Annotated in this window: 427 protein-coding genes, 4 tRNA genes, 9 pseudogenes and 1 riboswitch (2 of these 441 cut by a window edge); of the genes and pseudogenes, 264 read left to right on the top strand and 176 right to left on the bottom strand. The window is 60.5% G+C overall.

Going from position 1 to position 459,717, the window contains the following annotated elements:
• The 23 genes and pseudogenes from rpsB to ispD form a co-directional block, all read left to right on the top strand.
• Positions 1-208, top strand: partial view of a 30S ribosomal protein S2 gene (rpsB, locus tag I5961_RS05590; RefSeq protein ID WP_008052780.1) — the 3' portion only. 530 nt of this gene lie to the left of the window's left edge; the window shows 208 of its 738 coding nt (coding positions 531-738); its start codon lies off the left edge, out of view; the stop codon is at positions 206-208.
• Between the two features lie 190 nt (positions 209-398).
• Complete coding sequence (gene tsf, locus I5961_RS05595) at positions 399-1,262, top strand: translation elongation factor Ts (protein WP_085688730.1); 864 nt, start codon at positions 399-401, stop codon at positions 1,260-1,262.
• Positions 1,263-1,472: 210 nt separating this feature from the next.
• Positions 1,473-2,216: a UMP kinase gene (pyrH, locus tag I5961_RS05600; RefSeq protein ID WP_011332683.1), complete on the top strand. Its 744-nt coding sequence runs from the start codon at positions 1,473-1,475 to the stop codon at positions 2,214-2,216.
• A complete protein-coding gene (frr, locus tag I5961_RS05605) occupies positions 2,213-2,770 on the top strand; it encodes a ribosome recycling factor (protein ID WP_065259188.1) in 558 nt (185 codons plus the stop codon). The genes pyrH and frr overlap by 4 nt, the downstream gene beginning before the upstream one ends.
• A 14-nt stretch (positions 2,771-2,784) precedes the next feature.
• Positions 2,785-3,540, top strand: coding sequence for a polyprenyl diphosphate synthase (uppS, locus tag I5961_RS05610; protein WP_085697328.1), 756 nt, complete (start codon positions 2,785-2,787; stop codon positions 3,538-3,540).
• Entirely contained in the window at positions 3,540-4,346 is an 807-nt protein-coding gene (locus I5961_RS05615) for a phosphatidate cytidylyltransferase (RefSeq protein WP_007954781.1), read from the top strand. The genes uppS and I5961_RS05615 overlap by 1 nt, the downstream gene beginning before the upstream one ends.
• Positions 4,343-5,533, top strand: coding sequence for a 1-deoxy-D-xylulose-5-phosphate reductoisomerase (ispC, locus tag I5961_RS05620; RefSeq protein ID WP_085702584.1), 1,191 nt, complete (start codon positions 4,343-4,345; stop codon positions 5,531-5,533). The genes I5961_RS05615 and ispC overlap by 4 nt, the downstream gene beginning before the upstream one ends.
• A 53-nt stretch (positions 5,534-5,586) precedes the next feature.
• A pseudogene (gene rseP, locus I5961_RS05625) lies at positions 5,587-6,938 on the top strand (sigma E protease regulator RseP).
• A gap of 74 nt (positions 6,939-7,012) precedes the next feature.
• Positions 7,013-9,388, top strand: a complete 2,376-nt coding sequence (gene bamA / locus I5961_RS05630) for an outer membrane protein assembly factor BamA (protein WP_227234587.1) — start codon at positions 7,013-7,015, stop codon at positions 9,386-9,388.
• A 45-nt stretch (positions 9,389-9,433) separates the two neighbouring features.
• Positions 9,434-9,937 (top strand): OmpH family outer membrane protein, encoded by a 504-nt coding sequence (locus I5961_RS05635; protein WP_003222140.1) that lies wholly within the window; start codon positions 9,434-9,436, stop codon positions 9,935-9,937.
• A gap of 3 nt (positions 9,938-9,940) precedes the next feature.
• A pseudogene (lpxD, locus tag I5961_RS05640) lies at positions 9,941-10,995 on the top strand (UDP-3-O-(3-hydroxymyristoyl)glucosamine N-acyltransferase).
• Between the two features lie 105 nt (positions 10,996-11,100).
• Positions 11,101-11,541 carry a 3-hydroxyacyl-ACP dehydratase FabZ gene (fabZ, locus tag I5961_RS05645; RefSeq protein ID WP_003222142.1) on the top strand — a complete coding sequence of 147 codons (441 nt, stop codon included), beginning with the start codon at positions 11,101-11,103 and terminating at the stop codon, positions 11,539-11,541.
• On the top strand, positions 11,538-12,314 hold the full coding sequence (lpxA, locus tag I5961_RS05650) for an acyl-ACP--UDP-N-acetylglucosamine O-acyltransferase (protein WP_085697333.1): 777 nt from the start codon (positions 11,538-11,540) through the stop codon (positions 12,312-12,314). Before fabZ ends, lpxA begins: the two co-directional genes overlap by 4 nt.
• Positions 12,315-12,316: 2 nt before the next feature.
• Positions 12,317-13,447, top strand: coding sequence for a lipid-A-disaccharide synthase (lpxB, locus tag I5961_RS05655; RefSeq protein ID WP_085697334.1), 1,131 nt, complete (start codon positions 12,317-12,319; stop codon positions 13,445-13,447).
• Positions 13,448-13,458: 11 nt separating this feature from the next.
• The gene (gene rnhB / locus I5961_RS05660; protein WP_139832574.1) at positions 13,459-14,085 is read left to right on the top strand and encodes a ribonuclease HII; all 627 of its coding nucleotides are present in this window, start codon (positions 13,459-13,461) and stop codon (positions 14,083-14,085) included.
• A 76-nt stretch (positions 14,086-14,161) separates the two neighbouring features.
• Entirely contained in the window at positions 14,162-17,683 is a 3,522-nt protein-coding gene (gene dnaE / locus I5961_RS05665) for a DNA polymerase III subunit alpha (RefSeq protein WP_085702588.1), read from the top strand.
• Between the two features lie 139 nt (positions 17,684-17,822).
• Positions 17,823-18,770: an acetyl-CoA carboxylase carboxyltransferase subunit alpha gene (locus I5961_RS05670; RefSeq protein ID WP_064379018.1), complete on the top strand. Its 948-nt coding sequence runs from the start codon at positions 17,823-17,825 to the stop codon at positions 18,768-18,770.
• Positions 18,771-18,917: 147 nt separating this feature from the next.
• Entirely contained in the window at positions 18,918-20,246 is a 1,329-nt protein-coding gene (gene tilS, locus I5961_RS05675; RefSeq protein WP_227234589.1) for a tRNA lysidine(34) synthetase TilS, read from the top strand.
• Positions 20,247-20,520: 274 nt separating this feature from the next.
• Positions 20,521-22,152: a CTP synthase gene (locus tag I5961_RS05680; RefSeq protein WP_085697338.1), complete on the top strand. Its 1,632-nt coding sequence runs from the start codon at positions 20,521-20,523 to the stop codon at positions 22,150-22,152.
• A 5-nt stretch (positions 22,153-22,157) separates the two neighbouring features.
• Positions 22,158-23,003 (top strand): 3-deoxy-8-phosphooctulonate synthase, encoded by an 846-nt coding sequence (gene kdsA, locus I5961_RS05685; protein WP_085697339.1) that lies wholly within the window; start codon positions 22,158-22,160, stop codon positions 23,001-23,003.
• Between the two features lie 156 nt (positions 23,004-23,159).
• Positions 23,160-24,449, top strand: coding sequence for a phosphopyruvate hydratase (gene eno, locus I5961_RS05690; RefSeq protein WP_085697340.1), 1,290 nt, complete (start codon positions 23,160-23,162; stop codon positions 24,447-24,449).
• 171 nt (positions 24,450-24,620) lie between these two features.
• Positions 24,621-24,899 (top strand): cell division protein FtsB, encoded by a 279-nt coding sequence (gene ftsB, locus I5961_RS05695; RefSeq protein ID WP_085697341.1) that lies wholly within the window; start codon positions 24,621-24,623, stop codon positions 24,897-24,899.
• Positions 24,896-25,603 (top strand): 2-C-methyl-D-erythritol 4-phosphate cytidylyltransferase, encoded by a 708-nt coding sequence (gene ispD / locus I5961_RS05700; RefSeq protein ID WP_227234591.1) that lies wholly within the window; start codon positions 24,896-24,898, stop codon positions 25,601-25,603. Before ftsB ends, ispD begins: the two co-directional genes overlap by 4 nt.
• On the opposite strand, the gene I5961_RS05705 is transcribed toward ispD, so the two are convergent.
• Positions 25,600-26,496 (bottom strand): LysR substrate-binding domain-containing protein, encoded by an 897-nt coding sequence (locus tag I5961_RS05705; protein WP_007954817.1) that lies wholly within the window; start codon positions 26,494-26,496, stop codon positions 25,600-25,602. The genes ispD and I5961_RS05705 overlap by 4 nt on opposite strands.
• 115 nt (positions 26,497-26,611) lie before the next feature.
• On the opposite strand from I5961_RS05705, the gene I5961_RS05710 reads away from it, so the two are divergent.
• The 8 genes from I5961_RS05710 (at position 26,612) to rpoS (ending at position 33,818) form a co-directional block, all read left to right on the top strand.
• Positions 26,612-27,724 carry an S-(hydroxymethyl)glutathione dehydrogenase/class III alcohol dehydrogenase gene (locus tag I5961_RS05710; RefSeq protein WP_085697343.1) on the top strand — a complete coding sequence of 371 codons (1,113 nt, stop codon included), beginning with the start codon at positions 26,612-26,614 and terminating at the stop codon, positions 27,722-27,724.
• Between the two features lie 55 nt (positions 27,725-27,779).
• Positions 27,780-28,625 carry an S-formylglutathione hydrolase gene (gene fghA / locus I5961_RS05715; protein WP_085697344.1) on the top strand — a complete coding sequence of 282 codons (846 nt, stop codon included), beginning with the start codon at positions 27,780-27,782 and terminating at the stop codon, positions 28,623-28,625.
• A gap of 43 nt (positions 28,626-28,668) precedes the next feature.
• Positions 28,669-29,142, top strand: coding sequence for a 2-C-methyl-D-erythritol 2,4-cyclodiphosphate synthase (gene ispF / locus I5961_RS05720; RefSeq protein WP_007954821.1), 474 nt, complete (start codon positions 28,669-28,671; stop codon positions 29,140-29,142).
• On the top strand, positions 29,139-30,197 hold the full coding sequence (gene truD, locus I5961_RS05725) for a tRNA pseudouridine(13) synthase TruD (protein ID WP_011332702.1): 1,059 nt from the start codon (positions 29,139-29,141) through the stop codon (positions 30,195-30,197). Before ispF ends, truD begins: the two co-directional genes overlap by 4 nt.
• Positions 30,185-30,934, top strand: a complete 750-nt coding sequence (surE, locus tag I5961_RS05730) for a 5'/3'-nucleotidase SurE (RefSeq protein ID WP_085702594.1) — start codon at positions 30,185-30,187, stop codon at positions 30,932-30,934. Before truD ends, surE begins: the two co-directional genes overlap by 13 nt.
• A 41-nt stretch (positions 30,935-30,975) precedes the next feature.
• A complete protein-coding gene (locus I5961_RS05735) occupies positions 30,976-31,611 on the top strand; it encodes a protein-L-isoaspartate(D-aspartate) O-methyltransferase (RefSeq protein WP_170844894.1) in 636 nt (211 codons plus the stop codon).
• Between the two features lie 211 nt (positions 31,612-31,822).
• A complete protein-coding gene (locus I5961_RS05740; RefSeq protein ID WP_085702595.1) occupies positions 31,823-32,704 on the top strand; it encodes a peptidoglycan DD-metalloendopeptidase family protein in 882 nt (293 codons plus the stop codon).
• 106 nt (positions 32,705-32,810) lie between these two features.
• A complete protein-coding gene (gene rpoS / locus I5961_RS05745; protein ID WP_007954831.1) occupies positions 32,811-33,818 on the top strand; it encodes an RNA polymerase sigma factor RpoS in 1,008 nt (335 codons plus the stop codon).
• Positions 33,819-34,304: 486 nt separating this feature from the next.
• Here the strand turns inward: rpoS and fdxA are convergent, their stop codons facing one another.
• Together fdxA and mutS are read right to left on the bottom strand one after the other, a co-directional pair.
• Positions 34,305-34,628 (bottom strand): ferredoxin FdxA, encoded by a 324-nt coding sequence (gene fdxA / locus I5961_RS05750; protein WP_007908827.1) that lies wholly within the window; start codon positions 34,626-34,628, stop codon positions 34,305-34,307.
• A 163-nt stretch (positions 34,629-34,791) separates the two neighbouring features.
• A complete protein-coding gene (gene mutS, locus I5961_RS05755; RefSeq protein ID WP_085697347.1) occupies positions 34,792-37,374 on the bottom strand; it encodes a DNA mismatch repair protein MutS in 2,583 nt (860 codons plus the stop codon).
• A 210-nt stretch (positions 37,375-37,584) separates the two neighbouring features.
• Here mutS and I5961_RS05760 point away from each other — a divergent pair, with 210 nt between their 5' ends.
• The 42 genes from I5961_RS05760 to recX all read left to right on the top strand — a co-directional run bounded on the left by I5961_RS05760 (position 37,585) and on the right by recX (position 72,121).
• Positions 37,585-38,319, top strand: a complete 735-nt coding sequence (locus I5961_RS05760) for an XRE family transcriptional regulator (protein WP_085702597.1) — start codon at positions 37,585-37,587, stop codon at positions 38,317-38,319.
• A gap of 521 nt (positions 38,320-38,840) precedes the next feature.
• Positions 38,841-39,179, top strand: a complete 339-nt coding sequence (locus I5961_RS05765; protein WP_085697349.1) for a phage holin family protein — start codon at positions 38,841-38,843, stop codon at positions 39,177-39,179.
• A gap of 72 nt (positions 39,180-39,251) precedes the next feature.
• On the top strand, positions 39,252-39,773 hold the full coding sequence (locus I5961_RS05770; protein ID WP_085697350.1) for a hypothetical protein: 522 nt from the start codon (positions 39,252-39,254) through the stop codon (positions 39,771-39,773).
• A 3-nt stretch (positions 39,774-39,776) separates the two neighbouring features.
• Positions 39,777-40,385 (top strand): phage baseplate assembly protein V, encoded by a 609-nt coding sequence (locus I5961_RS05775; RefSeq protein WP_085702599.1) that lies wholly within the window; start codon positions 39,777-39,779, stop codon positions 40,383-40,385.
• A 14-nt stretch (positions 40,386-40,399) separates the two neighbouring features.
• The gene (locus I5961_RS05780; protein WP_227234592.1) at positions 40,400-40,732 is read left to right on the top strand and encodes a phage baseplate protein; all 333 of its coding nucleotides are present in this window, start codon (positions 40,400-40,402) and stop codon (positions 40,730-40,732) included.
• Positions 40,729-41,724, top strand: a complete 996-nt coding sequence (locus tag I5961_RS05785; RefSeq protein ID WP_227234594.1) for a baseplate J/gp47 family protein — start codon at positions 40,729-40,731, stop codon at positions 41,722-41,724. The genes I5961_RS05780 and I5961_RS05785 overlap by 4 nt, the downstream gene beginning before the upstream one ends.
• Positions 41,721-42,356: a phage tail protein I gene (locus I5961_RS05790; protein ID WP_085697354.1), complete on the top strand. Its 636-nt coding sequence runs from the start codon at positions 41,721-41,723 to the stop codon at positions 42,354-42,356. The genes I5961_RS05785 and I5961_RS05790 overlap by 4 nt, the downstream gene beginning before the upstream one ends.
• Complete coding sequence (locus I5961_RS05795) at positions 42,357-45,254, top strand: tail fiber protein (RefSeq protein ID WP_227234596.1); 2,898 nt, start codon at positions 42,357-42,359, stop codon at positions 45,252-45,254.
• A 9-nt stretch (positions 45,255-45,263) separates the two neighbouring features.
• The gene (locus I5961_RS05800; protein WP_227234598.1) at positions 45,264-45,809 is read left to right on the top strand and encodes a DUF4376 domain-containing protein; all 546 of its coding nucleotides are present in this window, start codon (positions 45,264-45,266) and stop codon (positions 45,807-45,809) included.
• 101 nt (positions 45,810-45,910) lie between these two features.
• Entirely contained in the window at positions 45,911-46,096 is a 186-nt protein-coding gene (locus tag I5961_RS05805) for a hypothetical protein (protein ID WP_039771239.1), read from the top strand.
• Positions 46,097-46,098: 2 nt separating this feature from the next.
• The gene (locus tag I5961_RS05810) at positions 46,099-47,265 is read left to right on the top strand and encodes a phage tail protein (protein ID WP_085697356.1); all 1,167 of its coding nucleotides are present in this window, start codon (positions 46,099-46,101) and stop codon (positions 47,263-47,265) included.
• Positions 47,265-47,771: a phage major tail tube protein gene (locus I5961_RS05815; RefSeq protein WP_127652505.1), complete on the top strand. Its 507-nt coding sequence runs from the start codon at positions 47,265-47,267 to the stop codon at positions 47,769-47,771. The genes I5961_RS05810 and I5961_RS05815 overlap by 1 nt, the downstream gene beginning before the upstream one ends.
• Positions 47,772-47,851: 80 nt before the next feature.
• A complete protein-coding gene (locus tag I5961_RS05820) occupies positions 47,852-48,433 on the top strand; it encodes a phage tail assembly protein (RefSeq protein WP_085702605.1) in 582 nt (193 codons plus the stop codon).
• 128 nt (positions 48,434-48,561) lie between these two features.
• Positions 48,562-50,838 (top strand): phage tail tape measure protein, encoded by a 2,277-nt coding sequence (locus tag I5961_RS05825; protein WP_227234600.1) that lies wholly within the window; start codon positions 48,562-48,564, stop codon positions 50,836-50,838.
• A complete protein-coding gene (locus I5961_RS05830; protein WP_085697360.1) occupies positions 50,835-51,218 on the top strand; it encodes a phage tail protein in 384 nt (127 codons plus the stop codon). The genes I5961_RS05825 and I5961_RS05830 overlap by 4 nt, the downstream gene beginning before the upstream one ends.
• Complete coding sequence (locus I5961_RS05835) at positions 51,211-51,423, top strand: tail protein X (protein WP_085697361.1); 213 nt, start codon at positions 51,211-51,213, stop codon at positions 51,421-51,423. The genes I5961_RS05830 and I5961_RS05835 overlap by 8 nt, the downstream gene beginning before the upstream one ends.
• Before the next feature lie 9 nt (positions 51,424-51,432).
• Positions 51,433-52,449, top strand: coding sequence for a phage late control D family protein (locus tag I5961_RS05840; RefSeq protein ID WP_227234602.1), 1,017 nt, complete (start codon positions 51,433-51,435; stop codon positions 52,447-52,449).
• A gap of 44 nt (positions 52,450-52,493) precedes the next feature.
• Positions 52,494-53,078 (top strand): hypothetical protein, encoded by a 585-nt coding sequence (locus I5961_RS05845; protein WP_227234603.1) that lies wholly within the window; start codon positions 52,494-52,496, stop codon positions 53,076-53,078.
• Complete coding sequence (locus I5961_RS05850; protein WP_007954893.1) at positions 53,075-53,254, top strand: DUF2635 domain-containing protein; 180 nt, start codon at positions 53,075-53,077, stop codon at positions 53,252-53,254. The genes I5961_RS05845 and I5961_RS05850 overlap by 4 nt, the downstream gene beginning before the upstream one ends.
• Complete coding sequence (locus I5961_RS05855; protein ID WP_085697364.1) at positions 53,254-54,750, top strand: phage tail sheath subtilisin-like domain-containing protein; 1,497 nt, start codon at positions 53,254-53,256, stop codon at positions 54,748-54,750. The genes I5961_RS05850 and I5961_RS05855 overlap by 1 nt, the downstream gene beginning before the upstream one ends.
• 67 nt (positions 54,751-54,817) lie before the next feature.
• Complete coding sequence (locus tag I5961_RS05860) at positions 54,818-55,165, top strand: phage tail tube protein (RefSeq protein ID WP_085697365.1); 348 nt, start codon at positions 54,818-54,820, stop codon at positions 55,163-55,165.
• Positions 55,162-55,458 carry a phage tail assembly protein gene (locus I5961_RS05865; RefSeq protein ID WP_003222226.1) on the top strand — a complete coding sequence of 99 codons (297 nt, stop codon included), beginning with the start codon at positions 55,162-55,164 and terminating at the stop codon, positions 55,456-55,458. Before I5961_RS05860 ends, I5961_RS05865 begins: the two co-directional genes overlap by 4 nt.
• Before the next feature lie 130 nt (positions 55,459-55,588).
• A complete protein-coding gene (locus I5961_RS05870; protein WP_139834827.1) occupies positions 55,589-57,484 on the top strand; it encodes a phage tail protein in 1,896 nt (631 codons plus the stop codon).
• Positions 57,471-58,706 carry a DNA circularization protein gene (locus I5961_RS05875; RefSeq protein WP_085697366.1) on the top strand — a complete coding sequence of 412 codons (1,236 nt, stop codon included), beginning with the start codon at positions 57,471-57,473 and terminating at the stop codon, positions 58,704-58,706. The genes I5961_RS05870 and I5961_RS05875 overlap by 14 nt, the downstream gene beginning before the upstream one ends.
• A gap of 3 nt (positions 58,707-58,709) precedes the next feature.
• On the top strand, positions 58,710-59,753 hold the full coding sequence (locus I5961_RS05880; protein WP_227234605.1) for a phage baseplate assembly protein: 1,044 nt from the start codon (positions 58,710-58,712) through the stop codon (positions 59,751-59,753).
• Between the two features lie 179 nt (positions 59,754-59,932).
• Positions 59,933-60,442, top strand: a complete 510-nt coding sequence (locus I5961_RS05885; RefSeq protein WP_085697368.1) for a phage baseplate assembly protein V — start codon at positions 59,933-59,935, stop codon at positions 60,440-60,442.
• Positions 60,442-60,840 (top strand): phage GP46 family protein, encoded by a 399-nt coding sequence (locus tag I5961_RS05890; RefSeq protein ID WP_007954906.1) that lies wholly within the window; start codon positions 60,442-60,444, stop codon positions 60,838-60,840. The genes I5961_RS05885 and I5961_RS05890 overlap by 1 nt, the downstream gene beginning before the upstream one ends.
• Positions 60,830-61,873, top strand: coding sequence for a baseplate J/gp47 family protein (locus I5961_RS05895; protein ID WP_227234606.1), 1,044 nt, complete (start codon positions 60,830-60,832; stop codon positions 61,871-61,873). The genes I5961_RS05890 and I5961_RS05895 overlap by 11 nt, the downstream gene beginning before the upstream one ends.
• A complete protein-coding gene (locus tag I5961_RS05900; RefSeq protein ID WP_085697370.1) occupies positions 61,861-62,460 on the top strand; it encodes a YmfQ family protein in 600 nt (199 codons plus the stop codon). The genes I5961_RS05895 and I5961_RS05900 overlap by 13 nt, the downstream gene beginning before the upstream one ends.
• Positions 62,461-62,471: 11 nt before the next feature.
• A complete protein-coding gene (locus I5961_RS05905; protein ID WP_227234608.1) occupies positions 62,472-63,623 on the top strand; it encodes a phage tail protein in 1,152 nt (383 codons plus the stop codon).
• Positions 63,620-64,135 (top strand): phage tail protein, encoded by a 516-nt coding sequence (locus I5961_RS05910; RefSeq protein WP_085702613.1) that lies wholly within the window; start codon positions 63,620-63,622, stop codon positions 64,133-64,135. Before I5961_RS05905 ends, I5961_RS05910 begins: the two co-directional genes overlap by 4 nt.
• A gap of 128 nt (positions 64,136-64,263) precedes the next feature.
• Positions 64,264-65,361: a phage tail protein gene (locus I5961_RS05915; protein ID WP_227234610.1), complete on the top strand. Its 1,098-nt coding sequence runs from the start codon at positions 64,264-64,266 to the stop codon at positions 65,359-65,361.
• 7 nt (positions 65,362-65,368) lie between these two features.
• A complete protein-coding gene (locus I5961_RS05920; RefSeq protein WP_227234612.1) occupies positions 65,369-65,935 on the top strand; it encodes a tail fiber assembly protein in 567 nt (188 codons plus the stop codon).
• A gap of 14 nt (positions 65,936-65,949) precedes the next feature.
• The gene (locus tag I5961_RS05925) at positions 65,950-66,870 is read left to right on the top strand and encodes a phage tail protein (protein ID WP_227234613.1); all 921 of its coding nucleotides are present in this window, start codon (positions 65,950-65,952) and stop codon (positions 66,868-66,870) included.
• A gap of 2 nt (positions 66,871-66,872) precedes the next feature.
• Complete coding sequence (locus tag I5961_RS05930; RefSeq protein ID WP_227234614.1) at positions 66,873-67,313, top strand: phage tail assembly chaperone; 441 nt, start codon at positions 66,873-66,875, stop codon at positions 67,311-67,313.
• A gap of 29 nt (positions 67,314-67,342) precedes the next feature.
• Entirely contained in the window at positions 67,343-68,545 is a 1,203-nt protein-coding gene (locus tag I5961_RS05935) for a carbohydrate binding domain-containing protein (protein ID WP_227234616.1), read from the top strand.
• An 11-nt stretch (positions 68,546-68,556) separates the two neighbouring features.
• Entirely contained in the window at positions 68,557-68,799 is a 243-nt protein-coding gene (locus tag I5961_RS05940; protein ID WP_227234618.1) for a hypothetical protein, read from the top strand.
• Between the two features lie 56 nt (positions 68,800-68,855).
• Entirely contained in the window at positions 68,856-69,419 is a 564-nt protein-coding gene (locus I5961_RS05945) for a glycoside hydrolase family 19 protein (protein WP_085697380.1), read from the top strand.
• Positions 69,401-69,931 carry a lysis system i-spanin subunit Rz gene (locus I5961_RS05950; protein WP_085697381.1) on the top strand — a complete coding sequence of 177 codons (531 nt, stop codon included), beginning with the start codon at positions 69,401-69,403 and terminating at the stop codon, positions 69,929-69,931. Before I5961_RS05945 ends, I5961_RS05950 begins: the two co-directional genes overlap by 19 nt.
• 68 nt (positions 69,932-69,999) lie before the next feature.
• Positions 70,000-70,500: a CinA family protein gene (locus I5961_RS05955; RefSeq protein ID WP_085702619.1), complete on the top strand. Its 501-nt coding sequence runs from the start codon at positions 70,000-70,002 to the stop codon at positions 70,498-70,500.
• An 83-nt stretch (positions 70,501-70,583) separates the two neighbouring features.
• The gene (recA, locus tag I5961_RS05960; RefSeq protein WP_085702620.1) at positions 70,584-71,642 is read left to right on the top strand and encodes a recombinase RecA; all 1,059 of its coding nucleotides are present in this window, start codon (positions 70,584-70,586) and stop codon (positions 71,640-71,642) included.
• Positions 71,643-71,650: 8 nt separating this feature from the next.
• Positions 71,651-72,121, top strand: a complete 471-nt coding sequence (gene recX / locus I5961_RS05965; RefSeq protein WP_085702621.1) for a recombination regulator RecX — start codon at positions 71,651-71,653, stop codon at positions 72,119-72,121.
• Positions 72,122-72,182: 61 nt separating this feature from the next.
• Here the strand turns inward: recX and I5961_RS05970 are convergent, their stop codons facing one another.
• Complete coding sequence (locus I5961_RS05970) at positions 72,183-73,301, bottom strand: TIGR00730 family Rossman fold protein (RefSeq protein WP_085702622.1); 1,119 nt, start codon at positions 73,299-73,301, stop codon at positions 72,183-72,185.
• 353 nt (positions 73,302-73,654) lie between these two features.
• Here I5961_RS05970 and I5961_RS05975 point away from each other — a divergent pair, with 353 nt between their 5' ends.
• Positions 73,655-73,849 (top strand): hypothetical protein, encoded by a 195-nt coding sequence (locus I5961_RS05975; RefSeq protein WP_085697385.1) that lies wholly within the window; start codon positions 73,655-73,657, stop codon positions 73,847-73,849.
• Here the strand turns inward: I5961_RS05975 and I5961_RS05980 are convergent, their stop codons facing one another.
• On the bottom strand, positions 73,850-74,275 hold the full coding sequence (locus tag I5961_RS05980) for a PA3611 family quorum-sensing-regulated virulence factor (protein WP_085697386.1): 426 nt from the start codon (positions 74,273-74,275) through the stop codon (positions 73,850-73,852).
• Positions 74,276-74,464: 189 nt separating this feature from the next.
• On the opposite strand from I5961_RS05980, the gene I5961_RS05985 reads away from it, so the two are divergent.
• Positions 74,465-75,208, top strand: coding sequence for a tRNA-uridine aminocarboxypropyltransferase (locus tag I5961_RS05985; RefSeq protein ID WP_227234619.1), 744 nt, complete (start codon positions 74,465-74,467; stop codon positions 75,206-75,208).
• Between the two features lie 58 nt (positions 75,209-75,266).
• Here the strand turns inward: I5961_RS05985 and I5961_RS05990 are convergent, their stop codons facing one another.
• Entirely contained in the window at positions 75,267-75,440 is a 174-nt protein-coding gene (locus I5961_RS05990) for a hypothetical protein (RefSeq protein ID WP_170929707.1), read from the bottom strand.
• Between I5961_RS05990 and erdR the strand changes: the two genes are divergently transcribed.
• Together erdR and I5961_RS06000 are read left to right on the top strand one after the other, a co-directional pair.
• A complete protein-coding gene (erdR, locus tag I5961_RS05995; protein WP_085647827.1) occupies positions 75,433-76,083 on the top strand; it encodes a response regulator transcription factor ErdR in 651 nt (216 codons plus the stop codon). The two genes, I5961_RS05990 and erdR, sit on opposite strands and share 8 nt — an antisense overlap.
• Positions 76,084-76,158: 75 nt before the next feature.
• A complete protein-coding gene (locus I5961_RS06000; protein WP_003222276.1) occupies positions 76,159-76,521 on the top strand; it encodes a diacylglycerol kinase in 363 nt (120 codons plus the stop codon).
• Here I5961_RS06000 and I5961_RS06005 read toward each other — a convergent pair.
• Entirely contained in the window at positions 76,518-77,444 is a 927-nt protein-coding gene (locus tag I5961_RS06005; protein ID WP_085697388.1) for a LysR family transcriptional regulator, read from the bottom strand. The two genes, I5961_RS06000 and I5961_RS06005, sit on opposite strands and share 4 nt — an antisense overlap.
• A 144-nt stretch (positions 77,445-77,588) precedes the next feature.
• On the opposite strand from I5961_RS06005, the gene fpr reads away from it, so the two are divergent.
• Positions 77,589-78,368 carry a ferredoxin-NADP reductase gene (gene fpr, locus I5961_RS06010; RefSeq protein ID WP_085702623.1) on the top strand — a complete coding sequence of 260 codons (780 nt, stop codon included), beginning with the start codon at positions 77,589-77,591 and terminating at the stop codon, positions 78,366-78,368.
• A 110-nt stretch (positions 78,369-78,478) separates the two neighbouring features.
• On the opposite strand, the gene tsaA is transcribed toward fpr, so the two are convergent.
• The 6 genes from tsaA to rimO all read right to left on the bottom strand — a co-directional run bounded on the left by tsaA (position 78,479) and on the right by rimO (position 83,496).
• On the bottom strand, positions 78,479-79,177 hold the full coding sequence (gene tsaA / locus I5961_RS06015) for a tRNA (N6-threonylcarbamoyladenosine(37)-N6)-methyltransferase TrmO (protein WP_227234620.1): 699 nt from the start codon (positions 79,175-79,177) through the stop codon (positions 78,479-78,481).
• A gap of 157 nt (positions 79,178-79,334) precedes the next feature.
• On the bottom strand, positions 79,335-80,105 hold the full coding sequence (locus tag I5961_RS06020; RefSeq protein WP_227234621.1) for an SDR family oxidoreductase: 771 nt from the start codon (positions 80,103-80,105) through the stop codon (positions 79,335-79,337).
• 133 nt (positions 80,106-80,238) lie between these two features.
• Positions 80,239-80,706, bottom strand: a complete 468-nt coding sequence (locus I5961_RS06025) for a DUF1456 family protein (RefSeq protein WP_085697391.1) — start codon at positions 80,704-80,706, stop codon at positions 80,239-80,241.
• Positions 80,707-80,779: 73 nt separating this feature from the next.
• Positions 80,780-81,490, bottom strand: coding sequence for an rRNA pseudouridine synthase (locus tag I5961_RS06030; RefSeq protein ID WP_227234623.1), 711 nt, complete (start codon positions 81,488-81,490; stop codon positions 80,780-80,782).
• 83 nt (positions 81,491-81,573) lie between these two features.
• A complete protein-coding gene (locus I5961_RS06035; RefSeq protein ID WP_227235565.1) occupies positions 81,574-82,047 on the bottom strand; it encodes a GNAT family N-acetyltransferase in 474 nt (157 codons plus the stop codon).
• Between the two features lie 111 nt (positions 82,048-82,158).
• A complete protein-coding gene (gene rimO / locus I5961_RS06040; RefSeq protein ID WP_227234625.1) occupies positions 82,159-83,496 on the bottom strand; it encodes a 30S ribosomal protein S12 methylthiotransferase RimO in 1,338 nt (445 codons plus the stop codon).
• A gap of 351 nt (positions 83,497-83,847) precedes the next feature.
• Between rimO and I5961_RS06045 the strand changes: the two genes are divergently transcribed.
• From I5961_RS06045 to I5961_RS06055, 3 genes are all read left to right on the top strand, one after another.
• Entirely contained in the window at positions 83,848-85,689 is a 1,842-nt protein-coding gene (locus I5961_RS06045) for a potassium transporter Kup (protein ID WP_413541595.1), read from the top strand.
• 172 nt (positions 85,690-85,861) lie between these two features.
• On the top strand, positions 85,862-86,152 hold the full coding sequence (locus I5961_RS06050; RefSeq protein WP_085697396.1) for a Phd-YefM: 291 nt from the start codon (positions 85,862-85,864) through the stop codon (positions 86,150-86,152).
• Between the two features lie 11 nt (positions 86,153-86,163).
• The gene (locus tag I5961_RS06055) at positions 86,164-86,451 is read left to right on the top strand and encodes a type II toxin-antitoxin system RelE family toxin (protein WP_007954964.1); all 288 of its coding nucleotides are present in this window, start codon (positions 86,164-86,166) and stop codon (positions 86,449-86,451) included.
• Between the two features lie 54 nt (positions 86,452-86,505).
• Here the strand turns inward: I5961_RS06055 and I5961_RS06060 are convergent, their stop codons facing one another.
• The 5 genes and pseudogenes from I5961_RS06060 to I5961_RS06080 all read right to left on the bottom strand — a co-directional run bounded on the left by I5961_RS06060 (position 86,506) and on the right by I5961_RS06080 (position 91,965).
• Positions 86,506-86,832 carry a DUF3077 domain-containing protein gene (locus I5961_RS06060; RefSeq protein WP_227234629.1) on the bottom strand — a complete coding sequence of 109 codons (327 nt, stop codon included), beginning with the start codon at positions 86,830-86,832 and terminating at the stop codon, positions 86,506-86,508.
• 560 nt (positions 86,833-87,392) lie between these two features.
• Positions 87,393-88,688 (bottom strand): virulence factor family protein, encoded by a 1,296-nt coding sequence (locus I5961_RS06065; RefSeq protein ID WP_085697398.1) that lies wholly within the window; start codon positions 88,686-88,688, stop codon positions 87,393-87,395.
• Positions 88,688-91,326 (bottom strand): annotated as a pseudogene (gene mprF, locus I5961_RS06070) (bifunctional lysylphosphatidylglycerol flippase/synthetase MprF). The gene I5961_RS06065 and the pseudogene mprF overlap by 1 nt, the downstream one beginning before the upstream one ends.
• A 280-nt stretch (positions 91,327-91,606) precedes the next feature.
• Positions 91,607-91,683, bottom strand: a tRNA-Met gene (locus I5961_RS06075).
• 205 nt (positions 91,684-91,888) lie between these two features.
• Positions 91,889-91,965 (bottom strand) — tRNA-Met (locus I5961_RS06080).
• 280 nt (positions 91,966-92,245) lie between these two features.
• Between I5961_RS06080 and dinB the strand changes: the two genes are divergently transcribed.
• Positions 92,246-93,307, top strand: a complete 1,062-nt coding sequence (gene dinB, locus I5961_RS06085) for a DNA polymerase IV (protein ID WP_085683305.1) — start codon at positions 92,246-92,248, stop codon at positions 93,305-93,307.
• A gap of 48 nt (positions 93,308-93,355) precedes the next feature.
• On the opposite strand, the gene I5961_RS06090 is transcribed toward dinB, so the two are convergent.
• The 4 genes from I5961_RS06090 to I5961_RS06105 form a co-directional block, all read right to left on the bottom strand.
• The gene (locus tag I5961_RS06090; protein WP_227234630.1) at positions 93,356-94,309 is read right to left on the bottom strand and encodes a hypothetical protein; all 954 of its coding nucleotides are present in this window, start codon (positions 94,307-94,309) and stop codon (positions 93,356-93,358) included.
• 17 nt (positions 94,310-94,326) lie between these two features.
• Positions 94,327-96,042 carry a proline--tRNA ligase gene (locus tag I5961_RS06095; protein WP_085697401.1) on the bottom strand — a complete coding sequence of 572 codons (1,716 nt, stop codon included), beginning with the start codon at positions 96,040-96,042 and terminating at the stop codon, positions 94,327-94,329.
• 115 nt (positions 96,043-96,157) lie between these two features.
• Positions 96,158-97,717 carry an AmpG family muropeptide MFS transporter gene (locus tag I5961_RS06100; RefSeq protein WP_085697402.1) on the bottom strand — a complete coding sequence of 520 codons (1,560 nt, stop codon included), beginning with the start codon at positions 97,715-97,717 and terminating at the stop codon, positions 96,158-96,160.
• 43 nt (positions 97,718-97,760) lie between these two features.
• Complete coding sequence (locus tag I5961_RS06105; RefSeq protein ID WP_170929714.1) at positions 97,761-98,102, bottom strand: MGMT family protein; 342 nt, start codon at positions 98,100-98,102, stop codon at positions 97,761-97,763.
• A gap of 177 nt (positions 98,103-98,279) precedes the next feature.
• Between I5961_RS06105 and I5961_RS06110 the strand changes: the two genes are divergently transcribed.
• The gene (locus tag I5961_RS06110) at positions 98,280-99,287 is read left to right on the top strand and encodes a DUF481 domain-containing protein (RefSeq protein ID WP_007954986.1); all 1,008 of its coding nucleotides are present in this window, start codon (positions 98,280-98,282) and stop codon (positions 99,285-99,287) included.
• Positions 99,288-99,405: 118 nt separating this feature from the next.
• Here I5961_RS06110 and I5961_RS06115 read toward each other — a convergent pair whose 3' ends face one another.
• Positions 99,406-99,615 (bottom strand): cold-shock protein, encoded by a 210-nt coding sequence (locus I5961_RS06115; protein WP_002554837.1) that lies wholly within the window; start codon positions 99,613-99,615, stop codon positions 99,406-99,408.
• Positions 99,616-99,968: 353 nt separating this feature from the next.
• On the opposite strand from I5961_RS06115, the gene dcd reads away from it, so the two are divergent.
• The gene (gene dcd / locus I5961_RS06120) at positions 99,969-100,535 is read left to right on the top strand and encodes a dCTP deaminase (RefSeq protein WP_007954988.1); all 567 of its coding nucleotides are present in this window, start codon (positions 99,969-99,971) and stop codon (positions 100,533-100,535) included.
• A 106-nt stretch (positions 100,536-100,641) separates the two neighbouring features.
• Positions 100,642-100,850: pseudogene (locus I5961_RS06125) on the top strand (hypothetical protein).
• A 39-nt stretch (positions 100,851-100,889) separates the two neighbouring features.
• Here the strand turns inward: I5961_RS06125 and pdeM are convergent.
• The 11 genes and pseudogenes from pdeM to I5961_RS06180 form a co-directional block, all read right to left on the bottom strand.
• Positions 100,890-101,546, bottom strand: a complete 657-nt coding sequence (gene pdeM, locus I5961_RS06130; protein ID WP_227234632.1) for a ligase-associated DNA damage response endonuclease PdeM — start codon at positions 101,544-101,546, stop codon at positions 100,890-100,892.
• The gene (locus tag I5961_RS06135; RefSeq protein WP_227234634.1) at positions 101,546-104,032 is read right to left on the bottom strand and encodes a ligase-associated DNA damage response DEXH box helicase; all 2,487 of its coding nucleotides are present in this window, start codon (positions 104,030-104,032) and stop codon (positions 101,546-101,548) included. The genes pdeM and I5961_RS06135 overlap by 1 nt, the downstream gene beginning before the upstream one ends.
• Before the next feature lie 59 nt (positions 104,033-104,091).
• On the bottom strand, positions 104,092-104,856 hold the full coding sequence (locus tag I5961_RS06140) for an ABC transporter ATP-binding protein (protein ID WP_085697407.1): 765 nt from the start codon (positions 104,854-104,856) through the stop codon (positions 104,092-104,094).
• Positions 104,857-104,869: 13 nt separating this feature from the next.
• The gene (locus I5961_RS06145; protein ID WP_227234636.1) at positions 104,870-105,988 is read right to left on the bottom strand and encodes a succinylglutamate desuccinylase/aspartoacylase family protein; all 1,119 of its coding nucleotides are present in this window, start codon (positions 105,986-105,988) and stop codon (positions 104,870-104,872) included.
• Positions 105,989-106,000: 12 nt separating this feature from the next.
• Positions 106,001-106,711, bottom strand: a complete 711-nt coding sequence (locus tag I5961_RS06150) for an ABC transporter permease (RefSeq protein ID WP_011332767.1) — start codon at positions 106,709-106,711, stop codon at positions 106,001-106,003.
• Positions 106,708-107,436 (bottom strand): ABC transporter permease, encoded by a 729-nt coding sequence (locus tag I5961_RS06155; RefSeq protein ID WP_085697409.1) that lies wholly within the window; start codon positions 107,434-107,436, stop codon positions 106,708-106,710. The genes I5961_RS06150 and I5961_RS06155 overlap by 4 nt, the downstream gene beginning before the upstream one ends.
• A 56-nt stretch (positions 107,437-107,492) precedes the next feature.
• Positions 107,493-108,275 (bottom strand): transporter substrate-binding domain-containing protein, encoded by a 783-nt coding sequence (locus I5961_RS06160; RefSeq protein ID WP_085683295.1) that lies wholly within the window; start codon positions 108,273-108,275, stop codon positions 107,493-107,495.
• Positions 108,276-108,608: 333 nt separating this feature from the next.
• Positions 108,609-110,297, bottom strand: coding sequence for an ATP-dependent DNA ligase (locus I5961_RS06165; protein WP_227234637.1), 1,689 nt, complete (start codon positions 110,295-110,297; stop codon positions 108,609-108,611).
• A pseudogene (locus tag I5961_RS06170) lies at positions 110,294-111,327 on the bottom strand (ligase-associated DNA damage response exonuclease). Before I5961_RS06170 ends, I5961_RS06165 begins: the two are co-directional and overlap by 4 nt.
• A 178-nt stretch (positions 111,328-111,505) precedes the next feature.
• Positions 111,506-113,956, bottom strand: coding sequence for a penicillin acylase family protein (locus I5961_RS06175; protein WP_227234639.1), 2,451 nt, complete (start codon positions 113,954-113,956; stop codon positions 111,506-111,508).
• A gap of 228 nt (positions 113,957-114,184) precedes the next feature.
• Positions 114,185-114,829 carry a glutathione binding-like protein gene (locus tag I5961_RS06180; protein WP_227234641.1) on the bottom strand — a complete coding sequence of 215 codons (645 nt, stop codon included), beginning with the start codon at positions 114,827-114,829 and terminating at the stop codon, positions 114,185-114,187.
• A gap of 198 nt (positions 114,830-115,027) precedes the next feature.
• Here I5961_RS06180 and I5961_RS06185 point away from each other — a divergent pair, with 198 nt between their 5' ends.
• Positions 115,028-115,534, top strand: coding sequence for a cysteine hydrolase family protein (locus I5961_RS06185; protein ID WP_227235566.1), 507 nt, complete (start codon positions 115,028-115,030; stop codon positions 115,532-115,534).
• 159 nt (positions 115,535-115,693) lie between these two features.
• Here I5961_RS06185 and I5961_RS06190 read toward each other — a convergent pair whose 3' ends face one another.
• From I5961_RS06190 to I5961_RS06205, 4 genes are read right to left on the bottom strand one after another with little or no spacing between them, the layout of a single operon-like run.
• Positions 115,694-115,897, bottom strand: a complete 204-nt coding sequence (locus I5961_RS06190; RefSeq protein WP_003198420.1) for an SEC-C metal-binding domain-containing protein — start codon at positions 115,895-115,897, stop codon at positions 115,694-115,696.
• 5 nt (positions 115,898-115,902) lie between these two features.
• Positions 115,903-116,388 carry an LEA type 2 family protein gene (locus tag I5961_RS06195; RefSeq protein ID WP_085697415.1) on the bottom strand — a complete coding sequence of 162 codons (486 nt, stop codon included), beginning with the start codon at positions 116,386-116,388 and terminating at the stop codon, positions 115,903-115,905.
• A 31-nt stretch (positions 116,389-116,419) separates the two neighbouring features.
• On the bottom strand, positions 116,420-116,896 hold the full coding sequence (locus I5961_RS06200) for a YchJ family protein (RefSeq protein WP_085697416.1): 477 nt from the start codon (positions 116,894-116,896) through the stop codon (positions 116,420-116,422).
• 4 nt (positions 116,897-116,900) lie between these two features.
• The gene (locus I5961_RS06205; protein ID WP_085702636.1) at positions 116,901-117,398 is read right to left on the bottom strand and encodes a DUF6231 family protein; all 498 of its coding nucleotides are present in this window, start codon (positions 117,396-117,398) and stop codon (positions 116,901-116,903) included.
• A 199-nt stretch (positions 117,399-117,597) separates the two neighbouring features.
• Between I5961_RS06205 and I5961_RS06210 the strand changes: the two genes are divergently transcribed.
• The 4 genes from I5961_RS06210 to I5961_RS06225 all read left to right on the top strand — a co-directional run bounded on the left by I5961_RS06210 (position 117,598) and on the right by I5961_RS06225 (position 120,298).
• Positions 117,598-118,293 (top strand): OmpA family protein, encoded by a 696-nt coding sequence (locus tag I5961_RS06210; protein WP_011332779.1) that lies wholly within the window; start codon positions 117,598-117,600, stop codon positions 118,291-118,293.
• Between the two features lie 90 nt (positions 118,294-118,383).
• The gene (locus tag I5961_RS06215; RefSeq protein ID WP_085697418.1) at positions 118,384-119,106 is read left to right on the top strand and encodes an OmpA family protein; all 723 of its coding nucleotides are present in this window, start codon (positions 118,384-118,386) and stop codon (positions 119,104-119,106) included.
• A 162-nt stretch (positions 119,107-119,268) separates the two neighbouring features.
• On the top strand, positions 119,269-119,547 hold the full coding sequence (locus I5961_RS06220; protein ID WP_085697419.1) for a DUF1145 domain-containing protein: 279 nt from the start codon (positions 119,269-119,271) through the stop codon (positions 119,545-119,547).
• Positions 119,540-120,298, top strand: coding sequence for a collagen-like protein (locus I5961_RS06225; protein WP_227234643.1), 759 nt, complete (start codon positions 119,540-119,542; stop codon positions 120,296-120,298). The genes I5961_RS06220 and I5961_RS06225 overlap by 8 nt, the downstream gene beginning before the upstream one ends.
• Positions 120,299-120,430: 132 nt before the next feature.
• On the opposite strand, the gene I5961_RS06230 is transcribed toward I5961_RS06225, so the two are convergent.
• A complete protein-coding gene (locus I5961_RS06230; protein ID WP_085702638.1) occupies positions 120,431-120,895 on the bottom strand; it encodes a CopD family protein in 465 nt (154 codons plus the stop codon).
• A 99-nt stretch (positions 120,896-120,994) separates the two neighbouring features.
• Between I5961_RS06230 and dinG the strand changes: the two genes are divergently transcribed.
• The 5 genes from dinG to pdxH all read left to right on the top strand — a co-directional run bounded on the left by dinG (position 120,995) and on the right by pdxH (position 128,856).
• The gene (gene dinG, locus I5961_RS06235; protein ID WP_085702639.1) at positions 120,995-123,139 is read left to right on the top strand and encodes an ATP-dependent DNA helicase DinG; all 2,145 of its coding nucleotides are present in this window, start codon (positions 120,995-120,997) and stop codon (positions 123,137-123,139) included.
• Positions 123,140-123,234: 95 nt separating this feature from the next.
• A complete protein-coding gene (locus I5961_RS06240; protein ID WP_227234645.1) occupies positions 123,235-125,715 on the top strand; it encodes a beta-galactosidase in 2,481 nt (826 codons plus the stop codon).
• Between the two features lie 106 nt (positions 125,716-125,821).
• A complete protein-coding gene (locus I5961_RS06245; RefSeq protein ID WP_085702641.1) occupies positions 125,822-126,967 on the top strand; it encodes a serine hydrolase domain-containing protein in 1,146 nt (381 codons plus the stop codon).
• Between the two features lie 113 nt (positions 126,968-127,080).
• Positions 127,081-128,184, top strand: a complete 1,104-nt coding sequence (locus I5961_RS06250) for an OmpA family protein (protein WP_227234647.1) — start codon at positions 127,081-127,083, stop codon at positions 128,182-128,184.
• Between the two features lie 24 nt (positions 128,185-128,208).
• A complete protein-coding gene (pdxH, locus tag I5961_RS06255) occupies positions 128,209-128,856 on the top strand; it encodes a pyridoxamine 5'-phosphate oxidase (protein ID WP_085702643.1) in 648 nt (215 codons plus the stop codon).
• 5 nt (positions 128,857-128,861) lie between these two features.
• Here pdxH and I5961_RS06260 read toward each other — a convergent pair whose 3' ends face one another.
• Positions 128,862-129,098, bottom strand: coding sequence for a hypothetical protein (locus I5961_RS06260; protein ID WP_039771369.1), 237 nt, complete (start codon positions 129,096-129,098; stop codon positions 128,862-128,864).
• 166 nt (positions 129,099-129,264) lie between these two features.
• On the opposite strand from I5961_RS06260, the gene I5961_RS06265 reads away from it, so the two are divergent.
• Complete coding sequence (locus tag I5961_RS06265; protein ID WP_007969461.1) at positions 129,265-129,729, top strand: glycine zipper 2TM domain-containing protein; 465 nt, start codon at positions 129,265-129,267, stop codon at positions 129,727-129,729.
• Positions 129,730-129,903: 174 nt separating this feature from the next.
• Here I5961_RS06265 and I5961_RS06270 read toward each other — a convergent pair whose 3' ends face one another.
• The 3 genes from I5961_RS06270 to nhaA form a co-directional block, all read right to left on the bottom strand.
• Entirely contained in the window at positions 129,904-130,644 is a 741-nt protein-coding gene (locus I5961_RS06270) for a zeta toxin family protein (protein WP_085697426.1), read from the bottom strand.
• Positions 130,641-130,910 (bottom strand): hypothetical protein, encoded by a 270-nt coding sequence (locus I5961_RS06275; protein ID WP_085697427.1) that lies wholly within the window; start codon positions 130,908-130,910, stop codon positions 130,641-130,643. The genes I5961_RS06270 and I5961_RS06275 overlap by 4 nt, the downstream gene beginning before the upstream one ends.
• A 198-nt stretch (positions 130,911-131,108) precedes the next feature.
• Positions 131,109-132,296, bottom strand: coding sequence for a Na+/H+ antiporter NhaA (gene nhaA, locus I5961_RS06280; RefSeq protein ID WP_085697428.1), 1,188 nt, complete (start codon positions 132,294-132,296; stop codon positions 131,109-131,111).
• Positions 132,297-132,542: 246 nt separating this feature from the next.
• On the opposite strand from nhaA, the gene I5961_RS06285 reads away from it, so the two are divergent.
• Positions 132,543-133,637 (top strand): PLP-dependent cysteine synthase family protein, encoded by a 1,095-nt coding sequence (locus I5961_RS06285; RefSeq protein ID WP_085697429.1) that lies wholly within the window; start codon positions 132,543-132,545, stop codon positions 133,635-133,637.
• 65 nt (positions 133,638-133,702) lie between these two features.
• On the opposite strand, the gene I5961_RS06290 is transcribed toward I5961_RS06285, so the two are convergent.
• The 3 genes from I5961_RS06290 to I5961_RS06300 form a co-directional block, all read right to left on the bottom strand.
• Positions 133,703-135,316 (bottom strand): NAD(P)/FAD-dependent oxidoreductase, encoded by a 1,614-nt coding sequence (locus tag I5961_RS06290; protein ID WP_227234648.1) that lies wholly within the window; start codon positions 135,314-135,316, stop codon positions 133,703-133,705.
• 95 nt (positions 135,317-135,411) lie between these two features.
• Entirely contained in the window at positions 135,412-136,065 is a 654-nt protein-coding gene (locus tag I5961_RS06295) for a COG3650 family protein (protein WP_227234650.1), read from the bottom strand.
• Between the two features lie 59 nt (positions 136,066-136,124).
• Entirely contained in the window at positions 136,125-136,724 is a 600-nt protein-coding gene (locus I5961_RS06300; RefSeq protein WP_085702647.1) for a short chain dehydrogenase, read from the bottom strand.
• Positions 136,725-136,827: 103 nt separating this feature from the next.
• Between I5961_RS06300 and I5961_RS06305 the strand changes: the two genes are divergently transcribed.
• Positions 136,828-137,736, top strand: coding sequence for a LysR family transcriptional regulator (locus I5961_RS06305; protein WP_085683276.1), 909 nt, complete (start codon positions 136,828-136,830; stop codon positions 137,734-137,736).
• On the opposite strand, the gene I5961_RS06310 is transcribed toward I5961_RS06305, so the two are convergent.
• The 9 genes from I5961_RS06310 to I5961_RS06350 all read right to left on the bottom strand — a co-directional run bounded on the left by I5961_RS06310 (position 137,685) and on the right by I5961_RS06350 (position 145,333).
• Positions 137,685-138,200 (bottom strand): DoxX family protein, encoded by a 516-nt coding sequence (locus tag I5961_RS06310; RefSeq protein WP_085697433.1) that lies wholly within the window; start codon positions 138,198-138,200, stop codon positions 137,685-137,687. The genes I5961_RS06305 and I5961_RS06310 overlap by 52 nt on opposite strands.
• The gene (locus I5961_RS06315; RefSeq protein WP_227234652.1) at positions 138,197-138,955 is read right to left on the bottom strand and encodes a DUF2063 domain-containing protein; all 759 of its coding nucleotides are present in this window, start codon (positions 138,953-138,955) and stop codon (positions 138,197-138,199) included. The genes I5961_RS06310 and I5961_RS06315 overlap by 4 nt, the downstream gene beginning before the upstream one ends.
• Positions 138,952-139,839: a DUF692 domain-containing protein gene (locus I5961_RS06320; RefSeq protein WP_227234654.1), complete on the bottom strand. Its 888-nt coding sequence runs from the start codon at positions 139,837-139,839 to the stop codon at positions 138,952-138,954. The genes I5961_RS06315 and I5961_RS06320 overlap by 4 nt, the downstream gene beginning before the upstream one ends.
• 25 nt (positions 139,840-139,864) lie before the next feature.
• On the bottom strand, positions 139,865-140,173 hold the full coding sequence (locus I5961_RS06325) for a DUF2282 domain-containing protein (RefSeq protein WP_085697436.1): 309 nt from the start codon (positions 140,171-140,173) through the stop codon (positions 139,865-139,867).
• Positions 140,174-140,331: 158 nt separating this feature from the next.
• Positions 140,332-141,033, bottom strand: coding sequence for an ABC transporter ATP-binding protein (locus tag I5961_RS06330; protein ID WP_227234655.1), 702 nt, complete (start codon positions 141,031-141,033; stop codon positions 140,332-140,334).
• On the bottom strand, positions 141,034-141,801 hold the full coding sequence (livG, locus tag I5961_RS06335; protein WP_085697437.1) for a high-affinity branched-chain amino acid ABC transporter ATP-binding protein LivG: 768 nt from the start codon (positions 141,799-141,801) through the stop codon (positions 141,034-141,036). It lies immediately after the preceding gene.
• On the bottom strand, positions 141,798-143,054 hold the full coding sequence (locus tag I5961_RS06340) for a high-affinity branched-chain amino acid ABC transporter permease LivM (RefSeq protein ID WP_085697438.1): 1,257 nt from the start codon (positions 143,052-143,054) through the stop codon (positions 141,798-141,800). The genes livG and I5961_RS06340 overlap by 4 nt, the downstream gene beginning before the upstream one ends.
• On the bottom strand, positions 143,051-143,974 hold the full coding sequence (livH, locus tag I5961_RS06345; RefSeq protein ID WP_007959165.1) for a high-affinity branched-chain amino acid ABC transporter permease LivH: 924 nt from the start codon (positions 143,972-143,974) through the stop codon (positions 143,051-143,053). The genes I5961_RS06340 and livH overlap by 4 nt, the downstream gene beginning before the upstream one ends.
• 231 nt (positions 143,975-144,205) lie before the next feature.
• On the bottom strand, positions 144,206-145,333 hold the full coding sequence (locus I5961_RS06350) for a branched-chain amino acid ABC transporter substrate-binding protein (RefSeq protein WP_064382946.1): 1,128 nt from the start codon (positions 145,331-145,333) through the stop codon (positions 144,206-144,208).
• A gap of 350 nt (positions 145,334-145,683) precedes the next feature.
• On the opposite strand from I5961_RS06350, the gene I5961_RS06355 reads away from it, so the two are divergent.
• Positions 145,684-145,989, top strand: a complete 306-nt coding sequence (locus I5961_RS06355; RefSeq protein ID WP_085697439.1) for a DUF2288 domain-containing protein — start codon at positions 145,684-145,686, stop codon at positions 145,987-145,989.
• A 230-nt stretch (positions 145,990-146,219) separates the two neighbouring features.
• On the opposite strand, the gene I5961_RS06360 is transcribed toward I5961_RS06355, so the two are convergent.
• The gene (locus tag I5961_RS06360; protein ID WP_085697440.1) at positions 146,220-148,421 is read right to left on the bottom strand and encodes a hypothetical protein; all 2,202 of its coding nucleotides are present in this window, start codon (positions 148,419-148,421) and stop codon (positions 146,220-146,222) included.
• Between the two features lie 197 nt (positions 148,422-148,618).
• Here I5961_RS06360 and I5961_RS06365 point away from each other — a divergent pair, with 197 nt between their 5' ends.
• Positions 148,619-149,515, top strand: a complete 897-nt coding sequence (locus I5961_RS06365; protein WP_227234657.1) for an NAD(P)-dependent oxidoreductase — start codon at positions 148,619-148,621, stop codon at positions 149,513-149,515.
• Here I5961_RS06365 and I5961_RS06370 read toward each other — a convergent pair.
• Together I5961_RS06370 and I5961_RS06375 are read right to left on the bottom strand one after the other, a co-directional pair.
• Positions 149,406-151,688: a putative bifunctional diguanylate cyclase/phosphodiesterase gene (locus tag I5961_RS06370; RefSeq protein WP_085702651.1), complete on the bottom strand. Its 2,283-nt coding sequence runs from the start codon at positions 151,686-151,688 to the stop codon at positions 149,406-149,408. The two genes, I5961_RS06365 and I5961_RS06370, sit on opposite strands and share 110 nt — an antisense overlap.
• A 163-nt stretch (positions 151,689-151,851) precedes the next feature.
• A complete protein-coding gene (locus I5961_RS06375) occupies positions 151,852-152,205 on the bottom strand; it encodes a YkgJ family cysteine cluster protein (RefSeq protein ID WP_085697442.1) in 354 nt (117 codons plus the stop codon).
• A 303-nt stretch (positions 152,206-152,508) separates the two neighbouring features.
• On the opposite strand from I5961_RS06375, the gene I5961_RS06380 reads away from it, so the two are divergent.
• Positions 152,509-153,858 (top strand): spinster family MFS transporter, encoded by a 1,350-nt coding sequence (locus tag I5961_RS06380; RefSeq protein ID WP_227234659.1) that lies wholly within the window; start codon positions 152,509-152,511, stop codon positions 153,856-153,858.
• 194 nt (positions 153,859-154,052) lie between these two features.
• Here the strand turns inward: I5961_RS06380 and rapA are convergent, their stop codons facing one another.
• On the bottom strand, positions 154,053-156,899 hold the full coding sequence (rapA, locus tag I5961_RS06385) for an RNA polymerase-associated protein RapA (RefSeq protein WP_227234661.1): 2,847 nt from the start codon (positions 156,897-156,899) through the stop codon (positions 154,053-154,055).
• 243 nt (positions 156,900-157,142) lie between these two features.
• Here rapA and I5961_RS06390 point away from each other — a divergent pair, with 243 nt between their 5' ends.
• Positions 157,143-157,484: a hypothetical protein gene (locus tag I5961_RS06390; protein WP_007959194.1), complete on the top strand. Its 342-nt coding sequence runs from the start codon at positions 157,143-157,145 to the stop codon at positions 157,482-157,484.
• On the opposite strand, the gene I5961_RS06395 is transcribed toward I5961_RS06390, so the two are convergent.
• From I5961_RS06395 to I5961_RS06405, 3 genes are all read right to left on the bottom strand, one after another.
• Positions 157,454-158,665 (bottom strand): aminotransferase class V-fold PLP-dependent enzyme, encoded by a 1,212-nt coding sequence (locus I5961_RS06395; RefSeq protein WP_227234663.1) that lies wholly within the window; start codon positions 158,663-158,665, stop codon positions 157,454-157,456. The genes I5961_RS06390 and I5961_RS06395 overlap by 31 nt on opposite strands.
• A complete protein-coding gene (locus tag I5961_RS06400) occupies positions 158,662-159,132 on the bottom strand; it encodes a RidA family protein (RefSeq protein ID WP_227234665.1) in 471 nt (156 codons plus the stop codon). The genes I5961_RS06395 and I5961_RS06400 overlap by 4 nt, the downstream gene beginning before the upstream one ends.
• Before the next feature lie 88 nt (positions 159,133-159,220).
• The gene (locus I5961_RS06405; RefSeq protein ID WP_085702654.1) at positions 159,221-160,087 is read right to left on the bottom strand and encodes a LysR substrate-binding domain-containing protein; all 867 of its coding nucleotides are present in this window, start codon (positions 160,085-160,087) and stop codon (positions 159,221-159,223) included.
• A gap of 185 nt (positions 160,088-160,272) precedes the next feature.
• Between I5961_RS06405 and I5961_RS06410 the strand changes: the two genes are divergently transcribed.
• Both I5961_RS06410 and ccoM read left to right on the top strand, forming a co-directional pair.
• Positions 160,273-160,434, top strand: coding sequence for a hypothetical protein (locus I5961_RS06410; RefSeq protein WP_170929710.1), 162 nt, complete (start codon positions 160,273-160,275; stop codon positions 160,432-160,434).
• Positions 160,435-160,579: 145 nt separating this feature from the next.
• Complete coding sequence (gene ccoM, locus I5961_RS28675; protein ID WP_305880187.1) at positions 160,580-160,696, top strand: cytochrome c oxidase subunit CcoM; 117 nt, start codon at positions 160,580-160,582, stop codon at positions 160,694-160,696.
• A 271-nt stretch (positions 160,697-160,967) separates the two neighbouring features.
• On the opposite strand, the gene I5961_RS06420 is transcribed toward ccoM, so the two are convergent.
• Together I5961_RS06420 and I5961_RS06425 are read right to left on the bottom strand one after the other, a co-directional pair.
• A complete protein-coding gene (locus I5961_RS06420; RefSeq protein WP_085697448.1) occupies positions 160,968-162,443 on the bottom strand; it encodes an inorganic phosphate transporter in 1,476 nt (491 codons plus the stop codon).
• A gap of 376 nt (positions 162,444-162,819) precedes the next feature.
• Positions 162,820-163,020: a hypothetical protein gene (locus I5961_RS06425; protein ID WP_007957826.1), complete on the bottom strand. Its 201-nt coding sequence runs from the start codon at positions 163,018-163,020 to the stop codon at positions 162,820-162,822.
• A gap of 46 nt (positions 163,021-163,066) precedes the next feature.
• Between I5961_RS06425 and I5961_RS06430 the strand changes: the two genes are divergently transcribed.
• The 12 genes from I5961_RS06430 to pcaC all read left to right on the top strand — a co-directional run bounded on the left by I5961_RS06430 (position 163,067) and on the right by pcaC (position 174,700).
• Complete coding sequence (locus tag I5961_RS06430; RefSeq protein ID WP_170929711.1) at positions 163,067-163,234, top strand: hypothetical protein; 168 nt, start codon at positions 163,067-163,069, stop codon at positions 163,232-163,234.
• Positions 163,235-163,668: 434 nt separating this feature from the next.
• A complete protein-coding gene (pcaR, locus tag I5961_RS06435; protein ID WP_007917109.1) occupies positions 163,669-164,511 on the top strand; it encodes a pca regulon transcriptional regulator PcaR in 843 nt (280 codons plus the stop codon).
• Between the two features lie 294 nt (positions 164,512-164,805).
• Positions 164,806-166,152 carry an MFS transporter gene (locus I5961_RS06440; RefSeq protein ID WP_085697449.1) on the top strand — a complete coding sequence of 449 codons (1,347 nt, stop codon included), beginning with the start codon at positions 164,806-164,808 and terminating at the stop codon, positions 166,150-166,152.
• 282 nt (positions 166,153-166,434) lie between these two features.
• A complete protein-coding gene (locus tag I5961_RS06445) occupies positions 166,435-167,292 on the top strand; it encodes a CoA transferase subunit A (RefSeq protein WP_003222404.1) in 858 nt (285 codons plus the stop codon).
• Complete coding sequence (locus I5961_RS06450; protein WP_227234666.1) at positions 167,292-168,071, top strand: CoA-transferase subunit beta; 780 nt, start codon at positions 167,292-167,294, stop codon at positions 168,069-168,071. Before I5961_RS06445 ends, I5961_RS06450 begins: the two co-directional genes overlap by 1 nt.
• Positions 168,068-169,273 (top strand): 3-oxoadipyl-CoA thiolase, encoded by a 1,206-nt coding sequence (pcaF, locus tag I5961_RS06455; RefSeq protein WP_227234668.1) that lies wholly within the window; start codon positions 168,068-168,070, stop codon positions 169,271-169,273. The genes I5961_RS06450 and pcaF overlap by 4 nt, the downstream gene beginning before the upstream one ends.
• Positions 169,274-169,309: 36 nt before the next feature.
• Positions 169,310-170,014, top strand: a complete 705-nt coding sequence (gene pcaH / locus I5961_RS06460) for a protocatechuate 3,4-dioxygenase subunit beta (protein ID WP_227234670.1) — start codon at positions 169,310-169,312, stop codon at positions 170,012-170,014.
• A gap of 1 nt (position 170,015) precedes the next feature.
• Positions 170,016-170,582 (top strand): protocatechuate 3,4-dioxygenase subunit alpha, encoded by a 567-nt coding sequence (gene pcaG / locus I5961_RS06465; protein WP_227234672.1) that lies wholly within the window; start codon positions 170,016-170,018, stop codon positions 170,580-170,582.
• Between the two features lie 203 nt (positions 170,583-170,785).
• Positions 170,786-172,081, top strand: coding sequence for an MFS family transporter (locus tag I5961_RS06470; protein ID WP_227234674.1), 1,296 nt, complete (start codon positions 170,786-170,788; stop codon positions 172,079-172,081).
• A gap of 47 nt (positions 172,082-172,128) precedes the next feature.
• Positions 172,129-173,493 (top strand): 3-carboxy-cis,cis-muconate cycloisomerase, encoded by a 1,365-nt coding sequence (locus I5961_RS06475; protein ID WP_227234676.1) that lies wholly within the window; start codon positions 172,129-172,131, stop codon positions 173,491-173,493.
• A gap of 12 nt (positions 173,494-173,505) precedes the next feature.
• A complete protein-coding gene (gene pcaD, locus I5961_RS06480; RefSeq protein WP_085697455.1) occupies positions 173,506-174,297 on the top strand; it encodes a 3-oxoadipate enol-lactonase in 792 nt (263 codons plus the stop codon).
• Between the two features lie 10 nt (positions 174,298-174,307).
• Positions 174,308-174,700 carry a 4-carboxymuconolactone decarboxylase gene (pcaC, locus tag I5961_RS06485; protein WP_011332825.1) on the top strand — a complete coding sequence of 131 codons (393 nt, stop codon included), beginning with the start codon at positions 174,308-174,310 and terminating at the stop codon, positions 174,698-174,700.
• A 51-nt stretch (positions 174,701-174,751) separates the two neighbouring features.
• On the opposite strand, the gene I5961_RS06490 is transcribed toward pcaC, so the two are convergent.
• On the bottom strand, positions 174,752-175,567 hold the full coding sequence (locus tag I5961_RS06490; RefSeq protein WP_085697456.1) for a methyltransferase domain-containing protein: 816 nt from the start codon (positions 175,565-175,567) through the stop codon (positions 174,752-174,754).
• A gap of 168 nt (positions 175,568-175,735) precedes the next feature.
• A complete protein-coding gene (locus I5961_RS06495) occupies positions 175,736-176,995 on the bottom strand; it encodes an OprD family porin (protein WP_227234678.1) in 1,260 nt (419 codons plus the stop codon).
• Between the two features lie 392 nt (positions 176,996-177,387).
• On the opposite strand from I5961_RS06495, the gene I5961_RS06500 reads away from it, so the two are divergent.
• The gene (locus tag I5961_RS06500) at positions 177,388-177,816 is read left to right on the top strand and encodes a hypothetical protein (protein ID WP_139832571.1); all 429 of its coding nucleotides are present in this window, start codon (positions 177,388-177,390) and stop codon (positions 177,814-177,816) included.
• Positions 177,817-177,873: 57 nt separating this feature from the next.
• On the opposite strand, the gene emhC is transcribed toward I5961_RS06500, so the two are convergent.
• The 3 genes from emhC to emhA are packed head-to-tail and all read right to left on the bottom strand — an operon-like array spanning position 177,874 to position 183,638.
• Complete coding sequence (gene emhC / locus I5961_RS06505) at positions 177,874-179,334, bottom strand: efflux RND transporter outer membrane subunit EmhC (protein WP_227234679.1); 1,461 nt, start codon at positions 179,332-179,334, stop codon at positions 177,874-177,876.
• Positions 179,331-182,480, bottom strand: coding sequence for an efflux RND transporter permease subunit EmhB (emhB, locus tag I5961_RS06510; RefSeq protein WP_227234681.1), 3,150 nt, complete (start codon positions 182,478-182,480; stop codon positions 179,331-179,333). Before emhB ends, emhC begins: the two co-directional genes overlap by 4 nt.
• A 3-nt stretch (positions 182,481-182,483) precedes the next feature.
• Positions 182,484-183,638: an efflux RND transporter periplasmic adaptor subunit EmhA gene (emhA, locus tag I5961_RS06515; protein ID WP_227234683.1), complete on the bottom strand. Its 1,155-nt coding sequence runs from the start codon at positions 183,636-183,638 to the stop codon at positions 182,484-182,486.
• A 266-nt stretch (positions 183,639-183,904) separates the two neighbouring features.
• Here emhA and emhR point away from each other — a divergent pair, with 266 nt between their 5' ends.
• Positions 183,905-184,537, top strand: a complete 633-nt coding sequence (gene emhR / locus I5961_RS06520) for an efflux system transcriptional repressor EmhR (protein WP_085697460.1) — start codon at positions 183,905-183,907, stop codon at positions 184,535-184,537.
• A 248-nt stretch (positions 184,538-184,785) separates the two neighbouring features.
• Here emhR and I5961_RS06525 read toward each other — a convergent pair whose 3' ends face one another.
• From I5961_RS06525 to I5961_RS06535, 3 genes are read right to left on the bottom strand one after another with little or no spacing between them, the layout of a single operon-like run.
• A complete protein-coding gene (locus I5961_RS06525; protein WP_227234684.1) occupies positions 184,786-185,835 on the bottom strand; it encodes an alkene reductase in 1,050 nt (349 codons plus the stop codon).
• 32 nt (positions 185,836-185,867) lie between these two features.
• Entirely contained in the window at positions 185,868-187,031 is a 1,164-nt protein-coding gene (locus tag I5961_RS06530) for an MFS transporter (protein ID WP_085697462.1), read from the bottom strand.
• A 33-nt stretch (positions 187,032-187,064) separates the two neighbouring features.
• Positions 187,065-187,367, bottom strand: a complete 303-nt coding sequence (locus I5961_RS06535) for an ArsR/SmtB family transcription factor (RefSeq protein WP_065257584.1) — start codon at positions 187,365-187,367, stop codon at positions 187,065-187,067.
• Positions 187,368-187,538: 171 nt separating this feature from the next.
• On the opposite strand from I5961_RS06535, the gene I5961_RS06540 reads away from it, so the two are divergent.
• Positions 187,539-188,111 carry an ACP phosphodiesterase gene (locus I5961_RS06540; protein WP_085702663.1) on the top strand — a complete coding sequence of 191 codons (573 nt, stop codon included), beginning with the start codon at positions 187,539-187,541 and terminating at the stop codon, positions 188,109-188,111.
• Between the two features lie 14 nt (positions 188,112-188,125).
• Here I5961_RS06540 and I5961_RS06545 read toward each other — a convergent pair whose 3' ends face one another.
• Positions 188,126-188,920 (bottom strand): lysophospholipid acyltransferase family protein, encoded by a 795-nt coding sequence (locus tag I5961_RS06545; protein WP_227234685.1) that lies wholly within the window; start codon positions 188,918-188,920, stop codon positions 188,126-188,128.
• Complete coding sequence (olsB, locus tag I5961_RS06550; RefSeq protein WP_227234687.1) at positions 188,920-189,675, bottom strand: L-ornithine N(alpha)-acyltransferase; 756 nt, start codon at positions 189,673-189,675, stop codon at positions 188,920-188,922. The genes I5961_RS06545 and olsB overlap by 1 nt, the downstream gene beginning before the upstream one ends.
• Before the next feature lie 153 nt (positions 189,676-189,828).
• Between olsB and I5961_RS06555 the strand changes: the two genes are divergently transcribed.
• From I5961_RS06555 to I5961_RS06575, 5 genes are all read left to right on the top strand, one after another.
• The gene (locus tag I5961_RS06555) at positions 189,829-190,707 is read left to right on the top strand and encodes an acyl-CoA dehydrogenase family protein (RefSeq protein WP_227234688.1); all 879 of its coding nucleotides are present in this window, start codon (positions 189,829-189,831) and stop codon (positions 190,705-190,707) included.
• 180 nt (positions 190,708-190,887) lie between these two features.
• On the top strand, positions 190,888-191,967 hold the full coding sequence (locus I5961_RS06560) for a serine hydrolase domain-containing protein (RefSeq protein WP_227234690.1): 1,080 nt from the start codon (positions 190,888-190,890) through the stop codon (positions 191,965-191,967).
• Positions 191,964-192,266 (top strand): amidase, encoded by a 303-nt coding sequence (locus I5961_RS06565; protein WP_085697468.1) that lies wholly within the window; start codon positions 191,964-191,966, stop codon positions 192,264-192,266. The genes I5961_RS06560 and I5961_RS06565 overlap by 4 nt, the downstream gene beginning before the upstream one ends.
• An 81-nt stretch (positions 192,267-192,347) precedes the next feature.
• Positions 192,348-192,938, top strand: a complete 591-nt coding sequence (locus I5961_RS06570; protein ID WP_227234692.1) for a YceI family protein — start codon at positions 192,348-192,350, stop codon at positions 192,936-192,938.
• Between the two features lies 1 nt (position 192,939).
• The gene (locus I5961_RS06575) at positions 192,940-194,097 is read left to right on the top strand and encodes a phospholipase D-like domain-containing protein (protein ID WP_227234694.1); all 1,158 of its coding nucleotides are present in this window, start codon (positions 192,940-192,942) and stop codon (positions 194,095-194,097) included.
• A gap of 134 nt (positions 194,098-194,231) precedes the next feature.
• Here the strand turns inward: I5961_RS06575 and bglX are convergent, their stop codons facing one another.
• A complete protein-coding gene (gene bglX / locus I5961_RS06580; protein ID WP_085697471.1) occupies positions 194,232-196,523 on the bottom strand; it encodes a beta-glucosidase BglX in 2,292 nt (763 codons plus the stop codon).
• 260 nt (positions 196,524-196,783) lie between these two features.
• On the opposite strand from bglX, the gene I5961_RS06585 reads away from it, so the two are divergent.
• The 4 genes from I5961_RS06585 (at position 196,784) to I5961_RS06600 (ending at position 200,127) form a co-directional block, all read left to right on the top strand.
• Positions 196,784-197,392: a LemA family protein gene (locus I5961_RS06585; protein WP_085702668.1), complete on the top strand. Its 609-nt coding sequence runs from the start codon at positions 196,784-196,786 to the stop codon at positions 197,390-197,392.
• A 13-nt stretch (positions 197,393-197,405) separates the two neighbouring features.
• Positions 197,406-198,158: a TPM domain-containing protein gene (locus tag I5961_RS06590; protein ID WP_227234696.1), complete on the top strand. Its 753-nt coding sequence runs from the start codon at positions 197,406-197,408 to the stop codon at positions 198,156-198,158.
• Between the two features lie 28 nt (positions 198,159-198,186).
• Positions 198,187-198,804: a TPM domain-containing protein gene (locus tag I5961_RS06595; protein ID WP_085700545.1), complete on the top strand. Its 618-nt coding sequence runs from the start codon at positions 198,187-198,189 to the stop codon at positions 198,802-198,804.
• 90 nt (positions 198,805-198,894) lie between these two features.
• Complete coding sequence (locus tag I5961_RS06600; protein WP_227234697.1) at positions 198,895-200,127, top strand: class I SAM-dependent methyltransferase; 1,233 nt, start codon at positions 198,895-198,897, stop codon at positions 200,125-200,127.
• Here the strand turns inward: I5961_RS06600 and I5961_RS06605 are convergent.
• On the bottom strand, positions 200,117-201,031 hold the full coding sequence (locus I5961_RS06605) for a DMT family transporter (RefSeq protein WP_064383007.1): 915 nt from the start codon (positions 201,029-201,031) through the stop codon (positions 200,117-200,119). The two genes, I5961_RS06600 and I5961_RS06605, sit on opposite strands and share 11 nt — an antisense overlap.
• Positions 201,032-201,200: 169 nt before the next feature.
• Between I5961_RS06605 and I5961_RS06610 the strand changes: the two genes are divergently transcribed.
• Entirely contained in the window at positions 201,201-201,782 is a 582-nt protein-coding gene (locus tag I5961_RS06610) for a DJ-1/PfpI family protein (protein WP_007957909.1), read from the top strand.
• 22 nt (positions 201,783-201,804) lie between these two features.
• Positions 201,805-202,149, top strand: coding sequence for a YegP family protein (locus tag I5961_RS06615; RefSeq protein WP_227234699.1), 345 nt, complete (start codon positions 201,805-201,807; stop codon positions 202,147-202,149).
• Positions 202,150-202,206: 57 nt separating this feature from the next.
• Here the strand turns inward: I5961_RS06615 and I5961_RS06620 are convergent, their stop codons facing one another.
• Together I5961_RS06620 and I5961_RS06625 are read right to left on the bottom strand one after the other, a co-directional pair.
• The gene (locus I5961_RS06620) at positions 202,207-203,088 is read right to left on the bottom strand and encodes a dihydrodipicolinate synthase family protein (RefSeq protein ID WP_227234701.1); all 882 of its coding nucleotides are present in this window, start codon (positions 203,086-203,088) and stop codon (positions 202,207-202,209) included.
• 26 nt (positions 203,089-203,114) lie between these two features.
• Positions 203,115-203,897 (bottom strand): aldolase, encoded by a 783-nt coding sequence (locus I5961_RS06625; RefSeq protein ID WP_227234703.1) that lies wholly within the window; start codon positions 203,895-203,897, stop codon positions 203,115-203,117.
• A 108-nt stretch (positions 203,898-204,005) separates the two neighbouring features.
• Here I5961_RS06625 and I5961_RS06630 point away from each other — a divergent pair, with 108 nt between their 5' ends.
• The gene (locus tag I5961_RS06630) at positions 204,006-204,548 is read left to right on the top strand and encodes a helix-turn-helix domain-containing protein (protein WP_085700550.1); all 543 of its coding nucleotides are present in this window, start codon (positions 204,006-204,008) and stop codon (positions 204,546-204,548) included.
• Here I5961_RS06630 and I5961_RS06635 read toward each other — a convergent pair whose 3' ends face one another.
• Positions 204,549-205,568, bottom strand: coding sequence for a DUF4917 family protein (locus I5961_RS06635; RefSeq protein ID WP_085700551.1), 1,020 nt, complete (start codon positions 205,566-205,568; stop codon positions 204,549-204,551). It abuts the gene before it with no gap.
• A 155-nt stretch (positions 205,569-205,723) separates the two neighbouring features.
• Here I5961_RS06635 and yiaY point away from each other — a divergent pair, with 155 nt between their 5' ends.
• Complete coding sequence (gene yiaY, locus I5961_RS06640; protein ID WP_227234704.1) at positions 205,724-206,872, top strand: L-threonine dehydrogenase; 1,149 nt, start codon at positions 205,724-205,726, stop codon at positions 206,870-206,872.
• Here the strand turns inward: yiaY and I5961_RS06645 are convergent.
• Positions 206,869-208,035, bottom strand: a complete 1,167-nt coding sequence (locus I5961_RS06645; protein WP_227234705.1) for an MFS transporter — start codon at positions 208,033-208,035, stop codon at positions 206,869-206,871. The genes yiaY and I5961_RS06645 overlap by 4 nt on opposite strands.
• A 17-nt stretch (positions 208,036-208,052) precedes the next feature.
• A complete protein-coding gene (locus tag I5961_RS06650; RefSeq protein ID WP_227234706.1) occupies positions 208,053-209,288 on the bottom strand; it encodes an aminotransferase class I/II-fold pyridoxal phosphate-dependent enzyme in 1,236 nt (411 codons plus the stop codon).
• Positions 209,289-209,519: 231 nt separating this feature from the next.
• On the opposite strand from I5961_RS06650, the gene I5961_RS06655 reads away from it, so the two are divergent.
• The 4 genes from I5961_RS06655 (at position 209,520) to I5961_RS06670 (ending at position 214,061) form a co-directional block, all read left to right on the top strand.
• On the top strand, positions 209,520-210,428 hold the full coding sequence (locus I5961_RS06655; RefSeq protein WP_085700555.1) for a LysR family transcriptional regulator: 909 nt from the start codon (positions 209,520-209,522) through the stop codon (positions 210,426-210,428).
• A 103-nt stretch (positions 210,429-210,531) separates the two neighbouring features.
• Positions 210,532-211,725 (top strand): CaiB/BaiF CoA transferase family protein, encoded by a 1,194-nt coding sequence (locus tag I5961_RS06660; RefSeq protein ID WP_085703840.1) that lies wholly within the window; start codon positions 210,532-210,534, stop codon positions 211,723-211,725.
• A complete protein-coding gene (locus tag I5961_RS06665; RefSeq protein WP_227234708.1) occupies positions 211,722-212,648 on the top strand; it encodes a hydroxymethylglutaryl-CoA lyase in 927 nt (308 codons plus the stop codon). The genes I5961_RS06660 and I5961_RS06665 overlap by 4 nt, the downstream gene beginning before the upstream one ends.
• An 81-nt stretch (positions 212,649-212,729) precedes the next feature.
• Entirely contained in the window at positions 212,730-214,061 is a 1,332-nt protein-coding gene (locus tag I5961_RS06670; RefSeq protein WP_085700558.1) for an MFS transporter, read from the top strand.
• A 34-nt stretch (positions 214,062-214,095) separates the two neighbouring features.
• On the opposite strand, the gene I5961_RS06675 is transcribed toward I5961_RS06670, so the two are convergent.
• Positions 214,096-214,584, bottom strand: coding sequence for a DMT family transporter (locus tag I5961_RS06675; protein WP_085700559.1), 489 nt, complete (start codon positions 214,582-214,584; stop codon positions 214,096-214,098).
• Positions 214,585-214,662: 78 nt separating this feature from the next.
• Here I5961_RS06675 and I5961_RS06680 point away from each other — a divergent pair, with 78 nt between their 5' ends.
• From I5961_RS06680 to I5961_RS06710, 7 genes are all read left to right on the top strand, one after another.
• The gene (locus tag I5961_RS06680) at positions 214,663-215,574 is read left to right on the top strand and encodes a LysR family transcriptional regulator (RefSeq protein ID WP_227234709.1); all 912 of its coding nucleotides are present in this window, start codon (positions 214,663-214,665) and stop codon (positions 215,572-215,574) included.
• Between the two features lie 147 nt (positions 215,575-215,721).
• Positions 215,722-216,441, top strand: a complete 720-nt coding sequence (locus I5961_RS06685) for a hypothetical protein (RefSeq protein ID WP_227234711.1) — start codon at positions 215,722-215,724, stop codon at positions 216,439-216,441.
• A gap of 3 nt (positions 216,442-216,444) precedes the next feature.
• Positions 216,445-216,861 carry a fosfomycin resistance glutathione transferase gene (gene fos, locus I5961_RS06690; RefSeq protein WP_085700563.1) on the top strand — a complete coding sequence of 139 codons (417 nt, stop codon included), beginning with the start codon at positions 216,445-216,447 and terminating at the stop codon, positions 216,859-216,861.
• 60 nt (positions 216,862-216,921) lie between these two features.
• Entirely contained in the window at positions 216,922-217,560 is a 639-nt protein-coding gene (locus I5961_RS06695) for a LysE family translocator (RefSeq protein ID WP_007957940.1), read from the top strand.
• A gap of 77 nt (positions 217,561-217,637) precedes the next feature.
• Positions 217,638-218,987: a bifunctional diguanylate cyclase/phosphodiesterase gene (locus I5961_RS06700; protein ID WP_085700565.1), complete on the top strand. Its 1,350-nt coding sequence runs from the start codon at positions 217,638-217,640 to the stop codon at positions 218,985-218,987.
• Positions 218,988-219,105: 118 nt separating this feature from the next.
• Entirely contained in the window at positions 219,106-219,261 is a 156-nt protein-coding gene (locus I5961_RS06705) for a KGG domain-containing protein (protein ID WP_077045875.1), read from the top strand.
• 75 nt (positions 219,262-219,336) lie between these two features.
• Complete coding sequence (locus I5961_RS06710; RefSeq protein WP_227234712.1) at positions 219,337-219,837, top strand: DUF4142 domain-containing protein; 501 nt, start codon at positions 219,337-219,339, stop codon at positions 219,835-219,837.
• A gap of 46 nt (positions 219,838-219,883) precedes the next feature.
• Here the strand turns inward: I5961_RS06710 and I5961_RS06715 are convergent, their stop codons facing one another.
• The gene (locus I5961_RS06715; RefSeq protein WP_227234714.1) at positions 219,884-220,294 is read right to left on the bottom strand and encodes a low affinity iron permease family protein; all 411 of its coding nucleotides are present in this window, start codon (positions 220,292-220,294) and stop codon (positions 219,884-219,886) included.
• Between the two features lie 213 nt (positions 220,295-220,507).
• On the opposite strand from I5961_RS06715, the gene tam reads away from it, so the two are divergent.
• Positions 220,508-221,278, top strand: a complete 771-nt coding sequence (gene tam / locus I5961_RS06720; RefSeq protein WP_085700568.1) for a trans-aconitate 2-methyltransferase — start codon at positions 220,508-220,510, stop codon at positions 221,276-221,278.
• Positions 221,279-221,319: 41 nt separating this feature from the next.
• On the opposite strand, the gene I5961_RS06725 is transcribed toward tam, so the two are convergent.
• Positions 221,320-222,048, bottom strand: coding sequence for a class I SAM-dependent methyltransferase (locus I5961_RS06725; protein ID WP_227234715.1), 729 nt, complete (start codon positions 222,046-222,048; stop codon positions 221,320-221,322).
• Positions 222,049-222,576: 528 nt separating this feature from the next.
• Between I5961_RS06725 and I5961_RS06730 the strand changes: the two are divergent.
• Positions 222,577-222,944, top strand: a pseudogene (locus I5961_RS06730) (DUF6124 family protein).
• A gap of 80 nt (positions 222,945-223,024) precedes the next feature.
• On the opposite strand, the gene I5961_RS06735 reads toward I5961_RS06730, so the two are convergent.
• The 14 genes and pseudogenes from I5961_RS06735 to I5961_RS06800 all read right to left on the bottom strand — a co-directional run bounded on the left by I5961_RS06735 (position 223,025) and on the right by I5961_RS06800 (position 238,794).
• Entirely contained in the window at positions 223,025-224,284 is a 1,260-nt protein-coding gene (locus I5961_RS06735; protein ID WP_227234717.1) for a type II toxin-antitoxin system HipA family toxin, read from the bottom strand.
• On the bottom strand, positions 224,277-224,594 hold the full coding sequence (locus I5961_RS06740) for a helix-turn-helix transcriptional regulator (protein WP_064384151.1): 318 nt from the start codon (positions 224,592-224,594) through the stop codon (positions 224,277-224,279). The genes I5961_RS06735 and I5961_RS06740 overlap by 8 nt, the downstream gene beginning before the upstream one ends.
• A gap of 465 nt (positions 224,595-225,059) precedes the next feature.
• Positions 225,060-225,133 (bottom strand) — tRNA-Gly (locus I5961_RS06745).
• 170 nt (positions 225,134-225,303) lie between these two features.
• On the bottom strand, positions 225,304-226,188 hold the full coding sequence (locus I5961_RS06750) for an alpha/beta fold hydrolase (RefSeq protein ID WP_085700572.1): 885 nt from the start codon (positions 226,186-226,188) through the stop codon (positions 225,304-225,306).
• Between the two features lie 322 nt (positions 226,189-226,510).
• Positions 226,511-227,197: pseudogene (locus I5961_RS06755) on the bottom strand (pseudouridine synthase); the annotation flags it as partial.
• A 33-nt stretch (positions 227,198-227,230) separates the two neighbouring features.
• Complete coding sequence (locus I5961_RS06760) at positions 227,231-227,449, bottom strand: cysteine-rich CWC family protein (protein WP_227234719.1); 219 nt, start codon at positions 227,447-227,449, stop codon at positions 227,231-227,233.
• A 5-nt stretch (positions 227,450-227,454) separates the two neighbouring features.
• Entirely contained in the window at positions 227,455-228,942 is a 1,488-nt protein-coding gene (locus tag I5961_RS06765; RefSeq protein ID WP_227234720.1) for a sensor domain-containing diguanylate cyclase, read from the bottom strand.
• A 168-nt stretch (positions 228,943-229,110) separates the two neighbouring features.
• Positions 229,111-230,883: an allophanate hydrolase gene (gene atzF, locus I5961_RS06770; protein ID WP_085703832.1), complete on the bottom strand. Its 1,773-nt coding sequence runs from the start codon at positions 230,881-230,883 to the stop codon at positions 229,111-229,113.
• Between the two features lie 25 nt (positions 230,884-230,908).
• The gene (gene uca / locus I5961_RS06775) at positions 230,909-234,541 is read right to left on the bottom strand and encodes an urea carboxylase (protein ID WP_227234722.1); all 3,633 of its coding nucleotides are present in this window, start codon (positions 234,539-234,541) and stop codon (positions 230,909-230,911) included.
• A gap of 175 nt (positions 234,542-234,716) precedes the next feature.
• Positions 234,717-235,358 (bottom strand): urea amidolyase associated protein UAAP2, encoded by a 642-nt coding sequence (locus I5961_RS06780; protein WP_085729988.1) that lies wholly within the window; start codon positions 235,356-235,358, stop codon positions 234,717-234,719.
• An 11-nt stretch (positions 235,359-235,369) separates the two neighbouring features.
• Positions 235,370-236,095, bottom strand: a complete 726-nt coding sequence (locus I5961_RS06785) for an urea amidolyase associated protein UAAP1 (protein WP_085700578.1) — start codon at positions 236,093-236,095, stop codon at positions 235,370-235,372.
• A 12-nt stretch (positions 236,096-236,107) separates the two neighbouring features.
• Entirely contained in the window at positions 236,108-236,896 is a 789-nt protein-coding gene (locus I5961_RS06790; protein WP_227234723.1) for an ABC transporter ATP-binding protein, read from the bottom strand.
• Entirely contained in the window at positions 236,893-237,708 is an 816-nt protein-coding gene (locus I5961_RS06795; protein WP_085703829.1) for an ABC transporter permease, read from the bottom strand. Before I5961_RS06795 ends, I5961_RS06790 begins: the two co-directional genes overlap by 4 nt.
• Before the next feature lie 18 nt (positions 237,709-237,726).
• The gene (locus I5961_RS06800; RefSeq protein WP_085703828.1) at positions 237,727-238,794 is read right to left on the bottom strand and encodes a putative urea ABC transporter substrate-binding protein; all 1,068 of its coding nucleotides are present in this window, start codon (positions 238,792-238,794) and stop codon (positions 237,727-237,729) included.
• Between the two features lie 63 nt (positions 238,795-238,857).
• Positions 238,858-238,958: riboswitch (guanidine-I (ykkC/yxkD leader) on the bottom strand.
• Between the two features lie 284 nt (positions 238,959-239,242).
• Here I5961_RS06800 and I5961_RS06805 point away from each other — a divergent pair.
• The 5 genes from I5961_RS06805 to I5961_RS28590 all read left to right on the top strand — a co-directional run bounded on the left by I5961_RS06805 (position 239,243) and on the right by I5961_RS28590 (position 247,955).
• Positions 239,243-239,506, top strand: coding sequence for a hypothetical protein (locus I5961_RS06805; RefSeq protein ID WP_227234725.1), 264 nt, complete (start codon positions 239,243-239,245; stop codon positions 239,504-239,506).
• A gap of 178 nt (positions 239,507-239,684) precedes the next feature.
• Positions 239,685-240,086: a hypothetical protein gene (locus tag I5961_RS06810; protein WP_085700582.1), complete on the top strand. Its 402-nt coding sequence runs from the start codon at positions 239,685-239,687 to the stop codon at positions 240,084-240,086.
• 201 nt (positions 240,087-240,287) lie between these two features.
• Positions 240,288-241,502 (top strand): glycosyltransferase family 4 protein, encoded by a 1,215-nt coding sequence (locus tag I5961_RS06815; protein WP_085700583.1) that lies wholly within the window; start codon positions 240,288-240,290, stop codon positions 241,500-241,502.
• Positions 241,503-241,533: 31 nt separating this feature from the next.
• Entirely contained in the window at positions 241,534-242,394 is an 861-nt protein-coding gene (locus I5961_RS06820) for a hypothetical protein (RefSeq protein WP_085700584.1), read from the top strand.
• Between the two features lie 2 nt (positions 242,395-242,396).
• On the top strand, positions 242,397-247,955 hold the full coding sequence (locus I5961_RS28590; protein WP_264373525.1) for a calcium-binding protein: 5,559 nt from the start codon (positions 242,397-242,399) through the stop codon (positions 247,953-247,955).
• A 77-nt stretch (positions 247,956-248,032) separates the two neighbouring features.
• On the opposite strand, the gene I5961_RS06835 is transcribed toward I5961_RS28590, so the two are convergent.
• Positions 248,033-249,145: an enoyl-CoA hydratase/isomerase family protein gene (locus I5961_RS06835; RefSeq protein WP_227234726.1), complete on the bottom strand. Its 1,113-nt coding sequence runs from the start codon at positions 249,143-249,145 to the stop codon at positions 248,033-248,035.
• A 132-nt stretch (positions 249,146-249,277) separates the two neighbouring features.
• On the opposite strand from I5961_RS06835, the gene ung reads away from it, so the two are divergent.
• Positions 249,278-249,973: a uracil-DNA glycosylase gene (gene ung, locus I5961_RS06840; RefSeq protein WP_085683353.1), complete on the top strand. Its 696-nt coding sequence runs from the start codon at positions 249,278-249,280 to the stop codon at positions 249,971-249,973.
• 67 nt (positions 249,974-250,040) lie between these two features.
• Here the strand turns inward: ung and I5961_RS06845 are convergent, their stop codons facing one another.
• The 4 genes from I5961_RS06845 to I5961_RS06860 are packed head-to-tail and all read right to left on the bottom strand — an operon-like array spanning position 250,041 to position 254,079.
• On the bottom strand, positions 250,041-251,078 hold the full coding sequence (locus I5961_RS06845; RefSeq protein ID WP_085700586.1) for an AbrB family transcriptional regulator: 1,038 nt from the start codon (positions 251,076-251,078) through the stop codon (positions 250,041-250,043).
• A complete protein-coding gene (locus I5961_RS06850; RefSeq protein WP_085703824.1) occupies positions 251,071-252,585 on the bottom strand; it encodes a tripartite tricarboxylate transporter permease in 1,515 nt (504 codons plus the stop codon). The genes I5961_RS06845 and I5961_RS06850 overlap by 8 nt, the downstream gene beginning before the upstream one ends.
• A gap of 1 nt (position 252,586) precedes the next feature.
• Positions 252,587-253,045, bottom strand: a complete 459-nt coding sequence (locus tag I5961_RS06855) for a tripartite tricarboxylate transporter TctB family protein (RefSeq protein ID WP_227234728.1) — start codon at positions 253,043-253,045, stop codon at positions 252,587-252,589.
• Between the two features lie 56 nt (positions 253,046-253,101).
• Positions 253,102-254,079, bottom strand: a complete 978-nt coding sequence (locus tag I5961_RS06860; protein WP_085700589.1) for a Bug family tripartite tricarboxylate transporter substrate binding protein — start codon at positions 254,077-254,079, stop codon at positions 253,102-253,104.
• 450 nt (positions 254,080-254,529) lie between these two features.
• Here I5961_RS06860 and I5961_RS06865 point away from each other — a divergent pair, with 450 nt between their 5' ends.
• Together I5961_RS06865 and I5961_RS06870 are read left to right on the top strand one after the other, a co-directional pair.
• Positions 254,530-255,201 (top strand): response regulator, encoded by a 672-nt coding sequence (locus I5961_RS06865; protein ID WP_085683189.1) that lies wholly within the window; start codon positions 254,530-254,532, stop codon positions 255,199-255,201.
• Positions 255,194-256,579, top strand: coding sequence for a sensor histidine kinase (locus tag I5961_RS06870; RefSeq protein WP_085683188.1), 1,386 nt, complete (start codon positions 255,194-255,196; stop codon positions 256,577-256,579). Before I5961_RS06865 ends, I5961_RS06870 begins: the two co-directional genes overlap by 8 nt.
• Here I5961_RS06870 and I5961_RS06875 read toward each other — a convergent pair whose 3' ends face one another.
• Positions 256,580-257,401: an HDOD domain-containing protein gene (locus I5961_RS06875; protein ID WP_085700590.1), complete on the bottom strand. Its 822-nt coding sequence runs from the start codon at positions 257,399-257,401 to the stop codon at positions 256,580-256,582. It lies immediately after the preceding gene.
• 35 nt (positions 257,402-257,436) lie between these two features.
• A complete protein-coding gene (locus I5961_RS06880; RefSeq protein ID WP_227234730.1) occupies positions 257,437-258,378 on the bottom strand; it encodes a YgfZ/GcvT domain-containing protein in 942 nt (313 codons plus the stop codon).
• 149 nt (positions 258,379-258,527) lie between these two features.
• Here I5961_RS06880 and I5961_RS06885 point away from each other — a divergent pair, with 149 nt between their 5' ends.
• Both I5961_RS06885 and I5961_RS06890 read left to right on the top strand, forming a co-directional pair.
• Positions 258,528-258,782, top strand: coding sequence for a succinate dehydrogenase assembly factor 2 (locus I5961_RS06885; RefSeq protein WP_007957989.1), 255 nt, complete (start codon positions 258,528-258,530; stop codon positions 258,780-258,782).
• The gene (locus I5961_RS06890; RefSeq protein WP_227234732.1) at positions 258,766-259,218 is read left to right on the top strand and encodes a protein YgfX; all 453 of its coding nucleotides are present in this window, start codon (positions 258,766-258,768) and stop codon (positions 259,216-259,218) included. The genes I5961_RS06885 and I5961_RS06890 overlap by 17 nt, the downstream gene beginning before the upstream one ends.
• Here I5961_RS06890 and nadB read toward each other — a convergent pair.
• Complete coding sequence (gene nadB, locus I5961_RS06895; RefSeq protein ID WP_227234733.1) at positions 259,187-260,803, bottom strand: L-aspartate oxidase; 1,617 nt, start codon at positions 260,801-260,803, stop codon at positions 259,187-259,189. The two genes, I5961_RS06890 and nadB, sit on opposite strands and share 32 nt — an antisense overlap.
• Positions 260,804-261,359: 556 nt before the next feature.
• Here nadB and rpoE point away from each other — a divergent pair.
• The 4 genes from rpoE (at position 261,360) to I5961_RS06915 (ending at position 265,186) form a co-directional block, all read left to right on the top strand.
• A complete protein-coding gene (gene rpoE / locus I5961_RS06900; RefSeq protein WP_003172477.1) occupies positions 261,360-261,941 on the top strand; it encodes an RNA polymerase sigma factor RpoE in 582 nt (193 codons plus the stop codon).
• Between the two features lie 31 nt (positions 261,942-261,972).
• The gene (locus I5961_RS06905) at positions 261,973-262,560 is read left to right on the top strand and encodes a sigma-E factor negative regulatory protein (RefSeq protein ID WP_011332903.1); all 588 of its coding nucleotides are present in this window, start codon (positions 261,973-261,975) and stop codon (positions 262,558-262,560) included.
• An 8-nt stretch (positions 262,561-262,568) separates the two neighbouring features.
• Positions 262,569-263,531 carry a MucB/RseB C-terminal domain-containing protein gene (locus tag I5961_RS06910; protein ID WP_085700594.1) on the top strand — a complete coding sequence of 321 codons (963 nt, stop codon included), beginning with the start codon at positions 262,569-262,571 and terminating at the stop codon, positions 263,529-263,531.
• Between the two features lie 206 nt (positions 263,532-263,737).
• Complete coding sequence (locus tag I5961_RS06915; protein ID WP_085700596.1) at positions 263,738-265,186, top strand: DegQ family serine endoprotease; 1,449 nt, start codon at positions 263,738-263,740, stop codon at positions 265,184-265,186.
• A 77-nt stretch (positions 265,187-265,263) separates the two neighbouring features.
• Here I5961_RS06915 and I5961_RS06920 read toward each other — a convergent pair whose 3' ends face one another.
• Entirely contained in the window at positions 265,264-266,697 is a 1,434-nt protein-coding gene (locus I5961_RS06920) for a M48 family metalloprotease (RefSeq protein ID WP_085700597.1), read from the bottom strand.
• Between the two features lie 97 nt (positions 266,698-266,794).
• On the opposite strand from I5961_RS06920, the gene I5961_RS06925 reads away from it, so the two are divergent.
• Together I5961_RS06925 and I5961_RS06930 are read left to right on the top strand one after the other, a co-directional pair.
• Complete coding sequence (locus tag I5961_RS06925) at positions 266,795-267,034, top strand: sulfurtransferase TusA family protein (RefSeq protein WP_227234734.1); 240 nt, start codon at positions 266,795-266,797, stop codon at positions 267,032-267,034.
• A gap of 32 nt (positions 267,035-267,066) precedes the next feature.
• Positions 267,067-268,137 (top strand): AI-2E family transporter, encoded by a 1,071-nt coding sequence (locus I5961_RS06930; protein ID WP_085700599.1) that lies wholly within the window; start codon positions 267,067-267,069, stop codon positions 268,135-268,137.
• Positions 268,138-268,171: 34 nt separating this feature from the next.
• Here I5961_RS06930 and I5961_RS06935 read toward each other — a convergent pair whose 3' ends face one another.
• Together I5961_RS06935 and I5961_RS06940 are read right to left on the bottom strand one after the other, a co-directional pair.
• Positions 268,172-268,645: a peroxiredoxin gene (locus I5961_RS06935; RefSeq protein WP_064594118.1), complete on the bottom strand. Its 474-nt coding sequence runs from the start codon at positions 268,643-268,645 to the stop codon at positions 268,172-268,174.
• 10 nt (positions 268,646-268,655) lie between these two features.
• Positions 268,656-269,216 carry a glycine cleavage system protein R gene (locus I5961_RS06940; RefSeq protein ID WP_007958014.1) on the bottom strand — a complete coding sequence of 187 codons (561 nt, stop codon included), beginning with the start codon at positions 269,214-269,216 and terminating at the stop codon, positions 268,656-268,658.
• Positions 269,217-269,529: 313 nt separating this feature from the next.
• Here I5961_RS06940 and dapA point away from each other — a divergent pair, with 313 nt between their 5' ends.
• The 6 genes from dapA (at position 269,530) to I5961_RS06970 (ending at position 274,525) form a co-directional block, all read left to right on the top strand.
• Positions 269,530-270,408 carry a 4-hydroxy-tetrahydrodipicolinate synthase gene (gene dapA, locus I5961_RS06945; protein WP_085683177.1) on the top strand — a complete coding sequence of 293 codons (879 nt, stop codon included), beginning with the start codon at positions 269,530-269,532 and terminating at the stop codon, positions 270,406-270,408.
• Between the two features lie 17 nt (positions 270,409-270,425).
• Complete coding sequence (gene bamC, locus I5961_RS06950) at positions 270,426-271,541, top strand: outer membrane protein assembly factor BamC (RefSeq protein WP_227234735.1); 1,116 nt, start codon at positions 270,426-270,428, stop codon at positions 271,539-271,541.
• A 4-nt stretch (positions 271,542-271,545) separates the two neighbouring features.
• Entirely contained in the window at positions 271,546-272,304 is a 759-nt protein-coding gene (locus I5961_RS06955) for an MBL fold metallo-hydrolase (protein ID WP_085700603.1), read from the top strand.
• A gap of 28 nt (positions 272,305-272,332) precedes the next feature.
• Positions 272,333-273,046 (top strand): phosphoribosylaminoimidazolesuccinocarboxamide synthase, encoded by a 714-nt coding sequence (gene purC / locus I5961_RS06960; RefSeq protein ID WP_007963288.1) that lies wholly within the window; start codon positions 272,333-272,335, stop codon positions 273,044-273,046.
• A gap of 83 nt (positions 273,047-273,129) precedes the next feature.
• Positions 273,130-273,219: transfer RNA gene (locus I5961_RS06965), tRNA-Ser, on the top strand.
• Between the two features lie 634 nt (positions 273,220-273,853).
• Entirely contained in the window at positions 273,854-274,525 is a 672-nt protein-coding gene (locus tag I5961_RS06970; RefSeq protein ID WP_085703819.1) for a lipopolysaccharide kinase InaA family protein, read from the top strand.
• Positions 274,526-274,789: 264 nt separating this feature from the next.
• Here the strand turns inward: I5961_RS06970 and I5961_RS06975 are convergent, their stop codons facing one another.
• The gene (locus I5961_RS06975; protein WP_085700605.1) at positions 274,790-274,981 is read right to left on the bottom strand and encodes a YegP family protein; all 192 of its coding nucleotides are present in this window, start codon (positions 274,979-274,981) and stop codon (positions 274,790-274,792) included.
• A gap of 276 nt (positions 274,982-275,257) precedes the next feature.
• On the opposite strand from I5961_RS06975, the gene I5961_RS06980 reads away from it, so the two are divergent.
• From I5961_RS06980 to I5961_RS07005, 6 genes are all read left to right on the top strand, one after another.
• Positions 275,258-276,226 (top strand): glycosyltransferase family 2 protein, encoded by a 969-nt coding sequence (locus I5961_RS06980; RefSeq protein ID WP_413541589.1) that lies wholly within the window; start codon positions 275,258-275,260, stop codon positions 276,224-276,226.
• Positions 276,227-276,229: 3 nt separating this feature from the next.
• Positions 276,230-276,937, top strand: coding sequence for a class I SAM-dependent methyltransferase (locus I5961_RS06985; protein WP_085700607.1), 708 nt, complete (start codon positions 276,230-276,232; stop codon positions 276,935-276,937).
• The gene (locus tag I5961_RS06990) at positions 276,937-277,320 is read left to right on the top strand and encodes a GtrA family protein (RefSeq protein ID WP_227234739.1); all 384 of its coding nucleotides are present in this window, start codon (positions 276,937-276,939) and stop codon (positions 277,318-277,320) included. The genes I5961_RS06985 and I5961_RS06990 overlap by 1 nt, the downstream gene beginning before the upstream one ends.
• Positions 277,317-279,413 carry a DUF6311 domain-containing protein gene (locus tag I5961_RS06995; protein WP_227234741.1) on the top strand — a complete coding sequence of 699 codons (2,097 nt, stop codon included), beginning with the start codon at positions 277,317-277,319 and terminating at the stop codon, positions 279,411-279,413. The genes I5961_RS06990 and I5961_RS06995 overlap by 4 nt, the downstream gene beginning before the upstream one ends.
• Positions 279,414-279,485: 72 nt before the next feature.
• Positions 279,486-280,412: a LysR family transcriptional regulator gene (locus I5961_RS07000; protein ID WP_085700610.1), complete on the top strand. Its 927-nt coding sequence runs from the start codon at positions 279,486-279,488 to the stop codon at positions 280,410-280,412.
• A 57-nt stretch (positions 280,413-280,469) separates the two neighbouring features.
• Positions 280,470-280,835, top strand: coding sequence for a 5-carboxymethyl-2-hydroxymuconate Delta-isomerase (locus I5961_RS07005; protein ID WP_085700611.1), 366 nt, complete (start codon positions 280,470-280,472; stop codon positions 280,833-280,835).
• A 3-nt stretch (positions 280,836-280,838) separates the two neighbouring features.
• Here I5961_RS07005 and I5961_RS07010 read toward each other — a convergent pair whose 3' ends face one another.
• Together I5961_RS07010 and I5961_RS07015 are read right to left on the bottom strand one after the other, a co-directional pair.
• The gene (locus I5961_RS07010) at positions 280,839-281,774 is read right to left on the bottom strand and encodes a LysR family transcriptional regulator (RefSeq protein WP_085700612.1); all 936 of its coding nucleotides are present in this window, start codon (positions 281,772-281,774) and stop codon (positions 280,839-280,841) included.
• A 209-nt stretch (positions 281,775-281,983) separates the two neighbouring features.
• Positions 281,984-283,168, bottom strand: a complete 1,185-nt coding sequence (locus I5961_RS07015) for a cyanate transporter (RefSeq protein ID WP_227234742.1) — start codon at positions 283,166-283,168, stop codon at positions 281,984-281,986.
• Between the two features lie 297 nt (positions 283,169-283,465).
• Here I5961_RS07015 and I5961_RS07020 point away from each other — a divergent pair, with 297 nt between their 5' ends.
• From I5961_RS07020 to I5961_RS07035, 4 genes are all read left to right on the top strand, one after another.
• Positions 283,466-285,115 (top strand): phosphoethanolamine transferase, encoded by a 1,650-nt coding sequence (locus tag I5961_RS07020; RefSeq protein ID WP_227234744.1) that lies wholly within the window; start codon positions 283,466-283,468, stop codon positions 285,113-285,115.
• A gap of 129 nt (positions 285,116-285,244) precedes the next feature.
• On the top strand, positions 285,245-286,378 hold the full coding sequence (rnd, locus tag I5961_RS07025; protein WP_085700615.1) for a ribonuclease D: 1,134 nt from the start codon (positions 285,245-285,247) through the stop codon (positions 286,376-286,378).
• The gene (locus I5961_RS07030; protein WP_085700616.1) at positions 286,375-286,668 is read left to right on the top strand and encodes a YcgL domain-containing protein; all 294 of its coding nucleotides are present in this window, start codon (positions 286,375-286,377) and stop codon (positions 286,666-286,668) included. Before rnd ends, I5961_RS07030 begins: the two co-directional genes overlap by 4 nt.
• A gap of 106 nt (positions 286,669-286,774) precedes the next feature.
• Entirely contained in the window at positions 286,775-287,707 is a 933-nt protein-coding gene (locus I5961_RS07035; protein ID WP_007958054.1) for a D-2-hydroxyacid dehydrogenase, read from the top strand.
• A 116-nt stretch (positions 287,708-287,823) separates the two neighbouring features.
• Here the strand turns inward: I5961_RS07035 and I5961_RS07040 are convergent, their stop codons facing one another.
• Positions 287,824-288,417 (bottom strand): nitroreductase family protein, encoded by a 594-nt coding sequence (locus I5961_RS07040; RefSeq protein WP_085700617.1) that lies wholly within the window; start codon positions 288,415-288,417, stop codon positions 287,824-287,826.
• Positions 288,418-288,696: 279 nt separating this feature from the next.
• Between I5961_RS07040 and I5961_RS07045 the strand changes: the two genes are divergently transcribed.
• Both I5961_RS07045 and I5961_RS07050 read left to right on the top strand, forming a co-directional pair.
• A complete protein-coding gene (locus tag I5961_RS07045) occupies positions 288,697-289,146 on the top strand; it encodes a YcgN family cysteine cluster protein (protein WP_085683109.1) in 450 nt (149 codons plus the stop codon).
• Between the two features lie 20 nt (positions 289,147-289,166).
• A complete protein-coding gene (locus tag I5961_RS07050) occupies positions 289,167-290,396 on the top strand; it encodes a hypothetical protein (RefSeq protein ID WP_227234746.1) in 1,230 nt (409 codons plus the stop codon).
• A gap of 127 nt (positions 290,397-290,523) precedes the next feature.
• Here the strand turns inward: I5961_RS07050 and I5961_RS07055 are convergent, their stop codons facing one another.
• From I5961_RS07055 to I5961_RS07070, 4 genes and pseudogenes are all read right to left on the bottom strand, one after another.
• On the bottom strand, positions 290,524-290,901 hold the full coding sequence (locus I5961_RS07055; RefSeq protein ID WP_085683107.1) for a DUF2892 domain-containing protein: 378 nt from the start codon (positions 290,899-290,901) through the stop codon (positions 290,524-290,526).
• Positions 290,902-290,982: 81 nt separating this feature from the next.
• Positions 290,983-291,453, bottom strand: a complete 471-nt coding sequence (locus I5961_RS07060; RefSeq protein ID WP_007958066.1) for an RNA methyltransferase — start codon at positions 291,451-291,453, stop codon at positions 290,983-290,985.
• Positions 291,454-291,654: 201 nt separating this feature from the next.
• Positions 291,655-292,020 (bottom strand): annotated as a pseudogene (locus I5961_RS07065) (YajD family HNH nuclease); the annotation flags it as partial.
• Between the two features lie 48 nt (positions 292,021-292,068).
• The gene (locus I5961_RS07070; RefSeq protein WP_085700620.1) at positions 292,069-292,755 is read right to left on the bottom strand and encodes a hypothetical protein; all 687 of its coding nucleotides are present in this window, start codon (positions 292,753-292,755) and stop codon (positions 292,069-292,071) included.
• A 78-nt stretch (positions 292,756-292,833) separates the two neighbouring features.
• Between I5961_RS07070 and I5961_RS07075 the strand changes: the two genes are divergently transcribed.
• The gene (locus tag I5961_RS07075) at positions 292,834-293,118 is read left to right on the top strand and encodes a hypothetical protein (protein ID WP_085700621.1); all 285 of its coding nucleotides are present in this window, start codon (positions 292,834-292,836) and stop codon (positions 293,116-293,118) included.
• On the opposite strand, the gene I5961_RS07080 is transcribed toward I5961_RS07075, so the two are convergent.
• Together I5961_RS07080 and I5961_RS07085 are read right to left on the bottom strand one after the other, a co-directional pair.
• Entirely contained in the window at positions 293,115-293,588 is a 474-nt protein-coding gene (locus tag I5961_RS07080; RefSeq protein ID WP_007956482.1) for a cyclic nucleotide-binding domain-containing protein, read from the bottom strand. The two genes, I5961_RS07075 and I5961_RS07080, sit on opposite strands and share 4 nt — an antisense overlap.
• Before the next feature lie 139 nt (positions 293,589-293,727).
• A complete protein-coding gene (locus I5961_RS07085) occupies positions 293,728-295,782 on the bottom strand; it encodes a S9 family peptidase (protein ID WP_227234747.1) in 2,055 nt (684 codons plus the stop codon).
• Positions 295,783-295,881: 99 nt separating this feature from the next.
• Here I5961_RS07085 and I5961_RS07090 point away from each other — a divergent pair, with 99 nt between their 5' ends.
• The 3 genes from I5961_RS07090 to I5961_RS07100 are packed head-to-tail and all read left to right on the top strand — an operon-like array spanning position 295,882 to position 297,730.
• Positions 295,882-296,382 carry an MFS transporter gene (locus tag I5961_RS07090; RefSeq protein WP_085700623.1) on the top strand — a complete coding sequence of 167 codons (501 nt, stop codon included), beginning with the start codon at positions 295,882-295,884 and terminating at the stop codon, positions 296,380-296,382.
• A 16-nt stretch (positions 296,383-296,398) separates the two neighbouring features.
• Positions 296,399-297,175, top strand: coding sequence for a class II glutamine amidotransferase (locus tag I5961_RS07095; RefSeq protein ID WP_085700624.1), 777 nt, complete (start codon positions 296,399-296,401; stop codon positions 297,173-297,175).
• A 12-nt stretch (positions 297,176-297,187) separates the two neighbouring features.
• The gene (locus I5961_RS07100; protein ID WP_007956487.1) at positions 297,188-297,730 is read left to right on the top strand and encodes a DUF2937 family protein; all 543 of its coding nucleotides are present in this window, start codon (positions 297,188-297,190) and stop codon (positions 297,728-297,730) included.
• Between the two features lie 54 nt (positions 297,731-297,784).
• Here I5961_RS07100 and I5961_RS07105 read toward each other — a convergent pair.
• Positions 297,785-298,695, bottom strand: a pseudogene (locus I5961_RS07105) (LysR family transcriptional regulator).
• Between the two features lie 146 nt (positions 298,696-298,841).
• Here I5961_RS07105 and I5961_RS07110 point away from each other — a divergent pair.
• The 4 genes from I5961_RS07110 (at position 298,842) to I5961_RS07125 (ending at position 302,568) form a co-directional block, all read left to right on the top strand.
• Entirely contained in the window at positions 298,842-300,128 is a 1,287-nt protein-coding gene (locus I5961_RS07110) for an MFS transporter (protein WP_085700626.1), read from the top strand.
• A 66-nt stretch (positions 300,129-300,194) separates the two neighbouring features.
• Positions 300,195-300,947: a 5-oxoprolinase subunit PxpA gene (locus I5961_RS07115; RefSeq protein ID WP_085605606.1), complete on the top strand. Its 753-nt coding sequence runs from the start codon at positions 300,195-300,197 to the stop codon at positions 300,945-300,947.
• Positions 300,944-301,648 carry a 5-oxoprolinase subunit PxpB gene (gene pxpB / locus I5961_RS07120; RefSeq protein ID WP_227234749.1) on the top strand — a complete coding sequence of 235 codons (705 nt, stop codon included), beginning with the start codon at positions 300,944-300,946 and terminating at the stop codon, positions 301,646-301,648. Before I5961_RS07115 ends, pxpB begins: the two co-directional genes overlap by 4 nt.
• Positions 301,645-302,568, top strand: coding sequence for a biotin-dependent carboxyltransferase family protein (locus tag I5961_RS07125; protein ID WP_227234751.1), 924 nt, complete (start codon positions 301,645-301,647; stop codon positions 302,566-302,568). Before pxpB ends, I5961_RS07125 begins: the two co-directional genes overlap by 4 nt.
• A gap of 128 nt (positions 302,569-302,696) precedes the next feature.
• Here the strand turns inward: I5961_RS07125 and I5961_RS07130 are convergent, their stop codons facing one another.
• The 3 genes from I5961_RS07130 to I5961_RS07140 all read right to left on the bottom strand — a co-directional run bounded on the left by I5961_RS07130 (position 302,697) and on the right by I5961_RS07140 (position 305,986).
• Complete coding sequence (locus I5961_RS07130) at positions 302,697-303,875, bottom strand: vWA domain-containing protein (RefSeq protein WP_007956512.1); 1,179 nt, start codon at positions 303,873-303,875, stop codon at positions 302,697-302,699.
• Positions 303,876-303,887: 12 nt separating this feature from the next.
• The gene (locus I5961_RS07135; protein ID WP_007911294.1) at positions 303,888-304,733 is read right to left on the bottom strand and encodes an AAA family ATPase; all 846 of its coding nucleotides are present in this window, start codon (positions 304,731-304,733) and stop codon (positions 303,888-303,890) included.
• A 176-nt stretch (positions 304,734-304,909) separates the two neighbouring features.
• Positions 304,910-305,986 carry a DUF748 domain-containing protein gene (locus I5961_RS07140; RefSeq protein WP_085703806.1) on the bottom strand — a complete coding sequence of 359 codons (1,077 nt, stop codon included), beginning with the start codon at positions 305,984-305,986 and terminating at the stop codon, positions 304,910-304,912.
• A gap of 128 nt (positions 305,987-306,114) precedes the next feature.
• Here I5961_RS07140 and cysK point away from each other — a divergent pair, with 128 nt between their 5' ends.
• Positions 306,115-307,089, top strand: a complete 975-nt coding sequence (cysK, locus tag I5961_RS07145) for a cysteine synthase A (RefSeq protein ID WP_227234753.1) — start codon at positions 306,115-306,117, stop codon at positions 307,087-307,089.
• Between the two features lie 187 nt (positions 307,090-307,276).
• Entirely contained in the window at positions 307,277-308,215 is a 939-nt protein-coding gene (locus I5961_RS07150) for an aspartyl/asparaginyl beta-hydroxylase domain-containing protein (RefSeq protein ID WP_085700631.1), read from the top strand.
• A gap of 57 nt (positions 308,216-308,272) precedes the next feature.
• Here I5961_RS07150 and I5961_RS07155 read toward each other — a convergent pair whose 3' ends face one another.
• Positions 308,273-308,473, bottom strand: coding sequence for a hypothetical protein (locus tag I5961_RS07155; protein ID WP_227234755.1), 201 nt, complete (start codon positions 308,471-308,473; stop codon positions 308,273-308,275).
• The gene (locus tag I5961_RS07160) at positions 308,470-309,015 is read right to left on the bottom strand and encodes a hypothetical protein (RefSeq protein ID WP_227234756.1); all 546 of its coding nucleotides are present in this window, start codon (positions 309,013-309,015) and stop codon (positions 308,470-308,472) included. Before I5961_RS07160 ends, I5961_RS07155 begins: the two co-directional genes overlap by 4 nt.
• A gap of 451 nt (positions 309,016-309,466) precedes the next feature.
• On the opposite strand from I5961_RS07160, the gene I5961_RS07165 reads away from it, so the two are divergent.
• Positions 309,467-310,330: a DMT family transporter gene (locus tag I5961_RS07165; RefSeq protein WP_227234758.1), complete on the top strand. Its 864-nt coding sequence runs from the start codon at positions 309,467-309,469 to the stop codon at positions 310,328-310,330.
• 57 nt (positions 310,331-310,387) lie between these two features.
• Here the strand turns inward: I5961_RS07165 and I5961_RS07170 are convergent, their stop codons facing one another.
• Together I5961_RS07170 and I5961_RS07175 are read right to left on the bottom strand one after the other, a co-directional pair.
• Positions 310,388-311,296, bottom strand: a complete 909-nt coding sequence (locus tag I5961_RS07170) for a DMT family transporter (protein WP_085703801.1) — start codon at positions 311,294-311,296, stop codon at positions 310,388-310,390.
• A gap of 84 nt (positions 311,297-311,380) precedes the next feature.
• Positions 311,381-313,006 carry a methyl-accepting chemotaxis protein gene (locus I5961_RS07175; protein WP_085700636.1) on the bottom strand — a complete coding sequence of 542 codons (1,626 nt, stop codon included), beginning with the start codon at positions 313,004-313,006 and terminating at the stop codon, positions 311,381-311,383.
• Between the two features lie 415 nt (positions 313,007-313,421).
• Between I5961_RS07175 and aceK the strand changes: the two genes are divergently transcribed.
• The 5 genes from aceK (at position 313,422) to I5961_RS07200 (ending at position 321,592) form a co-directional block, all read left to right on the top strand.
• Positions 313,422-315,143: a bifunctional isocitrate dehydrogenase kinase/phosphatase gene (gene aceK, locus I5961_RS07180; RefSeq protein ID WP_227234760.1), complete on the top strand. Its 1,722-nt coding sequence runs from the start codon at positions 313,422-313,424 to the stop codon at positions 315,141-315,143.
• Between the two features lie 105 nt (positions 315,144-315,248).
• Positions 315,249-319,160, top strand: a complete 3,912-nt coding sequence (hrpA, locus tag I5961_RS07185; RefSeq protein WP_227234762.1) for an ATP-dependent RNA helicase HrpA — start codon at positions 315,249-315,251, stop codon at positions 319,158-319,160.
• 319 nt (positions 319,161-319,479) lie between these two features.
• Entirely contained in the window at positions 319,480-320,601 is a 1,122-nt protein-coding gene (locus I5961_RS07190) for a beta-ketoacyl-ACP synthase III (RefSeq protein WP_085700640.1), read from the top strand.
• A 149-nt stretch (positions 320,602-320,750) separates the two neighbouring features.
• Positions 320,751-321,362, top strand: a complete 612-nt coding sequence (locus tag I5961_RS07195; protein WP_085700641.1) for an RNA polymerase sigma factor — start codon at positions 320,751-320,753, stop codon at positions 321,360-321,362.
• Positions 321,356-321,592, top strand: a complete 237-nt coding sequence (locus I5961_RS07200; protein ID WP_085700642.1) for an anti-sigma factor family protein — start codon at positions 321,356-321,358, stop codon at positions 321,590-321,592. Before I5961_RS07195 ends, I5961_RS07200 begins: the two co-directional genes overlap by 7 nt.
• 129 nt (positions 321,593-321,721) lie before the next feature.
• On the opposite strand, the gene I5961_RS07205 is transcribed toward I5961_RS07200, so the two are convergent.
• On the bottom strand, positions 321,722-323,044 hold the full coding sequence (locus I5961_RS07205; RefSeq protein ID WP_011332954.1) for a putative porin: 1,323 nt from the start codon (positions 323,042-323,044) through the stop codon (positions 321,722-321,724).
• A 281-nt stretch (positions 323,045-323,325) separates the two neighbouring features.
• Here I5961_RS07205 and I5961_RS07210 point away from each other — a divergent pair, with 281 nt between their 5' ends.
• Entirely contained in the window at positions 323,326-324,450 is a 1,125-nt protein-coding gene (locus tag I5961_RS07210) for a GNAT family N-acetyltransferase (RefSeq protein ID WP_085700644.1), read from the top strand.
• 15 nt (positions 324,451-324,465) lie between these two features.
• On the opposite strand, the gene aqpZ is transcribed toward I5961_RS07210, so the two are convergent.
• The 5 genes from aqpZ to I5961_RS07235 form a co-directional block, all read right to left on the bottom strand.
• Positions 324,466-325,161, bottom strand: coding sequence for an aquaporin Z (aqpZ, locus tag I5961_RS07215; RefSeq protein WP_085700645.1), 696 nt, complete (start codon positions 325,159-325,161; stop codon positions 324,466-324,468).
• A gap of 238 nt (positions 325,162-325,399) precedes the next feature.
• The gene (locus I5961_RS07220) at positions 325,400-327,232 is read right to left on the bottom strand and encodes an ABC transporter ATP-binding protein (protein WP_085703797.1); all 1,833 of its coding nucleotides are present in this window, start codon (positions 327,230-327,232) and stop codon (positions 325,400-325,402) included.
• A gap of 88 nt (positions 327,233-327,320) precedes the next feature.
• A complete protein-coding gene (locus I5961_RS07225; protein ID WP_085700647.1) occupies positions 327,321-327,884 on the bottom strand; it encodes a peptidylprolyl isomerase in 564 nt (187 codons plus the stop codon).
• A gap of 3 nt (positions 327,885-327,887) precedes the next feature.
• A complete protein-coding gene (locus tag I5961_RS07230) occupies positions 327,888-328,691 on the bottom strand; it encodes an alpha/beta fold hydrolase (RefSeq protein ID WP_085700648.1) in 804 nt (267 codons plus the stop codon).
• 14 nt (positions 328,692-328,705) lie between these two features.
• Positions 328,706-329,629, bottom strand: a complete 924-nt coding sequence (locus tag I5961_RS07235) for a LysR family transcriptional regulator (protein ID WP_085700649.1) — start codon at positions 329,627-329,629, stop codon at positions 328,706-328,708.
• 49 nt (positions 329,630-329,678) lie between these two features.
• Here I5961_RS07235 and I5961_RS07240 point away from each other — a divergent pair, with 49 nt between their 5' ends.
• The 6 genes from I5961_RS07240 to I5961_RS07265 all read left to right on the top strand — a co-directional run bounded on the left by I5961_RS07240 (position 329,679) and on the right by I5961_RS07265 (position 336,550).
• Positions 329,679-329,993: a 3-phosphoglycerate kinase gene (locus I5961_RS07240; protein WP_085700650.1), complete on the top strand. Its 315-nt coding sequence runs from the start codon at positions 329,679-329,681 to the stop codon at positions 329,991-329,993.
• A gap of 160 nt (positions 329,994-330,153) precedes the next feature.
• On the top strand, positions 330,154-330,753 hold the full coding sequence (locus I5961_RS07245) for an FMN-dependent NADH-azoreductase (RefSeq protein WP_007956545.1): 600 nt from the start codon (positions 330,154-330,156) through the stop codon (positions 330,751-330,753).
• 280 nt (positions 330,754-331,033) lie between these two features.
• Positions 331,034-331,900 (top strand): carboxylate/amino acid/amine transporter, encoded by an 867-nt coding sequence (locus I5961_RS07250; RefSeq protein ID WP_085700651.1) that lies wholly within the window; start codon positions 331,034-331,036, stop codon positions 331,898-331,900.
• 98 nt (positions 331,901-331,998) lie between these two features.
• A complete protein-coding gene (locus tag I5961_RS07255; protein ID WP_227234764.1) occupies positions 331,999-334,665 on the top strand; it encodes an S-type pyocin domain-containing protein in 2,667 nt (888 codons plus the stop codon).
• Positions 334,655-334,930, top strand: coding sequence for a bacteriocin immunity protein (locus I5961_RS07260; protein ID WP_085703794.1), 276 nt, complete (start codon positions 334,655-334,657; stop codon positions 334,928-334,930). Before I5961_RS07255 ends, I5961_RS07260 begins: the two co-directional genes overlap by 11 nt.
• Positions 334,931-334,951: 21 nt before the next feature.
• Positions 334,952-336,550 (top strand): bacteriocin immunity protein, encoded by a 1,599-nt coding sequence (locus I5961_RS07265; RefSeq protein WP_227234766.1) that lies wholly within the window; start codon positions 334,952-334,954, stop codon positions 336,548-336,550.
• Here the strand turns inward: I5961_RS07265 and I5961_RS07270 are convergent.
• On the bottom strand, positions 336,513-337,400 hold the full coding sequence (locus I5961_RS07270; protein ID WP_085703793.1) for a LysR family transcriptional regulator: 888 nt from the start codon (positions 337,398-337,400) through the stop codon (positions 336,513-336,515). The genes I5961_RS07265 and I5961_RS07270 overlap by 38 nt on opposite strands.
• Before the next feature lie 170 nt (positions 337,401-337,570).
• On the opposite strand from I5961_RS07270, the gene I5961_RS07275 reads away from it, so the two are divergent.
• Positions 337,571-338,212: a hydrolase gene (locus tag I5961_RS07275; RefSeq protein WP_007956548.1), complete on the top strand. Its 642-nt coding sequence runs from the start codon at positions 337,571-337,573 to the stop codon at positions 338,210-338,212.
• 147 nt (positions 338,213-338,359) lie between these two features.
• On the opposite strand, the gene I5961_RS07280 is transcribed toward I5961_RS07275, so the two are convergent.
• Entirely contained in the window at positions 338,360-339,658 is a 1,299-nt protein-coding gene (locus I5961_RS07280) for a mechanosensitive ion channel family protein (RefSeq protein WP_085700655.1), read from the bottom strand.
• A gap of 191 nt (positions 339,659-339,849) precedes the next feature.
• Here I5961_RS07280 and I5961_RS07285 point away from each other — a divergent pair, with 191 nt between their 5' ends.
• The gene (locus I5961_RS07285) at positions 339,850-341,190 is read left to right on the top strand and encodes a DEAD/DEAH box helicase (protein ID WP_227234768.1); all 1,341 of its coding nucleotides are present in this window, start codon (positions 339,850-339,852) and stop codon (positions 341,188-341,190) included.
• Between the two features lie 63 nt (positions 341,191-341,253).
• Here I5961_RS07285 and I5961_RS07290 read toward each other — a convergent pair whose 3' ends face one another.
• The 4 genes from I5961_RS07290 to I5961_RS07305 form a co-directional block, all read right to left on the bottom strand.
• Positions 341,254-341,853, bottom strand: coding sequence for a hypothetical protein (locus tag I5961_RS07290; protein ID WP_227234770.1), 600 nt, complete (start codon positions 341,851-341,853; stop codon positions 341,254-341,256).
• Between the two features lie 12 nt (positions 341,854-341,865).
• Positions 341,866-342,450 (bottom strand): papain-like cysteine protease family protein, encoded by a 585-nt coding sequence (locus I5961_RS07295; protein ID WP_085700658.1) that lies wholly within the window; start codon positions 342,448-342,450, stop codon positions 341,866-341,868.
• Positions 342,451-342,700: 250 nt separating this feature from the next.
• A complete protein-coding gene (locus I5961_RS07300) occupies positions 342,701-342,976 on the bottom strand; it encodes a hypothetical protein (protein ID WP_007956561.1) in 276 nt (91 codons plus the stop codon).
• A gap of 80 nt (positions 342,977-343,056) precedes the next feature.
• Entirely contained in the window at positions 343,057-343,791 is a 735-nt protein-coding gene (locus tag I5961_RS07305) for a DUF899 domain-containing protein (protein WP_227234771.1), read from the bottom strand.
• A gap of 176 nt (positions 343,792-343,967) precedes the next feature.
• Here I5961_RS07305 and I5961_RS07310 point away from each other — a divergent pair, with 176 nt between their 5' ends.
• Positions 343,968-344,360, top strand: coding sequence for a transcriptional regulator (locus tag I5961_RS07310; protein ID WP_085700661.1), 393 nt, complete (start codon positions 343,968-343,970; stop codon positions 344,358-344,360).
• Positions 344,361-344,413: 53 nt separating this feature from the next.
• Here I5961_RS07310 and I5961_RS07315 read toward each other — a convergent pair whose 3' ends face one another.
• The 3 genes from I5961_RS07315 to I5961_RS07325 form a co-directional block, all read right to left on the bottom strand.
• A complete protein-coding gene (locus I5961_RS07315; RefSeq protein WP_085700662.1) occupies positions 344,414-345,283 on the bottom strand; it encodes a DUF6279 family lipoprotein in 870 nt (289 codons plus the stop codon).
• Between the two features lie 77 nt (positions 345,284-345,360).
• Complete coding sequence (locus tag I5961_RS07320) at positions 345,361-346,077, bottom strand: TorF family putative porin (protein ID WP_227234772.1); 717 nt, start codon at positions 346,075-346,077, stop codon at positions 345,361-345,363.
• A 216-nt stretch (positions 346,078-346,293) separates the two neighbouring features.
• Positions 346,294-346,482 (bottom strand): hypothetical protein, encoded by a 189-nt coding sequence (locus tag I5961_RS07325; RefSeq protein WP_016985943.1) that lies wholly within the window; start codon positions 346,480-346,482, stop codon positions 346,294-346,296.
• A gap of 351 nt (positions 346,483-346,833) precedes the next feature.
• Here I5961_RS07325 and I5961_RS07330 point away from each other — a divergent pair, with 351 nt between their 5' ends.
• From I5961_RS07330 to I5961_RS07340, 3 genes are all read left to right on the top strand, one after another.
• Positions 346,834-347,670 (top strand): S1 RNA-binding domain-containing protein, encoded by an 837-nt coding sequence (locus I5961_RS07330; RefSeq protein WP_085700664.1) that lies wholly within the window; start codon positions 346,834-346,836, stop codon positions 347,668-347,670.
• 45 nt (positions 347,671-347,715) lie between these two features.
• On the top strand, positions 347,716-348,120 hold the full coding sequence (locus I5961_RS07335; RefSeq protein WP_227234774.1) for a DUF2177 family protein: 405 nt from the start codon (positions 347,716-347,718) through the stop codon (positions 348,118-348,120).
• 217 nt (positions 348,121-348,337) lie between these two features.
• Positions 348,338-349,270, top strand: coding sequence for a DMT family transporter (locus I5961_RS07340; RefSeq protein WP_227234776.1), 933 nt, complete (start codon positions 348,338-348,340; stop codon positions 349,268-349,270).
• Here I5961_RS07340 and I5961_RS07345 read toward each other — a convergent pair.
• Positions 349,215-350,396, bottom strand: coding sequence for an MFS transporter (locus I5961_RS07345; RefSeq protein ID WP_227234777.1), 1,182 nt, complete (start codon positions 350,394-350,396; stop codon positions 349,215-349,217). The two genes, I5961_RS07340 and I5961_RS07345, sit on opposite strands and share 56 nt — an antisense overlap.
• A gap of 104 nt (positions 350,397-350,500) precedes the next feature.
• Between I5961_RS07345 and ptrR the strand changes: the two genes are divergently transcribed.
• Positions 350,501-351,394: a putrescine utilization regulator PtrR gene (ptrR, locus tag I5961_RS07350; RefSeq protein ID WP_085700667.1), complete on the top strand. Its 894-nt coding sequence runs from the start codon at positions 350,501-350,503 to the stop codon at positions 351,392-351,394.
• Between the two features lie 142 nt (positions 351,395-351,536).
• The gene (locus I5961_RS28595) at positions 351,537-351,665 is read left to right on the top strand and encodes a PA1414 family protein (RefSeq protein WP_003184145.1); all 129 of its coding nucleotides are present in this window, start codon (positions 351,537-351,539) and stop codon (positions 351,663-351,665) included.
• A 95-nt stretch (positions 351,666-351,760) separates the two neighbouring features.
• Here the strand turns inward: I5961_RS28595 and I5961_RS07355 are convergent, their stop codons facing one another.
• From I5961_RS07355 to speB, 6 genes are all read right to left on the bottom strand, one after another.
• Positions 351,761-352,009, bottom strand: a complete 249-nt coding sequence (locus tag I5961_RS07355) for a hypothetical protein (protein WP_007956577.1) — start codon at positions 352,007-352,009, stop codon at positions 351,761-351,763.
• Between the two features lie 44 nt (positions 352,010-352,053).
• The gene (locus I5961_RS07360) at positions 352,054-352,779 is read right to left on the bottom strand and encodes an MBL fold metallo-hydrolase (protein ID WP_227234779.1); all 726 of its coding nucleotides are present in this window, start codon (positions 352,777-352,779) and stop codon (positions 352,054-352,056) included.
• Between the two features lie 84 nt (positions 352,780-352,863).
• A complete protein-coding gene (locus I5961_RS07365) occupies positions 352,864-354,243 on the bottom strand; it encodes a sodium:solute symporter (RefSeq protein WP_227234780.1) in 1,380 nt (459 codons plus the stop codon).
• A gap of 79 nt (positions 354,244-354,322) precedes the next feature.
• Positions 354,323-355,834, bottom strand: a complete 1,512-nt coding sequence (locus tag I5961_RS07370) for a purine-cytosine permease family protein (protein ID WP_011332981.1) — start codon at positions 355,832-355,834, stop codon at positions 354,323-354,325.
• 54 nt (positions 355,835-355,888) lie between these two features.
• The gene (locus I5961_RS07375; RefSeq protein ID WP_227234782.1) at positions 355,889-356,311 is read right to left on the bottom strand and encodes a YybH family protein; all 423 of its coding nucleotides are present in this window, start codon (positions 356,309-356,311) and stop codon (positions 355,889-355,891) included.
• 10 nt (positions 356,312-356,321) lie between these two features.
• Positions 356,322-357,272 carry an agmatinase gene (gene speB, locus I5961_RS07380; RefSeq protein WP_007956591.1) on the bottom strand — a complete coding sequence of 317 codons (951 nt, stop codon included), beginning with the start codon at positions 357,270-357,272 and terminating at the stop codon, positions 356,322-356,324.
• 312 nt (positions 357,273-357,584) lie between these two features.
• Here speB and I5961_RS07385 point away from each other — a divergent pair, with 312 nt between their 5' ends.
• Both I5961_RS07385 and I5961_RS07390 read left to right on the top strand, forming a co-directional pair.
• On the top strand, positions 357,585-358,478 hold the full coding sequence (locus I5961_RS07385) for a LysR family transcriptional regulator (protein WP_007956593.1): 894 nt from the start codon (positions 357,585-357,587) through the stop codon (positions 358,476-358,478).
• 4 nt (positions 358,479-358,482) lie between these two features.
• Entirely contained in the window at positions 358,483-359,076 is a 594-nt protein-coding gene (locus tag I5961_RS07390) for a tRNA-uridine aminocarboxypropyltransferase (RefSeq protein ID WP_227234783.1), read from the top strand.
• A gap of 152 nt (positions 359,077-359,228) precedes the next feature.
• Here the strand turns inward: I5961_RS07390 and I5961_RS07395 are convergent, their stop codons facing one another.
• From I5961_RS07395 to I5961_RS07405, 3 genes are all read right to left on the bottom strand, one after another.
• Positions 359,229-360,590 carry an HlyD family type I secretion periplasmic adaptor subunit gene (locus I5961_RS07395; protein ID WP_227234785.1) on the bottom strand — a complete coding sequence of 454 codons (1,362 nt, stop codon included), beginning with the start codon at positions 360,588-360,590 and terminating at the stop codon, positions 359,229-359,231.
• Positions 360,591-360,600: 10 nt separating this feature from the next.
• Positions 360,601-362,760 carry a type I secretion system permease/ATPase gene (locus I5961_RS07400; protein ID WP_227234787.1) on the bottom strand — a complete coding sequence of 720 codons (2,160 nt, stop codon included), beginning with the start codon at positions 362,758-362,760 and terminating at the stop codon, positions 360,601-360,603.
• 224 nt (positions 362,761-362,984) lie between these two features.
• Complete coding sequence (locus I5961_RS07405; RefSeq protein ID WP_085700673.1) at positions 362,985-364,343, bottom strand: TolC family outer membrane protein; 1,359 nt, start codon at positions 364,341-364,343, stop codon at positions 362,985-362,987.
• Positions 364,344-364,873: 530 nt separating this feature from the next.
• Between I5961_RS07405 and I5961_RS07410 the strand changes: the two genes are divergently transcribed.
• Positions 364,874-372,781 (top strand): retention module-containing protein, encoded by a 7,908-nt coding sequence (locus I5961_RS07410; RefSeq protein WP_227234789.1) that lies wholly within the window; start codon positions 364,874-364,876, stop codon positions 372,779-372,781.
• 208 nt (positions 372,782-372,989) lie between these two features.
• Here I5961_RS07410 and I5961_RS07415 read toward each other — a convergent pair whose 3' ends face one another.
• The 3 genes from I5961_RS07415 to I5961_RS07425 form a co-directional block, all read right to left on the bottom strand.
• Positions 372,990-373,367 (bottom strand): DUF6124 family protein, encoded by a 378-nt coding sequence (locus I5961_RS07415; RefSeq protein WP_227234791.1) that lies wholly within the window; start codon positions 373,365-373,367, stop codon positions 372,990-372,992.
• A gap of 464 nt (positions 373,368-373,831) precedes the next feature.
• On the bottom strand, positions 373,832-374,707 hold the full coding sequence (locus I5961_RS07420) for an Ig-like domain-containing protein (protein WP_227234793.1): 876 nt from the start codon (positions 374,705-374,707) through the stop codon (positions 373,832-373,834).
• Between the two features lie 14 nt (positions 374,708-374,721).
• Positions 374,722-377,268, bottom strand: a complete 2,547-nt coding sequence (locus I5961_RS07425) for a hypothetical protein (RefSeq protein WP_227234795.1) — start codon at positions 377,266-377,268, stop codon at positions 374,722-374,724.
• Positions 377,269-377,811: 543 nt separating this feature from the next.
• Between I5961_RS07425 and I5961_RS07430 the strand changes: the two genes are divergently transcribed.
• The 3 genes from I5961_RS07430 (at position 377,812) to I5961_RS07440 (ending at position 384,314) form a co-directional block, all read left to right on the top strand.
• Positions 377,812-379,740 carry a hypothetical protein gene (locus I5961_RS07430; protein WP_227234797.1) on the top strand — a complete coding sequence of 643 codons (1,929 nt, stop codon included), beginning with the start codon at positions 377,812-377,814 and terminating at the stop codon, positions 379,738-379,740.
• A 166-nt stretch (positions 379,741-379,906) separates the two neighbouring features.
• Entirely contained in the window at positions 379,907-381,835 is a 1,929-nt protein-coding gene (locus I5961_RS07435; RefSeq protein WP_227234799.1) for a hypothetical protein, read from the top strand.
• Positions 381,836-382,016: 181 nt separating this feature from the next.
• Complete coding sequence (locus tag I5961_RS07440) at positions 382,017-384,314, top strand: autotransporter outer membrane beta-barrel domain-containing protein (RefSeq protein WP_227234801.1); 2,298 nt, start codon at positions 382,017-382,019, stop codon at positions 384,312-384,314.
• A 152-nt stretch (positions 384,315-384,466) separates the two neighbouring features.
• On the opposite strand, the gene I5961_RS07445 is transcribed toward I5961_RS07440, so the two are convergent.
• The 3 genes from I5961_RS07445 to I5961_RS07455 all read right to left on the bottom strand — a co-directional run bounded on the left by I5961_RS07445 (position 384,467) and on the right by I5961_RS07455 (position 390,409).
• The gene (locus tag I5961_RS07445) at positions 384,467-389,287 is read right to left on the bottom strand and encodes an Ig-like domain repeat protein (RefSeq protein WP_227234802.1); all 4,821 of its coding nucleotides are present in this window, start codon (positions 389,285-389,287) and stop codon (positions 384,467-384,469) included.
• Positions 389,288-389,415: 128 nt separating this feature from the next.
• Complete coding sequence (locus I5961_RS07450; RefSeq protein WP_227234804.1) at positions 389,416-389,811, bottom strand: YbaN family protein; 396 nt, start codon at positions 389,809-389,811, stop codon at positions 389,416-389,418.
• A 10-nt stretch (positions 389,812-389,821) separates the two neighbouring features.
• The gene (locus I5961_RS07455; protein WP_085605689.1) at positions 389,822-390,409 is read right to left on the bottom strand and encodes a YecA family protein; all 588 of its coding nucleotides are present in this window, start codon (positions 390,407-390,409) and stop codon (positions 389,822-389,824) included.
• Positions 390,410-390,686: 277 nt separating this feature from the next.
• Here I5961_RS07455 and recQ point away from each other — a divergent pair, with 277 nt between their 5' ends.
• The 3 genes from recQ (at position 390,687) to I5961_RS07470 (ending at position 395,294) form a co-directional block, all read left to right on the top strand.
• A complete protein-coding gene (gene recQ / locus I5961_RS07460; protein ID WP_085703315.1) occupies positions 390,687-392,816 on the top strand; it encodes a DNA helicase RecQ in 2,130 nt (709 codons plus the stop codon).
• A 134-nt stretch (positions 392,817-392,950) separates the two neighbouring features.
• The gene (locus tag I5961_RS07465; protein ID WP_085683049.1) at positions 392,951-393,385 is read left to right on the top strand and encodes a MarR family transcriptional regulator; all 435 of its coding nucleotides are present in this window, start codon (positions 392,951-392,953) and stop codon (positions 393,383-393,385) included.
• 127 nt (positions 393,386-393,512) lie between these two features.
• Positions 393,513-395,294, top strand: a complete 1,782-nt coding sequence (locus I5961_RS07470) for a FimV/HubP family polar landmark protein (RefSeq protein WP_085703394.1) — start codon at positions 393,513-393,515, stop codon at positions 395,292-395,294.
• Positions 395,295-395,300: 6 nt separating this feature from the next.
• On the opposite strand, the gene I5961_RS07475 is transcribed toward I5961_RS07470, so the two are convergent.
• Complete coding sequence (locus tag I5961_RS07475; protein WP_085703316.1) at positions 395,301-397,490, bottom strand: patatin-like phospholipase family protein; 2,190 nt, start codon at positions 397,488-397,490, stop codon at positions 395,301-395,303.
• Between the two features lie 70 nt (positions 397,491-397,560).
• Here I5961_RS07475 and I5961_RS07480 point away from each other — a divergent pair, with 70 nt between their 5' ends.
• Complete coding sequence (locus tag I5961_RS07480; RefSeq protein WP_085703317.1) at positions 397,561-397,848, top strand: SelT/SelW/SelH family protein; 288 nt, start codon at positions 397,561-397,563, stop codon at positions 397,846-397,848.
• Here I5961_RS07480 and I5961_RS07485 read toward each other — a convergent pair.
• A complete protein-coding gene (locus I5961_RS07485) occupies positions 397,842-398,735 on the bottom strand; it encodes a DMT family transporter (RefSeq protein ID WP_085703318.1) in 894 nt (297 codons plus the stop codon). The two genes, I5961_RS07480 and I5961_RS07485, sit on opposite strands and share 7 nt — an antisense overlap.
• Before the next feature lie 71 nt (positions 398,736-398,806).
• Positions 398,807-399,571: a helix-turn-helix transcriptional regulator gene (locus tag I5961_RS07490; RefSeq protein ID WP_085703319.1), complete on the bottom strand. Its 765-nt coding sequence runs from the start codon at positions 399,569-399,571 to the stop codon at positions 398,807-398,809.
• A 132-nt stretch (positions 399,572-399,703) separates the two neighbouring features.
• Here I5961_RS07490 and I5961_RS07495 point away from each other — a divergent pair, with 132 nt between their 5' ends.
• Positions 399,704-400,519: a UDP-2,3-diacylglucosamine diphosphatase gene (locus I5961_RS07495; RefSeq protein ID WP_085703320.1), complete on the top strand. Its 816-nt coding sequence runs from the start codon at positions 399,704-399,706 to the stop codon at positions 400,517-400,519.
• A 30-nt stretch (positions 400,520-400,549) separates the two neighbouring features.
• Here the strand turns inward: I5961_RS07495 and I5961_RS07500 are convergent, their stop codons facing one another.
• Both I5961_RS07500 and I5961_RS07505 read right to left on the bottom strand, forming a co-directional pair.
• Positions 400,550-401,140 carry an HD domain-containing protein gene (locus I5961_RS07500; RefSeq protein ID WP_085703321.1) on the bottom strand — a complete coding sequence of 197 codons (591 nt, stop codon included), beginning with the start codon at positions 401,138-401,140 and terminating at the stop codon, positions 400,550-400,552.
• A 24-nt stretch (positions 401,141-401,164) separates the two neighbouring features.
• A complete protein-coding gene (locus I5961_RS07505) occupies positions 401,165-401,476 on the bottom strand; it encodes a DUF962 domain-containing protein (protein WP_085699559.1) in 312 nt (103 codons plus the stop codon).
• 167 nt (positions 401,477-401,643) lie between these two features.
• On the opposite strand from I5961_RS07505, the gene I5961_RS07510 reads away from it, so the two are divergent.
• Positions 401,644-402,705 carry an AraC family transcriptional regulator gene (locus I5961_RS07510; protein ID WP_218191829.1) on the top strand — a complete coding sequence of 354 codons (1,062 nt, stop codon included), beginning with the start codon at positions 401,644-401,646 and terminating at the stop codon, positions 402,703-402,705.
• Here I5961_RS07510 and I5961_RS07515 read toward each other — a convergent pair.
• A complete protein-coding gene (locus I5961_RS07515; protein WP_085699555.1) occupies positions 402,662-404,116 on the bottom strand; it encodes a TrkH family potassium uptake protein in 1,455 nt (484 codons plus the stop codon). The genes I5961_RS07510 and I5961_RS07515 overlap by 44 nt on opposite strands.
• A gap of 121 nt (positions 404,117-404,237) precedes the next feature.
• Between I5961_RS07515 and I5961_RS07520 the strand changes: the two genes are divergently transcribed.
• Positions 404,238-404,804, top strand: a complete 567-nt coding sequence (locus I5961_RS07520; protein WP_085699553.1) for a nitroreductase family protein — start codon at positions 404,238-404,240, stop codon at positions 404,802-404,804.
• Between the two features lie 5 nt (positions 404,805-404,809).
• Here I5961_RS07520 and I5961_RS07525 read toward each other — a convergent pair whose 3' ends face one another.
• From I5961_RS07525 to I5961_RS07550, 6 genes are all read right to left on the bottom strand, one after another.
• Entirely contained in the window at positions 404,810-406,150 is a 1,341-nt protein-coding gene (locus tag I5961_RS07525; RefSeq protein WP_085699551.1) for a sensor histidine kinase, read from the bottom strand.
• A gap of 168 nt (positions 406,151-406,318) precedes the next feature.
• Complete coding sequence (locus I5961_RS07530) at positions 406,319-406,768, bottom strand: Spy/CpxP family protein refolding chaperone (RefSeq protein WP_085699549.1); 450 nt, start codon at positions 406,766-406,768, stop codon at positions 406,319-406,321.
• A 136-nt stretch (positions 406,769-406,904) separates the two neighbouring features.
• Positions 406,905-407,582: a response regulator transcription factor gene (locus tag I5961_RS07535; protein ID WP_007958370.1), complete on the bottom strand. Its 678-nt coding sequence runs from the start codon at positions 407,580-407,582 to the stop codon at positions 406,905-406,907.
• A gap of 7 nt (positions 407,583-407,589) precedes the next feature.
• Entirely contained in the window at positions 407,590-408,000 is a 411-nt protein-coding gene (locus I5961_RS07540) for a translation initiation factor 2 (protein ID WP_227234805.1), read from the bottom strand.
• A 120-nt stretch (positions 408,001-408,120) separates the two neighbouring features.
• The gene (locus I5961_RS07545) at positions 408,121-408,420 is read right to left on the bottom strand and encodes a YciI family protein (RefSeq protein WP_085699545.1); all 300 of its coding nucleotides are present in this window, start codon (positions 408,418-408,420) and stop codon (positions 408,121-408,123) included.
• 1 nt (position 408,421) lies between these two features.
• Positions 408,422-409,018: a septation protein A gene (locus I5961_RS07550; protein ID WP_085699543.1), complete on the bottom strand. Its 597-nt coding sequence runs from the start codon at positions 409,016-409,018 to the stop codon at positions 408,422-408,424.
• Positions 409,019-409,105: 87 nt separating this feature from the next.
• Between I5961_RS07550 and I5961_RS07555 the strand changes: the two genes are divergently transcribed.
• From I5961_RS07555 to arfB, 8 genes are all read left to right on the top strand, one after another.
• Positions 409,106-409,969, top strand: a complete 864-nt coding sequence (locus tag I5961_RS07555) for a PHP domain-containing protein (protein ID WP_227234807.1) — start codon at positions 409,106-409,108, stop codon at positions 409,967-409,969.
• Between the two features lie 13 nt (positions 409,970-409,982).
• Positions 409,983-410,612, top strand: coding sequence for an L-threonylcarbamoyladenylate synthase (locus I5961_RS07560; RefSeq protein WP_139832613.1), 630 nt, complete (start codon positions 409,983-409,985; stop codon positions 410,610-410,612).
• Positions 410,613-410,732: 120 nt separating this feature from the next.
• Positions 410,733-411,431 carry a segregation and condensation protein A gene (locus I5961_RS07565; protein ID WP_170929752.1) on the top strand — a complete coding sequence of 233 codons (699 nt, stop codon included), beginning with the start codon at positions 410,733-410,735 and terminating at the stop codon, positions 411,429-411,431.
• Positions 411,432-411,442: 11 nt separating this feature from the next.
• Positions 411,443-412,474, top strand: coding sequence for an SMC-Scp complex subunit ScpB (gene scpB, locus I5961_RS07570; protein ID WP_227234809.1), 1,032 nt, complete (start codon positions 411,443-411,445; stop codon positions 412,472-412,474).
• Between the two features lie 2 nt (positions 412,475-412,476).
• Positions 412,477-412,668: a DUF1289 domain-containing protein gene (locus I5961_RS07575; protein WP_085699535.1), complete on the top strand. Its 192-nt coding sequence runs from the start codon at positions 412,477-412,479 to the stop codon at positions 412,666-412,668.
• Positions 412,669-412,824: 156 nt separating this feature from the next.
• The gene (gene rluB, locus I5961_RS07580; protein ID WP_227234811.1) at positions 412,825-414,042 is read left to right on the top strand and encodes a 23S rRNA pseudouridine(2605) synthase RluB; all 1,218 of its coding nucleotides are present in this window, start codon (positions 412,825-412,827) and stop codon (positions 414,040-414,042) included.
• Between the two features lie 848 nt (positions 414,043-414,890).
• Positions 414,891-416,309, top strand: a complete 1,419-nt coding sequence (locus I5961_RS07585; protein WP_085699531.1) for an amino acid permease — start codon at positions 414,891-414,893, stop codon at positions 416,307-416,309.
• A 90-nt stretch (positions 416,310-416,399) separates the two neighbouring features.
• Complete coding sequence (arfB, locus tag I5961_RS07590) at positions 416,400-416,813, top strand: alternative ribosome rescue aminoacyl-tRNA hydrolase ArfB (protein ID WP_227234812.1); 414 nt, start codon at positions 416,400-416,402, stop codon at positions 416,811-416,813.
• Here arfB and I5961_RS07595 read toward each other — a convergent pair.
• The 6 genes from I5961_RS07595 to phhA all read right to left on the bottom strand — a co-directional run bounded on the left by I5961_RS07595 (position 416,810) and on the right by phhA (position 421,268).
• Entirely contained in the window at positions 416,810-417,997 is a 1,188-nt protein-coding gene (locus I5961_RS07595; protein WP_227235567.1) for an MFS transporter, read from the bottom strand. The two genes, arfB and I5961_RS07595, sit on opposite strands and share 4 nt — an antisense overlap.
• 95 nt (positions 417,998-418,092) lie before the next feature.
• Positions 418,093-418,275 (bottom strand): hypothetical protein, encoded by a 183-nt coding sequence (locus I5961_RS07600; protein WP_085699525.1) that lies wholly within the window; start codon positions 418,273-418,275, stop codon positions 418,093-418,095.
• A 74-nt stretch (positions 418,276-418,349) separates the two neighbouring features.
• Positions 418,350-418,481 carry a hypothetical protein gene (locus I5961_RS28600; RefSeq protein ID WP_264373526.1) on the bottom strand — a complete coding sequence of 44 codons (132 nt, stop codon included), beginning with the start codon at positions 418,479-418,481 and terminating at the stop codon, positions 418,350-418,352.
• Positions 418,482-418,816: 335 nt separating this feature from the next.
• A complete protein-coding gene (locus tag I5961_RS07605; RefSeq protein WP_227234814.1) occupies positions 418,817-420,010 on the bottom strand; it encodes an amino acid aminotransferase in 1,194 nt (397 codons plus the stop codon).
• The gene (locus I5961_RS07610; protein WP_227234816.1) at positions 420,010-420,366 is read right to left on the bottom strand and encodes a 4a-hydroxytetrahydrobiopterin dehydratase; all 357 of its coding nucleotides are present in this window, start codon (positions 420,364-420,366) and stop codon (positions 420,010-420,012) included. Before I5961_RS07610 ends, I5961_RS07605 begins: the two co-directional genes overlap by 1 nt.
• 110 nt (positions 420,367-420,476) lie before the next feature.
• Positions 420,477-421,268 carry a phenylalanine 4-monooxygenase gene (gene phhA / locus I5961_RS07615; protein ID WP_039765515.1) on the bottom strand — a complete coding sequence of 264 codons (792 nt, stop codon included), beginning with the start codon at positions 421,266-421,268 and terminating at the stop codon, positions 420,477-420,479.
• Between the two features lie 325 nt (positions 421,269-421,593).
• On the opposite strand from phhA, the gene I5961_RS07620 reads away from it, so the two are divergent.
• The 33 genes from I5961_RS07620 to I5961_RS07780 form a co-directional block, all read left to right on the top strand.
• On the top strand, positions 421,594-423,153 hold the full coding sequence (locus I5961_RS07620; RefSeq protein ID WP_227234817.1) for a sigma-54-dependent transcriptional regulator: 1,560 nt from the start codon (positions 421,594-421,596) through the stop codon (positions 423,151-423,153).
• Positions 423,154-423,472: 319 nt separating this feature from the next.
• Positions 423,473-424,213, top strand: a complete 741-nt coding sequence (locus tag I5961_RS07625) for a flagellar basal body rod protein FlgF (RefSeq protein ID WP_007958343.1) — start codon at positions 423,473-423,475, stop codon at positions 424,211-424,213.
• A gap of 45 nt (positions 424,214-424,258) precedes the next feature.
• Positions 424,259-425,044, top strand: coding sequence for a flagellar basal-body rod protein FlgG (flgG, locus tag I5961_RS07630; RefSeq protein ID WP_007958342.1), 786 nt, complete (start codon positions 424,259-424,261; stop codon positions 425,042-425,044).
• A 53-nt stretch (positions 425,045-425,097) separates the two neighbouring features.
• Positions 425,098-425,793 (top strand): flagellar basal body L-ring protein FlgH, encoded by a 696-nt coding sequence (flgH, locus tag I5961_RS07635; RefSeq protein WP_085699519.1) that lies wholly within the window; start codon positions 425,098-425,100, stop codon positions 425,791-425,793.
• A gap of 27 nt (positions 425,794-425,820) precedes the next feature.
• Positions 425,821-426,909, top strand: coding sequence for a flagellar basal body P-ring protein FlgI (locus I5961_RS07640; RefSeq protein WP_011333019.1), 1,089 nt, complete (start codon positions 425,821-425,823; stop codon positions 426,907-426,909).
• A gap of 11 nt (positions 426,910-426,920) precedes the next feature.
• The gene (flgJ, locus tag I5961_RS07645) at positions 426,921-428,213 is read left to right on the top strand and encodes a flagellar assembly peptidoglycan hydrolase FlgJ (protein ID WP_227234818.1); all 1,293 of its coding nucleotides are present in this window, start codon (positions 426,921-426,923) and stop codon (positions 428,211-428,213) included.
• 21 nt (positions 428,214-428,234) lie between these two features.
• Positions 428,235-430,280 carry a flagellar hook-associated protein FlgK gene (flgK, locus tag I5961_RS07650; RefSeq protein ID WP_085699512.1) on the top strand — a complete coding sequence of 682 codons (2,046 nt, stop codon included), beginning with the start codon at positions 428,235-428,237 and terminating at the stop codon, positions 430,278-430,280.
• 13 nt (positions 430,281-430,293) lie between these two features.
• A complete protein-coding gene (locus I5961_RS07655) occupies positions 430,294-431,865 on the top strand; it encodes a flagellar hook-associated protein 3 (RefSeq protein WP_085699510.1) in 1,572 nt (523 codons plus the stop codon).
• Between the two features lie 117 nt (positions 431,866-431,982).
• Positions 431,983-435,576 carry a glycosyltransferase gene (locus I5961_RS07660; protein WP_085699508.1) on the top strand — a complete coding sequence of 1,198 codons (3,594 nt, stop codon included), beginning with the start codon at positions 431,983-431,985 and terminating at the stop codon, positions 435,574-435,576.
• A 221-nt stretch (positions 435,577-435,797) separates the two neighbouring features.
• The gene (locus I5961_RS07665) at positions 435,798-435,971 is read left to right on the top strand and encodes a hypothetical protein (protein WP_227234820.1); all 174 of its coding nucleotides are present in this window, start codon (positions 435,798-435,800) and stop codon (positions 435,969-435,971) included.
• Positions 435,968-437,608 carry a calcium-binding protein gene (locus I5961_RS07670; RefSeq protein WP_227234822.1) on the top strand — a complete coding sequence of 547 codons (1,641 nt, stop codon included), beginning with the start codon at positions 435,968-435,970 and terminating at the stop codon, positions 437,606-437,608. Before I5961_RS07665 ends, I5961_RS07670 begins: the two co-directional genes overlap by 4 nt.
• A 244-nt stretch (positions 437,609-437,852) precedes the next feature.
• Positions 437,853-438,626, top strand: coding sequence for a glucose-1-phosphate cytidylyltransferase (rfbF, locus tag I5961_RS07675; protein ID WP_227234824.1), 774 nt, complete (start codon positions 437,853-437,855; stop codon positions 438,624-438,626).
• Entirely contained in the window at positions 438,608-439,690 is a 1,083-nt protein-coding gene (gene rfbG / locus I5961_RS07680; RefSeq protein ID WP_085703333.1) for a CDP-glucose 4,6-dehydratase, read from the top strand. The genes rfbF and rfbG overlap by 19 nt, the downstream gene beginning before the upstream one ends.
• A complete protein-coding gene (rfbC, locus tag I5961_RS07685) occupies positions 439,687-440,247 on the top strand; it encodes a dTDP-4-dehydrorhamnose 3,5-epimerase (RefSeq protein WP_085699501.1) in 561 nt (186 codons plus the stop codon). Before rfbG ends, rfbC begins: the two co-directional genes overlap by 4 nt.
• Positions 440,244-441,470, top strand: a complete 1,227-nt coding sequence (locus tag I5961_RS07690) for a class I SAM-dependent methyltransferase (protein ID WP_227234825.1) — start codon at positions 440,244-440,246, stop codon at positions 441,468-441,470. Before rfbC ends, I5961_RS07690 begins: the two co-directional genes overlap by 4 nt.
• Positions 441,467-442,318: an NAD-dependent epimerase/dehydratase family protein gene (locus I5961_RS07695; protein ID WP_085699497.1), complete on the top strand. Its 852-nt coding sequence runs from the start codon at positions 441,467-441,469 to the stop codon at positions 442,316-442,318. The genes I5961_RS07690 and I5961_RS07695 overlap by 4 nt, the downstream gene beginning before the upstream one ends.
• Positions 442,315-443,388, top strand: coding sequence for a class I SAM-dependent methyltransferase (locus I5961_RS07700; protein ID WP_085699495.1), 1,074 nt, complete (start codon positions 442,315-442,317; stop codon positions 443,386-443,388). The genes I5961_RS07695 and I5961_RS07700 overlap by 4 nt, the downstream gene beginning before the upstream one ends.
• A 17-nt stretch (positions 443,389-443,405) precedes the next feature.
• Positions 443,406-444,143 (top strand): cephalosporin hydroxylase family protein, encoded by a 738-nt coding sequence (locus I5961_RS07705; protein ID WP_007958324.1) that lies wholly within the window; start codon positions 443,406-443,408, stop codon positions 444,141-444,143.
• Positions 444,144-444,198: 55 nt separating this feature from the next.
• Complete coding sequence (locus I5961_RS07710) at positions 444,199-447,114, top strand: glycosyltransferase family 2 protein (RefSeq protein ID WP_227234827.1); 2,916 nt, start codon at positions 444,199-444,201, stop codon at positions 447,112-447,114.
• 25 nt (positions 447,115-447,139) lie between these two features.
• A complete protein-coding gene (gene pseB, locus I5961_RS07715; RefSeq protein ID WP_227234829.1) occupies positions 447,140-448,141 on the top strand; it encodes a UDP-N-acetylglucosamine 4,6-dehydratase (inverting) in 1,002 nt (333 codons plus the stop codon).
• Entirely contained in the window at positions 448,138-449,295 is a 1,158-nt protein-coding gene (pseC, locus tag I5961_RS07720; protein ID WP_227234831.1) for a UDP-4-amino-4,6-dideoxy-N-acetyl-beta-L-altrosamine transaminase, read from the top strand. Before pseB ends, pseC begins: the two co-directional genes overlap by 4 nt.
• A gap of 31 nt (positions 449,296-449,326) precedes the next feature.
• Entirely contained in the window at positions 449,327-449,947 is a 621-nt protein-coding gene (locus I5961_RS07725) for a pseudaminic acid biosynthesis-associated methylase (protein ID WP_085699487.1), read from the top strand.
• Positions 449,944-450,639 carry a pseudaminic acid cytidylyltransferase gene (gene pseF / locus I5961_RS07730; RefSeq protein ID WP_085699485.1) on the top strand — a complete coding sequence of 232 codons (696 nt, stop codon included), beginning with the start codon at positions 449,944-449,946 and terminating at the stop codon, positions 450,637-450,639. Before I5961_RS07725 ends, pseF begins: the two co-directional genes overlap by 4 nt.
• A complete protein-coding gene (pseG, locus tag I5961_RS07735) occupies positions 450,636-452,138 on the top strand; it encodes a UDP-2,4-diacetamido-2,4,6-trideoxy-beta-L-altropyranose hydrolase (protein ID WP_227234832.1) in 1,503 nt (500 codons plus the stop codon). The genes pseF and pseG overlap by 4 nt, the downstream gene beginning before the upstream one ends.
• The gene (gene pseI, locus I5961_RS07740; RefSeq protein WP_227234834.1) at positions 452,135-453,187 is read left to right on the top strand and encodes a pseudaminic acid synthase; all 1,053 of its coding nucleotides are present in this window, start codon (positions 452,135-452,137) and stop codon (positions 453,185-453,187) included. The genes pseG and pseI overlap by 4 nt, the downstream gene beginning before the upstream one ends.
• Positions 453,188-453,412: 225 nt before the next feature.
• Positions 453,413-454,339 carry a ketoacyl-ACP synthase III gene (locus I5961_RS07745; RefSeq protein ID WP_227234836.1) on the top strand — a complete coding sequence of 309 codons (927 nt, stop codon included), beginning with the start codon at positions 453,413-453,415 and terminating at the stop codon, positions 454,337-454,339.
• A gap of 86 nt (positions 454,340-454,425) precedes the next feature.
• Positions 454,426-455,718, top strand: coding sequence for a motility associated factor glycosyltransferase family protein (locus tag I5961_RS07750; RefSeq protein WP_085703341.1), 1,293 nt, complete (start codon positions 454,426-454,428; stop codon positions 455,716-455,718).
• Positions 455,715-455,981: a hypothetical protein gene (locus I5961_RS07755; RefSeq protein WP_085699477.1), complete on the top strand. Its 267-nt coding sequence runs from the start codon at positions 455,715-455,717 to the stop codon at positions 455,979-455,981. Before I5961_RS07750 ends, I5961_RS07755 begins: the two co-directional genes overlap by 4 nt.
• A 243-nt stretch (positions 455,982-456,224) precedes the next feature.
• Positions 456,225-457,085 (top strand): flagellin domain-containing protein, encoded by an 861-nt coding sequence (locus tag I5961_RS07760; protein WP_085699475.1) that lies wholly within the window; start codon positions 456,225-456,227, stop codon positions 457,083-457,085.
• A gap of 71 nt (positions 457,086-457,156) precedes the next feature.
• Positions 457,157-457,513, top strand: coding sequence for a flagellar protein FlaG (locus tag I5961_RS07765; protein ID WP_085683005.1), 357 nt, complete (start codon positions 457,157-457,159; stop codon positions 457,511-457,513).
• Positions 457,514-457,594: 81 nt separating this feature from the next.
• The gene (gene fliD, locus I5961_RS07770) at positions 457,595-459,058 is read left to right on the top strand and encodes a flagellar filament capping protein FliD (RefSeq protein ID WP_085699472.1); all 1,464 of its coding nucleotides are present in this window, start codon (positions 457,595-457,597) and stop codon (positions 459,056-459,058) included.
• Positions 459,059-459,187: 129 nt separating this feature from the next.
• Positions 459,188-459,586 carry a flagellar export chaperone FliS gene (gene fliS, locus I5961_RS07775; protein ID WP_085699470.1) on the top strand — a complete coding sequence of 133 codons (399 nt, stop codon included), beginning with the start codon at positions 459,188-459,190 and terminating at the stop codon, positions 459,584-459,586.
• Between the two features lie 10 nt (positions 459,587-459,596).
• On the top strand, positions 459,597-459,717 hold the beginning of the coding sequence (locus I5961_RS07780) for a flagellar protein FliT (RefSeq protein WP_085683003.1). It continues 176 nt past the right edge of the window; only the first 121 of its 297 coding nucleotides appear in the window; its start codon is at positions 459,597-459,599; the stop codon falls past the right edge of the window.

Consider the following 459,717-nt stretch of genomic DNA (forward strand, 5'->3'; position numbering starts at 1 on the left):
CAAGCTGGGCATCCCGGTCATCGGCGTTGTCGATACAAACAGCAGCCCTGAAGGCGTTGACTACATCATCCCAGGCAACGATGACGCAATCCGCGCTATCCAGCTGTACATGGGTTCGATGGCTGACGCAGTAATCCGCGGTCGCAACAACGTTGCTGGCGGTACTGTAGAATTCGCAGCTGAAGAAACTCAGGCTGCAGCTGAGTAATTGACGCCCTGGCGTTGACTCAGTAAGCAAAAAGGGGGCTTGGCCCCCTTTTTGCCACCTCGAAAACCATTTGTCGGCAGCGCAGCTACAGCATCTGTAACGTGCAGCGGCTACAAGGTGGTTCGGGAAGAATTGAACGCCCGTTCGATCGGGTGGAATGGTTGAAAACCTATCCAAGAGGAATTTGAAAATGGCAGCAATTACTGCAGCGTTGGTCAAAGAACTGCGCGAGCGTACCGGCGAAGGCATGATGGATTGCAAGAAAGCCCTGGAAAAGGCTGGCGGCGACATCGAAAAAGCCATTGATGACATGCGTGCTTCGGGCGCGATCAAGGCTGCCAAGAAAGCCGGCAACGTTGCCGCTGAAGGCGCTATCGCCGTCAAGGCTGACGGCAAGTCCGCCGTTCTGCTGGAAGTGAACTCGCAGACCGACTTCCTGGCCCTGCAGGACGACTTCAAGAACTTCGTCAGCGAAAGCCTTGAAGAAGCGTTCGCTCAGAAGCTGACTGACGCGGCTCCGCTGATCGCTTCGCGTGAAGCTGCTCGTGAAGCCCTGGTTGCCAAGTGTGGCGAAAACGTCAACATCCGTCGTCTGGCGCGTGTTGAGGGTGACGTTGTAGGTGCTTACCTGCACGGCAACAAGATTGGTGCAGTGGTTGTTCTGAACGGCGGCGACGTCGACCTGGCCAAGAATATCGCCATGCACGTTGCAGCTTCGAACCCAGAGTTCCTGGACGCGTCGGAAATCTCCGCCGAGGCCATCGAGCGCGAGAAGAACGTATTCCTGCAACTGAATGCCGACAAGATCGCTGGCAAGCCGGAAAACATCGTTGAGAACATGATCAACGGTCGTATTACCAAGTTCAAAGCCGAAGCCTCGCTGAAAGAGCAAGCTTTCGTCATGAACCCGGAAGTCAAGGTTGGTGAGCTGGCCAAGAAAGCCGGTGCTGAAATCGTTTCCTTCACTTACTTCAAAGTAGGCGAAGGCATCGAGAAGCCGGTTGATGACTTCGCTGCCGAAGTTGCCGCTCAAGTGGCTGCCGCCAAGCAGTAAGACGGTTTTTCAACTGTCGCCCGAAAGAGGCTGCCCGCTCACGCGCGCAGCCTCTTTTCAGATAGGGTTACCAATTTTTATTGGTTTCCCCTTGGAACTGACTTACAAAGCCATGTTCCGATGGCGCTGAAGCAGCGCCAAGCTAGAGTGAACGCCAGCTGTAAACAGCTCGCAAAGAATTTTTAAAATACGCCGCAGGAGAGATTCGCAATGGCTCAGCAGGGCAGTGGTTATCAGGCTCGCTATAAACGCATTCTACTCAAGCTTAGCGGCGAGGCCCTGATGGGCTCGGAAGAGTTCGGGATCGATCCGAAAGTGCTGGATCGCATGGCACTGGAGGTCGGCCAACTGGTCGGCATCGGCGTTCAGGTCGGTCTGGTGATCGGCGGTGGCAACCTGTTCCGCGGTGAAGCGCTGAGCAAGGCCGGCATGGACCGGGTCACGGGCGACCACATGGGCATGCTGGCCACTGTGATGAACGCTCTGGCCATGCGCGACGCGCTGGAACGTGCCAATATCTCGGCCATCGTGATGTCGGCCATCTCCATGGTCGGTGTGACCGATCACTATGACCGTCGCAAGGCCATGCGCCACCTGAACTCAAAAGACGTGGTGATTTTCGCGGCCGGTACCGGCAATCCGTTCTTTACCACGGATTCGGCAGCCTGCCTGCGTGCCATTGAAATCGACGCAGACGTCGTGCTCAAGGCGACCAAGGTCGATGGCGTGTACACCGCTGATCCGTTCAAAGACCCGCATGCCGAGAAGTTCGATCATCTGACATACGATGAAGTACTGGATCGCAAGCTGGGTGTAATGGATCTGACGGCTATCTGCCTGTGCCGCGATCACAAGATGCCGCTGCGGGTATTCAACATGAACAAGCCGGGCGCCCTGCTGAACATCGTGCATGGTGGCGCTGAAGGCACTCTGATCGAGGAAGTCCAACAATGATCAACGAAATCAAGAAAGACGCCCAGGCGCGCATGCACAAGTCGCTGGAGTCGCTGAACCATGCATTCGGTCAGATCCGTACCGGCAAGGCCCACCCAAGCATCCTGGGAAGCGTGATGGTGCCTTATTACGGTTCGGATACCCCGTTGAGCGGTGTTGCGAGTGTCACCGTGAAAGACAACCAGACCCTGCAGGTCGTGCCGTTCGAGCGCAACATGCTCGGCGCAATCGACAAGGCCATTGGCAGCGCCGGTCTGAACCTGAATCCGACCAACCTGGGTGAGCTGCTGCTGATCAAGATGGCGCCACTGACCGAGGAAACCCGCAAGGGCTTCACCAAGCAGGCGCGTGCCGCTGCCGAAGATGCTCGCGTTGCGGTACGCAACATTCGTCGCGACGCCATGGGAGAGCTGAAAAAACTGTCCAAGGACAAGGAGATCAGCGAGGACGAAGAGCGTCGTGCAAGTGCCGAGATCGACAAGCTGATCAAGGACTTCGAAGCTCAGATCACCAAGGCGACTGACGAAAAAGAAAAAGACCTGATGGCCGTTTAAGGGTCGAGTTTTTAATGGACAAGACCAAGCAGACTGCGCCGTCCGCGGTGCCGCGCCATGTCGCGATCATCATGGATGGCAATAATCGCTGGGCAAAAAAACGCTTTATGCCGGGTGTTGCCGGGCATAAAGCGGGCGTGGATGCTGTGCGGGCGGTGATCGAGGTGTGTGCCGAGGCCAAGGTCGAGGTGCTCACCCTGTTCGCCTTCTCCAGTGAAAACTGGCAGCGCCCGGCCGATGAGGTCAGCGCCTTGATGGATCTGTTCTTCAAGGCGCTGCGTCGTGAGGCCAAGCGCCTGAACGACAACAACATCAGCCTGCGCATTATCGGTGACCGAACGCGATTCCATCCGGAGCTTCAGGCCGCCATGCGTGAAGCGGAAGCGATGACTGCCGGTGCCAACCGATTCATTCTGCAGATAGCCGCCAACTACGGCGGTCAGTGGGATATCGCGCAAGCGGCGCAGCGTCTGGCACGTGAGGTTCAGGCCGGTCATCTGCGGCCGGAAGACATCACGCCGGATCTGCTGCAGACCTGTCTGGTCACCGGTGATCTGCCGTTGCCAGACTTGTGCATTCGTACTGGCGGCGAGCACCGCATCAGCAACTTCCTCTTGTGGCAGTTGGCATACGCCGAGTTGTATTTCTCCGACCTGTTCTGGCCGGACTTCAAACACGAAGCCATGCGCAATGCGCTGGCCGATTTCGCTTCGCGCCAGCGTCGTTTCGGTAAAACGAGCGAGCAGGTCGAAGCTGGAGCCCGGGTTTAATGCTTAAACAACGCATCATCACTGCACTGATTCTGCTGCCGATCGCTCTGGGCGGATTTTTTCTGCTCGAAGGCTCCGGTTTTGCCCTGTTCATCGGTCTGGTCGTGAGCCTGGGCGCCTGGGAATGGGCGCGTCTGGCCGGCTTCACTGCGCAGGCATTTCGTGTCGGCTACGCCGCGGTGGTCGCGCTGATGCTGTTCGTCATGTACATCCTGCCGGGGCTGGCGCCCTGGGTGCTGGGCGCTTCGGTGATCTGGTGGGCACTGGCAACATGGCTGGTGCTGACGTACCCGCGTTCCAGCGAGCGCTGGTCCAGTGCCGCCAGCAAACTGGTGATCGGATTGCTGATTCTGTTGCCCGCCTGGCAAGGGCTGGTGCAGATCAAGCAATACCCGCTCGGCAACTGGCTGATCATGGCCGTGATGGTACTGGTCTGGGGCGCTGACATCGGGGCGTATTTCTCCGGTCGCGCGTTCGGCAAGCGCAAGCTGGCGCCACAAGTCAGTCCCGGCAAAAGCTGGGAGGGCGTGTATGGCGGTCTGGCGCTGAGTCTGGTCATCACCACCCTGGTCGCGCTGTTCCGTGACTGGACGGTAGCGCAACTGTTCAAGGGCTTGATCGGTGCTGCGGTGATTGTCTTCATCTCGGTGGTGGGCGACCTCACCGAAAGCATGTTCAAGCGTCAGTCCGGCATCAAGGACAGCAGCAATCTGCTGCCTGGCCATGGTGGCGTGCTGGACCGCATCGACAGTCTGACGGCGGCGATACCGGTGTTCGCGGTGCTGTTGTGGATGGCGGCGTCGTGAGTCGCCCGCAGCAGATTACAGTCCTGGGTGCGACCGGTTCGATCGGTCTGAGCACCCTGGATGTCATCGCCCGGCATCCGGAGCGTTATCAGGCTTTCGCCCTGAGCGGTTTTACCCGCCTGAGCGAACTGTTTGCCCTGTGTGTTCGCCATCTCCCGAAATATGCAGTAGTGCCGGAAGCCGGCGCTGCTCGTAATCTTCAGGACGATTTGCATGCGGCGGGCCTGTCGACGCAAGTACTGGTCGGTGAGGAAGGCCTGTGTCAGGTCGCTGCCGCGCCGGAAGTGGATGCCGTCATGGCCGCCATCGTCGGTGCTGCCGGTCTGCGCCCGACTCTGGCGGCTGTCGAGGCAGGCAAGAAAATTCTTCTGGCCAACAAGGAAGCGCTGGTCATGTCCGGCGCCTTGTTCATGCAGGCGGTGCGCAAAAGCGGTTCGGTTCTGTTGCCGATCGACAGCGAGCACAACGCGATTTTTCAGTGCATGCCGCAGGACTTTGCTCGCGGGCTGAGTAACGTTGGAGTCCGTCGGATTTTGCTGACGGCCTCTGGTGGCCCTTTCCGGCAGACGCCGATGGCCGAGCTGGCGCATGTTTCACCCGATCAGGCGTGTGCGCACCCGAACTGGTCGATGGGGCGCAAGATCTCGGTGGATTCGGCCAGCATGATGAACAAAGGGCTCGAGTTGATCGAGGCCTGCTGGTTGTTCGATGCCAAGCCTTCGCAAGTCGAGGTGGTGATTCATCCGCAGAGCGTGATTCATTCGCTGGTCGATTATGTGGACGGTTCGGTGTTGGCGCAGTTGGGTAACCCCGATATGCGCACTCCGATTGCCAACGCCCTGGCCTGGCCTGAGCGCATTGATTCGGGCGTGGCGCCGCTGGATCTGTTCGCTGTTGCCCGCCTGGATTTCGAAGCTCCCGACGAAGAGCGCTTTCCGTGCCTGCGTCTGGCGCGCCAGGCTGCCGAGGCTGGAAACAGCGCCCCGGCCATGCTCAATGCGGCGAATGAAGTGGCGGTTGCCGCGTTTCTCGACGGACGGGTTCGCTATCTGGAAATCGCGAGTATCATCGAGGAAGTCTTGAATCTCGAGCCGGTAGTGGCGTTGAACGATCTCGATGCGGTGTTTACCGCGGACGCGACTGCCAGGGCATTGGCCGGGCAGTGGTTGAAGCGTCACGACCGATAGGTCTTGCAACACATGGCTTCACGCGGCACTGGACAGGATTGCGGAGAAAGTAGATGAGCGCGCTCTATATGATTGCCGGCACCCTGATCGCTCTGGGTGTGCTGGTCACCTTTCACGAATTCGGCCATTTCTGGGTCGCGCGTCGCTGTGGCGTCAAGGTTCTGCGTTTTTCCGTGGGCTTCGGCATGCCGCTGTTGCGCTGGCATGACAAGCAGGGCACCGAATTTGTGGTTGCGGCCATTCCGCTGGGTGGCTACGTCAAGATGCTCGATGAGCGCGAAGGCGAAGTGCCGGCCGATCAGCTTCATCAGTCATTCAATCGCAAGTCTGTTCGTCAGCGCATCGCCATTGTTGCGGCCGGCCCTGTGGCCAACTTTCTACTCGCGCTGGTGTTCTTCTGGGTGCTGGCCATGCTCGGCAGCGAACAGATTCGCCCGGTCATCGGTTCGGTGGAGCCGGGCAGCATCGCCGCAACGGCCGGGCTGAGCGCGGGACAGGAAATCGTCGCGATCGACGGTGAACCAACCTCGGGCTGGGCTGCAGTCAACCTGCAATTGGTGCGCCGACTGGGGGAGAGCGGTTCTCTGCAATTGCTGGTGCGCGATCAGGGTTCCACGGCGGATTCGCCTCGGGTGCTGGCACTTGATAAATGGCTCAAGGGGGCTGATGAGCCGGATCCTATTCGCTCCCTCGGTATTCGCCCTTGGCGCCCGGCCTTGCCGCCGGTGCTGGCCGAACTCGATCCGAAAGGCCCGGCCCAGGCGGCCGGACTGAAAACCGGTGATCGTCTGCTGACGCTCGATGGCAAGGCGCTGGATGACTGGCAACAGGTGGTCGACACCGTTCGTACGCGTCCTGATACCAAAATCGTGCTGCGCGTAGAGCGTGACGGTGTTCAAATCGACGTCCCTGTGACACTGGCCGCGCGTGGCGATAAAAAGTCGCCAAGCGGTTACCTGGGGGCAGGTGTGAAGGCTGTCGACTGGCCGCCGGAGATGATCCGCGAGGTCAGTTACGGGCCTTTGGCAGCGATTGGCGAGGGTGCCCGTCGTACCTGGACCATGAGCGTCCTGACGCTGGATTCACTGAAGAAAATGCTCTTCGGCGAGCTCTCGGTAAAAACTTGAGTGGACCGATAACCATTGCTAAAGTGGCGGGCGCTTCTGCCCAGTCGGGCGTCGCTGATTTCCTGAATTTCCTTGCTTATCTGAGTATTAGCCTGGGGGTTCTGAATTTGCTGCCCATTCCTGTACTGGATGGGGGGCATTTGTTGTTTTATCTGATCGAGTGGGCGCGTGGTCGTCCCTTGTCGGATCGGGTGCAAGGTTGGGGGATACAGATCGGTATCAGCTTGGTGGTCGGAGTGATGTTGCTTGCTCTGGTCAACGATCTGGGTCGACTGTAACGCTTCGCTGAATTGCGAATCTGCCGCATTTTGCGGCAGTTTGTTTATTGCCAGTTGGAATAAGAAAGGACTTCATGAAACGTCTGCTGCTAACTGCGGTTCTCACCGTATTGATGATCGCCGAAGTTCACGCCGAGTCCTTCACTATCTCTGATATTCGCGTCAATGGCCTCCAGCGGGTCTCCGCGGGTAGCGTCTTTGGTGCCTTGCCGTTGAACGTCGGCGAGCAGGCGGATGATCGTCGCCTGGTGGAATCCACTCGTGCGTTGTTCAAAACCGGTTTCTTTCAAGATATCCAGCTGGGCCGCGAAGGCAACGTTCTGGTGATCACTGTCGTCGAGCGTCCCTCGGTCGCCAGTATCGAGATCGAAGGCAACAAGGCGATCTCCACCGAAGACCTGATGAAGGGCCTCAAACAATCCGGTCTGGCCGAAGGCGAAATCTTCCAGCGCGCGACCCTCGAAGGTGTTCGTAACGAGCTGCAACGTCAATATGTTGCGCAAGGTCGTTACTCGGCTACCGTCGATACAGAAGTGGTCTCGCAGCCGCGCAACCGTGTCGGTCTGAAAGTGAAGATCAACGAAGGCACCGTCGCAGCCATTCAGCACATCAACGTGGTAGGCAACACGGTTTTCCCCGAGGAAGACCTGACCGACCTGTTCGAACTGAAAACCACCAACTGGCTGTCGTTCTTCAAGAACGACGACAAGTACGCCCGTGAAAAGCTGTCCGGTGACCTGGAGCGTCTGCGCTCCTACTACCTGGACCGCGGCTATATCAACATGGATATCGCTTCGACCCAGGTGTCGATCACCCCGGACAAGAAGCACGTCTACATCACCGTCAACGTTAACGAAGGCGAAAAGTACACCGTTCGTGACGTCAAACTCAGCGGTGACCTGAAAGTCCCTGAAGACCAAGTCAAGTCGCTCTTGCTGGTGCAGAAAGGTCAGGTGTTCTCGCGCAAGCTGATGACCACCACGTCCGAACTGATCACCCGTCGTCTGGGTAACGAGGGTTACACCTTCGCCAACGTCAACGGCGTGCCACAACCGCACGACGAAGATCACACCGTCGATATCCTGTTTGCTGTCGATCCGGGCAAGCGTGCCTACGTCAACCGCATCAATTTCCGTGGCAATACCAAGTCCGAGGACGAGGTGCTGCGTCGTGAAATGCGTCAGATGGAAGGTGGCTGGGCTTCGACCTACCTGATCGACCAGTCCAAGACTCGTCTGGAGCGTCTGGGCTTCTTTAAAGAAGTCAACGTTGAGACCCCGGCCGTGCCAAGTGTCGACGACCAGGTTGACGTGAACTACAGCGTTGAAGAACAGGCTTCCGGTTCGATCACCGCCAGCGTCGGTTTCGCCCAGAGCGCCGGTCTGATCCTCGGTGGTTCGATCACCCAGAACAACTTCCTCGGTACTGGTAACCGTGTGAGCGTGGGCCTGACCCGCAGCGAATACCAGAGCCGCTACAACTTCGGCTACGTTGACCCCTACTGGACCGCCGATGGCGTGAGCCTGGGTTACAACGCGTTCTACCGCACCACCGACTACAAAGACCTCGACGTCGACGTAGCGAGCTATGCGGTAGACAGCCTGGGTGCCGGCGTGAACGTGGGCTACCCGATCAGCGAGACTTCGCGTCTGACCTTCGGTCTGTCCGCTCAGCAGGACGAGATCAAGACCGGTACCTACACCGTTGACGAGATTTTCGACTTCGTTAACAAGGAAGGCGACAAGTACCTGAACTTCAAGGCTTCGGCCGGCTGGTCCGAATCCACATTGAACAAGGGTGTGCTGCCGACTCGCGGTCGTTCCCAGAGCCTGACGCTGGAAACCACCATTCCAGGCAGCGATCTGTCGTTCTACAAACTTGATTACCGTGGCCAGCTGTTCCAGCCGATCAGCGAAAACTACACCCTGCGTCTACACACCGAACTGGGTTATGGCGACGGTTACGGTTCGACCGACGGCTTGCCGTTCTATGAAAACTACTATGCTGGTGGTTTCAACTCGGTCCGTGGTTTCAAAGACAGCACCCTTGGCCCGCGAAGCACGCCAAGTACGGGTAGTAACCCAGGCACCCTGAGAGACCCGGACCAGGATCCGCTGCCGTTCGGTGGTAACGTCCTGATCCAGGGCGGTGTTGAAGTTCTGTTCCCGCTGCCGTTCGTCAAGGATCAGCGTTCCCTGCGTACTTCGGTATTCTGGGATGTCGGTAACGTATTCGACTCCAAGTGTTCCGATACTACGAACGCCAACGGTACGAAATCGAACACCCAATGCAACGACATCAGTCTGAGCAACATGGCCAGTTCCGTCGGTGTCGGCGTAACCTGGGTCACCGCACTGGGCCCGCTGAGTTTTGCACTGGCGATGCCGATCAAGAAACCGGATGACGCTGAAACTCAAGTGTTCCAATTCTCCCTCGGCCAGACGTTCTAAGCGTCTGACCCAAGACAACGACAATGGATTTTGTAGGAGTGCATCGTGCGTAAGTTGACTCAATTGGTTCTCCTGGCCTCCGTACTGGTGGCAGGCCCGGCATTTGCCGACATGAAAATCGCCGTTCTGAACTATCAGATGGCTCTGCTGGAATCCGACGCGGCCAAGAAATACGCCGTGGATGCCGAGAAGAAATTCGGTCCGCAACTGACCAAGCTCAAGACCCTGGAGAGCAGCGCCAAGGGCATTCAGGACCGTCTGATGGCCGGTGGCGACAAGATGCAGCAAGGCGAGCGCGAGCGTCTGGAGCTCGAGTTCAAGCAAAAGGCCCGTGACTTCCAGTTCCAGTCCAAGGAACTGAACGAAGCCAAGGCTGTTGCCGACCGCGAAATGCTCAAGCAACTGAAGCCGAAACTGGATAGCGCAGTGGAAGAAGTCATCAAGAAAGGTGGTTTTGACCTGGTGTTCGAGCGTGGCGCAGTCATCGATGTCAAACCTCAGTACGACATCACGCGCCAGGTTATCGAGCGCATGAATCAGCTGAAGTAACCCATGACCGTGACCATCAAGCTCGGCCAGTTGGCCGAGCTCCTCGGCGCTACCCTGACTGGCGACCCCGAGAAGCAAATTACTGGGCTAGCCACCTTGCAGGAGGCTGGCCCAGCTCAGTTGAGCTTTCTGGCAAACCCCCAATACCGTAAATACCTGGCTAACTCGCAAGCTGCGGCCCTGTTGCTCAAGGCTGCCGACGCCGAAAGTTATGCCGGTGATGCGCTGGTGGTGCCGGATCCTTATCTGGCTTACGCACGCATTTCCCATTTGTTCGATCCGAAGCCCAAGGCAACTGCCGGCGTTCATCCGACGGCGGTGATTGCCGAGGATGCCGTGGTCGATCCGAGCGCCAGTATCGGTCCCTTCGTGGTGATCGAGTCCGGTGCGCGAATCGGCGCAGACGTAACGCTCGGTGCGCATTGCGTCGTCGGTGCCCGCAGTGAAATCGGTGAGGGCGGCTGGCTGGCACCGCGGGTCACGCTGTATCACGATGTGCGGATCGGCAAGCGGGTGGTGATCCAGTCCGGTGCCGTGCTCGGCGGTGAAGGCTTCGGCTTTGCCAACGAGAAGGGCATCTGGCAGAAAATCGCCCAGATCGGTGGCGTGACCATCGGTGACGATGTGGAGATCGGCGTGAATACCGCCATCGACCGCGGCGCACTGGCCGATACCGTGATCGGCAATGGTGTGAAGCTCGACAACCAGATTCAGATCGCCCACAACGTGCAGGTCGGTGACCACACCGCCATGGCCGCGTGCGTGGGGATTTCCGGCAGCACCAAGATCGGCAAGCACTGCATGCTCGCCGGGGGGTTGGCCTGGTAGGGCACATCGATATTTGCGACAACGTATTCCTGACCGGAATGACCATGGTGACCCACTCGATTACCGAGCCGGGTGCCTACTCTTCCGGCACAGCTATGCAACCTGCGGCCGAATGGCGCAAAAGCGCGGCCCGTATTCGTCAGCTCGATGACATCGCGCGACGTTTGAAACAGCTGGAAAAGCGGTCCGGGGAAGTGACCCCTGACGGTAATGCTTCATCTGAAGGCTGATACCATTTCCATATCAAGTGTGCACAGCCTCTGGACTGCCTCCTTGATTTGCTAGAGGAGTGCGCGTCAGTCGCGCTCCCAATCTTTACATAGGCTTCCCCCGAAATGATGGACATCAACGAGATTCGCGAATACCTGCCTCACCGTTACCCGTTCCTGCTGGTGGACCGGGTAGTGGAGCTGGATACGGAAGGCAAGCGCATTCGCGCCTACAAGAATGTCAGCATCAACGAACCGTTCTTCAATGGTCACTTCCCTGCGCACCCGATCATGCCGGGCGTGCTGATCATCGAAGCCATGGCTCAGGCTGCCGGGATCCTTGGTTTCAAGATGCTTGACGTGAAACCCGCCGACGGCACCCTCTACTACTTCGTCGGTTCCGACAAACTGCGCTTCCGCCAGCCAGTGCTGCCGGGCGATCAGTTGATCCTCGAAGCCAAGTTCATCAGTTGCAAGCGTCAGATCTGGAAGTTCGAATGCCAGGCTTCGGTCGATGGCAAGCCGGTCTGCTCGGCTGAAATCATCTGTGCGGAACGCAAGCTATGAGTTTGATTGACCCTCGCGCAATCATCGATCCGTCGGCCGTCCTGGCTGATGGCGTCGAGGTCGGCCCGTGGTCGATCATCGGTGCAGGTGTGGAAATCGGCGAGGGAACGGTCATCGGGCCACACGTGATCCTCAAAGGTCCGACCCGTATCGGCAAGCACAACCGCATCTACCAGTTTTCCTCGGTAGGCGAAGACACGCCGGACCTGAAATACAAGGGCGAAGAAACCCGCCTGGTGATTGGTGACCACAACGTCATCCGCGAAGGCGTGACGATTCACCGTGGCACCGTTCAGGATCGGTCCGAAACGACCCTGGGCGATCACAACCTGATCATGGCCTATGCCCACATCGGCCATGACAGCGTCATCGGCAATCATTGCATCCTGGTCAACAACACCGCGCTGGCCGGCCATGTGCACGTCGCTGACTGGGCGATTCTGTCCGGTTTCACCCTGGTGCATCAGTATTGCCATATCGGCGCCCACAGCTTTTCCGGCATGGGCACTGCGATCGGCAAGGATGTACCAGCGTTCGTCACCGTATTCGGCAACCCGGCCGAAGCGCGCAGCATGAACTTCGAGGGCATGCGCCGTCGCGGTTTCAGCGAAGACGCCATTCACGCTCTGCGCCGCGCATACAAAACGGTGTATCGCCAGGGTCTGACAGTCGAACAGGCGCTGGCCGAACTGGCCGAACCCTCTGCCCAGTTCCCGGAAGTCGCGATGTTCCGTGACTCCATCCAGTCGTCGACTCGCGGCATCACCCGCTGACCATGGCCAATCTGCGTATTGCGCTGGTGGCGGGGGAGGCTTCCGGTGACATTCTGGGCGCCGGGCTGATGCGCGCCCTCAAGGCACAGCATCCTGCGGTGGAGTTCATCGGTGTCGGCGGTCCGTTGATGCAGGCCGAGGGCCTGACCTCCTATTTTCCGATGGAGCGTTTGTCGGTCATGGGGCTGGTGGAAGTCCTGGGGCGGCTGCGTGAACTGCTCAAGCGCCGCAAGGACCTGATCGCGACGCTTATCGCTGAAAAACCGGATGTATTCATCGGCATCGATGCGCCGGACTTCAACCTCAATATCGAACTCAAGCTGCGTCAGGCCGGGATCAAGACCGTGCACTACGTCAGCCCTTCGGTGTGGGCATGGCGGCAGAAGCGGGTCCTGAAGATCCGCGAAGGCTGCGACCTGATGCTCACGCTGCTGCCATTCGAAGCCAGATTCTACGAAGAGAAGGGCGTACCGGTGCGGTTCGTCGGCCATACGCTGGCCGACACCATTCCACTGGAGGCCGATCGCAGTGCGGCGCGTGCCGAACTCGGTCTGCCGGACGGTCCGCTGGTGGCTTTGATGCCCGGCAGCCGGGGCGGCGAAGTCAGTCGTCTGGGTGCGCTGTTCCTCGATACCGCCCAACGTCTGCGTGCCATGCGTCCCGGCGTGCGTTTCGTCATACCGTGCGCCAACCCCGAGCGTCGTGCCCAGCTCGAAGAGCTGCTGGCCGGTCGCGATCTGCCGGTGACCCTGCTCGATGGCAAATCCCATCTGGCCCTGGCAGCTTGCAATGCGGTACTGATCGCGTCGGGTACGGCAACCCTGGAAGCGCTGCTGTACAAGCGTCCGATGGTCGTGGCCTACCGGCTTGCACCCCTGACGTTCTGGATTCTCAAACGCATGGTCAAGAGTCCGTACGTGTCCCTGCCGAACCTGCTGGCTCAGCGATTGCTGGTCCCGGAATTGTTGCAGGATGATGCGACGGTCGAAGCGCTTGCCCAGACCCTGTCGCCGTTGATCGACGGTGGCGAAGAGCAGACTCGTGGCTTCGACGAGATCCATCGCACTCTGCGCCTGGACGCTTCCAATCAGGCGGCTGACGCCGTTCTGAACCTGATCGGGCAAACACGATGAGCAAGACAAGCATGCAGATGGGCCTGGATTTCACCTTGGTCGCCGAAGTCGAAGAACTGGTGGCCGGTGTCGATGAAGTCGGTCGCGGCCCGTTGTGCGGTGCGGTCGTCACGGCGGCGGTGATCCTCGACCCGAACCGCCCGATTCTCGGTCTCAACGACTCGAAAAAACTCACCGAAGCCAAGCGCGAAAAGCTCTACGACGAAATCTGCGAGAAGGCTTTGAGCTGGTGCATCGCCCGCGCCGAAGTCGAAGAGATCGACGAACTGAACATCCTTCATGCCACCATGCTGGCCATGCAGCGCGCGGTCGCCGGCCTGCACATCCAGCCGAAACTGGCGATGATCGATGGCAATCGCTGCCCGAAACTGCCGATGCGTTCCGAAGCGGTGGTCAAGGGCGACAGCAAGGTCCCGGCCATCGCCGCGGCCTCGATTCTGGCCAAGGTCAGCCGCGATCGCGAGATGACGGCGTTCGAATTGATCTATCCGGGTTACGGCATCGGTGGCCACAAAGGTTACCCGACGCCCGTTCATCTGGAAGCGCTGGTGCGTTTGGGGCCGACGCCGATTCATCGGCGTTCTTTTGCCCCGGTTCGGCAGGCTTATGAAGCGCTGGAAGGCCTGACGCCGGTTTAGCGGCGAGGCTGATGTTTTATTCGAGGCCCGGTACAATCCGGGCCTTGTTGTCTCTATGTAACTGGACAGGATCACTATGCCGGCTTCATTCGTTCATCTACGCCTGCACACTGAATACTCCCTGGTCGACGGGCTGGTGCGGATCAAACCGCTGGTCAAGGCCTTGACCAGCATGGGCATGCCGGCCGTTGCGGTGACCGATCAGAACAACATGTGTTCGCTGGTCAAGTTCTATAAAAACACCATGGGCGCCGGGATCAAGCCGATCTGCGGCGCCGACCTGTGGCTGTCGAACAAGGACCCCGATGGTCCGCTGAGCCGCATCAGCCTGCTGGTCATGAATGCCCAGGGCTATCGCAACCTGACCGAGCTGATTTCCCGTGGCTTCATCGAAGGTCAGCGCAACGGCATGATCATCATCGAGCGCGAATGGGTCGCCGAGGCCAACGAAGGCCTGATCATGCTGTCCGCCGCCAAAGAGGGCGAGATCGGCATGGCCATGATCGGCGGCAATCCCGCCGAGGCCGAAACCCTGACGCGCGAATGGATGGCGGTGTTCCCGGATCGTTTTTATCTGGAAGTCCAGCGCACCAACCGTCCGAACGATGAAGAACAGCTGCACGGCGCCGTCGCCCTGGCCGACAAGCTCGGTGCTCCGCTGGTCGCCACCAACGATGTGCGGTTCATCAAGCAGGAGGATTTCGAGGCTCACGAAACCCGCGTCTGCATCGGCGAAGGCCGGGCCCTCGACGATCCGCGCCGTTCAAAGAACTACAGCGACCAGCAGTATCTGAAAAGCGCCGAGGAAATGGCCGAGCTGTTCAGCGACCTGCCGGATGCGGTGGAAAACACCGTCGAGATCGCCAAGCGCTGCAACATCGACGTGAAGCTGGGCAAGCACTTCCTGCCTGACTACCCGATCCCCGATGGCATGACCATCGACGAGTATTTCCGCAAGGTGTCGTTCGATGGTCTGGAAGAGCGCCTCAGCGTGCTGCTGCCCAAGGACACCACCGAAGATTACGAGGCCAAGCGTCAGGTCTACGTCGACCGGCTGAATTTCGAGCTGGATATCATCATTCAGATGGGGTTCCCCGGTTATTTCCTGATCGTGATGGACTTTATCCAGTGGGCCAAGAACAACGGCGTGCCGGTGGGGCCGGGCCGGGGGTCGGGTGCCGGATCGCTGGTGGCCTATGTACAAAAGATCACCGACCTCGACCCGTTGGAATATGACCTGCTGTTCGAACGCTTCCTCAACCCGGAACGGGTATCGATGCCCGACTTCGACGTCGACTTCTGCATGGATGGTCGCGACCGGGTGATCGATTACGTGGCCGAAAAATACGGTCGCAATGCTGTAAGCCAGATCATCACTTTCGGTTCCATGGCGGCGAAGGCTGTGGTCCGCGACGTTGCGCGGGCCCAGGGCAAGTCGTTCGGCCTGGCGGATCGCCTGTCGAAGATGATTCCGTTCGAAGTCGGCATGACCCTGGAAAAGGCCTACGAACAGGAAGAAATCCTGCGCGACTTCATCAAGGTCGATGAAGAAGCGGCGGAAATCTGGGAAATGGCACGCAAGCTCGAAGGTGTGGTGCGTAACGTCGGTAAGCACGCCGGTGGTGTGGTGATCGCGCCGACCAAACTGACCGACTTCTCGCCGATCTATTGCGACGAGGCCGGCGACGGTCTGGTAACCCAGTTCGACAAGGACGACGTCGAGGCAGCGGGTCTGGTGAAGTTCGACTTCCTCGGCTTGCGGACCCTGACGATCATCGACTGGGCGCTCAAGACCATCAACCGCGACCGCGCCAAGGTCAACGAGCCACCGCTGGACATCGCGTTTATCCCGCTCGATGACAAGCCGACTTATCAGCTGCTGCAAAAAGCTGAAACCACCGCGGTGTTCCAGCTTGAATCCCGTGGCATGAAAGAGCTGATCAAAAAGCTCAAGCCCGACTGCCTCGAAGACCTGATCGCACTGGTGGCCCTGTTCCGTCCGGGCCCGCTGCAATCGGGCATGGTGGATGACTTCATCAACCGTAAGCACGGTCGCGCGGAACTGGCGTACCCACACCCGGATTACCAGTACGAAGGCCTGCAACCGGTGCTGGCGCCGACGTACGGCATCATCCTGTATCAGGAACAGGTGATGCAGATCGCCCAGGTCATGGCCGGTTACACCCTCGGTGGTGCGGACATGCTGCGTCGGGCGATGGGTAAAAAGAAACCTGAGGAAATGGCCAAGCAACGCGGCGGTTTCATCGAGGGTTGCGCGAAGAACAACATCGACGCGGATCTGGCCGGTAACATTTTCGACCTGGTAGAGAAATTCGCCGGTTACGGCTTCAACAAATCCCACTCCGCCGCCTACGGTCTTGTGTCGTACCAGACTGCCTGGCTGAAGGCTCACTACCCGGCGCCGTTCATGGCTGCGGTACTGTCGGCGGATATGCACAACACCGACAAGGTCGTGACCTTGATCGAGGAAGTGCGCACGATGAAGCTGCGGCTCGACGCGCCGGACGTGAACACTTCGGAGTTCAAGTTCACGGTGAACGACGAAGGCCGCATCGTGTATGGTCTGGGCGCAATCAAAGGCGTCGGCGAAGGCCCGGTGGAGGCGATCACCGAGGCCCGTCAGGCCGGTCCGTTCAAGGATCTGTTCGACTTCTGCGCCCGGGTCGACCTCAAACGCATCAACAAGCGCACGCTGGACGGTCTGATCCGCAGCGGCGCGCTGGATCGCCTCGGTCCGTTCTTCCATGACGAGCAAAAGGCTTATCAGGCCAATATCGACCGCAATCGCGCGGTCTTGCTGGCGGCGATGGAAGAAGCCATCAAGTCGGCCGAACAGACTGCGCGCACCCGAGACAGTGGTCATGCCGACCTGTTTGGCGGGTTGTTCGTCGAGGAAGACGCAGACGTTTACGCGCTGCATCGCAAGGCCAAGGAGTTGACCCTCAAGGAACGCCTCAAGGGTGAAAAGGACACTCTTGGCCTGTACCTGACCGGCCATCCGATCGACGAATACGAAGGTGAAATCCGCCGGTTTGCCCGTCAGCGCATCATCGACCTGAAACCGGCCCGCGACACCCAGACCGTGGCGGGGATGATCATTGCCCTGCGGGTGATGAAGAACAAAAAGGGCGACAAGATGGGCTTCATCACCCTCGACGACCGCTCCGGGCGGATCGAGGCGTCGCTGTTCGCCGATGCGTTTCACTCCGCGCAATCGCTGCTTCAGACCGATGCGATGGTGGTGGTCGAAGGTGAGGTCAGCAACGATGACTTCTCCGGTGGCCTGCGGCTGCGGGTCAAGCGGGTGATGAGCATGGAAGATGCGCGCACCAACCTCGCCGAGAGTCTGCGCCTGAAGTTGCAGACCCAGGATCTTAAAGGCGATCAGCTACGCTGGTTGGGTGATTTGCTCAAGCGTCATCGCGGGGCGTGCCCGATCACCATGGAATACACCAGTCCCGATGCGAAGACCTTGCTGCAGTTTGGCGAGACCTGGCGGATCGACCCGGCGGATGCCTTGATTCAAGCCCTGCGTGACCAGTTCGGGCGAGACAACGTCTTCCTCCAATACCGTTGACCGGCAGGTGCAATCAAAGCGCCTGCCCACAACCTGAATTTTTAATCTCGACCTCAGCGCGCCTCTCCCTTAAGGTAGGGCGCGAATAGACAACCGGCCGGCCCAAGCTCATTTGGGACACGACCCAAGACGGACGCCTATGAACCCGAATTTTCTAGATTTCGAACAGCCGATCGCCGACCTGCAAGCCAAGATCGAAGAGTTGCGCTTGGTCGGTAATGACAATTCGCTGAATATCGGCGATGAGATCTCCCGCCTGCAGGACAAGAGCAAGACGCTGACCGAAGACATCTTCGGCAAGCTGACCAGCTGGCAGATCGCACGTCTGGCGCGTCACCCGAAACGTCCTTACACCCTGGACTACATCGACCACATCTTCACCGAGTTCGACGAACTGCACGGTGACCGTCACTTCTCCGACGACGCAGCCATTGTGGGCGGCGTGGCACGTCTGGAAGACCAGCCAGTGATGGTGATCGGTCACCAGAAGGGCCGTGAAGTGCGTGAAAAGGTACGCCGCAACTTCGGCATGCCGCGTCCGGAAGGCTACCGCAAGGCTTGCCGCCTGATGGAAATGGCCGAGCGTTTCAAGATGCCGATCCTGACCTTCATCGACACCCCGGGCGCCTACCCAGGGATCGACGCCGAAGAGCGCAACCAGAGCGAAGCGATCGCCTGGAACCTGCGCGTCATGGCTCGTCTGAAAACCCCGATCATCGCCACCGTGATTGGTGAAGGTGGTTCGGGCGGCGCACTGGCGATCGGCGTGTGCGACCAGTTGAACATGCTGCAGTACTCGACCTACGCGGTGATCTCGCCGGAAGGTTGCGCTTCGATTCTGTGGAAAACCGCAGAGAAGGCGCCGGATGCTGCTGAAGCGATGGGTATCACCGCCGAGCGTCTGAAAGGCCTGGGCATTGTCGACAAAGTGATCAGCGAGCCTCTGGGCGGCGCTCACCGCGACCCGGCTGCGGCCGCCGCATCGATCCGCGCCGAGCTGAGCTCGCAACTGGCCATGCTGAAGAAGTTCGACAACGAAGCGCTGCTCAAGCGTCGTTACGATCGTCTGATGAGCTACGGCCTCTGATCGAACGCCATTTTGGCTGACAATACAAAACACTGTGGGAGCGGGCTTGCCCGCGAATGCGATGTAACATTCAACAACTGTGTTGGCTGTTTCACCGCATTCGCGAGCAAGCCCGCTCCCACTTTTGGTTTGTGAAAAGGTAGAAAAATGGGTCAGCCCTCGATTGATTTGCCTTCCAGGCTTCTGCGCAGTCTCGCGTCCTGGCTCGATGCGGCTCATTGGCGTATCGCTTTCTCGGGCGGCCTCGACTCCACCGTCCTGCTGCACCTTCTGGCAACTCTCGCCAAATCCGAATCCCTTCCGCCGCTAAGCGCAATCCATGTTCATCACGGTCTTCAGGCCGCGGCCGATGCGTGGCCGGCGCATTGCCAGGCTGTCTGTGATGCCTTGGGCATTCCATTGCAGATTGTTCACGTGACTGTGCAAAAGGGCGCCAGCCTTGAGCGTGCGGCGCGGGATGCTCGTTATGCGGCATTCACTTCGGCGACTCGGATCAATGATGTCTTGATGACGGGCCAGCACCGCGACGATCAGGCCGAAACGCTGTTGTTCCGCCTGCTGCGTGGCGCCGGTGTGCGCGGGCTGTCCGGAATGCCGGCCACGCGAGCGCTGGGGCAGGGCAGTCTGGTTCGGCCGTTGCTCGACGTCGCGCGTTCAGAGCTGCAAGCCTATGCACAGGACCATGGCCTGCTCTGGGTCCAGGACCCGTCTAATCAGGATCGACAGTTTTCGCGCAACTACCTGCGCCATCAGGTCATGCCGCTGCTGGCTGGTCGCTGGCCTCAGGCTCACGCCAGCATGGCCCGCAGTGCGGCGCATCTGCGTGAGGCGCAAGGCTTGCTCGATGAGCTGGCGCAAATCGATCTGGCTCAAGCGAGCATGCCCGGTGGTTTCGAGTGGTCAGGATTGCCATCACTGGAGTTTGCGGCGATCGCGGGCTTGTCCGATGCCCGCCAACGAAACGCTCTCAGTCACTGGCTTGAGCCGCTGACCCGACTGCCGGATACCGACCATTGGTCGGGTTGGATCGACCTGCGCGATGCCGGTAACGATGCCGCTCCGGTGTGGCGTCTGGCGGATGGCGAGCTACACCGAAGCGTCGGTCGTCTGTGGTGGCTCAGCGGGCAATGGTTGCGTACGCCGGTGGTCAGCGGCAGCTGGCACGACCTGTCGTCAGCGCTACGCTTGCCCCATAACGGGCATGTCATGTTTATCGGCCAGACTCCCGTGGGGCCGCTGCAAATCCGCTACCGTCAGGGCGGCGAGGTGATGGATCTGGCAGGGCGCGGTCATCGCGATCTCAAGCGCCTGCTCAATGAGCGCGCGGTGCCGGGTTTCGTGCGTGGCAGATTGCCGCTGCTGTTTCGCGATGAAGAATTGCTCGCCGTGGCGAACCTGCCGGGGCTCGACGGCAATGCGCTGCAAGGCTGGCGATTGCATTGGCAGCCTTCGGACGAAGATCAAGGTTTGAGATGAAGGGGGCATTCCGGTAGACTACGCTCCCTTCTTGATACAACTTCTGTGGATTCGCCTGAATTGCAGGAGTTGCCGATTACCAAGCAGTCTTTGCTGGGCGATTCCAAAAAATGTGTAGCGAGCAACGTACCGGTGTTTTCACTTCCGGTCTGTCCCAACGCGGCGGTTTTTTTGAAAGGTGCACTGTGATTAATGCAGGTGATCGGGGGCTTCGGCCTTCCTTCGCTTTCCCCGGCGGCTCGGACCGCTTTAACGCAGACTTCTAGGGTTTTTCATGACGCGCTACATATTCGTCACGGGCGGTGTTGTTTCTTCTTTGGGGAAAGGCATTGCATCGGCTTCATTGGCGGCCATCCTGGAGGCGCGGGGGCTTAAGGTCACCATGCTGAAGCTGGATCCGTACATCAACGTCGACCCGGGCACCATGAGCCCGTTCCAGCACGGTGAAGTGTTCGTCACCCACGACGGCGCCGAGACCGACCTGGACCTGGGCCACTACGAGCGGTTCATCCGCACGACCATGACCCAGAACAACAACTTCACCACCGGCCGTGTCTACGAGCACGTGCTGCGCAAAGAGCGCCGTGGTGACTACCTGGGTGCAACCATCCAGGTGATTCCGCACATCACCGACGAAATCAAGCGTCGCATCATCAAGGGTGCCGGCGATGCCGACGTGGCCCTGGTGGAAATCGGCGGTACCGTTGGCGACATCGAATCGCAACCGTTCCTCGAAGCCATTCGCCAGTTGCGTGTGGAAGTCGGTTCCAAGCGCGCGATGCTGATGCACCTGACCCTGGTTCCGTACATCGCCACCGCTGGCGAAACCAAGACCAAGCCAACCCAGCACTCGGTAAAAGAGCTGCGTTCGATCGGTCTGCAGCCAGACGTGCTGATCTGCCGTTCCGACCATCCGGTGGATGTGTCGTCGCGTCGCAAGATCGCGTTGTTCACCAACGTTGAAGAACGTGCGGTGATCTCCCTGGAAGACGTCGATACCATCTACAAGATCCCGGCCGTGCTGCACGCTCAGGGTCTGGACGATTTCGTCGTCGAGCGTTTCGGCCTGCAATGCAACGGCGCCGACCTGTCCGAGTGGGAAAAGGTCGTCGATGCCAAGCTCAATCCAGAGCATGAAGTCACCATCGCGATGGTCGGCAAGTACATGGAGCTGCTGGACGCCTACAAGTCGCTGATCGAAGCGATGAGTCACGCCGGCATCACCAACCGTACCAAGGTCAACCTGCGCTACATCGATTCCGAAGACATCGAGAACCAGGGCACCGCGCTGCTGGAAGGCGTCGACGCGATTCTCGTTCCGGGCGGCTTCGGTCTGCGTGGCGTGGAAGGCAAGATCACTGCCGTTCAGTACGCTCGCGAAAACAAGGTTCCGTACCTGGGTATCTGCCTTGGCATGCAAGTGGCGGTCATCGAGTTCGCCCGTAACGTGCTGGGCTGGAAAGATGCCAACTCCACCGAGTTCGATCGCGCCAGCGGCCATCCGGTTGTCGGTCTGATCACCGAGTGGGAAGACGCCACCGGCGCCGTTGAAGTGCGTACCGAAGCGTCCGACCTAGGCGGCACCATGCGCCTCGGCGCTCAGGAATGCCTGCTCGAACCCGGCTCCAAGGTGCACGACTGCTACGGCAAGGATGTGATTGTCGAGCGTCACCGTCACCGTTACGAAGTGAACAACAACCTGCTGCCGCAGATCATCGAGGCCGGCCTGAAGATTTCCGGTCGTTCTTCCGATGCCGCGCTGGTTGAAGTGGTCGAAGCACCGGATCATCCATGGTTCGTCGCTTGCCAGTTCCACCCAGAGTTCACCTCGACGCCACGCGATGGCCATCCGCTGTTCAGCGGCTTCGTCAAAGCAGCATTGGCTCAACATCAGAAGAAGGCGTAACCCCGATGGCACAGAAGATCATCCGCGTCGGCGACATCGAGATTGCCAACGACAAGCCCATGGTGCTGTTCGGTGGCATGAACGTGCTGGAAAGCCGTGACATGGCCATGCAGGTTTGCGAAGAGTATGTGAGGGTCACCGAAAAACTCGGTATCCCTTACGTGTTCAAGGCCAGTTTCGACAAGGCCAACCGTTCTTCTGTGACCTCCTATCGCGGTCCTGGCCTGGAAGAGGGTATGCGCATCTTCCAGGACATCAAACAAGCCTTCGGCGTGCCGATCATCACCGACGTCCACGAGCCTGACCAGGCCGCAGTCGTCGCCGAGGTCTGCGACATCATCCAGCTGCCGGCCTTTCTGTCGCGCCAGACCGATCTGGTTGTCGCGATGGCCAAGACCAATGCCGTCATCAACATCAAGAAAGCCCAGTTCCTCGCGCCTCAGGAAATGAAACACATCCTGAACAAGTGCGTGGAAGCGGGTAACGATCAGTTGATCCTCTGCGAGCGCGGTTCGAGCTTCGGCTACAACAACCTCGTGGTCGACATGCTCGGCTTCGGCATCATGAAGCAGTTCGAGTACCCGGTATTCTTCGACGTGACCCATTCGCTGCAGATGCCGGGCGGTCGTTCCGACTCCGCCGGCGGTCGCCGCGCCCAGGTCACCGACCTGGCCAAGGCTGGCATGAGCCAGTCGCTGGCGGGCCTGTTCCTCGAGGCGCACCCGGATCCGGACAACGCCAAATGCGACGGCCCTTGCGCCTTGCGTCTGGACAAACTGGAGCCATTCCTGGCCCAGCTCAAAGCCCTGGACGAACTGGTGAAGAGTTTTCCGACGGTAGAAACCGCGTAAACCTCAATTCTCCGGTAAAGTACCGCACGATTTGTCGCTCATGCCCTCGGGTATGAGCGTTGTCGTCTGCAAGCTGCCCGTTGCACAACACTTGCCGACGGTAAAAAGATTTCCTCTAGCTGCGTCGTTTTCGTCAACTTTGGAGTGTTTACAACAATGGCAAAAATCGTCGACATCAAAGGTCGTGAAGTTCTCGACTCCCGTGGCAATCCCACCGTGGAAGCGGACGTGCTTCTCGACAACGGCATCATCGGCAGCGCCTGCGCGCCGTCCGGTGCATCCACTGGCTCGCGTGAAGCACTCGAGCTGCGTGATGGCGACAAGAGCCGTTATCTGGGCAAGGGCGTGCTCAAGGCGGTAGCCAACATCAACGGTCCGATCCGCGATCTGCTGCTGGGCACCGACCCAAGCGACCAGAAAGCCCTGGATCACGCGATGATCAAGCTGGACGGTACTGAAAACAAAGCGACCCTGGGCGCCAACGCCATCCTCGCCGTCTCCCTGGCTGCGGCCAAGGCAGCTGCACAGGATCAGGACCTGCCGCTGTACGCTCACATCGCCAACCTGAACGGCACCCCGGGCGTTTACTCGATGCCGGTTCCGATGATGAACATCATCAACGGTGGCGAACATGCCGACAACAACGTCGACATCCAGGAATTCATGGTTCAGCCGGTCGGCGCCAAGTCTTTCTCGGAAGGCCTGCGCATGGGCACCGAGATTTTCCATCACCTGAAAGCCGTTCTGAAGGCCCGTGGCCTGAGCACTGCCGTGGGTGACGAAGGCGGTTTCGCGCCGAACCTGGCTTCCAACGAAGACGCGCTGAAAGTGATTTCCGAAGCCGTTGCCAACGCTGGTTACAAGCTGGGCACCGACGTGACTCTGGCGCTGGACTGCGCGGCCAGCGAGTTCTTCGAAGACGGCAAGTACAACCTGTCCGGCGAAGGCCAGGTGTTCACCGCTGAAGGTTTCGCCGACTACCTCAAAGGTCTGACTGAACGTTACCCGATCATCTCGATCGAAGACGGTCTGGACGAGTCCGATTGGGCTGGCTGGAAGATCCTCACCGACAAGATCGGCGCCAAGACCCAACTGGTTGGCGACGACCTGTTCGTGACCAACACCAAGATCCTGAAAGAAGGCATCGACAAGAAGATCGCCAACTCGATCCTGATCAAGTTCAACCAGATCGGCACCCTGACCGAAACCCTGGAAGCCATCCAGATGGCCAAGGCTGCCGGTTACACCGCCGTGATCTCGCACCGTTCGGGCGAAACCGAAGATTCGACCATCGCCGACCTGGCCGTGGGTACTTCGGCTGGCCAGATCAAGACCGGCTCTCTGTGCCGTTCCGACCGCGTTTCCAAGTACAACCAACTGCTGCGTATCGAAGAGCAGTTGAATGGCAAGGCCAAGTACAACGGTCGCAGCGAGTTTCGCGGCTGAGCAGTAAATGATAGAAAGACACCGGATTGTGTCGGAAAAGTCGTGACAGCGATGGATTTGCCACTAATCTGATGCCTTATATGCACAAGCCTGGATATTCCAGGCTTCGTGCTATCAGATGCTTCAAAGTTTTGGCGTGGCTGTCTTTTTTCACTGGATACCTGATATTCGATGCGCAGTCCTTACTGGTTGTTTCTCGTCTTGCTCTTGCTGCTGGCCGGTCTGCAGTACCGCCTGTGGGTGGGCAATGGCAGTCTGGCGCAAGTCGCCGAACTGAATCAGCAGATTGCTGAACAGCACGCCGAGAACGAAGCCTTGCTGGAGCGCAACCGGGTGATGGACGCTGAAGTCAGCGAGTTGAAGAAAGGCATGGAGACCGTTGAAGAGCGGGCTCGTCACGAACTGGGCATGGTCAAGGACGGCGAAACCCTTTACCAGTTGGCCCAATGATCGATTCCCTGCCGGCCTTCTGGGCCGTGATTCCTGCCGCGGGCATCGGTGCCCGTATGGCCGCGGACCGTCCCAAGCAATATCTGCAACTGGGCGGGCGCACAATTCTCGAACACAGCCTCGGCTGTTTCCTCGATCACCCGAGCCTCAAGGGGCTGGTGGTCAGTCTTGCCGTCGATGACCCTTACTGGCCGAACCTGGCCAGCGTCAGCGATCCGCGAATTCAGCGGGTCGACGGTGGAGCCGAACGTTCCGGCTCGGTACTCAATGCTTTGCTTCATCTGCATGCCCAAGGTGCCGACGATGAGGATTGGGTGCTGGTGCACGATGCGGCACGGCCCAATCTGAGCCGTGACGATCTCGACAAACTGCTCGCTGAACTGGCAAACGATCCGGTCGGCGGCTTGCTGGCCGTGCCGGCGAAGGACACCCTGAAACGGGTCGACAAACACGGTCGAGTGTTGGAAACCGTGGATCGCAGCGTGATCTGGCAAGCCTATACGCCGCAGATGTTCCGACTCGGTGCCTTACACCGGGCTTTGGCTGACAGTCTGGTGGCGGATGCAGTCATCACCGATGAAGCTTCGGCGATGGAGTGGGCCGGGTTGGCGCCGCGCCTGATCGAAGGCCGCGCGGATAATCTGAAAGTCACCCGCCCCGAAGATCTCGAATGGTTGCGCCAGCGCTGGGCCAATCGTCGTTAAATCCGGTACTCCGGCCGTTCGGCCAAACCTTCCTTGAGAAAATCCACCAGCTTGCGCACCTTGGGCGACAAGTGCCGCTGCTGTGGATACAACGCCCACACTGCCGTATTCGGCGGTTGATGCGCCTCCAACAAAGAAATCAACGCACCGCTGTGCAGATGTTCCAGCACGTAATAGTCCGGCAGCTGACACAATCCGACGCCTTGTAAGGCTGCATCCAGCACTGCTTGCCCACTGTTGCAGCGCCAGTTTCCCTGCACCCGTTGGGAAAATTCCCTCCCGTTTTGTTCAAGCTGCCAGATGTCCGAGCTGCCGATCAGGCAATTGTGTCGCCCCAACTCCGACAAACTGTGTGGGCGCCCGTACCGTTCCAGGTAGGAAGGCGACGCACACAAATACATGCGCCGCGGTGCCAGTCGGGTCGCCACCAGCCGGGAATCCTGAAGACGCCCCAGACGTATCGCCAGGTCCAGGCCTTCGTGCACCAGATCGAGTTGACGGTTGGTCAGTTCGATGTCGATGCGCAGTTGCGGGTAGTGACCCATGAAGCGCGTCACCAATGGCACGATGAAGCGTTCGCCATACGCCACGGCGCAGGTCATACGCAGCATGCCTTTGGGTTCGCTGGTCAGGTCGCCGACTGCGCGCAACGCTTCTTCGCGACCGTCCTGCAGGCGTTGACAATGTTGCAGGAAGGTCTGGCCGGCTTCGGTCAGTGTGACGCGCCGGGTGCTGCGGTACAGCAGTCGCGTCTGCAAACGCTCTTCCAGTCGTACGATTTGTCGACTGATGTGCGAGGAAGAAACGCCCAGGCGCTCGGCAGCCGCGGTGAACTGGCTGCATTCGGCAACGGCGACGAACTCGTCGATGCCTTCCCAGCGGTTTTCAGACATCGGGATTATCCCTGTATGGCAATAATGTTTTGCTCTTGCCCGGATTATTCATCAAGCGGCGCTGGACTACACTCCTTGTCTGGTTTTTATTCAATGGATTCACTGGAGAGTCAGCATGATCAAGTCGCGCGCCGCCGTTGCCTTCGAGGCCAAGAAGCCGCTGGAAATCGTAGAAGTCGATGTCGCCATGCCCAAGGCCGGTGAAGTGTTGCTGCGCGTGGTGGCTTCCGGGGTTTGCCACACTGACGCTTACACCCTGTCCGGCGCTGACCCGGAAGGTATCTTTCCGTCGATTCTCGGCCACGAGGGTGGCGCCATCGTTGAAGCGATCGGCGAAGGCGTGACTTCCGTGGCCGTCGGCGACCACGTCATTCCGCTGTACACCCCGGAATGCGGTCAGTGCAAGTTCTGCAAGTCGGGCAAGACCAACCTGTGTCAGGCCATTCGCACCACCCAGGGCAAGGGCCTGATGCCGGACGGCACTTCGCGCTTCTCCTACAAGGGCCAAACGATTTTCCACTACATGGGTACCTCGACGTTCTCCGAGTACACCGTGCTGCCGGAAATCTCCGTGGCCAAGATCTCCAAGGATGCGCCGCTGGAAAAGGTCTGCCTGCTCGGTTGCGGCGTGACCACCGGGATCGGTGCGGTGATCAACACCGCCAAGGTCAAACCGGGCGACACCGTGGCCATCTTCGGTCTCGGCGGTATCGGTCTGTCGGCGGTGATTGGTGCAGTGAAGGCCAAGGCTTCACGCATCATCGCCATCGACATCAACCCGGCCAAGTTCGAAATCGCCAAGCAACTGGGTGCCACCGACTGCGTGAACCCGAAAGACTTCGATCGTCCGATCCAGGAAGTGATCGTCGACATGACCGATGGCGGCGTCGACTTCTCCTTCGAATGCATCGGCAACGTGCAACTGATGCGCGCAGCCCTCGAGTGCTGCCATAAAGGCTGGGGCGAGTCGGTGATCATCGGCGTGGCCGGTGCTGGCCAGGAAATCGCCACCCGTCCATTCCAGTTGGTGACCGGTCGCGTCTGGCGCGGTTCGGCGTTCGGCGGCGTGCGTGGCCGTACCGAATTGCCAAGCTATGTCGACATGGCACAGAGCGGCGAAATCCCGCTGGACACCTTCATCACCCACACCATGGGCCTGGAAGACATCAACAAGGCCTTCGACCTGATGCACGAAGGCAAGAGCATCCGTACCGTCATTCATTTCTGATCAATCGCGATGCCACGGTTGCCAGTGTGCAGCCGTGGTTGCGTAGGAGTCTTACATGAGTCTGGAAAACATCTCCTGTCAGAAAAGTTTCGGCGGCTGGCACAAACGCTATCGGCATCGCTCCGAAGTGCTGGGCTGCGACATGGTGTTCGCCGTGTACCTGCCGCCGCAGGCAGAGCAGGGCGGCAAGTTGCCGGTGCTGTACTGGCTGTCGGGCCTGACCTGCACGGACGAGAACTTCATGCAGAAAGCCGGCGCGATGCGCATGGCGGCCGAACTCGGCCTGATCATCGTGGCGCCGGACACCAGCCCGCGTGGCCCGGATGTACCGGGTGATCCCGACGGGGCCTGGGATTTCGGTCTCGGTGCCGGGTTCTATCTGAATGCCACGCAGGAACCATGGTCGCGTCACTATCGGATGCATGACTATGTCGTGCAGGAATTGCCTTCACTGGTTGAAGCGCATTTCCCGGCCTCGGACAAGCGCAGCATCAGCGGCCACTCCATGGGCGGTCACGGTGCGCTGGTCTGTGCGTTGCGCAATCCGGGACGTTACCAGTCGGTGTCAGCGTTTTCGCCGATCAACAATCCGATGGATTGCCCGTGGGGTCAGAAAGCGTTCAGCCGCTATCTGGGCGAAGACCGTTCGAAATGGCGCGAATGGGATGCCTGTGCACTGATCGCCGACGCGGACGAGAAACTGCCTTTGCTGGTTGATCAGGGTGACCGCGACGACTTCCTCGCCACCCAGCTCAAACCCGAAGCCCTGCAACAAGCGGCAAAGCAAGCGGGTCATCCGCTGACGTTGCGCCTGCAACCGGGCTACGACCACAGCTATTTCTTCATTGCGAGCTTCATTGACGACCACTTGCAGCATCACGCGCGCGCTCTGAAGGGTTAATGCAGGTAGAATCACGCCCTGACAAAATTCGGGGCGTTTTTTTATGCGTATTGGCCACGGCTATGATGTGCACCGTTTCGCTGAAGGCGATTTCATTACTCTGGGCGGCGTGCGAATCGCACACGGCTTCGGGCTGCTCGCTCACTCCGACGGTGACGTCCTGCTGCACGCCTTGAGCGACGCCTTGCTCGGCGCGGCTGCGCTGGGTGATATCGGCAAGCATTTCCCGGACACCGACCCGCAATTCAAGGGCGCCGACAGTCGTGTGCTGCTGCGGCATGTGGTCAGCCTGATCCACGCCAAAGGCTGGAAGGTCGGCAACGTCGACAACACCATCGTTGCTCAGGCCCCCAAAATGGCCCCCCATATCGAATCGATGCGCGCGCTGATTGCCGCGGATCTGCAAGTAGAACTGGATCAAGTGAACGTGAAAGCCACCACCACCGAGAAGCTCGGCTTCGTCGGTCGCGAAGAAGGCATTGCCGTGCATTCCGTTGCCTTGTTGTTGCGCGCATGAACGAACTGCAACTGCTCGGCCCGCGGGCCTATGGTGACGCCCTTGGCACCGCGGTACTGAAAGCCATCGCCGAAGATTTCCAGGTCGATGAAGTGCTCGACATTCCCTTCAGCGGTGATGGTGAGCACCTGTGGATCTGGGTGGAAAAGCGCGGTCTGAACACCGAAGAAGCGGCACGACGCATCGCCAAGGCTGCCGGCGTGCCATTGCGCACGGTCAGCTATGCCGGCCTGAAGGATCGTCAGGCGCTGACCCGCCAGTGGTTCAGCGTGCAACTGCCGGGCAAGGCTGATCCGGATCTGTCGGCGGCGGAAAACGATACGCTGAAAATCCTCAAGACCACTCGACACAAGCGCAAGCTGCAACGCGGTGCGCATTCGGCCAACGGTTTCACCTTGCGCCTGACCCAGTTCAATGGCGACAAAGCCGCCATCGACGAGCGTCTGCAACTGATCGCCAAACAAGGTATCCCGAACTACTTCGGCGCTCAGCGTTTCGGTCATGATGGCGGCAACGTCGTCGATGCCCGTTCGTGGGCGGCGCGCAAGGCACTGCCGGAGCAGCGCAACGTGCGTTCGCGCCTGCTGTCGACCGCGCGCAGTTTTCTGTTCAATCAGGTACTCGCGGCGCGGGTGGCCGATGGCACCTGGCAACGTGCCCAGGTCGGCGATCTGCTGGCGTTCACCGACAGCCGCAGCTTTTTTCCGGCAGGTGAAGCCGAGTGCAGTGACCCGCGTCTGGCGATTCTCGACCTGCACCCGACCGGCCCGCAGTGGGGCGAAGGTGACTCGCCGGCGGCCGGGGTTGTCCATGATCTGGAGCAGGGGATTGCCGCACGCGAGGCGGATCTGCGTGATTGGTTGATTAATGCCGGTATGAGCCACGAACGTCGCATCCTGCGGCTGCCCATTGGCGGGTTGACGTGGCATTATCCCGAGCCTGACATTCTGCAACTGGAATTCGTCCTCCCGGCCGGATGCTTCGCCACCGTATTGGTGCGCGAACTCGTTGATCTGGTGCCGGTGGGGCAGACGGACAGCCCATGCGTATTCTGATTTCTAACGATGATGGGGTGACTGCGCCCGGTCTTGCCGCGCTTTATGCTGCGCTGGCGGATTACACCGAGTGCGTGGCTATCGCCCCGGAACAGGACAAGAGCGGTGCCAGCAGTTCGCTGACACTCGACCGTCCGTTGCACCCGCAATACCTGGACAACGGTTTTATCAGCCTCAATGGCACGCCGACCGACTGCGTCCACCTGGGGCTCAACGGTTTGCTGGAACGCGTGCCGGACATGGTGGTTTCGGGCATCAACCTCGGCGCCAACCTGGGTGATGACGTGCTGTATTCCGGAACGGTGGCAGCCGCCCTCGAGGGCCGCTTTCTCGAGCGCCCGTCGTTTGCCTTCTCGCTGGTTTCGCGGCTGGTCGACAACCTGCCTACGGCGGCCTACTTTGCGCGCAAACTGGTCGAAGCCCACGCCGTGCTCGATCTGCCACCGCGCACAGTGTTGAACGTGAACATTCCTAATCTGCCGATCGATCGCATTCGCGGCATTCAACTGACCCGTCTCGGCCATCGCGCCCGTGCGGCGGCACCGATGAAAGTCGTGGACCCGCGCGGCAAGGCCGGTTATTGGATTGCGGCGGCAGGTGACGCGGAAGACGGCGGCCCGGGTACCGATTTCCATGCGGTGATGCAGGGTTACGTATCCATCACTCCGTTGCAGCTCGATCGCACCTTCAATGATGCCTTCAGAAGTCTCGACGGCTGGCTGGAGGGGCTCAATTAATGGCTCGTGAACAAGACGACAGGCTGCGCAGCGGCATCGGGATGACGTCCCAGCGAACCCGAGAGCGCCTGATCCAGCGTCTTTACGAAGAGGGTGTTTCCAACGCCAGCGTGCTGGAAGTGATCCGTCGGACCCCGCGACACCTGTTTGTCGATGAAGCGCTGGCGCACCGTGCCTATGAGGACACCGCACTGCCGATCGGCAACAACCAGACCATTTCCCAGCCTTATATGGTGGCGCGCATGAGCGAACTGCTGCTGGAGGCCGGGCCGCTGGATAAGGTACTGGAGATCGGCACCGGTTCCGGTTATCAGACGGCGGTGCTGTCGCAACTGGTCGAGCGGGTGTTCTCGGTGGAGCGCATCAAGGTGCTGCAGGATCGGGCCAAGGAACGCCTGGTCGAGCTCAACCTGCGCAACGTAGTGTTTCGTTGGGGCGATGGCTGGGAAGGCTGGCCGGCGCTGGCGCCGTACAACGGCATCATTGTCACTGCGGTGGCGACCGATGTGCCTCAGGCTTTGCTGGATCAACTGGCACCGGGCGGGCGGATGGTAATCCCGGTCGGCTCGGGTGAAGTGCAGCAATTGATGCTGATCGTGCGCGAAGAAAACGGCTTCTCCCGGCACGTTTTGGGGGCGGTACGTTTCGTGCCATTGCTCAACGGTCCGCTGGCCTGAGCATTTGTTTCAGGATGCTGAATTCCTGTCGAACGTGCCTGTCTTACAGCGGCAGTGAATGTTTAAACAGGATGGATCGTCTACAGGCAAACGTGTGCGCCGTGCGATAGCGCTTCTATAAAGGTAAAGCCGGTTGCGCCCGTTATACTTGCGAAGTTTCATGCCGGAATCGGCACTCCACATTTTTCAGCCACCACAAAGGGAGCGGCGGGTGAGTCTCACAGTCATTGCGCAGCGTATGGGTAACACGAGCTTTCAGCGCCTGGTGACTGGCCTTGTCTTGAGCACCTTGCTGGTCGGTTGCTCCAGCACAAAATCGAACAACGTCCGGGTCGTCGATCGCAACAATTCGGTGGCCCAACGTCCGGTCGTAACGACCGGGCAGTATGTAGTCCGTCCGGGCGATACGTTGTTTTCCATCGCTTTTCGCTACGGCTGGGACTACAAAGCCCTCGCCGCCCGGAACAATATTCCTACGCCATACACGATACATCCGGGTCAGACGATTCGCTTCGACGGTCGCACCGGTTCAACGCCGACGGCGGTCGTCAGCAACTCCGGTTCTTCAGCGTCTTCGTCCAGCAAAACCACGGTTATCCGGCGTCAGGCAAATGGCACGACGACCACCACAACCACGGGTTCCGGGGCCGCTTCCACGGCGGTTGTACCGTCCGTCGCCAGCAAGCCCGCGCCCGCTCCACTGCCTCCACCGGGCCCGGCCCCGACCGGCTGGGGATGGCCATCTAATGGCATTCTGATTGGTAAATTCTCTTCAAACGGTAGTTTGAATAAAGGAATTGATATCGCCGGAGATTTGGGACAGCCTGTTTTAGCTGCGTCTGATGGGACGGTGGTTTACGCCGGGAGTGGCTTAAGGGGCTACGGCGAATTAGTCATCATCAAACACAGCGAAACCTACGTCAGTGCTTACGGACACAACCGTCGGCTGTTGGTACGGGAGGGGCAGCAGGTCAAGGTCGGACAGACAATTGCCGAAATGGGGTCAACGGGTACAGACCGGGTGAAACTGCATTTTGAGATTCGCCGACAAGGTAAACCTGTAGACCCGCTGCAGTTCCTGCCAAGACGTTGATTTGCAGACCAGCCTGTTTCTTCACGTAGAGGGGACAGGCTCCAGCGTTGCCAAGGATAAAGGCGCCGCTTGAGCTTGGGGTCGAACTCACCAAAGGACTATAACAATGGCTCTCAGTAAAGAAGTGCCGGAGTTTGACATCGACGATGAGGTTCTCCTGATGGAGACCGGCATCGATTCGGATTCGATGTCGAATGATGAAGGGGCTGCTCCACCTTCCGTTCGTGCCAAATCCAAACACTCCGCTTCACTTAAACAACACAAGTACATCGATTACACTCGGGCACTCGATGCCACGCAGCTGTACCTCAACGAAATCGGCTTTTCCCCACTGCTCTCCCCGGAAGAAGAAGTTCATTTTGCGCGCTTGTCGCAAAGTGGCGACCCTGCCGGGCGCAAGCGCATGATTGAAAGTAACCTGCGGCTGGTGGTCAAAATCGCCCGGCGTTACGTCAATCGGGGGCTGTCGCTGCTGGATCTCATCGAAGAGGGCAACCTCGGACTGATCCGCGCGGTGGAAAAGTTCGATCCCGAGCGCGGCTTCCGCTTCTCGACCTACGCGACCTGGTGGATCCGTCAGACCATCGAACGCGCGATCATGAATCAGACCCGGACCATCCGGTTGCCGATCCATGTGGTCAAGGAGCTCAACGTGTACCTGCGGGCCGCACGGGAGCTGACGCAAAAGCTCGACCACGAACCCTCACCCGAAGAAATCGCCAACCTGCTGGAAAAACCGGTGGGCGAGGTCAAGCGCATGCTGGGCCTGAACGAGCGGGTTTCTTCGGTCGATGTCTCGCTGGGTCCGGATTCGGATAAAACCCTGCTGGACACCCTGACGGATGATCGTCCGACCGATCCATGTGAACTGCTGCAGGATGACGACCTGTCGCAGAGCATTGATCAATGGCTCTCGGAACTGACCGACAAGCAACGCGAGGTGGTCGTGCGCCGCTTCGGCTTGCGCGGCCACGAGAGCAGCACGCTGGAAGATGTAGGCCTGGAGATCGGCCTGACCCGGGAACGGGTGAGACAGATCCAGGTGGAAGGCCTCAAACGCCTTCGGGAAATTCTCGAGAAAAACGGCCTGTCGAGCGAGTCGCTGTTCCAATAAGCCGCCCGCGTGACCGCTATGCAAAAAGCCCCGACTGGTTCGGGGCTTTTTATTTGCGCTCTGGAAGCGGGAGGTTTTCCCGCCTTGTAGGTTTACTTTGTAAGCCTTTGCTGACTGTATCGTAAGTGTTCGTTATTTTTACCCTGCCGCTGAAGGCTATTGCGCTCGTTTTATATTCATAATCTATTGATTTATATGGTTATTTTTCAATGTTAAAGGCTTGTGACCAAGGATTAGTACGCTGGCGGCCAGTTGTGCCCATCGGGGAAATCTCTAGTATCTGGGTTGTGTCGACGGATAGACACGCCCTTCAAGGAAGAGGGAATGGACATCGCAGGACGCGATTCATCAGGACGATGAAAAGGAACACAGGGAATAGGGAAAAAATGTGGGCGGGTCAAACCGCCCCTTTTTTGCCTGAAAAAAGCCAAATCCGAAAAAGCAAAAAGGCCCGCGAGGGGCCTTCTCTTCAAAACGCGGAACAGATCAGCGTTCGAGGTCTTTGATCTTGCCTTTGACGCCATCCCACTCTTCGGCATCCGGCAGCGATTCTTTTTTCTCGGTAATGTTCGGCCAGATCTCGGCCAGCTCTACGTTCAGCTGAATGAATTCCTGCATTTCTTCCGGAACTTCGTCCTCGGAGAAAATGGCCACGGCCGGGCATTCCGGTTCGCACAGGGCGCAGTCGATGCACTCGTCCGGGTGAATGACCAGGAAGTTCGGGCCTTCGTAGAAGCAGTCCACCGGACAGACTTCTACGCAGTCGGTGTACTTGCACTTGATGCAGTTGTCGGTGACGACGAAGGTCATTTCTAATTTTCTCCTCAGGCGGCGGCAGCGTTGCCCCTTCACGGTTGGGGTCGCCAGGTTCGGGAGCGATGTCTGCCAGCCAGGCTATTAGCCAGCAGCATCCCGAACCGCGCGAGATTCTAACAGCTTGAAGCCGTTTGCGTTATATCCGGTTCGTCGGTGCTTATATCCGGTTCTTTAGTGCATAGAGCATTTCGAGTGCACGACGCGGCGTGACGTCATCCAGATCCAGTTTGGCCAATTCATCCAGCACCGGATGCGGAAGGCTGGCAAACATATCGCTCTGCTGCGGCGTCGCCGGTTTGCCCTTGGCTGCCGGCTTCGGCGCTTCATGGGGCAGTGCGGTGTCTTCCAGGCGGCTCAGATGCTCGCGAGCACGCAAGATGACTTCGCTCGGTACACCGGCCAGTTGCGCCACAGCCAAACCGTAGCTTTGGCTGGCTGGGCCTGGCAACACATGGTGCAGGAACACGATGCGTTCGTTGTGCTCGGTCGCATTGAGGTGCACGTTGGCCACCAACGGTTCGGCCTCCGGTAACACGGTCAGTTCGAAATAGTGCGTCGCAAACAGAGTATAGGCACGCAGCTGAGCCAGTCGCTCAGCCGCCGCCCATGCCAGCGACAAACCGTCGAAAGTGCTGGTGCCGCGACCGACTTCGTCCATCAGCACCAGGCTGCGCTCGGTGGCGTTGTGCAGGATGTTCGCGGTTTCGCTCATTTCCACCATGAAGGTCGAGCGACCACCGGCGAGGTCATCGCTGGAACCGATCCGGGTGAAGATCCGGTCCACCAGCGACAGTTCGCAGCTGGCGGCCGGCACGAAGCTGCCGATGTGTGCCAGCAGCACGATCAGTGCAGTCTGGCGCATATAAGTGGATTTACCGCCCATGTTCGGGCCGGTGATCACCAGCATGCGAGTGTTGTCATCGAGGCTAAGGTCGTTGGCCACGAACGGCGTGGTCAGCACTTGCTCGACCACCGGGTGACGACCCTGGGAAATGCGCATGCACGGTTCGCTGACGAAGGTCGGGCAATTCAGGTCGAGATTCAGCGCACGCTCGGCGAGGTTGCTCAGTACGTCCAGTTCGGCCAGCGCGCCAGCGGTGTCCTGCAGCGGCGGCAATTGGCTGATCAGATCTTCCAGCAACGCCTCGTAGAGCATCTTCTCGCGAGCCAGAGCGCGGCTCTTGGCCGACAGCGCCTTGTCTTCGAACTCTTTCAGTTCTGGTGTGATGAAGCGCTCGGCACCTTTAAGGGTCTGACGGCGGATGTAGTCTGCCGGCGCCGATTCAGCCTGCTTGCTCGGCAGTTCGATGAAGTAACCGTGGATGCGGTTGTAGCCGACTTTCAGGTTGGCGAGGCCAGTGCGCGCCTTTTCCCGGGCTTCCAGATCGATCAGGAACTGGCCGGCGTTCTCACTCAGCGATTGCAGCTCGTCGAGCTCGCTGTCGTAACCGGTCTTCAGCACGCCGCCGTCACGGATGACCGCCGGCGGATTGTCGATGATGGCTTTTTCCAGCAGCGCCGCCAGTTCCGGGTAGGTGCTGGTGGTGGACGCCAGACGTTGCAGGTGCGGTGCTTCCAGATCGGTCATCGCCGCTTGCAGTTCAGGCAGCGCACCGAGTGCATCACGCAGGCGGGCAAGATCGCGAGGGCGGGCATTGCGCAAGCCGATCCGCGCCAGGATCCGCTCGATGTCGCCGATTTCCTTGAGCTGCGGTTGCAGGTTTTCAAAGCGATAGCGGTCGAGCAGGCAAGTGATCGAGGTCTGGCGAGCCAGCAGCACGGTCAGGTCGCGCAGCGGACGATTGAGCCAACGGGTCAGCAAGCGGCTGCCCATGGCGGTCTGGCAACGGTCGACCACCGATTGCAGGGTGTTGTCGCGGCCACCGGCCAGGTTGGTATCAAGTTCAAGGTTACGGCGGCTGGCGCCGTCCAGCACCACGGTGTCGTCCAGCCGTTCATGGCGCAGGCTGCGCAGGTGGGGCAGGGCGGTGCGCTGGGTTTCTTTGGCGTATGCCAGCAGGCAACCGGCGGCGCCGATCGCCAGGGTCAGGGTTTCGCAGCCAAAGCCTTTCAGATCCTGGGTGGAGAATTGCTGACAGAGACTTTTCAGCGCCGAGTCGCGCTCGAAATCCCACGGTGCGCGACGACGTACCCCACGGCGTTTTTCCGCCGGCAGATCCTTTGGCCAGTCATCCGGGATCAGCAACTCGACCGGGTTGACCCGCTCAAGCTCCGCCAGCAGGTTTTCCCAGCCCTTGATCTCAAGCACGGTGAAGTTGCCGCTGGTGATGTCCAGCACCGCCAGACCGAACAGACGCTCGTCGCCCAGCACCGCCGCGATCAGGTTGTCGCGACGCTCATCCAGCAACGCCTCGTCGCTGACGGTGCCCGGGGTGATGATCCGCACCACTTGGCGCTCCACCGGACCTTTGCTGGTGGCCGGGTCGCCGACCTGCTCGCAGATCACCACCGATTCGCCGAGCTTGACCAGCTTCGCCAAGTAGCCTTCCGCCGCGTGATACGGAATCCCGCACATCGGAATCGCCTGACCTGCCGACTGCCCGCGCGCGGTCAGGGTGATGTCCAGCAACTTGGCCGCCTTCTTCGCGTCTTCGTAGAAGATCTCGTAGAAGTCGCCCATGCGGTAGAACATCAGCTGGTCCGGGTGCTGATTCTTCAGGCGCCAGTACTGCTGCATCATCGGAGTGTGGGAGGACAGGTCGGAGACGGCTTTATTCATCGGATTGTCAGGTAACTCGTTCAAAGGTGTGGGGCAAAAGCGCGGCAGTCGCCGGGCTTTTCCGCGATGGGCGCAAGGTTACCATGGGCGGTCTGTGGTCCGCAGGCATCGCGGCCGGGTGACACCTAACTGGCGCAAAAACGTCGACTATGCACGATTTATGCAAATCAGCATTTGTCTTCGCGAAAAACTTCAAGCACTATGCGCGTTATGCAAAAACGCAACGTATCTACCGTCTTAAGAGCACTGCTCGACCAGCACGGGATCTCCCCCACGGAGCTCCACCGTCGCACCGGCGTGCCTCAATCCACGCTCTCGCGGATTCTCAGCGGGAAGATCGTCGATCCTTCGGATAAACATATCTCGAAGATTGCCGAGTACTTTTCCGTGAGCACCGATCAGTTGCGCGGGCGCGCGGATGTTGCGCCCGCTGCCAACACCGGACGCGACGAGTTGCATTCCGAACTCAAGGACATAAGCCTGTGGGACGATGACACGCCCGTCGATGACGACGAGGTGTCAGTGCCCTTTCTTCGCGAGGTTGAATTGGCTGCTGGATCAGGAAGATTCGTCATCGAAGAGAGCGAACGCTCCAGTCTGCGCTTTGGCAAGCGCAGCCTGCGCCATAACGGCGTGCAGTTCGATCAGGCCAAATGCGTGACGGTTCGGGGCAACAGCATGTTGCCGGTGCTGCGCGACGGTGCCACGGTCGGGGTCAATGCCGGCAAGTGCGGGATCGGCGACATCATTGATGGCGACCTTTATGCGATCAACCACAACGGTCAGTTGCGGGTGAAACAGCTCTATCGCCTGCCTACCGGTATCCGCTTGCGCAGCTTCAATCGCGATGAACACCCGGACGAGGACTACAGCTTCCAGGACATGCAGGAAGAGCAGATCGTCATCCTCGGTCACGTCTTCTGGTGGGGCATGTACGCCCGCTAAGCCAATCCTCTCAGACAAAACCCGCTTCGGCGGGTTTTTTTTCGCCTCTGGAAAACCGGCCAGCCCTTGAACGGCGGGGCTTCCATGCATCTGCGCAAATTTCATGCATAAATAAATGCATTTACGCATTGACTGTATATGCATCCATGCATATTCTTGCCACTAAGCCGCTCGACAAAGCGGCTGGCAACAACAGCTCTTTAGTTCCACAAGAACAGGCAGCGATGAACCGGCCTCAACGGTTCAGAGGGTTGGCAACTGACCCGGGTGTGCAGCGTAAAGCACCAAAAGCAGTTATCCGGCGGGCAGGGACCGCGGTCGGAAAAACAATTTGAATGGACTCGTACCGCGCCAGTAGCGCCGAAAAGTCAGCTTCCTTCACGTACACAGGATTGAAGGAAGGCAAAGGAGTGCATTACTGAAAAGCCCGGCGAAATGCCGGGCTTTTTGGAATGCCCGCCTCGAGAGAAACCGTTTGAACTCAATACACAAGACTAATCAATCACCTACGGAGGCGTGACATGACAAACGAGCAACAAGCGTTGGCGGACATGCCTGTCTGGCTGGTCATCCTCCTTGCCGTGGCCGGCGGGGTTTCCGGCGAAATGTGGCGCGCCGACAAGGATGGCGCCCGTGGCTGGCCTTTGCTGCGGCGGCTGGCCCTGCGCTCTGGCGCCTGCATGATCTGCGGCGTGTCGGCGATCATGCTGCTATACGCCGCAGGCTTGTCGATCTGGGCCGCTGGCGCGTTCGGTTGCCTGACCGCCATGGCAGGCGCCGACGTGGCCATCGGTCTTTACGAACGCTGGGCGGCCAAGCGCATCGGCGTCTGCGAAGTTCCCCCGCGCGATCCGCAATAACCCCTCACTTTCCTGTCTCGCTGCACGCTGTGCGGCGGGACTTCGCGTGGACATCAGAAAAGGAGGTCAAGCATGCCCACACCGATCCAGCAGCCTTCGCAGCTGTTCACGGCAATCGCCACAGCCTTGCGTAACAGCGTCGATCTGAATGTGCAGGTCGGTCATCACGATGACTTCACGGCCCCCGGCGACAAAGCCTGGGTGCTGATCGACATCGAGCGAAATGCACCGGGAGAGCGCGCCGCCAACGGGCGCATTGCTCATGTGCTCACGTTGACGCTGCAAGTGATTCCGGCGGTTTCCGCTACAGCGTTTGCCGCGTGCGATCTCATTGCCACCCTGAAGAACCTGGTCACCGACAACCGCTGGGGCCTGTCCGGCGATCAATGCGATCTGCCGATGAACATCGATGGAATGCCGTCATTGCTCATCCGCGCCGACCAGCCAAACAAAGCCTGGACGCTGTCGTTCAATCAGACCCTTTACCTGGGCCCGACCCTGCTCGACGACCCGCTCGGCACGCCGAAATTCGCCCGCACCTGGGAAGTCAGTGACATCGACGACCCCGACCAATACACCTCGCTGGAGGCATGACCGATGTTCGACGCGTTACTGCGAATGCAACTGGGCCCGATCATCGAGCGCCTGGCGGAAATGGACGCCGAGATCGACGACCTGCACCGGCGCGCCGAGAGTTATTGCCGCATCGGCATCTGCCAGGACGTCGATGCCGCGAGCAACACCTGCCGGGTCAGCCACGGTGGACTGCTCACCCCGGCCATCAAATTCTTCAACCCCAGCGCCGGCGCGCAGAGCGAGTCGCGGATCCCGACGGTGGGTGAGCAGTGTCTGCTGTTCAACTACGGCAGCGGCGAAAGCGGTGCGCAGAGCGTGGCGTTGTTCGGCCTGAACAGTGACCGTTTTCCACCGGCCTCCACCGTACCGACGCTGACGCGTCGTGTTCATCAGGACGGCAGCGAAAGCGGCTACGACGACGCCACGCACACCCTGCACTGGCAAAACGGTCCGGCAGCCTTCAGCGGCTCTCGCGAATCGCTTGAACTGAGCATCGGCCCGGCACGGCTGGCGATGACCCCGCAAGCGATCACCCTGCAACTGGGCGCGGTCGGCCTGACCATCGACGCCTCGGGCGTGCACTTCAGCGGCCCGTTGGTGGATCACCAGGGCCGCGTCATCAGCCCCTGAATCAAGAGCTTCCCATGATCGGAATCGATAGAGACAGCGGGGCCACGGTCGACGACTGGCTGCAATTCGTGCAGCGCGGGACCCGGGCCCTGACCACGCCGCTGGGCACCCGGCAAAAAAGGCCCCTTTATGGTTCGTTGATCCCCACGTTGCTGGGGCAAAACCTGGGCGACGACATCCTGTTGCTCGCCCAGAGCCACGCAGCCCAGGCGTTCTACAACCCGCAAAACGGCATCGGCGATTTCCAGCCCGCTGTGATCGTCGCCACCCGACAGGGCGCCGGTCTGTTGCTGCGGTTTGCCGGCACCTGGAAAAACCGCCAACAGACTTTCGAGGTCGTGACATGAGCATGTTGATCCCCGGCCAGAACCAGTTGGCCGAACCCTCCTTGATCAAGGTCGATGCCTTCGAGGATCTGCTCGCCGAGTTCAAGACTTTCGTCATCGAGTACGTCGGCGCACGCTCGCCGCAGAGCGCGGAAAAACTCAAGACCAGCCTGGAAAACGAAAGCGAACTGCTGACCCTGGCGCTTGAAGCTTTCTGCGTTCGCCTGCAAACCCATGAACGCAAATACAACGCCCGGATCAAGCAGATGCTGGCGTGGTGGGCCACCGGCAGCAACCTCGATGCACGGCTCGCGGACATGGGCCTGGAGCGCCAGTTGCTCGATCCGGGCGACCCGGCGGCATTCCCGCCGGTGCCCGCGATTTACGAGAGCGACGATGACGCCCGGTTGCGCTATTACCTGGCGCCCCACGCTCCGGCCGCCGGCTCGCGGATGCAGTACCGTCGCGAGGTGTTCACCCTCGGCGAGCGGCCGGCGGTGAAAGTCGAATCCACCGATGCGGGCGTGGTAAACGTCACTTACACCTTCGACCCGGATGGCCTCGCCGCGCAGGTCAAGGACGGTAATGGCCGTCGTACCGCGCCGGGTGAAGTGCAAGTCACCGTGCTTGCCCGCGAAGGCGACGGTACGCCATCCGCGACGTTGCTCGAAGGTGTACGCCAACACTTTGCCCGGCCCGATGTTTGTCCGGAAACCGACAAGGTCACGGTCAAAGGTGCCGAGATTCAACGCTACACAATCCGCGTCGTGGCAAAGATCAATTCCGGCCCGGATTCGGGCCTGACCAAGGTCGCCGCCGAGCAACATCTGCAAGCCTACGCCGACAGCTGCCATCGCCTGGAAGGCCGGGTCGATCCGAGCTGGATCGACTACACGCTGCACAGCGCCGGCGCCGTGCAATTGCAGATCCTTGAACCGCTGGCGCCCATTGTGTGCTCGGCGTTTCAAGCGCCGTACTGCACGGCAGTCGAAGTCGAGGTGCAGACGCTATGACGGATCAGACACCGCGTCCGACTCTGCTGCCGGCCAACAGCTCGGCGCTGGAACGGGCCCTCGATATCGGCTTCGGCGCGTTGCTGGACCGCATCGCGCCGCCGTTTCCCGAACTGATGAATCCTGCCTCTACGCCCGTCGCGTTTCTGCCGTATCTCGCCGCAGATCGTGGAGTGGCCGAATGGAGCACCGACGCACCTGAAGCGGAAAAGCGCCTGACCGTCGAACTGGCCTGGCCCACCGCGCGCCAGGCCGGCACTCGCAAGGCGCTGGAAAACGCCGCCAAGGGTTTGCAGCTCAGGCCCGAGATTCGCGCCTGGTACGAACAGACCCCGCCCGGCGAGCCTTACAGCTTTTCCGTGCGGGCCTTCAGCGAACAACCCTACAGCGAAGAAATCGACGCCCGTCTCGACCGACGCCTGGCTGATGCCAAGAGCGAGCGGGACGTGCTGTCGGTGTCGGTCGGCCTCAGCGCCTTCGGCAATCACGTCATCGGCGCCGCGACCTTTTGCGGCGAACTGACCACGGTCTATCCGGTGTTCCTCGAAGGGCTCGAGACATCCGGCGAGGCCTTCATGGCGGCCGCTCTGTACACCGTCGAAACATCCACTATTTATCCTCAGGGGGCCTGAATGGCTGACTATTACACCCTGCTCACCAACGCAGGGATTGCCTACGAAACGGCGTGCAAGGCTGCGGGCCTGCCGATCAAGCTGACGCAGATATCCGTCGGCGATGGCGGCGGCGCGGTCTACAACCCGGCCGCGACGGCTACCGCGCTGAAACGCGAAGTCTGGCGCGGACCGCTCAATGCGCTGTTCCAGGACGAGAAGAATCCGAGCTGGCTGCTCGCCGAAGTCACCATCCCGCCGGACGTCGGCGGTTGGTACGTGCGTGAAGCCGGTCTGTGGACCGACACCGGCATTCTCTACGCCATCGTCAAATACCCGGAGTCGTTCAAACCGGTACTGGCCACGTCGGGCTCGGGCAAAGAGTTCTACATCCGCTCGATTTTCGAGACCAGCAATGCCTCGCTGGTGACGCTGCTGATTGACGACACCGTGGTCAAGGCCACTCGAGCCTGGGTCATGAGCTACCTCGCCGAAGAACTCGGCAAACTCGACGGCAAACAGTCGGTTCGCGTCGCCGCCACCGCCAACGTCGTGTTGAACGGTGCGCAGCAGATCGACGGCGTGGCGGTGATCGCCGGCGACCGCGTGTTGCTGCCGAACCAGACCCTGGCCAAGGACAACGGGCTGTGGGTCGTCGCCAACGGCGACTGGACTCGAGCGAATGATGCCAACGTCAGCGCCAAGGTCACGCCGGGCCTGACGGTGATGGTGGAAGAGGGCACGCTCAACGGCGATTCGCTGTGGCACCTGACCACCAATGCGCCGATTACCCTCGGCACCACTGCGCTGACATTCAAGATGCTCGCGGGGCGTACCGGGATTGCTGCCGGGACTTACAAGAGTCTGAGCGTCGACGAATATGGCCGCGCGACGGCCGGCTCGAACCCCGACACGCTGGCCGGTTTTGGCATCAAGGATTCGTACACCAAGGCTGAAGTCGAGGCGCTGATTGCCAAGGCTTCAGCGCTGCCGGTGGGTTCGATTGTTGCCTTCCCTGTCGATACGCCGCCACCGGGTTTTCTGGAGCTGGACAACAGCGTCAAGAGCAGCGCGACCTACCCGGACTTGAGCGCCTATCTGGGCGGCAAGTTCAACAAGGGGGATGAGGGTGTCGGGAATTTCCGGTTGCCTGAGGCGCGTGGGGAATTCTTGCGCGGTTGGGATCATGGGCGTGGGGTGGATGCGGGTCGGGCGATTGGGTCATCTCAGATGGGGACAGTGACAGCCTTTGACAGCAACCCGAATCCGAACCTTACGGTCGAAGTTGTTCAGGCAACGGTGGCGGCAGCTCAGGCAGATGTATTCATACCCGCTGATTATCCCGGCGTCGCCAGATCGTACACCACTGCAGGTGCTGTATCTTCGCCTGTATTGGTCGATGGCGGTGTTGTGAGACCACGCAACATCGCAGTCATGTGGTGCATTAAAGCTTGGAACGCTCCGGTCAATCAGGGAAGCATTGATGTAGCGGCACTGGTCAAGGAAGTTTCCCGGCTTGGATCTGCCGTTCCGGTGGGCGCCGTCATGGCGTTCCCGACGGGGATCGTGCCTCCGGGTTTTCTTGAGCTGGATGGCAGTGTGCAGAGCACTGCGATTTATCCGGATCTGGCGACGTATCTTGGTACGAAATTCAACAAGGGTGATGAGGGCACCGGTAACTTCCGTTTGCCGGAGTCTCGCGGAGAATTCCTGCGTGGCTGGGATCATGGTCGCGGGATCGATATAGGTCGCGGGCTCGGTAGCTGGCAGGCGGATGACAACAAGGCTCACGCCCACACATACACCCGGATTCCCGTTTTCGGCAATACCGGTGGCGCCAACGCCGCGGGTATCGTTGCCGACAATGGAACGCAGACAGGCAGTTCCAACTTCGCCAGCTACATGAACACGTCGGGAGGCAGCGAGGCGCGACCACGCAACCTCGCCGTCATGTGGTGCATCAAGGCCTGGAACGCGCCGATCAATCAGGGAAGCATCGACGTCGCCGCACTGGCCAATGAAGTCGCACAGCTCAAATCCTCCGTACCGGTCGGTGCTGTCCTGTCGTTTCCAATGGGTGTCGTTCCTGCCGGTTATCTTGAACTGGATGGAAGTGTGCAGAGCATTGCGACCTATCCGGATCTGGCGGCTTATCTCGGTACAAAGTTCAACAAGGGCGATGAGGGTGCGGGCAACTTCCGGTTGCCGGAGTCTCGCGGCGAGTTCCTGCGTGGCTGGGATCATGGGCGCGGAGTGGACGTCGGTCGGACGGTTGGTAGCTCTCAGGCTGACGAGCTTAAATCTCACAATCACGGTTTCTCTGCACCGACATCCATCGCAGCATCAGGCGGATCCACGGGCATCATTCTTTCTGCAACGGGCACTCCAAACTGGTCTACGACGAATACCGGTGGAAGTGAAACTCGCCCTCGCAACCTCGCCGTCATGTGGTGCATCAAAGCCTGGAACGCACCGGTCAATCAGGGAAGCATTGATGTCGCAGCGCTAGCTCCTCTGGCCCAGCAAGCGACCGAAATCAAACAAGGCACAGCCAAACTCGCCACTCAGGCGCTGACCGATGCCGGGGCTGACGACACCACAATCGTGACACCCAAAAAACTCCGCTGGGGATTTCAGATTCTCAAGGAAATCAACGGGTACATCATTTTCCCGTCCTGGCTCGGGGGCCTGATCATTCAGTGGGGCAGGGTCTCCGGAAATGGTGGTACGGACATCGCCACTGCCTTCCCGATTGCTTTTCCAAATGGCATGTACAGCCTGAACGCGACGTTGAACTACACACCAGGGTCGGCAGTGAACGGGTATGTGGATGTCGGTGTGTCAAATCTCACTTCGTTTTATGGAAAACATACCTTTCCCGGGGTCACGGTCTTTCATTGGGTCGCGGTGGGCAGTTAAGGAGAGATCATGAAATACGCACTGTTTGACGAGAATTCGAACTTGCAAACCTGCCTGATTGAAGGGGTTCACCCGATTCCCGCGTCGGCAGTCAAAGTCGATGACAAGTTGTTTATCAGGTTGACCCAGGAAGCCGACGGCATCTGGCGTCGAGTAGGCGATGAAATTGTCAAAACGCCTTTCCCACAAGTAACTCCTGATTATGCGCAACGGGTCGCCGATGAGCGCTATGAGCGGGAGGACGCGATCGTTTCTGTGGAAGGTTTAACTGTTGCAACCTCCCGTGAAAGCGCGGGGATGATCTATGGCGCTGGCATCTCGGCGATCCTCGATCCTGATTACCGCTGCAACTTCAAAACGCTCGAAGGTTTCGTCGAGATAGGCGCGCAGCAGATTCTCGCGATTGCCAAAGCCGTCAGGGCGCACGTGCAGGCTTGTTTCGATCGCGAACTGGAGTTGCTCCAGGCAATCGAGCGCGGCACGTACTCCGATGAAATGCTTAAGGAAGGCTGGCCCGATTCCATGCCAGTTTCACCGACCTCCGAGCCTCAATAAAACGCCCCGCACCCCGGGGCGTTTTATTGTCCGTCAAAAACACCCAACACCCGCCAAGCCCCTCCCAACGAGGGGCTTTCCCGTTTATGGAGAAACGAAAAATGGCAACCCGCCAAACCTACACCGTGCTCGTTCCATTCCCCACCGGCGGTGGGCACTGGTCGAGTGTCGGCCAGGAACTCGATCTGCTCGATGTCGAGGCCAGTGCCCTGCACAGCGCCGGTCGACTGGAGCTGAAAACACCTACCACCAAGGCCGTTAAGGCCGCTGCCAAGAAGGCTGACTGACTATGGCTGAGGTTCTGAACTTCGAGCACAACGGCATTACCGTCAATGCCACCGAATCCCCCGAGGCCATGGGTGGCCTGGGTGACAACGTCATCGGTCTGGTCGGCACCGCGCCGAAAGCCGATCCGCTGATTCCGCGCAACGCACCGTTTCGCATCAACAGCTTCACCACTCACGCGCTGCTCGATCCGACCGGTGCGGAAGAGGGCACCCTGTACCACGCCGTTTACCAGATCCTCAAAGTGGTCAAGGTGCCGGTGTATGTGGTGATCGTCGAAGCGGGCGCCACCCCAAGCGATACCGTCAACGCAGTGATCGGCGGCATCGAGCCAGTGACCGGCCGCAAGCTCGGTCTGGCTGCGCTGGGCAGCGTACCGGAAGACCTGACCATCATCGGCGCGCCAGGCTTCACCGGCACCAAGGCAGTGGCCAGCGAGTTCGCCTCGTTCGGCAAGCGCATCAAGGCCCGTGTGGTGCTGGACGGCAAGGATGTCTCGGTTGCTGACCAGGTGCTGTACAGCCAGGAACTGGGCGGCGCGGATCTGGGTTTCGACCGTTGCCTGGTGGTGCACAACATGCCGGCTGTGTACTCGAAAGCGGCGAAGAAAAACGTGTTCCTCGCGCCATCGAGCCTGGCAATCGCCGCGCTGGCCAAGGTCAAGCAATGGGAAAGCCCGGGCAACCAGGTGACCTACGCCGAAGACGTGTCGCGGGTCGTTGAGTACAACATCCTCGACACCTCCACTGAAGGCGATCTGCTCAACCGCTACGGCGTCAGCTACTACGCCCGCACCATCCTTGGCGGCTTCTCGCTGCTGGGCAACCGCTCGATCACCGGCAAGTTCATCAGCTACGTCGGTCTGGAAGACGCCATCAGCCGAAAGCTGGTGAAGGCCGGCCAGAAAGCCATGGCCAAGAACCTGACCAAGTCGTTCATGGATCAGGAAGTCAAACGCATCAACGACTGGCTGCAGACCCTGGTCGCCGACGAAACCATTCCCGGCGGCAGCGTGTATCTGCACCCGGAACTCAACAGCGTCGAGAAGTACAAGAACGGCACCTGGTACGTGGTCATCGATTACGGCCGCTACGCGCCGAACGAACACATGGTTTATCAACTCAACGCCCGCGATGAAATCATCGAGCAGTTCCTGGAGGACGTTCTCTAATGTTTACCAACCGCGTAAGACAGGCCATCGCGGCCACCCTGCAAGGCCTGCCGCTGTCGGCGACCGTGGAAGAATTCACTCCGCCGAAGATCGACTTCGACATGGAAAGCATGACGGGCGGGCGCTTCATCGTTGAGGAAATGGCCAAGAGCGCCAAGCCGTTGAACGCCACGCTCAAGTTGCAAGGCACCGGCGCTGAAGTGCTGCTGGCGATGGGCGTGAAACTGGGCGACGACATTCTGCTGAACGTGCGTGAAGCCGGTCAGGATCAGGACGGCAACACCTGGTTCACCTATCACACCATCGGCGGCAAGCTCAAAACCATGGGTGAGGAAGCAATCAAAATGGGTGGCAAAGCCCTGACAACTCTTGAGTTCTCTTGCCGCACCTACAACCGCCTGGAAAACGGCATTCCGGTGATCGACATCGACGTGCGCACCCAGAAGTTCGTGCTCAACGGCGTCGACATCCTCGGTGATGCCCGTCGTGCGGTGCTGATGCCGTAAGCCTTTCGGCAGATCAGGCACAAAACCTGTGGGCGTTCATGCCCACAGGAATCTTCAAGAACACCCAAGGAATTCCTTTCATGTCGTGGATGCCACCCAAGCATGACCTGTTGTCGCCGATCACCGGTGACGACGGCTCGCAGATCGAATCGATCCAGCTCAAGCCGCTGTTCTACGCCGCCCAGAAAGAAGCGCTGGAACGCGCCGGCGACGATGAGGACGACCAGTTCTTCGAACTGGCGCTGCTGGCCACCGGCTTGTCGGTCAAGGAACTCGACCAGCTCAAGCGTCCGGACTACGTGACGATCGCGCAGTACGTACACGAGATGTCGACCCGTCCGGCGTCGTACTTTCTCGACCTGGTCGAAGATGCGGAGAAATCCGACGATCCCGACCAGGTGCAACTGCTGCAACCGCTCGCCGTCACCGGCCGCACCGTGACTTCGCTGAGTCTGGAAATGCCGGCGCTGCGGGCCACCAAAGTGATGAAGAAACTGAAAACGGCCAAGGAACGCGCCGAGTTCATCACCGCCCATTGCACCGGCCTGATGATCCCCGATCTGGCCCTGATGAGCGTCCCGGACTGGACGCAATTGCAGGTGCGCATCGACGATTTTTTAAACCAGCCGGCGGCCTTCTTTCAGAACGCGACATCGAAGTAATCCTCGATATCGTGCCGCTCATTTACCCGGTAAGTGAGGCGGAAATTCTGGAGTGGGACGCCGAAAAGGCGTTGCGCCGCTACGACATAGCGATCACTCGCCTTGGCGTGAAAAAGGAGTAGAGCGGCATGGCAGAGAGCAAATTTGCGCTCACATACGCCAATGAGAGTGGCAACGCAGCATCCGGGTTAAAGCTGTCCGATAGCCTTGGCAAACCGCTGCAGGACTTGAACCTGACAATGGCGCTGGCGAGCGCGGATATCCGCTTGCTGACCCAGGAGCAGATCAAGCTTCGAGAGCTGTTGGCCAATCAGCAATCGCTGTTCAAGGTGAGTGCTGCATCCCCGGCTGCAAGCGCCGAACCAAAGTCAAAACTCAAGGCCGAGATCGAGCAGCGTCCACCTCCAAAGCTCATGCAACCAGCCATGGCCAATGAGACGGCGCTTGTCGAACTCAATCAGTTGCTCAAGCTGAGCCATGATCAGCTTCAAGCGCACTCGCAGAGCACTCTGGAACTCGCCAGCGAGAAACAGATATCCGCCAGTGGTGCGACCAATGCGGATCTGTTGCAAGTGCAGCTTGCCGGAGCCAGATCCGGCATTGCCGATGGTGCCAAAGGTGACCAGCGGGCGAACGAACTGAAGTGGTTCTCCCATGATGCCGCAATCAACGCATCGGCATTCAGGATGGACGTCAAGGCGGCTGGCGAAATGATCGCCGCGTGGCGCTCCTCGCTGAAGCTGGATCAGTATCAAAGCCAGGATCTTGCGGATGCAACGACCTACCTCGGCAATAGCGGTCTGGATGCCAAGGCCGCAGACATCGGTTCGGTGGTGCAACGTTCCGGCGAGAGTGCGATTGCCGCTGGATTGACTCCCGAACAGGTCGCTGCATTGGCGGCGGCGCTTCTCAATAGTGGTGCGGACAAGGAGAGCGCCAGCACTGCCCTGAAAGGCATCACCTCGATGCTGGCCAAAGGCGGGGCGGTATCGACTGAGCAGCGAACAGCCTTGGCTCAGTTAGGGCTTGATCCTCAATCGCTGTCTGAGGGTATGAGGAAGGATGCGCCTGCTGTCATCAACTCGGTACTTGCTGCACTTGACAAGCAGCCTATACAAGAACGGGCGGCACCGACGAAGACGCTGTTCGGCGAAAACGACACCCGAGTTCTCGAGCTGCTGAAGAAACCGGACGATGTAAAAAACGCCTTCTCGCTGGTAGCCGACAAGCACAAGTACGCAACAACGGAGCTTGGCGCGGGCGAAGGCGCTGCGGCGAAGTCAGCAGAGGCGTTCGGCAATACTTCGCAGGGTCGCTGGAATGCTCTGGACGCAAGTCTGACCCGGTTGACCACTGCATTCGGCATGGCGCTTGCGCCTTTGGCTGACGGTGCCGCCGTCGTGCTCACCTCACTGGTCAACGGTGTGAGCGCAGCGGCGGAAACGTTCCCGGCCCTCACGGCAGGGCTGGTTCTGCTCAGCGCGGCAGCCATGCCGTTCGTGGGTGGGGCCTTGAAGTCCGGCGTGGCCTCGGTGCTTGACGTGGTTTCCACGAAACTATTGCGCCTGGCATCGGCGCGACTGCCGTCGGATATTGCTGATGCGATAGGTGGTGATGACAACGATGGCGACAGTCGCGAAAGCAGGAAGAAGGGGCGTGGATCGCGCCGACGCACCCCTTCTGCTGCACGGTCGTCCGGCACCGCTTCCGTAACCCGCAAGAGCAGTCGCTTGAGTGGTATGACGGCCAGAGTCGCACCCATGCTCGACGATGCGCTCACCCGATTCAGAATGGTTGGCGATGTTGTCAAAAGCGCCATGCCGAGCCGGCTGAGCGGGGCTGGCGCGAAAGTCATGTCGTTGGCAGAGGGTTTGGGGGCCAGGCTCATGCCGTCGGTTGTCAAGGCATTGCCTGTCATCAAGGTTGGCGCGCCTCTGGCCATTGCTCATGCTGCTTATACAGGGTTGAAAGGCTGGCGCGAAGGTGACGACAAAGCGGTAAAGGGCGCGGCCGGCGAACTGGCCGGAACGGCGATTGGCGCTACGATCGGTACGTTCATTGCGCCCGGCATCGGAACCTTTATTGGTGGCACGCTGGGTGGAATAGCCGGGTCCCTTCTGGGTCAAAAACTGGCGACGCCGCCTGAAGACAAATTGGCACCGCCGGCACAGGTCGCCAAAGACGTATCCATTGCGCAAACGCAAATGCAAGCGTCAAACCCGCAATACACTTACGCACCTTCAGTTCATGTCAGCGGCAGCGAACTGCTCAGTTCCGAGAAAGTCGGCACGATGCTTTCGCAGGTGCTTGAGTCGCACTTCACGTCCCAATTTGTCCCAGGTGTGGCCGGCAATGCCCTCTCCATACGCCGTGACGCAGCCCTGACCGATGGAGTCGCCCAATGAAACAACAAATGGCACTGGGCAGTTTCATCTTCGGCCTGTCCCGGGATTTTGCGTACAGCACGCTGGCGCGAAAGTCCGATGGCGGCTGGACGGAACTGCCGATCCTGACCAGCAAACCCAAGTCCCACCAGACCGGGCAGAAGCCCGAAACCCTGACCATCTCCGGTACCTCGATGTACGCCGTGGCGATGAACCGGCTCGATGAGTTGCGTGCGCTGCAGGCACTGAGATCGCCGCTGCCGTTGATTGACGGCATCGGTCGCAATTGGGGCCTGTGGCGGATCAACAGCATCCAGGAGAACCAGAGCGAGGTCATCGACGATGGCACTGCGATGGTCATCAAGTGGGTCATCGAACTGGCGGAGTTCAACAATGCGTAAGGTACGAAGCGTGGCCGGTGATTCGGTGAATCTGTTGCTCTACCGCGAAACCGGGCGCAGCGATGACGTCGCCGAAGAAGCCCTGTGGACACTCAACCCCACCCTGGCCGAACACGGCCCGGTTTTGCCTGCGGGCGTCTGGGTGGTGCTGCCGGAACTCGACTCGAAACCCGCCGCAATCAAACCGGTTTCGGCCTGGGATTAAGGAGGCTGCATGGCACAGGGATTCACCCCGGTCGTGGAAATCTATGGGGCCAACGCGGCGCTGCTCAACCAGCGCCTGATGAGTTGGGAGCATGTCGATGCCGCCGGTATAGAGTCTGATCAACTGACGTTGACGATCGATCTGGAAGGGCTTGATGGCCTGCCAAAACTGGGTGGGAAAATCGGTCTTCGGGTTGGCTATCTTGAGTCGGGAATGGTCGATAAAGGCCTGTTCAAAGTGACGCGCCTGACACCGACCCTGTTCCCGTTTCGCCTGACACTGGTCGCCACGGCCGCACCGTTCAGCGCCGCCGACGAGACCGGCTTCAAACAGCGGCGGACGGCCAGTCATGGCCCGACCACTCTGGGTGCACTGTTTCGCCAACTGGTTTCGCGCCACGGGTTTTCACCCAGGGTCGCGCCCGATCTGGCGTTGATCAGGATCGATCACATCGACCAGTCCAACGAAACCGACATGGGTTTCCTGACGCGTCTGGCGAAGAAGTACAAAGTGATCGCCAAACCGGTGGGCGAGTTGTATGTGCTGGCGCGGCCCGGTCAGGTGAAATCACTGTCGGGCAAGGTACTGGCGGACGTGCGTCTGTCGGTAACCGAGAACAATCGCCCCGGCGATCACGCGTTCATCGGCGCGACCCTTGAAGAGACCGCCCGCGCGCAGGCCAAAGGCTGCAAAACCAGCTTCTGGGATAACGCCAAAGGTGTGATGCGTGAGGTACTGACTGGCGAGGCGCCGTACAAGACCGTGCGTCAGACTTGCCAGAGCGAGGAGGAGGCAAGGGCCATCGGTGAGGGCGAAGTGCGCAAGATGCTGCGGGAAAAGTACAAGGTGAAGATCACCTGCCCGGGCAATCCGCTGCTGTCTGCCGAGGGTCTGCTATTGCTCGACGAGACCTGGCCGGACTTCCTGCGCGGGCGTTGGTCGATCGAAAAAGTGACTGCCAGCGGCAAGCGCGATGAAAGCTATCGCTGCGTCATCGAAGCCACGAGCCTCGATCCAAAAGCCTGATCGTTCAGGCATTCCCAGCAAAAAATCCCTCTGGAACGCTCCCCATGAAGATCTCCCCGATCCTCACGCAGCTGCGTGCGCAATGCCCAAGCCTTGCCGGCCATATCGCGACAGGTGTCGACCTGGCGCTGCTGCAAGGTGACCCGAATCTGCCGACCCCGTCGGCTCATGTTTTACCCCTGGCCGACCTGGCCAGCGCCAGCACCGCCCAGAACTCCGCCAGCCAACCGATCCGCGACCGCTTCGAAATCATCCTGGTGCTCGACGCCACGGACGGCGCAAAAGCGCTGGATCTGTTGCACGACCTGCGCGCCGAACTGTGGCGTGCGCTGGTGGGTTTCAAACCCGATTCCAACTACAGCGCCATCGTTTATGACGGCGGCGAAACGGTCTCGATCAACACCAGCCGCGCTTTTTACCGGCTGCGCTTTTTTGCCGAGTTCCAGCTGGGCCGCAATCTGCCAAGTCAGCCTGCGGAGAGCTGGCACGAACGTGAACTGGACGGTTTGTCGTCCTTTACCGGGGCCACCGTGCGGGTCGATGCGATCGACCCGGCCGACCCCAACCTGAAACGCCCGGGCCCTGACGGGCGCGTGGAAATGACTTTCTCTGGAGACGTAACCCCATGAGCAACCGCATCACCGTAGTGCCGGCTGCCGGCCGTGCCGTGCCGGACCCGGAAGCCGGCGACCTGCTGCCACTGGAAGGCCGTGAAGTGCTGGACAGCGCCTGGTGGCGCCGGCGTCTGGCCGACGGCGATATCACCCTCAAAACCGCAACAGCCAAACAAAAGGGAGCCAAATAATGGCGATCGGATTCAGCAACATTCCTGCGGACATTCGTGTACCGCTGTTCTATGCCGAAATGGACAACTCGGCCGCCAATAGCGCGTCCTCGTCCATGCGCCGCCTGATCGTGGCGCAGGTCAACGACAACATCGCCCCAAGCGAAGTCGGCAAACTGGTGCTGGTCTCCAGCGTGGCGCTGGCCAAGAGCATTGGGGGCCAGGGCTCGATGCTCGCCTCGATGTACGAGACCTTCCGCAAGGCCGACCCGATCGGTGAGATCTGGTGCCTGCCGCTGCACAACGCCACCGGCGCCATCGCCAAAGGCGTAGTGACCCTGACCGGCACCGCGACTCAGGCTGGCGTGCTCAACCTGTATGTCGGCGGCGTCCGCGTGCAGGCCACCGTCGTCAACGGTGCCACCGCTGCCCAGGCTGCAACTGCTTTGGCACAGAAAATCAACGCCACCGCCGATCTGCCGGTGAGCGCTGCAGCTGCCGAAGGCGTCGTCACCCTGAACGCCAAATGGACTGGCGAGAGCGGTAACGACATCAGCCTGCAATTCAATCGCCTGGGCAAGAGCAACGGTGAAGAAACCCCGGCCGGCCTGACCACCGCGATCACCGCCATGACCGGCGGCGTCGGTGTGCCTGACCAGGTTGAAGCGGTGGCCGCACTGGGCGACGAGCCGTTCGAGTTCATCGCGCTGCCATGGTCCGACCTGGCTACCCTCAACACCTGGCAAGCGGTGATGGACGACAGCACCGGTCGCTGGTCGTGGGCCAAGCAACTGTTCGGTCACGTCTACAGTGCCAAGCGCGGCACCGTCGGCACGCTGGTGGCCGCCGGTCAGGCCCGCAACGACCAGCACATGACCATTCAGGCGCTGGAGCCGGGCGTTCCGCAACCAGTGTGGGTACAAGCTGCGGCACTGGCTGCACGCACTGCGGTGTTCATCTCCGCTGACGCCAGCCGTCCGACACAAAGCGGCAGCCTGCCAGGCGTCGATCCGGCACCGGCCAGCGAGCGCTTCACCCTGACCGAGCGTCAGTCGCTGCTCAACTACGGCATCGCCACCGCGTACTACGAAGGCGGTTACGTGCGCATCCAGCGCTCGATCACCACCTACCAGAAGAACGCTTACGGCCAGGCCGACAACTCGTACCTGGACAGCGAAACCATGCACCAGTCGGCGTTCATCGTGCGTCGTCTGCAAAGCGTGATCACCAGCAAATACGGTCGCCACAAGCTGGCTTCCGACGGCACCCGTTTCGGCGCCGGCCAGCCGATCGTCACCCCGGCAACCATTCGCGGTGAGCTGATCGCCCAGTACGCCAAGCTCGAACTCGAAGGCCACGTGGAAAACGCCGAGCTGTTCGCCGAGCACCTGATCGTCGAGCGCGACGTGCAGGACCCGAGCCGCGTGAACGTGCTGTTCCCGCCGGATTACATCAACGGTCTGCGCGTGTTCGCACTGCTCAACCAGTTCCGTCTGCAGTACGACGACGTCGCCTGATCGGTGCGTTTGACACTGTGATTTCAGCCCACCTTGCGTGGGCTTTTTATTTGAAGGGAGTAACACCATGGGTCAACTGATTGCAGGCACCTGCTACGTCAAGGTCGACGGTGCACAACTGACCATCAACGGCGGCTGCGAAGCCCCGCTGATGGCCGTCAAACGCGAAACCGTCGTGCCGGGTTTCTACAAGGAAACCGACGTTGCGCCGTCGTTCAAGGTGACCGCGCTGCACACCGCCGACTTCCCGCTGAAGAAGCTGATCGAAGGCACCGACATCACCGTCACCTGCGAATTCAGCAACGGTAAAGTCTACGTGCTGGCCGGTGCCTATCTGGTCGAAGAGCCAGTCTCCAAGGGCGATGACGCCACCATCGAACTGAAATTCGAAGGCATCAAGGGGACCTGGCAATGAGCGGCGCCGTGAAGCTTCAAGTTGCGATCGAAGCTCACGGCGAGCCCCTGACCGAACTCGTCCTGCGCCGTCCGACGGTGCAGGAAGTGCGAGCGATCAAGGCGCTGCCGTACAAGATCGACAAGAGCGAAGAGGTCAGCCTCGACATGGACGTGGCGGCCAAATACATCGCGGTGTGCGCCGGCATACCGCCGTCGTCGGTCAACCAGCTGGATCTGGCTGACCTCAACGCGCTGAGCTGGGCCGTTGCGAGTTTTTTCATGAGTGCGGCGTCGGAGCCATCACCGACCTGATTTCGGTCGCCTATGACCTGGCCTGGTTCTGGAAGGTTGACCCCGAACAGATGATGGCCAGGCCACTGGATGTGCTTCGCGAATCGCTGGAGCACGCGCAACGGATCAATGCGATGCAGCAGGTGCAGTGATGGCAGAAGAAACCAAAGCTAAAGCGTCGGTGCTGCTAACCGGCATCGACGAACTGTCACCGAAACTCGGCGCCCTGCGAGTGAAGGTCGATGACTTCAAGAAAAACCTCGAACAGACCGGCCTCGGCAAACTCGACATCAGCGGTCTGTTCAAGGGCGGCAGCGTGATTACGCCGTTCGTGGACGGCATCAAATCGGCTGCGGCGTTTCAGGGCAAGCTTGCCGAGGTCAGCGAGGCGGCGAAAACCGTCGACCTGCCGGAAACACCGAAAGCCGCCGCGCAGAACATGAACGTGTTCAGTGCGTCCATGGAGAAAGTGTCCGCTGCGGTGGACGCCGCACTGATACCGGCAGTGGGCGCATTGGTGGTCGGGCTGGAACCGATGCTGACCCAGGTCGGCAGCCTGCTGGCCGACAACCCGAAACTGGTCGAAGGCCTGGCAGCGGGGGCGATTGCGTTTTCCGCGATGCAGACCGCCGTCACCGGTATGACCCAGGTGATGGACGTGATGAGCATGGTGCTCAAGACCAATCCGATCATGCTGATCGCCATGGGTATTGCCGTGGCGGCCGGTTTGATCGTGGCCAACTGGACACCCATTTCCGCGTTCTTCACCGGATTGTGGGAGGGCGTGAAAAACGCCGGAGCCAGTGCAATGGCGATGTTGCGCTCGGTGCTCGACTGGCGGCCGCTGGAGACACTGGCGGCGTTGTGGGAACCGGTCACCGGTTTCTTCTCGGGAGTCTGGGACAAGGTCAAGGCCGTGACCGCGCCGGTGATCGACTTCTTCAAGTCGGTTTTCTCGTGGTCGCCCGCAGGCCTGATCCTGGAAAACTGGGGGCCGTTGACCGGTCTGTTTTCGGCGATCTGGGAATTGCTCAAGGCCTTGAGTGTGCCGGTGATGGCGTTTCTCAGAAACCTGTTCGATTTCTCGCCGATGCAGATGATCAACAGTGCATGGGGCGGTGTTGTCAGGTTCTTCGAACCGATGTTCAGCGGCCTGCGAAAAGCCGCGCAACCGGCTAAAGATTTCCTGTTGTCGTTGTTCGACTTCTCGCCCATGCAGATGATCACCAGCGCCTGGGGCGGTGTCATTGCGTACTTCCAGCCGGTATGGACGACGCTGCAATCGGCCGTACAAATCACCCGGGATACGTTGCGGACACTGTTCGATTTTTTCCCGATGGAGATGATCACCAGCGCCTGGGGTGGTGTCGTCGGATTCTTCGAACCGATCTGGACGGCACTGCAAGCGTCAGTGCAACAGGTCAAAGGCTTTTTCACCGGTCTGTTCGAGTGGTCGCCGCTGGAGCAGATTGCACAGTACTGGCAGCCGATCGGTGAGGTTTTCTCGGCGCTGTGGGGGGTTGTACTCGCGCTGTCCGCGCCGGTCGTGGATTTTTTGCACGGCCTGTTCGAATGGAAACCTCTGGATCAGATCATCGAGAGCTGGGGACCGATCACCGAGTGGTTCGGCGAGCTGTGGCAAAAGCTGCAAACCGTCATCGCACCGATCAAGGAACTGTTCGACGGTGGCTTCGCCGGGCTGATCGCCAAGGTCACCGGCAAGGTCGAAACCCTGACCGAAGCGCAACGCCAGACCAATGCCGAAGGCAAGGGCGAACTGGCGCCGGCATTCTTCGGTGCCAGCCCGAAACCCGAGGGTGGCGGTGCGTTGCAGGGCGGCTCGTTGCCGCAATCCTCCAGCGCCCTGATCCAGCAAAGCGCCGCCAACAACCGCACGCAACTCGAGGGCGGCCTGACGGTGCGCTTCGAAAACGCGCCGGCGGGGCTGCGTACCGATCAACCGCAAACCAATCAACCGGGGCTGGCGCTCAGTTCGCGCATCGGCTATCGCTCGCTGTCCATGGGAGGTTCCAATGAACTGGCGTGACCGTTTGTTGCCGGCATCCTTTCGCGGTGTCGGCTTCTGGATCGACCAGGCGAAAACCCCGGTCGGCCGCAAGGGGCAGTTGCACGAATATCCGCAACGCGACCTGCCGTTTTTCGAGGACCTCGGTCAACAGGCCAAGACTCACGACCTGACGGCGTTCATCATCGGTGCCGATTGCCTGGAGCAGCGCGACAAACTGCTCCAGGCCCTGGAGCAGGGCAGCGGCGAACTGGTGCATCCGTGGCTGGGCCGCTTGCAGGTCAAGGTCGGCGAGTGCGACATGACCCACACCCGCCAGGACGGCGGGATGGTGACGTTCAGCCTGAAGTTCTACCCCGACCGACCGCTGCCGTTTCCGACGGCGACGGTCAGTACGCAAAAAGTCCTGCTGATCAAGGCCGACGGTTTGCTCGGTTCGGCGGTGGCGCGCTTCGAACAGGCGATGATCCTGATCAAGGCGGCGCGGATCGGCATCACCAATCTGCGCAACAGCCTCACCGGCGTTTATGACGTGATCAAGGAGCAACTCAAACCGCTGATCGCGCAATACAAGCAGATCACCGAATTGGTCAGGGCCGTGAAGGAACTGCCCAAGGAAGTAGCGGCGGAGTTCAAGGGCTTGCTCGGCGATATCAAGGAGCTCAAGGAATTCGCGAAGGAAGGCTACCGTGGCGTGATTGCCGACGTGTCCCAACAGATCGAAGCCATCCGCAAGGCCGACGCGCCGAAAATCACCACCGGCAAGGACACCAACGCCGCCGCGCAAGCGATGGCCAATCTGGTGCAGGACACCCTGATCGTCAAAGTGGCGCAATGGGTGGCCTCGATGCCGGTGGCGTCTACCCCGGTGAAACTGAATTCGACACCTTCGCTGGACCAGCAGTCGAAGCAGCCGGTCAGCCGTCAGGAAGTGCCGGTCACCGATGATCTGCAAACATTGCAAAAAGAGCTGATCGAAGCGCTGCAAAAGGCCCAGGACAAGGCCGATCCCGCGCACTATCAGGCCATCGCCGATGTGAAGGAAGCGCTGATCGCGCACCTCAAGGCTGTGGCGTCGTCCGGTGTGCGGCTGGTCAGCAAAACCTTCCAGGAAACCTTTCCGGCTGTGGTCGTGGCCTACAAGCAGTTTGGCGACGCCACCCGAGTGACCGAGGTCATTCAGCGCAATGGTCTATCTCATCCGAGCTTCTCACCCAACGAAGTCAAGGTTTCCAGGGAGTGAGTCATGAACGAGACTGACAACCGTGTGACGCTGACCGTCAACAGCATGGAATACGGTGGCTGGAAAAGCGTGGAAATCACCGCGGATCTGGAGCGCCAGTTCCGCACCTTCAAACTCGACATCACCTGGCAATGGCCTGGGCAGACCGTGGATCAGCGGATCAAGGCCGGTGACCCGTGCGAAGTGCGGATCGGCAAGGATCTGGTGCTCACCGGTTACGTGTTCAAGGCCCCGATCAGCTATGACGGGCGGCAAATCAGCCTGAGCATCGAGGGCAGTTCCAAAACCCAGGATCTGGTCGATTGTGCGGCGCGTAACATCCCCGGCCAATGGCAGGAACAGCCACTGTTGAACATCGTTCAGGCCCTGGCCGGGGAATACACGCAGTTTGTGGTCAACGAGATTCCCGAGACCGCACGCCTGAGCAAACACACGATCGTGCCGGGTGAAACGGTGTTTCAGTCGATCGACCGTCTGCTCTCGCTGTACCGGGTGTTTTCCACCGATGACGCCGAGGGCCGGCTGGTGCTGGCCAAACCGGGCAGCGGCGGTCGCGCCAGCGATGCGCTGGAGCTGGGCAAGAACATTCTCTCGGCCAATGCGCCGATGGATCACAGCCAGGTGTTCTCCGAGTATCGGGTGATCGGCCAGCAGAAGGGCAACGACAAGAAGAGCGGGGCGGCGGTCAGCGAGGTTGAATCCAGCGCGACTGACCTGAGCTTCAAGCGTCGGCGCACCACGATCATCAACGAAGGCTCGCAACTGACGTTCGAACTGGCCCAGCAACGGGCCCAGTGGGAAAGCGCCACGCGCATGGGCCGGGCGCTCACCACCACTTATCAGGTGCAAGGCTGGCGTCAGTCCAACGGCGACCTGTGGCGCCACAACACGCTGGTGAAGGTCAAGGATCCGGTGCTCGGTTTCGATGGCGACATGCTGATCTCCAAGGTGACGTACTCGCTGTCGGCGCAAGGCTCGGTCACCACCCTGCAAGTGGCACCGCCGCACACCTTCGACGCGAACCCGACTCCCCCGAAAAAAACCTGAGCCTGACGCCGAACCAGACTGGCATCACCTGACCCTGTGGGAGCGGGCTTGCCCGCGATAGCTGTGGTTACCGCAAACAATTCTTTGCCTGACACACCGCCATCGCGGGCAAGTCGACCCGTCGCACCGCCGCCCCCACAGGGTTTGTCTGTGGCTGGCCGACTTCTAGAGGAAAACCTATGAGCCTACTGACACGCCTGCTGGCGCGCGGCACTGTCGTGCTCGCCAATTCGGCATCCAAACTGCAATCGCTGCAAATGCGCCTCACTGCCGGTGAAGTGAACGACGACATGGAGCACTTCGAACCCTACGGCTTCACCAGCCACCCGCTGGCCGGTGCCGAAGGCGTCGTCACGTTCCTCGGCGGCGACCGTTCCCACGCCATCGCCCTGGTGGTCGCCGACCGTCGCTATCGCCTGCAATCGCTGGCGGCCGGTGAAGTGGCGATCTACACCGACGAAGGCGACAGGATCCACTTCAAGCGCGGGCGGATCATCGACATCGAAACCGCCACGCTCAACATCCGCGCCAGCACCGCCGTGAACTTCGAGACGCCGGTGATCAACCAGACCGGCAAGATCGTTTCCAAAGACGATCAAGTGGCCGGCGGCATCAGTCAAATCAGGCACGTACACGTTGGCGTGCAGGCGGGCAGCGGCCAGACCGGCGCGCCGGCGGGAGGTCAGTGATGCTTTTCAGTCAGAACCTCCACGCCGCGCTGACCCGAGCCGTACTGATCAGCCTGTTCACCTGGCGCCGCGCCGCCGACGACGATGCCCTCGACGATGAGGAGCGTTTCGGCTGGTGGGGCGACACCTTTCCCACCGTTGCCGACGATCGCATCGGCTCGCGGCTGTGGCTGCTGCGCCGGGTCAAGCTGACCCGGCAGACCCAGATGGATGCCGAGTTCTATGCCCGCGAAGCCTTGCAATGGCTGATCGACGACGGCCATTGCAGCGCCATCGACATCATCAGCGAACGCCTCGACGCCCAGCGCCTGAACCTGCGCACGGTCCTGACCCTGGCCGACGGCGAACGCCTGGACATCAATCCCGATAACAGTTGGCAGGTGATCTATGCCGTTTGAAACCCCTTCGCTGCCGGTGCTGATCAAGCGCACCCAAAGCGACCTGGCCGGCGATTCGCTGCGCCAGTCCGATGCGCAAGTCCTGGCCCGCACACTCGGCGGCGCCGCTTATGGTCTGTACGGCTACCTCGACTGGATTGCCGAGCAGATCCTGCCCGACACCGCCGATGAATCGACCCTGGAACGGATCGCCGCATTGCGCCTGAACCAGCCGCGCAAACCGGCGCAGGTCGCCACCGGCACGGTCAGCTTCAACGCCACGGCGGGCGCGGTGCTGGACGCCGATACATTGCTGCAATCGAGCGACGGTCGCACCTTCAAAGTCACTGCCGCGCGCACCACCGTCAATGGCGTCAACAGCACTTCCATCGCGGCGCTGGATGCCGGCAGCCTGGGCAATGCCGAGGCAGGGCTGGCGCTGACGCCGGTGCAGCCAGTCACCGGTGTGGTCAGTAACAGCTTTGTCGTACTGGCGCCGGGACTCAACGGCGGTGTGGCGCGGGAAAGTCTGGAGTCGCTGCGCTCGCGGGTGATCCGTTCCTATCGCGTCATCCCACACGGCGGTTCGGCCAGCGATTATGAAACCTGGGCGCTGGAAGTGCCGGGTGTGACCCGCGCGTGGTGCCGTGGTGGCTTCCTCGGACCGGGCACCGTCGGCGTGTACATCATGCGCGACGATGATCCGCAGCCAGTACCGAATGTCGATCAACTGGCCGAAGTGCAGGCCTACATCGAACCGCTGCGCCCGGTGACCGCCGAAGTCCACGTGCGTCCTCCGGTGCAGAAACCGGTGACCTATCAGTTGAAGCTGACCCCCGACACCACCGCCGTGCGCGCCGCTGTTGAAACCCAGTTGCGCGACCTGCACAACCGTGAAGCCGATCTGGGCGAAGATCTGTTGATCAGCCATATCCGCGAAGCGATCAGCAGCGCGGCGGGTGAGACCGATCACGTGCTGTCGGCCCCGGTGGCGAACGTGGCCGCAGCTGACAGTGAACTGCTCACCTTCGGGGGTTGCGTATGGCTGCCATAAGAACCGCCGCGCAATACCAGGCGCAACTGCGCGCTTTGCTGCCGAGCGGTCCGGCGTGGGATCCGGAGCGCGTGCCGGAACTTGAGGAAGTGCTGCAAGGCGTCGCCGTCGAGCTGGCGCGCCTCGACGCTCGCGCCGCCGATCTGCTCAACGAAATGGACCCGGCCGGCGTCAGCGAACTGGTGCCGGACTGGGAGCAGGTGATGAACCTGCCCGACCCGTGCCTTGGCGCCACACCGCTGTTCGACGACCGTCGCCTCGCCGTGCGCCGCCGCTTGCTGGCGGTCGGCAGCCAGGCCGTCGGTTACTACCTGGAAATCGCCAAAAGCCAGGGTTACCCCAACGCGACCATCACCGAACTCGAAGCGCCGCGCATGGGCCGTTCGCGTTTCGGCGCGGCGCACTGGGGCACCTGGGAAGCGCAGTTCATGTGGACGCTCAACACCGGCGGCCGGCTGCTGCTCGGCCGGCGTTTCGGCGCGAGCTACTGGGGCGAACGCTTCGGCGTGAATCCGGGCTCGGCGCTTGAGTGCCTGATTCATCGGGCGGCGCCGGCGCATACCAAGGTGCACATCAACTATGACTAGGGAGTAGCGCAATGGATTATCCGAAAAGTGTGCCCAGCGCCGGTCTGGTGAATGGGAAATTTATCGATGAAAACCCGTTGACCGGGACACCGGGGTCGCTGATCCCCGCTGACTGGGGCAACGGTGTTACGCAAGAAATCATCAATGTGATCAAGGCCGGGGATCTGACCCCGGACGAGAAGAAATACGATCAGTTGCTCCAGGCGATTCAGAGTGTTTCGGCCAAGGGCTGGAATCAGGATCTCGCGTTGCCATTGGCCGCGTTGCCGTTGCCGACCGTGGCCACGGCTGACGCCCGGATGCCGATCACGCCGGCCGCCGCATCGACCAGCGGCGGACGAGTGTCGGTGCCGGCGGGCATTTACGTCAGCATCGGTCAGGAAGTGGTGGCGGGGCAGTTGGGACGTTCGCGGACGTTCACCACTCAGGCCTGGAGCAGCGCTGATCTGCTGCCGAGTTCGGGTTACTTTCTGCGGGCGCAGGTGGTGAGTGGGGCGCTGACGTTTTACATGCAGCGCGGGACGATTTACGACGGCAGCCCAGATGGCCTGAAGGGGACGGTCAATGGGGCAGCGGGTGGTGGTTTCCAGTCGACACCGCTGGATATCTGTCTGGCGTGGGTGGTGACAGCAGCACCTGGATCGGTGCCGATTGTCAGGCCGATCTATAACCGCAATCAGTTGAGCTGGACGCAGGTCGTCAATGGCAATGGCGTTGTCTATCTACCGCTTGATCCTCACGCGCGGGCGGCGCGTCTGGTGGTTGGTAACCCCACTCCGCACCCGACAGGCATCACCAGCGTGTCGTTTGCACCGGGAGGCTGGTTGGGGGGCAACTACTGCTTCCTCAACCCGACTGTCGCAACCTCCAGCAACTGGGACGGTTGGTCTACGGCAGGTGCGGCTGCGCTGATCTTTTCCAGTAACGTGGTTAGCGACACAACTGTTTCGACATTGACCGCAAGTTTTGACCACGCCGAATTGCGTTCGCTGTGGCAGGTCTATCAGGCCGAACACACGCTGGGCGCGGGCACCGCGGCCAGTGACGAATTGCTGTTCAGCATGGGGCTCAAGAGTTTCGGTCAGACCGACTACTCCAACGGTATTGCGATCAATTTTACCGCTGCTGTTAATGTCAATTTCGCTTGGGAGCTGATCCGATGATCATCATTCAAGAACTGCATCAGTTCGAGGACGGTTTGCGTGTTGCACAGCCTTCCGCGGCTCATGATTGGGACGGTGAGCAGTGGGTCGTCAATACCGAAAAAGTCGCTCTGCTGGAACTGCAGGAAACCGAACGTCTTTGCGCCAATGTCGATGCCGCCGCCGACAGCTCTCGCGCTGCACTGGCCGGCGATCCGCTCAAAGCCCTGGAGTACGCCCAGGCTGCCATCGACGCTCAGGCCTTTCAGGACGCCGGTTACCCGAAAAAGGAAGTGCCGCTGTCCGTCGCCGCGTGGGTTGCCAAGGGCCGTTCGGCGAAACAGTCCGCCGAGCAGATTCTCGACAAGGCCGCCCAGCTCAGCGACAGCCTGCTGACTCTGCGCACCTTGCGCCTGAAAGCCAAGACCCAGATTCGCGCTTATGCAAGCAAAGGTCATATGGATCAAGCCCGGACTGCTGCCGATGAGGCGTTGCTGGCCATTCGTGAACTGACGGCCAACTCGACCTCCTAATCGCACTCGCGTCACCCAAGCCCACTTCACGGTGGGCTTTTTATTTCAGAAACAGAAGCGTTTTGAGCCTTTGCGAGTACCCGCGCGCGGCCACGTTTCATTTGTCATTTCAGAGGAATGAACATCCGATGGATTACCCAAAAAGCGTCCCTAGCGTCGGCCTGGTCAATGGCCGGTTCGTCGATGAAAACCCGGTAGCGGGAACGCCGGGATCTTTGATTCCGGCGGTGTGGGGTAACAGCGTGACGCAGGAAATTCTCAACGTGATTACCGGCGCGGGGCTGACAGCCGCCGAGGCCGATACCGGTCAGTTGCTCAAAGCCATTCAATTGATCATCGGTGCTACCAGCCCAATGCGCTCGGTGGTGACGCGGCTTGCCGCTTCGAAGGCACTGAGCGATCAGGAACTTGGTCTGGTATTGATCGATGGCAGCCCCGGTGCCACGACGATCACCTTGCCCGACGCCAATGTCGGACTGGGTGTGCGCGACGTGATTGTTCGTCGTGTCGACAACAGCGGCAATCGAATGGTGGTGCAGGCTTCCGGGCCCGACCGGATCCGATTTCACACGCACCTTTCCGCCAGTGGATATTCCTTCCTGGTGCTGATGGGCGGTGGTGACTGGTGGCATCTGCGCAGTGATGGAGCAGGTAACTGGTGGCCAGTCGGTCGCTGTGACAACAGCGCTTTGGGCCGTCCGTTTTTTGAGACCTCCACGACCCTCAATCCGGGAGGCTACGGCGTTCCGAACGGTGATCTTTTAAAGCGCTCCGAATGGCCATGGCTATGGGATTTCGCCCGCACATCCGGGGCGTTGACGACCGAAGCGGCCCGAGCGGGTATGGAGGGTGGCTGGACCAGTGGTGATGGCGCCACGAACTTCCGGATTCCCGAGATTCGCGGCGAGTTTCTGCGGGTGCTAAGTGAAGGCAGAAACATCGATCCCGGGCGCGCAGCCGGCAGCCTGCAAGGACACTCCTTGCAGAGCCATAACCACTATCTGCCGACCGGCACGGGAGCCAACTACAAACCGGCCCCGGGGATTCCGGATGGCGTCTGGGACGTAGGCACCAACGTCAACTTTTCACCGACCACTACAACCGTGGCGACAACCTATCCCAACCCCGCATTCGACTCCGATACGTACATCGGCAACATCGGCAATTTTTCGGGCGAAACCCGACCGCGAAACATCGCCTTTCCTGCGCGTATCAAACTGATCTGAGGTGCACATGTTCAATTACCTGATAGACGACAGCGGTGCGCTGATCGGGCCTGTGGAGTTTCCGCTCGTGCCGGGGATCGGCCTGCAACTGCCGAGCAATGCCGTCACGCTGAACCTCGAACTGTCCCCGGCCCCCGAGGGCTTCGCCTGGGCTTATGACAACGGATCCCTGCAACAGCGGGTCGATTGTCGTGGCGATGTGTTTCGCACGGATACAGGACAGCGGGAAACCTGGACTGCGCTAGGCGAGTTGCCGCAAGGGTTCACCCGCCTGCCTTGGCCGGGAGGCTTTCACACGTGGAACGATAACGCTTGGCAGCTCGATGAGGCCGCACAACTGGCAGATATCAAACGCCTCGTACTTGTTCGGCGTGATGCCTTGCTACGCGATGCAGTCCTGCGCATCGCCCCCCTGCAATACGCCGAAGACATTGGCGATGCGACTCATGAAGAACAGATGCAATTGCTCGAATGGAAGCTCTACAGCGTGGAGCTCAATCGCATCGACAAGCAGACAGGCTTCCCCCAGGAAATTACCTGGCCTTCGCTGCCCGCACCTCGTACCGCCGATTGATAAGGAGATGAATCTTGGACTATCCCAAAAGTGTACCCAGCGTCGGGCTGGTGAATGGGCAATTTGTCGATGAGGATCCCGTCGCCGGAAAACCCGGCTCGCTGATTCCCGCCACATGGGGCAATGGCGTCACGCAGGAAATTCTCAGCGTCGTACAGGCCGCCGGCATGACGCCGAACGAGGCGAACACACATCAACTGCTCGACGCACTGCGCAGCCCGGCGTTGTTCACGACGGCTGCACAATTTGATGTCAGCCGTTCTGCAGCAACCGCCGAATTTGTCCAGCGGGCACTGGGCAGCTACGCCAGCGCTCGTGGCATCTCCGGCTCGACCCAACTGACCCTGGCCGATATCGGCTGTTCGATCGGGATGGGCGGAAACGCCGCGTACACCGTGACCTTGCCGGACGCCACTACGGTGCCCAGCGGCGCGACGATCAGCCTGCATTGCCGGAACAGCGCAGCGGTCACGGTTGCCAGTAAAACCGGTACGCAGATCAGCCCCCAGGGGGCCTATCTGGGTTCGATCACGATGAGTGCCGGCGAGAGTGCGACCTTTGTCCGGGAGTCAGGTGTCTGGGTTGTTTATGGCACTGCTGCGTTGAAGTATTCGGCGCTTTATGCGTCGCAGTTTGCCACGACCGGGTATCAGAAATTTCCCAGCGGTTTGATTGTGCAGTGGGTAACGGGGGGCTCGGATGCGAATGGCATCATGACCGTGTCGTTGCCGATGATGTTTCCCAATGCTGTCCTCGGCGGGATCGCCAATGAAGGCTATCCGGCAGGCTGGGGCAGCTCCAACGTCACCGTCTGGGCGTTCGATGCGGCCAACTCCACGACATCGACGGCTGTTGCCAGAGTCCGCAATGTCCTGGCGTCAAGTGTGAAGGCCGAGCCGGGAATCTCGGGACGCCTATTGGTTTGGGGGCGATAACCATGGCTATTTATTTTTATGCACAGACACGCGGCTTCGAACTGGTCGACAGTCCCTATCCGGAGCCACCGGAAGGCGCCGTGGAAATCACCCGCGCCCAATACGCCGAACTGTTTGCCGGGCAGGCAAGCGGCAAGGTCATCAGCGCCAGTGCCAGTGGGCAACCCGTACTGACCGATCCGGTCATCTCCCCGCAGGTTCTGGCTTCCCGGGAGCGCGCGTGGCGCGACAACGTCCTGCAAGACACTCAATGGCTGGTATGGCGTGACGCTGAAGAGCTGGAAGTCGGCGAGGGCACGACACTGCGTACCGAAGAATTCAAACAGCTTCTTGCCTATCGGCAGGCACTGCGCGACTGGCCCAATGATCCAGAGTTTCCGGATGCTCAGGCTCGTCCGGTAGAGCCCGACTGGCTTGAAGGCTTGCTGCGGTCGAACGGCTGAGCCGTTGACTCATTCAATGAGGAATCAATATGGATTATCCGAAAAGCGTTCCCGGCTCAGGCTTGGAGAATGGCAAGTTCGTCGATGAAGACCCCATCGCCGGAAAACCGGGATCGTTGATCCCGGCCAGCTGGGGAAACAGTGTGACCCAGGAAATTCTCAACGCGATCACGGCCGCCGGCCTGACGCCGGATGAGGAGCAGACCGATCAACTGGCCCAGGCAATTCGGCAACTGGCGAAACCCGATCCGCTGCAGCAGTTTCCCGTGCAGGTTTATCGCAAGAATCTGCTGATCAATGGCGGATTCGACATCTGGCAACGCGGCACGACGAATCTGGGGCCGAACATCGGTGGGTATGTGGCGGATCGCTTCCGCTGCGACTGGAACGGCAACGCGGGTGTCAGCATTTCGCGCCAGGATTTTGCCCTCGGTCAGACCGAAGTCACGGGGGAGCCCGCTTATTTCCTGCGCTGGCAGCAGGCAACTGCAGGCACCGGGGCAACAGTACATGGAGTCTCCCAGAGCATCGAATCGGTCAGGACTCTGGCCGGACGAACGGCGACGGTCAGCTTCTGGGCGCGATCCGATGCGACGCGTCCGTTGCGAGTCACGATTACCCAGCAGTTCGGGACGGGGGGCTCGCAAGGTGTGGTGAAGGTTGTCGATGTCTTTCAACTGAGTACTTCGTGGAAGAAATACAGCGCAACGTTTCAGGTGCCGACCATCGCCGGGAAAATGCTGGGCGCGAATGATTGCCTGACCTTGTCGTTCGATCTGCCGCTCAACGTGTTGCAGACCGTCGATCTGGCACAGGTGCAACTGGAGGAGGGGCCGATTGCGACACCGTTTGAATATCGTCCGGCGGCGGAAGAGCTGAGCCTTTGTCAGCGTTATTTCGAGAAGTCTTTTGCGAATCGTCTGCCGATCCGTTCGAACAATGGTGCCGCAACCTGCATTGGTAACTTCACCCAGGCTGCGGCGGCCAATACCGGTCAGTACGGAATGAGCATCGATATGCAGGTGCTCAAGCGCGTGCAACCTACCATCGTGCTGTACTGCCCGGGAGATGCGAGCAATCAAGTCTGGCATCAGGGTCTGATGAAGGCGTGTACGGGGACCGTTTTGCAAAGCGTGACCGAGCGAAGCTTTGCCATTGCCACCGTGACCCCTGTCGGCAGTGTTCCCGGGCAGATTTTGCAGATCGAATGGACCGCGGACGCGGATATCTAGGAGGTAAGTGCATGAGTTATCAGCTCACATCGTCTGGCGTTCTGCGCCTGAGTGATTCAGCGTTCATTCCACAGGAGCCGACCAACCGTGACTGGCTCGAGTATCAGGAGTGGCTGGTGTCTGGCGGGCAGGTACTGCCACTGGATCCGCCGCACGAGAGTGTGACGGCCAATCAAGGCATGCTGGGTTTATTCAAACGAATGATTCAGGTTGCTCCCGACAGCACTCTGAAAACTGAGGTAAACAATGGCTGATCAGCTCCGGCCGCCAACCGTGATTCAATCGGAGCATCCAGGGAGGATCGAGCATTATGCAAATTACTGAAGACAACCTACTCAACATCATGCCCAACGCCCGCCGCCAAGCGGGCGTTTTTGTTTCTGCACTCAACGATGCCATGGCGCGCCATCGCATCGACACGCCCAAGCGCATCGCTGCGTTTCTCGCCCAGATCGGACACGAATCGGGGCAGTTGCAGTACGTGCGTGAACTGGGCAACAACCAATACCTGAGCAAATACGACACCGGTACGCTGGCCTTGCGCCTGGGTAACACGCCCGAGGCGGATGGCGACGGGCAGAAGTATCGCGGTCGCGGGTTGATCCAGATCACCGGGCGCGCCAACTATCGCCAGTGCAGTCTCGGGCTGTTCGGCGATGAGCGTTTGCTGGCGCTGCCGGAACTGCTGGAACAACCGCAATGGGCGGCCGAGTCCGCTGCGTGGTTCTGGGAGAAGAATGGCCTGAACGCGCTGGCGGATCAGGATCAGTTCAACAGCATTACCCGGCGGATCAACGGCGGGTTGAACGGCTTGCAGGATCGCCTGGAGCTGTGGGGGCGGGCGAGGGCGGTGCTATGCCTGCCTTCGGTCTGAGCATCTGGCGGCTGATTGGCCTGGTGCTGCTGGTCGCAGGGTCGGCGGCGCTGGCGTGGCAATTCCAGGACTGGCGCTACGGTCGGCAACTGGCCGAGCAGGCCCGGCAGCACGCCGAAATCCTCAATCAACTGACCCTGACGGCCGCGACTGCGCAACAGGCCGAGCAGGACAAGCGACTGGCCGTTGAGCAACGGCTCGCGGCCAGTGAACAAACTCATTACCGAGCACTGAACGATGCCCAACGTGATCAGGATCGCCTGCGCGATCGTCTTGCCACTGCTGATCTGCGCCTGTCAGTCCTCATCGACGCAGGCGATGCTGCCCAAGGCTGCGGTGTGTCAGCCACCACCGGCGCCGGCGGCGTGGATCATGCAACCGTACGCGCCCGACTTGACCCGGCGCATGCTCGACGAATTGTCGCCATTACCGGCGAAGGCGACCGTGGACTGATTGCCTTGCAGGCTTGTCAGGCCTATATCAGAGCGCTGGCGCCTGCACATTTTGAATAAGCTTGTGTATTGAAAGCGCAACCGGCTCGTGTACGGTGGTACCCATTCCATCCGATCCGGAGCGCGCCGTGAAAGAAATCACCCAACTGGCGGCCGAACTTGGCCGACGTCTGCAATTGCTCAACGCCCACGTCACTACGGCCGAGTCCTGTACCGGTGGCGGGATTGCCGAAGCCATCACCCGCATTCCGGGGAGTTCGGCGTGGTTCGAGGCGGGTTACGTGACCTACTCCAACCGCCAGAAAACCCAGCAGTTGAATGTACCGGCTGATCTGTTCGGCACCGTGGGCGCGGTCAGTCGCGAGGTGGTCGAGGCCATGGTACGTGGCGCTCAGGAGAAAAGCCTGGCGCGGTTTGCCGTGGCGGTCAGCGGTGTGGCCGGGCCGGACGGTGGTTCGCCGAACAAACCGGTGGGCACCGTCTGGCTGGCTTGGGGCGTGGGCGACGCGGTTTCCAGTGAGCTCCAGCACTTCCCCGGAAACCGCGACGAAGTCCGCCGACAAACGGTGAAGGCCGCGCTAGACGGCTTGCTGCGACTAGCGGCACGAGAAATCGAAAATCAGGGGTAGGCGATCCGTGAACGCTGTGGAATAATACTGGCTACTTATACAGGTGTTGGCCGTCAGGCCTTATTGATTACGTGAGGACTTTAATGGACGACAACAAGAAGAAAGCCTTGGCTGCGGCCCTGGGTCAGATCGAACGTCAATTCGGCAAGGGTGCCGTAATGCGTATGGGCGATCAGGACCGTCAGGCGATCCCATCCATCTCCACCGGCTCTCTGGGTCTGGACATCGCACTTGGCATCGGCGGCCTGCCAAAAGGCCGTATCGTTGAAATCTACGGTCCTGAATCTTCCGGTAAAACCACATTGACGCTGTCCGTGATCGCCCAGGCTCAAAAAGCCGGTGCGACCTGCGCCTTCGTCGACGCCGAACATGCCCTCGACCCCGAGTACGCCGGCAAGCTGGGCGTCAACGTCGACGACCTGCTGGTTTCCCAGCCGGACACCGGCGAGCAGGCCCTCGAAATCACCGACATGCTGGTGCGCTCCAACGCCGTTGACGTGATCATCGTCGACTCTGTGGCCGCCCTGGTGCCGAAGGCTGAAATCGAAGGCGAAATGGGTGACATGCACGTGGGCCTGCAAGCCCGTCTGATGTCCCAGGCGCTGCGTAAAATCACCGGTAACATCAAGAACGCCAACTGCCTGGTGATCTTCATCAACCAGATCCGGATGAAGATCGGCGTGATGTTCGGCAGCCCGGAAACCACTACCGGTGGTAACGCGCTGAAGTTCTACGCTTCGGTTCGTCTCGACATCCGCCGTACCGGCGCGGTGAAGGAAGGCGACGAAGTGGTCGGCAGCGAAACCCGCGTCAAAGTTGTGAAAAACAAGGTGGCTTCGCCGTTCCGTCAGGCCGAGTTCCAGATTCTCTACGGCAAGGGTATCTACCTGAACGGCGAGATGATCGACTTGGGCGTGCTGCACGGTTTTGTCGAGAAGTCCGGCGCCTGGTATGCCTACGAAGGCACCAAGATCGGTCAGGGCAAGGCCAACTCGGCCAAGTTCCTGGCAGACAACCCGGAAGTTGCGGCCAAGCTCGAGAAGCAACTGCGTGACAAACTGCTGTCGCCAACAGTGATCGCCGACTCGAAGGCTTCTGCGGTCAAAGAGACCGAAGACGACCTGGCTGACGCTGATATCTGATTGCACCGATGACAACCGCCGTACTCGATACCCTCGTCGCGGTGCGGCGAACCGCCATGGACCTGCTCGCACGCCGCGAGCACGGTCGAGTCGAGCTGACGCGCAAACTGCGTCAGCGTGGCGCTCCCCCCGAGATGATCGAAACAGCCCTTGACCGTTTGACGGAAGAAGGGCTGCTTTCCGAAGCCCGTTATCTTGAAAGCTTTGTTTCCTATCGCGCCCGCTCCGGTTACGGCCCACTGCGGATTCGCGAAGAACTTGGCCAGCGCGGTTTGCAACGCGCCGATATTGAACTCGCGTTGCGTGAGAGCGGCATCAACTGGCAGGAGCAGCTAACGGACACGTGGCAACGGAAGTTCTCCGGACAGCTTCCCGGCGATGCCAAGGAGCGCGCCAGACAAGGTCGGTTCCTGGCGTACCGGGGATTCTCGATGGAGATGATCAACTGCTTGTTCAGCGGCAGAGGGATGGACGATTAAATCGCTCCAGCTTCAATCAAAAAACGGCCCGCTATTTCAATAGCGGGCCGTTTTTTTGCCTTCACGTTACCTTCGACGGTTCGCGGGTGCGTTGCGCGGTCTGGGGGTTTGACTCGGCCCAGTTTTCAGGCTGGTTGATGTAGTCCACCAGTTCTCGCAGACGGCCGTGGTCCCGGGCATTGAAGGCGAAGGCCAGTCGCGTCAGGTGGCTGAATTGAGCCTCGTCGTGTTCTTCACCGGCGTAGGCGTGTTGATGGAACTGGTCGCTCAGGCACAGATCGGCAAAGGCTTCCTGCATATGGTCGAGGGCCTGATCGCTCAGCTTGTGGTTCATGCGAATGACAAACTGGCGCTTGAGCCAGCGGCTGGAGTGGAAGTTGCCGTAGAACTGGTTGATCTGTTCCACCGCCTCTTCAACGTTGTAGACCAGGCGCATCAGCTTCAGGTCGGTCGGCAGGATGTAGCGGTTTTCCTCCAATTGCTGGCGGATGAAGTCCAGTGCGCCTTGCCAGAACGTCCCGCCCGGTGCGTCCAGCAGCACCACCGGCACCAGGGGACTTTTACCGGTCTGGATCAGCGTGAGTACTTCCAGCGCTTCGTCCAGGGTGCCGAATCCGCCAGGGCACAACACCAGCGCATCGGCCTCCTTGACGAAGAACAGCTTGCGGGTGAAGAAGAAGTGGAACGGCAGCAGATTATTGGTGCCGTCCACAGTGGGATTGGCATGTTGTTCGAAGGGCAGGGTGATGTTGAACCCGAGGCTTTGATCGCGACCGGCACCTTCATGCGCGGCTGCCATGATTCCGCCGCCGGCACCCGTGATGACCATCATGTTCGAGCGGGCCAGCGCCGCCCCGAGTTCACGAGCCATGGCGTAAAGGGGATGTTCGACCGGGGTGCGAGCCGAGCCGAACACCGTGACCTTGCGTCGTCCCTTGAACTGTTCAAGGGTGCGAAAGGCCTGCTCCAGTTCGCGCAGGGCTTGCAGGGTGATCTTCGCATTCCAGCGGTTGTGGTCTTCCTGGGCCATGCGCAGCACGGTCAGGATCATGTCGCGGTAAATGGGGGAATTCGGGCTGTTGGGTGACACGAGGTTGAGTTGTTCTTCGACCTTGCTGATGAGGTCGTGGCCGCTTTCCTGAAAATGACGGCTGAGCAGGTCATTCGGTTGGTAAGGCATGCAACTTCTCCTTCTGCACAGGGCTTTCGGCCCTGACGTGCGGCGTCAGTGCCGCGCTGCAAGAAAACAGACATCCGGCAGATCCTTTCCTGCCGTTGGAAAAATGAACGGGAATACTTTGAATCTAGACCCTCGAAGCACTTCTCGCTCATCGAGCATTGCGCCGCAAAGTCTTTCCTGGCAACTGCTTATTGGCGTTTTGCGAAGTGTTTTCACCGCTCGTCCGATGCCGCGTCGAGGGCTGAATGCTCTGATTTACTAAGTTAAAGGCGCCGTACGACAACTTTGCGTCAACGACCGTACGCAAGGTGCACGCTATTCAAGGATTTGCGGGTGGCAAGGAGGCAGGACACATGACCAGAGTCATTCTGGAGATCGATACGCAGCTGTATCGGTTGTTGAAAGCATCGGCCGAGACCAACCAAGTGAGTCTCGAGGAGGAGTGCTGCCGACGGCTGGCGGGAGGGGATCGCCGCTCGCGTTACTTGCAGGCCTTGCTGGCCGAACTGCGCGCCGAGGATGAACAGCGGCGCGCCACGTCGCGATGATTACTTCTTCTTCGCTGGAGCCGCTTTCGGGCAATCCGATTCCTGGTAGCTGGCGGAGCCGATCGCCTTGTTGCTTTTCACTTCGGTGAAGTCGTAACGCATGATCGCGCCCTTGGCCATCAGCTTACGGTACGACGGATTGTTGCAAACCGAGGCGCCCAACTGGAAATACACGGCTTTGGGATCGGCGCGCATTTTGTCGGCGTGGCTCTTTTGCACGCTCAGGTGGTTGATCAGCGTAGTGCCTTCGACGGTGTAGCCCTGATCAAGAATGTCTTCGTTGATCGCCCGTGGCGTGCCGACGCTGCTTTGTGCGGCGACATTGCGCAGCTCTCGGTTCAGATTCTGCTCACTCAGGGAAGCCGCCTGAGCGCTGAAGGACGAAGCCAGCAGAATGGCAGCGGTGGGAACGATAAGGCGCAGCATGAAACTCTCCTGGTTCAGTGACTGGTGGTTCGACCAGCCACGTGACTGTGCGTTCAGTGGCGGCGAATTATAGGGGAGCCGGTCGGGAGGGTACAGGCTTGTGCCTGCCGCTCTGGTAAACTGCCGCCCTTTATTGCCCTGCCGAGTATCGTTTGTGTCGAGTTTTCCTGTCTGCCGGTGCCGCCTGCAATGAATCATGCCCCCAACGCCGTGGCCCGCCTGCGCGACCAGCGCGAGGATGAAGGTATCAAGCCGATTCAGGCCCGTGGCTTTCGCTCCCCGCGTTGCCGCGATTGTCGGGTGATCATCAGCCATTGCCTGTGCGCCTGGCGGCCGACCGTCGATACGCGCTCGGGCGTTTGCCTGATCATGACAGGCAAGGAAGTGTTCAAACCCAGCAACACCGGTTGGCTGATCGCCGACATCGTGCGCGACAACCATGCCTTCATCTGGTCCCGGACCGAACCTGACGAGCAACTGCTGGCGCTGCTGAGCGACCCGCAATGGCAGCCGTATCTGGTGTTCCCCGGTGAGTACGTCGATCCCTCGCGGGTGACCAACACCGTGGATCTCGATAGCAGCAAGCGTCCGCTGTTCATCTTGCTGGACGCGACCTGGACCGAAGCCCGGAAGATTTTCCGCAAGAGCCCGTATTTCGACCGCTTGCCGATTCTGAGCCTGTTACCCGACAAGCTGTCGCGTTATCGCCTGCGCCGCTCGACCCGCAGTGAACACCTGTGCACCGCCGAAGTGGCGGCGCTGTGCCTGGAACTGGCCGGCGATTCGGACGCCGCGTCGGCGCTGGACGCCTATTTCGATGTGTTCACCCAGCATTACCTGGGGGCCAAGCAGCAACTGGAGGTCAATGTGTCGACGCCGGCCCACGCCGAATTGCAGCCCTATATCCGAAACGCGCCCCCCGTACCGGCCTGATCCTGGCCCATACTGCTAAAGCAGTGGCCGTGCGGCTTGACCACCCCGGCTTCGCTGGTCATGCTTGGCGCCGATTGGGGTGCGGCCAAGGTTTGAAACGCCGTTTTTGTTCGTGATTGGCGTTGAACGTGCCCCTGTGGATGCCGCTGCCGGGCGGTGTCTGGATTTGCTTTGGCAAGGCCCGAATGCGCGGGCCCGCCATCAAAAACAGGATCATTTGAAAAATGGCCACATACGACATCCTGATTGCCGATGATCACCCTCTTTTTCGTAGCGCACTGCATCAAGCGGTAACGATGGGCCTTGGCCCGGACGTGCGCATGGTGGAAGTGGCGAGCATCGCCGAGCTGGAAGCCCGCCTGACCGAAAAGGCTGACTGGGATCTGGTGCTGCTGGACCTGAACATGCCGGGCGCTTTCGGGTTTTCCGGGCTGGTGATGCTGCGCGGTCAATACCCGCAGATTCCGGTGGTGATGGTTTCGGCCCAGGAAGAAGCCTCGGTGATGGTCAAGTCCCGGGAATTCGGCGCCAGTGGTTTCATTCCCAAGTCCAGCGACCTGAGCGTGATTCAGGAAGCGGTGCGCAAGGTGCTGGACGGCGATGTGTTCTGGCCGCCTCAGGCGTTTGAAGCGGTCAGTGTTTCGGATGAAGCCAAGGCTGCCAGTGATGGCCTCGCGAGCCTGACACCGCAGCAGTTCCGGGTGTTGACCATGGTCTGCGAAGGGTTGCTGAACAAGCAGATCGCCTACGAGCTGAGCGTGTCCGAAGCGACCATCAAGGCGCACGTCACGGCGATCTTTCGCAAGTTGAACGTGCGAACCCGGACCCAGGCAGCTTTACTGCTGCAGCAACTTGAGTCAATTCCGAGCCAGTAAGTGCTGGCGTCTTCACGCTTTTTTGACTTTCGTTGATCTAGCTTCCCCACTTTCTTTCGGTCGGTTATCTACTTTATGTCACCTTTCAAGGGCCAGACGGGCCTGAAACGCATCCTCAACGCTTCCGGTTACTCGCTGGACGGCTTGCGCGCCGCCTTCACTGGCGAAGCTGCTTTCCGCCAACTGGTGCTGCTCAACGTGGTGCTGATTCCGCTGACGTTTTTTCTCAATGTCAGCCGGGTCGAGCAGGCGTTGCTGATCGCTGTGTGCCTGCTGGCGCTGATCGTCGAGCTGTTGAATTCGGCAGTGGAGGCGGCCATTGACCGCATCTCGCTTGAGTTGCACCCGCTGTCCAAGAACGCCAAGGACATGGGCAGTGCCGCGCAATTCGTGGCGCTGAGCATGATTGCCCTGGTGTGGGCGGTGATTCTGCTTTAGGCGATGCTCGGCAGAACGATCTCGTCGCTGCGCTGGACCCCGGCGGTGAAGGCGCGGCACAGGTCGAGGAATTCGCGCATGGCGGAGGTCTGGTACTTCTGTTTGTGCCAGATGAAATAGAACTGCCGCGCCAGATCCAGATCCGGCGTCTCCACCGGCACCAGGCTGCCGCGACGGAAGGCATCACGCAGCGCCAGGCGCGAGATGCAGCCAATCCCCAGACCTGATTCCACGGCGCGCTTGATCGCTTCGGTGTGTTCCAGCTCCAGCCGGATGTTCAGCGCGCTGCGGTGATGGCGCATCGCCTGATCGAACGTCAGGCGCGTCCCCGAACCCTGTTCCCGCAAAATCCACGCTTCGTGCGTTAACGCTTCCATGGTCGCGCTGCCGCGTTTGGCCAGTGGATGCTGCGGGGCGCAGAACACCACGAGTTCATCCTCGACCCAGCTCTGTACTTCGATGTCCGGATGGCTGCAATCGCCTTCGATTAGACCCAGATCAATTTCGTAATGAGCCACTTGTTGCACGATATTGGCAGTGTTCTGCACATGCAGCTTCACCTGACTTTCGGGATGGCGCTGCATGAAGCCGCCAATCAGCAGCGTCGCCAGGTAATTGCCGATGGTCAGGGTCGCGCCCACCGACAGTGAGCCGAAACCGGATTTGCCGTTGAGCAGGTCTTCGATTTCCTTGGCCTGATCGAGCAGGGCCACGGCTTGCGGCAGCAACTGTTTGCCCAGAGCGTTGAGGCTCAGACGTTTGCCGGCGCGGTCGAACAGCTGGCAGCTGGACTGGCGCTCCAGTTCGGTGATGGAAGTGCTGGCGGCCGATTGCGACAGGTTGAGCAGACCCGCAGCACGGGACACGCTTTCCTGTTGGGCGACAGCAACGAAGACTTGCAGTTGACGAAGAGTAAATCGCATATCGATATAACCGATAACCCTTATCTTAATAATCCAGTTAACAGATATTGTCGGCGCTATTAGAATGCGATGCAATTGCGCACCGTCGGCATCCTTCAACGCGAGCCGGGCAGGCGCAGATCAATCTCCAGGAGTCCCACGTACATGAGCAACATGAACCACGAGCGTGTCCTCAGTGTTCATCACTGGAACGACACTCTGTTCAGCTTCAAGTGCACCCGCGATCCGGGCCTGCGCTTCGAGAACGGTCAGTTCGTGATGATCGGCCTGCAACAGCCAAACGGCCGCCCGCTTATGCGCGCTTACTCGATCGCCAGCCCGAACTGGGAAGAGCATCTCGAGTTCTTCAGCATCAAGGTGCAGGACGGTCCGCTGACCTCCCAGCTGCAGCACCTGAAGGAAGGCGACGAGATCATCATCTCGAAGAAACCGACCGGCACCCTGGTGCTGGACGACCTGAACCCGGGCAAGCACCTGTACCTGCTGAGCACCGGCACCGGTCTGGCGCCGTTCATGAGCGTGATCCAGGACCCGGAAACCTACGAGCGCTTCGAGAAAGTGATCCTGGTTCACGGCGTCCGTTACGTCAACGAAGTCGCCTACCGCGAGTTCATCACCGAGCACCTGCCGCAGAACGAGTTCTTCGGCGAAGCGCTGCGTGACAAGCTGATCTACTACCCGACCGTGACCCGCGAGCCGTTCGAGAATCAGGGCCGTCTGACCGACCTGATGCGCAGCGGCAAGCTGTTCCGCGACATCGGCCTGCCTCCGATCAACCCGCAGGACGACCGCGCGATGATCTGCGGCAGCCCGAGCATGCTCGACGAGACCAGCGAAGTGCTCGACAGCTTCGGCCTGAAGATTTCGGCGCGTATGCGTGAGCCGGGTGATTACCTGATCGAGCGTGCATTCGTCGAGAAGTAAGCTGTTTATAGGTGACGCAGAGCGTCACTGGATGCATTCCCACGCAGAGCGTGGGAACGATCAGCCCGCGTTGCCTGAGAAGGCAGCGCGGGCTTTTTCGTTTTCGGGGTTCAGTCAGCGGCGGGAATCACTTCCAGGACGCGAATCTGCTCCGGCGTGGGGTAATGCCAGCGCACATCCAGATCCCAGAACTGCGCGCCGTATTCGCGTTCGGGCGCGGGCGTCTGATACGCCGGACGCGGGTCCTGGGCCAGGCATTGCTCGATCAGCGCCACTAAAGGTTCATCGAGGCGTTGAGCGTGTGTGTGCGCCTGTTTCAGCGCCGAGTCCGTCCACTGCACGTCAATCAACTGCGGCGCAGCGCTGGCGATGCTGTTGGACGCGTCAGCAATAATGTCGGCGTAGGGCACGTAGGGTTTGATGTCGAGAATCGGCGTGCCATCCAGAAGGTCGATACCGGAGATGAACAGGCGATTGGCCTCGACTTTGTCCAGCTTCACCACTGACTGGCCGATGCCGTTCGGCCGATGCGTGGCGCGAGTGGCGAACACGCCCATGGACTTGTTGCCACCCAGGCGCGGAGGGCGGACTTTGAGGCGCGGCTTTTCTTCCAGTGCCTGATGGAACAGGAACAGCAGCCAGACATGACTGACCTGCTCCAGCCCCTGTACTGCGTCGCCCTGATCGAACGGTGCCACCAGTTCCAGCACGCCACGGGCGGCGGGGGCCAGTTGCGGCTGGCGCGGGATGGCGAACTTCTCCTTGAAGCAGGAGCGGACAAAGCCGATGGGGGAAACGCTGTAAGTCATGGTGTGCATTCGAAGCGGAGCAGGGCGGGCATGATAACCCGGCAGGCTTCAAGTCTGGTGGTGGCAGGGCTGGCCTCTTCGCGAGCAAGCTCGCTCCCACAGGAGTACGCATTCCAAATGTGGGAGCGAGCTTGCTCGCGAAGGCCGGGTCGCCGACCTAAAGACTAAACCCGCCATCCAACGGAATGATATTCCCGGTCATATACGCCCCGGCAGTACTCGCCAGGCTGATCGCCAACGCCGCCATTTCCTCTTCACGGCCCCAGCGTTTCATCGGGATCAGCGCGGTGTCTTCGGCCAGTGCCTGCTGATCGTTGCCGATATGCTGGGTCATCTTGCTCGGGAAACGCCCCGGCGCGATGACGTTGACGTTGATGTGCTGGCTCACCAGTTCCCGGGCGAGAATTCGCGACAGTTGATGCAGAGCAGCCTTGCTCGGCCCATAGGCGTAGGCCTGTTCACCGAAAGACGAGATCCCCGCCACCGAACCGATGTTGATGATCCGCGCCGGATTGGCCGCCGAGCCGGATTTGCGCAGCAACGGCAGAAATTGCTGGATGCAACTGAACACCGAGGTCACGTTGAGTTGCATGACCTTTTCCCAGCCCTTGACCGGGTAGCTCTCCAGCGGAGCGCCCCAGGTGGTGCCGGCGTTGTTCACCAGAATGTCCAGATGAGTGATCTGCTCGCCCAGTCGCGCGACCAGTTCTTTTACGCCTTCTTCCGTCGCCAGATTCGCCGCCACGCCCAGGCAAGTGCCCACGGCACTGAGTTCTTCAGCGGTTTGATGACAGGCTTCAGCGTCACGGGAGCAGACGTACACGCGGGCGCCGGCTTCGACAAAGGCCTTGGCGATCATTTTGCCGATACCACGGGTGCCGCCGGTCACCAGGGCGGTGCGGCCTTGCAGGGAGAAATACGGGTGCATGGCGAATCCTGAGGGCTAGGGTTCAGTACACCCTAGTCGCCGGCCGCGAAAAGCGGAGCCACTATTTTTGGAAGGAATGGAGGGGCATGCATGAAAACGGCGACCGAAGTCGCCGTTTTGTTTTTGCAAAAAATCAGCCGCGAACGCGCAGGGTCAGGCCCTTGAGGAAATTGCGCAGCAACTGATCGCCGCACGGGCGGTAGTTGGTGTGGCCGACCTTGCGGAACAGCGCGCTCAGCTCAGGCTTGGACACCGGAAAATCGGCCGACTTGAGGATCGCGTGCATGTCGTCTTCTTTCAGTTCGAAGGCCACGCGCAGCTTTTTCAGGATGATGTTGTTGGTCACCGGCACTTCGATCGGCAGCGGCGGACGGCTCTCGTCCTTGCCGCGCTTGAAAATCACCAGACCGTCGAGGAAGTGCGCGATGACTTCGTCCGGGCAGCGCACGAAGCCTTCTTCGTCTTCTTCTTTCTTGTCGAGGTAGGTCACGACATCGGCAAGCGTGACGTCCAGGCCGCCGAGTTTGATGATCTCGACCACTTTCTTGTCGCTGATGTCGAGCATGTAGCGCACGCTGCGCAGAACGTCATTGTGAACCATGTGTGCAATCCTGTTTGTTCGCTGTGGGCATCGCGCGGGCGCGGTGCCGGAAATATAGGGTGGCTTGCGAGCCTTAGAATTTCTCTTTGCCGGACAGGTAGCGCCATTGGCCGACAGGCACCTTGCCGATGGACACGCCGCCGATGCGGATGCGGCGGCTGCCGATCACCTTCAGGCCGACCGCTTCGCAGAGCTGGGCGATGATTCCCGGCTGCGGGTTCTTCATGGCGAAGCGCAGGCGGTTTTCGTTCTGCCAGCTGGCCTTGACCGGCGGCAGCTCCTTGCCCTTGTGGGTGAGGCCGTGCTGCAGGCGATTGAGGCCGTGGGCAACCATGTCGCCTTCGACTTCGACCACGTATTCCTGCTCGATTTTGGCCGCGTCGGCGGTGAGCTTGCGCAGCACCTTCCAGTCCTGGGTGAACACCAGCAGGCCGCTGGCCTTGGGTTGCAGGTCAGCGCTGGCGGTCAGGCGCAGGAAATGCCCGCGCAGCGGACGCTTGCCATAGCGGTGCTCTTCGCTGAGGGTGTCGGCATTCAGCGACTGCATGGCGGTGTCGACATCCATGCCGGCCGGCACGTTGAGCAGAATGGTCACCGGCTCCGGCGCGGTGGCCTTGGCGTCCTTGTCGAGCTCGACTTTCTGGTCGCCGACCTTGAATTGCGGCTCGTCGATGATTTCGCCGTCCACGGTGACCCAGCCGCCCTCGATGAACAGCTCGGCCTCGCGGCGGGAACAACCGACCAGTTCGATGAGGCGTTTGGAGAGGCGAATCGGGTCAGTCATGACAGGGGCCGTAACAAAAAAGGGGTGGGCATTGTACCTGCCTGGGGCCGGTTAAGCCCGATTGCATTTGCGCCGTGTGGCTTTTAGCCGCGTACCGCGCGCTGCTCCGGTTGTTTCAGACGCATATGCAACAGCGGATAGGGCTGGCCCATGCCATCGACTTCCGAGCGGCCGATCACCTCGAACCCTTGCTTGAAATAAAACCCCAGGGCCTGCGGGTTCTGTTCGTTGACGTCCAGTTCGTCGGCGTTCAGGTGCTCCATGGCGTACTTCAGCAGTTTCCTGCCAAGGCCCTGGCCGCGATGCGCCGGGTCGATGAACAGCATTTCGATCTTGCCCGCCGCGACCCCGGCAAATCCGGTGATGCGCTGGTGGCTGTCGCGGGTGCAGATCAGCATCACTGCGTCGAGGTAGCGGGTCAGCACCAGATTCTTCAGCAGCTCGATGTAGGATTCCGGCAGAAAATCATGAGTCGCGCGCACCGAGGCCTCCCAGACCCGGGTCAGTTCCTGATAATCGCTGAGTTTCGGCGTGTGGATGACCGAGTGGTGACGCATGCCCGATAGCCTCTTTGTCATGGATGAGGGAGTCCTTCCCACCCCAAACGATAGCCGTAAAAAAGCCCCGCATCTCGTAAAAGAGAGCGGGGCTTTCTGTATTTTTCGCGCTTAGATCTGTTCGGCCCAGAGGTCGTACTCGTCGGCGTCGGTCACCTTGCACCAGACCTTGTCGCCCGGCTTGAGGTTGCTGCCATTGTCGATGAACACGTTGCCGTCGATTTCCGGGGCATCGAAGAAGCAGCGGCCGACTGCGCCTTGCTCGTCGACTTCGTCCACCAGCACTTCGATTTCACGGCCGATGCGCATTTGCAGACGGGCCGAGCTGATTTCCTGCTGGTGTGCCATGAAGCGCTCCCAACGATCCTGCTTGACGTCGTCCGGAACGATATCCAGGTTCAGGTCATTGGCCGGTGCGCCTTCGACCGGCGAGTACTGGAAGCAGCCGACGCGGTCGAGTTGGGCTTCGGTCAGCCAGTCCAGCAGGTACTGGAAGTCCTCTTCGGTTTCACCGGGGAAGCCGACGATGAAGGTCGAACGGATGATCAGGTCCGGGCAGATCTCGCGCCAGTTCTTGATCCGCGCCAGGGTCTTGTCTTCGAACGCCGGGCGTTTCATCGCCTTCAGGACTTTCGGGCTGGCGTGCTGGAACGGGATGTCCAGGTACGGCAGGATCTTGCCGGCGGCCATCAGCGGGATCAGCTCGTCGACGTGCGGGTACGGGTAAACGTAGTGCAGACGGACCCAGACGCCGAGGGTGCTCAGCGCTTCGCACAGTTCGGTCATGCGGGTTTTCACCGGCGCGCCGTTCCAGAAACCGGTGCGGTATTTGACGTCAACGCCGTAGGCGCTGGTGTCCTGGGAAATCACCAGCAGTTCCTTCACGCCGGATTTCACCAGGCGCTGGGCTTCGTTGAGCACGTCGCCGACCGGACGGCTGACCAGTTTGCCGCGCATCGACGGGATGATGCAGAAGCTGCAGCTGTGGTTGCAGCCTTCGGAAATCTTCAGGTACGCGTAGTGACGCGGAGTCAGCTTGATGCCTTGCGGCGGCACCAGGTCGATCAGCGGGTTGTGATCCTGCTTCGGCGGCACGACTTCGTGCACCGCGTTGACCACTTGCTCGTACTGCTGCGGACCGGTGACGGCCAGCACGCTCGGGTGCACGTCACGGATGTTGCCTTCTTCCACGCCCATGCAGCCGGTCACGATGACCTTGCCGTTTTCCTTGATCGCTTCACCGATGACTTCCAGTGATTCGGCCTTGGCCGAGTCGATGAAGCCGCAGGTGTTGACCACGACCACGTCGGCGTCCTGATAGTTGGACACCACGTCATAGCCTTCCATGCGCAGCTGGGTCAGGATGCGCTCGGAGTCGACCAGTGCTTTCGGGCAACCCAGAGAAACGAAGCCAACCTTTGGATTGGCCGGCGCAGGAGTGGTGGACATGTCTAACCTCGGTGTTTTGTGACGTCGCTTGCCTGATGGCGGAAGCCGACGGACGGGCGCTTGAACTGCGCCTCTGATCAAAAAGTGCGCAATTCTAGCGATGAGCAACGCACTTGACCAGCTTTATGCAGGGAAATACGACGAGTGCTGCGCTATGCTTCGCGCCGTTGAGCTTTACCAATTTTTTACAGTCAACAAAACGTCTGTAACAGCAGGTAAAACAGCGCATGCTGCACCACAAAGCATAGTGCTTCATTCAAAGAAGCCGGTTCTGAGAAGTAGGAGTGTTGGATGGGTCAGGCAAGTAGTCATGCGGCAGGCGCCGAAGGTTCGGCCACCAAGCCGCTGAGTATGCTGGTCGCGGCAGTCGGGGTAGTTTACGGCGACATCGGCACAAGCCCGTTGTACACCCTCAAAGAAGTGTTTTCCGGCGGTTACGGCGTACCGGTGAACCACGACGGAGTGCTGGGCATTCTGTCGTTGATCTTCTGGTCGCTGATCTGGGTCGTGTCGATCAAATACATGATGTTCGTGCTGCGTGCCGACAACCAGGGCGAGGGCGGCATCATGGCGCTCACCGCACTGGCACGGCGGGCAGCGGGGGAGCGCAGAAAATTGCGTTCGCTGCTGGTGGTCTGCGGCTTGATCGGCGCAGCGCTGTTCTATGGCGACAGCATGATCACCCCGGCGATCTCTGTGCTGTCGGCCATCGAAGGTCTGGGCCTGGCATTTGACGGGATCGACCATTGGGTCGTGCCGTTGTCGTTGGTGGTGCTGGTCGGGCTGTTTCTGATCCAGAGCCATGGCACAGCACGGATCGGCATTCTTTTCGGGCCGATCATGGTCACCTGGTTCCTCGTTCTCGGCGCTCTGGGCGTGTACGGCATCAGCCATTCCCCGGAAGTGCTAAAGGCCCTGAACCCGATCTGGGCCGTGCGCTTTTTCATGGTGCATACCGGCATGGGCGTGGCGATTCTCGGCGCCGTGGTGCTGGCGCTGACCGGTGCCGAAGCGCTGTACGCCGATATGGGCCACTTCGGTCGCAAGCCGATCGCCCGGGCGTGGTTCCTGCTGGTGCTGCCGGCGCTGGTGCTTAACTACTTCGGACAGGGCGCCTTGCTGCTGGACAACCCGGAAGCGGCGCGCAACCCGTTCTACCTGCTGGCGCCAGGCTGGGCGCTGATTCCGCTGGTCGGTCTGTCGACCCTGGCCACCGTCATTGCGTCCCAGGCGGTGATTTCCGGCGCGTTCTCCCTGACCCGTCAGGCGATTCAGCTTGGTTACATTCCGCGTATGTACATCCAGCACACGTCCAGCGACGAGCAGGGCCAGATTTATATTGGCGCAGTGAACTGGGCGCTGATGGTCGGCGTTGTCCTGTTGGTGCTGGGCTTCGAATCCTCCGGCGCACTGGCCTCGGCCTATGGTGTTGCGGTAACCGGCACCATGCTGATGACTACGATTCTGGTGTCGGCGGTCATGTTGCTGTTGTGGAAATGGCCGCCGGTGCTGGCCGTGCCGGTGCTGATCGGCTTCCTGCTGGTGGACGGCCTGTACTTCGCCGCCAACGTGCCGAAGATCGTCCAGGGCGGTGCGTTCCCGGTGGTCGCCGGTATCGCCTTGTTCATCCTCATGACCACCTGGAAGCGCGGCAAGCAGTTGCTGGTCGAGCGCCTGGACGAAGGCGCGCTGCCGCTGCCGATCTTCATCAGCAGCATCCGCGTGCAGCCGCCGCACCGCGTTCAGGGCACAGCCGTGTTCCTCACCGCCCGTTCCGACGCGGTGCCGCATGCGCTGTTGCACAACCTGCTGCACAACCAGGTGCTGCATGAACAAGTGGTGCTGCTGACCGTGGTCTACGAAGACATTCCGCGCGTACCACCATCCCGACGCTTCGAAGTCGAGGCCCATGGCGAAGGCTTCTTCCGGGTGATCCTGCACTTCGGCTTCACTGACGAGCCGGACGTGCCGCAGGCGCTGAAACTGTGTCATTTGGACGACCTGGACTTCAGCCCGATGCGCACCACCTACTTCCTCAGCCGCGAAACGGTTATCGCCTCGAAACTCGAAGGCATGGCCCGTTGGCGTGAAGCGCTGTTTGCGTTCATGTTGAAGAACGCCAACGGGAACCTGCGGTTCTTCAATCTGCCGCTGAACCGGGTGATTGAATTGGGGACGCAGGTGGAGATTTAGGCTCCGTCTGAACTGAAAGCCCCCGTCAGCCTTGTGGCTGTCGGGGGCTTTTTTGTGCGTGTCCGGTTGGAGTGCTTGGTCGGATAGTGGAAACAGCAAGTTGCACTATGTTTAATTCAGCACAATACTTTGTGCATTAACGTACGCATCAGCATGTGAGTGAGAGGTGATTATGACGGCATTATTAGAGCGTGCTGACCAAGCAATTTCCGTGACTGCCATGGTCAGGAGCTTCAGCGCGAAGCTCAAGGAGATTTCCAGTCGTGCCACTGAGCGTCTGGTCATCTTCAAGGACAATCAACCGGCAGCGGTCATCATCAACGTGCAGGCCTATCAGGAAATGCTGGATGAACTTGAGGACCTTCGCATTGAAGCGGCAGCCCGCGAACGTCTGAGCAATTTTGATCAGACCAAGGCTGTCAGCCATGAGGATATGCGGGCAAGGTACGCCCGGAAGGATTAAGGGAGCGCTGGATGGTTTGGGGAGTGATTTATCATCCGGAAGTCCAAGGGGATCTTGATCAATTGGGATCAGCAGCTGCCAACCGGATACTGGATGTGATCGAAGAACGGATCATCCACGGCGAGCCGGATAAAAGTGGCAAGCCTCTGAGGGCCAGTCTTGCGGGGTGCAGACGAATTCGAACGGGCGACACGCGAATCGTTTATAGAGTTGATGGCCGGGCCATCCAGGTGTTGATCGTTGCGGTGGGGGCTCGACGTGACGAAGAGGTGTATGGCGCTGCTGAAAGGCGCCTCTGAACAAAAGGCCACCGTCAGCCTTTTGGCTGGCGGGGCTTTTTCGTTTTTATGCCGTTACATGCTTTTGGGCAACTCTGCTTCAGACTCGGTTTTCGTTCTCGCGGGTCGCGGCATCAGGGCCTTCATCACGTCGTCGACCAAGGCTTTGCCGATTATCGTCAGGTAGTGCGCGGCCCAGGCGTGACGGTCGCTCTCCTTGTCGTAGGCGGCATCCTCGGCTAAGGATTTGGCGAGGAACAATAGGTCTGAAGCCTGGGACAGTGCTTCGACGATCGGGACGCCGGAGCGAACGTTGAGTAACGCCTGATCCGAGCTGTAGAGGAAAGAGGTGAAGCCGATTGTTGTGAGATCTGCGGGGGACGGCGATTTCGTTTCGGTCATGGTGTTACTCCTTGGTTCGAGGAGCTGCGACTTCCGTTACCACACGAAAGGGAGGCAGCTGTACGCAGGGTGGTAAACCGGGAACCAAGGAAACCGGCACGCCCGAAGGCGTCCCACGCACAGCTGCCATAACTCGAAATCACAGGCTTGAAAGTGTCTGTGATTGTGATGAGGGTGCTGTTGCGCTGGTTTATCCGGGTTACCACACCCGATCGCTGAAAGGGTCAGCGACCTCTGGAGAGTATCCCGTCGGAAAACAGCGCAATAGGGCGGCAAAGTGCTCAAGCAGGAGATTAGGAGTTTGCCTACAAGGTATGCGGACGTCATCTGATATTGCGACACCAGACGTAAACGAAATTCAATGTTGATGGAGGTTTTGCGCGTCTTTGATGCGGCAGATGAATGTGGAGTTGACGACTCGAAAAGGCCAATGAAGCAGGTGTCCACGTTTTATGGAATGTGGACGCCTGGCGTTTTCAATTTCATGAAGAGTCAAGCATTGAGTGAAAAAGCCCCCGCAACTGCGAAGTTGCGGGGGCTTTTTTGGGGGGCGCTTCAGATCACTCTTCCGCCACCTGCGCCGTGTTCTGGCGCTTCTCGATCAAGTCCACCAAGCGCTTGGCCAGCGCCGGGTAGTTCTCGTCGAAGTGGTGGCCGCCAGGCAGCTTCACCGCTTCGCCCACCGCGGTCTTGTCGGTGCAACCGCTTTCGTCGGTTTCTTCTTCACCGTAGATGCACACGACCTTGGCCGGTGGCAGCTTGGCCATTTCCGGGCCGGTGGCGGCTTCTTTGCCGGCATTGCCGAGCCAGCCTTCGACTTCGATTTCGAAACTGCCGGTGCGGGCGAAGGCCAGCAGGATGATTGCGTCGACGCGTTGCTGCTCGGTTTCCGGCAGGCGGTTGTAGATGGCCGGCAGGACGTCGGCGCCGAACGAGTAACCGGTCAGGATGAAGCGCTTGGTGCCCCATTTCTGGCGGTAGTGCTGCATCAGTTCGGTCAGGTCCAGCGCGCTCTGTTCCGGGCTCTTGTGCTGCCAGTAATAGCGCAGGGTGTCGATGCCGACGACCGGGTAGCCGATCTTGGCCATTTCACCGGCCACGTCGCGGTCCAGGTCACGCCAGCCGCCGTCGCCGGACAGGAACAGGGTCACGGTGTCCTTGGCCTGGCCGGCCGGGACTTCCACCACCGGGATCTGCAGGCCGCCGTTGGCCTTGTCGCCCCCGACGAGGATCTTGCGCAGTTCGTTGTTCAGCACTTGCGGCAGGTTGATGTCGTAGTCGCTGATGCTGGTTTCGGCGTTCGGTTGATCGCGCACGAAACCGGCGCTGGTGTCGTCCGGGTTGTCGTTCCACGCCACCAGCCAGTGGCCGTGGGCGGAGGATTTTGGCAGCAGATGGGTGCAGCCGGGTTTTTCCAGGGCCAGGTCGACGGAGACGGCCTGGGCCTTGTCGTCTTTCTGTTCGGACAACCAGCGCCACGCCAGCACGGCGCCGGGGCCGATGCCGCTGACCAGCGTCGCCGGGCCGTTCAGTTCGCGCAGGCCGGCTTGCAGGGCGCGGCTCTGCAGCAGGCAGTCCTTGGGCAGGATCACCTGAACGATCTGCGCCGAGGCGCTGCGGCTCAGGGTGCTTAGTTGCTTGTCGCTGAGTTTCTGGTCGTCGTTGACTGCCACCAACACCTGAGCCTTGGGCTTGGTGCCGGGGATGACCCGGGTCATGGCGGCGCCATCGGCCGGGGTGAGCTGTTCGAGGGTCGGTTCCGGTGCCGGGCGTTTGAGGTACCAGAAACCGCCACCGGCAATCGCGGCCAGCACCAGCAGTGCGACCAGGATGTACTTCAGGGAGCGTTGAATCATCAGCGTTTCACCAATCCAGTCAAGCCGCCCGCGATCAGGGCAGCAGTGTCGGCCAGCGCCACCAGCGGATCGAGTCCGGCGGGCACGGCCATATAACGGGGTTCCCAGTCAGGCTGGAACTTGTCTTTGAAGCGGCGCAAGCCTTGGAAGTTGTACAGCTGCTCACCACGGCGGAAAACCATCGAGCCCAGACGCTGGGTCAGCGGTGCCCCGCGCCGGGGTTGCAACCCCGACAGCGGCACCATGCCCAGGCTGAAGCGCGCGTATCCGTGACTCTTATAGTGTTGAATCAGACCGACCATCATGAATTCCATGGTCAGCTTGGGGGCGTCCGGGTGCGCGCGCATCAGGTCGAGACTGGCCAGATCATGGCTGTAGGTCTCGAGCAGGTTGGCGAACGCCACCGGGCGGCCTTCGAAGCGAATCACCGCGATGCGGAAATGCCTCAGGTAATCGTCGCTGAAACGGCCGAGGGAGAAGCCTTTCTCGCGCACGTTCTTGCCGGTGAGCCAGGCATCGGAAATCACCTTGAGCTCATCCATCGGTGCGTGGCCCGGCTCATGGATTTCCAGCGACAGACCATCGCGGGTGCCACGATTCCAGGTGTAGCGCAGGTCCTTCATCTCCTTGCCCTTGGCTTCCAGGTCAAAGCGATGCAGATCGACCCGGGCTTCTTCGCCCAGCTTGATCGCGGTCAGGCCGATGTCCATGTAGTACGGCAGGTTCTCGGCGCGCACCTGATAGAACACCGGGCGGGCGTGATGGATGTCGCACAGGTCGCGGAACTGCCAGATCATCTCGGCCCGTTGCTGGCCGGGGCCGATCGGGTCGTACAGGGCCACCAGACTGCGGCCGCGACGGGCATACATCAGGAAGGCTTCATCATTGGGGTGAAACAGCAGCGCCTTGTCGCCGGTCAGGGCCAGGCCGCCGTCCGGTTGCGAAGAGGCCATCAGGATTTTCGAGGCGCGCTCCAGCTCATCGGGTGTCGGCAAGTGGATCACCGGGCGAGCGGTGCGCAGCAGCCAGGTCAGGGCAATCACCAGCAACAACACGGCGGCACCGAGCAGCGAGCGCAGACCGCGCGGGGCGTCGGCGTCGAGGGTGAACTGCCACCACAGTTGATGGCTGTACGGAACGTCCTGATAAGCGAACAGCAAAAGCCAGGTCGAAGCACCGAGTACGCACAGGCTGGCCACCAGATACAGCGGCGAGAACGGCAATTCGGTCAGACGGCTCGGGCGATAGAACGAACGACGGAACACCCCAGCAGCGCGGCGGTGAGGGTCATCAGGGTCGCCTCTTCCCAGTCGAAACCCTTGAGCAGCGAGAGCAGGGCGCCCACCAGCAACAGAATGGTGGTCAGCATCCATGCCGCCGACAACCGGCGACGCAGGCCTTGAGCGAGCATCAGGCACAGCACGCCGATCAGGCTGGCGCCAAAGTGCGAGGCGTCGACCAGACGGTGAGGAATCAGAAAACCGATGTGCTCCAGACGAGTGTCGATCTCTGGCGTCGCGCCGGAAAACAGCAGCACCACGCCGGACAGGAACACCAGCACCGCGAGGATCGGTGCCGCCAGACCGGACGCTGCACGCATGGTCTGCGACTGAAACAGGCGCTGGCCTTCGTTGAGCAGCAACAGCACGCAGGCCACCAGCAACGGCAGCACTACATAGATCAGGCGATACAGCAGCAGGGCGGCAGCCAGCGGCGCGGCGCCGAGTTTGTCGGCGAACGCAGCGAGCAGAATCGCTTCAAAAACACCCACACCACCCGGAACGTGGCTGAGTACACCGGCCGCCAGTGCCAGCAGATAGACCAACAGGAATGCACCGAAGGGCGGCGCTTGCGGCAGCAGCAGATAAAGCACGGTTGCAGCGGCGGCGACGTCGAGGGCGGTAATGACCAGTTGCAGGAACGTCAGGCGACGACCCGGCAGACGCAGGGTGCGACGACCGGCCCGGACCAGCAGGTTGTCCAGATAAGGTTGCTCCGGCAGGCGACGGCGATAGATGCCGATGGCCAGAATCGCACCGAGCAGCAACACCACGCCGGCAATCGTACCCAACAAGGTCTCGGACAGTCCCAGTGCCTGTGAGGCGGCCGGCAGGTTGCTCAGGGTCGCAAGGGCGGCCAGTGGCGGCAGGGCGCAGCCCAGCGACAGGCTGGCGAACAGGGTCATGTGCGCGACTTCGGAAGCGCCCAGGCCATGCCGTGCATATAGACGGTAACGCACCGAGCCACCGGACAGCATCGACAGGCCGATGGCATTGCCGATGGCAAACGCGGTGAAGCCGCCCAGAGCCAGGGTTTTCGGTGTCAGCGTCACGCGCGCATATCGACTGGCCGACCATTCGTAGCCGAGCAGAATGATGAAGCCGATGACTGTCGCACCGAGGGCGCCGAGAAGGGCCGGTTTCGGCACCTCGAGAATCGAGTCGTGCAGTGCGTCGAGATCGAGTTCGCTGAGCAGATGGCGACAGGCAATCAGCGCGATGGCGAACAGCAGCAAAGTGACCGCCAGACCGATCGGTTGCCGGTATTTGCTGATCCGATCCAGCAGGCGCAGACGCTCAGGCTTGATCGGTGGGTTCGCTGTGACGGTGTCTTGTGAATCAGACGAGTTGGCGCGCATCAATCACCTCTTGGATTGTGCGCGACAGGATGGAGGTATCCAGCCAAGTTACCAATCCCTGTAGAAAAAAATAATCACAAAATACTACGCCTCTCACCGGGTATCGGCGAGGGCAGCTCCTGGATTGCAGACGCCTTGCCTGCGACTTCAAGCATAGTCGCAACCTGGCGGGACTGAAGATCCTGAACGGTTCACTGCACAGTGACAGATCATTGTTGCGAAAGGACTTTTTCCACAGATACAAAAAAGGCCACTCTTTCGAGTAGCCTTTTTTGATGTTTGGTTGCGGGAGCCGGATTTGAACCGACGACCTTCGGGTTATGAGCCCGACGAGCTACCAGACTGCTCCATCCCGCGTCTGTGTGGCGGCATTCTACAGGCGAACGGCGGGGTGTCAACCGATAATCCCGTGAAGGGTCAAATAAGTGTGCAATCGCGGCAAACGGTCGCAGGGGAAGCGCTAAGTTTCGGAATCGGAACGATTTCCGGAATGTTCGACTGGATCCGAAAAAACCGAAGCGCACAAAAAAGGCCAATCTTTCGATTGGCCTTTTCTGATGTTTGGTTGCGGGAGCCGGATTTGAACCGACGACCTTCGGGTTATGAGCCCGACGAGCTACCAGACTGCTCCATCCCGCGTCTGTGTGGCGGCATTCTACAGAGGAATGCCGTGGTGTCAACCTTCAATTCGGATAAAACCTGTTGAGCTTCAATCGGTTAGCGCTGACGGACGGTCTTTTTATTGAGTGCAGGGCAGACAGGGCAAGGGTTTCAGCTCTATTGGGGATTGGTTTTCGATTGAGTAAATAAATTCAAAGTCCTTTTCCTACAAACTGAAAAGAACATTCGTACCACTGGTGCTATATACAGGTGTCAGTGAGATACTGCCGGTCCGGCTCGCCATGTTTCCTTTTCTGTCATGACTCAGCGAAAAATCATCCACGTCGACTGTGACTGTTTCTACGCCGCCATCGAGATGCGGGATGACCCGAGCCTCGCCGGCAAGCCGTTGGCGGTCGGTGGTTCGGCGGACAGGCGCGGGGTGATCGCCACCTGCAACTATGAGGCGCGGGCTTACGGCGTTCGTTCGGCGATGTCGTCCGGGCATGCCTTGAAGCTGTGCCCGGACCTGACCATCGTCAAGCCGCGAATGGATGCCTATCGCGAGGCGTCGAAGGAAATTCATACGATCTTCAGCGATTACACCGACCTGATCGAGCCGCTTTCGCTGGACGAAGCCTATCTCGACGTCTCGGACAGCGCGCATTTCGGCGGCAGCGCCACGCGCATCGCCCAGGACATTCGTCGCCGGGTTTCCAATCAACTGCACATCACCGTCTCCGCCGGCGTGGCGCCGAACAAGTTTCTGGCCAAGATCGCCAGCGACTGGAGAAAGCCCAACGGCTTGTTCGTGATTACCCCGGACCAGGTCGAAGACTTCGTCAGTGGCCTGCCGGTAAGCAAGTTGCACGGGGTGGGCAAGGTCACGGCCGACAAGTTGAGCAGGCTTGGTATCAGTGACTGTCTGCAGTTGCGCGAGTGGGACAAGCTGGCGCTGGTGCGGGAATTCGGCAGTTTCGGCGAGCGCTTGTGGAGTCTGGCCCGTGGGATCGATGAGCGGTTGGTGCACAACGACAGCCGCCGTCAGTCGATCAGCGTCGAAAATACCTACGACGTCGATCTGCCGGATCTGCGCAGTTGCCTCGACAAGCTTCCGGAATTGCTGGAAACCCTGAAAACCCGCATGGCGCGAATCGACAGCAGTTACCGACCCGGCAAGCCATTCGTCAAAGTGAAGTTTCACGATTTCACCCAGACCACGCTGGAGCAGGCCGGGGCAGGGCGGGATCTTGGCAGTTACCAATTGATGCTGACGCAGGCGTTCAACCGCGGTGGCAAACCGGTACGGCTATTAGGAGTGGGCGTGCGGCTGGAGGATTTGCGCGGCGGGTTCGAACAAATGGAGTTGTTCGAGCGATAAGCGGACAAAAAAATGCCCGACTCAGGTTCGGGCATTTTTTCAGGGTCTTCAGTTCGGCCCCGGATCCGCCACCAGGCGCCCCGCATCCCGGGTCAGGGATTTGAGGAACTCGGTCTGCAACTCGGGATCGTTGCGGGTCAATTCGATCAGACTTTGCTCCAGCTCACTGGCTTCTTCTTCCAGACCCAGTTCCGACAGACGCTTGACCCGGTGCACCCACTGGCTCACTTCGTCGTCTTCCAGATCGTCGTAGATCAGTGCGTGAGCCTCCAGCAACTTGCCGCGCAGGTGAGTGCTGATCGCCAAAGACGAATCGGAGTGCACGTCGTCCTTGCTGTCTTCGACAATGATCTGCAGTTTGCCTAAATGATTGAGGTCGTTTTCGGCGAACGGGCTGTCCAGCAGGTTCAGACGCAGCACGCCGTGGCGATCGGTGGTCATGTCGAAGGTCTGCTTGCCGGCCTTGATCTGAACCGGGCGCTCGCTCCACGGCAGGCTCGAATACTCCGTGCGCTTGTCGCGCTGGACTTCGTCGATACCGGCCAGGTTCTGTTGCGCGCGACCATTGGATTGCACGTTCATGAACGGGTTGAGCCCGGCGAAACCGTAACTGAGCCAGTCACGGGTCACGCTGTCGGGCAGATTGCCAAGGGCAAACACGTTGACCACGTTCGCACCGATGCCGCCGACCACCGCCACCGCGCCCAGCGGAATCTCGTAGATCTCCCGCCATGGCTGGTAAGGCGTGTAACGGTCGTAATGGCGCGTGACCTCGAACTCGGTGACCTCGAAGGTCTTCTGTTCGTTGATCTTCACCCGCCGTTGCGGCAGCTCAAGCACCTTGGGCTCGCCGACATCGATCTGCAGGCTGTGATCGAGCAGTTTGCGCTCGACACGTTCCTCGTGCTCGCTGCGTTGTGACATGTGATTGGCACAGCCGCTGACCAGCAGGGTGCCGCACAGGGCGGCACCACCGAGGCCTAAGGTGTTTCGCTTGAACATGACGTCTCTATCTGGTTTCAGCGGCGGATACGGGCCTGAAGGAAGGACAGCACGTCGGCAACCGGCAGCGCTTGCGCCTGGCCTTCGGTACGGCTCTTGTATTCCAGGTTGCCTTCGGCAAGGCCGCGATCGCTGACCACGATCCGGTGCGGAATGCCGATCAGCTCCATGTCCGCGAACTTGATGCCCGGGCTGGTTTTCTTGTCGCGGTCGTCCAGCAACACTTCGAAGCCAGCCGCGGTCAGTTCCGCGTACAGCTTGTCGGTGGCTTCGCGCACCAGCTCGGTTTCATAGCGCAGTGGTACCAGGGCGATCTGGAACGGTGCCAGGGCGTCGCTCCAGATGATGCCGTTCTCGTCGTTGTTCTGCTCGATGGCGGCGGCCACCACGCGGGAAACGCCGATGCCGTAGCAACCCATTTCCAGGGTCACCGGCTTGCCGTTCTCGCCCAGTACTTCGCACTTCATCGCCTTGCTGTACTTGTTGCCCAGCTGGAAGATGTGCCCGACTTCGATGCCGCGCTTGATTTCCAGGGTGCCCTTGCCGTCCGGGCTCGGGTCGCCGGCCACGACGTTACGCAGGTCGGCCACGGTCGGAACCGGCAGATCACGCTCCCAGTTCACGCCGAAGTAGTGCTTGTCGTCGATGTTCGCACCGATGCCGAAGTCGCTCATCAGCTCGACCGAGCGGTCGATGATGATCGGCAGCGGCAGGTTCAGCGGGCCGAGGGAACCGGCGCCGGCGCCAATGGCGTCACGCAGTTCGGCATCGGAAGCCATGACCAGCGGGCTGGCAACGCCTGGCTGGTTGGCAGCCTTGATTTCGTTCAGTTCGTGGTCGCCACGGATGATCAGCGCGATCAGCTTGCCTTCTTCTTCGGCGTGCACGATCAGGGTCTTGATGGTCTTTTCGATCGGCAGACCGAATTTTTCCACCAGGGCCGCGATGGTCTTGGTGTCTGGCGTGTCGACCAGGCGCAGCTCTTCGCTTGGCGCGGCACGCGAGGTTTCACGCGGTACGGCTTCCGCTTTCTCGATGTTCGCGGCGTAGTCGGAACCGTTGCTGAAAACGATATCGTCTTCGCCGGACTCGGCCAGCACGTGGAACTCGTGGGAACCGGCACCGCCGATCGAACCGTTGTCGGCTTCCACCGGACGGAACTTCAGGCCCAGACGGGTGAAGATGTTGCAGTACGCTTCGTGCATGCGGTCATAGGTGACCTGCAGCGACGCCTGATCCGCATGGAAGGAGTACGAGTCTTTCATGATGAATTCGCGACCGCGCATCAGGCCGAAGCGTGGACGGATTTCGTCACGGAATTTGGTCTGGATCTGGTACAGGTTGATCGGCAGCTGTTTGTAGCTGCTCAACTCGTTGCGCATCAGATCGGTGATCACTTCTTCGTGGGTCGGGCCCGCGCAGAAATCACGACCGTGGCGGTCTTTGATGCGCAGCAGCTCAGGGCCGTATTCTTCCCAGCGCCCCGACTCCTGCCACAGCTCGGCCGGTTGGGTGCTCGGCATCAACACTTCCAGAGAGCCGGCGGCGTTCATCTCTTCGCGAACGATGGCTTCCACCTTGCGCATCACTCGCAAGCCCATCGGCAGCCAGGTGTACAGGCCCGAGGCGAGTTTGCGGATCATGCCGGCGCGCAGCATCAGCTGATGGCTGATCACGACCGCGTCGGAAGGCGTTTCTTTCTGTGTGGCGAGCAAAAATTGACTGGTGCGCATGGTTGGCCGTTGTCGGTTGCTATGACTGGAAATGACGGAGCAGTGTAACGGCGAGATCCGCCGACGTACAGAAGTGCAACCCCGGCGCGAACCCTCTCGCCGGGTGCGAGATGTCTTACGATTCTTCCACGACGGAGGTCGGTGCAGGTTCCGGCGTCGGCGTCGGACCTTCGCGGCGGCTTTCCTGGAACCAGTGCAGGGCAATCAGCACCAGGGTCGGCACGCCGAGCAGCGCGGTGATCAGGAAGAAGTTGTGATAACCGAATTTCTCCACCATCACGCCGGAGTAGCCGCCGATCAGGCGTGGCAGCAGGAGCATGATCGAGCTGAGCAGGGCGTATTGAGTGGCGGAGAACTTCAGGTTGGTCAGGCTCGACAGGTAGGCGACGAACGCCGAGGTAGCCAGACCGGAGCTGAAGTTGTCGAGAGAGATCGTCACCACCAGCATCTGCAGGTTCGGGCCCATGTCCGCCAGCATGAGGAACAGCAGGTTGGTGGCCGCCGACGCAGCGCCGCCGATGAACAGGATCGGCAGGATGCCGAAGCGCACGATCAGCAGACCGCCCATGCCGGCGCCGACGAGGGTCATGATCAGACCGAAAATCTTGCTGACGCTGGCGATCTGGTCCTTGGTGAAGCCCTGGTCGATGTAGAACACGTTGGCCATCACGCCCATCACCGTGTCGGACATCCGATAGGTGGCGATCAGGCCGAGCAGCAGCAGCGCCTGCCAGCGGTAGCGCAGGATGAAGTCGTTGACCGGCGTCAGCACCGGCGCCAGACCGCGACGGCCCATGGCCGAGAGGCACAGGCAGGTCAGCGTGGTGTAGAGAATCGCGCGCAGGAACGCCCGGTCTTCAAGCAGCAGGTCCAGCGGGCTCATGTCACCAAACAGCACGCTGGCGAAATCGGTGTTGTAGAGCTGGGTGAACATCGCCGGGACGGAGACCAGCAAAATGATCAGCACGAACACCGACATCAACTGATGCATGAAGGTGTAGCGCCCGGCCTGCAACTGAGTGCGCAACGGCACCGGAGGCTCGCGCATCAGCAGGGTGGTGAGCAGGGCAGGGACCATCAAGGCGCCGAACAGCACGTAGGTGCCGGTCCAGGCGGAGTGCTGATAGTTGAACCCGGTGGAGCCGAAGCCTTCGGCGAAGAACAGTGCACCAGCGGTCGCGAGCAGGGCCGCCACCCGATAACCGGACATGTAACTGGCGGCCAGAGCGGCCTGACGGTTGTCTTCGGCGATTTCCAGGCGATAGGCGTCGACGGCGATGTCCTGGGTGGCGGAAGCGAAGGCGACGATCACTGCGATAGCGATCAGCCAGGACAGGTGTTTCTGCGGGTCGCAAAAGCCCATGCCGATCAGGCCGAGGATCACCAGCGTCTGTGAGAGCACCAGCCACGAGCGACGGCGCCCCAGCTTGCCGAGCAACGGCAGGCGCCATTGATCGAGCAGGGGCGACCAGACCCATTTGAAGGCATAGGCCAGACCGATCAGGCTGGCGTAGCCGATCGTCTCGCGGGCCACACCGGCTTCACGCAGCCAGACCGAAAGTGTCGAGAACACCAGCATGTACGGCAGGCCGGCGGCGAAACCCAGCAACAACAGCACGAGCGTCGAAGGACTGGCATAGGCGGCGAGCGCGGCGCGCCAGGTTTTACGGGGCATGGGCTGAAGTCTGCCTCAAGATTGCGAAAACAAAGCGCGCACTCTAACCGCTGTGCTCTACCGGACGCCAGCCATGGCGCCGAATATCCACACGATTGTTCAGGATGGTGATGCCTTCCATGCGCAATCGCGCCCGCTGTTCGTCCCCGGACGGGCTGCCCGCCGGCAGGCTGATCCGACCGCCGGCGCCGAGTACGCGGTGCCAGGGCAGTTTGGTATCGCCGGGCAATTGGCTCAGGGTCCGGCCGACCCAGCGGGCGGCGCGCCCCAACCCCGCCAGTTCGGCCAACTGACCATAGCTGACGACCTTGCCCTCGGGCACTTGGGCGAGGGTGGAATAGAGTGCCGTGCGTCGGATTTGCGGATCGTTTTCGCAGGCATGCATCGGGTCTGTCACGTGCGCGGTTCCTGAACTTGATCGCGTTATGTCCTTAAGCGTAATCGGTGCAAGGGCAATTGAGAAATGAACTCAATAGAAATAGCCGGGTCATTCCTTGTCAGGGAATTATTCCTACGGATAATGCCGACCATTTTTTCGCAAACTTGAGTCCCCGATTTGCTTATGTTGTCCAGAACCCTGCTGTGCCTTGCTGTCTTCAGTGCGTCCACACCCCTGCTTGCCGACACCGTCTGGTTGAAGAACGGTGACAAGCTGAGCGGCAAAATCACGCTGTTCGACGGTGGCAAGTTGCTGGTCCAGACCCAGTACGCGGGCGCAGTGACCATTGACTGGAAGCAGGTCAAGACGCTGGAGAGCGATCAGGAGTTGCTGGTCAAGCAAGACGCCTACAACGGCGAGAAGGCCAAGTCGCTGAGCGCTGCCGAAGACGGCAAGGTCACCCTGGCCAACGGCGAAGCGCCGAAAACCGTGGAGTTGGCGAGCATTCAGCAGATTCTCAAACCCAAACCGGTGGTCGAGGATCTGGTGTGGAAGGGCAACGTCGATCTGGCGCTGGATTATCAGCGCGCGGAAAAGGACACCGACGATTACGATATCGGCTTCAAGACGTCCGCCCGCCATGGTCGCTGGCGCCACACCGCCGAGGGCGAGTACAACCGCGAAGTGCAGGACGACGTGACCACTACCGACAACTGGCGCGCCGAGTATGCACTCGACCGTTTCCTGACGGACAAGTGGTTCTGGCAGGGGCGCCTGAATTACAAGCGCGACCACATCGAAGAGCTGGCGCGTCAGCGCGTGGTCGGTACAGGTCCGGGTTACCAGTTCTGGGATGACGAGCTGGGGGCATTCTCCCTGGGCTCGCTGCTCAACCGCACCGACTACCAGTATCGCGATGGCAGCAAGGACAACTTCTATTCGGTCGCGATGAAGTGGGATTACAACCGCTACCTGATCGGCAAGAAAGTCGAGTTCTTCACCAATGGCGAAGTCGGCAAGCCGCTGTCCGGTGTGGCCGACTATGCTCTGGATGCGGAAATGGGCCTGCGCTACAAGGTCACCGACTGGGCCTCCCTCAACCTCAAGGCCGAGCGCGACATCATCAGCGGCACCGAGGACGCGGACCTGAGCAAGACCCGCTACACCGCCGGTTTCGGCGTCGCCTGGTAAACAACAAAAAAGATCGCAGCCTGCGAAGGCTGCGATCTTTTTTTGCGCCCGGAAAAACAGACGCTCACAAAAAAGCCCCGCTTTTGAGGGCGGGGCCTTTTACTAAAGAAGCTACAAGTTAGATAACTTGTACTTCTTCAGCTTGCATGCCTTTCTGACCGCGGGTAGCGATGAAAGAAACCTGTTGGCCTTCTTTCAGGCTTTTGAAGCCGTCGGATTGGATAGCTTTGAAGTGAACGAACAGGTCGTCACCGGATTGTGGGGTGATGAAGCCGAAGCCTTTTTCATCGTTGAACCACTTAACGGTACCGGTTTGGCGATTAGACATGGTGTAACTCCTTGAACAAAGATAACTGCGACTCAGGAAGAACCCTGGCCGAGACTGAGTGCAAAGAGCAGGAAAAATTCTTGTAGATGGTTGGATCGAAATTCAACATATCGTGTAGAGATTCTCAGTGACACAAGCAGCACAGTGGCGCCACCTTAACCCTTTTTCCGGAACGTGCCAATGCTTCTTGCGAAGGTTTCTCTGTTTTAGGGATCGGCGGTCTGACGGTTCGTCGCCAGGCCGCGTAATTCCTGCACGTTCGGCGAGATTTGCAGCCCGGACTTTGAACCCGGCGGCGCGCCCGGTAAGATGCCGGACAGATTTTTTCCACCTCGCTATTCAGGACACCCGCCATGAGCATCAAATCGGACAAGTGGATTCGCCGCATGGCGCAGGAACACGGCATGATCGAGCCGTTCGTCGAGCGCCAGGTACGTGGCAGCGACGACAGCCGTGTGATCTCCTACGGTGTTTCGAGCTATGGCTACGATGTGCGTTGCACCAATCATTTCAAGGTGTTCACCAACATCAATTCGGCCATCGTCGATCCGAAAAACTTCGATGCCGGCAGCTTCGTCGACGTCCACAGCGACGTCTGCATCATTCCGCCGAACTCCTTCGCCCTGGCCACGACCGTTGAATACTTCCGTATTCCACGCAACGTCCTGACCATCTGCCTGGGCAAGAGCACCTACGCTCGCTGCGGCATCATCGTCAACGTCACCCCGCTCGAGCCCGAGTGGGAAGGCCAGGTGACCCTGGAGTTCTCGAACACCACCAACCTGCCGGCGAAGATCTACGCCAACGAAGGCGTGGCGCAGATGCTGTTCCTTGAATCCGACGAGGAATGCGAAGTCTCCTACAAGGATCGCGCCGGCAAGTACCAGGGCCAGCGTGGCGTGACCTTGCCACGTACCTGAGCCGTCCATCCGGCAGTTACCGGGAATTCTTCGGCGGGTAGACACTCTATGAGGTGTACTGCCCGATTCGCGGACAGCGAAACGGGCCTTCGCCGAGGAGTGCTCCATGAAGATCGATCCGCAAATCACTGCCGAACTGGCAAGGCTCGAGCCCAATCAGGTTGGCGTATTGGCCTGGTCCTTGTTGGCACACCCACCCATCGCCATGGCTGGCGGAATTCCTCACCAGCCCGATCCCGATACCCCAACGAAGAACCGACCGAGCCCGGCGAGCCTACGTTGCCGGACAAACCGCCACCCGCGCCTGTCGCTTGATTGAATGTATGGCCCGTCGGCTGAGTCCTGAGCAGGACTTCAGCCGACGGGCCATATTTCGTTGTCGCCAATGACAAAGATCCGACAGCTGTCTTCCTTCTCCACCGGATAACCGCCGGTGAAGGCCCCGAAGGCCGGCAGCAGACTGATGCGTTCTCCCAGCCTGAAACACGCCAGCCGCAAACGCTGACGCCCCTTGCCGTTCAACCGAAAGACCGGGTGTACGTGGCCTGCAAGGACGTGGCGTTCAGGGTGCGGTTCGGGTTCGTGCTGCAACGCGAAAGGCCCTAGCAACAGGGGTTCGGGCACCACTCGAATGTTCAGGGTCTGCGGTGGATCACCGGCACGTTTATCGTGATTGCCGCGAATCAGCGTGATCGGCAGATCGGCGTGCCGCGCCCGCCATTGCGCCAATGCCTGCAAGGTGTCGGGAGCGTGGGAGCCAGGCCCGTGCAGAAAGTCCCCAAGAAAGATCAGTTGCCGACACGGCAGTTTCGCCAGCAACTGCTCGATCACGGCGATGTTGCTCGCCGTGGTGCCCTGCGGCACCGGTTGCCCCAGACGCCGGTAAGCGGCAGCCTTGCCGAAATGCACATCAGCGATCAGCAACGCCTGTTGCGCCGGCCAGTACAGCGCCTTTTCCGGCAGCAACCAGAGGTCTTCGCCTGCCAGGCGCACAGGATAGGGCGCGTTCATCAGGATTGGCCCTTGTCGGCGGTTTTCTCCAGGTCGCCAACCATGCGGCGGATGCGGTCGGCGAGCTTTTCCGAACTCATGCTTTCGCGCATGCGCTCCACCAGCAATGGAAAGCCGAGCGGTGTGGGACGTTTGATCAGGTGCATGTCCAGTTTCATCCGGTTGACTCGCTCCAATGTCTGTTCCAGCCGACGAATATCCAGCTCTTCGCGCAGGACCTCTTCCCCGGCCTGTGCCAGTAGCAGATTGTCGGCGTCGTATTGTTTGAACACTTCAAAGAACAGCCCGCTGGAGGCCTGCACCTGACGAGTGCTTTTCGGCGCACCGGGGTAACCGGCGAACACCAGACCGGCAATCCGGGCGATTTCCCGAAACCTGCGCAGCGCCAGTTCGCCCGCGTTGAGGCTGGCCAGCACATCCCTCAATAAATCCTCGGGACTGAGCAGCGCGTCATCCAGTTGCACAGACCAGTCAACGGGCGTCGCGCTGAGCAATTCCAGGCCGTAATCGCTGACCGCAATCGAGAAGGTCACAGGCAGGCGCTGACTGACCCGCCACGCCAGCAGGCTGGCCAGTCCCAGATGCACCTGGCGTCCGGCGAACGGGTAGAGGAAAAGGTGCCAGCCTTCGCGGGATTTCAGCACTTCGGCCAGCAGATTGTTAACGGTCGGCAGGCCCGACCAGCGCAGCTGCGTTTCCAGCAACGGTCGCAACGCCTGCATTTCCGGGCCGGCAAACTCACCGTTTGCCGCCGCGCTGAACCGGCTGACCACCGCTTGCGCCAGTTCGCTGGACAGCGGCATACGCCCGCCATTCCAGCGCGGTACAGCGGCTTTTTTCGCCGTGCTGCGTTTGACGTAGGCAGTCATGTTTTCCACCCGCACCAACTCCAGCAAGCGCCCGGCGAACAAGAAGCCGTCGCCGGGTTTGAGGCGGGCGATAAAGCCCTCTTCAACGCTGCCCAGTTGCTTGCCGCCACCGCCCTTGCTCCAGAATTTCAAATGGATCGAAGCGTCGCTGACGATGGTGCCGACGCTCATCCGATGGCGGCGTGCCAGCCGCGCATCTGGGACGCGCCAGATCCCGTGCTCATCCGGTTCGACCCGGCGGTAATCCGGGTACGCCGTCAGCGACATCCCGCCGTGGCGTACGAACGCCAGCGCCCAGGCCCAGTCTGCACGTGTCAGGTCGCGATAGGCCCAGGCACCACGGACTTCCTCGTACAACTCATCGGGAATAAAGCCACCGCCCAGGGCCATGCTGACCAGATGCTGCACCAGCACATCCAGCGGTTTGTGCGGTGACAATCGAGGTTCGATCCGCCGCTGTGCTACGGCATCACCAGCAGCAGCGGCTTCGATCAGTTCCAGGCTATGGGTCGGCACCAACGTTACCCGCGACGTTCGACCGGGCGCATGGCCCGAACGCCCGGCACGCTGCATCAGCCGCGCGACACCTTTGGCCGAACCAATCTGCAGCACCCGCTCCACTGGCAGGAAGTCCACCCCCAGATCCAGACTCGACGTGCAGACCACGGCCTTGAGCTGACCATTCTTCAGCGCCTGCTCAACCCAGTCGCGAGTGTCGCGGGACAGAGAACTGTGATGCAAGGCGATCAACCCGGCCCAGTCCGGCCGCGCTTCCAGCAAGGCCTGATACCAGATTTCCGATTGCGCCCGGGTATTGGTGAACACCAGGCTGCTGGCGCAGACGTCCAGTTCGGCGACCACCTGCGGCAACATCTTCAAACCGATATGTCCGGCCCAGGGAAAGCGTTCGATGGCCGGTGGGAGCAAGGTGTCGACCTTGAGCGACTTTTCGCTTTTCCCCTGAATGCTGATGCCACCGCCTTGTGGGATCAGTACCTGTTCGGCGTGGGATTGATTGCCGAGCGTCGCAGAAACACCCCAGACGATCAGTCCCGGGTGCCAGCGCCGCAACCGGGCGAGGGCCAGTTGCAGTTGGACGCCGCGCTTGTTGCCGAGCAATTCGTGCCATTCATCCACCACGACCATGCGCAGCGTCGAGAGCGCCGTTTGCGCGTCGGCGCGGGCGAGCATCAGGGTCAGGCTTTCCGGGGTGGTGATCAGCGTGGTGGGCAATCGCCGGTTCTGCCGGGCGCGTTCGCTGCTGCCGGTGTCGCCAGTGCGCAGGCCGACGCTCCAGGGAATCTGCAGATCGTCCAGCGGCGTTTGCAAGGCGCGCGCGGTGTCGGCGGCCAGCGCACGCATCGGCGTGATCCACAAAACAGTCAGCGGTTCGGCGGGCGGTGGACGTTTACGGGTGGTTTCGGCAACAGGCCTGGAGCGGGCAAAGCGATTGAGCGCGGCAAACCACACCGCGTAGGTTTTACCGGCGCCGGTGCTGGCGTGCAACAGGCCGGACTCGCCACGTTTGACCGCCACCCACACCTGTTTTTGAAAGGCGAACGGCTTCCAGTCGCGGGCGCTGAACCAAAGTTTGGCGAAGTCGGTGGAAGTGCCCATGCCGGCGACGTGTGCTCTGAAAGTGTTCCTTCAGAGACCGCGCCGGCAGGGCAATAGTTTTACTTGAGATTGCCGCTGAGGAATTGCTTCAGGCGTTCGCTTTTCGGATTGCCCAGCACTTCTTCGGGCGCACCTTCTTCTTCCACCAGCCCCTGGTGCAGAAACAGCACCTGGCTCGAGACCTTGCGCGCAAAGCTCATTTCATGGGTGACCATGATCATGGTCCGGCCTTCCTCGGCCAGGCCCTGGATCACCTTGAGCACTTCACCGACCAGTTCCGGGTCGAGTGCCGAAGTCGGTTCGTCGAACAGCATGACTTCCGGTTCCATGGCCAGCGCGCGGGCAATCGCCACCCGTTGTTGCTGGCCGCCGGAGAGGAACGCCGGGTACTGATCGGCCACCCGCGCCGGCAAACCGACCTTTTCCAGATATCGCCGGGCGCGGTCGTCGGCTTCCTGTTTGCTGCAACCCAGCACCCGGCGCGGGGCCATGGTGATGTTTTCCAGCACGGTCATGTGGCTCCACAGATTGAAATGCTGGAACACCATCGCCAGGCGCGTGCGCAGGCGTTGCAGTTCATTGGGGTCGGCGACGTGCATGCCGTGGCGGTCGGTGACCATGCGGATCGCCTGGCCGTCGAGGCTCATCGCGCCGTCGTTGGGTTGTTCGAGAAAGTTGATGCAGCGCAAAAAGGTGCTTTTGCCCGAGCCGCTGGCGCCGATCAGGCTGATCACGTCGCCGGTCTTGGCCTTGAGCGAGACGCCTTTGAGCACCTGATGGTCGCCATAGCTTTTGTGCAGGCCTTCAACGGTCAATTTGTACATGGAACAGGCATCCTCAAGGCGAAAGTAGATAGCCGCTGCGATAGGCTTCGGCGCCCGCGACGTGGGCGATCACCATCCCGGCGGTGGCCATGCGCCGCAGCGAGCGGGCATAGAGCAGACCGGAAGCGGTGCAATGGACTGGCGTGACCCGGTCGTTGATCGGGTCGATGATTTCGGCGATTTTCTGCCCGGCTTCCAGCCACTGGCCGGGTGTGGCGCTGTAGACCAGCAGGCCGCCGACGGGAGTGGCCACCGGTTCCACGCCGGCCAGAGGTGTGGCGGGATGTGGCAGTGCCGGCAAGGCTTTTGGTTCGCCGACGATGGCGCCGAAATGGATCAGGTAATCGATCAGCGCCTGGCAGTCGCCACTGGCCAGCGGATGGGTGACATCTCCCTGACCGCGCAACTCGACGGTGACCGAGAAACTGCCGAGCGGAATGTCGAAGTGTTCGCCGAAGCGCTCCTTCAATTGCCACCACAGCAGGGTGAAGCACTCATCGAACGACTGGCCGCCGGAGTCGGTGGCCAGCAGGCTCGCCTGGGATTCGATATAGCGCGCCAGCGGCTCGACCTGCGGCCAGGCCTCGGGCGTGGTGTAGAGGTGAACCACGGATTCGAAATCGCAATGCAGGTCCAAAACCATGTCCGCATCGCAGGCCAGCCGTTGCAGGGTCAGGCGTTGGGATTGCAACTGAGTCGTGGCGGTGTGGCGGTCGAGGGCGTTGCGCAGGCTGGATCGGATCAATTCGAGGTTGCGCTGCGGGTCGTCGCTCAGTTGCGCTTCGATTTCGTTGCCGATTTCTTCGCTGAGGTCGACGAACCAGCGGTTGAAATTCTGCCCGCTCTCCAGCTCGTAGCGGCCCAGCGGCATATCCATCAGCACCTGTTCGAGGCCGATCGGGTTGGCCACCGGCACCAGCACGATTTCGCTGCGCAGGCGCCCGGCGGCTTCCAGCTCCGCCAGACGCTGCTTGAGGTGCCAGGCCACGAGCATGCCGGGCAGTTCGTCGGCATGCAGCGAGGACTGGATGTAAATCTTGCCCTGAGCCTTGTCCGGGCCGAAGTGAAAGCTGTGAATCTGTCGTGCGGTCCCCGGCAGCGGGGCCAGCAGGTCGTGTATCTGGTGGCGCATCTCAAAAGGGTCCTAGTGGGTCGGGCCGAGAAAGGCCAGCCATCGGCGTTCGGCAAGACGGAACAGGCCGACCAGCGCAAAGGTGATGGTCAGGTAGATCAGGGCGGCGATGCCGAACGACTGGAAGGTCAGGAAGGTCGCCGAGTTGGCGTCCCGCGCGACCTTGAGGATGTCGGGGATGGTCGCGGTAAAGGCCACGGTGGTCGAGTGCAGCATCAGGATCACTTCGTTGCTGTAGTACGGCAACGACCGGCGCAGCGCCGACGGCATGATGACGTAGGCATAGAGTTTCCACCCGGTCAGCCCGTAAGCCTTGGCCGCTTCGACTTCGCCGTGGTTCATGCTGCGGATCGCCCCGGCGAATATCTCCGTGGTGTAGGCGCAGGTGTTCAGGGCGAAGGCCAGGATCGTGCAGTTCATCGCATCGCGGAAGAAACTGTCGAGCAGCGGTTGCGCGCGCACGGCGGCCAGGCTGTAGATCCCGGTGTAGCAGATCAGCAACTGGATATAGAGCGGCGTGCCACGGAACAGGTAGGTGTAGAACTGCACCGGCCAGCGGATGTAGAAGTGCGGCGAGACGCGGGCGATCGACAGCGGAATCGACACGATGAAACCGAAGAAGATCGACGCGCTGAGCAGCCACATCGTCATCGCAAGGCCAGTGATGTTCTGGCCGTCTGTATAAAGGAAGGCTTTCCAGTATTCCTGCAGAAGTTCGATCATCGTACGGCCTCCCGTGCACCGGCGGCGTAGCGGCGTTCGAGCCAGCGCAGAATGAAGTTCGAGGCACTGGTGATCAGCAGGTAAATCAACGCGGCGAGAACCAGAAAATAGAACAGCTGATAGGTGCTCTTGCCGGCGTCCTGCGCGGCCTTGACCAGATCGGCCAGGCCTATGATCGAGACCAGCGCGGTGGCCTTGAGCATCACCATCCAGTTATTACCGATGCCTGGCAGGGCGAAGCGCATCATTTGCGGGAACACCACGAAACGAAAGCGCTGGCCGCGCTTGAGACCATAGGCGGTGGCGGCTTCGACCTGACCGCGTGGCACGGCGAGAATCGCTCCGCGGAAGGTTTCAGTGAAGTACGCGCCATAAATGAAGCCCAGGGTCAGGACCCCGGCGCTGAACGGGTCGATCTCGATGTATTCCCATTCCAGGTAATCGGTGAGCGTCGTCAGCCAGGTTTGCAGGCTGTAGAAGATCAGCAGCATCAGCACCAGGTCCGGCACCCCGCGAATCAGCGTGGTGTAGATCTGGGCGGGCAGGCGCAGCAGTTTGACTTTTGACAGCTTGGCACTGGCGCCGAGCAGGCCGAGCAACACGGCCACCAGCAGCGACAACGCCGACAATTTGATGGTCATCCAGGTGCCTTCCAACAGCAGCGGGCCAAAGCCCTTGAGGCTGAAGGCGGAGAGCCCCAGATTTTGTAAGAGGTTTTCGAACATAAATCAGCAACCTGACTGAATGAAAAAGGCGCCCATCGAGGATGGGCGCCGGGGCATTATTTGCCGCTGTACAGATTCAGATCGCCAAAGTGTTTCTTTTGAATCTCGGCGTATTTGCCATCATCGTGTAACGCTTTGATACCTTTATCCAAAAGCGCTTTCAGCTCGGTGTTACCTTTCTTAATACCGACAGCGGTCTTGGCTGGCAGCAAGTGGTTGTCGACCGGCTCGCTGACAGCATAGTCGGCACCCTGTGGCGACTTCAGAAAGCCCAGTTCGGCCTGCAACATGTCCTGAATGCCCGCATCGAGACGGCCGGAAGTCAGATCGGAATACACCTGATCCTGGTTCTGATAGGCCTGGGTTTTCACGCCGGCCTTGTCCAGCACGGCTTTGGCATAGGCTTCCTGGATGGTGCCTTGCTCGTAGCCGACGGTTTTGCCTTTCAGCGAAGCGACGTCGTTGGTGATGCCGGAACCCTTCTTCGACACGTAGGCAGTCGGGCCGGAGAACAGCTCGCTGGAGAAGTCGATGACTTTTTCACGGGCTTCGGTCACGGTCATCGACGAGATCACACCGTCGAATTTATTGGCCTTGAGGCCCGGAATCATGCCGTCGAAGTCACTTTCGACCCATTTGCACTTGACCTTCAACTCGGCGCAGATCGCGTTGCCCAGATCGATGTCGAAGCCAACCAGGCTGCCGTCTGCCGCTTTCGACTCGAACGGTGCGTAGGAAGGGTCAACGCCAAACCGCAGTTCTTTGTATTCCTTGGCCAGCGCGGAGCCGGCGGCCATGCACAACGCCAGTGCAGAAAGGGTCAGCAATGCTTTTTTCATTATTCAATCCCTAAGAACCAATATGAGCGCTTGTGGCGCGGAATGATTGTTACTGGAGCGCTTACGACTTATAGAAAGTAGCAATTTCCGAACCAGAGTCCCGAACAAGTGTTTTAAAAGGTGCAGGAAGTGCATGCCGGGGCCGGTCAGCGCACGAAAACGGGCGCGCCGCAAAAGCTGCACCAGGATGGTTCAGGGGATCGTTCCCACGCTCTGCGTGGGAATGCAGCCCGGGACGCTCCGCGTCCCAAAGCGGACGCAGAGCGTCCATTGAGGCATTCCCACGCGGAGCGTGGGAACGATCGGGGTGAGGGGGAGTATCGGGGGAAGGAGTCAGACCAACAGCTCTTGCAAGGTCGCCAGGCTGTCGGCCTCATCCACGGTCTTGTCCTGGCGCCAGCGCAGCATGCGCGGGAAGCGCACGGCGATGCCGCTTTTGTGCCGGCGGGAGAGGGCGATGCCTTCGAAGCCCAGTTCGAACACCAGGCTTGGTGTCACGCTGCTGACCGGACCGAATTTTTCCACGGTGGTCTTGCGCACGATGCTGTCCACTTCGCGCATTTCCGCATCGGTCAGCCCGGAATAGGCCTTGGCGAACGGCACCAGCGCCCGCGCACTGGAACCGGGCGGGCCGTCCCACACCGCAAAGGTGTAATCGCTGTAGAGGCTGGCGCGGCGCCCATGCCCGCGCTGGGCGTAGATCAGCACCGCGTCGACGCTGAACGGATCGACCTTCCATTTCCACCACACGCCCATGTCCTTGGTGCGGCCGACGCCGTACATCGCATCCCGGGCCTTGAGCATCATGCCTTCAACCCCAAGTCGCCTGGAGGCCTCACGCTGGCGGGCGAGATCGAGCCAGTCATCACCCGTCAGGAGCGGCGAAGGCAGCAGCACCGGGTTGTTGCATTTGGCGATGACCTGCTCCAGTTGCTCACGACGTCTGGCCTGGGGCTGGTTGCGCCAGTCTTCGCCCTGCCATTCGAGCAGGTCATAGGCGAGTACCACCACCGGCGCGTCTTCGAGGATTTTGCGGTCCAGCGACTTGCGGCCGATCCGCTGTTGCAACAGCGCGAAGGGTTGCACCGCCGGGGCTTGCGTCGTCTGGGGATCGAACGCGTCTTCGGTGACCGGGCGGTTGTTCTTCCACACCACGATCTCACCATCGATCACTGTGCCGTCAGGCAACCCTTGCACCAGTGTGTCGAGTTCGGGAAAACGTTCGGTGACCAGCTCTTCGCCCCGGGACCAGACCCACAATTTGCCGTCGCGCTTGACCACCTGCGCGCGGATACCATCCCACTTCCACTCCACCTGCCAGTTGCTTGCAGGCCCGAGCAGGGTGTCGAAGGTTTCCACCGGTTGCGCCAGCGCGTGGGCGAGGAAGAACGGGTAGGGCTGGCCTCCGCGCTGGGCGTGTTCATCGCTGGATTCGGGCGCGATCAGTTTCAGATAGCTGTCAGCGTTCGGCCGGTTGGACAAGTCGGTGTAACCCACCAGCCGTTGCGCCACGCGTTTGCTGTCGAGCCCGGCCATGGAAGCCAGGGCTCGGGTCACCAGCAATTTGGACACACCAACCCGGAAGCTGCCGGTGATCAGTTTGATGCACAGCATCAGGCTCGGTCGATCCAGTTGCGCCCACAGTGCGGGTAACTGGTGGGCGAGGTATTCCGGGGTTTCACCGCGCAAGGGCAGCAGTTTGGCTTCGATCCATTCGGCGAGGCCGGCCTCGGAGGTGTGCGGTTGTTCCGGCAGCACCAGCGAGATGGTTTCCGCCAGATCGCCGACTGCTTGATAGCTCTCCTCGAACAGCCACGGCTCCAGCCCGGACACGTCGACCGCCAGATCCCGCAGGATCCGCACCGGCACCAGTTGCCGAGGCCGCCCGCCGGACAGAAAGTACACCGCCCACGCGGCATCCTGCGGTTGCGCCTGAGCGAAGTAGGTCTGCATGGCCGCCAGTTTGGCGTTGCTGGAGGTGGTGGCGTCGAGTTCGGCGTACAACCCGGCGAAGTCTTTCATGGCTGCACCTCGGCGACGGCGGGCGTGGCGGTGGAATGCTCTTCTTCGTCGTCACCGTATTCAGTATTGAAGCCTTGAGCGTCGAGCCCTTTTTCGCGCAGATGGCGCACCAGTACACCAATCGAGCCGTGGGTGACCATGACCCGTTCGGCACCGGTCTGTTCGATGGCCCACAACAGGCCGGGCCAGTCGGCATGATCCGAAAGCACGAACCCGCGATCGACCCCGCGCCGCCGGCGGGTGCCGCGCAGGCGCATCCAGCCGCTGGCGAAGCTGTCGCTGTAATCGCCGAACCGGCGCATCCAGCTGCTGCCGCCGGCCGACGGCGGGGCGATGACCAGCGCCTGGCGCATGATCGGGTCGTTCTTTTTCACGTCGCCGGCGTAGATCGTCGGCGGCAGGTAGACGCCGGCCTCGCGGTAGACCCGGTTCAGCGGCTCGACCGCACCGTGGCTGAGGATCGGCCCTAGGGTTTCGTCGATGCCGTGGAGAATCCGCTGGGCCTTGCCGAACGAATAACAGAACAGCACGCTGGCCTTGCCCGCCTCGATGTTGGCCTGCCACCACTGGTTGATCTCGGCGAACACCTGCGCCTGCGGCTGCCAGCGATAGATCGGCAGGCCGAAAGTCGATTCGGTGATGAAGGTGTGGCAACGCACCGGTTCGAACGGCGCGCAGGTGCCGTCGGGTTCGATCTTGTAGTCGCCGGACGCGACCCAGACTTCGCCGCCGTATTCCAGCCGCACCTGGGCCGAGCCGAGCACATGGCCGGCGGGATGAAAACTCAGGGTGACGCCGTGGTGGGTCAGGCGCTGGCCGTAGTCGAGGGTTTGCAGGTTGATGTCCTGGCCCAGGCGCGCGCGCAAAATCCCTTCGCCAGGGCTGGCGGCCAGGTAATGCTGGTTGCCGCCACGGGCATGATCACCGTGGGCATGGGTGATCACCGAGCGCTCGACGGGCCGCCACGGGTCAATGTAGAAATCCCCGGCGGGACAGTAGAGGCCTTCGGGCGAGCAATAACAAGGTCCATGGTGTTACCGGAATGGAGGACTTGTTAGCTATGAGGCAGGCGCGAAGTCAGAAGTTCTATCGAGTTTTTTACTGTCACATGATCGTTCCCACGCTCTGCTTGGGAATGCAGCCCGTGACGCTCCGCGTCCCTTGAGGCATTCCCACGCGGAGCGTGGGAATGATCAACTGTGGGGGGATTACTTGCCGGGGGTAAGCGTCAACCGCGTCTTGCCATACACCCGGTCAAAGTTCTGCGGCTGCATCGGCAGGCCGATGTACTGGCCCTTGAGCCACGGATCGATGCCGTTCAGGTAGTTCGGGCTCACCGGATTACCCGATTGCCCCGTCCCGTTCTGCCCCATCAGCGGCTCGCTCTGACCGAAGTCGACGATGAAACGCATCGACGGCGCACGGGTGGTGTTGAAGTCCTGGCCCCAGGCAAACGCCGCCGTGTTGAGCGTGGTGTGGTCGCCGCCCGCCGCGATCGGGCCGCGAACAGTCTGGCCGTTGGCATTCTTCCACTCGTAGCGGTGCAGTTTGCCCCACTGCCACGACCGGCGGTCGCCACCCAACTGACTGTCGCCAGCGCTGATCGCAGCCGCCAGACTGCGGGCAAGGATCGCCGGTTTGTCTTCTTTTTGCGGTGTACGGGCGTCGTCCCAGAACGGACTGTCTTCGCGGCCCAGCAAGTGATCGGCCTGTGCGGCGTAGGACAGATCGCCGTTGGCGATAAACGCTTTCCACGCCGGACTGTTTTGCGGGCCGAGTTCGTCGAGGAAAATCTGCTTCATGCTTTCCTGCAGGAACAGCTCGTAAATCGCCGCATCGGCGGAAGTCGGGCTGAGCTTGCCGTCGAACGCCATCAGACGGGTGTAAGCCTCGCGGGCCTTGCTGCGCTCGGCGTCCGGCAGTGCGTCGATCGCCTGTTTCAGCGGCTGCGCCATGCCCGGTGCTTCGAACATTTTCTTCAGCTTGGCAGCGAAGGTGGTGGTCTGGTCGTACTGCATGGCGATCACGCTGCGACCATCGTGTTTGCCGCTGCCGGCCAGTTCAGCCAGGCGCTCGCCACGTTCCGGCGCCGCCCAGGAATTGGACAGTTGCATGCCGTAGCCATGGGGAATGACCCGCTGGTTGGCGGTGCCGAGCCAGCCCTGGGCCGGATCCTGATCGTAGGGGTGCAGCATCGGGTCGGCGTAGCCGTCCCAGTCGAAGCGACCTTCCCAGCCCGGCGACGGCAGCAGGCCTTCGCCCTCACGGCGGTTCGGGAAACGTCCGGTGACTTGCCAGCCAATGTTGCTGGCGTCGGCAAACACCAGATTCAACGCGATGGCGCGGATTTCCCGGCTGGCGTCCGAGGCGCGTTCAACGTTCTGGGCGCGGCTCAGATCGAAAAACGCATCGAGGGATTTGTCGTCGGTGAAGCTCGGCGTCTGCAGGGCCAGGCCGAAACCTGCGCCCTGAGCGGCGGCTTGAACACTGTTGAGCAGCGCGCCATGGCGGGTTTCGTACACCGCTTCGCGAATTGGCCGCTGGCCTTTGACGAAATAGGTTTCGTTGCGCACGGCCACCGGTTGCCACCTGCCGTTGACCTCGTAAGACAGCGTGCTGCCCTGACGACGGATTTTTTCCAGGAACAGGTCCTGGTTATCGCCGAGCACGCTGGTCAGGCTCCACGCCACCTTGCCGTTGAAGCCGCCGAGCACCATGGGCAGACCCGCCACGGTCACGCCGGCGGCCTGGTATTTCGGTGCGCGGATCTGCACGAAACTCCACAGCGACGGCGCGGCCAGCGGGCCATGGCTGTCGCTGGCCAGCAGGCTCTTGCCGCTGCGACTGCGTTGCGGGGCGATGGCCCAGTTGTTCGACGACTGAGTGCCCAGCAGGTTGATGGCGGCCAGTTGTTCGCTGGCGTTGCTCAGTTCCGTCAGCCCCGGAATCTGCCCGTTGAGCTTGATGCCTTGCAGCTTGTCGGCCTCGGCCAGCGGCAGGTTTTCGTCAGGGGCGGACGGCGTCAGCCACGCCAGTTTGTCGTTGGTCACGGTCTGCGCCAGCACCAGCGAAGCGATTTCTTCCGGCAGGTTGGCCGACTGGCTGAAATTCAGCAGGCAGAAGATCAGCGCCGAATCTTCCGGTTTCCAGTACTCGGGCTTGTAGCTGCTGGATGCCAGATCCCCCGGCAGTTTGTCGGCGTAGCGGAACAGGTAGGCGTTGACGCCCCGGGCATAGACTTCGAAAAAGCGCTTGAGCCGTGGCGACGAGGCCTTGTACAGCTCGCCGGCGCTTTTCTTCAGGTTGACGGCGCGCATATAACGGTCGGCATCGAGCATCGACGAACCGGACATTTCCGCCAGACGGCCCTGGGCCAGCAGGCGCAGGGTGACCATCTGATTGATCCGGTCGCTGGCATGCACGTAGCCGAGGGCGAAGAGTGCGTCGTGGAAGCTGTTGCTTTCGATCAGCGGCATGCCCATGGCATTGCGGCGTACCGAAACGTTCTGCGCCAGGCCCTTGAGCGGCTGCACACCGGAGGTCGGCGGGAGGGTGTCCTGGGCGTTCCAGGTCTGACAACCGGTCAGGCTCAGAACACCGGCCACTGCTGCGGCAACGCCGAACCGGGGAAGAAAATGTGAAAGGGCTGGCGAGGCCATGGCAAAGCTCCTGCGGGGGTGTAGAGGCTGGGGGCGCAATAAAGCCGCTACGTTAGTGAGCAGGTGGGGGCCGCGCAAGCGGGGCGAGCGGTTATTTCTTCCCGCTCATGCAGATCGTTCCCACGTCGAGGCGCCGAACCGTCTGCGCGGGAATGCAGTCCGGGCCGCTCTGCGGCCCATTTCCACGCGGACGATTCGACGCCTCTGCATGGGAACGATCAAGACAGGTCAGGACTTTGGCGGATTGATCTTCTGCACCAGCGCATACGCCTTCACGGTCGCCGGGCGATCCTTGATGTGGTTGAACCAGCGCTGCACGTTCGGGAAGTCTTCCAGGTTCTGGCTCTGCCACTTGTGCGAAACGATCCACGGGTAGATCGCCATGTCGGCGATGCTGTATTCGCTGCCGGCGACGAACTCATTGTTCGCCAGTTGCTTGTCCAGAACCCCGTACAGGCGCGCGGTTTCGTCGATGTAGCGCTTGATCGCGTAGGGGATTTTTTCCGGGGCGAACTGGCTGAAATGATGGTTCTGCCCGGCCATCGGCCCCAAGCCGCCCATTTGCCAGAACAGCCATTGCAGCGCCACCTGGCGGCCACGCAGATCCTTGGGCAGGAACTTGCCGGTCTTTTCCGCGAGGTACAGCAGGATCGCCCCGGACTCGAACAGCGACAACGGTTCGCCGCCATCGGCCGGCTCATGATCGACGATGGCCGGGATGCGGTTGTTCGGCGAGATTTTCAGAAAGTGCGGCTGGAACTGCTCGCCCTGGCTGATGTTGATCGGGTGCACGTCGTAGCGCAGGCCGGCCTCTTCGAGGAACAGGGAAATCTTGTGGCCGTTGGGCGTGGTCCAGTAATACAGGTCGATCATGGAAAACTCCAAATCAGGAAAATGACTTACGTGCGGACAGCAAACGCCGGCTTCAGGTTGTCCTGTGTGCGTTCGATAGCTTGCTTACTCACAGGAGGTGATGCTCAAGTACGGGAAATTCAATGACCCTGCGTGAGAAAAATCGCCATGGAGCTCAAGGCCAACGCTGCACTTATCATCATCGACTAGCAAAAAGGCATTCTGGAACCGCGTCTGGGGCGGCGGAACAATCCGTCGGCCGAAGAGCGGATCCTCGATTTGCTGGGCTTCTGGCGGCGCAGCGGGCGGCCGGTGATTCATGTGCAGCACCTGTCGCGCTCGCCGCAATCAGTGTTCTGGCCAGAGCAGTCAGGGGTGGAATTTCAGGACCGGTTCTTGCCGCAGGACGGCGAATGGCTGATCCGGAAACAGGTACCGGATGCGTTTTGTGCGACGGGGCTCGAGGCGAAGCTGCGTGAGGCGGGGATCGGGCAGTTGATCATTGTCGGCGTGGCGACGAACAACTCGGTGGAGTCCACGGCACGCACGGCGGGCAATCTGGGGTTCGAGGCGTGGGTGGCGGAGGATGCGTGCTTTACCTTCGACAAGGCTGACTATTTCGGCACGCTGCGTTCGGCGCAAGAGGTGCATGCCATGTCGCTGGGGAATCTGCACGGGGAGTATGCGACGGTGGTTGGCAGTGCGGAGATTCTTGCGGCCCGATAGGGCTTTGCTGAATGTGCCGCCGCCATCGCCGGCAAGTCGAATCGTCGCACCGCAGCTCCCACATTCGACCGAGTTGCTCCTGACGGAACGCGATCCCTGTGGGAGCGAGCTTGCTCGCGAAAGCGGTGTATCAGGCGAAGTCGGTCTTCGCCCGAAACATCAAGCGCCGTGGCACTTCTTGAACTTCTTGCCGTTGCCGCATGGGCAAGGGTCGTTGCGGCCAACGTCTTTCAGGGCATTGCGCACCGGTTCCTGGTGGGCGTGGCCGCAGTTCGGGCCGTGGACATGGCCATGGTCGTGATCATGGTGGTGGTCATGATCGTGGTTGCAGTCAGGGCCATGGACATGAGGTTGCTGGGTCATCGGGGTCACTCCGTAATCAAATCGGCGGGGATTATCACGCCATTGCGCGCCAGGTGCACGTAGTGAGCGATGAATAAACCGGTTTCCATCTCGCCTTCCAGCCGATAGGGAATCTGCTGGTTCGGGTTTTTCAGCATTTTCACCACCTCTTTGACCTTCGGCCACAGGTTGGTACGGATCGGCACGTTGTAGAACGCGCTGCTTTTGGGGTTCACCGTGATCCAGTGTTCGTGCTCGCCTTCGGCCAGCAGCATGTCGGCCAGGTGTATGCGGTATTCCAGGCCGCGCACGGTCAGGTCGCTGTCGTTGGGGTTGTCGATGCGAAAGTGCAGGATGAATTTCTGTTCCAGCAACCTGGCGCGTACTACTTCGACTTTCACCAGGTGCACGGCGGGATCGCGGGAGTCGTCGCTGAACCAGGACGCGCAGCCGCCGAGCCCCAGAAACACGAGCAGTGAAAGGACCTGAAATGTGCGCCAATGACCGAGCATGGTTTAACTCCCTTTGCGGCCCAGTCTAGCCTCAGCTGCCGAAATACCCCGCACAGCATTTCTTGAACTTCTGGCCGCTGGCGCACGGGCAGGCGTCGTTGCGGCCCAGCTTCAGTTGCACGGTCGGGTCGATGAAATACCAGCGCCCGCTGTTCTGCACGAACGACGAGCGTTCGCGGTGGCTGTGCTCGCCCTGACCGTCATGCCAGCGCGCAGTGAACGTGACGAACGCGTGTTCCGGCTGGCCGCCGAACACTTCCGAGCTTTCCACGTCCAGACCGAGCCAGGTGCTCTGGGCGCTCCAGTTGCTGATCGACTGGCGATCCAGCCCCGCTTGCTGGGCGGGCAGGGTGGTGGCCACCAGATAATCGACCAGACCCAGCACGTAGGCGCTGTAGCGCGAACGCATCAGGGCTTCGGCGCACGGGGCCGGGTGGCCGGCGTGATAAGGACCGCAGCAGGCATCCAGCAGGTTGCCGCTGCCGCAAGGGCAAATGGCTGTACTCATTGAATTACCACCAGTATTTCCCGAAGTTTTCCGGATTGGCCCAGAACCGCGAATTGAGCCAGTCGGGGACTTGTTTGTAGTCAAGCAGATCGTAGGTGAAGAGGGTCAGCACCTGTTCGTCCCGGGCGAAGCGTTCGCTGGCCTGCAGGGCCAGGGAATAAAAATCGGTTTCCTGCCAGCCGCTGGCCGGCAGATCCGCCAGCACCGCGATGCGGCTGGCGTTGAGGTTGCGGATCCCGCCCAAAAGATTGAGGCCGTCGCGCTTGGGCAAATGTTCCAGGCAATCGACCACCAGCGCCAGGTCGAAACGTTGGGCCGCCAGTTCGGCCGGCAGCGCACCGGGCGCGGCGTGCGCGACGCAGGTCTGCGGGTGCGCCTGCTTAAAGGCAGCCAGCGCCGGGAATTCGCTGGCGCCGATCAGCAGCAGGCGTGCCGGGGCGTAGCGGTCGAGCAGGGCGGCTAACGCCTGCTGCGGGGTGCGGGAAGAAATGGCAACGTTCATCGAAGCTCCTCAATCAGAGCGCCAAGACTAGCCTGCCCGGACGCCAAGGCCTAGATCTCTGTCCTGCGGGTTTGCGGCAAATTCGCCGAAGTCCCGTGAACAGGCGCACAAACGGCAATGGCCTATTGCTGGCGGAGATTAAAACTCCGGTCTTTACTCCCTGAATCGGTTCTAAGCCGATCCCTCAGGAGAAAACTAGATGAGCATAGTTCGGACAGCATTACCCTTGGTTCTGCTAACCAGTGTGTTGACTGGTTGTGCAGGTTTGCAGAAAACCGACTGGCCGACCTGTGCGGCAGTCGGCGGTGTCGTCGGTGCGGGCCTCGGTGCGACCGAAAGCTCCGCATGGGCGGGGTATGGCGCGTTACTCGTCGGCGGTACGGCAGCAGCCTATTGCTGGGTTCACGGTGATGGCGATGAAGACGGCGATGGTGTGCCGGACAGTCGCGACAAGTGCCCGGGCACGCCTAAAGGCGTACAGGTCGATGCTGACGGCTGCCCTCCACCAGCCCCTGCGCCAGTGGTCGAAGAAGCTGTAGTGGTCAAGGAAGAAACCATTGTCATCCGCGATGTTCACTTCCAGTTCGACAAGGCCACGCTGACTCCGGCCGACAAACTGGTCCTGGATAAAGTCGCTTCGCGCCTGAAACAGGAATCCAGCACGGCGCAACTGACCGTGACCGGCCACACCGACAGCGTCGGCAGCGATGCCTACAACCAGAAACTGTCGGACCGCCGTGCGCACTCGGTGGTCAAGTACCTGGTCGAAAGCGGCGTACCGCAAAGCAGCTTCGTGTCGGTGACCGGTGCCGGTGAAAGCCAGCCGGTGGCAGACAACAAAACTGCCGACGGTCGCGCGCTGAACCGTCGTACCGAAATCAAAATCAACCGCTAGCCCCCCTCGCATCCGCGGCTTGTGCAGTCGCGGATGCGGGTCTTTACTCCTGTGTAACCGGTATGGGCCGGTGACACAGGAGCTTTAACGATGAGTGTTCTTACAAGGTCCGTCTTGCCGGTTCTGCTGCTGGGCAGCCTGTTGACCGGTTGCGCCACCCACAGCGATGGCACCGCTCCCCTCAATCAACGTACCTGGCCGATCTGCAGCCTTATTGGCGGACTGGTCGGCGGCGGTCTCGGCGCGCTCGAAAATAGCGGCTGGGCCGGCGGTGGCGCTGCGCTGGGGATCCTCACTGGCGGATTGATCTGTTACGCCCAGGATGGCGATGAAGACGACGACGGCGTATTCGATCGCCGCGACCGTTGCCCCGACACCCCGGCCAACACTCCGGTCGATCATCGTGGCTGTCCGTTGCCGCAATACCCGGTCACCGAGAAACCGGCCGAACCGGCCCCGCAAACCGAAGTCATCACCCTCAACGACGCCGGCAACGTGTTGTTCGATTTCGACAAGTCCGATTTGAAACCCGCTGCCAAAAGCCAGCTGGACACGTTGATGGACAAACTGCGCAATGCCGATGTGGTGAGCATCAAAGTCATCGGCCACACCGACAGCAAAGGTTCGGATGCCTATAACCAGGCGCTTTCGGAACGTCGAGCCAGCAGCGTGGCGGAATATTTGCTGAGCCAGGGCCTGGCGCCGAACAAACTCACCAGTGAAGGGCGCGGCGAAAGCGAACCGGTCGCCGATAACAATACTGATGAGGGGCGTGCGCAGAACCGTCGGGTGGAACTGCACATCAATCGTTAGATAACGTCTGTAGTCTGCAGGCTAGAGCTGTCGGTCGATGAATCTCGTCGAACCGGCAGCCATCCGGCGGCGGACCGGTTTTTTTCATTTTCCCCTCTGGCTTATCCCCTGCAGAAGCCGTTACTGTGCGCCCAAAGAATAATTCGCAACACGGGGGAGCGTATGAAGGTGTTCTGTGGGCTGGGGCGATTGTTGACCCTGCTGTTCTGCTGCGTGGTGCTGGCCAATCAGCTGGTGCCGTTTGTTCATCCGCTGCACCTGATGGTCAATCTGGCCGCCGGTCTGCTGCTGGCGATCCACCTACTCGAAGTGCTGCTGTGCAATCGCAGCCTCAAGGGTCGTCCGCACCCCTGGCGTGATCGTGGCCGCATCCTGTTGTTCGGCGTATTCCACCTGCAAACCATCCCGGCCCCGGCCGCTCCGGAGGCTTCCCATGCGTAAACTCTGCCTGCTCGCTGCATTCATCAGTCCCCTGGCCTGCGCCCAGGTGGTCAGCGTCGAAACCAACTCCCTCATGCGTCTGCCGAACACCGCCAGCACCTTGCAGCTGGAAAAACTGGTGGTCGCCGATTACGGCACCTTGCTGATTCCTTCGAACGTGACCGAACTGAATGTCGGCGAATTGCAGCTGGGCCACGAAGCGCGCATTGCCATCGTGCCGAGCGAACAGGCGCTGGATATGAAAGTCATCCGCGCCGAACTCGCCGAAGGCAGCCAGATCACCGCCCGTGGCGCGCCGGGGACGTACGAAAAAGCCGCCCGCGCCGGGCGCAATCTGAATCTGCAATTCAAGGCGTTGAATGCGCCGAAACTGGTGGTCGATGCCCGTGGCGGTACCGGTGCGCCGGGTTTTGTCGGGCTCGATGGCGCCAACGGTCAGGAGCCGGGTTGCACCTGGGGGCAGGCAGGGCGCGGTTTTGATGGCAGCAACGGTAGCGACGGTCAGCCAGGGGCACCGGGCGCACTGGTGCGTCTTGAAGTGCCGCGGGAATTTCCGGCCGAGCTGATCAAGGTCGAAGTCGCCGGCGGTGCCGGTGGTCCGGCCGGTCCTGGGGGCAAGCCGGGTGCGGGTGGCAAGTCCAAGGGCTGTCTGGTCTATCGTGCCGATGGTGGCAAGAGCGGCAAACCGGGGGCCGACGGACAGCCGGGGCCTGCGGGTGCGGCGGGGGCTGTCACCGTACAGCGCCTCTGACCGATTGATCGTTCCCACGCTCTGCGTGGGAATGCCTCAAGGGACGCTCCGCGTCCAGTGACGCGGAGCGTCACGGGCTGCATTCCCACGCAGACGGTTCGACGCCTCGACGTGGGAACGACCAGCATCACTTCAGAACGACGGTCGCGCTGCGGCAATCGCCACCAGCACCATCCCGACCAGCAGATTGAACCCCACCACCTTGCGAATCCGCCCCAGCACTGCCGCACCGGCCGGCCAGTCCTTCGCCTGCACCGCCGTGCGCAGTTCCGGCAGCATCAATGCCTGAATGCGGATGAACAGCGCAGTCATCACCACATACAACCCCATCATCACTTGCACGTAACGCGGCGCGCTATCGAAGGCGATGTGTTGCAGATGCAACATGCCTACCCCGGTCACGGGCAGCAAAATCACCGCCCCCCACACCCAACGAAAAAAACCTTGAAACACTTCCACCCAGAGCGTCAGGCGCCCGGGACCGTCCAGCGCCTTCATCGCCGCAGGACGCAGCACCATCCAGGCGAAAAACATACCGCCGACCCACACCAGCGCGGCCAGTACATGGATGGGGTAAACGAGGCTAAAAGGTGTCATTGGGGTACTCCGTTCTGCGCGGGATCGATTCGCGGGGTATGATAGCCCCCCATTCGAACCACTGAAAATTTATCCAGCGTTTTTTGCGCCCGACACTCAATGATCAGCACTGAACTCAAAACCACGATCCAGGGCGCCTACTCGCGTTTTCTAGAGGCCAAGAGCCTCAAGCCGCGTTACGGCCAGCGCCTGATGATCGCTGAAGTCGCCAAGGTCCTCGGGGATATCGACACCGATGACGAAGGCCGGCGCAGTGGGGACCCCGCGATTGTCGCGGTGGAAGCCGGCACCGGTACCGGCAAGACCGTGGCCTACAGCCTGGCGGCGATCCCGACGGCGAAACTGGCCGGCAAACGCCTGGTGATCGCCACCGCCACCGTCGCCCTGCAAGAGCAGATCGTCTACAAGGACTTGCCCGACCTGATGCGCAACAGCGGGCTGAACTTCAGCTTCGCCCTGGCCAAGGGCCGTGGCCGCTACATGTGCCTGTCCAAGCTCGACATGCTGTTGCAGGAAGGCCATGCCCAGACCGCCACCGCCCAGTTGTTCGAAGAAGAAGGCTTCAAGATCGAGGTCGATGAGGCCAGCCAGAAGCTGTTCACCAGCATGATCGAGAAGCTCGCCGGCAATAAATGGGACGGCGACCGCGACAGCTGGCCCAACGCGCTGGAAGACGCCGATTGGGCGCGCCTGACCACCGATCACAGCCAGTGCACCAACCGGCATTGCCCGAACTTCGGCCAGTGCGCCTTCTACAAGGCCCGCGAAGGCATGGGCAAAGTCGACGTGATCGTCACCAACCACGACATGGTGCTGGCCGACCTGGCGCTGGGCGGCGGGGCGGTATTGCCCGATCCGCGCGACACCATTTATGTGTTCGACGAAGGCCATCACCTGCCGGACAAGGCCATCGGCCACTTCGCCCATTACACGCGCCTGCGTTCCACCGCCGACTGGCTGGAAACCACCGCCAAGAACCTCACCAAACTGCTGGCCCAGCACCCGCTGCCGGGTGACCTCGGCAAGCTGATCGAGCAGGTGCCGGAGCTGGCGCGGGAGATCAAGACCCAGCAGCAGTTCATGTTCACCGCCTGCGAACAGATTGCCGATTTCAAGCCCGGCGAAGACGTCGAGGGCCGCGAACGCCCGCGTCATCGCTTCATCGGCGGGGTGATTCCCGAACACATGCGCGAGCTGGGCATCGAGCTGAAAAAAGGCTTCGCCCGCCTCAACGATCTGTTCACCCGCCTGACGGATCTGCTCAAGGAAGGCATGGACGGCGAGGTCAACATCGGCATCGCCAGCAATCAGGCCGAAGAATGGTATCCACTGTTCGGCAGCCTGTTGTCCCGTGCCTCCGGCAACTGGGAACTGTGGACCGCATTCACCGCCGAAGACCCGGAAGACAACCCGCCGATGGCCCGCTGGCTGACCCTGGCCGAAAGCGGTTCGCTGTTCGATATCGAGGTCAACGCCAGCCCGATCCTCGCCGCCGAAACCCTGCGCCGCAGTCTGTGGAACGTGGCCTACGGCTGCCTGGTGACTTCCGCGACCTTGACCGCGCTCGGCACGTTCGATCGCTTCCGCATGCGCGCCGGCCTGCCGAAAAAAGCCGTCACCGCCGTGGTGCCGAGCCCGTTCCATCATGCCGACGCCGGAGTGTTGCGGGTGCCGGACCTCAAGGCCGACCCGCGCGATGCCGCCGCCCACACCGCCGCGATCATCCGCGATCTGCCGGAACTGGTGGAAGGCTCTCGCGGCAGTCTGGTGTTGTTCTCGTCGCGCAAACAAATGCAGGACGTGTTCGACGGCCTTGACCGCGACTGGCGCAAGCAAGTGTTCATTCAGGGCAACCTGTCGAAGCAGGAAACCCTGAACAAGCACAAGGCGCGGGTCGATGGCGGCGATTCCAGCGTGCTGTTCGGTCTTGCCAGTTTCGCCGAGGGTGTGGACTTGCCAGGGGCCTATTGCGAGCACGTAGTGATTGCCAAGATCCCGTTTTCGGTGCCGGACGATCCGGTCGAAGCCGCGTTGTCTGAATGGATCGAAGCCCGGGGCGGCAATCCGTTCATGGAAATCTCGGTGCCCGACGCCTCGCTGAAGCTGGTTCAGGCCTGCGGTCGTCTGCTGCGCACCGAAGAAGACCGCGGCACCATCACTTTGCTGGATCGGCGACTGGTCACCCAGCGCTACGGCAAGGCGATCCTCAATGCGTTGCCTCCTTTCCGTCGTGAAATATCCTGAGACATCGGTGGGCAGTTTTGCCCGCCGCGCTGTCTATCTCTCTGTCATTGCTTTTCCATTGGCCCTTGTGGGTCGTTAGGGAGAATTCCGTTCTCATGATTCGTCGTTCGTTGCCTGCCATTTTTGCCCTGGTTTTCGCTGGCCCCTTGCTGGCGGCACCTGCCGGCCAGCAGACCCTGTTCAACTTTGTCCGCCCCGCCGATGTGGTGAAAGTGGCGACCGAAAACGCCGACCTGCCGCAAGCCAACGCCGAGCAGACCCCGGAAGGTGAAGTGCTGCGCCGGGTGACGTTCAATCCGACGGCCCGCCCGACCTTGCGTCTGTCCCCGCAGACCGGTGCCTGGGACTGGTCGCAGTCCGGCATGATGAGCCTGCGCATCCAGAGTGCGATGAACTGGGCGGTGACCGTCTACGTACAAATCCAGAGTAACGACGGCAAGACCCTGGTCAGCCGCGTTGATCTGCCGGCCGGCCCGGCGCAGACCTTGCTGGTGCCATTGACCGCGACCTCGCCACTGAGCCAGGGCATGAAGGCCGGGCCAGCGATGCCGATGACGATTGACGGGCAGCGCATCCTGCTGGCGAGCAGCAGCGGTGAGCTGGATCGCAGCCAGGTGGTATCGGTCAGCCTGTCGATGGACCAGCCGAAAGCCGCGCAAAGTCTGTTGCTTGAGCGTTTTGGCGTGCAGGACGAAGGTGAGGTGATCAAATCCGCCTACGGCAATCTGGTGGATGCCTATGGCCAATCGACTCGCGGTAAGTGGCCGGAAAAAGTCGCCAACGACGAACAACTGAAATCCGCCGCCGCCAAAGAACAGCAACAACTGAAAACCTGGCTGGCCGAGCGCGAAAAGTCGTCGCTGGACAAGTTCGGTGGCTGGAATAAAGGCCCGGCGTTCAAGGCCAGCGGTTTCTTCCGCACCGAAAAGCGTGACGGTCGCTGGTATCTGGTGACGCCCGAGGGCCATCCGTTCTATTCCCTGGGCGTAAACACTGTCAGCCCCGAGGTCAACCAGACCTACGTGGCCGGTCGCGAATACATGTTCGAATCCCTGCCCAAACCTGAAGAGCCGCTGGCCAGCCACTTTGGCGAAGGTGACAACCGTGGCGGTAACGGTGTCGATCAGGGCCGTGGTTACAATTTCGGGCGCTGGTACGACTTCTACGGCGCCAACCTTCAGCGCCTGTATGGCGAGCCGTGCATCCCGGACAGCGGCAACAAGGCCGGAGTGGCCGAAGCCGCCAAGGCTGGCGCCGCGGAAGAGGTGGCAACCAACGCCAGTGCACCGGTAGCCGCCTCCGAACAGCCGAAAGCCGGGATTGCCGAGTCGGCTGCCACCACCGGGCAAAGCGTAGCGACACCGTGCAAAAACACGGTCGACGAGCAAAAGTGGGCCAGCCACACCCTTGATCGCCTGCAAGCCTGGGGCTTCAACACCATCGGTAACTGGAGCGCCCCCGTCCTTGGTGACGCCGAGCGCATGCCGTACACCTTGCCGCTGTCAATCGTCGGCGACTACACCAGCATCAGCACCGGCACCGACTGGTGGGGCGGCATGCCTGACCCGTTTGATCCACGTTTCGCCATGGCCACCGAGCGCGCCGTGGCGATTGCCGCCCGCGATCATCGCGATGATCCGTGGCTGATCGGCTACTTCGCCGACAACGAACTGGCCTGGGCCGGCCCCGGAGATGATCCGAAATCTCGCTACGCGCTGGCTTACGGCACCTTGAAAATGACTACAGACGTGCCGGCCAAACGTGCGTTCCTCAAGCAGTTGCGCGACAAGTACCGCAACCAGGCGGGGCTGTCGAAGGCCTGGGGGATTGATCTGCCGGCATGGGAATTGATGGAAGACCCGGGTTTCGAGGCGCCACTGCCGAATCCGGAGCATCCGGAAATCGAGGCCGACTTCAAATACTTCCAGAAGGTTTTTGCCGACACCTACTTCAAGACCATTTCCGACTCGCTGAAATGGCATGCGCCGAACCAGTTGCTGCTCGGCGGCCGTTTCGCCACCAGCACCCCGGAAGCCGTGGCCTCCTGCGCCCAGTATTGCGACGTGCTGAGTTTCAACATGTACACCCTGCAACCGCAGGACGGCTATGACTTCGCCGCGCTGCGCAGCCTCGACAAACCGGTGCTGATCACCGAGTTCAACTTCGGCTCCACCGACCGTGGCCCGTTCTGGGGCGGCGTGACCCCATTGAGCAAGGAAGAAGATCGCGGTCCGGCCTACGCCAGCTTCCTCAAGCAGGCGCTGAGCGAGCCGTCGATTGTCGGCGTGCACTGGTTCCAGTATCTGGATCAACCGGTGACCGGCCGCCTGCTCGATGGCGAGAACGGTCACTTTGGTCTGGTTGGCGTCACTGATCTGCCGTTCCAGGGTTTTGTCGAAGCCGTGCGCAAGAGCAACCTGGCGACCGTCGATCAGTTGAACAAAGAGGCGCAAAAAGCGGCTGCCGCATCGGACAAGGCTGGCCACGAAGCCGAAGGCGGCCGCAAGGCTGACGCCGGCAAAGGCCCGGGGCAGGGCGCTGGCCACAGCGGCGGGCATTCCGGCAACGGTCACTGATCGTTACGAAACCTGAAGACCGCCCGGCCCGCAGCAGTTCCCAAAACCCTCACGGGCTGGAACAATGCGGGCCACTTTGTAGAGCGTTTTCGCGGGGGAGTTGCGGGTGCAGATTCAGGGACATTACGAGCTTCAATTCGAAGCGGTGCGCGAAGCCTTCGCCGCACTGTTCGACGATCCCCAGGAACGCGGCGCCGCGTTGTGCATCCGGGTCGGCGGGGAAACCGTCCTTGACCTCTGGTCCGGTACCGCCGACAAGGACGGCGCCGAGGCATGGCACAGCGACACCATCGCCAACCTGTTCTCCTGCACCAAGACCTTCACCGCCGTCACCGCGCTGCAACTGGTTGCCGAAGGCAAGTTGCAGCTCGATGCGCCAGTCGCCCGTTACTGGCCGGAATTCGCTGCCGCCGGCAAGCAATCCGTCACCCTGCGCCAACTGCTTTGCCATCAGGCCGGTCTGCCGGCCCTGCGCGAATTGCTGGCACCTGAAGCGCTGTACGACTGGCAAACCATGGTCAACGCCCTCGCGGCCGAAGCACCGTGGTGGACGCCGGGCACCGGTCATGGCTATGCCGCGATCACTTACGGCTGGCTGATCGGCGAATTGCTGCGGCGCGCCGACGGTCGCGGGCCGGGGGAATCGATTGTGGCGCGGGTCGCCAAACCGCTGGGGCTGGATTTCCATGTCGGTCTGGCCGACGAAGAATTCCATCGCGTGGCGCACATCGCCCGGGGCAAGGGCAACACCGGTGATGCGGCCGCCCAGCGCCTGCTGCAAGTGACCATGCGCGAGCCGACGGCCATGACCACACGAGCCTTCACCAATCCGCCTTCGGTGCTCACCAGCACCAACAAGCCGGAATGGCGGCGCATGCAGCAACCAGCGGCCAACGGCCACGGCAATGCCCGCAGTCTGGCAGGGTTCTACGCCGGTCTGCTCGACGGCAGCCTGCTGGAAAGCGAAATGCTCGACGAATTGACCCGCGAACACAGCCTCGGCGAGGACAAGACCTTGCTGACCCGCACCCGTTTCGGTCTCGGCTGCATGCTCGATCAACCCGACGTGCCGAATGCCACTTACGGCCTCGGCCCGCGTGCATTCGGGCATCCGGGTGCCGGCGGTTCCATCGGTTTTGCTGATCCGGAGCACGATGTGGCCTTTGGATTTGTGACAAATACACTGGGGCCGTACGTCTTGATGGATCCGCGCGCGCAGAAGCTGGCGCGGGTACTTGCCACTTGTCTGTAAAGCGTCGCCCGAGGTTCCAGGGCCGGAACCTCATGGCGATTTTCGTTTCAAAGCGTCTGTTTATCCGGGCGAAAGTCCTCTGATTGTTCACTAATTCTTTTTGTGGGTTTCCAATGTCGTCCAAACAAACTCTCGCCCTGGCCCTGTGTTTCGCAATCACCGGTTGTGCACAGACTCCAAAGAACGACGCCGATGGCGGCAGTTGGTGGCCGTTCGGTTCTTCCGACAAAGTCGCCGCCAAGGAGCCGGCTCCGGCACCTGCACCGTTGAAACCGGCTGCTGCCGCGCCGGTGGCCAAGGCCGAGAGCAGCAACCCCTGGTACTGGCCGTTTGGCTCGGACGACTCGGCGGACAAGGCTGAAGTGAAAGCTGAAGCCAAGCCCGAGGCAAAACCGGTCGAAGTCGCCAAGGCTGAGGCCGACAAGGGCGGCAAATGGTGGTGGCCGTTTGGCGGCAAGGAGCAGGACACGGCCAAAGTCGTGCCGATGCCCGATCCGAAAGTGACTCAGGCCTGGCTGGATGATTACGAGCCGCGCCTGCGCACCGCGATCAAGGACAGCAACCTGCAACTCGAGCGTCGTGAAAACGTACTGGTCGTAACCGCGCCGGTGGAAGGCTCGTTCAACCCGGATCGCCCGGCGATGCTGTTGCCGGTAACCCTCGGCCCGTTCACCCGCGTGGCGAAAATCCTTGAAGCCGACCCGAAAACCGCCGTACTGGTGCTCGGTCACAGTGACACCACCGGTGCCGCTCCGGCCAACATCAAGCTGAGCCAGGAACGTGCCCAGGCGGTGGCGGCGATCTTCCGTCTCAGCGGTCTGCAGCGTGATCGCCTGATGCTGCGCGGCATGGGTTCCGAAGCACCGCGCGCCGCCAACGACAGCGTTGAAGGCCGTGCCCTCAACCGTCGTGTCGAACTGCTGGTGACCCCGCAGAACACCATGGTTGCGCTGCTGAGCAAGTACAACATGCCAGCACCGAAGCCAGTGACCATGGTCGCCGCTCAGGACGTCAAGCCTGCCGCCAAACCGGTGACCCCGGCGCCGGCTGCGAAGAAGGCCGCCGTACCGGCCACCAAAAAGGCCCCGGCCAAGAAAGCTGCTGCCAAGGCTCCAGCGAAGAAGGCCCCGGCCAAGGCTCCGGCGAAAAAGACCGCGCCCGCCAAAGCTGCCGCAACTGACAAGAAAGTCGCTGCGACCGATACCACCAAAAAGTGATCCGCTAACGAAAAGGAATGCGCCGTGACCCAGTCTCTGGCAGATATGCGTCGTGATTACACCCGGGACGGCCTGACCGAGGCGCAAGCCCCGGCCGAGCCCTTTGCGTTGTTTCACCAGTGGTTTGCCGAAGCGGTGAAAACCGAACAGGCGCCAGTGGAAGCCAACGCGATGACCCTGGCCACGGTGGATGCGGACGGCCGTCCGCATTGCCGCATTCTGCTGCTCAAGGGGCTGGACGAGCAGGGCTTCACCTTCTTCACCAACTACGAGAGTGCCAAGGGCCAGCATCTGGCCGCGAATCCGTTCGCGGCCATGACGTTCTTCTGGCCGACCCTGGAGCGTCAGGTGCGCATCGAAGGACGGGTGGTGAAGGTCTCGCCTGAAGAGTCCGACGCGTATTATCAGGTGCGACCGCTGGGCAGCCGACTGGGCGCCTGGGCTTCACCGCAGAGCCGGGTGATCAACGGCCGGGGTGAACTGGAAGACTTGCTCAAGGCGACCGAACAGCGCTTTACCGACACTCAGCCTCACTGCCCGGAACACTGGGGCGGTTACCGCTTGCTCCCCGAACGCATCGAGTTCTGGCAGGGCCGCGCGAGCCGTTTGCACGATCGCCTCAACTACCGTGTGCAGGGCGCCGAGTGGATTCTTGAACGTCTGGCACCCTGAGCAGTCTACCGAGCGGGATAACCTGCCGCAGCGGCCTCAAGCCACTTCGGCAGGTCCCGGCGCTTGATCTTCTGTGCCTGAGCCTGCTCCAGCCGTTCGAGCATGAATGCGCGTTTGCCTTCATCCTTGCCGGCCAGTGACAAGGCCAGATCGCGATCCATCCAGCGTTTGATCCGCACATACAGCCACCAGTGGAAGTACAGACCGGCGGCGGTGGTGACGACAATGATGAAGTAATCCATGGAAATCCTTGGGTCGACGGCGCAGGAAATGGAATTTGGCGCTACTGTTGGGTGAGTTCGCGGGTGCCTGTACCGGACCTGAATGAAAGCAACTTTATCCGGGCCACGTCGTGACAGGCGTCAAGCTGCGGAGTTTAATGAATACCTGTCCTTTGGAGTTGATGCTATGCGTAAGTCTGTTCTGCTGGTTGCTTCCTTTTCCACGATGGCGATGTTGCTGACCGGCTGCCAGTCGAGCCTGACCGGTGACTCCTACTCCCGTGACGAAGCGCGTCGCGTGCAGACGATTCGCATGGGCACCATCGAATCCCTGCGTCCGGTGAAAATCGAAGGCACCAAGACCCCGATCGGCGGCGCCGCCGGTGCAGTGGTCGGCGGTGTCGGCGGCAGCGCTATCGGCGGCGGTAAAGGCAGCATCGTTGCAGCCGTTATCGGTGCCGTGGCCGGCGGCCTGATCGGTTCGGCCACTGAAGAAGGCCTGACCCGCACTCAAGGTGTCGAAATCACCGTGCGCGAAGACGACGGCAGCATGCGCGCCTACGTGCAGCAGGTTCAGGAAAATGAAGTGTTCCGCGTCGGTGAGCGGGTGCGGATTTCGACTGTCGGCGGGACCAGCCGCGTTTCGCACTAAGCGCAAACGAGCGGTAAAGGAAAACCCCGATCAGGTGACTGGTCGGGGTTTTTGTTTGGTGTTCAGCAGGGATCGCGATAGACGAATGCGATTTGGTAGGACGTATCTTTAAAGGCGTGGGGGATTTTCGACGTGAATAAGGGCCGACATTAAGAGAAGTCGAAGGCTTGTGATCTAGATCAGTTTATCGAGTACGAACTCTTTAAACCAAGGTGGCTGTACGTCTGATTTAATTTCAATCAGCTCCCCGTCCGTAATCTCTGCTACATGTGTCAGTCCTTCGCTACCTTCGTCGGAGTTATCAAAGATATAGGCTCTGTTCGAGGTGAGGATTGCGTCCGATAGAAGCGCCAGAGATCTCCAATAACGCTTTCGTATCTTTTCAGGAGGAACGTTGTGACCACCCTGCGATACGCGATAGGCAACCCTGGCAACATTGATTTCCGGGTCGGCTGTTGCAACGTAATAGACGTAAACCCTATACCCGGATCTCTGGGCTTCGTAGAGCAAATCGACCTTGTCTGAGGAGGACATTACAGTTTCGAACGTAAAACTGATTTTCTCTTTGATCAGAGAACGCCGTATGAAGTCGGAGAGAGCGGAGGCTACATATGAGTCGATTTGAGTATCCGAGAAGCTGAGCCTGTCACCTTCAATCGCAATCGAATCCAATTTTGCCAATGACTCCGGAGCTTTTTTCAGCAGGGCGTGGCTGCGGAAAAAGTCGAAAATGTCATTTTTGTGAGATTCGATGCGATAGGTGGTGAAATCAAAATATCCAGTGTCTTTGATTGCACGCTCTATATCATCCGGGTTTATGTAATTGCCTAATAGATGCGCAGGAACCAACCGATTAAAGGTGCTTTTTCCTGATCCATTTGGTCCGGCGAATATACGTATCCTCGGTGTGCTCAAGAAACGACCTGTTTAGACAGTTTGCTGATGTGCAGGCGAGTCCCGCTTTTCAGGTTTCCATAGGTGCCGATCGAACGCAGTGCGACTGAAGACTTTTCTGTCACTTCAAACAACTGACCATCTTTGGCGACAAGCACCGCAGCCCCATTGGCAAGTGCCATTTTGTAGGCGTTATTGAACGCTTTCAGGGCAATGTCCGGAATATAAGATTCCTGCACGGCGATCTGACTGTCCGTCATTGGGCGCTTTTCTGCTTTGCGTGACATGGAAAACTCCGAAAAAACGTTCTGGGGTAACGCTGCTGTCAACAGAAGATATAGCACACTTGAAAGGCTCAGGTTAAGCGCTGCGAGCAGCACCAACGGGACACTTACCAACGGTTTGCAGGGGCTGGAGCCCAATCATGTGTGTGAATCTTTCATTGAATCCTGGGCCTTCCAGCGAGAGGCGCCGTATTGATCGTGTTAACTGCTTTGAGTGGATCTTTTTCTGCTCGCCGCCAACGTCACCGCATAACCGATCAATGCCGCGAACACCGAACCGGTGAGAATGCCCATCCGGTCCATCCCGGCGTATTCACTGGCACCCGGCACGAAGGCGAGGGAGCCGACAAACAGGCTCATGGTGAAGCCGATCCCGCAGAGCATCGCCACGCCCAGCACCTGACCCCAATTGGCGTTCTGGGGCAGGGCGGCGATGCCGGATTTGACGGCGAGCCAGGTCAGGCCGAACACGCCGATGGTCTTGCCCAGCAGCAGGCCGACGGCGATGCCCATCGGAACGTGGTGGGTGAAGCTTTCGGCGGTCACGCCGGTCAGCGACAGGCCGGCGTTGGCGAAGGCGAACAGCGGCAGGATGCCGTAGGCGACCCACGGGTGCAGCGCGTGTTCGAGGGTCAGCAGTGGCGAAGGCTCGGCATTCCTGGTGCGCAGCGGAATGCAGAAAGCCAGGGTCACACCCGCCAGCGTCGCGTGAACACCGCTCTTGAGCACGCAGACCCAGAGGATCAACCCGATGATCATGTACGGTCCGAGCTTGACCACCCCGAGCCGGTTCATCGCCACCAGCGCCGCGATGCACGCGGCAGCGAGGCCCAGCGACAGGGTCGAGAGCTCGCCGGAGTAGAAGATCGCAATGATCACGATGGCGCCGAGGTCGTCGATGATGGCCAATGTCATCAGGAACAGCTTCAGCGACACCGGCACGCGCTTGCCGAGCAAGGCCAGCACGCCGAGGGCGAAGGCAATATCGGTGGCGGTCGGAATGGCCCAGCCGTCGAGGGCGGCCGGGTTGTCACGGTTGAGGAACCAGTAGATCAGCGCCGGCACCAGCATGCCGCCGATGGCCGCCGCGCCGGGCAGGACGATCTGCGACGGTTTCGACAACTGGCCGTCGAGCACTTCGCGCTTCACTTCCAGGCCGATCAGCAGGAAGAACAGCGCCATCAGGCCGTCGTTGATCCACAGCAGCAGGGGCTTGGCGATCTTCAACGCGCCGATCTGCGCCACCACCGGAGTGTCGAGCAGGCCGCTGTATAACCACGACAGCGGCGAGTTGTTAATGATTAGAGCCAGGATGGCCGCGGCGATCAGTAACAGACCGCTGGCAGCTTCCAACTGAAAGAAACGCGTGAAAGTGCTACGCAGAGGCAAGGTCGCTCTCCATCGATAAATTCAAAAGGTGGCACACCCTAACCCGTACTGTTAGTTGTTAAAACAAAAGTTATATTCTTTTTTGTTATATATGGTTACAAGGCGTATGCCAGACCTGCAGCAGAGCCTAGCAGTTGCCAAAGGTATTGAAGCTCAGCTGTATCTGTCAGTGCTGTAGGTTTTTTCCTAAGCTTGGGGGCTGAGCCTGTGAAGGCACTTTTGCCCGATTCAATGAGAACGACAGCCATGAGCGACAACCGACAGTGGGCCCGCGAAGCCATCCGGATCATCGAAGCGGACTTCCAGCGCAGCGCCGACACTCACCTGATCCCCTTGCCGCTGCCGGGGTTTGCGGGCATCGAGTTGTACTTCAAGGATGAATCCAGCCACCCGACCGGTAGCCTCAAGCATCGGCTGGCCCGTTCGCTGTTTCTCTACGCCTTGTGTAACGGCTGGCTGAAACCCGGCGCGCCGGTGATCGAGGCGTCCAGCGGTTCGACGGCGATTTCCGAAGCGTACTTCGCGCGGATGCTCGGCCTGCCGTTCATTGCGGTGATGCCGGCGACCACGTCCAGGGAAAAGATCGCGCAGATTGCGTTCTACGGTGGCCAGAGTCATCTGGTGCAAGACCCGACGCAGATCTACGCCGAGTCCGAACGCCTGGCCCGCGAGCACGACGGTCATTTCATCGACCAGTTCACCTACGCCGAGCGCGCCACGGACTGGCGGGCGAACAACAACATCGCCGAGTCGATCTTCCAGCAGATGCGCTACGAGCAACACCCGTGCCCCACCTGGTTGATTTCCAGCCCCGGCACTGGCGGCACCACCGCGACCCTCGGCCGTTACGTGCGTTATCGCCAGCACTGCACCCGTGTGCTCTGCGCCGACGCCGAGCGTTCGGTGTTCTTCGACTACTACCAGACCGGCGACGCGAGTTTGCGGCTGGATCACGGTTCGCGGATCGAAGGCATCGGCCGGCCACGGGTGGAGGCGTCGTTCCTGCCCAAGGTGATCGATGCGATGGTCAAGGTGCCGGATGCCTTGTCGCTGGCGGCCATGCATTACCTGGCGCAGCGTCTGGGCCGGCATGTGGGCGGGTCGAGCGGGACCAACCTGATCGGTGCGTTGATGGCGGCGCAGCAGATGAAAGCGGCGGGGGAGTCGGGGTCGATCGTGGCGATCCTGTGCGATGGCGGCGAGCGCTACGCGGACACCTATTACGATCAGGCGTGGCTCAAGGCGCAGGGTTATGAGCTGGAGGGATTGATAGCGGTCGTGGCGGCGAGTGCCGAACGGGGTGAGGCGCTGCCGGCCAGCGTATTACGCGCCAATATCTGACGCCGAATACCCCTGTGGGAGCAAGCTCGCTCCCACAGGGGTTGTGTCACTTCAAAGCTTGTTTATCAGGCTTCGAGGCCCAGGATGTCTCGTGCCACGGCTTCCGCAATCCGAATCCCGTCCACACCCGCCGACAGAATCCCGCCCGCATAACCCGCGCCTTCGCCGGCCGGGAACAGACCTTTGACGTTCATGCTCTGCAGCGCCTCGTTACGCGTGATGCGCAGCGGTGACGAGGTGCGGGTCTCGATTCCCGTCAGCACCGCATCGTGCAGCGAATAACCGCGAATCTGTTTCTCGAACGCCGGCAATGCTTCACGAATGGCTTCGATGGCAAATTCCGGCAGCGCCAGGGCCAGATCGCCCAGAGCGACGCCCGGTTTGTATGACGGCTCGACTTCGCCCAACTCGGTCGAAGGAATGCCATTGATGAAGTCGCCGACCAATTGCGCCGGCGCCTTGTAGTCGCTGCCGCCGAGGATGAAAGCGTGGGATTCCAGACGTTCCTGCAACTCGATCCCGGCCAGCGGGCCGCCCGGATAGTCGACTTCCGGGGTGATGCCGACAACGATGCCGGAGTTGGCGTTACGCTCGTTACGCGAGTACTGGCTCATGCCGTTGGTGACTACGCGGTTCGGCTCGGAAGTCGCCGCCACCACCGTGCCGCCCGGGCACATGCAGAAGCTGTAGACCGAACGGCCGTTTTTGGCGTGGTGCACCAGTTTGTAGTCGGCGGCTCCCAACTTGGGGTGGCCGGCGTACTTGCCGAGGCGCGCGCGGTCGATCAGCGATTGCGGGTGCTCGATGCGGAAACCCACCGAGAACGGCTTGGCTTCCATGAACACACCACGGCTGTGGAGCATGCGGAAAGTGTCGCGGGCACTGTGGCCCAGCGCCAGAATCACGTGTTTCGAATGCAGGATCTCGCCGCTGGCCAGTTCGACGCCGACCAGTTGGCCGTCCTCGATCAGCACGTCGGTGACACGCTCCTGGAAGCGTACTTCACCGCCCAGAGCGCGGATTTCTTCACGCATGGTCTCGACCATGCCGGTCAGACGGAACGTACCGATGTGCGGCTTACTGACGTAAAGAATTTCTTCCGGCGCGCCGGCCTTAACGAATTCATGCAGAACCTTGCGGCCGAGGAATTTCGGATCCTTGATCTGGCTGTACAGCTTGCCGTCGGAGAACGTGCCCGCGCCGCCTTCGCCGAACTGCACGTTGGACTCGGGGTTGAGCACGCTTTTACGCCACAGGCCCCAGGTGTCCTTGGTGCGCTGGCGCACTTCGGTGCCGCGTTCGAGGATGATCGGCTTGAAGCCCATCTGCGCCAGCAACAGGCCGGCGAAGATCCCGCACGGACCGAAACCGACCACGATCGGGCGCTGGTTCAGGTCGCTTGGCGCCTGGCCGACGAATTTGTAGCTGACATCCGGCGCCATGTTGACGTTACGGTCGTCGGCGAACTTGCCCAGCACTTTGGCCTCGTCGCGCACTTCGAGGTCGATGGTGTAGATGAAGCACAGTTCGGAGGACTTTTTGCGCGCATCGTAGCTGCGCTTGAACAAGGTGAAATCGAGCAGGTCATCGTTGGCGATGCCCAGGCGTTGCACGATGGCAGCGCGCAGGTCTTCGTCGGGATGGTCGATCGGCAGCTTGAGTTCGGTGATTCGTAACATGACAGGATCCGGTTCGCGGGGCGCACAACTGCGCCAGGGCGTTTGAAGGCGGCGATTATAAGCCGCAACGGCCGGATCCCGTGAGGGTAAAACGATCAGTCGCTACGCGAACCGCCGAAATACCCGCAACCGCGCTGTACCTTGCCGTCGATACGCAACTCGGCGCTCATGTGCTGCACGCTGCCGGTGTTGCTGTCGACGCAGCGCTGCGGCGCTACCCACAACTCGATGCGCTGGTTGTTGGCTTCGCTGCTGAGGTTGAAACGACCGTCGCCCAGTTGCTCTTCGACGTAGGGCACGGCGAGTGGTGGCTGGCCTTCGCGGTCGATGACCAGGCCCTTGCCGCTGACCTTGACGTTCCATTCCGGGCCATGGCCGGAGGCGCGCAGGATCAGCTGTTTGAAGTTGGGGTCGTCACAGGCAGTGCCGGAACGTTCGACGCGATAGAGCTGCGTCAGGTCGAGGCGGTCGCCGGCGATCTTTCCGCGCACGTCGGCGAACAACTTGCCCTGTTGATCGGCCAGGGTGGCGGCCTCTTGCAGGATGCTGGTGCCGCCGATGTCATTGACCACGTACTGGCGCTGCTCGCCGCACGCCTGGAACACCAGTTTGCCGTCGGCAGCGGTCAGTTGTCCCTGCATCCGCGTCTGGCCGACGTGGGAGGCACTTTCCCGCGCACCATCGAACAACTGGCACGCGGCAAACAACGGGAGCAGGGCAACAACGATCAGGGAACGGGCAACACGCATCTTTGGCTCTCCAGACAAGTGTCGCCACGTTACGCAGGCTGACCGTTCATCACAAGGGTTTAGCCCACGTGAAATGTCTGACCTGTCTGCAAGCCTTCGACACTTTTGGCGTAGGCCAATGCCACATCCGCCGCAGGAACCGGCTTGTAGCCACGGAAGTACGGGGCGTAACTGCCCATGGCTTCCACCAGCACGGTCGGGCTGATCGAGTTGACGCGCAGACCGCGTGGCAGCTCAATGGCCGCTGCGCGGACGAAACTGTCGAGCGCGCCGTTGACCAGTGCAGCCGACGCGCCGCTGCGGATCGGATCGTGGCTGAGCACGCCGGTGGTGAAGGTGAAGGATGCGCCGTCGTTGGCGAATTCGCGGCCGATCAACAGCAGATTGACCTGGCCCATCAACTTGTCTTTCAGGCCGAGGGCGAAGCTGTCTTCGGTCATTTCACCCAGCGGGGCGAAGGTTACGTTGCCGGCGGCACACACCAGCGCGTCGAACTTGCCGGTCTGTTCGAACAATTTGCGAATCGATGCGCTGTCGCTGATATCCACCTGGAAATCGCCGCTGTTGCGGCCGATACGAATGACTTCATGACGCTGCGACAGCTCTTTGTCCACCGCCGAACCGATGGTGCCGCCGGCGCCGATCAACAGAATTTTCATCGTGATTGCCTCAAGTGATTGAACGAGGTTTCAGTCTAGAGTGGTTTTTTCTGCGGATAAGCGCACTAATGGGCAACCTTTGGTTTTCAAATGGAAACAATCCATGAGCGAGATGGATGATCTGGCGGCGTTCGCGGTGTTGATCGAGGCCGGCAGTTTTACCCTGGCGGCGCAGCAATTGGGGTGCAGCAAGGGGCAGCTGTCCAAGCGTATCAGTCAGCTGGAGGCGCGTTTTTCCGTGGTGTTGCTGCAACGTACGACGCGTCGGCTGAGCCTGACCGCGGCCGGTGCGGCGTTGTTGCCACAGGCACAGGCGCTGGTAGTCCAGGTGGAGCGAGCGCGTCAGGCATTGGCGCGATTGAAGGACGACATGGCTGGCCCGGTGCGTATGACGGTTCCGGTGTCGCTGGGAGAAACGTTCTTCGACGGTCTGCTGTTGGACTTCTCGCAGAAATACCCCGAAGTGCAGATCGAACTGGAGCTGAACAACAGCTACCGCGACCTGTCCCGCGACGGCTTCGATCTGGCGATTCGCACCGAGGTCGCCAATGACGAGCGACTGGTGGCCAGGCCGCTGCTGGCCTGGCAGGAAATGACCTGCGCCAGCCCCGCCTATCTGGAACGTTTTGGCGAACCACTGACGCCGCAGGCACTGGCCGAACACCGTTGCCTGCTCAACAGTCATTACAGCGGTCGCGAGGAATGGCTTTATCACCAGCAACACGAACTGCTGCGGGTGCGGGTGTCGGGACCGTTCGCCAGCAATCACTACAACCTGTTGAAGAAAGCCGCATTGGCCGGCGCCGGGATCGCTCGCCTGCCGTCCTATCTGTTGCAGGCGGAATTGGCTGACGGCCGATTGCGCTGGCTCCTTCGCGATTTTCAGACCCGTCGCATGCCGATGTACCTGGTGCACCCTTATCAGGGGGGATTACCGAAACGTACTCAGGTGCTGGCGGATTACCTGATCGGCTGGTTCAAACTCAGCGGCGAAGCGCTGGACCGGTTGTAGTGCCTGGCGATCAAGTGATCGATCGACACTTTGCCCGGCCCGGTGGCCATCAGGTACAGGAGAACCGCTGCCCAGGTGCCGTGAGTCGGGTAGGCGTCGGGGTAGACGAATAGCTCGATGACCAGCGTCATGCCCAGCAAGGCCAGCGCTGAAAACCGTGTGGCGAAGCCGATCAGGATCAGCATCGGGAAGAAGTGCTCGGCAAACGCCGCCATGTGCGCGGCGATGTCCGGCGACAGCAACGGCACGTGGTATTCGCTCTGGAACAGCGGAATCGTCGAGTCCGCCAGATGCGGCCAGCCAATCTGGAATGTTCCGTCGATCAGGTCGATGGCCAGGCCCTCGACCTTGGTCTGTCCGGATTTCCAGAACACCGCCGCGATGGAAAAACGCGCGATGAAGGCGATCAGGCTGTGTGGGATTTTTTCCAGCAGCGCGATGGCGCGCGCAACGAGACTGTTCATGACGACACCTTTGGATAGAAATGAGTGATGACTTGGCGGTTGATCAGCAGGGCGAGGGTCTGGCTGAGGTCGAAGGCTTCGGCGGACTCCAGCGCCTGCGTGAGTGACAGGCCGGCCTTGAGGTGGCGAATGAACTGGCCGGCGCCGCGATCCACGGCGAACACCTCGACCTCCAGTCCGTTGCGCAGAATCAACGCGTGTTGGGCATGAAGAGGAACGATCCCGGCCAGCGTGGCGTCGTGCTGATGCGCGGCCCAGATGTCCACTACGGCGAAGCTTGAATCGAGCAGATGCAGCGAAGGGTGCAGGCCGATGCGCAGTTCATTCAGCGTATCGGCATCTGCAAACACGGCGGCGATCCGCTCCTGACTCAAAGGCAAAGCATCGGCCGCGTGATAAGCCAGCGTGCGCAAGCGTTCCAGCCGCGCGACGTCGGCCAGATAGGGGACGCTCGCGGCAGGTTCGAATCCGCTGATGAAGTCCGCCAGCTCACTGCCGTAGTCGCTCATCAACGGACTGTGCGGCGGATGGCTTTGCACGAAAACGCCGGCCATGGCCTGGAAGAATTCGTCACCCACCAACTGCATTACCACGGGATAGCTGTCGGCCAGTGCGTTGATCAGCGAACCCTGCACGTTGTTGCGGTAGACCGCGAAACGGCTGGTCGGATCGGCGCCGTTGGCGCTGCACAAACCGTCGGGGCAGGGCAGCCCGGTATCGAGCAACGCAGCGCTGAACGCGGTTTGAGTGCTCATGGCCGAGCTCCCGCACCCAGCAACAGCGCATCGGCCTGCTGCGCTTCTGCCAACAGCACGTTAAAGGCCGGCACCTGATTGTCCCGTTCGATCAGCGTCGCCACCGGGCCGACGCGTTCCAGCGCTTGCCGGTACAACGACCAGACGGCTTGATCGATTGGCGCGCCGTGATCGTCGATCAGCAAACGATCACCGAGGCTGTCGGAGTCTTCAGCAAACCCCGCCAGATGAATCTCGCCCACTGCGCGCAGAGGTAGTGCGTCGAGATAGGCCAAGGGATCACGTTGATGGTTGATGCACGAGACGTAGACGTTGTTCACGTCCAGTAACAGGCCGCAGCCACTGCGCCGGACGACTTCACGGATGAAATCCGCTTCGTCGATGGTCGAGCGCTCGAACGCCAGATAGGTTGCCGGGTTTTCCAGGAGCATCGGGCGTTTGAGGGTGTTCTGCACCTGGTCGATGTGGTCACAGACGCGGTTCAGCGTCGGTGTGTCGTACGCCAGAGGAAGCAAATCATTGAGAAACACCGGGCCATGGCTGGACCAGGCCAGGTGTTCGGAAAAGGATTGGGGTTGATAGCGCTCGATCAGTGCCGCCAGGCGTTTGAGGTGCTGGACATCCAGCGCGCCTTCGGTACCGATAGACAGCCCGACACCGTGCAGCGACAGCGGATACGCCTCGCGGATCAAACCCAGAAAATGATGGAACGGGCCGCCGGCCACCATGTAGTTTTCGGCGTGGACCTCGAAGAATCCGATGTCCGGAAGAGAACCGAGCACTTCACGAAAGTGCCCGGTCTTGAGCCCCAGCCCGGCGCGGGGCGGGAGCCCGGTGAGGGCTGCCCGAGTGCGGGGGGAGGCATGGTCGCAGGAGGTGATCATGTTCGTCACTCGGGCAGGCCGTGGATCAGGACTTGGCCTTGAAGGCTTCCATCTGGCCGAAACCGGTCGGCGAGGTCTTGCTTTCGGTGGTGGTGCAGGTGCCTTTCGGTACGAATTTCCAGGCGTTGGCCTGGTAATCCATTTTCGCTGTGCCTGCGCAGGTGGTGCCGGCGCCGGCGGCGCAGTCGTTATGACCTTTCATGGCCACGCCGAAGCATTTTTCCATGTTGCTGTTGTCGGCGGCCTGAGCGGTCGAAACGGCGGCCATGCTCAGGGCAGAACCGAGGGCCAGAACCAGGGCGGTGGCGGACAGGGTGCGGGTGGTAGCAGTCATGATGTTTCTCCGGTCTTTTACTTGGGTTGAACAAGCGAATGCGCTTGCTTGCCCCACTAGAGAAACGACTTGGCGATGCGTTACAGCGATCGGTAAAAGTTTTTTTCCGGCACAAACAGAAAACGGCCCGAAGGCCGTTTTCTGTTTGCTGCGATCCATCAACCGCCGAGGTACGCCTCGCGTACTTTCGAGTCGGTCAGCAGCGCTTCACCGGTGCCTTGCATGACCACCCGGCCGTTCTCCAGCACGTAGGCGCGGTCAGCGATTTTCAGCGCCTGGTTGGCGTTCTGCTCGACCAGGAACACCGTCACACCGTCCTTGCGCAGCTGTTCGATGATGTCGAAGATCTGCTGGATGATGATCGGTGCCAGGCCCAGCGACGGCTCGTCGAGCAGGAGCAGTTTCGGCTTGCTCATCAGCGCGCGGCCGATGGCGAGCATTTGCTGTTCGCCGCCGGACATGGTGCCGCCACGCTGGTTGAAGCGTTCTTTCAGGCGTGGGAAAAGTCCGAGAACCTTGTCCATCTGTTCCTGATAGTCGCCCTTGTCGGTGAAGAATCCGCCCATGGACAGGTTTTCTTCGACAGTCAGGCGGGCAAACACCCGACGGCCTTCCGGCACCACGGCGATGCTTTTGCGCATGATCTGCGACGAGTCCTGGCCGACCAGTTCCTCACCCATGTAGCGGATGCTGCCACTGTGGGCCTGCGGCGAACCGCACAGCGTCATCAGCAGCGTGGACTTGCCGGCACCGTTGGCGCCGATCAGGGTCACGATCTCGCCCTGGCGGACTTCGACGTTGACGCTGTGCAGGGCCTGGATCTTGCCGTAGAAGGTGGAAACGTTTTCGAACTGCAGCATTTACGCTTCCCCCAGGTAGGCTTTGATCACTTCAGGATTGTCGCGGATCTGTTCCGGCGTGCCGTCGGCCAGAGGCGTGCCCTGGTTGATCACGACGATGTGGTCGGAAATGCTCATGACCAGTTTCATGTCGTGTTCGATCAGCAGCACGGTCACATTGTGCTCTTCACGCAGCACGCTGATCAGCGCCTTGAGGTCTTCGGTTTCCTTCGGGTTCAGGCCGGCGGCCGGTTCGTCGAGCATGAGAATCCGCGGACGGGTCATCATGCAGCGGGCGATTTCCAGGCGACGCTGCTGACCGTAGGCCAGGGTGCCGGCGGGGCGGTTGGCGAACTCTTTCAGGTTGACCTTTTCCAGCCAGTACTCGGCGAACTCCATGGCCTCGCGCTCGCTCTTGCGAAACGCCGGGGTCTTGAACAGGCCGGACAGGAAGTTGGTGTTCAGATGACGGTGCTGGGCGATCAACAGGTTCTCGACCGCCGTCATGTCCTTGAACAACCGCACGTTCTGGAACGTGCGCACCACGCCTTTGAGGGCGATCTTGTGGCCCGGCAGGCCCTGGATCGGCTCGCCGTCCAGCAGGATGCTGCCGCCCGACGGCTGGTAGAAACCGGTCAGGCAGTTGAACACGGTGGTCTTGCCGGCGCCGTTCGGCCCGATCAGTGCCACCACCTGTTTTTCCTTCACGGTCAGGGCCACGCCGTTGACTGCCAGCAGGCCGCCGAAGCGCATGCTCAGATTTTCGACTTTCAGGATCTCGCGGCTCATTTGCGCAGCTCCATGTGAGGACGTTGCATGGGCAGCAGACCTTGAGGTCGCCAGATCATCATCAGCACCATCAGGGCGCCGAACATCAACATGCGGTACTCACTGAACTCACGCATCATTTCCGGCAGCAGGATCATCACCACAGCCGCGAGAATCACGCCCAGCTGCGAGCCCATGCCACCCAGCACCACGATGGCGAGGATGATCGCCGACTCGATGAAGGTGAACGATTCCGGCGTCACCAGACCCTGACGGGCGGCGAAGAAGCTGCCGGCAAAACCGGCGAAGCTCGCGCCCAGGGTGAACGCCGACAGCTTGATCACGGTCGGGTTGAGACCCAGCGCACGGCAGGCAATCTCATCTTCACGCAGTGCTTCCCACGCACGGCCGATCGGCATGCGCAGCAGGCGGTTGATGATGAACAGCGCCGCCAGCGCCAGCAGCAGGGCAACCAGGTAGAGGAAGATCACCTTGTTGATCGAGTTGTATTCCAGGCCGAAGTACTCGTGGAAGGTTTGCAGGCCTTCCGCGGCCTTGCGTTCGAAGGTCAGGCCGAAGAACGTCGGTTTCTCGATGTTGCTGATGCCGTTCGGGCCGCCGGTGATGTCGGTCAGGTTACGCAGGAACAGGCGGATGATTTCCCCGAAACCCAGGGTCACGATCGCCAGATAGTCGCCGCGCAGACGCAATACCGGGAAACCGAGCAGGAAGCCGAACGTCGCCGCCATCAGGCCGGCAATCGGCAGGCAGATCCAGAAGCTCAGGCCATAGTAGTGCGACAGCAGCGCGTAGCTGTAGGCGCCGACGGCGTAGAAGCCGACGTAACCCAGGTCGAGCAGACCGGCCAGACCGACCACGATGTTCAGGCCCAGGCCGAGCATCACGTAGATCAGGATCAGCGTCGCGATGTCCACCGCGCCACGGGAGCCGAAGAACGGCCACACCAGCGCACCGATGATCAGCGCGATGATGAAGTAGCGCTGGGTGGTCGGCAGGGTCAGGAAGTTGCTGGCCTTGGCCGGGATCAGCGGCATGCCCGGCGACGAACGCCACGCCTTGCTGATCTGCTGGTTGAACAGCACCCGCAGGAACATCAGCACCGAGCAGATGGCGATGGTCGCCAGAATGGCCGGGCTGGTGTTGTGCACTTCCAGGTTGATGCCGACGATGGTCAGTTTCAGTCCCAGTACCGGATAGGCCACGGCCCAGACCAGCAAGGCGCTGAACAGCGCCTGTTTAAGATTCCTGTTCATACTTTCTCAACCTCCGGACGGCCCAGAATGCCGGTCGGACGGAACAACAGCACCAGAACCAACAAGCCGAAAGCCACGACGTCCTTGTACTGGTCGCCGAAGATATCGGCACCAAAGGCTTCCGCCACCCCGAGCACCAGCCCGCCGAGCATGGCGCCGGGGATGCTGCCGATCCCGCCCAGTACCGCAGCGGTGAAGGCCTTGAGGCCGACGAGGAAACCGGCGTTCGGGTTGATCACGCCGTATTGCATGCTCAGCAGCACGGCCGCGACGGCCGCCAGCGCAGCACCGATGACGAAGGTCAGGGCGATGATGTTGTTGGTGTTGATGCCCAGCAGGTTGGCCATCTTGATGTCTTCGGCGCAGGCGCGGCAGGCGCGGCCCAGGCGAGAGCGGGAGATGAACAGCGTGAGGCCGAGCATGGCGATCAGGGTCACCACGAACACCACGATTTGCATGTAGGAAATCAGCACTTCATGTGCGCCACCTGGGCCGAAGGCAAAATTGCCCGGAATCAGGTTGGGGATAGCTTTGTCCTTGGAGTCTTGCGCCAGCAGAACGGTGTTCTGCAGGAAGATCGACATACCGATCGCGGAAATCAGCGGGATCAGACGGTTGCTGCCGCGCAACGGGCGGTAGGCAATGCGTTCGATGCTGTAACCGTAGGAGCTGGTGACGACGATGCTGGCGATGAAAGCCACGGTCATCAACAGCGGAACGCTTTCGAGTCCCATCATGGTCAGCCCGGCGATGGCGATGAACGCCACGTAGGAACCGATCATGTACACCTCGCCGTGGGCGAAGTTGATCATTCCAATGATGCCGTAGACCATCGTGTAGCCGATGGCGATCAGGGCATACATGCTGCCAACGTTCAAGCCGTTAACCAGCTGTTGGAAGAAGTGATAGATGTCAGGCATTACAGCGCTCCTAAAAACCTGATACGCATTTCACTGGTGGAGTCATTTTCCCGCCCGGTCCCGTGGATCTTTATCCACTTCGAATCCGGGTTTTGCCAGCGAACCGCTGATGACGGTTTTGAGATTTTCAGGTGGGGAGACTGGCGGATCACGCCAGCGCGGCCCAATACATTCGTAAAACAAAGCCCACGGCACGCCGTGGGCTTTATTGGCAGTCAGTCAGGCAGCGCCTTACTGAGGCGACACTTCGGTTTTAGGTTTGCCGTTGTGCCACTCGTAAACCACGAATTTGAAATCCTTCAGGTCGCCCTTGGCGTCGAAGCTCAGATCGCCGGTCGGGGTCTTGAAAGTACCGGCGTGGATGGCTTCAGCCACTTTGGCAGGGTCTTCGGACTTGGCCGCAGCGATACCGCCGACAATCACTTCAACTGCCGAGTAGGACGGGAACACGAACGGACCGCTCGGGTCTTCTTTCTTGGCCTTGAATGCATCGGCCAGGGCCACGTTGGCCGGATCCTGGTCGAAGGATTTCGGCAGGGTCACCAGCAGGCCTTCGGATGCGTCCTTGGCGATCTGGGTGATCGAGTCGTTACCCACGCCTTCCGGACCCATGAACTTGGCTTTCAGGCCTTTTTCCTGGGCTTGACGCAGGATCAGGCCCAGCTCCGGGTGGTAGCCGCCGTAGTAGACGAAGTCGACGTTGGCTTGCTTGAGTTTGGCGATGATCGCGGAGAAGTCCTTGTCGCCGGCGTTGACGCCTTCGAACACGGCAACCTTGGTGCCTTTCTTCTCGAGGGTGGATTTGACGGCGGTGGCGATGCCTTCACCGTACTGCTGCTTGTCGTGCAGCACGCCGACGATTTTCGGCTTCACGTGATCGGCAATGTAGTTACCGGCGGCAGGGCCCTGGGCGCTGTCCAGACCGATGGTGCGGAAGACCATTTTGTAACCACGGTTGGTGATGTCCGGGCTGGTGGCAGCCGGGGTGATCATGATCACGCCTTCGTCTTCATAGATGTCCGAAGCAGGCTGAGTGGAGCTGGAGCACAGGTGACCGACCACGAACTTGACGCCGTCGTTGACGACCTTGTTCGCAACCGCTACCGCTTGTTTAGGATCGCAAGCGTCATCGTATTCAACGGCTTCGAGCTTCTTGCCGTCGACGCCGCCTTTGGCGTTGATCTGTTCGATGGCCATTTTCGCGCCACTGAACTGCATGTCGCCGTACTGGGCTACTGGACCGGTTTTAGGGCCGGCGATACCGATCTTGATGGTGTCAGCCGCGAACGAATGGCTGGCAACCCCGGCCAGAACCATAGCGGCAAACAGTTTGGAAATCTGCTTAGTAGCCTTAGTCATAGTGCTCCACTCTTACTGTTGTATTTTTTAGAGTCCTGACGCCGTAGCAGCAGAACCGGGACAGATATCTGGGCGATACCCTCCGGAAAAGCCCCCGGCAACTGTACCGGTACAGTGTAGAGCGCCGGTTGTTGGCCTGGGAAGCTGGCGCCAGGGGGCAAAACCTGAGGGTGTCGCTTAAATGAAAGAAAAAGACAGAATTGCGGCGGGGCGTTCAGAGGGTTTATACCCAATCATCAGCATTCCCTGGCGTTCCTGCTCTTTTCATTCGGTACGGCCTTTTGCAACCGGGTTTTTCTGCCGGACCACCGACGTTATCATTCGCGCCGATTTCTTTTCCGGACAGTCCCATGAATCAAGAACCTAGCACCCTCTATGCCAAGCTGCTTGGTGAAACCGCAACTATTACGTGGAAGGAGCTGGAGCCCTTCTTTGCCAAGGGTGACCTGTTATGGGTCAGCGCCGAGCTGGATTTGATCGCCGTAGCAGAGGCAATGGCATCGAATCAGAGCGCGAAAGTGGCTGCCTGGCTGGGCGAAGATAAGGTCGCCAAGCTCTCTGCGCCGCGGGCGCAAGACATTCTTGAGCGCGATCCCGAGTTGTGGTCGGTTGTGGTGCGACCGTGGATTCTGATCCAGGAAAGGGCGTCGCGCTGAATCGATGCCCTTTTGTGGTGCGTGTCACTGCCGGGAAAAAGTGTGTAGCCGAGTAGCGTGATGGCACGTTGCCGTAGAGAAATGCCACAAGCGTGGGTGGCATAACGGTGACGTAAACGTAACGGGCACAGTTCAGTAAGCAGCCTAACGGCTGCTTAATTGTTTCGGGATGTTGGAAAGACTGAAATTTCCAGGGAATTTCGGGGCGATCGAGGCGCCTCGGTCTGCCGTCATACCGAGTAAGACTTGCCGGTATGGTTATTGAGGGAAATAACCTTGGTCTTGCCGATCCGGTGACGGTAGATCTCGCGCAGGTACTTGATCGACTTCTTCACGCAATCGCGCGACAGGCGAATGTCGTTGATCGAGACAAACTTCTCTTTGTCGTTGATCAGCTCGCGGTACTTCTTCTCGTACATCGGCTTGATCGCATACCAGTTGGTATCGAGGATTTTCGCCGGGTTCTCGAACTCGTTCAGCAGGTCGTCGATGCGGTCTTCGTCGAATGCTTCGCTGATGATGAAATCGAGGATCGAATTGTCCAGGGTGTCGTCGAAACGGTACGGGGTCTTGGCGAAGCAACGCTTGATGAACGCCACGATCAGCGTCAGGAAGTCGTCCGACAGGCACGGGCTCTTGGCGATCAGGGTGGTCAGCGACAGGTTGGCCGAGGCGCCGATCACCAGCGCGTAGCGCTTGAGCGTGGTGTTGGGGAACAGGCTGTTGAGGTGGGTCTTCAACCGGTTCAGGTCCATGTACGACAGCTTGTAGTCTTTTGGCAGCGAAACGATCGAGACCACCGACGAGCAGTTCTTGAAGAAGTGCAGGTCGTGCAGCGCGGCCGCGTCGTAGCCGGAATTCTTGTACTGCTCCAGCGACGCGCGATAGCGCTTGGACTCGATCGGCAACAGGCTGATGCCTTCGATGGCCTGGGTCACTTTGTTGAAGTGCGGCAGGTCGATCGAGCGGAAGAACAGGTCGTCGATGTTCAGGCGCTGCGGCTCTTTGTCGAACACCTTGAATTTGTCGCTGCTCGGCGGCGGCGTTTCCGGCACCACGGACTCGGCGTAGGCAATCGCCACCGGGCCGGCCAGGCTCATGAACAGGTCGTTGGCATCCAGGCGAATGGTCTCGCCGATGTCGATGCCGGCGCGACGGAAATAGTTTTGGTCGTAGTCGGTCGTAACCGCCTGGGCCGTCAGAATGTTGAAGATCTGCTGCGAGATATATTGGTTGGCGTGTTTCTCCATCGCATTGACATCAATGTTCTGGATGTTGCCGTCATCGCTCTCTTCGGCGTAACGCATGATGTCGTTGGAGATCAGCATCATCGCGTTCCATGGGCGGATACGGCCCATGACGCTGGCTTCGCTGCTGTCTTCGTTGGCGAAGTTGTACGAGAAATCCCATTCTTCCGACAGGTATTTGCACAGCAGGCGACCGGCGTTGATGTGCAGCGCCTCGGACATTTCGCTGCGGTGGTCGGAAATGTTCGGCAGTACGCAGATGCCGCTGGTGAAGATCGGTTCGAACACGAACGAATGACCGCTCTTGCCGTCATGCTCGTCCATCGGCTTGGTGTCGAACGTCTTGTTCATGTACGAGTGCTGCTGAGCCAGGCCGAATTCCGAGGCCATGCCCGAACCGGTACCGCCGCCGGCACTGAAGATCGAGAAATACAGACGCGACTGGTTGGCCTTGATGCCGCAGCTGTCGATCAGGTACGAGTGGATCATTTTCCAGTCAGGGCTGGAGAAGCGCTGGGTGTCCTTGTTGAGGATGATCTTCGCCAGATACTGGCCGAGGATCGGCGCGTTACCGGCGCCACCGGCGTGGACTTCCGACAAGTCCATGATCTTCATCTTGCTGTAATCGCGCAGGAAACCGCTTTTTTCGCCCTTGCGCGAGAAACGGATGCGCCCGGCAATGTCCTTGTCGAGGTCGCCGAGCATCACCAGCGGTTCCACCAGAAACACCGGTTTGCTGCCCTTGTTCGGGCCGATCCGCAGGTTGGTCTTGATCCACTGGGCCGGGCTGTAGCCTTTGTCGGCCAGGCGACGCTCGCTCGAAGGACGATCTTCGTTGTTGAATTCGTTGAGGTAGAACTTGCGCGCGTTGTACACCAGCTCCGCCACGTCGAGGGCGATGTTGGAGCCGCAGCGACCGAGGCCGATCAGGCATACCGAGGGGAATTCCTGGTCGTTGTGCTGTTCGTTGTCGCCTTCCAGATGCGGCGGGCGCGGGAACACCAGGTCACGCAGGCCATCGAGGTTGTCGAGGATGCGGTCGGTATTGGTTTCGGTGAAATACAGGTATTGCTGGGTGCCCAGCGGACGCGAAGGTGGCAATGGCTTCATTGGGGCAGGGCTGTTCGCCGCAGGGCTCAGAGTCAGATCGGATACCGCAGTGGCCGGATTGTTTTTAGAAGTCATTGTGCGCCATTTACCTGGACTGGTTGGATCGGCGACTGCTGTCGTCGAGCCTCACGGAATGGGAATCTCGCGTCTTTTTTCTGCGCGTGTTTGGCCCGTGCGTCAGGGTGATGGCCTGAGTGCCGCGCGGGGGAATCCTTTCCTGATTGATGATGGATCGGCCATTATTCGGCGATCTTTAATCAAAAGGAGGCTAAATGATGTCAACGCGACCTTCGTTGGGGTTTGCCGGAATCGGCCTGATGGGCCTGCCGATGTGCCGCCGTCTGCTGGCCGCCGGTTATCCGTTGACCGTGTGGAACCGCAACCCGGCCAAGTGCGCGCCGCTGGTCGAGGCCGGCGCCCGGCAGGTGGCGACCCCCGCCGAACTCTGTGAACAGGCTGATGTGGTGATGTTGTGCCTGGCGGACACGGCGGTGGTGCGCGAGGTGGTGTTCGGCCCGGCCGGTGTGGCCGAAGGGGCGAAACCCGGTCAGTTGCTGGTGGACTTTTCCAGCCTCGAACCGACGGCCACCCGAGAAATGGCGGCTGAGCTTGCCGGCAAGACGGGCATGGCCTGGCTCGATTCGCCGGTGTCCGGCGGAGTGGTCGGGGCCGAGGCCGGCAGTCTGGCGATCATGGTCGGCGGTGATGCAGCGGACCTTGATCGGGTACGCCCGGTGTTGCTCGAACTCGGTCAGCGCGTCACGCACATGGGCGGTATCGGCGCCGGCCAGGTGACCAAGGCCTGCAACCAGATGATCGTCGCCTGCAATGCCTTGGTGATCGCCGAAGTGGTGGCGCTGGCCGAACAGGCCGGGGTCGATGCCAGCCTGATCGCCGAGGCGCTGGCCGGTGGCTTTGCCGATTCCAGACCGTTGCAGATCCTCGCCCCGCAAATGGCCGAAAGCCGTTTCGAGCCGGTGAAGTGGCACGTGCGCACGCTGCTCAAGGATCTGGATACCGCAGTGAAGTTTTCCCGGGAAACCGGCTCGGCCACGCCGATCAGCGGATTGGCCGCACAACTGATGCGCCTGCATGGGGCACAAGGCTTTTTGCAGAAGGATCCAGCGACACTGGTGCAAATGTACCGCGCGCCAGACTCAGCGGATTGACCGTGTGCGCGTGTTTGCGCTGGTTGATTTCCTCCAGCACCGGGCGCAGTTCCGCCAGTGGCACCGGGCGGCTGAGCAGGTAACCTTGAATGAAGTCGCAGCCCGAGCGCTCGAGGAACTCGTATTGCTCCAGGCTCTCGACGCCTTCGGTGACCACCTGTAAATGCAGGGTGTGCGCCATGACGATGATCGCCTGGACGATCTCCATGTCGGCGGTGGCCTTGGGAATGTCGAGGATGAACGAGCGATCAACCTTCAAGGTGTTGAGCGGCAGGCGCTTGAGGTAGGCCAGCGACGAATAGCCGGTGCCGAAGTCGTCGATCGACAGTGACACGCCGAGGGCGCGGATCTGCCGCAACAGCACCAGGGTGTTGGCGATGTTGCCCATCAAGGCGTTTTCGGTGACTTCCAGTTCCAGCCGTTCCGGGGCGACGCCGGCGCTGCGCAAGGCATGCTCGATTTCATTGGCCAGTTCTTCCCGGGCCAGATTCAGCGGTGAGCAGTTCCAGGCGATCTTCAAGTCTTCGCAACCATGGCGCGACAACTCGCCGAGGTCTTCACAGGCCTTGCGCAGGACCCAGTTGTCGAGCTCGGCGATCAGGCCGTTGTTTTCGGCGATGGCAATGAAGCGATCCGGGGTGAGCAGGCCGTGCACCGGATGCTGCCAGCGGATCAGCGCTTCGAGCTTGGTGACTTTGCCGGTCTTGAGTTCGAAGATCGGCTGGTAATACAGCAGCAGGCCGTTTTCTTCACGCAGGGCGTGGCGCAGTTCTTCCTCCAGTTGCAGTTCCAGGCTGGCGCGGTTTTTCAGGTTGGAATCGAAGAAGTGCACGCCGTTGCGCCCGGCGCCCTTGGACTGGTACAGCGCAAGATCTGCGTGCTTGAGCAGTTCATCGCAGGTCGTGCCGTCTTCGGGAAACAGGCTGATGCCGATGCTGGTCGTCATCACCATGCGCCGTCCGGCCAGTTCGATCGGCTCTTTCATCTTGAGCATGATGCGCTGGGCCAGATTGCGCGCTTCTTCGCGGTCGCGCAGGCCGATCAGGATGCAGAACTCGTCGCCGCCAAACCGCGCCACCACGTCTTCATGGCTACGGACCGAGCCCTTGATGTGCTGGGCGATAACCTTGAGCAGTTGATCGCCGGCGTCATGGCCGAGGCTGTCGTTGATGCGTTTGAAGTGGTCGATGTCGAGAAACATCACGGCCAGCATGCCGCCTTCGCTGGATTTCTGGCTGAGCTTTTCCGCGAAGATCTGATTGAAACCGCGCCGGTTGATCAGGTTGGTCAGGGCGTCGTAGTTGGCCACGTGCTGCAGCGACATGCGTGCCTGATCGAGCTGGCTGAGGAGGGCGTTGACCCGGCGCAGGTCGTGTTCCTTGTTCTGCAGCTTCTTGTCGGCCAATGCGGCGCTGATGGCGCTGCCGAGGATCAGCAATGTGATCAACGCGACGGTGAGGCCCAACTGCAAGTGACTGGTTTGCGACGCCTGAGTCGGCAATTGCCCCTCGGGCAGCACCAGTTGCAGTGCCGCCATGCCGGTGAAGTGCATGCTGAGGATGCCCGCGCCGAGAATCAGCGCCGCCACGTATTTGAGCATCTGGATGTGCAGGCCGTTGCCTTCGCGCAAATGACCGGCCACCCACAGCGCGGCGAAGCTGGCGCCGATGGCGATCACGATCGATGAGATGAACAGAGTGGGTTGGTAGTAAGTCGTGGCGGCGGATTCGATGGCCGCCATGCCGACGTAGTGCATGCCGGCGATGCCCAGGCCGATGACGATGGCGGTCTTGAGGTATTCCAGCAGGCTTGGTTGGGGCGTGCTCAGGGTGTGCATCGCCAGCCAGGATGCGAGTAACGCAATTAACAGCGAAAACAGGGTCACGGGCAGATCGTACTGAATGTCGATCGGCGCCTGGAACGCCAGCATGCTGATGAAATGCATGGCCCAGATGCCGCCGGCCAGGCAGGTTGCGCCGATCCAGCGCCACAGTCGCTGCGAACCGGGTTCTTCAGCGTGGGCGACCCGTTCGGCCATGTCGAGGGTGGCGAAACTCGCGGCGCAGGCGACCAGGTAGGCCACCAGCACCAACAGGGGATTGTGTGTGCAATTGAGGATGACCTGCCCGCTCTCCGGCTGCTCGGCAACAAATTGCAAACCAAGCCATTCCATAGCATGCCCCGTCTCTGAATACGTCCTTACTGCGTCATCAACGCAGGCGAATGTCTGGAGTATAGAGGCGGTTTTTGCAGTGCAAGCGATAGTGGCACATTGGTGCTAATGATTTCGGCATTAGCGTCATAGCGATTGGCGCTAAGTGCCCGGATGCCGGAGTTCAGGCGACTTCGTTCCAGTGCGGTTGCAGTGGCGGCAGGCCGAAACGGGCACGTGCCTTGTCACAGTCGATGTTCTGCGCGCCGTTTTCCCACGATGCTTCGAACTCGCGGCAGGGGCTGGAACGCTTGTCGTAGATCGTGCAGGCCACTGACTTTCCGACTTCGCCTTCCAGCGCGGTGCAGCGCGGCGCCTTGCGGTCGGTGCCGATCATCGCGACCCGGCTGGGCGTGATCTGAGTGACCAGTTCATCGGGGACTGTCCCGCCGGAGGATGCGCATTCACCCCAGAAAAAAGAAACACGAAAATGGGAACAGCAGGCACCGCAATTCAGACACGGACTGGCTTCGGACATGGGCGGGGGTATCAAAGGGATTGATCGGCAGGATCCGGACGGATCCGGCGGCCATTCTAGGCTTTGCCACGGCGTTGGGAAGGGGGGCGCGAAAGTATTTTTTCATTGCCGGATTTTTCCGCAAAACCCCCGGTTTCAGGGGGATTCGAAGCATTTCAAGGGCTTACGTTTCGTTACACGGCCATGGCTTGTCATCAGGCTGACGAATGATGACAGACAGCCCCGACGAGCGTGACTAGATTGCAGGTTCCGGGCTCGGATGCGTTGGCAGTGAAGCCCCAATAACAATAAAGAGACGGACCCATGCAGAACTCGACCCAAGCGGCGAATGCCTGGCGCATTCTGTTCCTGCTGTTCCTCGCCAACCTGTTCAATTTCTTCGACCGCACCATTCCGGCGATCATCATCGAACCGATCCGCATGGAATGGCACCTCAGCGACTTCCAGCTCGGGATCGTCGGCACCGCGTTCACGCTGGTCTACGCGATTGCCGGATTACCACTGGGGCGCCTGGCCGACACCGGTTCGCGCAGCAACCTGATGGGCTGGGGCCTGGCGACCTGGAGCGCGCTGACTGCCGTTAACGGTCTGGTCGGCAGTTTCTGGAGTTTCCTGCTGGTGCGCATGGGGATCGGCATCGGGGAAGCGAGTTACGCACCCGCCGCCAACTCACTGATCGGCGACCTGTTCCCGGCCCATCGCCGCGCTCGGGCCATGGGCATTTTCATGCTCGGCCTGCCGCTGGGGCTGCTGCTGGCTTTCTTCACCATCGGCTGGATGGTCAAGGCGTTCGACAGCTGGCGCGCGCCGTTCTTTATTGCCGCCGTGCCAGGGTTGGTGCTGGCGGTGTTTATGTTCTTCATCAAGGAACCCAAGCGCGGCGCGGCGGAAACCGTGCAGGTGTCCCAGGAGAAAGTCGACAAGCCGATCCGCCGCGTTCTCGCCGTGCCGACCTTCCTGTGGCTGGTGATGGCCGGGCTGTGCTTCAACTTCGCGACCTACGCCTGCAACTCGTTCCTGGTGCCGATGCTCCAGCGTTATTTCCTGATGCCGTTGCAGGAAGCGGCGGTGGCGACCGGCGTGATCGTCGGTGTGACCGGGCTTGTCGGGTTGACCCTCGGCGGCTGGATCGCCGACAAGATTCACCAGCGGGTGGCCAACGGGCGACTGCTGTTTGCCGCGTTCAGCCTGATCATCTCGACCCTTTGCACGGCGTGGGCGCTGCATGCCGGGCGTATCGAGATCGGGGTGTTTGTCGCGGTGTTCAGCGTTGGCTGGCTGTTCGCCTACAACTTCTATACCTGCGTGTATACGGCGATTCAGGATGTGGTCGAGCCACGTCTGCGGGCTACGGCGATGGCGCTGTTCTTCGCCGGGTTGTATCTGCTCGGCGGCGGCCTGGGGCCGGTGGTGGTGGGTGGTTTGTCGGATCACTTCGCCAAGTCGGCAATGGTCTCGGCGGGTGCCGAGCAGATGACCGAAGCGTTCAAGGCTGTCGGCCTGCATGATGCGATGTACCTGATTCCGGCGGCGCTGTTCCTGACCATGGTGTTCCTGTTCCTCGCGTCGCGGTGTTTTGTGCGGGATGCGAAGCGGATGAAGGAAGGGCTGGTGGCAGTGGTTGAGCCGCAGAGTCAGGCCGTTACCGCTTGATGACCTGCATCGCCTGATCGTTCCCACGCTCTGCGTTGGAATGCAGCCCGGGACGCTCTGCGTCCCATTCGAGAGCTGGAACGCGGAGCGTCCCTTGAGGCATTCCCGCGCGGAGCGTGGGAACGATCTGCGGTGTACAAAAAAGGCCCGCATCACTGCGGGCCTTTTCATTTTTGGCGATGGAGCAGGGCGGTTCAGCCCGCTACCAGCACCCGGATCGCTTCCAGTCGCAGCGCCGCTTTGTCGAGCATCGCCAGACCTTGTTCACGCTGCTTGCGCAAGGCGTCCAGTTCGCTGTCGCGTACGGTCGGGTTGACCGCTTGCAACGCGGTCAGGCGCGCCAGTTCTTCGTCGGTGTCGGCTGCCAGACGACGGCGGGCTTCGGCGACGCGCTCGGCGTGGCGTGGGGCGACCTTGCTTTCACCGGCGTTGATCCGTGGCGTCAGCTGGTCGCGCTGGGCCTGGATGAACTTGTTCGCGCTGGCGCGCGGCACGCTTTCCAGTTGATCGTTCAGGGTTTCGAAGGCCACACGCGACGACAGGTCGTTGCCGTTGGCGTCGAGCAGGCAGCGCAGGGCGGCCGGCGGCAGGTAGCGACCCAGTTGCAGCGAGCGCGGGGCAACCACTTCGCTGACGTAGAGCAGTTCCAGCAGTACGGTGCCTGGTTTGAGCGCCTTGTTCTTGATCAGCGCGACGGCGGTGTTGCCCATCGAACCGGACAGCACCAGATCCATGCCGCCCTGTACCATCGGATGTTCCCAGGTGATGAACTGCATGTCTTCGCGCGACAGCGCCTGGTTGCGGTCGTAGGTGATGGTCACGCCTTCGTCGTCGCCCAGCGGGAAGCTGGCGTCGAGCATCTTCTCGCTCGGCTTGAGGATCAGAGCGTTTTCCGAATGGTCTTCGCTGTCGATACCGAAGGCGTCGAACAGGGTTTCCATGTAGATCGGCAGGGCGAACTGATCGTCCTGTTCGAGGATGGCCTCGACCAGCGCTTCACCTTCGCCGGCGCCGCCGGAGTTGAGTTCCAGCAGGCGGTCGCGACCGGTGTGCAGCTCGGCTTCCAGCCGCTCGCGCTCGGTACGCGCTTCGTCGATCAGCGCTTGCCACTGGCCATCGTCGGCTTCTTCGAGCAGCGGCAGCAGGCGCGGGCCGAACTGATGCTGCAAGGCGTTGCCGGTCGGGCAGGTGTTGAGGAACGCGTTCAGCGCTTCGTGGTACCACTGGAACAGGCGCTCTTGCGGGCTGGTTTCCAGGTAAGGCACGTGCAGTTCGATGATGTGCTTCTGGCCGATCCGGTCCAGACGACCGATCCGCTGCTCCAGCAGGTCCGGGTGCGACGGCAGATCGAACAGCACCAGGTGGTGGGCGAACTGGAAGTTGCGACCTTCGCTGCCGATTTCCGAGCAGATCAGCACCTGCGCGCCGAACTCTTCGTCGGCGAAGTAGGCGGCGGCGCGGTCACGCTCGAGGATGTTCATGCCTTCGTGGAACACCGTGGCCGGGATGCCGGAGCGCACGCGCAGGGCGTCTTCCAGGTCCATCGCGGTTTCGGCGTGGGCGCAGATCACCAGCACTTTGGTGCGCTTGAGCATTTTCAGCTGGTCAATCAGCCACTCGACGCGCGGGTCGAATTTCCACCAGCGTTCTTCTTCGCTGGCGTCCGGCTGGGCCTGGAAACTGACTTCCGGGTACAGCTCGGCGTGTTCGCCCAGCGGCAGTTCCAGGTATTCGTCCGGGCACGGCAGCGGGTACGGGTGCAGTTTGCGCTCCGGGAAACCCTGCACGGCGGCGCGGGTGTTACGGAACAGCACGCGGCCGGTGCCGTGGCGGTCGAGCAGTTCACGCACGAGTCGGGCGCTGGCTTCGCTGTCGCCATCGTTGACGGCGGTGAGCAGGGCTTCACCTTCGTTGCCGAGGAAGCCGTGGATGGTCTTGTGCGCGGCCGGCGACAGGCGCCCCTTGTCCAGCAGCTCCTGAACGGCTTCGGCCACCGGGCGATAGTTTTCGCTCTCGGCGCGGAAGGCGGCCAGGTCATGGAAACGGTTCGGATCGAGCAGGCGCAGACGGGCGAAGTGGCTGTCCTGACCGAGTTGTTCCGGTGTCGCGGTGAGCAGCAGCGCGCCGGGAATGACTTCGGCCAGTTGTTCGACCAGCGAGTATTCCGGGCTGACTTTGTCTTCATGCCACACCAGATGGTGGGCTTCGTCGACCACCATCAGGTCCCAGCCGGCAGCGAACAGGGCGTCCTGCGCCTTTTCATCGTCGACCAGCCACTCCAGCGCCACCAGCGCCAGTTGGGTGTCTTCGAACGGGTTGGTGGCATCGCTTTCGATAAAGCGCTCTTCGTCGAACAGCGCGACCTGCAGGTTGAAACGCCGGCGCATTTCCACCAGCCATTGGTGCTGGAGGTTTTCCGGAACGAGGATCAGCACGCGGTTGGCGCGGCCCGACAGCAACTGGCGATGGATCACCAGACCGGCTTCGATGGTCTTGCCCAGACCCACTTCGTCCGCCAGCAATACACGCGGCGCAATGCGGTCGGCGACTTCACGGGCAATGTGCAACTGGTGGGCGATCGGTTGTGCACGCACGCCACCCAGGCCCCAGAGCGCAGACTGCAACTGGCGGCTGGTGTGTTCCAGGGTGTGATAGCGCAGGGAGAACCACGCCAGCGGGTCGATCTGGCCGGCGAACAGGCGGTCGCTGGCCAGACGGAACTGAATGAAGTTCGACAGCTGGGTTTCCGGCAGGGTGACGGCTTCGTTCTGCGCGTTGAGGCCGTGGTAGACCATCAGGCCGTCGACGTCGTCGACTTGCTGGACAGTCATCTTCCAGCCTTCGAAGTGCGTGATCGAATCGCCGGGCGAGAACCGCACGCGGGTGAGGGGCGCATTCCGTAGCGCGTACTGGCGAGTCTCGCCAGTGGCCGGGTAAAGCACGGTCAACAAGCGGCCGTCCTGTGCCAGAACGGTGCCTAAACCAAGCTCTGCTTCGCTGTCACTGATCCAGCGTTGCCCCGGTTGATACTGCTGCGCCATGCTGCCTGACTCCCACCTTGAAAAAGCGGGCTATCTTAACGGAATGAGGGCCCGAGGCCAAAGGATAAGGAGCCTCGGCCCGGCTTTTAAACGCAATCGGCCAATTGCAGGGAAGATTAGGTCATGCATCGGTTTTACGGGATGTTGCGGCACCCCTGAGTGCCAAACCGGTCACAAGTTTGCGACCGATGGCTCAAGGCACCCTGGGCGCCGCCGATAACCTGCTGACAGGAGACCCTTCATATGCTGCCACCGATGCTCCCCCTGAGCGCCGTGCCGATCACCTCCCAGCAGGATCCGATCCGCCAGCGACCGGATATTCCCCCTGTGGTGCCGGTGCAGGAAAGCTCCAACGAAAGCACCATCGACCTGCAAAAGCGCGATCCGGAAGAGGATGGCTATCTGCTGCGCGAAGAGCAGCGCCGCCAGCAGGAGCGCGATCGCCGGCGCCGCGAAGCCGACGATGACCCCGAAGCGCATCTCGCCGTGCCCGGTACCGAACTGAATGCCGACAACACCGTGCCGGTGGCACCGCTGATGGAAGATCAGCCGCGTCAGGGGCTTTGGGTCGACATCGAAATCTGAGGCCGGGCGGCCAATTCCGTCAGGTTTTCCAGCAACACGTCGATCTCTTCCTGCGTGTTCAAATAGCTCACCGCCACCCGCGCGATATTTGTCAGCCCGCGCGCCTGCATGTCCAGCGGCGTGTAAGCCACGCCATTGGCGCCGATGTTGATTCGCCGTTCGGCCAATGTCTGCTTCAGCGCCACGCTGTCCCAGCCTTCCAGCGTGAAGGCGATCAGCCCGGATTGTTGGTGGGTCGCTCCGAGATCCCGCAGCGTCAGGCCGGGAATCGCCTTCAGGCGTTGGCGCAATTCGCTGCTCAGTTGTTCGATCCGCTGGCGAACCGGGATTGCGCCGAGGCGGTTGTACTCTTCCAGCGCATTGGCCAGCCCGGCCAGCAGGGCCAGCGATACTTCACTGGTTTCAAAGCGGCGCGCGTCTTCGCGCAGGGTGAATCGTCTGCCGTCCCACGGCGCCGACAATACATCGCGTTGTACGGGGAGCAGCCGTTGCAAAAATGTCGGCCGGATGTACATCAGCGCCGTGCCGCGCGGGCCGCGCAGAAACTTGCGTCCGGCACCCTTGAGCATGTCGCACTGCAAAGCCTGAACGTCACAAGGCAAGTGCCCCAGCGCCTGACCGGCGTCGATGAAATAAGGGATGCCGTGGCGCCGCGCCACGCGGCCGATCTGCGCGGCGGGATTGATCAGGCCGCCGTTGGCCGGCAGCCAGGTGAGTGCGATCAGCCGTGCCTGGCCGTCGATCATCTGCGCCAGAGCTTGCGGGTCGACCGCACCATGGGCGTCACAAGGAATCACTTCGAGCCGCGCGCCGGCCTTCACCGCTTCGGCCATGCATGCCAGATTGCCGGCCCATTCATGGCGGCCCACCAGAATTCGCTCCCCGGGCTGCCACGGCCCCAGTGCGTTGAACGCCTGACTCCAGGCTGCCGAGCCGCTGCTGGCGAAGGCGATGTCCTCGGGTTCGGCGTTGAGCAGGGCGGCGGCCGCATTGCGCGCGCGTTCCTGTACCCGGTTGTCTGCCGATTCCATTGGCCCGCCGAGCGCTTCGCGTTGCAACTGTTCGATCACTGCGTCGAGGGTAGCCTGGCTTGGCAGCGAGGCGCCGGCGTGGTTGAAGTGGATAACCTGGGCGCAGCCGGGTGTGGCGGCGCGCAGGTGCGTGAGGTGGTCGATGTTCACGGCTTGATCTCGAAAATCGCGTCGATTTCCACCGCCACGCCGGCCGGCAGGCTCGACACGCCGACTGCGGTGCGCACGTGACGGCCCCTGTCGCCGAGAGCGTTGACCAGCAGATTCGAGGCGCCGTTGGCTACGACGCCCTGAGCCTTGAAGTCCGGTGCGGTGGCGACGAAAACCCCGAGGCGCAGGATGCGCACCAGTTTCGACAGGTCGTCACCCAGCGCATGGCTCAATTGGGCGAGCAGCCCCAGGGCCGCCAGTTCGGCGGCGTTGGCACCTTCTTCCTCGGAGATCGCTTCGCCCAGTCGTCCGATGAACGCAGGTTTGCCGTCGAGCAACGGAATCTGCCCGGAGATGAACAGCTGGTTCTGGCTGACCACGTGGTTGACGTAATTGGCGATCGGCTGGCTCGGTTCGGGCAGGCGCAGGCCGAGTTGTTGAACGCGTTGGCTGAGGGAATCGGTCATGGGAAGTCCTCCTGAGTGAAGGCTTCAGCATGTTGTCCCGAGGGAAGGGCGACAAACGGATAGATTTAATCCGACGTATCCAAAAAATTCACGCGTTCGCGGTTTCCTCCAGCCACTGGCAGAAGCTTTGCGCCGCCGGTGTGGGCGGGCGTTGCGGGGTGACCAGCCAATAGCCGATATCGCCGAGCATCGGCGGCGTGTCGAAGGCCGGCACCAGGGCGCCTTCCTTGATTCGTCGTTCGATCATTCGCTGGCGACCCATGGCAATGCCCTGACCGGCCACGGCCGCTTCGACGACGATGTTGTAGTCGTGGAGCATGACGCTGGGCACATGAGCCAGATCGATGCCGCTGTGTTGCTGCCAGTCGATCCATTCGAACGGCTGGTGCGATTTGGCCATCAGCAAGGGCCCGTTGTTCACGCCTTTGGCCTTGAAGGCCGGGCTGCACACCGGTGTCAGGGTTTCGCCCATGAACCGGCGGGCCTCGACTCTCGCCCAGCCGCCCTTGCCATAGCGGATCGCCAGATCCACCTCGCCGGCGTCGACGTCGGCCAGTTGCACTGCGGGCAGCAGCTCGACATGGATGTTCGGGTATTTCGCGTGGAAGTCCGCCAGACGTGGTGCCAGCCATAAAGTGGCGAAGGAGGCGAGCAGACCGATACGCAGAGTGGTGGGGCGCTCGCCGCGCAGTTCGTGGGTGGCGGCGGCAATCGCGGCCAGGGCCGGTTGGATTTGCCGGTAATACTGTTCGCCGGCAGGTGTCAGATCGATCGCCCGGGTGCGGCGCACGAACAATCGCTGATCGAGGAATTCTTCGAGTTTGTGCACCTGATGGCTGATCGCGCTTTGGGTCACCGACAGCTCATCGGCAGCCTTGATGAAACTCAAATGACGGGCCACGGCTTCAAAAGCGCGCAAGGCCATCAGCGGGGGCAGATCCTGATGCAGGGGCACGACGCAGATCCTTCTTATTAACGGCAAAGCGCCGATTGTGCGGGCAAATCCGGTGGGCGGTACATGAATTGTTGTACAGCGTTTAGGTCAGTGGCTGGTCAGCGCCTGCGTCAGGCCGCATTATTGGCGCAGTCCTGTCGGTGAACCGGCAGTTGTGATTCAGTCCAAGCGATGCACCGAACGCCATGAGCCAAGACGACAAGCTGATCGACCTCAACACTGAACGCGCCAAGCGTATCCATGACCTCAACGAGAAGCGCCTGAATGAGGTACGCCAGGCTTTCGAGCAGGCCATGCCGTTGGGCAAGCCGAAGAAAAAGCCAAAAAACAAACCGAAAAAGCGTTGATCTCCCCTGCATCCTTTGATGCAGGTCAGTTATTTCCCTTCCTTTCCTCCGTGCGGTGACCGGCATTGATCCCGGTCAATTCCTGCGCCTGCCTGATTGGTTAACTTGGTTCCATCGCAGCAGAGCAGGGGCCAGGAGGCCAGTCATGTTTTTCGATAACGTGGTGTTTGCCGGGGTCCTGACTGTGGGCCTGATGGTTCTGTTTTTTGCAGGGTTTGGATTTTTTATCTGGAAGGATGCGAACAAGCGCAAGAAGCGTTGATTCTTCTGGATTTGATGAGCACGCAAGGCATTTTGGGCAACTTCGGTTGCCCTTTTTTTTGTCTTCCTGGCGGCCTTTTGGCCGACCATGCTTTGAGTGTTTTTTGTGAATATCGGTTTTTCGGGTGTTGCGGCTGGCGGACTGCTTTTGCTTTGATCGTTCCCCACGCTCTGCGTGGGAATGCCGCCCGGTACGCTCCGCGTCCCATTTCTGGAAGCAATAAAAAAGGCGTGATCCTTGCGAATCACGCCTTTTTCATTACAGCTGTCTATCAGCTACCCAGCGCTTTCGACGCCAGCCAGAACAGGCCGGCCGACAGGGCGACGGTGGCCGGCAGGGTCAGGACCCAGGCCAGCAGGATGGTTTTCACCGTTCCGCCTTGCAGGCCGCTTTTGTTGGCGACCATGGTGCCGGCCACGCCCGAGGAAAGGACGTGGGTGGTGGATACCGGCAGGCTGAAGATGTTGGCCAGGCCGATCAGGCTGGCGGTGGTGATCTGGGCCGACATGCCTTGCGAGTAGGTCATGCCTTGCTTGCCGATCTTCTCGCCGATGGTCAGTACCACGCGTTTCCAGCCGACCATGGTGCCCAGGCCCAAGGCCAGGGCGACCGCCAGAATCACCCAGAACGGGGCGTATTCGGTGGTGGTGGTCAGGTCTTTGCGCAGCTTGTCCAGGTCGGATTTCTCACGCGGGGCCAGGCCTGGCAGTTTGCTGACCTTCTTCGCAGTGTCGTCCAGGCAGAGCAGGTAACGACGCACTTCGATGCGGCTTTCCGAGGACAGCGAGTGGTAGTCCGCTACACCTTTAAGGGTGTCGAGCAGGGCGGCGATGGTCGGTTCGGTCTGTTGCGGGTTGCAACGGAATTTCTCCGGCAGGTCGCCTTCCACGCTTTTGCCCAGCGCCAGGAACTCGCCCAGGGTGTCGGCGTTGCGCTTGTAGAACTGGCTCAGATGCAGGGTCGCGTCACGAGTACGCTCGATCTGGTAGGTGGTGCTGTTCAGGTCGAGGACGAACTGCGCAGGCACGATACCGATCAGTACCAGCATGATCAGGCCGATACCTTTCTGACCGTCGTTGGAACCGTGCACGAAGCTTACGGCCATGGCCGAGATCACCAGGACCAGACGGTTCCAGAACGGCGGGTGCTTCTTGTCGTCGATCTTGCGGCGCTGTTCCGGCGTCTTGTGCATCTTCGACAGCGGGCGCCACCATTTCAGGCCGATCAGCACCAGCGCGGCGATGAGGAAGCCCGCCATCGGCGAGAACACCAGCGAGGCGCCGATATCGATCGCTTTCTGCCAGTTGACGCCGTCGGCCAGTGGAATTTCGTTGATCAGGGCGTTGGCCAGGCCGACACCGAGGATCGAACCGATCAGCGTGTGCGAACTGGAGGCCGGGATACCGAAGTACCAGGTGCCCAGGTTCCAGGCGATCGCGGCGGCGAGCAGCGAGAACACCATTGCCAGACCATGGCCGGTGTTTACGTTGATCAACAGTTCTACGGGCAGCAGGTGCACGATGGCATACGCCACGCCAACGCCGCCCAGCAATACGCCGAGGAAGTTGAACACGCCCGAGAAGAACACCGCCAGGTGAGGCGGCATCGCTTTGGTGTAGATAACAGTGGCTACCGCGTTAGCGGTGTCATGAAATCCATTGATGAACTCGAAGGCGAGGACAAATGTCAGGGCGAGCAGGAGGCTCACAAGCACCCAGGCATCCAGTCCGCTGAATAAATCGATCATGAAGGTTTTCTGACCCGGTCATAAGGGGGCGCGATTATGCCAGAAAAGACTGGAAATCGATCCCCTACCTGCTCATCGGTTACCGACTTCGCCAAATTATTTTGTATCAAGGTGCATTACCCCAGTTTTCTGCAGGGTTTTGCAAGCCATTGATTCAATTGATAAAAATGCGAGGCGTAGGCGAATTGGCCGGTTGTCGGGAGGAGGCTGAAACTTGTATGAAATATCTGAGAAACGCGTCTGACACACTCCAGACCTGCGCAATACAGGGGGAATTGGCCGCTGCCCGCGGGTAGCGGGCGCGCAAGGCATCGTCAGTCCACCGTGCTTGTAACCCGGTGAGTACGCTTACCCTCGAAAGATGCAAAGAACGGTTTCAAGGCTCTTCGGCTTTGAGTTCCTCTTCCATTTTTTTCAGTTCTTGCTGGAAGACCTGATCCTGAACGGTAGGGCGTTTACGCCAGGCTTTGCGTTCCGGTTCGGGCTGGGCGGCGTAGGTGGTGACTTCCCCGCCGTAAACTTCCTTGTAACGTTGTTCCTGGCGCTCAAGTTCCGCGCGCAGTTCGTCTTTCGTCACAGTGCTACCTGTATGAGTTGAGATAAATATCCGGTGAACGCACTGCATGAAGCATTTAACCGGTTCGTCGACCAACGCTTGCCTGGACAGGCAGCGGTGTTATCGGGAAGACGGCCGGGACTTCCATGTTGCAGGCGGCTACGGCACCAGATTAAAACTGACGCAGCATCAGTTTCCTGTTTCAGCGAGCGCGCTGGCGGTGCATGAGCAATGAGCAATGAGCATCAGGCGCTGGCCGGGGCTGGCGGCGATGGACATCGCGCCAGCGGGTGGCACCGTCGGCAAATAAAAAGCGCGGTGTCACTGAGGTGCATTATAGCGGCCGATTCGGGATTGACTATCTTTGCCAAGTTAAAAACGTTTGCGCATGTGTGATTGTTTTGTGACGTGCAACTTCCGGCAATAGTTGCATCTTTGTTGCGCAGTGTTTGATTTCTGGCGCCATTTAGTCGGACAACTAAGGCTTGTTAACTATGCAGGCGTTCCAGGTTCAAAACTCCTCGGAGCAGCCCGCCGGAGGAGGTCAGGGCGATTGCGATTATCGGTCGACGGTTCGATAATCGCCTGATGTTGGCGGTCTGTCGCTTGTGTATCTGCCGGCGAGCCGCTTGTATAGCCGTTGATCCGAACAAGAAAAAAAGGAACCACATGAACGATCAAATGCGCAATTCCTTCACCTCGGTAGCGCCGCCGATCGTCGCTTCGCCGGCCAAGCGTATCCAGGCCCTGACCGGCGATCCGGATTTCATGACCTCACTGGCCCGTGGCCTGGCGGTGGTGCAGGCGTTTCAGGAGCGCAAGCGCCACCTGACCATCGCCCAGATCAGCCACCGCACGGAAATTCCCCGCGCCGCCGTGCGCCGTTGCCTGCACACACTGATCAAACTCGGCTACGCCACCACCGACGGGCGCACTTATTCACTTCTGCCCAAAGTGCTGACCCTCGGACACGCCTATCTGTCCTCGACACCGCTGGCGGTCTCGGCCCAGCCGTACCTCGACCGCATGAGCGAGCAACTGCACGAAGCCTGCAACATGGCCACGCTGGAGGGCGACGACATCCTCTACATCGCCCGTTCGGCAACCACTCAGCGTCTGATTTCGGTGGACCTCTCGGTGGGCGGGCGTTTGCCGGCGTATTGCACGTCCATGGGACGGATTCTGCTGGCAGCGCTGGACGACACCTCGCTGCGCGAATACCTCGACCACGCCGAACTGGTGGCCAAGACCAGCCGCACGATTCACACCCCCGACGCCTTGCTCGAATGTTTGCAGGAAGTCCGGCAGCAGGGCTGGTGCATCGTCGATCAGGAACTGGAGCAAGGCCTGCGTTCGATTGCCGTGCCGGTCTACGATGCTTCCGGCCAGGTGGTGGCCGCGCTCAATGTCAGCACCCACGCCGGTCGCGTCAGCCGCACCGAACTTGAGCAGCGCTTTCTGCCCGGCCTGTTGAGCGCCAGTCGTGACCTCAGTGCGCAGTTGTTCGCCTGATGAACCTGTTCGATAAACGCACAGAGTTGCGTTTGTCGAATTGACGCTAAAACCCTCGGATCATTAATGTCGCGGCAGCGTCATCCGGCGCGAATGTGAATGAGCCCGCCGGATTGTCGACTCCCATAATAATGACAAGAGGCAACTTCCCATGCGCACGTTCCCCGACTGTCGCCGCTCCTGTTCCTGTTGCCGGTATTAGCGCAACGCCCGATTTCTTCTTTATATAGTTGTGACCGTGCCGCTCTCTGGCCGGCCGCCGTTCGACTGCGTTTTTTGCGTGGAATAAAAATAATGAACCAGCCTCAGTCCGCTGTAGGTCACTGCCTCGATGTGCAGTCCTTCATCAATGCCCAACCGATCTCGCGCTATCAGTGGCGCGTCGTGATCCTGTGTTTCCTGATTGTGTTCCTCGATGGCCTCGACACCGCGGCCATGGGTTTTATTGCTCCGGCGCTTTCCCAGGACTGGGGCATCGACCGCGCCAGCCTCGGCCCGGTGATGAGCGCCGCGCTGATCGGCATGGTCTTCGGTGCGCTGGGCTCCGGTCCGCTGGCTGACCGCTTCGGGCGGAAAGTCGTACTGGTCGGCGCGGTTTTTCTGTTCGGTGGTTTCAGCCTGGCCTCGGCCTACGCGACCAACGTCGATCAGTTGCTGGTGCTGCGCTTCCTCACCGGTCTGGGGCTGGGGGCCGGCATGCCGAACGCTACCACGCTGCTGTCGGAATACACCCCGGAGCGCAAGAAGTCGTTGCTGGTGACCAGCATGTTCTGCGGCTTCAACCTCGGCATGGCCGGCGGCGGATTTATTTCGGCCAAGCTCATCCCGGCATTTGGCTGGCACAGTCTATTGCTGATCGGCGGGATTCTGCCTCTGATCCTCGCTGTGGTGTTGCTGCTCTGGTTGCCGGAATCGGCGCGTTATCTGGTAGTGCGTAATCGTGGCACCGACAAGGTACGCAAGACTCTCGCACCCATTGATCCTGCCACCGTCGCTCAGGCCGCGAGTTTCAGTGTGCCGGAACAGAAAACCGTCAAAGCACGCAACGTGTTCGCGGTGATTTTCTCCGGCACCTACAGCGTCGGTACGTTGCTGCTGTGGCTGACCTACTTCATGGGTCTGGTGATCGTTTATCTGTTGACCAGTTGGCTGCCGACCCTGATGCGCGACAGCGGCGCGAGCATGGAGCAGGCAGCGTTCATCGGCGCGCTGTTTCAGTTCGGCGGGGTGTTAAGTGCGGTCGGCGTAGGCTGGGCGATGGACCGGTTCAATCCGCACAAGGTCATCGGCATTTTCTACCTCCTGGCCGGGGTGTTTGCCTACGCGGTGGGGCAGAGTCTGGGCAACATCACGTTGCTGGCGACGCTGGTGCTGGTGGCGGGCATGTGCGTCAACGGCGCGCAATCGGCGATGCCCTCACTGGCGGCGCGGTTTTATCCGACTCAGGGCCGCGCGACTGGTGTCTCGTGGATGCTCGGGATCGGCCGCTTCGGCGCGATTCTCGGGGCGTGGATGGGCGCCACCCTGTTGGGCCTGGGCTGGAATTTCGAGCAAGTGCTGACAGCGCTGGTGATTCCGGCGGGCCTGGCTACGGCAGCGGTGGTGATCAAGGGCCTGGTCAGTCACGCGGACGCGACTTGAGTTTTATTGCAGGATCGTTCCCACGTCGAACCGGCCTCAGCGGTTGTTCCACATTGGGCTCCCGAAGGAACGCGGAGCGTCCCGGGCTGCATTCCCACCCAGAGCGTGGGAACGATCAGTGACGGAAAGATAGGTTGATAACAATCTGTTCGATAAACGAACACTCAGTCGATTATCGGATTGTTTGGCGAAAATCAGCGGCTTAATCTTCAGTGACTCCGGCGCAGAACCTCGCGCCTTTTTATTCACTGGCGATTCATTACAAAAACGGGAGCCCGCTCCATGGCTGAGATCCTTTCGCTGCACGACGCGGTGAAGCAATTCGTCAACGACGGCGACACCGTCGCGCTCGAAGGCTTCACTCACCTGATCCCTACGGCGGCGGGTCATGAAATCATTCGTCAGGGCAAGAAAGATCTGACCCTGGTGCGGATGACGCCTGACCTGATCTACGACCAACTGATCGGCGCCGGCTGTGCACGCAAGCTGATCTTCTCCTGGGGCGGCAACCCTGGCGTAGGTTCGCTGCACCGTCTGCGCGACGCGGTCGAGAAACAATGGCCGCACGCCCTGGAAATCGAAGAGCACAGCCACGCCGACCTGGCCAACGCCTACGTCGCTGGCGCCTCCGGCCTACCGTTCGCAGTGCTGCGGGCCTACGCCGGTTCCGACCTGCCGAAGGTCAACCCGCTGATCAAATCCGTGACTTGCCCGTTCACCGGCGAAGTGCTGGCGGCGGTGCCGTCGGTGCGTCCGGACGTGACCGTGATCCACGCCCAGAAGGCCGACCGTCAGGGCAACGTGCTGCTGTGGGGCATTCTCGGTGTGCAGAAAGAAGCCGCACTGGCCGCCAAGCGTTGCATCGTCACCGTCGAAGAAATCGTCGACAACCTCAACGCGCCGATGAACGCCTGCGTGCTGCCGACCTGGGCCTTGAGCGCGGTCTGTCATGTACCCGGTGGCGCACATCCGTCCTACGCCCACGGTTACACCGAGCGTGACAACCGTTTCTATCAGGCGTGGGATCCGATCGCCCGCGACCGTGAGACGTTTACTGCGTGGATCAACGAATACATCCATGGCTGCGCTGATTTCAGCGAGTTCCAGGCCAAGTTGGCCGCTGCTTCGGAGGCCAAGTAATGACTTACACCACCAATGAAATGATGACCGTCGCCGCGGCCCGTCGCCTGAAGAACGGCTCGGTGTGCTTCGTCGGCATCGGCCTGCCGTCGAAAGCCGCCAACCTGGCGCGCCTGACCTCGTCGCCGGACGTGGTGCTGATCTACGAATCCGGCCCGATCGGCGCCAAACCCAGCGTATTGCCACTGTCGATCGGTGACGGCGAACTGGCGGAAACTGCTGACACTGTCGTGCCCACCGGAGAGATTTTTCGCTACTGGCTGCAGGGCGGGCGCATCGACGTCGGTTTCCTCGGCGCAGCGCAGGTCGACCGTTTCGGCAACATCAACACCACCGTGGTCGGCGACTATCACCAGCCGAAAGTGCGCTTGCCGGGTGCCGGCGGTGCGCCGGAGATCGCCGGCTCCGCGAAAAGCGTGCTGATCATCCTTAAACAGTCGGCGCGCTCGTTTGTCGACAAGCTCGATTTCATTACCTCGGTCGGCCATGGCGAGGGCGGCGATTCGCGCAAACGTCTGGGCCTGCTGGGCGCCGGGCCGGTCGGGATCATCACCGACCTGTGCATCATGGAGCCGGAAGAGGGCACCAACGAGTTCGTGGTCACCGCGCTGCACCCGGGCGTGACCCGTGAGCAAGTGGTCGCCGCTACCGGTTGGGCCATTCGTTTTGCCGACAGCGTGGCCACCACTACTGAACCGACCGAAGTCGAGCTGACCGCCCTGCGCGATCTCGAAGCCCGTACCGCAGCGGCCCACGGCCAAGCACCGGGAGAAGCATGATGCGCGACGTTTATATCTGCGATGCGATTCGTACGCCCATCGGTCGTTTCGGTGGCGGTCTGGCGGCGGTTCGCGCTGACGACCTGGCCGCCGTGCCGATCAAGGCCCTGATGGAGCGCAATCCGTCGGTGGACTGGAGCGCCATCGACGAAGTATTCCTCGGCTGCGCCAACCAGGCGGGCGAAGACAACCGCAACGTCGCGCGCATGGCGCTGCTGCTGGCCGGTCTGCCGGAAAGTGTGCCGGGCGTCACCCTCAACCGTCTTTGCGCGTCGGGCATGGACGCCATTGGCACGGCGTTCCGCGCCATCGCCAGTGGCGAAATGCAGCTGGCGATTGCCGGCGGCGTCGAGTCGATGTCCCGCGCGCCGTTCGTGATGGGCAAGGCTGATGCGGCGTTCTCGCGCAACTTGAAGCTGGAAGACACCACCATCGGCTGGCGTTTCATCAACCCGTTGATGAAGGCCCAGTACGGCGTGGATGCGATGCCGCAGACCGCCGACAACGTCGCCGACGATTACGAAATTTCCCGCGAGGACCAGGACGCTTTCGCGCTGCGCAGCCAGCAACGTACTGCCGCTGCCCAGGCTGCCGGCTACTTCGCCGAGGAAATCGTCGAAGTGCGGATCGCCCACAAGAAGGGCGAAACCGTGGTCAGCCAGGACGAACACCCTCGCGCCGACACCACGCTTGAAGCGTTGAGCAAACTCAAACCGGTCAACGGCCCGGACAAGACGGTCACCGCCGGCAACGCTTCGGGCGTGAATGACGGTGCCGCCGCGCTGATTCTGGCTTCGGCCGAGGCGGTGAAAAAACACGGCCTGACCGCTCGCGCCAAAGTGCTGGGCATGGCCAGCGCCGGGGTCGCTCCACGGGTGATGGGCATCGGCCCGGTGCCGGCGGTGCGCAAGCTCACCGAGCGTCTCGGCGTGGCGGTCAGCGACTTCGATGTGATCGAACTCAACGAAGCTTTTGCCAGCCAGGGTCTGGCGGTGCTGCGCGAACTGGGGCTGGCGGACGACGCGGCCCAGGTCAACCCGAACGGCGGCGCGATTGCCTTGGGTCATCCGTTGGGCATGAGCGGCGCGCGTCTGGTGCTGACCGCGCTGCATCAGCTGGAAAAGACCGGTGGCAAGAAAGGTCTGGCGACCATGTGCGTCGGTGTCGGCCAGGGTCTGGCCCTGGCCATCGAATGCGTCTGACGCAAGCCGTGACGAAAAAGAACAGAGGAAAGCGAAATGACTGACAAGCCTGGTTACCGCCGCCCGCAGGAAGGCACCCAGCCGCCGTACCTGCATCCGACCTATCAATCCACCAATCTGCGCTCGCCGTCCAAGCCGTTGGTGTTTCTGCCGCATTCGCTGTCGGAAATCACCGGCCCGACCATCGGTGCCGAGCGTGTGGCCGACACTGACAACGATCTGACCGCCCAGCATCCAGGTGAGCCATTGGGCGAGCGGATCATCATTCACGGGCGTGTGCTCGACGAAGACGGTCTGCCGGTGCCGGGAATTCTGGTGGAGATCTGGCAGGCCAACGCCGCCGGTCGTTACAACCACGCCCGCGACCTGCACGACGCACCGCTGGACCCGAACTTCACCGGCACCGGCCGCACCGTGACCGATGCCGACGGCTGGTATCAATTCCAGACCATCAAGCCCGGCGCTTATCCATGGGGCAATCACCACAACGCCTGGCGCCCGGCGCACGTACATTTTTCGCTGTTCGGGCCGAGCATTCTGACGCGCCTGGTCACGCAGATGTATTTCCCGGGCGATCCGCTGCTGGCGTACGACCCGATCTACAACTGCGTGCCGGACACCTCGGCCAAGGAACGCCTGATCGCCGCTTTCGATCTGGAAAAAACCATTCCGTCCTACGCCCTCGCTTATCGCTGGGACATCGTGCTGCGCGGCCGCGAAGCCACGCCGATGGAGAAATGAGATGACCCTGACTGCGACCACGTCCCACACCGTCGGGCCGTATTACCACATCGGCCTGACCTGGCTGAACCGTGAGCACCTCGCCAATGAACTGACCCTCGGCCAGCGCGTGGCGATCAGCGGGCAAGTGGTGGACGGCAACGGCGATGTCGTCAACGACGCCATGCTCGAAGTCTGGCAGGCCAACGCCGCCGGCAAATACGATCACCCGGATGACGAGCAGGCCAAACCGCTCGACCCGAATTTCGAAGGCTTCGGCCGGGTGCCGGTGGATGCCGAAGGGCGCTTCCGTTTCACCACGATCAAGCCGGGCACGGTCGAAGGCCTGAAGGGCACGACCCAGGCGCCGCACCTGGTGGTGCTGGTGTTCGCGCGCGGCCTGGTGAAGCACTTGCTGACACGGATTTATTTCGAAGGCGATCCGGCGAACGTCAATGACCCGCTGCTCGAATGCGTACCGGCCGAGCGCCGCGCCACGTTGCTGGCGAAGCCGGATGCAGCGGGTGTTTATCAGTGGAATGTGATCCTGCAGGGCACTGATGCGGAAACCGTGTTCTTCGATTATTGAACCGGATACTGATCGTTCCCACGCTCTGCGTGGGAATGCATACCGTGACGCTCCGCGTCACAGTGGACGCAGAGCGTCCATGGCGGCATTCCCACGCGGAGCGTGGGAACGATCAGAGATCGGGTCTGGTTGGTGATCCAATGTGGAACGGGACTGTTGCGAAGTGTGTCTAGACTCTCACTGTCCCTATCGAGTGAAAAACAATGACAACCCTCACCTCCCATTACACCGGTGAAGAGCGCAGCAAGCGCATCTTTGCCATTGTCGGCGCGTCGTCCGGCAACCTCGTCGAATGGTTCGACTTCTACGTCTACGCCTTCTGCGCGATCTATTTCGCCCCGGCGTTCTTCCCCTCCGACAACCCCACGGTGCAACTGGTAAACACGGCAGGCGTATTCGCCGCCGGGTTCCTGATGCGACCGATCGGCGGCTGGATATTCGGTCGGGTGGCCGACAAGCACGGGCGCAAGAACTCGATGCTGATCTCGATCCTGATGATGTGCTTCGGCTCGTTGCTGATCGCCTGTCTGCCAACTTACAAGGACATCGGCGTCTGGGCGCCGTTGCTGCTGCTGTTCGCGCGTCTGCTGCAAGGCCTGTCGGTGGGCGGTGAGTACGGCACCACGGCGACCTATATGAGCGAAGTCGCGCTCAAGGGCCAGCGCGGTTTCTTTGCCTCGTTCCAGTACGTGACCCTGATCGGCGGGCAACTGCTGGCGGTGCTGCTGGTGGTGATCCTGCAACAGTTCCTGTCCGAAGAGGAATTGCGTGCCTACGGCTGGCGGATTCCGTTCGTGGTCGGGGCGGTGGCGGCGCTTATTTCGTTGTTCCTGCGACGCACGCTGAAAGAAACCACCAACAAGGAAACGCGTGAGCACAAGGACGCCGGCAGCATCAGTGCGCTGTTGCGCGACCACAAGGCTGCGTTCATCACCGTGCTCGGTTACACCGCCGGCGGCTCGCTGATTTTCTACACCTTCACCACGTATATGCAGAAATACCTGGTGAACACCGCCGGCATGCACGCCAAGACCGCCAGCTTCATCATGACCGGCGCGCTCTTCTTATATATGTGCATGCAGCCGCTGTTCGGCATGCTCGCCGACAAGATCGGCCGGCGTAACTCGATGCTCTGGTTCGGTGCCCTTGGTACGCTGTTCACCGTGCCGATCCTGCTGAGCCTGAAAAGCGTCAGCAGCCCGTTCCTGGCTTTTGTGCTGATCACCGTGGCGCTGGCGATCGTCAGTTTCTACACCTCTATCAGCGGCCTGGTTAAAGCCGAAATGTTCCCGCCGGAAGTCCGCGCCCTCGGCGTCGGCCTGGCGTATGCGGTGGCCAACGCGATCTTCGGCGGTTCGGCAGAATACGTCGCCCTGAGCCTCAAGGCTGGAGGGATGGAAAACGCGTTCTACTGGTATGTCACGATCATGATGGCCGTGGCGTTCCTGTTCAGCCTGCGCCTGCCCAAAGAAGCGAAGTATTTGCACCACGACCTTTAAAACCGATGCGCGCGGGCCACATCGGCCCGCGCCGGCAAGGACTGTTTATGACTCAGCGACCGGGCAATCAATTGTTCGATGCCTACTTTACTGCCCGCGATATGCGCGACGTGTTCTGTGATCAGGGCCGGGTGCAGGCGATGCTCGACTTCGAAGCGGCGCTGGCCCGCGCCGAAGCGCGGGTCGGGTTGATTCCGGCGAGTGTTGTGGCGTCGATCGAAAACGCCTGCCGCGCCGGGTTGTTTGATTTTGCAGCGTTGGGCGAGGCGATTGCCACGGCCGGCAATTCGGCGATTCCGCTGGTCAAGGCGTTGGGCAAACAGATCGCCGCGACCGATGCCGAAGCCGAGCGCTACGTGCATCTGGGGGCTACCAGCCAGGATGTGATGGATTCCGGGCTGGTGCTGCAATTGCGTCAGGCGCTGGAGTTGATTGAAGGGGAGCTGGCGCAGCTGGCCGACTCCCTCGCCATTCAGGCGCAGCGCCACGCCGCGATACCGCTGGCCGGGCGCACCTGGCTGCAACATGCGACGCCGGTGACGCTCGGCATGAAGATCGCCGGCTGGCTCGGCGCCGTGACCCGCAGCCGGCAGCGTCTGCGCGAACTCAAGCCACGGCTGCTGGTGCTGCAATTTGGCGGCGCGTCCGGCACCCTCGCCGCGCTCGGCGAGCAGGCGTTGCCGATTGCCCGGGCGCTGGCCGAAGAACTGCAACTGACTTTGCCGGAACAGCCTTGGCATACCCAGCGTGATCGCATCGTCGAATTTGGCGCTGTGCTTGGGCTGATCGCCGGCAGCCTCGGCAAATTCGGCCGCGACATCAGCCTGTTGATGCAGACCGAAGCGGCGGAAGTGTTCGAACCCTCGGCACCGGGCAAGGGCGGTTCCTCGACCATGCCGCACAAACGCAATCCGGTGGGCGCGGCGGTGTTGATCGGCGCGGCGACGCGGGTGCCGGGGCTGGTGTCGACGCTGTTCAGTGCCATGCCTCAGGAGCACGAACGCAGCCTTGGCCTGTGGCACGCCGAATGGGAAACCCTGCCGGAAATCTGCTGCCTGGTGTCCGGCGCGCTGAAACAGGCCCGGCTGCTGGCCGACGGTCTGGAAGTCGATGCCGCGCGCATGGCCCGCAATCTGGAACTGACCCAAGGCCTGGTGCTGGCCGAGGCGGTGAGCATTGTGCTCGCGCAACGGGTCGGCCGCGATACCGCGCATCATCTGCTCGAGCAATGCTGCAAACGGGCGGTGGCCGAACAGCGGCAACTGCGTGCGGTACTCGGTGACGAACCGCAGGTCACCGCCGAACTGAGTGCTAACGAACTTGATCATCTGCTCGATCCCGCCCACTACCTCGGTCAGGCGCAGGTCTGGGTCGAGCGGGCAGTGGCCGAACACAACGCATTGTCTGATTGAAAGGAGAGGGCTGTGGCTTTCGTTCAACTCGCCGATGGCGAACTGCATTACACATTGGAAGGCCCGGTCGATGCGCCGGTGCTGGTGCTGTCGAACTCGCTGGGCACCGACCTGCACATGTGGGACGTGCAGATGCCGGCCTTCACCGAACATTTCCGGGTGCTGCGTTTTGATACGCGCGGGCACGGCCAGTCGCTGGTGACTCCGGGCCCTTACAGCATCGAGCAACTGGGCCGCGACGTGCTGGCGCTGCTGGATGCGTTGCACATCGAACGCGCGCACTTCTGCGGTCTGTCGATGGGCGGCCTGATCGGCCAGTGGCTGGGGATCAACGCCGGCCAACGTCTGAACAAACTGATCGTGTGCAACACTGCGGCGAAAATCGGCGACCCGTCGGTGTGGAATCCGCGCATCGAAACCGTGCTGCGCGACGGCCCGGCGGCGATGGTCGCGCTGCGTGATGCGTCGATTGCCCGCTGGTTTACTCCGGATTTTTCCGCCGCCCATCCGGCGGCGGCCAAGCAGATCACCGACATGCTGGCCGCGACCCATCCTGAAGGTTATGCCGCCAACTGCGCGGCGGTGCGCGATGCGGATTTCCGTGAGCAGTTGTCGTCGATCACGACGCCGCTGCTGGTGATCGCCGGTACCGAAGATGCAGTGACGCCACCGTCCGGCGGGCATTTCATTCAGGAGCACGTGCGCGGTGCCGAGTACGCCGAGTTTTATGCGGCGCACCTTTCCAACGTTCAGGCCGGCGACGCGTTCAGCGACCGTGTGCTGACCTTTTTGCTGGCCGATTGAGGGGATTCCCGTGGACGAGAAACAACGTTACGACGACGGCATGCAAGTGCGCCGCGCGGTGCTCGGCGACGCTCATGTCGATCGCAGCCTGACCACGCTGACCGAGTTCAACTCGGAATTCCAGGAGATGATCACCCGTCACGCCTGGGGCGATATCTGGACTCGCCCGGGCCTGCCGCGTCACACCCGCAGCCTGATCACCATCGCCATGCTGATCGGCATGAACCGCGAAGGTGAACTCAAGTTGCACTTGCGGGCGGCGGCCAACAATGGCGTGAGTCGCGGCGAGATCAAGGAAGTGATCATGCAGAGCGCGATCTACTGCGGGATTCCGGCGGCGAATGCGACGTTTCATCTGGCCGAGTCGGTTTGGGATGAGCTGGGCACCGAATCACGCGAGTAATCGTTGAATTCAAAGGATCGCAGCCAGTTGAAGACTGCGATCCTTCGAACCTCACACCTTGGCGACAATGAAAATCCGCTTGAACGCAAACAACGTATGGCCGTTTTCCTCCTGCGGATAATGCGCATGCACCCGCATCAGGTAGTGATAAATGAAGCGCGCCTGTTCCTCTGACGTCAGCCCCAGCATCACCGGTCGCAGCGCCGACACCTTCACCCAGTCATATACCGGCGACTTGCCGTCGACCACCTGCAACTGCTCGGTTTCCCAGATATCCAGCGACCGGGTCAGTGGCGCAAGCAAACGGTAGTAATCCTCCAGCGACAATAACGGCCGGGCCGCCATGCGCTCGCGCAGTTGTGGGCTGCCCAACGGTTTGCCACCGGGGCCGGCATCGTCGAGGGTGTCGAGCATCAGCCGGTACCACAGCGCATCGCGCCAGTCCGGCATGTGCGCGGCCAGACAACCGCCAGGGTTGAGGTGGCGGAGCAATCCCGGCAACAGCATTCGATGGTCATCGATGAAGTGCAGCACGGCTGCGGCGAACAACAGGTCGGCCGGCTTGCGGGGTTTCCAGCGTTGCAGGTCGGCGTGTTGCCAGCGCGCCTTGATCGGCAGGCAACGGGCGACCTGAAGCATGTCCTGCGAACTGTCGATGCCTTTGAGGTTTGCCAGCGGCCAGCGATCTGCCAGAACCTTCGTGGCAATCCCGGTCCCGCAACCGAGGTCATAAATGCGTTGAGGATTGTCCAGGTCGACACGACCGAGCAACTCATCGACCGGTTGTTGCCTGAGACGGGAAAACTGCTGGTACGCCTTGGCATCCCAGTCCTTGTCGACGGGAGCCGGTTTGAGTCGGGTGATCATGAGGTGGTCCTCCGGTGATCAGCAGGGTCTTCCGATGACAACCTGGCCAAGTCTTGAGGACCTACATCAACAGATAACGGAAGCGAAGAGGGTGGAGCACCTGAGTCCTTCAGGTTTTTCCACTCTAGATGATGGCTGGTGCAACGCCAGCCATTCGGACAGGCGGCCTTAGAGCAGGCTGATCGGATAGCTGACGATCAGACGGTTTTCGTCGAACTCGTTGTTGCTGAAGTCACGACGCATGGTCGAGTTGCGCCATCTGACGTTCAGGTTCTTGAGCGCGCCGCTTTGTACGGTGTAGCCCAGTTCCGATTCGCGACCCCATTCCTTGCCGTCGGTGATGGTCCCGGTGTGCACGTTGTCGCCGCTGATGTAGCGGTTCATCAGGGTCAGGCCGGGCACGCCGAGGGCGGCGAAGTTGTAATCGTGGCGCAGTTGCCAGGAACGTTCCTGCGCATTGTCGTAGCTTGCGTTGTAGCTGTCGTTGGCCAGAGTGCCGCCGCTGGTGCCGTTGACGCGCATCCAGGCGCTGTCGCCGGTGAGCTTTTGCAGGCCGACGTAGAAGGTGTTGCCGCCGTATCGCGCCGAGAACATGCCCGACCAGGTCTTGTTGTCGAGTTCGCCGGCACGGGCACTGCCGTCGTCCTTGCCGTAGAAGAAACCGAGGTTGGCGCCCAGGGTCCAGTCGCCGACCGGCTGGCTGTGAATCAGGTTGACGTATTGCTGGCTGTAGATGTCCTTGAGCTCGGCGTTCCACAGGCCGATCTGGGTGCGCTTGTCGTTGAACACGTATTCGCCGCCCTGGAAGTTGAAGCGATCGGAGGTGAAAGCGGCTTTGCCGGTCATCGACATGTCGCTCATGCTGCTGTCGTCACGGGGGCTGTTGGCGCGGAACTGACCGCCGTAAAGGGTCAAGCCGTCGATTTCCTTCGAGGTGACCTGGCCGCCGCGAAAGGTCTGCGGCAGGGAGCGACCGTCGTCCGAACGCAGGATCGGCAGCACCGGCATCCACTCGCCGACCTTCACTTCGGTCTGCGACAGCTTTGCCTTGAACGCGACGTTGGTGCGGCCGAAGTTGTCCGCGGGGCGCCCGTCACGATCGAGCGGCAACAGTTGCGTGCCGCCCGTGCCTTTGCCGCCATCGAGCTTCACCGAGTACAACCCCAGCACATCCATGCCGAACCCGACGGTGCCCTGGGTGAAGCCGGACTTGGCGTCGAGGATGAAGTTCTGCGTCCACTCTTCAGCCTTGCCCTGAGCCTTGGTCGGGTTGGTGAAGTTACGGTTGATGTAGAAGTTGCGCAGGTTCAGGTTGACCTTGGCCCCTTCGATGAAACCGGCATCTTCAGCCGCGGCGGGCAGCGCGACGCCGGCCAGGGCGAGGGCGATCAGGCCGGGAAGTGCGTAGGGCGCAGGGGACGTTGTCATGTTCTCGGGTCTCTCTTGTTTTTTGGGCGAACGGGGACGCTGCGGCCGTTTCTGAGGCGCAGGAATTCAATGGAATCAGGGGGCGAGCGGCGGCGATCAGCCGGATGGAGCAGGGCGCGGGAGCATGGTGTCGAACCTGTTGTTATTGGTTTTGTAGGGCAAATGGTGCGGGGAATTAACTGGAGGGTTCAATTGGCAAAAGCGGGTTTTGGGCGATTATCGAACGCAAGATAGATGACTGACATCTAGAATATTTCGATCTAAATATTAAATCCAACCATCTTTAATTGTTGCTGGACCTGTCAGATATGACAGTTGTTCTGATTGCGGATTTTCCCTAACGTTATTGTGCAAGGTAAATATGAAATTCAATTTTTTATGGGACGAATGATATGAATAGTTCAAAGCAGCCTGTTGGTTCAATGACGGTGCAACATCATATAGGTGGTCAGGTGGTAACACTTCATACCACTTCTTTTAGGTTTTTCCCTAAAGGGGAAAAATTTGCTTTGCTCGCTTATTTTGGAAACGATGGTGAAGAAGCACCAGTTTTGCAACTGAAGTGCAGTAGTAAATTAACTACTGGAACGTATCCCATCGAAATAAAAGAAAGTGAGTCGACGGTATCCGCAACCTGGGGAGTGGGAACGCTGGAGGGACTCTTCGGCGTTCGTGGTACAGGTGAAATTGAATTGAAAAAATTTTCATCTTCATTAACAGCTAACTTGATTGAAGGTTCTTTGTCGTTCCGAATTAAAGAGAGTGGAGTACCAGAGGAGCAAAAGGTGGTAGTCGAAGAGTTTAAAGTAGAGGAAAAATGATTATTGAAGTTTTGTCGCTGCAATAAAAAGCCCACTGTTTAGTGGGCTTTTTTTGAGTCAGAACAACTTCATCTTCGGCGCTTCTTCTTTCAGCGGCTCGTTCTGCGCGGTCTGCGCATTCCAGCCACCGCCCAGTGCCTTGTACAGGTTGACCGCACTGGTCAGCTGCGCGAGGCGGTCGGTGATCAGGGCTTGTTGGGCACTGAACAGCTGACGCTGGGCATCGAGGAAGGTCAGGTTGCTGTCGACGCCGATGCGATAGCGACGCTCGGCCAGACGGTAGTAGTCCTGGTTGGCAGCGACGAAATCACGCTGGGCCTGCAACTGCTCGGTGTAGGTCTGGCGCGCGGCCAGGCCATCGGCGACTTCCTGGAAGGCCGTTTGAATGGACTTCTCGTAGTTCGCCACGCCAATGTCCTTCTGGATCTTGGCGTAGTCGAGGCTGGCGCGCAGGCTGCCGGCGTTGAAGATCGGCAGGTTGATCTGCGGCTGGAACAGCCACGTACCCGAACCGCCCTTGAACAGGCCGGACAGGTCCGGGCTCAGGCTGCCCGCGTTGGCGGTCAGGCTGATGCTCGGGAAGAACGCTGCGCGGGCCGCGCCGATGTTGGCGTTGGCCGCCTTCAGGTTGTATTCGGCCTGAAGGATGTCCGGACGACGTTGCAGCAGATCCGACGGCAGGCCGGCCGGCACGTCGGCCAGCAGGTCATCCGACAGCGGTTTGGCCGCTTGCAGGTTGGCCGGCACACCGGTGCCGAGTAGCAGGGTCAGGCTGTTTTCGTCCTGGGCGACCTGGCGGGTATAACGCGCCAGTTGAGCCCGGGCGTTCTCGACCGAAGTGCGCGACTGTGCCAGGTCCAGCGCCGAAGCCACACCGACTTCATTGCTGCGGCTGGTCAGCTTGTAGCTTTCCTCGAAGGCACCGAGGGTGTCCTGAGTCAGCTTGAGCAGTTCCTTGTCGGCCTGCCAGGTCAGGTAGGCATTGGCCACGCTGGCCACCAGACTGATCTGGGTGCTGCGGCGCGCTTCTTCGGTGGCGAAGTATTGTTGCAGCGCTTGTTCACTCAGGCTGCGAACCCGACCAAACAGGTCGAGTTCGTAGGCGCTGATGCCGACGGTAGCGGAGTAGGAACTGTTGATGTTCGCTTCACCGGTCTGCGACGCACGGGCCGGAACCCGCTGACGGCTGCCGCTGGCATTGGCCGACACGGCCGGGAACAGATCGGCACGCTGGATGCGGTATTGAGCCGCGTAGGCGTCGATGTTCAGCGCCGCGACACGCAGGTCGCGGTTGTTTTCCAGGGCGACCTGGATCAGCTGCTGCAGGGCAGGGTCATGGAAAAACTGCTTCCAGCCCTGTTCGGCAGCGGCCTGCGCCGGTGCCTCGGCCGGCGAGTACGCCGGGCCCTGCGGGAATTGCGCAGCCACCGGTGCTTCAGGCTGCTGATAATCCGGTATCAGCGAGCAACCGCTCAGCACGAACGCGGCGACTGCGATGGAGAGTAGCGACTTGCTCATTGGCCAGCCTCTTTAGGAGTTTCGATGGTGTCATCCTTGTCGGCGTTTTTGCGCTGACCCATGGACGACACAGTGACGAAGAACAGTGGGACCCAGAAGATCGCCAGGATCGTTGCGGTGAGCATACCGCCAATCACGCCGGTACCGATCGCGTGTTGACTGCCCGAGCCTGCGCCGGTGGAGATAGCCAACGGTACAACACCGAGGATGAAGGCCAGCGACGTCATGATGATCGGTCGCAGACGCATGCGGCAGGCTTCAATGGCCGCATCGCGCAGACTGCGTCCCTGCTCGTGCAGTTCCTTGGCGAATTCGACGATCAGAATGGCGTTTTTAGCCGCCAGACCAATGGTCGTCAACAGACCCACCTGGAAGTACACGTCGTTCGACAGACCGCGAAGGCTGGTGGCCATCAGCGCACCGATGATCCCCAGTGGCACCACGAGCATGACCGCGATCGGAATCGACCAGCTTTCATACAGCGCCGCCAGACACAGGAACACCATCAGCAGCGACAGGGCGTACAGCGCCGGAGCCTGAGAGCCGGACAGTCGCTCTTCGTACGACAGACCGGTCCACGAGATACCCACGCCGGCCGGCAGCTTCTTGGCAATCGCCTCGACTTCGGCCATCGCTTCACCGGTGGAGTAACCCGGCGCCGGAGAACCGAGGATCTCCATCGCTTCCACACCGTTGTAACGCGCCAGTTTCGGCGAACCGTAGATCCACTCGCCCTTGGCGAACGCGGAGAACGGAACCATGGTGCCGGCGCTGTTGCGCACGTACCACTTCTTCAGGTCTTCAGGGCTCATGCGAGCGCCGGCCTGACCCTGCACGTAAACCTTCTTCACACGGCCGCGGTCGATGAAGTCGTTGACGTAGCTACTACCGAAGGAGATCGACAGGGTGCTGTTGATGTCGGACAGGCTCAAGCCCAGGGCACGGGCCTTCTCGTCGTCGATTTCCAGGTGGTATTGCGGCTCGTCGTTCAGACCGTTCGGACGCACCTGGTAGAGCACCTTGCTTTGCGCCGCCATACCGAGGAACTGGTTACGGGCTTCCATCAGTTTTTCGTGACCGATACCGGCGCGGTCCTGCAGGAATACGTCGAAACCGGTGGCGTTACCCAGCTCCAGTACGGCCGGCGGGGCAAAGGCAAACACCATCGCGTCGCGGAAGCTGAAGAAGTGCTGCTGGGCGCGTTGAGCCAGGGCGAACACGCTGTTGCTCGCGTCACGCTCGTGCCATGGCTTGAGCATGATGAACGCCAGACCCGAGCTCTGGCCGCGACCGGCGAAGTTGAAGCCGTTCACGGTGAACACCGAGGCTACCGAGCTGGATTCTTTGTCCAGCAGGTAGGAGCGCATTTCGTCGATCACCACCTGCGTGCGCTCGGCACTGGAACCGGCTGGGGTCTGCACCTGGGCGAACAGTACGCCCTGGTCTTCTTCCGGCAGGAACGCCGTTGGAATGCGGGTGAACAGCCAGATCATGCCGACCACGATCAGCAGGTAGGCCAGCAGGTACGGAGCCTTGCGTTGCAGGATGTTGCCGACACCGCGCTCGTAGCTGCGAACGCTACGGTCGAAGTTGCGGTTGAACCAGCCGAAGAAACCTTTTTTCGGCGTGCCGTGCTCGCCTTTCGGAATCGCCTTGAGCATGGTGGCGCAGAGCGCCGGGGTGAAGATCAGCGCAACCATTACCGACAGGGCCATGGCCGAGACGATGGTGATCGAGAACTGACGGTAGATCACACCGGTGGAACCGCTGAAGAACGCCATCGGCAGCAATACCGCCGACAGTACGAGGGCGATACCGACCAGGGCGCCCTGGATCTGGCCCATGGACTTCTTGGTGGCTTCCTTCGGTGACAGGCCTTCTTCGGCCATCACCCGCTCGACGTTCTCCACCACGACGATGGCGTCGTCCACCAGCAAGCCGATGGCCAATACCATACCGAACATGGTCAGGGTGTTGATGCTGAAACCGGCGGCCGCGAGGATGCCGAACGTACCGAGCAGTACCACCGGCACGGTCATCGTGGTGATGACGGTCGCGCGGAAGTTCTGCAGGAACAGGAACATCACCAGGAACACCAGCACGATCGCTTCGACCAGGGTTTCAACCACGCCCTTGATCGACTCGGTCACCACCGGGGTGGTGTCGTACGGGAACACGACTTCCATGCCTTGCGGGAAGAACGGCTTGAGGTCGTCAATCGTCTTGCGCAGGGCTTTTGCGGTGTCGAGGGCGTTGGCACCGTTGGCCAGTTTTACCGCCAGACCGGAGGCCGGTTTGCCGTTGAACTGCGCCGCGATACTGGAGTTTTCACCACCCAGACCGACATCGGCGACGTCACCGATACGGACTTGCGAGCCATCCTGGTTGACCTTCAGCAGAATCGCCTTGAACTGCTCGGCGGTCTGCAGACGGGTCTTGCCGATGATCGTGGCGTTCAGTTGCTGGCCTGGCAGCGCCGGCAGACCGCCGAGCTGACCGGAGGAAATCTGAACGTTCTGCGCCGAGATCGCGGCACTGACATCGGCCGGGGTCAGGTTGTAGTTGTTCAGTTTGGCCGGGTCGAGCCAGATGCGCATCGCGTACTGGGCACCGAAGACCTGGAAGTCACCGACACCGGCGGTCCGGGAAATCGGGTCCTGCATGTTCGACACGATGTAGTTGGACAGGTCGTCCTTGGTCATGCTGCCGTCACGCGACACCACGCCGATCACCAGCAGGAAGTTCTTCACTGCCTTGGTCACGCGGATACCCTGTTGCTGCACTTCCTGCGGCAGCAGCGGGGTGGCCAGGTTCAGCTTGTTCTGGACCTGAACCTGCGCGGTGTCGGAGTTGGTGCCTTGCTCGAAGGTCGCGGTGATGGTCATGCTGCCGTCGGAGTTACTTTCCGAGGACACATAACGCAGGTTGTCGATACCGTTGAGCTGTTGCTCGATGACCTGCACCACGGTGTCCTGAACCGTCTGTGCCGAAGCACCCGGGTAGGTCACGGAAATCGCAATCGCCGGTGGCGCAATGCTCGGGTACTGGTTGATCGGCAACTTGAGGATCGATAGAGCCCCGACCAGCATGATCACCAGGGCAATTACCCAGGCGAAAATCGGACGGTCGATAAAAAATTTCGACATGAGTTACTCCCCTTTGCCGCCGTAGGCCTTGTCAGCTGCCTTGGCGGGTGCCGGGTTCTTGGCTACGTTGGTCGCTTCGGTCGGGTTGACCTGAACACCTGGACGCACGAATTGCAGCCCTTCGGTGATCAGGCGATCGCCGGCTTTCAGGCCGTCTTCGATCAGCCACTGGCTGCCGACGGTACGGCTGGCCTTGAGCTGACGCAGTTCGACCTTGTTGTCCGCACCCACGACCAGCGCGGTCGGGGTGCCCTTGAGGTCACGGGTCACGCCTTGTTGCGGCGCCAGAATGGCCGCAGCGTTGACGCCGGCCTGCAACTGGGCGCGAACGAACATGCCCGGCAACAGGGTGTGATCCGGATTCGGGAACACGGCGCGCAGCGTCACGGAGCCAGTGGTCGGGTCGACCGACACTTCGGAGAATTCCAGCTTACCGTCGAGCTTGTACTGGCTGCCGTCTTCCAGTGTCAGCTTGACCGCGGCGGCATTGTCGCCGGCCTTCTGCAGGCGGCCACTTTCCAGTTCGCGACGCAGTTCCAGCAACTCGACCGAGGACTGGGTGACGTCGACATAGATCGGGTCCAGTTGCTGGATCACGGCCATCGCGTCGGTCTGGCCGCTGCTGACCAGCGCGCCCTCGGTCACCGAAGAGCGGCCAATACGACCGGAGATCGGCGCGTAGACCTTGGTGTAGCGCACGTTGATCTGTGCGCTCTGCAACGACGCTTCCGATTGCAGGCGGTTGGCCACGGCGGTGTCGTATTCCTGACGGCTTACCGCCTGCTCGTCGACCAGTTGCTTGTAGCGGTCGGAGATCGACTTGGTCGAGCGCAGGTTGGCTTCGGCGCTTTTCAGGGTCGCTTCATAGACCGACGGATCGATCTGATACAGCTGCTGGCCGGCTTTGACATCGCCGCCTTCCTTGAACAGACGCTTGAGAATGATGCCGTTGACCTGCGGACGAACTTCGGCGATGCGGAACGCACTAGTGCGGCCCGGCAGTTCGGAAGTCAGGGTAAAGGCTTGTGGTTGCAGGGTGACGACGCCGACCTGAGGAGGTGGTGCGGCGGGAGCCGCCTCTTCCTTTTTACATCCGCTGAGCAGCGATGCCAGGGCGACGGCAGTGACCAGAGCGGTAACAGCTGGCTTGAATTGCATGAAGATCCTCGGGTCAGGCGCGCGAAAAGCGCACAAGAAGTGTGGAAGGGTAAAAAAGGGTTACCGGGTGGATAAGTAGCTTGCTAATGAATATACTTACGTTCATGGTTGTTTGTAAACACCTTGGCTGCGTACCCAACCGGTTACAAAAGTCGTGGCAAGGTCTGAAATTGTAGGCCGGGGAGTCGATCCGCGAGAGATTCACCCCTTTTTATTCAGCGGATATTCAGCCATCCCTGAAACATCCTGTTTGAGGTTTTACTGCCATGGTTCGTCGCACCAAAGAGGAAGCTCAGGAAACGCGAAGCCAGATTCTGGAAGCCGCCGAGAAAGCTTTCTATGAAAGGGGCGTGGCCCGTACGACGCTGTCCGACATTGCGAGCCTTGCGGGTGTAACGCGCGGCGCCATCTACTGGCACTTCAGCAACAAGGCCGATCTGTTGCAGGCGATGCTCGATACGCTGAAGGAACCGCTGGATGAACTGGCAAAGGCCAGCGAAAGCGAGGACGAACCCGATCCGCTGGGCTGCATGCGCAAGTTGCTGATTCATTTGTTTCATCAAATTGCGCTGGACCCAAAAACCCGGCGCATCAACGAAATTCTGTTTCATAAGTGCGAGTTCACCGATGAAATGTGCGATCTGCGCCAGCAGCGCCGGACCGCCAGCCTCGATTGCAATGTGCGGATCGCGCTGACATTGAGTAATGCGGTCAATCGTGGGCAGCTGCCGGCAGACCTCGACACTGCCCGGGCAGCCATCAGCATTCACGCCTATATCGACGGCCTTCTCTATGGATGGCTCCTGGCGCCGGACAGCTTCGAACTCTACGCCGAGGCCGAGCGCTGGGTCGATACCGGGCTGGACATGCTGCGCCTGAGCCCCAGCCTGCGCAAATGAAACAAAATTCGTTATTGGATCAGTTTGTGTCAATGAAGGATGCGGATGAAGGTCCGTGTTCACTCGCCCCGCTGCAATGGGATGCTTTTATATACCTCTGCGGCGCGGGTTGATATGTAGCGAGCTACGTATTTTGTAGGGATTTTGTGTCGAGCCTGTGAACGAATGTGAACGGCCGCCCACCCAGCGACCAATAAAAAGCCCCCGACTCTCGCGAGTCGGGGGCTTTTGCGTTTCTGCGGTATGGCTTACAGAGTCGGGTAGTCGAGGTAACCGACCGCACCTTTGCCGTAGAACGTTTCCGGGTGCGGTTCGTTCAGCGGCGCGTCGGCCTTCAGGCGAGCCGGCAAGTCCGGGTTGGCAATGAACGGGATACCGAATGCCACAGCATCAGCCTTGCCCGCTGCCAGCCAGGCGTTGGCGCTTTCCTTGGTGAAACGTTCGTTGGCGATGTATGCGCCGCCGAAGGCTTCTTTCAGTTGCGGGCCGAGGCTGTCGGCGCCTTCTTTCTCGCGGGAGCAGATGAAGGCAATGCCACGCTTGCCCAGTTCGCGAGCGACGTAGGTGAAGGTTTCGGCCAGGTTGTCGTCGCCCATGTCATGGGAGTCGGCGCGCGGAGCCAGGTGCACACCGACACGGCCGGCGCCCCAGACTTCGATTGCCGCGTCAGTCACTTCCAGCAGCAGGCGGGCACGGTTTTCCAGGGAGCCGCCGTATTGGTCGGTGCGTTGGTTGGTGCTGCTTTGCAGGAACTGGTCGAGCAGGTAGCCGTTGGCGCCGTGGATTTCCACACCGTCGAAACCGGCCGCCTTGGCGTTTTCCGCGCCGACGCGGTAGGCGTCGACGATGTCGGCGATTTCAGCGGTTTCCAGCGCACGAGGGGTTGGATAGTCGGCCAGCGGGCGAACCAGGCTGACGTGGCCTTCTGGCTGGATGGCGCTCGGTGCAACCGGCGCTTCGCCGTTCAGGTACGACGGGTGGGAGATCCGGCCGACGTGCCACAGTTGCAGAACGATCTTGCCGCCGGCTGCGTGAACGGCCTTGGTCACGTTGGTCCAGCCGCGCACCTGGTCGTTGGACCAGATGCCCGGGGTGTCCGGGTAGCCGACACCCATCGGGGTCACCGAGGTGGCTTCGCTGATGATCAGGCCGGCCGAAGCGCGTTGTACGTAGTACTCGGCCATCAGCGCGTTGGGTACGCGGCCTTCGTCGGCGCGGCAGCGGGTCAGCGGCGCCATGATGATGCGGTTGGACAGCTCGAGGTCGCCCAGTTTGATCGGATCGAAAATCGTTGCCATGAGATACAACCCTCGTGAGGTAAGTGAGTGAATCAGTTAGCGGTGGCCAGTTCGGGATTGCCGTTCTGGCGGAATGTGATCAGGGTCACCAGCAGCGCGAGGACCGCCAGCGCCGCAGCGGCGAGAGGCACGCTGGTCAGGCCGTAGCCGTGGGCGATGACGCTGCCGCCGACCCAGGCGCCGAGGGCGTTGCCGACGTTGAAGGCGCCGATGTTCAGGGTCGACACCAGGTTCGGTGCGGCCTGGCCGTAGGTCACGACGTTCACTTGCAGGGCCGGCACGGCGGCGAAGCACGCGGTGGCCCAGAGGAACAGAGTGATCTCGGTCGGGATCAGCGCGATGCTGGTCCAGGTCAGTACCGTGGAGGTCACGGCCATCGCGATGAACACGCCGATCAGCGTCGCGGCCAGGCCCCTGTCGGCCAGTTTGCCGCCGATGATGTTGCCGACGGTCAGGCCCAGGCCGATGAGCATCAGGGTCCAGGTCACGCCACGGGGCGAGACGCCGGTGACATCGCCCAGCAGCGGTGCGACGTAAGTGAACAGGGTGAATACCGAGGCGGCAAACAGCGCGGTCATGCTCAGCGACAGCCAGATACCGGCGCCTTTGAGCGCGGCCAGTTCGGCGCGCATGTCGAGTTTTTCTTCGTCACGCTTGGCGGGCAGGAAGCGGATCAGGCCGATCAGCGCGATCACACCGATCACGGTCACTGCCCAGAAGGTCGAGCGCCAGCCGGCTTCCTGACCGAGGGCGGTGCCCAGCGGTACGCCCAGCACGTTGGCCAGGGTCAGGCCGGTGAACATCAGGGCCACGGCCGAGGCGCGTTTGTTCGGAGCGACCAGGTTGGCCGCGACCACCGAACCGATGCCGAAGAACGCACCGTGGCAGAGAGCGGTAACCACTCGGGCGAACATCAGCACGTTGTAGTCACTGGCGATCGCGCAAAGCAGGTTGCCGATAATGAAGATGCCCATCAACGCCACCAGTGCAGCCTTGCGCGGCAGTCGTGCAGTGGCCATTGCCATGAACGGTGCACCGATGGCCACGCCCAGAGCGTAACCGGTCACCAGCCAGCCGGCGCCGGGGATCGACACACCGAGGTCGGCCGCCACATCAGGCAGCAGGCCCATGATGACGAACTCGGTGGTGCCGATGGCGAAGGCGCTCAAGGCGAGTATGAATAGTGAGAGGGGCATCGTTTGTTCCTTTTGGCTGGCTGACGTTAAGGGTCAGAGCTCTTTGCTGAGGGTGCTGAGGAACGCCTGGATCACGTCCTCGTTGCGTTTGAAAAAGTGCCACTGGCCGGCTTTCTGACTGCTGATCAGCCCGGCCCGTTGCAGGGTGGCCAGGTGGGCGGAAACGGTCGATTGCGACAGGCCGCAGCGTTGATCGATCTGCCCGGCACAGATGCCGTACTCGTGGTTGTGGATCTGTTCCGGAAACTCGGCTTTCGGGTCTTTCAGCCAGTTGAGGATGTCTCGCCGTACTGGGTGTGCCAGGGCTTTTATTATTTCGTCGAGGTCAATGTTCATGGCTGGGTGCTCAAGATGTGTGTAGCGCTATATCGCGATGGGGCGAACTTTAAATCGGTACTTCGCGATATACCAATATGAATTTGATCTGATGACCGCATAAATCGGTATATCGGGTTATAACGATATGTGAGGTGTAAACAAACGCGGGCGCGGTGCTAAGCTGCGCCCATGAACTATCTCGCACATTTACACCTCGGTGGCCAGCGTCCCGGTCAACTGCTTGGCAGTCTGTATGGCGATTTCGTCAAAGGGCGGCTGCAAGGGCAGTTCGACCCGGAGATCGAAGCGGCGATTGCCCTGCATCGGCAGATCGACGTGTTCACCGATCGCCACCCGCTGGTGGATGTCTCACTGGCGCGGTTCTCCAGGACCCGCCGTCGTTACGCGGGCATCGTCCTCGACGTGTTTTTCGACCATTGCCTGGCCCGGGACTGGACGCTGTACGCCGACCGCCCGCTCGCCCAGTTCACCTCCGACGTTTACCGTGTGCTGTCCAGCGAGCGGCAGTTGCCCGAGCGCCTGGCGAAGATCGTCCCGCACATGGTGGCCAATGACTGGTTGGGTTCGTATCAGCAATTCGAAGTGCTGGAACAGGTGTTGCGCGGGATCTCCCGGCGCCTGACCCGACCTGAAGAACTGGCAGGGGCGATGGAGGACTTGCGGCGGTTGTATGAACCGTTGAGCGAAGACTTTCGTTTGTTCTACCCACAGCTGCAGGACTTTGCCGGCCGGCAGCTGTAGGCGGAAGTCGCCGATCAGGCTGCGATCAGATCGCGGGCGTGTTGCGCTTTGACCGGTTTGAGTACATCGCCGAACAAGGCTTTCTGCACCGCCTGCTGTGCCTCGAACGCCAGCGCCGCGCGCTCCCGGCCCTGGCAGGCAATCGGCTTGAGCAGGTGAATCTCGACATCGCCGCAGTCGTTGCTGAACAGACGCATCAGGTGCGACAGCAGATCATCGTCACCAATGAACGGCGCCAGCGAATCGATCTTGCCCTCGCGCAGATAACGGATCGCCACCGGTTGCAGCTTCACCTCGGAATCAATCGCCGCCGACAGCAGGCGACCATGAAAGGTGCGCAGCGAACGGCCATCGGTGGTGGTGCCTTCCGGGAACATCAGCAACGGATGATCGGTTTGCAGGTGACGGGTCATCTGCTTGCGGATCAACTGGCTGTCGCCCGCACCGCGACGGATGAACAGGCTGCCGGCCTTCGCCGCCAGCCAGCCGGCCACCGGCCAGGTGCGCACTTCGGCCTTGGACAGAAACGACAGCGGCGTGAGCATGCCGAGCAACGGAATGTCGGTCCACGACACATGGTTGCTGACCCACAGCATCGGCTGTTTCGGCAGCTCGCCGTGAACGGTCACACGAAAGGGCAGGGCATTGCTCAGGCGCGCCATGAAAAACCGCGACCAGCGCTGCCGACGTTCCATCGAGTGGGCCAGCCCCAGGCGTTCGAAAACGCCGAAGACACTGGCCATGCTCAGGCCCAGCGTCACCACCAGCAGCACTCGCGCGATCCGCGCGTACACCCGCAGCCGGCTCATCACACGGCCGCCTTGAAGTGTTTGGCGTAACGCGGGCAGAGTTCGTCGCGCTTGAGCAGGATGAACACGTCGGCGACCTGGAAGTCCTCGTCCCAGCACGGCTCGCCGCAGATCTTCGCGCCCAGGCGCATGTAGGCCTTGAGCAGCGGTGGCATTTCGGCGATCACGTTCGATGGAATGTCGAGGCTCGGCAGCGGCTTCTTCGGCTCGGCGCGCAGGTGTTCGGTGCACAGGTAACGCTCGCGCAGGCGCTGCATGATCGCGTGGGCCTGTACGCCGCCGTCCTGCATCGGGATGCTCGCGCAACCCATCAGATAGCTGTAGCCGCCCTGATTCAGGACTTCGGCCAGTTCGCCCCACAGCACGGCGATGGTGCCGCCGTTGCGGTAGGCCGGGTCGACGCAGGTGCGACCGATTTCCAGGATCGGGCCTTGCAGGCCGGCGAGGCCGTGCAGGCTGAATTCTTCTTCGCTGTAGAACTTGCCCAGGCTGCTGGCGGCAGCGTGATCGAGCAAACGGGTGGTTGCCACCAGGCGGCCGGTGTTCAGGTCACGCACGCCGATGTGGCTGCAGTGAACATCATAGTCATCCATGTCCAGACCCAGCTCCGCGCCGTTCAGCTTGGCGTTGAACTCGCCGCTGAACACGTTGAAGCGCAAGGCCTGGGCTTGCTGCAAGGCCTCGGCGCCGATCAGGCGTTCGGCTTGCAGGCGGCGTTCATTGCCGGTGTCGCTGATGCGGGCGATCTGAGTCATGTGAATCTCCGTACGGGCCTTGAACCCGTCATGGGTTGCAGCCGATCGACTTTCTTTATGCAGCCGTGTTGTGCAAAGTCAGGCTATGTAGCCCCGGTGTCATCGCCATGAATGTTTGGTGATGCTTATATGACAGCCCACAAGGAGCCTCTGATGACCTGGTCGATCCTGCTTGAATGCCGCGAACGCCTGCCCGCCGATGCCGATCTGGCGGAGGGCTTCGCCACGTTGCTGCAGCAACTGGGCAGCGTGACGCCGTTCGAACTGGCGTTGGCAGGCGGGCGGCGGATGGCGACGCCGGGGCTGGCGTTTCTGGTGGGCTATCAGGCGGCGTTGCGGATGCTCTGGCCAAGCGCGCCACCAAGCCTCGGTGCGTTGTGTGCGACTGAACAGCGCAGCCTGCGCCCGGCGGACATGCAGACCCGGCTCACGGACCTGCGCCTCACCGGGCAAAAGGATTTCGTCACCGCCGGCGATGCGGCGGACTGGCTGCTGATCGCCGCACGCAATGAGCAACCCGGCGAATCACCGCGCCTGAGCCTGGCGGTGGTCTATCCCGGTGAGCCCGGTGTGCGGGTGGAAAAGCTCCCGGCCCTGCCGCTGATGCCGGACATCAGCCATGGCCGACTGCATCTCGATGAAGCGTTGTGCGAGCTGCTCGCCGGGGACGGTTGGGATGCCTACGTCAAACCGTTCCGCACCCTTGAAGATATCTATGTGCTCAGCGCGATGACTGCCTGGTTGTACGGCGTCGGTCAGGACAGCGGCTGGCCACAGCCGTTGCAATTGCGCTTGCTGGCGCTGTTGGCCGGGTGTGCGGAAGTCAGTCGGCAGCCACCGAACAATCCCGCCGGGCATGTGTTGCTTGGTGGCTTGTTTGCGCAGTTTGACGGGCTCAAAGCGGAAGTCGATCAGGCCCTGCGTGACGGCAATACCGAGTGGGCGGCGATGTGGCAGCGCGATCAATCGGTCATGCAACTGGCGGCGGGCGCGCGGGCCAAACGCCTGGCCAAGGCGTTGGCGCTGGACTGACCGGCCTCATCGCTGGCAAGCCAGCTCCCACACAGTCGCTGGTGTACAGGCTATCAATGGCAATCCTCTACCCCTGTGGGAGCTGGCTTGCCAGCGATGGCGGTTTCATGGGCGGCCAAATTCTCAAATCTGTCATCAACCCTGACTACCCTCAGCAGGTTCTCCCCAAGAGCCCTCACCATGTTCAAAGGCCTGTCCCTGTTTCTGCTGTTGATCAGCTTCACGGTTCAGGCCGAACAATGGCCGGGCGAGCAGTGGCCGACCGGCCCGAAACTCAACGGCCAGGCCGTCGAGGCACTGGAGGCTTACGCCTTTGCCGCCCGCGACGACGACACTCGCCAGGGCATCCGCACCGACGCCTTGCTGGTGATCCGCGACGGCCAGATCGTCTATGAACGCTATGGCGACGCAACCACCGCCGACACTCCACACCTGACCTGGTCGATCAGCAAAAGCCTGATGGCCACGGTGTTCGGCGTGGCGTACGGCGAAGGCCTGTTCAAGCTCGAGGACTCGGCCGCAACGTTCTACCCGGCGCTGGAAAAACACCCGGCCATCACCCTCAAGGATCTGCTGCACTGGGCCTCGGGCATCGACTGGCAGGAAGATTACGAATACGCCCCGCTGAAATCCACGGTGGTGGCGATGCTCTACACCCGTGGCCACCGCGACATGGCCGCCTTCACCGCCGATCACGACCGCTACGCTCCACCGGGTCAGGCGTTCCGTTATTCCAGCGGTGACAGCAATCTGTTGGCCGCCGCACTGAAAACCATCGTCGGCCCACAGCGTTATCCGGACTATCCGTGGACAGCACTTTTCGATCCCCTGGGCATCCGCCACGCCACTTGGGAAACCGACGCCACAGGCACCTTCGTCGCCTCTTCCTACGCTTATATGACGGCCCGGGATCTGGCGCGAATCGGCCTGTTGATGGAGCGTGACGGACGCTGGAACGACCGGCAGTTGCTGCCCAGGGATTGGGTCGCCTTCAACCGCCAACCCTTCGCCGGCTACAAGGCTCATCAGGACGAAGCCGTGCCCGGCGGCCAATGGTGGCTCAATCGCCCGGCGGATGGCGCGCCTTCTCCGTGGCCCGACGCACCGCCCGACACCTTCGCCGCCCTCGGCCATTGGGGCCAGGCGTTGTACGTGATTCCGAGCGAAAAACTGGTGATCGTACGCTACGCCGACGACCGCGACGGCAGCTATCGCCACAACGAATTGCTCAAGCGCGTGCTCGGGGCGGTGCGGCCATGAAACTGTTCAGACGAATCCTGCTGGTGCTGTTGGTCGTGCTGCTGGGCTGGGGCTGGCACGAGCGCGAAAACCTGTGGGCTTTCCCGGACATCATCAGCGCCTATACCGCCAAGGAATATTGTTCGTGCCGCTACGTGATGAACAACGACGCCGGATACTGCCGGGGTTACGTCAAGCAGTGGTTGCCCGCTGAGCTGACCGATAACGCTGCACAAAAACTCGTCAGTGCCAGCGGCATGGGCCGTAGCAACAGCGCCCAATGGCAGGGCGAGCGTCAGGGCTGTCGTCTCAATCCCTGATCAGCAAAATGAACTGCCGGTTTGCAACCCGGCTCCAGGCAGTTAAGGTTCGTGCAGGTTTATCGGCCCCACGAGTCTTCAATGTTCAACCGTTCTCTGCACAACGCCTTCGCCGGCCTGCTGCTGGGCGCTGCTGCGCTGCCGGCCCAGGCCAACTGGTATCTGGACGGCGAGTCGTCGCGGCTGTCGTTCGTCAGCACGAAAAACGCCAATATTTCTGAAGTGCAGCGCTTTCTGGTGCTGCACGGCAAGGTCGATCCCGATGGCCGCGCCGTGGTCGAAGTCGAACTGGATTCGATCAACAGCGGCATCCCGCTGCGCGACGAGCGCATGCGCAAGGAACTGTTCCAGATCGAGCAATTCCCCGAAGCGACCATCAGCACCCGGATCGACCTGCGCCCGATCAACGATCTGGCCCCTGGCGCGCAGCTTGAATTGCGCCTGCCGCTGACCGTCAATCTGCATGGCAAACAGCGCGAATATCCCGCCGAATTGCTTGCCACGCGCCTCGATGACCGACGTTTTCAAGTGGTGACCCTGGAACCGCTGGTGATCAGCGCCGAGGACTTCGATTTGCTGCCGGGGCTGGAAAGCCTGCGCAACATGGCCGGCCTGTCGGCCATCAGTCTGTCGGTGCCGGTGGGTGCGGTGCTGATCTTCACGGCGCGCTGACATGCGCGGCGCGGTATTTCCGTGGCGTGATGGCAACCGCTTCGAGCTGTTGATCGACGGCCCGCAATTCTTCCCGCGCATGCTCGACGAGATCGCCCGCGCCCGCGAGCAGATCGAACTGGAGCTGTATCTGGTGGAGGCCGGCGCCTGTGCCGAAACCATCGTGCAGGCGCTGGTGCTGGCGGCAGAGCGGGGCGTGCGGGTGCGTTGCCTGTTCGACGATTACGGCAGCCTCGCGTTCACCCTCACGTTGCGTCGGCGGCTGACCGGTGCCGGGGTCGAACTGCGTTTTTACAATCGGCTGAACTGGCGGCGCTGGGTCGGCAATTTCTATCGCGACCATCGCAAGCTGTTGCTGGTCGACCAGCGTCTGGCGGTGGTCGGCGGCACCGGGGTCACCGATGAATTCTGGACGCCGGGCCACGACACCAGCGAGTGGCACGAGGTCATGGTGGAAATCACCGGCCCGCTGGTGCTCGACTGGCAATTGCTGTTCGACCGCCAATGGATTGCCAACCGCCACCGCCGCGCGTGGAGGCCCAACGCGCATTTCGGCCTGCCACGGCTGCCCCGCGTGCCGGACACGGGCGAGGGCATGGGCCGTGTGGCCTACGCCGACGCCCGTCAGCATCGGGACATTCTGCAATCGCTGTTCCGCGCGCTGAACAGCGGCCAGCAGCGGATCTGGCTGGCCACGCCGTATTTTCTGCCGACCTGGAAAATCCGCCGTTCCCTGCGCAAGGCCGCCGCCCGTGGCCTCGACGTGCGCCTGCTGCTGACCGGGCCGCGCACCGATCACCCGTCGGTGCGCTACGCGGGGCATCGCTACTATCCGCGCCTGCTCAAGGCCGGGGTGAAAATCTACGAATACCAGCCGTGTTTCCTGCATTTGAAAATGGTGCTGGTGGACGATTGGGTGAGTATCGGTTCGTGCAATTTCGATCACTGGAATCTGCGCTTCAACCTTGAGGCGAATCTGGAAGCGCTGGACCCGTCATTGACGGCAGCGGTGGCGGCGAGTTTCGAGAAGGACTTCGGCCTGAGTGAGCAGGTGAGCCTGGAGGAATGGCAGCGCCGGCCGTTGTGGCGGCGGGTGAAGCAGCGGATCTGGGGCTGGGTGGATCGGGTGGTAGTCAATCTGCTCGATAGACGCGGCTAAGTGCAGTTTTCAGATTTGATCGTTCCCACGCTCCGCGTGGGAATTCCTCAATGGACGCTCTGCGTCCGCTTTGGGACGCGGAGCGTCCCGGGCTGCATTCCCACGCGGAGCGTGGGAACGATCGGGGCGCGGGATTACAGCAACTCAAAGCTCTGCTGCGTCACGTCCTGGGAGTCCAGACCGATCTGCACGTTGAACTTGCCAGGCTCGGCCGCGTACTTGAGCTGGGCGTTGTAGAACTTCAGGTCATCTTCGGTGATGGTGAAGTGCACGACCTTCTGCTCGCCGGCCTTGAGCATGATCTTCTGAAAGTTCTTCAGCTCCTTGACCGGACGGATCATCGAACCGGTGACGTCCTGGATGTACAGCTGCACCACGGTTTCGCCATCGCGCTTGCCGGTGTTCTTGACCATGACACTGGCGTCGAGCTTGCCGGTAGCGTTCAGGGTGGTCGAGGACAGCGCCATGTCACTCAGGCTGAAGCTGGTGTAGCTCAGGCCGTAACCGAACGGGAAGAGGGGCCCGGTGGTGTCATCGAAATACTGCGAGGTGTAGTTGCCCGGTTTGCCCGGCGTGAACGGCCGGCCAATGCTCAGGTGGTTGTAGTAGGTCGGGATCTGGCCCACGGAACGCGGGAAGGTCACCGGCAGCTTGCCCGACGGATTGTAGTCGCCGAACAGCACGTCAGCGATGGCGTTGCCCCCCTCGGTGCCGCTGAACCAGGTTTCCAGAATCGCGTCGGCCTGTTCTTTCTCTTCAAGAATCGTCAGCGGACGGCCGTTCATCAGCACCAGCACCAACGGCTTGCCGGTCGCTTTCAGGGCACGGATCAGCTCGCGCTGGTTTTCCGGGATGTTCAGGTCGGTACGGCTCGACGATTCGTGGGACATGCCACGGGACTCACCCACGGCGGCAACCACAATGTCGGCGTCCCTGGCAGCTTTCACCGCTTCGTCGATCAGCACGTTGGCCGGACGCGGGTCATCGACCACTTCCGGGGCATCGAAGTTGAGGAAGTTCAGGTAGTCGACGATCTTCTTGTCACTGGTGATGTTGGCACCGCGGGCGTAGATCAGGTTCGCCTTGTCGCCGATCACATTGCTCATGCCGTCGAACAGGGTCACCGACTGCGCCGGACGACCGGCGGCAGCCCAACTGCCCATCATGTCGATCGGGGCCTTGGCCAGCGGGCCGACCAGGGCGATTTTGGCGGTTTTCTTCAGCGGCAGGGTTTCGTTCTGGTTCTTCAGCAGCACCAGGCTGCGACGCGCCACTTCGCGGGCGTCGGCGCGGTGCAGGCGGCTTTCGGCGTAGGTGTCGGCCGGGTCGTCTTCAGCCTTGCCGATACGCAGGTACGGGTCCTTGAACAGGCCCATGTCGTACTTGGCGGCGAGGACTTCACGCACCGCGTTGTCGATGTCTTTCTGTTCGATCTCGCCGGACTTGAGCAGTCCCGGCAGCTCTTTGCCGTACAGGGTGTCATTCATGCTCATGTCGATGCCGGCCTTGATTGCCAGCTTCGCCGCTTCGCGCCCGTCGCGGGCCACGCCGTGCTTGATCAGTTCGAAGATCGCGCCGTGGTCGCTGACCGCCAGGCCCTTGAAGCCCCACTCCTTGCGCAGCAGGTCATTCATCAGCCAGGTATTGGCGGTGGCCGGGATGCCGTTGATCGAGTTCAACGCCACCATCACGCCGCCGGCGCCGGCATCAATCGCGGCGCGGTACGGTGGCAGATAGTCCTGGTACATCTTCACCGGGCTCATGTCGACGGTGTTGTAGTCGCGACCGCCCTCGACCGCGCCGTACAGGGCGAAGTGCTTGACGCTGGCCATGATGCTGTCGGCCGCGCTCGGGGCCTCGCCCTGATAGGCCTTGACCATGACTTTGGCGATACGCGAAGTCAGGTAGGTGTCTTCACCGAAACCTTCGGAGCTGCGGCCCCAGCGCGGGTCGCGGGAGATGTCGACCATCGGCGCGAAGGTGATGTCGAGGCTGTCGGCGGCGGCCTCTTTGGCGGCAACGCGCCCGGACTGGCCGATGGCGTCCATGTCCCAGCTCGATGCCAGGGCCAGCGGAATCGGGAAAATCGTACGGTGACCGTGGATCACGTCGTACGCGAAAAACATCGGAATCTTCAGGCGGCTGCGCATGGCAGCGTCCTGCATCGGACGGTTTTCCGGGCGGGTGATCGAGTTGAACGTACCGCCGATGTTGCCCGCCGCGATCTCTTTGCGGATCAGCTCGCGGGGCATTTCCGGGCCGATGCTGATCAGGCGCAACTGGCCGATCTTCTCGTCGAGGGTCATTTGCTTCATCAGGTTGCTGATGAACGCGTCCTTGTTTTCCAGGGGTACCGGGGTCGTGGCGGCCAGTACTTGATGACTGGCCAGGCTGACGAACAGGCCCAGCAAACACAGCTTCTTCATGAATAGTTTTCTCAAGGGCCTAAACGGCGTTGCAATGCCGGCCAGCCAAAATTTAGGGAGCGACTATTGTTGTTCGGGTGCTGATTCAGAAAACGACAGCCGAATGTACGTCGAAAGTGTCGGCGACGTGATCGCGCAGGGCCTCTTTTTAGCCCATCGGCCCGCTGCAATCCAGTGGCGCGGGCGATTATGCCGCAACCGTCGGCTGAGAATGTTTCGCGATTCATTATTCTTGAAATGTGCAAGGGAGCACCCGTCCGATGAATGTCAGTCCTGTCTACCGCTCGCGATTGAAGGTCGCCACCCTGCTGGTGCTGGCCACATTGTTGACCGCCTGCGGCATCAACAACATCCCGACCCTCGATGAGCAGGCCAAGGCCGCCTGGGGCCAGGTGCAGAACCAGTATCAGCGCCGTGCCGACCTGATCCCCAATCTGGTGGAAACCGTGAAGGGGTACGCCAAGCACGAAGAGGAAACGTTGACGGCAGTCATCGAGGCCCGGGCCAAGGCGACGTCGATCCAGGTCGATGCCAGCACGCTCGACAACCCGGAAAAGCTCAAGCAGTTCGATCAGGCCCAGAATCAACTGACTGGCGCCTTGAGCCGGTTGATGGTGGTGTCCGAGCGTTATCCGGACCTGAAAGCCAACCAGAACTTCCTCGCCCTGCAATCGCAACTTGAAGGCACGGAAAACCGTATCGCCGTTGCGCGCCGGGATTTCATTCTGGCAGTGCAGAAGTACAACACCGAAATCCGCACCTTCCCGGGTCGCCTTTGGCACAGCGTGATGTACAGCAACCTGCCGATCCGCGAGACCTTCGAAGCCACCAGCCCCGGCGCGGACAAGGCCCCGGAAGTGAAGTTCTGAGCCGGGGATGCCCATGCGTGTGTTGAAGATGGGCCTGGTGCTGATGCTGTGGCTGTTCGCCGTCAGCGCCCGGGCCGAGTTGACCTTTCCGGCACTGACCGGGCGGGTGGTGGACGACGCGCAGATGATCGAACCGTCGGTGCGCGCGCAACTGAGCCAGCAGTTGCAGGCCCACGAACAGGTGACCGGCGAGCAACTGGTGGTGGTGACCTTGCCGAACCTGCAAGGCGCGACCATCGAGGACTATGGCGTCGAACTCGGCCGGCACTGGGGCATCGGCCAGAAGGACAAGAACAACGGCGCGCTGTTGATCGTCGCCCGGGACGAGCGCAAGTTGCGCATCGAAGTCGGCTACGGGCTGGAGGACCGGCTGACCGATGCCCAGAGCTCGGTGATCATTCATCAGGTGATCACGCCGTCGTTCAAGGCCGGTAACTTCAGTAAAGGCATCAGTGACGGCGTGGCGGCGATGCTGGTGGTGCTGGGCGGCAATCCACTGGACGAACCTTCCACGGTGTATGAGTCGGGCGGCGATCCTGCGGATGATTTCGTCTCGCGGCACCCGGCGTTGTTCGTATTTCTAGTGATGTTGTTCATCCTGACTGTTTTTGTCTGCCAGATGCTCGGTATCCTTCCCGCCGGCCGGGGCGGCTCCGGAGGAGGGGGCGGCTTTGGTGGCGGAGGTTTTGGCTGCGGCGGTGGGGGCGGGGGCTTCAGCGGCGGCGGTGGCAGTTTCGGCGGCGGCGGGTCCTCCGGCGGCTGGTGATAACAATAATGAGCAGGCACTTCACGACATGGCATTACTGACTGAACACGAACAACGCAAGGTCGCCGAGGCCATCGCCCGGGTCGAGCGCGACACCGACGCCGAACTGGTGACGGTGCTCGCGGCCCGTGCCGACGACTACGCGTACATCCCGCTGCTCTGGGCCAGCCTGCTGGCGCTGATTGTGCCGGGGATCGTGCATTACCTGACCGGCTGGCTGACGATGCACAGCCTGTTGCTGGTGCAGTGGGGCATTTTCATCGTGCTGTGCCTGTTGTTTCGCTTGCCGACAATCACCACACATCTGGTGCCACGCCGTGTCCGGCACTGGCGCGCGTCGAACCTGGCGCGGCGGCAGTTTCTCGAACAGAACCTGCACCACACGGTGGGCAGCACCGGCATGCTGATTTTTGTCTGCGAGGCGGAGCGGTATGTGGAGATCCTGGTGGATGAAGGGATTTCCAGAAAACTGGACAACAAAAGCTGGGATTCGATTGTCGCGGCGTTTACCGAACAGGTCCGGCAAGGGCAGACGTTGCAGGGCTTTGTTACTTGTATCGAGGCGTGCGGGGAATTGCTCAAGGTGCATGTGCCGGTGACGCAGGTTCGCAATGAATTGCCCAATCGGCTGGTGGTGCTGGGGTAAACCGTTCGGGAAATTAGCCGTGCCCTTGAGCGCCATCCCCCCTAAACTAGCGGCCATTCCCGATTTGCCCGTCCGAGGCCGCTTTTTCCCATGTCCGTTACCGCTCCCTCCGCATCTGCCAAACCGGCGCCCGATCATCACGCCCGGTTCATCGAGCTGCTGCAAACCAGCCTCGAACAGAACGGCTTTATCAAACTGGTGCTGGCCAGGTACGTCGGCGAAGAAGCGGATCTGCAGCGGATCATCATCAAACCGGTGACGGTCAAGGCGCAGCCGTGCCTGTCGTTCGTTTATCGCTACAAGACCCGCGACATCACCAAGAACCTGCCGCTGGACGAAGCGGTGGCGACGATTGCCGGGCTGCTGCCAACGGCGTTCAAGAATGCGCATTTACTGACGCTGACTGACGAAGCCCAGCTCGAATACAGCAAAAAGGGCAAGAGCTCGCTGTTCATGAGCAAACCCCAGCAATTGCGCGAAGTGCCGTCCGCCGGGCATAACCGCGAGAAAAACCGCTTCCTCGATCTGAACCGGCCGTTCCTCAAGGATCTGGGCGTGACCAATACGCAGCACGAGCTGATCCCGGCGATGTCGCGCAAATGGAAGCAGATCAACAAGTTCATCGAAGTCTTCAGCCATGCGCTGACCTCGTCGCCGCTGGCCCTGGACAAACCGGTGCGGGTGGCGGATTTCGGTTCGGGCAAGGGTTACCTGACGTTCGCCATTCACGACTACCTGCGCAACACCCTGAAGGCCGAGGGCGAAGTCACCGGCGTCGAGCTGCGTGAAGAAATGGTCAACCTGTGCAACACCGCCGCCGCGAAGCTGGAACACCCGGGGCTGGTGTTCAAATGCGGCGATGTGCGCAGCGTGGCGCCGAGCGAACTGGACGTGATGATCGCCCTGCATGCCTGCGACATCGCCACCGACTACGCGATCCACACCGGCATTCGTTCCGGCGCCTCGATCATCATGTGCTCGCCGTGCTGCCACAAACAGATCCGCTTGCAGATCCAGAGCCCGGCGTTGCTCAAGCCGATGCTGCAATACGGTCTGCACCTGGGCCAACAGGCGGAAATGGTCACAGACAGCTTGCGTGCGCTGTTCCTCGAAGCCTGCGGTTACGAGACCAAGGTGTTCGAGTTCATCTCCCTGGACCACACCAACAAGAACAAGATGATTCTGGCGGTCAAGCGCGCCGAGCCGGTGGACCCGACTCAGCTGCTGGTGAAGATTCAGGAGTTGAAGGCGTTCTACCAGATCAGCGAGCACTGCCTCGAAACCCTGCTGCTCGCTGACGGCCTGCTGAAGCTCAAGGCTTGAGCTGAACCCCGGCGGGTAATGTGCCCGGTTGAGCCGGGCGCACCGCGGTCTTGCGCCCGAGCATCACCGTCGCGATCACCCCGCAGGCGAACAGCCAGGTGATCGGCTCCACGTGTTCGCCAAAGAACAGCGCGGAAAACGCGATAGTGAAGAAGATCTGCAACAACTGGATCTGACTGACCCGGGCAATGCCACCCATGGCCAGCCCGGCGTACCAGGCGAAGAACCCCAGGAACTGCGAAAACAGTGCGACGTAACCGAACGCCCACCAGGTTTTCGCCGACACCGCGCCCTGATGCTGCAACGCCAGATACAGCACCGGGCCGATCAGCAACGGTGTCGACAGCACCAGCGCCCAGCAGATCACCTGCCAGCCGCCCATCTCCCGGGCCAGCCGCCCGCCCTCGGCGTATCCCAGACCGCCCACCGCAATCGCACCGAGCATCAATAAGTCTCCGGCCTGAATGCTGCCGGCGCCGGTGTACAACGCATAACCCAGCACCAGCGCACTGCCCAGCGCGGCGCAGGCCCAGAAGGCTTTCGACGGTCGTTCATGGGACAGCCACGCCGCGTAAAGCGCCACGCACAGCGGCTGCAAGCCGTTGACCAGCGCACCGTGGGACGCCGGCAAGGTCTGCATGGCCCATGCCGACAGCACCGGGAAACCGAGAATCACCCCGGCGATCACCAGGCTCAGGCCTTTGACCTGCTTCCAGGTCGGCCACTTCTCCCGTCGCCACAACAACAGCGCCGCTGCCGGAATCGCCGCAAACAACGCGCGGCCCAGGCCGTTGAGCAGCGGGTGCAGTTCCTGCACCACGATGCGGGTGAAGGGCAGGGTAAGGCTGAAAATCACCACGCCGAGCAGGCCGAGGGCCATGCCGGTGTTTTCGCGCGAAGACATGAGGGCAAACCGATTCAAAGGTGGCAGGGAGGTGCTTTCATCTAGCCACAATCCACGGCAATCGGGCTGTTACAGCTGAGCGCAGAGTTATCCATACAGTTTGCGAACGCCATCGCGGTCCTTGGACTACTGTGAATATTCCTGTGCATTCACCCGAGGAGTCCTGCCCATGGCCGCGAAAAAGATTCTGATGCTGGTCGGCGATTACGTCGAAGACTACGAAGTGATGGTGCCGTTCCAGGCCCTGCAAATGGTCGGTCACACCGTCCACGCGGTGTGCCCGGACAAGGCCGCCGGCAAGACCGTGCGCACCGCGATTCATGACTTCGAAGGCGATCAGACCTACAGCGAGAAGCCCGGTCACCAGTTCGCCCTGAACTTCGATTTCGCCAAGGTCGACGCCAAGGACTACGACGCGTTGCTGGTGCCCGGTGGTCGTGCGCCGGAATACCTGCGGCTGAACGAAAAAGTCCTGGAACTGGTGCGGGCCTTCGACAAGGCCGGCAAACCGATTGCCGCTGTCTGTCACGGCGCGCAACTGCTGGCGGCGGCGGGGATTCTCGAAGGGCGGGAGTGCAGCGCCTACCCGGCCTGTGCCCCGGAAGTGCGGTTGGCCGGCGGCACCTACATCGACATCCCGGTCACGGACGGCCACGTCCAGGGCAACCTGGCGACCGCGCCCGCCTGGCCGGCGCATCCGAAATGGCTGGCGGGTTTCCTCGGGCTGCTTGGAACCAAAATCACCCTGTGACCCATCGATAAGGAGAAACACCATGTCCGGATGGTATGAGTTGAGCAAAAGCAGCAACGGCCAGTTCAGGTTCGTACTGAAAGCGGCGAATGCCGAAACCATTCTGACCAGCGAGCTGTACACCAGCCGCACGGCCGCCGAAAGCGGCATCGCCTCGGTGCAGGCCAACAGCCCGTTGGACGAGCGTTACGAGAAAAAAGCGACGAAGGACGGCCATCCCTACTTCAACCTCAAGGCGGCCAATCACCAGATCATCGGCAGCAGCGAATCCTATTCATCGGACGCGGCGTGCGCCAAAGGCATCGCCAGCGTCAAGGCCAACGGGCCGACGAAGGTGATCAAGGACAAAACCCTGCCGGTGCTTTGAATCCAGCACAAAACCCTGTGGGAGCCTGGCTCCCACAGGTGGGTGTGCGGCTCGAAATCAGCTCAGGCTTTTGAGAATGGCTTGCAACTGATGACGCCCGGCCTCGCTCAGCGGGAACACCGGCAAACGCGGATCGCCGGCTTCCAGATCGGTCAGGCGCAGACCGGCCTTGATCGTCGCTGGCAAGCCACCCTTGAGGATGAAGTCCAGCAGCGGCAACTGGCGGTAGAACAACTCACGCGCCTTGCCCAGATCCCCCGCCAGCGTGGCTTCGTACAAATCCAGGTTGAGCTGCGCAATCAGGTTCGGTGCCGCCGTGCACCAGCCGCTGGCCCCGGCGACGAAGGCTTCCAGCGCCAGCGGGTTGCAGCCGTTGTAGAACGGCACCCGGCCTTCGCCGAGCAGTTGCAGCTTGTGCATGCGCTGGATGTCGCCGGTGCTCTCCTTGACCATGGTCACGTTTTCCACGCCGTTGACGATGCGCAGGATCAGCTCCACCGACATGTCGGTGCCGCTGGTGGCCGGGTTGTTGTAGAGCATGATCGGCACGCCGATGCTGTCGCCGATGGCGCGGTAGTGGGCCAGGATTTCCGCTTCGCCGAGCTTCCAGTAAGAGGTCGGCAGCACCATCACCACGTCGGCGCCGTGGGCTTCGGCGAAACGTGCGCGGCGCACCGCTTTGGCGGTGGTCAGGTCGGACACGCTGACCACGGTCGGCACGCGTTTGGCCACGTGCTTGATGCTGAACTCGGCGACCTGATCCCACTCCGCATCGCTCAGGTAGGCGCCTTCGCCGGTGCTGCCCAGTGGCGCGATGGCGTGGACGCCACCAGCAATCAGACGATCAATTGAGCGGCCGAGGGCCGGCAGGTCGACGCCTTCGCCGTTGGCGCCGAACGGGGTGATGGTGTAGCCGATGATGCCGTGAATGTTGGACATGGGAGTGCTCCGCAAGGATGAGGTGTTCAGTTCAGGCAATCGGCGTGCTGACGCAGGTTCTGCCGGGCGTAGTAGTTGAAGGCTGCGGCGTGGCGTTTGGGTTTCGAGACCCAGTCATGCGCCTCGCGACCCAGCTCGGGGATGATTGGCTTGATCGTCCCGGCGGCCATCGCCAGCAGTTGCAGTTTGGCGGCGCGCTCGATCAATTGGGCGATGACACAGGCTTCCTCGATGGTCGTGCCGGTGGACAGCTGACCGTGATGAGAAAGCAGGATCGCCCGCTTGTCACCCAGCGCTCCGGCAATCAATTCGCCTTCTTCGTTGCCCACCGGCACGCCCGGCCAGCCTTCAAGGAACGCACAATCTTCGTACAGCGGGCACAGGTCCATGTGGGAAATCTGCAGCGGCACTTCCAGCATCGACAGCGCGGCAATGTGCGTCGGGTGAGTGTGGATGATGCAGTTCACGTCCGGCCGGGCGCGGTACACCCAGCTGTGGAAGCGGTTGGCCGGGTTGGCCATGCCGTGGCCTTCGAGCACTTCCAGGTCTTCGTTGACCAGCAGCAGATTGCTTGCGGTGATTTCATCGAAACCCAAGCCCAGTTGCTGCGTGTAGTAAGTGCCTGGCAGCGGGCCACGGGCGGTGATCTGCCCGGCGAGGCCCGAATCGTGGCCGTTCTCGAACAGGATCCGGCAGGTCAGGGCCAGCTTTTGCCGGTCTGTCCACGTATTATCCGCCAGGCTTTTTTGCATCTGGGTCAGCGCTTGCTTGACCAGTTCGTCTTTGGGTAGTGCTAATGTCTTCGCCATATCCGTGTCCTGTGGTGGTTGCCATGGATGACACTTAAGAGGCTATATGACACTTTGTGTCATTGGCAAGGACAAATCGTCTTTCCTTTGCTGGAATAATCGCTTCGCATGTCTATCCGTTTGAAATTATTGAGAAAAAAACTCGGCGTAACCCTTGAGGCGCTGGCCGAGAAATCCGGCATGACCAAGAGTTACCTGTCTAAGGTCGAGCGCGGCTTGAACACGCCGTCGATTGCCGCCGCGCTGAAACTGGCCAAGGCGCTGAACGTGAAAGTCGAGGAATTGTTCTCCGAAGACAACGTCAGCCTCGACAGCTACAGCCTGGTGCGCAGCCACGAACGCCAGTCGCTGGCGGCCAACGACCACAGCCCCGGCTACGCGGTGCTGGCCCATCAGGTCAGCGAGCGCAGCCTGCTGCCGTTCATCATTTATCCGCCGAGCGAATTCACCGACAAAACCTTCAAGGAACACTTGGGCGAGGAGTTTCTGTTCGTCCACGAAGGCCAGGTCGAAGTCGACTTCGTCAACGAAAGGGTTGTACTGGAGCGGGGCGATGCGCTGCACTTCAATGCACAGAAACCCCATCGCATCCGCTCGGTGGGCGAGGTGCAGGCGCAGTTGCTGGTGGTGGTGCACAGCAGCGAGGAATGATCAGTCCTCGACCGGCACTGACAGCTTCGGGTTGCCCAGGGCATGGGACTTCGAATCAAAGAACCGCAGTTCCACGCCGGTTCCGTCGAACACCTTCGCGTAATGCCGTTTCTGGTGCTGGATGAACGCCGCGCTGCGCGGGTAGATCGAGATCGCCACGGTCTTCGGTTTCGCCAGACGCAGGGCGCGCACAAGGTGGCTGTCCTGTTCGCCGAGGGCATGGCCGAAGATGCACAGGCTGCCGCCGTGACCGAGTAACTGGTCGTAGCAGAACGACAGGTAATCGGAACTGCGGATGGTCTTGAGCTTGTCGGCGCTCGGCCCTTCGTTGACGAACAGTGGCACGTCGTCGAGCGTCTTGAGCGTGTTGTTGATCGCGAAATTGCCGAGCAGCGTGCCCTCGGTGGCGGTCAGCTTGCGGGCGGTGCCGTCCTGGTTGCGCACCAGGTGCAGGCCGCCGTGCAGGTACAGCAGGCGCGGTTTTTCAGTGTGGCTGGCGCACAGATCGAAACTCGCATCGGGGCCGTTGAACAGGTCGTCGATCGCCTCGCCCTGATGTTGCAGGGCCCAATAATTGAGCAAGTCGTAATTGGTGGTGAACACCGTGCGATAACTTGCCAGTTCACTGTTCAGCGTCGCCAGGGTCGAGGCTTCGATCAGCCGCCACGGGATGTGTACCGCGTGCACGGTATTGATCAGCGCTTCCTTGATCGCGTAGTAGCGGTTGCGCGGCGCGGCCGAGCTGACGGCCAGCGCCTTGTTGACCCGGCTGGTGGTTTTCAGCGCGCCGAGTACCTGCTCGAAACTGCGCGTCTGCATCGCGTCGAACACGCTCAGTTCCGACGGGCTCAACGGTTTTTCTTCCACCGTGCGGGCGTTTTCGAACAGCGAGTCGTAGCCGAAGTCGTCCCACACCGCGCGACTGGCGCCATTGCCCAGCAGCAGACCGCTGAAGTCGGTGGTGGCGCGCAACGCGTTCCAGTCTTCGAGGGTGGCGTCGACATCCAGAAAATCAGTCATTGCAGGGCACGTCTCAAAACAAAGGGGCAGATGGACGGCGACTTTATCACGAGCGGGCATTGAGCCAGATCAACATCCGCCGTGACCGATCAGTCGATCCTGTGTGCACCCGCCGGATCGCAGAAGTCGATTTGGTCCCTGTCAGGAGTCGCGCCATGAGCAGCACCTTTTTCATTCCAGCAGTCAACATCATGGGCAGCGGCTGCCTCGACGAAGCCATGCTTGCTATCCGCAATTACGGTTTTCGCAAGGCGCTGATCGTCACCGACGCCGGGCTGGCCAAGGCCGGCGTGGCGACGATGATCGCCGAGAAACTGGCGATGCAGGACATCGATTCAGTGATCTTCGACGGCGCCAAACCCAACCCGAGCATCGCCAACGTCGAGGCGGGACTGGCGCTGCTCAAGAACAGCCGCTGCGATTTCGTGGTGTCGCTGGGCGGCGGCTCGCCCCACGACTGCGCCAAGGGCATCGCGTTGTGCGCGACCAACGGCGGGCAGATCCGCGACTACGAAGGCGTCGATCAATCGACCAAGCCGCAACTGCCGCTGATCGCCATCAACACCACCGCCGGCACCGCCAGCGAGATGACCCGGTTCTGCATCATCACCGACGAAACCCGCCACGTGAAAATGGCCATCGTCGACCGCAACGTCACGCCGCTGCTGTCGGTCAACGACCCGGCGCTGATGGTCGCCATGCCGAAAGGCCTGACCGCCGCCACCGGCATGGACGCGCTCACCCATGCGATCGAAGCCTACGTCTCCACCGCTGCCAACCCGATCACCGATGCCTGCGCACTGAAGGCCATGACCTTGATCAGTAACAACCTGCGCCTGGCCGTGCGTGACGGCTGCGATCTGGCCGCGCGGGAAAACATGGCCTACGCGCAGTTCCTCGCGGGCATGGCGTTCAACAATGCCTCGCTCGGCTATGTGCACGCGATGGCGCACCAGTTGGGCGGTTTCTACGATCTGCCTCACGGCGTGTGCAACGCGGTGTTGTTGCCGCATGTGCAGACGTTCAACGCGCTGGTCTGTGCCGATCGCCTCACCGACGTAGCCCACGCCATGGGGGCCGACATTCGTGGTTTCAGTCCGGAGGAGGGTGCAAAAGCCGCGATTGATGCGATCCGTTGCCTGGCCAGAGACGTCGAGATACCCGGCGGCCTGCGCGATCTGGGCGCCAAGTGCACCGACATTCCGGTACTCGCCGCCAACGCCCTGAAAGACGCCTGCGGCTTCACCAATCCGCGCGCTGCGGATCAACGGCAGATCGAGGAGATTTTCCGCAGTGCGTTTTAAGCGGACTGGCGATCGGGTGTGAACCTCGTGCAGAGCACCGCGCCCGCCGCCAGAAAGCAACACAGCAGCGACAGCGGCCACGCGTGTGGACCGGCCAGCAGGCTGGCCACCGCGCCGATCAGTGCGGCCATCAACTGGTGGATGAAACCGCTCAGGGCCATCGCGTAAGCGCCGGCAATCGGCGCTCCATCGTTGGCCCGCGAGAGGCTGATCGGATAGTTCAGCGACTGGCCGAACACGGCGACGCAGTAAGGCAACCAAAGCAGCCAGGCAACGGCGCTGGCCAGCAGGCTGCCAGCCAGCATTACCCCGCCTCCGGCCATCACCAGGCCCACACCCAACGCCATCAACCGATGCTGACCGGTACGCAGCACAAAGCGATTGACCGCCAGCGCCCCCAGAAAATACGCCGCACTGATCGGCCAGCCCAGCAACCCGTAGTCGGTCGTCGACCAACCGAACGGGCCTTGCAGAATCAACGGCGCAGCGCTGTTGAACGCGATGATCACGCCATAACCCAGACCACCCGCGAGCGCCGGCAGAATAAACGCCCGGTGGGTCAGAATCCTTCCGTAGACCGCCCAGGGCGACGCGGTTGCGGGTGCTTCGACAAGTTCCGGAAAGCTCAGGCGCGAGACAATCGCAGCCATCAACAGGCTGACCGCACCCAGCAGATAGAAAATCGCCTGCCAGCCCAGCGTCACCTGAATCAGCGAGCCGGCGTATTGCCCGATCCCGAGCGCGACAACGAACGAAATCGAAATCCACGACAACGCCTTCGCCAGCAGATCGCCCCGGAAACTGTCACGGATCAGCACCCGCGCCATCACTGAAATGCCGCTGGCGCCGATCCCCTGAAGCAGTCGCAACAGCAGGAACGACTCCAGCGTCGAACCCAGCGGCAACGCCAGGTTCGCCAGCCCGTAAATCCCCAGCGCCGCCAACAGCACCGGTTTACGGCCGATGCGATGCGCCAGACTGCCCCAGAGCAGCATCGGCAGCGCCATGCCGATCAGGTACAGCGACAAGCCCCAGGCCACCTGCGTTGCATCGACGTGCAAGTGCCCGGCGATCTGTGGCAACGCCGGCAGGTAAATGCTCATGCCCAGTTGGGCGAGGAACACGGTGGAGCAGGTGATGAGCAGGATGAGTCCGGGATTCATGAGTCGTCCGTGAAGGTTCAGCGGTCGCGATGGCCGCCGTGAGTCAGTAACAGTCCGGTGATCAAATCACAGAAGTGGTGGATCAGGGTCGATTCCATGTCGGCGCGCAGGGTCACGCGGATCGCGGCTTTACCTTGCGCCACCGCCGGGAAAAACACCGCGCTGGTGAAAAAGCCGTGTTCGGCCAGTTCAATGGCAATTCGAGTGGCCAGGGCAGCCTCGCCGCAGTTGATCAAACGGATGGCCATGGGGCTGCCGTGCTGTTCGGTGCTCACCAGACTGTCGAACAGGCGAATATTGCTCTGGAGCCGAATCTGCAACGCACGCAGCTCTGCACTGCGATGCAGCTGAATTGAGGCAAGGCCCGCACCGATGGCCGCGCGATTGAGGCTTTGCGACCCGTTGCTCGGCCCGCCGTAACGCTGAATCAGTTTCCTCTGCCGCTCATTGCCGAGCATCACCAGGCCGCCGCTGGCCCCGAACGATTTGGCCAGTGACGCGACGATCAGGCAGTCCTCATCCAGCGTCGGCATTCTTGGCCGTACAAGACCGGCACCGTTGCTACCCACCGCCGACAACGCGTGGGAGTCATCGAGATAAAGAAACAGGCCGTAACGCTCTTTCAGGTACAGCAGGCCGTCCAGATTGGCCACGCCGCCCATGCTGTAGGCACCATCGCCAACGAAGGCGACGGTTGAATGACGCTGGCACACCGACTCGAGAAAATCCATGTCGTTGTGTGGGCAGGTCAATACCTGGATTTCATCGGCGCAACTGGCCTTCAGGTGATTCATCGAATAGTGAGCCATACGATCGAACACCATCACCGGCGGGCGGTTGTGTGTAAACACACCGCTGGCCAATAACGGCAGGATCCCGGCACTTGCGGCGCTGCAGGACAAAGTGCTCAGACACACCGCGCCAAACAATTGCGACAGCTCGCTTTCGTATCGGTCGAGCAGCGCCAGTTTGCAGCGGTTTTTCGAATTGGCTACGCGCAGTGTGCCGGTTTCCCGTAACGCCGCGATGGCACCTTCGAGCAGGGCGGGGTGGTGATCGAGACCCAGATAGGACGTGGTGCAGAAATGATGGAACTGGCGCCCGTGTTGATCGAGCAACTGGTTGCAGCCTTTGACCTCAACATTGAGGGCGGCGACTTTTCCGGCTTCGGCGGCTTCCCAGTCGTGGTCGGCCAGCGCGATGACTTTGCGATAGTTGGTGAAGGTGTTGGCGGATTCCGGCGAGTGATTCATAGGCAGCTCTCCTTGAGCATGGCAATCCATGGGGTGTTTCAATTTGTGTGTGTTGCCAGACTTTACAGAGGGCGATGCGGGGTCAGAATCGGTTGTATCCGATAGCCTTGAGCGTTGTTTGAGTTTTTTTGTAGGGGAATGTAACCCTTGGTTGTAGGGCAATTGACTGCCTGCATCGAGAGCAACGCGGTTATCCTGCTGGGGTCCGCGAACCCTGTTAACGAGTGCCTCATGTTGCAGAAAAACCTGACCCGCCGCCTCGACCTGATCACCCTGCAACTGTTCGTCGCCGTGCACGAGGAAGGCACGCTGACCCGTGCCGCGTCCCGCGAGGCGATTGCCGTGTCGGCGGCGAGCAAGCGCTTGATGGAGCTGGAGGAAGCGCTGGGGATCAGCCTGTTCGTGCGTCAGGCGAAAGGCATGACCCTGACCCCGGCCGGCGAAACCCTGTTGCACCACGCCCGGCGGATGTTGTTCAACGTCGAGAAAATGGGCCTGGAACTGGGCGAGCACAGCCACGGTGTACGCGGCTATGTACGAATGCTGGCGAACCTGTCGGCGATCATTGAATTTCTCCCCGAGGACCTGCGTGACTTCGCCGCGCAACACCCGCAGGTCAAGACCGACCTCGAAGAACGGCCCAGTGCCGGAGTGATTCAGGGTGTGCTCGATGGCGTGGCGGATCTGGGTATCTGCTCCAGCGACAGTGATATCAAAGGCCTGCACAGCGTGTGCTATCGCCGGGACAAACTGGTGGTGGTGATGTTGCCCGAGCATCCGCTGGCAGTGCGTGAATCCATGGCGTTCAGCGAAACCCTCGACAGCGATTACGTCGGCCTGCATGCCGCCAGTTCGATCAACATGCGCACCCACGCCGCCGCGCGGCAGGCCGGCAAGGTGCTGCGCATACGCATTCATGTGCCGGGTTTCGATGCGGTGTGCCGGATGGTGCAGGCCAACATGGGCATCGGCATCCTGCCGCAGCGGGCGTATGAATTATTTGGTCGGGCGCTGGGGTTGCAAGCGGTGCCGCTGACCGATGGCTGGTCGGATCGCGACCTTATCGTGGTGGTGCGTGACGAGGCCGGGTTGTCGCCCGTGAGCCGGATCCTGTTCGAGCATTTGCGCGCAGCCGGCTGAGCGTTCGCGTTTGGCGAACGCCCGTTGCCGAGTGACGGCTGGATTGCAGTCATGACGTTCCTCTAGCCTTGGCCGCAATTCCAAGAACAAGAGGTACCCCGCGATGACTGCCCCTCTGAGTGCGATCAAAGTGATCGAAATCGGCACCCTGATTGCTGCGCCGTTTGCCGCGCGCATGCTCGCCGAATTCGGCGCCGAGGTGATCAAGATCGAAGCCATGGGTCAGGGCGACCCGCTGCGCAAATGGCGCAAGCTGCACGAAGGAACGTCGCTGTGGTGGTACCTGCAATCGCGCAACAAGAAATCCCTGGCGCTCAATCTGAAATCCGGCGAAGGCATCGAACTGGTCAAGCAACTGGCCCGTGATGCCGATGTGATCATCGAAAACCTGCGCCCCGGCGCCCTGGAAAAACTCGGCCTGGGCTGGGACGTGCTGCACGCGCTCAATCCCGACCTGACCCTGGTGCGCATTTCCGGCTATGGCCAGACCGGCCCTTACCGCGACCGCCCCGGCTTCGGTGCGATCGGCGAGGCCATGGGCGGCATTCGCTACACCACCGGTACCCCCGGTTCGCCACCGGCGCGAGTCGGTGTCAGCCTCGGCGATTCGCTGGCTTCGCTGCACGCGGTGATCGGCGCGCTGATGTCGCTGCTGCGGGTCAAGACCGGGCAGGGCGGCGGGCAGGTTGTCGACGTGTCACTGGCCGAAAGCGTGTTCAACGTCATGGAAAGTCTGGTGCCGGAATACGACATGCTCGGCCATGTCCGCGAACGCAGCGGCGGCGCGTTGCCGGGCATCGCACCCTCCAACACCTACCTCACGGCCGATGGCGCCTACGTGGTGATCGCCGGTAACAGCGATCCGATCTACAAGCGCCTGATGCAGGTGATCGGTCGGGATGATCTGGCCGACGCCGAAGAGTTCGCCCACAACGACGGCCGCGCCGCGAAGAGCGGTCTGCTCGACGCCGCCATTACCCACTGGACCAGCAGCCTGCCGATCAATGATGTACTGGCGGCGCTGGAAGCCGCCGAAGTGCCGGCCGGCCGCATCTACTCGGTGGCCGATATTGTTGCCGATCCGCACTATCAGGCCCGGGACATGTTGCTCGACGCCGAACTGCCCGGCGGGGCGAGCGTGAAGATGCCGGGCATCGTGCCCAAACTTTCGGAAACCCCCGGCGGGGTGAACTGGTCGGGCCCCGGCCTTGGTCAGCACACCGACGGCATTCTCGCAGGTCTCGGTCTGACCGCCTCGGACATCGAACGCCTGAAAAGCCAGGGGGTGGTGCAATGATCAGCGATTACTCGCAGACCCTGATCGTCCAGGAAGTTTCGCCCCGGGACGGCCTGCAAATCGAACCGACCTGGGTCGAAACCGAAGACAAGATCGCCCTGATCGATCAGCTGTCACAGGCAGGATTCAGCCGCATCGAGGCCGGCTCGTTCGTCTCGCCGAAAGCGATCCCGGCCCTGCGTGATGGCGAGCAGGTGTTCAAGGGCATTCAGCGTCAGCCGGGGGTGATTTACGTCGCGCTGATTCCCAACCTCAAGGGCGCGCAACGGGCGCTGGAGTCCGGCGCCGATGAACTGAACCTGGTGATGTCCGCCAGCCAGACCCACAACCTGGCGAACATGCGCATGCGTTGCGAAGCCTCGCTGGCGGCGTTCGGCGAAATCGTGAGTTTCGCCAGCGGCTCGGGCGTGCGGCTCAACGGCAGTGTCGCGACGACCTTCGGTTGCCCGTTCGAAGGTGCGATCGACGAAGACCGTGTATTGCAAATTGTCGAGGCCTATCAGGCGCTCGGCATTCAGGGCATCACCCTGGCCGACACCACCGGCATGGCCAATCCGCGACAGGTCGATCGACTGGTGCGACGGGTATTGCAGCGCGTTTCGGCGGCGGACCTGACCCTGCATTTCCACAACACCCGAGGCCTGGGTCTGTGCAATGTACTGGCGGCTTACGAAGCAGGTGCCCGGCGTTTCGACGCGGCGTTGGGCGGGCTCGGCGGCTGTCCGTTTGCACCGGGTGCGTCGGGCAATATTTGCACCGAAGACCTGGTGAACCTCTGCGATGAAGTCGGCATTCACACCGGCATCGATCTGCCGCTGCTGCTGAAACTGTCCCGTGGTTTGCCCGCGCTGCTGGGCCACGAAGTGCCGGGGCAACTGGCCAAGGCCGGACGCAATTGCGATCTGCACCCGATCCCCACCTGATTTCACACGCTCACCGACTCACCCGAACCAGACAACAACAACAATCGGACGCCCACCGGCAGTCCGCCTGGAGAAAAAACTATGAGCCTCAATGTTATGGAGGCGGGCGCGAGCCCGTCCGTCGATCACGACGCCGAAAAAGCCCTGGTCAGCAAGGTCGCCTGGCGCCTGATGCCGTTGATCATGGTCTGCTACCTGTTCGCCTTCTTCGACCGCATCAACATCAGCTTCGCCAAGTTTCAGTTGCAGGCCGACCTGAGCCTGAGTGACACCGCCTACGGTCTCGGTGCCGGTCTGTTCGTTGTCGGTTACGTGCTGTTCGAAGTGCCGAGCAACATGATGCTGTACAAGGTCGGCGCACGGCGCTGGATCGCCCGGATCATGATGTCCTGGGGCGTGGCGACGGCGCTGATGGTGTTCGTCACCAGCGAATGGCAGTTCTACGTGCTGCGCTTTCTGATCGGGGCGATGGAGGCCGGTTTCGCCCCCGGCGTGCTGTATTACCTGACGCTGTGGTTCCCGCAGCACTTCCGTGGCCGCATCACTTCGATGCTGTTCCTGGCCTCGGCGTTTGCCGGATTGGTCGGCGCGCCGTTCTCCGGACTGGTGCTGGAACACCTCGACGGCGTGCTGCAAATGCGCGGCTGGCACTGGTTGTTCCTGCTTGGCGGTGTGCCGTGCGTCGGTCTGGGTTTTCTGGTGCTGACCTTGCTCAAGGACCGCATCGAGGACGCTCACTGGCTGACCCCGGATGAGAAAAAACTGTTGGCCAGCCGCATCGCCCATCACGAACCGCACAAGAGTGGCGGTTCGTTGCTGGCGGCGCTGAAGATTCCGGGTTTCCTGACGCTGGGGCTGATCTACTTCCTGATCCAGGTCGCGTCCTACGGCCTGAATTTCTGGGCTCCGCAACTGATCCGCAGTGCCGGCACCGAAAGCCCGGTGATGATCGGTCTGCTGACCTCGATTCCTTACGTTTGCGGTGCGATCAGCATGGTGGTGATCGGTCGTCTGTCAGATGCCACGGGGGAGCGGCGCAAGTTTGTCGCGGGGCTGGTGGTTGTCGGCGCCATCGGCTTCTTCAGTGCGGGGATTTTCGCCAGCCACACCACGTTCCTGATCGTCGCCCTTGGATTGCTGGGCGCCGGGATCATCGCGTCGATTCCGAGTTTCTGGACCCTGCCACCGAAGTTGCTGGCCGGCGCTGGAGCCGGTGCGGCGGGCGGGATTGCGGTGATCAACACCCTGGGGCAGTTCGGCGGCATCGTCAGCCCGGTAATGGTCGGCCGGATCAGGGATCTGACCGGCAGCACCACACCGGCGTTGTATGTCATCGGCGTGGCGGCGCTGATCGCGGCGGCGTTGCTGTTGTGGGGCTTGCCGCAGAAGCTGCGCACGCTGGACAAGTACTGAGATCACGGGCTGGTCGTTCTTGTAACGCGAACGATCAGCTCGCCGCTGACAGGGACCTGGCAGCCGAGTCACCAAACTGAATCAGCACCACTCCAGCCATCAACAACACCGCGCCGAACAGGCGCGGCAAGGTCAGATGTTTCTCCACCAATCCGAACAGGCCAAAGTGATCCAGCACGATTGACGTGATCATTTGCCCGGCCAGGGCCAGCGCCAGAAATCCCGACGCCCCCAACTTTGGCAGCAACACCACCGCCAATGCGACAAAGCACACCCCGAACGCGCCACCGGTCCACATCCAAAACGGCAGCTTGCTGGCGAGGGCCAGCGACGGCAACGGCAGGCGCAGCGCGACAATCACCGGCAACAACACCAGCACGCTCACCACAAGCGAGGTGAGCGTTGCCCACAGCGGATGCCCCAACCCCCGCGCCAGATTGATGTTGATCGCACTCTGAAACGGCACCACCGCACCGGCGAATACCGCCAATAACAGCAATCCGACCCACTGCATCGTCCCCATGACCGTTCTCCTGCAAGGTTTTGCTGGACTCTAGGGTATTCGTCGCGCAGATTTAAATTCTGTTTTGATATTCGGAACATGCATCGAATGAATGATCTGCGCCGCATCGATCTCAACCTGCTGGTGATTCTGGACGAGTTGCTGAGCGAGCAGCATGTGACCCGCGCTGCCGAGCGTCTGCACCTGAGTCAACCGGCGGTCAGCCACGCGTTGGCGCGCTTGCGCGACTTGCTCGGTGATCCATTGCTGGTGCGTGCCGGTTCGGGGCTGGTGCCCACCGCGCGAGCGCTGGAGCTGGCGGCACCGCTGGCAGAAACCCTGGCTCAGGTGCAATCGCTGCTGGCGCCGAATACCTTTGATCCGGCCAGCGCCCGTCGGACCTTTCGCCTTGCGATGTCGGACTACGGCGCGGCGATCATCCTGCCCGGACTGATTCGCACCTTGCGCGCGGAAGCGCCGGGTATCGATCTGCAAATCAGTCACGCCAGCCGCGAAGGCATGGTCGAAGGTCTGCTCAACGGCGACATCGATCTCGCTGCCGGTGTACTCCCTGAGTTGCCCGGTGAACTGCGTAGCACGCCGTTGTTCGAGGAACGCTACGTCTGCCTTCTGGATCGCCATAGCCTTCCCGCCGGAGGTGTTCTCGACCTGCCAACCTATCTCTCCCGTCCCCATGTCCTGCTGGAAATGCGCGGCAGCGGCACCCCGGAAATCGAACGCACCCTGACCGCCCTGCGCGAACGCCGCCGCGTCGCCATCAGCCTGCCGCACTGGAGCGTCGCGCCGCAGTTCATCAGCGGCACGGACCTGATCCTGACCGTGGCCTCGCGGGCGTTGAATGAGGTGCATGACGACTCACTGATCGTCGTGCCGCCACCGTTTGAAATCGCGCCGTTCACGTTTGTCTCGGCGTGGCACAAACGGCGCGGCGGGGATCAGGCGTTGAACTGGTTGAATCGGCGGATTGAGCAGGGGATAGTGCGCGGCTGAAAAATATCAAGGAGTGGGGCGTGAGTTCTGAGGTAGCGGGATGGTGCTGACAGCCCTTTGCTACGACGGAAAATCCTACGTCTTGCCTAAAGGTTTCAAAGCCATCGAGTGATACAGAGCCAACGCGACTTATTTCAAGGAAGAACAATGCTCAGCCCAACCCGACTTTTCATCGCCCTCGGTTTTATGGCCGTCGCCACTCAGGCCCATGCCGCCTGTGAGATAAAGAAATTCGACGGTCACTCCCTGTCACGCTGCAAAGTGTGGCCGGCCTTCCCGGACAAGGCGATTTCGGCGAAGTCCACATTCGTGTCCGACTCCGAAGGTGATCACGACGGCGTGTTCGATCTGGAGTTGTCGCTCCTCAACGCCGCGAATGCCAAGCCGTTGGCGACTTACGCCAAGCCCGGAGCCTACAACTCCGATGCCATTCGTTTCGAGGATCTGACCATCGACACGGCTCGCTATCGCCTGGCGTCCGACGTTCGCGCATTTGGCCTGCGTTCGACGTTTGCGGATCAGCTTTCCCGGGCCAACCCCTACGCAAAAACCGATCTGGCGCTGTATGTGCGCGAAGGCAGCAAGTTGCGCCCGGTGCTGGAAGGTCTGGTCATGCGCAAGGAGTTCGGCGAGGGTACGGGGGAGTGCGAAACCAGGGACACGAAAATCCTCAGGACCTTGGAAATCGGCCCATCCAGCCATAATGGCCTCGCTGACCTGATCGTTTCCTCAAGTGGTGTGGTGTACACCTCGACCCAGTCAGGCAAAGAGTGCGTTTCCAAAACCACCGACCTGAAGAAAACCCAAATCACCCTGACCTACGACGGCAAGCAATACACCATTCCCGAAGACCTCAGAGGTTACTGACCGATGCTCACCGGCCTCAACCACCTGACCCTCGCCGTCAGCGACCTGGACCGCAGCCTAGCGTTCTACCGCGATGTGCTGAAGCTGCACGTCGAGGCAATCTGGGACGGCGGTGCCTACCTGTCGCTCCCGGGCCTGTGGTTGTGCCTGTCGCTTGATCCGAAGCGCCATCCCGAGCCCGCCGCCGACTACACCCACTACGCCTTCAGCATTGGCGCTGCGGACTTTGCGCTGTTCGTGCAGCAGCTTCGTGCCGCCAACGTGCAGGAATGGCGCGACAACCGCAGTGAAGGCGCGTCGTTCTACTTCCTCGACCCGGACGGTCACAAGCTCGAAGCCCACGTCGGTGATCTCGCTTCGCGACTGGCCGCGTGTCGGCAAAAGCCCTACGCGGGCATGCGTTTTTTCAACGAGCCGTGAATATCCACAAACCGCTGGGATAGACTGGCGGCCACGTTTTCCGGGACTTGCAGGTTTTCCATGACTCCATCGTTGCTAATGGCCGTGCTGGCCTCGGGTTTCATCTACGGCATCACGCCGGGGCCGGGTGTGCTGGCGGTGTTCGGCATCGGCGCCGCACGTGGGCGGCGGGCCGGGGCGGGGTTCTTGTGCGGGCATCTGCTGGGCGATGTGATCTGGTGCAGCACCGCGTTGATTGCGATTGTCGGCGCCCGGGAAATCGGCAGCACCGCGTTCGATGTGCTCGGCGTACTCAGCGGCCTGTACCTGTTCTGGCTCGGCTGGCGCGCGGTGCGGGCCAAGCGCAGCAACGGCGAACAGCCGCAGGGTGCGGCGCGTCAGCCGTTCTGGCACGGCATCCTGTTCGGGCTGACCAACCCCAAGGCCTACCCGGTGGCGGTGGCGACGTTCACTGCGTTGCTGTCGAGCCGCGCCGAACTGCTTAACTGGTCGATGCTGCCGATGCTGATCGCCTTGAGTTTCCTCGGCGGATTGCTCGCCTACGCTATCCTCATTGGCATCGTCGGGGCGCGGCAGGTGCGTACGCTGTATCAGCGCCACGAACTGGCGATCACCCGGTTGTGCGGGATCATGTTCATCGGTTTTGCCATCAACGCGCTGGTGCATGCGCTGCCGGGGTTGATGCCGAACAAGGCTTGAAAACAGTCGCAGGGATGCGAGGTCGAGGTCATGGATGGTTGAACAGTGCTGCATTGCCCGGACACCTACGCTGAACCATGGAAAGCCGAAATTCCGCGCCGCTGGCGAGTTACATCGATCTGTTGCTGGACGCCGTTTGCGCGGTCGACAAGCAAGGTCGTTTCGTATTTGTCAGTGCGGCCTGCGAGCGGATTCTCGGTTACACGCCTGACGAACTGATCGGCCAGGCGATGATCGACTACGTCTACCCGGCGGATCGTGAGCGCACCCTGGCCGCCGCCAGCGACATCATGGGCGGCGAACCCAAGCTCAATTTCGAAAACCGCTATGTACGCAAGGACGGCAGCGTCGTGCACATTCTGTGGTCGGCGCGCTGGTCGGAAGTCGATCAACTGCGCATCGCCGTGGCCCGTGACATTACCGAACGCAAACTGGCCGAATCCCGACAGGCGGCGCTGTACGCGATCTCCGAAGCGGCCCATGCGGCGGAGGATCTGCTGGCGCTGTTCAAGCGCATCCATATGATTATTGGCGAGTGGCTGCCGGCGCTGAATTTCTCCGTGGCGCTGTACGACGAACATTGCGCGCAGTTGAACTTTCCCTATCACGTCGACGATAACGAGTTGCAACCGGAGCAACCCGGCACCGTCACCGGGCGCTTGTGTACGGAAGTGATTCGCAGCGGCCAGCCGATCCTCCTGACCCCGGATTGCCCACACGCGCCGCCGGAGTTCGCAGCGCTGGTAGCCGGTCAGCAATCACCGTGCTGGCTCGGCGTGCCGCTGAGTTCGAAAGACCGCACCATCGGCGCGCTGATCGTCAAAAGCCTGCCCGGCGGCGAGCGCTACACCGAGCGCGACAAGGAATTGCTGCAATACGTCTGCGCCCAGGTCGCCACCGCCATCGAACGCCAGCGACTGCACGCTCGTCTGCGGCGCATGGCGCAATACGATCAACTGACCCAATTGCCCAATCGCGAACTGCTGCGCGACCGCCTCAAGGCTGCGCTGAGCCGTGCGCGGGAACAGTCCGGGCACATGGCGCTGCTGTATGTCGATCTGGATCGCTTCAAACAGGTCAACGACACCTTTGGTCATGGGGTCGGTGACATGCTGTTGCAGACGGTGGCCAACCGGCTCAAGGGCTGTGTGCGCGAAACCGACACCGTGGCGCGGATCGGCGGCGACGAATTCGTGGTGCTGTTGCACAGCGTCCACGCCGCCGACGATGCCGACAGCGTGGCGGAAAAAATCCGACAGGTACTGGTGCAACCCATGCGCCTGGACGGGCACAACCTGCACATCGAACCGAGCATTGGCGTGGCCCGTTACCCCGAGCATGGCGACGAGGAACAGCAACTGTTCCGCCACGCCGACCAGGCCATGTACAGCGCCAAGCGCCAGAATCATCGGCGGCTGGACAGCTGATTGGCAGTTCACCGTTCGTCGCGGCAACCGCAACTTTTCTAAACCTTTGGCGGTGAGGAAATTCTCAATCTAGGCGGGCACCTGCTCGCTTACGATCAATGCCAAGAGGTAGAGAATCATGCCTAACTCAAGAAACTCGAACTCGGGAAACTTCGCCAACGATCGAACGAAGGCGTCTGAAGCCGGTCGCAAAGGTGGGAAAACTACCACTACGACTGTCGACAAAGAGCCTAAAACCGACATGGGCCGCAAGCCTGCTCAGAAATCGAAGTAGTCGGCGAAGGTTGTTTTGATTGAGAGGCGGGGGCGCAAGCTCCCGCTTGAATCTGCAAAGAAGGAGGGCGCGACCATGAGCCGGATGGCCACCCGAGTACGCCGCATCAGTTTTGTCAGCCTGTTGGGGTTGTTTGCCAGCAGTGCGTTTGCCCAGTCGCCAGCCGACTTTATCAACGAAGCCTCGGCCAAAGGCATGGCCGACATCGAGGCCAGTCGTCTGGCGCACAGCAAGGCGGAGTCCAAAGAAGTCAAGGATTACACCATCGTCGTCATCAACGACCGCACCACCGCCAACCAGCATCTGGCGAAAATTGCCAAGAAACTGGATCTTCCGGTCGCGCCCCGCGAAGAAGTCGCCGACAAGGCCAAGGCGTTGATGCCGGAGGTCAAAGAGGGCGCGAGCTTCGATCAGGCGTACGCCGCCAGCCAGGTCAAGGCCACTGAAGAAGCCATCGAGCAGATCCAGCAGGAAGCCCAGACCACCGACGTGCCGGAGATCAAGGCGTTTGCCGACGAGACTCTGCCGAAATTGCAGAGTCATCTGGAAATGGCCAAGGCCCTGGCCAGTCGCTAACGCCGAGGTAAAGAAAACGGCGCTCATGGCGCCGTTTTTGTTGTCTTCAACAGTCGTTCAGATTCTGTTTCGGCTTGCTCTTGTCCCCCAGGCCTTCCAGGTCAAACACCTCGTTTTCACCCATTGCCCGGTAATGCCGGCGCAGCGCTTCCAGCTGCTTGAGATCCAGCGACTCCAGCCCGAGCATCGCGTTCTGTGCTTCCTTGGTGACCCGCAGCAACTCATCGAGTTTCAAATGAATGATGTCGGTGTCGCGGTTCTGAGTGTTCTGGATCAGGAACACCATCAGGAACGTGATGATCGTGGTCGAGGTATTGATGATCAGTTGCCAGGTGTCGTTGTAATCGAAAATCGGCCCGCTCAACCCCCAAAGCCCGATCAGAATCAAAGCCCCCATGAACGTCTTGGGGCTACCGGCCCAGAGCGCCAGCGTTTGGGAGATCTTTGCGAATTTCATGGCTGTGTTCCTTGTTGGGGGGCTTGAAATTCAGACATCGGGGGCCGTGTGAAAATTCTACTTACAGTTTTCTGAATCCCTGTGCGCATGGTGAAGACAGCGCTCCCGGCGATATCGGACGTACGTAGGGGAAGGCAGATAAACACGATCGCTGTATCGTGACGGCAGCCGCTTTTGCACGTTTCGCCAAAACGTCCACGACAGGAGAACGCAATGACCTGGTCCGCCAAGCAATACGTCACTTTCGAAGATGAACGCACCCGCCCGGCCCGCGATTTGCTGGCGGCGATTCCGACGCCCGAGGCACGTTCCGTGGTTGATATCGGTTGTGGTCCCGGTAACTCGACCGAGCTTTTGGTGGAGCGTTTTCCGGGGGCGAAAGTGCGGGGGCTCGACAGTTCGCCGGACATGATCGATGCCGCGCGCAAGCGTCTGCCGCAGTTGCAGTTCGAGGTGGCGGACATTGATCAATGGGCGGATGCAGGGCCGTTCGATGTGATTTTTGCCAACGCCGTTTTGCAGTGGGTGCCGGATCACGCGACCTTGTTGCCGGCGCTGGCGGGCAAGTTGGCGCAGGGTGGCAGTCTGGCGATTCAGATGCCGGACAACCTCAACGAGCCGTCCCATCGGTTGATGCGTGAAGTGGCGGCCAACGGGCCGTGGGCCGACAAACTGGCGGGCGCGGCGGGGCAGCGGACCGAGATGGCGGATGCCAGTTCTTATTTTTCGATGCTGCGTCCGCATTGCGCACGGGTCGATGTGTGGCGCACCACGTATCACCATCAGTTGGCGGGCGGGGCTTCGGGCGTTGTCGAGTGGTTCAAGGGCAGCGGTCTGATTCCGTTCCTCAGCCCGCTGGCGGAAGCGGAGCGGGCGGAGTATCTGGCGCACTATCTGGCGGAGGTCGCGAAGGCGTATCCGGCACTGGCGGATGGTTCGGTGCTGTTGCCGTTTCCACGGTTGTTCATTGTCGCCACACGTTGAAATGAAAAAAGGGCCGATTTGATCGGCCCTTTCTTTGGCGGTCAGCGCTGTACGGCGACCAGCATCATCATCGGCCGCTCACGCTCTTCAGCGAGCGCTGGTTGCGCGGCCACTTCGGCATCGCTCGGGCCCCATTCGTCGACGTGTTGAATCGTGAACCCGGCGTCGATCAACGCGTTGAGTAGCGTGCCGACCGTACGATGCTGCTTGATCACGCCGTCGGCCAGCCAGTTGGTCACCCGCTCGCCTTCCATCTGATAACTGTCCAGCGGCCAGCGCTTGTGGCCTTCGCTGTCGATCAGCCAGCCCGGATTGCGCGGCGCCATGAAGATCGGGTGCTCAATGGAAAACACAAAGTGCGCACCGGGTTTAAGCGCCGCGTGCAGTTTGGCGAACAGCCCCGAGAGATCCTTGATGTAGTGCAGCGCCAGTGAGCTGTAGGCCAGATCGTAAGTGCATGCAGGCAAGTCGAGATGTTCCAGGTCGGCACGTTCGTAGCGGATGTTCGCGGCCGAGGTGGTTTCCTTCGCTCGTGCGAGCATTTTCTCCGAGACATCCAGCCCCAGCACCTCGGCTGCGCCGTGTTCGCTGGCCCAGCGACAGAACCAGCCATAGCCGCAGCCCAGATCCACCACCTGCAAACCGTGCAGGGAGGGCAACAAAGCTTTCAGCGCCGGCCATTCCGGCGCGGCATCGAGGCCGCCGATGGAGCGGTTCATCTGGCTGTAGCCCTGGAAAAATTCGGGGTCGTCGTAGATGTTTTGGGTCATGGATTTGCTGCTCTTTTGAATTTGATTTGGGTGGCTCGGAGGCCACGGATTTGAATCCCTCGAAACGTGAAGGCGCGTATTCGTCGATGGCCGCGCAGGGGGAGGGTGGTGGGCGATGGGGAAATGCTAGCGGGTCGTGGCGAGCGTGAGAACCAGGGGAATGTTGGGGATCTGTAAACGTGGTTTTTCGATTCGGGATGTTTAAAGAGTGGGTTCCGTTCACTGAACCTTCCCACAAGGTTTTCAGGTTGTCCGTCGGAAGTGCGGTCTCTAGCCTGTGAGGGTCGCTGATGAATCGGCGATCGGGATTGGAACCCCGCGGCTTATCAAAAAAGCAAAAGCAGCTTTCATGACGTATGCTTGCCCGCCTTCATGGTGCGCACTCTGTTATGGCGGCTGTGCGCGAGAGACTTCGAGTCTGTCGGGCTTTTGGCTTTTTTCGCCCGGGTTCCAACTCGTGTACAGCTGCCACCTCTTCGATTGGAACCGAGTAGGTCAGCTCCACCTATCGACCAGAAAGAAGCCATTATGAAGAAGCCAACCCCGAATCCCCCGACGTCGAAACCGACCCAACATCCCCGTACGTCTCGATCGACTGCAGAAAACTCAACGACGCCGCCAACCGCGCCCTCGACCACTACCTCAGCCCAGGCGCCCATGTCATGGGCACGACCAACCAACCCGACCCGATGTACTTCGCCAACCCGGCCTACGACACCGAATCCCTGCTGGCCAACGCCAGCGAGTCCCTGGGCTCGGCCTCCGAGATGCTCAACAACTTCGCCGCCACCCTCGACCCCACCCACCGCAGAACCGCGATAGGCATTGCGCAGTTGGTGATGCTGGGGGAATTGGCGGTGAATCAGGCGCTGGATCATGTTGAGGTGAAGGACTGATTTGCAGATGTTTTGGCAGGTATAAAAAAACCGGTCATCGCGACCGGTTTTTTCATTTTTGGCGCTTTGGCAGAGCAATCTCAGCGAAGCCGCTCGACGTTTTCATCGATTCGTTTCTGGATAGTCCGCAACGTGTCCTGAGTGATGATGCCGGGGTACATCTTTTCTGCCATCGTCGCGAACTGATCAGCCACCTCGCAGAATCGGGCGATGATGCCGTCGGCCGGTTCAGTCGATACTTCCGCTTCCTCTGCAAGGTCGAGCATGGCTTTTCGTCCGATCTCCAATGCTTCGCCCATGACGTCCATCTGGTGGTATCCGCCGGGACCCTCACAGAAGGTCACATCGTAGGCGGGCGCCAGCGTCCATTGGCCCGATTTAGACATGATGTAGGCGAAGTTCTTCGGGTGGTCATCGCGGTTGTTGAACGCGACGTTGAAGACTACACGCTCAAACGCGAGCGCTTTCTCTCGTACGTCATTGGTGCAGAGATGGGTCGCACGCAAGAAGTTGACGTAGTCCAGCGCACCGGCATTCTGGAAGTCGGCGGCAGTGAAGGCCGCGAGACTTTGCATCGGCACGCGTAAGTTGTCTTCGCGATCAAAGCGTTTGGTAGCAAACGCTGCCAGCCCGTTCGGCAGGCTGAAGTACTGAGTGTCAGGTGTGTTTATTCCACACATCCGCAAGCATTCGGCGTAGACCATTTCGATGGCACATACCTCGGGGTGCTCCTGCCGGGCGGGAAACTTGACCAGCCAGGCCTCGAAGCCTGATCTGGCTATGGTGGTAAAGATGCCTGTTCGCGGATCGCGATAGACCAAGGCTTTTGGTCTGGCACCCTGCGGAGATCCACCCACCAGCAACAGCTGTTGCAAGAACTCGCCACCCTCACCCTTGAGGACTTCCTGCACCTCGGCAGCCAGCAGATCAATGGAGACCTCAACTTGCGGCTCCAGCGCCTCGGGTGCTACCGGCTCGAATGACATTGCGCCCATGGCATTGTTGCCGATGTAAGCGAGGCGCTCGAGTGGGCCGATACGTGCGGAATTAAGGCCGCGCCGCTTGAACAATCGATCCATCAGCAGCATGCCCCAGCCATCCGGCAGCGCATCGTAGACCGGTCCAGGCAAACCCAATTGATGGAGCGGAAAGTCCCGCCGTAACTTGGGGCCTTCCAATGGAAGTCTGTACGCCGACAATTCCAGACCTCTGTTCTTTGCCTCGTCGCTGTACTCGAACACGATCAGTGGGCGACCGGTGATAGCCGTCGTGGAAACGAGCGTGCCCCACCGCCAGTGTTCACCCCAGCCATCGTAGTAGACGTCCACTTGTTCAAGCATTTCCTGATTTCCTTTTTATGCGCTGACGCCTGGAGCTGTCTTCGTAACGAAGGATGTCGTCCAGGCTGTCCAGTTTTGGCAAGAACAGGTCTTCGATTTCCTGGACGCGCCCCACAACCATGGCCACTCGGACTACGGTTTCGAAACTGACATTGCGCCCGGCTTCAAGGTTGGCCACCGTATTGGTGCCGACACCTGCGCGAGCAGCCACATCGGCTTGCGTCATCTGCAGGGCTATCCGCTCTGTGCGCAGGCGTTGGCAGAGCCGTTTGACGATCTCGCTTGGTTTGCTGAGGCTTAATTCCAGCATGGTGTGCCTTATGTCGCATAAAGGTCGGTTAATACCCAAAATTATAGAGTTAACCTTCATTGCGTCAAATCAGTTAATTCCATTTTGATGTGGGTTATCTGCGATTAATACCGATAAAACACAATAATTCAGAATTAAATTGTCGGTGTTAAAACCGCTTTAGCTTGGCTTTACGTTGAGACTCCATCGAAACCATTCGCATACCCTTGATCGCCTCTGTCCTAGAAGCAGCCGGGGAGGCATGCGGATCTCTCCCTTGATTCGATAACGAGCGCTCACGACATGAGTGACTGACTGTCAGGAGCGTAAGCGCAGATGGGGGAATTCAATCAACGTGTTGTTTCTGAATGGTTCAAAGCTGGCTTGCTCGCTACTAAATCCCGGACACAAAAAACCGGCCATCAAGGCCGGTTTTTTCTGTTTGCGCATCCTTCGTCAAACCACGACGCAGGACATGAATTCGGTTGGAGCGGGTGAAGGGAATCGAACCCTCGTTATCAGCTTGGGAAGCTGGAGTAATGCCATTATACGACACCCGCTCAGAGCGGCTGACTTTGTACCAGACTCGGCCACGGATTTGAAGTTTTCTTTGCACGCGAACTACGGAAAGTCCTGAAACAGAGCCGACATCGGTCAATCGCGGGCAAGCGCTGCGGGCTGGAGGACGGCTGAATCTCAGCTCTGCAGGCTTGCTCGCGAGGACGCTGTTTCAAATGGCCAATGCATGGTGATCCTGGACTAACTGGTAACGCGTTCGGCTGGCCTGTTGCGCCGGTTTCAGGAAACCGAGCAGGGCGTTCTGGCTGTCCCGGCAGGCGGACTTGTGTTCCATGTCGAGGAAGTGTCCGGTGGCCTGCAGGGTGGTGAAGGTGCTTTGTGCGACATGGTTGCCGAACAGGCGCGCGTCTTCGGCGGCGGTGTATTCGTCCCATTCGCCGTTCATGAACAGCACCGGCACGTTGATTTTCTTCGCCGCGTTCAGATAGCACTGACGGTCGCTGTGCAGCACGTCGTTGATGTGGAAATGCATCTGCCCGTATTCGTGCTCGGCCAGGCTGCTGACGTGGCGATAGTTGAAGCGCTTGAACAGCGACGGCAGGTGTTTGCCGATGGTGTTATTGACCAGGTGCCCGACCCGGTCGCCGTCACGTTGGCCGAGGCATTCGACGCCGCGTTCCAGGTAGTCAAGCATGTGCGCGTTGATCACCGGGGAGAACGAGCTGATCACGGCTTTTTCGATTCGCCGAGGCTGATGGGCGAGGGCGACCATGGTCGCGGCGCCACCCCAGGAGAACGACAGCACGTGTTCGGCCGCGAAGTGATCGATCAGCTCCAGCAGGATCAGACCTTCGACTTCTTTCGTCAGATGTTTCTCGTGGCGATTGTGGACTTTCGACTTGCCCGCGTAGGGCTGGTCGTAGCAGACCACATTGAATTGCGGGTGCAGGTTTTTCACGGTTTGTGCAAACGACGCAGTCGTGGCCATCGAGCCGTTGACCAGGATGATGGTCTTTTCTGCGGCGTCTGCGCGATAGAACTCCGTGTAAACCCGATACTGACCCTGTATATCCAGCACAGCGATTTCTGGCCTCATGTCATAAGACTCCTGGCAAGCAAGCGGGTATGCGCGCAAATAGAGATTGCACGAGCTTTGTGACAGGTAGGCATACGCCTGGAATTTTGGAGCCCATGTCGATCCGGAACGGCAGGTCGACGGGTATTGTTATTGGCGGGCAATCTGCCGGCTGAGGCGCAGCCCTGAGGGCTGTCTACCGGCAAAAAGTTTCTTGGAAGTTATATGTGACTCATCGGTCACAATTTGGCCGACGTCCTGATTCAAGCAGGGGGATCCGGATCGCGCAAGTGCCGTTGGTAAATTGTTCGACAACTTCTGCTGAGCGGTCGGCCGCTTGGAACAAATGAATCTCTTCGGTGCGCAAGGCCCGGTATTCGCCCGGTTTTAGCGCGTGATCCAGCGCCAGCGGGCCCATGGATTCGCGGTGCAGCCGCAGCACTTTGTTGTTGAAGTAGCCGAACATGCGCTTCACCTGATGGTAGCGACCCTCGACGATACTCAACCGCGCCGTTCGCGGGCCGAGCACTTGCAGTTGCGCCGGTTGGGTGGTCAGGTCTTCGAAGGCGAAATAGATCCCCTCGGCGAACTTGATCGCATATTCCGGGCCGATCTCCTGCTCGGTCTCGACGTAGTAGACCTTCGGCAGTTTGGTCTGCGGCTGGGTCAGGCGCCGCGACCAGGTGCCATCGTTGGTGATCAGCATCAGCCCGGTGGTGTTGAAGTCCAGACGCCCGGCGATATGCAGGTCGTCCTTGTCCGGCTCGTGGATCAGGTCGAGCACGGTCGGGTGCTCGGGATCGCGGGTGGCGCTGACGCAGCCCTGCGGTTTGTGCAGCATGAAATAGCGTGCCGGTTTGCCGCTTTGCAGCACTTCGTCGTCGACTTCGACACGGCTGAATTCCAGGACTTCGCTGTGGGGATCGCTGACGACTTTTCCGTCAATGCGCACGCGCTTTTCCACCAGCAACAGGCGAACCTGTTTGCGGTTGTAGCGGGGCAGGTTACTGAGGAAACGATCGACACGCATGATCAGGAATCGGCAGGCAGCGGGGCGCGCATCTTACGGGATCGACGGCTTGGCCGCTTGCAGTTGCGCTTCGACCTGGGCGCAACGCGGGCACAGGCAGGATTGATCGCGCAGTTCCGGCGGCAGAGCTTCGAGCACTGCCGGATCGATGGTGACGCCGTAGCACCAGCAGGCGCGGTCGGCGGTGCGCGGGTCGGCCAGGGTGCAGTCGTTGCGGGCGCCACAGGCCGGGCAGAGGTCAGGTTTGTTCATGGGCTTCAGGCATAGGTCGAGTGAGGCATTTCCACGCAGGTGCGATTGCGGCCAGTCTGTTTGGCCCGATACATCGCATGATCGGCCCGGGACAGCAGGCTGTGCAAGGTGTCATCCCGTTGCAGGGTGGTGGCGCCGATGCTGACCGTCAGATTCAGCGTGTGACCGTTGTAGGCATATTCATGCTGTTCGACGTGCTGGCGGATCTTCTCGGCAATCTTCTGACCGGTCTCGCCGTCGGTGTCCTTCAGCAGCACGATAAATTCCTCACCACCCCAACGGCAGACGATGTCGGAATGGCGCAGGCAGCTTTGCAGGTCCCGGGCAAAGCCGATCAAAACCTGATCGCCGGCCATGTGTCCGTAGGTGTCGTTCAACTCCTTGAAGTGGTCCAGATCCAGAAGCAACGCTGTCAGTGGTTTTGGCTCGCGGCGGGCTTCCTGCAGGGCTTGCGCGGCGAGCAGGTCGAAGCCGCGGCGGTTGGGCAGTTCGGTGAGGCTGTCGAGGGTGGCCTGGGCGTGGATCTTGTCCTGGTAGCGCTTGATCAAGCGGTTGACCAGCCACAGCACGATCAACGTCACCAGCAGGCAGATCAGCAGATTGATATACAGCGACTGGCGGATTTCGCTCAGCGCGCCGTCTTCACGTTTGTCGACGAACAGGTACCAGTTCAACTCGGGAATGAACCGCACGTTGAGGAAATGTCCCTGGCCGTGGGCGGAATATTCGTAGCTGCCGCTGTGGGGTTTGGGCAACTGGCTGACCAGGCTTTTCATGCTGTCGAGATCGTTGAGGCTTTTCCCGACCCGCGCACCTTCCGGGCCGCCCTCGGCGCCGGTCAAGACCAGTCGGCCGAAGGTGTCGACGAAGTAAACGCTGCGTTGATAGCGCTGCTGGTACTTGTCGATCAGCTTGATCACCGCATCCACCGTCAGCCCTACGCCGGCGGCGCCGATGAAGCGATCGTTGTAGTCGTAGACCTTGTAGTTGATGAAGAAGGTCATGTTGTCTTTGTTGGCCAGGTCCGGGTCGACATTGATCTCGTAAGGATCCTTCATGTCGCGCACGCGGAAGTACCAGGTGTCACGCGGCTCGTCGATTTTCACCTGCTTGAGCACGCCCTTGGCATGGTAGTAGGTGTGGGTGCTGTTGGAGACGAAGAACGCGGTGTAGGCGCCGTAGTGGGTCATGACCTCGTCGAGGTAACGGGTCATCTGGTCGCTGTCTTTTTCGCCGTTCACCACCCAGTCGCGCATGAAGGTGTCGCGCGACATCATCGAGGAAATCAGGATTGGTCTGACGAGGTCTTTCTGGATTTCCGAGTACACCGTGTCGGAGGTCAGCGGCAGTTCGGTGTTGACGATGTTGTCGCGGATCGAGGCCCGCGAGGCGTAGTAGCTGAGCAGCGAGGTGGCGAGGAAACCTGCGCCGAGGAAGGCGACCAGAGTCAATACCAGCGAACGTTGGGAGTAAAACGCAGATCTGAGCGGCATTGGCAATTCCGTTGACAGTGACCCGATGGGCAGCATTCTAGTGGCACGGCGGGGAAAAGACTGCGGGATTTGTGCCTGAAATGCGGGGGGATCAGCCGGGCAGGTGTGTCTGGAGAATGGCTTGCTCATCCAGCCCCCTCCCGGAACGAAAGGGGGCCGGTTTTAGAATCAGGTTCTGGTTTGCAGATACGCTCGCCACCCACCCAAATGGCTGATATCGGTTGCACCTTCCAGGCCGTAAGGTTCGCAGATGAATCCGCTTTCCCATCGGCCATCCGCCAGTTGCACCTTACCCAGGCCCAGCGGCGCCGGGATCCCGGTCAGGAACGAGCCCAGTTCACTGCTCGGTAACTCCCAGACTTCCACCGCGATGGCCACGCCACCGTCGGCCACGCGCAGCATGCCCGGGCGCAACGGCGGGCCACCGGCCAGGGCATAAAGTTTGTAGTCCTTCGAGCTGCAGGTGGCTTCGATCAGGCGTGCGCCGCGCTGACGCAGTTGCCAGTTCAGGGCCAGTCCGTCCAGATGCGCACCGCAGACCACCAGTCGTGCACGGTCATGGCGCGCCGGGTTGTTCGGCGTCGGCAGCGCGCGATCCTGCTGGCGCTGCAAGGCATCGGCCACGCCCAGCAGATACTGATCGGTGAACGCTCGACCAAACAGCGTCACACCCCACGGCAGCCCGTTGGCCATGAAACCGCCGGGTACGGCGACGGCGGCGTAATCGAGCAGGTTCATGAAGTTGGTGTAGTAGCCCAGTTCGGAATTGCGCAGCACCGGTTCCGCGTCGAGCTCCGCCAGCGTCACCGGACGACCAATAGTGGGCGTGAGCACGCAGTCGAGTCCTTCCAGTGCTTTATCGCAAACGGCTTTCAGTGCTTGCAGGCGATATTGCGCACGGAACGTCTGCACGCCGCTGACGGCTGGTGCCTTGGCCAGCACCGCGCGGATCACCGACAGCACCGCCGCAGGATTTTCTTCCATCAACTCGCCGGCCACGCTGTAGCGCTCGGCCACCCACGGCCCTTCATAGAGCAACCGCGCCGCTTCGAGGAATGGCGACAGGTCCAGCTCGACAGCCTCACCGCCCGCTGCCTTGAGCCGGTCAATGGCATCGCCGAACAGCCGCGGGCCCTCCTCACAGCCGAAAAATTCCAGGTCTTGCGCACGTGGTACACCGAAGCGGAACGGCCGTGGTACGCCGAACGCGGAACCGTCATTCCATGACGGATTACTGCGGCTGTATTCGTCCCTCGGATCGAGGTGCGCGGTCAGCGCCAGGAGCTGACTGGCTTCCCGCGCCGTTGTGGTGAACGTGGTGACGCAATCGAGCGTGCGGCAGGCCGGCAGCACGCCGGCGGTGGAGATCAGCCCTTTGCTGGCCTTCAGACCCACCAGATTGTTCAACGCCGCCGGCACCCTTCCGGAGCCCGCGGTGTCGGTGCCCAACGCGAAACTGGCGACGCCGAGCGCCACGGCCAGCGACGAGCCGGCACTGGAACCACCGGAGGGATATTCCGGCAGCACGCTGTTCGGGCAAGCGCCGTACGGTGATCGGCTGCCATTGAGGCCGGTGGCGAACTGGTCGAGGTTGGTCTTGCCGAGCGGAATTGCGCCCAGCGCCAGCAACTGTTCGACGATGGTGGCCGAACGTTCGGGAACGTAGGCGAATGCCGGGCACGCGGCCGTGGTCGGGACACCGGCCAGGTCAATGTTGTCCTTGATCGCGAACGGCACGCCATACAGCGGCAAGCTCTCTGGATCGCGACCGTCGAGGCTGGCGAGGTACGGCTCCAGTTCCTCGACGCTGAGCAGATGAATAAACAAGTGATAGTCGGGATTGAGCGCAGCGGCTTTTTCCCTCAGGGCCAACAGCAATTTGCGCGGTGTGGTCTGGCCGTCGCGGTAGGCCTGGCGCAGGGCATCGAGTTGCAGATTCATGGGGTCATCCTTTGCAAAAATGGGTTCAGTCGAGTTCCAGCACCACGACCCGTTGACCGGCGCGTACCGCCGAACCGGGTTGCACGCGAATCTCCCGGACCACGCCGGGCAGCGGTGCGAGTACGGGGATTTCCATCTTCATCGACTCCAGGATCACCAACGCATCGCCGGCCGCGACGCGACTTCCGACCTCGACCTGGACCTGCCACAGGTTGCCGGCGATATGGCTGTCGACACTCTGCTGACCGCAGGCCAGTGGCATTTCTTCGCAGCTTTGCGACACGGCCTCTTCGCTGTCGAAATGCGCCTGGCCGCTGGCGATCCAGCGTTCGCGCTCGGCGTTGAACGCGGCTTGTTGTTGCTGGCGAAAGGCGTGGATGCTCTCGGCCTCGCGGTTGAGAAACGCTTGATATTCGCCGAGGTTGAGCTGGCTCTGTTCGATGTTCAGGTCGAAGCGGCCGAGAGGAAAGTCGCGGCGGATGCGCAGCAGTTCTTCGGCGGTGACCGGGTAGAAACGGATCTGATCGAAAAACCGCAGCAGCCACGGTTTGCCTTCGAACGCGGCGACTTCGCGATAGCGGTTCCACATCTGCAAGGTACGCCCGACGAACTGGTATCCGCCCGGGCCTTCCATGCCGTAGACGCACAGGTAGGCGCCGCCGATGCCCACCGAGTTTTCGGCGGTCCAGGTGCGCGCCGGGTTGTACTTGGTGGTCACCAGCCGATGGCGCGGATCGAGCGGTGTGGCGACCGGCGCACCGAGGTAGACATCACCGAGGCCCATCACCAGATAGCTCGCATCGAACACTGTGCGTTGCACCTCGTCGAGGTTGGGCAGGTCATTGATGCGGCGGATGAACTCCAGATTGCTCGGGCACCACGGCGCGTCCTTGCGCACGGTGGTCATGTATTTCTCGATCGCCAACTGGCAGGCCGGATCGTCCCAAGACAATGGCAGGTGGACGATGCGCGACGGTACTTGCAGATCCCCGGCAGCGCACACGGCATCCCACTCGCCCGCAACGATTCCGAGCAGATCGGCCAGCGGCAGTTGTTCGGGCTGATAGTGGATCTGCAGTGAACGAATGCCGGGTGTCAGGTCGATCACGCCGTGCAGGTTTTTGCCTTCCAGCGCCTGCATCAGTGCGTGGGCCCGGAAGCGCAGGACCAGATCCAGCTCCGGGGCGCCGATTTCCAGCAGCAGATGGGTATCGCCGGACACACGCCCGACCAGCCGCTTGTCGTCCTGACCCAATTCCAGAACCACAGGCGAAACCAGGCCCTGTGGGAGCTGGCTTGCCAGCGACAGGGCCCGAGCAGACACCGCGTCAACTTCATCGCTGGCAATCGCGCTTTCACAGGAATCCCATTTCAGAGTGAGATCGCGTGCGGTCTTGAGGTCGACGGGCACGAACTGCACTTTGTCCCCGGCCTTGAGTTGACCCAGTTGCCAGAGATCCGCCTCGATCACCGTCACCGGGCACACGAAACCGCCAAGGCTCGGGCCGTCCGGGCCGAGGATCACCGGCATGTCACCGGTGAAGTCCACCGCACCGATGGCGTAGGGATTGTCGTGAATGTTCGACGGATGCAGGCCGGCCTCGCCGCCGTCGGCGCGCACCCACTCCGGTTTCGGTCCGATCAGGCGCACGCCGGTGCGGCTGGAGTTGAAATGCACTTCCCATTGCGTGGCGAAAAAGGTGTCGATGTAGTTTTCAGTGAAATACTCAGGCGCGCCATGGGGGCCGTAGATGACGCGGATCCGGCGCACGGCAGGTAATTCGCTGACGTGTTGGGGCGCCAATGTCTGCCCGGCGCTGCGCTCACTCAGGGCGGCCAGATGCAATACGTCGCCGGCGCGCAAGGCCCGTCCGCCATGACCACCGAACTGACCGAGGGTGAAGGTGCTTTTGCTGCCCAGATAATCCGGCACTTGCAACCCGCCGCGCAGGCACAGGTAGCTGCGGGCTCCGGCGCCCGACAGATTGCCCAGATGCAGCTGGCTGCCCGCGGGGATCAGCAGGGCGGTATTCATCGCCTGCGGCTGACCGTCGAGTGTCAGGGCAATCGGTGCGCCGGTCACGGCCACCACCGCATCGCAATTGAAGCGCAGTAACGGCCCGCTCATGGTGATTTCCAGCGCCGCCAGGCCTTCATCGTTGCCCAGTAGACGATTGCCCAGACGCAGCGCGCGACTGTCCATCGGCCCCGAGGGTGGCACGCCGACCGCCCAGTAGCCGAGGCGACCGGGGTAGTCCTGGACGCTGGTCTGGGTGCCGGCGCTCAGCACTTCAAACGTGTTGGCCCGGTACACCAGGCCTTCCAGGCAACGGGTCCAGGGCTGGCCGCTGGCGAAAGGCGTATCGAGCAGAATCTGCCGCAGGTAGTCGCGGTTGGTTTCCACGCCGTACAGCTGGCTGTCGCCGAGGGCCTGATGCAGATCGGTGCGGGCCTGTTCGCGGGTCGGCGCCCAGCTGATGATTTTGGCGATCATCGGATCGAAGTAGGGCGGGATCTCACAACCGGCCTCGACCCAGGTGTCGATGCGCAGGTACCGGCCATTGGCGACCGGGAAATCGACCGCCGTCAGCAAGCCGGGGCTGGGCTGGAAATCGCGGCCCGGATCCTCGGCATACAGCCGCGCCTGAATCGCATGCCCTTGCGGTTGCAGGCCTGCGAACAACTCGGCCAGCGGCGGCAAGTCACCGGCCGCCAACTCGATCATCCAGCGCACCAGATCGACGCCCCACACCTGTTCGGTGACGCCGTGCTCAACCTGCAACCGGGTGTTCACTTCCAGAAAATAGAAGCGCTGCGCATCGCTGTCGAAAACGAATTCGACGGTGCCGGCGCTGCGGTAATTCACTGCCTTGGCCAGTTTGATCGCCGCCGCGCACAGCGCATCCGCCATGCCTTCGGGCAGGTTCGGTGCCGGGGTTTCTTCAAGGACTTTCTGATTGCGCCGCTGCACCGAGCAGTCGCGCACGCCGAGGGCGATCACCGCGCCGTGGCCGTCGCCGAACACCTGCACCTCCAGATGCCGCGCACGCTGGATGTACTTCTCGATGAACACGCCGGCGTCGCTGAAGTTGTTCTGACCGAGGCGCTTCACTGCGTCGAAAGACTCGCTCAGTTCGCCGGGGTTACGGCACACGCGCATGCCGATGCCACCGCCACCGGCAGTGCTTTTGAGCATTACCGGATAACCGACCTGTTCGCCGGCAATCAGTGCGGCCTCAAGGCTGTCGAGCAGTTCGGTGCCTTCAAGCATCGGCACACCGTGCTGTTTGGCCAGGGCGCGTGCGGTGTGCTTGAGGCCGAACACCCGCAGTTGCTCCGGTGTCGGGCCGATGAAGGCAATGCCATGGTTTGCGCAGGCTTCGGCGAACGCGGCGTTTTCCGAAAGGAAGCCGTAACCGGGGTGGATTGCTGTGGCGCCACTGGCTTTGGCGATGGCGAGAATCTTGTCCACGGCCAGATAGGTGCCGGCCGCTGCCCCTTCGCCGAGGCTGTGCGCTTCTTCAGCTTGCAGGATGTGCAGGCTGGCGGCATCGGCTTCGGAGTAGACCGCGACGCCTTCGACGTGCAGTTCATGCAAGGTGCGCAGAATGCGGCAGGCAATCGCGCCACGGTTGGCAATCAGGACTTTTTCGAACATGGAGAATCCCCCGGAGCCCGCGCAGGTGGCGGGCTCGACTGGGAGGCGGGCCGTCCCGCCGTTTTTGTTCAGGCGCCAGGGTCGTCCCCGACGGCGAAATCACTTCACTTTTTCAGGCACTGGCCCGAGCGCGCCTGGCACAGGCCAAACAACCAGCGGCGCAGACGGACGAATTTCAGTTCCATACCAGTAGCTCCGCAGGTGTCGGGTTGTAGGCGTTGCACGGGTTGTTCAGTTGCGGGCAGTTGGAAATCAGCACGATCACGTCCATCTCCGCGCGCAAGTCGACGTATTTGCCGGGGGCGGAAATTCCGTCTTCGAAGGTCAGGCCGCCCTCGGCAGTGACCGGCACGTTCATGAAGAAATTGATGTTCGGCCCGATGTCACCTTTGCCCAGGCGCCCGTCGTGAGCGCAGGCGCGCAGGTAGTTGTCGCGGCAGCTGTGCATGTAGCGTTTTTCCAAGGCGTAGCGCACGGTGTTGCTCTCTTGCGCGCAGGCGCCGCCGAGGGTGTCGTGGCGGCCGCAGGTGTCGGCGATGATCGTCAGCATCGGTTTGCCGAGGTTGGAATACAAAACGCTGCCGGTGCTCAGGTAAACGTTGTTTTGCCGGCGCAGTGTGCGTTGCACGTCGTAGCGCTCACGGGGATTGGCAGCGCTATAAAACAAGGTGTCGACCGCCTGATTACCTTCCAGATCGAGGATGCGCAGGGTCTGGCCGGCCTTGACCTCCATCAGCCAGGGTTCGCCGGCGGGAATGGTGGCGCGGTATACCGCCGCGTCCGGTTGTTTTTGCGAAGTGGCGATAGCAACTGACATGGCGATGATCCTCAGGCGAACAAACGGTCGGTGTTGATAAAGCCGCGCTCGTTCTCCGGGCGCGAGGTACGGCAGTGCTCGGCGACGCTCGGGTCGGCGTTCATCCAGCTCAGCTTCAGCGGTTTGGGCGCGTATTGCGGCGACGGATCCAGTGGATGTTGCAGGGCTGTGAGCACAACCAGGGTGTCCATCGGTGCATAGAGTTCGATGTAGTCACCGGCCTGCGAATGGCCTTCGACAAAGTGCAAACGCCCGCTGTCGTCGACGTTGACCCGGCTGAACAGGTTGAGGGTCATCAGCAGGTCGGACAGGCCCAGCCCCCACTTGCCGAGCTCCACCAGCAGGTTGTCGGTGCCGTTGCGAAAGAAGCCGTTGCGCAGTTCCTGATAGCGGCCCTGGCCGTATTTCTCCGCGACTTCCTCGGCGCACAGCACGCCGCCGAGACTGTCACTCCAGCCGCAGGTATCCGCCGTGATCGCCGCCAGCACGCGGCCCATGTCCGAGTAGAGGCAATGGCCCGCGGTCAGCTTGGCGGTGTGTTGACATTTGAGGCTGTCGGGCAGGTTCAGGCGCTCGGTTTTTTCGTTGGCGTTGAGCAAGGTCAGGCTGACGTTGGCACCACCGCGCAGATCCGTCAGGCGCAGCAGCTGCCCGCGTTTCAAGACGAAGGAGCGATGGCCGCCGCCGGGCAGGGTTTCTTCGGCGAAGGGCGGAAAAATTCGGGTTGAATCAGTCATGGAAGGTTCCTCTCAAGCGGTTCGAAGGGCGCTCGCCAGTTGCTCCGGCAGGGCGTCGACGGCGGCGCGTTGGGCACGGCGGTCGCTGTTCAAAGGGATGTCGTAGGTGATGCGGGCGCCATAGGCGCCGGGGGCGTGCGGGTCGAGGCGGACCTTGTCGAACACCAGCAGACGGGTGCCGAGGCTGAAGCCTTCGGACAGGTCGTGGGTGACCATGAATACGGTCAGTTGCGTCTCGCGCCACAGCTCCAGCAGCAGCGCGTGCATGTCCTTGCGAATGCCCGGATCGAGCGCGCCGAACGGTTCGTCGAGCAGCAACACGCGCGGTTTCATGATCAACGCCTGGGCGATCGCCAGCCGCTGTTGCATGCCGCCGGACAGTTGCGCCGGGTACTTGTCCAGCGCGTGGCCGAGGCCGACTTTTTGCAGCAGCGCCGTGGCCTGTTCGCGGGTGTCGCGTTTGGCGCTGCCGAACAGACGCCCGAGCAGTGGCGCCCGGGGCAGTTCGAGGCCGAGGGCGACGTTGTCCAGCACGCTCAAGTGCGGGAACACCGAGTAGCGCTGGAACACCACGCCACGGCTGGCATCCGGTTCGCGGGCCAGTGGCTGGCCGTCGAGCAGAATCTCGCCGCGACTGGCGGTTTCCTGACCCAGCAGCAGGCGCAGGAAGGTCGATTTACCGCAGCCCGAAGCTCCGACCAGCGTGCAGAACTCACCCTCGTTGACGTTGAGGTTCAGCCCTTCGAGCACCACTTGGTCGGCGTATTGCTGCCAGACGTTTTTCACTGTGATGAAGCTCATTTGGCTGCCCCCTCATACCAGGGGAATGCACGCCGGGTCAGGCACTTGAGGCCCCAGTCCATCAGCCAGGCGAGCAGGGTGATCCACACCACGTACGGCAGAATCACATCCATCGCCAGGTAACGACGCACGAGGAAAATCCGGTAGCCCAGACCGTCGGTGGAGGCGATGGCTTCGGCGGCGATCAGGAACAGCCACGCCGAACCGAGCATCAGCCGCAGTGAAATCAGCAGACGCGGCAACAGCTGCGGCAGAACCACACGCAGCATCAGGGTCCAGGTCGAGGCGCCGAGGGTCTGCGCCTTGATCAGCAGTTCGACCGGAATGTCCCGCGCGCGCTGTTCCAGATCTCGGGCGAGAGCCGGGGTGATACCGATCACGATCAGCATCACCTTCGACAGCTCGCCGAGGCCGAAGACGATGAACAGAATCGGCAGGATCGCCAGGGGTGGCACCATCGATAACACCGTCAGCATCGGCGACAACGGTGCGCCGAACAGCGGCAGGGTTCCGGCCGCGATGCCCAGGCACAGCCCGGCCAGCGCGGCGATACCGAGGCCGATGGCCAGTCGTTGCAGGCTCGCGGCAGTGTCCTGCCAGAGCAGATATTCACCGGTGCGGCTGTCGGCATTGAATGCCAGGCGTTTCACCGCATCGGTCATCTGCACGGCACTGGGCAGCAGTTTGTCGTTGGGGTTCTCCGCCAGACGTTCGGCCGAGCCCATGAAATAGGCGAACAGCACCAGGGCGAACGGCAGGATCACCAGCAGCAGACGACTGGGGCGATCCGGGTGGCGATTGATCAGGCGCATGGCCAAATCCTCCGTGGCTTACAGCTTGGCGTCGGCGGCCATCTGCACGTAGGTCGGATCGAAACGCAGCTTGAGATTGGCGGTGTCGCCGCTGGTCACGCCGTTGGCGAACGCCATGCCGACCGCACTGGTGTCTTTCGCGCCTTCGCCGAGCAAACCGTGCTCAAACGAAAACTCGGCGACCCTGCGCATGGTTTCCGGCAGTTGCTTGCTGGTGGCGAACGCCAGGGCTTCTTTGGGGGTGGCGAACAGTTTGGTGGTGTCCAGTTGCGCCTGGAATCCGGCCAGGTCGGTGCCCGAGGCCTTGGCCATGTGCTCCAGCGCGGCTTTGCTCGCAGCGTTTTTTGCGTTCATCAGCTCGACCACTTCGAACCACGCGCCGGTCAGCGCCTTGCCCAGGGCCGGGTTGTCTTTGAGGGTGGCGCTGTTGACCACCATCATGTCCATGATTTCGCCGGGGATCTGGCTGGAATTGAAGACTTCGGTCACGCCGGGTTTGGCCTTGATGTCCGAGAGCATCGGGTTCCAGGTGGTGACGGCGTTGACCTGCTCGGTGTTGAAGGCGGCAGAAATGTCGGCATCGGAGGTGTTGACCACTTTCAGGTCTTTCTCGGTCAGGTCGACCGAGTCCAGCGCGCGGGCCAGCAGGTAATGCGAGACCGACAGTTCGACCAGGTTGACGTCCATGCCCTTGAGGTCGGCAACTTTCTTGCCCTCGCCTTTGAGAACGATGCCGTCGTTGCCGTTGGAGAAATCGCTGACGATCAGCGCGGTGCTGTCGACGCCGCCGGCGGCCGGGATGGTCAACGCGTCCATGTTGGTCATGGTGCAGCCGTCGAACTGACCGGCGGTGTACTGATTGATCGATTCGACGTAATCGTTGAGCTGGACCACGTCGATCTTGATCCCGTATTTCTTCGCCCATTTATCGACGATGCCCTGGCTGCCGGCATATTCCCATGGCATCCAGCCGGCGTAGATCGTCCAGCAGACACTGAAGTGGTCTTTCTGCGCGGCGGGGGATTGGGTGCTGACGAGCGCGGCGAACGCGGCGGCGAGCAGGGCGGGCAAACGTAGTCGGGACATGGTGGCTTCTCCAGTTGATCGAGGGCGGACAGGAAGGCAACGCGGCACCGCGAACGGTGGCTTGTCTCCCGGGCTTTTGTCCCGCCGTGTAACCTCAACTGGAGGTCGCCAACTCTCGGACCAGCCACTCGCAGATGCGAGCCGGAACCCTAGTCAGCCATTGCAAATTGTGGTGCCGCGAACCTGTGATGACTCCTGCACGGGTTTACTGAAGCGAGAGGCGTGCCAAGTCGCGGCGAGCCTTCTGCGACGCGGCTTGCGGGTGGAGGGGTTCGGATGGCAGGTGGCGGCGACGCTTTGTGTTGGTGCGCGCCTGCACCGTGATGCAGCGCGATGGCCGCTGATCCGATGCTCGGTGGGGCGTGGGCACTCGGTAGCGGTCAGCCAGTCAAACGTGATGTCAGCCGGTCTGTGCCGACTGCTGTCACAGGTCTTTCAGGAGGCCGCCATGCGTATTTCAAAATTGCTGCGTTGGGTGCTGCCGGGAGCAGTGCTCGGTCTGGGGCTGTCCGGTTGTTACTACTACGCCGGCGGCTACGATGTTTATTCCTCGCCCTATTACTATCCCGGCTATTACTCGCCCTATTACTACGATGGTTATTACGGTCCGCGCTACTACGGCGGTGCCCGCTATTACTACGGCGGTTATGGCTATCGCGGCGGCTATGGACGGGGTTATCACGGCGGTGGATACCACGGTGGGCACCACTAATCAGCGGCTGAATGAAGGCGTTTTTGGATGAACAAGGTTTCATGAAGCACTTGTTTCAAGTTGTTGCAGAAACGCACCAGATGCCGAAAACGCTGTCTGATTTTTCGTCAGTCGCCGAATAAAAGACTGACGCCTGCCAGCGTCGCTGGTGTGGCTACCCGCGGTCCAGGAGGCCGCCATGTATCGCCGAATTCTTCTGTTTACCGTGATGCTTTTTTCCCTTGGCGGATGCGTCCCTTATTCCTACGGAGATGGCTACTACAGCTCAGAGGTCTACACATCGCAGGCACCTTCGTATTACAGCGGTGGCACTTATTACACCGGCGGCAGCACGTACTACTCGGCGCCGCGCTACTACCAGCCAGCACCGCGCTATTACCAACCGGCTCCACGCTATTACTCGGCGCCTCGTTATTACCAACCGGCCCCGCGCTACTATGAGAGCCGCCGCTGGCACGGTCATGATCGCGGACGCTGGGATGACCATCGCCGCGGTGGCTGGGATGATCGTCGGGGTCGCGGCAACTACGACCGTCACAGCGGACGCGGCGATTACAACCGGCACGGCAACCGCTGGTAACCCCTCGCAAAAAAGCGGCGCATTGAGCGCCGCTTTTTTGTGCCTGCTTTTTATGCTGGTGTGGATCGCACCATCTCCTAGGGGTTCTCGGATCCCTCCTACAGTTTTACTTCTGAACATTTGTTAGCGTTTGTATGCACATGTTGATGTTGAAAAACTTCAATTTCATGGAGGTGTATAAGCGCGGGATATTGCTCAGATATGAATCTTCTTATCATTCATCAGAATTTTCCCGGTCAGTTTCGTCATGTGGCGTTGGAAGCATTGCGCAGACGTTTGGGAGTTATTGCAATTGGACGCGATACAGCGCCAGGTATTGCCGGGGTAAGGTTATTTCGATACCGACCATCAAGGCATATGGCTAATGGCGTTCATGGCTATTTGCATAGATATGAAGAGGCCGTTTCGGACGGGCAACAAGTTCAACGAATATTGAAGAGGCTCAGCCAGGCAGGCTTTCGGCCTGATGTGATTCTTGCCCATCCGGGGTGGGGTGAAACGCTATTCGTCAAAGATGTTTACCCCGATGTGCCGCTAGTTCATTTCTGTGAGTACTATTACCGAGCGCGTGAGGCAGACTCTGGTTTCGATCCTGAGTTTCCCTGTGCGATGGATGCGTCCTCAAGGCTTAGAGTCTTGAATTCGATGCATCTCCTGAATATTGAGCAGTGCGATGCCGGGATTGCACCTACACAATGGCAGCGCAGTCTTTTTCCGAAAATATATCAGTCGAAAATTCGTGTCATTCATGAAGGCATTGTTCAATTTTCCGAATCAGAAAAGGTCGAGTCTGTAACGCTGCCGAGTGGGCGCGTGATAAAAGCAGGTCAGTCTATCGTGACTTATGTCGCCAGAAACCTCGAACCGTACCGAGGCTTTCATAGTTTTATGAGATCCATTCCCTATATCCATGAAAAGTGCCCCAGTGCACAGGTTGTTGTAATCGGTGGTGATGGTGTCAGTTATGGGCGGATGCCCATTGGATACCCCAACTGGCGAAGCAAGATGATTGCGGAGGTGGATATTGATATTTCCAATGTTCACTTTGTTGGGAAGTTGCCTTATCAAACATACAGATCGGTTCTGGGTCTTTCAAAGGCTCACGTGTATTTGACGTATCCGTTCGTACTGTCGTGGTCTCTGTTGGAAGCAATGGCTTCTGGCTGTGTTGTCGTAGGTTCAAATACCGCTCCCGTACAGGAAGTTGTCGAAGATGGAGTCAGCGGGATGCTTGTTGATTTTTTTGACGCTGAAGAAATCGCCTCGGCAGTTTGCAGGGTTATAACTTCTCCCGGTGAGTTTGACTCAATGAAGGAAGCGGCGAGGTTGACGGCAAACAAATTCGATGTGGTTAAGGGTGTAAGCGGATACTTTGATGTGTTTAAAAGCTTAACGGATGGTGGTCGCGTCGAGTGATGGGTTAGTCATTTTAAAATGGAGATTTGAAATGCTTAAGATGTCTCGCAAGGAAGTTTTTCGCCAGTGCGGAAGGGGAATTAAATATGGAGTGTTACTAGCGATCTGTTATTGGGTCGTTGATTTCTGTATCCGATGGGAGGAGGCCGCAGAAGCGCGGGCGATTTATCAGAAGAAACAAGGGGCGTGCAGCAGGAAGCTGGCGGGTATGGAGCAGGTTCCGATACTTGGCGGCAGTCTTCTGGACCGAACAAAGATTCCCGGGTTTCATTTTGGATCGACATTAAGGAGCGACGGTTCCTGTATTGCCGATCTTCTTGATGGCTCATTCTGGTGGACGGGAAAAGAACTGTTTCCTGTGTATGAAACTCTTGGGGTAGAACCACCCAGCAGCTGGACGCATTACCACGTTACCGCCAGGCTTTTCACCAGAGGGAATACCACGGCACCGCACAATATGGGCGGGCGGCATGTGAGTTGGCCGGATGAACTGATTGTTAAGCTGAAAAATTATCCAGGCCTGGAACTTTGGCTTACCGCGCCTCCACCCAGTATCAAAAATGAATTCTCTGTTCGAATTTTTGTTATGCCCGACTGGCGCCGGCGTGATGGAACACCACGGAAGATAAATTGTATTGGTTTAAATTCGCCCGAATCTAAAGCTTCTGCCAGTGGTTTGAGTAAAGCATATCTTTTGAAAATGAATAAGGAGCAGTTGGAGAATTTGGAGTTTGGGAGTTTACGTACGTATTGCACGGTCGAGTTGCACCATTTCGACTTTGCAGGTGGGGATGCTCGTATACATTTGGGTACCGAGGGCTTGCGGGGTGCTCCAGAAGCGCTTAAGGCTGTCAGCGACTATCTTTCACATTCAATTATTACAGGGAAATGAATATGAGCTATATATTCAGTGGTTTGGAAAAGTTGGAAATTTTGCAGGCTGCAAATATTTGTGAGGGAATGAAATTCAATGTCGAGGAGGAAGAGTATTTTGCGATGGCAGTGGAGGGGCGAAACTGCGCTGTACTTTATCGTACATTGTCGAATATTTTGGGTGGGAAATTCTTAGGCGGTTCTGCGTTCGATGAGAGCGTGATGGGCATTTTTAAAGATGCCAAACTCTGGCTCGATGTAGCAATTGATGCAAATGGCGGAGTGGGCGCTTATTCTGCATTGATCCGAGCTTATACCCTGCGGCAGGGGGAGTTAAGGTTAAATAAAAAAATCAGCGATTCGAAGATGCAACAGTCATCTAATCAGGTGGCTGTCAATCTCATGAATACGTTGATAAAAGGCTCCGTTGAGCATGATTTGGCTCCATGGACTGTGCCCTCCATAAGCCAAATTGCAGAAATCGATGCGAGCGCTATTGGTAAAGTATTATTTCGTGAAGATGTTGATGAAATTGATACAGCTACCAGTCGTAATGCGGGATGGTCTGGAACAATCGGCTTCAGCCTGTTGGGTGGAGAAAAACCATATGAAACTTGGAGGTTGATCTCCGCCGGTGATCCGGATTCCCATATAAAAGGGAATCATCATCTTGCCAAGTTAAACAGGCTTGATGACCTAAAGAATGTTCTGTTTGCCGTGGACTCATACAGTGTTGCATTGCAGGCAGTGATTAAAAACTTCGGGTCGAATATGGTTGAAAGCCTGTTTTCAGTTCTGCCCGAACAAATAAATATCGCTCTCGCCAGTGGCAGCATCAATCCACTGATTCAGCATGTGGTGAAAGGTACGCCCATCTCACCTATTGTCAGCCTGATATTGCGATATAACCTGAATGATTTCTTTGACATGCTCAGGCGAACCTACGACGGAAACTCGGCCGCCACGCCTACCACCGACGAAACCTTCGCCTCCAATGCCTACACATTTTTCTCCGCACTTTCTCCGTCTCAATCGCAAAGCATCGTTACCAGAACCATTGGCGAGTATGGCAGTGCCAAGGACTGGGCAACGTTGGCCAGTCAGGCAACGCCAATCGGCGCCGCGTTACGCAATTCCCTCAAGCAACTAAGCGAAATCGTGATTGAGCGGGCCGACGGTTTTTCCGGACGCGGCCTGGAGCTTTACGACCCAGAAACGGGCGAGGGCTTCATCACTGAACAGTGGCTTGCCGATCGCTCTGAAATGCTGGCCCGGCTGATTGCGCGAACCAATGGATCGTTCGGTCGAAATACTGTCCAGACCTTTTCCTATTCGGATCTGGCTTCGGGCAAACAGGCCCTTATGACCACCGGCGTCTCAAACCCTCTGGTCATGTTTGGTGATGACGGCGGACGATCATTTGGTGGCGGGACAAATACCGATCATCTTTACGGCGGTGACGGCAACGATTCCATGAGCGGACTGTCTGGTAACGACTTTATCCAAGGGGCTCGCGGCAATGACTCTTTAACAGGAGGCGATGGCAATGATGCGTTGTACGGTATGGTCGGTGATGATGTTTTGGTGGGTGGCAAAGGTAACGACTCCCTGACTGGCGGGCCGGGTAACGATCGGTATGAGTTCTCCAGCGGAGATGGAATCGACGAAATTTTTGATGCGGACGTTGAGGGCGCGTTGCTGATAAATGGACTTCCGATCCCACCTCTCGAACGCAGTGCTCCGCTCAGCAATATCTGGCTTACGGAAGATCGAGCCATCAGTTTGACGCTCATTGAAGATCAGGCTGAAACCACGCTGAACATTAAATACGGACTGAGTGATCTCATCGTCATAAAGAACTTTAAGCCAGGGATGCTCGGAATTGATCTTCCTGATTACCAAAGACCGACCTTCTCCGTCCCCGATCTGGTCCTTCAAGGCGACTGGAAAATTAAAGATAACGACCCCAATGTTCGCGGAGATCAGCCTTCTTACGATGAGTTGGGCAACGCCTTGCTTTTGCCCAATGTTAAACAGAGGAACAAAGCCGACCTGCTTTACGGATCACCGAAAGATGACCTGATCGTTGGACTTGGCGGGTCTGATCGATTGTTCGGCAAAGAAGGCAACGATCGTTTATTCGGTGACAAGCAGACGACGCTGGAAAATGCATTTGCCGATGCAACAAAAGGAAAGGCCAGCCGTGGCGATTGGCTGGATGGTGGGCAGGGTGATGACCTGCTTGTCGGCACTGCCTCGCGAGACGTGCTGCTCGGCGGCAACGGTCGAGACACGCTGATTGGGGGAGCAGGTGATGACAATTTGTCCGGTGATCAAACAACCGGTGCACATGAGCAAAATTGGACAGTCAAGCGCATCGACGTTCCACTCAGTGATGGCGTCATCAGCATGCGTAGCGTCTTTGACAAATTTTCATTGAATAGTCCCACCGAGGGCGGTGACGACATCCTCTATGGGCAGGGTGGCCGGGATTTTATCAATGGCGGCAGGGGAGATGACCTGCTCGATGGCGGAAGTGACGACGACACACTGTACGGCGAAGAGGGTAATGACACGCTGGCTGGCGGGAGTGGCGATGACACATTATCGGGAGACAACCTGGATTGGGGTGGCGGTCTCGACAGTCGCCATCATGGCAACGATTTGTTGGCGGGTGGCAGTGGCGATGACTACCTTGCCGGAAACGGTGGTAGCGACGTGTTGTACGGCGGCAGCGGCAATGATGTGCTGAAAGGTGATGACGAGGTGCTGCGAGGCGTTTCGGGTGATGCCGCAGACTTTTTCGGAAGTGATTTTCTGGATGGCGGTGAGGGCAATGACACCCTTTGGGGCGGCGGTGCCGATGACTCACTTTTCGGTGGCAGCGGCAACGACGAGTTAGTTGGTGATTACCATGAACACCCGATTCGTTATCACGGTGATGACTATCTTGATGGCGGTGCGGGTGACGACACACTCCGTGGCTTGGGTGGCTCCGACACACTGATAGGCGGATCAGGCGCTGACGCTCTGGATGGCGATGAGCCCAACTTGAAAGCGGGCGCAACCAACGATGACCACATTCAAGGTAATTCAGGAAACGATACGCTCTGGGGTGGTTTGGGCGCCGATACACTTTTGGGCGGTGCCGATGATGACTTTTTGATAGGGGACTACGAGCGAACATCCGAAGCAGAACATGGCGCCGATTATCTTGATGGCGGTTCAGGCAACGACACTTTGCTGGGCGGTGGCGGAAACGACACACTGGTTGGCGGGGAGGGAGTCGATTATTTACGTGGCGGCCCTGGCGATAACGTGTTTGAGGGTGGTGCCGGCAACGATTATCTGGAAGGGATGCAGGGTAACGATGTTTTCTACTTCGGAGTGGGTGATGGACTGGATGTTGTTACCGATACAGGTGGCAACAATGTCGTAAGTTTTGGTGATGGATTTTCTGCGGAGAACTTGCAGGCCAAGATCGTCAATCTTGATGTGGGCACGGCGTTGCGGCTGTCGAATGGTATTGGTGACGCGCTTCTGATTCTTCACCATGAAAAGTGGGCAGGTTCGACGTTCAGGTTCAGCGACGGCGTGATCCTGAATTTCCAGGATGTAATCAAATTAACGGTGCAACCGGTAGATATAACGGATCCGTCTACGACAGTTGCTGCGGTACCCGATCCCGAAAAAAAGCAGGACATTGAGAGTGAGAGCGAAGCAGTCGTCCAGACACTGCCCGATGACTTAGCCGCTTCTACTGAGAGGGAAGGCAGTGAAACGGGTCGTCACACCCGGTGGGATAGCCTTTTTCTTTCGGAACTGAACACAAAGCGCTCAGCGGCCCGGCAGGCATCAGGATTTGCACTGAACGATCAGGGTGTTTGGGTTAGAAGTCATATTGCTACCGACAAAAGTGGCTATGCCATCAGCGCCGAACTGATCCATGAGGACGTTGAAGCCGGAGTCTTTTCCAATACACCTGAGTGGATGGGGGCGATTGCCGCTGACGCTGTGGTGACTGAAAGGCAGTCAAATTCTGCAACGAAAACCACGTTCAAGTTTGTAAAAGCAGAAACTGCGCAATTACCGAAACAAAAGCCAAAATATTACCCGTCTGGCTCCAGTTATTCGGGGTTCTCGTTCAACGTGGGTGATGCTGTAGTCGAAGATATAGACCACTCGGGCGCTATTCTGGGGTGGTACGTGTACCCCGCTGGCAGTTTTGAAAATCATGAAATTGTTCGTAAAGCGTTTCGCTGGAGCTCTACTACCCAAACGATCAAGCATAAAGTTGTTCATGGTAATGACGCTGGCGGCAGGGTAAATCTCGAAGTGGGAAATCTCTTTCATGGCGGTGCAGGAGATGACTTGGTGGTTACCTATGCTGGTTCAGTGCTTAAGTACGGCGGGGTGAGCGACAGGATCCCAGGCGCATTTTTATCAGCTGGCGCAGGCAACGACACACTGCTCGGCTCCGCGGGTGCCGATTATTTGATCAGTGGGCCGGGAGAAGATTGGCTTTACGGCGAAAACGGTCCCGACACTTACATAGTTGAAGCGCATGATGGCGCAACCACCATTATTGCCGACGTTCTTGACCCTGTTTTTTTGCGCCCCGAGGTTGGAGCCTCTGGGTGGCATGAAGAGTTTGGGGGGCTTGATATTGATACCGTCGTTCTTCCGGAAGAGGCGAAACCAGATAAGTTGAAACTAACCTGGGGTGCTGTGTTGGTTGAGGCGGTAAATATTGAACTGTCACCCACCCCACCGCGTGGGGCTCATCGTCAACCGCCTCGAGCCCAGATGCTGTACACCACACTCGATATCGAATGGGGCGGAACTCAAAAAGTACGAATCGTTTTGCCCAATCCGAACGATCTCAGTGGTTCCGGAATTGAAAGGGTGAGGTTTGCTGATGGCTCGAGCATCAATTTTAAAGACGTCGTTAGCCGCTTAGGCATTGCCCCCGATACTTATCATCATGGCATCACCGTTCAGTACGCTACTCAGGTTAAGTCTTTTCGAGACAACCGTTTTCTACCGCTCGTGGGCGGTCGCGGTAATGACACCCTCAGCGGCACTGGTGAAATAAGAGGGATGCAAGGAGATGATCTGCTCGGCGGTGGCTCAGGTGATGAAGTGCTTTACGGTGGGCCGGGCAATGACACCTTGTCCGGTGGCGGGGGCAATGATGTTTATAAATATGATGGGCTTGGGCGAGACCTGGTAATCAATGCCGGCGGCGGAACTGACGGTATAGATTTTTCGGAGGTCGGACTGTCGATTGGTCAACTCAAGTTCCACCGTGAACGGAATGATCTCGTCATCGTAGTGAGTTATGGCATGTCTCCAAAGGTTCGTGTCTCCGAACACTTTTCAGGAGGCGATGCCGCTATCAGCTTCATCAGCGTTCAAGGAGAAGAGGGCGCTGTTAAAAATTACACGGCGAACCAGCTCACTGAGCTTTTGCACCCTCTACCTCCCTTACGGGACGTAGAGGATATCTTGCCGAGAAATGATGAAGAGGCGTTGCGGGCAATGAAGGAAATAATCGCGTTTTATGAGTTGAATATTTGATCGCAGATAGTTTCGCAACGGGCTCAAACTTCCCGCGACAGAGCCCAAAAGACTGCCATCGCGGGTAACGATAGGTTCTAGTATTGCGACAGATCCGCCAACGGATGCCGCCCCTCCCACACCTTGTGAAAGTGCGCCTCGACCACCGCGTCCGGCACCCGGGCGATGTCCGGCCAGTGCCAGTGCGGTTTGTGGTCCTTGTCGATCAGTCGTGCCCGGACCCCTTCGCTGAACTCCGGATGCCGGCAGCAATTGAGGCTCAGGGTGTATTCCATCTGAAAGACTTCGGCCAGTGACAAGTGGCGGGCGCGGACGATCTGTTCCCAGACCAGATGCGCCGTCAGTGGCGAGCCTTCGCTCATGGTTTTCGCGGCACGGGCAATCAACAGATCGCTGCTGTCGCGATGCAGGCTGAGGGCTTTCCAGGCGCAGGTCACGTCGCTGACGTCCAGCCATTCATCGATCTGCTGCCGACGCGGCAGCCATTGCGCCTCAGGCATTTGCGCCACGGCTTCCTGCTGCAGCGCTTTGAGCAGGCTGTTGAGCTGCATGGCGGTCTGTTCCTGCCAGTTCAACTGCAACAAGCCGTCGATCAGTTCCTGTTGCTGGTCGTCAAGCAGGAAGCGGTCGGCCAGATCCAGATCGATCGCATCGCGACCGTTCATGTGTGCGCCGGTCAAACCCAGGAACAAACCGAGCCTGCCCGGCAGCCGCGACAGAAACCAACTGGCGCCGACATCCGGGTACAGGCCGATGCTGATTTCCGGCATCGCCAGTCGACTGCTCGGCGTGACGATCCGGATGCTCGCGCCTTGCAGCAGGCCCATGCCGCCGCCGAGCACATATCCATGGCCCCAGCAGATCAGCGGCTTCGGGTAGGTGTGGAGGCTGTAGTCCAGCCGATATTCAGCATTGAAAAACTGCGCGGCCAGCGGCGGAACCTCGCCGGGATGGGCGCGACAGGCTTCCACCAGGCTGCGCACTTCGCCACCGGCACAGAAGGCCTTGGCGCCGTTACCGCGCAGCAGCACGCAGACGATTTGCGGCTCCTTGGCCCAGGCGTTCAGTTTGTCGCTCAGGGCGTGGATCATCGGCAGGGACAGCGCATTGAGCGACTTTTCGGCATCCAGCGTGGCCACGCCGATGCGTGCGCCGTCGGTGCCGGTGAGTTCTTCGAAGTGCAGATTCATCGTGACCTCGATCGGGAATTTGAACGATCAGTATGATCGCTGTGTGGGAAAGTGCCGGATCTGCGTCAGATCAATTGACAAGCGTGGTCGGCTTTCCTAGGGTTCGCCCCACTGATTTTGCCGGGTATGACCATGACTGCTGACGACCGTATCAAACTCGAACCGAGCTGGAAGGAGGCACTGCGTGCCGAATTCGACCAGCCCTACATGGCAGAGTTGCGCACTTTTCTGCAGCAGGAGCGGGCGGCCGGCAAGGAAATCTATCCGCCGGGACCGCTGATTTTCAATGCGTTGAATTCGACGCCGCTGGACAAGGTGAAAGTGGTCATCCTCGGCCAGGATCCGTACCACGGCCCGGGCCAGGCCCACGGCTTGTGTTTCTCGGTGCAACCGGGCGTGCCGGCGCCGCCTTCGCTGGTCAACATCTATAAAGAGTTGAAGCGCGACCTGAACATCGACATTCCCAACCACGGCTACTTGCAGAGCTGGGCGGATCAGGGCGTGCTGATGCTCAACACCACCATGACCGTAGAGCGCGCCAACGCCAATGCGCACAAGGACAAGGGTTGGCAGTTCTTCACGGACCGGATCATTGAGGTGGTCAGTCAGCGGCAGCCGCATCTGGTATTTATGCTTTGGGGTTCCCATGCCCAGAGCAAACAGAAGCTGATCGACGCCACCAAGCATCTGGTGTTGACCTCGGTGCACCCGTCGCCGCTGTCGGCCTATCGCGGCTTTCTCGGTTGCGGGCATTTCAGCCGCACCAACAAGTTCCTGGAGCAGAACGGCGAAGCGCCGATCGAGTGGCGTCTGCCGTCGGTGGTCTGATGCTCAGGGCTGGCGGTTAATCTCGTTCCCACGTCGAGGCGTCCGCGTGGGAACGATCAAAACCGGATCAGGCTTCGGGATTACGGTTCCAGTACTTGAACAACGGTTCCGCTAGAAACAACACGAACAACAGCCGCATCACCTGCATCGCCGTTACCAGCGGTACCGACAGTTGCAGGGTTTCCGCCGTCAGGCTCATCTCCGCAATGCCGCCGGGCATCATGCCAAGGGTCAGTGATCGCAGATCCAGATGGGTCATGGCACTCAGTCCCAACGCCGCCAGTGTCGCTATCAACATGGTCAGCGCCGTACCGATCAACGTGCGCCCCATGAACGACGGCGCTCGGCGGAAGAACTGCCGGTTGAAGTGACAGCCCAATCCGCTGCCGATCAGCCACTGACCAATCTGACTGCCACCATTGGGCAGGCCTATGTGCAGATCCCAGCCGATGCTCACCGCCGCGCTGACCAGCAACGGCCCGAACAGCCACGGATTGGGCTGGCGCAAACGTTGCCAAAACCAGGCGAGCAGGCCGCCCGCCGGAAAAAGAATCGCCAGCCAGCGCCAGTCGACGCTGCCGGCGTGAGAAATCGGGGCGCCATCGCCCAGCAGATATTTGAATGCCGCCGGCACACACAGCACCACCACCAGCACCCGCAAGCTCTGCCCGGCCGCGACATGGCTGAGCATCGCGCCGTTGCGTGCGCCGAGGTTGACCATCTCGCCGGAGCCGCCGGGCATGCTGGAGAAGAATGCCGTGGCGCGATCCTCACCGGTGCGGCGCATCAGCCACACGCCGACCACCGCCGACAGGCTGGTGACCAGCGCGCCGAAAAAGATCAGGCCGAAGTGGCTCAGTACCTGCTCCATCACCAGCGGGGTGAAGTGCAGGCCGATGCCGATCCCGACGATCCACTGGCCGCATTTGCGGCCGCCAGGGATTTCGGTCAATTGCCACGGGGTCAGGCAGCGCACCAGGATGATCGCCAGCAACGAGCCGACCATCCACGGCAGCGGCCAGCCGATCTGGCTGGCGATGTAACCGCCAAGCAGACCGACCAGCGGGGTTCCCCACCACGTTTTAAGGGAGAGCCGATCAGACATCGGCGATAGCGCGTTGCGCGGCAGAGCGTTTGCGCCAGATGCGCAGCAGTGGCATCAGCAACATGATCGCTGTCAGCACCCAGACACCGAAGGTGATCGGGCTCGACCAGAGAATCTCCAGCGCACCGTTGGAAATCGACAGCGCCCGGCGCAGATTCTGCTCCATCAGGCCGCCGAGGATGAAGCCCAGCAGGACTGGCGACAGCGGGAAGTCCAGTTTGCGCAGGATGTAGCCGAAGATGCCGATGCCTACCATCAGGAACAGGTCGAACGTGGTCGCGTGCACGGCGTAGACGCCGATCCCGGTAATGATCGCGATCACCGGCACCAGTGCCCAGTTCGGTACAGCGAGGATGCGGGTGAAGATACGGATCATCGGGATGTTCAGGATCACCAGCATGATGTTGGCGATGAACAGCGAGGCGATCAGGCCCCAGACGATGTCCGGTTGCTGCTGGAACAGCAGTGGGCCCGGAGTGATGTTGTACAGCGACAGGGCGCCAATCATCACCGCCGTGGTGCCCGAACCCGGAACGCCGAGGGTCAGCATCGGCACCAGCGCGCCGCAAGCGGAGGCACCGATGGCGGTTTCCGGCGCAGCGAGGCCGCGAGCGTCGCCCTGACCGAACTTGCCGCTGGCTCCGGCGATGCGTTTCTCGGTCATGTAGGCAACGGCGCTGGCCAGGGTCGCGCCGGCACCCGGCAACACACCCATGATGAAACCGAGCAGGCCGCAACGGATGTTCACCACGAACACCGAAGCCGCTTCCTTGAAGTTGAACATCATCCGGCCGGTGGCTTTTACCGCTTCCTGGCCGCGATGGGTTTTTTCAAGCAACAAGAGAATTTCGCTGACCGAGAACAGGCCCAGTACCAGCACCACGAACTGAATGCCGTCAGTCAGGTGAATGTTGTCGCCGGTGAAACGGTACACGCCACTATTGGCGTCGATGCCGACGCTGGACAGGAACAGGCCGATCAACGCCGCGATGAAGGTTTTCAGCGGTCGGTCACCGGCCATGCCGCCCAGGCAGACAATCGCGAACACCATCAGCACGAAATATTCCGCCGGCCCGAAGGCAATCGCCCATTTCGCCAGCAGCGGTGCGAACAGCACCATGCCGCAGGTGGCGATGAAGGCGCCGATGAACGAACTCCATGCCGACAACGACAGCGCCACGCCAGCCAGGCCTTTGCGGGCCATCGGGTAGCCGTCGAGAGTGGTCATCACGGTGGAGGCTTCGCCGGGGATGTTCAGCAGAATCGAACTGATCCGGCCGCCGTATTCGCAGCCCAGATACACCGCTGCCAGCAGGATCAGAGCCGATTCCGGTGGCAAGCCGAGGGCGAATGCGATGGGGATCAGCAGCGCTACGCCATTGATCGGCCCCAGACCCGGCAACAAGCCGACCACGGTGCCGATCAGCGTGCCGGTCAGGGCCGTGACCAGGTTGTACGGACTCAGCGCGACGCCGAAGCCCTGACCCAAATAACCGAGAGTATCCATATCAGTTCTCCAGAACGTCGAGCAGGCCGAGGGGCAGCGGAACGTCCATCAAACGGTCGAACAGCAGGTAAAGACCTACGGCCATCAGGCTGATGATCACCACACTCGGCAACCAGCGGCCGCCGTACAGTCGGGCCATGGGTACGCCGACGATGATGCTGGCGACGATGAAACCAAGGGGTTCGAAAGTGCCGGCGAACACCAGCAGCAGGGCCACGCAGATGCCGATCTTGGTCAGGGTTTCGCGGTCCAGTGGCGGCTCGTCGTCGCTGTGCTTGATGGGCGCTGGACGAAAAACCATGTACAGCAACGCCAGGCCCATCAGGCCGAGCATCAGCAATGGAAACGCCCGGGGACCGACCGGTTCGTAGGAAAACGCCGCCTGGTAAGGCCACGCCATCAGTGCCAGGCCGACGCAGGCCAGCAACAGCACCGAGGCAAAAATGCGTTGAATAAGCATGAGGGAACTCCTGCCATGGCCCCGGTGAAAGGGCCATGGACGCTAGACAGAGACGATCACTGAATCAGGCCGAACTCTTTGGCCAGCACCTTGTAGTCCGCCACTTGCTTCTTGACGTAGGTGTCCAGCTCGGGACCGGTCATGGCGAACGGGAAGAGTTCACGCTGATCGCGCAGCTTGGCGAAGTCGTCGGAGGCCAGCAGTTTGTCGAAGGAGGCTTTCCACCAGGCGTAGTCTTCATCGCTGACTTTCGGCCCGAGGTAGAAACCGCGCACCACCGGCCAGACGATGTCGTAGCCCTGTTCGCGGGCAGTCGGGATGTCTTTCATTTCCGGCTCGTCCAGGCGTTTCTCGGCAAACACGGCCAGCAGGCGCATGTCACCACTCTGGATGTGCGGCATGGAGTCGGAGATGTCGGTACTGCCGACCTGGATGTGGCCGCCGAGCAGGGCGGTAGCGATCTCGCCGCCACCTTCGAGGGCGACGTAGCGCAGGTCGCGCGGGTTGATCCCGGCGGCTTTAGCGATCAGTGCGGTCTGCATCCAGTCCTGGCTGCCGACGGTGCCGCCGGAGCCGATGACCACGGAGCTCGGATCTTTCTTCAGCGCTTGCACGAGATCGTCGAGGGTTTTGTAGGGGGAGTCGTTTTTCACCGCGATGGCGCCGTAGCTGGTGCCGACCGCCGCCAGCCAGCGCACGTTGGTTTCATCGAACCGACCGAACTTGCCTTGGGCCAGGTTCAACAGCGAACCGCTGGACCACGCCACCAAAGTGCCCGCATCAGCCGGACGCTGCGCCACGACGGCGTTGTACGCCACCGCGCCGACACCGCCGGGCATGTAGGTCACGCGCATCGGTTTGGTCAGCAGTTTTTCGTTGACCAGCGCGCTTTGCGCCAGTTTGCAGGTCAGGTCGAAACCGCCGCCGGGGGAGGCGGGGGCAATGCATTCCGGACGTTTGGGTTCGGCCATCAGTTGGCCGGCGAACAATACGCAACCGGCGGCGAGGGCGAAACGGCGCAGGGATCGGTTCATGAGTGTCTCCATGGGAGTTGTTGTTTTTGGGGATATTTCAGGTGCGGCAGTTTCGCGCGTGCAGGCTGACAGGCTCAGACCCGGACGGGTTGAACGCCGCGCAGCCGACGATGGCGCTGACAAGCGAAAACGGGGAAATACGAGAGGAAGAATGAAACGGGTCAACCTTAAGCTGTGTGGACAGCATGATGCAGTACCTCGTTATTGTTCTTATTGGCGAAAACGCATCGTGGCGTTTTTCGAGAGCTACGTTTTGAAGCTATGGTGCAGGAACGGAGAAAACGGCGAAGGTCGGCAGTCGGGACCCTCGGTGAAGCGACTGTAACGGCCCAACCTTTCGCTAACCTTTCAGTATTCTTTCGCGTGTTTTCGGGCTTCACAGTGGCGGTTGCGGCTGTAAACTCCGCCGCAAAGAATGGCGTCGGCCATCCCTGAATGAGGTAGAGATCCATGCGTGTCCTGCTCGTCGAAGACCATTTGCCGCTGGCCGAAAGCGTTGCCCAGGCGCTCAAGAGCACCGGTCTGACCGTGGATGTCTTGCACGATGGCGTTGCTGCCGACCTGGCCTTGGGCAGCGAGGAATACGCGGTGGCGATCCTTGATGTCGGCCTGCCGCGCATGGACGGTTTCGAGGTGCTGGCGCGCCTGCGGGCCCGGGGCAAGAACTTGCCGGTGCTGATGCTGACCGCCCGTAGCGACGTCAAGGATCGGGTCCATGGGCTCAATCTTGGGGCCGACGATTACCTCGCCAAGCCGTTCGAACTCACCGAACTCGAAGCGCGGGTCAAAGCCCTGTTGCGCCGCAGCGTACTCGGCGGCGAACGTCAGCAACGTTGCGGCGTGCTGGCCTACGACCTCGATACCCGGCGCTTCACCCTCGGCGAAGAACTGCTGACGCTGACCTCCCGCGAGCAGGCGGTGCTCGAAGCGTTGATTGCCCGTCCGGGAAGGGTGATGAGCAAGGAGCAACTGGCTGCTCAGGTATTCGGTCTCGACGAAGAGGCCAGCCCCGACGCCATCGAAATCTACGTGCACCGCCTGCGCAAAAAGCTCGACGGCCATTCAGTGGCCATCGTGACCTTTCGCGGTCTGGGCTATCTGCTGGAAAGCCGCGATGCATAAGCCCAGCAGTCTGCGCTGGCGGTTGGTGTGGAACCTCGCGCTGCTGCTGGTGGTGTTGATGCTCGCCAGCGGATTGAGCGCGTACTGGAACGGTCGCGAAGCCGCCGACACCGCCTACGACCGCACACTTCTCGCGTCAGCACGGACTATCGCCGCCGGTCTGTCCCAGCGCGATGGCAGTCTCAGTGCCGACGTGCCTTATGTGGCGCTCGATACCTTCGCTTACGACAGCGCCGGGCGCATCTATTACCAGGTCAACGACATCAACCAGAAGTTGATTTCCGGCTACGAAAACCTGCCGGGCCCGCCGCCGGGCACACCGAGAACCGACAGCTATCCTGCCTTGGCGCGCTTTTACGACGCGAAATATCAGGGGCAGAACGTGCGCGTGGTGAGTTTGCTCAAGGCAGTGAGCGAACCGAACATGAACGGCATGGCGGAGATTCGCGTTGCCGAAACCGACGAGGCGCGCGTCAGCATGGCCCGCAGTCTGGCGGCCGATACGCTGCTGCGGCTCGGGATGCTGGCGATTGGCGCGTTGTTGCTGGTGTGGTTTGCGGTGAGTGCGGCGCTGCGGCCGATCGAGCGTTTGCGCACGGCAGTGGAAGAGCGTCAGCCCGATGACCTGCGGCCCTTGCCGTTGGTCGAAGTGCAGCACGAGTTGTGGCCATTGGTGCGAGCGCTCAATCACTTTACCGAGCGCCTGCGCGGGCAGTTCGAGCGGCAGGCGCAGTTCATCGCCGATGCGGCCCACGAGTTGCGCACGCCACTGGCGGCGCTCAAGGCGCGGCTTGAACTGGGCTTGCGCTCAAACGAGCCGCAGACCTGGCGCGACACGTTGGAATCTTCGGCGCAAAGCACGGATCGCCTGACCCATCTGGCCAACCAGTTGTTGTCGCTGGCCCGCGTGGAAAACGGCGCCCGGGCGATTGCCGAGGGCGGTGCGCAGTTGCTCGATCTGAGTCAGTTGGCGCGGGAACTGGGCATGGCCATGGCGCCGCTGGCCCACGCGCGGGGTGTCGCGCTGGCGCTGGAGGCGGACGAGCCGGTCTGGCTGCGTGGCGAGCCGACGTTGCTCAACGAGTTGCTGAGCAATCTGGTGGATAACGCGCTGGCGCACACGCCGCCGGGCGGCAACGTGATCCTGCGGGTCACGGCGCCGGCGGTGCTGGAGGTTGAAGACGATGGGCCGGGCATTCCGCTGGAGGAGCGGGATCGGGTGTTCGAACGCTTTTACCGGCGCAACCAGCAGGTGGCCGGTTCCGGGCTCGGGCTGGCGATCGTCGGGGAAATCTGCCGCGCGCATCTGGCGCAGATCAGTCTGCACGATGGGGAACAGGCGGGTTTGAAGGTGCGGGTGAGTTTTGTCGCCGGTTGATCAGTAGAACATCGACCGCGATTCTTCCAGATCGGCGCACAGCGCCTTGTTTTCCGGATCGATGCCGAGCTTGCGGAACGCCGGCACGCTGAACGGATCGATGCGGGCCATCGGGTGGTCGGTGTCCTTGTGGCAATACAGGCTGGCCACTTGCACGATGTCGACGTAATCGATCTGTTGCGATTCGCGCTTGAGGTCCTCATACAGACCCGGCAACTCCACCAGACGCTCGGGGAATTCCCAGACCCGCAGCAGCTTGTCGCCGAGCAGCGGGTGAATGTGGTCGATCACATGGTTGAGGCTGACGGGATCGGACAGCAATTCGTAGTGGTCTTCAGCGTAGGTCAGGATCGGCAGCACGCCGATCTGATGAACCAGTCCACCGAGCGCGGCTTGATCGGGTTTGAGTTGGGTGTAGCGGCGGCACAGGGCGTAGCTGACGCCGGCGATCTCCAGACTCTTGCGCCAGACTTCGCGCATCTTTTGTTCGACCACGTCGGAGCGGGCGTGGAAGATTTGCTCCATCACCAGACCGATCGCCAGATTGCTGCTGTAATTGACGCCGAGCCGAGTGATGGCGGTGTGCAGGTCGGTGACTTCCTGAGTGGCACGCAGCAGCGGGCTGTTGACCACTTTGATCAGGCGCGCCGACAACGCTGTGTCGCGGCCGATCACTTTGCTCAGGTCGCTGACGCTGATGTCCGGATCTTCAGCGGCCTTGCGAATCTGCAGAGCCACTTCCGGTAACGTTGGCAGAACCAGGTCATCGTTATCGATGGCCTCAACCAAATCCTGTTGGACCTTATCCGCCAGCTCACTCATGTCGTTTCTCTAGGGTGTTGCAACAAATGCTGCGATCAACGCTGGATTTCGCGGTCGCGATCCAGTTCGTAAGGCAGGTCGAGCAAGTGCAGCGCCGGGCCTTCGGCTGCGCCCAGATGCAAATCGCCTGCGTCGGCAGCTTCGGCCTGCAACACCGCCAGCAGTTCAATATTCTTTTCGGCACGGGCAGCCAGTACCACTTCGCCGATGGAGCTGCCGTGGCTCGGGGCGAACAGCGGGGTGCCCGGCTCCGGCAATTCGCTGGCGTCCAGTTGCACGCGGTACAGGCGACGCTTGAGTTTGCCCAGGTACTGCATGCGCGCGACGATTTCCTGACCGGTGTAGCAGCCTTTCTTGAAACTCACGCCGCCGACGGCCTGCAGATTGAGCATCTGCGGGATGAACAGCTCGCGGGTGCTCGGCATGACCTGACCGATACCGGCGCGGATCTGGCCCAGCAGCCATTGATTGAGTTCGGCTTCGCTCAAGTGCGCGGTCAATTTGCCTTTGACGGTGTCGGCCTGATCGGCGGGCACCCAGAGTTCGGCACGGTTCGGGGAGACGCGAATCGCGATCAGACCTTCGTGGCGGGCCACGCTGTCGGTTTCTGCCGGCAGTTCCAGACCCAGACTGCTCAGGGCCGCATCGCCATGATCGAGGCCGAAGCGCACCCAGGAGGCGCTTTCGTCGGTCAGTTTCGATTTGGAGAACACGGCGTACTTTTTCAGATCCGCCAGTTGCGGCTCCAGCAGCTCGCCGGCCATCGCCAGCAGCACGCCGTCGCCTTCCAGCACGATGCGGAAACTCGACTGCATGCGGCCTTTCTGCGTGCAGCGTGCACCGAGGCTGGCCTGGGTTTCGCTCAGATAATTGATGTTGCAGGTCAGTTGGCCTTGCAGGAATTTGCCGGCATCCGCGCCGCGAACCGCGAGAACGCCTTCATGAGAGAGGGTGCAGAAAAAAGCAGAATCGGCCATGGGTCATCGCAGGGTAAATAGACTGGGGCACATCATAAGGGGGTGCTGTTGAAATGGGTAGTTGATAAAGGATCGGTGGTGCCCGACCAAAGCCGACTGTTCGGCCCGCTTCGGGCCTGTATACTTGCGGCCTATTTGAGGAGGGCTCCATGGTCGAACAAGTTGAACTGAATCGCCTCTTTTGGCACAGCCGTCGCGGCATGCTGGAACTCGACGTGTTGCTGGTGCCGTTCGTGAAAGAGGTCTACGCCAATCTGAATGAGGTGGATCGCGCGTTGTATGTCCGCCTGCTCGAGTGCGAGGATCAGGACATGTTCGGCTGGTTCATGGAGCGCAGCGAATCGGAAGATCCCGAGCTGCAACGCATGGTTCGCATGATTCTGGATCGTGTCCAGCCCAAGTAACACGTTCGAATGCCGCTGGCACGCCTCACGGCAGTTGCTGGCGGCGTATCTGCTGGCCCAGGCATTCGCGCTGGGTTCTCTGTTTCTGTTGTCGATTCCTTTATGGGGTTCTCTGCTGGGGGCATTCGCATGTCTCGCCCATGCTGTCTGGGTGTTGCCACGGCAGATTCTGTTGAGTCATCCCAAGGCATTTTGCGGATTGCGTCGGGACGCGGATGGCTGGCAGCTGTGGAACAAGGCCGATGGCTGGCAAGCGGTGCAATTGCGCCCGGACAGCCTGGCGCTGCCGCTGATCGTGGTGTTGCGTTTTCGATTGCGTGGTGAGCGGCGCGTCAGGTCGATCTGCGTGCCGCGGGATGCGCAGGCGTCGGATTTGCACCGACGCCTGCGGGTACGCCTCAAGTTCAGCCGGCGTAGGTGGGCGGCACCAGAATAGTGTCGAGCGCTTCAGGCAGCAGGTCCGGGTAGTCGAGGGTGTAATGGAGGCCCCGGCTCTCCTTGCGTTCCATGGCCGAGCGGATCATCAGTTCTGCCACTTGCGCCAGGTTGCGCAGCTCGATCAGGTCACGGCTGACCTTGTAGTTACTGTAGAACTCGTCGATTTCGTCCAGCAGCAGACGCACGCGATGCTGTGCCCGTTGCAGGCGCTTGTTGGTGCGCACGATGCCGACGTAGTCCCACATGAACCGCCGCAATTCGTCCCAGTTGTGGGCGATGATCACGTCTTCATCGGAGTCGGTCACCTGGCTGGCGTCCCAGGCGGGCAGGGCGCGCGGGATCGCGACGTCGGGCAGTTGCTCGAGAATGTCCGCTGCAGCTGAGCGGGCGTAGACGAAACATTCGAGCAGCGAGTTGCTGGCCATGCGGTTGGCGCCGTGCAGGCCGGTGAAGCTGGTTTCGCCAATGGCGTACAGGCCGGGCACATCGGTGCGGCCCTGTTGATCGACCATCACGCCGCCGCAGGTGTAGTGCGCCGCCGGTACGACCGGAATCGGTTGCTTGGTGATGTCGATGCCGAAGCCGAGGCAGCGCTCGTAGACAGTCGGGAAGTGCGATTTGATGAAGGCTTCGGGCTTGTGGCTGATGTCGAGGTAGACGCAATCGACACCCAGGCGCTTCATTTCATGGTCGATGGCGCGGGCGACGATGTCCCGTGGTGCCAGTTCTGCACGTGGGTCAAAACGTTGCATGAAGCGTTCGCCGTTCGGCAGCTTCAAATGGGCGCCTTCGCCACGCAGGGCTTCGGTTACCAGAAAGCTCTTGGCTTGCGGGTGGTAGAGGCAAGTGGGGTGGAACTGGTTGAACTCCAGGTTTGCCACGCGGCAGCCCGAACGCCAGGCCATGGCGATGCCGTCACCGCAGGCGCCGTCGGGGTTGCTTGTATATAGATAGACTTTCGCGGCGCCGCCGGACGCCAGGATCACAAAGCGTGCTCCGAAGGTATCGACTTCTCCGGTTTTGCGATTGAGCACGTAGGCGCCCAGGCAACGTTCGCCTTCCAGCCCCAACCGACGCTCGGTGATCAGGTCGACCGCTACCCGCTGTTCGAGCAATTCGATGTTCGGGCGTTCTTTGGCCTGGGCCAGCAGGGTCGTGAAAATCGCAGCGCCAGTGGCGTCAGCTGCGTGGATGATCCGGCGATGGCTGTGGCCGCCCTCGCGGGTCAGGTGGAATTCGAAACCGCCGTCTTCCGTACCGGACTGTTCGTCGCGCGTGAACGGCACGCCCTGGTCGATCAGCCACTGGATTGCTTCCTTACTGTGCTCGACGGTGAAACGCACCGCGTCTTCATGGCACAGGCCGCCGCCGGCATTCAGAGTGTCATCGACATGGGACTCGACGGTGTCGGTGTCGTCCAGCACGGCCGCGACGCCACCTTGTGCCCAATAGGTCGAGCCGTTGGCGAGGTCGCCTTTGCTCAATACGGCGATGCGCAAGTGACCGGGCAGGGTCAGCGCGAGACTCAAACCGGCAGCACCGCTGCCAATCACCAGAACATCGTGTTGAAACTGTTGGCTCATTTCAGGATTCCGCTCAAAGCGACCCGGGTCGGGGTTGGCGCAGGACTGGCGGATGGGCGAGTCGAGGCAGCCACACAGCCCACTAGTATATAGAGGGGTTGGGCGGCACAATAGCCGGGCCGATATGGCATTGTGAAACTACCGTGAAGGAAAATCCCGACGCTTTGTCGTCAGTTTTTTCAGCGGTTTTGGGGAAAAGCGACTGTATCGACGATGAAACAGGCTTTTTCCGCTCACGGTTGCACAAGGTCGGTGCGACGCGTCTATAAATATTTGGAACTTTTGCCAGAGGCCCAAGATCAATAGACAGTTGCCCGAAACAAGGGACAGTGTCGGCTTCAATGCGGAACCTGCGGTTGGGTTCTTGCCGGCGAGCCGATGACAAGATTATTCGCGCAGCCGGTTCATCCCGCGCTGCGTTTTTCGTGCGTGCCAAATCAGAGCTCGCAGGAAACTTGCTTGGAGGGGGAGAACTTTTGCGAAAAGCCCGAGTCTATGTTTGCAAGTCCGGTCGATTGGTCATGCAAGCCTCCTCCGAGTTTATCGAGGAGTGTTCATGCTAACCCAGGAAGAGGATCAGCAGCTGGTCGAGCGCGTTCAGCGTGGCGACAAGCGAGCTTTCGATCTGCTGGTGCTGAAGTATCAGCACAAAATTCTCGGGTTGATCGTGCGTTTTGTGCACGACACCCATGAAGCCCAGGACGTCGCACAAGAAGCCTTTATCAAGGCATATCGAGCGCTTGGAAATTTCCGCGGCGACAGTGCGTTTTATACGTGGCTGTACCGCATCGCCATTAACACGGCGAAGAACTATCTGGTTTCACGCGGCCGTCGGCCGCCGGATAGTGATGTAAGTTCCGAAGATGCAGAGTTCTATGACGGCGATCACGGCCTGAAGGATCTCGAGTCGCCTGAACGTGCATTGCTGCGGGATGAGATCGAGGGCACCGTCCATCGAACCATTCAGCAACTGCCAGAGGATTTGCGCACGGCGTTAACTTTGCGTGAATTCGATGGTCTGAGTTACGAGGACATCGCGAGCGTCATGCAATGTCCGGTTGGTACCGTGCGCTCCCGGATTTTCCGCGCCCGGGAGGCCATCGATAAAGCCCTGCAGCCGTTGTTGCAGGAAAACTAAAGACAGCGGCGACAGCCAAGAGAGGAACGCCATGAGTCGTGAAGCCCTGCAGGAATCGCTGTCCGCAGTGATGGATAACGAAGCGGACGAACTGGAATTGCGTCGAGTGCTCAATGCGCTGGACGATGTTGAAACCCGTGAAACCTGGGCTCGTTACCAGATCGCTCGGGCAGCCATGCACAAGGATCTGTTGCTTCCACGTCTGGATCTCGCTGCGGCTGTTTCTGCTGCACTGGAAGACGAAGCGACCCCTGCCAAAGTGTCCCGCGGTCCATGGCGCAGCCTCGGTCGTCTGGCCGTAGCCGCTTCGGTGACCGTTGCCGTTCTGGCGGGTGTTCGCCTGTACAACCAGGACGAAATCGCCGGCGTGGAACTCGCCCAGCAATCCAATCAGCCAGTGTTGGCCACTCCTCAGGTCAAAGGCCCGGCGGTATTGGCGGGCTACAATGAGAGTTCGGAAGCCACAGGCCCAATGGCCAATGGCGTATTGCAAGGTCAGCCAGGCTGGCATGATCAGCGTCTGCCAGGTTACCTGCGTCAACACGCTCAACAGGCTGCCTTGAAAGGTACCGAAAGCGCGCTGCCCTATGCACGCGCAGCAAGCCTGGAAAACCGTTAAGGGGGATCATGCGCGCCATACCTCTACTTTCGCTTCTGCTCAGCGGCTGGTTCATTGTTCCAGCCCACGCCGACGAGGCTCAGGACTGGTTGACCCGCCTGGGCCGGGCCGAGCAGCAGCAAAGCTTTCACGGCACATTCGTTTACGAGCGTAACGGTAGTTTCTCTACCCATAACATCTGGCATCGGGTCCAGAATGGCCAGGTCCGCGAGCGTTTGCTTCAGCTCGACGGTTCGGCTCAGGAAGTCGTGCGCATTGATGGACATACTCAATGCGTCAGCGGCACCCTGATTGCGGGTCTGGGAGACTCTCCCAATACTGCCGCTCGTCCTCTGGATCCTCAAAAGCTTAAGAACTGGTATGACCTTGCCGTCATCGGCAAGTCGCGCGTAGCCGGGCGGGAAGCGGTGATCGTATCGCTGACGCCGCGGGATCAGCACCGTTATGGATTCGAACTGCATCTGGACAAGGAAACGGGTCTGCCGCTCAAGTCGCTGCTGTTGAACGACAAGGGACAGTTACTCGAAAGATTCCAGTTCACGCGGCTGGACACGTCTGATGTCCCGTCCGATAAAGATCTGCAAGCCGATTCCGATTGCAAGACGGTTACTCTAGACAGCGACAAGGCGTCTGCAGTCAAGACCGCCCAGGTCTGGCGTTCCGACTGGCTGCCTCCTGGCTTCGAGCTCACCAGCAGCTCCTCGCACAAGGATCCGGAAACCAAGACCCAGGTCAACAGCCTGATGTACGACGATGGTCTCGCCCGTTTCTCTGTCTTCCTGGAGCCGCTGAACGGCGCAACCGTTACCGATACCCGGACTCAACTGGGCCCGACCGTTGCCGTATCCCGCCGTTTGACAACGCCTCAAGGCGAAATGATGGTCACGGTGGTTGGCGAGATCCCTATCGGGACAGCCGAACGAATTGCCCTGTCGATGCGCAATGATGGCGCTGCAACCAGCAAGCAGTGAGCTGATTCCAGCTATCTCCACTTCGTCTTCGAGACGTGAAATGTTTGCTGAGCTTTTTCATTTGCAAAACACCCGAAAATTTTTTATAGGTCAGAGCCTCTCGGCTCTGGCCTTGTTTGTTGTTCCCGGAACAAAAATGCCGGCCTGTGGTTTCCGGTGTTCCTTGCTCCATATCGCTTAACCCTGCTCGTCGTAACGGGAGCTGTATGTCGATACCAAGCTTGAAATCTTATCTCTCCATTTTCGCCACTGTGCTGGTGCTCGGTCAGGCTGTTCCTGCAGTCCAGGCGGCCGAAGCAGCCAGTCCGGTCAACCTGCCTGATTTCACTCAACTGGTCGAACAGGCCTCGCCTGCCGTGGTGAACATCAGTACCACGCAAAAACTGCCGGATCGCAAAGTGAGCCAGCAGATGCCTGATCTGGAAGGCTTGCCGCCGATGTTGCGCGAGTTCTTCGAGCGCGGCATGCCGCCGCAACAGCGTTCTCCGCGTGGTGATCGTCAGCGTGAAGCGCAGTCGTTGGGTTCGGGTTTCATCATTTCGCCGGATGGCTACATTCTGACCAACAACCACGTGATCGCCGATGCCGATGAAATCCTTGTCCGTCTGGCTGATCGCAGTGAGATGAAAGCCAAGCTGATCGGCACCGATCCACGCTCCGACGTGGCGCTGTTGAAAATCGAAGGCAAGGATCTGCCAGTGCTCAAGCTTGGCAAATCCCAGGATCTGAAAGCCGGTCAGTGGGTCGTGGCAATCGGCTCTCCATTCGGCTTTGACCACACCGTGACCCAAGGCATCGTCAGTGCCGTCGGCCGCAGCCTGCCGAATGAAAACTACGTGCCGTTCATCCAGACCGACGTGCCGATCAACCCGGGCAACTCCGGTGGCCCGCTGTTCAACCTGAACGGTGAAGTGGTCGGGATCAACTCGCAGATCTACACCCGTTCCGGTGGCTTCATGGGTGTGTCGTTCGCCATTCCGATCGACGTGGCGATGGACGTTTCCAACCAGCTGAAAAGCGGCGGCAAGGTCAGCCGTGGTTGGCTGGGTGTCGTCATCCAGGAAGTGAACAAGGATCTGGCCGAGTCGTTCGGTCTGGACAAACCGGCCGGTGCGCTGGTTGCTCAGATTCAGGATGACGGCCCGGCTGCCAAGGGCGGCCTGCAAGTGGGTGACGTGATCCTGAGCATGAACGGCCAACCGATCGTCATGTCCGCTGACCTGCCACATCTGGTGGGGGCATTGAAGGCGGGTGCCAAGGCCAACCTCGAAGTGATTCGTGACGGCAAGCGCAAGAATGTCGAGCTGACGGTCGGCGCCATCCCGGACGAAGACAAGGAGCTGGATGCCCTGCCGAAATCCGGTGCCGAGACCAATAGCAATCGTCTGGGTGTTTCGGTGGCAGAGCTGAGCGCCGAGCAGAAGAAAACCTACGACCTGAAGGGCGGTGTGGTGATCAAGGAAGTGCAGGACGGTCCTGCAGCTCTGATCGGTCTACAGCCGGGCGACATCATCACCCATCTGAACAACCAGGCCATTGGTTCTTCCAAGGAGTTTGCCGAGATTGCGAAGGCGCTGCCAAAGAACCGTTCGGTGTCGATGCGCGTACTGCGTCAGGGCCGTGCCAGCTTCATCACCTTCAAACTGGCTGAATGATCCAGTTGTCCAAGAAGTAAAAAGAAACCGCCTCGAAAGAGGCGGTTTTTTTGTCCGGAATTTGTCTCGGCGCGGGCTTAACCCATCATGTCCTTGACCATGCGCTCCTGCTCCATCAGCTCGCGCTGGCGTGCATCAATACGTGAGGACAGCGGGAAGTTGCTGCCGGCCTTGCGTTTGGCGAAGTCCAGTTGCTGAATCGCCTGGCGATAATCGCCGACCAGCGCGAAGTACTCTGCACGCGCCTGATGCAGGCCGATGATGTTGCCGGACAGCCCGCGAGTTTCTGCAACTTGATACCAGACGTCCGGATCGTCCGGACGTGATTTCAACAAACCTTCCAGCGCCTTCTCCGCATCGGCGGTGCGGTTCTGTTTCAGCAGCAGATCGACGCGAACCTGATTCAGCGGGTAATTGCCAGGATACTGACTGAGCATCCGGTCAACCCGAGTCTGTGCATCGGCCAGTTTGTTGTTGGTGATGTCCAGATCGATCTGCGCCAGGTTGTAGATGATCTCGTTCGGTGATTTGGCCAGCAGTTGCGTGAGATTCGCCCGTGCTTCGTTCAACTGGCCGCCCTTGATCTGGGCGATCGCCAAGCCGTAGCGAGCCACGTCGTTTTTCGGGTTCTCATCGAGTTGGGCGCGGAAGCGCTTGGCACCAAGGCCCGGCGTTTCTTCGTAGGTCAACTGCACCCGCGCACGGATCAGTTGATAGCGCATGCTGTCTTCGATGCCCCCGGGTTTAGCCTGTTCGGCACGGTTGCGGGTGTCGGCGATCCGCGACTCGGTGACTGGGTGAGTCAGCAGGAATTCCGGTGGCTTGGCGTCGAAACGATACTGGCGCATCAAACGCTCGAACATGGTCGGCATCGAGCGCGGATCGTATCCGGCCTTTTCCAGATTAAGGATGCCGATGCGGTCGGCTTCCTGCTCGTTCTGACGCGAGAAGCGCCGTTGTTCCTGGATTGCCGCCGCCTGGGTGCCGGCAATCGTCGCGATGCCAGCATCACCGGCGCCGGCCGCGGCGATCACGATACCGGCCAGCAGCGCCGCCATCATCGGCACCTGCATCCGCTGCGAGGCTTCGACGCCGCGTGCGAAGTGACGCTGGGACAAGTGCGCCAGTTCGTGAGCCAGTACCGAGGCATATTCGCCTTCGGTCTGGGCATTGAGGAACAGGCCGCCGTTGACCCCGACAATTCCGCCCGGCGCCGCGAAAGCGTTGAGCTGCGGGCTGTTGATCAGGATGAATTCCAGGCGTCGGTCATTGACCTGGCTGGTTTCCACCAGTTTATAAACGCTGGACTCGACGTAATCCTTGAGTTGTGGATCGTTGAGCTGCGAAACCTGGCTGCGCAGTAATGCCAGCCAGGCGCGACCCAATTGATATTCCTGTTGTGGCGAGACGATGGCAGAGCTGGCGTCACCGAGTGACGGCAGGTCGTCGGCGAAGCCCGGTGAGGCGAGCAGGCAAGCGAGCGTCAGCAGGGTAGGGCGCAAAAAAGTCATGCACAAAGCCTTAGTCGACAAAGACCTTACTGTAGCCGGACACCGAGCTTGCGACCAGATATTCTAGGCAGCCTGACCACCTGATCCGGAGTGATGCATGACCGACGCTGTAGCCCATGACTGTGAACTGGACGCCAGTGGCCTGAATTGTCCGTTGCCGTTGCTCAAGGCCAAAATGGAGCTGAACAAGCTGCCCACTGGAGCGGTACTCAAGGTGATTGCAACGGATGCCGGTTCGCAGCGCGACTTTCGCACCTTCGCCAAGTTGGCCGGTCATACGCTGCTGCGTGAAGAAGACGAGGCGGGTGTCTACCGTTACTGGCTGAAAAAAGCCTGAAACCGACCGCGTAAATGACCTAAGGAAAATTGATGTTCAAAGTGTTGCGCGACTGGATTCAGCGCTACTTCTCCGATGAAGAAGCGGTGGTACTGGCGGTTTTGCTGTTTCTCGCCTTCACCGCTGTACTGACGCTGGGCGGAATGCTCGCGCCGGTGCTGGCCGGGATGGTGCTGGCGTACCTGATGCAGGGGCTGGTGGTCACGCTCGAACGCCTGCGCGTACCCGGCGGCGCGGCGGTCGGTCTGGTGTTTGCGCTGTTCATGGGCGTGCTGATGGTGTTTATCGTCGTGGTGCTGCCGCTGCTCTGGCATCAGTTGATCACCCTGTTCAACGAACTGCCGGGGATGCTCGCCAAGTGGCAATCGCTGCTGCTGTTACTGCCGGAGCGTTATCCGCATCTGGTGTCCGACGAGCAGGTGCTACAAGCGATCGAAGCGGCGCGGGGTGAAATCGGCAAGTTCGGCCAGTGGGCGCTGACGTTTTCGTTGTCGAGCTTGCCGCTGCTGGTGAACATCATGATCTACCTGGTGCTGGTGCCGATTCTGGTGTTCTTCTTCCTCAAGGATCGGGCAATGATCGGCGAGTGGGTGCGCGGCTATTTGCCGCGTGAGCGAGCGCTGATCACCCGGGTCGCCGAAGAAATGAACCGGCAGATCGCCAACTACATTCGCGGCAAGGTCATCGAGATCGTGATCTGTGGTGGCGTGACATACATTGCCTTTGTCGCGCTGGGGCTCAACTACGCAGCGTTGCTGGCCCTGTTGGTCGGCGTGTCGGTGGTGGTGCCGTATGTCGGAGCGGTGGTGGTGACCGTGCCGGTTCTGCTGATTGCGCTGTTCCAGTGGGGCTGGAGCGATCAGTTCATCTATCTGATGGCGGTCTACGGCATCATTCAGACGCTGGATGGCAACGTGCTGGTGCCGTTGCTGTTCTCCGAAGCGGTCAACCTGCATCCGGTGGCGATCATCTGCGCGGTGCTGTTGTTTGGTGGGCTTTGGGGATTTTGGGGCGTGTTCTTCGCGATTCCGCTTGCGACCCTGTTCAAGGCTGTGCTGGATGCTTGGCCGCGCAAGGAGCCGGCGGTGGCGCCGCTGCTTTGAAAATGAAGGGGCGCCCGCAAGGGCGCCAACAGCATCAGGCCTTGTTCAGCGCCTGAGCAGCAGCCAGCACTGCATCGACATGTCCTGGCACTTTCACGCCGCGCCATTCCTGACGCAGTACGCCGTTCTTGTCGATCAGGAAGGTGCTGCGATCAACGCCCAGGTATTCCTTGCCGTAGAGCTTTTTCAACTTGATCACGTCGAACAGCTGGCAGACGGCTTCGTCCTTGTCGCTGATCAGCTCGAACGGAAACTCCTGCTTGCACTTGAAGTTCTCGTGGGATTTCAGGCTGTCGCGGGAAATCCCGAAGATTTCCGTGTTGGCAGCCTTGAACGCTGCGTATTGATCGCGAAAGCCCTGGCCTTCGGTGGTGCAGCCCGGGGTGCTGTCCTTCGGATAGAAGTAGATCACCACTTGCTTGCCCTTGAGGGCTGACAGGCTGACGGTCTGCCCGCTGGTGGCAGGTGCTTCGAAATCCGTAACCGGTTGGTCAATGACAACGGCCATGAAAGTTTCCTTACATTGGGTTCTGTGGGCGCCACGGTTCGATCAGTGCATCCAGGTTCATGGCGTCGGCGAAATCCAGAAACTGGTCGCGCAGCCAGCTGATCTGGGTGCCGGCGGGCAGGGTCACGGTGAACGTGGCGTTGAGCATGGTGCCGCCGGTCTGTGGTGCCTGATAGGTATCGCAAGTCAGGTTTTCCAGCTCGACGTTGTGATCCATGAAGAACTGGCACAGCTCGTTGATGATGTCCGGGCGGTACGCCGAAGACACGTAAGCCACATACGGCAGGGCCTGCGGACGATTTTCCAGGGCGGCGCTGCGTACCACGTTGACGGTGAACGCATGACGCTTGGCCAGCACCGGCAGGCTGCCTTCAAGGCGAGCCAGGGCGTCCCAGCTGCCGGAGACTTCGAGCACCAGCGCACTGCACTCGCCGTGGCGGGTCAGGCGCGAGGTGACGACTGCGCAGCGGTTTTCATGGCTGGCGCGGCACAGGACGTTGGTCAGCTCCATGGGATTGGCGCCGAGGGCACTGATGACAAGGAATTGTTCGCGAACTGTGGGGGTGGACATGCAGCATTCCTAAAGCGATGAGCGGTCGGTAGGGAGAGGGCGTTGATTGCCGGGGCAATGACTGTCCGGAAGGCCCGATTCGTGTGGCGCTACGGCTCCATGAACAAGCAAGCGTACGGCAACGACACTGAAACGGAGCCCGGGAGGCCGAAACGGGAGACTGGAACCCGGCGTACAAGCTGATCAGTACCGATCAAAGTCTGAAGGGTAGCGAAAAGCGGCGCCAAGGGGAATGGCGGCACAGTACTTCGCTTGTGCAAGCATCTTGGCGCCAGTACCATTACCGCTCTCTTTTTCCGGCAGGAGCGGTTTCATGATTGCGGGCAGTATGGTGGCACTGGTCACACCCATGGATGCACAAGGGCGTCTTGACTGGGACAGCCTCAGCAAACTCGTGGACTTCCATCTCAAGAACGGCACCCATGCCATTGTCGCGGTCGGCACCACCGGCGAGTCGGCAACTCTTGATGTAGAAGAACACATCGCCGTCATCAAAGCCGTGGTCAAACAGGTTGCCGGTCGCATTCCGGTGATCGCCGGTACCGGCGCCAACTCGACCCGCGAAGCGGTCGAGCTGACCCGCAACGCCAAAGAAGCCGGCGCCGATGCCTGCCTGCTCGTAGTCCCGTATTACAACAAGCCGACCCAGGAAGGCCTGTACCAGCACTTCAAGCACATCGCCGAAGCGGTCGACATCCCACAGATTCTCTACAACGTTCCTGGCCGCACCTCCTGCGACATGCAGGCCGAGACCGTGATCCGCCTGTCCACCGTGCCGAACATCATCGGCATCAAGGAAGCGACCGGCGACCTGAAACGCGCCAAGGCGATCATCGACGGCGTGAGCAAGGACTTCATCGTGCTGTCCGGCGATGATCCGACCGCAGTCGAGCTGATCCTGCTGGGCGGCAAGGGCAACATCTCCGTCACCGCCAACGTCGCCCCGCGCGAAATGGCCGACCTGTGCGAGGCCGCGCTCAAGGGCGATGCCGAGACCGCACGGGCCATCAATGAAAAACTGATGCCGCTGCACAAGGACCTGTTCATCGAAGCCAACCCGATTCCGGTGAAGTGGGCTTTGGTCGAAATGGGCCTGATGCACGAAGGCATTCGCCTGCCGCTGACCTGGCTGAGCGCTCCTTGTCATGAAACGCTGCGCTCGGCCCTGCGCCAGTGCAACGTCCTGGTTTAATTGAGGAAGTACAACGCATGAAGCGAATGGCCGGACTTTCCGCACTTGCCTTGATTATCTCCAGCACCAGTGGCTGCGGATGGATCTGGGGCCCGGAAGGTTATTTCCGTGACCGTGGTAGCGATTACCTGGAAGCGCAACAGACTGCACCGATGCAACTGCCACCAGACGTCAGCATTTCCAAGCGCCTGGATCCGCTGCTGCCGATCCCGCGCAACGTGGCCGACGACACCGCCAAGGGTGAATACGTCGTTCCGCGTCCTCAACCGCTGTCGACCGTTGCCGATGCCAGCGACTACTCGCTGCAGAAGAGCGGTGATTCGCGTTGGGTCATGGCCCAGCACCCACCGGCCGAAGTCTGGCCAGTGGCGGTGCAGTACTTCCAGGACAACGGTTTCCGTCTGGATGAACAGCGCCCGCAAACCGGCGAATTCACCACCACCTGGCAGCATTCCGATGAACTGTCCGCCGCCATGGCCAAGCGCCTGAGCGCCGCCGGCGTCAGCACCGACAGCGAAACCCGCGTGCGGGTGCGCATCGAGCCTGGCGTGCAGCGCAACACCAGTGAAGTCTACGTGGTCAGCGCCGAGCGTCCTGCCGGCAGCACCGCCAATGTCGATTTCACCAACCGTTCGGTCAACACTGGCCTGGACGCTGCGCTGGTTGACGACATGCTCGCGAGCATGAGCCGGACCTCCGAGAAGGGTGGTTCGGTGTCGATGCTGGCTTCGCGTGATTTCGACACCCCAAGCCGTGTCAGCCTGAGCGAAGACGGCAGCGGCAACCCGGTACTGAACGTCGGTACGGATCTGGATCGTGCCTGGTCGAGCGTCGGTCGTGCGCTGGAACAGGGCGAATGGCGCGTTGAAGACATCAACCGCAGCCTGGGTCTCTACTACATCAACTTGTCCGAAAAGGCCGAGAAGAAAGACGAGAAGCCAGGTTTCTTCAGCAGCCTGTTCGGCAGCGCGCCGACCAAGGAAGAAGTTGAAGCCCGTGCCGAGCGTTATCAGGTTCGCCTGAGCAAGGTCGGCGAGAACGTTCAGGTGACCGTCGAGAAAAACATCAACACCGTTGCGCCGGCCGATGTGGCCCGCAAAGTGTTGAGCGTGATTCAGGACAACCTGGGCTGATCCAATGCGTTTTGCCGTTCTCGGCAGCGGTAGCCAAGGGAACGGCACGCTGATCGCCAGTGCTGATACGTATGTGCTGGTGGATTGTGGTTTTTCCCTGCGGGAAACCGAAAAACGCCTGTTGCGCCTGGGGGTTAACCCGGCGCAACTGAGCGCGATACTCGTAACCCACGAACATGCCGACCACGTGCATGGCGTGGGTTTGCTGTCTCGGCGCTACAATCTGCCTGTCTACCTCAGTCGCGGCACACTGCGCGGGATGCGCAAACCGATTGAACCTGCCGGTTTCGTGACCGGTGGCGAGCAGTTGCAGATCGGTGCTCTGAACATCGGGGTCATTGCCGTGGCCCATGATGCGCGGGAACCGACTCAGTACGTGTTCAGTGACGGTGAACGGCGCTTCGGCCTGCTGACCGACCTGGGCTCTTACTGTGAACGGGTGCTGGACGGCTATCGGGATCTCGATGCGTTGATGATCGAGTCCAATCACTGTCGCAACATGCTGGCCCGTGGTCATTACCCGTACTTTCTCAAGCAGCGGGTGGGCGGCGAGCTGGGACATTTGAATAACCATCAGGCGGCATTCCTGGTGGCCGAGTTGGGCTGGCAAGGCCTGCAACACCTGGTCCTGGCCCATCTGAGCAGCAAGAACAACCTGCCGCAGCTGGCCCGGCAATGTTTTGTCGACACCCTCGGGTGCGACCCGGACTGGCTGCAACTGGCCGATCAAGATTCAGGGCTCGACTGGCGCCACATCGCCTAGCCCATCTACTTAGCAAGCGGAGCCCATCATGGAAAAACGTGAAGAACTCTACCGCGGCAAAGCCAAATCGGTTTACAAGACCGACGACGCTGACCGCTTGATCCTGCTGTTTCGCAACGACACTTCGGCGTTCGACGGCAAGCGCATCGAGCAACTCGACCGCAAAGGCATGGTGAACAACAAGTTCAACGCCTTCATCATGCAGAAACTCGAAGCGGCCGGCATTCCGACCCAGTTCGACAAACTGCTGGGCGACAACGAGTGCCTGGTGAAGAAACTCGACATGATCCCGGTCGAGTGCGTCGTGCGTAATTACGCCGCCGGCAGCCTGGTCAAGCGTCTGGGCGTCGAGGAGGGCATGAAGCTCAACCCGTACACCTTCGAACTGTTCCTGAAGGACGACGCCAAGGGCGACCCGTTCATCAACGAATCCCACGTCGTGGCTTTCGGCTGGGGCACCGCCGAGCAACTGGCGCGCATGAAGGAACTGTCGCTCAAGGTCAACGAAGTCCTGAGCAAACTGTTCGACGACGCAGGCCTCTTGCTGGTGGACTTCAAGCTTGAATTCGGCGTGTTCAGCGACGGCTCCATCGTCCTGGGCGATGAGTTCAGCCCGGACGGCTGCCGTCTGTGGGACAAGGACACCAAGAAGAAGATGGACAAGGACCGCTTCCGTCAGGGCCTCGGTGACGTCATCGAAGCCTACGAAGAAGTCGCCAACCGTCTGGGCGTACCGCTTTAATCGACGCAAGCATCTGATAGCACGGAGAAATTTTCGAAAGAGGGTTTGCTTTCGGTAAAAGTGTTGTTATGATGCGCGCCGTTGGAGAGATGCCAGAGTGGCCGAATGGGACGGATTCGAAATCCGTTGTACCTTCACCGGTACCTAGGGTTCGAATCCCTATCTCTCCGCCATTATTGAACAAGACTAAGCCCCCGTAATCATTGAAGATTACGGGGGCTTTTTCGTTCCCGTCGATCTATTTGAAACATTTCCTGGGCATAAACCTTGCCCGTCATGCGGCTCTAGTCCGTTTTAAAACCCCAGCATTTTTGACACGACACCGGCCATGCTCTTGGTGTCTACGAGCGCTTCGAACGGCTCTACATCGCTCTTGCTGATGTAGACGATTCGGCGTTTGCCAAATTTTTTCGACGTGCTTGGCGTTGCTTACATAGTTAACGACGGACTTGATGCTCTAAGGCTGGCTGAATACCTTTCAGAGGGACTTATGAGGGGACGAATGAAATCCAACGAATGGTGATCGTCCGGCATATTTGGTAAAAGCTTAGTAGGCTGACCGACCGCTTCCAGCGATAAGCAGAGGTTTGCCAGTAACCACCATCGGCCAATCGTGGACGCAAAAATCTTCCAAATCGCTTGTCTTGAGCGTGGTCGCTCTGAATGTCCGGCTCTGTAAAGAGCAAGATCTCGAGCTAGTAAAAAACCTGCAATTTGCGGGGAACTATTTATATTCACGAATGGACTGAGCTGCTATTGCGATCAAAATAAAACGGCGCAGAAAACTTTTAAATAATGGAGCGCGTAATGGGCAGGTCAGGCAAAGAGTTTGAATTTTGGTGGGGTACATCCGGATCGTGGGTTGAACCGCCCAATGTGCGCCGAAGCGGTACTAGTGGTGTCCAGCTGGTTGTTCAAGATAACAGAACGTTCTTCGTCAAGCGTCAAACCGGCCATCTGTTTCGCAGCCTGCGTTATCCCACTGGCAGACCCACCGCTCTGCGTGAGGGGGTTGCCCTCTCCAGACTCGAGAAACTGGGTGTAAACGCGCCAAGACCCGTATTTTATGGTGCGAGAAAAGTCGACGGGGTATGGCAAGGTGTTTTGGTCACGGAAGACCTGGGCGGCTTCATAGATCTGGATACTTGGTATAGCCAAGGCGCTGCCAGCATGTTGACGACGGAACAACATGAGCAACTATTTAAGCGTTTGGCGCAAATGCTGGCGAGAATGCACTCGGGCAAGTGGCAGCACGGTTGCATGCGGTCCAAACACATCTTTATCAAGGCATCGATTACGGATGCGGTATTTGACTTCGAGCTGGCGTTACTTGATTTAGAGAAGTCACGCGGTCGTGCTACGGCGATGGGAGCAGCTCGTCACGACATTCCTCAACTCAGACGGCATTCTTACTGGGATGAGTCGCAGTGGCGGCATTTCCTTTCATACTACGAGCAAGCAATTGGCAGAACCATCTAAGCTGGTTTGTCTAGCACTCAGCAGGCCCGCCAGTTGTAACTTCTGAAGATATCAACAAGTGCTTAAAACATAGAGTCACCTCTTAAATTAAGGATTCTTCTATCGGCTGATTCTGGCTGGGTAGCGACGGTCAGGACTCGACCGTCGCAAGGCATATTCAAACATCGGTCTGTTCCGCCATCTCCAGGGCGACCTGATGCCCTGAAGCAACATCAGAAGTCGCCGGAGCTGCCAACACAGGCAGCCCGGCGTCCTGAACAGTCCTCAGATCTCCTTGATCGGCGTATCCCCCTGGACACCCTTGATCAACTCGATCACATGCAGACAATCCGCCTTGTTCACATACGACTCCCCGCTGGCGACCGTCTCGTGGTTGCCTGCCCGCAGCCGCCAGCGCCATTGGCCCTTTCCGGTGCTCGGGGTGCCTTTGGATTGCCTGTAAATCTCGAAATACATTCAGTTCGCTCCATGCGATTTATGTGCGACAGCCTGTGTGACGCCTCGACGCAAGCCTAGCGGAGCGCGGATTTTTGGCTATCGGGGATTTGTTTCCAATCGTTCGTGAATGTTTCTGAAAGGCACGGGGCAGAGCGCAGGGATCGTCCTCCGGATTGGCCGGAACGCCGTCGTTTGCCCCTTGCATGACATATCGGGCTGCTGCTTAATACGGTGCGGCTCATGGTGTCGAACGGCGTTCGACGACCGACAATCACTATAAGAAAGAGCAGTCCATTGGTTCATCTGCACGGAACGCAACACGCGAACCCGGTGAAGTTGTCGCTGGTGATTCCCGTATTCAATGAAGAGGACAGCCTCGACGGCTTTCTCCTGCGCATTCATCAGGTTTTCGAGCAAGAGGCGCTCGTCCAACTGGAACTGGTGTTCGTCAATGACGGCAGTTCCGATACAACGCTGGAACGCTTGCTGCATTGCCAGCAGAGCGATTCACGCATCCGCATCGTCGATCTGAGTCGTAATTTCGGCAAGGAAGCGGCCATGTCCGCCGGTTTGCAGATTGCCACCGGGCAGATCGTGGTACCGATCGACGTTGATCTGCAGGATCCTCCCGAAGTCATTTTGCAGATGATCGAACGCTGGCGGGAGGGTTTCGAGGTCGTGCTCGGCCACCGCATCAGCCGGCGCAACGACACTTGGGCCAAACAGACCTCCGCCAGTTGGTTCTATCGCCTGCACAACCGGATTGCCGATCAGCCATTGCCCGAGAATGTCGGCGATTTTCGCTTGATGGATCGCTGTGTAGTCGATGCGTTGCTGACCTTGCCCGAGTCGCGGCGCTTCATGAAAGGCTTGTTCGCCTGGGTCGGTTTCCGCACCACGCAGGTCGAATATGAACGCCCCGAGCGGGCGGCGGGGCAGAGCAAGTTCAATGGCTGGCGACTGTGGAATTTCGCGCTGGAAGGCATCACCAGTTTCAGCACCGAGCCGTTGCGGATCTGGACGTATCTGGGGGCGCTGGTGTCTCTGGTGTCGTTCGCCTTTGCGATGTTCATCGTGCTGCGTACGGTGCTGCACGGTGTCGATCTGCCAGGTTATGCGTCGCTGATGGTGGCGGTGACATTCCTCGGCGGCCTGCAACTGATCGGCATTGGCGTGCTCGGCGAGTACCTGGGCCGCACCTACATCGAAGCGAAGCGCCGGCCGGTTTTCCTGGTGCGCCGCATTTACGAATCCAAGGACTGACAGATGGATCTCAAGGAAACCGACATTCTCGGCGACAGCATCGGCGAGCATTGGTATTACTGCTCCAAGGCAGCGGCTACCCGCCGCCTGCTGGGTGAGGCGCCCATCAAACGAATTCTCGACGTCGGCGCCGGTTCAGGATTTTTTTCCCATCATTTGTTGACGCACACGGCGGCACGCGAAGCCTGGTGCGTGGACATCAGCTACCCGGCCGACTCCAGCGCCACCACTGCCGGCAAACCGGTGCATTACCGTCGCTCGATCGACACCGTGGATGCTGATCTGGTGTTGCTGATGGATGTGTTGGAGCACGTCGATGATGACCTCGGCCTGCTCAAGTCTTACGTCGACAAAGTGCCCTCCGGCAGTCGCTTCCTGATGACCGTGCCGGCGTTCCAGTTCATGTGGAGCGGGCACGATGATTTTCTCGAACACAAGCGTCGCTACACCCTGGGGCAATTCGAAACTCTCGCCCGAAAGGCCGGATTGACGGTGGAGCGGGGCGCCTATTACTTCGGCGCGGTCTTCCCGATTGCGCTGGCGTCGCGCCTGATACCCGGCGCTCGGGGTTCGGCACCGCGTTCGCAATTGAAAAAACATCATCCGCTGGTCAATAGACTGCTGAAAACCCTGTGCAGCCTCGAGCTGCCGCTGATGGGCATCAACCGCGCAGGCGGACTGAGTGTGTTCGTGCTGGCGCGCAAGCCGTGATGGCGACGAAACGGTCCGCACTGATTCAGCGCGGTGTGCGTTTTGCCGTCACCGGTCTGTTCGTCACGGCGCTGCATGCGTTGGTGGCAGTGCTGTTCATCAATTTCGTCAGTCCTGTGCCTGCGTTGGCCAACGGCGTCGCCTTTATCGTGGCGACGGTGGTGTCCTACGTGATCAACACCACCTGGAGTTTTTCCGCCCGGTTGCACGGCAAGACTCTGATGCGTTTTCTGATGGTTTCGGCGGGCGGCTTTCTGTTGGCAATGTTCGTGGCCTGGGCGGCGCAGATGGCCGGGCTGCACTATCTGGCCGGAATCATTGCCGTGGCGCTGACGATTCCGGCATTCACCTTTGTACTGCATAACTTCTGGACGTATCGATGACGGATTCACGGGAGCACCCGGCACTTTCCCTGTTGCCGCTGCTATTGGGTGTTCTGGTGTTTTTTCTGGTGGTCGGGCCGCAAGCGCTGAATCCGCAGAACATCGCCTGGCTGGAGCAGGGCGATCCGGCGACGCATTATCTGGGCTGGGCGTTTTTTCGGCAGGCTCCCTGGACGTTCCCGCTCGGGCTCAATCCTTCTTACGGCCTGGAACTGGGCAGCGCGATCATTTTTTCCGACTCCAATCCACTGCTCGCGCTGTTGTTCAAACCGTTCAGTGCCTGGTTGCCGGAGACCTTTCAGTATTTCGGTTTGTGGCTGTTGGCCTGTTGTGTCCTGCAAGCCTGGTTTGGCTGGAAGCTAATGGGGCTGATGACGACCCAAACCTTGATTCGACTGCTAGGGACGGGGTTGCTGGTGTTCTCGCCTGCGATGTTTTTGCGCATGGGCGCGCACCTCTCGCTGGCGGGCCATTTCCTGATCCTGGCTGCGCTGTACCTGACGCTGTTGCCGAACCTGAGCCGACGTCGTGTCGCCTGGGGAACCTTGCTTGCTGTAACGGCATGGGTGCACGCCTACCTGCTGGCCATGGTTGCGCTGATCTGGGTGGCGGATCTGCTGGGCAAGACATTCAATCAGTCATTGACCCGGCGTCAGGGGATGATTGAAGGGGGCATGCTTTTCGCTCTGGTAAGCGTGTGTTGCTGGCAGGCCGGGTATTTCAGCATTGCCGATGGCGCGGCATCCGGTGGCTTTGGTTTGTACCGGATGAATCTGCTGTCGCCCCTCGACCCGGCCGGCTGGTCATTGATCCTGCCTGATCTGCCGAAGGCCGACGGGGATTACGAAGGTTTCAACTACCTTGGTCCGGGCGTTCTCTTGTTGGCGCCGCTGGCGCTGATTGCCGGATTTCGAAACCGCCAACCCTTGCAGGATCAGGTGCGCGCGCGTCCATGGCTGCTGATGGCGCTGTTCGGTTTATGGCTGTTCGCTTTGTCGAATCAGATCGGTATCGGGGCGTTGAATCTCGATTATCCGCTGCCGAAAAGTTTTGTCGCGCTGGCCAATATCTTTCGTGCCTCGGGCCGGATGTTCTGGCCGGTTCTGTATGTCTGCATCCTGGCCGCGATTTTTCTGGTGGTACGCGGTTATCGGCCGCGCGTCGCCATCGGTCTGCTCGCGGTGGCGCTGCTGATCCAGGTTGTCGATACCCGAAACGGCTGGATGGGGCTGCGGCAGGGAAAAATGGTGGCACCTTCGTCGGTCTGGGCCAGCCCGATGACTGATCCTTTCTGGGCGAGCGCCGCTGCGCGTTATGCCAATGTCCGCAGTCTGATGCCACAGAATCAAGGAGAGCGCTGGCAGATGATTGCCGGTTTCGCAGCGACCCACGGCATGAAGACCGATGCTGTCTATCTGGGACGCATGAGCACTTCGGCGCTGGTGCGGGCACAGCAGAACGCCCGCGCGATGCTCGATTCGGGGCAGTACGACGCAGATTCCTTGTACGTCCTGGACGACGATGCTTTGGTCGATGCCGCGAGAACCATCAACAGTGAAACCGATCTGTTGACGCGCGTGGACGGGATTACGGTACTGGCGCCGGGCTGGAAACGTTGTGTGCAGTGCCTGTCCGTGCAGGATGAGGGGCGACGGATTTCACTCCTTCCCTTGACTCGCCCGGGACAGGCGTTGGTCTTCAATTATCGAAACCGGCAACTGGCCAGCGGCTGGTCGAAGCCTGAAAGCTGGGGGACGTGGACGGAAGGTCAACAGGCGAAAATCCAATTGCGCGTGTTGCCTCCGGCGAGTTCGATCGTGATCGACGCATTGGCATTCATACAGCCCGGGCACCCCGGCCAGCGGGTGATCATCAGTCTGAACGGCCAACCAGTGCTGGATACCCGTTTGACGCAGTTTCAAGGCAATCGCCTGGAAATTCCGATCAGCGCCCAGCTTAACCAGCGCCTCGAGAACGATGCCCGGCTCGAAATCGAATTACAGTTGCCGGATGCCGTCAGCCCCCGACAGTTGGGGATCAACGACGATTCGCGGGTCATGGGTCTGGGGCTGAAGACGTTGACGGTGCAATGACGCACCGTTTCGATGGACGCCGCCCCCACGGCCTTTCTACACTGCCGCAATCTGGGGATCGGGGGGCAATGGATGAACCGCAATGAACTACGCAAGGCCGACATCAACCTGATGGTGGTATTCGAGACTTTGATGCTCGAACGCAACGTGACCCGGGCCGCCGAGAAACTGTTTCTCGGCCAGCCGACCATCAGTTCGGCGCTCAATCGTTTGCGCACCATGCTTAACGATCCGTTGTTCATCCGCGTCGGCCATCGCATGGAGCCGACCGCCCGCGCCGAAGACATTTATCGCCATCTAAAGCCCGCGCTTGACTCGCTGTCGGTGGCGCTGAGCCTGACCCGGGATTTCGACCCGGCCGTCAGCACCATGACCTTTCGCATCGGTCTGTCGGATGACGTCGAATTCGGCCTGTTGCCACCATTGCTTCGGGTATTGCGCCAGGAGGCGCCGAACGTGGTGTTCGTGGTGCAGCACGTCGATTACTGGCGGATTCCCGATCTGCTGGCCGCCGGCGATATAACTGTCGGCATCAGCCAGACCCGCGGCCTGCCGGCCAACGCCAAGCGCAAACTGCTGCGGCATATTCAGCCGAGCATCCTGCGCGCCGACAAATCCGACACGCCGCTGACACTCGATGAATATTGCGCACGCCCCCACGTGCTGGTTTCCCACACAGCCAATGTCAGTGGCTACGCCGATGAGTGGCTGGCGGATATCGGTCGCACCCGTCAGGTGGTGCTGTCGGTGCCGCAGTACAGTTCGTTGCCGGCGTTGCTGGCCGGCACCGATCTGATTGCCAGCCTGCCGGACTACACCGCCGAAGCCATGGCCGCTTCCGGGTTCCTGTTCAAGGAGCCGTTCCCGTTCAAGACCCCGACCCTTGACCTGTCGATGGTCTGGCTCAGCCACGTCGACAGCGACCCGGCCGAGCGCTGGCTGCGTTCGCGGCTGGAGCAGTTCATGAGTGAGCGTCCGGTGATGTCGTCGTTGGCGTGAGTCATGCGTTGCTGTGTTATATGTACGACCTTTGCGCCGAACCACTGGAGCACCGAGATGCCACACCTGCACCTGGAATACACCGCCAACCTGCCGCAACTGAACGCTGACGTGGCGTTGATCCGGCTCAACAACACACTGGTGGGTTCCGGTCAGTTCTCGGCGGAGTTCGATATCAAGAGCCGTGCGCTCAAGGTTGAAACCTTCAAGGTCGGCACCGCCATGAACGAGCGCGCCTTTGTGGCGGTGAGGCTGGCGCTGCTCAGCGGGCGCTCTCCGGAGATCAAGAAGCAACTGTCGCAGAGCCTGTTGGCGGTATTGCAGGAATTGTGCGAATGGCCGGCCGGGGTTGAGGTGCAGTTGAGTGTGGAACTGCTCGACATCGACCGCGAGTCCTACAACAAGACCGCCATCGGCGTGTAGGACTCAGGCCGCTTCCAGCTCTGCGCAGGTCTTGATGACCTGCTCGCGCAGCCAGAGGTTGGCGCTGTCCTGATCGACGTTGTGGCTCCACTGCATGTCGAGGGTGAACCCCGGCAGGCCATTCGGCGCCTCGCAGTGGTTGAACACCGCGTCGTTGGTCAGTAAACGCTGGATCCGCCGGGGCAGGGTGAGAATGAAATCGGTGCCGGTGATCATCTTCAACGCCGCGCTGTAACTGTTGGAGCGGGCGACGATCTGGCGTTTTTGCGCCTGGCGCGCCAGCCAGCCATCGACCATGTTGGTGGTCGACGTCCACGGCGTGGGAAACACATGCCGGCGTTCGGTAAAAGCTTGCAGACTCAGTCGCGGCTCCAGCGGCGTGGCGCGTTTGTCGAAAACGCAGACCAGATCATCTTCCAGCAACATGCGTGATTTCAGGTCGGCGTGACTGCGATGGAAGTGCGGGCCGAAACAGATCACCAGATCGAGGCTGCCATCGCGCAACTCTTCGACCGGCACGTCGGTTTCGAACTTGTGCATGTTGACCATCACCGGCAAGTCATCGAAGTCAAAGCGCTTCAACATCCGCGGCAGGATCAGTTGCTCGAAGTATTCCGGGGCACAGATGTTGAAGGTCACCGGTTGCGCCATCGGGTCGAAGGTCGGGGCGCCGGCGTGGCAGAGGTTGATGCTTTCGAGGATTTTCTGCACATGGCCATACATGCTGCTGGCCTTGTAGGTCGGGCGCATTCCCGTGCGGGTATTGACGAACAAATCGTCTTCGAAGCTGGTACGCAGTTTTTTCAGGCAGTAACTGACGGTGGACTGGCTGACGAACAGCGACTCCGACACGTCGGTGACGCTGCTTTGCTCATACACGGCGACAAACACCATGAGATCCTGCATGTCGAGCTTTCTAAGCAAGTTACTGTTCAGCATCCGTTCTGTCTCGCTGTGCTCCTTGCGCCGAATCCGCGCAAACGTGTGCGCATGATCGTAACGGAACGATGGTGCCAGGAGAAAGCCCTGTAGGACGTTTCACTGTCACTTGTGGGACAGAAAGTTTTAGTAACACGACGTACACAATCAAACCCGAAAAAGCTGGCCAGAAGCCTTTATCCAGACGAGGCGGCCTGCCGTTCGCCCGATCAGCCCATGTGCCGGGTGTAATGCCGTGGATCAAAACGCAGCACCATCAACAGCATGAGCGCCATCACTGCCGTCAGTGACCACCAGGCCCATTCGAAGCTGCCCAACTGATCGCGCACCATCCCGGCCATCAGCGGCGAGAGCCCGGCAATCAGGTAGCCGATGCCTTGTACGAATGCGGTCAGCCCGCCGGCACGTTGCGGTTCGTCGAGGTGATCGAGGGATACGATCAAGCTCATCGGGAACAACCCGCCGATACCCAGCCCGAGCAGGCACGGCCATAGCAGACTCAAGTGCAGGGGACTGAGGATCAGCCCCACAAACCCGGCGATGATCAGGCCGAGCAGGGCGCCAAGCACCAGGCGTCGGTCACGGCTGCGATTGGCGATCGCCGGCACCACCAGCCCTGAAATCACCTCCATGGCCGTCAGAAAACCCAGCATCAGGCCGGCGTTTTGTTCGCTCCAGCCCTTTTCCACGTAATACGGCGCCAGCCAGGCGAGCACGCAGGTGTAGGACGCGGTGCCGAGACCAAAGAAGATCGCGAGCAGCCAGGCGCGGGAATTCGTGAAGAAGGATTCTTTTCTGACAACGGCCCGGTTGGTGTTCGGTGACGTGGCGCGGTTTTTCCACCAGAAAGGAATGGCGAGCAGTGCCAAAACCGCCCAGACAGCCAGTCCCGCCCGCCAGTTGCCGGTCTGCATCATCACCCACGGTGCGAACGAAGCGGCCAGCGCCGCGCCGCCCATGATCGAAGTGACGTAAAGGCCCATGCACAGCGCCACGTTGTCGGGAAATCGCGATTTGATCAGCGCGGGCATCAGGGCCTGGATCAGTGCAATACCGATCCCGGCCAGCACGGCGCTGGCGATCAATCCGCCCGCTGAATCGAGAAACAAACGCGAAAACGTCGCCAAGCCAATGATCACCAGCGACAGCAGCACCGTGCGCTGTTCACCGAGGCGCTGGCTGACCGCCATGCCGAAAAACATCGCCAGCCCCATCGCCATCACCGGTAGCAGGGTCAGTAACGCTGCGAGACTGAAGCTCAGCGCCATATCGCCGCGAATGGCCGAGAGCAAGGGGCCGACCGCCGCCATCGACGGGCGCAGGTTGAGGGCGACCAGGATGATGCCGAGCATGAGCCAGACAGCGGGGCGGGCAGTGGCGCGAACGTTTTCCATCTTCAGACCTTTGAACCAGGGGCTGTTGATTAGGCGGGCAGGGGAGCGGGGCGGCAAATCAGAATGTCATGACCGCTATCGAGAAACTCGATACGGCACCTCGTGGCCCGCGTCTTAACCACAGCTGAATCATTCTCAAATACGCTGCATATTTCATGGTTATTTCATCGGCCAACTAATCGTTGGCTTCTTTTTCACAAAAAATTGATGGTTGCCTGCTTAGAGTTTGCGTGGTCTGCGTCAATGAAATTTTCACAATTGGCGACGGCACTTCTTTCAAGGAAATAGTCCCTCGCCATGTTCAAGTTAAAAGCCGTGCGCCCGGAATGGGTGACGTTGTTTGCCAGCGCCTTTCTTTTGACCGGATTCAATTTCGTTCTCTGGCAACACCTGTTCGACATCACCGCCGCGGACGGCAAGGGCATTGCGATGCGCATTGCGTTCGGGGTGATGATCTTCGCGGCGTATAACATCGTCTTGACGCTGCTGGCGTTTCGACCTGTTTTGAAACCTGTGTTGACGTTGTTGTTCATGGTCAGTGCCGGCGTAGCTTATTTCATGAGCCAATACGGTGTATTGATCGATGCCGGCATGTTTCGCAACTTTGCCGAAACCAATGCCACCGAAGTTCGCGATCTGCTGTCTTTGAAGTTGCTGGTTTATATCTTGTTTTTGGGTGTCTTGCCGTCCTGGTTGTTGTGGAAAGTTCCAGTCAACTATCGTCGCTGGCATCGCGAGTTATTAAGCAAAGTTGTGGTGAGTGTCGCGTCGGTCGCGGTTATTGGCGGCGTCGCGTTGGCCAATTATCAAGGACTGTCGTCGCTGTTTCGCAATCACCACGAAATTCGCCTGATGCTGGTGCCGAGCAATTACATCGGCGCCTCGGCCGGTTATCTGCGTGAGCAGGTGGCTTCGGCGCATCAACCGTTCGTCACGCTTGGCGAAGACGCCCAGCGTAACGCCGCCGTGCAGAACCATCCGCGCAAATCCCTGACGGTGCTGGTAGTGGGGGAAAGTGCCCGGGCGGAAAACTTCGGCATCCTCGGTTATGACCGCGACACCACACCGAAACTGGACAAGGAAACCGGCCTGATCGCCTTCACTGACGTGCATTCCTGCGGCACCGAAACCGCTGTGTCGGTGCCGTGCATGTTCTCCAACATGGGCCGCAAGGATTACGACGCCAGCAAGGCGAAGAATGAGGAAGGGTTGCTGGATGTGCTGAAACGGGCCGGGATCGACGTGATCTGGCGCGACAACCAGTCCGGCTGCAAGGGCACCTGCGACCGTGTCACCCTGCAGGATGTCAGCAATCTGAAAGACCCGGCGCTGTGCGCCAACAGCGAATGCCGCGACGAGATTTTGCTGCAAGGCCTGCAAAGCTTCATCGATCACCTGGACAAGGACACTGTGCTGGTCCTGCACCAGATGGGCAGTCACGGTCCGGAATACTTCAAGCGCTATCCAAAGGAATACGAGCGCTTCACCCCGGTGTGTGAAAGCAATGCGCTGAACAATTGCAGCCGCGAAAGCATCGTCAACGGTTACGACAACACGCTGGTGTACACCGATCATGTGCTGTCGAGCCTGATCGATGTGCTGCGCAGCAATCAGGACAAGGTCGATACCGCCATGTTGTACCTGTCCGACCACGGCGAATCCCTGGGCGAGTACAACCTGTTCCTGCACGGCACGCCGTACATGCTGGCGCCGGAGCAGCAAAAACACGTGGCAATGCTGGCGTGGTTCTCTGACAGCTATCAGAAGTCCTACTCGGTCGACACCCATTGCCTGCAAATGAGCCGCGACAAGCCGCTGAGCCAGGACAACCTGTTCCACTCGATGCTCGGTCTGCTGGAGGTGCAGAGCAAGGTGTACCAGCCGGATCTGGACATGTTTGCCGGCTGCCGGGGCGCGGTGATCGACGGGGTGCTGGCCAAGGACTGACCGGCAGACTCAATCTGTAAGACTATTCTTTCCCTCAGGCAGGAGATTTCATCAAGCTCTTGCCCTGTAGAGGCGCGGAAAGCGCCGGTGGCGATATATACTGCGCGCCATTCTTGAAGGGAGAGCCGTGTGGCCATCGATATTCACTGGATTCGCGACAACGATAGCCTCGCGCAGTTTTGCGCCGAGTGGCAGCAGCTGCCGTTCGTTGCCCTCGACACCGAATTCATGCGGGTCGACACCTTCTACCCGATTGCCGGCCTGTTGCAGGTTGGCGACGGCAAACGCGCCTACCTGATCGACCCGCTGACCATCAACGCCTGGCAACCTCTGGCCGCTTTGCTGGAAAACCCGGCGGTACTCAAAGTCCTGCACGCCTGCAGCGAAGACCTTGAAGTCCTGCTGCGCCTGACCGGCAGCCTGCCGGCGCCGCTGTTCGACACCCAACTGGCTGCCGCCTACCTGAACCTCGGGTTCTCGATGGGTTATTCGCGTCTGGTGCAGGAAGTGCTCGGCATCGAACTGCCGAAGGGTGAAACCCGTTCCGACTGGTTGCAGCGTCCGTTGTCCGACACGCAAATCAGCTATGCCGCCGAAGACGCCGTGCATCTGGCGGAGGTTTTCGTACAACTGCGTCCGAAACTGTCCGACGACAAATACGCCTGGGTGCTGGAGGACGGCGCCGAACTGGTCGCCAACCTGCGCCGCGAAACCGATCCGTACGAGGTGTATCGCGAGGCCAAGCTGGCGTGGAAACTGTCCCGTGCTCAACTCGCCGTACTGCGTGAGCTGTGTGCCTGGCGTGAACGCGAGGCCCGTGCCCGCGATCTGCCGCGCAACCGCATCGTCCGTGAACACTCGCTGTGGCCGCTGGCCCGGACCCAACCGGACAGCCTCAGCGCGCTGGGCAAGATCGAAGACATGCATCCGCGTACCGTGCGTCAGGACGGCGAGTTTCTGCTTGATCTGATCAAGCGCTCTGGCAGTGTGGGGCCTGATCAATGGCCGCCAGCTGTGCCGGAGCCATTGCCGATCGAAGCCGCCGCGCTGATCAAACAGCTGCGGGCGCTCGGTCAGGCCGAAGCTGAGCGTCTGGGCATCGCGCCGGAGCTGATGCTGCGCAAGAAAACCCTCGAAGCGCTGGTCAAAAGCGGCTTCCCCGAGGGGCCTTACCAATTGCCTGATTCGCTGCGTGGCTGGCGCCGCGAATTGATGGGCCAGAAGCTGCTCGACAGCCTGGCCACCGCCGGAGAACAGCCTTGAAACGTATTTGTTCCATTTATCAAAGTTCGAAGAAAAGCGGCATGTATCTGTACGTGCTCAAGAGCGATGCGCTGGAGCGTGTGCCGGAAGGCCTGATGGCGGCGTTCGGCAAGGCCAGGCATTCCTTCGATCTGGTGCTGACCCCCGAGCGCAAGCTCGCCAGCGAAGACATCGCCGTGGTCCTGGAAAACCTCGACAAGCAGGGCTATCACCTGCAGATGCCACCGGCCGAGGAAGAGTACATCGAGCACTTGCCCGAAGAGTTGCTGCGACGCAACGACCCGGTCTGATCCGCGAGGCCCTGTCCTGGGCCTCTTGTAACCCCTGGAACGGTTTTTACGGCGACGGCTGCCACGAAGTGGACGGCCGCCTGCACGGTTTGCGAAAGGTTTGAAGATGCGCGTTCTGATTGCTGAACACGACCACGCGATATACGCCCGACTGCTGCGTCAGGCGGCCCCGGAGCTTGAAGTGCTGACCAGCGGCGACTCCGCCGAACTGGCCCGTCAGGCCGTCGATTGCCCGGTGTGGCTGGGTCAGCCGGATCTGCTGGCGACCCTGCTGCGTCAGGGCCACCAGCCCCAATGGCTGCAATCGACCTGGGCCGGCATCACGCCGCTGTTGGCCGACGGCCTGCGCCGGGATTACCGCTTGACCCGGGCGGTCGGCATTTTCGGCCAGGTCATGGCTGAATACGTGCTGACCTACATGCTCGGCCATGAGCGCGAAGTGCTGGCGCGACTGGTCAGCCAGGTCGAGCGCAAGTGGGACAACCGCACCGGCCAGAGTCTGGTCGGACGCAAGGTGCTGATCGTCGGCACCGGTGACATCGGCCAGAGCGTGGCGCAGTTCCTGCTGCCGTTTGGCGTCGAGTTGTACGGCATCGCCAGCAGCGCTCGCGAGCAGGCGCCGTTTGTCGAAGTCGGCTCGATGGCGGACTTGCCGCGTCTGGTGGGCGAAGCGGATTACGTGGTCAATCTGCTGCCCAACACCGAGCACACCCACGACATCTACGACGCTGCACTGTTCAAGCAATTCAAGCCGACCGGGTTGTTCATCAACGCCGGGCGCGGTGTCGCGGTGGTCGACGCGGATCTGGTGGAAGCGTTGAAAGAAGGCCATCTGGCTGGCGCGGTGATCGACGTTTGCCGCCAGGAACCGTTGCCGCAACGGCACCCGTTCTGGACCGCGTGGGGCCTGCTGCTGACCGGGCACAGCTCGGCACCGACCTCGCCGCCGATGATGGTGCAGTTGTTTCTGGATAACTTGCGGGCGTATCAGGCGGGCGAGGCGCTGCGCGGCGAAGTGGATTTCGCACGCGGTTACTGACTAGAGATCGTTCCCACGCTCCGCGTGGGAATGCAGCCCGTGACGCTCCGCGTCACTGGACGCGGAGCGTCCCTTGAGGCATTCCCACGCAGAGCGTGGGAACGATCAAACGGGGCTTAGAGGGTGAAATCGCCTTCAGCCGCCAGTTCGCTCAGCGGACGACGCGGGCTCGGCGTTTCCCGTGCTTGCAGGTAATCCGCCAGGCTTGCCTTGTCACCCAGCTTGCCCACCGCGACGGCGGCGTGCAGCGCATAGCCTTGCGGAATGTTCAGCTCCTTGCGGGTCAGCTCCTGATCGAAGCCGGCCATGCCGTGGGTGTGCCAGCCGCTCAGGCTCGCTTGCAGCGCCAGATGGCCCCACGCGGAACCGGTGTCGAAGGTGTGCCACAGCGCTGGCGTTTCCTCGGTCGCGCCCGGTGCGGTGAAGGTGGTTTTCGAAATCACGATCACCAGTGCCGACGCGTGCTGTGCCCAGCTGCGGTTGAATTCATTGAGCAGACCCAGGTAACGCTCCCAGTTCGGCGTGTCGCGACGGGCATAGAGAAAACGCCACGGCTGCGAGTTGTACGCCGACGGCGCCCAGCGCGCGGCTTCGAAGAAGCTCAACAAGGTTTCTTCGGAAATCGCTTCGCCGGTAAAGGCGCGGGGCGACCAGCGATCGGTGAACTGCGGGTGAATGGCGTATTCGGCAACGCGAGGGTTGGCACTCATCGAGAGATTCCTTGCTACGTTTGAGGACAGGTTGGAAGCGAAACCCGGCGGGATCAGTTGGGCTGAACGATGGGGTTGTGGCGCAAGCCTGCAGTTCACCGGGTGCAACGCGGTCGAGCGTTAATGGCATCCGGCGAAGGCCTAGTGTGACCGGCAAAGCTACTTGGCCGCGCAAAAACTGACAAGCCCCGCACAACCGGCAGTCGCCAGCGCTTGGATCACGGGGCCTTGGGCACTAGACTGGCGGCCTTTTCACCACCTGATGTTGATGCTTGAGCCATGGCCGCCAAAGTCGAACCGTTCTGGATACGCAAAACCCTCGATCAACTCGATCACGAGGAGTGGGAATCGCTGTGCGACGGTTGCGGCCTGTGCTGCCTGCAAAAGCTCGAGGATGAAGAAGACAACAGCGTCTATTACACGCGTATCGCCTGCAAACTGCTGGACCTGAAAACCTGCCAGTGCAGCGATTACCCGAACCGCATGAAGTTTGTTCCGGACTGCATCCAGCTCACCCCGGGCCAGGCCGAACAATTCAAATGGCTGCCGCCGACCTGCGGTTATCGGCTGGTCAGCGAAGGCAAGGATCTGCCGCTGTGGCATCACCTGGTCTGCGGTGATCGCGACGCGGTGCACCACGAGCGGATTTCCCAGTCCGGGCGCATGCTCGCCGAAGGCAGCGTGCCGGAAGACGACTGGGAAGATCACCTGATTTTCCGCGCAGGTTAACGATTGACCAAGGAGCAGGTATGGCGACGGGATTGCGCCGGGCGCTGATCGTCACGCTGCTGGCGCTGAGTGCGCCGGTGTGGGCGGCGAAGAAAGTCGATCTGGATTATCAGGTACGCCTGTTGCCGCAGAGCGATCAGGCCGAAGTGCGCATGACCTTCGCCAGGGGCGAAGCGGTGCGCAGCCTGGATTTCGACCTTGGCGATGGCAGCCGCTACAGCGATTTCAAGGCCGACGGCCAGTGGCAACTGACGCCGGGCAAACCGGCGCGCGGGGTCTGGCGCCCGACGGCGGACAAGGCCAGCCTGACCTACCGCGTGCGCATCAGCCATGGTCGCAAGAACGGCAGTTTCGACACGCGCATGACCCCGACCTGGGCGCTGATGCGCGGCGATGAACTGGTGCCGCCAGCCAGGCTCGATCAACAGGACGGCATCGAGCTGGTCGCACGCCTGCACTTCGAATTGCCCGATGGCTGGAAAAGCGTCGAAACCGCCTGGCCACGCATCGGCAAGAACAAATTCCGCATCGATAATCCGTCACGCCTGTTCGACCGCCCGACCGGCTGGATGCTCGCCGGCCACCTTGGCAGCCGTCGCACGCGGCTGGGGGAAACCGAAGTCACCGTGGCCTCGCCGCAAGGGCAGGGCATGCGCCGGATGGACGTGCTGACGCTGCTGACGTTTGTCTGGCCGCAGGTGCAGGCGGTGTTTCCGCGCCATCCGAGCAAACTGTTGATCGTCGGTGCCAACGACCCGATGTGGCGCGGCAGCCTGGCGGCGCGGGAGTCGATCTACCTCAACACGCGGTTGCCGCTGGTCAGCGAAAGCGGCAGCAGCGCACTGGTGCGCGAGCTGGCGCAAGTGTTCGGACGGATCAACGACGAGCAGCGCAGCGACTGGATCAGCGAAGGGTTTGCCGAGTATTACGCCATCGAACTGGTGCGCCGTGCGGGGGGCATGAGCGACGAGCGTTACCAGGCGTTGCAGGCGAAACTGGCCAGGGACAGCCAGAAGGTCACGACCCTGCGCGGCGAGCAGATCAGCCCGGCGCAGGTGTCGAAAGCGGTGCTGCTGTTGCAGGAGCTGGATGGCGAAATTCGCCTGAAGACCCGCAACAAGCGCTCGCTGGATGACATGCTGCGCGGGGCAATGCATCTGGGGACGGTGGACACCAAAGCGTTCGTGCAACTCGCCGAAAGCATTCTCGGCGAGTCGTCCAAAGTCCTCGATACCGCGTTACTGCAGTAATACCGTCATCGCTGGCCAGCCAGCTCCCACAGGATTGTGTGGTGACCACCGATTGGTCTCCACCCCAAAACATTGTGGGAGCTGGCTTGCCAGCGATGAGGCCAGCAGCCTCAAGGTAAATCCAGAATCAAACCCCGGCTTTCGGCGATTTCACTGAGTCATTACCGGTCACCGTAGCGGTGTTGGTCGCCGCTTCGGCATTGGCCTTGAGCTTGCTCAGCTCGTCGCCGGCCCGCTCGATCTTTGCCCGCACGTTGTTCATGTCCTGACGACTTTTCTCCAGCAGGCTTTTCACCGAGCTGTGGCCAGTGATGCCGCGGGCCATGGCCACACCGCCAATCGCCACCTGAATCAGCCCGAACACCCCGCCACGGCGCAGGCCCTTGCCGACCATGATCACGCCGCCGGCCAGCGAGCCGATGCGCTCCCAGCCTTCGACGTTCTGCTCGGAACGGCTCTGGAACGGGGTGGATTCGATACGCTCGACGCGTTTGAGCTCGGTCATGATCTTTCTCCAGGCAATGAGTAATCGATAAACAAGCTGACTGCGCAGGCCGTCAGCTCGTTCCATCGGATGTGCGGCGTTTCAGCGGAATTTCGGTCCGGAGCGGGTATTCAGGCCTTTGGCCATACGGTCGTAGAGCACGACGTTGACCGTGGCGGCGAGATTCATGCAGCCGGTGGTCGGGATGTACACGACGTCTTCGCACCAATCGCGGATCTCTTGATCCAGCGAGCCGTCTTCGGGGCCGAAGATGTACAGAGCGCGATCCGGGTGGGTGTATTCCGGCAACGGGCGGGCGCCGTCGACCAGTTCCACGGCGACCGGGACGCAGTTGAGCGGCAGGATCTTTTTCAGGTCGTCGATGCCGATCAGCGGGATGTCGTAGTGCACGCGCTTGGTGTCGGTGACGAAATCGGCGGCGCGCTCATAGCGCTTGCCGGTGTAGAACACGGTCGACACGCCGTAGCAGCCTGCGGCGCGCATCACCGAACCGACGTTTTCCGGTGATTTGGGGTTATATAAACCAATGCAGCTGTACCGTTTGTCTGCCACGAGCGGGGTGCCTTCGGGAAAAAGAGGGCGATTATACGGGGATTGGGGGAGGGCGGGCAGATTGAGGATCTGCGGTGCTGATCGTTCCCACGCTCTGCGTGGGAATGCCTCAATGGACGCTCTGCGTCCGCTTTGGGACGCGGAGCGTCCCGGGCTGCATTCCCACGCGGAGCGTGGGAACGATCGGAGTGGTGGCTCAGTCTTCTTTTTCATCAGCCCGGCCAGGGCAGCAAACGGGTTGTGCGTGGCCTTGGCGATTTTCGGCGTGCTCAGCGAGCCTTCGCCGAAGTACTGCTGGTCGGTGTAGCGCGAGTGTTCGTTGTCGTGGCAGTACAGGCACAGCAGCTCCCAGTTGGAACCGTCCTGCGGATTGTTGTCGTGGTTGTGGTCGCGGTGGTGCACGGTCAATTCGCTCAGGCGCTTGCCGGAAAACTCACGGGCGCAGCGGCCGCACACGTGCGGGTACATCTTCAGGGCCTTGTCGCGGTAGCCCATTTCCTTGTCGCGCTGGTTGTCGGCGAGGATGCGATCCAGCTTCGAAGTGTTGGTCGGGGTGGACGAACTCATGGGTTCACCTTTGCAGAAGACTAATGACGGTTATGAGGCAAGTTTAGCTCAGCCCTTGAGCTTCTCGGCAATCCAGATCGTGTGGCGCGTGCCTTTGTTGCCGTGGGCGAAGACCTGCACTTCCTCGGCCTTGAAACCGGCCTTGCGCAATTTGTCGGAAAACTGCCGGTCGGCGCTGGCCGACCACACCGCGAGCACGCCTTTGGGCCGCATGGCCTTGGCGCAAGCGGCAAGACCGGCGGCGGAATACAGCCAACTGTTGGCCTTCTGGGTCAGGCCTTCGGGGCCGTTGTCGACGTCGAGCATGATCGCGTCGAAGCCATTCGGCTCGCTTTGCAGCACCTTGGCCACGTCTTCCTGACGAATCACCGTGCGCGGATCGAGCAGCGGACGTCCGGACTTTTCTCCGAGCGGGCCACGGTTCCACTCGACCACGCCAGGCACCAGCTCGGCGACCACCACTTCGGCGCTCTTGCCCAGATGCTTGAGTGCGCAGGCGAGGGTGAAGCCCATGCCCAGGCCGCCGATCAGCACCCGCGAGTTCGGCCGACCAGCGACCTTGCGGCACGGGATCTCGGCCAGCGCGTCTTCGGAACCGTGCATGCGGGTGTTCATCAATTGGCCGCCGTCGCCGCCCTGGATCTTGATGACGAAGTCCTCGCCATACTCGAACAGGCACAGGGCGCCGCCATTGTCAGGGATCGGCGTGGTGTCGAGCAGAACGAAACGTTTCATGGAAATCTCTACGGGGGGAAGGCAAGCCGGCGCGTTGGGAGTAGCCTGAAGGCAGACTTCAGGCCAACGGAGCCCTTGATGAAGCGCACCATTCTAACGGCCATTACCCTGGCCGCGCTCTCGATAACTGCCGTACAGGCGCAACAGACGATTCCCGTCAGCCCGACACCGCAACCGGGCTCGCCCGGTACTGCGACGCCAACCCCGTATCCGCAGATCAGCCCGGTGCCGATTCCCAAGGCCGGCCCCGGCAGTGGCGGCCCGCCGCTGGTGCCGATCGAAATGCCCAGCCCGCCGACCAAGGATCAGCCATTGCCGGGCCTGGAACAGACCGACAGCAAACCCAAATCCCCGGGAGGCTAGATCTGCTGGGCGGCGAGTTGTCCGTCGGCCATGCGCAGGCGTTTGGACAGGGAAACGGCGAGGGCGCGGATGATCTTGGCGGCAATCTTCGGCGCGTCGTTGAGCATTTTTTCCAGCGAATCCTTGCCGAGATTGAGCAACTGACAGTTGCTCGCCGCGACGCAAGTCGCCGAACGGCGCTCACCGTCGAGCACGGCCATTTCGCCGAACGCCCGGCCGCTGCGCAGGGTAGCCATGGTCACGACCTGGCCGTCGCCGCCGGTTTTCTGCACGGCCACCTGGCCGGTGTGGATGATGCACATGAAACTGCCGGCATCGCCTTCGCGAAAGATCGCTTCACCTTCAGCCACGGTGCTGATGCTGAAGTAGCCCGACGCGGCGGCGAAATCCGCCAGTTGCAATTGATCGAACAGGCCGCAGTCCATCAGCCAGTCGCGGATTTCGTTGTTCAGTAAAGTGGGTTCTGACATGTCGTCACAATCTTTTTGTTTTCACAGGTTGCAGGCACTACACGGATCGTTGTGGGAGCAAGCTCGCTCCCACAATGGGATCTGTGGTGTATCGACCGCCGGGGTCTGGAATTAAGACCCAAGTGACCGGCGGAGTTCCTCAGGCAATGCCCAGAACCTTGAAAACAAATGCGTATTCGAGCGCTACGTCACGTAATCCCTGATAACGCCCGCTCATCCCGCCGTGGCCGGCGCCCAGTTCGGTCTTGAGCAGCAGCAGATTGTCATCGGTCTTGGTTGCGCGCAGCTTCGCGACCCACTTGGCGGCTTCCCAGTACTGCACGCGGCTGTCGTTGTAACCGGCGATCACCAGTGTCGCGGGATAAGCCTGGGCGGTGACATTTTCGTATGGCGCGTAAGCCTTGATCCGCTCGTAGACCTCCGGCTCTTCGGGATTGCCCCACTCGTCGTATTCAGTGACGGTCAGCGGCAGATCCGGGTCGAGCATGGTGTTGAGCACATCGACGAACGGCACTTCGGCAATCGCCACGCCGAACAGATCCGGACGCTGGTTGAGCACCGCGCCGATCAGCAGTCCTCCGGCGCTGCCGCCGCTGATCGCCAGTTGTGGTGCGGTGGTGATGCCGTTGAGGATCAGGAATTCGGCGCAGGCAATGAAGTCGCTGAAGGTGTTGTGCTTGTGCTCCTGCTTGCCGGCGCGGTACCAGGCCTCGCCCAGTTCGCCGCCGCCACGCACGTGGGCGATGGCGAATGCCATGCCGCGATCCAGCAGGCTCAGGCGAGCGTGGGAGAACCACGGATCGAGGCTCGAACCGTAGGCGCCGTACCCGTACAGGTACAGCGGCACCGCTTTGCCGACCATTTCCCGTTTCATCACCACACTGATCGGCACCTGGGTGCCGTCCGGCGCAGTGGCCCACAGGCGTTGGCTGACGTAGGCGTCGGCGTCGAACGGACCGAGCACCGGGGTTTCCTTGAGCACGGTCTGTTCGCCGGTGGCGAGAATCAGTTGCCGAACCTGAGCCGGACGGTTCAGCGCTTCATAGCGCAGGCGAATGCGGTCGCTTTCGAACTCCAGGCTGTTTTGCACGTAGAGACTGTAGGCCGCGTCCGGCAATTGCACGCGATAAGGCGCCAGACCGTGTGGGCGAACTTCGATGATCGGCAGACCACCTTCGCGCAGGCTCAGGGTCAGGGCTTCGGAATTGAGGGTCACGCCATCGAGCATCACCGAATCGCTGTGCGGGATCAGGTTCTGCCAGTCGGCTTCGCTCGGCGCGATGCCGGTGTCCGGCGCCTGATACAGGGCGAAGTTGATGCCGTCTCGGTTGGTGCGGATGAACCAGGTCCATTCGCCATCGAGTTTGCCGTGGTCGACGTCGTACTCGTGATCCTCGACCCGTGGCGCCAGGCAAGTGAACGGTTGGTGCGGCTGATTGGCGTCCAGCGCCCAGACTTCGCTGGTGGTCTTGCTGCCAAGCGACAGCAGCAATTGCTGTTCGGAGCTGGCGCGGTAGCAATGCAGGAAGAAACGCCCGTCCGGTTCGTGGAACACTTCTTCGGCGGCAGTACCGTCGAGGCGATAGCGGAACAGCTTGTGCGGGCGATGGGTATCGTCGAGCACACCGAAAAACAGTGTCAGGCTGTCATTGGCCCACGTCATGCTGCCGTCGCAGTCCTGGAATTCCAGTTCGCTGACGCGTTCGCTGGACAATTCCTTCACGAACAGCGTGTAAATCTCGTCGCCCGAGGCATCGACGCTGTAGGCCAGGCGCTGGTGATCCGGGCTGATGCTGAACGCGCCGAGGGAGAAAAAGCCGCCGTTGGCCAGTGCATTCGGGTCGAGCAGCAGCTGTTCGCGGCTTTCGTCGAGGGTCAGGCTGTCGTCGGCCGGGCGTGGGCAACGGTAGTGACGGGCGTATTCGTCACCTGCAGTGGTGCGGGTGTAATACAGATACGGGCCCCATGGCGACGGCAGGGACAGGTCGGTTTCAAGGATCCGGCCCTTGATCTCCTCGAACAGGGTTTCGCGCAACTCTGCCTGATCGGCGGTCTGTGCCTGTTGATAGTCGTTTTCAGCCTTGAGGTAGTCGAGCACCGCGTCGGTGTCGCGTTCCTGCAGCCAGGCGTACGGGTCGTGACCGGCAGCCTTGTGGGCAATCGGGGCGCTGATGACGTTGGCGGATACGGGCATGGAAAGCTCTCGGACATGACAAATAAGGGCCGCACGGACGGCGGGGAAGCCTGACGTGCGAAAAGTCGTTACTATAAGCGCCTCTTTGCCTGCCTTGCCATGGACACCATGACCGAGAACGACTATCTGATCGCCTGGGGCCTTTACGCCTTTGCCGCCGTGGGCTGCCTGCTGGTGTGGATGCGCATGACCCGCTGGATGTGGCGCTGGTTGCGCGAGCCGCTGCGTGTATTGATGGCGGTGTTGCTGTTCAGCCCGACCATCATTGACCCGGTAAAGGAAAAATTCGCCCCGGCCATCGCCATCACCGTGCTGGATCTGGCGTTCAAGGTCGGCAACAACGCCTGGCGCGCGATTTCCGAACTGCTCATGTACGCCATGATCGCGTTCGGCCTGTACCTGATTTTCGTGCTGATCCGCTTCCCGATCGAGCGCGCGTCGAACGCTCGCAAGGAGCAGGCCGAAGCCGCTCGCGCAGCCGCCCGTGCCGAAGATGAGCGTGACGGCGATCAACCGTTCGGCGGCGCCGGCGATGATCGTTATGGCCGCCCACCGCTGCCGAGCAATCCGCAGCGTCGGCGCGTCGAGCCGCGTCTGTGATCACGAGAGTCCGCACATGTGTGAATTACTGGGCATGAGTGCCAACGTGCCGACCGACATCGTGTTCAGCTTCACCGGGCTGATGCAGCGCGGCGGTCGCACCGGCCCGCACCGCGACGGCTGGGGTATCGGTTTCTATGAAGGGCGCGGCTTGCGCCTGTTCCAGGACCCGGCGGCCAGCAGCGAATCGGAAGTGGCCAATCTGGTGCAGCGCTATCCGATCAAGAGCGAAGTGGTCATCGGTCATATCCGTCAGGCCAACGTCGGCAAGGTCTGCCTGTCCAACACCCACCCGTTCGTCCGCGAACTGTGGGGGCGCAACTGGTGCTTCGCGCATAACGGCCAGCTCGCCGATTTCTCCCCGATCAAGAGTTTCTACCGCCCGGTCGGCGATACCGACAGTGAAGCGGCGTTCTGCGATTTGCTCAACCGCGTACGTGCAGCGTTTCCGGAACCGGTCGATGTCGAAGCGCTGCTGCCGGATCTGGTCGCGGCCTGCGCCGAATACCGCAGCAAAGGCGTGTTCAACTGCCTGCTCAGCGACGGCGACTGGCTGTTCTGCTATTGCTCGACCAAACTGGCACAGATCACCCGTCGCGCACCGTTCGGCCCGGCGCGGCTCAAGGACGTCGATGTGATTGTCGACTTCCAGGCCGAAACCACGCCCAACGACGTGGTCACGGTGATTGCCACCGAACCCTTGACCGAAAACGAAACCTGGACCCGCTATGAGCCGGGCCAATGGAGCCTGTGGCGACGCGGCGAATGCGTCAGCCAGGGCACGACCGAATAAGGATTTCCCCGAATGTTGCTCAGTTATCTACGGCTGGTGTTGTTTGCGGCGGGCCTGTTGATCGGTGTCCAGGTGCCCGGCTTCATCAACGATTACGCCAAGCGGGTCGAAGCGCACCTGATCGAGGCGCAGACCGGTCTGCGCGGTTTCCAGGGCACCGCCGAGCAGTTTTTCAAGGGTGATATCCAGGCGCTGGTCGCTCACTATCGCGCCAGCGAAGACCCGGTGTTTCGCAGCGATGCCGACAGCCTGAGCACTTTGCTCAATCGCCAGCTGGCGCTGGACAAGCAATTCCAGGCGATGCAAGGCCCGTGGTACATCCGCTTCCTGCAAGTGGTGCTGGCCGCCGACCCGGACATCCGCAAGGAAACCTGGAACGGCTACAGCTACCAGATCCTGCTGACGCCGGAAGCGATGATCTGGGGCATGAGCGGCGCGTTGCTGCTGTCGTTCGGCCTTGAATGCCTGTTTCGTCTGATCGACTGGGTGGTGCTGGGCGGCAAGCGCCTGCGCCAGAGCCGGCCGATCGAAGACCGGGATGTGCGCGGGCTCTGAGCCTTATGAAGATCGTTCCCGCGTCGAGGCGTCGAAACGTCCGCGTGGGAACGATCAACTCAGAACGATGTAATCCGTGCCGACCTTGCGCGCGTACCCCCCCAACACCTGCTGACACAGCGTCACAATCTCCTCGACCCATTCCACGCCCACCCGCCACGACACCACCACCTGCAGATTCGGCGGGCGCTGTTCGATGTCGAGCAGGGTCAGTTCGCCCCGCGCCAGTTCCTCGGCCACCAGCACCGGCGGCAACGCGCCAATGCCGAACCCGTCGCGCAACAGCCGGGTGATCGCCGACACCGAATTCACACAGTTCAAGCGTGGCGCCAACATGCCTTGGGCCTGCATCAGCGCCAGAATGTCCTGATGTGGCCGGGAGTTTTTCGAGTAGGTGATGATCCGCTCCTGCGCCAGGTCGGCGAGGCTTTGGTAGTCGCGGTTGTAGATCGAGTTACTGGCCACGATCCAGCCGATGGGGTGGCTGGCCAGTTCCAGGCTGCGCACGCTTTCATGGCGCACCAGATCGGTTTGCAGGATCAGATCGAGAAAGCCTTTTTGCAGCTGATCGCAGAGGTTCAGCGAGGTATCCGCCACCAGCTCGATTTCCACCCGTGGGTACAGATCGGTCATCTGCGCCACCAGCGGGCTGAGCCAGGTGTGAATGACCGTGTCCATCACCCCGATGCGCACCCGGCCGACCTTGCTCGATCGGGTCTCGATCGACTGCTTCAGCGCCTGCATCGTGTCGAGCATCTGCTCGGCATAGTCCAGCACTTTCAAACCTTCGGGCGTCAGGCTGACGCCGCGTGAATCACGCACAAACAGCTTCACCCGAGCTCGCCTTCGAGCACCGCGATCCGGCTGGAGATCGAGGCCTGGGTGGTGAACAGCTTGTCAGCGGTCAGGCGAAAACTTTTCAGCCGGGCGACCCAGACGAAGGTTTCGAGAAACTTCAGGTTCATGGCAACAAATTTTTCTTATGTCTTGGGCGGGTTTTTATTCGTTGGACGCGACCGGGTGACGCACCCAAGAATCGACGCATCCGGTTCCCACGATAGGCGTCGTCGGAGCTTCGAACAAGACCAATAAAAGCCTGCGGAGACATGCCATGAGTGCGCCCGACACCCTCGACCTCCCCAAGACCACGGCCCGTCCCGGCCCGTTCGACTGGTATCGCAACATCAATCAGCAGGAGCGCCGGACGTTCTGGAGCTGCAAGATCGGCTACGGTCTGGACGGCATGGACACCCAGATGCTCAGCTTCGTGGTGCCGACCCTGATCGCGATGTGGGGCATCACCACCGGTGAGGCCGGGTTGATTCACACCAGCACGCTGATCGCCTCGGCCATCGGCGGTTGGGTGGCGGGGATTCTCTCCGACCGCATCGGCCGCGTGCGCACTCTGCAACTGACGGTGCTGTGGTTTGCCTTCTTCACTTTCCTTTGCGGTTTCGCCCAGAACTACGAGCAACTGCTGATCGCCCGCACTCTGATGGGCTTCGGTTTCGGCGGTGAATGGACTGCCGGCGCGGTGCTGATTGGTGAAGTGATTCGCGCCAAGGACCGCGGCAAGGCGGTCGGTATGGTGCAATCCGGCTGGGCGCTGGGTTGGGGGCTGACGGCAATTCTGTATGCGCTGCTGTTCTCGGTGTTGCCGCCGGAAGACGCTTGGCGCGCACTGTTCATCCTCGGCATCGTGCCGGCGGTGTTCGTGATTTTCGTCCGGCGTCTGGTGAAAGATCCGGAGATCTACCGCGAAGCCAAGGCCAGACAAACCCCGGAAAGCCCTTCGAAGTTCTACGAGATCTTCGCCCCCGGCATTCTCTTCACCACGATCCGCGCCTCGCTGCTGACCACCGGCGCCCTCGGCGGTTACTACGCAATCACTTCCTGGCTGCCGACTTTTCTGAAGAATGAACGCGGCTTAAGCGTACTCGGCACCGGCGGTTATCTGGCGATGGTGATCATCGGTTCCTACGCCGGCTATGTGATCAGCGCCTATTTGACCGACCTGTTGGGCCGCAAGAAGAACTTCATCCTGTTCGCGGTCGGCTCGTTCACCATCGTTCTGCTCTACACCCAATTGCCGGTCAGCAACGGCGTGATGTTGTGGCTGGGCTTCCCTCTGGGCTTCTTCGCCTCGGGGATTTTCAGTGGCATGGGCGCGTTTCTCACCGAGCTGTTTCCAACCCGGATTCGCGGGTCGGGGCAGGGCTTCTGCTACAACATCGGCCGGGCGCTGGCGGCATTGTTCCCGCTGCTGATCGGCTTGCTCAGCCAGAAAGTGCCGCTGAGCGTAGGCATCGGTGCCTTTGCGGCGGTGTCCTACGGCGTGGTGATTCTCGCGGCGTTGAGCCTGCCGGAAACCCGTGGCAAACAACTGGACGCGCAGTAACTGATAACCTGCGGGGCACTGTCTGTCCCACGGCAAAAAAAGAAAAGAACTACAGGAGTGTTCACCGTGAGCCGCCTGCTATTGAACTGTGACATCGGCGAGAGCTTCGGCAGCTGGACCATGGGTCTGGACGCGGAGGTCATGCCCTTCATCGATTGCGCCAACATTGCCTGCGGTTTCCACGCCGGCGATCCGGGCATCATGCGCAAGACCGTCAGCCTGGCCCTGAGCCATGGCGTGCAGATCGGCGCGCATCCGGCCTATCAGGATCTGGTGGGGTTCGGCCGACGTTCCATGGCCTACACCGCCCAGGAACTGCAAGACATCCTGCATTACCAGATCGGGGCCCTGGACGGCATTTGCCGCGCCCAGGGTGGCAAAGTCAGTTACGTCAAACCCCACGGCGCGATGTACAACGACATGATGGCCAACCCGGCGCAGTTGCGAGCGGTGATTCAGGCTGTCGCGGCTTACGACCGCAGCTTGCCGCTGATGCTGATGGCCACCCGCGACAACACGGCCGCGCAACAGCTCGGCGATGAATACGGCGTGACCCTGTGGTTCGAAGCCTTCGCCGACCGCGCCTACGACAGCGCCGGCCGACTGGTCTCGCGGCAGCTGCCGGGTGCGGTGCACCACGATTCCGAAACCATCATCGGGCAAGCGCTGACCATCGCCCGTGGCGACAACCTCACCGCCAGCGACGGCAGCGCGCTGCACCTGCAAGCCAACACGTTGTGCGTCCACGGTGACAACGCCAGTTCAGTGGCCGCCGTGCAACGCATTCGTCAGGCCCTGAACGAGCAGAGCGCGCCATGAATCCGCGGGTGGAAGTGGTGGCGCTGGATTGCCTGATGCTGCGCCTGTTCGATGAAATCGCCGAAACCAACATGCCGTGGATGCTCGCCGCCAGTGAGCGCTTACGCACAGTGTTCGGCGAAAAACTGATCGATCTGGTGCCCTCGTACACCACGTTGATGGTGCATTACGACCTGACCGGATTGAATCCGAATCAGGCTCGGGAGTTGATTGCCGAAGCCTTGATCGACCTGTCGCCGGATGCGCGCACCGGCGGCCAGCGTCATGTGCTGCCGGTCTGGTACGACCTGAGTGTCGGCCCGGAACTGAGCTTGCTGTCGCAACGCAGCGGTTTGTCGGTGGAAGAAGTGATTCGCCGTCACAGTGCTCGGGAATATCAGGTGTTCGCGCTCGGTTTTGCACCGGGGTTTGCCTTTATGGGGCTGGTGGAAGAAGTCCTCGCGGCACCGCGTCTGAACACCCCACGCAAGAAAGTCGCCGCCGGCAGCGTCGGCATTGCCGAACGGCAGACAGCGGCGTATCCGGTGGTGTCACCCGGTGGCTGGAACCTGATCGGTCGCACACCGGCAAAACTGTTCGACCGTGAGCGCGATGGCTACAGCCTGATGCAGCCCGGCGATACCGTGCGTTTCGAAGCAGTGAGCCACGCCGAATTCATCCGTCTTGGCGGTGACGACACGCCTCTGGAGGCCTTGGCATGAGCCGACTGACAATTGAGGCGAGTACGCCGCTGTGCCTGTTACAGGACGCCGGGCGGTTTGGCGTGCGCCATCTGGGCGTGACCCAGGGCGGCGCGGCGGACTGGCGGTCGATGGCCTGGGCCAACTGGCTGCTGGGCAACGGGCTGGATTTGCCGGTGATCGAAATCACCCTCGGCGGTTTTACGGTGGTGGCTGAAGAAGATTGCCTGCTGGCATTGGCGGGTGCCGATCTTGGCGCGCAGATCGACGGTGAGGCGTTGGCGCCGTGGCGCAGTTTCAAACTGCGCAAAGGGCAGACCTTGAAGTTCACCCAGCCGTTGCTGGGCGCGCGGGCCTATCTGGCGGCGCCCGGCGGTTTCAGTGCGCCGAAAGTGCTGGGTAGCAGTGCCACGGTGGTCCGTGAGGAACTGGGTGGTCTCGATGGTTTCGGCTTGCCATTGGCCAAGGGCGCCTCGCTGAGTTATCAGGGCGAAACCCTATTGATGCGTGAGGTTCCGGCACAGCATCTACCGGACCTGCGCCTCGACGCGCCGCTCGATCTGGTACTCGGCGCGCAGATCGGTCAGTTCAGCGGGCAGAGCCTGTTCGATGCATTCAACAAGGCCTGGACGCTGGACAGTCGCGCCGATCGCATGGGCATTCGCCTGTTGGGGACGGCGTTGCAGTATCAGGGCAAGCCGATGATTTCCGAGGGCATTCCGCTGGGCGCGGTGCAAGTGCCGCCGGATGGGCAGCCGATCGTGTTGCTCAATGACCGGCAGACCATTGGCGGTTATCCGCGACTGGGCGCGTTGACGCCGTTGGCACTGGCGCGTCTGGCACAGTGTCTGCCGGGAGCGAAGGTCAGGTTGCGCCCGGTGGTGCAGGAAGTGGCACATCGGGAACACGTCGGGTATCTGAAGCGCTTTATCGATCGCTGAAAGCATCGTCGGAACGCCGCCCGGAGCAAGCCCCTCCCACAGTGTTCGAGATGTACACGAAATTCATGTACACCACCGATACCTGTGGGAGCGGGCTTGCCCGCGATAGCGTCAGTGCAGGCAGCCGATTATTTGGACAAAAACCGCATCCCTTCTTCCAGACCGCGCAACGTCAGCGGATACATCTGATCCTCGATCAAGTCCCGAACGATATTGGTCGACGATGTGTAGCCCCACGTATCTTTCGGATAAGGATTGATCCAGATGAGCTTCTTGTACTTCTCCATGAAGCGCTGCATCCACACGTAACCCGGCTCTTCGTTCCAGTGCTCGACGCTGCCGCCGGCCTGGGTGATTTCATAGGGTGCCATCGCGGCGTCACCGATGAAGATCACTTTGTAGTCGGCACCGTACTTGTGCAGCAGATCCTGGGTCGACGTGCGCTCGGAGGTGCGGCGCATGTTGTTCTTCCAGACCGATTCATAAATGAAGTTGTGGAAGTAGAAATACTCCAGGTGCTTGAACTCGGTCTTGCAGGCCGAGAACAGTTCCTCGCAGATCTTCACGTGGGCGTCCATCGAACCGCCGATGTCGAACAGCAGCAACAGCTTCACCGTGTTGCGCCGTTCCGGGCGCATCTGGATGTTCAGCAGGCCGGCGTCCTTGGCGGTGTGGTCGATGGTGCCGTCGATATCCAGCTCTTCCGCTGCGCCCTGGCGAGCGAATTTGCGCAGGCGGCGCAGGGCGACCTTGATGTTGCGGGTACCCAGCTCCACAGAGTCGTCGAGGTTTTTGTACTCGCGTTGATCCCAGACTTTCACCGCTTTGCCCTGGCGCTTGCCGGCATCGCCGACCCGGATGCCTTCCGGGTTGAAACCGCCGGAGCCGAACGGACTGGTGCCGCCGGTGCCGATCCATTTGTTGCCGCCGGCGTGGCGCTCCTTCTGTTCTTCCAGGCGTTTCTTGAACTCTTCGATCAGCTTGTCCAGACCGCCGAGGGACTGGATCTGCGCGCGTTCCTCGTCGGTCAGCGAGCGCTCGAACTCCTTGCGCAGCCAGTCTTCGGGGATCAGCGCCTGCAAGTGATCGTCGAGCTTTTCCAGGCCATTGAAGTAGGCACCGAACGCGCGGTCGAACTTGTCGAAATGCCGTTCGTCCTTCACCAGGATCGCCCGGGACAAGTAGTAGAACTCGTCCATGTCAGCGAAGGTCACGCGCTGTTTCAACGCGTTGATCAGGTCGAGCAACTCGCGCACCGACACCGGCACCTTGGCTGCACGCATTTCATTGAACAGGTTGAGCAACATGGCATCAGCCTCTTAGCGGGTGCCGCGACGGCTCATGAACGCCAGGCGCTCAAGCAGTTGCACGTCCTGTTCGTTCTTTACCAGCGCACCGGCCAGCGGCGGGATGGCTTTGGTCGGATCGCGCTCGCGCAGCACGGCTTCGCCGATGTTGTCGGCCATCAGCAGTTTCAGCCAGTCCACCAGCTCGGAGGTCGATGGCTTCTTCTTCAGGCCCGGCACCTTGCGCACGTCGAAGAACACGTCCAGCGCTTCGCTGACCAGATCCTTCTTGATGTCCGGGTAGTGAACATCGACGATTTTCTGCAGGGTGGTGCGGTCGGGGAAGGCGATGTAGTGGAAGAAGCAGCGGCGCAGGAACGCGTCCGGCAGCTCTTTCTCGTTGTTGGAGGTAATGATGATGATCGGACGCTTCTTGGCTTTGATGGTCTCGTCGATCTCGTAAACGTAGAACTCCATCTTGTCGAGTTCTTGCAGCAGGTCGTTGGGGAACTCGATGTCGGCCTTGTCGATTTCGTCGATCAGCAGAATGACGCGTTCTTCGGACTCGAACGCTTCCCAAAGCTTGCCCTTCTTCAGGTAGTTGCGCACGTCGTGGACTTTTTCATTGCCCAGTTGCGAGTCGCGCAGACGGCTGACCGCATCGTACTCGTACAGACCCTGATGGGCCTTGGTGGTGGATTTGATGTGCCAGGTGATCAGCTTGGCGCCGAACGATTCGGCCAGTTGCTCGGCGAGCATGGTCTTGCCGGTGCCCGGTTCGCCCTTGACCAGCAGCGGCCGCTCCAGGGTGATGGCGGCGTTGACCGCCAGCTTCAGGTCATCGGTGGCGACGTAGGCCTGGGTGCCTTCGAACTTCATCTGCTAATCCTCGAACGGTAACGCCGACCTGAGCGGGCAGGGCGGGGGCGAAATAATCGGATGCCCGACTATAACGCGCGGCCCGGTCAACTGTGAACGCAGACGGCTTATTCAGTCTCTGAATGGGGCGTCACATGTTGACTCGGTTTCAGCCGAGGGCCAGTTGAACAAGTGCGCTAACCCGCATCCGGCTTCGGCCGTTCATACCGCGCATTGAACGCCTGGATGAATCCATTGCGCAAAATCTGCAAAAACGCTTCGAATGCGCTGATATCTTGCTGGTGCACGCTGCCGCTGAGTTCGACCCGGGTGGCGAACTGGTTCTTGCCCTGGTTTTTCAGCACGGTTTCGGTGCCACCGACCAGTGCTTCCCAGATTGAGCGGAAGATCCCCTTGTTCTTGTTCTCGACATCCTGCTGCCAGTTGAATACGTCGACGTCGCGCAGCAGCGGTTTGATGTAGCCCTTGAGTTGGCCGTTGGTGGCGGCGGCTTCGATGACCACGTCGCCGTGGCCGGCGTTGAAGTCGAATTTGCCGTAGGCCGAGGCGAAGTCGTTCATGCGCTTGAGTTCGATGTCCCGGGCCCGCAGGCGAAATTCGAAGTCTTCGAAGTTGCTCAACGGGTCGAAGGTGGCGCTGGTTTCCAGCGGCGCATGGCCCAACAGCAGGGCTTTGCCTTCGAAGCTAGCGTCACGCTTGCCTTCCTTGTCGACCACGTTGGTCAGGTTGTAAATGCTGGCGTCGACATTGGTCGCATTCATGTTTACCGGTGGTTTGGAGTTGAAGTTGCGAAAGCTGATACGGCCATCGTTGATCTGCACCTCGTCGAGGGTGATCGGCAGCAATTTGCTCAACTGCTCGCGCCAGTCGGTGCCTTGACCGGTCTGGGAGCTCTGCTTGTTGGCGCCGCCATCAACGAAGTTCACCTGAGGTTTGAAGAATTTCACCTGCGCCACGACAGCATGGTCATACCAAAGCGAGTGCCAACTGACAGACAGGTCGATAACCGGCGCATCGACGAATGGCACCGGTACCTTGCCGTCGGCCTTGACGATTTTCAGGCCATTGATCTTGTACGCGCCGCGCCAGAGCGCCAGGTCGACGTCGGTGATCTGGCCGCGGTAGTCGCCCATGTTGGCCAGTTTGTCATTCAAGTAATCACGCACGAGGTAGGGCAGGGCGATGTGCAGGGCGACCAGTAATACAACGAGAGTGGCGAAAATCCACAATGGCCAACGGTAGCGACGCTTCATGGCAGCAAATTCCGAACGGTGTAAAGCGATTGACTGCCGCTTGCCGCAGACGTTCGGCCCGACTGGACTGAGAAGGGCAACAGGCTTACCTTGGAGCGCTGAATTCAACGCTGCACAAGGACCCAGCCATGAGCCGTATTTTTGCTGACAACGCCCATTCCATCGGTAACACGCCGCTGGTGCAGATCAACCGCATCGCGCCCCGTGGCGTGACCATTCTGGCCAAGATCGAAGGTCGCAACCCGGGCTACTCGGTCAAGTGCCGGATCGGCGCCAACATGATCTGGGACGCCGAAAGCAGCGGCAAACTCAAGCCGGGCATGACCATCGTCGAGCCGACCTCCGGCAATACCGGCATCGGTCTGGCTTTCGTGGCTGCCGCTCGTGGTTACAAATTGCTGCTGACCATGCCGGCCTCGATGAGCATCGAGCGACGCAAGGTGCTCAAGGCGCTGGGCGCCGAGCTGGTGTTGACCGAGCCCGCCAAGGGCATGAAGGGTGCCATCGAAAAGGCCGCGGAGATCGTTGCCAGCGATGCGGGCAAATATTTCATGCCGGCCCAGTTCGACAACCCGGCCAACCCGGCCATCCACGAAAAAACCACCGGCCCGGAAATCTGGAACGACACCGATGGCGCCGTTGATGTGCTGGTGGCGGGCGTCGGTACCGGCGGAACCATTACTGGTGTGTCGCGGTATATCAAGAATACGGCGGGCAAACCGATTCTGTCGGTGGCAGTGGAACCGGTGTCTTCTCCGGTGATCACCCAGGCGCTGGCAGGCGAAGAAATCAAGCCGAGCCCACACAAGATTCAGGGCATCGGTGCCGGCTTTGTGCCGAAGAACCTTGATCTGTCGATGGTTGACCGGGTCGAGCTGGTGACCGATGAGGAGTCCAAGGCCATGGCCCTGCGCCTGATGCAGGAAGAGGGGATCCTGTGCGGGATTTCCTGCGGTGCGGCCATGTCGGTGGCGGTGCGCCTGGCGGAAACCCCGGAAATGCAGGGCAAGACCATTGTCGTGGTGCTGCCCGATTCCGGTGAACGCTATCTGTCGAGCATGTTGTTCAGTGATCTGTTCACCGATCAGGAAAACCAGCAGTAAGTGGCGCGTTGATTCAGGTCAGCCAGGGTTCAGGATTGTTATGTTAAGAAATGCTTTGTTGCGCAATTCTTAACACTGAATCTTGGGTCGGGCGGGTTTTTCCCGGAGCCGGTAGTGTTTATCATGGCCGGCCGCCATCTCGGGCAAATGACATGGCGTGGCGTTGTCTTATTTCAAGGAGTTGTTGATGACCTTTTCGTTAGCCGCCAAGGTGTCGGTGTTGCTGCTGTTTGTGGGCAGCATCCTCTACGTGCATTTGCGCGGCAAGGCGCGTTTGCCGGTGCTGCGTCAGTTCGTCAACCATTCGGCGCTGTTCGCACCCTACAACGCCTTGATGTACCTGTTCTCGGGCGTGCCATCCAAACCGTATCTGGATCGCAGCAAGTTTCCGGAACTGGACGTGTTGCGCGATAACTGGGAGACCATTCGCGACGAGGCCATGCACTTGTTCGACGAGGGCTATATTCGCGCCGCCGAGAAGAACAACGATGCCGGTTTTGGTTCGTTCTTCAAGAAGGGCTGGAAGCGTTTCTACCTCAAGTGGTACGACAAACCGCTGCCATCGGCCGAAACCCTGTGCCCGAAAACCGTGGCGCTGGTCAGTGCCATCCCCAACGTCAAAGGCGCGATGTTTGCGTTGTTGCCGGGGGGCAGTCATTTGAACCCGCACCGCGATCCGTTCGCCGGTTCCCTGCGTTATCACCTGGGCCTGTCGACGCCGAACTCCGACGATTGCCGGATTTTTGTCGACGGTCAGGTCTACGCCTGGCGCGACGGTGAAGACGTGATGTTCGACGAAACCTACGTGCACTGGGTCAAGAACGAAACCGAACAGACCCGGGTGATCCTGTTCTGCGACATCGAACGTCCGCTGAGCAATCGTCTCATGACCCGCATCAACCGCTTCATCAGCGCCTGGCTGGGCCGTGCCACGGCACCGCAGAACCTCGACGACGAGCGCGTCGGCGGGATCAATCAGGCTTACGCGTGGAGCAAGAACTTCAGCGACAAGTTCAGCGGTAAGGTCAAACAGTGGAAACGCCGCAATCCAAAGGCCTACCGCGTGATGCGGCCGGTGCTGGCGGTGGTGGTGCTGACGTTGCTGGGGTATTGGCTGTTTGGTTGAGGCTGGATTTGAAAACATGAAACCGCTCCTTGTGAGCGGTTTTTTATTTTTTCTGAATCAGGGACGGCCCGCCAGCAAGCTTGGTTCATCGATGGCTGTGCCGGTTGCAATGATCTGTAAGAGCCGCCTTTGACTGGCTGTCAGCCCCGTCAGATTAGAATCCTCCCTCAATGCATGCGCTTTTTTCTTTCTGGGGGACTTTTTTATTTCTTTGCGCATGTTCCCACCTTGGTTGATCAATATTTGAGCGTTTTTCACAATACTAGGCTCCCTACTGTTTTGACAAGACGGCCCTCGTTATCCAAACCAAAGCCGAGTTGTTCGTAAATTGGTATTGCTCCCTGGAATGGTTCTTGAACCTCGATCAAGCTGCCTCCAATGATGCGGGCGTATTGCTCTATAACCAGAACGGATAACGGTGCAACACGGTTCTTCAATGGATGAGTTTCTGTGGGTCGCCCCTCCAGTCGTACGATTCGAATGCGTTGCCGACTTTTATTCGGGTTGGCAAAGCAAAGTCCGCACAGTTCGGATTCAAACCAGATCGCGATGTCGAGAGCGAGAGGTTCGCGCGATTTCCATCCAATGACTTCTTCCCATGAAAAATGCGGGCTCTTCCAACACTCGAAAGCACTCAGCGCCAACGAGTCGATGGGTTCGAAACGTATTTTCGAAAGGTCAAGTGTTGTGGGGCCAGCCATCTCCAGGTCAGTCTGGAGTTGAGTCGTGGCAAGACGGGCAAGCTTCCTGGCTTGCGATTTATACAACTGATACCGCAGATGATTGCGTTCCCTTGGCATATGATTTCGAGCATTCCATGTCTCCCCATCAGTGGGTGTAGCCGTTGCTCGACAGACTATTCAGCTCTCGTCCACCCGTCGCTGGAGGCCCTTTGCCCAAAACGTTGCAATCCATGTCGCGGGCTGGTTATAGTCGGCGCTCGTGAGTCGCACGACTCACTGTCCAACCCTCCAAAAAAGATCAGCCCAGATGCCTGCATCCCCCATCAACGCGGTAGTCGATTCAGCGGTCAACGCTGGCGTCGTGCCGTGCGGGAATCAGCAGCCTGTGCAGATCAGTCATTACCCTCCACCTGTCAGTAGCACGCCGGTGTGCGCAGTCGTATCAGCGCCGGGCGTTGGTGTTTCGGGCTGATCGGCGTTTTCTGCTGACCCCTGTGCCCGCCTGAAAAAACCTACTGAATTTCAGCTTCGGCTGAGTTGGCTATTTGCCTGACTACAGGTGGTATTCATGTTTGTCCTTTCGAAAAAGTCCGCGCTCGCGGCCGCGTCCACGAGCCTGTTCGTTCTGCTGTGGAGCAGCGGGGCGATCTTCTCCAAATGGGGCCTGGCTCACGCTTCACCGTTTGCCTTTCTGCTGATGCGTTTTGTGATTGCGCTGTGCGGACTGGTGCTGTTGGTGCCGTTGCTCAAGTTGAAGTTGCCCAAGGGCGGCAAGCCGATGCTGTACGCGATGGCCACCGGCGTGGTGCTGTTGGGTGCCTATCAGATCTTCTATTTGCTGGCGCTGGACCTGAAGGTCACCCCCGGCGTGATGGCGACCATCATGGGCGTGCAGCCGATCCTAACGGTGGTGATCATGGAGCGGCAGCGCTCGGTGAGCCGGATGTTCGGTCTGGCACTGGGATTGGCCGGTCTGATCATGGTGGTTTATCAAGGCATCGGCCTGGCCGGCATGTCGCTGGCGGGGATGCTGTTCGGTCTGCTCGCGCTGGCAAGCATGACCTTCGGCTCGATCATGCAGAAACGCATCACCGACAATCCCCTCGGTACGCTGCCGGTGCAGTACCTGGCCGGTCTGCTGCTGTGCGGGATATTCGTGCCGTTCCAGCCATTTCACTTCGAGCACAGCGCCGGTTTCATCGTGCCGGTGTTGTGGATGGGACTGGTGGTGTCCGTGCTGGCGACGTTGCTGCTGTACCGGCTGATCGCCCGGGGCAATCTGGTGAATGTCACCAGTCTGTTCTATCTGGTGCCGGCCGTGACGGCGGTGATGGATTACCTGATTTTCGGTAATCGCCTGGCCGCGTTAAGCGTACTGGGGATGCTGTTGATCATCGTCGGTCTGGTGTTCGTGTTCCGTAAATCGGCTTAACCGCCACGCATGAAAAAGGCCCGGGAGGAAACTTCCGGGCCTTTGTGCGTCTGCCAATCAGCGGGTGGCGATTTCTGCCGACTTCACCGCCGCGGGTTTCAACACCAGCCACAGCGCAACCGCGATCAACACCCCGCCATACACGTGGGCCATCGACAGCGGTTCATCGAGAAACAGCGCCCCCCACAACACGCCGAACGGCGGAATCATGAAGGTCACGGTCATCGACTTCACCGGCCCGATGGAACTCAGCAGGCGGAAGTAAATGATGTAGGCAAACGCCGTGCAGCCCAGACCCAGGCCCAGCAGCGACAGCCAGACATTCCAGCCACCCCAGCTCACCGGCGGCGCAGTGATGACGCTGTAACCGAACAGCGGCAACAGAAACAGGGTCGCACCGAGCATGCTGCCCAGCGCCGACAGACGACTGTCGAGCCCGCCGGCCTGATCCAGCCAGCGTCGGGCAAGGAACCCGGCGAAGCCATAGCAGGTCGTTGCGAGCAGGCAGGCCACCGCGCCCATCAGCAGGTGCAGATCGAACGCGACCGGGCCGGCGCGGGTCAGCACGCCCACCCCGAGCAGACCGAGGAACACGCCGGCGAGTTTGGCCAGCGTGAGTTTTTCACTGAAGAACAATCCGCCGATCAACACCCCCATCAATGGCGTGGTGGCGTTGAAGATCGCCGAATACCCGGCGGGCAGAACCTGAGCGGCGACGGAGTACATGGTTGCCGGGAGGCCCGAGTTGATAACACCCAGCAGCATCACGGTCTTGAGTTTGCCTTTGAAATCCCAGCTGATGCGCATCAGACCGAGGATCACCAGCAGGCCGACGGCGGCAATCGAAACGCGGAAGAATCCGGTCGGAACCGTACCGATCGCGGGAGCGATGATGCGCATGAACAGGAAGCTTGCGCCCCAGATGGCAGCCAGCGACAACATGCGGAAAATATCGACAGGGCTCACGGGCCACTCCTTCCTTGATCGGGACGAGAGTGTTGCCGAGGGCCCCGGCGATGGCAACCGTTAATCAGGCATTTAATGTTCTGATCAGATCACGAAACGCGTCACTAGGCCGTTGAGGTCGACGGCCAGCCGCGACAGTTCCTGACTGGCGGCAGACGTCTGGGTTGCTCCGGCAGCGGTCTGGGTCGACAGATCGCGGATGGTCACCAGGTTCTCGTCGACTTCCCGGGCCACCAGCGCCTGTTGCTCGGCGGCGCTGGCGATGACCAGATTGCGCTGGTTGATCTGCGAGATCGACGCGGTGATTTTCTCCAGTGCATGGCCGGCGCTGTTGGCACGGCGCAGGGTTTGGCTGGCCTGCTCGGCGCTGTTTTGCAATGCATCGACGGTGGCTCCGGTGCCTTGCTGGATGCTGCTGATCATCAGCTCGATTTCTTCGGTGGAGTTCTGCGTGCGCTGGGCCAGCGAGCGAACCTCGTCGGCGACTACCGCAAACCCGCGTCCGGCCTCACCGGCCCGCGCCGCTTCAATGGCGGCGTTCAGGGCCAACAGATTGGTCTGCCCGGCGATGCCGCGAATCACCTCCAGAACCTTACTGATGTCCTGGGCCTGAGTCGCAAGGCCCTCGGCCTGTTCGGAGGCGCCGAGCACGGCGCTGACCAGTTCCTGAATCGAACTGATGGTCTCACTGACCTGCACATGCCCGTGCTTGCTGTCCTCGTTCGAGGCTTCGGACGCCTCGGCGCTGGACACCGCATTGGCGGCCACTTCATCGACCGCCGTGCTCATTTCAGTGACCGCCGTGGCGGCTTGCTCGATCTGGTCGTTCTGCTGTTGCAGGCCGCGGGTGCTCTGTTCCATCACCGAACTCATTTCCTCGGCGGCGGAGGCCAGTTGTTGGGCCGACTCGCTGATGCCGCGAATGGTCGAGCGCAGATTGCCCTGCATTTCGGCCAGCGCCGTGAGCAACTGCGCCGCTTCGTCCCGGCCGTCGCTGTCGATGCGACCGCTGAGGTCTCCCGAAGCAATTCGCCGTGCCACGTTCAGCGCCTGATTGATCGGCGCGGTGATGCTGCGTGTCAGCAGCCAGGCCAGCAGTAACGTGGCAATCAGGGCGATGACGATGATCGTGGCGACAATCCACAGCGCCTGCTGATACATCGCCGCTGCGGACTTGGCCGCGGCATCCGCGCCCTGCTGATTGAGGGTGATCATCTGCTCCAGGGTTTTGTCGAGCACCGTGCCCTGCGGCGCCAGTTCATTGTTCAGGCGCGTGTAGGCCTGTTCGTTCTGTCCGGCGTCGATCTGTTTGATGATCTGGTCGAGGATGCTCAAGTACTTGGCCGTATCGGCGCTCAGACCTTCCAGCATCGTCTGTTCCTGATCGCTGGTGATCAGGGCTTTGTGGTCGTCGAGGCGCTTGAGCAGTTCCTGGCGTTGCACGGTAAGCAGGCCCTTGCTGCGTTCGCGAACGGCCGCCTGAGTGCTGGTGATCAGGCGCAGGGATTCGAGACGGATGCTGGCGATGTTAGCCGCTGTGTCATGGATGCTTTCGATGCTGGGCATCCACGACTCCTCGATCACCGCCGCGCTCTCGCGCAGGGTTTTCATCTGGCCCAGCCCGAACAGGCCGACCACCACCAGCAGACTGGCCAGAACGGCAAAACACAAACTGGCGCGCAAACCGATACGCAGATTCCGGATAGACATCAATGTGCTCCTTAGGATGAGAGAGAGGATGTCCTCGTGAACCGAGGATCTTGTTGTGAGGCGGGTAATGGCGGGGTGTATATCAAAGTGCCATCATCTTGGTAAGGCCGGACTGATATTCGAGGCCGCACGAAGTCGGCAGGCGTGGTCAATCAGGGAAAGCCGCGAACTAGAGATGTCGCTGAGCAATTGGATCCCAACCCCAACGAAACCGCGGGCTGGCGCCGGGATGGTCAGAGAGCGGTGCGAGACGTTAATTGACCAAACGGTCGATTAAAAAAACTTTGATAAAAACTGTGTCGCTGTACAACCCGGTCGAGGATTTGGCAGAAATTGCGCTTCTCCTGCGCCCGCTTCCGTGGCTAAGCTCAGGCCTTCGAGCACAGATTCTCCAATTCCCGCAGAGGTCTCATCTATGCCGCAGCAATGGCCAGCCACCGAAATCGCCCGCCTGATCCTCGATGGCTTTGACGATTACCGCGAGCATTTCCGGCGAATCACCGACGGCGCCCGGGAGCGCTTCGAGCAGGCCCGCTGGCAGGACACGCAAACGGCGTCGGCCGCGCGGATCAACCTCTACGAAGAAAAGGTCGGTGAAACCGTCGCCCGCCTGCGCGAATATTTCGAGCCGGACACCTTGATGGACGTCACCTGCTGGCCACTGGTGAAAAGCGCCTACATCAGCATCATCGACCTGCGTTTTGACGATGAGCTGTCCGAGACCTGGTACAACTCGATTTTCTGCAGCCTGTTCAGCCACGACCTGATCAGCGACGGTTGCATGTTCATCCACACGACGCGCCCGAGCCTGCGCCGGGCACGAGCCGCGCAAACACGCACCTATAAACCGCAAGGGCAGATATCGGGCATGCTCGCGAGCATCTTTGCCGATTACCGCTTCAGCGAGGCCTATGCCGATCTGCCCGGCGACTTGCAGCGTCTGGAAGCGCAACTGCGCGAGAATCTGCCGGACTGGGTGTGCAAGGATCCAGAGCTGAGCGTCGAGCTGTTTTCCTCGGTGCTGTACCGCAACAAGGGCGCGTACCTGGTCGGACGCATCTACACCAACGACGATCAATGGCCGCTGGTGATTCCGCTGCTGCACCGCGAGGGGCGCGGGATTCAGATCGACGCATTGATCACCGACGAAGCGGAGGTGTCGATCATCTTCTCCTTCACCCGTTCGTATTTCATGGTTGATGTGCCGGTGCCGGCGGAGTTTATCGGATTCCTCAAGCGCATCCTGCCGGGCAAGCACATCGCCGAGCTGTACACCTCGATCGGCTTCTACAAGCACGGCAAGTCCGAGTTCTACCGTGCCCTGATCAATCACCTGGCCAATACCGACGACCAGTTCATCATGGCGCCTGGCGTGCGTGGCATGGTCATGAGCGTGTTCACGTTGCCGGGCTTCAACACCGTGTTCAAGATCATCAAGGACCGCTTCTCGCCGTCGAAAAACGTCGACCGCGCCACGGTGATCGAGAAGTATCGACTGGTAAAAAGCGTCGACCGCGTCGGGCGCATGGCCGATACGCAGGAATTCGCCGACTTCCGTTTTCCCCTGAGCAAGTTCGAGCCGGCGTGCCTGGCGGAATTGCTGGAAGTTGCGCCGTCCACGGTGTCGCTGGAAGGTGAAACCGTACTGATCCGCCACTGCTGGACCGAGCGCCGGATGACGCCGCTGAACCTCTACCTCGACAATGCCAGTGAAGCCCAGGTGCGCGAAGCACTGGAAGACTATGGCCTGGCGATCAAGCAACTGGCGGCAGCCAACATCTTCCCGGGCGACATGCTGCTGAAGAACTTTGGTGTCACCCGCCATGGTCGGGTGGTGTTCTACGACTACGACGAAATCTGTTTCCTCACCGAAGCCAATTTCCGCCACATCCCGGCACCGCGCACGCCTGAGGACGAAATGGCCTCCGAGCCGTGGTACTCGATCGGGCCGCTGGACGTTTTTCCCGAAGAGTTTCCGCCGTTTCTGTTTGCCGATACCAAGCAGCGCAAACTGTTCGATCAGTTGCATGGCGAGTTGTACAACGCCGATTACTGGAAGGGACTGCAGGAGGCGATCAGGGCCGGGAAAGTGATCGATGTTTTCCCTTACCGTCGTAAAGGCCTCGATAACGAATAACCTGTTACTGATCGTTCCCAGGCTCTGCGTGGGAACGATCACAGTCAGGCGTAAATCTGCGACAATCGCGTCCTTGCGCCACTAGACGACCGAATTGCGTACCCGATGACCGACGAATCGCCCTCCATCGACAAACTGCTGAAAAACCTCGATCACGCCATGCTCGCCGACCGCCACCGGCTGCGGCGGCAATTGCTTGAGCTGCGCAAGAAACCCGACGAGGCCAAGCTGGCCCAGTGGGTGGCGCGCATGCAGGCGTCCTGCGATCAGGTGCTGGCGCGCAAGGCCAGCCTGCCGGTGATCCGTTACGACGACAGCCTGCCGATTGCGGCCAAGCGTGACGAAATCAAAAAGGCGCTGGAAAAGCATCAGGTGCTGATCATCGCCGGCGAAACCGGCTCGGGTAAAACCACCCAGTTGCCGAAAATCTGCCTGGAGATCGGTCGCGGCCAACATGGCCTGATCGGTCACACCCAGCCTCGCCGGATCGCGGCGCGCAGTGTGGCCAGCCGGGTTGCCGAGGAGCTCGGCACGCCGCTGGGCGCGCTGGTCGGCTATCAGGTGCGCTTTGAAGATCAGAGCGATTCCAACACCCTGATCAAGTTGATGACCGACGGCATCCTGCTGGCGGAAACCCAGAACGACCGCTACCTCGAACGCTACGACACGATCATCGTCGACGAAGCCCACGAACGCAGTCTGAACATCGATTTCCTGCTCGGTTACCTGAAAACCCTGCTGCCGCGTCGCCCGGACCTGAAAGTCATCATCACCTCGGCGACCATCGATCTGGAGCGCTTTTCCAAGCACTTTGACGATGCGCCGATTGTCGAAGTGTCCGGCCGCACCTTCCCGGTGGAAACCTGGTATCGCCCGCTGACCCTGGAGCAGGACGAAGAGGGCAACCGCGTCGAGGACGACCTGACCGTGGATCAGGCGATCCTCGCCACCCTCGACGAAATCGCCGCGTATGAACGCAGCGAACGCCGCAGTCCTGGCGATGTGCTGGTGTTCCTGCCCGGCGAGCGCGAGATTCGCGACGCCGCCGACATGCTGCGCAAGGCCCAGCTCAAGCACACCGAAATCCTGCCGTTGTACGCGCGCCTGTCGCCGGCCGAACAACAGCGGATCTTCCAGTCGCATCCGGGACGTCGCGTGGTGCTGGCGACCAACGTTGCCGAAACCTCGTTGACCGTGCCGGGCATCCGGTACGTGATCGACAGCGGCACTGCGCGCATCAGCCGCTACAGCTATCGCGCCAAGGTCCAGCGCCTGCCGATCGAAGCGATCTCCCAGGCCAGCGCCAACCAGCGTAAAGGTCGCTGCGGCCGGGTCGAGCCGGGCATCTGTGTGCGCTTGTACAGCGAAGAGGATTTCCTCGGTCGTCCGGAATTTACCGATCCGGAAATCCTGCGCACCAACCTCGCGGCGGTTATTTTGCAGATGCTCCATCTGCGCCTCGGCGAGATCACCGCGTTCCCGTTCATCGAGCCGCCGGACGGCAAGGCGATCAGCGACGGTTTCAACCTGCTGCAAGAATTGTCGGCGGTGGATCGCAACAATCAGTTAACCCCGCTTGGTCGTCAACTGGCGCGCCTGCCGGTGGACCCGCGCATGGGCCGCATGCTGCTCGAAGCGGCGAAGCTCGGCAGTTTGCAGGAAGTGCTGATCGTCGCCAGCGCCATGTCGATTCAGGACCCGCGCGAGCGTCCGCCGGAGCGTCAGCAGGCGGCTGACCAGGCCCACGCGCAGTGGAAGGACGCCGATTCGGACTTTGCTGCTCTGGTCAATCTGTGGCGCGGTTTTGAAGAGCAGCGCCAGGCGCTGACGGCGAGCCCGCTGCGTAACTGGTGCCGCAAGAATTTCCTCAACTACCTGCGCCTGCGCGAGTGGCGCGATTCCCATCGTCAGTTGAGCCTGATCTGCCGCGACTTGCAGCTGAGCCTGAATAAGGAGCCGGCGGATTATCCGAAACTGCACAAAGCGGTGCTGGTCGGCCTGCTCAGCCAGATCGGCCAGAAAACCGAAGACGGCGATTACCTTGGCGCCCGTCAGCGGCGGTTCTGGATTCATCCGTCGTCGGGCATCGGCAAGAAGCGCCCGCAGTGGGTAATGACCGCCGAACTGGTGGAAACCACCAAGCTGTACGCGCGCATGGTGGCGAAGATCGACGCCGACTGGATCGAACCGCTGGCCAGGCACCTGATCAAGAAGAACCACTTCGAACCGCACTGGGAGAAGAAGCGCGGCCAGGTCGTCGCGTTCGAACAGATCACTCTGTTCGGGCTGATCGTGGTCGGCCGGCGACCGGTGCATTACGGCCCGGTGGATCCGGTGGTTTCGCGGGAGCTGTTTATCCGTGAAGGCCTGGTGCGGGGCGAGATTCAGTCACGGGCCAAATGCCTGAGCGCCAACAAGCAATTGCTCGAACAGCTCGACGAACTGGAAGCCAAGGCCCGCCGGCGGGACATTCTGGCCGACGAAGAAACCCTTTACGCGTTCTACGACGCGCGACTGCCGGCGGAGATTCACCAGACCGCAACGTTCGACAGTTGGTATCGGGTCAACAGCCAGAAAGACCCGCAGTTGCTGATCATGCGCGAGGAAGACGTGCTGGCGCGCGAAGCCAGCGAAGTCACCGCGCAGCATTACCCGGATACCCTGCACATCGGCGATCTGGAACTGGCCCTGAGTTATCACTTCGAACCGAACCACCCGCGTGACGGCGTGACCCTGCGGGTGCCGGCGCCGCTGTTGCCGATGCTGCCGCCGGAACGTCTGGAATGGCTGGTGCCGGGGCTGATCGAGGCCAAGTGCATTGCGCTGGTGCGCAACCTGCCCAAGGCCTTGCGCAAAAACTTCGTGCCGGTACCGGACTTCATCAAGGCCGCGCTGCAACGCATGACCTTTGCCGAAGGTTCGTTGCCGCAGGCGCTGGGCCGTGAACTGCTGCGCATGACCGGCGCGCGGGTCAGCGACGAAGCCTGGGCCGAAGCGGCGCAGCAGGTTGAAAGCCATTTGCGGATGAACCTGGAAATCGTCGATGGCCAAGGCAAGTTCCTCGGCGAAGGACGGGATCTGGCGGAGCTGACCGCGCGTTTCGCTGAAGCCAGCCAGGCTGCTTTGGCCGTGCCGCAGAGCGCGAAGAGCCAGCAACCGGTGGAGGCCAAGGTCTTCGCGCCGGTGGCGGAAAAGACTCAGCAGAAGATTGCCGGGCTGTCGATGACGGTGTACCCGGCGTTGGTGGAAGAGGGCGGTACGGTCAAGGAGGGTCGTTTCTCGACCCCGGCCGAAGCCGAATTCCAGCATCGCCGCGCCTTGCAGCGCCTGCTGATGCAGCAACTGGCTGAACCTGCGAAGTTCCTGCGCGGCAAGTTGCCGGGCCTGACCGAACTGGGCCTGCTGTACCGCGAACTGGGTCGGGTCGATGCGCTGGTGGAAGACATTCTGCTGGCCAGCCTCGACAGCTGCATTCTCGATGGCGAAGACCCGTTGCCGCGTGACGGCGCCGGGCTGGCGGCACTGGCTGAGCGCAAACGCGGCAACTGGACCGAGCACGCCGAGCGGGTGGCACGCCTGACCCTGGAAATCCTCAAGCTCTGGCACGGTCTGCAAAAGCGCTTCAAGGGCAAGATCGATCTGGCCCAGGCGGTAGCGCTTAACGACATCAAGCAGCAGCTCAGTCATCTGGTGTATCCGGGCTTCGTCCGGGAAACGCCGATGGTGTGGCTCAAGGAGTTGCCGCGTTACCTGAAAGCGGTCGAACAGCGTTTCGAGAAGCTGGGCGCGCAGGTGCAGAAGGATCGAGTGTGGAGCGGCGAACTTGCCGGGCTCTGGACGCAATACCAGACCCGCGTCGCCAAACATGCACAGGAAGGCAAACGTGATCCGCAGCTTGAGCTGTATCGCTGGTGGCTGGAGGAGTATCGGGTTTCGCTGTTTGCCCAGCAGTTGGGAACGAAAGTGCCGATCTCCGACAAACGGCTGAACAAGCAGTGGAGCCAGGTAGAACCCTAGCGAGTGCCTGATCGCTCCCACGCTCTGCGTGGTAGCGCTTCCACGGATGCTCTGCGTCCGCTTTTGGGACGCGGAGCGTCCCTGGCTGCATTCCCACGCAGAGCGTGGGAACGATCAGCAAAAGGCGCCAAAACCTCGGGTTTATGGCAAACTTCGCGCCTATAAACGCCGGCCCCGCGGTTTTGAGCCTTCTCAACCGCGGGCGAGGTCGGAATAAAGCGATGCCAGGTTTTTGCGTCCCTTGATACGGGAATGGACCCTTTGCGTGTTGGCACGTCGGTGCCAGCATTTTCTGCCTGAACAGATTAGAGAAACGACCATGCATAACGTCGTCATCAGCGGCACCGGCCTGTATACCCCGGCCAACAGCATCTCCAACGAAGAGCTGGTGCAGTCTTTCAATACCTATGTCGCCCAGTTCAACGCGGACAACGCCGAGGCCATCGCCAGCGGTGAAGTCCAGGCCCTGACCGAGTCCAGCGCCGCGTTCATCGAAAAAGCTTCCGGCATCAAGAGCCGCTTTGTCATGGACAAGGACGGCATCCTCGACCCTGCGCGCATGACGCCACGCCTGCCGGAGCGTTCCAACGACGAATGGTCGGTGCTCTGCCAGATGGCCATCGGCGCTGCCGAACAAGCCCTGCAACGTGCCGGCAAGACTGCCGCCGACATCGACGGCGTGATCGTCGCCTGCTCCAACCTGCAGCGCGCCTACCCGGCGATCGCCATCGAAGTCCAGGAAGCGCTGGGCATCCAGGGTTTCGGTTTCGACATGAACGTTGCCTGCTCGTCGGCGACCTTCGGCATCCAGCAAGCGGCCAACACCGTGCAACTGGGCCAGGCCCGGGCGATCCTGATGGTCAACCCGGAAGTCTGCACCGGTCACCTGAATTTCCGTGACCGCGACAGCCACTTCATCTTCGGTGATGCCGCCACTGCCGTGATCATCGAGCGTGCCGATCTGGCAACGTCGAAACATCAGTTCGACGTGGTCAGCACCAAACTGCTGACCAAGTTCTCCAACAACATCCGCAACAACTTCGGCTTCCTCAACCGCGCAGCGGAAGAGGGCATTGGCGCCCGCGACAAACTGTTCGTGCAAGAAGGCCGCAAGGTGTTCAAGGACGTCTGTCCGATGGTGGCCGAGCTGATCGGCGAGCATCTGGAAGAGAACAAGCTTAACGTCGGTGACGTGAAGCGCTTCTGGCTGCACCAGGCCAACCTGAGCATGAACCACTTGATCGTGCGCAAGCTGCTGGGCCGCGAAGCCACCGAAGAAGAAGCCCCGGTGATTCTCGACACCTACGCCAACACCAGCTCCGCCGGTTCGGTGATCGCGTTCCACAAATATCAGGACGATCTGGCGGCCGGTTCGCTGGCGGTACTGAGCTCGTTCGGTGCCGGTTACTCGATCGGCAGCGTGATTCTGCGCAAACGTTGAGTGGACTCGTTCATGTCCTCTTAATCGCGCTAATCTTTCCTGCATCCGAATCAGCGAGAACGCTGTAACTTTCGGAGACTGCGGCAGGACGTCGCTTCAAGCGACCTCCTGCCGCAATCATTTTCGGGCGGGGAAAAGGGGATTGATGGATGGCGGTTGACGACACACAACTGCTCGAACGGTTGTTGGCAGGCGAACAGAAAGCCTTCAAGGAACTGGTCAGTACCTATCAAAGCCCCATGCGCGCGGTGGCCTACGCGATTGTCGGCCAGCGCCATGTCGAAGAAGTGGTACAGGACGCGTGGCTGTCGGTGGTGCGCAATATCGGCCGTTTCGAGGGGCGCTCCAGCCTCAAGACCTGGTTGCTGACCATCACTGCCAACTCGGCCAAGAGCCGCTACAAACTCAATCGTCGCGAAGTGTTGCTGGATGATCTGCCGTCACCCCACGGCACCATCGACGACGATCGTTTTTCTCCCGGCGACGGCCACTGGCTGGTCGCACCGTTCGCCTGGCACCAGGACACACCCGAAGCGCTGCTGACCGAAGGCGAGCTGCGTGAATGCCTTGAGCACACGCTGTCGAGCCTGTCGCAATTGCAAAGCAGCGTGCTGTCGCTTCGTGAGCGGCAGGGCCTGGAGCTGGAGGAAATCTGTAATCTTCTGGAGATCTCGCTCTCCAATGTCCGCGTGCTGCTGCATCGAGCACGCTTGAAGGTCTTCGCGACCGTGGAGCATTTTGAGGAGACCGGCGAATGTTGACGTGCAAGGAGCAAGTAGCGCGGTCCAGCGATTATCTCGATGGCCAATTGAGCTTTCGCGAAAAACTGATGGTGCGTCATCACCTGATGTTCTGTCGCAACTGCCGGCGTTTCATTCGCCAGATGCGTTTGATGCAGGCGACGTTACGGGCGATGCCGCAGAAGCCGGAAGAGGGCGTGGACGCGCTGGCCGAGCAGTTGGCTGAGCTGCGGCGCAAGCATCGATCCTGAAAACACAGGCTGGCGCGGCCGCAGCGAACGGATGATGGGGATCGCTGCGGCCGCGCCAGTCTGTTGAAGCCTCTTCAAACGATGGAACCTAAGGCACAACCCATCGTTTGAAGTCTGTTGCCGGGTTGCTTAGAACTTCGCTTCCGCGTCCAGCTGCAGGGTGTTGGTGTCTGCATCACGCTGGGTACGGCTGGAGAAGTCGGCCTTGGTCAGGAAGTAAGTCGCACCGATGGCGAAGTTCTTGTCGATGTCGTAACCGACCTTGAACTTGTGGCCACGGGAGCCGGTGGTGCCGTTGGCGAAGTCCGAATCGGTGAAGGCACCGACCACAGCGTTGCGCTGCACGTCACGATAGTTGTAGTCGAGGTTCAGGCCGAAGACTTTCGACTTGGCACCCACCAGCCATGCGGTGTCCTGATCGGTCACTGCATCGTTGTTTTTCACGTACTGACCGTAGAACGACAGCGGCATTGGCAGGCCACCGATGTCGACCTGGCTGAAGCCTTCGTACAGCCGGAATTCGTTGTTCGCCGAGTTGCCGTTGACGGCCAGGGCGCATGGCGTGGAGGTACCGGTGCAACGGCTGTCTTCGTCGTTCTGGTAGGCGTAGACGCTGCCGCCCAGGGTCAGTTTCAGGTTGTCGGTGATGGCGAAGCGGCTACCCAGCTGGCCGGCGGTCAGGCGCAGATCGTGACGGAATTGCACGCCGTCGCCGTCGACGTTGTCCTTGAGGTTGTAGTTACCCAGGCTGCCGAACAGCTCGACGCTGCTGCCCAATGGATACTTGTAGGTAACGGCCAGACCTTCCGGGTTGATGTCGCTGTCCCAGATCACGTCGCCCATGCTCACCCACGGTTGCAGCATCTTGCCGCCGATGATGTGCAGGTTCTTGATCTGGTCCGGGTGGTAGTCGATGTAGCCGAGGTCGAGCCAGATCTGCTTCTTGTCGAAGTAGTTGTCCTGGTCCTGGTTGGTCGAACGGGCGTCGTCGCCGCCGCCGGTGGCGATACGGATGCCGGTGTCGACTTGCGGGTTGATCTCGGTGTAGGCACCCAGACGGGCACGAATGCGCTGGCGATCCTTGTCGCGGCCACCGTTGTTCGGTTCGCCGTCGATCTTGATGGTCTCCTGACGAATACGCACGTCGCCCTTGAACTGGGTCTTGGCGGCCCAGGCCAGTTTCTGGTCGAAACTGCTGAGCTCGTTGGTTTTCTTCGCGGTCGCCGCGATTTGCTCGTTGGTCTCTTGCTGCGCCTGCTGCGCGATTTGCTGGGCCTTCTGATCCTTGGCCAGTTCTGTTTGCAGTTCAACGTACTGCGCCTGGGAAATCGAACCGTTAGCCTTGAGCATGTCGAGCAGTTTGGCGTCGACTGCGGCACTGGCCGGTACACTCATGGCCAGCAACAGGCCACCGCACAGGGCCGCCGCAGTTTTCGTGGAAGCAAGACGCATAGCAATCTCCGAAGATGAGAGGGGATGGCTGAACCATCCTGGGCACAACCGACGGTTTGACGGTCGGAAAACAGTGTCCGGGTAGAACCCGGCGCTCTAAAAACAGGCGCCAGTATCGCGATGGTTTATGACAGAGCAGTGGCGCGATGATGGCAGGTTGATGACGATGCAAAACTTCCGTGAACTATTGAGCTAGAGCGCTGTCGCGCATTTGGTCGTGTGCAAGGCCAGGCCGATCAGCGATACTCGCCGGGCGTTCACGCCCGAAAGTGGAGAGGAAAATGCCGCTGCAACGTCTGCACAAACTGTCGGAAATTCCTGCGTCCGACTGGGATGTTCTGGTACCGCAAAACCAGCCGTTTCTGCGCCATGCCTTTCTGGCTTCGCTGGAGGACAGCGGCAGCGTCGGCCCGCACACGGGCTGGCAGGCGGAGCATCTGCTGCACGTTGAAGCGGGGCGCGTGATCGCGGCGCTGCCCGGTTATCGCAAGTGGCACTCCTATGGCGAATACGTGTTCGATCACGGCTGGGCCGATGCCTGCGCCCGGGCCGGCATCGATTACTACCCCAAGTTCTTGAGCGCCGTGCCGTTCAGCCCGGTCAGCGGTCCACGGTTGTTGGCGGCAAATGTCGAGGACGGATTCGAACTGCTCAAGAGCCTGCCGGGCTATCTGGAAATCGAAGAGCTCTCCAGCGCCCACATCAATTTCACCGACGCGTTCACCGATGCCGCCATGGCCGGGCAGCCGGGCTGGCTGCAACGCATCGGCTGTCAATATCACTGGCAGAATCGCGGCTACCGCGACTTTCAGGACTTCCTCGACGTGCTCGCCTCGCGCAAGCGCAAACAGATGCGCAAGGAGCGCGAGCAAGTGGCGGGGCAGGGCTTCGAGTTCGAATGGCTGGAGGGGCGCGAGCTGGACGAGGCGCAGTGGGATTTTGTCTACGCCTGCTATGCCAACACCTACGCAGTGCGCCGGCAGGCGCCGTACCTGACCCGGGAATTCTTCAGTCTGCTGGCCGAGCGCATGCCGGAATCGATTCGCGTGGTGCTGGCCCGGCAAGGCTCACGGCCGGTGGCGATGGCGTTCAGTCTGGTGGGCGGCGACAGTTTTTACGGACGCTATTGGGGATGCCTCGCCGAGTTCGACCGGCTGCATTTCGAGACCTGTTTCTACCAGGGCATGGACTATGCGATTGCCCAGGGTTTTCAGCGTTTCGATGCCGGTGCCCAGGGCGAGCACAAACTGATTCGAGGCTTTGAACCAGTGATCACCCATTCCTGGCATTACCTGCGCCATCCCGGTCTGAAAGCTGCGGTCAAAGACTTCCTGCACCAGGAGCGCGCCGGTGTTCTGGCCTATGCCGAAGAGGCGAGGAACGCCTTGCCGTATCGGCAAGCCTGATCCTCGCCGGCACCCTCAGCTGTCTTCCTTGCCGAGCCAGCGATAGAGCACGCCGCCGACCACCGCACCGAGCAGCGGCGCGACCCAGAACATCCACAGCTGCGCGATAGCCCAGCCGCCAACCATCAGCGCCGGTCCCGTGCTGCGGGCCGGGTTGACCGACGTGTTGGTGACCGGAATCGAGATCAGGTGGATCAGCGTCAGGGCCAGGCCGATGGCGATCGGTGCCAGTCCTGCCGGGGCGCGCTTGTCGGTGGCGCCGAGGATGATCACCACGAACATGGCGGTCATTACCAGTTCGGTGACGAAGCCTGCGGCCATCGAATACTTGCCCGGCGAGTGCTCGCCATAACCGTTGGAGGCCAGGCCGTTGGCGACTTCGAAGCCTTCCTTGCCACTGCCGATGTAGACAATCAGCGCCGCCGCGAGAGTCGCCCCGATCACCTGGGCGATGATGTAGGCGGGCAACTCCTTGGGCGGGAATCGACCGCCAACGGACAGTCCGACCGACACCGCCGGGTTGAGGTGGCAGCCGCTGATGTGGCCGATGGCAAATGCCATGGTCAAGACCGTCAGCCCAAACGCCAGGGCGACCCCCAGCACGCCGATTCCCAATGGTGAAGACGCGGCGATTACCGCACTGCCGCAACCGCCCAAAACCAACCAGAACGTACCCAACAACTCAGTAACTGAACGTTTGAACAGAGACATGAGAGAGTCCTTGATAGACGTGCTATCGAGACTGGATCGAGTGGTGCTTCCCTGCAGATTTACGACAGGTTCCGTTCCGGAGCCTTGGCTCAGTACAGCAGGGTTTGGGCGGATTTCCAGCAGGCGATAAAAAACCGCCAGGGCCCGTGGTTAAAGGGCTCTGGCGGTTTTATCTCACGTTGATCGTTCCCACGTCGAGGCGTCGAACCGTCCGCGTGGGAACGATCAGAAGCGCGGTTCAGTCGATGCCGACAAACCCTCCCGTCTGGTGCGCCCACAACCGCGCATACAGGCCGCGATGGGCCAGCAGTTCGGCGTGGGTGCCGCTTTCGGCGATCTTGCCGTTTTCCAGCACCACCAGTCGGTCCATGCGGGCAATGGTCGAGAGGCGGTGGGCGATGGCGATCACGGTCTTGCCCTGCATCAGGGTTTCCAGGCTCTCCTGGATCGCGGCTTCGACTTCCGAGTCCAGCGCCGAGGTCGCTTCGTCCATGATCAGGATCGGCGCGTCCTTGAGCAGCACCCGCGCAATCGCGATCCGCTGACGCTGACCACCGGACAGTTTCACCCCGCGTTCGCCTACATGCGCGTCGAATCCGGTGCGTCCTTCGGCGTCCGTCAGCAGCGGGATGAACTCATCGGCGCGGGCCTTGCGCACTGCTTCCCAGAGCTCGGCGTCGGTGGCGTCGGGCTTGCCGTACAGCAAGTTGTCGCGGATCGAGCGGTGCAGCAGCGAGGTGTCCTGAGTGATCATGCCGATCCGTGCGCGCAGGCTTTCCTGGCCAACTTCGGCGATGTTCTGGCCGTCGATCAGGATCCGCCCGCCTTCGACGTCATAGAGGCGCAGCAGCAGGTTGACCAAAGTCGATTTGCCGGCGCCGGACGGGCCGATCAAACCGATTTTCTCGCCCGGTTTGATGGTCAGGTTAAGGTCGCCGATGATGCCTTTCTTCTTGCCGTAGTGAAAATCCACGTGCTCGAAACGCACTTCGCCACGGGCCACGGCCAGCGGTTTGGCCTGCTCCCGGTCGGTGACGCTGACCGGTTGCGAGATGGTCTGCAGACCATCCTGAACCATGCCGATGTTTTCGAAGATCCCGGTGACCACCCACATGATCCAGCCGGACATGTTGACGATGCGGATCACCAGGCCAGTGGCCAGGGCGATCGCGCCGACGCTGATCAGCGATTGCGTCCACAGCCACAGGGCCAGCGCCGTGGTGCCGACGATCAGCAGGCCGTTCATGGTGGTGATCGCCACGTCCATGCTGGTGACCACGCGGCCGGCCATTTGGGCTTTTTCAGTCTGTTCCTGGATCGCCTCGCGGGCGTAATGCTGTTCGAAATTGGTGTGGGCGAACAGCTTCAAGGTGGCGATATTGGTGTAGCCGTCGACGATCCGGCCCATCAGTTTCGAGCGCGCATCGGAGGCTTCCACCGAGCGGTCCTTGACCCGTGGCACGAAGTAATAGAGCGCGCCGATGTAGGCGGCGATCCACGTCAGCAGCGGAATCATCAGGCGCCAGTCCGCCTCGGCGAACAGCACCAGCGAACTGATCGCGTAGATCAGCACATGCCATAACGCATCCACCGCCTGCACGGCTGAATCGCGCAGCGAGTTGCCGGTCTGCATGATGCGCTGGGCAATGCGTCCGGCGAAGTCGTTCTGGAAGAAATTCAGGCTCTGCTTGAGCACGTAGCTGTGGTTCTGCCAGCGAATCATGCTGGTCATGCTCGGGCTCAGGGTCTGGTGCACCAGCATGTCGTGCAGGGCCAGGAACAAAGGGCGAAGGAGCAATGCCACCACCGCCATCCACGCCAGTTCGGCGCCATGCACTTTGAAGAAATCGACGTTGGGCGTGCCCTGGGCGAGGTCGATGATGCGGCTCAGGTAACTGAACAGCGCCACTTCGATCAATGCACCGAACAGGCCGACGATCAGCAGGGCGGCGAAACTCGGCCAGACCTGCTTCAGGTAATAGGTATAGAAGGGCAGAACGCGGTCCGGCGGGGATGCAGTCGGGGCATCGCGGAATATGTCGATCAGTTGTTCGAAACGGCGATAGAGCATCAGATAACCGCCCGGAGCACGGGCTCTCCTTTTATCAGTGTGAGCGGCGTGACATCAGGTCAGCGCCGCTCGATATGCCCTGTAAAGCTTAGTCGATGCGCTTGGCCGACTTGATGATCACAGGGTCGACCGGCACGTTTTGCATGCCCTGTTTGGTGGTGGTCTGGGAGTTGACGATGATGTCGACCACGTCCATGCCCTTGACCACTTTGGCGAACACCGCGTAACCGGCGTCACGGCCCGGATCGAGGAAGGCGTTGTCGGCGACGTTGATGAAGAACTGGCTGGTGGCCGAATTCGGATCTGAAGTACGGGCCATCGACAGGGTGCCGCGAACGTTGTGCAGGCCGTTGCTGGCCTCGTTCTTGATCGGGGCCTTGGTTTCTTTCTGCTGCATCTGCTGGGTGAAGCCGCCGCCCTGGGCCATGAAGCCCGGGATCACGCGATGGAAAATGGTGTTGGTGTAGAAACCGCTGTCGACGTAATCGAGAAAGTTCTTGGTGCTGATCGGCGCCTTGACCGGGTCCAGCTCGATTTCGATGGTGCCGTTGGTGGTCACCAGTTCGACGTGTGGCGCCTTGGCCGGCGTGGCAGCCATCAGGTTGGCAGCAAACAGCACGGTGCCGGCGGCGAGGGCGAGTTTTTTCAGCATGGGTCAGTGATCCTGAGGGTGGTTATCGGCTGTGGCGAGGAACTCCAGCAGCGTTTGATTGAAGCGTTCGGGCTGATCGAGCGGAGTGGCGTGGCGCGAATCGGCGATCACCACCAGCCGCGCATCGGGCAGCAGTCTGACATAGGTTTCTTTCAGCGAAACGGGGGTGTAGTCCCGGTCGGCGCTGACGACGAGGGTTGGACAGGTGACCCGGGAAAGTCGTTCCTGGACCCCCCAGCCGACAATCGCATCGAAGCTGGCGAGATAAGCACGTTTGTCGTTCTTTGCCCAGCGTTCTGCCATCTTCTGGCGCAAATCGGCCTGCTCCGGTTTGGGGAACAGCTTGGCGCCAAGGGCCTTGCCGATGGTGGCGAGGCTGAGCACACGCATCAGGCTCCAGCGTTTGAACCATTGCCAGTAATCGTCGCGGCTGCGCACTTTGACCTCAGGCGCACTGTTGACGATGGTCAGGCTCTTGAGCATCTGCGGCTGATCGACAGCGAACTGGAAGCCGATCATGCCGCCCATGGACAGCCCGGCGTAATGCACCGGGCCGAGCTTCAAATGCTCGATCAGGGCGACGATGTCGGCGCTGAAACCGGCGATGCTGTAGCGCTCGCGGGGTTTGTCGGAGCGACCGTGACCGCGCACGTCCGGGACGATCACCCGGTAGTGCGCGGCCAGCGCGGGAATCTGCATTTCCCAGTCCAGGGTGCTGGAGCCCAGACCGTGAACCAGCAGCAACGGATCGCCGTGGCCATATTCCTCGTAGTGCAGGTTGCAACCTTCATGCTCGAAATACGCCATCGGTGAACTCCGTGTCAGGCTTGTTCGGGGGCGGCGAACGGTGCGTCCAGCGGCATGGTGTCGAAGGTACGCAGCAGTTCGATAAGGATTTGCGTCGCCGGACCCAAGGGTTTGTCCTTGTTCGAATACAGATAGAAACTGGAGTTGCGATTGCCGCCTCTGTCCAACGGTAGCAGCTTGAGTGAGCCGTCTTTCAGTTCCCGCTCGATCATGTGTCGTGGCAGCCATGCGAAACCCAGGCCACTGCTGACGAATGTCGCTGCGGTGGCGAGGCTGCCGACGGTCCAGCGTTGCTCGGCGCCCAGCCAGCCGACGTCCCGGGGTTGCTGGCGGCCGGAGTCGCGAATGACCACTTGCATCTGGGTTTCCAGGTCCTGGAAATTCAGCTCGCGGTTGAGCCGATGCAGCGCATGATCAGGATGGGCGACGGCGACAAACTCGACATCGCTCAACTCTGCGCCGAGGTAACCGGGAATGCTCAGTCCGGTGATGGCCAGATCGGCGACACCTTCGAGCAGCACTTCCTCGACACCCGACAACACTTCTTCACGCAGACGCACGCGACAGCCGCGACTCTGCGGCATGAAAGCGGTCAACGCGCGCACGATGCGGGCGCTCGGATAGGCGGCATCGACCACCAGCCGCACTTCGGCCTCCCAACCCTGTTCCATGTGGTGGGCGAGGTCTTCCAGCTGGCTGGCCTGTTTCACCAGTTGTCGCGAGCGGCGCAGCAACACGCCGCCGGCTTCGGTCAGCACAGCCTTGCGGCCATCAATGCGCAACAGCGGCACGCCGAGCTGATCCTGCATGCGGGCGACGGTGTAACTGACCGACGATTGCGAGCGGTGCAGAGCCTCGGCGGCCTGGGCGAATCCGCCGTGGTCGACCACGGCCTGCAACGTTCGCCATTGATCAAGGGTCACGCGGGGCGCTTTCATCAATAGCTCCTCTTGTCCTAAGCTGGCGGTCCCTCATGGAGACTGCCGAATGAAAAAATTCTGTTGTGTGTTGCTGGCGCTGCTTCCGCTGACTGCGTTCGCGTACCCGATCGATGTGGAAAAGGATCTCAACGGCCTGAAGATCGACTACAACGCGTTCGACACCGATAGCGACATCGGCTCCATCCAGGTCAACAACTACGGCGACGTCGACGCGACCTGCAAGGTGGTGTTCACCAACGGTCCGGAAGCGCCGCGCACCCGCAACATCGACGTGGCCGCGGGCAAGCACAAGAACGCCACGGCCAAGTTCACCCGGACCATCATCAAGCTGCGCATCAAGTTGAGCTGCACCCCGAAATAGCGTCACGGTCCCTGTGGGGGCGAGCTCCCACAGGGTATGGCTCGCATCTAAACGAATTTTTCGATGCTTTGCAGCAATTATTTGCGCTTTTTCATCGATATGACTCTGTTTAACCTTCACTCCATCGACTTACAACATTCTCGGATGGAGGCTACACAACATGTCCCGCGTTCTGATCATCGAAAGCAGTGCCCGCCAGCAAGATTCGGTTTCCCGTCAACTGACCCAGACCTTCATCAGTCAGTGGAAAGCGGCGCATCCGGCCGATCAGATCACCGTTCGTGACCTCGCCGTGAACCCGGTGCCGCACCTGGACATCAACCTGCTGGGCGGCTGGATGAAATCCGCCGAGCAACGCAACGACAGCGAGCAATCTTCGCTGGACCGTTCCAACGAATTGACCGATGAATTGCTCGCCGCCGACGTGCTGGTGATGGCCGCGCCGATGTACAACTTCGCGATTCCAAGCACCCTGAAAGCCTGGCTCGACCACGTGCTGCGTGCCGGTGTGACCTTCAAGTACACCGAAACCGGCCCGCAAGGCCTGCTCAGCGGCAAGCGTGCCTACGTGCTGACCGCCCGCGGCGGGATCTACGCCGGCGGCCCGGCGGATCATCAGGAACCGTACCTGCGTCAGGTGATGGGTTTCATCGGCATCCACGACGTGACCTTCATCCACGCCGAAGGCATGAACCTGGGCGGCGACTTCCAGGAGAAAGGCCTCAACCAGGCCAATGCCAAACTGTCTCAGGTCGCTTGATAAGTTAATCGCCAGATAATCGCCGATTGTTTTAGTGACCTGGCGCAACCCCTTCAAGGCTCTACGCGCATCGAACCTCCCTTTGCACTTGTTGCTCCTGAGTGCTCTAGCCCGATTGAACGCTTTAGCGAGATCGGGCTTTTTTTTGCCCGGGATTTTTTGCAACGCAGCACATCCCCTGTGGGAGCAAGCCCGCGCCCACAGGGGCCACCGTTGTCTGAGGGTTCGCGATCAGAAGCAAAAACCGCTATCGTCGCCGCCATTCGAAATCGAGGCGAGCATGGGCTATCTACTTTTTGTCACGCTGATCCAGGCGTTTTCCTTCAGTCTGATCGGCGAATACCTGGCCGGTCATGTCGACAGTTACTTCGCGGTACTGGTGCGGGTGGTGCTGGCCGGGCTGGTGTTCATCCCGCTGACGCGCTGGCGCTCGGTGGAGCCGGCGTTCATGCGCGGCATGCTGCTGATCGGCGCGTTGCAGTTCGGCGTGACCTACGTCTGCCTGTATTTGAGCTTCCGCGTACTGACGGTGCCGGAAGTGTTGCTGTTCACCATCCTCACGCCGCTGCATGTGACGCTGATCGAAGATGCGCTCAACCGTCGCTTCAACCCGTGGGCGCTGATCGCCGCACTGGTGGCGGTGGCGGGCGCGGCGGTGATTCGCTACGACCGGATCAACCCGGACTTCTTCATGGGCTTTCTGCTGCTGCAACTGGCCAACTTCACCTACGCCGCCGGGCAGGTGCTGTACAAACATCTGGTGGCGAAACATCCGAGCGATCTGCCGCACTACCGGCGCTTCGGCTTCTTCTACCTCGGCGCATTGGCGGTGGCATTGCCGGCGTTCCTGCTGTTCGGCAAATCCAACTTCCTGCCGGAAGCACCGCTTCAATGGGGCGTGTTGCTGTTCCTTGGCCTGGTCTCGACCGCACTCGGTTTGTACTGGTGGAACAAGGGTGCATGCCTGGTCAACGGCGGCACCCTGGCGGTGATGAACAACCTGCACGTGCCGGTGGGCTTGCTGCTGAACCTGTTGATCTGGAATCAGCATGAGGAGCTGGGTCGGTTGTTCCTCGGTGGCAGCGTGATTCTGGCGGCGGTGTGGATCAGCCGGTTGGGGATTCGCAAGCCGCAAGTCATTGGCTGAATTGTCATTCCACCCATTATTTCCACCGCGATAACTATGTACCGCACCTGACTACTGCTTGATCGACACGCTGTGCCCTACAGACAAGGAGTGACTGTATGGCACAGAACAATTTCAACGATGGAACGTCGGGAAGCGTCGTCATCCGAACCGGGCCGCCCGCTTCGAGTGACGGATCGGGCGGTGGTTTTGGCGGCGGTGGCGGGGTATCGGGCGGCTTCGGCAAGGTCAGCAAGAAGAAGCAGAAGGCAAAGGCCAAAGCCAAAGCCGAGGCACTTCAAAAAAAACAAAAAGAGCAGGCTGAGGCAGCAGCCAAGGCACAAGCCGAAGCGGCACAGGCTCAGGCAGCCGCCACGCAGGTTCAGGAACAGGCGCGCCATCAAGCGCTGATGCAGTTCCTGGCGGGATTGGCGCAGCGACATGACGCCATCAGGGCCGAAGTCGATCGTCGTTTTGCCGAAAGGGCCGCTCAACTCTCGACGTCACTGGAGCAAGAAGTCCTCGCTTCGCGCAGGCCACCGAACAGCGATGACAGTGAGCGTTGGCAGCTTTACCTGATCACAAAGGAAAAAGGCGAAATCGACGGGCTGCTCGCCCGCAAATCCGCGGAACTCGATGCAAAGAACGCGGCAGCCCTTTCCTTTGATGGTCATGACCCGCTGACGCGCTCGTCCCATGACTATCTGACACGACTCGGCCAGTTCGGCCAGGCGCTCGACGACGGCCTCCGGATCTGGGAAAGCGCTTACACCGCCGCCCATGAGGCGCGATTACTCACCTCGCAGATCCATGCCCTGCGGGAAAAGTCCGCAGCAATGGCCAGACATCACGCCGAGCAGACCGTGGTCTGGCGTGCAAGGGAAGCGGTTTGGGAGGCTCAGCGCCAATACGCTGCGCAACGCGAGGCACGGGTTCGATTCAAGCAACAGGCTGATGAAGATGCGCGGGTAAGTCGAACCCGGCAGGCCAATACGCTGACCGTTCCGATGTCGTCGATGACGCACGGCGCGATGGTGTTGACGAACGCCGGGGCGCAGGCGGCCCAACAAGCGGGCAAGATCATTGAGGGCGCTGCCCAACAAGCGGGCAAGATCATTGAGGGCGCTGCACAGCAAACGGGCAAAATCATCGAGGCTGCTGTACAGCAAGCGGTCAGACATCTTTCCCTTTCTTCCCTTGCGACTCTGGCTCCCAAGCCGCTCACGGTGTTCGTCGCCGGGATGGTGTACTCGCCAACGCTGGGCGATGGAGAACTGACACCGGAGCAGCGACGACGATTGTTTCAGTCTGTCGCCGTACCTGCCCAGGCGCTGGGGCTTTCTGATGAGCAAGCGCTGCGCTCGATTGCTGACACCGGCGGATCAGTGGAGATGCCTTATCGGCTCAAACCCGAGGCCGTACCACAAGGTACCGCCGTCATCGCCGTCACCACTGGTAAAGAGATCAGCGCCAGTGTGCCGGTCATCAACGCGGTGCTTGATCCGCTGACGGGCAACTACACCGCAGAAGTCCCAGGCTCACCGGCCCGACACCTGCAGTTCACGCCGGATGCCAGCATCACCAAAGAGGTTCCGAGCCAGGGCCGGATAGCGCTGCTGCCACCGGTTGTTCAGGACTTGCCGAAGGGCGTCGACCTGCGCATTCAGGACTGCATCATCTGCGTGCCGGGTTCGGCGCCGATGTACCTGTCCTTCAACCTGCCACCGTTGGGCGCGGGCGTCGTCACCGGCAAGGGGCAACCCGCCAAGGCTGACTGGTGGAACACGGCCAGCCGCAGCACGGGTGCAGCCATTCCCAGTCAGATCGGCGACCAGTTGCGCGGGCGGGAGATTCAGTCGTTCGGCGCATTTGGCGACGCGCTGTGGCGGACATTGGGTGAGCAATCGGCACTCACCAGCCAGTTCGATGAGGTCAACAAAAAACGCGTCGAGCAAGGCTTCGCCCCTTATGCGCCGAAAAGTACCTGGGTGGGTGAACGCCGGGAGTTCGAACTGCGCTTTCAGAACGATGCGTCAGTCGGCGAGAACCCGTTCAATCTCGACCGGGTCAGCATCGTCACGCCGCAAAGTGCCCACGGACGACGTGGCGTTCTACCTGCGGTCCAGCCATGGCCGATTCCCCCGGTGGGCATTGGAACCTGGACCCCTCTGGTGCCACCGGGCAGCGAACACCTCGGGCCGACCACCACACCGATTTCCCCCTCGACCCCCACGGCTTATCCCGGCAACCCGCTCATCCCGATCCTACCGGCAAACGAGACGTTTCCGGCTGTTGATGAAGGGCAGGCGGGTGCGAGTATTCCGGGGTTCCCGGGGGATATGGAGCTGCCTTCGCCGGATGTGCTGTTTCTGGATCGAAGGGATGATCCGGGGGTTGCGACGGGAATCGGAAAAACGGTTACCGGAGTTTGGTTGGGGGAGGCGGCGAGAACTGTGGGGGCGTCAATTCCTGTGCAGATTGCCGATCAGTTGAGAGGGAAGGAGTTTGCCAATTTTCATCGGTTCAGAGAGGCGTTTTGGAGGGCTGTGGCTGCTGATTCAGATCTCAGCTTTCAGTTTTCTGATCACAATTTGAGGCGAATGCAGGCCGGCATTGCTCCTTTCCCACCGGTTGCAGATCAGAGAGGAGGAAGAAAGACGTTTGAACTTCATCATGATGTGGAAGTTATAAGCGGAGGTGAGGTTTATGGGATCGACAATATTTTGGTGATGACGCCACGGCGACACATACAACTGCACCAGGAGAAAAAAGGAAATGAAATTTAAAGATAAATTTGAGTACTACACCGAAGCCGAGTTTTTATCTTTTCTACAAGGATTCGTGCACTTTCCCAGCGGGTTAGAGGGGGTAGCGTTAGAGGCCCATCTGGACAAACTTGTCGCTCATTTCGAGCTAGTCACCGAACACCCCGACCGCTCGGACGTCATCTTCTATCCCAAGGAGGGACGTGAAGACAGCCCCGAAGGCATCCTGAAAGAAGTGAAGGAGTGGCGCGCACTCAATAACAAGCCTGGATTCAAACCAGAGTAATTTCATATCAAATGAGCCTTCATGGGTGACACCTTTCTGGATGTCATCCATGGCGACGTGCAAAAAACAAGGAAGTTTAAATGTATGAAGCTGAAACCCGCTCTCAATGAATATACAGAAACCGAGTTCAAGGCATTGGTTGACCGGATCTGGGCAGTTGATCTGGCAAAAGTCGACCACGACCGGTTGATCAATCATTTCGATCAGATTTCAGGTCACGCCAAAGGGGCCGATCTGCTGTTCTATCCGGAGGATACTTCGAATCCCAACTCATCCGAGTCCGTTGTCGAATACCTTAAGGCGTGGCATCACCAACAGGGGCGAGCCATATTCAAAGGGCAGGCTCTGGCCAACGTTGCAAGTCCTCCAGTGACAACGAACTGGGCGCAGCAGCGTCTTGCCCAGAGTCTGGTGGATGTTCAAAAAATGAACGCGGAACTGGCTGCAGCAGAACAGACTGCAGAGGCCTCTCTTGTTTTACTGCAACAACGAATCCGGCAGATGCGCGAGAGGCAAAGTGCCCAGTTGGATCTCCTTGAAAGAGAGGCGGATATTCGTGCTCTGGAAGTTGCGGAAGCCGACTCGCGTGCCGCCGTGGCTCGATATGGCTCGTGGAAAATGCGTATTCAGTTCCGAAGAGAGAGTGCCCAGCGTGACGTGACGTTCGCTCGTTCAGAGCAGGGGCAATGGCAAAATATTGCCCTGCAAGTCAGTACCACGGGCGACCGCTTTTCGGCTAGGTCAAATGATCTCTATCAGCGTTTGTCAGTGGCTCAAATTGAAGCAGAGTCATTGTTGACGACTGCGCAGGCATGTCTGATCGAGCAGCGTAATCAGGGAGTCGGGTCGCTGCGGTTGCCAGTAAACCTGTTTGCACCACTCGCGCACGCTAACGCACGCCCGGCGATCATGCTCGACGGTGCTTTGTCAGGATCACTGGAAGAGCATCGAATCGAACTGCAAAAGTCCATTCGTTCAGTCGTGGCAGACTTGACCTGGCAAGTCAGTTCGGGCGCAGAGGCCACTCGGCGTCAACATGCAGCGGTGCTGCAGTTCGACTTTTCCAGCAGAGCCGAGGTGGGCTGGTATGGCGTATGCGTTCCTTTGGCCGAATTCCTTCCGCTTGAGGGGCTGGATTGGCAGCAACTGGCGGTGACGGCAGGAACCGTTGCGATGCCCTTCAGAATGAGCAGCGGAAGTTACACCGTTCCCGCGAAAACCATGCACCGAGGTATTAGGGAGATCAAGACGCTGCATCAGGTGACACTGGCATCAAACCAATCGTTATCTCATGTGCGAGTGCGCGGTGCGTTATGGAATGAACATGTGCGAGCCTACTCTTTCACCACTGATGAAGCCGGGCTGCTGACCGTAAACTGGTGCCCTCTCGAAACACTCGAAACGTCCCCGGCACCTTACGATGCAAGGGAGCCGCGGCTGGGATTTCTGCGCTCGAGTCCAGTGCCTGTGCTGGAGACAATCAGCGATTCGGTAACTGCTCGATTTGATGACTATGTGGTGGTTTTCCCTCAGGGCTCGGGCTTCGAGCCCCTGTATGTGATGTTCAGAAACCCTGCCGGTATTATTTCGGCGCCAGTTGCCCCACCAGAAACTCGATAAACGCGCGCGTCTTCTGCGGCACCCGCCGCGCAGACGAATACACCGCGTTGATGGTGATCGCCGGAGCTTGCCATTCGCACAGCACCGGCACCAGTCGCCCGGCCGCCAGCGCTTCTTCGACGATGAAGTCCGGCAGCAGCGCAATGCCCATGCCGGCCTCGGCCGCTTGCGCCAGCAAGTCGCCGTTGTTGGCGTGCAGCGGCCCGGTGACGTTGACGCGCTGGGTCTCCTTGCCGTTGCACAGTTGCAGGCTGACGCCGCTTTGCAGATAACCGTAGTTCAAGCATTGATGTGAGCGCAGATCCTGCGGTGTCTGCGGTGTGCCCGCACGTTCGAGATAAGCGGGGGAGGCGACCATGATGCGTGGGGCCGGCGCCAGTTGCCGGGCGATCATGGTCGAGTCGGGCATGCTCGCAATGCGGATCGTCACATCGAACCCGCCGCGCACCGGATCGACCTGCTGGTCGCTGAGCACCAGTTGCAGCTCGATGTTCGGGTGCTGTTCGTGGAACAGCGGAATCAGCTTGCCCAGTCGCCGCAGGCCGAACGACATCGGTGCGTTTACGCGCAGTACGCCGCGCAACTCACCCACCCCGTCCCGCGCCCGCTGCTCGGCCTCGTCCAGTGCCGCAATCACTTCCCGCGCTGCTTCGAAATACTCGGCACCAGCCTCGGTCAAGTGCAGGCTGCGGGTGGTGCGTTGCAGCAGCTGCACGCCGATGGCTTCTTCCAGCGCCTGAATCTGTTTGCTGACTTTCGAGCGGGGCACGTCCATGGCCCGGGCGGCGGCCGCGAAGCCGTTCTCGCCGACCGTCACTACGAAGGCGCGCATGCATTCGATGCGATCCATGATTGTCCCTTTTTTAGAATCAATGATTCTCGATTTTAGGTAATTGTCCCTTTATCGGCTAGCCCCTAAAGTGACATCCAAGCCGAGACAACAACGCCGAAGACGGCAAAACGCCTCGACTCACCCAATACCCAATCGAAACTTTGAATCGACATCAAAAGGAACGCGCCATGTCTATCCGTGAACTGCTCAACCCAACCAACTCCGCCCTGATCCTGATCGACCACCAGCCACAAATGGCTTTCGGCGTGCAGTCGATCGACCGTCAGACCTTGAAGAACAACACCGTCGGCCTGGCCAAGGCAGCGAAGATCTTCAACGTACCGACCATCTACACCTCGGTCGAAACCGAAAGCTTCAGCGGCTACATCTGGCCTGAACTGCTGGCGGTACACCCGGAGCAGAAGCCGATCGAGCGCACCTCGATGAACTCCTGGGAAGACAAGGCGCTGGTTGACGCCGTGAAGGCCACCGGGCGCAAGAAGCTGATCATCGCCGCGTTGTGGACCGAGGTCTGCCTGACCTTCCCGGCCCTGGAAGCCCTGGCCGAAGGTTACGAGGTGTACATCGTCACCGACGCGTCCGGCGGTACCACCAAAGAAGCTCATGACATGTCGGTACAGCGGATGATTCAGGCCGGTGCAGTGCCGGTGACTTGGCAGCAAGTGTTGCTCGAGTACCAGCGTGACTGGGCGCACAAAGACACTTATCAAGCGGTGATGGACCTGGTGCTGGAACACAGCGGCGCGTACGGCATGGGCGTCGATTACGCCTACACCATGGTGCACAAGGCACCGCAACGGCAGGCCTGACAAGTCGGCATTTCGAAATAGATGCAGTACTTGTGGGAGCGACGGTGCGACGATTCGACTTGCTCGCGAAGGCGGTGGTTCAGTCAGTGATGAAGTGACTGATACTCCCTCATCGCGAGCAAGCTCGCTCCCACAGGTTTTGTGGCTTTACATCAGATGTTTTTCGGCTTGTGGAGTGTGGCTTGCGCCAAGGACTGCCGGCAATATCCCGGAACGCAAATCCCCGCCGCTCGGCTGCTGATAGAGGCTCAATCCAAACTCCGGCAGCACCGCCAGCAGGTAATCGAAGATATCCCCCTGGATCCGCTCGTAATCGGCCCACACCGTGGTGGTGGTAAAGCAGTAGATTTCCAGCGGAATGCCCTGGGCCGTGGTCTGCATTTGGCGGACCATGCAGGTCATGTTCGGCTGGATCTCCGGATGACTCTTCAGATAGGCCAGCGCGTAGGCGCGGAAGGTGCCGATGTTGGTCATGCGCCGGCGGTTGGCCGACATTGCCGCGACGTTGCCCTGCGCTTCGTTCCAGGCCTTGAGCTCGGCTTTCTTGCGGCCCATGTACGCGGTCAGCAGGTGCACCTGGGAGAGTTTTTCTTCTTCATCGTCGCGGATGAAGCGCACACCGCTGGCGTCGATGAACAGGCTGCGTTTGATCCGTCGCCCACCCGACTGCTGCATGCCGCGCCAGTTTCTGAACGACTCGGACATCAGGCGCCAGGTCGGGATCGAGACGATGGTCTTGTCGAAGTTCTGCACCTTGACCGTGTGCAGCGTGATATCCACCACATCGCCATCGGCGCCGACCTGCGGCATTTCGATCCAGTCGCCGACCCGCAGCATGTCGTTGCTGGTCAGTTGCACGCTGGCGACGAATGACAGCAGGGTGTCCTTGTAGACCAGCAGGATCACCGCCGACATTGCACCCAGACCCGACAGCAGCAACAGCGGCGAACGGTCGATCAGGGTAGCGACGATGATGATCGCGCCGAACACGTACAGAACCATTTTCGCCAGTTGCACATAACCCTTGATCGAGCGGGTGCGTGCGTGTTCGGTGCGTGCGTAGATATCCAGCAGGGCGTTGAGCAACGCGCTGACCGACAGTAGCAGGAACAGAATGGTGAACGCCAGCGCCACGTTGCCGAGGAACACTGTGGCGGTCTTGCTCAGCTCCGGCACCAGGTGCAGGCCGAACTGGATCACCAGCGACGGCGTCATCTGCGCCAGACGCTGAAAGACCTTGTTATGCCGAAAGTCGTTGATCCAGTGCAGCGCGGGCTGGCGACCGAGCATGCGGCTGGCGTGCAGGATCAGGTAGCGCGCCACTCGTCCGAGGATGAGCGCGATCACCAGCAGCAGAATCAAAGCCAGGCCGGCGTGCAGGAGCGGGTGCTGTTCGAGGGTACCCCAGAGGTCTTGGGCGTTGAGCCAGAGCTGTTTGAAATCCATGAGAGAGAAGATTCTTCTGTAAGACACGACGGGGGATTAGAGCATTTAAGACACTGTGTATTACCGTTGGAGACAAATCGAGCAACAAAAAAGCCACGGATTACAGCGTATTTCATAAAGAAACTCGGCCTGAGCGCTCGAAACCGGTAACCTATGCAGCTGATTTTTTGCATATCTTCGAGGTAGCACCCGTGTTTTCCCAATTCGCCCTGCACGAACGCCTGCTCAAAGCCGTGGCCGAGCTGAAATTTGTCGAGCCAACGCCTGTGCAAGCCGCGGCCATTCCGCTGGCGCTTCAGGGGCGTGACCTGCGGGTGACGGCGCAAACCGGTAGCGGCAAGACCGCCGCGTTTGTCCTGCCGATCCTCAACCGCCTGATCGGCCCGGCCAAGATCCGCGTCAGCATCAAGACCCTGATCCTGCTGCCGACCCGCGAGCTGGCCCAGCAGACCCTGAAGGAAGTCGAGCGCTTTTCGCAGTTCACTTTCATCAAGTCCGGCCTGATCACCGGCGGTGAAGACTTCAAGGTCCAGGCCGCCATGCTGCGCAAGGTGCCGGACATCCTGATCGGCACCCCGGGCCGGTTGATCGAGCAACTGAACGCCGGCAACCTCGACCTCAAGGAAGTCGAAGTGCTGGTGCTCGACGAAGCCGACCGCATGCTCGACATGGGTTTCGCCGAAGACGTACAGCGTCTGGTCGACGAATGCCCGAACCGTCAGCAGACCATGCTGTTCTCCGCCACCACCGGCGGTTCCGGCCTGCGCGAGATGATCGCCAAAGTGCTGAACAACCCTGAGCACTTGCAGCTCAACGCGGTCAGCCAACTGAACGACACCACCCGTCAGCAGATCATCACTGCCGACCACAACCAGCACAAAGAACAGATAGTGAACTGGTTGCTGGCCAACGAGACCTACCAGAAGGCCATCGTCTTCACCAACACCCGGGCCATGGCCGACCGCATCTATGGTCGCCTCGTCGCTCAGGAATACAAGGCGTTCGTGCTGCACGGCGAGAAAGACCAGAAGGATCGCAAACTGGCGATCGACCGTTTGAAGCAGGGCGGCGTGAAGATCCTGGTGGCCACCGACGTGGCGGCCCGTGGTCTGGACGTTGACGGCCTGGATCTGGTGATCAACTTCGACATGCCACGCAGCGGCGACGAATACGTACACCGCATCGGCCGTACCGGCCGTGCCGGCAATGACGGCCTGGCGATCTCGCTGATCTGCCACGGCGACTGGAACCTGATGTCGAGCATCGAGCGTTATCTGAAGCAGAGCTTCGAGCGCCGCACCATCAAGGAAGTCAAAGGCACCTACGGCGGACCGAAGAAGGTCAAGGCCTCGGGCAAGGCCGTCGGCGTGAAGAAGAAAAAGACCGACGCCAAGGGCGACAAGAAAAAAGCCGCCGCCAAGACCCCGACCAAGCGCAAGAGCGCCAACCGTCCGAAGCCGGACTCTCTGGTGAGCAGCGACGGCATGGCCCCGCTCAAGCGCCGCAAGCCGGCAGCACCTGCGGCTGAGTAAGGCGTTTCAGGCAGGCAATAAAAAAACCGGACAGTGTCCGGTTTTTTTTATTGCCAGCGTTTATCAACTGCCCAACTGTCCACGGGTGTCGGCATCAAAGCGTTGCTTGGTCTGATCCGCCTTCGGTTTGAGCTGCGCGAGCAGGGCTGCCTCGCTGTACAGCCCGGTCAGGGCCAGCTCCTTGGGCGTCGGCTCGATCGGGATCAGCACATCTTCACCGGCCGCGTGCAGCCAGATGGCCACGACATGCAGCGCCGAAACGAACAGCACTCGCAGCTCGACGGTTTTGCCCTGCAACTGCGGCGATTGCTCGGCCAGCTTCAGCGCATCGACCGTGGCGGCCGCCAGGTTGCCGTGGTTCAACGAGGCAAACTCGACGTGACCGCGGATTTCGGCCAATTGCGCATCGGCAATCGACACGCCGTCGGCAAACACCAGGTAATGCCAGTCACCGAGCCGGGCGTCCTTCAGGCCTTTGCCCTGGCTCAGATCCTCCAGGCTCAGCGAGTAGCCGCGATAGGCCTCACTGAGGCTGATTTTCGCCGGTGCAGCACTGGCGAACTGGCGATTGATGCCAAATCCCTGGGTTTGCAGCGCCGCTTGCAGCACCGGACGCAATGTCTGCACGCCGTTGGAAGGCGCCTTTGGATAAGTCAGTTGCATGATGTCGCCCTCCTAATTTTTTGCCGTGAAGTAAGTGTGGGTCCAGTTGCCGCCGCCGTTGTAGGAACCGGGGAACGAGTTCAGTGCGCGGGTCGAATAGCCGTAGATCGAGTCCGCGACCAGCACGTAGTTGCCATTGGTGCCATAGATTGTCAGGAAGTGCGCACCGCCGCCGTACCAGGCACAGCGCAGGCCGATCGGGCGGCCCATGTTGATCTGGTTCTGAATGGCCGACATCTGCAGCGAACCCGAATTCATGCCGTTGAAACTGCGGGTGATCTTCAGCGCAACGTCCAGATAGCCGTACACGTTGCACGGCCCCGGCTGATTGCAGCAATTGCGATCCAGCGCGGCGCTGGCAACGGCGCATTGGGTCCAGGACCCGGTGCCGTAATAATTGCCGACAGAGGCGGAAGCGGCGGCCCAGCACCAGTTGGTCCGGGTTTGTTGCTGCATCGTGAAGTTCAGGCTGGCGGCCGCCAGATCGCGTTGTTGTAAAGCCGTTTCGACCTCGACCAGTTGCGGGTCGAGCAGATGGCCGATCAGACATTCGGGCAGGGTATTGCCGGTGAATGCCGTTGTTTCAGTGGTTAACATTTTTCAATCCTCCATGAATGAAAACAAACGTTCCGCATTTGCGGGGATAACGGTATTGCCGAGCAATCGGTGTTCAACGGTTGCCATCTCCGATGGCCGGTTCTGATCAGGCTCGGGGTAACCCTAGGTCTGAATATGCATTTATGCAAATAATAAAATGCACTAATGCAAATTTCCGGACAAAAGGAAGCAGGCTTTGGCATCGATTTAGCCTGATCGATGCCGAAGCCTGCCGTTGTCTGAGCGGGTGTTATCCCTCGGTTTTTTTCTCCGCCGAACCCAGTTCCTTCAAGCGCTGATCGATCAACTGGCATTTGTCCGGCAGATCGGCGGAGGCAGTGCCCAGGTCCATTTTCTGCAACTCGGCGTTGATCTCCTTCGCCTTGGTCGGATTTTGCTCGGTGAGCTTCGCGACTTCCTTGGCCAGTTGCTCGCGTTTGGCGGTGGCTTCTTCCGGCGTACAGGCCCAGACGGGCAGGGCGCAGGCGAGCGTGGCGGCGAGAGTGAGTTTGAGCAGGGTTTTCATGGGGGCAGGCCTCAGTTCCGGTTAAGGCGGGTTAACCGGTTGAGGGCTGTCACCCGTGAAAAGTTCAGTGTGTTTGGGGCTCAGTCACCATGGCAGCAACTGGATTTTGCTGCCCCGTCATACCGGTCATGATGCCGCACCCACTCCATGATTTCGTCCTCATTCCGGCCTTTGGGCGTGAGGTCGAGGTAGTTGTAGGCGCCGACCAGCATGTCCAGCCCTCGGGCGTAGGTTGAGTAGGTATGGAAGATTTCGCCGTTGTCGGCGCGATAAAACACGCTGAGCCCGGGCATTTCTTCCTCGGCGCTGTCGGTCTTTTCGTAGTTGTACGTAGCCTTGCCTGCTTCAACATCTTCAGCGCGGGCGCACACGCCAAAGTCGTAGTTGAAATCGCAACCGTCCGACGACACCCAGTCGAACTTCCAGCCCATCCGCCGCTTGAACGCCTGGAATTCGGCGAATGGTGCGTGGGACACCGCCACCAGCGCAATGTCGTGATGGGCCAGGTGCAGGTTGGCGCCGTCGATGTGGTCGCTGAGGAATGAACAGCCCGGGCAGCCTTCTTCCCAGCCCTTGGCGAACATGAAGTGGTAGACGACGAGCTGGCTGTGTTTGCCGAACAGATCCGCGAGCTTTATTTCGCCGTTCGGTCCCATGAAGCGGTAATCCTTGTCGACCTTCACCCAGGGCAGGGCGCGGCGTTTGGCGCTGAGGCGGTCGCGTTCCCTGGTAAAGGCTTTTTCATCGGCCAGATGCTGCTTGCGGGCGGCGAGCCATTCTTCGCGCGATACCACCGGATGATTCTCAACGTTCATGATGATTTCTCCTGCGGGGTTGAAGCCGTCTGTCTCAGACTAGTCGTTCAACACGCCGGGGAATCGACAGACCGCCGGTCGGTCGGGGCGCCGAATAATCCTGAACGGTGGCGCAACGCTCCGGTCACAACCTGTGAACGCGCCAAAAAATCACGCGCACCGGAGGTTGAATCAGGATGACGACTTATAACTGGGATTTGATTGAACGCCTGCTGCATGAAGTGCAGAACGGCGCGGGCCACAGCTTTGCGCCACGGTCTTTTGCCGAAGACTACGCGGCGGAAAAAGCGGCGGCGGGCCAGCCGATCGAGAATCTGGATCACCTGAAAACGCTGGCCTGCGACTATGAGCAACTGCTGCTGTTGCGCGGTTACATCCAGCCCCGTGGCGATGACGAAGGCAGCACCGGCAATAACTTCAGCCTGACCCCGCGCGGCTCCAGCCTGCTGAGCCTGATCGACAGCAGCATTCCCGGCAATGATCACCCGCGTGAAGTGCTGGATGACCAAGAAGATGCGCTGGATGAACTGACGTTCGATGAGGTCGCTTCCAAGGCGCAGATTGCCTGAGGCTTTGTACAAAAGTGGGAGCGAACTTGCTCGCTCCCACTTTCTGCGGCGTCTCAGCTCTTCTGCGCAGCCTTCAGGCACTTCAAATCATTGAAGTCCTTGCGCACCCCCTCGATCTTTTTCAACAGGCGCTGCCTTTGCTGCGGCGTACTGTCAGCCATCAGATCGACGAACAGCGAACGGGCCTGCGCCTCGGTATTGGCGTAGGCCTTTTGGTAATCCGTTGTCCATAAACGCTCACGATTGACCAGAAGCGTCTCGATCCGCTGTGGGAATTCAGGACTTTTGCGTTGCGCCACCGCCGCGCTGAACTGCTTCTGCCAATGGGCGCGGTTGGCGATCCACTGAGTATTCTGATCGCCCAGTGCAGTTGACCAGGCCATCACGCGTTGCTCTTGAGCAGGACTCAACGGGCCGAGCCAGTCGTTGAGACGCTTGTCCATGCGCGCGCCACGTTCGGCAATCTGCTGCGACAGCGGCGGTTTGAGATATTCCTTCTGGCGCTTTTGCAGGTCCTTGGCGAAGGCATCGTTCATCTCGGCAACTTGCCGGTCGTCCAGCCCTTGCAGCAATTCAATCGCCGACGGGGTGATTTCCCGGGCGGTTTCGGCGATCGCCTGCTTGGCTTCTTCGGTACGGGCCTGGAGGGCGTCGTCGGTGACCTGATTGGTCTCGACCATGGTTTGCAGGCGATCGAGCCAGTCGAGATAACCCGGCAACTGCGTGGTGCAGTGCCAGCTCAAATGTTCCTTGAGGCGCTCGTTGAACCAGCCTTTCTGCTCGCCGTTCATGTCCAGGTAGTCGCTGAGCGTCCACGGAATGATCACGTCGAGATTGCGATAGGCCAGCCCGACACGGCTGCAGGCACCGAGGGCGAGGGTCAGGATCAGTAGAACGGCGAGGCGTTTGAACCAGCTAGACATGGGCGAGTCCTTGCGAAAGCCAGCCTTGAGGGTCTGATTCTCATGTGAACGCAGGATGGACCCGGCAGTTCAGCCAATCAATAGAACGCGCGTTCGGCCTTGAGCGTGACCAGCCCGTCGCACTGACTGTTATGCCCGGAATAGGCTGAGCAGTCGCTGCCGCTGAGGCTGGAGTTGCTGTAGATGAGGTCAAGGTCGATGCCCATGAACGGGCGGGAAAATTTCACCGACCAATCGGTAAAACTGCTGACATAACCCCCGTCAACCGAGACCGGCGTGTTGAGCTGATGGGTGGTGTATTTCATGCTGATCCCGATGCCGAACGGCTCATTGCCGCCGAGGTCGGCAAACAGGGTGTTGTTCTGTTTATCCGGATCGTTGCTCAGGGCGATGCCGATCCGGCTGCCGAGCAGGGTCAGGCCACCGAACAGTTCCTGACTGTCGAGGGTGTCGACCTTGGGATAGCTGTAATGGATCATCCCGACTTCGTAGCCGAGGGTCTGATCGAAAGGTTGTTTAAAGCCGATGTAAGAATCGATTTCGAGATTCTTCCCCGGCGTGAGACCCATGCTCGGTGCGTACTGGCCGACATACAGGCCGCTGTCGTGGCTCAGGTCCAGGCCGCCGTGAAACGAGCCGACCGCCGAAGGTTTGACCAGCCCCTGAGCCATGCTGCGGCTGGGCGTGGTGCCGAGCTTGAGGTCGAAATCGCCGAGCTCACGCTGGAAAATCTGCGCGTGCGCCGCCGGGCTCGCCAGAAGGCCTACAAGTAATAAACAGGAAAATTTGAGCATGCGTCACTCCGTGAGCAGCGAGCGCAGGGCGGATAAACCTGCTGAAACGCTTGATCCAGACGCGTGCAAGGATACCGGCGAATGATCGGCATCGATGGCCGTTCGTCGATTTCTGTAGTTTTGAATGTTTAGTTAAACGCCAGAGAGGTCTTGCGAGGGATCCGGTCCAGACGCTTCGAAGCTCAAAGCGCCTTTGGACAGGTGTGCTGCGGGGCGTTATTTCTTGCCCAGGCTGATCTGCTTGGACGGGCCGAACGTCTGGCCGCTGACGCCCTTGGCAATTTGCTGGATCTCGCCGCCGGACTTGAGAAATGCCGCGATCTGATCGTTGATCGATTCGCTGGTTTCAACGGCTGGAGCTGGCTTTGCTTTGCTGGTGGATGCTTTTACACGCATGGCGGCCATTAACCTGTAGAAAAGTAACTCGGCCAGGCATCGTACAGGAATAAGTTGACAATTGCTTGGTAAATATCCCCCGGAATAACCCAGCGGGCAGGTGGATTATTCTTGATTAATTATTCGAAATATCCCGCTAACCCGCTGTTTTAAATAACAACATTTATTCGATGTGAGGATGCCGCGCTACGTCGGGACCAGGCGAAACCCGTCATGCTGGCCTGACGAATGGCACACGTGCGGCGCGAAATCCAGGAAAATCAAGGCTTCCCACGGATTTTCATTCGGTGGTCCGATCTGGCGACCAACGAACCCGGCAAAACCGGGTAGAATGCCGCCCACGCAATGAGGGTATTGGAAATGGCTTTAGTCGGGCGTTACAACAGTTTGCAAGTGGTTAAACACACTAACTTCGGTTTATATCTGGACGGCGGTGCCGACGGCGAAATTCTTTTGCCCAACCGTTATATCCCCAAAGATATTCCCAGCGAAGATGAAGACTGGCTCAATGTTTTTGTTTATCTGGACAGCGATGACAAACTTATTGCCACCACTGAAAAACCAAAAGTTCAGGTCGGTGAATTTGCCAGTTTGAAAGTTGTTGAAGTCAACAGCATCGGCGTGTTCCTCGACTGGGGTCTGCCGAAGGATCTGCTGCTGCCTTACTCCGAAGAAAAACGCCAGATGACCGCTGGCGAGTACTGCGTGGTGCACGTCTACCTCGACAAGCACACCCGCCGCATCACCGCCACCGCGCGCCTGGATCGTTATCTGGACAAGACCCCGGCCAATTACAGCGTGGGCCAGGAAGTTGATCTGCTGGTGGCCGAAGCCACCGACATGGGTTTCAAGGCAGTCATCAACAACAAGCATTGGGGGCTGATTCACAAGAACGAAATCTTCAAGTTCATGCGTTCCGGCATGCGCGAGAAAGGTTTCATCAAGGAAGTGCGTGCCGACGGCAAGATCAGCCTGAGCCTGCAACCGGTAGGGCAGGAAGCGGCCAGCAGCCTGAGTTCGAAGATCCTCGCCAAGTTGCGCGAAAGCAACGGCACCCTGGCCGTCAGCGACAAGAGCGATCCGGCGCTGATCAGCAGCCTGTTCGGTGTCAGCAAGGGCAACTTCAAAAAGGCCATCGGTTCCTTGTACAAGGAAGGCAAGATCGTCATTCACGCCGATCGCATTGAACTAACCTGAGTCTCCCGTGGCCCATCTTGCATGGGCTTACTCGAGGTCGGGCAGATGAAAAAAGCACTGATTGCCTACGTCGCCACGCTGCTGACGTTTCTTTTGCTCGACGGGCTCTGGCTCGGTGTGTTGATGGCGCCGACCTATCGCGATCTGCTCGGTTCGCTGATGCTCGAAAAACCGTTGCTGGTGCCGGCAACGGTTTTTTATTGCCTGTACGTTTTCGGCTGTGTGGTGTTTGTGGTGATGCCGTCGCTGACCTGGCAACGCGCCGCCCGGATGGGGGCGCTGCTAGGGCTGGTCGCTTATGGCACTTACGACCTGACCAACTGGGCAACGCTGCGCGGCTGGTCGGCGCAGGTGTCGCTGATGGATTGGGCCTGGGGGACGTTTGCCACGGCGCTGGCTTGTTCGGTCGGATTTGTTGTGGCTGGCCGGTTTGGCAGATCAGCCCGCTGATTTTTGGTTGTTTGAACTGACGCCTTGCCAGCGATTGACGGTGCAGCCGTCAGCCATTCGCCGCTGACGTTGCAGGAGCATCAGATGTCTTTTCCAGACGGCTTTTTCTGGCTGACTGGTTAATAATTCACTCACTATTTTTCGCCCCGGACGAAGAGCCGGGGCTTTGTTTGACCATTGGAAAAACTGCCATGTCGTGTGTGTTCGAGGTGTCGAGGTGAGCGTCAGTCGGCGCAGTGCCGACGGTTTTGCCCTGCAAGTGATGATCGGCCTTTGCCTGATCTGGGGCGTACAGCAGGTGATGATCAAGTGGGCGGCGACCGACATTGCGCCGGTGATGCAGGCGGCGGGGCGATCGGGGATTTCCGCATTGCTGGTAGGACTGTTGATCTGCTGGAAGGGTGGCTGGGATCAGGTCGGCACGACCTGGCGCGGCGGCTTGCTGGCCGGTGCCTTGTTCGGGCTCGAGTTCCTGTTCATCTCCGAAGGCTTGCAGTTGACCACCGCCGCGCACATGTCGGTGTTCCTCTATACCGCGCCGATCTTCACCGCGCTTGGCGTGCATTTCCTGTTGCCCAGCGAGCGTCTGCGGCCGGTGCAATGGCTGGGGATTTTCCTCGCGTTCGTCGGCATTGCCATCGCGTTTGCCGGCGGTGTGTCGTGGGCCAACCTCGACCGCCGCATGTTGATGGGCGATGCCCTCGGCGTGCTGGCCGGCGCCAGTTGGGGCGCGACCACTGTGGTGGTGCGCGCCTCGCGTCTGTCGGAGGCTCCGGTGACGCTGACCCTGTTCTATCAACTGATCGTCGGTTTCATCGGGCTGTTGCTGATTGCGCTGCTCAGCGGCCAGATCACCCACGTCAGCCTGACCGTCGTGGCGGTGGGCTGCGTGCTGTTTCAGGGCCTGGTCGTGTCGTTCTTCAGTTACCTGACCTGGTTCTGGTTACTGCGCCGTTATCTGGCGGCCAACCTCGCGGTGTTTTCCTTCATGACGCCGTTGTTCGGCGTGACCTTCGGCGTGGTGTTGCTCGGCGAAGAACTGAGCCTGAACTTCATCATCGGTGCCGTGCTGGTGCTGCTCGGCATCACCTTCGTCAGCGCGGAACAGTGGGTGCGTCGGCGTTTGCGCAAAGCCCTCGGTCAGCCGTAATCGATTTGCATGCCAGACCGCCGGCAATCAACAAGCCGCTGCCGGCGATCACCAGCGCCGGTTGCAGGCCACCGCTGAAATGGCTGCTGAGCGCCGCCAGCAACGGCCCGCTGAGTTGGCCGACGGCGAAGCACGCGGTGAGCAGGCCGGCGTTGCGCTGGGTGGTGTGGGGCGCCAGTTCCCGGGAGCGTTGCATCACCAGTTGCATGCAGGCCAGGAACGGCGTGCCGCACAGGATCACGCCCAATGCCAGGCCGAGGCCACTGCCCAGCAGGCAAGCGAAAACCCCGGCAGCCTGCAGCCACAACGTCGCCATCAACCAGTGCCGGGTGGTGTCTGGATCATGCCGACGCAAACTCACCAGCAAAACCCCGATCGCAGCGGCGAGGCCGAAGCACGGCCAGAACAGATCGGCCTGCCATTGCCCGTGAAACTGCGCGTTGGCCATCTGCGACAGAAACGTGGCCGGAATGATGTAGCCCACACCATACAAGGCATACACCACCGCCAAGCGCCCGATGCCGCGATTCGACGAATTCACGGCGGTCGGTGCGGCCGGCACACCGACGCCCGGTTGCGGCAGGATCCGCACGATCGCCAGCAACATCCCCAGCGCCACAGCAGCGTAAATCAGCCACAGAGTCGCGGAAGTCTGCTGCGCCAGATGTGAGAACAGAGCCAGCAGTCCCGTCAGAAAAATCCCCAGCCCGGGCCCGGCAAACACCAGCGCTCCCAGACGCGGACGGCCTGTCGCCGCAGCCAGCGGTTGACTCAACGCAGTAATCATCACCAGTACCCAGGCGCTCGCCACTCCGGTGCCGAAGCGCAGCAGCAGGTGCGACCAGAAACCGTTGGCCCAGAACGACGCCAACGTCAGCAGCACGCACAACCACAGACCGCCGTGCAGGCGACGCTGGACCTGATCCGGCCGGCGGGAAAACATCCCATCCACCGCACCAAGCAAATAGCCGAGGTAGTTGGCCGCCGCAATCAGACCGGCGGCGGTCAGGTCGATCTGGCCTTCGCTGAGCAGGTGCGGCAATTGCGGGGTGAGGGCGAAACGCCCGATGCCCATGGCCATCATCAGGGCGATGAAGCAGGCGGATAAGCGAATCAGCGGGGACATGGTCTGAATTCCGTTGGTGGTTCAATGACCGTCAGGCTAGGACTGATTGACTTTCTTTAAAATTGAATAATAGTGAGCAACTTGTTCTGTTCAGGAGAAAGGTTGTGGAGTTCAGCCAATTGCGGATCTTTCAGGCCGTGGCGCAGGAGGGCTCGATCACCCGCGCCGCCGAACGTTTGCACCGCGTGCCGTCGAACCTGTCGACCCGGCTTAAGCAGTTGGAGGAGCAACTGGGTGTCGAATTGTTCGTCCGTGAGCGTCAGCGTTTGCAGTTGTCGCCTGCAGGAAAAGTCCTGCTGGACTACACCGGCAAACTGTTCGCCTTGCGCGATCAGGCCAGTGCGGCGGTGATGGGCGGGCAACCCGCGGGGGATTTCGTGCTCGGCACGCTATACAGCACGGCAGCGATTCATCTGCCGGCGTTGCTGGCGCGCTATCACAAACAGTATCCGGCGGTGAATCTTCAGGTGCAGTCCGGGCCCAGTGGTGAATTGCTCGAAGGCCTGCTCACCGGACGCCTCGACGCCGCACTGGTGGACGGCCCGCCGCAACTGGCCGGGATCGACGGTGTGCCGTTGTGCAACGAGCGGCTGGTGCTGATCAGCGAGGCCGATCACCCGCCGGTGCGCAGTGCCAAGGATGTCGAGGGGCGGGCGGTGTTCACCTTTCGTCATGGCTGCGCCTACCGCGCGCGGCTGGAAGCGTGGTTCGCCCACTATCAGGCGGCGATGGGCCGGGCGATGGAGATCGAGTCCTATCAGGGCATGCTCGCCTGCGTGATTGCCGGCAGTGGCGTGGCGCTGATGTCGGAGTCGATGCTCGCCAGCCTGCCGGGGCGCGAAAGCGTGGCGGTGCATCCGCTGGCCGAGCCGTTTGCCAGTGCGACAACATGGCTGATGTGGCGGCGGGGCATGGTTGGGGCCAACCTCAATGCGTGGATCGAACAGCAGCAGGCGCTCTATCCCGTGGCTGGCGAAGACGTGCGGGAAACGGCTTGAACGAACGGTCAGGGATTTGGATCAATTCAGTAACAGATCATTGCGGATTTGGCCGAGCATTGCGTAGGACTTCGGACTATTATCAGTGCGAAGCGGCCTCAGAATTCCGGACGCTCAGCACCACCCTGAAGGGGGCATGACGATGAAAGAGAAAATTCAAAACTGGCTGCACGATTTGGGTGTTGCCCTCGGCTTGATCGAACCGCCTCTGCAACCGGTCCCGATTCGCACCGATGACGAACAGCGTCGGCGTCAGCCACGTCGGCGGTAATGCCCCGCTTTGAAGGATCAAAGGATTTAAACGACAGAAGATCGCACCCGGTCGCCATTTCCTGGAGTGGCGACCGGGTGCGATCTTTTGTTTTTTCAGTGACGCCCGATTTCCATCAGAAACCGGCTCAGGTCATTCGCGGTTTTCGCGGTCTTGAGCATCCGGTCCTCTTCGGCGGTGAAGGCCGTCAGTCCGAATTCATCTTCCAGATGGAAGATCAGATCCTCGATATCCGCTTTTTCCAGCCCCAGCTGCGCGAGGCTGGTGTTGTCGTCGAATTCACGATTTTCCAGCAGGCGCAGGATGAACCGGTGCACGGCAGCACGTACGGCAGCTCTTCTCATTGCAGATCTTTATGGTTGTTGGTCTGACTGGAGTACAGCAGGCCTCAGGCGTGTCGGCGCAACCATTCGTCAATCATCGGACGTAAGCGCTCTCCCGAGAAACTGCCGAAGTGCCCGCCGTGCACCGTGCGGATCTTCAACGCCTGCAGGCGTCGCAGGCTGGCGGCGTAGTCGTCGAGGTTGGAGTGGTAGGCGTCTTCTATCAGCGGGCCGTCGTAAATGATGTCGCCGCTGAACAGGGTTTCCGTGGCCGCTTCGTAGAGGCTGATCCCGCCCGGTGAATGCCCCGGCGTGTGCAGCACCTGCAAGGTTCGATTGCCGAGGTCCAGCACATCGCCTTCCTCGACAAACCCGGTAGCGGGCGCTGCCTTGACCCGGTATTCGGCGTAGCACAACGGGCAATCCGGGTGCGCTTCGAACATGTCATCGCCGACGAAGGCCCGGCTCAGATCGTTCTCGCCATCCGGCGCTGCCAGAATGTTCGCCTCGGCGGGATGCACCAGCCGTTCGGCAAACTCGTGATGCCCGGCGATGTGGTCGAAATGGCAGTGACTGGCCACCGCCACCAGCGGCCGTTCAGTCAGCCATGGCAGTTGCTCGCGCAGGCTGACCAGCCCGGAACCGCTGTCGAGCAGCAGATCCTTGTCCCGACCCTGAACATGCCACAGGTTGCAGCGATAGAACGGGCGGATGTACGGCTCGTGAATCAGCCGAATGCCGTCACTCAGGGTTTGCACTTCGAACCACTGATCGCGAGAAACAATCTTCATCAAGCATTTTCTCCAGACGAAAAAAACGGGTGTGGCAACCGACGCCACACCCGCCGAAGAAAGCATCAAGTCGTTGTGTTCAGCTTAGATCGCGCTGGCCACCGCGTTTGGGCGACGGGACATCAGGCTGACCACCACAAAACTCACCAGACCCACAGCCAGGCTGTAGTAGATCGGCGTGTTGGCGTCCAGGCCGTCCTTGAACATGAACAGCAGGGCGGTGGCGAAACCCAGACCCATGCTGGCGATGGCGCCGGCGGTGGTTGCGCGTTTCCAGAAGATTGCACCGATCAGCGGGATCAGCATGCCGCCCACCAACAGGTTGTAAGCGAGGGTCAGGGCGCTGATCACGTCGTTGACCACCAGCGCGATGGCCAGGACCACGGCACCGGTCAGCAGGGTGAACAGGCGGTTCACACCCAGGCTCGACTGTTTGCCGCCACGCAGTTTCGGCAGCAGGTCTTCGGTCAGGGTAGTGGCCGCGGCGAGCAGGCCGGCGCTGGCGGTGGACATCATTGCGGCCAGGGCTGCGGCGATCACCAGGCCACGGATACCGTCCGGCAGCGACAGTTTGACGATCGCGGCGAAGGCGTTGTTGACGTTGTCCAGATCCGGAATCAGTACGTGTGCCGCCATGCCGATCAGAGCACAGGCCAGACCGTAGAGGATGCAGTAGACGCCCGCGAGGCTACCGGCGTACTGAGCCACTTTTTCGTTCTTGACGGTGAACACCCGTTGCCAGATGTCCTGACCGATCAGGATGCCGAAGAAGTAAATCATGAAGTAGGTGATGATCGTGTCCCAGCCGATGGTGGTGAAGTTGAACGCCGTCGCCGGCAGTTTCAGCACCAGCTCATCCCAGCCGCCGACGCGGTACAGGCAGATTGGCAGAAGGATGAACATCAGGCCGACAGTCTTGATGATGAACTGGACGATGTCGGTCAGGGTCAGCGACCACATGCCGCCGATGGCCGAGTACACCACCACCACGCCACCGCCGAGCAGCACCGAGACCCAGAACGGCAGGCCGAACAGCACTTGCAGCACGGTGCCGATGGCGAGGATCGAGGTCACGCCGATCATCAGCGCGTAGGCCAGCATGATCGCCGCGCTCGCCGAGCGGGCCATCGGGTTGTAGCGTTTTTCCAGCACCTGGGTAACGGTGTAGATCTTCAGTTTCAGCAGCGGCTTGGCCAGGAACAGGTTCAGCGCCACGATGCCGCAACCCAGTGCCGCGCACAGCCAGAAACCGGAGATGCCGTGCACGTAGCCCAGACGCACGGTGCCGACGGTGGACGCGCCACCGAGAACGGTCGCGGCCATGGTGCCCATGTACAGGCTCGGGCCGAGGTTACGTCCGGCGACGAGGAAGTCCTCGTTGGTCTTGGCCTTGCGCATGCCGAAGTAGCCGAGCAAGAGCATGCCGGCCGCGTAGATGAGGACGACGAATAAATCCAAAGCCATGATGGCGTGTCTCCGATTGTCTTTTTTATGAGGTGGAACACTGTGGGAGAAGGCTGACTCCCACAGGCGATTCGTTTCTTCAGGCGGCCTGACGCAGCGCCGCTTCAGCCGGCGCATGGGCGCCTTTGCTCCGGGGATCCTTCGGGCCGTAGACCAGCGCCGGTTCCGGGAACAGGCTCAGCAGCATCAGGTACATCACCGAGGCCAGGCCCAGGGTCACCAGCAGGCTGATGTCGATGCCGCCGGCCAGTTCACCCAGCGGGCCGACGAACTGCCCCGGCAGGTTGACGAAGCACAGGCCGACCGCCGCGCTCGGGATCCACGCGCCCAGACCGCGCCAGTTCCAGCCGTGGCTGAACCAGTAGCGTCCGCCTTGCTCGCCGCGCGTGAACACTTGCAGGTCGTCCGGGCAGTAGAAGCCGCGACGCACCACCAGGCCGATGATCATGATCACCATCCACGGGGTGGTGCAGGTGATGATCAGCACGGCGAAGGTCGACACGCTCTGCACCAGGTTCGCCGCGAAGCGCCCGATGAAGATGAAGGCGATCGACAGCACGCCGATCAGCAACGTCGCCTTGACCCGCGACAGCAGGCGCGGGAACACGCTCGACATGTCCAGCCCGGTGCCGTACAGCGACGTGGTGCCGGTGGACATGCCACCGATCACCGCAATCAGGCACACCGGCAGGAAGAACCAGCTCGGCGACACCGCCAGCAGACCGCCGACGTAGTTGTTGGCCGCGATGTAGTCCGGCGCCTGGATCGCCACGATGGTCGCGGTGGTCAGGCCGAACAGGAACGGGATGAAGGTGGCGATCTGCGAGAAAATCACTGCCGCCATGATCCGCTGACGCGAAGTTTCACGCGGGATGTAGCGGGCCCAGTCGCCGAGGAACGCGCCGAAGGAAATCGGGTTGCTCATGGCCACCAGCGCGGCGCCGATGAACGCGGCCCAGAAGCCCGGCTGACCGAGGCTGACGGTGCCGGCGTAGTGCGAATCGAAGGGACCGGCGAAGGCGAAGATGCCCAGCAGGAACAGCAGGCTCGCGCTCCACACCGCGACCTTGTTCACCCACAGCAGGAAGCGGAAGCCGTAGATGCACACGGTCAGCACCAGAATCGCGAACAGACCGTAGGCCAGGCCCAGGGTCAGGTCGGTTTCCGGCAGGCCGATCAGGCGTTTCGCACCACCGATCAACGCATCTCCCGAACTCCACACCGAGAGCGAGAAGAAGGCGATGGCGGTCAACAGCGACAGGAACGAACCGACGATCCGCCCGTGCACGCCGAAGTGCGCACCGGACGACACGGCATTGTTGGTGCCGTTGAGCGGACCGAACAGGCCCATCGGTGCGAGGATCAGCGAGCCGAGCAGCACGCCCGAAACAATCGCCCAGACGCCCGCCTGAAAGGACAGGCCGAATAGCACCGGGAAACTGCCGAGCACGGCGGTGGCAAAGGTATTCGCGCCGCCAAAGATCATGCGGAACAAGTCCACGGGACCGGCGGTACGTTCGTTGTCCGGGATCTGTTCGACCCCGTGGGTTTCAATCTGCGTAAGGCTTTGGTCTTTGTTGTTGTTATTCATGATCTGCTCCGATCACAAAGGCGCGCTCATCGTGCGTGAGCGTCACCTGTTTGGCTAAGGGGGTGGCAGCCCTTCCGGCATTGCGGACAAATGTTCGTGGCAGGCCAGCCAATGGCCTTGTTGTTCTAGGCTCGACGCTTGTTTTCTGAAAACAATCGTCTCGCGCTCCTGGCTGAAGTGTTGCTCCCCTTGCATGCGCAGCTCGGTGGCCACGTCATGGATGAAAATCGCCACATCACCTTGCAGGCTGACGAAGGCGTTGCTCGAGGTGCACGACAGCACCTCGAAGCCATCCTCGGCGCGCCAGCTGTCCCACAACGCCTGATAGGCATCGCGCGACAGCAGGGGCTGTTCGAGGGTGTAGAACACGAAGCTCGCATCGGCGCTGAACGCGCCGAAGTAGGCTTCGCGATCGTTGCGGGCGAAGGCGGACACCAGATTGGCGGCCGCTTTCAGAACCTGATCACGTTCGTTCATGACCCGACCCTCAGCGGTGGACCACACCCGGCAGTACGCAGAGCATTTCGTACAGCAGGTTGGCGGCCAGCAGCGAGGTGTTGCCGGTGGTGTCATAAGCGGGCGAGACTTCTACCAGATCGCAGCCGATCAGGTCGAGGCCCTGACAGCCGCGAACGATTTCAATCGCCTGAATGGTCGTCAGACCACCGATTTCCGGGGTGCCGGTGCCAGGCGCCCAGGCCGGGTCGATGCCGTCGATGTCGAAGCTCAGGTACACCGGGCCGCCACCGACTTTCTCGCGCACTTCGGCCATCAGCGGTTCCAGCGACTTGTGCCAGCACTCTTCGGCCTGAACGACGCGGAAGCCCTGATCGCGGCTCCAGTTGAAGTCGTCAGCGGTGTAGCCCTGCGCGCGCAGACCAATCTGCACCACACGGTCGCAGTCCAGAAGACCTTCCTCGACGGCGCGACGGAAGGTCGTGCCGTGGGCGATCTTCTCGCCGAACATGTGATCGTTGACGTCAGCGTGGGCGTCGATATGTACCAGACCGACCTTGCCGTGCTTTTTGTGGATGGCACGCAGGATCGGCAGGGTGATGGTGTGGTCGCCACCCAGGGTCATCGGGATCACGTTGTGCTCGAGGATGTTGTCGTAGGCTTCTTCGATGATGCGCACGGCGTCGAGCAGGTTGAAGGTGTTGATCGCCACGTCACCGATGTCGGCAACCGACAGCGAGTCGAACGGCGCAGCGCCGGTGGCCATGTTGTACGGGCGGATCATCACCGATTCGGTGCGGATGTCGCGCGGCCCGAAGCGGGTGCCGGGGCGCAGCGAAGTACCGATGTCCAGTGGCACGCCAACGAAGGCAGCGTCCAGGCCGGCAGCGGTCGGTACATGGGGGAGTCGGAGCATGGTGGCGATGCCGCCGAAGCGCGGCATTTCGTTGCCGCCCAGTGGTTGGTGAAGAATCTTGTCCACGGGTAGGGCCTCATCGTCTTTGTTTTATTTATGTCGGCGCGCCGCATTCGCAAGGTCACGGGCACCGCTGTGGGCCGATTCTGCGAAATGTAGTGCGGCGGAAGAATCGCTACGGGCAAATACTTAGTTCAGAATTTTCTAAACTAATGCCAGGGAGGTGGATAGACTTCTCGCTGATCGTTCCCACGCTCTCGTGGGAATGCATCCGGTGACGCTCCGCGTCACAGCCGTGAAGCGGACGCAGAGCGTCCAAGGCGGCATTCCCACGCGCAGCACGGGAACGATCTACGCAGAACGATCCTTGGAGTAGACATGGCCAACGCTTTACCCGACCTGAAACTTTTGCGCATCTTCGTCAGCGTCGTGCGTCATCAGGGGTTTGCCAACGCGCAGCAGGAACTCAACCTGTCGACGTCGGCGATCAGCACCTACATGAGCCAGCTCGAAGCCGCGCTGGGTCTGGTGCTGTGCCACCGCGGGCGTGGCGGTTTCAGCCTGACCAGCAAGGGCGAACTGTTCCATCAGGAAACCCTGCGCCTGCTGGCCGAACTCGAAGGTTTCGAGCAATACGCCGCCGCGCTCAAGGGCGAATTGCGCGGCACGCTCAACCTCGGGGTGATCGATTCCACGGTCAGCGACAAGGCCCTGCCGTTTGCCGAAGCCATCGGCGCCTACAGCCAGGAACACCCGGCGGTGCATTTGCACCTGTCGGTGATGAGTCCCTACGAACTGCAACTCGGCGTGCAGGACAACCGCCTCGATCTGGCCATTGGTGCATTCTCCACGCGCATGAGCGGTCTGGTGTACATGCCGCTGTACCGCGAACAGCACTGGCTGTATTGCAGCAGCCGTCACCCGTTGTTCAACGAGCGGCGGATTCCCGAGCAGGTCATCACTCAGCAACGCATGGTCGGTCGGGGCTACTGGAGCCAGGCCGAACTGGCGCGCCACGGTTTCAAACACAGTGCTGCGACGGTAGAAAGTATGGAAGCGCAGCTGATTCTGGTGCTGTCCGGCGCCTACATCGGCTACCTGCCGGAGCACTACGCCCAGGCCTGGGCCGACAAGGGCGACCTGCGGGTGCTGCTGCCGGCGACCTTCGGTTATCAGGCGCCGTTTTCCATGATCATGCGCCGTGGCCGCAGCCGCGAGCCGCTGATCCAGACTTTCCGCGATCTGCTCAAAGCGCAGCTCAATCAGGCATAAGCACATGTCCAGACCCCAATGCCCGCGCTGCCTGCGCCCACAAACCCATTGCCTGTGCCCGCTGATCCCCAGCCTCGACAGCCGCACCCGGGTGTTGCTGTTGCAGCACCCGAGCGAGGTCAGCCACGCGCTCAACACAGCACGGCTGGCGGCGCTCGGTTTGAACAATGCCGAACTGATTGTCGGCGAGGTGTTCGAGGATCTGCCCGCGCTGCTGAACCGGCCGGGCTATCAGACGCGGTTGCTGTTCCCGGCGGATGATGCGCAGCCGATGCAGGCGTACACCGCGTCCGATGAACCGCTGCTGCTGGTGGTGCCGGACGGCACGTGGCGCAAGGCGCGCAAGATGTTGCACCTCAATCCGCTGCTGGCGGCGTTGCCACGGGTGACGCTGGCCGAGGGCGGGGTTTCCCGGTATCGGCTGCGCAAGGCACCGGGGCCGGGGGCGTTGTCGACGATTGAGGCGATTGTGCAGGCGTTGCAGACGCTGGAAGCACCAGCCTCTTTCGAGCCGTTGCTCAAGCCGTTCGAGGCGCTGATCGAGGGGCAGATTGCGGCGATGGGGGAGGAGACTTTCCAAAAGAATCACGGAGGCTGATCGCACTCGCCCTGATCGTTCCCACGCTCCGCGTGGGAATGCCGCCCGGGACGCTCCGCGTCCCTTAGCGACGGTGACGCAGAGCGTCACTGGATGCATTCCCACGCAGAGCGTGGGAACGATCAAACGATCAACGTGAGAGTGATCAATCACTAGCGCTCGCGCATCGCTTCGGTCCGGGCCTTGAGTACCGGTTTGAGCAGGTAATCCAGCACGCTTTTCTCCCCGGTAATGATGTCCACCGTCGCCACCATCCCAGGAATGATCAGCAGCGGTTTCACATCCCCGCCCAAATGGTTTTTGTCGGTGCGCACCTGGATCAGGTAGAAGCTGTTGCCCTTGTCGTCGGTGATGGTGTCGGCGCCGATCAGCTCAAGCTTGGCGCTGAGCCCGCCGTAGATCGTGTAGTCATAGGCACTGAACTTGACCATGGCTTTCTGGCCCGGATGCAGGAACGCCACGTCCTGCGGCCGGACCTTGGCTTCGATCAGCAGGTTGTCTTCCAGCGGCACGATCTCCACCATGTCGCTGCCCGGCTGCACCACGCCGCCGATGGTGTTGACCTTCATCTGCTTGATCACCCCACGCACCGGCGAGGTCACGGTGGTGCGGCTGACGCGGTCGTCGATGGCGATGCTCGACGCAGTGATTTTCGACAGGTCGGTGCGTTTCTCGTTGAGCTCCTTGGCCGCTTCGGAACGGAAGGTCTGTTCCGATTCGTCGATCTTGCTGCGGATCTCGGCGATGGCCGATTCGGCGCGAGGAATCGCCAGGGTCGTGGCATTCAACGAACCGCGAATTTCCACGGCGCTGCGCTTGAGCCGCAGAATCTCCACCGGCGACACGGCACCGGTCTTGACCAGCGGTTCGGACATGTTCATTTCCTGATTGACCAGCGCCAGGCTCGAACTGTACTGGCTGGCTTTCGAGCGAAACTCCGCCAGTTCCTGGGTTTTTTGCCTCAGTTGTTCCGACAGTGTCCGCTGCTCGCTGGCCAGCCGCCGTTGCCGTTGTTCATACAGCGCGCGCTCGTCCTCGGCCACTTGCGGAGCCTTGGCGATCACCTCGTCCGAAAGCTTGAACGGCCGGCCTTCGGCTTCGGCAGACAAGCGTTCAACCTGCGCGGTCAGGGCATAACGATCGGCCTCGCTCTCACCCTTGTTCGACAGAAACCGCGTGTCATCCAGACGCAGCAAGGTGTCGCCCTTGCTGACCATTTGCCCTTCACGCACGAAGATCTCGGTGACGATCCCGCCTTCGAGGTTCTGGATCACCTGGACCTTGCTCGACGGAATCGCCTTGCCTTCGCCCATCGTTACTTCCTGGAGCACCGCGAACTTGGCCCAGACCAGCGCACTGATCAACAGCGCTGCCGCCAGCCACACGGTGATGCGCGACCAGCGCGGTGCGTCCTGCAACGAGGCGCCGGCGGTTTCCGGCATGAATTCGGCTTCGGCGCTTTTGCCGAAACTGTCGAAGTAACCGCGCGGTTTTGAAGAAGACGAAGCAGACATGGGGCAACTCCTAGACCGCTGCCGAGCCGACCCGGCCCTTGCGCAGTGCATCGATGACCGCTTCTTTCGGACCGTCGGCGACGATCCGGCCGTTGTCCAGTACCAGCAACCGGTCCACCAGACTCAGCATCGAGGTGCGGTGGGTGACCAGCAGCAAGGTTTTGCCCTGCACCCAGCCGTGCAGCTTCTGGCGCAGGACGTCTTCACTGCTGTTGTCCATGGCGCTGGTGGGTTCGTCGAGCAGCATGATCGGCGGGTCGAGCAACAGCGCCCGGGCCAGCAGCACCGCTTGGCGCTGGCCACCGGAGAGCAGTTGACCGCGTTCACCCACCGGCCGATCGAAGCCTTGCGGATGCTGGCGGGCCAGTTCGGTGACGCCGGTCAGTTCGGCGACTTCGAGCATCCGCGAATCGCTGATGTAGCGAGCGCCGAGGGTCAGGTTGTCACGCAGGCTGCCGGCCAGCAGCGGCAGGTCGTGGGCGACGTAACCGATTTGCTGGCGCAGGTCGGCGACGTCCAGTTGCCGCAGGTCGAGGTTGTCGAGCAGCAATTGGCCTTCTTCCGGTTCGTAGAACCCCATCACCAGCCGCGCCAGGGTGCTTTTGCCCGAGCCGCTGCGACCGATGATGCCGATCCGTTCGCCGGGTTTGACGCTGAAGCTGACGTTGCTCAGGGCCGGGGCGTTCTGGCCGTTGTAGTGGAAGGTCACTGCGTTGGCGTCCAGCGCGCCTTGCAGTTGCGTGCGCTCCAGCGGCCGCTGTTTGCCGTCGCGCTCCTGGGGCAGGGACATCAGCGCGTCGGTGCTTTTCATGGTCAGTTGCGCTTGCTGATAGCGGGTAATCAGCCCGGCGATCTGGCCCAGCGGGGCGAGCACGCGGCTGCCGAGCATGTAACTGGCCACCAGCGCACCGACGCTGAGGTTACCGGCGATGATGCTGTAGACACCGGCCACAATCGTCGCCATCCCCGAAAACTGCTGGATGAACAGCGTGCCGTTGGTGGCCAGCGCCGAGAGATTGCGCGCATGGCTGTCGAGGCGGGTGAGGGCGCCGTGGGTGCTTTCCCATTTGTGCTGGCGCTCGCTTTCGGCGCTGCACGCCTTGAGGGTTTCCAGGCCGCCGAGGGTTTCGATCAGCAATGCCTGACGCTCGGCACCGAGGCTCAGGCTTTTCTGCACGGTATCGCGCAGACGGGCCTGAATGATCATCGCGAACACGATCGTGATCGGAAATGCCAGCAGCGGAATCACCACCAGCCAGCCACCGAGCAGGCCGATCACCACCAGCATCAACACCACGAAGGGCAGGTCGATCAGGCTGGTCAGGGTCACGGCGGTGAGAAATTCCCGCAGGCCCTGAAAGTCGTGAATGCTCTGGGCGAATCCGCCGATGGTCGCCGGCCGGGCCTTCATCGCCATGCCGGTGATGCGCTCGAATAAAGTCGCGGAAAGGATCACGTCGGTCTTCTTGCCGGCGGTGTCCAGCAGGTGCGCGCGCACCACCCGCAGCACCAGTTCGAAACCGGTGCCGATCAACAACCCGATCGCCAGCACCCACAGGGTCGATGTGGCCTGATTCGGCACCACGCGGTCGTAGGTCTGCATGACGAACAGCGGCACCATCAGGCCCAGCAGGTTGATCAGGAAACTGGCGAGGATCGCGTCGCTGTACAGCCATTTCGACAGCTTCAGGGTGTCGCGAAACCACGCCTGCACTCGTGGCACCAAAGGCGAGCGCAGGTCTTCCAGTTCATGCCGGGGACGGGCGAACAGGGCCTGGCCGCTGTAGTGTTCGGTGAGTTCTTCACGACTGACCCATTGCTCGCCGCCGTCGGCTTCACTCGGCAGAATCAGCGCCTTGCCGTCTTCGGCAAACCGCCGCAGCACTGCCGTACGCCCATTGCCCAGCAGCAACAGCACCGGCAGGTTGAGCGTTGAAATGTCGTTGAGTTCCCGGCGCAGCAAGCGCGCCTGCAACCCGGCCCGGGCTGCGGCGCGGGGCAGCAGGTCCAGGCTCAGGCGTTGTTTGTCCAGGGGCAGGCCGGCGCTCAGGCTGGCGCGACTGACCGTCGCGCCATGGAGTTTGCAGAGGATCAACAGACCGTCGAGCAACGGGTCATCGAAGCTCAGCCGCGGATCGATCCCGGTGTTACCGGGTTGCATGCTGGTCATATTGATCGCTCCCGTTGAACTGGCTCGGCTATCCACATCAACCCTGTGTTACTGCGAGGCGTTCAACCGTACTGATCGTTCCCACGCTCTGCGTGGGAATGCAGCCCGTGACGCTCCGCGTCACTGGACGCGGAGCGTCCCCAGAGGCATTCCCACGCGGACGGTTCGACGCCTCGACGTGGGAACGATCAGGTTGCGGCCTTCGGCAGCGCCCGCACGCGGGACTACTTCAGTTCAGGCAAGCGCGCTTCGTTCTTCACCTCGGTCGCGGCTATCGCATCGGCCGGCAGCACGATCCGCTGCTTGTTCAGCAACTGGCCCATGTTCGCCAGCACGCGGTACATCGAATATTCCTCGGTGTAGCGGATTTCGGTGTAGCGACGGTTGGCGTTGTACAGCTCGTTTTCACTGTCGAGCACGTCCAGCAGGGTGCGCTGGCCGAGGCCGAACTGATCCTGATACGCGGCGCGCACGCGCTTGGTGGTCTCGGCGTATTCGCGGGCGGTCGGGGTCTGTTTCTTGGCGTTGACCATGGCGTTCCAGGCCAGGTGAATGTTCTCGTTGAGCTGACGCAGGGCGTTGTTGCGGATGTCCATCGCCTGGTTGATCTGATGCGCATCGGAGGCCAGCCGCGCCTTGTCGCTGCCGCCACGGAACAGGTTGTAGTTCATCACCACACCGACCCGCCATTCGTTGTCATGGCCCTCGTCGCCCTGCACGTTGTTGTTGGCGCCAACCGCGGCTTCGGCATCGAAGCGTGGATAGAACGGCGACTTGGCGACTTCGTACTGGCTCTCGGCCGATTGCACGTCGGCCTGGGCGGATTTCAGATACGGGTTGTTCTCGACCATGCTCTGCTGGGCTTCAGGCAGGGTGGCGGGCAACTCGCCACGGGTCGAGGCGGGCGTTTCCAGCTCATCGGGCATGCGCCCGACCACGCTGTAGAAGTTCGATTCGGCGTCCGCCAGGTCGACTTCGGCGGTGTCGAGGTTGTTCTGCGCCAGCGCCTTACGGGCAACCGATTGATCGGAGTCGGCGGTGCTGCCCACGCCGCGCTCGGTACGCAGGCCGATCTGGTCGTTGACGCGCAAGTGCGCCTGCAGGTTGTTCTTGGCCAGGGTCACCAGTTCACGGCGCTTGAGCACTTCGAGGTAGACCTCGATGGTGCGCAGGGCCAGGTCCTGAGCGGTGCCTTGCGCGTAATACGCGCGCGAGTTGGAAACGCCCTTGGTGCGTTCAACTTCGTTGGCAGTGTTGAAACCGTCGAACAGCATCTGCCGCAGACGCAGCTCGGACTGGGTGTAATTGAGGATTTCGGTGTGGTGGTTACCGAAGGCCCGGGTGTTGGTGTTGTCGCTGTAGCCACGCCCGTAAGCAGCGTTCAGATCCACCGACGGATAGAAGCCGCCCTTGGCGACCTTCACTTGTTCATCAGCCGACAGACGCGCATCCACGCGTGAGGCAAGTTCCGGGTGGGTGGCGAGAGTGCTCTGGATCGCTTCGGTGAGGTTCATGGCCTGTGCCTGGGAAGTGCAAGCCATGGCCAGCAAAACCGCGCTGCAGAGGGGGGTTAGTACGCGCATGGGTGCATCTCCCTGAGTCCTGATGGTGTTTCGCTGTCGCCAATTTATTGACGATATTTTTAGTAAAAAGCGTTTCATGCCTGTAACAACAGAGCTAAGAACATCCTGAAGCGTAGCTAAGAAAAAATTTTCATATGGGTTATGCCAAAAAAAACTTATGCGGTTCGTCAAATCCAGCACATTGTTCCACTCGAAAGCCTTTGTTTTATGCGCGTTAGGGAGCACAGAAAGGCTTGAGGAAAGTTCCACTCACTTTGCGACATACGGCGAAGTACTGCTAAAGGGGAGGGACGCGTAGCGGCTGATGAGCGACAGTTTTTTGTCACTCGGTGATTCACCACCGTTACGTAGCGCTAGTGGGAATGCAGCATTGAACAGAGACTCCAACTGCTTGATGGCATTGGCGTTTCTGGATTTGTGCAACCTGCGAAACGAACTGTCGAGGTGCGAGCGTCGCCCCGACAACCCGCTTGAGCCATGGGCTGCTTCGCGAACCAGCGCCGACGGTGGTCGGCAGCGGAGGAATGCACATGGCAACGCTCATCGGGATCGTCACTAAAGTCATTGGTCAGGTTTTCGCTCAATCGGCAGACGGCAGTCGGCGCCCATTGGTCGAAGGTGATCGTCTGTTTGCAGGCGATCAATTGATCACCGGAGCAGAAGGGGCGGTTGCCGTCCATCTGCAAAATGGCCAGGAACTGACCCTCGGTCGCGACAGCAGCCTGACCATGAGCGGCCAGTTGCTGGCCGATCAGGCCGCCCACGTCAATGCCCCGGAAGCGGTGACCCCGAGCGAGTCGCAACTGACCGACGTCGAACAGATTCAGAAAGCCATTGCCGCCGGCGATGACCCGACTCAAACCGCCGAAGCGACGGCGGCCGGCCCCGGAGCCACCGGTGGCGTGCCGGGTGCGCTGGGCGGCGGCCACAGTTTTGTGTTGCTGACCGAAGTGGCGGGCCGGGTCGATCCGGTCATCGGTTTCCCGACGGCCGGGTTCAACGGCATTCCGGAGTTTCCCGAAGAGCGGCATAACGCGGTGATCGACAACGGTGACGGCCAGGCCGCCCCGATTGTTCCGCCACCAACGCCGGTCAACAACCCGGTGACCCTCGGCGGCCTGTCCGTACCCGGCGGCGAATTGACCCTCAACGAAGCCAATCTGCCCGACGGTTCCGCTGCCAACCCTGGCGCGCTGACCCAGACCGGCAGCTTCACGGTGTCGGCGCCGGATGGCCTGAGCAGCCTGAGCATCGGTGGCATCAACGTGATTGTCGGTGGCGTGCCGATCGGTTTCCCGCAATCGATCACCACGCAACTGGGCAACACCCTGACCATCACCGGCTACAATCCGGCCACCGGCACGGTCAGCTACAGCTACACCCTCAACGGCAACGAAACCCACGCGGCGGGCGACGGTGCCAATAACCTCAGCGAACAATTCACCGTGATCGCCGGCGACAGCAATGGCGACACCGCGACCGGCACGCTGGACGTCAACATCACCGACGACGTGCCGAAAGCATTCGATGACAACAATGGCACGGCGACAGAGACTCAACTGACGCTGACCGGCAATGTGCTGACCAACGACGTGCAAGGTGCCGACCGCGTACCAGTCGGCGAGAACGCCGGTCCGATCACCCCCGGTACATTCATCGGGACTTACGGCACATTGGTGCTGAACGCCAACGGGACCTACACCTACACCCTCAACACCAACGATGCGGACTTCAAAAACCTGCACGGCGGTGGCAATGGCACCGAGACTTTCACTTACACCCTGACCGATGCCGACGGCGATACCAGTACTGCGAACCTCGTCTTGCAGATCCACAACAACGACGATCCGGTGATCATCAATGGCCTCGACGTCAACGGTGGCGAACTCACCGTCTACGAAAAAAACCTCGGCGACGGCAGTGCGCCGGATTCGGCGGCCCTGACCCAGAGCGGCTCCTTCACCATCACCGCGCTGGACGGCGTCACCACGCTGACCATCGGCGGCATCGCCGTGGTCACCAATGGCGTAGCCGCAGGTTTTCCGCAATCCATCGTCACGCCGTTGGGCAGCACGCTGACCATCACCGGTTTCAACGCGGCCACCGGCGTCGTCGGCTACAGCTACACCCTGGTCGACAACGAAGCGCATCCAAACGCCAACGGCGCCAACGTGCTGAACGAGCAGTTCGCCGTGACCGTGATCGATGACAACGGCACCACCGCCAACGCCACGCTGGACGTGAACATCGTCGACGACCTGCCAAAAGGTGTGGACGACAGCAACGCCGGGACTGCCTCGGAAACCAACCTCACATTGACTGGCAACGTCCTGACCAACGACGTGCAAGGCGCCGACCGCGTGCCGACCGGCCCGAATGCCGGCCCGATCACCGCCGGCACTTTCACCGGGACTTACGGCACGCTGGTGCTGAATGCCAACGGGACCTACACCTACACGCTGAATACCAACGATGCGGACTTCAAAAACCTGCATGGCGGCGGCAACGGCACCGAGACTTTCACCTACACCATTACCGACGCCGACGGCGATACCAGCACCGCGAACCTCGTCCTGCAGATCCACAACAACGACGATCCGGTGATCATCAATGGCCTCGACGTGAATGGTGGCGAACTCACCGTCTACGAAAAAAACCTCGGCGACGGCAGTGCGCCGGATTCGGCGGCCCTGACCCAGAGCGGCTCCTTCACCATCACCGCGCTGGACGGCGTCACCACGCTGACCATCGGCGGCATCGCCGTGGTCACCAATGGCGTAGCCGCAGGTTTTCCGCAATCCATCGTCACGCCGTTGGGCAGCACGCTGACCATCACCGGTTTCAACGCTGCAACCGGCGTCGTCAGCTACAGCTACACCCTGGTCGACAACGAAGCGCATCCAAACGCCAACGGCGCCAACGTGCTGAACGAGCAGTTCGCTGTGACCGTGGTCGATGACAACGGCACCACTGCCAACGCCACGCTGGACGTGAACATCGTCGACGACCTGCCAAAAGGCGTGGACGACAGCAACGCCGGGACTGCCTCGGAAACCAACCTCACATTGACTGGCAACGTCCTGACCAACGACGTGCAAGGCGCCGACCGCGTGCCGACCGGCCCGAATGCCGGCCCGATCACCGCCGGCACTTTCACCGGGACTTACGGCACGCTGGTGCTGAATGCCAACGGCACCTACACCTACACCCTCAACACCAATGATGCGGACTTCAAAAACCTGCACGGCGGTGGCAATGGCACCGAGACCTTCACCTACACCATCACCGATGCCGATGGCGATATCAGCACCGCGAACCTCGTCCTGCAGATCCACAACAACGACGATCAGGTCTACCTCAACGGCCTCGACGTCAACGGTGGCGAACTCACCGTCTACGAGAAAAACCTTAGCGACGGCACCAGCCCCAACATTCCGGCGCTGACCCAGAGCGGCACCTTCACCGTCACCGCGCTCGACGGTCTGCAGACCCTGACCGTGGGCGGCATTGCCGTGATCACCAACGGCGTCGCGGCCGGGTTCCCGCAATCGGCGGTCACGCCGCTGGGCAGCACGCTGACCATCACCGGATACGACCCGGCCACCGGCGTTGTCAGCTACAGCTACACCCTGGTCGATAACGAAACCCACCCGAACGCCAACGGCGCCAACAGCATCACCGAGAACTTCAACGTGGTGGCGACCGACACCGATGGCAGCACCGCCACCGGGCAGATCAACGTCAACATCATCGATGACCTGCCGACCGCCAAGCCTGACGCAACGTCAGTGCAGGAGGGCGGCACCGTCAGCGGCAACGTGCTGGACAACGACATCGGCGGCGCCGACGGCCCGGCTGTCAGCGGTGCCGTGGTCGGCGTGCGCGCCGGATCCGACACCTCGACCTCAGCCATCGGCGGCCTCAACAGCAACATCAACGGCACCTACGGCTACCTGACCCTCGACGCCAACGGCAACGCGGTCTATCACAGCAACCCGAATGCCGTGAGCGGCCCGGGTGCGGTGGACGTATTCGTGTACACCGTGCGCGATTCCGATGGCGATGAAAGCACCACCACTATCACCATCGACGTCTACAACAGCTGCCTCAAAGCGGTCAGCGACAACGACGTCACCGTGTACGAAAAAGCCCTCGACCTGACCAAGGACGGCCAGGATCTGGCCGCCGGCACGGTCACCGGCAGCGATCCGGCCAGCACCGGGGAAACAGCGTCCGGCACGCTGGTCGGCTCGGTCACCGGCGCTGTAGGTGCGATCAGCTATGCGCTGGTCGGCAGCGCCACCGGCAACTACGGGCAGATCGTGCTCAACCCCGACGGCACGTACACCTACACCCTGACCTCACCGGCCAGCACCACCCCGCACGCCGATGACGGCGCCAACACCCTGACCGAAACCTTCACCTACCAGGCGACCGATTCGCTGGGCAACGTCGTCACCAGCACCATCGTGGTCAACATCGTCGATGACGTGCCGAAGGCGATCAACGACAGCAACGCCAGCACCGCGTCGGAAACCCAGTTGACCCTCAACGGCAACGTGCTGACCAACGACGTGCAAGGCGCCGACGTGGTGGCGACCGGTCCGAATGCCGGCCCGATCACCCCCGGCACCTTCATCGGCACTTACGGCACCCTGGTGCTGAACGCCAACGGCACGTACACCTACACCCTCGACACCAACGATGCGGACTTCAAAAACCTGCACGGCGGTGGCAACGGCACCGAGACCTTCACCTACACCCTGACCGATGCCGACGGCGACACCAGCACCGCCAACCTGGTGCTGAACATCCACAACAACGACGATCCGGTGGTCCTCAACGGCCTCGACGTGAATGGCGGCGAACTCACCGTCTACGAGAAAAACCTCAGCGACGGCACCAGCCCCGACATCCCGGCGCTGACCCAGAGCGGCACCTTCACTGTGACGGCCCTCGACGGTCTGCAAACCCTGACCGTGGGCGGCATTGCCGTGATGACCAACGGCGTCGCCGCAGGCTTCCCGCAATCGATCGTCACTCCGCTGGGCAGCACGCTGACCATCACCGGTTACAACCCGGCTACCGGCGTGGTGAGTTACAGCTACACCCTGGTCGATAACGAAACCCACCCGAACGCCAACGGCGCCAACAGCCTCACCGAGAACTTCAACGTGGTGGCGACGGACACCGATGGCAGCACTGCGACCGGGCAAATCAACGTCAACATCATCGATGACTTGCCGACCGCCAAGGCCGACACCGGCTCGGTGGCGGAGGGCGGCACGGTCAACATCAGCGCGTTGGGCAATGATGTCAGCGGTGCCGATGGTGCGGCCGTTGTGGTCGGCGTGCGTGCCGGCAGTGACACTGCGACCTCGGCCATCGGCGGGCTCAACAGCAACATCAACGGCAGCTACGGTTACCTGACCCTCGATGCGGCCGGCAACGCGGTCTATCACAGCAACCCGAACTCGGTGAGCCCGCCGGGCGCCACCGACACGTTCACCTACACCATCCGCGACAGTGACGGCGACGAAAGCACCACCACCATCACCGTCAACGTCGCCGACAGCAAACTCGTGGCCTCGACCGATCAGGACGTGACCGTCTACGAAAAAGCCCTCGACCTGACCAAGGACGGCCAGGATCTGGCCCCCGGCACGGTCACCGGCAGCGATCCTTCCAATACCGGCGAAACTGCCAGCGGCACATTGGTCGGTTCGGTCAGCGGCGGCAGCGGGGCGATCACCTACACCCTGGTCGGCAGCGCCACCGGCACTTACGGGCAGATCCAGCTCAACGCCGACGGCACCTACACCTACACCCTGACCTCGGCGCCGAAAACCACGCCGAACGCCAACGACGGGCCGAACACCCTGAGCGAAAGCTTCACCTACAAAGCCACCGATGCGCTGGGCAACAGCACCACCAGCACCCTCGTGGTCAACATCGTCGACGACGTGCCCAAAGCGGTAGCGTCGGATCGTTCGGTGGCGGCGGTGGAGATCGACTCCAACATCCTCATCGTCCTCGACATCTCCGGCAGCATGGCCGACGCCTCCGGCGTACCGGGCCTGTCGCGGCTGGACCTGGCCAAGCAGGCGATCAGTGCCTTGCTCGACAAGTACGACGATCTGGGTGATGTGAAAGTGCAGCTCGTCACCTTCAGCAGCAACGCCACCGACCGCACTTCGGTGTGGGTCGATGTCGCCACGGCCAAGACCCTTCTGGCCGGCCTGAGTGCGGGCGGCGGCACCAACTACGATGCGGCCGTGGCGACCATGTACAACGCGTTCAACACCTCCGGCAAACTCACCGGGGCGCAGAACGTCGGCTATTTCTTCTCCGACGGCAAACCCAACGAGGGTGACATCGGCACCGCCGACGAGGCGACGCTCAAGGCGTTCCTCGATGCCAACAACATCAAGAACTACGCGATCGGCCTGGGCAGCGGCGTGAGTAACGCCAACCTCGATCCGCTGGCCTACGACGGCATCACGCACACCAACACCAATGCGGTGGTGGTCACCGATCTCAACCAGCTCAACTCGGTGCTCTCCGGCACTGTCGAGGGTGCGCCGGTCACCGGTTCACTGCTGGGCGAGGGCGGCACGTTCGGCGCGGATGGCGGGTTCATCAAGTCCATCGTGGTCGACGGCACCACCTACACCTATGACCCGAAAGCCAACAGCGGCCAGGGGTCGCTGACCGCCAGCGGCGGCGCCAACCACGGCACCTTCAACACGGTGAACAACACCCTGAGCATCGCCACCAACAACAGCGGCACCCTGGTGGTCAACCTCGACACCGGCGACTACAGCTACACCTCGCAGAAAACCACCAGCGTGGTGATCACCGAGAACATCGGCTTCACCCTCAGCGACAACGACGGCGACCTCGCCAGCTCGACCCTGACCGTGAAAGTGATCCCCAACGCGCCTCCGGTGGCGGTGGACGACCACATCATCACCAACGTGCTGTCGGGCAATATCGTGGTGCCGGGCGAACTGCTGCTGGCCAACGACACCGATCCGAACGGCGACACCCTCAACGCCACGCCAACCTCGTTCAACACGGGCTGGATCTCCAAATCGGCAGACTTCACCGGCACTGGCGCGATCAGCTTCACCGGCACCAATGCCAACACCGCCGCCAACCAGAACCTGGCCAACGTGCGCAATGCGTTCAGCGCCAACGCCGCGACCATGACCGCCGTGCTGGTGGTCAGCGGTTACCTCGGTGCTGTGACCAACACCAACGCCAACGATGAAGACCGCATCACCGTCAACCTGCGCCAGGGCGAAACCCTCAACCTGGACCACAACCTGGCGGCCGGTCACATCACCATGGAGTACTCGATCAACGGCGGCGCGTACATCGCCCTCGCGGACGGCCAGACCCTGACCGCGACGTCCGACGGCGTCTATCAGATCCACATCACCAACATCACCAACACCACGGGCAGCAACGCCAATGCGGCGGAGAACTACCAGCTGACCATGACCCTCAACTACGCCGGGGCCCAAGACATCACCCCGGACTACCACGGCACCTACACCGCCAACGACAACCATGGCGGCAGCGATACGGCGAACGTGACCATCAGCTACCAGGACGGCCACACCCTCACCGGCACTTCGGGCGATGACGTGCTGGTGGCCGGCACCGGTGACAACATTATCAATGCCGGAGACGGCAACGATGTGCTGACCGCAGGCTCCGGCAATAACGAACTGCACGGCGGCGCCGGCAACGACTTGCTCTACAGCGGCCCGGGCAACGACCTGCTCGACGGTGGCAGCGGCATCGACACCGCCAGCTACGCCCATGCGACCGCCGGGGTGACGGTCAACCTCGGCCTGCTCGGTGCGCAAAACACCATTGGCGCCGGGACAGACACCCTGACCGGCATCGAAAATCTGGTCGGCTCGAACTTCAACGACACCCTGACCGGCGACAACAATAACAACGTCATCAACGGTGGCCTGGGCAACGACATCCTCAACGGCGGCGGGGGCGATGACCTGCTGATCGGCGGGATGGGCAACAACACCCTGACCGGCGGGCCGGGCGCCGACACCTTCCAGTGGCTCAAGGGCAACAGCGGCCATGACCTCGTCACCGACTTCACCCCCGGCACAGACAAGCTCGACCTGTCGCAACTGCTGCAAGGTGAAAACGGCACGTCGGCATCACTGGATGACTACCTGCACTTCACCGTCACCGGCAGCGGCGCCTCTGTCATGACCAGCATCAATGTCAGCGCCATGGCCGGCGCCACGCCGAACCAGACCATCGACCTGGCCGGCGTCAACCTCGCCAGCCATTACGGCGTGACGCCGGGGGCGGGCGGGCTGATCGCCAGCGGGCACGACACGGCGACGATAATCAACGGCATGTTGAATGATCATTCGTTGAAGGTGGACACGGTGTGAGCCGGGGCTGAAACGACAAAACCCGCCGTCCCGATCAAACGGGACGGCGGGTTTTTCTTTGCTCAGGCGACAGAGGCTCGATCGTTCCCACGCTCCGCGTGGGAATGCCTCAATGGACGCTCTGCGTCCGCTCTTTGGGACGCAGAGCGTCCCGGGCTGCATTCCCACGCGGACGGTTCGACGCCTCGACGTGGGAACGATCAGGCGATCAGGCTACAGCGGGCGCCTCAGCTTTCACCTCCAGATTATCCAGCACCCGGTTCACCGCCAGCTCACCCAGCATGATCAGCTGCGCAATTCCCAGCAGCACATGCCGATGCGAGCCGTCCACCAGCCCGGCGAAGTCATTGGCCATGACCTTGGCCGAAGTCAGGGTTTCGCAGGCGTCGGCCAGCAGTTCTTCGCTGTCGATGCCGGGAGCAATGAGGTAGCGGGTATTGGGTTTGAGCAGCGGTTTTCGGGGGAGCAGCGGATTGAGGTAATGATCGAGGGCGCGTTCGGCGGCTTCGTGGAATTTCTTGGAATCGAGGGTTTCGTAGGGGGAAGTCGAATCGACTTCCGGCGGGTTTGGCGTGGGTTTGACCATGGATAAAGCCTCTAGAGTAGTGGAGGCGCCACGCTTCGCTGCTAAACGAAAGAGGTGGCGGCCGTACGCGGGTTAGCAGACCAGGACTCTAGAACCCGGCGCACCGAAGTGCCCCACGCAAAGCCGCCATAACGTGAACTGACAGGCGTGAGCCTGATCACGAACGAACGGCATTGTGCGTCTAGAGTAGATCCGGGCTGCTAAACCCGATCGCTGCTTTTCAGCGACCGCCAAACAATAGAACCCGCCCCCTAGGCGCACAAGCCGGCGGATTCTGGCGGATGCGTAGGCAAAGGCGCAAGGTTATGTAGCTTTTCGGACATAAGTTTCAACACTCTTCAACGAGGGTTTCCGAAGGCTCGGAAACGACAAAACCCGCACTCCCCTTGAAAGGAAGTGCGGGTTTTCATAGTGGGGACTGGTAAATAAATGCGTCCCCTTTTATTCCGAGGTTTTTGCAGCTCTCAGAATGGGATCAAGCACCATGCGCCAATTAAGATATCATCATATCGACTACCGTAAGTAAAACCAGTTTGCTGCATGACATAGTTGAGATGCGGGGCATCGGGGGGTCGAGCACACGCCCAATATTCGGATGCCCTTGGCACTGGGGCAAAATAAACACGGGAGAGATCACGACTTACCTGTGTTCCGTGCGTTGAAATGCCTCCAAGAGACTGCATCCATGCAATCGCTGTTGCGCTGGAAGTTCGCTGCTCATTTATAACAAGACGGAAGATATTGCTCACAACAACTCGGTATTGAACACTGTTTTGCAGGGCGTCAGTGACCGTAATCGTTGTTGTGCCACGGCGGTTGCCTACAACTTTTCCGCTTTGATCCACAGAAGCGACCAAGGGAGCAAGCGACGAGTAAGTGTAGGGTTTTTTTCCTCCCTGAGCTTGCCGAACTTCTGTGTTTCCAACAGAGTCTTGTCCAGTTTTTGGCCAACCATCGTACTTCACAGAAAAACCGTCCAAATTCATGTCGCTGGTTTTAATCGAAAGAGGGGCCACTACGGTGAAGTCCCACGCTGCCGAAGTCGCCCCATCTCCATACAACGCCTTGGCGGTGAAGCTGTGAGGCGCTACGGTCAGGTCGGTCACTGTCAGCCTCCAGATCCCGGTCGTCGGATCGGCGGGAGGCTGCCCTTTGGACGTCGTGCCATCGAATACCTCGACCTTCTGGTTCTCGGCGGCCGTGCCGATGAGCGTCACGCTGGTTTTGACGGTGACGCCGCCGTCGGGGATTTCGACGCCTTCGGAATCCTCCGCTCGGGTGATGACCGGTTTTACATCCGGGATAGCCTTGACCGTATAGGTTCGCAGCGGGAAGGACACCGCTTCGGCTTCGGTCAGACTCCCCCCAACCCGGCCTTGAGTTCGAGGGTGAACGGCGTGTCATGCTTGAGCCCCTGAAGTTCGTTCAAGATCGCTGCGGGAGTGTTGTAATCGTAGTGACTCGTGATCCAGTCTGGATTGGTTTTAGATCCTGGCGGTGTCCAGAGCAATTTTTCGTACGTGTCGCCATTGGCCAATGTGCCTTTGATCCACAGCCACACATATTGATTCAGGGCAATCAGTGGCCAGTTGGGGGCGCGAAAAGTGGCGGCAGTTTTGATCACACTCAGATCCAGCTCTGGTCCGTCGCCGCCGTTGGCCGCCTGAAGGATCTTCGGCACGTTCGACTGATTCAACTCCAGTGCCTTTACCGCCAAGGGGAGGACATCCGACGGTAACGGCTCACCGCTGCCGCGTTTCACCGTGTATCTGACCGTCACCGCTTTGTTCAGGTTGAAAGCCACCACGCTCTTGGCCAGCGGTATCTCCTGCGCCCCGAGCACGGTGACGGTTTTTTCCGGCGCCGTGTGTGAGCCTCCTGCTGGTGTGCCCGCCGCACCGGTCCAGGTGGCAATGATTTTGTCACCGAGCTGCATGCCGGCGTAATCCACAATGGCGGTCAGGGCATCCTTGGCGTTATTCGGGATCAGGCTGAGGTCATTCGGCGCTTCCTTGATGCGCGGTGCCGTCAGGTCCAGCGCCACACCCACACTGAATGCCTTCTCATCGGAATAACTGGTCGGCCGTCCATCCGCCCATTTGATGGAGTAGAACGCCTCGACAGTTCCCCCTTCATTGTCCTTGATCAACTCGGCGTTGATGGGGAACGGCACCGGTTGACCGGCAGTAAACGAGGACAGCTTGAGCGAGTCGTCATACCGACCGGTTTTCGAGCCCAGCCACACACCGGTCACCTCGTCATCCTTGACGGTGTTCAGGTATTCAACGGTCAACGTGGTGCCGGCCGTGTCCGCCGGCAATACGCCGTCCACCACGCCGTCCACTTTCGGCTCCGGCAGCTCTTTCCTCGGTTCGCCGACGTTCAGGATCTCGGCGTGAATCGAGTCGCGGATGGCGTGGGTGGCGTTGACGCGGTTCATCGTTCCCAGCACCGCGTCGTCGATCAGCAACTGGTAATACAGATCCAGCGTGCCGCCTTCGATCTGTTTCAGATGAAGGCCCGGGACGTTGATCAGCAAGGGCACACCGGCCGTGATATCGCCATTGGTAATCGGGCGCAGCGGCAGGTCAGGCAGGTAGGTGCTCAGGTCAGGCCGGGTGCCGAGCCAGATCAGCTTGATCGCCTGGCCGGCCGCAAAGGCGCTGTCGAATGGAATCTCGATGCGCGCCTGTGCCAAGTCCGGATCGAGCGCGCCCTGTGCCGCGTCGAGGGCGACCGGGGCCTGTAACCGCTGGATCTCGCCGATGACATTGATGAACTGGGTCTTGGACAGCAGGTCGGCGGAACCGTCGGCTTTTTTCAGGCGAAAGGACAGGCTGATCTGGGTCTTGGCCAACTGCCGCAGCGCGGCATTGGGTATCGGGATCTCGGGGATGCTGGGGACACTGGCCAGCGCCTCGCCGGTGATTTCCATGTCGATCTGTGCCCCTTCAACCGGTGTGCCCTTGAGCCGGACGATGGGGGTGTCACCCACCTTGAACTTGTTGCTGTCCACGGCAAGGATCTGCGCCGTGCCACAGGCATCCCCCAGCTTGTCGGCATCCAGCTCGTTATTCACCGCTTCCTTGCAGATGGGGGCGGCCAGTCTGTCGGTATCGGACTCCACCCTGACACGCTGCTCGTAACTCCAGTCTTCGGAGCGGTTATCGACCATGTCGTAGAGCTCGAAGGCCACGGCGAGACCGGCATCTGCGGAGTCACCCGCCTCGCGAATGGTTGCCTCGGTGATCTGCACGACAAGCGGCACTGTACCGTCGGCCTCCTCCTGAGTCAGCGGCCCGTGGATGACGAACACCCCGCCCCAGGTCACCTGAACCAAATCGCCGGCCGTTGCATTGGCGTAAGGCTGCGGGCCGTCGTCGGAGGGACCAATGGTGATCGGCACACCGGCGGCGATGTTGTCCTTGTCGATGCCGCCATCGAGAATTTCCCTGGGGATCGTCATTTTCAGTTTCGAGTGCCCCGGCCCTTCGTCGGTGTCATGGCCACCGGGGCGGGTGAGCTTGATCAGCACCTGCATCACTTCGGAGGGCTCGGCCGTTCCACCCTGCCGGGTGACGGCGTAGGACAGCGTGGACGAGCCATCACTGAAGCGCGCGGCGGGCACAAACATCGACAGCGCCGTGCCGACCTCATGATCGTCGACGGTTTTGTTGAACACCGGCTGGCCGTCCAAATAAATCACCAACCGGTCGCCCCGGTACATGGCCCCCCACGGCCCGGCGCGGCACAACAGGCCCTGTTTGGGGAAGTTGTCCCGCACGGCCGCAAGGTTGAGGCCCCAGACATCCGGCGATTGCGACACGGGGCCGGTTCTCCCGGGAATGTCGAGCGCTTTGAGCAGCAGGGGTGATGAACCAGCGGGAATGTTGACAGTCATGGCGCGAACTCCGATCGAATGGCGGGGCGATGGAGGTATTGAATGGCGCTGAACCGAGGCTGGCTACTGTCAGAAATTACAGGTGCGGGCGGGTTTAAGACGAACGGTTGACCTGAAGGCTGAAATGATAAAACCCGCCGTCCCATGGAGTTTCTTTGAATCGAGGGTTTCGTAGGGCGAATCGAATCGACTTCCGGCGGGTTTGGCGTGGGTTTGATCATGGCGAATCTCCGTGATTGGACGGAGCCGCCACGCCTCATCGCTAAACCGGCGGATTCTGGAGGATGCGTAGGCATCGGCGCGAGGCTGGGTAGCCTGAGTCGGTCAGCCACTGAGTATGTTTGTTAAACATTTCTGTTTATGCCGCTCTGCCGAATTGACTGCAAGCCCAATCCCCGACGAACGGTAGTAAAACCTGTAATTTCTGACAGTAGCCGGCGAATGTGCAACGCCGTTAAATCACGTCAGAGCAACGAATCATGAACCTGCAGATAACGTGCAGATGTTCAAGAGGCGTGGCCATTTCGTGAGAGGGCGTCCGTAATGCCGATGACTCCAAACCAGATCGACTCTGTAGATCCCGAACTGGAAAAACCCAGGGTTCCGATCATCCTCAAGGATGAGAACGGCGATGAAAGTCCTGATGGGCTGCTGCCGCGCAGTGCTTTAAGCGATGATCTGCAGGTGATTGTCCCCGACTGGATACCGCCCCCCTTCGCTGATCCCATCCCTTACATCATTACCATCAGTTGGGTGCTGGAGGGCGGCTCTTTCACTCCGGTGTACAAAGATACATTCGATACGCCGGGTGAGAAGGTCTTGAAAGTCCCGCGGGACAAGCTGGCGCATGGCATTTACGCCTTGTCCTACGAGTTGAATTACGGTGGGAACAAGAAAAATTCCTTTGATACTCGAGTGACGGTAGATCGGCTGCCTCCGGATGATGGGCAAAGCCCCGGAGCCCTGATATTGCTGAACGTTCCCGGTGACGTCATTACCGACGACTATCTCACCCGTTTTGGCGAGGTCAGGTTTCAAGTCCCGTTTTATGTGGATGCCAAGGCACGGGATCGTGCGATCTATTTCCTGACCGACAGCGACAATCCGCCGGATTCGGAGCAGGAAATTCGCGAGCAAGAGTTCAGCCAGCCGGACATCGATCAGAAACAGTTGATCATCACGATTTATGAAGCGGACATTCGGGCCAGAGGGCACGGCCCACGATATTTTTATTACAAGTTGCGTGACTGGGCCGGCAACATCGGGCCGCGCGCCACGCTGTTGCCGGTGTTTGTCGATCTGAGACCCGGCCCCGGCAACCTCAAGCCGCCTCGTGTGCCCTTGTCGATCCGGGGATTGATCGACCGCGAGCATGCCCGCGAAGGGGCCACGAACCAGAAGGCTGTTACGGTCGAAATCGACCCTTATGACAACCCGGATGCTTCCGACGAACTTCTGATCCGGTGGAACGGTCATGATCTTGCACCGCTTGATGTCGATCCTGCGGCATTTCCACTCACCGCGACCGTGCCCTGGGCAACGCTGACGGCTGACGGGCTCGGGCCCATGGACGCGCATGTCGACTACCGCGTCAGCCGGGGCGGGATACCGACGCTGCCGTCACCTGAAACAACCGTGCCCTACAACTTTACAGTCGCAGGTCAAGACCATCCCGACGCACCTGCACTGTTGAACACCAGGCTGGCAAAGGTCGAGATTTACGGCGCCGTTTCAAAAGAGCTGAACAAGCTGCTGCCCGATGACTACGAATTGCCTGCCGAAGGGCAACTGGCGCTTCATGACGATCCCGTACCGGGGGAAAAGGTCTTTCTGTATTGGGGAGCCATCAGCACACCCGTCGCGGAGTACGAGGTTCAGCCTGGGGACACGGCCGGGAAGATCATTTTCTTCAGCATCCCCTGGGCGTTTATCGACCTGGACAAGGAAAACCCCGTACTACCCGTGCGCTACGTCACCGATAACGGTGTGAATCAGCAGTTGGCCCCGACGACCCTGGTGAACGTGGCAATCATCATCATCAGGAATCTGCCCGAGCCGACCTTCCCGGATGGCGGGCGACAAGGGCTACTCAATTGCTGCGCCAACCCGCGGTTGTGGGTGCATGTAAAAGTTCATGTCAAAGGGAATGACGCGTTCGACGAGAACGACGTTGTCGAGCTGCATTGGCAAGGGTGTCTGGGCCCCAACGGTACTTCTCCTATTGCGGGCGCTGCAGACTCTTTCCCGAAAACGCTGAGTATTGATGAGGCACGCAATGGTTTTGACGTGCTGGTGACGGACTATCAAAAGTTGATTGCGCCCATGGTCAATAACGGATCGGCGCTCTGTCGTTATTTTTTGAGAAAGAGCAATGGTGGGCGGGGAGAGTCGAGGCCGGATTTTGTAATCATCAATAGAACCATGCCCAGCGGGGAAGTCTGTGGACCGGATAAGGATCTTTGTAATGAGTGATTTCCCCGAAGGGCAAGTGTTTCAGGAAGTTTGTGCGTGTAATAACTGCTGATGCGCACAGTCGTGCCAATGCAGTGTTTTTTGATTTGCGGTTGGTTCCAGGTGTTCTGGCACGGGGATGCAATACCCTTTGTCATTTAATCAAGTCATTGAAAGGATGAGCAAAATGAAAAATGTCATTAAGTTGACCCCGGTACAAAGTCGTGAGCGTTATTTGAGTATTCTCCGAAATTCACCGAAAGCGGGCTATGAAGCGCCTGAGCTGGATGATGATAATCCTCTGCTGCCTGATGAGATGGACGATGAACCGAATCAATTGCACAAACAGTATCAGGGTTTTGCATTGAAAGTGAATGTCCTCAGGTTCGACGGGTCTGACGATGATCCTCCCGTTGACGGGTTTATAGATCTGACTTGGAATGGCACTCGGCAAGGCACCCGGTATACCTACCGAACCCCTCTTGATCCTGTAATTCTTGAAATTCCAATGGTATTGCCAGCAGGGCTTACGAATGTCTCGGGTCCGCACTTGTTGAGCTATGTACTCAATCATGGCGGGAACACTAAAGATATTCCGGATCTGCTCATCAATATCGACACTGCGCCACCTGATGTCAGCGGTCTTGTTTCTCTTCCTCCGGAGGTGGAGGCCAACGGGATTACCAAGCCTTATCTGGATGCCAACGGTTTTGTCCTGATTACCATGCCAAGGGTCGCCGATATAAAAATAGGGGACAAGTATGAATGTTATTTTGGCTCGACATTTCCGACACCGGTACACGTAGGAGATTTTACTGTTGTCGATTCTCTTGATCCCGTTACCTTTAATCTGACGACCGCAATGGTCGGAAATGAAGAGGGTGAGAGAGCGATTTTTTACTATCGTACGGATCGGAAAGGCAACCGAAGTCTAAATTCGCCTTTCAAACGAGTGAACGTAACATTGACGGACCCTCCAGCAAATCTGCTACCTCCAAGTATTCCGCTGTTTGATAACGACATGGCACCGAAGAAGATCGACCTCGCCGACGCTCGGATGCGCCCTGGAGTAGGGATCGAAGCTGAGTACGACAATTTTGTGGAGGGTGATGAACTTGAGGTCACCGTCGATGGCGTTGTAGTGCCAGCACAAAAAATCGCTGGCTTCCCTACTTATGTAGAGATTCCTTATTCGTACTGGCATAACGGTGATCTCGGAGAAAAAACCATTGAGGTCAGCTATCAAATAAAACGTGGAACGGTTCGACATCCTGCCAGTAATCCCCCCAAAAACGACGCTGTACTAGTCGATCTGCGCCGGCCAGGGGACGGCGAAGGTCCAGATGACCCAAATCCCGATTTTCTTCCAGTCGATGTTCAAGGGGCGGGCGGCAATCCGATAAACGTTTTGACGGTGCTGGACAAGGATCAGGATGTTGACGTAACAGTGGCCGCTTACCTGGGTATCAAGGATAAGGATATTGCCACTCTGATCTGGAACGGAGTTGAAGTTACAGACGCTGAAGGCGGTGTTCTTCAGTTGGATGGTACGGAGACTGACCTGGATTGGACAATTGATTGGTCAGTTGTAGATGCTGGTGGGAACGGCACTGAAGTTCCAGTGACTTATAAGGTCACCAATCCTGATGTGAACGATAACGAAGAGCGCTCACTGCCGCGGGATGTAGATGTGTTCATCAGACCGGGGAGTGTGCCTCAGGCAACCTTCCAGCATCTCGATCCGGATTTTGGTTATTTGAATTGCCCTTCATTGCAAAGCCATCCAGAGCTTATAAAATGTATCGAGGTTTTTATTCCGGGGGGAGAACCGCAACTGGAAGGTCAGACGTTGACTTTTACTTATCAGGGCTACAGTGATTCCGCTGGTAATACTGAGATACCGGGTAATAACGATAAGATTACATATAAGCCGGATTCTTCGGATGTGCAAAATGGTTTTACCATACGCTTTCCGTATCAGCAGTTTCTTGATACAGGAAATGCATGGGGGGCGGTGAGTTATGAAGCCGTGATTGATGGGCGGCCTACACCGTCAGTGCGACACCTGGTCAGGGTGCTCATGAGGCATGGTGATGCGACACCTTGTAGTATTTGAAAGAAAAAAACGGGAGGCTGTTGCCTCCCGTTTTTATAAAATCAGTGTCAGGGATTTTTCTTCCTTGTTTATCGGACTTGTCCTACATTTTTTTTGAGGAATCCGATTAGTTTTCGCGCTCTATTTCTTTACGAAAATGCATTTCGCACTTTTGCACGGGTATATCAGAGGTGGGTAAGTCATGAGAATATTTGGCGGGCGGCTTGAACGTCTTTCTGTAAAAGACGCGTTGAGTATTCTGATGGTCATGCCAGCCATTTCCATTTCCAGCGGCGGCATACTGGCAGCCACCATTGTCGATAACACGACGCTGAATATCGATTCGACGACAACGCCGATCGATTATCTGGTGCGTAACAACGCAGTGTTGAATGTCAATGGTGCCACCACCCAGTCAATTACCATTCGATCCGGATCGACACTGACCATCAATGGCGCCACGGTCGTCAGCAATCCTGGCGTCGAAGGCATTCTGGTCACCAGCAGCCGGGGCACCATCAACCAGGCCAATGTGACCAGCGACGACATCGGTCTGGCCGTCAACCGTTCTTCGATTGCCGCTGGCGGCTCTACTGTGGATGTTTCCAACAGTCAGATCCGTGGTGATGTTTTCGGCGCGCAAGTCACGGGGCTCAGCACTTTGTCGCTGGCCAATACGCAAGTGACCGGTACTGGCAGCAATGGCATTGGTGCGAATCTTCTTGGCGGCGCGTTGAACGCCTCCGCCGGGACGGTCATCACCGGTCAGGCGACAGGCGTGCGCATGGTCAACGATACGGCCAATGTCGGCGCCCGTACGCTCTCGCTGGATAACGCCACTGTTCAAGGCATCAACGGATCTGCAGTTCTGGTTGATCGCGGGACCAATGCAACCATCAACCTGTCGAACGGCGCCCGGCTGCTTGCCGGGAACAATAATCTGCTCGACGTCCAGGGTGCCTCCACCGCCGCCATGACCGTCGCCAACAGCGAGTTGCAGGGCAACATCAACATCGCCGGCAACAGCACCGGCAACCTGACCTTCGATCAAGGCCGGATGACCGGCGATGTGCTGGTCGAAAACGGTTCGACCGCCAACGTCACCCTGCAGAACAGTTCGCAGTTCACCGGCCGTCTCGACAAGGTCAATGCCGTGACCGTCAACAGTGGTGCGATCTGGACCCTGACGGGCAACGACACCGTAGGAACGCTCGCGATGAATGGCGGGACGGTTCGCTTTGGTGCGCAGGATGTGCCGAATACCTTTTACCAGTTGAACGTCGGTACGCTGGCCGGCTCGCCCGATGGTTCCAGCACTTTCGCCATGAAGGGCAACTTCGCCACGGGGCAGCATGACTTCCTCAACGTCACCGGTGTGGCGACCGGGCAGTTCGGTTTGCTGGTGGCGGCGTCCGGTCTGGACGCAGTCAATCCACAGCAACTGACCCTGGTGCACACCGCCGCTGGCGATGCGCAATTTGCTTTGACAGGCGGGCGAGTGGATCTCGGCACCTGGTCCTATGACCTGGCCCAGCGACCGGTTGGAACCGGCGGCACTGAATGGTTCCTCGATCCGACCACCCAGGTGATCAGCCCTGGTGCCAGTGCGGTGCTGGCCCTGTTCAACTCTCCGATCACCCTGTTGTACGGAGAAGCCAGTTCACTGCGCAGCCGCATGGGTGAGTTGCGCTTCAACGGTGGCCAGCCGGGCGCCTGGGCACGCACCTATGGCAATCAGTACAACGTGTCAGAAAGCTCCGGTGTGGCGTACAGGCAGAACCAGCAAGGGCTTTCCCTCGGAGCTGATGCCCGGGTGAATGACAGCGATGTTCTGGTGGGCGTGATGGGGGGCTACAGTCAATCGGACCTGAATCTTGAACACGGTACTTCAGGCACGGTCAAGAGTTACTACTTCGGGCCTTACGTGACGTGGATGGACCGCGACACCGGCTACTACGTTGATGGCGTGCTGAAATTCAACCGCTTTCGCAATGAGGCCAAGGTTGGAATGAGTGACGGCACGCGTGCCAAGGGCGATTACGATAACTGGGGTTTCAGTGCATCGGTTGAGGCTGGTCGTCACATCAAGTTGAGCAACGATTACTTCATCGAACCTTTCGCGCAGTTTTCAGCCGCGCAGATCCAGGGCAAACGCTTCAGCCTGGACAACGACATGCAGGCCGATGGCGATCGCACTCGCTCATTCCTGGGCAAGGCTGGCGCCACGTTCGGGCGCAATTTTGATATCGGCAACGGTGCTGTGGCGCAACCTTATGCGCGCGCGGCCATTGCCCATGAGTTCGCCAATAACAACAAGGTCAAGGTCAACGAAAACAACGTATTCAACAATGACTTGTCAGGTTCCCGGGCGGAGTTTGGTGCGGGGGTGGCGGTGGCCCTGTCGGAGAAGTGGCAGGTGCATGTCGATCTGGACTATTCCAATGGGGAGCATATTGAGCAGCCGTTTGGGGTGAGTCTTGGGGGGCGGTACAGCTTTTAACTACTGTTTGGTAAAGGGAAGGTGTTTCGTAATCAGCGAGATACCCTAACGGCCGCTGCTCTGTCGATGAGCAGCGGCCTTGTCATTTCAGTTAATTGGTTTTGCCTGATGCCGTTGGACACTCTTTGCGCAAGAGTGTCCAGGAACGATGCTTAAGGTTTGATGCCAACTCCAAGTTGGATTGTGATAGCCATGTGGTGATTTTCCGCTCCGGTTACCAGATTTTTACAGTGATAAAACGGGTTGGGGTTGATAGGCACAGGCCTTTCCTCCCACGTCCAATACATTCCGTTACCCAATGGCCAGCGGCCTCCATAAGCGCTGTGTATTTCCCGTAACTCGCCCAACGAAGGCACCCTTGCTCCCTGGTTACGAGCAGCGTCCATAATGTGCGACCACCAATTACTACCCAGCGCGATACATTGGATGACGCCTGTCACGGTTACGGTATAGCTCTTTGTCTGGTTGGCGGCATCCGTGACTGTAATCCTTGTTGTACCTAGTCCCCTGACGGTTACCAGACCGTTGCCGCCATCAACATGAGCCACCGCGGTGTTTTCGGAGGAATACCGATAACTGGGTTGGCCTCCAGACGCTTGATGTTGAACGGAGGTTCCCGGACCGAAAGCTGGAAGGGTCTGCGGGCTGCCGGGAATCAGGTAGATCTTGCCGCTCAACGTCACCGGGCTTGTGTTGAAATTCAGTGGTGGAATCGGCGAGTTGACGGTGAAGGTTCGTGCGTTTGACGTTTGTCCGGTCGTTACAGCCCGTGCGGTGATGGTATGTCCACCCAGTCCTACTGCCAGCGTAGTGGTCCAAATACCGGTGCTCAGAGCAGTCGTATTGTGTTTTGGCGTGCCTCCATCGTAGATCTGGACCTGATGCAGAGGCGTTACCCGACCTTGCAACGCGACTGAAGTGTCTGTGGTCGCTCCATTGTTCTGCAGTTCACCACGGGAGTCTCTTACTGAATCGAGCGACGGAGCGGTGTGAACTTCGACGGTCAGTGTCCGTGCCCCCGAAGTCTGACCCGCGCCATACAGTGCTTTGGCGGTGAAGCTGTGCGCTGCCACGCTCAGGCCCGTAAGGTCCTTGGTCCAGATGCCGGTCGATGGGTCCGCTGTGGCGTTGCCCTTGCTGGCGGCGCCGTCGAAGATCTCCACCTGCTCGCCCTTGCTGGCGCTGCCCGTCAGTTTCACGGTTGTGTCGACGGTGGTGCCGCGATCTGGAATCACGGTGCCTTTGGAATCCTGGGCATTGGTGATGGTGGGGGCCACCACCGCAGTCACGGTCAGTGTCCGTGCCCCCGAAGTCTGACCCGCGCCATACAGTGCTTTGGCGGTGAAGCTGTGCGCTGCCACGCTCAGGCCCGTAAGGTCCTTGGTCCAGATGCCGGTCGATGGGTCCGCTGTGGCGTTGCCCTTGCTGGCGGCGCCGTCGAAGATCTCCACCTGCTCGCCCTTGCTGGCGCTGCCCGTCAGTTTCACGGTTGTGTCGACGGTGGTGCCGCGATCTGGAATCACGGTGCCTTTGGAATCCTGGGCATTGGTGATGGTGGGGGCCACCACCGCAGTCACGGTCAGTGTCCGTGCCCCCGAAGTCTGACCCGCGCCATACAGTGCTTTGGCGGTGAAGCTGTGCGCTGCCACGCTCAGGCCCGTAAGGTCCTTGGTCCAGATGCCGGTCGATGGGTCCGCTGTGGCGTTGCCCTTGCTGGCGGCGCCGTCGAAGATCTCCACCTGCTCGCCCTTGCTGGCGCTGCCCGTCAGTTTCACGGTTGTGTCGACGGTGGTGCCGCGATCTGGAATCACGGTGCCTTTGGAATCCTGGGCATTGGTGATGGTGGGGGCCACCACCGCAGTCACGGTCAGTGTCCGTGCCCCCGAAGTCTGACCCGCGCCATACAGTGCTTTGGCGGTGAAGCTGTGCGTTGCCACGCTCAGGCCCGTAAGGTCCTTGGTCCAGATGCCGGTCGATGGGTCCGCTGTGGCGTTGCCCTTGCTGGCGGCGCCGTCGAAGATCTCCACCTGCTCGCCCTCGCTGGCGCTGCCCGTCAGTTTCACGGTTGTGTCGACGGTGGTGCCGCGATCTGGAATCACGGTGCCTTTGGAATCCTGGGCATTGGTGATGGTGGGTGGCACCGCCGCCTTCACCGTAAAGGCCCGTATCAGGCTGGAAACCGGGTCCGCTGCATATAGAGCGTGAGCTGTAATGTGATAATCCTTGATCTGGAGGTTGAGCAGGGTCTTGCTCCAGATGCCATCAACCCCAACGTCAACATTGCCGTGCGAGGTGGAGCCATCGAAAATCTCGACCTTCTCATCCCGGGTCGCGGTGCCTTTGATGGTGACCTGCTCAAAGAAGGTTTCGCCGCCCTCTGTAACCTCCCCATTGGCGTCAGTCACATGGGTGATCTTCGGCGTCAGCCAGTCGTACCGGGTTCTGATCGTCAGCGATAATTTCGGGAACTCAATCGCATTGACTTCCTGATTGGTGCCATCAAACGAGACTTTGCAAATCACGTTTGCCGGTGTGGAATGCCCCAGTTTCATCAACTCGCTTCTGAGCAGCACTTCATTCAGCCCGCTGCTGACCTGCGCCGGCGTGATCTCGACGCCATCGAGCATCCGGATGACGTGGTCGCTGCCCGCTGCTGTCTTGCCTTCCAGCCTCAGCCAAATGCGTTGCTTGAGTGCGATGTAATGCCACTTGGATACGAGCGTGTTGGCATCGCCACTGAACGTCATCAGGTCGAGAATCTGGTTGGCTGACTGACGCACTTGTGGGCGAGGCAGATCGTTCTCGGGGTCGTCGAATCCCGTTACTCTCAGGCCCAACGACTCTGATTCTGTCTCGTGGCCATAGCGGCGCACGAAGTACTTCACGTCCACAGTTTTGTTGATATTTGGACCGATAATCGTCAGGGGAAGGTGAAAGTTCACGCTACCACTGCTGTGCCCGGGCAGCTCAAGATCTGTTGATGTACCAGCGCCTGGAGTGCCGATCCAATGTAGGGGAATGATATCGAGGGCCGGATCCATAGTGTCGTAGCTGACGTTGACATCAACACCATTCAGCCCATCCATTGCTTTTAGTATGGCGTTCGGTGCCTGTTTGACTTGTGGCGGTGGCAATTCACCTACGAGCGACCCGATCAGCAGGTCGAGTACGGCGGAGTGACTGTATAAACCTGTGGTCGCGTGCTTTAGCGAGTAACGCACCTTGACGTACTGCCCGATATTGCGAGTGACATATTCCGCAGGCACCCTGAAACGCAGCGGTTTACCGGCGCTCAGCGAGGTGATGGGCACCCAGTCGCTGATGCTGCCGAACGGATGGGTCGCTTGCCAATACCAGGTCACGATGTCGTCTTTTTGCGTCGGCGGATTTTCGATGAATATGTGGACGACATCGAAGACTTTGGATGGGTCGAGCACATCTGGATTTTTGCCGGCTTCCTCCACCTCGGGCCTGCGCAGTGTCGCGGTGACGCCTTGTACCCTGACCAACAGATGCTCTGAATCACTGATGCCGTAGAACTCCGGTTTGTCATTGGACACGGTATACCAAAGATCGAGACGGCCGTTGTCGAGCACGTTGATGTGCTCTGCGCCGACGTCAACAGTGAAAAAGCCTTCTTTTGCCTCGTTGTCACTGACGGCATGAGTGAACTCATGGACATAGGGCTGACCGTTGGACTTTTCACCTATCCAGTGACCGGCGACCAGATCGCCATTGGCAATGGCTGCGTACCCGATTCGCACCGTGGCGTAAGGCCTGTGCGGCTCGAGTATGTCGCCCAGCAACTCGAGAATCGTCGGTGCGTCCGGCATTGAAACGTCACCCACCACGTCGGCAAATTCGCGTTTGGAGGATAGCGGCGGACTTCCGTCCGCTTTCGTCAGCACGTAGGAGGCATCAGCCCGGCCCATGGCGATGGCGCGGACTTGCGCGTACGGCACCTCGAATGGCAAGACACTCGGGATGCTTTCCACCAGTTTGGTTTCGGTGTGAATCAACGGCTTGCCAGTAAAAGGGGTGCCGATCCAGGTCATTTCAATTGAATCTTTCAGCGCGAAATCTGAGCCCGCGATAGGGACCTGGACCGTGACGTTCTCCTTATTCAAGTTGATGATGGTGATGATCCCATTAACCGATTCCTTGATGATCGGGGCTTGCAGCCGCCAGGCGCCGGCGTCGACGGCAATCCGAGTGCGTTTGGAGTGCCGGGAAGACCAGTTCCATACTTCATCGTGAGGGTCGTACTTGATTTCCAGCGTCGGGCTGTCGCCACCGGCCAGAATGTCTTCCTGTTTGGCGACGATCACGATGGGGTCCTTGCCCTCTGCCTGAGCTTGTGTAACAAGGTGCGGCGCCAGGGTATGGCTGCCCCAGCGCATCAGAATCGTGTCTCGCAGTGTGATTTCCGGGTAGGCACGAACAGTCAGCGGAATGCCTTTTTTCGCCCACTCGGCGTCGATCACTCCCTGATCGATGATTTCCTGCGGCAGTTGCGCGATGTGCAGTTCGGAGTGCCCGTCGGGTAGATGGGGTTCCCTGTCTCGGCCACCGGGGCTGGTGAGTTTGATCCGAAACAGTGACAACACAGAGGGATCGTCCGGCGCGGTTTCGCCAAACCGGGTCAACTCATAAAAGCATTCATGCAGACCGGGAAAGAACAGCGCTTTGGGCAGATAAAAGAACAGGTGCTTGTCTTTTTCCCCCGCTTCAACCATTCGGGTGAACACCGGGACATCGTCCCAGTAAACAATATTTTTATCTCCTTCCAGCATGTCGAGGTACGCCACAATTACGCACAACACGCCATTGGCGCTTTCCTCGACCGCTGCAATATTGATCCCGCCATCGGCATCCACGACTGGCGCGACTGCGCCGCTGATCTGCATGGGCCGAAGCGCCCTTGTGACGGGCTGATTGAGATCGGGAAACAGAAGCAGGCTTTTGGTGGGCATGACGAAACTCCTGAACGAGCACGCAATGGAATCGCAGACGGTTTTTTATTGAACCTGAGGGGAGGAGGGAGGGGTACTGTCAGATCTGACAGGTGCGCAGGTTTTTTAGACCAGCGGTCGCTGAGCGCTCAGCGTTTGTGCAGGGTTTTCTGTCGCAGAATGTAGACCGTCACCAGCACCGCACTGGTCAACATGAACCCGCGCGCCCACGGCAGCGGCACCAGGTAGCATGAGAACAGAATGCTCGCCCACATCAGCCCGATCGCGTAGACCTTGCCCTTGAGCGGAATGCCGTTGCCATTGAGGTAGTCGCGGATCCATGGCCCGAGCCGGGGATGCTCGACCAGCCATTGATAGAAACGCGGAGAGCTGCGGGCGAAGCAGGCAGCTGCCAGCAGCAGGAAGGGAGTCGTGGGGAGAACAGGCAGGAAGATCCCGATCACCCCCAATGCCACGCTGAGCCAGCCGGTGGCCAGCAGGATGTAGCGCAACATCAGGGGGCGCTTGCCTATGGGGTTGTCCATAGGCCGGATCTTAGTGGTGACGTGGCTTGAGGATCGCCGGTTTTTCGTCAGGTGCCTGGCACAGCAGGTACAGCGCGGTCAGGGCTTCTGGAATCTGCACGATCATGTCGTCCATCAGGTTGGCGTCCCTGGCAATATCTTCGAACTCGGGCTGTTCGTCGAACAGGCCCGAACCGACCATGATCGGCAGGAGCATTTCGCTGACTTCTTCTTCGGCGGTTTCGAACCAGGCCGCTTCGCGCAGGAACACGCCTTCCATGAAGCCGATGCACCAGCCGCGCAGCTCTGAGTCGTCCGGGTCGTCGCCCAGGTCCAGTTCGCACGGCAGCTCGAATTCTTCATCCGACGCCAGTTGGCGGGCGATGTGAGCTTTCAGGCCGATCAGCGTGGCTTCGATCTCTTCACGCTGGGCTTCGCTGCTGTAGTGCGGCTCTTCGGCGAACAGGGCGTCGATCCACTCACGATCCGGCACCACATCGGCGCAGATCGACAGAGCAGTCAGGTAACCGTGTGCGGCCACGTAGTCCAGCGCCTCTTCATGCAGCTCGTCGGCGTCGAGGAAGACTTGCAGGCGGGTTAGTTGCTCGGCGAAGGACATTAAAGGGCTACCTTGGGGGAATAAACAATGCGGGAATTCTAGGCCTTCTTGAGCCCTCAAGCCAGCCGCACGGCAGATTTGCCCGCACAAGCTTCTTATCGGCGGTGCCCTTTGCCGGGGAGGGCTCGGGTATACTGCCGCGCTTTGCGATCCCTGCCGGTGTCGCGGCTGAATCCGTACGGCGTCATGCAATGCGCCCTTACGTTTTGTTTAAAGCAGCCTCGGCTGTCTTGAACCAGCCTGTGCAGGGATGTTTCGGTGGATTTTTGGAGTTTTTATGCTCGAACAGGCTCAACGCGTCCTCAAGGACATCTTCGGCTACGACAGTTTCCGTGGCCGTCAGGGTGCAATCATTGAGCGCGTGGCCAGTGGTGGTGATGCCCTTGTCCTGATGCCGACCGGCGGCGGCAAGTCGCTGTGCTTCCAGGTGCCGGCGCTGCTGCGCGACGGCCTGGCGGTGGTGGTGTCGCCGCTGATCGCGCTGATGGACGATCAGGTCGCCACCCTCGAAGAGCTGGGCGTGGCCGCCGCCGCGTTGAACTCCACATTAAGCGCTGAACAACAGCGCGACCTCGCCAACCGGATCAAGCGTGGCGAAGTGAAAATGCTCTATCTGGCGCCGGAGCGTCTGGTGCAGCCGCGGATGCTGTCATTTCTGCAAGGCTTGAACATCGCCCTGTTCGCTATCGACGAAGCGCACTGCGTGTCGCAATGGGGCCACGACTTCCGCCCGGAATACCTGCAACTGGGGCAACTGGCGGAAATGTTCCCCGACGTGCCGCGCATCGCCCTGACTGCCACCGCCGACAAGCGTACCCGGGAAGAAATCGTCACCCGTCTGCATTTGCAGAACGCCGAGCGTTTCCTGTCGAGCTTCGACCGGCCGAACATCTTCTACCGCATCGTGCCCAAGGAGCAGCCGCGCAAGCAGTTGCTGGCGTTCCTCGCCGAGCGGCGCAGCGATGCCGGCATCGTCTACTGCCTGTCACGCAAGAAGGTCGAAGAGGTGGCCGCGTTTCTCACCGAGCAGGGCTTCCCGGCGCTGCCGTACCACGCCGGTCTGCCCAACGATCTGCGCGCCTATCACCAGAAGCGCTTCCTCAACGAGGAAGGCTTGATCATGGTCGCCACCGTGGCGTTCGGCATGGGTATCGACAAGCCTAACGTGCGCTTCGTCGCTCACCTTGATCTGCCCAAATCCCTTGAAGCCTATTACCAGGAAACCGGGCGCGGAGGCCGTGACGGCCTGCCGGCGGACGCGTGGATGGCCTACGGTCTGCAAGACGTGGTGATGCTCAAGCAGATGCTGCAGAACTCCGAGGGCGACGAACGCCATAAGCGTCTGGAGCAGCACAAACTCGACGCCATGCTCTCGCTCTGCGAAGAAACCCGCTGCCGCCGTCAGGCACTGCTGGCGTATTTCGACGAAGACATGCCCGAGCCATGTGGCCACTGCGACAACTGTATCGACGGCGTGCAGACCTGGGACGCCACCGAGCCTGCGCGTCAGGCGCTGTCGGCGATCTACCGCACCGGGCAGCGTTACGGCGTCGGCCATCTGGTGGACGTGTTGCTGGGCAAAGACAACGAAAAGGTTCGCAGCTTCGGCCATCAGCACCTGTCTGTGTTCGGCGTGGGCAAGGCGCTGGGGGAGAGCGAATGGCGTTCGCTGTTCCGCCAATTGGTCGCCCGTGGCCTGGCGGACGTCGATCATGAAGGCTACGGCGGGCTGCGTTTGAGCGACACCTGCCGGCCGCTGCTCAAGGGCGAAGTGAGCCTGGAGCTGCGCCGCGACCTCAAGCCACAAATCACCGCCAAGAGCGGCAGCAAGAGCCAGGCCAGCCAGCTCGTGCGTGGCGAAGAGCGCGAACAGTGGGAAGCGTTGCGTGCCCTGCGGCGCAAACTGGCGGAAGAACACGGCGTGCCGCCGTACGTCATCTTCCCCGACTCGACCCTGCTGGAAATGCTCCGCAGCCAGCCGACCTCGCTGGCCGACATGGCCCGGGTCAGCGGCGTCGGTGCGCGCAAGCTGGAGCGTTACGGCGAAGCTTTCCTCGAAGTGCTCGGCGGCGAGGCCGAGGCACCGAAAGTCGTGGCCGACGTGCGCCACGAACTGATCACTCTGGCCCGCGCCGGCATGACACCGTTGCAGATTTCCGGTCAGTTGCAGTGCTCGGAAAAAAACGTCTACGCCATGCTCGCCGAAGCCATCGGCAAGCAGCAGTTGTCGCTGGAACAGGCGCTGGATTTGCCGGAAGACCTGATGGGTGAAGTCCAGGACGCATTCCTGGACGGCGAAGGCGAACTGCCGTCCGTCGCCGAAGTGGCCGAGCTGTTTGCCGGTCGTGTACCGGAAGGCGTGCTGTACTGCGTGCGGGCTGCGCTGCAATCGGAGTTTGAAATGTAAGAGGGCGTTTGTGCCAACCCTCATGCGGTTGTAACGATTCAGTACGGGGCGCCTCTTGCCTATAGGCAAATGTCATGCTTAGCTGACTAATAATTAGTTTTTCTCTATTTGTTCAGTCTAATCATGAGTGTTTTATGCCGTTAACCGATCAACACCGTTTTGGCATGCAATTGGCCCAGATGTCCCGAGGCTGGCGTGCCGAACTGGATCGCCGGCTGGCCGGCCTGGGTTTGTCCCAGGCGCGCTGGCTGGTGCTGCTGCATCTGGCGCGTTTCGAAGAGGCGCCGACCCAACGTGAGCTGGCGCAAAGCGTCGGCGTCGAAGGACCGACCCTGGCCCGTCTGCTCGACAGCCTGGAAAGCCAGGGACTGGTGCAACGCCAGTCTGTAATGGAAGACCGCCGGGCAAAGAAAATCGTGTTGTGCTCACCGGCCCTGCCGCTGATCGAACAGATTGAAACCATCGCCACGCAACTGCGCAAGGAATTGTTCGAGGGTATCGATGAGGCCGACATGAAGGTGTGCATGCGGGTTCACGGGCACATTCTGGCCAACCTGGAAAAGTCTTGAGGCATAACCGCGTGCCGTTTTTTTGAGAGATCGCGCTGGGCGGACTATAAGAACTACTGGGCAATATCGTGTTCGTACCGGATGTGCGAACGCATAGAAGTCGGTTTTGCTTATTTAAGGGATGCTCATGCTCGGAAGTCGGCACGTGGTACTGCGTTGCACCAACTCACTGTTGGTGGCCGGTGTTCTCACCTGGTCCACCGCATCATTGGCGTTGGGGCTCGGTGACATCACCGTGCATTCGGCCCTCAATCAACCACTCAAGGCTGACATCGCCCTGGTGGATGTCGGGGCCGTCAGCGAAAGCGATCTGGCGATCCGTCTGGCCTCGGCGGACGAATTTGGCCGCGCCGGCATCGAACGCGTGTTCTTTCTCAATGACCTCAAGTTCACCCCGATTCTGCGCGGCAATCGCAACATGATCCGGGTGACCTCCAGTAAACCGGTCAATGAACCCTTTCTGAATTTCCTGGTGCAACTCGATCAGCCCAATGGCCACCTGCTGCGCGAATACATCGTGCTGATCGACCCGCCGGGTTCACCGGGAATAGTCCCGGCCACCGACGAGCCGACTGCGCGTGCGCAATCGTCGGAATTCCCGACCCCCGAGTCTCCCTCCGCAACGACGCCGGCCAAACCTGCTGCACCCGTGCAGCCACCGGCCCCGGTCGCTGACGCGCAGGCCGAGCAATTGGCGGCGAGCCTTGTGCAGAACCAGCAACTGCAAAAAACCATCGATGAATTGAACGTGAAGCTTCAGGCCCAGGCAGTGCTGATCGCTGACGGCAAGAAACAGCTCGGCGAGCTGCAGGCCCGTCTGATTGAAGTGCAACAGGCACCACCGGCACCCGCAACACCCGTGGTGCCTGTGCCGGCGCCGGTCATTGCCCCGGTCGAGTCTCAGGAGGATTTACTCAACTGGCCGCTGCTCGGCGGATTGTTGCTGGTCCTGGGATTATCGGTGGCAGGGCTGTACGTGCGCCGGCAACGCCAGCAGGCGCAAGGGACTGCTGCGCCGTTGCCGTTCCTGCCGGTACGAAACGAACTCCCGGTCGACGACACCGAACCAATGCAGCCGAGTGCCGTGCACAGTGCGGTCGAACATCGCGAAGACCACGCCAACGGCGATGTGCTGGAAGCGGTCGGCATTTATCTGGCCTACGGTCGCTTGAGCGAGGCTGCCGGTTTATTGCGTGATGCATTGCAGCGGGAGCCGGAGCGCATTGACCTCGGCGTGCAGTTGCTCGAAGTGCTGGGGCGGCAAGGCGACTCGCCGGCCTATGACGAGCAGGAAGCCCGTCTGCGTCAGCTCGGGGTCGAGGATCAGCGCTTGCAGGAGATTCGCGCCCGCTACCCGAAACTGGTCAGCGCCGCACCTTTGGTGGCGGCGGCCCCGGTGATTGCCGAGCTGCCGATCGAATCCTCCGGGCCTGTCGAACCGGTAGTCGAAGACAATTTCGAACTGAATCTGGACCAGCTCTCGATGGCCTCCAGTTGGGATCTTGAGGAAGCTCGCCCGGCCAGCGCCGAACCTGAGCAGGCTCCATCGACGCTGGGCTCCGATCTGCAGGTATTGCCACAGGATTTCGAACTGCCGGAAACCCTGCCCGACGATGCCGAAACCGCTGAACTGGAATGGATCGTCGAACCAGAAACGCAGCCGCTGGACGAGGACTTTCTCAACGAGTTTGGCGATCCCGGCCCAGCGCTCTCCCTGGAGCCACTGGAACTGCAAGCCCCGGAACCCGAACCCTCGGACGCCGAGAACGCCGGCAAACTCGAACAGGCCCAGACCTGCATCGATGACGGCGATATCGATAGCGCCATTGCCTTGCTCAACGAACTGCTCAAAGAGGCTGACGAACCTCTCAAGCAAACGGCGCGCACGCTGTTGGCCGGGATTCGCTGACGACGGTCAGAACGTCTGCCCGAGGTTCAGGTACACCGCCTGCTCATCCGCATCGTTCAGGCCATAGCTGAAATTCAGCGGCCCCAGCGGCGTATCGAAACCGATGAACACGCTGGCGGCGTTGATGTAGCCGCTGTCGAATTCATTGTCGTTGTTCCACGCCCGGCCCCTTTCCAGTGACGCACCGGCGTACAACGGGAAGTCCAGCGGCAGGTATGAGCGCGGGGTAAGGCGGCGGTAATACACCGCGCGCATCAGACTGACGTTTTGCCCGGAGATCGCATCCTCGCGGAAACCCGACAATTGCCGGGCGCCGCCGAGCAGGAAACTGGAGGTCACCACGTTGGCATCGTCCAGCGTGCGACCGTAACGACCGCCCAGGATCAGCGTGTCCGGGCCGCTGCTCATGGCCTTGTCCAGTTTGAACTCCCACTGCCGGTAGCGTGTGTCGGAACCCAGGCTCGGTTCGAACTGCACCAGCGTCAGGCCGATGTCTTCGCCTTCGTGGGGGTAGTAGACGTTGTCCAGCGAGTCGAACGAGTACTTCAGCGCATAGAACCCTTCGTTGAAGTTTTCGCTCGGCAGATCCTGATCGCCGATCCGCACATCCGCCTTGCCCCAGGCCTCGCCGACGCCGAAGCGCACTTCGCCGCTGTTGCCGATCTGCCGGCCAACGTTGAGGCCGAAGCCGTAGCGCTCGACGCGATACTGGGCGATCGGATCGTTGTCCAGAACCGAGTCGACGTTTTGCGCGGCGAACGACGCATAAGGTGCCACGAAATAGCGAGAGCCCACATCCAGCGGCTGATAGAACTCGCTGTACAACTCTTGTTTATCGCCGATTTGTGCTCGGGTCAGCCATTCCGCGCCGAGGCGGTTGATGCCGTTCATTCGGTAACTGGCGCCGAGGTTGAAGGCGCTGTCGCCGCGCATGTCATCCGACAGGTTGAGGCCGACCCGCAGGTAATCGGTGCCGGTACGTTTGCCCCGCGCGCTGATCACCAGCGTGTGATCCGCGCCCTTGTGGACCACGCGGTATTGCACCTGCTCGAAGTAGTCGAGGCCATACAGCGTGCCCATGTCGGTTTGCAGACGACCCAGGTCCAACGGCTCGCCGATGTGCTGGCGGATGTAGTAGCGGATCACGTCGTCGCCGACTTTCGAGTCGTTCTCGACCTTGATTGCGGTAATGATCGGCGTGCGCTGGCCCGGCGCGCGGGCGGCATTGAGTTCGGCGTCCTGCGACTGCACGGGTTTGAGGCGGGCGAGGCGTACGTCCAGAGCCTTGGTCGCGCGGTAGCCGGCGTCGATCATCTCCTGGCCCCGACCGAAGTCGGTGGCGCCGAAACTGGCCAGCGGCGGCTGGATCAGCACGTCATCGGGATGCAGGGTCGCCAGTTGCTCTTCGGAGTTGCGCCGGGTCATCAGGGTGATCGACTGGTTCAGCACATCGACCACGGTCACCAGTTGCTTGCGGTTGCGCAGCGGGGTACCGATGTCGACCACGATAGCCACGTCGACGCCCATTTCCCGGGCCACGTCGAGGGGGATGTTGTCGGTCATGCCGCCATCCACCAGCAGGCGGCCGTCGAGTTCGACCGGGGCGAACACCGCCGGGATCGACATGCTGGCGCGGATCACCTGGGGCAGGTGACCTTTGCGGAACACCACTTTTTCGCCGTTGGCGATGTCGGTGGTCACGGCGCGGAACGGGATCGGCAGCTTGTCGAAATCCCGGGTGTCGCTGGTGTGGGCCAAGAGGCTTTCCAGCAGTAGCGCAAGGTTCTGGCCCTGAATCACGCCCAATGGCAGGCCGAGGCTGCCGTCGTCGCGAAAGCTCAGTTTCTGTTTCACCAGAAAGTCGCGGTCATCCTGCTTGCGCCGGAACGGTACGTCTTCCCGGGGCGGGGCGTCGGACAGTGCCTGCTGCCAGTCGATGGTCAGGGCGAGTTTTTCCAGTTCGTCGATCTTGTAGCCCGAGGCGTACAGGCCGCCGACCACCGCGCCCATGCTGGTGCCGGCAATCGCATCGATCTTGATGCCTTGTTCTTCCAGGGCCTTGAGCACACCGATGTGCGCCAGGCCACGGGCCGCGCCGCCGGACAGCACCAGGCCGACTTTCGGGCGTGTTGCCTCACTGGCATGAACGAACAGGGGAAGGAAACCAAGCAGCAGGCAGATCAGAAGACGACGCATCGTGAGTCTCGGGGCGAGCGATAAAGCCGGCTATTATAGCGGCGCCCCTCTGGCTCAGGAGTTTCAGCGCATGACCGACACAAAACCGGAAATCGTCATCACCTATTGCACGCAATGCCAGTGGCTGTTGCGCGCCGCGTGGCTGGCGCAAGAACTGCTCAGCACCTTTGGCGATGATCTCGGCAAAGTGTCGCTGGTGCCGGGCACCGGCGGGATATTCAACATTACCTGCAACGACGTGCAGATCTGGGAACGCAAGGCCGACGGCGGTTTCCCGGAGGCCAAGGTGCTCAAGCAGCGGGTGCGCGACCAGATCGACCCTGATCGCGACTTGGGCCACAACGATCGTACTCAGTGAGAGGTCGCCTCGGCCGCGACGGTTTTCCTGTCGTTGCTGCCTGACATCCGGCTCGACACCACGATGGCAACGATGATCAACGCGCCGCCGATCAACATGCGCAGGGTCGGATTTTCATCGAACAGCAGCCAGGCCACGGTAATTCCGTACACCGGCTCCATGGCGAACACCACCGCGGCCGTGCGGGCCTTGATTACCGCGAGGCTGGCGACAAACAGGCTGTGGGCAACGCCGGTGCAGAACACCCCGAGCAGACCGATCCACACCCAGTCGATGGCGCGCACTTGGCTCAGTTGCGGCGCCGCGACCGGCAGCAGACACAGCGCCACCACCACGTTCTGACACAACGCCGCCTGCACCGCCGGGATACGTCCGGAGCTGGCGCGGTTGGTCAGGGACAGCAGGGAAAACAGCAGGCCGGACAGGATTGCCCAGAGCAGGCCGGTAGTCGCGCCGCTGGCCAGATCGAATGCCGGCGTCACCAGCACCAGCCCGACACTGACCAGCGCCACCAGAATGATTTCATTGGCGCGGATGCGCTCGCGGAAGATCAGCCCTTCGAGGATCACCGTGAAGGCCGGGAAACTGGCGAAACCCAGGGTCGCGATGGCGACGCCCGCGACCTTGACCGCAATGAAGAAACTTACCCAATGGCCGGCCAGCAGCACGCCGCTCAGGGCCAGTCGTCGCCAGTCGACGGCCTGCAATTTCTGCCAGCCGCCCTGTTGGGCGAAACGGGCGAAAAAGGCCAGGGCCAGCACGGCGAACGCGGCGCGTCCGAACACGATGACCGCGGGCGTTGCGGCTGCGAGTTTGCCGAAGACGCCGGTCAGGCCGAACATCAGTGCGCCGATATGCAGGGCGCCCAGGGCGGTACGGGGAGTCATTGCAGTCCTTTTTCAAACACCATTACAGGCACACATTGAAGCGTGTCCCGACGGGAAAGTCTGTCGGCAGGCTATCGACTTTTGTCGTCAGCCTCGCGCCGCAATTGTGTAGGAGAGATACCAAATTCACGCAGGACGGCGGCCGAAAACGCACTTTGCGAGTTGTAGCCGACTCGGCAGGCCACTTCACCGACGGGCAGCGTGGTGTTGCGCAACAGCGCGACGGCTTTGTGCAGGCGTCGGCTGCGAATGTAGTCCATCGGTGTTTGCCCGCATTCGGCGACGAACCGCGCATGCAGCCGGGCGCTGGATAACCCGGCGACGCGCGCCAGATCCGCGACTTGCAGCGGATAAGCCGCGTACTGCTCGATGTGCGCATCGAGTGCCGCAAAGGGCAGGCGGCGCGCGGTGATCTCGGTGGGTGGCACGTGGCTCAGGCTTGCCAGCAGCAACACCGCGCCCTGTTGCGCAATCAACGGATCGTCCACCGGGCTGTTCGCCAGCCAGTTGACCAATTGACCTTGCCCCGCGTCCAGCGACAAACGGGCGGCGTTGTCCAGCAGTCGGCGGCTGGCATCGGCGTGATCGCCCAGTGAGCGTGTCAGCCATTGTTCGTCGGGCACATCCAGTACCAGACAGCGGCTGCCCTTGGGGCTGCCGCACGCGTGATGCGCACCGGCGGGGATCACCACGAAGCTCTGCTGCATTACCTGACTGCCACGCCCTGCGACTTCGAAATCCAGCGCGCCGGACAGGCCGAACACCAGTTGCGCGTGGTTGTGGCTGTGGGCGATCAGGTCGTGGCTGTAATGGCGCAGGGTCAGGATCGGTTGCATGGTGGTCTCCGGGCGAGCCGCCAGTCTACACCGGCACAGGGGCGGCGCGTTTGTCACACGACTGACGCATGCTTGTCATGGTCGATTAACCGGGCGCGCGCACAGTGGCGAAAACATCGCAGAGGGTTGCCCATGACCAGCGCCGAGCTCGCCAGACCCAGCCGTAAACAACGGGTTCGCACCCTGTGGATCTCTGACGTGCACCTGGGCACGCGGGATTGCCAGGCCGAGCATCTGTCGCAATTTCTCAAGGGCTATCACGCCGACAAGATCTACCTGGTGGGTGACATCATCGACGGCTGGAAGCTGCGCGGTGGCATGTACTGGCCGCAGGCGCACACCAATGTGATCCGCCGTTTGCTGACCATGAGCAAACGCGGCACCGAGGTGATTTACGTCACCGGTAACCACGACGAATTCCTGCGCCGCTATTCAAAACTGATTCTGGGCAATATCCAGTTGGTCGACGAGGCGGTGCACGTCACGGCTGATGGCCGGCATCTGCTGGTGATTCACGGCGACCAGTTCGACGTGATCACCCGCTATCACCGCTGGCTCGCGTTTCTCGGCGATTCGGCCTACGAATTCACCCTGACCCTCAACCGCTGGCTCAATCATTGGCGGGCGAAACACGGTTACGGCTACTGGTCGCTGTCGGCTTATCTCAAGCACAAGGTGAAGACTGCGGTCAGCTTCATCAGTGACTTCGAGGAAGCCATCGCCCACGAGTGTGTGAAACGCGAATTGCACGGCGTGGTCTGCGGGCACATTCACCACGCCGAGATCCGCAAGGTCGGCGAGGTGGATTACCTCAATTGTGGCGACTGGGTGGAGTCGTGCACGGCGCTGATCGAACACTGGGACGGCACGATCGAACTGTATCGCCTGGCTGATGCACAGGCGCGGGAAGCCGAATTGAAAGCCGCGAAGGTTGCCGAGCTGGCCTGAGCGACGGCCCCTGTGGGAGCGGGATTGTCTTTATGCGGGGGTGTGCTCTTCCATCGCCGCTTTATAGATCGAGTTTTTCGGCTGGGCGAACAGCCTTTCCACCATCGGTTCGAAGAAGCTCAACGGCAAGGTGTCGTACTCGGGGTCGAACGCCGCCGCGTCGTATCTGGCGCAGAACTCTGCGGTCGCCAGAAACTGCGGATGGTCGCTGAATTGCTCGCGCAGGTGCCGATCCATGCCAAGGTGATGGAAAAAGTAGTAGCCCTGGAAGATCCCGTGCTTTTCCACCATCCACAGGTTTTCGGCGCTGACGAACGGCTTGAGGATGGCGGCGGCGATGTCCGGGTGATTGTAGGAGCCGAGGGTGTCGCCGATGTCGTGGAGCAGGGCGCAGACCACGTATTCCTCGTCGCGCCCGTCGCGAAAGGCGCGGGTTGCGGTTTGCAGCGAGTGGGTCAGGCGATCCACCGGAAAACCGCCGAAATCGCCTTCCAGCAGTTTCAGGTGGGCCATGATCCGGCCCGGTAATTGGCGGGCGTAGGCGCTGAAGTCCGCCGCAATGATCGCCCAGTCGTCCTGTGTACCGTCCTTCATGTGGGTGAAACGGGCAGTGGCATTCATCGGCAATCCTCTTGGTCGGAATTTCTAGAACGGCACGCGGCCCAGGATCATGTCGCGGTACATGACGAAGTCGCCGAGCAGGCTGTAGAACGGGTGCTGGAAGGTGGCCGGGCGGTTTTTCTCGAAAAAGAAATGGCCGACCCAGGCAAAGCTGTAGCCCGCCAGCGGTAACGCAAGCAACAGCAGCCAGGCGCCCTTGGCGATGGTCAGGGCAAGAATGAAGATCACCAGCGTCGTACCGATGAAATGCAGGCGACGGCAGGTGCTGTTGTTGTGCTCGCTGAGGTAATACGGATAGAACTCGGCGAAGCTGTTGAAATGCCTGATGGTTTCCACGACTGCGATCTCTGTGGTTGTTGTTCTGATTGCAAGTTGTTCGGCGGGTAGCTTATTTGAGTCTAGAGTGATCAATGGCGTCGGCCAGTGACAATCGGCGCCACTTTACTATCCTTGGAAAATCCGCCGTAGAATGCGGCTCATCATGTCATCCAAGAAAAAACGCCATGAGCGAACGAACGACTTCTGCAAGCTGGGCAATGGGGATTGTCAAAGCACTGGAAATGGACGGCCTGGATTGCCGGGTTCTGTTCAAACAGCTAGGGCTCGATTACGCGGCGCTGGATGATCCGGATGCACGCTTCCCACAGGATTCCATGACCCGACTCTGGCAACGGGCGGTCGAGCTGTCCGGCAATCCGGCCATCGGCCTGAACATGGGCAAAGTGGTGCGGCCGGCTTCGTTCCATGTCGCGGGTTATGCGCTGATGTCCAGTAATACGCTGGCCGAAGGTTTTCAGCGACTGGTGCGTTATCAGCGAATCATTGCCGAAAGTGCCGACCTGAGTTTTCGCCTGCTCGACGAAGGTTATGCGCTGATTCTGACGGTGCATGGCGATCACCTGCCGCCGACCCGGCAAAGTGCCGAAGCCTCGCTGGCCTGCGCGCTGGCGCTGTGCGGCTGGCTGACCGGGCGCATGCTGCACCCGCGCAAAGTGCTGGTGCAGGGCGACGAGCCGGATGATCTTGAACCCTACAAACAAGCCTTTCATGCACCGCTGGTGTTCAACGCGCCGTACGACGCGCTGATCTTCGAACGGGCCGACATGGAAGCGCCACTGCCCACCGCCAACGAAGCGATGGCGCTGTTGCACGACCGGTTTGCCGGGGAATATCTGGCGCGGTTTTCGGAAAGTCGCGTGACCCACAAAGCACGACAGGTCCTGTGTCGTTTGCTGCCCCAGGGCGAGCCCAAGCGCGATACGGTAGCGCAGACCCTGCATCTGTCGCAGCGAACCTTGCAACGGCGCTTGCAGGAGGAGGGCACCAGTTTTCAGCAGTTGCTCGACGACACCCGCCGCGAACTCGCCGAGCAATACCTGGCGCAGCCGAGCATGACCTTGCTGGAGATTGCCTATCTGCTGGGGTTTGCCGATCCGAGCAACTTCTTCCGCGCCTTCCGTCGCTGGTTCGACACCACGCCCGGCGATTACCGGGCGCGGTTGCTGGAAGCGCCGAACGCGATCAGTGACGCCAGAACGCCGGAATACACAGTACAAACACCGTAATGATCTCCAATCGGCCGAGCAGCATGCCGAATGACAGAATCCATTTGGCCGCATCCGGCAGACTGGCGAAGTTGCCGGCCGGGCCAATGGTCTCGCCCAGGCCGGGACCGACGCCGGACACGGTGCTGGCGGCGCCGGTCAACGCAGTCATCCAGTCCACGCCCAATAGCGACAGCAGCAGGGCGATCACGCAGATAGTGATGGCGAAGAAGAACGAAAAGGTCAGAATCGAACGGACGATTTCTTCGTCGAGGCGGTGACCGTTGTACTTCTGCTTGATCACCGCCCGTGGGTGAATCAGCTGGTTAAGGTTGGCCTTGAGCAGGATGTAGGCGACCTGAAAGCGGAAGATCTTGATCCCACCCGCCGTCGATCCGGAACAGCCACCGACGAAACCCAGATAGAAGAACAGCATCAGCGAGAAATTGCCCCACAGGCTGTAGTCCCCCAATGCAAACCCCGTGGTAGTGACTACCGACGTCACGTTCAGCGCCACATGGCGCAGCGCGTCCAGCCAATGCAGGTTGGTGGTCCACCAGTACCAGGTGCCGAGCACCAGCCAGGTCACCAGCAACATGCCGAGCAAACCCTGCACCTGTTGATCCTTGATCAGCGCCCGACGGTTGCCGCGCAGCGTTGCCACGTACAGGGTGAACGGCAGGCTGCCGAGGATCATCACCACCACCGCCACCCAGTGCACCGCCGGTTGCGTCCACTTGGCCAGGGACTGGTCGGAAGTCGAGAACCCGCCGGTGGAAATTGCCGACATCGCGTGGTTGATCGCATCGAACGGGCTCATCCCGGCCCACCAGAACGCCAGGCTGCCGAGAATCGTGATGCCCACGTACGCCGCCACGATCAGCCGCGCCACCATATGCGAGCGGGGCATGACCTTTTCCGAGCGGTCCGAGGATTCGGTCTGGAACAGGCGCATGCCACCGATACGCAGCAGCGGCAGGATCGCCACCGCCATGCCGATGAAGCCGATGCCGCCGATCCAGTGCAGCAGCGAGCGCCACATCAGGATGCCGGGGGACATGTCGTCCAGATGATTGAGCACGGTCGACCCGGTGGCCGTGATGCCGGACATGCTTTCGAAGAACGAGTCGGTGTAGCTGATGTGTTGGGTCAGCAAAAACGGCAGTGCGGCGAAAATGCACACCACCAGCCAGCTGCTGACGGTCAGCAGGTACATGTCACGGGGGCGCAGGTGGATGTGTTCCGGACGCCCCGGAATCACCAGCGCGAGGCCGGCGACGAAGGTGATCATGCTCGCCCAGAGGAACGACGGCAGATCGCCGGTGCGCTCGAAAATCACCAGGGTGGCCATCGGCACGACCATGGCGATGGCCAGGGTGATCAGGAAGATGCCGATGATGAAACCAATGATCCGTAAGGTCGGCAACGCCATGAAGTCCGCTCGGGCTGATGTGGGAAGGGCGCCATTCTACCTGCGGTGCAAGGCATGTAAACCGACGCGTCTGGATCACTTGCAGCTAGAATAGCCGGACATTTTTTTCAGGAGGTGGCCGATGCAGGCTCTCGACGCTTTGCTCAACCGTGTTTCCGTTCCACGACTGATCGATCCGGCCCCTACCGCCGAACAGCGCGAAGTGCTGTTTGCCGCCGCGACCCGCGCACCGGATCACGGCCATTTGCAGCCGTATCGCTTCCTGACCGTCGAAGGTGCGGCGCGTGAGCAGATGGGCGAGTTGCTGGCCGAAGCTGCAAAAATGCAGGAAGGCGAAGTCACTGAAGCGATGATCGACAAGGCGCGCAACGGTCCGCTGCGCGCGCCGCTGGTGGTCGTGGTCATCGCCAGGTTGCAGGATCACGTCAAATACCCGAAGGCCGAGCAACGGCTGGCGGCGGGCTGTGCAGCGCACGGAATTTTGTTGGCGGCTTATGCGCAGGGGATTGGCGCGGTGTGGCGTACCGGTGATCTGGCGTACTCGAAACATGTCGCCAAGGGCCTGGGCCTGACGGATGACGAAGAGGTGATTGCCTTCCTGTACCTCGGCACGCCGCAGAAAGAACCGCGGGTGGCCGAGAAGGTTGATCTGGCGGAGTTTGTCAGCGCCTGGCCGGCAAAGGCTTGACTCCATCAGGGCTGTACAACAGCTCCCGGCTCCAGCGGTAACTCCAGACTGGCCACAAAACCGCCCTGCGGATGATTGGCCAGCACCAGCGTCCCGCCATGCCGCTCCGCCGCCCGTCGGGCAATCGCCAGTCCCAGGCCATGCCCGGCAGCGGTCTGCCCCGGCGCCCGATAAAACGGTTCGCCCAACTGGCTCAGATGCTCTGCCTGCACCCCCGGCCCATGATCACGCACGCTGACCACGATCCGCTCGCCCTGACGTGACGCCTGCATTTCAATTGCCTGCCCGACCGGGTTGAAGCGCTGGGCATTGCGCAGCAGGTTGTCCACGGCGCGTTCGATCATGGTCGGCCAGCCTGTCAGATTGAGCGCCGGCTCGGCTTCCAGCCGCACCGTCTGCTCCGGCGAGCCGAGTTGCGCGTCCTTTTGCACGGTGGCGAGCAAGGCATTCAGATCCACGTCTTCGGCGCTGGCGTTGTCGGCATCGACCCGCGCCAGCACCAGAATTTCACTGATCAGCGCTTCCAGCCGGTCGCATTCGCGGGTCAGACGCGGCCAGAGTTTTTCCCGTTCTTCGGGGCTCGCCCGTTCAGCCAGTGCCAGGGCGATGCGCAGCCGTGCCAGCGGTGAGCGCAATTCGTGGGATACGTCGCGCAGCAACTGGCGCTGACTGCCAATCAGGCTTTGCAGGCGGGCGCCCATGCGGTTGAAGTCGTTGGCCAGCACGCCGAATTCATCGCGGCGGTTGGCCAGTTGCGCCAGGCTGTTCTGCTGATAAGTGGTCTGGCCGAGGTCGTGCACTGCGCCGCGCAAGCGACTGAGCGGGCGGGTGATGGAAAACGTCACCAGAAGGCTGAAGAGGGTCAGCACCACCAACGCAATGCCCAGCGCACTCAACGGCCAGAGCAGGCTTTCGCGGTGCCAGGCGTCGAGTTCCGGGTGCGGGATGCGGTAGATGAAGAGGTAGGTGTCGCCGCTTTTGTCGCTGGTGAATTCGTCCGTCAGACGCCTCCATGGCAGGCGTCGGTCATCGTTGTGCTGCCGCGCCTCGAAGGCGGCCGCACGCCGGGGGAAGGTGCCGCGCACCAGCGGGTCGCCGCTTTCGTTCAGCACTTGAACGTCGATGTGGTACTGGCGTTTGCGCTGTTCGAGGATGTCCTGTGCGGCGTCTTCGCCCTGGGCTTCGTAAGTCTGCGTCCAATCGGCGGCCAGGGTGTTGAGGCCCGGATGGCGGCTGAGGATCCATGCGTCCTGGTTGAGCATGTGCCCCAGCAGAATGGAAAGCCCTGCAACCAGAGCGATGGCCAGCCAGAAGCTGGCGAGAATACGCCAGAACAATGAACGCACAATTATTCCTCAGAACACACGCAAAACCCTGTGGGAGCGAGCTTGCTCGCGAATGCGGTGGATCAGACAAGAACATGCTGACTGACACTTCGCATTCGCGAGCAAGCTCGCTCCCACATTGGGCTGGATAAACAAAGACCCGACGGCGTGAACCGTCGGGTCAGAACATTATTGCGCTTTTTGCGGCTGTTGCGCTTTCCAGGCTTTGAACTCGGCCCATTCGGCGCGACGCTCGGCCTGTTTCTTCTGGATCTCGTCGAATTTCTTCTGTTGATCCGGTTTCAACACGGCGCGGACATCGGACTCGGCTTTCTTGTGGTTGGCCGCCATCTCGTCCTTCATGGCTTTCTGGTCGGCTGGCGAGAGTTTCTCCAGGTATTTTTCGACCGTCTGCTTACGTTCGTGCATCTGCTCGCCCATGATCTTGCGGATCTGCTCGCGCTGTTCGCGGGACAGGTCCAGCTCGCTGTACGGGCCTTTGCCGTGCATGCCGTGCATCTGACCGCCATGGCGCGGGCCGTCCAGCGGGCCACCCATCGGGCCGCCATCTTGTGGCATGGCCATGGCGACGGTCGGCAGGGCAGCGGCAAACATCAGAGCGATAAGTGTCTTGCGCATGGTGAATCTCCTTTGTCTCGTTCCCGGTACGTTCCGGATGAGTACAGATTACGGAGATCAAGGTCAGCGGCGGTCAGCGCTGTGTAAAGCTTGGGTAAACACGTTTTCGCGCCGACCTGACAAAACTTACAGACAATCAGAGGCTGTAGTAGTAGCCACGGCTGCGCAGGGCAACGATGCGTGGGCGGCCGTCGGGGTGCGGGCCGATCTTTTTGCGCAGGTTGCTGACGTGCATGTCGAGGCTGCGGTCGTACAGGGTCAGCTTGCGGCCGAGGGCGATCTGCGCCAGTTCCTGTTTGTCCAGCGGCTCGCCCGGTTGCTTGAGCAGGGCTTCGAGCAGGCGGCTTTCGGAGACGGTGAGGGTGAACTCCTTTTCGTCGATGCTGACCACGCCGCGCACCGGGCTGAAGCTCAGGTCGCCCAGTTCGAGCTGGGTCGACACGGCAGCCGGGTGGCTGCGGCGCAGCACGGCACGCAGGCGGGCGGTCAGTTCGCGCGGATCGCAGGGTTTGGCCAGGTAATCGTCGGCGCCCAGTTCCAGGCCGAGGATCCGGTCCAGCGGTTCGCCCCGCGCCGAGAGCATCAACACCGGCAGGTCGGCGTGATCGCTGCGCAGTTGCTTGAGCAGTTCCAGGCCGCTGCCATCGGGCAGCATCACGTCCAGCACCACGGCCGCCGGCGCGGTTTCGGCCAGCGCCTTGCGGGCGCTCTGACCATCGTGGCAGGCCCGGACCTGAAAGCCTTCCTGGCTCAGCCAGCTACTCAGGAGTTCACACAACTCCTGGTCATCATCAATCAGTAACAGCTCGCTCATGACTCACTCAATTTAGCCATTGCCGACGTTTTCGGCTTGCTCCACTGGCAAAGATACCGCAGAGCAGCGCCAATAGCGCTACCCCGGCCCCGGTGACGAACCATTGCTGCTGTTCGGTCAGCAGGCGCGGCAGCGGGCTGGCCTGGGCTTCCTTGAGTTGCAGCTTCAGACGCTGGTTCTCCTGGCGCAGCCGGGCAAGTTGGGCGCTTTCGCGGGTGTTGTCGGCATTTTGCAGTTGTCTGCTCAGTTCTTCCCGTTGCTGCTCGCTGACCTTCAGGCGCTGCTGCAACTCAGTGATCTGACTGCCGGCGCTCAATGAAAGCGGCGTGGAATTGCCGTCTTCGGTGCTTTCTTCACCATGAGCGGGCGCCACGATCGACAACGTGACCAACATCAGACACAACGGACCCTTGCGCATCGCGACTCCTGTTTCCAAATGGATATTGGGCAGGTTGTCGGCCGGCAAACGAGAATAATGAGCGATTGAGAACGCGATGAGCCGACAAGGTTCATCGCGTTGAGGTATTGGCGGGGGAGGTTACGGCAGGACTTGCTTGAACGGCTTGACGATCACGTTGGCGTAGACGCCGGCGGCGATGTACGGGTCGGCATCGGCCCAGGCTTGCGCCGCGCTCAGGGAGTCGAACTCGGCAACGATCAGGCTGCCGCTGAAACCTGCTGCGCCCGGATCATTGCTGTCGATCGCCGGGTGCGGGCCGGCCAGCACAATGCGGCCTTCGCCCTTGAGCACTTGCAGGCGTTCAAGGTGCGCCGGGCGCGCAGCGAGGCGGGCGTCCAGGGAATTGGCGACGTCGGTGGCAATGATGGCGTAGAGCATGTCAGTCCTCGGTTTTTGGCGTTGTGGTATCGGCGTCGTGCAGGTGACGGGACAGGTAGATGCCCTGACCGACCAGGAACAGCACGGTCATGCCCAGGCTGCCGAACACCTTGAAGTCCACCCAGATGCTCTGGAAGGTGAAGGCGACGAACAGGTTGGCGGCCCCGCAGAACAGGAAAAAGGCGATCCAGGCGATGTTCAGCCGGGTCCAGACCGGATCCGGCAGGGTCAGCGCGTGGCCCATGATGCGCTTGATCAGCAGGCGGTCACCGATGAAATGGCTGCCGATGAAGGCCAGGGCAAACAGCCAGTTGACCACCGGGGCTTTCCATTTCAGGAAGGTTTCGCTGTGAAAGGCCAGAGTCAGGCTGCCGAACACAAGGCAGGCGACCAGCGTCAGCCACTGGCTCTTCTCCAGCTTGCGCTGCTTGATGAAGAGCGCGCCGTACACCACCAGGGAGCTGATGATCAGCATGGCGGTGGCACTGTAAATGCCGCCTACCGTCAGTTCATGGCCGGCAACGTCGACGGTGCGTGGATCGAGTTTGTAGACGATGAAGAACAGCAGAAGCGGGATGAAATCGATGAATTGTTTCACAGTGAGAGCCAGAAGCTGGATGTGGCGGCATAATAACAAACATATGGGCGCGCGATAGCGCCAGCTGATTTGAGGTTACTCATCCCCGTGAATGTTGATTTGCACTGCCACAGCACGGCCTCCGATGGCGCCCTGGCGCCTGCGGCACTGGTTGCGCGTGCGTTCGAGAACGGCGTGCGAGTCCTGGCCCTGACCGATCACGACACCCTCGAAGGTCTCGCCGAAGCACGTATCGCGGCCGAAGAACTGGGCATGCAACTGGTCAATGGCGTCGAGTTGTCCTGCACCTGGGGCGGGGCGACCATTCACGTGCTCGGCTACGGTTTCGATGTCAACGCCGCACCGTTGGTCGAGGCGATTGCGCAATTGCACGACGGCCGCTGGCTGCGGTCTGAGGAAATAAGCCGCAAGCTCGCCCTCAAGGGCATGCCGAATGCGCTCGATGGCGCGCGGCAGATCCAGCAGGAACTGGGCGATAGCGGCAATGCGCCGGCCCGTCCGCATTTCGCCGACTGGATGGTGCGTGAAGGTTTTGTAAAGGATCGCGCCGAGGCGTTTCGCAAATGGCTCGGCGCCGGCAAGCTGGGGGACGTCAAACAGCACTGGCCGACCCTCGAAGACACTGTCGGCACGCTGCGCGCCGCCGGCGCCTGGGTCAGCCTGGCGCACCCGTGGCATTACGATTTCACCCGCAGCAAGCGCCGAAAGCTGATTGCCGACTATATTCAAGCGGGCGGGCATGCGATCGAAGTGGTCAACGGTCACCAGCCTGCGGAACAGGTGGGCAGCCTTGCAATCCTTGCCCGTGAGTTCGGTCTGCTGGTCACTGCCGGCAGTGATTTCCATGGCCCTGGTGGCTGGTCGGAGATCGGCCAGTACCGGCCGGTGCCGGAGGACCTTCCACCCCTGTGGTGTCGGTTCAAACATGACACAGTTATTGCCGCCGTCTGAACAGGTAGAGAATGTGAGTCAATTTTTCCAGATTCATCCGGAAAACCCGCAAGCGCGCCTGATCAAACAGGCGGTCGAAATCATCCGCAAAAGCGGGGTGGTGGTCTATCCAACGGACTCTTCCTACGCAATCGGTTGCCAGATCGGCGACAAGAACGCCATCGAGCGCGTTCGACGCCTGCGTCAACTCGACGAAAAGCACAACTTCGCGCTGATCTGCAGCGACCTGTCGCAACTGGGCAATTACGCCAAGATCGACACCGGGACCTTTCGAATCCTCAAAGCCCACCTGCCGGGACCGTACACCTTCATTCTCAACGCCACTCGCGAAGTGCCGCGTCTGTTGCTGCATCCCAAGAAGCGGACCATCGGTCTGCGGGTGCCGAGCCATCCCATCGCGTTGGCTTTGCTGGCCGAACTGGGCGAGCCGCTGATGAGCGTGACCCTGATCATGCCGGGCGAAGAAGACCCGCTGAGCGATCCGTACGAAATGCGCCAGTTGCTCGAGCATCAGGTGGACCTGATCATCGATGGCGGTTCCGGCGGCATCAAGGCCTCCACCGTGATCGACCTCACGGGCGATGATCCGGAAGTGATCCGCGTCGGTTGCGGCGATCCGGCGCCATTCATGGTCGAGGCCTGAATGTCCGCAGTGGAAACCGTTGATCCCCAGGCCGGTGCCCAGCAGGAACTGCCGTTTGCCATGGTCTATGGCCAGGCGGTCACGGAAATGCCGCTGGACCTGTACATCCCGCCGGACGCCCTGGAAGTCTTCCTCGAAGCCTTCGAAGGCCCGCTCGACTTGTTGCTGTACCTGATCCGCAAGCAGAACATCAACATCCTCGACATCCCGGTTGCGGAAATCACCCGCCAATACATGGGTTATGTCGAGCTGATGCAGTCGGTGCGTCTGGAACTGGCCGCCGAATATCTGGTGATGGCCGCGATGCTGGCCGAGATCAAGTCCCGGATGCTGCTGCCCCGGGCCGAAACCGTCGAAGACGAAGAAGAAGACCCGCGCGCCGAACTGATCCGCCGCCTGCAGGAGTACGAGCGGTTCAAGGCTGCTGCCGAAGGCATTGATGGCCTGAGCCGAGTCGGTCGCGACGTGATCGTGCCCAAGCTCGACGCTCCGGAAGCCCGCGCGCGCAAGCTGCTGCCGGACGTGGCACTGGCAGAAATCCTGATGTCCATGGCCGAGGTGCTGCGCCGTGGCGACATGTTCGAAAGCCATCAGGTCAGCCGCGAGGCACTGTCCACCCGCGAGCGCATGAGCGACGTGCTGGAGCGGCTCAAGGGCGGCGGATTTGTGCCGTTCGTCGAGCTGTTCACCGCCGAGGAGGGCAAGCTCGGCGTGGTGGTGACCTTTATGGCGATCCTTGAGCTGGTCAAGGAATCCCTGATCGAGCTGGTGCAGAATGAGCCGTTCGCCGCGATCCACGTGCGAGCCCGAGCCGAATAACGAGTCCCGATATGAATCTGACTGAACCCCGCGAGCTGGCGTCCCTGCTTGAAGCCTTTCTGTTGGCCTCGGGAAAGCCGCAATCCCTTGAGCGCCTGTATGAACTGTTCGAAGAAGGTGAACGCCCGGAACCGCCGGTTTTCAAGAAAGCCCTGACCCTGCTCGGCAAATCCTGCGAGGGCCGGGCGTTCGAGCTCAAGGAAGTCGCCTCCGGCTATCGCCTGCAAATCCGCGAGAAGTTCGCGCCGTGGGTTGGTCGCTTGTGGGAGGAGCGTCCGCAGCGCTATTCCCGGGCACTACTGGAAACCATGGCGCTGATCGCCTATCGCCAGCCGATCACCCGGGGCGAAATCGAGGACGTGCGGGGCGTGGCGGTCAACACCAACATCGTCAAGACGCTGATGGAGCGTGAGTGGATCCGCATCGTTGGTTACCGCGACGTGCCTGGCAAACCGGCGATGTTTGCCACCACCAAGCTGTTTCTTGATCACTTCAATCTGAAAAGCCTCGACGAACTGCCGCCACTGGCCGAGCTGCGCGAAATGGAGGCCGATCCGGTACTCGACTTCGACGACGCCCCGGTGCCGCCGGGCTTGCAGGAACTGGCCGACGCCAGCGCCGAGCCGGAAGAACCGAAGGAAGAAACCAGTTTCCACACCCTGCTGCTGGAGCTGGACAGCATGGAGGAGGGGATCAAGACCGACTTCGACGACTTGCTGCGTGACGGCGCGGGCGCCGAATCCATGCCGACGGGGTTTGAATCCGATCCGGTCGAGCCGCCGGACGAGGGTGAGCCTGAATCTGAATTTGAGCCTGAATTTGCGCATGAGCCCGAATCCGAATCCGAGCCCGAGCCTGAGCCTGAGCAGCAAGACGATGTGCTCGGCGTGGCCGAAGCCCGGGAAAAACTGCTGGCTGCCGTCGCCCGTCTGGAACAGCCAGCACCAGAACCTGCCGCCGAGGCAGAACTGAGCGAAGAGGAAGCCGAAGCCCGCGCCCTGGCCGAAGCCATCGAAGCCGAACGTCGCGAGTTCGAGGATTGAGCATGAGCTCGACCAAAGACCCGTGCATCAACGTCTGCAAGTTCAGCGACGACATCTGCGTCGGTTGCGGCCGCAGCAAGCGCGAGATCCGGGCCTGGAAGAAACTCGACAAGGACGACAAGCGCACCGTACTGGCCGAAGCCGCGCTGCGTCTGATCAAGCTCGGGGCCACCGGTCGGCGGAAAAAGAAATAACCTTGCCCTGATCGACTAGTCTCTGATGCGCGCGCGGCCACATCCGCGTATGATTCGCGACCCTTCGGCGATCCCTTCGCCCGAAAACCCAGATTTCAACGCTTCAGCAGCTCAATTCTCAGCGCCGCTGAACAGACCACACCGGGAGGTGCCCAGATGAGTGACATCAAGCAGAAAGACGACCAGGAAATCGGCCCAGCAGGCGAAAAGCTGCAGAAAGTCCTCGCCCGTATCGGCGTTGGCTCGCGCCGCGATGTTGAATCCTGGATCAGCCAGGGCCGGATCAAGGTCAATGGCAAAGACGCCACCCTGGGCCTGCGTGTCGACATGCACGACGCCATCACCATCGATGGCAAGGTCATCAAGCGCGAAGAAGCCGCCGAGTCGGTTCGCCGCGTGATCATGTACAACAAGCCCGATGGCGAGATCTGCACCCGTGACGACCCGGAAGGCCGTCCGACCGTGTTTGACAAGCTGCCGCGTCCGAAAGAAGGCCGCTGGATCAACATCGGTCGTCTCGACATCAACACCACCGGTCTGCTGATGTTCACCACCGATGGTGAATTGGCCAACCGCCTGATGCACCCGTCCTACGAGATGGATCGTGAGTACGCGGTACGTGTACGAGGCGAAGTCGACGACGAGATGATCGAGCGCCTGAAGGCCGGCGTGGTACTGGAAGACGGCCCGGCGCGTTTCACCGACATTCAACAGGCGCCGGGCGGCGAAGGCTTCAACCACTGGTATCACTGCGTGGTGATGGAAGGTCGTAACCGTGAAGTACGTCGCCTGTGGGAATCCCAGGGCCTGGTGGTCAGCCGCCTGAAGCGTGTGCGTTTCGGCCCGGTGTTCCTCAACTCCGACCTGCCGATGGGCCGTTGGCGCGAAATGAGCCAGTACGAAGTCGACGTGCTGAGCGCTGAAGTCGGCCTGACCCCGGTGGCCATGCCGCAACTGAACGCCAAGAGCAAAGACAAGCTCGACCGCATGCAGCGCAAGTCGTCGCGTCCGATGGCCCGTACCGAGCGCGTACGCACGCTGCGTCCGGCCAACGGTGCGCCGGTTGGCGCCGGTCCGCGTCCGGCCCGGGAGCCGCAGATCGAAGGCGAGCGTCCAGGTCGCAAACCGGCAGCACGTCCGGATGGCGAGCGTGGTCCACGTACTCCGCGTCCGGCCAATGGCCGTACCGAGCGCGGCGAAGGTCGCGGTACGCCGGTGGCGGATCGTCCAGCCGACACCAAGCGCCCGGCCAAGCCGGCGCCGAAGCGTCCAGGCATCAAGCTGGCAGACGATGACAAGCCATCGGGCAAGCACCGTGGTGCACCGGCCGGTTCCGGCCAGCGTCCGGGTTTCGGTCGCAAGAAGCCGGAATAAGGCAGCTGCAAGTTTCGAGCGGCAAGCTTCAAGCTGAAACAGCAAACGCCAACTCTTGGAGTTGGCGTTTTTTTTTGATTTTTTTATTTCTTTTTTTGAGGTGTTTTTTCTTGTTTTAAAACAAAAAAACTGACGCCTTTCAAATAGTTAGCCAGCTAACGTCAGGCGCCGGGCACGGCTTGGATGGGTCTGGAATGGAAACTTTACGTTACGCGCTGTCAGAGAATATTTACGAAAAAGCCGTCGCCGCCCCGTGACTCGGGAGCTTGTGTCCAGCTGTAAGGAAAATCTGCCGGAACCAGCCCCGCCGGGTGTTGCGCGGTGCTCTTGCGCGCTTGTTTCAGTGTCGTTTGGAGGGTGAGATGCGCTGCATGCCTGTCGTGCAGGTGCATAACAAGAAGGAGGCGCAATGAACGCCGTTATCCATTTTCACTTCTCCACGTGGGGCGGATTTTCCATCGTCCACGCCGATGGCCTGCAAAGGCCTGACTCAATTTTTGCAGCCGCCCGGGCTTCCCGGGGTGGACACATGCAATCCCGGCAACCGACACGCTGATCCGGCGAGGTCTGGCAGCAGGGGGTTAGCGGTGTACAATGCGCCGCGTTTTAACTGTGACCCTCTGCGTAATCGCGCAAACCTCAAGGTTTATCCGCCTTGTTCACTCCGCCGCGTCACAAGCGTGTCGGGTTCGATTTCGTCACAGATAAAAACAAACAGGTGACGCATGACCGTTGTAAAAAAGCTGAATTCCTGGTGCCTGCGCTGGGGTTTGATCAAGGTTGGCTGAAATCGCCACCTTGCAGCAACGTCTACTGAACATCATCAAACCTTGCGTGAGACCTTTTTCATGAGTGGACAAAACTCGCAATCAGGCGAGCTGAAACGCGGCCTGAAAAATCGCCATATTCAACTGATCGCCCTCGGTGGCGCGATCGGTACCGGATTGTTCCTCGGCTCGGCCGGGGTGCTGAAATCCGCCGGTCCGTCGATGATCCTCGGCTATGCCATCTGCGGCTTCATCGCCTTCATGATCATGCGCCAGCTCGGTGAAATGATCGTCGAAGAGCCGGTGGCCGGTTCCTTCAGCCACTTTGCGCACAAATACTGGGGCGGTTTCGCCGGCTTCCTGTCGGGCTGGAACTGCTGGATCCTGTACATCCTGGTCGGCATGTCGGAGCTGACTGCGGTCGGCAAATACATCCACTACTGGGCGCCGGAGATCCCGAGTTGGGTCACCGCTGCCGCATTCTTCCTGCTGATCAACGCGATCAACCTGGCCAACGTCAAAGTCTTCGGTGAAGCCGAATTCTGGTTCGCGATCATCAAGGTCGTGGCGATCGTCGGCATGATCGCCCTGGGCAGCTACCTGCTGGTCAGCGGCCATGGCGGCGAGCAGGCGGCGGTGAGCAACCTGTGGTCCCACGGCGGCTTCTTCCCGAACGGCGTCAGCGGTCTGGTGATGGCCATGGCGATCATCATGTTCTCCTTCGGCGGCCTGGAAATGCTTGGTTTCACCGCAGCCGAAGCCGACAAACCGAAAACCGTGATCCCGAAAGCGATCAACCAGGTGATCTACCGGATCCTGATTTTCTACATCGGCGCACTGGTGATCCTGCTGTCGTTGACCCCATGGGACAGCCTGCTGGAAACCCTCAACGCTTCGGGCGATTCCTACAGCGGCAGCCCGTTCGTGCAGGTGTTCTCGATGCTCGGCAGCAACACGGCCGCGCATATCCTCAACTTCGTGGTGCTGACCGCCGCATTGTCGGTTTACAACAGCGGCACCTACTGCAACAGCCGCATGCTGTTGGGCATGGCCGAGCAGGGTGATGCGCCGAAAGCGCTGGCGAAGATCGACAAGCGCGGCGTGCCGGTGCGTTCGATCCTGGCGTCGGCAGCCGTGACCCTGGTGGCCGTGCTGCTCAACTACCTGATCCCGCAACACGCGCTGGAACTGCTGATGTCGCTGGTGGTTGCGACGTTGGTGATCAACTGGGCGATGATCAGTTTCTCGCACTTCAAGTTCCGCCAGCACATGAACAAGACCAACCAGAAGCCGCTGTTCAAGGCGCTGTGGTACCCGTATGGCAACTACATCTGCCTGGCGTTCGTTCTGTTCATCCTCGGCGTGATGCTGCTGATCCCGGGCATTCAGGTCTCGGTGTACGCGATTCCGGTGTGGGTGGTGTTCATGTGGGTCTGCTACGTGATCAAGAACAAGCGCGGTGCACAACAGGTGCTGCACGCCGCGAACGCTGCCAAGTAAGCGTCGTTGCAAAAACAACAGACCCGGCCAAGTGCCGGGTTTTTTGTGCTTTCGCGGTATCCTGCGGGTTCTGAATACGGACGCTTTTCCATGCTGGTGATTTCCAACAACGTGCATCTGCCGGATGCCGAGATCGAACTGACGTACATCCGTGCCCAAGGGTCGGGCGGGCAGAACGTCAACAAGGTCTCCAGCGCCGTGCATCTGCGCTTCGACATTCGCGCCTCGTCCTTGCCCGAGTTCTACAAGGAACGGCTGCTGGCGCTGCGCGACAGTCGCATTACCAGTGACGGGGTGCTGATCATCAAGGCCCAGCAGTACCGCACGCAGGAACAGAATCGCGCCGATGCGCTGGAGCGTCTGACCGAGCTGATTCTCAGCGCCACCAAGGTCGAGAAGAAGCGCCGGCCGACCAAGCCGACGCTGGGCTCAAAGAAACGTCGGCTGGAGTCAAAGACCAAGCGCGGCAGTATCAAGGCCGGGCGCGGCAAGGTGGATTTCTAGTCTTCGCGGTATTTCGCCGTGTGGCGGTAGAGATAGACGCTCAGCGCCAGACCGCTCAGCGCTGCGAGGGCGGCGAACAGGAAGATCGAGGCAAAACCGAAGCCCGCCGCAATCGCTCCCGCCAGTGGTCCGGTGATACCCAGCGACAAGTCGATGAACAACGAATAGGCCCCGACCGCTGCGCCTCGGCTGGAGGCCGGCACCAGGTTCACCGCTTCCACGCCCAGCGCCGGGAACACCAGTGAGAAACCGAAACCGCTCAATGCCGCACCGGCCAATGCCCAATGCGCGTCCGGCGCCAGCCACAGCAACAACAGGCCCAGGGTTTCCACCGACAGGCAGGCAATCGCCACGCGAAAGCCGCCGAGGCGGTTGATCAGGTTGCCGAACAGCAGTCGCGCACCGATGAAGCTGGCGCCGAACAGGCTCAGGCACAGCACGGCGTTGTCCCAGTGCTGCGTGGCGTAATACAGGGTGATGAAGGTGGCAATGGTGCCGAAGCCGATCGAGCCCAGCGCCAGTCCGCAGCCGTGGGGGAATACCCGCCCAAGCACATGCATGAATGGCAGGCGCTCGCCGGCCACGATCGGCGCGGCGGTTTTCGGCCAGGCCAGCAACAGCCCCAGCGTGGCCAGCAGCAGAATGCTCACGCCCATGCTCCACAGACCAAAATGGCTGACCAGCCATACCCCCAGCGGCGCACCGACCGCCAGTGCGCCGTAACTGGCAATGCCGTTCCACGAGATGACCTTGGCGGTGTTGGCTGCACCAACGCGGCCGATGCCCCAACCGATCGAGCCTGAGCCAACAAGACTTTCCGCACTGCCCAGCACCAGACGGCCGGCAAACAGGCTGATCAGGCTCAGCAACGGCAGGTTGGGCGTCCATGCCGAAATCAGCATGAACACACCGCTCAAGCCACAACCGGCCAGACCAATCATCACCGCCCGTTTGCTGCCCTGGTTGTCGATGATCTTGCCGGCATACGGACGGCTGAGCAGGGTGGCGAGGTATTGCACGCTGATCACCAGCCCGGCGATGACCGCGCCGAAGCCCAGGTCACTGTGGACATAACCTGGCAGCACCGCCAGCGGAATGCCGATGTTCAGGTAGCCGATTAAGGTGAACAGGACGATGGAAACGACTTGCAACGTGACTGCCAGCGGGCGCTGGGGTTCTGGCATAGAGGACGACATGAATTACGATCCACGGGAAGAGCAGAATAGATAGGCTGCTCATGATACCGATGCGGACGCGTCTGGGGCGGGGAAAAGTAAAACTATTTGGCCGGGGCGACCAATTGCGTGGTGACCAGTGCGGCCAGTGCGTTTTCTTCGCTGCCGAAACGGGCGAGCAGTGCAGCCTGTTTCTCGGGCGAGAGACGGCTCCAGATCTCGATCATCTTCTCGGTGGCGCCGATTAGGATTTCAGCCTGTTGTTCGTTAAAGGTTTCGTCGGTCATGGCAGGCTCAGGTTTCAGGCAGTGTGGAAAGCGCATGTTAGCGCTTTCCACACGGTCTGTACGGCGGGTGTTGCTTACTCTTCGCTGTCGGCCGGACGGCTCTCGGCGGCTTCTTTCGGCTCGGGCTGTTGGGCACCGGCTTGTTGCATGGTCGTCTGCTCAGGTACGTGCAGGCTTGGGAAGGGGAGATTCGGAATCTCGTGCATGGTTGCGCTCCTCGCTAAGTCTGTTGATAGATCTGGTAGATCCGCGCTTTCAGAAAGCCTGCGCAGGATACAGCAGGAAAAGTGACAAACAGATTTTTAAATCCATCTGTTTCGACGGGCGGGATTGTCTAGACAAGTGCGACAGGGTGACGCAGGGCAAGTGTGGGGGCGAACCTGCTCGCGATGAGTGCGCCAGATCGTTCCCACGCTCCGCGTGGGAATGCAGCCGGGACACTCCGCGTCCCTGCCGAAGCGGACGCGGAGCGTCCATTGAGGCATTCCCACGCTGAGCGTGGGAACGATCAACGTGGGAGTGAGCAGGATCAGCGGGCGGGTTATTTGCAGACGTTGGCGATCGCTTCGGCCAGCAGGTCAAGACGCGTTGCATCAATCCCGGCGACGTTGGCCCGGCCCGAGCTGACCATGTACACGCTGTGATGCTCGCGCAGGTTTTTCACCTGTTCCGGCGACAGGCCGGTGTAGGAGAACATCCCGCGCTGCACGCCAATGTGCGCAAAGCGCTCGCGCAGACCGTGCGGCTCGAGCGCTTCCACCAGGCCGCTGCGCAACTGGGCGATGCGCAAACGCATGGCTTCCACTTCGTCGGCCCAGCGGCGTTTCAGCTCCGGGTCGGCGAGGATCGTGGCGACGACAGCTGCGCCGTGATCCGGTGGCGTCGACCACAGGTTGCGGGCAATGTGCGCCAGCTGGCTGCGGATGTCGATCAGCTTGTCAGTGGTTTTCGCACTGACGATCAACGCACCGGTGCGGTCGCGGTATAGGCCGAAGTTCTTCGAGCAGGAACTGGTGATCAGCAGCTCGGGCAGCTCGGCCGCAAACAGTCGGGTCGACCACGCATCCTGCTCCAGACCGTCGCCAAAGCCCTGGTAGGCAAAGTCGATCAGCGGCAGCAAATCGCGGCGACGCACCACCTCCAGCACCCGCTGCCAGTCGTCGTGATTCAGATCGAAGCCGGTCGGGTTGTGACAGCACGCGTGCAGCAGCACCACATCGCCCTTCGGCACTTCGTTGAGCACGGCGAGCATTGCCTCGACGTCGAGGCGGTTGTCGCTGCCGACGTACGGGTAATGGCTGATCTTGACGCCGGCGGCCGCGAAAATCGTTTCGTGGATCGGCCAGGTCGGGTTACTCAGCCATACGCCCTTGCCCGGCAGGCATTGCGCGATGAAGTCCGCTGCCAGACGCAGGGCGCCCGTGCCGCCCGGGGTCTGGGTGGCGCCGGCACGTTGCTCGGCGATCAGTGCCGAATCGGCACCGAGCACCAGCTCGTTGATGACCTTGCCGAACAGTGGATTGCCGTGGCCACCGATGTAGGTCTTGGTGTCCTGGCTTTCGACCAGCCGCGCTTCGGCGATTTTCACCGCCTCGGGGATCGGCGTCAGGCCCTGGGCATCCTTGTAGACGCCCACGCCGAGGTCGAACTTGCGCGGGTTGGAATCCTGCGCGTAGGCCTCCATCAGACCGAGGATCGGGTCGCCGGGCACCCGGCCGATGGCGTCGAAGTGCATTACTTGCGTCCTTCTGCGGTCTTGGCCACTTCGTCAGTGCGTGCGGCCATGATGAAGTCGTTGCGGTGCAGGCCCTTGATCGAGTGACTCCACCAGGTCACGGTGACTTTGCCCCACTCGGTCAGCAGGCCCGGGTGATGACCTTCGGCCTCGGAGATCTCGCCGACGGCGTTGGTGAACGCCAGGGCGTGCTCGAAGTTCTTGAACAGGAAGACTTTTTCCAGCTGCATGATGCTGTCGCGTACTTCGATGTTCCAGTCAGGGATCTGCTTGATCAGGATCGGCAATTCTTCATCGCTGACTTGTGGGGCATCGGCACGGCAGGCTTCGCAGTGGGCTTGGTTCAAAGTGGACATGGTGGACTTCCTGAAATCTGAAGGTGTTTTTTTATGTTGGCGGTCAATGTCGCCACGCTAAACCAAAGTGGCGACGACTGACAGACTCACTTGTAAGCAAAAGTCGCGGGTCACGCGGCTTTTGGTTTTGGCGGAAACTTAGGTGCGTGCAGACCCAGCTGCATGCCTTGCTTGACCATGGCCATGATGTCTTCGTGGGCCAGGTCGAACAGGCGCTTGAGGTTCGGCAGGACAAAATACAGCGGCTGCAGGATGTCGATGCGGTATGGGGTGCGCATGGCTTCCAGCGGATCGAAAGCCTGATGCTCGGGCTCATCCGACAGCGAATAAACAGTTTCTTTTGGCGAGGACAGGATGCCTCCGCCGTAGATGCGTTTGCCTTGCGGGGTGTCCACAAGGCCGAACTCGATGGTCATCCAGTACAGGCGCGCCAGATAAACGCGTTCTTCCTTGGTCGCCTGAAGGCCGAGTTTGCCGTAGGTGTGGGTGAATTCGGCGAACCACGGGTTGGTCAGCAACGGGCAGTGGCCAAAGATCTCGTGGAAAATGTCCGGCTCTTGCAGGTAGTCCAGTTCTTCACGGGTGCGAATGAACGTGGCCACCGGAAACTGCTTGCTGGCGAGCAATTCGAAGAAGGTCTGGAAGGGGATCAGCGCGGGGACGCGGGCGACCTGCCAACCGGTGGTCTCGCCGAGCACCTTGTTGATCTCGCCCAGTTGCGGAATGCGGTCGTGGGGCAGACCGAGTTTTTCGATACCGTCCAGGTATTCCTGGCACGCACGTCCCTCGATCACTTTCATCTGGCGGGTGATCAGCGTGTTCCACACCGCGTGTTCTTCGGCGGGGTAGTCGATAAAACCTTGCGCATCGGGCTCGCGGGCCACGTATTGCGTCTGCTTCATACTGCTCTCCTGCGAGGGGAATTTCGTTCTTGTTATGTCCTGCGATGGACTGAGAAATACCCCGGAACGTTCGTTGTTGCAGCAGGTTGAAGATCGGGCGAGTAGGAAAAGTCTCTATAATTCGTAAAATTTTCGTTACGCTTCGGGCGATGCGTCGTGTTTGTGCCGACTGCCGGGTTTGAAAAGGTCGATGGCTGTCACATAATCTTGACGACTATTTGCGCGCCCGGGCAGAAAAAGAGACCAAGGTGCGCGGCAAAAACCTGTTGGAGCAAGCTCGCTCTCGCAGGGATTGTGTTCAATCCTTTCTTTGTCGGGCCTTTATATGCGTATCAAAGTCCACTGCCAGAACCGCATCGGCATCCTGCGCGACATCCTCAACTTGCTGGTGGAGTACGGGATCAACGTCGCCCGGGGCGAGGTCGGCGGTGAGCACGGCAACGCGATCTATCTGCATTGCCCGAACCTGATCAACATTCAGTTCCAGGCGCTACGACCCAAGTTCGAGGCCATCGCCGGTGTGTTCGGCGTCAAGCGGGTAGGGCTGATGCCCAGCGAACGGCGGCATATGGAGTTGAATGCGCTGCTCGGCGCGCTCGAGTTTCCGGTGCTGTCGATCGACATGGGCGGTTCCATCGTCGCGGCCAACCGGGCGGCGGCGCAGTTGCTCGGGGTGCGAGTGGACGAGGTGCCGGGAATTGCACTGTCGCGTTACGCCGAAGATTTCGACCTGCCGGAGCTGGTGCGCGCCAATAAATCGCGAATCAATGGCATGCGGGTCAAGGTCAAGGGCGACATCTTTCTGGCCGACATTGCGCCGCTGCAGTCGGAGCACGACGACAGCGAGGCCATGGCCGGTGCCGTGCTGACCTTGCACCGGGCGGATCGTGTCGGCGAGCGCATCTACAACGTGCGCAAGCAGGAGTTGCGTGGCTTCGACAGCATCTTCCAGAGCTCGAAAGTGATGGCGGCGGTGGTGCGCGAAGCACGACGCATGGCGCCGCTGGATGCGCCACTGCTGATTGAAGGTGAAACCGGCACCGGCAAGGAATTGCTGGCGCGGGCCTGTCACCTGGCGAGTCCGCGTGGTCAGTCGCCGTTGATGGCGCTCAACTGCGCGGGCCTGCCGGAGTCGATGGCCGAGACCGAGCTGTTCGGCTACGGCCCCGGTGCCTTTGAAGGGGCGCGGGCCGAAGGCAAGCTCGGGCTACTGGAACTGACGGCGGGCGGCACGCTGTTCCTCGATGGCGTTGGCGAAATGAGCCCGCGCTTGCAGGTGAAATTGCTGCGCTTCCTGCAGGACGGCTGCTTCCGTCGCGTGGGAAGTGATGAAGAGGTTTACCTGGATGTGCGGGTGATCTGTGCAACCCAGGTCGACTTGTCGGAGCTGTGCGCGCGGGGCGAGTTTCGCCAGGATCTGTATCACCGCTTGAACGTGCTGTCGCTGCACATTCCGCCACTGCGCGAATGTCTGGACGGTTTGACGCCGCTGGTGGAGCACTTTCTCGATCAGGCCAGCCGGCAGATCGGTTGCCCGCTGCCGAAACTGGCGCCGGCGGCGATGGAACGGCTCAGTCACTACCATTGGCCGGGCAACGTGCGGCAACTGGAGAACGTGCTGTTCCAGGCGGTTTCGCTGTGCGACGGCGGCACGGTCAAGGCTGAGCATATTCGCCTGCCGGATTATGGTGTGCGTCAGCCGCTTGGCGATTTCTCCCTCGAAGGCGGGCTGGACGAGATTGTCGGGCGCTTCGAGAAAGCGGTGCTGGAGCGACTGTATTCCGAACACCCGAGCAGCCGGCAACTGGGCAAGCGGCTTGGGGTTTCCCATACGACCATTGCCAACAAGTTGCGTGAATACGAAGTCGGCAAGGCGGAGTCATAGCCTGCAGATGTATGTCTGTTATGGCCTCTTCGCGAGCAAGCTCGCTCCTACAGTAAAGCTTCATTTGGCGGCAGACCTTGTGGGAGCGAGCTTGCTCGCGAAGGCGGCGCTATAGGCAGTGAAAAGGTAATGCCTTGCCACATGGCGGCATGACACCGCCGGTTTTTCGTCTTCGATACATTTCCCTCCTTCCCGCAAAATCCCTCAAGTCCTTTGTTTACCGGGCCCTTGGCCGCCAGAAAAAAGTTGGTCTGCAAATTGCTTATGGCTCAGCAGTACAGCGGTGGGCGGCAAACGTCCGGCATGCAGAGGAAAGAGTGTGGACAAGTACCTTTATGTGGCAATGACCGGCGCCAGCCAGAACGCACTGGCGCAAAAGGCTCATGCCAACAACCTGGCGAACATCTCCACCAATGGTTTTCAGCGCGACCTGGAGCAGGCGCGTTCGATGCCGGTGTTTGGTGACAGCTTTCCGGCGCGTGCGTTTGCCATGAGCGAACGGCCCGCCACCGACTTCACGCCGGGCTCGCTGGTGCAGACCGGACGCGACCTCGACGTCGCCGTGTCGGGCAACGGCTGGATCGCCGTGCAGAACCCTAATGGCGGGGAAAGCTACGTGCGCACCGGCAGCCTCAATATCGATGCCCTCGGCGTGTTGCGTGCCGGCAACGGCATGCCGGTCATGGGCAATGGCGGGCCGATCGCCGTGCCGCCGGAACAGCAGGTGGAAGTCGGTGAAGACGGCACCATCAGTATCCGTGCGATGGGCGAAGGTCCGCGCGTCATGGCCGAAGTCGACCGGATCAAGCTGGTCAACCCGGACATCAAGAACATGAACAAGGGCCTGGACGGTTCGATTTACACCAAGGACGGCCAGCCTGCGCCGGCCGATGCCAACGTCAAACTGGTGTCGGGTTTCCTGGAGTCGAGCAACGTCAATGCCGTGGAAGAAATGACGTCGGTGCTGGCCCTGGCCAAGCAGTTCGAACTGCACGTCAAGATGATGAACACCGCCAAAGACGATGACCAGGCCATGGCTCGGGTCTTGCAGATCAGCTAATTATCAGAACGTCGCGCCGTAAAACAGGCGCACGAGGAGAATCGAATGCTACCGGCTCTATGGGTTGCCAAAACCGGTCTGTCCGCCCAGGACACCAACCTGACCACCATTTCCAACAACCTGGCCAACGTGTCGACCACGGGTTTCAAACGTGACCGCGCCGAATTCCAGGACCTGCTGTACCAGATCAAGCGTCAGCCAGGCGCCCAGTCGACCCAGGACAGCGAACTGCCGTCGGGTCTGCAGGTGGGTACCGGTGTGCGCATCGTCGGCACCCAGAAAAACTTCACCGCTGGCAGCCTGCAGACCACCGAGCAGCCGCTGGACATGGCCATCGACGGTCGCGGTTTCTTCCAGATCCTGCAGCCGGACGGCACCACTTCCTATACCCGTGACGGTACTTTCCACCTCGACTCCAACGGTCAGATCGTCAACGCCAGTGGTTTCGCCCTGGAGCCGGCGATTGTCATCCCGAACAACGCCCAGACCTTCACTGTGGGCCGTGACGGCACTGTGTCGATCACCGTTGCCGGCAACGCCGCTTCGCAAGTGATCGGCAACCTGCAAACCGCCGACTTCATCAACCCGGCCGGTCTGCAAGCGGTGGGCAACAACCTGTTCCTGGAAACCGCCGCTTCCGGTGCACCGCAAGTCGGTACTCCGGGCCTGAACGGTTTCGGTACCACCCTGCAGAACACCCTGGAAACCTCCAACGTCAGCACTGTGGAAGAGATGGTCAACATGATCACCACTCAGCGTGCGTACGAGATGAACTCCAAGGTGATCTCCACCGCCGACCAGATGCTCTCGTTCGTAACGCAGAATCTGTAATCAAGTCTATGAGGCGGCCATGAGGTCGCCTGCAACACCGTGAGGTAAGGGTCATGAAGCGCTTTGTATCTGTTGTGGCATTGAGTGGGGTCGTCTCGCTCGCGGGCTGCGTCGCCCCGACGCCCAAGCCCAATGATCCTTACTACGCCCCGGTGTTGCCGCGCACACCGTTGCCGTCGGCCGCCAACAACGGCTCGATCTATCAGGCCGGTTTCGAGCAGAACCTGTACAGCGACCGCAAGGCGTTCCGGGTCGGTGACATCATCACCATCACCCTGAACGAGAAGACCCAGGCCAGCAAAAACGCCAACTCGCAGGTGGCCAAGAACAGCAAGACCGGCATCGGCCTGACGTCGCTGTTCGGCGGCAGTGGCACCACCAACAACCCGTTGGGCGGTAACGATCTGAGCCTGGACGTCGGCTACAGCGGCGACCGCGCAACCAAGGGCGACAGCAAGGCCGCACAGGGCAACACCCTGACCGGCTCGATCACCGTGACCGTCGCCGATGTCTTGCCCAACGGCATCATCGCCGTGCGTGGCGAGAAGTGGATGACCCTCAACACCGGCGACGAGCTGGTGCGGATCGCCGGCCTCGTGCGCGCCGATGACATCGCCACTGACAACACCGTGTCGTCGACCCGGGTTGCCGATGCGCGCATCACCTACTCGGGCACCGGTTCGTTCGCCGATGCGAGTCAGCCAGGCTGGTTCGACCGTTTCTTCCTCAGCCCGCTGTTCCCTTTCTAGGTGGCTACGTTGAATTTCAAGAGCCTCATGCTCGCTGCGGCGTTGATGTCCGCAGCCTTTGGTGCCCACGCCGAGCGGCTGAAAGATATCGCCAGCATTTCCGGCGTGCGTTCCAACCAGTTGATCGGCTATGGTCTGGTGGTCGGCCTCAACGGCACCGGCGACCAGACCACGCAGACCCCGTTCACCCTGCAGACCTTCAACAACATGCTCTCGCAGTTCGGTATCAAGGTGCCGCCGGGATCGGGCAACGTGCAGCTGAAAAACGTCGCGGCGGTGTCGGTCAGTGCCGATCTGCCGGCGTTCGCCAAACCGGGTCAACAGGTCGACATCACCGTGTCGTCTATCGGTAACTCCAAGAGCCTGCGCGGCGGCACTCTGTTGCTGACTCCGCTCAAGGGTATCGACGGCAACGTCTACGCCATCGCCCAGGGCAACCTGGTGGTCGGCGGTTTCGATGCCGAAGGTCGTGACGGTTCGAAGATCACCGTCAACGTTCCGTCGGCCGGTCGCATCCCTGGCGGTGCGTCGGTCGAGCGTTCGGTGCCGAGCGGGTTCAACCAGGGCAACAGCCTGACGCTGAACCTCAACCGTTCCGACTTCACCACCGCCAAGCGCATCGTCGACAAGATCAACGACATGCTCGGCCCTGGTGTCGCCCAGGCCATCGACGGTGGTTCCATTCGTGTGACCGCGCCGCTCGATCCGAGCCAGCGTGTCGACTACCTGTCGATCCTGGAAAACCTCGAAGTCGATCCGGGTCAGGCGGTGGCGAAAGTCATCATCAACTCGCGTACCGGCACCATCGTCATCGGCCAGAACGTGAAGGTATCGCCGGCCGCCGTGACCCACGGCAGCCTGACCGTGACCATCACCGAAGACCCGATCGTCAGCCAGCCGGGTCCGCTGTCCAACGGCCAGACCGCCGTGGTGCCGCGCTCGCGGGTGAATGCCGAACAGGAAGCCAAGCCGATGTTCAAGTTCGGCCCGGGCACCACCCTCGACGAGATCGTGCGGGCGGTGAACCAGGTCGGCGCAGCGCCGGGTGACCTGATGGCGATCCTCGAAGCACTGAAGCAGGCCGGCGCGTTGCAAGCCGACCTGATCGTGATCTGAGGACCGCGACCATGGATATGCGCAAAAGCGGTCTGGTCAGCAGCAGCGATTCGGGCTCGTACTCCGACCTCAATCGCTTGAACCAACTGAAGGTCGGCGACAAGAACAGCGATGCGAACATGCGCAAGGTCGCGCAGGAATTCGAATCGCTGTTCCTCGGTGAAATGCTCAAGTCGATGCGTTCGGCCACCGAGGCGCTGGGCCAGGACAACCCGCTCAACACCCCGGCCGCCAAGCAATACCAGGAAATGTATGACCAGCAACTGGCGGTCTCCATGTCCCGCGAGGGTGGTGGCATTGGCCTGGCCGACGTGCTGATAAAGCAGATGTCGAAGAACAAACCGATGGCGCCGGGCGAGGCTGCGGCCGCGTCCGCTGCCAAGCAGCAGGAAGCGCTGGCCAGGGCCGCTGCGGTGGAAACGCCGATTGCCGCTGGCACCGTGGCCACCCATGGCCCGTTGTCGCGACTCAATGGCGAGCGTCCGTTGTGGGCGTCGCGTTCGGTGCATGCGCCGAACACCGAACTGACCCATCGCAACGACATGGAAATGATCAACCAGCGTCGTCTGGCGTTGCCGCCGAAACTGGCGGATCGCTTGCTCGCAGGCCTGGTGCCGTCGGCCACGCCGGCAGCGGCCACTCAATTGCCGCAACGCGCCACGACTGCCGCTGTCACCGGTTCCGGCCCGCTGTACAACGGCGACTGGCTGGACCGCGCCGAGGCGGACAAGGCCTCCGGCGGACAGATGCAGATTTACGGTCGCGCCATGGCGCAGATTCCGCTGGCGCCGGCCAAACGCGCGTTCAGCAACGCTGACCAATTCGTCAACACCATGCTGCCGATGGCGCAGGAAGCCGCCGCACGCATTGGCGTCGATCCGCGTTATCTGGTGGCTCAGGCCGCGCTGGAAACCGGTTGGGGCAAGTCGGTCATGCGCGCCCAGGACGGCAGCAGCAGTCACAACCTGTTCGGCATCAAGGCCAGCGGCAACTGGAAGGGCGATTCGGCCCGAGCGATCACCAGCGAGTTCCGCAATGGGCAGATGGTCAAGGAGACGGCCGAGTTCCGTTCCTACGCCTCGTACAAGGACAGCTTCCACGATCTGGTGACTTTGCTGCAGAGCAATAATCGCTATCAAGATGTGCTCAAGGCGGCCGATAACCCAGAACAGTTTGTACGCGAATTGCAGAAGGCCGGTTATGCGACCGACCCGAACTACGCGACGAAGATTTCGCAGATTGCCAGGCAGATGACGGTCAATCAGAACTACGCTGCGGCCGGCGTTTCAACAACGCCCTTATAAACACAAGGTAAGGTTTGAATCATGAGTTTGCTCAATATCGGGATGTCGGGGCTGGCCGCGAGTTCGTCTTCTCTGGCTGTGACAGGTAACAACATTGCCAACGTCGACACCGCCGGTTATTCGCGTCAGCAAACCGTGCAGGGCACCAAGTCCTCGATTCAGTACGGCAACGTGTTCATCGGTACCGGTACGACCCTCGCCGACGTGCGCCGGGTGTACAACTCCTACCTCGAATCGCAGCTGCACACCGCCACCTCGCTGAGCAGCGAAGCCGACGCCTATGGCGCGCAGGCGACAGCACTGGACGGCTCGCTGTCCGACACCAACACCGGCCTGACCGGCGTGCTGCAAAAGTTCTTTACCTCGATGCAGGGCGTATCGACCTCGGCCACCGACGACACTTCGCGTCAATCGGTGCTGACCGGCGCGCAAGCCCTGACCAGCCGCTTCAACGCACTGGCCAAGCAGCTCAACGACCAGAACACCACGATCAACGGCAACCTTGGCGACATGGCGGCCCAGGTCAACAAACTGGCCACCTCGATTGCCAATCTCAACCAGAAGATCGGCGAGATTTCCACCAGCGGCGGCCAGCCGAACGATCTGCTCGACACCCGCAACGAAGCCGTGCGTCAGCTCTCCCAGTTGGTCGGCGCGCAGGTCGTCGAGCGCGGCACCAGCTTCGACGTTTACGTCGGCAGCGGTCAGCCGCTGGTTGTCGGTAACACCACCAACACCCTGAGCACCGTGCCGAGCAAGGATGACCCGTCGCGCATGGGCATCCAGATGGACCGCGGTTCGAGCACCATCGACATCACTTCAGTGATCAGCGGTGGCGAAATCGGCGGTCTGCTGAGCTATCGCAAGGAAGTGCTCGACCCTTCGCTCAACGAGCTGGGCCGCGTGGCGCTGGTGATCGCCGATCAGGTCAACCGTCAGCAAGCCCAGGGCATCGACAAGAACGGTGACTTCGGCGCAGCGATTTTCAACAACATCAACAGTGCCGCGCTGATCAGTCAGCGCAGCATTGCCCAGGCGAGCAACAGCGCAGGTTCGGGCAACCTTGACGTCACCATCAGCGACACCGGCAAGCTGACCACCAACGATTACCAGGTCACTTTCACCAGCGCGACCAACTACACGGTCAAGCGCTCGGACGGTACCGACATGGGTTCGTTCAGCACCACGACCACGCCGCCTCCGGTCATCGACGGCTTCACCCTGGCCCTCAATGGCGGTGCCCTGAGCGCCGGCGACACCTTCAAGGTGACCCCGACCCGTGGCGCGGCCTCGAGCATCCAGACCGTGCTCACCGACCCGAAAAAAATCGCGGCGGCGGCACCGTTGACCGGCGTGGCCAGTGCCAATAACTCCGGCACCTACACCCAGCCGACGCTCACCGACACCATCGACATCTACAACCCGACCTCCCAGGCCGAGTTGCAGAACGCACTCAAATATTCGACCCCGGTCAAGCTGGTGTTCGGCGCGGTCGCCAGCGGCAGCCAGTCGTACAACATGGTCGACGCCAAGGGCAACACCATCGGCACCGGGACCATCGTGCCGGGGCAGGCCAACACCCTGAACCTGAAGATCGGCATGGTCGACTCCACCGGCGCGCCGGTGATGGACACCAGCGTCACGCCGAACGTGCAGAAAACCTTCACCGTGCAGACCACCGTGGGCGCAACCCCGAAGGCCGGCGAAACCTTCACCATGAGCCTGACCGGCGCGGCGTCTTCGGACAACCGCAACGCCCAGGCGCTGGTCGGCCTGCAGACCAAGCAGACCGTGGACACCGGTTCGGGCAGCAAGGGCATCAGCCTGACCGACGCCTACAACAAACTGGTGACCAACGTCGGTACCAAGGCCGCGCAGAGCAAGTCCGACATCGAAGCCACCACAGCCATTCTGGATCAGGCGCAGGGCGCGCGTGATTCGCTGTCTCAGGTCAACCTGGACGAAGAGACCGGCAACCTGGTCAAGTATCAGCAGTACTACACAGCGTCTTCGCAGATCATCAAGGCTGCGCAGGAAACCTTCGCCACGCTGATCAACAGTCTTTAAGGAGTCGTAATTCATGCGCATTTCCACCGCTCAGTATTACGCGACGCAAGCTGCTCAATATCAGCGCAACTACAGCAAGGCTGTCGCGACCGCGAACGAAGCCAGCAGCCTGCAGCGCATCAACACCGCCGCCGACGATCCGATCGGTGCCGGTCGCTTGCTGAAGCTCGGCCAGCAGGCCGCGATGCTCGATCAGTACAAAGGCAACATCGATACCACCAAGAGCGCGCTGACCGTTCAGGAATCCACGCTGACGGCTATCACCGATGCCTTGCAGCGCGCCAAGGAAATCGGACTGGCAGCCAACAACGGCATCGCCACCGACAAGGACCGCCAGGCTTACGCCGCCGAACTGAGCCAGATCCAGCAACAAGTGCTGGGCCTGATGAACTCCAAGGATGCCAACGGCAATTACCTGTTCTCCGGTTCGAAGACCGATACCGCGCCGTACTCGCAGAACGCCGATGGCACCTACACCTACAACGGTGACCAGACCCAGATCAACCTGGGCATTGGCGACGGCCTGTCGGTGGCCACCAACACCACCGGTTGGGATGCTTTCCAGCAGACGATCAATACCGCCCGGACCCAGACCACCATGACGGCTCCGGCGGTCGATGACGGTCGTGTGGTGCTGACCAACGGGATCGTCGGCACCGCTGCGACTTACAACGCGAAATTCACCGCCGGCCAGCCGTACACCGTGGATTTCATCAGCAGCACTCAAATCAAGATCACCGATGCCCTGGGCAATGACGTGACTTCCGAGGCCAGCCAGAACGGTCTGATCAGCAACAGCAACGGCGCCAACCAGACGGTCAGCTTCCGTGGCGTCGACATGAAGCTGAACATCAACCTCAAGGCCGGCGATACCAACCCGGACGCGGTCATTGCCGGTCACAGCTTCCAGCTGTCGGCTTCGCCGGACTCGTTCACCGCTTCGCGCAGCCCGGGCAACCCGTCGACCGCGGTCATCACCGGTTCCAGCGTCACCAACCAGGCAGCCTACGACGCCGCCTTCCCGTCGGGCGGCGGCGCAGTCCTGAAGTTCACCAGCGCCACCGCGTTCGACCTGTACGCGGCGCCTGTCACTGCCGACAGCAAGCCGATTTCGTCGGGTACCGTAGCGGGCGGCAACGCCACGGCAGCGGGTGTGACCTTCGCCCTCGGTGGCACGCCGGCGGCCGGTGACCAGTTTTCGATCCAGTCCAACAACCACCAGACCCAGAACGTGCTCGACACCTTGGGCCAGATGGTCACGGCACTGAACACCCCGATCGACGGTGATCCGGTGGCCAAGCAGAAATTCCAGGGTGCCATGGAAGCCGGCCTCGGCAACATCGACAGCGCCGCCAACCAGATCGGCAGCGCGGTAACCTCCATCGGTGCCCGCGGGCAGTCGCTGGATGACCAGAGCACCACCAACCAGAGCCTGCAGCTGGCAAACTCCACCACTCAGGGCACGATCCGTGATTCGGATCCGGCCGAAGTGATGACCCGCCTGACCTTGCAGCAGACCATGCTGCAGGCCTCGCAACTGGCGTTCAGCAAAATCTCTCAGTTGGGCCTGTTCAACAAGATCTGAAGCCTGAGCGGGCGCGCAAGCGCCCGCTTGCTCTGATCGCTCTGTATCAATCGTCTTTTTTTGCGGTTTCAAAGGGCTCGCTGTTCCGGGCGGGTTCCCGCCGCTTGCGAGTCCGCCGTGAATTCACTCCCCCTTGTCAGTCTGGTCATTCCTTCCTTCAACCCGCGCTTTTTCGAGCGGACATTGAACAGTGCCGTCAGCCAGACTTACAGCCCTCTGGAGATCATCGTCTGCGATGACAGCCGGGGGTCCGAGATCGAACGTATCGTTGCGTCGGTCATCAAGGAGTCCGGCGTCGAGGTGCGCTACGTGCGCAATCCGCGCACCCTGGGAATGATCGGCAACCTCAAGGCATGCCTGAGTCAGGCGCGGGGCGAGTTCATCAAGTTCCTGTGCGACGATGATCACTTGTATGCCGACTGCATCCGGCAGCAGGCCCAGGAGATGATGCGTGAGGAGGTGAGCCTGGTGCTGGCCCAGAGACTGTTCTGGGATGCGCAGGACATCATCCTGCCCGCGCGCCTGGAAAACACCTCGTTGTCGCCACATAGCGGGCTGTTCAAGGGCGACGATCTGCTGGGCATCTTCGAGAAGTTCCCGGTCAACGTCCTCGGTGGCTTCACCAACGCGTTGTTCCGGCGTTCCGACGTTGAAGAGCTGTTGCCGGCCCTGACTCAGGACGGGCACTGCTTTGTCGCGTCGCTGGATTTTGCCCTGTATGTCTGCCTGCTGCGGCGCGGCAACCTTGCCGTGTCCAACAACGTACTCAGCGCCGAGCGGTTATACCCGGAGCGCCTGAGTGCGCAACAGCCGATGAAGGATGCCCTCGAAGTCGAGCGTGAGTGGATGACGCAGATGCTCAAGGCCCGCAGCGGTGAGTCGGCACCTGCACCGGGCTGGGTTCGTTACATTCCACTGGCCAAGGCCGACGAACAGCCTCGGGTCTGGGAAGAGTTGCCGCTGAGTCGCACCCTTGGCACCAAGCAGAGCCGTCAGGAGTGGAGCGTCGGCATCGACAGCTGGAGTTTTGCCGAGCTCTATGCGCAGTGGCTCGGCTGCCGGGTGCTGACCGAAGGTCAGCGCACATTGCTGCCGGAAACCCTCGCCGGCTGGTCGCATCAGCCACGGATCGTGCCGATCGTCATCGACCGGCAGGGCAGCCGTGACGGTGTCGAACGCACGCTGGCGTCGCTTGCCGCTCAGGATTATCCACCAGAGCTGATTCTGGTCCTGTCTGCCTCGTGTACCGATACCGAACTCGACGGGCGAGTGTTTCGCATGCCCCTGCAAGACGACGGCATGGAGCAGATCAATACGCTGCTGCCGCAACTGGAGGGAGCCGACTGGTTCTACCTGCTGCAGGCCGGCGATCGTCCGGTGGCCCCGGCGTTGCTGATCATGGCCGAGCGCATCGTACATTTCCCGTCGCTCAAGTGCCTGTACAGCGACGAGGGCAGTTTGCGTAACGGGGAGTCGGCAGAGCCTGCGTTCAAACCGGATTTCAACCTCGACCTGATGCGCAGCTACCCCTATGTCGGGCGGGCACTGGCATTCGAGCGCGAGCGTTTTCTGGCACTCGGTGGTTTTGCTCCTGAATTCGCTCAGCTGGCGCCGCACGATGTGCTGTGGCGACTGGTCGAGAAAGATGGCACCCAGGTTATCGGCCACATCGCCGAGGTCATGCTGGAGTCGCCTTTCGACCTGTCCAAATGGCTCATGGACCCAGGCGTCATCGAACAGAATCCGCGCGTGCTCGAAGCGCATCTGCAACGGCTCGGGCTGGCCCATGACATTCGCAGTGGCAGCTCCGAGCTGCTCAATCGCGTCGACTATCATCACGCACGGCGTCCGCTGGTCTCGGTCATTATCGTGACCAAGGATCAGACTGCCGCCTTGCAGCGCTGCGTCGAGACGCTGCTGGAAAAAACCGCCTACACCGAATACGAGCTGTTGCTGGTCGATAACGGCAGCACCAGTGCCGAAGCGCTGGCCTGGCTGGACGGCATGGCGCAGTTGGGCAGCGATCGGGTTCGCGTGCTGAATTTTGCGCAGCAGGGCAACGCAGCCGCCACGCTCAACTTTGCGGTAGGTCAGGCGCGCGGTGAGTACGTGCTGATGCTCAATTCCTTTGCAGTCATCACCCAGTCCGACTGGCTGGACGAACTGCTCAATCATGCGCAGCGCCCGGAAGTCGGAGTGGTCGGCGCCAAGATCTACAATCCGGACGGTTGCGTGCTGCATGCCGGCCTGATTCTGGGCATGCAGGGTGCCGTGGGATTGCCCTTTTATGGTCAAACGTTGCAGGCAGACGGGTACATGTTCCGCTTGCAGGCGGTGCATGACCTGAGTGCTGTCGGCGGTGATTGCCTGATGATTCGCAAGGCCGTTTTCGAGGCTGCCGACGGGCTCGACGAGCAGGACCTGGCGCAGGCCCTCAATGTGGCGGATCTTTGTCTGCGTGTGGGGCGGGAAGGTTATCTGGTGGTCTGGACGCCTTACGCCAAGCTGGCGCTGGGTGCGCGGCCAACGATCGAGGCTACGGCAGAAGAGCAGCAACAGCAGTTTCAGGAGCACGAGACGTTCTACAAGCGCTGGTTGCCGCTCATCGCGCGCGACCCTGCGTTCAACGTCAATCTGGCGGTGCAAGGTGTTGGCGCTTCCAGCTTCAGTCTGGAGCCGGGCCTGCGTACCGGTTGGAGCCCGTTTTTGCGCACGCAGTTGCCAAACGTACTGGCGGTACCGATCAACGCTTCCGCCATCGGTCACTACCGCATCAGTCAGCCGATGATCGAGCTTGAGGCGGCCAATCGTGCCGAAGGACGGATCTGCTACGGCTTGCCTTCGATCATCGATATCGAGCGCCAGTCGCCCGACGTGATCGTATTGCAAGGGCGCTACTCGGAAGGTGCCATCGAGGAAATTCCACCGTTGAAAAACTTTTTCAACGCCCGGCGGATCTACGAGCTCGATGACTATGTCATCGATGTCCCTCATCGCAACGCGCATATCCGCAACATGCCGAACAAGCACGAAATGGAGCGGTTGGTGCGGCGGGCAATCGGTCTTTGCGATCGTGTGGTGGTGTCTACCCAGCCGCTGGCCAATGTCCTGTCGAACATGCACCACGACATCCGGGTCGTACCGAACATGTTGTCGCAGCATTTGTGGACCGACCTGCGCAGCCAGCGTCGCACCTCGAAAAAGCCGCGCGTTGGCTGGGGTGGCGGCACCAGTCACCACGGTGATCTGGCGGTCATTGCCGATGTGGTTCGCGAACTGGCGAACGAGGTCGACTGGGTGTTTTTCGGCATGTGTCCGGACGACTTGCGTCCGTACATGCACGAGTTCCACGGCGTGATCCCGCTGGATGTGTATCCGGCGAAACTGGCCAGCCTCAACCTTGACCTGGCCCTGGCACCGCTGGAGTTCCACATCTTCAACGACTGCAAGAGCAACCTGCGTCTGCTGGAGTACGGCGCATGCGGCTACCCGGTGGTCTGCACCGATACCGAGGCCTATCAGGGTTACCTGCCGTGCACCCGGGTCAAGACCAATTCCACTGAGGAGTGGCTGCAAGCGATCCGGATGCACCTGGCCGATCCGGATGCCAGTTACCGCATGGGGGATCAACTGCGTGAAGTCGTACTGCGCGACTACGTGCTGCGCGGCGACAACCTGCGGTATTGGGAAAACGGCTGGCTGGCGGACTGACCGGCACTGCTGAAAAAGAGGCGACTATCGAGTCGCCTTTTTTGCGTCTTCAGCATTCCATTGGTATCGGTATCGATACTTTTTTCACCGCAGAGCCTCAAGCACTGGGATTTCCCTGTCGATACTTCTCTATTCGCTGACCTCGGACGGTGGCTGCTGGCGTGATCGGCTTGTGCCCGCGAGGCAGGTTCCGGTTCAACAACAACGCAAGGAAGACGCAAATGTCAGTAGTGAATGGAACGAGTGATGCCGATGTCCTGTTGGGCACCGACGGTGATGACCAACTTAATGGACTGGAGTCGGATGATGTGTTGCTGGCAAGTGCCGGTAATGATCTGCTGGATGGCGGGGATGGATTTGATACGGCGAGCTATTACGCCTTGTCCTCGGGGTGAGCGTCGAGTTCAACGATGCTTCGACGACAGTCGCTGCGGGTGAGCTGCGCACTCACCTCAACACCATGAAGATGGACCCGTTCATCGAGAAACTTACCTTCACCGGTACCGGCGATTTCAAGGGTTACGGCAATGCCGGTGACAACGAGATCATCGGCGGTGCCGGCAACGACTGGTTCTGGGGTGGCGCCGGCGCGGATCACTTCGTGGGTGGCGAAGGCTTCGATACTGTCAGCTATTCCGACAGCCTTGAAGGTGTGAGAGTCCAGGACTTCGAGAACTACGACGCATTGACCATCGCTGCTGGCGACACCTTCACTGGCATCGAGGCGATTCAGGGATCGAATTTCGATGACATGGTGTATCTGCTCGATAACGCGATGATCGTGGATGGCGCCGATGGCTACGACACCGTGAGCTACCGCCACTCCTTTGATGGCGTCAGTATCGGCATTGGTCAGCAAGCGGGTCCGGATGTCACGTTGCTGAACGTCGAGAAAGTCATCGGGACGTCGTTCACTGACCGATTCACCGCCAACGTCGCGGGCGTGACGCTGGAAGGTGGAAGGGGCGACGATGTGTACATCATCAACAGCGCCGGTGTGAGTATTGTCGAGACGGACCTCTTCGGTGGTACCGACCACGTGTACACCAGCCTGTCGTCGATGCACATGGATCCGTTCATTGAAAACATGACCTACACCGGCACGGCAGACTTCACTGGCTACGGCAATGAAGGGGACAACGTCATCGTTTCGGGCGCCGGCAATGACGTCCTTCTGGGTGGCGCGGGCGGTGATCGCTTTGAAGGCGGGGCCGGTATCGACATCGTCAGCTATGACGACAGCAGCGAAGGGTTGAGTGCTTCTCTGAACTGGGGGCCGCAAAGCGGCATCGCGCTTTACGACACCTACATTGATATCGAAGGCCTGCGCGGCAGCAAGTACAACGATTCGCTGCAAGGCAATTCGGACGACAACATCCTTGAAGGCGGCACCGGCGATGACCAGCTTACCGGTGGCGAAGGCAACGATCACCTTTATGGCGGACTGAAGTCCGGTCTCGACGGCGATGTTGCGCAAGCCGACACGCTGTCTGGCGGTTCGGGTGATGACGTCATCGTCAGTGCCGTGAATGACCTGGGTACAGTGGCCCATGGAGACCAGGGCGATGACACCGTCACGGTCAACAGCGGCAGTGCCTTCGGTGATGACGGCAATGACGTGCTGACCGGCACAGGCAGCAATTATCTGTTGTCCGGTGGCAGCGGTAATGACGTGCTGGTTCTCAACCTGGCGGGTCAGTCCGGTACTGGCGGCGTCGCGCTCGGTGGTATGGGGGATGACACCTATATCGTGAACACCACCGGGCTGGTGACGATCCAGGACGAAGGCTGGGACTTCAATGACACGCTGATCCTGAACACCGTCGCCAATCTCAGCCAGTTGAACGTCACTCGCATCGGTGATGACGCCTATCTGCACGGCGCCAACGACGGCAGCACCGGCATTCCCGACAGCGGCGTGAAGCTGCAGGGCTGGTACGCCGGGTACAACAACATCGAGCATCTGCAGACCGCTGACGGCCAGGTTTACGACCTGCCGGCCACGATCGATGGATTCGCGATGTTTGGCTGATCCGTTCGATGCAGTGAAGTAGCTTGATGAGAGGGATGATTCCGGCAACGGACTCATCCCTTTTTCATGCCCGGATGTCCCGCCGACGCAGGGCTGGCGGAGCTGGCGCGTTTCCTGCAAGTCCCCCTCAAATCGCCATAAAACGAGCGCTCGCGGTCATTGACCTGCGCCCGGACTGGCAAGGTTCAGCCGCAAAGGCCTGCAACAGCGAGGCCGAGCCCTGTGACGTAGAAGAGGGGAGACGATGAAGGCAGTTATTTTGGCGGGTGGCCTCGGCACGCGCATCAGTGAAGAGTCGCACCTCAAGCCCAAGCCAATGATCGAGATCGGCGGCAAGCCAATTCTCTGGCACATCATGAAGCAGTATTCCGCCCACGGAATCCACGACTTCGTGATCTGCCTCGGCTACAAGGGCTACGCGATCAAGGACTTCTTCGCCAATTACTTCCTGCACACCTCTGACGTCACGTTCGACATGCGCAACAACCGCATGGACGTTCACCAGAACTACAGCGAGCCGTGGAGCGTCACCCTGATCGACACTGGCGAGGAAACCATGACCGGTGGCCGTCTGCTGCGTGCCGGCCGTTACCTCAAGGACGAAGATGCGTTCTGCTTCACCTATGGCGACGGCGTCTCCGACATCAACATCGCGCAACTGGTCGACTATCACAAGAACCACGGCCGTCTGGCGACCGTCACCGCCGTGCAGCCACCGGGCCGCTACGGCGCCCTTGAGAGGCAGGGCGATCAGGTACTCGGCTTCACCGAAAAACCGCGGGGCGACGGTGGCTGGATCAATGGCGGCTTCTTCGTGCTGTCGCCGAAAGTGCTGTCGTACATCGCCGGCGATGAAACCACCTGGGAAGCCGAACCGCTGGCGCAACTGGCCCAGGACGAACAACTGAAAGCCTTCGAGCACGAAGGTTTCTGGCATCCGATGGACACCCTGCGCGACAAGAACCATCTCGAAGCGCTGTGGCAGAGCGGGGAGGCCCCATGGAAGCAATGGGTCTGAGTCCGGAGTTCTGGCGCGGCAAGCGGGTTCTGGTCACCGGTCACACCGGTTTCAAGGGCAGCTGGCTGACCCTGTGGCTGCAAAGCCTCGGCGCGCAAGTCAGCGGTTTTTCCCTGGATCCTTCGACCGAACCGAGCCTGTTCGAACTGGCGCGCGTGAGCGAAGGCATCAACGATCAGCGCGGCGATCTGCGTGACCTCGGCGCCTTGCTCGAGATCATCGCTGACACCGAGCCGGAGATCGTTCTGCACCTGGCGGCCCAGCCGCTGGTGCGCGAAGGCTATCGCGATCCGCTCGGCACTTATTCGAGCAACGTCATGGGCACCCTCAACCTGCTCGAAGCGATTCGTCAGGTCGGTTGCGTGCGTGCCTGTGTGCTGGTGACCACCGACAAGGTCTACGCCAACAAGGAATGGCTGTGGCCGTATCGCGAGGACGAAGCCCTCGGTGGCCATGACCCTTACAGCAGCAGCAAGGCGTGCTGCGAGTTGCTGGCGCAGTCTTACGCGGCATCGTTCTTCCCGGCCGACAAGTACGCCGAGCACGGTCTGGCCCTGGCCACTGCGCGCGCCGGAAACGTGTTGGGCGGCGGTGATTTCGCCCCTGAACGTCTGATTCCCGATGTTCTGAAAGCCTGGTCCGCAGATGAGCCGGTGACCCTGCGCTACCCGCAAGCCGTACGTCCCTGGCAACACGCGCTGGAGCCGCTGGCCGGCTACCTGCAACTGGCCGCCGGGCTCTACGAACAAGGCCCGGAATACGCCGGGGCGTGGAACTTCGGTCCGGGTGAAGCGGACATGTGCAGCGTCGGCGAAGTGGTCGAACTGCTCGCCCACCGCTGGCCTCAGGCCCGTGGCCTGCGTATCGAAAAGAGTGACTTGCACGAAGCCGGCCTGCTGCGTCTGGACAGCAGCCGCGCACGTCAGGTGCTGGGCTGGCAACCGCGCTGGTCGTTGCAGCAATGCCTGACCCAGACCCTCGACTGGCATCTGGCGTGGCAGAACGGCGACGACATGCGCACCGTGACCCTCGGCCAACTGAACCTGTACCGGGGCGCGCTGTGAGCGAGTTTTCCTTGAAACAGTTACCGCTGGCCGGGTTGTTCAGCGTCCGGCACAAACGCTTCGAAGATCAGCGCGGGCACTTCGCACGGCTGTTCTGCGAGGGCAGCCTGAAAGCGTTCGGCAGCGAATTCCACATCCGCCAGATCAACCATTCCTGCACCCGCGAGAAGGGCAGCGTGCGCGGTCTGCATTACCAGAACGCCAACGCGCCGGAAGCCAAACTGATCACCTGCCTGCGCGGCGAAGTGTGGGATGTGGCGGTGGACCTGCGCCCGGATTCCGAGACCTTCCTGCACTGGCACGCCGAGCACCTGAAGGCCGGCGATGGTCGCAGCCTGTTGATCCCCGCCGGTTTCGCCCACGGTTTCCAGACCCTCACCGACGATGCCGAACTGCTTTACCTGCACAGCGCCGATTACGCGCCGGAGCACGAGGGCGGTCTGTCGGTGAACGATCCACGGCTGGCAATCGCCTGGCCGTTGCCTGTCAATAATTTGTCGGCGCGGGATTCCAGCCATCCCGCGCTCGATCAACACTTTGCTGGAGTGCGTCTATGAATTGCCGTGGGTGCGCCGCACCGCTGAGCCTGCCGCTGATCGACCTCGGCACCTCGCCACCGTCCAACGCCTATGTGCATGCCGATCGGCTGGAGCAGGCCGAACAATGGGTGCCGCTTAAGGTTGCCGTGTGCCAGCAATGCTGGCTGGTGCAGACTGAGGATTACACAAGCGCCGACAGCCTGTTCGACGCCGAGTACGCCTACTTCAGTTCGTTCTCCAGCACCTGGCTGGCTCACGCCGAGCGTTATGTGGCCGAGATGGTCGAGCGCTTTGGCCTGACCGCCGACAGCCGCGTGGTGGAAGTCGCGGCCAACGACGGTTACCTGCTGCAATACGTGGCCGGTCGCGGCATTCAGTGCCTGGGCGTCGAGCCGACCCACAGCACCGCGAAGGCGGCACGGGAAAAAGGCCTGGAGATCCGTGAACTGTTCTTCGGTCGCGACACCGCCGCACAGCTGAAAAGCGAAGGCTGGGCCGCCGACCTGATGGCCGCCAACAACGTGCTGGCCCACGTGCCGGACATCAACGATTTCCTCGGTGGTTTCGCCACGTTGCTCAAGCCGACCGGCGTCGCGACCTTCGAATTCCCGCAACTGCTGACGCTGATGGCCGGCGCGCAGTTCGACACGCTGTACCACGAACACTATTCCTACCTGTCCCTGACCGCTGTGCAGACGTTGTGCGAGCGCAACGGCCTGGAAGTGTTCGATGTCAGCCAGTTGACCACCCATGGCGGCTCGCTGCGGGTGTTCGTCCAGCGCAAGGACGGCGAACGCCGTGCCGTGCAGCCGGCCGTACAACAGCAGTTGCAGGCCGAACTCGACGCAGGCGTGAAAACCACTGGGTATTACGCGACGCTGGCGCCGGCTGCCGAACGCATCAAGCATGACCTGCTGCGCTTCCTGTTGCAGGCCAAGGCCGATGGCAAGCGTGTGGTCGGCTACGGCGCTGCGGCCAAGGGCAACACCTTGCTCAACTACGCCGGGGTCAAACCGGATCTGCTGGCCTGGGTCGCCGACGCCAATCCGCACAAACAGGGCAAGTTTTTGCCGGGCAGCCGCATTCCGATCGTGGCGCCGGCGCAGATCGATATCGAGAAGCCGGATTACGTGCTGGTGTTGCCGTGGAACCTGCTGCATGAAGTCAGCCAGCAACTGGCCCAGGTGCGTCAGTGGGACGGCCACTTCGTGATCGCCGTGCCTGAGTTGAGCGTGCTGTGAAAGTCCTGGTCACCGGAGCCACGGGCTTCGTCGGTCGTCACCTAGTCGCGGCATTGCTGGCCCGTGGGTGCACGGTGCGGGCGGTTGCGCGTGATGCACAAAAAGCCGCGGACATGCCATGGATCAATGACGTCGAGTTCGTGAGCGCGGATATTCACGCGGCGGATCTGGATGCGCGCGCGCTGACCGAGGGCGTCGATGCACTCGCGCACCTGGCTTGGCCGGGGTTGCCGAACTACCGGGCGCTGTTCCATTTCGAGCACAACCTGATGGCCGACTACCGCTTCATCAAAGGCGCGGTAGAGGCGGGGGTAAAGCAGGTTCTGGTGACCGGCACCTGTTTCGAGTACGGCATGCAGAGCGGCCCGCTGAGCGAGCAGAACGACGCACAGCCGGCCAATCCGTACGGGCTGGCCAAGCACACGCTGCACCTGTTTCTGCAAAATTTGCAGCAGGAGCATCCGTTCACCCTGCAATGGGCACGGCTGTTCTATCTGCACGGCGCCGGGCAGAACCCCAACAGTCTGTTGGCGGCGCTGGACCGGGCAATCGATGCCGGCGATGCGACGTTCAACATGTCGGCCGGTGAACAGCTGCGGGACTTCCTGGCAATTGAAACGGCCACCGCGTACCTCGCCGCGATCCTGCACAAACGCGATTTCGACGGCACGCTCAACTGCGCCAGCGGCCAGCCGGTTTCCGTGCGGGCACTGGTTGAACAGCGCGTGCGTGAGCGCGGCGCGACCATCGCCCTGAACCTCGGCCACTACCCGTATCCCACCCACGAACCGCTGGCGTTCTGGGCGGTGACCGAGCGCTTGCAACAGTTATTGGGAGAGCCGCAATGAGGCACGAGTTGTATCGGGTTACCGACCTGCCGGTGTTGCAGAACCGCACCTTTGCCGATCCCGAATCGGCGAAGGCATCGGCCAGCGCCGACATGCTGCTGGTGCAGGATGAACGCAGCGGGCTGATCTTCAATGCAGCGTTCGATGCCGACAAACTCAGCTACGACGCCGACTACCAGAACGAGCAGGCCCATTCCGGCCAGTTCCAGAAACACCTGAGCGATGTCGAAGGCATCATTGCCCGGCACTTCAAGGGTCAGGAGCTGATCGAAGTCGGCTGCGGCAAAGGTTATTTCCTCGAGCTGCTCAAAGGCCTGGGCTACCGCATCACCGGCATCGACCCGGCCTACGAAGGCGAGAACGCCGACGTGATCAAGGCCCCGTTCACCCGTGGTCTGGGCCTGGAAGCGGACGCCATCGTGCTGCGTCACGTGCTGGAACACATCCAGGATCCGCTGAGCTTTCTGGCGGTGATCGCCGAAGCCAATCAGGGCGGTGGGCAGATCTACATCGAAGTGCCGTGCTTCGACTGGATCCTCGAACACCGCGCCTGGTTCGACCTGTTCTACGAGCACGTCAATTACTTCCGCCTCGACGACCTGCGCCGGATGTTCGGCACCGTGCACGAGGCCGGTCACCTGTTCGGTGGCCAATACCTGTACATCGTCGCTGACCTTGCCACGCTGCGCCTGACCCCCGAACAACCGGTGCCGCGCCTGGCATTGCCGGACGATTTCACTGCCAGCCTCGAGCGCGCGGTGCAGATCATCCAGGGCGCGCCCGAGCAGGGTTCGGCGATCTGGGGCGCCTCGTCCAAGGGCGTGATCTATTCGCTGTTCCTGCAACGCGCCGGCGTGGCGGTGGACCGGGTGGTCGACATCAACCCGGCCAAGCAGGGGCGTTACCTGCCCCTGAGCGGCGCCCGGGTGTCCTCGCCGCAAGAGGCGATGGATGCCTTGCCCGAGGGCGCCAACCTGTTTGTGATGAATTCCAATTACCTCGAAGAGATCAAGCGGATGACCGGTGGACGTTACGTCTATCACGCCGTCGACAGCGCTTCGTTCCAGTGACCCTTGAGATTTTGAAAATGACCGACAACAGCATCAACAAAGCTTTCGAAGCCGAATGCCGCGAGCAGATCGCCCAACAGGGTGACGACCAGAAACTCACCGGCCTGGCCCGGGATTTCTTCAACGAATCGGCCAAGCACAAGTACAGCTACCACTTCTCGTGGATGGGCCGTCCGATCATCCAGCTGCCACAAGACATGATGGCCATGCAGGAAATCATCTGGCAGGTGAAGCCGGATCTGGTTATCGAGTGCGGCATCGCCCACGGCGGTTCGATCATCTACTACGCCTCGTTGCTGGAGCTGCAGGGGCACGGCGAAGTGCTGGGCATTGACCTGGACATCCGCCCGCACAACCGCGAAGCCATCGAAAGCCATCCGATGAGCAAGCGCATCAAGATGATCGAAGGTTCGAGCATCGACCCGGCCATCGCTGCCCAGGTACGCGCGGCAGCCGAAGGCAAGAAAGTCATTCTGGTACTCGATTCCAACCACACCCACGACCACGTGCTCGAAGAGCTGCGCCTCTACGCGCCACTGGTTTCGGTCGACAGCTACTGCGTGGTGATGGACACCGTGGTTGAAGACATGCCGGCCGACTTCTTCCCGGATCGTCCATGGGGCCCGGGCGACAACCCGAAGACCGCCGTGTGGAAATACCTGGAAGAGAACAAGGATTTCGAGATCGATGTTCAGCTGCAGAACAAGCTGCTGATCACCGTGGCGCCGGACGGCTATCTGCGTCGCGTTCGTTAATTCGCAACATCACAAAAGCGTTGTCTCGGCGAGTCGCCGGTTGTGGAGAGAAGTTATGCAAGGCAAGTTCGGTTCTGAATTGACGCTACCGCTCAACGAGCTGTTGACCGTGGTGCTGATTACGCACAATCGTCCGGCGTTCCTGCGTCGGGCGGTCAAGTACTACAGCAGCCTGCCCTGCAGAATCATGGTGCTGGACTCCACCGCCGAGCGGCCTGAAGGCGACTTTTCTTCGGTCGATTACCACCACGTGCCGCAATTCGCCTATTGGGGCATGCAGGCCAAACTGGCCTATGGCGTGGAGCAACTGACCACGCCATACATGGTGCTGGCAGCCGATGACGACTTCATCCTGCACGATTCGCTCGCCGAGTCGGTGGGCTTCCTGGAGGCGAATCGCGACTACGGCATGTGCCACGGCTACTGCCTGATGTACCTGACACTGGCCGGTGGCGTGAGCTACTACCGTCGCGACAAGAAAGTGCAGGAGGACTATGCGTCCGAGCGGGCGCAGGATCGGGTCCTGGACTACATGAGTCAGTACATCCCGCCGTTCTATGCGGTGACCCGTACCGACCTGATGAAAACCTGGCATTCGGCATTGCCGCCGGGCACCAGTTTCCAGTGGCAGGAAATCGGCCATGTTTACTTCCTGCTGGCCAGTGCCAAGGCACGGATCCTGCCGATACCGTATGTGGTGCGGGAGATCAACTATGGCAACTCCGAGCACAGCACCGAGGTGTACCACTCGCTGACTTACATCGATCCTAAATCGGTGGCCGAGCGCGAAGCCTTCGCCGAGTTTCTGGCGGGATTGCCGACTGGTATCAAGGATCTGAATGCAGAGCAGGGCAAGGCCTTTGCCCTTAAAAGTTTCGAGGCGATGGTCGACAGCCTTCAAACCAATCGGGCCCTGACGGCAGAGCTGATTATCCAGTCCACCTGGAACCAGGAACTCAAGCGTCCGGATCGCCGTTTCGGACCTCTGCAGTACGTCGAAATGCCGTTCTACAACCAGGCGTTCTTTGATCGCCTCGCGCAGTTTGAATTCATGCTGCACGCGATGCCGGCCGGCCGCATTCAACTGGAAGGTCTTGAAGGGGTGTGGACCCGTCAGGCGCATCTGATCGAGGCGCGCAACAACGATACCCCTGAAAGTGTGCTCGACCGTCTGTGGCAGGCCCACGACCTCAACGCGTTCAACCGCACCGTCGCCAAACGCCTGGCGGTGCAACTGGAACTGTCTGGCGAGGATGACGAAGCGCAGACGATGCGTGACTGGATCGCCCGCATGGAAGCGTTGACCGTCGCCGACCATCAGCAGGTGTTTGACAAGATGCAGTCCGGGCGTCTGCTCAAGTGGCTGGCGTCGCGTCAGGCGGATGCCGGGCAGATCGCGTCGATTACCGAACACCTGGCCGCCAACGGTGGTGGCCCGCAGTTCGGCATCTTCCTGGTGGACATGGATAACGATATCGACAAGTTGCAGGTCAGCCTCGACAGCCTGCTCGAAGGTCAATCCAAGGCGTTCCGCATTGTCGTGTTCACCACTGGTGACGCCCCGGCAGCGACCACTGCGCAGAACACCCTGCACTTTGTCCGTGTTACGCCGGACAATCTTGTCGACAAGCTTAACCAGAGCGCTCGTCAGTCGCCTTGCGACTGGTTGCTTCTGGCCGAAGCGGGGGATGAGTTCACCGCCGGTGGCCTCTTGCGCGCCAGCCTGGAGTTGATGAATGCCGACGGCATCAATGCCGTTTCCACGGACGAGATCCAGCGACGGGAAAACGGTGCGCTGATGGACGTGTTCCGTCCGGGCTTCAATCTCGATCTGTTGCTGAGCCTGCCAGGCCTGATGGCGCGGCACTGGCTGGTCCGGCGTGAAGTGCTGCTGGAAGTCGACGGCTACCGCGCCGATTTCAGCAAGGCGCTGGAGTTCGACCTGCTACTGCGCATCATTGAGCAAGGTGGCCTGAACTGCCTGGCGCACCTCGATGAACCGCTGCTGATCACTCAGGCACCGCAGCTGGAAGAGAACGCCCATGAGCGTCTGGCATTGCTGCGTCATCTAGGCAACCGCGGTTACAAAGCCAAGGTCACGTCGGCGCTGCCGGGTGTTTACCAGATCGATTATCACCACAGCGATCGTCCTCTGGTGTCGATCGTTATAGCGGCCGGGGACGATCTGCCTGCTCTGCAACGTTGCCTGGAAGGTGTGCTGTTGCGCACCCGTTATCACAAGTACGAAATCCTGATTGCAACCAAGGCTTCTCAATCGGCCGAGGTCAATGACTGGCTCGGGACTTATCAGCATCCGAAAGTCAGTGTGCTGCGTGCCGATCAATCGCTCAGCACGCCCGCACTGTGCAACGCGGCCAGCCAGCAAGCTCAGGGCGAGTTCCTGGTGCTGTTGGCGGCGGACGCCGAAGTGGTCAACCCGAACTGGCTCGACTCGCTGCTCAACCATGCCCTGCGTCCGGAAGTCGGCGTAGTTGGCCCGAAACTGGTCGACCGCGACGGCAAGGTCAGCCAGGCCGGCCTGATCCTGGGCATGAACGGTGGCGTCGGTTCGGCATTCGTCGGCGAGAAACACGATGCCGAAGGCTATCTGTACCGGTTGTCCGTGGATCAGAACTACTCGGCGGTTTCGAGCGTATGCCTGATGGTGCGCAAAGAATTGTTCGAGGCTCTGGGCGGTCTGGACGACAGCACGTTCGCTGCCGGCTTCAGCGATGTCGACCTGTGCCTGAAGGCCGGCCAGGCCGGTTACCTGACCGTCTGGACGCCATCGGTGCAAGTCATCCATCAGGGCGAGATCGATCAGGCAGGCCAGGCACTGGCTGCATTGCAGGAAAAATGGGCGGCGACTTTCGCCGGGGATCAGGCCTACAACGCCAACCTGAGCCTGATCGGCAAAGGCTTTGTCCTGAACGACAGTGCTTCTCTGAACTGGGCACAGTTGATCGCCTAGGTCGACAGGGAACGGGACTCAAGACATGTTCAACGGAAAATCGATTTTCATCTCCGGCGGCACCGGCTCGTTCGGGCGCAAGTTCATTGCGCGCCTGCTCGAGCAATACCAGCCCAAGCGCGTGGTGGTGTTCTCCCGGGATGAGCTTAAACAGTACGAAATGCAGCAGACGTTCAACGCGCCCTGCATGCGTTACTTCCTCGGTGACGTGCGCGACGCCGATCGTCTGCGTCAGGCCATGCGCGGCATCGATTACGTGGTGCATGCCGCGGCGTTGAAGCAGGTGCCGGCGGCGGAGTACAACCCGACCGAATGCATCCGCACCAACGTCAACGGCGCGGAAAACATCATCGCTGCCGCCATCGACAACGGCGTGAAGAAAGTCGTCGCACTGTCCACCGACAAGGCCGCGAGCCCGATCAACCTGTACGGCGCCACCAAGTTGCTGTCGGACAAGTTGTTCGTTGCCGCCAACAACATCGCTGGCGAACAGCAGACGCGTTTTGCCGTGGTGCGCTACGGCAACGTCGCCGGTTCGCGCGGCTCGGTGGTGCCGTTCTTCAGCAAGCTGATCGCCGACGGCGCAAAAGAACTGCCGATCACTGACGAGCGCATGACCCGCTTCTGGATCACCCTCGATCACGGCGTGCAATTCGTGCTCGACAGCTTTGCGCGCATGCACGGCGGTGAAGTGTTCGTACCAAAGATCCCGTCGATCCGCGTGGTCGATCTCGCGCGGGGAATGGCAGAGCACCTGCCGCACAAGAGCGTCGGCATCCGTCCCGGCGAGAAACTGCACGAGCTGATGGTGCCGCTGGACGATGCGCGGATGACCCTGGAATTTGCCGATCACTACACGATCCAGCCGTCGATTCGTTTTACCAGCGTCGACGTGGATTTTGCCGAGGACAAACTCGGTGAACGTGGCGTGCCGGTCGGCGAAGATTTCGAGTACCGCTCCGACACCAACCCGCACTTCCTCTCGGTGGGGCAGATCGCCGACCTGCACGCGAAGCTGTCGGTATGATTCCCTACGGTCGGCAAAGTCTCGATCAGACGGATATCGACGCGGTTGTCGAGGTGTTGCAGTCCGACTGGCTCACTCAAGGCCCGACCATCGAACGCTTCGAGCAGGCGGTGGCCGAGCGTTGTCAGGCCGATTTCGCCGTGGCGGTGTGCAATGCCACCGCGGCGTTGCACATTGCCTGCGTGGCGGCGGGGCTGGGCCCGGGTGATCGTTTGTGGACCACGCCGAACACCTTTCTCGCGTCGGCCAACTGCGGCCGTTATTGCGGTGCCGACGTGGATTTCGTGGACATCGATCCGCTGACCTGGAACCTCGATGCCGAAGTTCTGGCGAACAAACTCGATGCTGCCGAACGCGACGGTACGCTGCCCAAAGTGCTGGTGGCGGTGGCGTTCTCCGGGCAGAGCTGCGACATGCGACGGATTGCCGAACTGGCCGAGCGCTACAACTTTACCGTGATCGAAGATGCGTCCCACGCGGTCGGCGCAAGCTATGCCGGACGCCCGGTGGGTTGCGGTGAATTTGCCGCGATGACCGTGTTCAGCTTCCACCCTGTGAAGATCATCACCAGCGGCGAGGGCGGCATGGTGCTGACCAATCGCCCGGAACTGGCCGAGCGCCTGCAACGCCTGCGCAGCCACGGCATGACCCGCGATCCGCAGCAGATGACCGAGCCCAGCCACGGTCCTTGGTACTACCAGCAGGTCGAGCTGGGCTTCAATTACCGGATCACCGATCTGCAAGCCGCGCTGGGCCTGTCGCAGCTGAGAAAACTGGATGAGTTCATTGCACGCCGTCGGGAACTGGCCGCGCGTTACGACCGTCTGCTGGCGTACCTGCCGGTCACCGTGCCGAGCATCCAGCCGGACGCCGAATCGGCCTGGCATCTTTATGTGGTGCGTTTGCAGACCGAGCGCATCAGCCTCAGTCACCGTCAGGTGTTCGAAGGCTTGCGCGCCGCCGGTATCGGCGTGAACCTGCACTACATTCCGCTGCATTTGCAGCCGTACTATCGTGACTTGGGTTTTGCCGAGGGCGACTTTCCCGAAGCCGAGCGTTATTACGCCGAAGCGATCAGTCTGCCGCTGTTTCCGTTGCTGAGCGATCAGCAGCAGGACTACGTGGTCGAGCAATTGCGTCGGTTGACTGAATGATTGCCGCCGCGGCGGTGGATGGAAAACGGTAATGCGTGATCTGAGCGAGCAGGAACAATTCTGGCAGGGCGAGTTCGGCAACCAGTACGTTGACCGCAACGTCGGCCAGCCACTGGTGGCGGCCAATCTGGCGTTGTTCGCCAAGGCGCTGACCCGGGCCGGGCGGATCGACAGCCTGCTGGAACTGGGCACCAATGCCGGCAACAACTTGCAGGCATTGCGTCAGCTGTTGCCGCGCTGCGAACTGTTCGGAGTCGAAATCAACGCCAGCGCCTGTGCCCAGGCTCGGGCGCTGGAGATTGCGAACATCTGGCACGGCTCGCTGTTCGACTTTCCCCGTGAGCGCCAATACGATCTGACCCTGAGCAAAGGCGTGCTGATCCATCTGGCGCCGGAGCTGTTGGCGACGGCCTATGCGCAACTGTATGAGTTGAGTTCGCGCTACATCCTGATCGCCGAGTACTACAATCCGTCGCCGGTGGAGGTGTCCTATCGCGGCAACAGCGGCAAGCTGTTCAAGCGCGACTTCGCCGGGGAAATGCTCGATCGCTATCCTGATCTGCAACTGCTGGATTACGGCTTCGGTTATCACCGCGATCCGCAATTTCCGGTGGACGACATCACTTGGTTCCTGCTGGAAAAACGTCCTTGAACAACGTCGCAATCATCCCGGCCCGCGGGGGCAGTAAACGCATCCCGCGCAAGAATCTCAAACCGTTCGACGGTGTGCCGATGATTGTCCGCTCGATTCGCACCGCCCTTGATTCAGGGTTGTTCGAGCAGGTGGTGGTCAGCACCGACGATGCAGAGATCGCCGACGTGGCGCGGGCCAACGGTGCTGACGTGCCGTTCATGCGTCCGGCGCAGTTGGCCGATGATTTCACCGGCACCGCAGCGGTGATCGTGCATGCCTTGGAGCAACTGCCGGCCTTCGATTACGCCTGCTGTGTGTACGCCACCGCGCCGTTGTTGCAGGCGCGGTTTCTGCGACAGGGCCTGGAGTTGCTGGCGCAGCATCCGGACAAGTCCTTTGCTTTTTCAGTCACCGATTTCGGCTTTCCGGTGCAGCGCGCCTTGACCCTCGACGGACAGGGTGCGTTGACGGCGTTGTACCCCGAATTTCGCAATACCCGTTCACAGGATCTGCCGGCTGCCTTTCAGGATGCCGGCCAGTTCTATTGGGGGCGCAGCGAAGCGTGGCTGGGGGGCGAGGTGCTGTATTCGTCGGCCAGCCTGCCGGTGATCCTGCCCCGGTATCTGGTGCAGGACATCGATACCGTCGAAGACTGGAAACGCGCTGAATACCTTTACGCCGCCCTCAAGGCTGGCGGAGAGCTGCAATGAGAGTACTGATCCGCGCTGACGCCTCGCCGACCATCGGCAGCGGCCATATCGCCCGGTGCCTGACGCTGGCGCGAGTACTGCGCACGCAAGGCAGCCATGTCGCGTTCGCCTGCCGTCGGTTGCCCGGCCATCGGCTCGATGCGTTGCAGAGCGAAGGCTTCGAGACCTTCGCGTTGCCGGATCGCTATGCCGGAGAAGACCCGGAGCAGGCCATCGAATCGATGCTGCCGTGGCAGGCGGATATCGATGCGCTGGCAATGCAACTGGAAGGGCAGCCTGAGTTTGACTGGGTGATCGCCGACCATTACGGCCTCGATCATCACTGGCAGACCGCTGCCCGTCGTTTTGCCCCAAGGATCGCCGCCGTCGACGATCTGGCGACCCGTCGCTACAGCGTGGATCTGCTGCTCAATCAGAATCTGTCGGGGCTCAGCGAAAACTATCAGCCGCTGCTGCCCGCCGGGTGCCGGACGCTGCTCGGCCCGCGCTTTGCCATGCTGCGTGAAGAATTCAGTGGCCCGACCATCGAGATCAAACCCGCGGCGCGTCGGGTACTGGTGAATTTCGGCGGTTTCGATGCGGCTCGTCAGACCCATCACGCGATGCTGGCGCTGGCGGATTTTTCGGCGCTTGAAGTGGATTTCGTCGCCGGCGCCGACAACCCGGCCTGGGCAGAGATGCAGGCGCTGGCCGAATCGCGGCCGCACTGGCGTCTGCACAGCTTCGTCAGCGATTTTCATCGGCGTATGACCGAGGCCGACCTGTTCATCGGTGCCGGCGGCGGCACCAGTTGGGAGCGTGCAGCTCTGGGCCTGCCGACGATCTGCATTGCGGTATCGAACAACCAGCAGGCCAACGGCGAGGTGATGGCGGCGGCCGGAGCGCATGTGTTTATGGGCGCGCGGGAGCAGGTGAGTGTCGAGCAACTGCGTGATGCCATCGGTTTTGTCGTCGACAATTTTTATCTGCGTCAGAGCCTGGCCGAGCGTTCACGACAACTGGTCGACGGGCGCGGTGCGTTGCGGGTAGCGGCGGCACTGGTCGGTGCGGTGCTCAAGTTGCGCCTGGCGACGCCGGATGACGCGCAATTGTTGTTCGACGGGCGCAATGCCGAAGCAGTGCGCCGCTGGTCACTGGACAGCGGCGTGATCGATTGGTCGCAACATCTGAACTGGCTGGGTGCGAGCCTGCGCAATCCTCAGCGGTTGTTGCTGGTGGCCGAAGCAGATGACGGCCCGGTCGGCGTCCTGCGCTACGATTTGCGCGGCCTGGAGGCAGAGGTTTCGCTGTATCTGCTCGAGGGGCGTTTCGGTCTGGGTTGGGGCAGGGCGTTGCTGGCGCAGGGTGAGGCTTTTGTGTCCGCGCACTGGCCACAGATGACCGCCATCACCGCCCAGGTGTTGCCGGCCAATCGGCCCTCGATGAATGTTTTTCGTGACGCCGGGTTCACTCAGAGTGCCTGTGCGTTCACCAAGGTTTTGAAGGAATCCAGTCAATGAGCAGTTTCAAGATCGGCAACCGCCAGATCGGTGCCGATGCGCCGCCGTTCATCATCGCTGAAATGAGCGGCAACCATAACCAGTCGCTGGACGTCGCCTTGCAGATTGTCGAAGCGGCGGCCAAGGCCGGTGCGCATGCCTTGAAACTGCAAACCTACACTGCCCAAACCATGACCCTGGATCTGGCTGAAGGCGAATTCTTCATCAAGGATCCGAACAGTCTGTGGGCCGGTACCTCGCTCTACGATCTGTATGAAAAGGCTCACACACCCTGGGAATGGCATGCGCCGATCTTCGCCCGGGCCAGGGAACTGGGCATGCTCGCGTTTTCGACGCCGTTCGACGACAGCGCCGTGGATTTCCTCGAAAGCCTCGATGTGCCGGCTTACAAGATCGCCAGTTTCGAGAACACCGATCTGCCTTTGATTCGCCGTGTCGCGGCGACCGGCAAACCGCTGATCATTTCCACCGGCATGGCCAGCATCGCCGAGCTCGACGAAACCGTACGCGCTGCCCGCGAGGCCGGGTGCAAGGATCTGGTACTGCTCAAATGCACCAGCACTTACCCGGCGACGCCGATCAACAGCAACGTGCGCACGATCCCGCATTTGCGTGAGCTGTTTGGCTGTGAGGTCGGGCTGTCCGATCATTCGATGGGTGTCGGCGTATCGGTGGCGGCGGTGGCCCTCGGCGCCACGGTGGTGGAAAAACACTTTACCCTCGACCGTTCAGCCGGTGGCGTGGACGCCAATTTCTCACTGGAACCGGCGGAGCTGGCCAGCCTGGTGGTCGAGACCGAACGCGCCTGGCAGGCCATGGGCCAGGTGCATTACGGCGTGACCGAGGCTGAGCAGAAGTCGCTGGTTTACCGTCGGTCGCTGTACGTCACGGCCGATATGGCGGCCGGTGAACCCTTCACGGCGGCCAACCTGCGCGCCATTCGTCCCGGTCTCGGTCTGCCGCCCAGGCACACCGATGCCGTCCTCGGCCGCCGCGCGCGCGCGCCGATCAAACGCGGCACGCCACTGGACTGGTCGCTGGTCGAATAACCCGATCTGCACCGATTCGGCAAAATAGCGTGACCTGCGAGTCATAACGCGCATCTTCACTGTATTGTAATGACCGGGGAGATGGCGCCTGGCCCGTTTTCGGTTCCAGTGATAGCCCTTTGCGCTCCCCGTGGCTGCCTGTTGTGGCGGCCGTTTTCTGTTTGTCGGCGCCCCTCGAATCCTTGCGAGCGGTGGTATTGGGCTGTTTATTATTGGGAAGCCGTAATGATTGGCATAAAAAGCATTGCGAGCTACGTTCCTGTAGCCGGCGTGGACAATTACGCACAAGGTGCAAAATTCGAGAAGGATGAAGAATTCATCCTCGGCAAGATCGGTTCGGCCTTCCTGCCACGTAAAGACGCAGAACAGGAAACGTCCGATCTGTGCGTTGAAGCGGCCAATGCGCTGTTTGCCAACAACCCTGAGCTGAAACGTGAATCCATCGATGCGCTGATCGTCGTGACCCAGAACGGTGACGAAGAAGGCTTGCCGCATACTGCTGCAATCGTGCAGGACAAGCTTGGCCTGCCGACCCATGTCGCGGCGTTCGATATTTCCCTGGGCTGCTCCGGTTACGTCTACGGCATCTACGCGATCAAGGGCTTCATGGAAGCCGCCGGCCTGAAGAACGGCCTGCTGATCACCGCTGACCCGTATTCGAAGATCGTCGATCCGGAAGATCGCAACACCACCATGTTGTTCGGCGACGCCGCCACCGCGACCTGGATGGGCGAAGACCCGGTCTGGGCGTTGGGCAAGGCCAAGTTCGGCACCGACGGTTCCGGCGCACCGCACCTGAAGGTGACCGATGGCGTGTTCTTCATGAACGGCCGTCAGGTGTTCAACTTCGCGCTGCTCAAAGTCCCGGCGCACCTGCACGAACTGCTCGACGATTCCGGTCTGAAGGCCGATGACATCGATGCCTTCTGCATTCACCAGGGCAGTGCGGCGATTGTCGATGCCGTGGCGCGGCGCTTCGAAGGCGAGCCGGAGAAGTTCATCAAGGACATGGTCGAGACCGGTAACACCGTGTCGTCCAGCGTGCCGTTGCTGCTGGAAAAGCACGTGCTTGATTCCGACTGGAATCGCATCGCGATCAGTGGTTTCGGTGTCGGACTGTCGTGGGGTTCGGCGATTATCTATCGTCCTTGAATCCACCAAAAACGACGGATACAAAAAGAGCGTTCAAGGGGTAACCTTGAACGCTATTTTTTTGCCTGAAGGGAGCGCGAGGCGCCATGAGCGAGTTTTTCCAGGCCAACGCTGAAGTCATCGAACGACGCTGGCCGGCGCTGTTCGCACGATTGCTGAACGAAGACAGTTCGGCGATCGAGGCCGAACTGACGCAAGGGCTGGGCTCGACGCTAAGCATCGGCGGCATTCAGCTCACCAGTCGTCATGATCGTGTCCGGGAGGCACAGATTCAGGCCGCCAGCCTGCCGGCGGACAAGCCGCAGCTGCACGTCTACGGCACCGGCCTGGGTGATCTGCCCACGGTGCTGCTGGAGCGCGCCGGGCTTGAGCGACTTTACGTACACATCCTCAATGGCGCGCTGTTTGCTCTGGTGCTGCAACTGCTCGATCAGCGTGAGTGGCTGCAGGATTCGCGGGTTGAATTGCTCTACGCCGGCGACCTGCCCGACATCTGCACGCCGTTCTTCGCATTGCCTGCCGAAATGCTGCTGGCCGATGACTTCAACGCGAAGATTCGTGATCGACTGGTCAGCGAAGTACACCTGAGCTTCAACAACCGTGAATTCGATCCGCAGTCACCGTTCATTCAACAGCGTCTGCAGGATTGCTTGCCGGTATTGCTCGCTGACGATGATGTGGCGACGTTGTTCGGTACCTGTGCCGGTCGGGAGATTTATGTGATCGGCACCGGACCGACCCTTGAGCAGCATTTCGAGCGACTGGCCGCGATTCGCGAGCGGGCCGGGCGTCCATTGTTCATCTGTGTCGATACCGCTTATCGCCCGCTGCGTGAGCACGGGATCGTGCCCGACTACGTGGTGAGCATCGACCAGCGCATCAGCTTCCGGCATTTGCCCTTTGAAGAGTCCGACGGCATCCCGCTGGTGTATTTGCCGATGAGCGACCCTGAGGTGTTGAGGGCATGGAAGGGCAAGCGCTACGGCGGTTATTCGCTGAGTCCGGTCTATGCGGCGTTGCGTGAGCAGCACCCAAGAGCGCTGCTGCATGTGGGCGGCAGTGTGATTCATCCGGCGGTGGATCTGGCGGTGAAGATGGGCGCGGCGCGGATCACGCTGTTCGGCGCCGATTTTGCCTTCCCGATGAACAAGACCCACGCCGGCTGGAGTGACGGTGACCTGGGCCCCTCGGTGAATCAGGCGCGACACTGGGTGCGTGACGGCTTCGGCGAGCGTGTCAGTACGCAGCTCAATTTTCGCGGTTATCTGTGTGTGCTGGAGCGATACATCGCCAGTCAGCCGCACGTCGAGTTTTTCAACAGTAGCCGCGCAGGTGCGTTGATTGCCGGGACGCGTTTCAATCAGGAGTTCGTGCAATGAGTGCGCTGCAAGGCTGTATCGACGAATGCCGGCGGTGCGCCGGCCTGTTTCGCCTGGGGCGCGATGTCGAAGCGGCGCTGGAGATGGTGGATGTATTCGAAGGTGCACAGCAATTGCTGGTGTCCGCTTCGCCGGATATCCAGCAGTCGTGGGCGCAAGTGCTCACGCGAATGCTCGAATGTCAGGAGTGCCAGGACTGGCTCGGGCTCGCCGATTTCATGGAGTACGAATTGATCGGGTTGCTGGAAAATTCTGCGGCTTGAGAAAAGCCGACAGCACTGGCCCGCAGGTTTGCGCCACGGACGGTTTTATGACGTCATTTTTTCGAAGGTAAAGTGCTGCTAAGTCTTTGTTTTCTTGGGGGTGGCAGGTTGATGGCAAATTTTTTCAAAAAAGCCCTCAAGCAACCTGCAAACCCGACGATAACTATTACGAAGGTTCTCTAGGCCATACCCGGCGGTTGCCAGGGCCGGAAGCCGCAGTACCCAACCAACGAGGAATTCGTCATGGCTTTAACAGTAAACACCAACACCACGTCGTTGAACGTTCAGAAAAACCTGAACCGCGCTTCCGACGCTCTGTCGACTTCGATGCAGCGCCTGTCTTCCGGCCTGAAAATCAACAGCGCTAAAGACGACGCCGCTGGCCTGCAGATCTCCAACCGTATGTCTTCCCAGATCCGCGGTAACACCCAGGCAATCCAGAACGCCAACGACGGTATCTCCGTTGCCCAGACCGCTGAAGGCGCTCTGCAAGCTTCGACCGACATTCTGCAGCGTATGCGTGAACTGGCTGTTAAAGCACGTAACGGTACCAACGGTACTGCTGACCAGACCGCTACCAACGCTGAATTCGCTCAGATGTCTGACGAAATCACCCGTATCTCGGCCGCTACCAACCTGAACGGCAAAAACCTGCTGGACGGTTCGGCTGGTACTGTGACTCTGCAAGTGGGTGCAAACACCGGTTCGGCTAACCACATCGACCTGGTACTGAGCTCCAAGTTCGACGCCGTCAGCCTGTCCGTAGGTAGCGGTACTGTAGTTCTGACCGGTACTTCGGGTACTGGTGCTGGTTCTGCTGCGCAGAACATCGACAACGCGATCACTGCAATCGACGCCGCTATCGCTGCAATCGGTGCAACTCGTGCCAGCCTGGGTGCTTCGCAAAACCGCCTGACCAGCACCATCCAGAACTTGCAGAACATCACCGAGAACACCACTGCTGCACAAGGTCGCGTACAAGATACCGACTTCGCCGCAGAGACTGCTAACCTGACCAAGCAGCAAACCCTGCAACAGGCTTCGACCTCTGTTCTGGCCCAAGCCAACCAACTGCCTTCCGCTGTACTGAAGCTGCTTCAGTAATTTCGGAATGAGTTTTAGCGGGGGAGTGCGCTTGCGTGCTCTCTCGCTTTTTACGTTATGAGGTGATGAGCATGGACATGAGCGTCAAGCTTAACGTGTCTTATCCGGCTCCCAAGCCAGCCAATACCGTTGCTGACAAGCCGGTGGAAACGAAGCCTCAGACCGTTGAAGCGGTTCCTGCCTCGAAAAAGAGCCAGGAAGCCGATGAAAACAAGCTGAAGCTGGCGGTGCAGGAGATCGAGAAGTTCGTTCAGTCGATCAAGCGCAATCTGGAGTTCTCGATCGATGAGCATTCCGGGAAGGTCATCGTCAAGGTGATCGCAAGCGAGACGGGCGAGGTCGTACGACAGATCCCTTCCGCAGAAGCCCTGAAGCTGGCAGACAGCCTCGCCAACGCAAGTCACGTGTTGTTCGACGCCAAAGTCTGATAACTGGCATGAATAGTGTTTGAAGTTCTTTAGGCGCCGGCAAGGGTCAAAAGACTGGCAACAACCCCAAGGGAGATGCACATGGCAAGTCCAATTTTACCGGGTTCGGGCCTGGGCTCCGGCCTGGACATCGGTGCAATCGTTACTGCGCTGGTCAATGCCGACAAGTCGCCGAAGCAGACGCAGATCGATAATGCGACTAAAACCAACACGCTGAAGATTTCCGGTATCGGCACGTTGAAGAGTGCGCTGACCGCATTCCAGACCGCGATGACCAATCTGGGCAGCAAGACCAATCCAGCGTTTGCCGGTTACACGGCAACTTCGGGCACTCCGGCCGTTCTGGGGGTTTCTGCGGATAACACCGCCGTCTCGGGTACTTACAGTGTTGTTGTGAATAATCTGGCTACCGGCTCGAAAATAGCCAGTGCATCCTTTGCCGGCGGTGCTGCCAGTGCCATTCCGAGTGGTACCCTGAAAATCACTCAGAATGGCACTGATTACAATGTCACGATCCCGGCCAATGCCACCTTGCAGAGTACCCGGGATGCGATTAACTCGGCTCAGGCCGTCAACGGTATTTCCGCCAACATTGTGACCGACAGCTCGGGTGCTTCGCGCCTGGTGATCAGTTCGAGCAAGACTGGCGCCGGCTCCGACATGAAAGTCAGCGGCATTGCCGGCCTGGAAATCGACGGTACCCAGTCGATGGGCTCCAACCCGGCCGCCGGTGACTCCGGCGCGGTCAATGGCCTCGCCAAGGATGCGTCGCTGACCATTGATGGTCTGGCGGTGACCAGCAAGAGCAACACGGTTACCGGTGCTATCAGCGGTCTGACGATGAACCTGGTAACGGCCAGCCCGGGTACGCCACCGACACCTGTCACGGTGACTGTCGACGGTAATACCAAAGGTTTGCAGACGTCGGTTCAGGCGTTCGTCGATGCCTACAACACCTTGAAAAACACCATCGACACCTTGTCCAAGGCGACCCCGGACGAAGATGGCAAGCTGACCGTTCAGGCGGCGTTCACCGGTGACTCCCTGGCGCGCTCGCTGGTTGCCGATATCCGTGGGCAAATTACCGCCCCGAGTGCAACCGCTGGCAGCCCGATAGCCTATCTGTCGCAGTTGGGGGTCATGACCGACCGCAATACCGGTAACCTGACGTTCGACACGACTGCATTCAACAAGGCCATGGCTACTCCGGGCATGAGCGGCAAGGTCCAGGAGATGTTCACTGGCACCAACGACACCAATGGTCTGTTGGCGCGCATGAGCAAGGCCGTGGATCCTTACCTCAAGGCTTCGGCCGATGGCAAGACCACCACCGGCCTGCTGGATCAGCGCCTGACTATCCTGAACAACAACACACGTAACCTCACTTCCCAGCAACTGGCGCTGGATCTGCGTGTGGCCAACCTGACCAAGACGTTGACTGCCAAGTACAACGCCATGGACTTGCTGGTAGGGCAAATGAAGGCTACGGCGAGCAACATCACGTCGTTCTTCAGCTCGCTGAATGCTCAGCAATCCGCGAAGTAATATGCAAGAGCGACAAAAACCCGGCTACGCTTTCGAGCGTGCGCCGGGTTTTTGTCTTATGGTCTAAAGTTTTTCGACTCGCTGGCGATACACTGTTCATACGAGTCATTGTGGCAAATGAGGTAGAACATGAATCCGATGTTAGCCCTTCGGCAATACCAGAAAGTAGGTGCGCAGGCTCAGACGTCCGAAGCCAGCCCTCATCGCCTGGTGCAAATGCTGATGGAAGGCGGCCTGGACCGTATCGCCCAGGCCAAGGGTGCGATCGAGCGCAAGGATATTCCTGCCAAGTGCACGTCGATCAGCAAGGCCATTGGCATCGTCAGCGGCCTGCGTGAAGGCCTGGATCTGGAAAATTGCGCGGATACGCTGGCAGATCTGGATGGTCTTTACATCTACATGATGAAGCGTCTCGCCGAGGCGAACATCAGCAGCGACCCGCGTATTCTGGACGAGGTTGCCGGCTTGTTGAGCACGGTAAAAGAAGGCTGGGACGCCATTGCTCCTACGCCTGCTCCTCAGTTTTAAGGAGATCATCATGAGTCTTGTATTGCAGCGAATCGAAGAAACCCGAGTGGCGTTGGTCGGTGCCCTGGCCGAGCGCAACTGGGAGGCGATCGGTCAACTGGATCTCGATTGCCGTTCCTGCATGGAAGATG

Source organism: Pseudomonas sp. IAC-BECa141 (genome assembly GCF_020544405.1).
Classification (GTDB): Bacteria; Pseudomonadota; Gammaproteobacteria; order Pseudomonadales; family Pseudomonadaceae; genus Aquipseudomonas.

Bases quoted from the DNA above. Each gene is read 5' to 3' on its own strand.
- flgJ (WP_227234818.1), top strand. From the start codon at position 426,921: ATGGATATGCGCAAAAGCGGTCTGGTCAGCAGCAGCGATTCGGGCTCG.
- I5961_RS07360 (WP_227234779.1), bottom strand. From the start codon at position 352,779: ATGAAGATTGTTTCTCGCGATCAGTGGTTCGAAGTGCAAACCCTGAGT.
- I5961_RS07665 (WP_227234820.1), top strand. From the start codon at position 435,798: ATGTCAGTAGTGAATGGAACGAGTGATGCCGATGTCCTGTTGGGCACC.
- I5961_RS05890 (WP_007954906.1), top strand. From the start codon at position 60,442: ATGCTTTTCAGTCAGAACCTCCACGCCGCGCTGACCCGAGCCGTACTG.
- I5961_RS07755 (WP_085699477.1), top strand. From the start codon at position 455,715: ATGAGTGCGCTGCAAGGCTGTATCGACGAATGCCGGCGGTGCGCCGGC.
- I5961_RS07270 (WP_085703793.1), bottom strand. From the start codon at position 337,400: ATGGATCGCATCGAATGCATGCGCGCCTTCGTAGTGACGGTCGGCGAG.
- I5961_RS06915 (WP_085700596.1), top strand. From the start codon at position 263,738: ATGTCGATACCAAGCTTGAAATCTTATCTCTCCATTTTCGCCACTGTG.
- emhA (WP_227234683.1), bottom strand. From the start codon at position 183,638: ATGCAATTCAAGCCAGCTGTTACCGCTCTGGTCACTGCCGTCGCCCTG.
- I5961_RS06155 (WP_085697409.1), bottom strand. From the start codon at position 107,436: ATGTTCGAAAACCTCTTACAAAATCTGGGGCTCTCCGCCTTCAGCCTC.
- I5961_RS06655 (WP_085700555.1), top strand. From the start codon at position 209,520: ATGTTGCAGAAAAACCTGACCCGCCGCCTCGACCTGATCACCCTGCAA.
- I5961_RS06940 (WP_007958014.1), bottom strand. From the start codon at position 269,216: ATGTCCACCCCCACAGTTCGCGAACAATTCCTTGTCATCAGTGCCCTC.
- I5961_RS05830 (WP_085697360.1), top strand. From the start codon at position 50,835: ATGAAACAACAAATGGCACTGGGCAGTTTCATCTTCGGCCTGTCCCGG.
- I5961_RS05855 (WP_085697364.1), top strand. From the start codon at position 53,254: ATGGCGATCGGATTCAGCAACATTCCTGCGGACATTCGTGTACCGCTG.
- phhA (WP_039765515.1), bottom strand. From the start codon at position 421,268: ATGAAGCAGACGCAATACGTGGCCCGCGAGCCCGATGCGCAAGGTTTT.
- pseC (WP_227234831.1), top strand. From the start codon at position 448,138: ATGATTCCCTACGGTCGGCAAAGTCTCGATCAGACGGATATCGACGCG.
- I5961_RS06815 (WP_085700583.1), top strand. From the start codon at position 240,288: ATGAATCTTCTTATCATTCATCAGAATTTTCCCGGTCAGTTTCGTCAT.
- I5961_RS06930 (WP_085700599.1), top strand. From the start codon at position 267,067: ATGTTCAAAGTGTTGCGCGACTGGATTCAGCGCTACTTCTCCGATGAA.
- I5961_RS06055 (WP_007954964.1), top strand. From the start codon at position 86,164: ATGGTTTGGGGAGTGATTTATCATCCGGAAGTCCAAGGGGATCTTGAT.
- I5961_RS06710 (WP_227234712.1), top strand. From the start codon at position 219,337: ATGAGCCGGATGGCCACCCGAGTACGCCGCATCAGTTTTGTCAGCCTG.
- I5961_RS07585 (WP_085699531.1), top strand. From the start codon at position 414,891: ATGAGTGGACAAAACTCGCAATCAGGCGAGCTGAAACGCGGCCTGAAA.
- I5961_RS07205 (WP_011332954.1), bottom strand. From the start codon at position 323,044: ATGCGTCTTGCTTCCACGAAAACTGCGGCGGCCCTGTGCGGTGGCCTG.
- I5961_RS07005 (WP_085700611.1), top strand. From the start codon at position 280,470: ATGCCACACCTGCACCTGGAATACACCGCCAACCTGCCGCAACTGAAC.
- I5961_RS06740 (WP_064384151.1), bottom strand. From the start codon at position 224,594: ATGCTGGAATTAAGCCTCAGCAAACCAAGCGAGATCGTCAAACGGCTC.
- I5961_RS05970 (WP_085702622.1), bottom strand. From the start codon at position 73,301: ATGCCTTACCAACCGAATGACCTGCTCAGCCGTCATTTTCAGGAAAGC.
- I5961_RS06045 (WP_413541595.1), top strand. From the start codon at position 83,848: ATGCTGGTCGCGGCAGTCGGGGTAGTTTACGGCGACATCGGCACAAGC.
- I5961_RS05800 (WP_227234598.1), top strand. From the start codon at position 45,264: ATGAAATACGCACTGTTTGACGAGAATTCGAACTTGCAAACCTGCCTG.
- I5961_RS06925 (WP_227234734.1), top strand. From the start codon at position 266,795: ATGACCGACGCTGTAGCCCATGACTGTGAACTGGACGCCAGTGGCCTG.
- I5961_RS07430 (WP_227234797.1), top strand. From the start codon at position 377,812: ATGCCGATGACTCCAAACCAGATCGACTCTGTAGATCCCGAACTGGAA.
- ccoM (WP_305880187.1), top strand. From the start codon at position 160,580: ATGTTTTTCGATAACGTGGTGTTTGCCGGGGTCCTGACTGTGGGCCTG.
- I5961_RS07055 (WP_085683107.1), bottom strand. From the start codon at position 290,901: ATGACCGAGCTCAAACGCGTCGAGCGTATCGAATCCACCCCGTTCCAG.
- I5961_RS06990 (WP_227234739.1), top strand. From the start codon at position 276,937: ATGGCGACGAAACGGTCCGCACTGATTCAGCGCGGTGTGCGTTTTGCC.
- I5961_RS05820 (WP_085702605.1), top strand. From the start codon at position 47,852: ATGTCGTGGATGCCACCCAAGCATGACCTGTTGTCGCCGATCACCGGT.
- I5961_RS06220 (WP_085697419.1), top strand. From the start codon at position 119,269: ATGAAGGTGTTCTGTGGGCTGGGGCGATTGTTGACCCTGCTGTTCTGC.
- I5961_RS07305 (WP_227234771.1), bottom strand. From the start codon at position 343,791: ATGAACGTTGAGAATCATCCGGTGGTATCGCGCGAAGAATGGCTCGCC.
- I5961_RS06885 (WP_007957989.1), top strand. From the start codon at position 258,528: ATGGTCGAACAAGTTGAACTGAATCGCCTCTTTTGGCACAGCCGTCGC.
- I5961_RS07725 (WP_085699487.1), top strand. From the start codon at position 449,327: ATGCGTGATCTGAGCGAGCAGGAACAATTCTGGCAGGGCGAGTTCGGC.
- lpxB (WP_085697334.1), top strand. From the start codon at position 12,317: ATGGCCAATCTGCGTATTGCGCTGGTGGCGGGGGAGGCTTCCGGTGAC.
- I5961_RS06715 (WP_227234714.1), bottom strand. From the start codon at position 220,294: ATGAAATTCGCAAAGATCTCCCAAACGCTGGCGCTCTGGGCCGGTAGC.
- I5961_RS06695 (WP_007957940.1), top strand. From the start codon at position 216,922: ATGACTCCATCGTTGCTAATGGCCGTGCTGGCCTCGGGTTTCATCTAC.
- I5961_RS07365 (WP_227234780.1), bottom strand. From the start codon at position 354,243: ATGGCTTTGGATTTATTCGTCGTCCTCATCTACGCGGCCGGCATGCTC.
- I5961_RS06205 (WP_085702636.1), bottom strand. From the start codon at position 117,398: ATGAACGTTGCCATTTCTTCCCGCACCCCGCAGCAGGCGTTAGCCGCC.
- I5961_RS07225 (WP_085700647.1), bottom strand. From the start codon at position 327,884: ATGCTGAAAAAACTCGCCCTCGCCGCCGGCACCGTGCTGTTTGCTGCC.
- I5961_RS07235 (WP_085700649.1), bottom strand. From the start codon at position 329,629: ATGAAAGCGCCCCGCGTGACCCTTGATCAATGGCGAACGTTGCAGGCC.
- I5961_RS06175 (WP_227234639.1), bottom strand. From the start codon at position 113,956: ATGGCCTCGCCAGCCCTTTCACATTTTCTTCCCCGGTTCGGCGTTGCC.
- I5961_RS06025 (WP_085697391.1), bottom strand. From the start codon at position 80,706: ATGGTTCACAATGACGTTCTGCGCAGCGTGCGCTACATGCTCGACATC.
- I5961_RS06370 (WP_085702651.1), bottom strand. From the start codon at position 151,688: ATGGAATGGCTTGGTTTGCAATTTGTTGCCGAGCAGCCGGAGAGCGGG.
- pcaG (WP_227234672.1), top strand. From the start codon at position 170,016: ATGACCCTGACTGCGACCACGTCCCACACCGTCGGGCCGTATTACCAC.
- fabZ (WP_003222142.1), top strand. From the start codon at position 11,101: ATGATGGACATCAACGAGATTCGCGAATACCTGCCTCACCGTTACCCG.
- I5961_RS06375 (WP_085697442.1), bottom strand. From the start codon at position 152,205: ATGTCCGAAGCCAGTCCGTGTCTGAATTGCGGTGCCTGCTGTTCCCAT.
- I5961_RS07245 (WP_007956545.1), top strand. From the start codon at position 330,154: ATGTCCCGCGTTCTGATCATCGAAAGCAGTGCCCGCCAGCAAGATTCG.
- I5961_RS06905 (WP_011332903.1), top strand. From the start codon at position 261,973: ATGAGTCGTGAAGCCCTGCAGGAATCGCTGTCCGCAGTGATGGATAAC.
- I5961_RS06315 (WP_227234652.1), bottom strand. From the start codon at position 138,955: ATGAGCACTCAAACCGCGTTCAGCGCTGCGTTGCTCGATACCGGGCTG.
- I5961_RS06325 (WP_085697436.1), bottom strand. From the start codon at position 140,173: ATGACTGCTACCACCCGCACCCTGTCCGCCACCGCCCTGGTTCTGGCC.
- I5961_RS07405 (WP_085700673.1), bottom strand. From the start codon at position 364,343: ATGCGCGTACTAACCCCCCTCTGCAGCGCGGTTTTGCTGGCCATGGCT.
- tilS (WP_227234589.1), top strand. From the start codon at position 18,918: ATGGGTCAGCCCTCGATTGATTTGCCTTCCAGGCTTCTGCGCAGTCTC.
- I5961_RS06870 (WP_085683188.1), top strand. From the start codon at position 255,194: ATGCATAAGCCCAGCAGTCTGCGCTGGCGGTTGGTGTGGAACCTCGCG.
- rapA (WP_227234661.1), bottom strand. From the start codon at position 156,899: ATGGCGCAGCAGTATCAACCGGGGCAACGCTGGATCAGTGACAGCGAA.
- I5961_RS05935 (WP_227234616.1), top strand. From the start codon at position 67,343: ATGGATTATCCGAAAAGCGTTCCCGGCTCAGGCTTGGAGAATGGCAAG.
- I5961_RS06160 (WP_085683295.1), bottom strand. From the start codon at position 108,275: ATGAAAAAAGCATTGCTGACCCTTTCTGCACTGGCGTTGTGCATGGCC.
- I5961_RS05825 (WP_227234600.1), top strand. From the start codon at position 48,562: ATGGCAGAGAGCAAATTTGCGCTCACATACGCCAATGAGAGTGGCAAC.
- I5961_RS06605 (WP_064383007.1), bottom strand. From the start codon at position 201,031: ATGTCTTCGCGCGAAAACACCGGCATGGCCCTCGGCCTGCTCGGCGTG.
- I5961_RS06575 (WP_227234694.1), top strand. From the start codon at position 192,940: ATGCGCGGCGCGGTATTTCCGTGGCGTGATGGCAACCGCTTCGAGCTG.
- I5961_RS07080 (WP_007956482.1), bottom strand. From the start codon at position 293,588: ATGTCAGAACCCACTTTACTGAACAACGAAATCCGCGACTGGCTGATG.
- I5961_RS07490 (WP_085703319.1), bottom strand. From the start codon at position 399,571: ATGCAACCGATCCTGACCCTGCGCCATTACAGCCACGACCTGATCGCC.
- I5961_RS06620 (WP_227234701.1), bottom strand. From the start codon at position 203,088: ATGTCCAACATTCACGGCATCATCGGCTACACCATCACCCCGTTCGGC.
- I5961_RS06910 (WP_085700594.1), top strand. From the start codon at position 262,569: ATGCGCGCCATACCTCTACTTTCGCTTCTGCTCAGCGGCTGGTTCATT.
- I5961_RS06545 (WP_227234685.1), bottom strand. From the start codon at position 188,920: ATGAGCCGGCTGCGGGTGTACGCGCGGATCGCGCGAGTGCTGCTGGTG.
- I5961_RS06675 (WP_085700559.1), bottom strand. From the start codon at position 214,584: ATGGGGACGATGCAGTGGGTCGGATTGCTGTTATTGGCGGTATTCGCC.
- I5961_RS06400 (WP_227234665.1), bottom strand. From the start codon at position 159,132: ATGACCGATTCCCTCAGCCAACGCGTTCAACAACTCGGCCTGCGCCTG.
- I5961_RS06630 (WP_085700550.1), top strand. From the start codon at position 204,006: ATGTCTATCCGTTTGAAATTATTGAGAAAAAAACTCGGCGTAACCCTT.
- I5961_RS06410 (WP_170929710.1), top strand. From the start codon at position 160,273: ATGAGCCAAGACGACAAGCTGATCGACCTCAACACTGAACGCGCCAAG.
- I5961_RS06615 (WP_227234699.1), top strand. From the start codon at position 201,805: ATGTCCGGATGGTATGAGTTGAGCAAAAGCAGCAACGGCCAGTTCAGG.
- pcaF (WP_227234668.1), top strand. From the start codon at position 168,068: ATGATGCGCGACGTTTATATCTGCGATGCGATTCGTACGCCCATCGGT.
- yiaY (WP_227234704.1), top strand. From the start codon at position 205,724: ATGAGCAGCACCTTTTTCATTCCAGCAGTCAACATCATGGGCAGCGGC.
- I5961_RS06115 (WP_002554837.1), bottom strand. From the start codon at position 99,615: ATGTCTAATCGCCAAACCGGTACCGTTAAGTGGTTCAACGATGAAAAA.
- pxpB (WP_227234749.1), top strand. From the start codon at position 300,944: ATGAATCCGCGGGTGGAAGTGGTGGCGCTGGATTGCCTGATGCTGCGC.
- I5961_RS05915 (WP_227234610.1), top strand. From the start codon at position 64,264: ATGGATTACCCAAAAAGCGTCCCTAGCGTCGGCCTGGTCAATGGCCGG.
- scpB (WP_227234809.1), top strand. From the start codon at position 411,443: ATGAATCTGACTGAACCCCGCGAGCTGGCGTCCCTGCTTGAAGCCTTT.
- I5961_RS07335 (WP_227234774.1), top strand. From the start codon at position 347,716: ATGAAAAAAGCACTGATTGCCTACGTCGCCACGCTGCTGACGTTTCTT.
- I5961_RS07445 (WP_227234802.1), bottom strand. From the start codon at position 389,287: ATGCCCACCAAAAGCCTGCTTCTGTTTCCCGATCTCAATCAGCCCGTC.
- I5961_RS06310 (WP_085697433.1), bottom strand. From the start codon at position 138,200: ATGAACAGTCTCGTTGCGCGCGCCATCGCGCTGCTGGAAAAAATCCCA.
- I5961_RS06685 (WP_227234711.1), top strand. From the start codon at position 215,722: ATGCTCAGCCCAACCCGACTTTTCATCGCCCTCGGTTTTATGGCCGTC.
- pdeM (WP_227234632.1), bottom strand. From the start codon at position 101,546: ATGAACGCGCCCTATCCTGTGCGCCTGGCAGGCGAAGACCTCTGGTTG.
- I5961_RS07640 (WP_011333019.1), top strand. From the start codon at position 425,821: ATGCTCGCTGCGGCGTTGATGTCCGCAGCCTTTGGTGCCCACGCCGAG.
- I5961_RS06065 (WP_085697398.1), bottom strand. From the start codon at position 88,688: ATGATTCAACGCTCCCTGAAGTACATCCTGGTCGCACTGCTGGTGCTG.
- rpoS (WP_007954831.1), top strand. From the start codon at position 32,811: ATGGCTCTCAGTAAAGAAGTGCCGGAGTTTGACATCGACGATGAGGTT.
- pseI (WP_227234834.1), top strand. From the start codon at position 452,135: ATGAGCAGTTTCAAGATCGGCAACCGCCAGATCGGTGCCGATGCGCCG.
- I5961_RS06240 (WP_227234645.1), top strand. From the start codon at position 123,235: ATGATTCGTCGTTCGTTGCCTGCCATTTTTGCCCTGGTTTTCGCTGGC.
- I5961_RS06845 (WP_085700586.1), bottom strand. From the start codon at position 251,078: ATGTCTGATCGGCTCTCCCTTAAAACGTGGTGGGGAACCCCGCTGGTC.
- I5961_RS28590 (WP_264373525.1), top strand. From the start codon at position 242,397: ATGAGCTATATATTCAGTGGTTTGGAAAAGTTGGAAATTTTGCAGGCT.
- I5961_RS05710 (WP_085697343.1), top strand. From the start codon at position 26,612: ATGATCAAGTCGCGCGCCGCCGTTGCCTTCGAGGCCAAGAAGCCGCTG.
- I5961_RS06855 (WP_227234728.1), bottom strand. From the start codon at position 253,045: ATGCTTATTCAACGCATTTTTGCCTCGGTGCTGTTGCTGGCCTGCGTC.
- I5961_RS05975 (WP_085697385.1), top strand. From the start codon at position 73,655: ATGACCAGAGTCATTCTGGAGATCGATACGCAGCTGTATCGGTTGTTG.
- I5961_RS06500 (WP_139832571.1), top strand. From the start codon at position 177,388: ATGAATAGTTCAAAGCAGCCTGTTGGTTCAATGACGGTGCAACATCAT.
- I5961_RS07050 (WP_227234746.1), top strand. From the start codon at position 289,167: ATGGCGACGGGATTGCGCCGGGCGCTGATCGTCACGCTGCTGGCGCTG.
- I5961_RS07760 (WP_085699475.1), top strand. From the start codon at position 456,225: ATGGCTTTAACAGTAAACACCAACACCACGTCGTTGAACGTTCAGAAA.
- I5961_RS05770 (WP_085697350.1), top strand. From the start codon at position 39,252: ATGCCCACACCGATCCAGCAGCCTTCGCAGCTGTTCACGGCAATCGCC.
- pcaR (WP_007917109.1), top strand. From the start codon at position 163,669: ATGAACGATCAAATGCGCAATTCCTTCACCTCGGTAGCGCCGCCGATC.
- I5961_RS07260 (WP_085703794.1), top strand. From the start codon at position 334,655: ATGAAATTTAAAGATAAATTTGAGTACTACACCGAAGCCGAGTTTTTA.
- I5961_RS07035 (WP_007958054.1), top strand. From the start codon at position 286,775: ATGCGCGTTCTGATTGCTGAACACGACCACGCGATATACGCCCGACTG.
- I5961_RS06530 (WP_085697462.1), bottom strand. From the start codon at position 187,031: ATGCCCCTCTCACTATTCATACTCGCCTTGAGCGCCTTCGCCATCGGC.
- I5961_RS06525 (WP_227234684.1), bottom strand. From the start codon at position 185,835: ATGGCAACGATTTTCGATCCGATCAAACTGGGCGACCTCGAGCTGTCC.
- purC (WP_007963288.1), top strand. From the start codon at position 272,333: ATGGAAAAACGTGAAGAACTCTACCGCGGCAAAGCCAAATCGGTTTAC.
- I5961_RS06180 (WP_227234641.1), bottom strand. From the start codon at position 114,829: ATGATCGACCTGTATTACTGGACCACGCCCAACGGCCACAAGATTTCC.
- lpxA (WP_085697333.1), top strand. From the start codon at position 11,538: ATGAGTTTGATTGACCCTCGCGCAATCATCGATCCGTCGGCCGTCCTG.
- I5961_RS07470 (WP_085703394.1), top strand. From the start codon at position 393,513: ATGCTCGGAAGTCGGCACGTGGTACTGCGTTGCACCAACTCACTGTTG.
- I5961_RS07330 (WP_085700664.1), top strand. From the start codon at position 346,834: ATGGCTTTAGTCGGGCGTTACAACAGTTTGCAAGTGGTTAAACACACT.
- I5961_RS06190 (WP_003198420.1), bottom strand. From the start codon at position 115,897: ATGACCCAGCAACCTCATGTCCATGGCCCTGACTGCAACCACGATCAT.
- I5961_RS06670 (WP_085700558.1), top strand. From the start codon at position 212,730: ATGAGCCTCAATGTTATGGAGGCGGGCGCGAGCCCGTCCGTCGATCAC.
- ftsB (WP_085697341.1), top strand. From the start codon at position 24,621: ATGCGCAGTCCTTACTGGTTGTTTCTCGTCTTGCTCTTGCTGCTGGCC.
- fos (WP_085700563.1), top strand. From the start codon at position 216,445: ATGCTCACCGGCCTCAACCACCTGACCCTCGCCGTCAGCGACCTGGAC.
- I5961_RS07290 (WP_227234770.1), bottom strand. From the start codon at position 341,853: ATGCAACTGACTTATCCAAAGGCGCCTTCCAACGGCGTGCAGACATTG.
- I5961_RS07440 (WP_227234801.1), top strand. From the start codon at position 382,017: ATGAGAATATTTGGCGGGCGGCTTGAACGTCTTTCTGTAAAAGACGCG.
- I5961_RS07250 (WP_085700651.1), top strand. From the start codon at position 331,034: ATGGGCTATCTACTTTTTGTCACGCTGATCCAGGCGTTTTCCTTCAGT.
- I5961_RS06625 (WP_227234703.1), bottom strand. From the start codon at position 203,897: ATGGCGAAGACATTAGCACTACCCAAAGACGAACTGGTCAAGCAAGCG.
- rnhB (WP_139832574.1), top strand. From the start codon at position 13,459: ATGCAGATGGGCCTGGATTTCACCTTGGTCGCCGAAGTCGAAGAACTG.
- I5961_RS06475 (WP_227234676.1), top strand. From the start codon at position 172,129: ATGACTCAGCGACCGGGCAATCAATTGTTCGATGCCTACTTTACTGCC.
- I5961_RS07495 (WP_085703320.1), top strand. From the start codon at position 399,704: ATGACCAGCGCCGAGCTCGCCAGACCCAGCCGTAAACAACGGGTTCGC.
- I5961_RS06440 (WP_085697449.1), top strand. From the start codon at position 164,806: ATGAACCAGCCTCAGTCCGCTGTAGGTCACTGCCTCGATGTGCAGTCC.
- I5961_RS05840 (WP_227234602.1), top strand. From the start codon at position 51,433: ATGGCACAGGGATTCACCCCGGTCGTGGAAATCTATGGGGCCAACGCG.
- I5961_RS06735 (WP_227234717.1), bottom strand. From the start codon at position 224,284: ATGCTTGAACAAGTGGACGTCTACTACGATGGCTGGGGTGAACACTGG.
- I5961_RS06135 (WP_227234634.1), bottom strand. From the start codon at position 104,032: ATGGGCACTTCCACCGACTTCGCCAAACTTTGGTTCAGCGCCCGCGAC.
- I5961_RS06265 (WP_007969461.1), top strand. From the start codon at position 129,265: ATGCGTAAGTCTGTTCTGCTGGTTGCTTCCTTTTCCACGATGGCGATG.
- I5961_RS07530 (WP_085699549.1), bottom strand. From the start codon at position 406,768: ATGCGCAAGACACTTATCGCTCTGATGTTTGCCGCTGCCCTGCCGACC.
- fdxA (WP_007908827.1), bottom strand. From the start codon at position 34,628: ATGACCTTCGTCGTCACCGACAACTGCATCAAGTGCAAGTACACCGAC.
- I5961_RS06700 (WP_085700565.1), top strand. From the start codon at position 217,638: ATGGAAAGCCGAAATTCCGCGCCGCTGGCGAGTTACATCGATCTGTTG.
- olsB (WP_227234687.1), bottom strand. From the start codon at position 189,675: ATGACTCAGATCGCCCGCATCAGCGACACCGGCAATGAACGCCGCCTG.
- I5961_RS05670 (WP_064379018.1), top strand. From the start codon at position 17,823: ATGAACCCGAATTTTCTAGATTTCGAACAGCCGATCGCCGACCTGCAA.
- cysK (WP_227234753.1), top strand. From the start codon at position 306,115: ATGAGCCGTATTTTTGCTGACAACGCCCATTCCATCGGTAACACGCCG.
- I5961_RS07500 (WP_085703321.1), bottom strand. From the start codon at position 401,140: ATGAATGCCACTGCCCGTTTCACCCACATGAAGGACGGTACACAGGAC.
- I5961_RS07175 (WP_085700636.1), bottom strand. From the start codon at position 313,006: ATGTCTATCCGGAATCTGCGTATCGGTTTGCGCGCCAGTTTGTGTTTT.
- I5961_RS06000 (WP_003222276.1), top strand. From the start codon at position 76,159: ATGTCACCTTTCAAGGGCCAGACGGGCCTGAAACGCATCCTCAACGCT.
- pyrH (WP_011332683.1), top strand. From the start codon at position 1,473: ATGGCTCAGCAGGGCAGTGGTTATCAGGCTCGCTATAAACGCATTCTA.
- tsf (WP_085688730.1), top strand. From the start codon at position 399: ATGGCAGCAATTACTGCAGCGTTGGTCAAAGAACTGCGCGAGCGTACC.
- I5961_RS07265 (WP_227234766.1), top strand. From the start codon at position 334,952: ATGGGTGACACCTTTCTGGATGTCATCCATGGCGACGTGCAAAAAACA.
- rimO (WP_227234625.1), bottom strand. From the start codon at position 83,496: ATGTCCACCACTCCTGCGCCGGCCAATCCAAAGGTTGGCTTCGTTTCT.
- I5961_RS06955 (WP_085700603.1), top strand. From the start codon at position 271,546: ATGCGTTTTGCCGTTCTCGGCAGCGGTAGCCAAGGGAACGGCACGCTG.
- flgH (WP_085699519.1), top strand. From the start codon at position 425,098: ATGAAGCGCTTTGTATCTGTTGTGGCATTGAGTGGGGTCGTCTCGCTC.
- I5961_RS07655 (WP_085699510.1), top strand. From the start codon at position 430,294: ATGCGCATTTCCACCGCTCAGTATTACGCGACGCAAGCTGCTCAATAT.
- I5961_RS06020 (WP_227234621.1), bottom strand. From the start codon at position 80,105: ATGCACCCGTATTTCTCCCTGCAAGGCCGCACCGCCCTGGTGACCGGC.
- recX (WP_085702621.1), top strand. From the start codon at position 71,651: ATGACAACCGCCGTACTCGATACCCTCGTCGCGGTGCGGCGAACCGCC.
- I5961_RS07045 (WP_085683109.1), top strand. From the start codon at position 288,697: ATGGCCGCCAAAGTCGAACCGTTCTGGATACGCAAAACCCTCGATCAA.
- I5961_RS05785 (WP_227234594.1), top strand. From the start codon at position 40,729: ATGAGCATGTTGATCCCCGGCCAGAACCAGTTGGCCGAACCCTCCTTG.
- I5961_RS06820 (WP_085700584.1), top strand. From the start codon at position 241,534: ATGCTTAAGATGTCTCGCAAGGAAGTTTTTCGCCAGTGCGGAAGGGGA.
- recA (WP_085702620.1), top strand. From the start codon at position 70,584: ATGGACGACAACAAGAAGAAAGCCTTGGCTGCGGCCCTGGGTCAGATC.
- I5961_RS07125 (WP_227234751.1), top strand. From the start codon at position 301,645: ATGAGCCGACTGACAATTGAGGCGAGTACGCCGCTGTGCCTGTTACAG.
- I5961_RS06340 (WP_085697438.1), bottom strand. From the start codon at position 143,054: ATGAACAGGAATCTTAAACAGGCGCTGTTCAGCGCCTTGCTGGTCTGG.
- I5961_RS07240 (WP_085700650.1), top strand. From the start codon at position 329,679: ATGAAAAAATTCTGTTGTGTGTTGCTGGCGCTGCTTCCGCTGACTGCG.
- aceK (WP_227234760.1), top strand. From the start codon at position 313,422: ATGCCGCAGCAATGGCCAGCCACCGAAATCGCCCGCCTGATCCTCGAT.
- I5961_RS06835 (WP_227234726.1), bottom strand. From the start codon at position 249,145: ATGAATCTGCACTTCGAAGAACTCACCGGCACCGACGGCGCACGCATC.
- I5961_RS06600 (WP_227234697.1), top strand. From the start codon at position 198,895: ATGTCCGTTACCGCTCCCTCCGCATCTGCCAAACCGGCGCCCGATCAT.
- tam (WP_085700568.1), top strand. From the start codon at position 220,508: ATGACCTGGTCCGCCAAGCAATACGTCACTTTCGAAGATGAACGCACC.
- I5961_RS07130 (WP_007956512.1), bottom strand. From the start codon at position 303,875: ATGTTGCTCAACCTGTTCAATGAAATGCGTGCAGCCAAGGTGCCGGTG.
- I5961_RS07015 (WP_227234742.1), bottom strand. From the start codon at position 283,168: ATGGAAAACGTTCGCGCCACTGCCCGCCCCGCTGTCTGGCTCATGCTC.
- I5961_RS06555 (WP_227234688.1), top strand. From the start codon at position 189,829: ATGACCTGGTCGATCCTGCTTGAATGCCGCGAACGCCTGCCCGCCGAT.
- livH (WP_007959165.1), bottom strand. From the start codon at position 143,974: ATGCCTGACATCTATCACTTCTTCCAACAGCTGGTTAACGGCTTGAAC.
- I5961_RS07450 (WP_227234804.1), bottom strand. From the start codon at position 389,811: ATGGACAACCCCATAGGCAAGCGCCCCCTGATGTTGCGCTACATCCTG.
- I5961_RS06320 (WP_227234654.1), bottom strand. From the start codon at position 139,839: ATGATCACCTCCTGCGACCATGCCTCCCCCCGCACTCGGGCAGCCCTC.
- I5961_RS06350 (WP_064382946.1), bottom strand. From the start codon at position 145,333: ATGACTAAGGCTACTAAGCAGATTTCCAAACTGTTTGCCGCTATGGTT.
- I5961_RS06650 (WP_227234706.1), bottom strand. From the start codon at position 209,288: ATGAATCACTCGCCGGAATCCGCCAACACCTTCACCAACTATCGCAAA.
- I5961_RS06765 (WP_227234720.1), bottom strand. From the start codon at position 228,942: ATGCCGCTCAGATCTGCGTTTTACTCCCAACGTTCGCTGGTATTGACT.
- I5961_RS06150 (WP_011332767.1), bottom strand. From the start codon at position 106,711: ATGATCGAACTTCTGCAGGAATACTGGAAAGCCTTCCTTTATACAGAC.
- I5961_RS07165 (WP_227234758.1), top strand. From the start codon at position 309,467: ATGTTTGTCCTTTCGAAAAAGTCCGCGCTCGCGGCCGCGTCCACGAGC.
- I5961_RS07210 (WP_085700644.1), top strand. From the start codon at position 323,326: ATGCCGCTGCAACGTCTGCACAAACTGTCGGAAATTCCTGCGTCCGAC.
- I5961_RS06250 (WP_227234647.1), top strand. From the start codon at position 127,081: ATGTCGTCCAAACAAACTCTCGCCCTGGCCCTGTGTTTCGCAATCACC.
- I5961_RS06360 (WP_085697440.1), bottom strand. From the start codon at position 148,421: ATGACTTCTAAAAACAATCCGGCCACTGCGGTATCCGATCTGACTCTG.
- I5961_RS07370 (WP_011332981.1), bottom strand. From the start codon at position 355,834: ATGAATAACAACAACAAAGACCAAAGCCTTACGCAGATTGAAACCCAC.
- I5961_RS05910 (WP_085702613.1), top strand. From the start codon at position 63,620: ATGATCATCATTCAAGAACTGCATCAGTTCGAGGACGGTTTGCGTGTT.
- I5961_RS06725 (WP_227234715.1), bottom strand. From the start codon at position 222,048: ATGACCCAAAACATCTACGACGACCCCGAATTTTTCCAGGGCTACAGC.
- I5961_RS07705 (WP_007958324.1), top strand. From the start codon at position 443,406: ATGACCGACAACAGCATCAACAAAGCTTTCGAAGCCGAATGCCGCGAG.
- I5961_RS06875 (WP_085700590.1), bottom strand. From the start codon at position 257,401: ATGAGTGAGCTGGCGGATAAGGTCCAACAGGATTTGGTTGAGGCCATC.
- kdsA (WP_085697339.1), top strand. From the start codon at position 22,158: ATGGCACAGAAGATCATCCGCGTCGGCGACATCGAGATTGCCAACGAC.
- I5961_RS06800 (WP_085703828.1), bottom strand. From the start codon at position 238,794: ATGTCCCGACTACGTTTGCCCGCCCTGCTCGCCGCCGCGTTCGCCGCG.
- I5961_RS05760 (WP_085702597.1), top strand. From the start codon at position 37,585: ATGCAAAAACGCAACGTATCTACCGTCTTAAGAGCACTGCTCGACCAG.
- I5961_RS07020 (WP_227234744.1), top strand. From the start codon at position 283,466: ATGTTCAAGTTAAAAGCCGTGCGCCCGGAATGGGTGACGTTGTTTGCC.
- I5961_RS06225 (WP_227234643.1), top strand. From the start codon at position 119,540: ATGCGTAAACTCTGCCTGCTCGCTGCATTCATCAGTCCCCTGGCCTGC.
- I5961_RS06880 (WP_227234730.1), bottom strand. From the start codon at position 258,378: ATGGCCGATTCTGCTTTTTTCTGCACCCTCTCTCATGAAGGCGTTCTC.
- I5961_RS07425 (WP_227234795.1), bottom strand. From the start codon at position 377,268: ATGACTGTCAACATTCCCGCTGGTTCATCACCCCTGCTGCTCAAAGCG.
- I5961_RS07150 (WP_085700631.1), top strand. From the start codon at position 307,277: ATGACCTTTTCGTTAGCCGCCAAGGTGTCGGTGTTGCTGCTGTTTGTG.
- uppS (WP_085697328.1), top strand. From the start codon at position 2,785: ATGGACAAGACCAAGCAGACTGCGCCGTCCGCGGTGCCGCGCCATGTC.
- I5961_RS06195 (WP_085697415.1), bottom strand. From the start codon at position 116,388: ATGCTCGGTCATTGGCGCACATTTCAGGTCCTTTCACTGCTCGTGTTT.
- I5961_RS06805 (WP_227234725.1), top strand. From the start codon at position 239,243: ATGCGTATTTCAAAATTGCTGCGTTGGGTGCTGCCGGGAGCAGTGCTC.
- eno (WP_085697340.1), top strand. From the start codon at position 23,160: ATGGCAAAAATCGTCGACATCAAAGGTCGTGAAGTTCTCGACTCCCGT.
- I5961_RS07280 (WP_085700655.1), bottom strand. From the start codon at position 339,658: ATGGATTTCAAACAGCTCTGGCTCAACGCCCAAGACCTCTGGGGTACC.
- I5961_RS06590 (WP_227234696.1), top strand. From the start codon at position 197,406: ATGCGTGTGTTGAAGATGGGCCTGGTGCTGATGCTGTGGCTGTTCGCC.
- I5961_RS06355 (WP_085697439.1), top strand. From the start codon at position 145,684: ATGAATCAAGAACCTAGCACCCTCTATGCCAAGCTGCTTGGTGAAACC.
- I5961_RS06790 (WP_227234723.1), bottom strand. From the start codon at position 236,896: ATGAGCTTCATCACAGTGAAAAACGTCTGGCAGCAATACGCCGACCAA.
- pseG (WP_227234832.1), top strand. From the start codon at position 450,636: ATGAGAGTACTGATCCGCGCTGACGCCTCGCCGACCATCGGCAGCGGC.
- rluB (WP_227234811.1), top strand. From the start codon at position 412,825: ATGAGTGACATCAAGCAGAAAGACGACCAGGAAATCGGCCCAGCAGGC.
- I5961_RS06470 (WP_227234674.1), top strand. From the start codon at position 170,786: ATGACAACCCTCACCTCCCATTACACCGGTGAAGAGCGCAGCAAGCGC.
- ispF (WP_007954821.1), top strand. From the start codon at position 28,669: ATGCGTATTGGCCACGGCTATGATGTGCACCGTTTCGCTGAAGGCGAT.
- I5961_RS05950 (WP_085697381.1), top strand. From the start codon at position 69,401: ATGCCTGCCTTCGGTCTGAGCATCTGGCGGCTGATTGGCCTGGTGCTG.
- I5961_RS06430 (WP_170929711.1), top strand. From the start codon at position 163,067: ATGAAGCATTTAACCGGTTCGTCGACCAACGCTTGCCTGGACAGGCAG.
- I5961_RS07415 (WP_227234791.1), bottom strand. From the start codon at position 373,367: ATGGTCAAACCCACGCCAAACCCGCCGGAAGTCGATTCGACTTCCCCC.
- I5961_RS06365 (WP_227234657.1), top strand. From the start codon at position 148,619: ATGATGTCAACGCGACCTTCGTTGGGGTTTGCCGGAATCGGCCTGATG.
- I5961_RS06145 (WP_227234636.1), bottom strand. From the start codon at position 105,988: ATGCGCCACCAGATACACGACCTGCTGGCCCCGCTGCCGGGGACCGCA.
- emhB (WP_227234681.1), bottom strand. From the start codon at position 182,480: ATGTCGAAATTTTTTATCGACCGTCCGATTTTCGCCTGGGTAATTGCC.
- rfbF (WP_227234824.1), top strand. From the start codon at position 437,853: ATGAAGGCAGTTATTTTGGCGGGTGGCCTCGGCACGCGCATCAGTGAA.
- I5961_RS07255 (WP_227234764.1), top strand. From the start codon at position 331,999: ATGGCACAGAACAATTTCAACGATGGAACGTCGGGAAGCGTCGTCATC.
- I5961_RS05850 (WP_007954893.1), top strand. From the start codon at position 53,075: ATGAGCAACCGCATCACCGTAGTGCCGGCTGCCGGCCGTGCCGTGCCG.
- I5961_RS07620 (WP_227234817.1), top strand. From the start codon at position 421,594: ATGCGTATCAAAGTCCACTGCCAGAACCGCATCGGCATCCTGCGCGAC.
- I5961_RS07510 (WP_218191829.1), top strand. From the start codon at position 401,644: ATGAGCGAACGAACGACTTCTGCAAGCTGGGCAATGGGGATTGTCAAA.
- I5961_RS06050 (WP_085697396.1), top strand. From the start codon at position 85,862: ATGACGGCATTATTAGAGCGTGCTGACCAAGCAATTTCCGTGACTGCC.
- I5961_RS06215 (WP_085697418.1), top strand. From the start codon at position 118,384: ATGAGTGTTCTTACAAGGTCCGTCTTGCCGGTTCTGCTGCTGGGCAGC.
- I5961_RS05790 (WP_085697354.1), top strand. From the start codon at position 41,721: ATGACGGATCAGACACCGCGTCCGACTCTGCTGCCGGCCAACAGCTCG.
- I5961_RS07480 (WP_085703317.1), top strand. From the start codon at position 397,561: ATGACCGACACAAAACCGGAAATCGTCATCACCTATTGCACGCAATGC.
- I5961_RS07750 (WP_085703341.1), top strand. From the start codon at position 454,426: ATGAGCGAGTTTTTCCAGGCCAACGCTGAAGTCATCGAACGACGCTGG.
- I5961_RS07300 (WP_007956561.1), bottom strand. From the start codon at position 342,976: ATGAAAACCCTGCTCAAACTCACTCTCGCCGCCACGCTCGCCTGCGCC.
- I5961_RS05795 (WP_227234596.1), top strand. From the start codon at position 42,357: ATGGCTGACTATTACACCCTGCTCACCAACGCAGGGATTGCCTACGAA.
- I5961_RS07095 (WP_085700624.1), top strand. From the start codon at position 296,399: ATGTGTGAATTACTGGGCATGAGTGCCAACGTGCCGACCGACATCGTG.
- I5961_RS06920 (WP_085700597.1), bottom strand. From the start codon at position 266,697: ATGACTTTTTTGCGCCCTACCCTGCTGACGCTCGCTTGCCTGCTCGCC.
- bglX (WP_085697471.1), bottom strand. From the start codon at position 196,523: ATGAAGAAGCTGTGTTTGCTGGGCCTGTTCGTCAGCCTGGCCAGTCAT.
- I5961_RS07390 (WP_227234783.1), top strand. From the start codon at position 358,483: ATGTCCAGACCCCAATGCCCGCGCTGCCTGCGCCCACAAACCCATTGC.
- I5961_RS06165 (WP_227234637.1), bottom strand. From the start codon at position 110,297: ATGAAAGACTTCGCCGGGTTGTACGCCGAACTCGACGCCACCACCTCC.
- I5961_RS06535 (WP_065257584.1), bottom strand. From the start codon at position 187,367: ATGAACATTGACCTCGACGAAATAATAAAAGCCCTGGCACACCCAGTA.
- I5961_RS05920 (WP_227234612.1), top strand. From the start codon at position 65,369: ATGTTCAATTACCTGATAGACGACAGCGGTGCGCTGATCGGGCCTGTG.
- I5961_RS07310 (WP_085700661.1), top strand. From the start codon at position 343,968: ATGACGACTTATAACTGGGATTTGATTGAACGCCTGCTGCATGAAGTG.
- I5961_RS06635 (WP_085700551.1), bottom strand. From the start codon at position 205,568: ATGACTGATTTTCTGGATGTCGACGCCACCCTCGAAGACTGGAACGCG.
- I5961_RS06680 (WP_227234709.1), top strand. From the start codon at position 214,663: ATGCATCGAATGAATGATCTGCGCCGCATCGATCTCAACCTGCTGGTG.
- I5961_RS07200 (WP_085700642.1), top strand. From the start codon at position 321,356: ATGTTGACGTGCAAGGAGCAAGTAGCGCGGTCCAGCGATTATCTCGAT.
- I5961_RS06860 (WP_085700589.1), bottom strand. From the start codon at position 254,079: ATGAACCGATCCCTGCGCCGTTTCGCCCTCGCCGCCGGTTGCGTATTG.
- I5961_RS06750 (WP_085700572.1), bottom strand. From the start codon at position 226,188: ATGAGGCCAGAAATCGCTGTGCTGGATATACAGGGTCAGTATCGGGTT.
- I5961_RS06570 (WP_227234692.1), top strand. From the start codon at position 192,348: ATGTTCAACCGTTCTCTGCACAACGCCTTCGCCGGCCTGCTGCTGGGC.
- I5961_RS06780 (WP_085729988.1), bottom strand. From the start codon at position 235,358: ATGTCAGTTGCTATCGCCACTTCGCAAAAACAACCGGACGCGGCGGTA.
- I5961_RS06110 (WP_007954986.1), top strand. From the start codon at position 98,280: ATGTTGTCCAGAACCCTGCTGTGCCTTGCTGTCTTCAGTGCGTCCACA.
- I5961_RS06565 (WP_085697468.1), top strand. From the start codon at position 191,964: ATGAAACTGTTCAGACGAATCCTGCTGGTGCTGTTGGTCGTGCTGCTG.
- I5961_RS05905 (WP_227234608.1), top strand. From the start codon at position 62,472: ATGGATTATCCGAAAAGTGTGCCCAGCGCCGGTCTGGTGAATGGGAAA.
- I5961_RS06865 (WP_085683189.1), top strand. From the start codon at position 254,530: ATGCGTGTCCTGCTCGTCGAAGACCATTTGCCGCTGGCCGAAAGCGTT.
- I5961_RS06850 (WP_085703824.1), bottom strand. From the start codon at position 252,585: ATGGATACTCTCGGTTATTTGGGTCAGGGCTTCGGCGTCGCGCTGAGT.
- I5961_RS06300 (WP_085702647.1), bottom strand. From the start codon at position 136,724: ATGAAAATTCTGTTGATCGGCGCCGGCGGCACCATCGGTTCGGCGGTG.
- I5961_RS06260 (WP_039771369.1), bottom strand. From the start codon at position 129,098: ATGGATTACTTCATCATTGTCGTCACCACCGCCGCCGGTCTGTACTTC.
- I5961_RS06330 (WP_227234655.1), bottom strand. From the start codon at position 141,033: ATGCTGCAGTTCGAAAACGTTTCCACCTTCTACGGCAAGATCCAGGCC.
- surE (WP_085702594.1), top strand. From the start codon at position 30,185: ATGCGTATTCTGATTTCTAACGATGATGGGGTGACTGCGCCCGGTCTT.
- I5961_RS28600 (WP_264373526.1), bottom strand. From the start codon at position 418,481: ATGCACGAGATTCCGAATCTCCCCTTCCCAAGCCTGCACGTACCTGAG.
- I5961_RS06795 (WP_085703829.1), bottom strand. From the start codon at position 237,708: ATGCGCCTGATCAATCGCCACCCGGATCGCCCCAGTCGTCTGCTGCTG.
- I5961_RS07745 (WP_227234836.1), top strand. From the start codon at position 453,413: ATGATTGGCATAAAAAGCATTGCGAGCTACGTTCCTGTAGCCGGCGTG.
- I5961_RS07395 (WP_227234785.1), bottom strand. From the start codon at position 360,590: ATGTCTGCTTCGTCTTCTTCAAAACCGCGCGGTTACTTCGACAGTTTC.
- I5961_RS06275 (WP_085697427.1), bottom strand. From the start codon at position 130,910: ATGTCACGCAAAGCAGAAAAGCGCCCAATGACGGACAGTCAGATCGCC.
- I5961_RS06390 (WP_007959194.1), top strand. From the start codon at position 157,143: ATGCTGCCACCGATGCTCCCCCTGAGCGCCGTGCCGATCACCTCCCAG.
- atzF (WP_085703832.1), bottom strand. From the start codon at position 230,883: ATGAATCTGCAACTCGATGCCCTGCGCCAGGCCTACCGCGACGGCCAG.
- I5961_RS06200 (WP_085697416.1), bottom strand. From the start codon at position 116,896: ATGAGTACAGCCATTTGCCCTTGCGGCAGCGGCAACCTGCTGGATGCC.
- fliD (WP_085699472.1), top strand. From the start codon at position 457,595: ATGGCAAGTCCAATTTTACCGGGTTCGGGCCTGGGCTCCGGCCTGGAC.
- I5961_RS06665 (WP_227234708.1), top strand. From the start codon at position 211,722: ATGATCAGCGATTACTCGCAGACCCTGATCGTCCAGGAAGTTTCGCCC.
- fghA (WP_085697344.1), top strand. From the start codon at position 27,780: ATGAGTCTGGAAAACATCTCCTGTCAGAAAAGTTTCGGCGGCTGGCAC.
- pcaH (WP_227234670.1), top strand. From the start codon at position 169,310: ATGACTGACAAGCCTGGTTACCGCCGCCCGCAGGAAGGCACCCAGCCG.
- I5961_RS06420 (WP_085697448.1), bottom strand. From the start codon at position 162,443: ATGATCGATTTATTCAGCGGACTGGATGCCTGGGTGCTTGTGAGCCTC.
- I5961_RS06450 (WP_227234666.1), top strand. From the start codon at position 167,292: ATGACTTACACCACCAATGAAATGATGACCGTCGCCGCGGCCCGTCGC.
- I5961_RS05980 (WP_085697386.1), bottom strand. From the start codon at position 74,275: ATGCTGCGCCTTATCGTTCCCACCGCTGCCATTCTGCTGGCTTCGTCC.
- I5961_RS06540 (WP_085702663.1), top strand. From the start codon at position 187,539: ATGAACTATCTCGCACATTTACACCTCGGTGGCCAGCGTCCCGGTCAA.
- erdR (WP_085647827.1), top strand. From the start codon at position 75,433: ATGGCCACATACGACATCCTGATTGCCGATGATCACCCTCTTTTTCGT.
- I5961_RS05885 (WP_085697368.1), top strand. From the start codon at position 59,933: ATGAGCCTACTGACACGCCTGCTGGCGCGCGGCACTGTCGTGCTCGCC.
- I5961_RS06705 (WP_077045875.1), top strand. From the start codon at position 219,106: ATGCCTAACTCAAGAAACTCGAACTCGGGAAACTTCGCCAACGATCGA.
- uca (WP_227234722.1), bottom strand. From the start codon at position 234,541: ATGTTCGAAAAAGTCCTGATTGCCAACCGTGGCGCGATTGCCTGCCGC.
- dapA (WP_085683177.1), top strand. From the start codon at position 269,530: ATGATTGCGGGCAGTATGGTGGCACTGGTCACACCCATGGATGCACAA.
- I5961_RS06610 (WP_007957909.1), top strand. From the start codon at position 201,201: ATGGCCGCGAAAAAGATTCTGATGCTGGTCGGCGATTACGTCGAAGAC.
- I5961_RS06560 (WP_227234690.1), top strand. From the start codon at position 190,888: ATGTTCAAAGGCCTGTCCCTGTTTCTGCTGTTGATCAGCTTCACGGTT.
- I5961_RS05780 (WP_227234592.1), top strand. From the start codon at position 40,400: ATGATCGGAATCGATAGAGACAGCGGGGCCACGGTCGACGACTGGCTG.
- I5961_RS07465 (WP_085683049.1), top strand. From the start codon at position 392,951: ATGCCGTTAACCGATCAACACCGTTTTGGCATGCAATTGGCCCAGATG.
- I5961_RS06935 (WP_064594118.1), bottom strand. From the start codon at position 268,645: ATGGCCGTTGTCATTGACCAACCGGTTACGGATTTCGAAGCACCTGCC.
- I5961_RS07070 (WP_085700620.1), bottom strand. From the start codon at position 292,755: ATGAAACGTTTCGTTCTGCTCGACACCACGCCGATCCCTGACAATGGC.
- I5961_RS05875 (WP_085697366.1), top strand. From the start codon at position 57,471: ATGAACTGGCGTGACCGTTTGTTGCCGGCATCCTTTCGCGGTGTCGGC.
- rpoE (WP_003172477.1), top strand. From the start codon at position 261,360: ATGCTAACCCAGGAAGAGGATCAGCAGCTGGTCGAGCGCGTTCAGCGT.
- I5961_RS06005 (WP_085697388.1), bottom strand. From the start codon at position 77,444: ATGCGATTTACTCTTCGTCAACTGCAAGTCTTCGTTGCTGTCGCCCAA.
- I5961_RS05985 (WP_227234619.1), top strand. From the start codon at position 74,465: ATGAATCATGCCCCCAACGCCGTGGCCCGCCTGCGCGACCAGCGCGAG.
- emhR (WP_085697460.1), top strand. From the start codon at position 183,905: ATGGTTCGTCGCACCAAAGAGGAAGCTCAGGAAACGCGAAGCCAGATT.
- I5961_RS07010 (WP_085700612.1), bottom strand. From the start codon at position 281,774: ATGCTGAACAGTAACTTGCTTAGAAAGCTCGACATGCAGGATCTCATG.
- recQ (WP_085703315.1), top strand. From the start codon at position 390,687: ATGCTCGAACAGGCTCAACGCGTCCTCAAGGACATCTTCGGCTACGAC.
- I5961_RS06090 (WP_227234630.1), bottom strand. From the start codon at position 94,309: ATGTTCAAGCGAAACACCTTAGGCCTCGGTGGTGCCGCCCTGTGCGGC.
- I5961_RS05775 (WP_085702599.1), top strand. From the start codon at position 39,777: ATGTTCGACGCGTTACTGCGAATGCAACTGGGCCCGATCATCGAGCGC.
- I5961_RS06995 (WP_227234741.1), top strand. From the start codon at position 277,317: ATGACGGATTCACGGGAGCACCCGGCACTTTCCCTGTTGCCGCTGCTA.
- I5961_RS06380 (WP_227234659.1), top strand. From the start codon at position 152,509: ATGCAGAACTCGACCCAAGCGGCGAATGCCTGGCGCATTCTGTTCCTG.
- I5961_RS07700 (WP_085699495.1), top strand. From the start codon at position 442,315: ATGAGGCACGAGTTGTATCGGGTTACCGACCTGCCGGTGTTGCAGAAC.
- I5961_RS07535 (WP_007958370.1), bottom strand. From the start codon at position 407,582: ATGAGCGAGCTGTTACTGATTGATGATGACCAGGAGTTGTGTGAACTC.
- I5961_RS07455 (WP_085605689.1), bottom strand. From the start codon at position 390,409: ATGTCCTTCGCCGAGCAACTAACCCGCCTGCAAGTCTTCCTCGACGCC.
- I5961_RS06295 (WP_227234650.1), bottom strand. From the start codon at position 136,065: ATGCGTGTTGCCCGTTCCCTGATCGTTGTTGCCCTGCTCCCGTTGTTT.
- I5961_RS07135 (WP_007911294.1), bottom strand. From the start codon at position 304,733: ATGAAGTTCGAAGGCACCCAGGCCTACGTCGCCACCGATGACCTGAAG.
- I5961_RS07375 (WP_227234782.1), bottom strand. From the start codon at position 356,311: ATGAACGAACGTGATCAGGTTCTGAAAGCGGCCGCCAATCTGGTGTCC.
- I5961_RS07160 (WP_227234756.1), bottom strand. From the start codon at position 309,015: ATGCCAAGGGAACGCAATCATCTGCGGTATCAGTTGTATAAATCGCAA.
- tsaA (WP_227234620.1), bottom strand. From the start codon at position 79,177: ATGACTTACAGCGTTTCCCCCATCGGCTTTGTCCGCTCCTGCTTCAAG.
- I5961_RS07765 (WP_085683005.1), top strand. From the start codon at position 457,157: ATGGACATGAGCGTCAAGCTTAACGTGTCTTATCCGGCTCCCAAGCCA.
- I5961_RS05810 (WP_085697356.1), top strand. From the start codon at position 46,099: ATGGCTGAGGTTCTGAACTTCGAGCACAACGGCATTACCGTCAATGCC.
- I5961_RS06970 (WP_085703819.1), top strand. From the start codon at position 273,854: ATGGGCAGGTCAGGCAAAGAGTTTGAATTTTGGTGGGGTACATCCGGA.
- I5961_RS07320 (WP_227234772.1), bottom strand. From the start codon at position 346,077: ATGCTCAAATTTTCCTGTTTATTACTTGTAGGCCTTCTGGCGAGCCCG.
- flgK (WP_085699512.1), top strand. From the start codon at position 428,235: ATGAGTTTGCTCAATATCGGGATGTCGGGGCTGGCCGCGAGTTCGTCT.
- bamA (WP_227234587.1), top strand. From the start codon at position 7,013: ATGAAACGTCTGCTGCTAACTGCGGTTCTCACCGTATTGATGATCGCC.
- I5961_RS07605 (WP_227234814.1), bottom strand. From the start codon at position 420,010: ATGCACTTCGACGCCATCGGCCGGGTGCCCGGCGACCCGATCCTCGGT.
- I5961_RS05705 (WP_007954817.1), bottom strand. From the start codon at position 26,496: ATGTCTGAAAACCGCTGGGAAGGCATCGACGAGTTCGTCGCCGTTGCC.
- dinB (WP_085683305.1), top strand. From the start codon at position 92,246: ATGACTCAGCGAAAAATCATCCACGTCGACTGTGACTGTTTCTACGCC.
- I5961_RS07600 (WP_085699525.1), bottom strand. From the start codon at position 418,275: ATGACCGACGAAACCTTTAACGAACAACAGGCTGAAATCCTAATCGGC.
- I5961_RS06230 (WP_085702638.1), bottom strand. From the start codon at position 120,895: ATGACACCTTTTAGCCTCGTTTACCCCATCCATGTACTGGCCGCGCTG.
- I5961_RS06290 (WP_227234648.1), bottom strand. From the start codon at position 135,316: ATGTTACGAATCACCGAACTCAAGCTGCCGATCGACCATCCCGACGAA.
- I5961_RS06095 (WP_085697401.1), bottom strand. From the start codon at position 96,042: ATGCGCACCAGTCAATTTTTGCTCGCCACACAGAAAGAAACGCCTTCC.
- I5961_RS05865 (WP_003222226.1), top strand. From the start codon at position 55,162: ATGAGCGGCGCCGTGAAGCTTCAAGTTGCGATCGAAGCTCACGGCGAG.
- dnaE (WP_085702588.1), top strand. From the start codon at position 14,162: ATGCCGGCTTCATTCGTTCATCTACGCCTGCACACTGAATACTCCCTG.
- fpr (WP_085702623.1), top strand. From the start codon at position 77,589: ATGAGCAACATGAACCACGAGCGTGTCCTCAGTGTTCATCACTGGAAC.
- I5961_RS07275 (WP_007956548.1), top strand. From the start codon at position 337,571: ATGTCTATCCGTGAACTGCTCAACCCAACCAACTCCGCCCTGATCCTG.
- fliS (WP_085699470.1), top strand. From the start codon at position 459,188: ATGAATCCGATGTTAGCCCTTCGGCAATACCAGAAAGTAGGTGCGCAG.
- I5961_RS06305 (WP_085683276.1), top strand. From the start codon at position 136,828: ATGAGCGAGATGGATGATCTGGCGGCGTTCGCGGTGTTGATCGAGGCC.
- rfbG (WP_085703333.1), top strand. From the start codon at position 438,608: ATGGAAGCAATGGGTCTGAGTCCGGAGTTCTGGCGCGGCAAGCGGGTT.
- I5961_RS07315 (WP_085700662.1), bottom strand. From the start codon at position 345,283: ATGTCTAGCTGGTTCAAACGCCTCGCCGTTCTACTGATCCTGACCCTC.
- I5961_RS06975 (WP_085700605.1), bottom strand. From the start codon at position 274,981: ATGTATTTCGAGATTTACAGGCAATCCAAAGGCACCCCGAGCACCGGA.
- I5961_RS07110 (WP_085700626.1), top strand. From the start codon at position 298,842: ATGAGTGCGCCCGACACCCTCGACCTCCCCAAGACCACGGCCCGTCCC.
- I5961_RS06645 (WP_227234705.1), bottom strand. From the start codon at position 208,035: ATGAATCCCGGACTCATCCTGCTCATCACCTGCTCCACCGTGTTCCTC.
- I5961_RS07325 (WP_016985943.1), bottom strand. From the start codon at position 346,482: ATGGCCGCCATGCGTGTAAAAGCATCCACCAGCAAAGCAAAGCCAGCT.
- nadB (WP_227234733.1), bottom strand. From the start codon at position 260,803: ATGAGCCAACAGTTTCAACACGATGTTCTGGTGATTGGCAGCGGTGCT.
- I5961_RS07355 (WP_007956577.1), bottom strand. From the start codon at position 352,009: ATGAGAAGAGCTGCCGTACGTGCTGCCGTGCACCGGTTCATCCTGCGC.
- I5961_RS07040 (WP_085700617.1), bottom strand. From the start codon at position 288,417: ATGAGTGCCAACCCTCGCGTTGCCGAATACGCCATTCACCCGCAGTTC.
- I5961_RS05860 (WP_085697365.1), top strand. From the start codon at position 54,818: ATGGGTCAACTGATTGCAGGCACCTGCTACGTCAAGGTCGACGGTGCA.
- I5961_RS05735 (WP_170844894.1), top strand. From the start codon at position 30,976: ATGACGTCCCAGCGAACCCGAGAGCGCCTGATCCAGCGTCTTTACGAA.
- I5961_RS07075 (WP_085700621.1), top strand. From the start codon at position 292,834: ATGAAGCGCACCATTCTAACGGCCATTACCCTGGCCGCGCTCTCGATA.
- I5961_RS06760 (WP_227234719.1), bottom strand. From the start codon at position 227,449: ATGAACAAACCTGACCTCTGCCCGGCCTGTGGCGCCCGCAACGACTGC.
- I5961_RS07475 (WP_085703316.1), bottom strand. From the start codon at position 397,490: ATGCGTCGTCTTCTGATCTGCCTGCTGCTTGGTTTCCTTCCCCTGTTC.
- I5961_RS07540 (WP_227234805.1), bottom strand. From the start codon at position 408,000: ATGCGCAAGGGTCCGTTGTGTCTGATGTTGGTCACGTTGTCGATCGTG.
- I5961_RS06595 (WP_085700545.1), top strand. From the start codon at position 198,187: ATGGCATTACTGACTGAACACGAACAACGCAAGGTCGCCGAGGCCATC.
- I5961_RS06285 (WP_085697429.1), top strand. From the start codon at position 132,543: ATGAGCGACAACCGACAGTGGGCCCGCGAAGCCATCCGGATCATCGAA.
- I5961_RS06210 (WP_011332779.1), top strand. From the start codon at position 117,598: ATGAGCATAGTTCGGACAGCATTACCCTTGGTTCTGCTAACCAGTGTG.
- aqpZ (WP_085700645.1), bottom strand. From the start codon at position 325,161: ATGTCTCTGTTCAAACGTTCAGTTACTGAGTTGTTGGGTACGTTCTGG.
- I5961_RS07575 (WP_085699535.1), top strand. From the start codon at position 412,477: ATGAGCTCGACCAAAGACCCGTGCATCAACGTCTGCAAGTTCAGCGAC.
- I5961_RS07090 (WP_085700623.1), top strand. From the start codon at position 295,882: ATGGACACCATGACCGAGAACGACTATCTGATCGCCTGGGGCCTTTAC.
- I5961_RS06660 (WP_085703840.1), top strand. From the start codon at position 210,532: ATGACTGCCCCTCTGAGTGCGATCAAAGTGATCGAAATCGGCACCCTG.
- I5961_RS06585 (WP_085702668.1), top strand. From the start codon at position 196,784: ATGAATGTCAGTCCTGTCTACCGCTCGCGATTGAAGGTCGCCACCCTG.
- I5961_RS06445 (WP_003222404.1), top strand. From the start codon at position 166,435: ATGGCTGAGATCCTTTCGCTGCACGACGCGGTGAAGCAATTCGTCAAC.
- I5961_RS05945 (WP_085697380.1), top strand. From the start codon at position 68,856: ATGCAAATTACTGAAGACAACCTACTCAACATCATGCCCAACGCCCGC.
- ispD (WP_227234591.1), top strand. From the start codon at position 24,896: ATGATCGATTCCCTGCCGGCCTTCTGGGCCGTGATTCCTGCCGCGGGC.
- I5961_RS06105 (WP_170929714.1), bottom strand. From the start codon at position 98,102: ATGCATGCCTGCGAAAACGATCCGCAAATCCGACGCACGGCACTCTAT.
- I5961_RS06810 (WP_085700582.1), top strand. From the start codon at position 239,685: ATGTATCGCCGAATTCTTCTGTTTACCGTGATGCTTTTTTCCCTTGGC.
- I5961_RS05615 (WP_007954781.1), top strand. From the start codon at position 3,540: ATGCTTAAACAACGCATCATCACTGCACTGATTCTGCTGCCGATCGCT.
- I5961_RS06495 (WP_227234678.1), bottom strand. From the start codon at position 176,995: ATGACAACGTCCCCTGCGCCCTACGCACTTCCCGGCCTGATCGCCCTC.
- I5961_RS28595 (WP_003184145.1), top strand. From the start codon at position 351,537: ATGAAAGAGAAAATTCAAAACTGGCTGCACGATTTGGGTGTTGCCCTC.
- I5961_RS07195 (WP_085700641.1), top strand. From the start codon at position 320,751: ATGGCGGTTGACGACACACAACTGCTCGAACGGTTGTTGGCAGGCGAA.
- I5961_RS06035 (WP_227235565.1), bottom strand. From the start codon at position 82,047: ATGCGTCACCACTCGGTCATCCACACGCCGAAACTCAGCGATTATCAG.
- ung (WP_085683353.1), top strand. From the start codon at position 249,278: ATGACTGCTGACGACCGTATCAAACTCGAACCGAGCTGGAAGGAGGCA.
- I5961_RS07515 (WP_085699555.1), bottom strand. From the start codon at position 404,116: ATGGCGTTGCCGACCTTACGGATCATTGGTTTCATCATCGGCATCTTC.
- truD (WP_011332702.1), top strand. From the start codon at position 29,139: ATGAACGAACTGCAACTGCTCGGCCCGCGGGCCTATGGTGACGCCCTT.
- mutS (WP_085697347.1), bottom strand. From the start codon at position 37,374: ATGAATAAAGCCGTCTCCGACCTGTCCTCCCACACTCCGATGATGCAG.
- I5961_RS06785 (WP_085700578.1), bottom strand. From the start codon at position 236,095: ATGACTGATTCAACCCGAATTTTTCCGCCCTTCGCCGAAGAAACCCTG.
- I5961_RS05765 (WP_085697349.1), top strand. From the start codon at position 38,841: ATGACAAACGAGCAACAAGCGTTGGCGGACATGCCTGTCTGGCTGGTC.
- I5961_RS05930 (WP_227234614.1), top strand. From the start codon at position 66,873: ATGGCTATTTATTTTTATGCACAGACACGCGGCTTCGAACTGGTCGAC.
- I5961_RS07690 (WP_227234825.1), top strand. From the start codon at position 440,244: ATGAATTGCCGTGGGTGCGCCGCACCGCTGAGCCTGCCGCTGATCGAC.
- I5961_RS07140 (WP_085703806.1), bottom strand. From the start codon at position 305,986: ATGAAGCGTCGCTACCGTTGGCCATTGTGGATTTTCGCCACTCTCGTT.
- I5961_RS05680 (WP_085697338.1), top strand. From the start codon at position 20,521: ATGACGCGCTACATATTCGTCACGGGCGGTGTTGTTTCTTCTTTGGGG.
- I5961_RS05835 (WP_085697361.1), top strand. From the start codon at position 51,211: ATGCGTAAGGTACGAAGCGTGGCCGGTGATTCGGTGAATCTGTTGCTC.
- I5961_RS06030 (WP_227234623.1), bottom strand. From the start codon at position 81,490: ATGACTGACCCGATTCGCCTCTCCAAACGCCTCATCGAACTGGTCGGT.
- I5961_RS07000 (WP_085700610.1), top strand. From the start codon at position 279,486: ATGAACCGCAATGAACTACGCAAGGCCGACATCAACCTGATGGTGGTA.
- I5961_RS07485 (WP_085703318.1), bottom strand. From the start codon at position 398,735: ATGACTCCCCGTACCGCCCTGGGCGCCCTGCATATCGGCGCACTGATG.
- flgG (WP_007958342.1), top strand. From the start codon at position 424,259: ATGCTACCGGCTCTATGGGTTGCCAAAACCGGTCTGTCCGCCCAGGAC.
- I5961_RS06490 (WP_085697456.1), bottom strand. From the start codon at position 175,567: ATGATCACCCGACTCAAACCGGCTCCCGTCGACAAGGACTGGGATGCC.
- I5961_RS07385 (WP_007956593.1), top strand. From the start codon at position 357,585: ATGGCCAACGCTTTACCCGACCTGAAACTTTTGCGCATCTTCGTCAGC.
- I5961_RS06985 (WP_085700607.1), top strand. From the start codon at position 276,230: ATGGATCTCAAGGAAACCGACATTCTCGGCGACAGCATCGGCGAGCAT.
- I5961_RS07520 (WP_085699553.1), top strand. From the start codon at position 404,238: ATGCAGGCTCTCGACGCTTTGCTCAACCGTGTTTCCGTTCCACGACTG.
- bamC (WP_227234735.1), top strand. From the start codon at position 270,426: ATGAAGCGAATGGCCGGACTTTCCGCACTTGCCTTGATTATCTCCAGC.
- I5961_RS07230 (WP_085700648.1), bottom strand. From the start codon at position 328,691: ATGGCGTATTTCGAGCATGAAGGTTGCAACCTGCACTACGAGGAATAT.
- I5961_RS06060 (WP_227234629.1), bottom strand. From the start codon at position 86,832: ATGACCGAAACGAAATCGCCGTCCCCCGCAGATCTCACAACAATCGGC.
- I5961_RS05900 (WP_085697370.1), top strand. From the start codon at position 61,861: ATGGCTGCCATAAGAACCGCCGCGCAATACCAGGCGCAACTGCGCGCT.
- arfB (WP_227234812.1), top strand. From the start codon at position 416,400: ATGCTGGTGATTTCCAACAACGTGCATCTGCCGGATGCCGAGATCGAA.
- I5961_RS05815 (WP_127652505.1), top strand. From the start codon at position 47,265: ATGTTTACCAACCGCGTAAGACAGGCCATCGCGGCCACCCTGCAAGGC.
- I5961_RS05845 (WP_227234603.1), top strand. From the start codon at position 52,494: ATGAAGATCTCCCCGATCCTCACGCAGCTGCGTGCGCAATGCCCAAGC.
- dcd (WP_007954988.1), top strand. From the start codon at position 99,969: ATGAGCATCAAATCGGACAAGTGGATTCGCCGCATGGCGCAGGAACAC.
- I5961_RS07190 (WP_085700640.1), top strand. From the start codon at position 319,480: ATGCATAACGTCGTCATCAGCGGCACCGGCCTGTATACCCCGGCCAAC.
- I5961_RS05805 (WP_039771239.1), top strand. From the start codon at position 45,911: ATGGCAACCCGCCAAACCTACACCGTGCTCGTTCCATTCCCCACCGGC.
- I5961_RS07610 (WP_227234816.1), bottom strand. From the start codon at position 420,366: ATGTCCACTTTGAACCAAGCCCACTGCGAAGCCTGCCGTGCCGATGCC.
- I5961_RS07220 (WP_085703797.1), bottom strand. From the start codon at position 327,232: ATGCTCTATCGCCGTTTCGAACAACTGATCGACATATTCCGCGATGCC.
- hrpA (WP_227234762.1), top strand. From the start codon at position 315,249: ATGACCGACGAATCGCCCTCCATCGACAAACTGCTGAAAAACCTCGAT.
- I5961_RS06140 (WP_085697407.1), bottom strand. From the start codon at position 104,856: ATGTACAAATTGACCGTTGAAGGCCTGCACAAAAGCTATGGCGACCAT.
- pseB (WP_227234829.1), top strand. From the start codon at position 447,140: ATGTTCAACGGAAAATCGATTTTCATCTCCGGCGGCACCGGCTCGTTC.
- emhC (WP_227234679.1), bottom strand. From the start codon at position 179,334: ATGAGCAAGTCGCTACTCTCCATCGCAGTCGCCGCGTTCGTGCTGAGC.
- livG (WP_085697437.1), bottom strand. From the start codon at position 141,801: ATGAGCCGCGAGATCCTGAAAGTCGAAAATCTGAGCATGCGCTTCGGC.
- I5961_RS07435 (WP_227234799.1), top strand. From the start codon at position 379,907: ATGAAAAATGTCATTAAGTTGACCCCGGTACAAAGTCGTGAGCGTTAT.
- I5961_RS07295 (WP_085700658.1), bottom strand. From the start codon at position 342,450: ATGTTAACCACTGAAACAACGGCATTCACCGGCAATACCCTGCCCGAA.
- I5961_RS05870 (WP_139834827.1), top strand. From the start codon at position 55,589: ATGGCAGAAGAAACCAAAGCTAAAGCGTCGGTGCTGCTAACCGGCATC.
- I5961_RS07595 (WP_227235567.1), bottom strand. From the start codon at position 417,997: ATGCCAGAACCCCAGCGCCCGCTGGCAGTCACGTTGCAAGTCGTTTCC.
- I5961_RS06100 (WP_085697402.1), bottom strand. From the start codon at position 97,717: ATGCCCCGTAAAACCTGGCGCGCCGCGCTCGCCGCCTATGCCAGTCCT.
- I5961_RS07100 (WP_007956487.1), top strand. From the start codon at position 297,188: ATGTTGCTCAGTTATCTACGGCTGGTGTTGTTTGCGGCGGGCCTGTTG.
- I5961_RS07410 (WP_227234789.1), top strand. From the start codon at position 364,874: ATGGCAACGCTCATCGGGATCGTCACTAAAGTCATTGGTCAGGTTTTC.
- I5961_RS07400 (WP_227234787.1), bottom strand. From the start codon at position 362,760: ATGACCAGCATGCAACCCGGTAACACCGGGATCGATCCGCGGCTGAGC.
- I5961_RS07345 (WP_227234777.1), bottom strand. From the start codon at position 350,396: ATGTCCCCGCTGATTCGCTTATCCGCCTGCTTCATCGCCCTGATGATG.
- I5961_RS05895 (WP_227234606.1), top strand. From the start codon at position 60,830: ATGCCGTTTGAAACCCCTTCGCTGCCGGTGCTGATCAAGCGCACCCAA.
- I5961_RS05940 (WP_227234618.1), top strand. From the start codon at position 68,557: ATGAGTTATCAGCTCACATCGTCTGGCGTTCTGCGCCTGAGTGATTCA.
- I5961_RS07085 (WP_227234747.1), bottom strand. From the start codon at position 295,782: ATGCCCGTATCCGCCAACGTCATCAGCGCCCCGATTGCCCACAAGGCT.
- dinG (WP_085702639.1), top strand. From the start codon at position 120,995: ATGATCAGCACTGAACTCAAAACCACGATCCAGGGCGCCTACTCGCGT.
- frr (WP_065259188.1), top strand. From the start codon at position 2,213: ATGATCAACGAAATCAAGAAAGACGCCCAGGCGCGCATGCACAAGTCG.
- I5961_RS07710 (WP_227234827.1), top strand. From the start codon at position 444,199: ATGCAAGGCAAGTTCGGTTCTGAATTGACGCTACCGCTCAACGAGCTG.
- I5961_RS07545 (WP_085699545.1), bottom strand. From the start codon at position 408,420: ATGCTCTACGCCATCATTGCCACCGACGTCGCCAATTCCCTGGACGCC.
- I5961_RS05880 (WP_227234605.1), top strand. From the start codon at position 58,710: ATGAACGAGACTGACAACCGTGTGACGCTGACCGTCAACAGCATGGAA.